A 442389-nucleotide genomic window follows, 5' to 3' on the forward strand; every position below is an offset into this window, starting at 1 on the left:
CCGTACGAGATCGGCCGTCGGCCTGCACCGGGGGGCGGGAACAAGTCACGGGGCGGCCGGTGTTGACTACGGCGTACTCAACTACTTTCGGAGGTCGTAGTGGCAACGGTCGAGCTGACCCAGGACAACTTCAACGAGGTGGTCGGTGGCGACGGTCTCGTGCTGGTGGATTTCTGGGCCGAGTGGTGTGGCCCGTGCAAGATGTTCGGACCGGTGTTCGAGAAGTCGTCCGAGGAGCACGCGGACATCACGTTCGGCAAGGTCGACACCGAGGCTCAGGGCGAGCTGGCGCAGGCCTTCCAGATCAGCTCCATCCCGACCCTGATGGCGGTGCGCGACGGCGTGGTGCTGTATTCCCAGGCCGGTGCGCTGCCGGCGGCCAGCCTGGAGGACCTGATCGGCCAGCTGCGTGCGGTCGACATGGAAGAGGTCAAGGCGCAGATCGCCGCCCACGAGGCGGAGCACGGCACCGAGCCGCACACACACTGAGCGATTTCAGCCGATCCGGGAGTTCGCGCCGAGCTCCCGGATCTGCTGCGCCATCGCGATCCGGTCCGGGCCTTCCTGGAGCTGCGGGTTGTGGTCGAGGGCCGCGACCAGCTGGTTGCGCTCCTCGGGCATCAGCCGTCCCCAGCCGCCGCGGACCAGCTTGAGGGCGTGGAACTGCTCGTTGCCGGTCAGCGGGCCGTTGATCGCGTCCAGCAGGATCGCGCTGTCGATCAGCGAGCGGTCGCCCTCCATCAGTCCGAGCGCAATCACCCGGACGACCGGTGAGCCGCTCCGGAACAGGTCGGCGACCTCGTCCTTGTCGAACTTCTCCACGGCGGCCGCGTTCGCGACGCGCTGCAGGATCCGGTCGAGGATCTGGCCGCGGAGCGCGGTCAGGTCGGACTCGCGGAGCTCGGTGTCGGTGGTGCGTGGTGATTCCGCGCCGTCGCGAGGAGGTGCCCGGTGCGGTAGCTCGGCGTGCGGCGCGCCGCCGAGCACGAGGCAGAGGATCCGGCCCGCCACGTCCACGATCGGCCGGGCCTTAACCGCCCAGGCCGGCGGTTCGGTTCCGTTCATCGGCCAGCGCCTCCGTCCGTCGTCGGGCAGGTGCAGCTGATCGTGCCGGTCCGCTCCCCCATCGGCAACCCGTCAGCCGATCAACCGCGCGTCGGTCGTACGACGCATCAGCCGCGAGCGTCCCACCTCATCGGTGAAACCCCAGCGCCGGTAGAACGGCACCAGCTCGGGCTGACAGACAAGTTCCAGGCTGCGGACCGCCGCCAGCGCGGGATGGTCCACGACCGCGTCGAGCAGTACGGCGCCGACCCCGGTGCCGCGGTACGACTCGTCGACGATCACGTCCAGCAGCAGGGCGACGTACGTGTGGTCCGTGAGGACACGCGCGAAGCCGACCAGCTTGTCGTCGTCCAGCACCGCGAAGACCAGGTCGGAGTTGGCAAGCAGCCGTTCGACGTCGGCCGTCGTACGGTCACTCATCCACCAGGCCGTCCGCATGAGCTCGGTCAGCTCGGAGACGCGAGGAGTCGAGGTGAGCGTGAGCATCGTCAGAGGTCGCGGGAACTGAGGACGCAGAACTCGTTGCCCTCGGGGTCGGTGAGGACCGTGAACGAGGCGTCGGCGGGCTGGCCGACGTCGGCCCGACGGGCACCGAGCGATTCGAGGCGGGCGAGCTCGGCGTCGCGGTCCTGGCTGGTGTGCGGGGCGAAGTCGAGGTGCAGGCGGTTCTTCACCGTCTTGCCCTCGGGGACCGCGACGAAGACCATGCCGGGACCGATCCGCTCCCACGGCATGTCCTTGAGCGTGTCCTCGTCGACCCAGCCGGGGACGTTCACGCACTCCTCGTCGGAGGCGTAGATCGTCGTCCAGGCGAGCGCCTCGGCCCACCAGGCCGCCTGCTTGCGTACGTCGTGGCAGTCGACCACGACGGAGTACCACCTGAGAACCATGGCTGAACGATGGCATAGGCCGCCGACAGCAAGAGAAAGAGCGGGCCCTGGGCAGGAGAAAGTCGCCAGGGCCCGCTCTTGGGGCTGACCGGAGCGGCTGCGGTGGCCGGAGGAGGCGCGGGCAGATGAGGCGCTGCCCTGAGGAGGCTCACCGAGGCTGCTCGAGGTGACGGTCAGCGGGGCGGAGGGACCACGTCGTTGGAGCCCCTCCCTGTTGCTAGAAGGTCGTCAGCGGAGTGGGTTGAAGGGGCGCAGCTCGTCCGGGGTGCGGCCGGTTGTGATGGTTTCGGCCAGCAGCTGGCCGGTGATCGGGCCGAGCGTGATGCCCCACATGCCGTGGCCACCGGCCGCGAACACCCGCGGTGAGGAGGTCGCGCCGATCAGCGGCAGGCCGTCGGGGGTGCAGGGGCGCGGGCCGACCCACTCGAACGTCCGCGCGTCCAGGTCGGCGTCGCGCAGCAGCGGCCGGGCGGCGTCCACGATCGCGTCGATCCGGCGCGGGTCGAGCTTCGCCTCGGGCTTGCGGAACTCCATCATCCCGGCCACCCGGAGCCGGTCGCCGAGCGGCGTGCAGGCGATCCGCTGCGCCGGGAAGTACACCGGGCCGGCCGGGACGTGCGCCATCGGCACGCTGAAGCTGTACCCGCGGCCCGCCTGGACGACGGTCCGGACGCCGAACTGCCGCGCCAGGTCCGTCAGCCACGCACCGGTCGCCATGACGACCGCGTCGAACGGGTCGGTCTCGCCGTCCGCCGTGACCAGCCGGACGCCGCGGATCTCGTCGACGATGTCCTTGACCACGACACCGCTGATGATCTGTCCGCCGCGGGCGATCACCGAGTCGGCGAGCAGGTTCACGTACTCGCCCGGGTTGATGAAACGCTGACCGTGCAGCCGGATCGCGGCGCCGATCGCGTCGGACAGCGACGGCTCGATCTCGCGGGCGTCGTCGCCGCTGATCGCCTCGAACTCGATGCCCTGGCCGGACGCGTGGATCTGCTCGATCTCCTCGAGCAGCACCTTGCGCTCCTCGACGGTCCGGTACGCGGCCAGGAACGACTTGGCCTCGTGCGTCTGCGCCTTGACTCCGGCGTCAGCGAGGAAGTCGAACGCGGCCAGGGACTGCCGGTTGATCGGGACCAGCGCGTCCATCGCGGTCTTCCAGCGTCCGGCGGTGCTGTTGCGAGCGAATCGGGTGAGGAACTTGAGGAGCCGCGGGCTCGCGGTCGGCGGGACATACACCGGTGAGGCAGGGCTCAGCACCGCACGGAGGCCGTACTTGAGGACCGCCGGTTCCGGCAGCGGCGTCGCCAGGCCGGGGGTCAGCCAGCCGGCGTTGCCCCAGGACGCGCCGGCGGCGACGCCTTCCCGGTCGAGCACGGTCACCTCGACACCGGCCTCCTGGAGGAACCAGGCGGTCGCCAGGCCGACCATGCCCGCGCCGACGACGGCGACGCGATCCGGGACGAGGTGAGTGGAACCAGCTGTGGTCATGTATCGATGGTGCGGCCGCAACCGACGCCTGTCATGGTGCGATCACACCATTAGCGGCCGCAATGACTGTGCTCATCGCACAATAACCTGCACAATAATCTCGTGATCTCCTCGTCCGATCTGATCGTCGCCGTCGGCCCAGCGCTGTTCGAGGTCGTGGTTCCCGGCAAGGGCGACAGCGAGGTCCGGGACGTGTTCCTGGCCGACCCACAGGAGCCCGCGACCGGCCAGCCGGGTGATCTGGTGCTAGGGCTCGGTTTGCGCGACGCAGAGGACGCTGTGGAGCTGGTTGAGCGCTGTGCGGCCGGGAACGCGTCAGGCGTGGTCCTTCGTACTGCGTTGGCGCATGAGCCGCCTGTTGTCGCTGCCGCGGAGCGGGAGGTCGTTTCACTCGTCGCCCTGCAGCCCAGTGTTACCTGGGCGCACGTGGTGTGGCTGTTGCGCGGAGTACTCGACAGGGCCGCTGCACCGGACTCCCCTGCGGCTGGTGACGCCGGCGTACACCAGGAGCTATTTGCGCTGGCTGATGCCGCGGCTGCGATCGTGGACGCGCCTGTGACGATCGAGGACAACCAGTCGCGCGTACTGGCGTACTCGTCGGGGCAGGACTTCACCGACCCGACCCGGGTGTCGACCATCGTCGGCCGTCGGGTGCCGCCGGAGGTCATTGCGCATTTCCGGGCGCGGGGCATCTTTCGGCGGCTGGCCAGGTCGAGTGAGCCGTTCTTGGTGCCGGACGGGCCTAACGGGATCCGGCCGCGGCTCGTCGTACCTGTGCGGGCTGGGGGTGAGTGGTTGGGGTCTATCTGGGCCGTTGTGGACGGGCCGGTGAGTGAGGCGGTCACTACTGAGCTCAGCAACGCTGCGTCGGTGTTGGCGTTGCACCTGTTGCGGTTGCGGGCCCAGGCCGATGTGGCGCGTAGGAGCGCGATTGACCGGTTGCGGACGGTTCTGCGGCAGTTCTCGCCGGACAACCCGGTCGACGTACGGCTGCCGCGTCAGCCGTGGCGGGTGGTGGCGTTGGGGTCGCCGGACGGGTACGACGTACCGCAGCAACTCGATCTGTGGGAGTCGACCGGGCGGCGGCACGGGTGGAGCGAGCCGCAGTTGGCTGATCTGGATGGGACCGTGCTCGCGGTTGTTACTGACCAGGACGGGCCTGGGTCGTGGAGTTGGTTGCAGAAGCTGGTGGTGGAGTCGCCTGGGACGTATGCCGCGGCGGGTGGGCCTGCGCGGGGGCCGGCGGATTTGCCGAGTTCACGGGCTGAGGCTGTTGAGTTGCTCGGGTTGGTACGGCGCGGGGTGGCGCCGGGGCCGGCGTTGCGGGTTGAAGAGGCTTGGCATGTGCTGACGGTGCATCGCGCGGTGACGTCGCTTGATACCACCAAGATGGATGGTCCGTTGGCGACGTTGCTGCGGCACGACATCGAGCACGACACGGGGTACGTCGAGACATTGCAGGCGTGGCTGGAATTTCCCGGGCAGCCGCAGCGCGCGGCGCGGGAACTGCATTTGCACACGAACACTTTGCGGCACCGGATGAAGCGGATCGGGGAGATCGCGGAGCTCGATCTGTCCGATCCTCGGGAGCGGTTGGCGTTGCAGCTGCAGATCGCGGCGGTGCGGACCGAGCACTGAGAACGAGCACTGAGAACGAGCACTGAAATCGGGCACTGAGACGTTCGCCACAGGGCGATGTAACAAGGCTTCACATTCCGGCAACTGTTGAGCAACATGCGGCTGACAGAGTCTTCCTTGTCAGCAGGTCCGGCCTTTCACCAGGAGGCCGGAAAGGCTGCCGGTCCGAGCCTTTCACCAGGAGGCTCGGCCCACCCGCAGGCCCGGCGATTGTCTGAGCGATTGCCGGGCCTGCGGTATTTTCAGAGTTTCGGTCCACGTTGCCTAGGACAACCGGTTGACGATCGTGCGGTAGACGCCCGGGAGGCGGCTCGCGGCGGGGACGATGTACGGGGCGAGGGCGCGGCGGTTGCGGGCCCAGAGCAACGATGCGGTGAGCAGCCGGCACTCCCAGGAGACCCGGCGGTAGGCGGCGTCGTAGTCCTGCGGGCGGTCGGCGCGGAGGCAGTCGACCAGTTCGGCGGAGGTGCGGAGCGCGACGGCGATGCCCTCGCCGGTGAGCGCGTCGACGTACCCGGCGGCGTCGCCGACCAGCAGGACACGGCCGGCGGTGCGGGTGCGGACGCGCTGGCGAAGGGGGCCGGCGCCGAGGACGGCGGTGGCCGGGCGGGCGGTGGTGAGGCGGCGCTTGAGGGTGGGGAAGGCGTCGAGGTGCGAGTCGAAGGTGCCGCGGGCGGAGGTCAGGATCGCGACGCCTACCAGGTCGTCCGCGACCGGGGTTACGTACGCCTCGCCTAGGTGGGACCAGTACACCTCCACAAGATCCGTCCAGGGCGCGACGGTGAAGTGCTGCCGCAACCCGCGCCGCACGGCGCCGGGGGCGCCGTGCGGCGCGTGGTGGAAGAGGCGGGCGAGCGCACCGAGTGGATCAGAAGCGGCAAGGCCGGCGGCCCAGTAGTTGGAGCCCGGCACGCGGCGGCCGGGGGCCGGGTAGCTGGAGGCCGGAACGGGGCCGGGGGCCAGGTCGCTGGAGGCCGGAACGGAGCCGCCGGGGGCCAGGTAGCTGGAGGCCGGAACGGAGCGGTTGTGGTTCGGCGTGGGGTGGTTGAGGGAGAGTTGGCGGCGGATGGGTGAGTGGAGGCCGTCGGCGGCGGCTAGGTAGCGGGCGGTGAGGCCGGCGGCGGTGACGGTGGTGGGGGTTTGGGTGATGGGGCCCACGCGGGATTCGAGGACGGGGATGTCGAGGGCTTCGAGGCGGGACATGAGGGCGGCGTGGAGGGTCGTACGGCGGACTCCCAGGCCGGGGCCGGTGGTGAATCTGGCGTCGACGGTGTGGGTGTCGTCGAGGTAGCGGATGCCGTGGAAGGGGCGGCCGGTGAGGTCTACGCCGAGGCGGGTCAGGTATGCGACAGCGCTGTGGGCGATGCCTTCGCCGCAGGCCTTGTCGATCGGCGGAGTGCGTGGTTCGACGACCACGACCGACAGCCCCGCGAGGGCGGCCCGGATCGCGGTCGCGCAGCCGGCCGGCCCTGCGCCGGCGACCAGCAGGTCGACGTCCGGGCGAGGCCCGCCGGGCCGGGGGTCGAGCCCGCTCACGGAACCACGGCCAGCAGATCGATCACGGGACCAGCGTGGAGTTGAGGGCGGTTTCCTCGGTGCGGATGCGGACGGTCAGGAGTGGAATGTTGAGCGCCGTGAAGATCAGCGCGGTGAGCCACGCGGTGTGGACGAGTGGGAGCGCGATCCCCTCGGCGACAACCGCGACGTAGTTCGGGTGCCGCAGCCAGCGGTACGGGCCGCGGGCAACCAGTTTCAGCCCGGGTACGACGATCACGCGGGTGTTCCACTGGTGCCCGAGGACCGTGATGCACCACCACCGCAGCCCCTGCGCCAGCAGCACCACCGCGAACATCGTCCACCCGAGCCACGGCACGAACGGCCGGTACGCCGCCTCCAGCAAACATGCCGCGAGCAACAACGTGTGCAGGGCAACCATGAACGGGTAGTGCCCCCGCCCGGCCTCCGTCCCACCACGGGAGAAGCTCCACCGCGCGTTCCGCAGCGAGACCACGAGCTCCGCCACCCGCTCGGCGGCGACGAGCAGCACCAATCCGACGTACCAGCCGTACATCACCACTCCATCAACACGAGCTCGGAACAGAAACCAGGACCCATCGCCAGCAACATCCCGGGCCCGGACGGACCCAACCGCATCGTGTCACCCAGGACGTGCAGCACCGAGGACGACGACAGGTTGCCGACGGCATCGAGCGACTTCCAGGTCAGGTCCAGCGCCCCGGGCGCCAGCTCCAACGTCTCCGCGACCGCCTCGAGCACCTTCGGCCCGCCCGGATGGCTGACCCAGGTCCCGACGTCCGCCACGCTCAGCCCGTAGTCGCCGAGGAACCCGCGCACATCCTCCCCCAGGTAGGTCCGGACCACGTCCGGCACGTCCGCCCCGAGCACGATCCGGAAGCCCCCGGCGCCGACGTCCCACCCCATCACCCGCTCCGAGTCCGGGTACAGCCGGGACCGCGTCGCCACCACGGACGGGCCGGCCGCCGCCGGATGCGCGGACCCGGTCAGTACGACGGCCGCCGCGCCGTCCCCGAACAACGCCCCGCCGACCAGGTTCGGCAGCGACGCGTCGTCGCGCTGCAACGTCAGCGAGCACAACTCCACCGACAGCAGTACGGCGACGTGCGACGGCCACGCGGTCAGGTAGTCGTGCAGCCGCGCGATCCCGGCCGCTCCCCCGACGCACCCCAGCCCGAACAACGGCAGCCGTTTCACGTCCTCGCGCAGCCCGAGCCGCAACGCCACCCGGGCGTCGATCGACGGCGCGGCCACCCCGGTCACCGTGGTGAACATCAGGACGTCGACGTCGTCCACCGTCAGCCCGGCGTCCTTGACCGCGCCCGCGACCGCCTCCGCGCCGAGGTCCACCGCGGTCTCGATCCACGCGTCGTTCGCGGCCCCGAAGTCGTCGAGGACGGCGTACTGCTCCAGCGGCAGCGCGAGATGCCGATGGGACACGCCCGCGTTCGCGTGCAGCCGGCGGAGCACCGCCGTACCGTGGCCGTCCGGGAGGCACATCGCGGCGACCGCGTCGGTCAGCGCGGACTGCGGATACCGGTACGGCGGCAGCGCGGGGCGGACAGCTGCGATCCGGGTCATCGTGGCATCGTTACGTCGGTGAGGACCGTACTCAGAGGTCTGGCTCTCGCGTGCCACCCGGGGCCGACCGTCGCCGTCACTGCGCTGGTCACGGCCGTCGCGTGGTCGGCCGGGCGCAGTCCGGCCGGGTGTCTCCTGGTCGCAGCAACGATCCTCACCGGCCACCTCTCGATCGGCTGGAGCAATGACGCGATAGATGCCGCCCGCGACACCATTGTGAACCGCCGGGACAAGCCCGTGGTGCGCGGACTGGTGAGTCGCCGGACGCTGGCGATCGGTGCCGGCCTCATGCTGGTGATCACCGTCCCTGTCTCTCTCGCGAACGGATTCGCGGCCGGGCTGGTTCATCTCGGGTTCGTCGCCTGCGCCTGGGCGTACAACCTGGGCCTGAAGTCGACCGTGGTCTCGTGGCTGCCGTACGCCGTCGCGTTCGGCGGGCTGCCGTCGTTCGTGACGCTCGGCACCGCGCAGGTCTGGGCGCCGTGGTGGGCGACCGCCGCCGGTGCCCTTCTCGGGATCGGTGCCCATCTCGCAAACGTCGTACCGGATCTGGCCGACGACCTGGCGACCGGTGTCCGCGGCTGGCCGCAGCGGCTCGGCCGGTACGCGCGGCTGGTCGCGCCGCTCCCGCTGGCGGCGGCGACCGTACTGCTGGTGGTCGCTCCGGCGGGCGCGATCGGGGTCGTCGGGTGGGTCGCGCTGGCGGTGGTCGCCGTACTGCTCGTCGTCATCGTGGTGTGGCGGGACGCGCCGTTCCTGGTCACGATCGGGATCGCTGCCGTGAGCATCGTTTCGCTGGTCCTGCGCGGGCACGCGCTGGTCTGACCTTCAGCGACTCTTCAGGTGCAGATCGTCGCATCGTGCTTACGGTGAAACACATGCTCTTCCGACGAATGATCGCCGTCGTACTCGTGCTGGTGCTGGCCGGCTGCTCCACACCGGCCGAGCCGACCACGCCGGCCGTCAAGCCGACGCACCCGAACATCGTGTTCGTGCTGACCGACGACCTGTCGATGAACCTGCTGCAGTACATGCCGCAGGTCCAGCAGCTGGCCAAGGACGGCGCGTCGTTCAGCAACTACACGGTCACCGACTCGCTCTGCTGCCCGTCGCGGTCGTCGATCTTCACCGGGAAGTTCCCGCACGACACCGGCGTCTTCACCAACGGCGGCAAGGACGGCGGATTCAAGGTGTTCCACCAGCGGCAGAACGAGGACTCGACGTTCGCGACCGCGCTGCAGAAGGCCGGGTACCACACCGCGATGATGGGCAAGTACCTGAACGGCTACCAGCCGAACGGCACCGTCGACGGCCAGCAGAACTACGTACCGCCCGGCTGGAACGACTGGTACGTCGCGGGCAACGGGTACAACGAGTACAACTACACGCTGAACGCGAACCACCAGCTCGAGAAGCACGGGAAGGCGCCGAGCGACTACCTGACCGACGTCCTCGCCGGGAAGGCCCGCGGGGTGATCGAGAACGCGAAGCAGCCGTTCTTCCTGGAGATCGCGACGTTCGCGCCGCACGGCCCGTACACGCCGGCGCCGGAGGACAAGAACAAGTTCCCCGCGCTGAAGGCGCCGCGGGACGGGTCTTACGACAAGCTGCCCGCGAACGCGCCGCCGTGGCTCGCCAAGCACCCCGCGCTGACGCCGAAGCAGCAGAAGGCGCTCGACAAAGCGTTCCGGAAGCGCGCGCAGGCCGTCCAGTCGGTGGACCGGATGGTCGGGTCACTGCGCGACACGCTGGAGAAGGCCGGTACGGCGGACAACACGGTGATCGTGTTCAGCTCCGACAACGGGTACCACCTCGGGGAGCATCGGCTGACCGCGGGTAAGCAGACGGCGTTCGAGACCGACGTGCATGTGCCGCTGGTGATGGCTGGGCCCGGGATCAAGGCCGGCAGCACGGTGTCGCAGTCCGTGCAGAACGTCGATCTCGCGCCGACGTTCGAGACGCTGGCCGGGCTGACGCCGTCGGCGGACGTGGACGGACGGTCGCTGACGCCGCTGTTCGGGAGTACACCGCCGAGCACGTGGCGGACGGCGAGTCTCGTCGAGCATCACGGACCGGACACCGATCCGACGGACCCCGATCACCCGGAGAAGGGCAGCGGCAACCCGACGACGTACGAAGCGCTGCGCACGGCGACGGCGACGTACGTCGAGTACGCGGACGGCACAGTCGAGTACTACGACCGCTCAAAGGACCCACTCCAGCTCAACAACACAGCAGCTGCGCTGCCGGCCGCCCGGAAGGCGCAGCTACACAAGGCACTAAAAGCGCTGAAAACATGCCACGGCGAAACCGCCTGCACCCAGGCCGGCTAGCAGCCACACAACCACCAGCTGTGGCGCCGGTTAGCCCGCGTCCGGCTTGAGGGGGGCGTTGCTGCCGAGGATGGCGGCTGTTAGGGCCTCGGCTGGTTCCTTGGCGGCGCGGGGGTTGGTGATGAGGACGAGGTCGATGGTGGGGAGTTCGGGGAGGCCGGCGCTCGGGGGTGGTTCGACCAGGTCGGCGGGCATGAGGGAGCGGGCGAAGATCGCGATTCCGAGGCCGGCCCGGACCGCGGCGAGTACGCCGTTCACGCCACGGACGATGCAGGTGATCCGGCAGGTCCGGCCGGCCTGCTCGATCGCCTGGACGCCGAGCGAGCGGCTCAGCGACGGCGCCTGGTACGTGACCAGCGGCACCGGGCCGTCCGGCGCGATCCGGGTGCCGGAGATGCCGCCCCAGACCAGCGAGTCCCGGCGGACCAGCCGGCCGTTCGGCTCGTACCCGCCGCCGCCGTGCTTCACGTAGGCGAGGTCGAGGTGCCCGGACTCGACCCGGCGGAGCAGGTTCGGGCTCTGCGCGACGGTCAGCTCCAGGTCGATCCGCGGGTACAGCTGGCGGAAGTCGCGGAGGATCTTCGGCAGCGGCGTCAGCGCCAGGTCGTCGGTGACGCCGAACCGCAGCCGGCCGCGCAGCTCGGAGCCGGTGAAGTACCCGGCGGCCTCCTCGTGGGCGGCCAGGATGGTACGGGCGAAACCGGCCATCGCCTCGCCGTCCGCGGTCAGCGTGACAGTGCGGGTGTCACGGACGAACAGCGGACGCCCGACCGCCGTCTCGAGTTTGCGTACGTGCTGGCTGACCGTCGGCTGCCGGATGCCCAGCCGCTCGGCCGCCTGCGTGAAGCTGAGCGACTGGGCCACGGCCAGGAACGTCCGGAGCTGGTCCGGGTCGTACATCGATCCACCTCCCATTACGTCACGCAATAAGACTAATAGGAGTAATTCGGCTGCGGAATCCAGCGTCCACCCCTGAGGATGGAGGGGTCCTCCCCTGACCAGTCCAATCGCGTAGGGATCGCTCTTGACCACCCGGGCCACCGGTACTGTCCCGTCCACCGACTTCCATCTCCACCGCCCCGCCGAATCGACCCAGCTCCGGGAGACGCAGACGCGCCGGCCCGGCTTCAAGGACACCTTCAGCGCGCTGCGGGTCCGCAACTTCCGCCTCCTGGTCAGCGGCCTGCTGGTCAGCTCCACCGGCGGCTGGATCCAGCGCATCGCCCAGGACTGGCTGGTGCTCACGCTCACCGGCAGCGCCACCGCGGTCGGCATCACGACCGCGCTGCAGTTCCTCCCCACGCTGGCCCTCGGCCTGTTCGGCGGGGTGATCGCGGATCGCTTCCCGAAGCGGAAGATCCTGCTGGTCACGCAGATCACGATGGGATCCTGTGCCGGCATCCTCGCGCTGACCGCCTTCACCGGCAGCGTCCAGGTGTGGCACGTCTACACGATGGCGTTCGTGCTCGGTCTCGCGACCGCTGTCGACAATCCTACGAGGCAGTCGTTCGTCACCGAGCTCGTCCCGCGCGACACCGTGCGGAACGCGATCAGCATGGTGTCGTCGACGTTCCAGCTCGGCAGCCTGATCGGCCCGGCGCTGGGCGGCGTACTGCTCGGCACGATCGGGGCCGGGTGGGCGTTCGCGCTGAACGGGCTGACGTTCTTCGCCTCGATCAGCGCACTGCTCCGGATGCGGGAGAGCGAGATGCCCGGGTTCCACGCGGCGCGCAAGGCGAGCGCCGGGATGCGGATCCGGGACGGGCTGCGGGACGGCGTCCGGTACGCGTTCCACGAGCCGGCCGTCCGCTGGGCGATCGCGCTGGCCGGGATCTACGGCATGTTCACGATCAGCCTGCCGGTGACGCTGACCGCGTTCGCCGACCGGGTCTTCCACACGGGCGCGTCGGGGTACGGCGTACTGAACTCGGTGGTCGCGTTCGGGGCGCTCGCCGGAGCACTGCTGTCGGCGCGGCGGGTACGGCCGACCCGGCTGCGGAACCTGATCGGCATCGCCTGCCTGCTGACGGTCACCGAGGTACTGGCGGCGATCCAGCCGTCGCTGTGGACGTTCATCCCGGTGCTCGCGTCGATGGGGATGGCGACGCTGATGTTCCTGACCGCGGCGCAGTCGATGGTGCAGCTGACCACGCCGGACGGTTTGCGCGGGCGGGTCTCCGGGATCTACAACCTGGTGTTCATCGGCGGCGGCGCGATCGGCGGGCCGATGGTCGGGTTCCTCGCCCAGCACTTCGGGGCGCGGTCGGCGCTGCTGCTCGCCGGTCTGGTCCCGGCGGTCGCCACGGTCGCGATCGGCCTCCGGCTGCGGCGTGACGGGCAGTTCCGCCTGGTGCTGGTCCGGACCCGCTCGCCGTGGCACCAGATGCCGCTCCGTCTCAACCTCCAGCAGACCACGATCCAGCTGTCGGCGCCGACGAGCACGCCGCTGCCGCGCACATCACGCCCGTTCGCTCTCGGGCGGAGGCAGCACGCCCGGATGGATTCGCACCTCCGCCCAGCACGCACCCGCCGCCGTCCACAACACCACTAGAGAACGCCGCGCCGCCGCCCCCTGCGGGCGACGTCGCGGCGGATGAAATAGAAGCCCCGACACGGCGCGGCGGAGACGGCGCGGCGGACACGGCGCGGCGGAGACGGCGCGGTGGAGACGGTGCGTCGGCGCGCCGTGGTGTCACCGAGCTCCTGAGGCGGAGCGGAGCAGCTGCCTTCCACAGGCTCTGCTCCGCCTCAGGCTGGTTGTAGGGAGATGTTGTCGAGGCGAAGCCAGGTGGGTGCGTCGGCGCCCCAGTAGCCGGCGAAGACCGTCATCACGGTGTTGGTGCCGGAGTTGAAGGTGACGGTCAGCTGTTTGTAGCCGGGCGGGGCCGAGTAGTTGGTCTCGGCGTACGGCGTGCTGCCGGAGCGGATGCCGAAGTACCCGCCGGTGAAGTTCCCCGAGCCCTCCACCCAGCCGGTCAGCCGGTAGTTGGTGTTCGGCTTCACCGGAACCGTTTGTTTGAAGGCGTTCCAGGTCGCGTCGGACGCGTTGATCCACGCATTGTTCCGGCCCTGCTGCGCCCACGCGCCCTTGTCGTGGTCGATGCCCTTCGTCCCGGTCCCCTCGGTCTCCCACGGCGCGCCGACCGTCGTACCCGGTTGTGCCTCGAAGCTCGGGTCCGTGACGGCAGAGCCGTAGTACGCCTCCAGTTCACCGATCGACGTGAAGGTCTGGGTGCCACCCGGCGTACCGATGATCCGCACGCCGTCGCCCGAGGTCAGGTCGAAGCTGAACACGTACGTCGCGTTCGTCCCGGCCGCCGAGCTCGTCGGGTACGCCGGGGTCGCGGTCTGCCCGGTCACGTCCGTCCACACGCCGTTCCGCCGGACCTGCACCTTCGGCGCGGACGCGAACCAGCCGCCGTCGCCGAACATCGTCCCGGTGGTGTAGACGACCTTGTTCAGGTTGTACGTCCGCGGCCAGGTATAGCCCCACCAGCTGAGCGGTTTGCGTTCGTCGTTCCAGTCGTCCTCGTTCTGTGCCCGGACGCCGTCGTTGTACGTCGACTGCCCGAAGTGCGTCGCCCGTTCGATCGGTACGGTCCCCGCCTCGCGTGCGAGGTTCCGCGTACCGTCGAGTGTGTTGTCGGGCGTCGTCGGCACGGACGGCGTGAGCGACAGCTTGCGGAGCGAGAACGTGTACGCCCACCGGTCGTTGAGCCCGCCGCCGCAGGTGCAGACGTTGGACTGCAACCACATGCTGCGACCGTCGGCGCTGATGTACTTCGACGGGATCGTGGTCGCGTAGCCGCCGTGCTTGGCGTGCGTCCACGGATACCCGCCGAAGTCCTTCGGGGTGAAGTGCGTCCACGGCCCCCACGGCGTCGGCGACTCGTAGAACTCGAACGTGTACTCCGTCCAGGACGTGTAGATGTACCGGTTCAGCGGCTTGTCGTACACGACGCCGCCCTGGCTGATCGTCGTCATGTCCCGCGCGCGTCCCGCCGTACCGACGTTCCCGTAGATGTGCCGGTCGTCGTGCAGCGCCGCGACCCGGGCGTTGAGGTCCGAGCTCCACTGCGGTACGCCGTTGGACGTGCCGGCGTAGAACTGCCACGTCGACCGGTCCTGCACGCTCGTCGCCGGGACGCGGGCGAGCCACAGGTCGACCGGGTCCGGGACGCGGTTCGAGAACGAGTCCCGCCAGTTGTTGTCGAGCCCGTACGCGTACACGTAGCCGTCCGGCGCGTTCGCGTAGTTCTTGCCGTAGTCGAGGAAGAAGATCGTCGTGAACTTCGATCCGCCGAACATCGGCGCACCGGTGTCGAACGTCCAGGTCCGGCCCTTGTCGGTGGACTTCGCGATCGTCGCCGCGGGAGCGTCGTCGAAGTCGAACGCCAGGTCCTGCACGGCGAGATAGAGCGCGCCGCCGACGCAGGCCATCCCGGTCGGCTTGCGGGTGTGGTTCGCGGTCCACACCTTGCCGAGCTGGTCGCCTTGGGCCAGTTGCGTACCGCTCAAGGACCCGGGCATCCCGGAGATCCTGGTGACGCCGATGTCGCTCGCGCTGGACCCGAACCCGACACCGTCGCCGTACGCCGCGTATACGTTGTCGTCGTCGGACCAGCAGTTCGGCCACAGGTCCCCGTGGTCCCTGTCGTCGCCGATCGCCGGTGCGCCGACGGTCGCGCCGGCATCCACTCCGACCGTGGAGAAGAAGGTGCTCTCGGGCGGAGAGCCGGTGGTGGTTGCGGTCGCCGGCAGTACGGCGACCAGGCTGAGCGGTAACAGAGCAAGCGCGATCTTTCGCATGCCGGGCCTCCTGGAACCCGGTGCGGGTCAGGGCGGGAGAAATCGATTTCCCGCACCGGGTGCTTCGAAGGTAGGCATCACCCGCACCGCGGTCAAGAGCTCACACCGTGGTCGAAAGGTCAGCCGACGGTCCCGCCAGACCCAGTGGAGGTCGAGGCCGACGCACCGAGCGTCGCCAGATCGCCGACGGCCGGGTGGGTCCGCCCGAGCGGGCCGGCCGCCATACCGCGGAGCAGGTTGACGGTCACGGTGCGGGCGAAGGTGACCTCGCGCATCGTCAGCGAGTGCTTGGAGTTGGGCCCGTGCAGCGACGGCACCCAGTTCATCGAGCCGGTGTCGAACACCCCGGCCCCGGACGGCATCGTGTAGTACGTCGCGTCCGAGAACGTGCGGATCGACGGCCCGCACGTGATCGGCGAATGCGCTACCACCTGCAGGTTCTTCGGCGTCCCGGGGATCGGGTACGCGCGGTCCACCTCGGTCGCGACCAGCCCGGGGTACGTCGTCCCCTTCGCCGCGCGGGTCCCCGCGAACAGGAAGAACCCGGGATCGCGCACGGTGAACGACCCGACCGCCGGGAAGCACTCGTACAGCATCCCGGTCAGCGAGTTCTCCGGCCGCGGATCCGGCTTGCTCCGCCACTTCGCGGTGGTCTGGGCGTTGTTCTTCAACGGATCCAGGCTCGCGTCCTTGTACCCGACGAGCACCCGGTTCCCGCTCTCGTACCGCACCCGCCAGTAGACGGCGTTCGCCCCGAGGAACGCGACGTTCGTCCCGGCGTCCCGCGCCTTCGTGACCGCATCCCGCATCGCCAGCGTCCAGTACTCGTCGTGCCCGAGCGACACCATCCCGCGCGCCCCGGCGAGCGCGTTCGGGTCGGTCGCCACGTCGACACTGGTCAGGTACGCGAGCGGTACGCCGCTCTGCTCCGCCAGCTGGATCAGCGGCAGCTCCGACTGCACCAGCGTCTTTGCGCCGTTCCCGTCGTACGGGCGGTTGAACGAGACCCGGTGCGCGCGGGACCCGAACGAGTTGTCCGGCCCGTTGTAGAGCGAGTACCCGCCCCACTGGTTGTACGCCTGGTACGTGTTCACCGCGTCGACGATCGCGACCGCACCCCGCGTCGACTCCGAGCGGACCGTGATCGGCACGTACTTCTGCTTGCCGTTCGCCGCCGTCATCAGCAGCAGGTACGCACCGGCCGGCCACCCGGTCGTGGGGACGGTCAACGACGGCGTCCAGTTCGTGCTGACCATGTGGTCCGCCGGACGGATCGTCGGCGCCGGCTGCGCGCGGCCCGGGACGGACGGCGAGGTCCACACCAGCCGCCCGCCGGTCCCGCCGTACCAGCCGATCCGGAAGGCGCGCACTGTGAACGCGCCGTCCGTCGACGTCACGAAGAGCTTGAACGGCTCGCCGCTGTGCACACTCACGTGATCGGCGTACCCGGCCAGGTCCATCGGCCCGGCGATCCGGCTGGTGTCGATCTTCCAGGCCGTCGTCCCCGGCTTCGAGTTCTCCGCGACGACGGTCGCCTTGGCCGGAACACTCGCCGCAGCCGACGGACTGCTGCTCGTGACCGGTGCCTGGTGCGCCGCGGGCGGGGACGATTTACACCCGGCGGCCAGCAACAGCACCGCCGTAGCAAACACCAACCCGCGTCGCACCGCTTCCCCTTTACGCCTTTGTCTGTAGCTGTTTCGCCGGAGTGGGCTTCCCGATCGGCCCGCCCGTCCCGCTCGTCGTCAACGGCGACTCGTGCAGCCGCGCGAAGTCCGCGTGCGCGGGATGTTTCCGCCCCAACGGTCCCACTGCCAACGATCGGAACACGTTCAGTGTCACGGCTCTGGCAAACGCTACCGCTGCCGGCCCGACGCCGGCCTTCGCATCCGGTCCCGCCAGCGCCCGGACCCACTCGATCGACCCGGTGTCGAACACCCCGGCCCCGGACGGCACCGTGTAGTACGTCGCGTCGGAGTACGTCCGCTTCGGCCCGCACGTCGTCGGCGAGTGCGCGACCACCTGCAGGTTCTTCGGCGTTCCGGCGATCGGGTACGCGCGGTCCGCCTCGTCACCGATCAGCCCCGGATACCGCGTCCCCGCCCGGGCGCCGGTTCCGGCGTACAGGAAGAAGCCCGGGTCCCGGACGGTGAACGCGCCGACCGCCGGGAAGCACTCGTACAGCATGCCGGTCAGGCTGTTCTCCGGGTCCGGATACGGGTCACTCCGCCAGCGCACCGTGGTGTCCGGCTGGTTCTTCAGCGGGTCGAGGGTGGCGTCCTTGTACCCGATCATCACCCGCCGCGGCCCAAGCCGGCTCGCTGTGTACCGCACCCGCCAGAACACCGAGTTCGCGCCGAGGAACGCCAGGTTGGTCCCGTGGTCGCGCGCCCTCGTCACCGCCGCGCGCATCCCGAGCGACCAGTACTCGTCGTGCCCGCCGAACACGATCCCGCGAGCGCCGGCCAGCAGCCCCGGATCGGCCTCCAGGTCCGCACTCGTCGCGTACGCCAGCCGTACGCCGCTCTGCTCCGCCTCCTGGATGACCGGCGCTGAGTAGTCGAGCAAGCCGCGCGCGCCGTTCAGGTCGTACGGCCGGTCGAACGTCACCTCGAGCGAACGGGTGGCGTGCTGCTCGTGCGGCCCGTGGTAGAGCGAGTAGCCGCCCCACGCGTTGTACGCCTCCTCGGTGTTGACCGCGTCCACGATCAGCACCGCGTCGCGGGCCGAGTCCGAACGCACCACCATCGGGACGTACTTCTCCTTGCCGTTCGCGGCGCGCAGCAGCAGCACGTACGCGCCCGGCAGCCAGCCGGTGGTCGGGACCGTGAGGGACGGCCGCCAGTTCGTCGTCACCATCCGGAGCCGGGTGAGGGTCGGCGCGGCCTGCTTGACGCCCGCGACCGGCGCGGACGTCCAGACCAGGCGCGCACCCGATCCGCCGTACCAGCCGAGGCGGAACGCGTCGACGGTGAAGTTGCCGTCGGACGAGGAGACGTAGAGCTTGAACGGCTCGCCGCTGCGGACGCTGGTGTGGTCCGTGTAGCCGGCGAGGTCGGCCGGACCGGCGAGCTGATGATCCTTGATGACCCAGTTCACGGGAGTGGTTCTGGTCTTCACGGGCTGCGCCTGGATCGAGGTGCCCGCGGAATGCATGGGTGTGCCCGAACACCCCGCCAGCACAATCAACGACAACGACCCGACGACAGCGACGAAACCTCGGCGCATCGGCCCTCCTCTTGTCGTTTCGAAGATAGAGGCGGGTTGCTTGGAACAAGCTGAGAAGGCTCGCGCCCCCGGCTGGATCAGGGCCGGGGGCGCGAGGACGCCGGCGGGCGGGCCGGCGCCGGCGGCATCAGGGGATGTTGATGACGCCGACCGGGGGCACCTTGACGGTGCGGTGGTGCAACGTGCCGCCGATGATGACCTTGCGCAGGGCAACGTTGTTGGTGGTGCTGGACTCGTACAGCCGGTGCTCCGGGTTGGCAGCGACCTGGATGTAGTACGTGCCGTTCGGCAGGTTGGTGATGTCGAAGGACTGGCCGGGCAGCGTCTGCACGTACGTGTCGCCGTTGCCGACGTCCAGAACCTCACGCACCGACAGCGAACTGTGGTCGCCGCAAGCGGTGTGCAGGTCGGTGTTCTGCGGGTGCCAGTTCGCGTTCTTCACCGTGTAGTCGATGGCGTCGGTCGCGGCCAGGCAGAACGCCTCCTTCTGGCTGCGCACGACCTCGGTCTGCTTCGCGTTCAGCAGGCTGTACCGCGCGAAGTCGGTGAAGTGCCAGTGGTTGTGTCCCGGACGGCCGTCCCACTCGAGCGTGCCGGTGGTGTGATACCCGACCTGCTTGCCGTGGGCATCGTAGAAGTACTGGTACGCGTCCATCAGATCCTTGCCCTGGCGACGGAAACCGTCCAGCACCAGCGGCGACGGGCCCGCGTTCCACACGGTCGCCGAGAACTGCAGGAAGTCCTTGTTCGCGTCCGGCGTCCCCTCGTCGCCCGGCGCGGCCTCGATCCCCCAGGCCGGCACCGGCCGCAGGTCCGGCTTCGGGCCGTTCGGCACGCTCGCCTTCCCGGTCGGACGGGCCGCGTTCGGCGTCGGCGCAACGGACTTGGCCTTGACCAGCTTCGGCCCGAAGCAGCCGCGGAGGCAGTCCTGCGCCTTCTGGATCGTCAGGTTCAGCTTCACCGACGCGTCACCGGCCGGGATCCTGAAGAAGTCCCGATACGCCTTGTTCACCGAGACAATCGCCGTGTACTTGCCGACGGCAAGCTGTACCGGACCGGTGTCCGGGTTGTAGTTGTGCTCCGACCAACCGGTCTGCAACCCCCAGACAGCGCCCTGGGTGAAGGCGTTCGCCGTACAGCCGTCCGGGTACGGCGAGGTCGCGGGCGCGTCCGGCCGGGTCCGGGAGCCGTCGCCGTTCAGGCAGACGGTCTGGTCCTTGTCGAACACCTTCTTGCCCTTGGCATCGGTGATCGCGACGTGCAGGAACTTCCCCAGCCCGGAGAAGTCCGTGACCAGCCCCTTCGGCAACTGCCTCGCCGGCTTGCCGTTCACGTACTGCGTCGCGACCACCGGTGACGCGTAGTTCGCCCGGGTGGCCCGGACCTCGACCGGCGCGTTGCCGGCCACCATGTGCGTCCCGAGGTCCAGGTCGACGCCGTAGTCCGGCGAGTTGTCCAGCGTCACGTCGATGCTCCCGGCAACCAGCTTCAGCGCCGGATGAGCTGCCGCGGGCGACGCCGACGCGCCGGCCGCGGCGAGTGCGACCAGTCCGGCTGCCCCGGCCGCGGCGATCGCCGTCCGGCCGAGTCTTCTTCCGTTCACGATGATGGAACCCCCTCGTGCATCCGGCCGGCATCCTCACGAGCCGGCCTGCTGCTGGTACGACGACCTGGCGGGGTCCCGAAGTTGATCAAGGTTCGATGGCAGTCGTGTCACAGGAAGTCACCCCGCCTGAATACTTGACTGTGTAAATTAAGCCGCCCTAGGCTCGTCAGGGTCCGCTCGCTCCGCCCAACGGAGGACGCTCCTATGCATGTGAGACGTCGTACTTCGCTTCTGCTGGCCGCTCTTGCCCTGGTGACAGCCGCGGCCGCCCCGGCAGACGCGTCCCCGGAACAACCACCACAGCTCGCCGCCAAGCCCTACATGGGCTGGAGCAGCTGGAGCCTGCAGTCCACCAACTACCCCGGCGTGAACCCCGACGGCCCGGGCAGCTTCATCAGCGAGAAGAACATCCTCACCCAGGCGCACGCCCTGGCCACCAAGCTCAAGCCGTACGGCTACGAGTACCTGAACGTCGACGCCGGCTGGCAGGACGGCGGCGACGAGTACGGCCGCCCGGTTGCGAACGTCAAGCGCTTCCGCGTGGGATGAAGGCGATCGGCGACGACCTGCACAAGCTCGGCCTGAAGTTCGGTATCTACACCGTCGTCGGGCTCGGCACCGACGTGTACCGCGACGGCAACACCCCGATCCACGACGCGCCCGGCTGCTTCACCCGCGACATCGTCTACCCGGACCTGCGGAAGACCAACGGCTGGGACGCGGCGTACAAGATCGACTACGCGAGCCCGTGCGCGCAGAAGTACGCCGACTCGATCGCGAAGCTGTTCGCGTCCTGGGGCGTCGACTTCATCAAGATGGACGGCGTCGGACCGGGCTCGTGGAAGGGCGCCCCGGACGACCCGAACCACAACAACACCGCGGACGTCGAGGCCTGGTGGCGCGCGGTCCAGAACGCGGGCCGGCCGATGCAGTACACACTGTCCTGGTCGCTCAGCCACCGGTACGCCGACGTCTGGAAGGCGAACTCGAACGGCTGGCGGATCGACACCGACGTCGAGTGCTACTGCGACACGATCGTCAAGTGGGACAGCTCGGTGAAGCAACGCTGGTGGGACGTCACGCAGTGGATCGACGACGCCGGCCCTGGGCACTGGAACAACCTCGACGCGCTGAACGTCGGCGTCGGCGCGATGGACGGCCTGACCGACGCGGAACGCCATTCGTACATGACGTTCTGGGCGATCAACGCGGCGCCGCTGTTCGCCGGTGACGACCTGACCAAGCTCGACGACTACGGCCTGAAGCTGCTGACGAACCGCGAAGTGATCGCGATCGACCAGTCCGGCACCCCGGCCCGCCCGCTGAACCAGAACCAGCTGCAGCAGGTCTGGTACGCCCAGAACCCCGACGGCAGTACGACGGTCGCGCTCTTCAACCTGGCCGACTCCCCCGCCACCGTGACCGGCGACTTCGCCCAGCTCGGCATCGACGGCAAGGCGATGGTGCGCGACATCTGGGCAGATCGGAACACGCCGAACGTGTCCGGCGCAGTCAGCGCTCAGTTGCCCGCGCACGGCTCGAAGCTCTACAAGATCAGGCCGAACGGCGGTCAGGTCCCGGCCAACCTGACCGCGACGGACGTGAGTAGTACGACGGTGTCGCTGAACTGGCGGCCTGCCCCGGGCGCGTCGTCGTACAAGGTGTTTGCCAACGGCAAGCAGGTTGCCGTCGGCTCCGGCACCAGTGCGGTGGTGCGTGGTCTGTCACCGCAGACGCAGTACACATTCACTGTGCAGAGCAACAGTTCCAGGGCCGGTGCGCCGCTGACGATGCTCACCTCTGCGGCCGGCGGACCGGTGCGGTACGAGGCGGAGGCACCGACCAGCACCCGCACCGGCGACGCGAGTGTCTCGGGCTGCACGCTCTGCTCGGGCGGCGCGAAGATCGGCAACATCGGGTACGGGTCGACGGTCACGCTGAACGGCATCACCGTGCCGAAGACCGGGACGTACCTGGTCAAGATCGCCTACACCGACGGCGACACCAGCCGCCAGAGCATGCTCACGGTCAACGGCGCCGACAACTACTGGGTGAACTACAGCGGCCTCGGCGACAACGACTGGGGCACACCACAGGTCACCTACCTCCCGATGAAGCTGACCGCGGGCTCCAACTCGATCAAGGTCAGCAACCCGAACGGCTACATCGCCGACATCGACTGGCTGGCCGTCTGAAGCTGCGGGGCCGGCACCACCAGGGCCGGCCCCGCACCCCCGTCAGATGCCGGCGGTGGTTGCGCCGTCCATCGTGATGATCGACGCGGTCACGTAGCTGGCCCGCGGAGAGGCCAGGAACACCGCGACGTCGGCGACCTCCTCGGGCTCGCCGACGCGGCCCATCGGGATGTCGCGGACCAGGTCCTGGAGGAGCTCGTCCTTCGGCTTGCCGGTGGCGCGGACGGCGGCCTCGAGGCCCTCGTCGACGCGGCCGGTGCGCGTCGTACCGGGGTTGATCACGTTCACCCGGACGCCCTTGCCCGCATAGGCTTTCGCATAGCCGACCGACGCCAGCATCAGGGCCGCGTTCGCCGCTCCGCCGCCGATGTGCAGCGGGTTCGCCGCCCGGCCGCCCTGGCCGACCACGTTCACGACCGCGCCGCTGCCGCGCTCGGCCATCCCGCGGATCACCGCCTCGGTGGCATGCATGTACGTGAAGTACTTCGCGTCCATCGCCGCGTGCAGCGCCGTACTGTCCAGCTCGTCGACCGGCGTCCGCCGGGCCGCCCCCGCGCAGTTGATCAGGATGTCCGGTACGCCGATCCGCTCGAACGCCGCCCGGGTCGCGTCGGCGTCGGTCAGGTCGACCGCCTCGGCCCGGAAGCTCAGGCCCTTCGCGGCCAGCGCCTCCTGCGCCTTCGCCAGGTTGCCGGTGTCGCGGGAGATGCCGATCACGTCGGCGCCTTCGCGCGCCAGCGCCTCGACACACGCCAGCCCGATGCCCTTGCTCGCTCCGGTGACCACGGCGGTCTTCCCGGTCAGTTCCAGCTCCATGGCGGCGAGTCTACGCGCGGCTGAAGGATCGTCATCTTCGGCGCCAAAGGCAACAAATTCGGCAGATTCGCTGGTCGGGCCTTGAACGGCTCAGTACGATGAGTGACCAGATCGACACTCATAGTTTCGACGCCTGATGCCCACCGCACCGACGCCGGAGGATTCCCTCGTGCCGACCACTTCCCATTCCCCTCCCAGTGCCCGCGAACGCCTGCCCTGGAAGGACTTTCTGCACCACGACGTACCCGCTTCACTGGTCGTCTTCCTGATCGCCGTCCCCCTCTCCCTCGGGATCGCCGCCGCGTCCGGCGCCCCGCTGATCGCCGGCCTGGTGGCCGCCGTCATCGGCGGCGTCGTCGCCGGAGCACTCGGCGGCTCCCCGCTCCAGGTCAGCGGCCCGGCCGCCGGCCTCACCGTCGTCGTCGCGGAGCTCGTCCAGCAGTTCGGCTGGGCCGCGACCGCCGCCATCACCTGCGCCGCCGGCCTGTTGCAGATCCTGCTCGGCATCACCCGGATCGGCCGGCTCGCGCTCTCGCTGTCCCCCGCCGTCGTGCACGGCATGCTCGCCGGGATCGGCGTCACGATCGCCTTCCAGCAGCTGCACGTCGTCCTCGGCGGCAAGGCGCAGAGCTCGCTGGTCGCCAACATCACCGAACTGCCCGCGCAGCTGATCACCCATCACGGCCACTCGGTCGCGGTCGGCGTACTCACGGTCGTGATCGTGCTCGCGTGGCCGAAAGTCCCCAAACTGAAGGCGATTCCGGCACCGCTGGTCGCCGTGGTCGCGGTCACCGCGCTGGCCGCGGTGATGATGCCGGACGTCACCCGCGTCGACTTGCCGGACAACCCGTTGCAGAGCCTGATCCTGCCGCGGATGCCGCAGGGTACGGCGCTCGAGATCGGCACCGCCGTCCTCACGGTCGCGCTGGTCGCGAGCGTCGAGTCGTTGCTCTCGGCCGTTGCCGTCGACAAGCTTCACCGCGGTACCCGGAGCAACCTCGACCGCGAACTGATCGGCCAGGGCGCGGCGAACGCGGTGTCCGGCGCGCTCGGTGGGATGCCCGTCACCGGCGTCATCGTGCGCTCCTCCACCAACGTCGCGGCCGGGGCCCGGACCCGCGCGTCGGCGATCATGCACGGTCTGTGGATCGCCGCGTTCGTCCTCGCCGCGGGCGCGATGCTCGAACTCATCCCGATGGCCGCGCTGGCCGGCGTACTGCTGGTCACCGGCCTCCGCCTGGTGCAGCTCGCCCACATCCGCACACTCCGCCGCCACGACGAGCTCCTCGTGTACGTCGTGACCGCCGTCGGCGTCGGCGTACTGGGACTGGCCGAAGGCGTCCTGCTCGGCCTGGTGCTCGCCCTCGTCCGGGTGCTGTACCGCCTGGCGCGGGCCACCGTGACCGCGACCGAAACCGACGGTCTCTGGACGGTGCGGGTCCGCGGCGCGCTGGTGTTCCTCGGCGTCGCGTCGCTGGTCCGGACGTTGCGGGCGATCCCGACCGGCGCCGCGGTCCGGGTCGAGTTGACCGTTGACCATCTCGACCACGCCGCGTCCGAGGCGATCGAGGACTGGCGGCGCGGGCACATCGCGCGCGGCGGCTCGGTCGAGGTCCATCGCGGCGGCGTCGCCGAACCGCTCGACGACGTACCGCTGAAGTCCTTGCTCGCGAAGCTCGCCGCCGAGGGGCAGCAGCCGGCGCACCTGTTCATCACCTGCGCGGACTCACGGATCGTGCCGACGATGATCACCACCAGCGGCCCCGGCGACCAGTTCTGCGTGCGGAACATCGGGAACCTGGTGCCGCCGAAGGGGTCGAACAGCAGCTCGGTGGACGCCGCGATCGAGTACGCCGTCGACGTCCTCGGCGTCCGGTCGATCGTGGTCTGCGGTCACTCCTGCTGCGGCGCGGCCGCCGCCGCGCTCGCGGCCGACGTACCGGAAGGGTCCGGGCTGGAGAGCTGGTTGCGGCATCTGGAACCGTCGATCCGGCGCGCGGTCGGACTTCCGGACGTGCTCGACCCGGCGACCGGCGCGACGTTGCCGGCCGCGGACAAGCTGTCGGTCGCGAACGTCCTGCGGCAGCTGGAGAACCTGCGGACCTTCCCGTCGGTCCGCCGCGCCGAGGAGCAGGGCCGCCTCGAACTGATCGGCCTCTGGTTCGACATCGGCACCGCGACCGCGCTGTCCGTGGTCGACCGTGCGCCGTACCTGGTCGGCGCGGACGAGGAGCTGTCGAAGATCAAGAGCAACGGTACGGCGAGCGCGATCGCGACGATGCCGTCCAGCCAGTAGTGGTTCGCGGTGACCACGACGACCGTGAACGTCAGCACCGGATGGGCGATCCACAGCCAGCGCAGCCGTGACCGGGTCGCGCGGATCATGAACACCGCGACCATCAACGCCCAACCCACATGCAGGCTCGGCATCGCAGCGAACTGGTTCGCGATGCCGGAGTCCGTGGTCGGTCCGTACACCGACTGACCGAGCAGTACGCCCGTGTCCACCCAGCCCGGCATCATCCGCGGCGGGGCCAGCGGGAAGAACATGTGCCCGATCAACGCCAGCCCGGTCAGTGCGGCCAGCGCCCAGCGCGCCTTCCCGTACTGCGCCGGGCGGCGGATCATCAACCAGAGCAGGACGACCGCCGTCAGCGGGAAGTGCACGCCCGCGTAGAAGAGGTTGGCCACCCGGGCGAGGCCGTCGACCTGCAGCAGGTGCTGCTGCAGCGACGCCTCGCTCGGCAGGCCCAGCCAGGCCTCCCAGCGGATCAGCTCGTTCGCGTGCTTGAACGCGGCGCCGGCGTGCTCGGCGGACAGGAACCGGCCGAGGTTGTAGACGCCGAACAGTGCCGCGAGCAAGGCGGTCTCCCGGACGATCCGCCAGAAGCCGCGACGTCTGCCCAGCCGTGGAAGTTCCGGTTGCCCCACCCGCTCCAGCGTCACCTGCGCCATCCCGCCCCCAGCTCAAACCGAACGTTCGTTCTTTCCAAATTATCGCGATCTGCTGATAATTGCGAAGAGTATGAAGCAACTCACGTTGAAGCCGTGAACTAAATCGGTCGACGCCCTCCCCCCGCCTCGGCACAGTGCTCGCATGGTGACGACATTCATCCGGTGGACCTGGATGCGGGCCGTCATGCACAACGGGTGGTGGCTGGTCACCAGCGTCTACCTGGTCGTCGACGCCGGCCTGACCCCCGCCGAGCTCGTGCTGATCGGCTCGGTGCAAGGCGCGTTCGCGCTGGTCTTCGAAGTACCGGCCGGCGTCGTCGCGGACACCATCAGCCGCAAGTGGTCGCTGGTCATCTCGCAACTGCTGATGGGTACGGCGATGCTCGCGACGGGCCTGTTCACGTCGTTCCCGGCGCTCCTTGCCACGCAGGTGCTGTGGGGCATCTCGTGGACGTTCGCGAGCGGGTCGGACGTCGCGCTGATCACCGACGAACTGGACGATCCGGGAACCGTCAACCTGGTCCTCGCGCGCGCCGCCCGGGCGCAGCTCACCGGTGCCGCGACCGGTCTCGTCGCCCTCGGCCTGACCGCCTGGAGCACCCGGCGGGACGTGACGATCGTGATCGCCGGCGTCGCGATGATGGCGCTCGCGGTCTACATCGCGCTCCGGTTCACTGAGCACAACTTCGTCCCGACCCGTACCCGTCGCTGGGCCGCGTCCTGGAACACCTTCCGCCGTGGGGTCACGCTGGTCCGCCGCAACCGCGCGATCCTGCTGACCTTCGCCGCGACCTTCCTGGTGAACGGCGCCTCGGACGCGGCCGGACGCCTGACCCAGAAGCAGCTGTTCGACCTCGGGCTGCCGACTGCGCCGGATCCGATCGTCTGGTTCACGGCGCTCGGCGTCGCCGGACTGGTGCTCGGCGCCGTCGTACTGCGACTCGCGACCCGGCGGATCAACGGCACCCACGCCGCGACCGACTACGCGCTTGCGGCACTCGTCGGCGTCCTGAGCATGCTGCTGCTCGGCTTCGCGCCGACCGCGGCCGTCGGCGCGATCGGGGTCGTCCTCATGAACGGGATCGTCACGCCCCTCACTCGGGTGATCAGCACGATCTGGGTGAACGCGCGGACGACCACCGACGTCCGCGCGACCATGCACTCGTTCCTGGCTCAGCTCGAGTACTTCGGCGAGATCGCCTGCGGTCTCGCGATCTCGGCGGTCGCCGCGGTCAGCACCGTCCCGCTCGCCTTCACCGCCTGCGCACTGCTCTTCGCCGCCACCGCGGTTCTGATGCGCCGCCACGCCGTGCGGTAGTACGGCACCGCAGTACGTCAATCACTATCGAAGGTATGCGGATCAGTCGTTTGTTCTTCACCGCCTTGCTGCTGATCGGGGTGCTCGTCCCGGCACCGGCCCGGGCCGCGGCGGCGTTCCCGCGGATCGACGCGAGCGGCTTCCAGCTGGTGTCCGGCGACACCTTCGCGACGTACGGGCAACGGGTCGCGCAGCTGGAGAAGAAGCTGCCGCCGGTCGGGGTCAGCGAGGTCCTCGCCGCGTCCAACCGGACCGGTCGGGCCTTGTGCCATGGGACGTACCTGAACGCCGCGCTCAACCCGCAGGGGTTCTGCTGGCAGGACGGCGAGGACGACGCCGAGAACGTCTGGATCCCGCAGGGCGTCAGCGGCTCGGGCGACGCGCAGCCGGCCGGTGGCGCGCGGCGGGTCGTCGTCGCGGACTGGCACAACGCCAACGACACCGCGATCCGGGTGTCGTTCCTCGACGTGGCGACGAACAAGTACCGGCATGTGCTGCTCGTGGAGCCGACCGCGGACGGCAACTTCCAGGCGATCGCCGGCCACGGGCACGGTCTGTTCTGGTCCGGCAACCTGCTCATCGTCGCGACCAGCGGATCCGTCCTGCGGGTGTTCGACCTGCGGCACATCTGGGCGACCGACACCAGCACCGGCGAGGTCGGATTAGGGGCCGACGGCAAGTACCACGCGCTGTGGCACGCGTTCGCCCTGCCACAGGTCGGGGCGTACTGGTACGCCGGCGGCGGCTGCGCGAACACCACCGGGACCAAGCCGTGCTTCGCCTCGCTCGGCATCGACCACGGCGGCACCGGCTCGTTCGTGGCAGCAGAGCACACCGAACGCGGCGGCGGCCGGATCGTGCGCTGGCCGCTCGACGAGTCGACCGGACTACCGCGTGCCGGCGCGGACGGCGTCGTACAGGCCGTCGACGCGTACGCCTCGCCGGTGTGGGGCATGCAGGGCGCGGTCTCGGACAACAACACGTTCGTGGTCTCCGGCGTCTGTCCGGAGTACGCCGGGAACATCGGCGACGGCATCGACTACCCGAGCTGCCTGCATCGCGGCGTCGGCGGCGACTCGACAACGGTCTGGACCAAGGCCCCGAAGAACACCGAGAACCTGTCCTACTGGCCGGCGACCCACGAGTTGTGGCTGATCAACGAGCAACTGAGCGAACGCGTCACCGTGCACGTCCCCTTTCCCTAGTGTCGACCACCCGCCTGTAAGGATGGGCGGGTGAAGGAGTTCTGGAACAACATCACGTCGGTGCAGCCCGAGCCGTCGCTCCGCTTGGTGATCGGGACCGGCGTGGTCGCGCTGCTGCTGATCGGGTGGCGGCCGATCTGGAAGTACACGCGGCAGGTCGTGACGATCGCGCACGAGGGCGCGCACGGGCTGATCGCGGCACTCGTCGGGCGCAAGCTGTCCGGGATCCGGCTGCACTCCGACACGTCGGGCGTCACGGTGTCGCGCGGCAAGCCGACCGGCGGCGGCATGATCGCCGTACTGCTGGCGGGTTATCCCGGTCCGGCGTTGTTCGGGCTGGCGGCCGCGTTCGTCCTCAGCCGCGGGTACGCCGTTGCGCTGCTGTGGGGGCTGCTCCTCGCGTTGGTGATCCTGCTGCTCCAGATCCGGAACCTGTTCGGGCTGTGGTCCGTGCTGGTGTTCGGCGCGGTCGTCTTCGGGGTGACGTGGTGGGGGTCCACGTCGGTGCAGACGACGTTCGCGCATCTCCTCACGTGGTTCCTGCTGCTGGCCGCGCCGCGCGCCGTCCTCGAGCTGCAGTCTTCGCGGCGGCGCGGGCAGGGGCGGAGTTCGGACGCGGACCAGCTCCGGCGGCTGACCGGCGTACCGGCGTTGATGTGGGTCGGGGTGTTCGGGCTCGTGACGCTCGGCTGCTTGGCCCTTGGCGTCGTGTGGTCGGGAGTGCTGCCGGGCTAGGGCGGCGGCAGCGTGACGCCGAAACCTGTGACGGCCAGGCGTAGCAGCACCTGACCCGGTCGGAGCAGGTCGGCGACCTTCGCGGCGCTCAGCACTTCGAGCTCGGCGAGCCGTTTGTCGTAGGTACCGTCGACGCGTGCCCGCTGCAGTTCTTCGGTGTTGTGCCAGACCTTCTGGCGGGACTCGCGGAGGAACCGCTGCGAGGCCAGCCGGTTCAGCGGGCTGAGCACGTGGTCGACCAGGCTCCGCGGACCGGTCGCGGCGAGTTCGTCGTCCTCGGCCCCGACCCGCTCCGACAGCACGCCGTCGATCCGCTCGTGGTCGCGCCGCCGGCGGTCGACCAGGTGCCGGTCGCGGAAGTCGTCGTCGCTGATCACCGCGAGCAACGCCTGCGGCAGGTCGTAGTTCACGTGCGCGTTGATCCCGAGCAGCACGTGCGCCAGCGGCGGCAGCGTCTCCGGCGCGTCGAACGCAAGCCGCCAAGGACGCGACACCAGCTCGCCGTCGTGCGCCTGCAGGTAGAGCTGGGCGAACTTCACGTCCCACACCTCGACCCAGTCCGGGTCCTCGAACCGCGCCCGGTCGATCGCCCGCCCCACCGCCTGCGTCGTCCGCAGGTAGGTCCCGAGGAAGTACCGCCGCTGCGCGCGCTCGGCCGGCAGTTCGTCGAGCCGTTCCTGCATCCGCGCCACCACGTCCGCGATCGGACTACCATCGTTCATCGGACCTCCCCCGAGGAGGGACACATGCGAACAGGTCCACTCTCCTTCGATCCGGTGGTCGTCGGCAACCGTGAGACGGACGCCTGGGCCGCGTACTACCGGCACGAGTGGCGCGCGTTCCTGACCGCCGCGGTCGGGATGGTCGCCGCCGGTTTCGGCATGCCGGCGCACCGGACGCTCGCGGGAGCCTGGTGCGTACTGCGCGCCAACCAGGCCTGGGCGCCGTACCCGGACAACCAGCCGGACGCCGCCCGGGCGTTCATGCGCCGCTTCTACGAACACGTCGCGCTGTCCGGCACGCTTTCCCTGGAACCGGTCGAAGCGGCCCGGCTGGAGGTCGAGTGGTGGCGCGTGCACCGGGCACACCAGCACTCGCAGGACGTCACCGAGGAGCAGCTCGTCGCCGCGCTCGTCGACCTGTACTCGTACGTGTACAACGTCGAGCGAGACGCCGTACGCCGGGCCGCGCAGCGCCGGGTCGACGCGATGGACCTGTCGGACCGGTGGGTCCGGGCCGGCTGCGACCGCGACGACCCGCTGCTCGCGGCGGAGCGTCGTACCCTCGTCGCCTCGTACGCGGCGCTGCGGAGTGCGGTGGAACGTTAGTTGTCGGAGCGGACGGTTACGGTGGGCGCATGAAGACGAGTGAACTGTTGCTTGATGCGCACAGTCGGGTGCAGGAGGTCCTGCACGACGTGCTGACCGGGCTCGACGACAAGATCCTCGCGGACCGTCCGGGTCCGAGTGCGAACTCGATCGCCTGGCTGGTCTGGCACCTGACGCGGGTGCAGGACGACCACTTGGCCGACGCGGGTCAGTACGAGCAGGTCCACACCGCCGACGGGTGGCACGAGCGGCTCGGGCTGCCGTTGGACGCCGCCGACACCGGCTACGCGCACACGTCCGACCAGGTCGCGCTGGTGAAGCTGTCCGCGGACCAGCTTCTCGGGTACTACGACGCCGTGCACGCGCGCACCGTGGAGTTCCTGAAGACCGTGACCGACGAGGGCCTCGACCGGGTCGTCGACCGCCGGTGGACTCCGGCGGTGACGCTCGGCGTGCGACTGGTCAGCGTGATCGACGACTGCGCGCAGCATGCCGGACAGGCGGCGTACGTGAAGGGTCTGCTCAGCTGAGCGTGGTCTGCCACAGGGAGGTGCCGGCGATCAGGTAGAGCTTGCGACCCGGCAGCAGGACGGCGGCCGTCGGCTCGCCCGACGGACCCGTCGAATCCTGCACGGTCCAGTGCCCGTCCTGACCGCTGAGCACCTTCACCTTGTTGTCCTGGGCAACGACCTGGACGATCTTTCCGTTGTCGACCACCGGCGGCGGCAGCTTGTCCTTGTCCCCCACCGGGATCGCCGGTACGCCGTGCAGCCGCTTCGCGGTGCCGGACGCGTCGAGCTGCCAGATCGCGAGCTGCCCGTCGGCGTACCCGGAGATCACGCAGTCCGTCGTACACGTCGCGGTGTTGGCCTGGCTGCGGCTGCCCGGCTCGGGCAGCACGATCCGCTTCCAGCCGGTGTCGAGCTTCGTCGACCGCCACACCGCGGCCTCCTGCGCGACCACACCCGGCGCGAGCCGTACCTGCGATCCGACCAGCACGATGCTCTCGCCGAGCGTCGTACCGAATCCGGGGCCGACCAGCAACGACGGCGTGCTCTGCAGCGCGGTCTTCGACGGGTCCTGCCGGGTCCACATCCCGTTGCTCTGCGGCAGCCACACCATCGCGTCGTTGCCGGTCTGGACGCCGCCCCACGATCCGAGCAGTGCGCTGCCGCTCGGCGTGAGGACGGCGCTGTAGAGGTCGCCCGCGGTCTGCCCACCGAACGTGAAGAAGTTCTGCGGGTGCTCGACCAGGCCGGTCTGCGGCGTCCCGGTCCAGACGGTCCACCGGGTGTTGGAGTGCGCGCCGCCGGCGGCGCCGCCGAGCGCGAGGAGCTGCTTGCCGTCGTACGCGATCGAGTACCAGATCGCCTCGAACGCGTACGGGCTGGCGGGGTTGGGTTTCACCGCGATCGGCGTCCGGGTGCCGTTGCCGAGCAGCGCGAGTTCGGGGACGACCTTGGCGCCGCGGTGCCGGAGGCCGACCAGCAGCTGGTTGCCGTGCGCGGTCAGCGTGACCGGATCGGCCGGGCCGACGTCGACCTTCGTCCACGCGATCGGCTGCGGCTTGTCATTCGGCTTGCCATTCGACTTTTCACTGCAGGCGGTGAGCGCCGCGAGCAGCAGCATCGCGACCGCAGTGAACCGGCGCATGTCAGCGGCTCTGCGGCAAGGTCGTCGTCCGCTTCCGGCCGGTGCGCGGCGCGGACGGCGGCGGCACGACCGGGCCGAGGTCGCCGTCCGGCGCGGTGTCCAGGTCGACGATCACCGGCGCGTGGTCGCTCGGCCCGGTCCCCTTGCGGGCCTTGCGATCGATCCACGCGGCCCGCACCCGGTCCGCGACGCCCGGGGTGGCGAGCATCAGGTCGATCCGCATCCCGAGGTCCTGGTGGAACATGCCGGCCCGGTAGTCCCAGTAGCTGAAGATCCGGTTCTCGGGCCAGCGGTCCCGGACCACGTCGTGCAGGTCCTTCGCGGCCATCAGTTCCGCGAGCGCCTGCCGCTCGGGCGGCGTGACGTGCGTCTGGCCGACGTAGGCCGCGGGGTCGAAGACGTCGGCGTCGGTCGGGGCGATGTTCATGTCGCCGCAGACGATCTGGTCGGCCGGGCCGTTCGCGATCACCTCGGTGAGGGCGGCCAGCCAGGCCAGTTTGTAGTGGTAGTGGTCGGAATCCGGCTCGCGGCCGTTCGGCACGTAGAGCGAGTGGATCCGGACACCGCCGCAGGTCGCCGCGACCGCGCGGGCCTCCGGGTGCGGGAAGCCGGGCGCACCGGCGACCCCGGTCACCACGTCCTCGAGCCCGACCTTCGACAGCAGCGCGACACCGTTCCACTGCGGCTCGCCGTACAGCCCGGTCTCGTAGCCGCGACCGGTCAGCTCGGCGCCGAGCAGTTTCGTGAACGCGTCGTCCGCGAGCTTCGTCTCCTGCAGGCACACAACGTCCGGCTGCCGCTCGTCGAGCCAGTCCAGCAACCGCGGCATCCGCTGCTTCACCGAGTTCACATTCCAGGTCGCCACTCGCATCCGACCAAGGTAGCGGTCGGGGTTACTCTCGGGAACGGGGGTGGTGGGGATGTTCGTGCTGCGTGGAACCGTGGTGACGATGGGGGCCGACGGGGCAGTCCTGCCCGGCGCGGAGGTGTACGTCGGGGACGACGGGCTGATCGCGGCGATCACGCCGGTCGACGCCGTACCGGACGGGTTCGCGGCGGCGCCGCGGATCGCCGCGGGCGGGCTCGTCTATCCCGGGCTGATCGATCTGCACAATCACTTGATGTACAACAGCCTCCCGTTGTGGACGGAGCCCGCGCGCACGGTGCCGTGGACGTCGCACAACCAGTGGGGCAGCGCGCCGACGTACAGCGTCGCGATCAGTCAGCCCGCGCGACTGCTCGGCGCCGCGGCCGGACGGGCGTTGCTCCGGTACGTCGAGACCCGCGCGATCGTCGGCGGGACGACGTCGATCCAGGGGAACCCGCGCGGCGCCGTACCGCCGGACAACGACCTGGTGCGCAACGTCGACTCGGAGAAGCTCGGCACCCACGACGACTTCATCCGGGTCAGCACGCTGGTCGCCGACAACGCCGCCGCGCTCGCGCCGTACGCCGGTGCCGTCGCCGCCGGCCGGGGTTTCATCGCGCACTCGGCGGAAGGGTCGGACCCGAGGCTGCGGTCGGAGTTCCGGCTGCTCGAGGACGTCGGCGTGGTGAAGCCGCAACTCGTCGCGATCCACGGCACCGCGCTGAACGCCGACGACTTCGCCGCCCTGCACGCCGGGAACTCCACACTCGTCTGGTCGCCGTTCTCGAACCTCTGGCTGTACGGCGTCACCGCGGACGTGCGGACCGCCCACAGCGGCGGCGTCCGCCTCTGCCTCGGGTCGGACTGGGCGCCGTCCGGGACGCGGAACGTCTTGTGGGAGTTGAAGGTCGCGGACCTGTGGAACAAGGCGGAGGCGGTGTTCACCGACGAGGACCTGGTCCGGATGCTGACGTCCAACCCGGGCGCCGCGCTCACCGAGGTCTGGCCGCATCCGGTCGGCCGGCTCGAACGCGGCGCACTCGCGGACCTGCTCGTCGTCCGCCGGTCCGTCGCCGACCCGTACCGCAACCTGATCGCCGCGACCGAGGCCGACGTACGGCTGGTCGTCGTCGGCGGGAAGGCGCGCTACGGCCTGCGCTCGCTGATGAAACCGCTCGCGCCGACGGCGACACCGATCACGGTCGGGCGGCTCTCCCGGCTGATCGACTACGGCGATCCTGCGGTGAGCTGGAAGAGCGTCGTCGCCGATCTCGAGCAGGTCCGCGCCGATCCGTCCACCGCGGCGACCCGGGCCGCCGACAGGTTCGCCGCACTCGCCGCCGCGGACGGGATCGCGGTCCCGACGGACTCGTTCGTGCTGTTGCCGGACATGCCCGCGCCGGAACTCGACGAGCAACTCGGGCACCGCGGACCGGCCAACGCCGTACCAGGGCCCGTCGTCGTCCCGCCGCTGGAGCCGCTCACCACCGGACCGGCCTGGTTCGACGCGGTCGACGCCAACCCGTTCCACCACGGGCTGCTCAGCGGCCTGCGCTCCTATACATGAGACAAGACATCGGATCTCTGGCCGATTCAGGGTAGCGTCCCGCCATTGTCCTTCGGGTGCGGAAGGTGGGGCCGGGATGCTGCAGGGGCTGGGAGTCGGTCAGCAGGACGAGAGCGTGTACGTCGAACTCCTGCGGCGCCGGCGCGCGACCGCGGACGAGCTGGGTGCTGCCGTCCAGCTGCCGCTCGCGACCGTGACGGACGCGTTGACCAGGCTGGTCGCGCTCGGGCTCGCCACCGGTGACGACGCCGGCCTGCACAACGCCGTACCGCCGGACGTCGGGCTCGGGACGCTCGTCGTGCAGCACCAGACGACGCTGCAGCAGGCCCAACGCCGGCTGGCCGAACTCACCGACGTCTACCGCACCGGTGCCGCGTCGGCGATGAGCGAGGTCGAGGCGCTGACCACGCCGGAGGAGCTCGCGACCTGGGTCGACAACATCGAGCGCGGGGCGAAGCAGGAGCTGCTCGCGTTCTTCAAGCCGCCGTACGTGCTGGACGGCGACCTCGAGGTCACCACCGACGTGCCCTCGTACCGGTTCGTGTACGAGCGGTCGGCGCTCGAGGATCCGCGGACACCGGCCGAGATCGCGCGGTTCCTGGCCGGCGGGTACCAGATCCGGCTGGTGAACGAGCTGCCGAGCAAGATGATCGTGATGGACCGGCGGATCGTGCTGCTGCCGATGCTGCCGGACCAGACCGGCGTCGAGCCGGGCTTCCTGCTGGTCCGCGGCCAGTCGCTCGTCCGGCTACTGGTCGACCTGTTCGAGCGGGTCTGGCAGGTGGCCACACCGTTGCAGCTGAGCGCGACGACCCTGGTCGAGGGCGGCCCGGCCTGGGACGACTTCGACATCAAGCTGCTCACGTACCTGCTGTCCGGGATGCCGGACAAGTCGGTCGCGGCGCGGCTCGGGACCAGTGAGCGGACGGTGCAGCGGCGGATCAAACGGCTGATGGAGCTGTCCGGCACCGACAGCCGGATGCAGCTGGCCTGGTATGCCGCTCGCTCCGGCCTGATCGCTCCGTGACCCGAGTGGTCCCACCTCTGGCCGAGGTGGGACCACTCGGACGGATCAGCGCACCTTGTACGCGCGGGTCACGGTCTGCTCGACGGCCGTACCGTCGACGTCCGTGGCCTGCACCTTCAGCGTGGCGAACCCGGCCGTCTTCGGGTTCCGGAGGACCGCACTCGCACCCGTTGCACCGGTCCGGCGGACGGAGGCCTGCTGCCAGGTCGCGCCGTCGTCGTACGACACCGACACCTTGACGTCCTTCAGGTTCGGCGCGGCCAGACCGGCCGGGTTCCGGAAGCCCAGACCGAGGGTCGTGGTCTGCCCGGCCCGAACACTGTTGTCAAGGGCAACGTTCAGGTCGTAGTCGATCGACAGCACCGGCAGGGCGCCGCGTTCGGTGTGCTCCGAGCGGAACGTCCACGCGGTGTCGACCTTCGTCGAGGTCGTCCACCACGGCAGGTCCCGGGAGACCTCGGCCACCAGTTTGTACGTCGCCGGCTCCGGGACCATCGGGAAGTTGACCGACATCCACGGCGCCGACCCGACCAGCCGGCCATCGCGGTAGACCGTGAGCTCCTTGGTCTCCAGCAGGCTCAACGGCGTACCCCACTGGCCGGTCTCCATCGCGAGCAGCGGGGCGATGTCCACGCTGCCGAGCTCGCCCAGCCGGAGCGTCCCGTACGGGTGGTACTCCGTGATCGCGGACCGGACGACCGCCTTGTTCCACGCGCGGTCGGCGACCTGCCCGGGCTTCAGCACGACCGGGTACGTCTGGATGATGCCGGGCAGCATCTCCCAGACCGGAGCGGCCGCCACGGTCTCGAAGGTCCGCACACCGGCGCTCACGTACTCCGTCAGCATCCGCGGCATCGTCGTACGCACGAGGGTCGAGACCAGGAACGTCTGCTTGTCCGAGATCACCGCCCGCGCGAAACCACCCTCGGTCGCCGGAGTGGAGGCGTAGAAGCGGTCGTTGACGGTCGCCAGCTCCCGCCGGTCCGCCCGGTACTGCTGGTTGGCCGAGATACCGGCCTGCGTCTTCAGGACCTCGTAGCTGTACGACGGCATCGCCTTGCCCTGGAACAGCAGCTTGACGGTGCCCTTCGCGGCCAGCGACGCCAGCTTCGCGCCCTGCTCACCGGACAGCGTGAGCGCCGGGATCGCAGTCTCGGTCTTCGTGTAGATCGCGGTCCCCCACTCGCCCGGTACGTCGCTGTAGATCACGACCGCACCGGCGCCGGCGGCGGCCGCGTTCGCGACGACCTGGCTGGTACTTACGTCGTCGCTGCGCTTGACGAGGGCGAGGCTGCCGCGGACCGCCGTGGTGAAGTCTTGGGCGCGGCCGGTGCCCGCGTTCACCACCCGGAACGACCGGGTGCCGACGATCTTGGCCGAGCCCGTCCAGCCGCCGACGTACTCGGGCGCGATCGGGAACGCGCCCCGGCCGGCCATCCGGGTGGCGAGGATCGGCTCGCTCGCGGAGAAGTGCAGGCGGTGCTCGAGCAGTTCCTTCTTGCCCGTCGACGGGATCGCGAACAGCTTGGTGAAGCCGGCCACGTCGGACTGCAGCTCGTACCGCAGCGGGTTGTTGTCGCTGGAGAACGACATGCTCATCCGGGCTTGCGTGAGGTCACTGGGTGCCGGCGTGCTCAGGCCGACCTGGTGCGCCTGGCTGCCGTCGAACGTCAGCGACTTGTCCTGGTCGAGCACGACTCCGGACTCGGCGCCGTACACGACCTGCCGGGTCTGCCCCCAGTCCTTCGTGAACCGGTACGTGCCGGACTCGAAGCCGTACTCGCCCCGCGGAAGGTTCAGCGTCAGCTTCCCCGCGGTGCCTTCGAAGTAGTACATGTCGGCGGGCCGCGCGGTCTGCAGGTCGAAGACGAAGATCATGCCGTACGCGTGGTCGGCGACGGGCTGCCCGTGGTCCTTCACGTCGATCGTGACGTTGAACCGCTGGACGTCCTGCTCGAAACCGACAGCGGTCGTGACGACGACGCCGTCCGTGGACGTGCCGACGACGTGCTCGCCGTACGAGCCGGTGGCCATCGTTCCGCCGGTCAACGTCACCGGTACGTCGGCCGTGCCGTGCGCGGGGATCGTCACGGACGTCGCGCCGAGCTGGAACGTGCCGGCCGGAACCGCCGTACCAGCAGACTTCTGCGTGAGCGCGAGCGTCACCGGCTGGTCGCCGCGGTTCGTGTACGTGAGCTGCTTGACGACCGGGTCGGTCGAACCGAACGGACGCATCCCGAAGTCGACGACGCCCGACGCGGCGACCGACTGACGGAACGCGCGGCTGACGTCGACACGGCCGGCGCCCTGGGCGAACACGGACGTGTCGGCGGTGGTCTTCGCCGTACTGATCAGCTGGTCCTTCAGCTGCGCGGGCGTCCAGTCCGGGTGCTCCTCGGCCAGGATCGCGGCGGCGCCGGCGACGTGCGGGGTCGCCATCGACGTACCGCTCGCGGACGTGTAGTTGGCGTCCACCGGGTGGCCCATGCTGGTCCCGGCCGCGCGGGCCGCGACGATCTCCGCACCGGGCGCGCTGATCTCCGGCTTCAGCGAGCCGTCGACCGCGGGGCCGCGGCTGGAGAAGTCGGTGATCGCGTCGTTGTGGTCCACCGCGCCGACGGTCAGCGCCGAGGCGGCGTCACCGGGCGAGCCCACGGTGGCAGCCCCCGGGCCCGAGTTGCCGGCCGCGATCGTGAACAGGACGCCGGTCTGCGCGGTCAGCGAGTCGACCGCCTGGACCAGCGGGTCCTCCTCCTTCGGGCCGGCCGTACCGCCCAGGCTCATCGAGACGACCTTGGCCCCGGAGTGCGCGGCCCAGTCCATCCCCGCGACGATGTCGGACGCGGCGCCCTCGCCCTCGTTGGACAGCACCTTGCCGATCACCAGCTCGGCGCCCGGCGCGACACCCTTGTACTTGCCCCCGGACGCGGCACCGCTGCCGGCGATCGTGGACGCGACGTGCGTGCCGTGGCCGTGGCCGTCCTGAACGGTCTGCCCGGCGACGAAGCTCTGGCTCTCGACGACCTTGCCGGCCAGGTCCGGGTGGTTCAGGTCGACGCCGGTGTCAAGGATCGCGACCTTGACGCCGGTGCCGTCGTACCCGGCCTGCCAGGCGTCGGGGGCGCCGATCTGCGGGACGCTCTTGTCCAGCAGCGCATGCAGCTTCCGGTCCAGCCAGACGTGCTCGACGCCGCCGGACAGCTGTGGCTTGGCGGTCTTGCCGACGTTGTCGTCGATCGAGTTCCAGAACGCGGCGGTGCTCGCCTTCGCCGCGGTCACCGCGGCGCCGCGGACGCTCGGCAGGCTGCGCTTCAGCTTCGTGCTCACGGGCGGGGCGGCCTTCGCGAACGCGGTGCCGGAGTACCTGACGATCATCGGGATGGCGCTGGCGTGGGCGTCGTCGTACCCCTGGGCGATCAGCCCGGAGATGTTGAACAACTGCTGGTCGAGCTTGCCGGACGCGATCAGCGGACCCGCCTGCTGCGGGATCACGTACACGTCCTTGCCGACCGAGTAGCTGGTGAAGCTGCCCGTCGAACCCGCGTGCGGGGTCACCGTCACCGCGGGGGTGCCGGCCACGGTCGTCATCGTGACGACGTCGCCGGTGAGCAGCGTGACCTTGGCCGACTTGGCCGACGATTGCTGGGACGGTGCCTTCGTCACTCCGACCGTGGGCGTCGGCGGCTCGGCGTTCGCGGTTCCCGGCACCACGAGGGTGGCGGTGAGCGCGAGACCGAGCAGCATCGATCTTCTGGTTGCCATGGGGCTGGCCCTCCTTCTGCCCGGATTCAGTTCCGGTGGCGGAAAGCCTCACCGAGGCGGCGTGGTGCCGCTACGGATCGTGGCTGGCGATCACCTGACATGTCGGGTCACCGCCGCTCTTCGGTCGCTTTTCGTAGTTATCCACATACTCGAAGTGATCGGTTCTGGAGGGCCGGAATCAGGCACTCTCTTGAGCAAGGAGATTTCGGGGAGAGGGACTGATGGCTGATCTCGACTGCGATCCGGCGGATGTGACCGCGCTGGTGGCGTACCTGCGCGACATCGGGCGGCACGAGCTACTGACCTTGGAGGAGGTGAACGAGCACTCGTACTGGATCGAGGCCGGGCTGCTCGCGGGTGAGCGGCTGCGGGGCGATCCGTTGCGCGCCGACGCGGCCGAGCTGCGGCAGGTGGTCGCGGCCGGGCAGCTGTCCTGGCAGCGGATGGTCGAGGGCAACCTGCGGCTCGTGGTCTCACTCGCCCGGCGGTACGGCGGGAAGGGCATCTCGCTGCTGGATCTCATCCAGGAGGGCAACATCGGGCTGATGCGCGCCGTCGAGCGGTTCGACCACCGGCTCGGGAACCGCTTCTCGACGTACGCGATCTGGTGGATCCGGCAGTCGATCGGGCGCGCGATCTCGGACCGATCGCGGCTGGTGCGGATGCCGGCCCAGGCGTACGCCGACGCGTCCCGGGTGAGCGCCGCGCGGCAGGACCTCACGCAACAGCTCGGCCACGATCCGAGTACGCCGGAGCTCGCGCGGGCGACCGGGCTGAGCATCGCCCGGATCGAGCGGGCGTACGAGTGGCGGGTGCATCCGGAGACGCTCGACCTGGACGAGTCCGACCCGGTGCTCGACGACGACCCGATCGTGCTGCAGGCCGCGCTCCGCCGGGACCTCGCGTACCACCTGGACTTCCTGGACGACCTGCACCGGTCGGTGCTGCAACACCGATACGGGCTGCGTGGGCACATCCCGTCGACGCCCGAGGAGACCGCCGTACAACTCGATCTGCAGCCGGCGAAGGTGCGGGCCCTGGAGCGTGAGGCGTTGCGTCAGCTGCGGCGGCGGGCGCTCCCACAGCTGCGGGAGTACGTCGCCTGAGACCCACCTTGGAGGTGCTGGAATGATGTGGGTGTGAGACTTTTGCGTACTGCCTGGCCGCGCGAATTGGAGACGGCCGTGTCGGCGGCCGCTCGGGAGTCGACCGGGAGCAAAGACCACGTGCTCGCCGCCGCGCAGCTGGCGAACGGCCGCTGGGTGGCCGGGACGCGCGCCGCGGTGTACCTGCCGTCGGACTCCGCGGACGCGGACCGCCGGGTCGGCTGGGAGCTGATCGAGCGGGCGAACTGGGACGCCGAGGCGTCGGTGCTGCACGTCTACGAGACCACCGATTTCGGGACGCCGCTGCGCGCCACCGAGCTCAAGGTCGAGGACCCCGGCCGCTTCGGCCAGCTGCTCCGCGAGCGGGTCGACGCGAGCATCGTCGTCCAGCGCCACGTACCGCTGTCCGGCAAACGCGGAGTCCGCATCGTCGGCCGCCGCAACCCGGCCGCCGCCGACGCCGAGGTCACCTGGAACATCGTTCTGGACAAGGGATTGGAGCCGTCCCAGCCCGGCGTCGTCGACGCCGCGGAGGCCGCCCTCCGGGAGGTCCGCGAGGAGTTCGGCGCCTGACCCCGCAGGCACCCGAATCCCGTTTTTGTAGTTCGCCGGTCGCCTGCTAACCTACTCAGGTCCTCGGGGTTCGAGGCAAAGCAGCACCACGATCCCGCCTAGCTCAATTGGCAGAGCAGCCGGCTGTTAACCGGCAGGTTACTGGTTCGAGTCCAGTGGCGGGAGCGATCTCACGAGCCGGGTCCTGATCCACAGGAGCCCGGCTTCTGCTTTTCTCCCGCAGCGTGCGCGGCAACTTGGCGAATCGCTTACGTTCCAGCTATTGGCCTAGACCGCAGTTCGGGCGTACTTTCCTCTCCAGATCCCGAGGGGGGCCTCGGGGATGAAGGGGAGAACTCTCGTGAATTTCAAGAAGATCCTGAACACCAAGACCGGCCGCCTCGCGATCGCCGGAGTCGTCGCGGCCGCCGCGGTACTCGGAGTGTCGATCGCCGCCAACGCCGCCGGCGGCACCGGCTGCAAGACCCTCACCTACCCGCTCTGCGCCCGCTCGGTGTCGTCACTCCAGATCGTCGACAACTCGATCATCAGCAATGACCTGAACCCCCAGCTCCGCGCCGCCATCAACACCAAAGGCACCCCGGACGTGAAGGGTGGCGCCACGTCGCTGTTCGCGAACAAGACGCCGAAAGCGATCGCCAACATCGGCGGGACGTTCTCGACCCGTCACACCGAGGTCGGCACGTTCACGCTGCCGAAGGGGACCTGGCTGCTGAACCTGTCCGCGAAGTTCAACCGAACCACTGCAGCCGCGGCCGGCGACCCCGAGGTACAGCCAATGCTGCAGATCGTCGGCGACTCCAACTACGTGACGATCGGCGGCAACGACATCTCACCGGCGCTCGACGCGGACCTGTTCGGCTCCGCCGTCGGTCTCGTCACGGTCACCAAGGACACGACGTTCACCGTGAACGCGTTCGGGTACGCGGCGGACCGGTCTGACACCGGCTCCGGTCAGATCACCGTGCTCGCGAACGTGGTAGCTGCCGCTGCCTGATCGACGGCAGGTAACGAGAGGCCCTGGCCGCAGGCGTGCGGGCAGGGCCTCTTCGTGCTTGGCGGGAGGAAGCGCTACTTCCCCTTCTTCCGGTCGATTGCCCGCTGGATGCGGTGCTGAGGCTGACCGAGGATCCTCGCCAGCAGCGGCACGCGGTACTTGTACGCCGCGATCGCGCCTACCACGATCACCAGGAAAATGAACCAGCCCATCGATGTTCCCTTCGTCCGGACCTGCCTCCATCATGCCCGGTCGGTGGTTACCAGCCCTCCGTCAAACCCCTGACCGTCCCCTGGTTTGCAGCAGTTCGCGGACGAGGGCGGCGCGCCACCAGTCCTCCACCCGATCGGCCGACCACCCGCGCTCGCCGGTGAAGGTGCGATACACGTCCACGTTGCACAACCCGGCGTACACATCGACGGCCGTCGGCACATCCAGCCCTTCACGCAGTACGCCGGCCGGCCACCCGGAGAACACCTCGACGCGGGTGCGGTCCGCCGTGCGACGGCCCTCGGCGTACAGCTCGCCCAGCTCCGGCTCGCTCCGGGAGGCCTCGCGGAGAAGGACGATGACGTCCCCGGCACGCTCGTACAACCGCCGGTCGAAGCCGGCCATCGCGGCCAACTGCCGCACCGGATCGTCCTTGGCCGCATCCAGCTCGGCCACCTGCCGCTCCAGATCCGCGGACAGCCCGGCCGCATCGGCCAGCGCCTGCGTCAGCCCGGCCTTGTTGCCGTACACCGAGTACACCGTCGGCACCGACACCCCGGCCTCGCGCGCCACGTCGCGCACGGTCGTAGCCGCCCACCCCTGACTCACGAACAACCGCCGCGCCGCATCCGCGATCTCAGACCGCGTCTGCAACGCCTGCGCCGTCCGGCGCAACGAGTCGTACCGCCGACGTTCCACCCGAGCACCCTATACTTCACGCCGCTTCCAATGAATACAAGCACCACCCAGACGCCCTCCACCTCGGCTCCCGCCCCACACCCGATACGATCTCCCGCACACGGGGCGGTAGCTCAGCTGGTTAGAGCAGGGGACTCATAAACCCCCGGGACGACCGGCCGCAAACTGCCCCTGACCTGCCCAGACGTCAACGAGAGGACCGTCAGTAGCCCCTGTAATATCCCCTATCCCCCGCCGGGCGTGTCCCCGCATAGGGGATAGACCACCCGGCAATCCCCGGGGGCGGTAGCTCAGCTGGTCAGAGCAGGCGACTCATAATCGCCCCGTCGTGGGTTCAAGTCCCACCCGCCCCACGCAGTACCGAGAGGAGCGAACGATGCGGAGATGGGCGTGCTCGGCGCAGTTCGAACTGACGGCCGGTGAGCTGAGCAACGAGGCGCACCTGTACCTGACCAAGAAGTCGCTGCGCCGGGCCCCGCACAAGCCGGGGCACTACGTGTTCACCCGGACCATCGATGCTGAGGGTGACGAACAGGCTGTGTTGGCGTTCCGGGGGGAGCTGCGGGCCACGCTGGCGCCGTACGGCGTGGGCTTCGAGGTGTACTCCCTGCAGATCACTGAGGTGCGCTGACCCCGGGTCACCGTAGGACGCGCAGGAGGGCTCCTCATTGACGAGAGGGGCCCTCCTGCGCGTCTCCGCTGGTGTCAGTTAGATCCGGTTGAGGCATCCCCTGGCAACACGGGCGAGGGAAGCCGGGTCAAGAACGGCACGATGCCGGCTGTGTGCCCGGTTCTGGGGCCGTTGAGGCGTCTGACCTTCGGGTCGTCCCAGGAGATGTAGACCCACATCGGACCTCCAAATCTGAAGGTGCCCGCGCCGTACTCGAAGTGATGCACTCGGTCGCCCCGCTTGAGGTCCGCCCAGGTGAGTTTCTCCACCGGTGGACGATCTCCGGGAGGGGCTAGGTCGTCCGGGTTGGGCTGGTCAGCGTTCACGCCACCGTCCACTCCACCCCGGTCGGGCGATGCCCACCGTTCGCCAGGAAGTTCTTTACCGCGTCACGGAGCGCGTCGATCGAGATCTCAGAGGCATGGGGAAACTCGCGGTCGCTTCCCATGTAGTAGTAGACGACCTCGTCGTGGCGGCTCGGCTGACCGGCGGAAAAGTACGTCCCTCCGTCGCCCATGAACCGCAGTCCGCCCACCTTGTCCTCGGCGTTGACGGCAATCAGCAGCTCATGATCCGGCACGCCCGCATCGTTCAGCCGACCCTCTACGTACAGGGCTGCTACCGAGTTCTCGTACGGCTCCGCTAGTAGCGCGTCGATCAGCGCGTCCAGCTCAGTGGCCGTCTCAATGCGCAGAGGTGTGTCTCCGTGCTCATCGCGGTAGTACGCCTTAATCGTCACCATCTGCCTCTGCTTCCCCTTCGTACGTGTACTCAAAATCTGGAGCGTAGACCGTCAACCTGCTCCCTGGAGCAAGGAACCGTTTGAGCAGGGTGTGGCAGCTCAGCTCGCCTTTACATGGTTTCTGGTTCAAGACGATGCGCGCGTTCGTGATGCCCTCGCGGCGCATGCGCATCGCAAACTTCAGTTCGACGTCTGCTGCCGTGGACAGCAGGTACGGCGGGGTGACGAGCCCCAACCTCTCCGCGTGCCGTTGAGCAGCTTGGTAATCCTCTTCGTGCTGACCGCTGACCAGCGGGTGATTCCGCCCGCTGTCGTCGTGCCAGGTGCCACGGGTCTTGACCCTACGTCCGGGACCAACGTCGCGCTTGGGGAGCTGTTTCAACAGCTCTCCCGGATCGAAGCCGTCGTCTGATCCCTGGCCCCCCGGATCAGGAACGCGAGCCGTTCCGCCGCCAGAGGTCGGCTTGGGGCCATCTGCGGTACGCGCTCCACTCACCATCTGCTCAGCCCAGCCTCTTGCCTTTGGCGGTGCCATGGCCGCGTAGTGCGCCGCCTCGTCGCACGCACGAGCAGCCGCATCCAGCAACATCGCAGCGTTCCCGGCCCCCGGGTTGGCGCTGCCCATGCCCGCGATCATCGCCGCGTTCTCCCGACACTTGGCCGCCAGGCGGTGAAGGTAATCCACCATGGACGGGATCCGGTCGAGACAGTCGACCAGATCCTGTGCGACGCGCTGGAGCTCGGACGGCATCTGGATCAGATCTGGTTGGCGTAGTTCGCGCAGCCGGCAGCAGCCATCTCCAGTGCCTGGACTGCCTGGCCGACCGACTTGCTGGCCGCGTCCAGGATCTGTGCAATGTCGCGGTCCACGCCGGTAGCCGACCCGGCGATCAGTGCCTGGACCTGCGCGGTGCTCTGACCGAACCGTTGCTGGAAGCCGGTCAGTCCACCGGCAGCCTGCTTCGCCTCGGTCGAGACTTGGTGCAGTTGTTCCTTCAGTCGCTGGATGTCGGACATGGCTTGGTCCTCACTGAGTGTTCGGGTTGGGGCGGTTGGAACAGCAGGCGGGCGCAGGTGTCAGGGAACCGGTACGCCCGCCTACTGGTCTTGATGGAGCCCTCAGCCTCGGGAAACCAAGGGCTCCGGCTTGGTGACGGGACCAGCACGGCACGGCGATCAATCCGAGCCTGGAGGAGGCGGTGCCGGTCCCGTCCGACCGAAGAGGAGCCGATCGTGGGGGTTGGGCTGACGCGCGTATGGCGGGGGCACCTCGTCAACGCTCACCCGCTCGCAATGCAACCGGCGGCCGGTCAGTCCCCGGATGCGCAGTCGGATCACGTTCGCGTACTGCTCAGCCAGTCCGGTCGGTGCGATGCGCTCCTCAATGAGGTACTCACCGAGCCAAAGCTGAACCCGCCACTGCTCCTCCTGACTCATGAGCCGCTCGGCACCACCGGGTCAACGGGCCCCGTGATCTCGTCGCCCGCCAGGTCACGCGTACCGCGGAGGAATGCCTCGAAGGCCCAGCGGTGCTCGGGAGGACAGCGCTCCGCATACTCCACGATCTCCTCCTCAGACAGCGCCTCTGCCGTCCGAAGCGCCAGATCCCTCGTCGCTCTTAGCGTCATGACCGGAACGCTAAGCGACCACGGACCGAGAAAGTTTCCTAAGTTGAAACCATGGCCTGTACCGTTATCTGCATGGACAATGACCTGGCAAATCTCGGGCAAGAGATTCGCCGCCTACGCAAGTGGCGAAACATGACCTTGGACGCCCTCGCGGGCCAGGCCGGGATCACGAAGGGCTACCTGTCCAAGATCGAGAACGGCAACGTCAACCTCGAACGCCGCAAGACGATCAAGGCGATTGCCGACGCGCTTCGGGTCAGCATGGCCGATCTCACCGGCGATCACTTCATCGCCGACCGGGCGAACACCGAGGCGCATGCGGCTGTCCCAGACATTCGACTCGCCCTGATCTCCACGTCTCTTGAGTTGCCGTCCGGGGCGTCGAAGCGAACCATCGATGAGCTGAGCCTGGAGACCCAACGCCTGGCCGAGGCACGCATCAACTGTCAGGACGCGCTAGTCGGCCACGGCCTGCCTCCCCTTCTGCTCGACCTACACGCAACCGCTACGGGGGGCGGCAACGACCGCCTCCCCGCGCTCCAATCGCTAGTTCAGGCCACCAACTCAACGGCCCATTTCCTCAAGAACCTCGGCGCCGTCGATCTGGCCTGGGTCGCAGCGGAGCGGGGTCACCAGGCCGCCCAGATCCTCGAAGATCCGGTGTACCTTGCCGCCGCCGACTATGCCCGCGCACAGGCGCTCATCGGCCTTGGCGCATACGACCGTGCCGACGCGGTGGCCACGAACGCCATCTCACTGCTGACGCCGGACACCGTCACCGCGACGGAGGTCTACGGCATGAACGTTCTAGTCACTGCGTTCTGCTCCGAGATGGCAGGCGAGGACCCAGAGGCGGCCCTGCGGGAAGCCGAAGAGTCCGCCGAGCGGATCGTGCCAGACAATGCCTTCTGGCTGAACTTCTCCCGCGCGAACGTCAACCTGTGGCGGCTGGGCATCGCCCTAGAAGCTGGCGACCACGTGAAGGCCGCCGAGGTTGCCGCCGAAGTCTCGCTGGCCGACATCCCCAGCAAGACCCGCCGCCTGCGGTTCCTGATCGACCATGCTCGTGCGTTGCACGGTCTCCGTGGCCGCGACGACGAGGTGACCCATCTACTGACGAAGGCCGAGAAGATGGGCTCGACCCGGACCCGCCACAACATCTGGGCCCGCGAGATGGTCAGCGAGATTCTCATGCGTTCTCGTCGCGATGCCGGCGGCCGTGAACTCCGCGGGCTCGCGGACCGCATGGGCATGTTGTCGACTATCTGAAGACAAGCAAACCGGCCCCCGGTTCCCAGGGATGGGAACCGGGGGCCGGTCGTCTTATCCGACGACTTGGACCGCGCTGGTCAGCCGCTGACCTTCTCCCAGGACGCGGCCTTGCACGCCCACATCACGTCGTCCACGGTTACCGTGTCCCCAACGGACAGGCTGAAATGCGCGGCCTGCTCGCCCCGGTAGCCGGTTGCGTAGATCGCCTCCTGGACTGCTTCCTCCGGCGTGCCGGGGTCCACGGCCGGTGCGTTCGTGGCGATGAACACCAACTCTGCGACCTGGTGCCCGACCACGTTCACGGGCAGCTCTACGGTGATGGTCTCGGTGTACTGCTTGGCGAACGGCTGGTAGCCGTCCATGAAGGCCACGTACCCGGCCTCCCGGTTGCTGATCGTCCAGCCGATGGTGATCGTCTGGCTCCTGGTCTTGCTCATGAGGTTCGCTCCTCTGGTTGGTGATGGCTCGTTGCACGGTGATTGGCCGGGCCGGTCGCCTACGTCAGCGCGTCCAGCCCTGCTTGCGGTCCAGCTCGGCTATGGCCTCGGTCAGGGTGACCCGCTGCCAGCCGATCTCGTAGTCCACCAGGAACACTCCCCGGACCCGGACTTGCTCCAGCTCGAACAGGAACAGGTAGCCCAGCTCGGCGCGGTCGCGGTCGCCCACGCAGGCCCAGCCGAATGCTCGGTCCTCCTCCGGGTCGTACTCGGTGATGAGCCAGTCGCAGTTGCCGATGAAGTAGTGGGCGTAGACGGTGGCCTCGTACCCCTTGCCGTCCTGGGCGTACAGGGTTGGGGTGTCCTTCGGTGGCCGGGGCATCTTGTAGTCACTCATCGCTCACCGTCCGGCGGTGTGGCGTGCCACAGCTCGTGGCGGTCGATGGTGGCCTGGGGGATGATCGCGGGCGCGTTCGGCTTGCTGCACTCGATGCAGATCACCAGGTCGGCCCGTTCCGGGTACGGCTGATACCGCCCCGGTGTTACCGGTGCGTCGTTCACGAGGTTCGCTCCTCTGATTCGTGCTGGTGTGTCAGCAGCCGTTGAAGGCTGCCTTGTAGGCGGGGTCGGCGGCCAGCTCGCCCTTGGCGACCTTGATCGGCTGGCCGAGCTGCGCCCATGCCTTGCCGTACGCGATCAGGTCGCCCCCGGTCTTGCAGGCGTGTCCAACGGCTGCCTCGGTGGTGTTGTCGTGGGTGCAGCCGTTGTAGTCCGCCGGGAGCACCCGCCCGGCGACCCACACGTCAGCGCAGGCGGGGACGGTCGGTGCCGAGCTGGCTGGCGGGGTGGTGCTTTCCGGGCCAGAACTGGCGGCGGTGGTCGGGGTGGTGGAGGGTCCGGCGTCGTTGGACTGTCCTCCGCACGCGGCCAGGGCCGGTACGGCGAGCAGGACCAGCAGGCCAGCCTTCAGGATGCTCATGGGAGTTCGCTCCTCTACGTTGTGAGTGGGTCACGGATTGTGGCCTGGACCATAGCGCAGGTAGTGACAGAAAGGGCCCCTCGCAGCAGCGAGGGGCCTCGTAGGTGCTGCGAGGTGCAGCGCGCCAGCCAGGGCCTCGTCGGCCCTGGCTGACACGCCATCTCTCGACGTCACTTCTTCGCGGGGGCTACCGCCTTCACCGGTGCGGTGGTGGACCGGAGCGCGGCCCACTTGTTCTTGATGCCGTCCTTGCCGGGGTTGGCCTGGCGGTCGGTGTAGCCGTCCATGTAGGCCGCGCCAGCCTCGCCCGACTCGGCCTTCTTCTGGCCGGTGCCGTAGGTGGCGTTGTCCCACCCCGAGTTGTACTGCTTCTTGTAGGCGTCCAGCCCACCGTTCGAGACGATCCAGTCCTGCCGGGTCTTGTTGGCGGCCTCGGTCGGGATGGCGCGGACACCGGCCGCCTTCTTGGCCGGGGCGTCCTTCTTGGCCGGAGCAGCCTTCTCGGGCTTGGTCTCGGACTTGCTGGCCCAGAACTCGACGTCCGCGCCACCGATCCGCTTGGCGTTGTACTTGCGGACGGTCGGCTCCTTCTTCAGCTCAGCCGGGTTCGTGCCGTAGAACAGGAACACGTCCCCGTCCTTCAGGCCGTGGACCTCGGCGGTACCCCAGGCGGGCCGGTCCGCGACCTTCTCGTACCCGGCCGCTTTCAGCGCCGCCTCGGCGGCCTGCATCGCGGTCCGGCGGGCTCGCTCCTCGGTCACCGCCTGGCCGATGGACTTGCCGAACACGTCCTTGGGGTTGGCGGGCACCTCCAGGTTCAAGCCGGGGATCTTGACCAGGCTCTCCGGGTTGGTGCTGTCGGCAACCAGTTCCAGCTTCGGCGCGGGGGGCTCGTCGGCCGGGCCCTCGCTGACCTCGATCTCCTTGCCCTCCTCCAGCTTGCGGGCCACGGCGTGCAGCGCCTGGTAGTCGCCGCCCTTGCGGCCGAACTGCGCAGCCAAGACCTCCTGGTAGGTGCGGACCGCGCTGGCCGCCCGGCTCGCGTCGCCCGGGAAGGTGACCGTGGTCTTGGTGACCTCGGCTACCAGCTTGTTGTCGGTGACGCCCTTCGTCAGCGCGGCGGACTGGTGGTCGGTGAGCTTGGTGACCTTGGTGGTGGTGTTCATCTGAGGTTCGCTCCTCTGGTTCGGCCGGGCCCCCGTCGGGCCCCGCTCGACCTCGACGATAGGCAGGCCGTTCCGCTCCGTCTACCTCGAACTTGTTACCTCGGTAACACCGCGAATCTCCTTATGGGCAACGAGAAAGCGACCCCGGCCGAAGCCGGGGTCGTGTCATGGAGACCTCTCCCTATCGCGAGGGGCTGGCCGTGCCGGGCCGCACCGGCGTCGGGCCGGGCGACGAGCAGTCCCGGTCGGCGTACACCGTCGCCAGGTACGCCCGGAAGGTGCGCACCTGCCGGAGCTGTTCGGCCGTCAGCTGCTGGCCTTTGGTCGTCACGTCCAACACGTAGGTCCAGAGCTGGCGGGACACGCGCCGGGCTTCGTTGCTGGACTCGCAGGTGACCTTGGCGGCCTGCGCGTTGCGCTCCGACAGGCTGTTGGCCTCCTCGGCGCGCTGGCTGGCGCGTCGCGCATCGCTCGCCACGAAGGCCAGGACGACGCCCAGAGCGACCACGAGTGCCAGCGTGGCCACGATGCCGGCTACGGCGTGCTTCACTCGTCGTTGGCTCGCGGCCAGGTTGTCCACGGACGTGGACAGTTGGTCAACTGCCCGCGCCAACGCGTCGGCCTGGTCGGCAAGCTCCGGATCGGTCACGACGCTCCTTCCTGGCGCGACTGCTCGGTTGCCGCGCGCAACTTCTCTGTGAACGCCCGCAGGTTCGCCACGGTCTGATCCAGCGTGATCATCAGGTCAGCGGTGTCGGTGATGAGCTGCCGTGGCAGTTCAGGAACGCGGTCCGTCATGGGACGCCTCCCCCGGCGGGACGACCGCGCGTAGCTGTTCGATGTAGGAGTCCAGCTTTCCCACGGCCTCAAGCAAGTCCTCGCGCAGGTACTGACTGCTCACCAGCAGCTCCTTGGCCCGCGCAACGTCCTCCTTGGTCGGGGTGTCCGGCATCAGCGGTCCCTCCGTCGTTGCTGCTCGTGCAGGGCCTCCGAGATCGCCCGTGTGGCCTCGTGCAGGATCGGGAGCGCCTTCTCCTGGATGACTGCGTTGAGCCTCTGGACCTCTTGCTCCATGCGGTCGGCCCGCTCGCGTTCTCGCTCGTACGCCTCGGTGGTGCGGGCGAACAGCACGCGGATGATGATCCCGGAGAACACCACCATCACCCCGAGTGCGCCGTACTGCGCCAGGATCGGGGTGGTGTCCATCGCTACTCCGTTTCGGCCGGCATCTCCCCATCGGAGGTGGCGGTCTTGCTCGTCGGCGTGACCTGGCTGCGGGTCACCAGCGCCAGTACCGCAGCGGACACGGCCAGGATCGCGCCGGTCTGCTCCGCGGAGAGACCGAAGCCGAAGCTGACTGCCAGGGCCGCGATCGCCTGCACGACCCCCAGCACCAGTGCAGGTTCCCGCTTGAAGATCACTTCGCCTTCAGGGCTGTCGCAATGTCCTTGAGTGCTGCGGTCTGCGCCTTCGACTCGTTGAGCACGGCCTGCTGCCACGCCCGGTCTTGAGCGCGTGCGGCACCTACCGAGCCCTTGGCGCTCCACAGGCGGGCCATGTAGTCCTCAAGCTCCTGGATGGTCATGTCGTCGTCCTCCTTGGTCGGCGTCTTGGTGTCTGAGGTGATGCCGGTGGCAGGGGTGAGCAGCTTCTCTGCCCGCGCCAGGTCGGCCAGTACGTCCGCCGGACGGCGCACGTACTCGAAATGCATGGAATCGGGGCGGTTGGCATACCGGCCGCCCCAGTAGAAGCCGCACGCCTCCCAGGAGTGCACGACGCCCGGCGGGATCGTGCTGACGAACGTGGACCCCATGGGGTTGTCCTCAGAGTTCAGATCCACCGCCAGGCCCCACGAGTGGTTCGACGCGGTGCGAGTGCCACGGATCGGGCGGTTCGCGAATCCCCAGCAGGCGTCCGGCTTCAGGATGTAGCCGAGCCGCACCGTCAAGTTCAGGAGCACCTGCACGAGCGGCCCTACCTCGCGGCGTACCCGTACCTTCACACCACCCCCCGTGACGGTGAGCATCTTGGACTCCTGGGCGTTCGGCCACCCCGGGCCCCAGCCCCGGTCGGCTGCGTTGTTGCGGCTGGCTCCGGCCAGCGGGTTCGAGCCGTACGCGGCCCGGCCGTACGTCGCCATCAGTTCCTCCGTTTCGGTCGGCGGTGCGTGCCTCGCGCCAGCCGTCCCAGCAGGTAGCCGAGCGCCAGCCAGCCGAGGGAGTTGAGCAGGTACAGCAGTAGGCCAAGCCAGGGCCTCACGGCGCTGCGCGTCCCAAGATCACGAGCACCCCGGCGTTTGTCTGCGCGACCAGCACCGTGTGCCCCACGGCCGGGGCATAGCTCGCCAGGTAGCTGACGCCGGACACCGAGCCACCGGCCAGGTTGATCGTGGCCGAGCTGGAGGTGAAGCCCTCCACCTTCGCGGTCCGTAGACGGACTGCGTTGGGGATGGGGGCGATGAGCTGGTACAGCGCATCAAGAGCACGCATGATCACTCCGTGGCGGGTTCGGGGGAACGGGTCTTGAGGGACATCGCGGTGCCGGGGTCGAGTGGCACGGTGAAGCTGTCCACGAGGTGGGTCTCCGTGGAACCGTCCGGGAACCTGACCCGGATCACGTCGCCGGACTCGAGCGCAGGGTTCGGCACGCACGACAGGTCGAGCTGACGGACCAGCCCAGTCACCCGGCCGAGCATCGATGTGGCCGCGCTGACACACTGCGCGGTCGTCGTCAGCAGCGGGCTGACGTAGAAGAACGGCTTCTTGCCAAAGGTGCCGAGGTAGTAGGTCGGGCTGGCTGGGTTGCTGTCCCACACGGTCGCGGTGACGGGCGGGATATCACCATCGGACTCACCCGACGCGACCACGCCGTTGTAGACGGTCTCGCGGCTGGTCTCCCGCGACCCGTCCACCATGACGCCGAGTTCCCCGGCGTCTACCCACCAGGCTGGCGTGTTCGTGACGGTCGGGGCCGGAGCGATGATGCCGTTGCCGGCCGGGTCGAAGTACACGTCGGCGCCGATCGCCTGGCCGAGCTGCTCGATCGCCTCCCAGCGCTCCCGCTCCCAGTACACGGATGGCGTGGCGGCAGTGGCCCCGGTGTAGTCCGTTACGCCCACGCCCGGCAGGGCCTCCTGGATCAGCCGGGTGATCTCCTGTACGACGGTGTTGGACGTGTTGGCCTGCGTGATCGCGGTGAACCGCAGATCCTTGACGGTCGCGGCTCGGTCCGATCCCGTGACGGAGATGCCGTTCTGGGCGATGGTCGCCTGTACGTCCTCGATCCGGAACCGGCCGAGCGGCACCCATTCGGTGGTGCCGTTGGGGTAGCGGATGCCTCGCTTCACCACGAGGTCGGACCCGAAGGGGGCCAGCACCGCCTGCGGGTCCACCTTCGGGTCCAGATCGGGGTCGGCCACAGTCACCGACAGGGTGCGCCGGATCTGCGAGCCACCGTCTACGGACACGGAGCCACCGGAGATGGGCAGATCAGCTTGCAGCAGGGTCGCGCCTCGGTAGGCGTCCACCTGGAGCGTCACGACGTGGCTGCGGCGCAGCGCGTCCATGAACTGGGTGCTGGCGGGGTACATCAGCCCACGCCCTGAAGCACCCCGGTCCACGTGCCCTCCGACGCGAGGAGCTGTGACCAGCTCGCGTACGCGCCGAGCACGTCGGACCACGAGTTGCCGAGGGCCAGTGCGGTACCGGGCGGTCGGTCGACGACCGTGAACGGCAGGGTGAACTGCCGGTCAGCGGTGCTGCCGATGTGGGTCAACCGGCGCTCCGCGACCTCTCCTACGGCCACGTAGACCGAGCCCATGCCGTACCCGGCCGGGGTGGACAGGAATAGCGGCTCCCCGTCCTCCAGCAGGCCGATGATCGCCACCCGGTCCGCATCGGTGTGGGTGTTCAGCACGATCTCTCCGCGCTCGCTGCCCCGCATCATGGTGACCGCGATGGGACGCGACCGGCCCAGCACCTCGAACACGCCTTGCGCTACCGGGCGGGTGAGGTCCGGCCCGGAGGCCACCTCGACCACGGTGTTCAAGAATGGGCGGCCGGGGTGCTTCAGCCAGGTCTTGCCGCCGGAGTCCATGGTGTAGGTCGGGGACGTGATGGTGACGCCGGGCCGGTCGGTGCTCGTCGCCTGGTAGTAGAACGGCGAATCCAGCGGTGCTTCGTAGTCGTCCCCGACCCATGCTCCCGCCACGAGTGTGGCGGGATCGGCACCGCGGACTGGCACGATCGTCCCGTCACCGTTGACGCGCTGAATGGTCGCGGTGGCCGGCACCGGCGTCGAGGTCCACGACAGCGAGACGCTGGCTCGGGTGGTTGCCGGGAATAGTGTCGCGGTGAGCGTGTCAGCCACTACAACCTCCGCCCGTCAACGAGCTGGCGCGCCTGCTGCGTCTGGGCGCTGTCCACCTGCACGCGCACAATGTCGGTCAGTTCGGTGTTGCCGATGAATACGCGGATGTTCGGCGTAGCGGCGGCAGCCGTCCGCTCCAGAAGACCTCGGAGCATGGAATCCGGCAGTACCGTTTCCGGTTCGCGGCCCTCACCGATCACGGCCAGCGTGCCAGCGGTGGCGCGCGCTCCTCCTGCCAGGTAGGGGATATCGGGCGGGTTGATGCTGATCGAGCCGCCCGGGATCGGGATCTTGAACGACAGCGCGGCATTGATCTTGCCGATCGCGGAGTTCAGCAGGCCCCGTACGGCGGACCACACGTTGCCCGCGATATCGGAGACCAGCTTTCCGGCCCCCTTCATCCCGGAGACGAAGTTGCTGATCAGGCCGCGTCCCGCGTTCGCGAAACCCTTGGCGTAGCCAGCGATCTTGCCCGGGATTCCGGAGATCGCTGAGGTCACCGCCGAGGCCGCACCGCCAATGTTTGAACGGATTCCGGCCACCGCGTTGTCGGCCAGCTTCTTCCCGGCCGCTGCGAAGTTCTTGACCTGGGCAACGAGTTTGCCGGGGATTCCGGAGAAGAAGTTAACCACTGCCTGGACACCGTTGATCGCGGTGGACTTGGCGGAGTTGATCACCGAGGTCACGGTTGCCTTGGCCTGCCCCCAGATCTTCGTCCAGGTTTGGCCGAGGGAGCCGATCCACTTGATCACGCCCTTGGCGAAGTTGACCACCGAGACGCCTGCGTTGTAGCAGCCGACCGCGAAGTCAGCGATGGACTTGATCACCTTCGCGACCGTCTGGACGGTCGTGATCAGGTTCTTGACCAGGACCGTGATCAGCCAGCCAGCGAATTTGATTGCTACCGGCAACACCTTTCCGGCGAGCGCCGTCGAGAACTCGACAACCTTGCCGATCACCAGCACTACGACGGAAATGATCTTCTGGATGGTCGGCTGCCAGTCGCGGAACTTCTGCGTGATCAGCGCGACTGCCGGTACGACGTTCTTCTGGATCACGCCGTAGAAGGCGTCCAGCACCGGCTTCAGGTTCGTCGCGATCTTGCTGTAGATCGCCACGACCGCAGGGACAAGCTTGGTCCCTATGAAGCTCGCGAAGGACGCCAGGATCGGCATCACGTTGGTCTGGATGACGCCGTAGACCTGCCGGTAGATCGGGATCAGCTTGCCGACGAAGTAGCCGACGAGCTGCTGGACGGCCGGGAGCACCTTGCCCGTGAAGGCTGCTGCCAGCGGGCCTAGCGCGGTACCGACCTGGCCAGCGAAGGTGGACACCGGGCCGGACGCCTTGCTGAACAGGTCGCCCATCCCGGACAGCAGCGGCAGCAGTGCCTTGATGCCGGGGATCACTGCCTTGGCCAGGACGGTCACCAACCCCTGCTGGAGCTGGCGTACGAAGGTCTGGAGCACCTGCGTTGGCGTGTTGTTGAACGCCTTGTTGGCCGCGTCCGCCGCGCCCGCGACCTGCCCGAGTCCCTTGGCGGCGGTGGACGGGTCCAGCGCGAACAGGGCCTTCCCGAGGTCTTCGGCCTGCGTACCGAACAGCGCCACGGCGGCCTGGCTCTGCTTCACCGGGTCCTTGATCGCGCGCAGCTTGTCGAGCACGGTCTGTAGCCCTTGCGAGGCGGGCTTTCCGCCCTTGGCGATCTGCTCGGACATGGACTTGGCGTCCAGCCCGAGCTGCTTGAAGCCTGCGGCTGTGGTGGTCGAGCCGTCCACGGCCCGGATGCTGAACTCCTTGAGCGCGTCAGCGACCAGGTCGGCGTCCCGCGCGCCACCTTTCAATCCCTGCGACAGAAGGCCGGTCGCGGTCGTGCCGTCGATCCCGATCTTGCGGAATTGCGTCGAGTACTCGTTCAGGGTGTCCAGGAAGTCGCCCGACTTGTCCGCGCCGGACTGCAAGCCCTTGGTGATGATGTCCAGCGCCTGGTCGGCGTTCTTCGCCAGCCCGGTGCGCATCAACTGCGACACCGCGCGGGTCACGCCGCCGAGATCCTGGTCGAAGATGTTCGCGGTGCTGACGACCTTGCCGGAGATGCGCTGCAACGTGTCCTGGCCCGCGCCGCGCATCCCGTCGATGTTCTGGATGACTGACGCGATGCCTTCGTTGACCTGCTCGATGCCGGTGCCGTAGCCGGACCCGAACAGCTTCCCGGCCGCCGCACCGACCTTCGCTGACTCCTGCTGTGTCAGGCCGAGCTGCGCCGACAGCTTGGCGTTGAGCTGGTCCTGCTGGAGCGCGTCGCCCATGCCCTTCACGAGCGCAGCACCGACCGCGAGACCGGCCCCACCGATCAGCGCCTTGCCCGCGCCGAGCCGACCGATCAGGCCCTTCTTCGTGCCCTCGCCAGCCTGCGTACCGGCCCGGTCCCCGATCCCCTGGCCCAGGTCGTCACCGAGCTGCTTACCTGCCTTGGTGACGTCCCCGGCCAGCTCGGACTGCATCTTGCTCGCGAAGCCCCGGGCGGACGGGATGAGGCTGACGTACGCGGAGCCGACTTCGGTGCTCACTCAGCCTCCTCGAAGTTGATGAATCCGCCAAGCGAGTGGGGCGACACGACTGGGGTGTCGGTGCCGGCCGCGACCGTCGAGAGCTTCGGCAGCACCGACTCGGGTGCGCGGCGACGGTTGCCCTTGGACTGGTGGGCCATCTCCCACTGCCAGCGGTACGACGCCATCTCGTCCAGCAGTCGGCCCACGAGCGCGTCGGTCAGGGTCCAGCCGCGGAGTGGTCCCGGGTCCGTTCCCGCCACGGCGTAGGCGGTGGCGCTGTCCGGCGGCAGGTGCTCAAGCAGTACGCGCAGCCTCCGCAGCGTGAGCTGCCCGGTCCACACACCGGTCAGCGCAACCCCGTAGTGGTGCTGGAGATCTGCCTCGATCACGTCTCCGTGCTCGCGGAGCAGAGCCAGCACCGCTAGAGGTTTCCCGTACCACCCGCCTGACCGGCTGCGTTGAAGAACTCGGCCAGGTCGCGGAGCTTGCGGCCCTTGATGAGACGCGCGGCCTGCTCGTTGCCGAGCAGCAGCCGCAGCGCCTTGATGATCTGTTCGTCCTCCAGCGCAGCCAGAAACTCGAGCCCTGTCGCGTCGGACGGCTTGAAGGTCCACTTCTCGCCGTCCCACTCGAAGGTGATGGGCAGGTCCCTGGCCTCCACCCGTTGCAGGTTCGGTTCTGGCTGATGACGGTCCTGCGGCCGGGTGATGCTGGGCAGGTCGTCGAAGCTGAAGGCGGTCTCCTCCGTGACCGGCATGTCAGACCTACGCAGCCGCGAACGCGGCGTCGGAGGTCAGCCAGCTCGCCAGGACGGAGCCGCTGTCGGGCGGCAGCGCCGACAGGGTGACCGGGAACGCCTGCGCCTGACGGGCCACGGTCACGTCACCGGTCTCGGTGACCTCGACCTTCGCCGCGAGGAGCCGGGACGTGATCGCCACGTCCTTCCACTCCAGCACCATGGCGAACTGGAGCCCTACCGGGTCCACCGGCACGTCGGCGCGGAAGCCGGTGCCTCCGTCGCTGGCGAAGTCGCCGGACTGGAGCCAGAGCTTCAGGTTGTCCGCGTTGGACTGGAGCAGCGTCAGCGCCACCGTCAGCTCCTGCGCGGTGATGATGTTCCGCACCGGGGTCGCGGACTGCCACGCGGCCACGCCGTCGCGGCTGATCGACTTGCCGAGCGTTACGCCGTCGTCGGTCGTGTACCCGTAGCCATTGAAGGCCGGGTCCAGCGTGCCCGACGCGGCGGTCGGCAGGGTGGTGCCCACGGGGGCAAGGAACAGCTCGCCGGTCCCGGCGACGCGCACCTGCCCAGACACGAGAGTCATGGGTTTTCTCCTTCGGTGGTGGGGATTCCGCGCGGAATTACGCGGGCCGGACGATCAGCTCGACCGTGAACATGCAGATCGACTTGGTGTCGTCGGCGGGGTCCGGCATCTGGCGCGGACCGAGCACGGTGGAGCCGTAGAGGACGACCGCGCCCGTCCCGGCGGGGTCGTTGTTTGCCGCGCGCAACCAGGCCCAGAGCTGGTTCGCCAGCGCCATGCGCGTCCGGTCGCTGTCGTGCCACACGAGCACGTCCAGCCATGGCTGGTCGTGGTTCGGGGTCAGCTCGATGCCGCCGACGCGCCGGACGCGCACGAACCGGCCTCCACCGCCCCGTACGCCGATCGGCACGCCGGGGGCGTACTCAGCCAGGAGCGGGGCCAGAAAGTCCACCGCTGCTGCCTCTGCGTCCGCGTACGGCGCAACCGGGAGCATCAGCTACCCCGGGCGGCACCGAGCGCGCCCACGAGCAGCCGGTGCTTGGCCTCGACCCGCAGCGCGGCCGGGTGGTCGGCCTCAACGATCGCCCTGGCTCGGGTGGACGTTGGCGCCTGGCGGACGGTAATGGGCAGCTTGCGCTTACCCGGCTCGCCCTCCACGAGTGGAGCGGCACCGCGAGCGGCGGACGCGACCGCAGCGGCCTTGCGGTTGAGCACCTGCTGCATCCCGGCGGACTTCAGCAGGTCGCCCACCCCGGCCCGGTTGAGCTCGAAGACGATGCTGCTGATGGCCATGTCAGGCCCCGTACTGCTCGATCAGCTCGGCCTTCAAGGTGGCATCAGCCACGGCCGGATCGGCACCGCTCGCAACAGCGAACGCCACCCATTCCGACTTCCTCGCGGTCGCGGCCGGCATCGACACCGGCTCGTGTTCCGTGGCTCCGAGCAGTTCCGCGTGCTCCGCGGTGAGCATCAGCGGACGGTCAGAGCCGTCAACGTCGTACAGCTTCATGCGTCGGTGCTCCTTCGGAGGTTGATGACGGCGTGGGCCAGTGAGCCGAACTGCCAGCGCTGCACCTCGCCGTCCACGTCGTAGGTGTCGCCGTCCCACAGCACGCGGTCGGTCGCCTGTACGTCGGTGGCGATCGGGGCCCAGACGGTCCACCGGGTCTGCCACGCGTCGCGGTCCACGGTGTCCAGCGGGGCCGGGGTCGGTTGCACCGAGCAACCGATGACGGCGGTGGTCTCCGCGTTGTCCCAGTCCGGCTGCGTGCCGGTGCCGTAGTCGGCAGGCTTGCTGCCCGGCCGGACCACGGCAATGGTGTGCGGCCCGAGACTCATGGCCTCGGCGGGATCTTGTAGCGATCGAGCACCAGCCGGTCCAGCGCCGTGAGCGATCCCGACACCGGCAGGCCGTCCGCGCCGGTGGCGTACGCCACCTGTCCAACCTGGCTGTACTGCGACGGGTCGTCCACGCTCCTGGACGCGAGCCGGTCAATGACCGTCTGCACGTCCAGGGGCATGGACTCGTATCCGTGGGTGAGCGTGACCACGAGCCCACGGAAGTCATCTGTCCAGCCGCAGTTCCAGCCGTGCCAGGAAGTGGCGCTGCTGGTGCGCCGCAGGACCCCGGCCGCCGACCAGGCGTACCCCTCGGGGTCCAGTTCCGTGCCGTTCTCGGCCACGGAGGCAACCGAGACGACGTGGAGGGACGGCAGCACCAGCAGCGGTCCACCCGGGCCGTCGAGGGTCAGCGTGTCCTCGCGCTGGGGGGCGATGTGCCACCCGCAGTACGCCCGGACCTCTGCCTCGGCACGCGCGGTCGCGTCGGCCTGGCTCAGCGGCATGGGTCAGCTCGCGCTCTTGTTCGCCGGAGCGGTCGCCTTCTTCGTGGCAGCGCCAGCCTTCTTGGCCGCGTCGCCGTACTTCTCGGCGTCGGTCTCCGACAGCAGCATCGTGTGCTCGATGCCGTTGATGGTCACGGTGTACTCGGTCAGCTTCTCTTCAGCCATGGCGGTTTCTCCTTCAGCGGATAGGGGCCCGGGGCAACCAGGCAGGGGTCGGCTGCCCCGGGCTGAGGACTACGCGGTGAAGGTGACCTTCACGACGGCCGACGGGATGCGGACCGCGAGCGCCAGACGCTCTTCGACGCGGGTCGTGACGATGTTGCTGGTGAACTTGCCCTGGTCGGAGTTCGTGGACTCGACCCGGACACCGCCCTTGCGGTACACGGTCCCGGCCTGGTTGAACGCTCCGACGAGTGCAGTGCCGGCCGCGACAGCGCTCGTGACGACGGTGCGCAGTCCCCACAGCGGAGGCTGCTGGAGCACGCTCCCGTTGCCGTACTCGCCCTGGAAGTACCCGCCGCCGAAGTACTGGTTGTTCGCGTCCCGCGACAGCCGCAGCCGCTGGTAGTCCATCGGGTTGATCACGATGCCGTCCGCCGCGAGACCCGTGGCGGTCTGGACCTTCGTCATCGCCCGGAACAGTGCGTCGGCGTCGTCGCCGCCACCGGCCGCCGACACCTCGGTCTGGATGCCGGAGCGGTTGAGCAGGCCGAGAACGTTGGTCCCGGTGCCGTTCCCGTTGAGGAGCTGCGCCTCCTCGAACATGCCGAGCAGGTACATGCCCCGGTTGTTGATCTCAGACACGAAGAAGTCGAGGTCTTCGGTCATCTCGTCCGACATGTCCCACCACGCGGCGATCTTCTTCAGCGCGTCGGTGCGAGTGGTCGGGTCCGTGAAGTGCATCTGCGGCTTCTGGCCGGTCTCACCGACCGTGGCGAATCCGCCCTCGACCGCGCCTTCGATGAAGTACGAGATCGCGTTGCCGGAGATGGACCCGGAGCCGAGCAGGTCGGCCACGACCGGCCCCGGCCGGTAAGCCCGGACGATGGTCCGGTCTACGGTGGTGAGCAGCGGGCCGAACACGGCTCCGGTGGTCACCTGTGGGTCGGTGTTCGCCTTGCTGGGCACGAACTCCGGGCTGGATACCGTGTATCCGCTGATCGACTTGAGCCGGGCCAGGGTGTCGCCCTTGAGCGACTTGGCGAAGTGCTCGCCCAGGCTCTTGGCCGGGGTGTCTTTGTCGTCGTCCTTGCGCTCGCCCTCGGACGCGTCGAGCTGCATGACGCTGTCCACGAGGGACTTCCCGGCGATCTGCTTGTCCAGCTCGCCGACCTTGGTCTTCTGCTCCTGAACGGACTTCAGCTCGTCCGTGGTCAGCTCGCGGTTGTCGGTCTTCGCTGCCTCGATGAGGTCTCGGGCAGCCTTGATGGCGGCGGAACGCTGCTCTGCAAGGGATGCAGTAGGCATGGCTACACGCCTCCTTCCAGTTCGATGAGGTCGAATTCGGCTGCCAGGGTCGTGACGGACGTGGCGCGGCTGGACTCCTTGGCCGTGGCCCCTTCGGGCTCCTTGGCCGTGGTCGGACCGGCGTCGCTGGTCTTCTCCTGACTGGTGTCACTGCTGGTCGAGTCGAGCTGCTTGAGCACGCCGGAGATGAGGTTCACGGCGTCCCGCAGGTCGGTCTCGTTCTTGGCGGACAGCACGCGGCCCGCCTTCCCACCGGCCCCCTCGTTGCGCTTGGCAACCAAGGTCCGGGTGTTCTGATTCATCCCGATGAGCGTCGGCCCGACCTCGTAGAGGTTCAGCTCCTTGAGCGCGGTCTCCCCGGGGCCTTCCTCGTCCGGCGCGGCTCCCCCGTCCGGTACGTCGTAGGCGAACGAGTACTGCCGGACCCGGCCGCCCTTGATGAGCTTGAAAGCCTTGGCGGCCTTGGGGTCCTCCATGTCGATCTGGGCCTTGACCCACAGACCTTCGTCGGTCTCCTTGGCCTCGGTGACCTCACCGATGTAGGCGTCCAGGTCGTCGTGCAGGTGCGACCAGATGAACGGGATGGTGTTCCCGCTGTCGGCCCACTCCTGAAGGGACTTCGAGAACGCGCCCGGCAGAATCCGGTCACCGATGCTGTCCACGTCGTAGGTCGCGACTAGTGCTTCCACCACTCCGTCGTCAGTGGTGTTCGCTGCCTTGACGCGGGCAGGCAGGGTCTTCAACTCAGGCATGTGCAGCCCTCCTTGCGGGCATCAAGGTGGAGTCCCCCCGCCCGGGGGCCCTGGTGACTTGGGGCCTGCTGGGGGGTGTGAGGGGCAGCCCTCGGGTCGTGGCAGCCCCAGGCAGGGGGAGTCAGAGGAGATTGATCTGCAACGCGCAGTTGCATCCGGCAACGTCATCCACGTCGCCGTCGGCGTCTCCGGGCCACATCAGGCCGTTGGAGAACTTGTCGTCCATCGCGACCGTCTCACCGTTCATGCGGGAGTGCTCCGGCCGCGCGTTCGAGCCGGTCACCCATGTCTTGGTGGGCTCGACGTTGTTGGTGCGGGCGATCTGCCCGGCTGCCTCCTGGCTGGCGAATCCGGCCAGCCATGTAGCCAGGCCGATCGCGATCCCGGCCGCTCGGCTGTCCAGCGCGGTCTTGTAGACGTTCGCCGGGTCGCCCTCGGGGTCGAGCACTGCGGCTTCGATCTGGTCGCGGGTGGTGGTGTTGATGTTCTCGGCCCGCTGCGCCATGACAGCCTGAAGGAAGTTCACGGTCGCGTCCGGGTCGTAGTCGTCCTCGCTGAAGCCGAGCGCCAGGGCCTCGGCCTTGCCGAGGGTGGCGGACACGGACAGCGCGACCCGGTGCAGGTCATCGGCCAGCTCGCGGTTCCAGCGCTCCTCGTCCCACTCGCCACCTCGGCCGTACTTGTCGGCCGACTGCTGGCGTGCGAAGAACCGGCGCAGTACCCCGGCCACTAGCTCGGCCTGGCGTTCGGTCACCGCAGCCTTCAGCAGCACCAGGTTTCCCCTGCGGAGCTGGCGGGAGGCGGCGGCCGGCACCGAGTTGCTCGGGTTGTTCGGTGCCGTGTCGCGTGGGTTCGCCTGCCCGCCGACCAGGACGTTGAGCGGGGTGACAAGCCCATCTCCGTCAGGGATCGCAGGCATGTTGCGCAGGCCACGAGCCTCGTTCGCCGTCATCCACGGGCGGCCCACCGACGACTGGAGCGCCTGCGTCTGCTCCTCGAAGCTGCCCTGCAACTTCTCCTCGATGTTGAACTCCAGGTACACATCGGTCCGGGAGTCGAAGCGGGGCACGAGGAAGGCGTTGATGCGGTCCTCGATCTGGGCGATGATCGGGCCCAGGGTGTCGCCGTACAGCATCCGGCGGAACTCGCGAACGTTGCTGTAGTTGGCGTTGTCGAGCAGGCCGATCATCGTAGGGTTGATGTGGTACACCGACGCGACGGTGTTGAGCGCCAGCCGGGCCCCCTCGATGAACTCCATCTCGTGGGCCGAGAAGTCCACCCGGCCCAGGGACATGCCGTCTTCGAGCAGCGGCGTACCGCCGACACCCGGCCCGTTCCCGGTGAACTTGGATTCCCAGTCGGACTTGAACTGCTTGCGGGCCTCGTCGCTCCACTGCGGGGCACCGGCCGGGCGGGTAAGTACCGCACCGACCTTGCCGCCGCGCTGCCACACCGACTCGCGGTACCGCGACGCCTGCACCTGCTCGGACAGGATCTCGCGCAGTGCGCTGATCGGTGAGCTGCCCAGGGCCAGCGAGTCCGGCGACCAGCCGTGGAACGGGATCACCTGATCGGCCGGAATGTCCACCCAGTTGCCGCGATCGTTGGACGCGACCCGGTACGTCGCCGGACCGAGCGCGTCACCGCCCCAAGGCGTCACCCACGGGACCGGCAGCCGCGACAGCGGCTGCGCCGGGTCGTCGCTGGTCAGCCAGTACGCCCGGTCGTACAAGGCGAGATCGGCCACCAGGCCATAGATCAGCTCGTATGTGGTGGTGGCCTGGTTGGGTCGCCGGACGATCCTGCCGACGCCGTCGTGGATGCGCTTGCGGTCCACGTCGTCCACGCGCTGGAAGGCTTGCAGCCCGAGTTGTGCGATGTTGCGGGCGAGGAAGTTGACCACCGTCCGCAGGTACGGCTGCGTACGCCACATCTCCGCCGGAGACATGTGGAGGATGTGCTCGACCTGCTCGTTGGACAGCCGCCAGGAGCCGTACCAGTCGCCCCAGTTCGGAGGCCAGGAGGTGACTGTCTGAGTTCGCCGGAACCGGTCGAACAGACCCATCAGAAGACCTCCAATCTCGCGGCTTCGTAGGCACTGGTCGGCGCGGGCTCGGGCATGCCGCCGGTCAGGCACCACAGCGCGCCGGTCACTGCGACCAGCGGGCTTGCGTCGGTGGGCGATCCGCGCCGGTCCCAGACCCACGAATCGCCTACGGGGCGTGTAGATGCGGTGGCTGCGGCGAGGTTGAGTGCTGGCTGGTCGCGGTGGCGCAGGCCGACTGCCGCGTCCCCTTCTCCGATGGCTGCTCGAACGCGGTCGTAGAAAGTGCCGGCCGCAATGCCTAGGTCAGCTCCGTCCCACTCGACCACGCGAATCCCGGCGTCGGTCAGCGGTCCGATGAGGCTTGAGCTGGGGGCACCGCGGTGCTGTACCGCGACTGGCGCTCCCCTGACCTCAGCTGCCCGCTCCGGGGAGGTGAGCCAGTCAGCCAGCCAGTCCGTACCGGCCCGGCGTGCGATCAGCTCGACGTGGTACAGCCCATCCGGTCGGACCGACGCCAGCCCGACGTAAGCCGTGCTGCGGTCCCATGACACGTCCACGCACAGTGCGATCAGCGCGCCGGGGGCCCGGGAGCTGTCGGGGTCGGCGCTGGCTTCCCACGCTCCAGGCGGGAACGGGCCTTCCAGCGTCCCTTCGGACCACTGGCACAGCACCTCGGTGCGGAAGATCCACTCCGGGTCGGTCCGTGCGGCCGACTTGATGGTCCGTTCGGTGATCGTGTGGCCGAGTGCCGGGTTGGCCTGCGCCCACGCGGCCGGGTCGCGCAGCGCGGCCCCGGGCGGGGCCGACCACTCGAAGATCCCGAGCGAGTCGTCTTCGGCGTCCAGCTCCATGCCGTCCTCGTCCGGCCGGATCTCCTCGTCGTCGGAGTTGATGCCGTCCGGGTCACCGAGCGCCAGGTGGGCCAGCTTGCGCAGGTACCGCAGCACGATGGACGTGCTGTCGCCCGCGTTGCTCATGGCAAGGATGAGCGCGAACGCTCGGGCCATGGTGGTTTTGGTGATGGCTCCCCAGGCGTCCCACGACTGGTGCTCGCGCAGCTCGTCCAGAAGCACCACGTCGCCGGACAGTCCGCGACCAGCGCGCCGGTTGGCTGCCTTCACCTTGTAGCGCTCGCCGGACGTGAGCACGAGCGACTTCTTGCCGTTGACCCGGATCACGTGCTGCTTCAGCTCGTCCAGCTCCGGTGTCTCCTCAACGAGGTCCACCGCGCCTTGCCAGATCTCCTCTGCAACGTCCAGATCCTGCGCCGTGCCGATGATCAGCGGGCTGCCGTACACGAACATGAACCACAGCGCGATGACCTGCGACAGCGTGGATTTGCCGTTCTGCCTTGCGATGAGGACGACACAGGTACGGAACCGGAGCGAGCCGTCTGGCAGCAGCTCAAGCATGTGGATCAGAAGCCACCGCTGCCACGGCATGAGGTCCATCTCCAGCACACCTTCTGCGAAGGCGATGACGCTGAAGCCGAGCGAGGTCTCCGGGGTCAGCTCACGCAGCGGCGGCGTGAAGATCCGTGGCTCCTCACAGCCGTACAGCGTCACGTCAGCTCGACTTGCGGGCGCCTTGGATCGCCCGGAGCTGGGCCAGCTTGCCCTCGGTCCGTGGCGGTGGTGGCGTCTTGTCAGCCGTAGCGGCCCGGCTCGCCGGGGTCGCCAGCATCTCCCGCAGCACGTTGTTCAGGTGCGGGATCAGGTACAGGGCCTTGGTGACCTCCTGGCCCTCGCCGGTCGCCACCGCTTCGTCCACTCGGTCAGCGATCTTGCGTCCGGCCTCGACCAGCGCGGCATCCCAGCCAGGGTTCAGCTCGGCCGACGTGGACGCGGACTGGTCGAACGCGTTGCGGAGCGAGTGCTCGTTGACCTTCGGTACGGCGGCCACGCGCTCGCGGCGCTCGCTGATCCGAAGTACCCGGTCCACGGCGTCCAGCTCGCCCTTGACCGCACGCGACCACAGGCTGGCGTGCAGCCGGTCCAGCCGGTCGGTCTCCAGCGTCCGCTGGAACTCCGGGTCGTGCTCGCCCATCGCCTGGTCGAACAGGGCTCGGGCGGTCGGGATCGTCAGGTTGAGCTGGTCCGCGATCACGTCGAAGTGCAGGCCACCCCGCCGGAGGTTGAGCACCTTCTGCGCCAGCTCGGCATCACCGGTCAGCTTCTTCACGGGTCACCTCCTGGTGGCAGTCGCAGACGCACATCGCGGGGCACCACTTGCACTGGCCCGGGACCTTCGGGCCGTCCGGCCCGGAGGTCGAGAGGCAGTGATCGTGTTGCCCGTGCAGGCAGCTCGTGGACAGGTAGACGTGCTCGGTCACGGCAGCTCCAGGGCAACCCGGAGCCGTTGGGCTATGTCCTGCGTGGACCCGTGGTCGTTGATGCGGTGGAGGCGCACTCCGGGCAGTTCGCTGACGGTCTCGGCCAGCCGGGCGGCCCGGGTGGTGGCGGCCCGGACCCACTGCGGTGACTGCCGCGAGCCCCGTGCCTCGCGGCGGGACCGGCAGACCTCCTCCGGTGGGTCGAGCCAGACCAGGTCAACGGTCCGCCCGGCTTCGAGCGCGGACGTGACGAATCCGCGCGTTCCGAGACGCTGCCCTTCCCCGAACACCACTGGGTGGTGGGCAGCGGCGATCCACCGGCACGCAACCGGATGGATGTTCATGGCGAGCGCGTCGGTTCCGCTGAACGACTCCCGATGCCGGCCGAGCTCAGCTCCGACGAGCTGGTCGGCGTGGAACAGCTCGGTGCGGGGCATCCGCTGGTCGTCGCGGAACACGCGCAGCCAGTTCGACGGGATCAGGGCACCCATCAGGGTCGACTTCCCGGACCCCGGCGGCCCGACGAGGTAGATCAGTCGCACGGGTCCGACGCGGCGATGTGGCGCCGTACGGTCTCGTCGCTCACAACGTCGACGACCAGGTGCACCCGGTCCACTCCGGTGGGGTTCGTGACCGCGTGCGGCTTCCGTGCGTCCAGGTAGTAGCAGCGCCACGGCTGGAGGTGTGTGGCCCGTTCCCGGCCGGTCAGGTCCCACGAGTGCATGACGATGCGTGGGTCCGTGATCAGCGGGATGTGGAACCGGACGATCTGGCCATCGCGGGTGCCCGCGTTGCGGTCGGTGATGTCGGTGTGGCGGCCGAGCTTGCCGCCCTTGCCGCCGCGTCCGGCCATGCGGAGCAGTCGGACCCGCTCGAGTTTTTGCCACCAGTCCACGGACTCCACCAGGTCCTGGATGATCGGGGTCTGGTCCGCGAGCGTCGTCCACTGACAGCTGTAGCGCATGGCCTCGGGGTGCTCCGATTGCCACGAGCGTGGCATTTCGGACGGCTTGATGCCCCACCGCGGATCATCACGCTTGAACCCGCGCAGGCTGACCGCCGACCACGTGCCGTCGCTGTAGTACGGGAAGTCGTCGTGCCACTGGTTCACAGCCGCGACCTCGGACAGGATCGTGTCGCGGTACAGCTCGCGGGCCTGGAAGGTTGGCAGCGTCGTAACGGTCTGCAAGTCTGCCGCCGCCACGCCGTCCACGTCGCCGGGCCGGGACCACACCGCGATCACCTCGGACGCGGCGGTGATGCGCCAGCACTTGATCGGGCGGCCCTGCGCGGCGAGTCCGGCTGCCAGCTCGGCATCCTCGACGTAGCCCATCACGTAGTCGAACCGGTCGAAGCTCGGGACGGGTGCGCCCGGGGTCCGGGCCAGGTGAGTGACGACGCTTGCTCCCTTGGCCAGCGTGAACTCGCGGCCGGTGAAGTCCTTGCGCCTGCTGTCGCGGGTGAGTCGCTTCGCGATGCCGACCGTGCGGTGGTCGCCGTAGCGCCAGTCGCGGACCATCTCGGGGTTGGCTGCCAGCTCCTTGGCGGTCGGGGTGGCGAACGCGCCAGCGGCGTACTGCTTGGCGTAGCCCTGGAGGAAGCGAGCGGTCTCCCGAGCGGTCTCGGTGCGGTGGTCCAGGGTCATGGTCATGGTCATGCAGCGTCCCTACAGGGGTCGAGAATGGCTCCAGTGCGCCGGTACGCGCCTCTCAGCGCCTTGTCCACGCCCGGGGCTATGCCGGACCAGGGGGCGGGGATTGCGACGTTCCAGGCAGCTTCCAGCGTCGGCCTGTCGTCGGCCGGGGCGGACAGGATCTCGGCGCGCAGCGCGGCCAGGTGCTGACCGACGTAGTAGCGGCCCTTCCGCATGACGTTGAAGTCACAGATGACGGTCTCGAAGTCCACCCACTTGAGCTCGACGCCAGCGGCGTACAGCTCGGCGCGGCAGACCTCGGCGTGGTGCTCCAGCCAGCCTCGGGTCGGGGTCGGGTTGCCGTACAGCCGTTGCAGGGATTCGCGTGGCCCGCTGGACTCCCACAGGCAGCCGTCCGGCGCGTCCAGCGGCCAGTCGAGCACCTTCGAGATGAACTCGGTCCACTCGAACGAGGCTTGCCGGCCGACGCCCCACACCTGTCGCGTGAACGCCAGCATGCGGTTCCAGTTGCGTTCGCGGTCCGGCCCGTCCAGGGCACTGGACAGCCACTCCGCTTGGGTTCCGGTGCCGACGTACCCGGTGTAGGAGGCGTGCCGGAGCAGCATCTTCCCGGCGTACAGGTTGCGGCGCTCGGTCATGATCGGCAGGTCTGCGGCGTCGGTCCGGTCCGGCGCGGTCGCCCACGCTCGTGGTGTCGGCCAGCGGGCGTACGCGGTCCACGCGGAACCGAAGTCGTCATAGGCGTTGTAGAGGTAGAGCACCCACAGCGCGGCCTCGGTGTCGAGCGCGCCGGACCGGTGCAGCTCGGTGATCAGGTCGGCCCACGGCTCCACGTCGCGGCTGACCCACTCCAGGTGGGCGAACGTGGCCAGGTCGGACAGGGACGCTTCGTCTCTCACATCGACCGCCAGCGTCCCGGCCGTACGGCCTTCGGCTCTCCCCCGCCGCGCGGCTGCGACTCGTCGCGGTCGCCCGGCCGGGGCTCGTCGTAGGTCATGGCCCGGCCGCGACCGGCATTCCTGCCGGACCCGAAGCGTGCCGCGCCACCCTCGGCTGGCCGAGAGTCGCGGTTCAGCACCCGTTCCGGGCCGGGGTCGTTGGGGTCAGCGGCCTTGCGGCCCAACGCGGCCTCGCGTTCGGTGCGCTTCACGGCGGCCCGCGCGGTCTCCTCCGCGAACGTGTGGCAGTCCTTCAGGCCGCGGAGTGCGTAGTACACGACCGAGATCCGGTAGGCGTCCGGCGTCGTCTTGACCATCGGCGTGACTCCGTGGACGAGCTTCTTCCCGAAGAACATCACCGAGTACCCGTCGCGGCACGGGACCACCATGTCGTACTCAGGCACGTGCAGGTGTCCGCCGCGTACTCCGCGCCGGACCACCGGCATCACCGACCAGGCGTCGAAGTTGTTGCCGTCGCGGTGGTACGGCAGGGACGACTCCTTGTTGATCACGCCGGAGGTCCACAGGCTGTCGTCGGACAGACGCCAGTCAGGCAGAACCTGCTGGATGACGTCGCGGCCCATGATCTCGATCTCCGGGAACACGCCACCGAGCTGGCGGGCCAGTACGTCGGCGTAGTGCGCCAGGTAGGCGTGGGCGGCCGGGTTGTCCCGGCCGAAGCTGGACAGCACGCAGCCTTCGTTGCGCATCATCGGCTTGCGGGGCCGGTAGCCGAACGTCCACGACTTGTTGCGGTTCCCGCTGGCGGCCCGGTAGTTGTCGGTGCTGCCGCCCCACTCGATGCCGAGGATGACCGACCGGAACCTGTCGAGGTCTGTCATGGGCAGGTGACCCATGACCGGCTCGCCGGTGTCGGCGTCCAGGAACAGGGCCGGTCCACGAAACGTGGGCTCGTAGGTGGGGACCTTGCTTCCGACCAGCTCTGTGGCTTCCTCGGCGGTCCGCACCCGGGGTACCGGGATGCGGGAGATCATGCTCCGATCGGCTCCTCAGCGTCAGCCGCAGCGGCCGGGTACAGCTCGGCCAGGTGCGCCAGGACGGCAGCGGAGTTGGACTCCTGGCCGTACTGGGCGCGGAGCTGGTCCATGCAGGCGGTGACCTGTGCGTAGGCGGTCCGGTCGTAGTCGAGGACGATCAACCGGCGGCCCTGCTCCTCGTACCGCTCGGCGTACTCCTTGAGATCCGTGGACTCCCAGGCGTTCTCGTGCTCGGAGCTGTCGGTGCCGGCGGCGACGGCTGGAGGGTTCTCCGACAGTGCCGCGAGCAGGTCGTCTAGGTCGTCGTCCAGGTAGCCGGACCCTGACAGCCCTGCCTCCGTGGCCTCCAGCTCCTTCAGGATCGCCAGCAGTGCGTCCTGGTCGTAGCTACCGGAGTCGGCGGCCCGGTTGTCCATGAGGACGATCCGCGCGGCCTGCTCGTCGTCAACGTCCACGTAGGTGACCGCGACGGACTCCCAGCCCAGCTCCTTCGCGGCGTACAGCGTGTGGTTCCCGGCTAGTACCACGCCGGTGTCACGCCGGGCCACGATCGGCCGGTACTGGCCGTGCGTCTGCAGGGACTCCTTGATCAGGTCGACGTTGCCCCGGCGCGGGTTACCGTTGTACGGCGACAGGTCAGCGACCGGTACCGCCAGCTCCGCAAGGGATTCGGGGATCTGGCTCATACCCCAGCCATCCCGTCCCACATCGAGTTGACGGTGAACTGAATGTCGCTGTCCGTGGACTCGAAGGTGATCGCGACGTTGCGGGCTACTGCCCACGCGAACCGCACGTGGTAGCCCTCCGGGTCGTTGAGCACGTTGGTCGCGAGTGTCTTGCGCAGGCTGTCTCTGCGCTGGTCGCCGCTCGGGGCCTCGGCTGCAACGTCTGCAGCGGCCTGCATGGCTGCAACGAGCACGCGGTCGGCGAAGCCTTCGAAGCGGGCAAGCTGTGCCTGGTCGAGTAACGACATGGCGGTATCTCCTTCGTTGAAGGGCGGTTCAGTAGAGGGAGGTGACGAGGATCTTGCCGGGGGCACCTGCGCCACCGGCGACGTTCGCGGTAGAGGCGAAGCCACCCGATCCGCCTCCGCCAGGGCTGTTGCCTGCGGTCCCGGCACCGGCCCCGAAGTTGGGGAACATCACGGCTCCTCCGCCAACTGGTGCCGCGCCACCGTGGTTCGCAAAGAGGCAGGTGCTGCCCAACCGGCGGCCCTTGCCTCCGTCGCTGCCTTGGGCGTTGAGCTGTCCGCCGGACCCGGCACCACCTTGGCCACCGTTGGCTCCGGCGTCAGTGGTGCCTGAGGTCATGACCGAGCCACCCGCGCCAGCACCAGCCGTCAGGGCCTTGAAGGTGGACGAAGCGCTACCCGGGTTGCCGTTGTTGCCGGACACGCCGGTACCGCCAGCTCCGATCAGGAACGGCTCGGAGGCGGACAGTTCGGAGTCGGCGTAGACGCGCCGGACGTACCCGCCAGCTCCCCCGCCCCCGCCTTCTGCGGTACCGGAGCCAGCTCCGACGCAGCCACCCCCAGCCCCGCCCGGCCCCCACAGCTCCACGATGTGTAGCCGCGCGGCCGGGCCGGTCGGCTTGACGAAGTTCGCGGAACCGGCAATCGACTGGGTGAAGGTCGAGTTCGTCAACGGTCGCAAGGCGACCCACGCGGTACCGGTGTACCACTCGAACACGCCTGTGGTGGTGAGGAACGACAGCATGCCTGCGGTCGGCGCGGGCACGGCTGCGGTACGCGATGCGGCGTCCGCGTACACCATGACAACGCGCTTCTCTACGGCCTGTGCGAGGTTCTGGAAGGCCACCGGCCCGTTCGCAGCGTCCGACAGGGCCGGGTACGGGAACCCCTGCATGGGTGTGTTGGGCAACGGTCAACCTCCGCTCGGGATCGGGGGGTGGGCCCCACGAGGGGGGGATGGTTGACTCACCGGGGAGTCACCCTGGGCTCGGAGCTCCTGCGATCGCGACGCCCCTACGGGTGGTGCGTGATGTGCTTGCTCACCACTGCTCTGATGTGTTGCCGAGATTCGGCAGAGGTCGCCTGTTGCCCGCAGCCTTGTTGCAGTGCAGGTGGGCGGGGGCCAGGTTGGCAGGGTCCTCAGCAAGGTGAGGGTGGGTGCTCAGCGGATACGGGAAGTGATCCACGCTGAAGCTGTTCGGGTCCGGGTACGCGAGCCGGTAGTCAATGCGCTGTCCACAGCGGCAGCAGGTTCCGCGCCGGGCTCTGACCTCAGCAACGAGCCGTAACCACCTGCGTCCCGCACGGCCCGCTGATCCCGTCATGCCCTTTCCTGTAAGGGAATCCGGGCAGGCAGAACCGCGCAGCTCCTATGTAAGCACACTGCGCGACTCATCACGAAGCCCTGCGCCTGTTGCCCTTGGCAAGGTGCTGGTGCCGTACGTCCGGCCACCACACCATCAGCCGACCCGTGGCCGGGTGGCGCTGACTGTCCACCGCGCCAGTCCTCATCCACGTACGTACCGTCTGTTCAGGCCGACCCGTCGCGGCTACCGCCTCGCTCACGGGCACGTACCGGTCCGCTCCCTCGCTCGCCAGGTGGTCGTACTTGGCTCGCTCGTACCGGCCCTGGTCGTACGCCTCGTGGCAGCGTGGACATTCCCAGTGGTCGTACTGCGCCTGGCGGGCGTACACCTTCACCAACCGCGCGCCGCACTCCCAGCACGGGACTCGCGACACCTCAGGCCGTACCCCGTCATGCAGCACGTTCTCGACCTGGTGCACCACCTGGGCAAGGTCCTTGGACAGGTGGGGGAAGATCCGGGTCATCGCAATGCGGTGGAGTTGTGCGTCCAGGTAGTCCGCGACCCGATCCAGTGTGGGCCGGAGTGCGGTGGGTTGGTCAGTCTGGCCGCGCCAGAGCTCCTCCCAGAACACCAGCATGTCCAGCGGAGGTACGGGGTCGTTGGGTAGCTCTGGTGTTGGCCGTTGGGTCTGTCCGATCCGGCCGCGCTGGCTGGCTGCTGGGGTGAGGAGGACGAGCGCGTCCCCGCCGGGCAGATGGTCGCCGCCGCGCCAGGCGTGCATGCCTCGGTGTGCTTCTGCGGGCAGCTGAGCGGTGAGCTGGCGCAGGGTGTCCAGGTTGCTCCGTGCCACGGCTACGCAGCGAGAGCAGGTGTCCTGGGCGTGTTCGCGGTGGCACACCTGGCAGTGCAGCTCTGGACACGGTAGGCATCCACGACACGTGGCGTCGTCGCACTCGTCCTGGTGCCGGCTACGAACTACTCGGCCTTCGCTTCCGCGGTGACAGGTTGGGGGGTGGTTCCCCGGTTCCGCCCTATAGGGCGGCGGAACTGGGAACCGGGTAAAACCCCCTGCGGTTCCCGGCCGGTTCCCAACCTCGGGAACCGTGTCTGACCTGCGAGTTTGCGGGTTCCGGTCGCTTGCGGTTCCCGGAACCGGGTCAGGTCCGGGAACCGGTGCTGGTTCCCGGCCTCGGGAACCGCTCATGATCGTCACTGGTCCTCACCCCACGGCAGCCGGTTGAAGGTCAGTTCGCGGTCGTTGATCGCGTCCCGGACGTTCTCGAACCGTGGGGAAATCCCGAACCGGTCCTTGAGCCGACGCATGGCGTCCTTGATGCTCGGTGGGGTGTGGTCGCCGTACAGCTCGTTGAGCTGCTCAATGAGCTGATGCTTGCGGGCTGTCGCGACCGCGAGCACGCCACCGCCCTCGACTTCGTGGCGGAGGTGCGGCAGCATCTCGCGGCGCACCACGAGCACCTTCTCCGTGATCGGCATCCGGTTGGCGGTGCACTCCAGGCGGAAGGTGGTGTCGCTGACGGTTGTCATGGACCACACGGCGTCCACGTCGCCGTACTTGGCGCTCCCGCCTCGCATGCCCTTCGTGGGGTCCTTGCCGGTGTGGTCGAGCCGGATACAGGCGATGCCCGCCTGCTTCAGTGCCAGGCCGGTGCGCCGGTATAGCCCGAGCCAGGTGTCGTTCTCGTTCTCCTCGCCTGCGACGGCCCGGGAGACGGTGTCGATCACTACGACCTCGGTGCCGTACTCGGTGCACGCGGCGAGCAGCAGCGCAGCCCCGGGGCCGGTGTCCAGTCCACCGAGCTGGGGAAAGCTGAGATAGTCCAAATACTCGAGGTCGTCGGGCCCGCGACCCATGGCTACGAGCCGGGTGCGCACGTCGGCGCGCGGGTCGTTCTCGTAGTCCAGGTACAGCACGCGCCGAGGCCGGTCGATCTTGGTACCGAGCACCGGTTCGCCGCGAGCGATGGCTACCGCGAGCTCCAACATGAGGAGGCTCTTGCCGACCTTGGGCGCGGAATACATGGCGACGTGTCGCCGGGCGGGCAAGATCGGCTCAACGATCCACTCCTCCTGGCTGTCGTCGGCCCACAGCTCGTGCCAGTCCAGGCGCGGGAGCTGGTCGCGCACGGACCTGGCGGCTACGTCGTCGCTGTCCGGCGCGGTGACCACCGTGACGGTCGTGTCGGCCTGCTCGGGCACGTCGCGCGGTGACGCGGCCCGGAACGCTGACTGGAGGGTGGCTTGGGTCTCGTGGCTACTGAGTCCGATGCTGTGGGCTGCGGCGGTCAGTGACGCCCACGTGGACTCGTAGCCGAGGTGCCCGGCCAGAACGAGCTGAGCGAGGTTGAAGGCGGACACGTTGAGCTGGTGGTTCCGGCCGCCTTCGGGTGTGTGTTCCAGCTTGTCCAGCTCGCTGGACAGGGCACGGAGCGCGTATCCGGTCGCGGTGCCAGGCGCTGCGGTGTGCCCGTTGAGCTGTTGGCGCGGCTCGTGCTGCGGGCGCAGCTCCCGCAGGAACAGGGGACGCTCGTCTGTCATCGCGCCACCTCTGCCAGCGGTCGCAGCCATTGGTAGCTTCCAGCCGCGGTGACGGACGGCGGTACGACGACGTACCCGCCTCGGCCGCGATAGTCCACGCCGGGCAGCATTCCGGCGTAGTTGCCGGACCCGGTGATGGGCACGTACACGTGCAGCCCGCCCGGCCGGGGCGTGGATACGATCCCGAGCACGTCGATGCCGGCGGATTCCCACGTCGGGTACTTCTTGCCCCACTCGGCGTGGGACTCCGGGCCGTCGAAGTCGATCACGTCCACGCGGTGGCCGGTGGCGATTGCCAGGTTGCAACCGGGCCTGTCCGCGAACATGCGCCGTACCGCGTCGGGGTCGGTGGTGCCGTCGTCCAGGCCGTGACTGCCGAAGTAGGGCTTCTTGCTGCCGGGCTGGATCGGGAACACCGGCAGGCCGCGTGCGGCGTACCAGAGTGCGGCCCCGATTACGCTCGCCCGCTTGGGTGGTGGTTCGTGCCGATCCAGCTCGGCAGCGGCGGCCATGATGCCGTCCACGTTCTGCGCGTCGAGCTCTTGGCGGAGCAGGGCTTCGGCGCGGGCAAGGGCAGGGTCGTGCACGGGGCACCTCCAGCGGTCGGCGATCAGGGCTCGCTGGTGCAGTTACAGGTGCAGGTGCAGTTACAGGTGCAGGTGCAGTGACAGTTGCTCAGGCAGTTGCGGTGCTACAGGTCGTTCAGGGCCTCACGGATCAGCATCCCGCCGACCATCATGCGTAGGCCGTAGTTGGCCGAGGCCCACTCGTCGTAGGCGGCCCAGTACGCGGCCTGGGCGTGGCCGTCGTCGGCCGGGTAGGCGTCTCGGTCGGGCTCGGAGGCGATGTGGTCGCGCAGCATACCGAGGGCCACCGACAGCGCGCCCGTCACTCGCTGCCCTCCTCGGCAATGAACAGCGCGAGCTGACCAGGGACCTGGGCCGGTGGCTCGTCCCGCCGGAGACGGAACTCCGCGCAGCGGTACGTGGCCCCGAGGAGCAGCCGGTCCCCCGGCTGCCACTCGGTCGGCGTCTTGCCCATCAGACCCACGAGCAAGATCGGGCAGCCGTCGTCCGGCGCACCCGTGTCGTGGGTGCACTTGTCGCACCAGTTCGCGGTCCAGGCGGCCCCCTCGGTGGAGTTGCTGAACGGCGCGCGGTCGCGGGCGTTGGCGCTGATCGTGATGTAGCTCCTCACGGCTCCTCCCCGTTGGTGAACTTGTCCGACTCGCGTGGGGCGGCGACGGTGCTGTACGCCTCGCAGTGGGCGTTGCCGGTGGCGCGATGCGTCCACGCCCGGTGGCCGTTCCAGTGGCGGTAGATGATCGGGTCGGCGCAGAACCGACAGGTGGCGACGGCCCGTGACCGGCTCATGGGCACAGCTCCCTGGCGAGGTCTGCGGTCTGCTCCTCGACGCACACTGCGTACCCCTTGTCGAACTGCTCCAGGGCCTCGTCGACGATCTTGGTGACCCGGTCGTACAGGTGGACCTGGGCCGGGGTGAGTCCGTACAGCTCGTTGAGAACCTGTTCGTGTTCCTCGTGGCCGGCACCGGCAGGTTCGTCACGATCGTGGGCGATCCAGCACATCAGTAGAGCCGTTCCGGGATGCTTGCGGTCATGGGCATCTTGGTGAGTGCCTTGCCGCGACGCCACGCGTTCCAGGCGCGGTACACCAGGCCGATGAGCATCACGCCGTTCTGGCGGGTCTTCTCCTGGCTGAGGTACTGCAACCGGCGCGCCAGCGCCAGGCGTGGATCGCCGGGGCCGTCGGTGGTCATCTCGGCCAGCGAATGGAAGAACAGCGAGCATGCGTCCATGTCGATCGCGGACAGCCGCATCCACGCGAGCGTGGCCACGGACGGCTGGAGGTGGATCTGCTTGTAGTACGCCTTCCCGATCTCGGCGCAGCGATGAATGTTTGGATGCGTGTCGATCCATGCAGCGATCTCGCTGTTGGTCGGGTTGGCGATCCGCTCATCGGTGGTGACGAAGCCTGCGCCGGGCTCGGACAGAGCGAGCCGGACAGCGGCACTGACCACGGAGGCGTTCTTGGTGCCGCGCATGGCGAGCTGGTCGTTGACGGACCGCTTGATGCCGGAGTCCATCACCTCCTGGGCGCCGACGGGCACGTTCCACACCACCAGCATGCGGACGGTGCAGCCGGACCGTACGACGGCCTTGAGCCGGTGCTGCCCGTCGTCCAGTTCCCCCTTGATGTTGAACTTGACCGGCTCGCCGGTGAGCTGCCAGCGGCTCGCGAGCATGTCGCGCATATACGCGGCCACGACCCGATCCTTGACCGGCCGGTTGCGGACGTGGCAGCGCAGGAACTCGGCGGCCAGCTCCGGGGTGACGTTGAGGACTTCGGCGTACGGCTCGACGTCCGGCAGTCCCCGGGTGGGGACCGGAAACACCTGCCCAGGCGAGGGAATCTTCATGTCGATCACTTGGTATCCTTCCGGTTGGGTTGGTATGGCGATGGCCCGGTCCGGCGATAAAGGTCGGGTAGCCGGGCGGTGAAGCGCCGGGGCGGTGGTCACTTGACCACCGCCCCGTTCTCGTGGGGCACGTTCCCGAAGGTCTGGAAGCATTGGCAGCCTGCCAACGGGTTCCAGGTCTTGCAGGCCGACTGGGCCTCGGCCTGATGCCCGCAGGGAGCCAGGTACCAGTCCACGTCGCACGGTTCGGCCGGGGTGCCGCACTGCTGCTCGTCGTGCCAGTGCCGCACGGGCTGGCCGCAGCGACTGCACCGCATGTACGGGTTGGGGAACTTGACCCACCGGTGGACCGGCGCGGAGCCGTCCTTCCGCGTGCCGGTCATGCGACCAGCTCCAGGCAGGGACGCGGGTTGCCCCACTCGGCTAGGAGGTTGTTGGCGCGGGCCAGTACCCGCACCGGGTCCAGGGGCCGGTGATCCAGGTGGGCGCAGCGGTGTACGGAGTCCAGCAGCTCTGCCAGCGCGCAGTGCGGCTGGTCCTGGACGATGAACATGACGGCTGTCCGGACGGAGTGGCGTCGGCGCTGCTCCGCGATGGTCAGCGCGTCGTTGAAGTCGTTCGTCATCAGTGCTCCTCGGTGATCCGGGTGACGGTCAGCCGGTACGGCGACCGCAGGAAGCTGAGGGTGATGTCGAGCTGGTTGGTTGCGTTGCCTTCGGCATCGGTCACCAGCTCCAGGGAGGTGAGGGTCCTGACCTGCCCCTGCGCGAGCAGGAGCAGCATCAGGACCCCACCGGCCGCGACCAGGTTGTTGTCGTAGTCCGGTGCGGCGTCGTCCATCAGAACGGGGGCTCTTCGCCCACGGAGCTGGGCTTGTTGGCCAGGTGCTTCTCCGCGACCTCGATATCGGCCTTGGATGCCTTGTCGAGCTTCCACGGGGCGGACTGGCCAGGCTTGGCGGCACCCTTGCCGAGGCGGCCGACCACGAGCTGGCCCGTACGGGGCTTGAGCTGGCCCTGAAGGACGCGTGGGAACACCAGTGCGTCCGGGTACTCCTCACCCTTGTTCGATCCGTCGAGGACCGTCACGTCGGCGCGTACGGCCTCGGTGGTCCCGAAGTTGGTCACTACCCCCTGCTCCAAGCCGTACGGCTTGATGAGCAGCAAGGCCCCTTCGAGATCGTCCCACTTGATGCCGGTCATCTCCGCCGGGTCAGCGAACTGGTTACTCATGCGGTTGCTCCTTCAGTTTGTGAGTTGCTCGATGTGGGTCCGGGCGAGCTGCGTCAGCTCGTCGGTCCACTGGCTCGCGTGCTCGCGCCACAAGGCCCGGACGTCGTCTGGGGTCACCGCGGAACTGATCTGCTCTGCGAGCGTTGGGATTTCGTTCGCGGCCGGCACCGGCGTCGTGTTCGCGTTCGGGCCACCGATCGGTGACAGGAGAGCGCGTTGCGGAAGGGCTCGCTTCTCGCGGACCCGGCGGGACAGCGTCACCACGTCCCACCCGACCAGCAGGTCGATCCAGTAGAGGGTGCAGGTGGCGGACCCGGCAGGGAGGTGGACGATCACGCCCCGGTCCAGCTCGGCCCCGTGCGGCTCCAGACGCTTCCCGGTCTCCACGTCGTACGGCAGCGACCGGGCGTACACCGCAAGCTGCGCGGCGATCTTCAGGAAGCCGTAGTCCAGCGACCCGGTCTTGAGGTCGGTGACGTACCGCTTACCTCCGTACCGGCTGATGCGGTCCGGGGTGCCGCCGATCTTGAGGCTGTCCAGCACCATGAACTGCTCAATGTGGATCGGTTTGAAGTCCTTCGTCGCCGCGATGTAGGCGTTCAGGTCGGCCTGCGCGTCGTCCGGCAGGGTGCCGACCTCCTGCCCACGATCGTGGGTCTCGGTGATCGCGTGCAGCGCGGTCCCGGTGGTCGCGGCGGCACTGCCCTTGGCTGCCTCGATGGCGGACTCGCAGACGGCGTTCAGCTTGGACTTGTCCTCGCGGTGGGCAGCCACTGCCAGCTGGAGGTCACGCCGATCCGACAGCCCCAGCGCCACCATGCGCTGCTGCCACTTGCTGAGGTTGTAGGTGTCCTCAATCGTGCCGACGTACGTCGTGCAGCGGGTGTACGCGGTCGGCTTGCCGCCGCCTGGCGGGACCACCAGCGGCCTTCCCCAGCGGTCTCGCCGGATCTCCGGGCTGGGGGCAACTGTCTGGACCATCAGGCCACCGCCTGGCGCTGGAGCGCAACGGAGGTCAGTCGGAGATGGGTCTCCGGCGCGCCACGCAGGATGCCTGTGGCGTGGTGGTGGCACCGGCCGTCGTACGCGGACATGGAGCGCTGCGCGTCGGTCAGGCTGTCCAGCCAGCGGAGGAAGTCGCCGGGCGGTACCTGCACGCCGAGCTCGTTGCTGTACGTCGACCAGTTGATGGACAGCGGCGGAGGCAACTGCCGGTCGTGGACGACCATGAGCAGGTCGAAGGTGGCGCGTGCGAACGTGTGAGCGGGGTCGATCACGACGCCACCGCCGCCACCGCGTCAGGCGTCCACGATTCCCGCTGATTATGTTGCGTCCCGGTGAGGCGGCTGTAATGAATCTGCGACACGCGGGGCCGCTTCCACGCGATCAGCGGTACCGCGTAGTTGGGTAGGAGCGCAGTCACACGGAGTAGGTCGGCACGCTCGGCTGGTGAAGCGTTAGCGTCGAGCTTGCATTGAATGAGGAGGATTTGCCTGGCCTTGAAGGCAACCAGGTCGATCTTGGTTTTGCTTCCGGCGGACCGGATCACGTCGTAGCCGTCGGCAACGAGCTCGCGCCTTACGGCGTGCTCGAAGTCGCGGCCCCGGTGGTACTGGGCCATGACGTTCACCTCGTGGGGGTACGAGTAGTGGACGCCCGATGTCCTGCTACTGCAGGGCTTCAGACGTAGTCGTTACACCAATGTCGGTGCTCACTGATTTGCCGCGCGGTTGTTACACCGGGCGGCGCGGTGTGCCGTGCGAGGGGCATGCGCGGTCGCGTCGAAACACCCACTGGTAGCCGTTCTTGGTGCGCACGTTGGCGAAACGGCAGGAGCACGGAGGCGGCTCCGGGTCAGGAGTTGCGACAAGCACTGCGACGCTCATTGCGCCATCTCCAGCAGCACTGGCTGCGCGTCGTCATGCGGTACGACGACCGGTGCCGGCCGCAGCGGAAGGAATGCGCTCGCAGGGATTCGCAGCGCCAGCTTGACGATCACTGTGCCGCCGATGGGGCTCTGCGGATGCGACTGTGTCAGCCGCGCGACCCTTGCTCCACGCAAGGACTTCGCGAGGCCGTTGTTGTACGCCCAGATCGGCTCAACCTGCGCGTAGAACAAGGCATCCACGTAGTCGGCGCTCACGCGCCACGCTCGGCGGGCAGGCCAGAGATGAACTCCCGCAGCGAGGTCATGACGACGAGGCGGCGGCGGCCGATGTACCTGGAGTCGATAGCTCCCTGGTCCAGAAGCTCGTAGACATGGTTGCGGGATAGCCCGAGCAGTCGGGCGGTTTCCTTGGTGGACACGAGAACCGCGTCGGACTGGTCGGACGGTTCACGCTCGGACAGAGTTGTTGCACGAGGCATGGAGCATCACACTTCCCTGTGTCTGAAGGGGGTTTCAGGTGGACAGGCAGTTGCAGATGCAGTGGCAGATTCAGTTGCTCGGACAGTCGCAGTTGCTCAGGCAGATTCAGTTGCTTATGGCCCCCACCGCCTCGGAAACCTGACCTGCCTGGGGGGGTAGGTGGTCCCGGGCTTCCGTCCCGTTCAGGCGGTGGGGATGTACCGCACGTTAGTCAGTCGATCACGGCGGGTTCAAGATTCGGTCACTACCGTATGTGCGCAAAATGCTGGTTTAACTCACTCAGTTACGGCTAAGGTTCCCAAGATCTGGGAGCACGGGGCTCGGTCCAGGTCTCAACCTGACCGACCCCGGACTTCTGTAGGGAGTCGAGCGAACGACTCTCTCGACTGGGGTCCTGATGCGCGCGGGCCCCCCTGTTGGTCGGGGCCGTACCTCACGAAAGGCCCCGTCCTGAAGGAGGTATGAAGCCCCTTGGACAACCGGGAGCCGATGAGGCACTTCCGGGCGTCAGACGAGCTGTGGCAGTCGGCGCAAGAGACCGTGCGGAAGCGCGGTGACGGCAGCGTGTCCCGTATTATCCGGCGGTTACTGGCGGCTTATGTGGGTGGAACCCACGTCTTGCCAGACCACCGGCGGAACATGAAGCCGGACAACGGAATCAGAGGAGCGAACAGTGAACGGAACCAAGGAAGGTAGAGGTCTGCACGTGCCATGGCGGCGCATCTGCGCTGTGTGCGGACGAGTCCTGCTACACCACGAGGGACGGGGGTACGCGCATCCCCTCGCTGATCCCAGCCTGGCCGACCATCCGGCCGTGCCAGTGTTGGACACCGACGTTGCGGTCGACGTGCGGTGCGACTTCTGCTTCGCGGACCACACCGAGTGGGTGTTGCCGGCCTCGAACTTCGAGGTACCGGTTGCCCGGATCAACCTGTTCGGGACAGTCGGCATCGAGTCCGACGAGCGTCACGGCAACGCGGGCGACTGGGGAGCCTGCACGGAGTGCGCGGAGCTGATCCGTGCCAATGCCTGGCCGAAACTCATCAAGCGCGTCCGGGACTGCTGGCCCCACGTGCACAGCGGCAACCTCATGCCCGAGGAGCGGTACACCAACACCTACAGGCTGTACCGCGAGCTGCGGAAACACATCACGGGCCCGCTGGTCCCCGTCGACCGGGTGGTGGACCTGTGACCGACGAGCAACTGGAGTGCCTGACCGGCGAGGTCGTCCGGCACCGAGACGTGTCCGGCGTCAGCGGAACCGGAGTCGTCGCGCAGGTGGTCAAGCTCGGCAACGGCAAGTTCGTGCTTGGCTGGCTCGGCAAGCACCCCTCCACGACGATCTGGGACACCCTGGAGGGCATCTTCGCCGTGCACGGTCACGACGGCGCAACCGTCATCCACTGGGCCAACGGACAGGTCCAGACGCGAGCCGCGAAGGAGGACGAGGCGTGCCAGGGCAGCGAGTGAAACCGAGCGTCACGTTCAACATCAACGGACTCGCGTGGAAGGTCATCGAAGGCTCTGCGCTGTACAAGGAACCGGATCTATATGCCCGGGGCGACGAGGACGCCAAGGAGGCGTGCGAAGCGCTCCACTATGCCGACGTTGGCGTACGCGGCCGGGGCAAGACGTACGAGATCGCCACGACGGTCGCGGCGGCCACGGTGATCATGGAGTACTGCCGAAACACCGGCAACACCTTCAAGACCAGCGGCAACCTTCAGACCCGACGGGATGGGGAAGCGCTGCTCGTCGCGGCCGACCGGATCTACTACAAGATCCGGGAGGTGAACGGTGATGCGCCGTGGCAGACACCGGGCAAGCCCTGACCTGCTTGCCACCCGGCGCGAGCGCTGGGCGGACAGGCTGGTGAAGGTGGTCTGCCGGGTAGTCGGCCACGATCCAGACAAGCGGTACACCGGGGACACGATCTGCTCCCGGTGCCGCATTGGCCTGGGGAGGTGGCGCGGGTGAAGCAGAAGACCGTACGGTCTGGCGACATCGCACGCTGCCCGATCAAGTCGTTGTTGCCGGATCACTACAACGAGGACGGGACATGCGAGTGCCCGTCCGTGAACTACTGCCTTCGCTGTGGCAAGGACACGTCCAGCGAGGTGGTGATGACGGCGTTTCGTCGCCGTGGGCAACGTTTCGTCCCAGTGCCGGGGGTCGTGCTCTGCATGGCCTGCGGTGCGAACGGCGCGAACACGCTCACTGACAACGAGCGCCGTTCCCTGGGCCTGACGGGGTAAGGTCCCGGACCCACATTGCGGGCCTCGTGGGGTCTCCCCTCAACCCTGCGGGGCCCGCGCAGCACCAACCCAGACCAACAGAGGAGCGCATCACCATATGGCGAGGACAGGGTTAGCTCTCGTGACATTCACCGAACCAGAGCAGGCCGTAGGCGACCACGACCAGACCACCAAGCGCCTGAGCGAGTGGGACGAAGGCCAGAAGGTGTGTCGGGGTGAGAAGCGGCACAAGTACAAGACGCGTCGGGTCTACGTGTACGGCCAAGACCCGGACAAGGTCGGCACACGCATGACGATCATCAAGCGGTGCCGGATCTGCCGGTGTGTCGAGGTGGAGGCCGACTTTGTGCGCTCACCGCGCGGGCTGCGGCAGGTGACGAAGTGGTACCCCAAGTACTTCGAGAGCAAGGACGGCGTGCCCTACCTGCTCGACAAGGGTTCGGCACGGCTGGATGACGGTGACTTCGAGGAACTGAACGCCGACCTATACCTGGGTCAGTCCCTCACGTTCGTAGAGGAGACAGACTGATGGCGACCGAGCTGATCCTCAAGCGCTGGTGCGACGGCGTGAAGGAGGACGTTGAAGGCGAGTTCGTGCCGCGCCACGATCCGCCTGCTCCCGCAGAGGAGCGCGGCCCGTACACGCTGGGCGGTAGGCCGAAGAAGATCGACTTCTGCGACGCGTGCGACCAGCACCAGACAGCAGCGGAGATGCGCTACGCCCTGGAGGAGTTCGGTGTGGTGTTCGAGGCCGGCAACTCGAAGAAGGTCTCGGTGAAGAACTCCGCGGCTGCCTCGGTGGCAAAGCATGCGGTGTCGGGCCAGCGGTACGGGCGGCCCCCGGTCGGCAAACGGACGCAGTACTGCCTGTGGTGCCCGATGGACTACACCGACAGCGGCCTGGGCGGACACGTGAAAAAGCACGGCTTCACCGGCCTGAAGGACGCGCTCGGCTCAACCTGCCCTAGGTGTGGGACGTCGGGACACGGGGCCCTGACGCAACACGTTGCCAAGGAGCATCCTGAGTTCGAGTCGGTCACCGCTGCGTTCATCTGGGCGCGTGACAACCATGACCCGCACGGGGTGTACGCACACCGGCGCGGAGCTGGAGCCAACGTCGTGGAAGGCCTGCTGCCATGACGTCCGGGGGCGACGCCACATCAGGCCGCGCCAACCTGTACGTCGTGGTCGTGGATGCCTTCGACCCAACAGAGGCGCAACGGCGTGTACTCGACGTGTACGGACCCGAAAGCGAAGTCTCTCTCACAGCAGCGACGGAGTTGGCGACGGAGTGGACCAGCGGGTCCGGGTTCCGCTCGCGGTACCCGGACTTTGCCGACCCCGGAGTAGAGGTGCACCAATTGCAGACCTCCGACGAGCTCACCGGGATACGCGGGCGTGCACGGAGGCGACTGCTGCGAGTCGTCGGGAAGGAGGCGGACTGAGTGACGGGCATGGACGACATGCCGCCGGACCCGTGCGACCCGATTCCCCCGCATACGTTGGGGCACTTCGAGATCGGGCCGGACCCAGCCAGCTTCGGCGTCCGGATGAAGGTGCTGGTCCGGTGTCTGGACTGCCCCGGCGAACCGATAGGAGTTGCTGGCTGCACCCATGAAGCGGTGCGGCTGATGGTGGAGCACGCAGAGACCATGAACTCTTGACAAGTGAATACAGTCTGTACCGCCCTGGACCACTTCAGGCGGGGACTGGCACGAGTGTGCCGTGGCACAGATCACCCACCGTATTCGACCTGTCATGACAGGGCACCGCTATAGTGGCTGGCTGAAGTCCCCCCATGCAGTTCGGTGGCCTCCAGGGGGTCTGAAGGTTCGCTCCTCTGACCCTGTAGAAGCCCCATGTATGGGGGGACTTCCCCAACATGCTGGGGTCGGTGCTGAGGGGCACTCTCGGGCAAGCAGAAGGGCCCGGCGTGGGGATTACCCACGCCGGGCCCTTGCTGTTGACGGAGACTGCCGTCGAGTGCCGGCTACGCAGCTTCCTGCCAGTACGTATCCAGATCCTGCATCGCCTTGAAGGCTGCGGGCAGGTTGTCCGCCTGGTAGTTGAAGGTGACCTTCACGTCCGCGTGGCCCAGGATCTCAGCCGCGACCCGGGGCGGCACCCCGGCGTTCTCCAGCAACTGGGACGTGGTGTTGCGAGCGGCGTGCAGCGCCGTGTGTTTAACGCCCGCCAACTCCAGCAGCAGGGTCCAGGCGGTCCAGTCGCGCTTGTTGTCCATCGGCCTGCCGGTCCGGGGGTTCGGGAAGACCAGATCATCCTCGGTGGCCCCGGCCGCGAACCGTACCTTCCGCAGCTTGCGGAGCCGGTCGGCAACCGGCGGAATCAGCGGCACCGGCCGGTCGGTGGAGGTCTCGGACTTCGGTGGGCCGAAGACCGGCCCATCGTCGCCCCAGGACAGCGACTCGTGGACGATCAGGTACGGCATCGGCACGTCCGGCTCGTCGAGCCTGATGTACTTCCAGCGCAGGGCCAGCGCCTCACCCTGCCGGAGTCCGGCGAGGAGTGCGAGCCAGAAACGGGGGTTGTCCCCGGCCAGCTTTAGCACCTGCCATGCCTCCTCGACCGTCAAGGGCCGTCGGCTGTTGACCTTCGTGCCCGGCGCGTCGATCAGGTCGCACGGGTTGCGGCTCATCCTGCCGCGCCGTACCGCGACCTTGAAGCCTTTGGTCAGGATGGCATGCGTCCCGCGGAGTGTCGCCTCTTCCAGACCGGCCGCCCGCATCGCGATCCACATCGCTTCCACGCGGTCCGGGAGCTGCTTGCTGTCCAGCCGGTACTTCCCCAGGTGCGGGATGATGTATCGGTTGATCTTCGAGATGTAGCCCTTGCGAGTGTTCTCCCTCAGGGTGGGCGCCAAGCTGGTCCAGTGGTTCGCAAGCTCCAGATCGGCCGCGTCCGTCCGGAACCAGTCCTCAATGGTCAGCGAGCCGGTCGTGACAGCATTAGTGACCTCCTTCGCGGTCAGCTCTTTCAGCTTGTTGATGACCTCTCGCTCGGTCTTGCCATACAGAGTCGGCCGGGTCCGCTCGCCGATCATCGTCGTGACCCACATCCGAGCCCGGAACCGGCCCCGGCACTCGTGCTCCGGACGATTCCCGTCCCGCCCGACTGGTGGGCAGGTGGGGTGGTCATGCATCCGGCTGATGCTGCCTTCGCCTTTGCGCCGACGTGGTGCGGTGTCGCTCATGAGGTTCGCTCCTCTGGTGATTGGGATGTTGCCTGTAGCCCCTATCCTAGCCCCTGTAGTAGCCCCAATCTTATCCCCGAACGCCTGGTACCCAACGGGACCAGCGGGACAATGGTCGGCGGCAAACGCCAAGCTGGCGTGGTGGAAAACGTCCCGTTGGTTGCCGTGGGCACCCATTGCTCTTGGGGGGTCACCTAGGACTCATAATCCCTGGGTCACGGGTTCGAGTCCCGTCCGCCCTACTTGGTATTTGCGCAGTTCACGGCCACATTCGGCCTTGGCGGTAGAGCGCTCCACGACGTGGTCAGCTGCTTCGCGCCGGGAACTGAGCGAGTGCGGCGCGGAGGAAGGCGTCGCGGCGTTCGGTGACGGCCGCTTCGTCCAGCGGGCTACCGTCGTCAGCGAACCCCGGGAAGCCCTGCATCACGGTCGGCGTGTTGAGCGCGGCCACCGCATCCCAATAGGGCACAGATGTTGCCGCCCGGCCGGACTGTCGCTGCCAGCCCTCCAACACCTGGCTCGGCGCGTCCTGGCCGTACTGAAGGGCCATCTGCATCCGCAGGCTGCCGAGATCGACCCCCGGATCACCGACGCCGGCCGTCTTCCAGTCGATCAGCGCGACGCAACGATCTCCCTCCCACAGCATGTTGCCGGCCCAGACGTCGCCGTGCACGAACACCGACGCGGCCGCGGGCACACCGTGCGATCGGACCCGCTCGTCGGCCTGCCGCAGAAGAGGGGTGGTCGGCGTCGAGCCTCGCCGGCGTTCGTCGGCGCGGTCGTCAACGGCGCACGGCCGAGGGCGGTGCGGCAGGTGGGTCTGAGCGTCCATGTTGACAGCGTGGAGCCTGGCAAGGGCTGCTCCTCCTTCCCGGAGCCGGGCGACCGAAGCCGTTGGCGGGAAATCGGCGCTGCCGGGCAGGAAGGTCTCCAGAGTGGTGACGTTTCCGCTCCCTCTCCCGCCGAAATCGGCGGCGATCAGCCGCGGCGCGGCCAGGCCATGGGCCTCGGCCAACTGAAGGGCTCGGGCGTTCGTGATCAGCCACGCGGCGGCGATCCAGCCCCGGACGGGTACCTTCAAGATCACGTCCGTGGCCTGGGCCGCCGGTCCTTCGATCCTCAGGCGGAACGTGCCAGAAGGGCGGTGGCCGCCGCGACCGAGGCTTTCGACGGAGAGCTGGCTGCTGCCTGCACCCAGGGCATCACACGCCCAGGCCAGCGTCGCTTCAGCTGGTGAATGAGTCATCTTCGAAGGTTCCCTTCAACAGTGAATGTGTGTGAAGGGGAACGAAGAGAAGATGGAGCTCTCCGCCCGCCCTGCTTTCTGAGGATGTACACAGTTTCCACGGGGTGTGGTTGCTGAAGTGCGGGGTGTTGGACACCTGGGCTTCATGTGGGGGCTGTACCGGGTGCGTAGGCATGGGTGCGCGCAGGTTTGCGCTTCCTTCCGGATTCTGGAGAGCCCATGGCGAAGTACACCCGTTCGGGCGCGGTCGGACTCGCGGTGGCGGCGGTGGCCGCGCTGTGTGCCGTTCCGCTGATCAGTACGAGCGCAGACGCGGCCGGCCCGTCGCGCACCCCGTCGCACAGCAAGCATGTGTTGCTGATCTCGATAGACGGCATGCACCAGAGCGATCTCGATCAGTACGTCGCGACGCATCCCACGTCGACGCTTGCTCGACTGGCGCACAGCGGCAGCGAGTACACGAGGGCGTCGACGTCGAACCCGTCCGACTCCGACCCGGGCGGCACCGCGCTGATGACGGGCGGCAACCCGAGGTCGACCGGTGTGTACTACGACGTCGAGTACAGCCACAAGGTCGACGAGCCGGGCGCGGCCTGCACGCCCGGGCACGCGGCGACCGGCGGGAACGTCGTGTACGACTCGCCCGACGACGCGCTTCCCGGCGTACCGGATCTGAGTACGGGGGCGGCGCATGCGTTCCCGTCGTTCGACGAGAACGGCTCGATCTACGGGCCTGCCGGCGCCGACCACAACCCGGCGGCGATCATGAGCCTGAAGAACGACGCGTCGTCGTTCGACAGGTCGACGTTCCCGGTCGACCCGGCGACCTGCCGGAGCATCATGCCGTGGGACTACCTGGGCGACAACTCGATCTTCCAGGTGATCCACGCGGCCGGGCTGCGGACGGCGTGGTCGGACAAGCACGCCGTCTACATGTCGTTCAACGGCCCGGGATCACAGGGCAAGAGCATCGACGACTACTTCGGCCCCGAGATCGACTCGCAGGCCGTGATGCCGAACGGCAAGCCGTACCCGCAGGACGACGACTGGGCGCACATCGAGGCCGCGACCAAGCAGTACGACGGCTACAAGGTCCAGGCGATGCTGAACGAGATCGACGGCCTCGACCACTCCGGCACGCAGCACGTCGGTACGCCGGCGATCTTCGGCATGAACTTCCAGACCGTCTCGGTCGCGCAGAAGATCCCGTCGACCTCGGCGAACCTGATCTCGGACGGCCACGGCGGGTACACCACCAGCGCGCCGCAACCCGGTGGGTACCAGCGGGTCAACGGCAAGCTGGTCCCCGGCCCGGTCCTGTCGAGCGCCTTCGACTCGGTCGACGCCGAGCTCGGCCGGATGGTCGCCGAGCTCGCGAAGCAGCACCTGACGGACTCGACGACGATCATCGTCACCGCCAAGCACGGTCAGTCACCGCAGGATCCGACGAAGCTCGTCACGGTGCCGGACGGTCCGATCGTCGACGCGGTCAACGCCGAGTGGGCCAAGACACACCCAGGGAAGACGCTGATCGTCGCGGGCACGAACGACGACCTGTGGCAGTCCTACCTGTCGGACAACTCACGGGCCGCGAGCAACTTCGTCAAGACGTACCTGTGGAACCACACCGCGCAGGGCGTCGACGTGAACAAGAAGCCCGTCACCGTTCAGCACTCGGGTCTCACCCACATCTGGGCCGGCGCCCAGGCCGCGCGGTTCTTCGGCGTACCGGTCGGCAACGGCCGCTACCCCGACGTCTTCGGCAAGGTCCAGGAAGGCGTCGTGTACGCGAAGCCGACCAAGCTCGCCGAGCACGGTGGCATGAACCCCGGCGACCGGCACGTGCTGATGCTCGTCAGCGGCGCGGGCGTCCGTACCCAGGTCGTGCGTACTCCCGTCGAGACCACGCAGGTGGCGCCCACGGTCCTGGCCCTGCTCGGGCTCGACCCGCTCAGCCTGCGGGCCGTTCAGGTCGAGGGCACGCGGGTCCTTCCGGAGCTCGTGGCACGCAGCCGTCGGTGACGTCGCGCCGGTCTCGCATGCCGACGCAGCGACGCACGGCGCCCGGGGATTCCGTATCCTCACGGCCATGGTTGGGATACTCGAGGATCACCTGGACGTTGCGTACGGGACTGTGCTGGCGCGCAATCCCGGGGAGAGCGAGTTCCATCAGGCGGTGCACGAGGTGCTCGAGTCGTTGGGGTCCGTGGTCGCGAAGCATCCGCGGTACGCCGACGAGTCCGTGATCGAGCGGCTGTGCGAGCCGGAGCGGCAGGTGATCTTCCGGGTGCCGTGGACCGACGACCAGGGGCGGGTGCGGATCAACCGCGGGTTCCGGGTCGAGTTCAACTCGGCGCTCGGGCCGTACAAGGGCGGGCTGCGGTTCCATCCGTCGGTGAACCTGTCGATCGTGAAGTTCCTCGGGTTCGAGCAGATCTTCAAGAACGCGCTGACCGGGCTGCCGATCGGCGGCGGCAAGGGCGGGTCGGACTTCGACCCGAAGGGCCGCAGCGACGGCGAGATCATGCGGTTCTGCCAGTCGTTCATGACCGAGCTGTACCGGCACATCGGCGAGTACACCGATGTGCCGGCCGGTGACATCGGCGTCGGCGGGCGGGAGATCGGCTACCTGTTCGGGCAGTACAAGCGGATCACCAACCGGTACGAGTCCGGCGTACTGACCGGCAAGGCGATCGCGTACGGCGGCAGCCAGGTGCGGACCGAGGCGACCGGGTACGGCGCGGTGTTCTTCACCCGGGAGATGCTGGCGACGAAGGGCCTCGAGCTGTCCGGGCGCCGGGTGATCGTGTCCGGGTCCGGCAACGTCGCGATCTACGCAGCGCAGAAGGCGCAGGAGCTCGGCGCCGAGGTGGTCGCGTGCTCGGACTCCAACGGGTACGTCGTGGACGAGGACGGCCTGGACCTCGAACTGCTGCGGCAGATCAAGGAGGTCGAGCGTGGCCGGGTCGCCGACTACGCGGCTCAGCGCCCGAAGGCGACGCATCACGCCGGCGGCTCGGTGTGGGACGTCGCCTGCGAGGTGGCTCTGCCGTGTGCGACGCAGAACGAGCTGGACGGCGACGCGGCCCGGACGCTGGCCGACAACGGCGTACTCGCGGTCGCCGAAGGGGCGAACATGCCGTGCACGCCGGAGGCCGTCGCGGTCTGGCGTGAGCAGGGCGTGCTGTTCGGTCCGGGCAAGGCCGCGAACGCGGGCGGTGTCGCGACCAGCGCGCTCGAGATGCAGCAGAACGCGTCCCGCGACTCGTGGCATTTCGACCACACCGAGGCGCGGCTCGACCAGATCATGGTCGACGTCCACACCCGCTGCGCCGCGGCGGCCGAGGAGTACGACGCGCCGGGCGACTACGTGGTCGGCGCGAACATCGCCAGCTTCGTCAAGGTCGCCGACGCGATGCTGGCCCTCGGCGTCATCTGAACGCGCCTGGGCCCCGGTCCCGGCGCGGGACCGAGGCTCGGCGAACAGCTCAGCTTCTCGGCGCGTTCTTCGGAGCCGCCGACACCTTCTTGGCATGCCCGGTGCCGGGCTTGGAGGCGTTGAACACCTGCGTGTCGTACGCCATGTGCGCGACCATGTTGGCGAACGTCTTCGACATCCAGGTCAGCACCTGCGGGTCGTTGTTGCTGAGGTTGTCGCACCACCGGAACGGGTTGTCCACACAACCGCCGTCGTCACCCGGCACGGTGCCCTCGAAGTTGCCTTGGTACCCGCCGAACAGCGCGACGTCCGACGCGAGCTTGCAGCAGTCCTGCCCGGTGAGCACACCGCTCGCCGGAATCCCGGCCTGCTGGAACATGAACGCGTCCGTCCCGTCGGCCGAGAACAGGATGTGGTTCTTCCCGATCGAGTTCAGGTAGTCGATGCCGTAGTCGCGTCCGATCGCCGACGGTGCCCAGATGCTCGGCGGCATCGGGGTCCCGGGCGTCCGGCCGAACAGCTGCACGCCGTCCTTCGGGTCGAGTACGCCGGCCACGTAGTTCGGGGTCGCGGTGACGTCGGCGTCGAGGTCGAACTTGATCTTGGCGAGTTCGGCGGGCGGCAGCGTGTTGACGTAGTACTGCGAACCGAGCAGACCGAGCTCCTCGCCGCCGAACCAGATGAACCGCAGCTTGTTGCGGGTGTTGGTGTTCTTCAACTGCTGGGCGATGTCCAGGATCGTCGCCGAACCCGACGCGTTGTCGAGCATCCCGGCGCCGTAGATGGCGTCCAGGTGCGCGTCGACGACCAGGATGTTGTTCGGGTCGCCGCCCTTGGAGTCGGCGATCACGTTCCAGTCGGAGCGGTTCGGGTCGTCGATCACGTGCACGTCGACGGTCAGCACCGGCGTGGCGCCCTGGGCGTACTGCGCGAGCAGATGCGTGCCGACGTCGTACGACGTGAACAGCACCGGGATCGTCTCGGTGCCGGCGAGGCTGCCGGAGAACGCGTTCGTCCGTCCGGGGTTGCCCTCGTTGAAGATGACCGCCGCGGACGCACCGGCCGCCTCGGCGTTCGCGACCTTCTGGGCGAACGTGCACGTACCGCGCTGGATCAACGCGATGTTGCCGGGGACGAACCCGGCGAAGTCGGAGGCCGCGCAACCGCTGGCCGAGCTGGGCGTCGGTGTCGCCGGTACGACGATGCCCTTCGCCGGCTGCACCTTCGCGCTGGCCGAGCCGTCGACCGGCGCCGGGTTGAAGTCCGTGACGAGACCGAACGACTGCGGGGCCGGCGACTCCTCACGCATCACCGGCGTACCGACGAAGCTGAAGTAGTGGAACTTGTACTCCTGCTCCGTGACGGAGTATCCGGCGGCCTTCATCACCGCGGCCACGTAGTCGGCGGAGGCCTTGTAGCCGGGCTCCCCCGAGTTCCGCGACGGGTGGCCGTCGGCGCCCGGATTGGCGTCCGCGATCTGCTGGAACTTGACCATGTGCGCCCAGAGATCCGTCTGGGTGACACAGTCGACGAGCTTCTGCGGGGTGTTGTTCACCCGGTTCGCGCAGGCCGTCGGGTTGGCGTCCGCCGTGCCGGTGGCGCTCGAAGCGACCGGCGTCAAGGCCCCGGTGACGGCCACCGCGGCGGCCGCGGCCATCGCGAGTCCCCAGCCTCGACGTCGTGCTCTTCCTGGGCTCATCCTTGTCTCCCTCCCCTGACCGTGTACAAAGCCGTTGATACGCCTGGAGAGCCGCGGACTGAAGATCTGGCACGACACATGACAGGACTGTCATCCTGGGTGACTCACGAAGGGACCGTCATGGACTGGACAGACCTGCCGCTGGACGCGACTCCGCGCGGCGACGAGGCGGCGACGCTGCAGTTCGCGCTGGACCGGGTGCGGAAGCAGTTCGCGTGGAAGACCGGCGGGCTGACCGCCGAGCAGCTGCGGCAGACGCATCCACCGTCGACGATGACGTTGGCTGGGTTGGTCAAGCACATGGCGTTCGTGGAGGACGGGTTCACGGCGCGGGCTGCCGGTCGGGCGCTTGCGGCGCCGCGGGACACCCGGAGCTGGGTCGAGAACGATCGGTGGGGCTGGGAGTCCGCGGTCACCGACGACCCGGACGAGCTGTACGCCCTCTGGTACGCCGCGGCCGCCCGCTCGCGCGCCGCCTGGCAGCAGCTCAGCGCGGACGGCGGACTGGACGCGCTCGTCGAGGACCCGGATCCCGCCTGGACGACGAACCGGCGGCGCGTAGCGATCGACCTGCTGGAGGAGTACCTGAAGCACACCGGTCACGCCGACGTACTGCGGGAAGCGGTGGACGGAGTGCGAGGCAACGATCCTGACTGAGCTCACGGACACACTGGAGCACTCGTACGGCGTGCGCACGACCGAGCTGCGCCGGATCCACGCCGGTACCAACACCGTCAACTACGAGGTCGTCGACGACACCGGCCGCTCGTGGTTCGCCAAGCTCTACAACGGCAACCTCGACCACGAACGCGAAGCCATCGACCTGACCGCGTACGCCGGACAGGCCGTGCCGGTGCCCGCCGTACGACGGACCCTCGACGGCGGGGTGATCGCCGAGCGGTTGCCGATGTCGCTGTGGGAGTTCGTCGACGGTGAGACGGCCGAGGGCGGGCTCACCGGCGAACGCTGGCCGGCCGTCGGCACCGCCCTCGGCCGGCTGCACCGCCAACTGTCCGGGCACCCGGCCGCCGCCCCGACGCTGCGCCCGGCGACTGCTCTCCGCGACATGGTGCGGGCCGAACACAACTTCGACGAACTCATCGCCCGCTTCCGGAGCCGCCCCGACCTCACCCCGTTCGAGGCGTGGGCGTGCGAGGCGGCGCAGGAACGACGCGCGCTGCTCGGGCGGGCCGGCGCAGTCCTCGCCGACCTGCCCGCGTTGACGACGCAGGTCATCCACGGCGACCTCGCCTCGCCCAATCTCATGCTCCGGGGTGACACCGTCGCCGCGGTGATCGACTTCCAGCCGCCTCGGCCCGGCTTCGTCGCCTGGGAGATCGCCCGGATCGGCTGCGACCCGCGGACCGTGATCCTCGGCGACCAGTGGATCGACGGCCTCGCCGTACTGCTGGACGCCTATCGCCACGAGCATCCCGCCGCGCGGCCGGACGACCTGCTGTCCGCCGTCGCCGCCGGCTGCGCGCACACCCTCGGCTCGACCTTCCCGCTGGCCGAACCGGAACCGATCCCCGCGTCGCTCGAGCTGTACGCCCGCGCCCGCCACCAGGCAGCACTGACGATGCTCGACCGGCTGCCCGACGTCCGCGACCGGCTCAGCGCCGGCGGATGACGGCCAGGATCTTGTGCAGGTCGGACGACGTGATGTTGACGAGCTCCCAGCCGCGTTGCTCCTCGACCTCGATCACGGTCAGCACCTGACTCAGCGCCTCGTCGTACGACATGACACCGCTCCCGTTGTGCACGACGGCGTACCGGTGCGGGTACTCGCTCAGGCTGATCTCGCCGGACATGATCTTCGGTGCCCCGAGCATCCGTTGCAGCTGTGCCATGGCCTCACTCTAGTGAGAGTTTCAGACCGGGATCGACACGTTGAACAGGCGCTCCGCGTTGTGCAACGACTCCGTGACGATCTTCTGGCCGTTGGCAACGACATCGTGCTGGTACGCCGCCAGGTCCTCGCCGGACGTCAGCGCACGGGTCAACCGGGCCGCGTCCCAGAGCGCGGTGTTCGCGCCGGCCCCCGCGGCCGGGGTCATCGGGTGCACCGCGTCGCCGAGCATCGTCACGTGGGACGCCGCCCAGGTCGGGACCGTGACACAGGTCCGGAGCGTGATCGGGAACGCCGCCTCCGGCTCCCCCGCCGCGATCAGCGCCCGGATCGACGGATGCCAGCCGGCCACCAAGCGCGTGACGATCGCCCACAGGTCCTCGGGACGCAGCGCGAACAGCTCGTCGTCGGACGCGCCGAGCACCGCGTTCGTCCCGGTCAGCACCGCCATCAGGTAGTCGCCGTACTCCGCCGGCGGCTCGCGGAACATCACCGGCCCGAACGCCGTACCGAGCCCGGCCCCGTCGCTCGCGAAGCAGAACCCGCGCAGGAACGCCTCCGGTGCGACCGCGCGGACCTCGTCCGTCAACGGCACCTTCCCATAGATGCAGCGCACCCCGATGTCGGTCACCTCCAGCTCCGGCACCAGCTGCCGGCGCACGCTCGACCCGACCCCGTCCGCGCCGACGAGCACGTCGGCGGTCTCCGACGTCCCGTCCGCGAACGAGATCTCGACACCCTCGGCGGTCTCCGCGAACGCCGTGAACTGCTTGCCGAACCGCAGTACGTCGTCGAGCCCTGTCATAAGCGCCCGGCGGAACGCATACCGATCTACCGAGGTCACCGCGTCCGGCCCGGCGACCGGGAACTCCTGCTGGAACTGCTCGTGCAGCTGGGCGTCGAACCCGGCGACCAGATCCCCCGGGTGGGTAGCGGTCGCGATCACCCGCTGTCGCACCGCGTCCGGCAGCATCGCGGCCAGCGCCTCCTCCCCCACCGTGCTGATGTGGATCCGGTACCCCTGCTTGCGGTACTGCGGTGAGGGGTCGCGCTCGAACACCGCGACGTCCATGCCCGCCTTCCGCAGGCCCTGCGCGAGCGCCAGTCCACCGATCCCGGCACCCATGATCGCTACCTTCATCACCGACTCCAATCATCCGCTCAAAAAACTGTATCATCCGTGTGGTTGATTAAGTTAGCACGCCGGATGGGCGGTCCGCTAGGATGATTTCCGTGCGCAGATCACCGGGACCCGAGGAGCGGCAGCGCGACCCCGAGCGCAGCAAGCAGCAACTGCTGGACGCGGCGGTGGTCGAGTTCGGCGCGCACGGTTTCAGCGGCGCGCGGGTCGGCGAGATCGCGGCCCGGGCCGGGGTGAACAAGCAGCTCATCTCGTACTACTTCGGCGGCAAGGAGGGGCTGTACCGCGCGGTCGCGGAGCGCTGGCGGGCCTCCGAGCCGGCCATCACCGAGGGTGCGGAGTCGCTCGGCGAGGTGGTCGGCGCCTACGCCCGGACGTCGATCACGCAGCCTGACCTGCTCCGGCTGCTGGTCCGCGAGGCCGTCGAGCGCGACACCAGCGCCACCGAGGCCGAAGCGCAGCGGCTCCGCTTCCAGCGCATGCTCGACGACTTCCGCGGCCGCCAGTCCGACGGCGAACTCGCCGGCGACCTGGACCCGGCGTACACCGGCCTCGCCCTGTTCGGACTGGCCTCCGCCCCCGTCGTCTTCCCCCAGATCGCCCGCGCCCTCGGCCTCGACCCGGACTCCGAAGACTTCGCCGCCAACTACGCCGAGGAGATCGCCCGCCTGGTCTCCCACCTCAAGGACTAACCCCCCCCCGGCCCGGCCACCACACTCCCTTCGGACGTGCCCCCGCCCGGCCACCACACTCCGTTTGAGAGGCGAACCTCACCCGGCGCCGCCACACTCCGTTTGAGAGGTGAACCCCGCCCGGTGCCGCTCCACCCCCTGCACACCGGGTGCGAAGGGACAACCTCAACGGTTAACCACCGAAACGCCCACCGGCGGACCGGGCAGGCCGATGGGCCGGGTAGCCCCTGGGCCGGCGCCGGGCAGGAGGCCGTGGACCGGGCAGCACGGCTCACGGTCCATCTCAGAGGTGAACCCCGCGCGATGCCGCTTCACCCCCAGCACACCGGCTGTGAAGCGACAACCTCAACGGTTAACCACCGAAACCGCCCACCGGCGGACCGAGCCGACTGGCGCACCGAGCAGCCCCTGGGCCGGTGCCGGGCAGCCCCTGGGCCGGGCAGGAGGCCGTGGGCCGGGTAGGCCAAGGGCTGGGTAGGCCAAGGGCTGGGTAGGCCAAGGGTGGGTGGGGTGGGGTTAGATTGCGCGGTTGCGGAGTTCGGCGCGGTAGGCCTCGAGGGCGATGAGTTCGCCGAACATGCGGTTGTACTCGTCGGCGCGGTCGATCGGGTTGGTGCGCTGGAGTTTGGACTTCAGGTCGGCGATCCGGCGGGCGCAGGTCAGTTCCTGGAGCCGGGCGAGCAGGGCGTGCGCGTACTGCTCGTCGGGGTCGCGGCCGAGCCGGAGCGGGTCGACGGCCAGCGCGCCGACCACGGCGGCGGCCGGATCGTTGCCGATGGCATCGCGGACGGCGACCACCCACGCCTCGCCGGGCGGCGCCACCGCGGGCCCGCCGACCTTCGCCATCGCGGCCCGGACCGCGGCCAGCCACGGATGCGTGAAGTCGTGGTCGTCGAGCTCGTCGAAGGCGGACCCGACCAGCGCCGGGAACTGCATCGCGACCTTCAGCACGTCCCACTCGATCACGAACCGCTGGTCCCGCGGCGACGGGATGTCGGCCCGCTGCACGGGCCGGGCCTCCGCGGCGGCTTGCTGGGCCTGCTGGGCCTGCTGCTGGGCCCGCTGCTGGTGTTGCTGTTGCTGCTGCGGCGCCGCCCCACGGGACGCGGCGCGGTACACCTCGGACCGGACCTGGTCGACCTCCATGCCGAGCTGCCCGGCCAGCTCCCGGGTGAACGCGTCCACCTTCGACCGGTCCCGGATGCTGATCACCAGCTTGGCCGCCTCCCGGAGCGCGTCGATCCGGGTGTCCGCACGGTCGAGGTCGTACTTCGTCAGCACGTTCCCCAGCACGAACCGGTACAGCGGGACCCGCCGCCCGATCAGCTCGCGGACCGCCGCGTCGCCCTTCTGCAGGCGCAGGTCGCACGGGTCCAGCCCGTCCGGCTCGACCGCGACGTACGTCTGCGCCGCGAACGCCTGGTCGCCCGCGAAAGCCTTCAACGCCGCTCGCTGACCCGCCTCGTCGCCGTCGAAGGTGAAGATCACCTCGCCGCGGAACTGGTCGTTGTCGAGCAGCAACTGCCGAAGCACCCGCGCGTGGTCGTCGCCGAACGCCGTACCGCAGGTGGCGACCGCGGTCTGGACGCCGGCCAGGTGACAGGCCATGACGTCGGTGTAGCCCTCGACCACGACCGCCTGCCGGCCCTTCGCGATCTCCCGCCGGGCCAGGTCCACGCCGTACAGCACCTTGGACTTCTTGTAGATCGGCGTCTCGGGCGTGTTCAGGTACTTCGCCTCGATCCGGTCGTCGTCGAACAACCGCCGGGCGCCGAACCCGATCACGTCCGACGAGGCGTCCCGGATCGGCCACATCAGCCGGCCGCGGAACCGGTCGTACAGCCCGCGCTGCCCGTCGGCCGCCAGACCCGAGGCGACCAGCTCGGCGTTCGTGAAGCCGCGGCCGCGGAGGTGACTGATCAGCGCCTCCCCACCGCGCGGCGAGAACCCGACCCCGAACTGGACGGCGGCGTCCTTGTCGAACCCGCGCTTGTCCAGGAACTGCCGCCCGGGCGAGGCCTCGGCCGCGCCGAACAGGTTGTCGACGTAGAACTCGGCGGCCACCCGGTGCGCCTCGACGAGCCGCGGCCGCTGGTTGCCCGGGCCGCGCGGCACCGGCGCGCCGGAGTCCTCGTACCGGAGCTGGATGCCGACCTTGGACGCGAGCGTCTCGACCGCCTCGGAGAAGGTGATCTGGTCGACCTTCTGGATGAAGTCGATGACGTCGCCGCCCTCTTGGCAGCCGAAGCAGTAGAAGAACCCGCGCGCCGGGGTGACGTTGAACGACGGGGATTTCTCGTCGTGGAACGGGCAGAGGCCCTTCAGGTTGCCGCCACCGGCGTTCTTCAAGGTCACGTACGAACCCACGACGTCGTCGATCCGGGCCCGCTCGCGCACCAGCGCGATGTCCTCTTCCTTGATCCGGCCTGCCACCCCGTGAGTCTACGATCATCGGCAACCGACGACGAACCTGGGGAAAAGACATATGCGTCGTACTGCCGGACTGCTAGCACTGGCCGCTGCCGCGATCGGGGCGACCCTGACCGCCGGACCGGTGCTGGCAGACCAGCCCGCACCACAGCCCGTCACCAGGCCGGCTCAGCCGGCACCGTTCGTCGAACTGGTCGCCCCAGGAGGCACCGGACGCCTGTACACGGCTGATCCGCGGGAGGTCGCCTCGGCCACCGCTGCCGGTTACCAGCGGCAGCCGGGTACGACGGGATTCATCGGCCGCGAGGCCAAGGCCGGGTGGACCGCCTTGTACCGCCTGAAGCCCTCCGCAACTGCCTCCAAGTGGCTCTTCACGAGCAGCACGCAGGAACGGGACGCCCTGGTGGCCCAGCACTGGGTGCTGGAAGGGACAGCCGGGTACGTCGCGACCAAGGCCGAGCCAGGGCTTGTCGAGCTGCGGCGGTTCACCAACGGGAAGGAGTGGCGGCTCGCGGTAGCGTCGAAGACCGACGAACTGCTGAAGGCGGGCTACACGCTCGACGGCCCGGTCGGGTACGTGTACCAGAACTGGGTGCGCGCCGGAGCCGTGTACTTCGGCATGTTCAACACCAACGGCCACCAGACGATCATCGCCCGGACCAAGGAGATCTACGGCCGCGACAACGACTGGTGGGGCGGCGTCCGGGACTTCCACGACGGCACCCACTATGCGACCGACAACTGGCCCGGCGAGGACTGGTCGTACCTGAAACCGTCGATCGGGTACTACGACGACTCGAAACCGGAGACCCTGGAGAAGCACATCACGCAGGCGACCTCCGCCGGGCTGAGCTTCTTCAACTTCTACTGGTACTGGGACAACACCAAGCAGCAGCAGACCGTCACCGGCGCCGCGCTCGACGCGTTCCTGCAGGCGAAGAACAAGGACAGCATCGACTTCACCGTCGGCGTCTGCGCCCACCCGTACGCGCCGCTCAACATCCCGACGGCGCAGTACGACGCGGTCGCCACGAACCTGATGCGCTACCTGCAGCAGGACAACACCCTGCGCACGAACGACGGCCGGAAGATCCTCAACATCTGCGACGCCCGCGGGCTCGGCGACGGCAGCAACGCGCAGGTCAAGCAGTTCGTCGACGCGGTCCGGGCGAAGGCCCGCAGCCGGCTCGGCGAGGACATCTACGTGATGATCAACCAGGCCGGGTTCGACCCGAAGCAGGTCGGCAACGCCGGTGCGGACGCGCCGTACTGCACGACCGACGGTCCCGCGGTCGAGAGCCGTTCGTACCAGACGTACCTGCAGGGGCAGCGCGCGTTCTACAACCAGGCGCCGGGCGCGTACGGGCGGTGCGTGCTGTCGGACTTCGACGAGCGGCCGCGGTACCCGATCGAGCAGACCGACGTGAAGGCGATCCGCTGGATGCCGGACCAGTCGCTGGACGGCTACCGTACGGCGGTCCGGAACGCGGTCGCGGACATGGCGGCCTCGACCCGCCCGTCGACGGTCGACAACTACCTGTTCCTGTACGCGTGGAACGAGTGGCACGAGGGCGGCATCATCGAGCCGAACGAGCGCGACGGCTGCGCGTACCTCGACATCTTGCATACCGAGCTGTCGCTGCAAGGATCCGGCTGCGTCGCGAACCCGAGCTAGTGTTCGGGGCATGCCCCGAACTCTGCGTACCGGTCAGCGGTCCGAGCTGTACGTCGTCGACGTCGCCACGAACGAGCACCGGCTGGTGTTCAGCTCGGACGAGATCCTGTTCGAGGCGCCGAACTGGCTGCCCGACGGCACGTTGATTGTCAACGGCAACGGCTTGCTGTACCGGGTGGCCGACGGGCTCGAGGAGATCGAGCTGGGCGGCGTACCGGCGATCAACAACGACCACGTGGCGAGCCCGGACGGGCGGACGGTGTACGTCTCCGCCGAGGACGGGCACATCTACGCGGTGCCGATCGAGGGCGGCGCCGGGCGGCGGGTGACCAACGACCGCGGGGAAGGCTTCCACCACTACCTGCACGGCGTGTCCCCGGACGGTACGACGCTCGCGTACATCGGGCTGGAGTGGGTCGGCGAGCGGCGGATCACCAACGTCTGGACGATCCCGGCCGCGGGCGGCGCCGACGTCCAGGTGACCGACGACGAGTTCGCCGACGACGGGTCGGAGTACGGGCCGGATGGCGGGTGGATCTACTTCAACTCCGAGCGCGCCGGGCAGGCGCAGCTGTTCCGGATCAAGGACGACGCCGCCGAGCAGCTGACCGACGACGAGCGGGTCAACTGGTTCCCGCACCCGGCGCCGGACGGGTCGGCGATCGCCTACGTGAGCTTCCCGACCGGCACCGTTGGGCATCCGGCCGACATCGACGACGTCCGGCTGCGACTGCTCACCCGCGACGGCGAGGTCCGCGAACTGACGAGCTTGTTCGGCGGCCAGGGCACGATGAACGTGCCGAGCTGGTCACCGGACAGCTCGTCGTTCGCGTACGTCACCTATCCGTTCTAGACGTCGGCCAGCTCGACGGAGGTGTCGGCGAGGCGGGCCGGGTCGACCTGCTTGCCGGAGCGGATCAGCGCGCTGACCGCGTCGATCGTGTCCCACGTGTTGACGTGCATCCCGGCCAGCACGTGGTTCTCGTCGTCCAGCCAGAACGCCAGGTACGCGCCGGACTTCGGGTCACCGCGCAGCACCACGTGGTACGACGCACCGCGTGGCAGCTCGCCCGCGTACTCCATACCGAGGTCGAACTGGTCGGTGAAGAAGTACGGGATCGCGTCGTGCGACACGTCCTGGCCGAGCATGGACTTCGCGGCCGCGGCGCCGGTGTCCTTCGCGTTCTGCCAGTGCTCGACGCGGACCGAGCGGCCGAACAGCGGGTGGTCCCAGCGGACCACGTCGCCGGCCGCGTACACGTCCGCGACCTTCGTCTGCAGGTCCGGGCCGGTGACGATGCCGGAGCCGTTCTCCGTGGTCGCGACCTCGATCCCGGCTGCCTCGGCGAGTTCGGTGTTCGGCCGGACGCCGACACCGACGATCACCAGGTCCGCCGGGATCACCTCGCCGCCGCTCACCTTCACCCCGGTCACCTTGCCGGTGCCCTCGAAGCCTTCCACCCCGGTCCCGAACCGGAACTGCACGCCGTGCGCCCGGTGCAGGTCGGCGAACAACCCGCCGACCTCCTCGCCGAGCACCGACGCGAGCGCGGTCGCCTGCGGCTCGACGACCGTCACCTCGCAGCCCCGCTCCCGGGCCGCCGACGCCGCCTCGAGCCCGATCCACCCGGCGCCGACCACGACCACCCGCGGCTTCGCGGCGTACGCCTCGGTCAGCGCCTGGGACTCCTCGGCCGTCCGCAGGTAGTGCACGCCGGGCAGCTCGGCACCCGGTACGTCGAGTTCGCGGACGCGGCTGCCGGTCGCGATCAGGAGCTTGCCGTACGGGACCTGCGAGCCGTCGTCGAGCGTGACCGTGTGCGCGGCCGGGTCGACCGCGGTCACCGTCGTACCGAGCCGGAGGTCGATCGAGTGGTCGTCGTACCACTGCTGGTCGTGCAACTGCGCGGCGTCGGTGCCGGCCTTGCCGAGCAGGACGTCCTTCGACAACGGCGGTCGCTCGTACGGCAAGGACTTCTCGCTGCCGATCAGCACGATCCGGCCGCTCCAGCCGTCCTCCCGCAAGGTCTCGGCCGCGGTCGCACCCGCGAGGCTCGCACCGACGATGACGATCTGCTCTGCGTCTGCCATGACCCGACTTTAGTGGGTTCCGAACTCTTGTCGCAGGCGGTCTCGATGACTACGTTGTCGCAGGACATCATACGTCCTATGTCCTCCTGAGGAGAGTCATGCGCGTACTGAGACCGGGCCGCCTCGCGGCCGCCGCCTTGCTGGTGTTCGTCACCCTCACCTCCCCCGCCCGCGCGTCCGGACCGCCCGCGCCGTTCGTCGACGACAGCGTGCTGTTCCAGCAGAAGACGCTCGGCTACTCGTGCTTCCGCATCCCCGCCGTGGTCCGCGCGACCAACGGCACCGTGCTCGCGTTCGCCGAAGGCCGCGTCGCCGACTGCGGCGACGACGGCGACATCGACCTCGTACTGCGCCGTTCCACCGACGACGGCAGGACCTGGGGTCCGCTGCAGGTCGTCTCCAAGGGCAACGGCAGTACGCACGGCAACCCGGTGCCGATCGTCGACAACCGGACCGGCCGGATCGTCCTGCTCAGCACCCACAACGGGCCGGATCCCTGTACGAATGGCTGCGACCGCGACCCGTACGTACAGACCAGCGACGACTTCGGGGCGACCTGGACCGCGCCCCGCGAACTCACCGAGGCCAAGCGTCCGGAGTGGAACTTCTGGTACGCGACCGGTCCCATGCACGGCATTCAGCTCCAGCACGGCGCCCATGCCGGCCGGCTGATCGCCGGTGCGGCGTTCGAGTCCAACGACGGCACCACCCACACGTACTACACCGGACTGCTGTACAGCGACGACTCCGGCCAGACCTGGCACGTCGGCGCGACCGACAGCCACTCCGACGGCAAGCTGATGGGCGGTGAGGTCACCGTTGCCGAACTGAACGGCGGCCGGGTGTACGCCGACGCCCGGGAGAGCGGGACCGATCCGGGCAACCGCGCGTACGCGATCAGCAGCGACGGTGGCGACACCTTCGACGCGCCGTTCCGGACGCAGCCCCGACTGGTGACACCCAACGTGCAGGGCGCACTTCTGAGATTCCGCTCGACCGAGGACGGCGACGGGCGGAACCGCCTGCTGTTCTCGTCGCCGGCGCACCCCGCCGCGCGAGAGGTGATGACCGTCCGGTCCTCGTACGACCAGGGCATGAGCTGGGACACGTGGGACCACGGCGGCAAGGTCTTCTGGTGGGGGCCGTCGGCGTACTCCGACCTGGTCAAGCTCGGCGGGGACCAGGCCGCGCTGCTGTACGAGGCCGGGGTCTCCAGCCCGTACGAGTCGATCCGGTACGCGCGGTTCGACGAGGCGTACCTGTCGGTGCCGAACGGGACGCCGCCGGGGATCCCCGGACCGCCGGCGCCCGGGCCGCAGACGCCGGACGTGGGACCGGCCCACAATCCGGCGTACGTCCGCGGCGGCGCAACCGTTGCCGAAGGCAAGTTCGGGACCGGGCTCGCGCTGGACGGCGTGGACGACTACGTCGAGGTCCCGTTCGACCGCTCGATCGACCTCGGGGCGGACGACTTCACGATGATGACGTGGATCAAGTACGGCGCGACGACCGGGTCGCGGGCGATCCTCTGGGCCTACCGGACCGGGTCCGGGAGTACGCCGCAGGTGTGGTTGCGCGCCGAACCGGAGAGCAACCGGATCCGCGCGCTGCTCTCGGTCGACCGGTTCAACGTGACGGTGCAGTCGGCGTCGGCGTACAACGACAACCAGTGGCACCACGTCGTACTCCAACGCACGAACGGCAAACTCCGCCTACTCGTCGACGGCACCGAGGTCGGCTCGACGACGGCACCCGCGGGATCGGTCACGGCCGGCAAGGAGTTCGGCGTCCAGGGCATCCACGTGGGCCAACGAGTCGACGGCGCCAACCGCTTCCAAGGCAACGTCGACGAGGTCCGCATCTACCGCCGAGCCCTCACCGACGCAGAACTCGGCCAGATCCGCCTCACTAACAAACCCGACAACAACCGCCTGGGCCTGGACCTCCCCTTCTAACCACGCCCGACCAGTTGCTTGTGCCAGGCGAGGGCTGAGGGGTCGGTCAGGCTGGCTACCTGGTCGACGATGACGCGGAGGCGGCTGCTGTCGTCAGCTGCCTCCGCGAAGTCGGACTGGAACGGGATGTCGAGGTGTCGTGGGGCCGTCTTCCAGAGGGCTTCCACCAACTCGGTGAGGAGTTCGCGTTGGGTGGCGCGGCGGGCCTGGCGTTCCGGGGACTTGAGGACGTGGTACATCCCGACGCCCTTGAGCAGGCCGATCTCGGTCCGGATCCCGGGCGGCACCACCAGGTCAGCCTCGTACCGGATCAGCCGGGAGCCGCCGAACACCGCGTGCGTCGCTTGCTCGGCCGCCGTCGCGAAGCGGCCGATCAGCTCGCTGGTCAGGTCCTTCAGCCCACCCAGCGCCCGCCGGCTGTCGTCGAACGGCGCGCCCGGCCAGTACCGCAACGCCTGCAGCCGCGCCCACCCCTCGTCCAGCTCCGCATCACTTGCTTCCGGCAAGTACATCTGCCGGACCGTCTCCCAGTACGGCTCGCGCACCGTGTCGACCGCGGTCAGGTCGATGTGGTGGGCAACGATCCCGTCCTCGACGTCGTGCACCGAATACGCCACGTCGTCGGCGAAGTCCATCACCTGCGCCTCCAGGCAGCGCCGCTCCCCCACCCCCGGCCGCAACCACGTGAACACCGCGAGATCGTCGTCGTACACCCCGAACTTCCGCTGCCCCTCGCGCCGCGCCCACGGGTACTTCGTCGCCGCGTCGAGGGTCGCGCGGCTCAGGTTCAGCCCGACGCTGCGGCCGTCGGCGCCGAACGTCTTCGACTCCAGCCGGGTCAGCAGCCGCAGCGTCTGCGCATTCCCCTCGAAGCCGCCGATGTCCGCGGCGACCTGGTCCAGCGCCCGCTCCCCGTTGTGCCCGAACGGCGGATGACCGAGGTCGTGCGACAGGCAGGCCGCATCCACGATGTCCGGGTCGCAGCCGAGCGTCGCCGCCAGCTCGCGGCCGATCTGCGCGACCTCCAGGCTGTGGGTCAACCGGTTCCGGACGAAGTCGTCGCTGCCGGCCAGCACCACCTGCGTCTTCGCCGCCAGCCGCCGCAGCGCCGCACTGTGCAGCACCCGCGCCCGATCGCGCGCGAACGCGGTCCGCCCCGGCCGCTTCACCGGCTCGGCGACCCACCGCTCCGCGTCGTGCTCGTCGTACCCCTCATGCTGCTTCCTCATCACCGCCACACTAGCGGCGTCCACCGACAGTTGCGCGACCTTCAGATGGCTACGCAGTAACGCAGCCAGATCACGCCGTCCTCGAACACCTCGGTGCCGGCATGCTGCAGCCGCAGCCGCGGTGTGTCGTACCACGACTCGCCGCCGACGAGCACCGGATGGACGAGCAGCGCGAGCTCGTCGATCAGATCCTCGTCCAGGCAGGCGCGCGTCAACGACGGCGAATCCACCCGGACGGTCCGCGCACCCCGCCGACCGAGCAGTGCCAGTACTTCGGCCAGCTCGACATCCTCGTACCCGGCGATCAGCTCGCGCGTCGTCGCGTCGGCCGGCCGCGCCGGGGTCTGGTCGGCGTACACGGCGAGGACGTCGGACCAGTACCCGAGCTGTCGGAGCGCGTTCCAGCTGTGCACCCGCGCCCGGTCGTCCACCACCGCGAGCAACGGCCCGTCCGCCCGGGCGCCGCGCCGCGGAGCCGCGCGTACTTCATTCTCCTGGGCAACGATCGTCGCCGCGTCGATCAGCGTCACGTCCTCCTGCCACAACGACGCCAGCGCATAGAACCGCGCGAGGTCGACGTTGAACCCCGACGTCACCCCGTCCAGCGAAACCGCCAGCTGTGCCACGACATGAGGCCGCATACCCCAAACCTAGGGACGGCCACCGACAGAATCAGTTGCAGAGATATCTCTGCAGAGAATACTCTGCATCCATGCGACGCATCGACGCCCGGAGTCTGCGCGGACTCGCGCACCCGCTCCGGATGCGGATCCTCGAGGCGATCGAGCTCGACGGTCCAGCCACCTCGAGCACGCTCGCGACCCGGCTCGGCGAGAACACCGGCACGATCAGCTGGCACCTGCGGCTGCTCGCCGAACACGGCTACCTCGAGGAAGACACCGGCCGTGGCACCAGGCGCGAGCGGTGGTGGCGGCTCCCACCCGGGCAGACCGTCCTCGACCCGTCCGAGTTCCTGGACGACCCGGAGACCCGGCGCGCGCTCGACGTGTACCTGCGGGATCTGGTCGAGCGGTACTACAACCGCGTCCGCACATACGTCGACGAGGACTGGCCCGCGCAGTGGCAGCACGCGGCCGGCCTCTCCGACTGGCGGCATCTGCGGCTGACGCCGGACCAGCTGCACAGTCTCAACGAAGAGATCGGTGCCGTCATCGACCGGTACATCTCGAGCGACGCTCCCGGCGCCGAGCGGGTGATCGTCCAGCTGCAGTCGTTCCCGCGACACTTATGAGCCTGCTGCGCACGCATCGCGACTTCCGGCTGTTCTGGGTCGGCGAGACGGTCAACCGGTTCGGCAGCGCCACGTCCTCGGTCGCGCTGCCGCTGGTCGCGATTTCGATGCTCGACGCACCGACCTTCGAGGTGGGCCTGCTGACCGCCGCGGCCTGGGCGCCGTGGCTGCTGATCGGCCTGCCGACCGGCGCCTGGATCGACCGGGTACGACGACGGCCGGCGATGCTCGCGTCCTCGGCCGCGTCGGCAGTCCTCTTCGCCGCGATCCCGGTCGCCGCGGCCGGGCAGCTGCTGAGCATCCAGTTGCTCGTCGCGGTCGCTCTCGTCGCCGGCGCCTCCACGGTCGTCTTCCAGACCGCGTACACCGCCTATCTTCCGACGCTGCTCGACCCCGCGGATCATGCGGAGGGCAACGCGAAACTCCATGGCAGTGCCTCCGCCGCTCAGATCGCCGGGCTGGGCTCCGGCGGCCTGCTCGTCCAGTTCGTTGGCGCCGCCAACACTCTGCTGATCGATGCGGCGAGCTTCGCCGTCGCACTGACCTGTCTCACCGCGATCCGCTTCCGCGAAGGCCGTACGACACACCCGCCGCGAGCGGGCGCGATCCGCGAGGGTGTCCGGCTGGTGGCGCACGACGTCTGGCTGCGGACGTTGACGATCTTCGGCGCGGCGTCGAACCTGGCGCTGATGGGGTACCAGGCGATCGTGGTCGTCTTTCTCGTCCGCGAGGCCGGGCTGCACGCGGGTACGGTCGGCGTCCTGGTCGCAGCCGCGTCCAGCGGCGGCATCCTCGGCGCGGTCATCGGCCGGCGCCTGATGCGCTTCGGTACGGCGCGGGCGTTGCTGCTGTGTGAGCTCGGACTGCCGACGCTCGCTTTGCTGATCCCGTTGGGCCCGTGGTACTACCTGTTCGGCGCGTTCGGGGTGAGCCTCGGTGTCGTCGGTGGGAACGTCGTCAAGGCGACCTTCCTGCAGTCCTACTGTCCACCGGACCTGTTCGGCCGGCTCACCGCGACGACGGCGTTCGTCAACTACGGCACGATCCCACTGGGCGCACTCCTCGGCGGGACGCTCGGCCAAACCCTGGGCCTGACCCCAGCGCTCTGGATCACCACGGCAGGCGTCCCGTTGGCCGGCCTGGTGCTGCTCGCCTCCCCCGTCCGCCGGAGCCGCGACCTTCCGGCCCACAGCCTCGCTTACCAGGGCACAGGCGTCCCAGGTACGACGGCTGCCGCGAGGCGGTCCTGCACCGCGCGGCGGGCGCGGTCGTAGCCGGTCTCGTCGTTGTGCAGGATCGACGCGAGGTTCGCGGCCTCGTAGTACGCGTTCAGGTCGAACGCGAGCTGCGCCGGATCGCCGCTCAGCTCGCCGCGCTCGACGGCCTCCGCGACGGCGGTCTCGATCAGGTCCATCCACTCGTGGTGCACCGAGGCCAGGTACTCGTGGACGGCGCCGTCGCGGGCGGAGTACTCGTGCGACACCTTCTGGAAGAAGCAGCCGCCCGGGAACACCCGGCTCCGCGAGTAGTCGAGCCAGTACCTGCTCAACGCCCACACCCGCCCGAGCCCCGGCGGGATCTCGTACGCCGGGACCACCACGGCGTCGGCGTAGATCCGCCGCGCGGCCCGCACCGTGGCGAGCTGCAGCTCCTCCTTGGACCCGAAGTGCGCGAACAGCCCGCTCTTGCTGATCCCGAGCTCGGTCGCGAGCCGCCCGATCGACAGCCCTTCGAGCCCGTCGACCGAGGCGATGTCGACGGCACGCCGCAGCACCGCGCGGCGGGTCTGATCACCGCGCGCGAGCCGTCCGTCGACCTTCTCCACGAGCCCGATCCTAAGTCCATTGACTGCTAGGCCGATCCAAACTAATAATACGACCGTTCGTATAGTTTGGTGGAGGGGTAAGCATGCAACAGCTGGTCGGTGTCGGATTGCAGACAATCGGATTGTTGTCACCACGCCTCGGCGGCCGGATCGCGTTCAACCTCTGGCGGCGGCCGCTCGCCCGCGGCCGGGTCCGTCCCGACGAGCAGGACGTCCACGCCGCGGCGACGGTCGGCGTCCTGCATCTCGACGACGTCCTGCATCTCGACGGCGCCGGCGTGATCGCCGGCGCGCGGGTCGGCGCGGGCGTCCGGACGTACGCGTGGGGCGACGGGAAGCGCCCGGTGCTGCTGGTGCACGGCTGGCGGTCGCGGGCCTCGCGGTACGCCGGCTTCGTGAGGCGGCTGCTCGAGCTCGGCTACAGCCCGGTCTCGTACGACGCCCCGGCGCACGGCGACTCCGACGGCGAGGTGACGTCGATCCTGGGGCACCAGCGGATCATCCGCGCGCTGGAGGAACGGCACGGCCCGTTCGAGGGCGTGATCGCGCACTCCCTCGGCGTACCGTTCGCGCTCTACGCGGTCCGCGAGGGCGTCGCCGCGAAGCGGTTGGTGATGATCAGCGGAGTCGCGGACTTCGGCTACCTGGCCGACGCGTTCTGCGCCGAGCTCGGCCTCGGCCCGAAGCTCAACCGTGAGCTGCGCCGCTGCATCGAGCGCGGGTACTTCGACGGCGACGACGACATCTGGACCCGGTTCACGGTCACCGCCGGCAAAGCCGAGCTACTCGTCGTGCACAACGACGAGGACGAGGTCGTCCACCCCAGCCAGGCGCGGCTGCTGCTGCGGAACTACGGCCCGCACGCGCACTTCCTGCCGACCACCGGCCTCGGCCACCGCCGGATCCTCTCGGACCCGGCCGTGATCACCGAAGCCGTCGCCTTCCTTCAAGAATCAGATGTCCCGGAAGGTCTCAATTTGAGCGCCTAGCGAGTTCAACCGCGTCGCCAGGTCCTCGTACCCGCGGTTGATCACGTAGATGCTGCGCAACACCGACGTACCCTTCGCGGCCAGCATCGCGATCAGCGCGACCACGGCCGGGCGGAGCGCCGGCGGGCACATCATCTCGGCGCCGGAGAAGTGCGTCGGCCCCTCGACCATCACCCGGTGCGGGTCGAGCAGCTTCACCCGGCCGCCGAGCTTGTTCAGGTCGGCCAGGTAGATCGCGCGGTTCTCGTACACCCAGTCGTGGATCAGCGTCTGCCCGGTCGCGGTCGCCGCGATCACGGCGAAGAACGGCAGGTTGTCGATGTTCAGCCCCGGGAACGGCATCGGGTGGATCTTGTCGATCGGCGCGTGCAGCTTCGACGGCCGGGTGGTCAGGTCGACCAGCCGGGTTCGCCCGTTCTCAGCCAGGTACTCGGTACTGCGGTCGTAGTCGAGCCCCATCTCCTCGAGCAGCGCGAGCTCGATCTCCAGGAACTCGACCGGCGCCCGGCGGATGGTGATCTCGGACTTGGTGACGATCGCCGCGGTGAGCAGGCTCATCGCCTCGATCGGGTCCTCGGACGGCGCGTAGTCGACGTCGACGTCGATGTCCGCCTTGCCGTGCACGGTCAGCGTCGTCGTACCGATGCCGTCGATCCTCACGCCGAGCAGGTCGAGGTAGAAGCACAGGTCCTGGACCATGTAGTTCGGGCTGGCGTTCCGGATCACCGTGACGCCGTCGAACCGGGCCGCGGCCATGATCGCGTTCTCGGTCACGGTGTCGCCGCGCTCGGTCAGCACGATCGGCTTGCCCGGTGCGATCGCCCGGTTCACCAGCGCGTGGTACTGCCCGCCGGTCGCCTTCACCTCGAGGCCGAACGGGCGGAGTGCGGTCATGTGCGGCTCGACGGTCCGGGTGCCGAGGTCGCAGCCGCCGGCGTACGGCAGCTCGAAGGCGTCCTCGCGGTGCAGCAGCGGGCCGAGGAACATGATGATCGAGCGGGTCCGGCGGGCCGCGTCGGCGTCCATCGAGGCGAGGTCGAGGTGCGCCGGCGGGACGATCTCCAGGTCACCGGCGTCGTTCAGCCAGGTGGTCTTGACGCCGATCGAGTTCAGCACCTCGAGCAGCCGGTTGACCTCCTCGATCCGGGCGACCTTGCGCAGTGTCGTGCGGCCCTTGTTCAGCAGGCTGGCGCAGAGCAGCGCGACGCCGGCGTTCTTGCTCGACTTGACGTCGATCGCACCGGACAGCCGGCGGCCGCCGACCACTCGGAGGTGGACCGGGCCGCCGCCGAGAGAGACAATTTCGGAGTCGAGCGCCTCGCCGATCCGGGCGAGCATCTCGAGGGTGAGGTTCTGATGACCCTTCTCGATCCTGTTCACGGCACTCTGGCTGGTGTTCAGTACTTCCGCCAGTTGCGTCTGCGTCCAGCCGCGGTGCTTGCGCGCGTCCCGGATGAGGTTTCCGATGCGGCTCAGGTAGTCGTCGGTCATACCCCGGACCATATCTCACATGTGAGATACCACTTCGCCGACCCGCCGGTACCAGCGTAGCGAACATCACGCCGGTCGCTTCGAGGACCCGCCTGACCTGGTGAAACGCCCGCAGCCTACAGTTACTCCACACTCCCGCCGCCACCCGGAGAGGATCCAGCAGATGCCCGACGACACCTCCGCCGCGGTGGTCAACGAGTTCGAGGCGGAGTCGTGGCCGCTGGAAGCGGCCGCGGACAGCCTGCACCAGGTGATCGAGGGGTTCCACAACGGTGACACCCGGCCGCTGGTGATCGGCGACGGCGACCAGCCGGTGCTCGTGGTGCTGGCGATCGCCGACCTGGCCGACTTCCGGGCCCGGATCGCGGAGCTGCTCGGCAACCCGGTCGACGCCGGCTGGCTGCGGTACTACCTGCGCTCGAACTTCGACATGAGCTCCGAGCGCCTGGTCGAGCTGCTCGGCGTCGACGCCGACCACGGGCTCTCCTCGCTGGCCAGCCAGGTGAACGTCGAGCAGGCCGCGACGCTGATGCCGGACCACCTGCGCCGTACCGAGGCCGGCGGCAACCCGCTGATGCTGATCGGCGACGGGACGATGGCAACCGCGGCGCTGCTGTCGTTCCAGGCGTTCCAGGTGCTGCTGGCGATGGAGGGCGACGGCAAGTACGACGACGACTCCTGCGCGCACGACGACGAGGAGAAGCCGACCACGCCGCTCGAGGTGCTGGCGGAGCGGATCGGCCCGGTGTCGACGCAGATCGTCGCCCAGCTGAACGCGGGCCGCGAGCCCGGCCTGCCGCGGTACGAGCTGCACTTCGAGGACGACCTGGTCGAGCACCTGCGCGACCTCGAGGCCCGCGCCCAGAAGACCCCGGGCGGCGGCGCGTACGACGAACTGAACGAACTGCTGCACCAGTTCGACCAGATGCGCAGCGGGCTGGTCCAGGCGGAGACCGACGACGAGCCGGACGAGGCGCCGTACCTGGAGGCGACCGACCTGAAGGCGGCGCTGCCGGACATCCGGGACGCGTTCCGCGAGGGCACCGACGACCCGTACCTGATCGGCCTGGACGGCCGGCCGCTCGCCGGGCTGATCTCGTTCGACCTGTACGAGGAGCTGCAGAAGATCTCGGTCGAGATGGACGGCACCGACGAGGCCCCCGTCCTCCCACTCCCCGAGCCCCGCTGGGAGAACGGCCCGCGACTGCTGCCGTTCGAGCTCGCCCTGGAGATGTGCGAGGCGGTCTGCGAGGACATCACCAACGGCGAGGGCTCGATGCTCTTCATCGCCGACGAAGACGAAGAACCCGAACTCGTCCTCGCCCCCCTCGTCTGGCTCTGGGCCTACGTCGACCACCTGAACCTCGAAGGCGCCGACGTCTGAGTGTCATCCTGGACAGGTGAATCGGTCCATACCGCTGCTCGCCGGCGCCTGTCTGCTCCTGGCCGGCTGCTCCTCGGCTGCCAAACCGCTGTTGGTCGTGGACCGGACGGATGCGCTCGCCGATCAGCCCGTGCACGTCAAAGTCACTGATCTCCCCGCGCACAAAATGGTGAGCGTTGCGGCCGAGGCCGTCGATCACGACGGGAAGAGATGGCGCGGCGAGGCGACGTTCACCGCCGATGCGCACGGGACGGTCGACCTCGACAACGCCAAGCCGGCGAGTGGGAGCTATCAGGACGTCGACGGGATGGGCTTGTTCTGGTCGATGAACCCGCCCGACGGCGATCCTGACGAGCAGTCGTTCGTCCCGCCGGCCGAGGGCGGGTGGCCGGTCGAGCACGTCGAGCTCTCGGTCAGCTCCGGTGGGAAGCAGGTCGCGCGAACGACGATCACGCGGCGGTGGACGGCTCCCGGCGTCAGCAGCCGGGCGCTCCCGGAGCAGTTCACCGGCAGGTACGTCGTACCGAAGAGCGACGGCGCCCGGCATCCCGCCGTACTGCTGCTGGGTGGTTCGGAGGGTGGCGTGCCGCCGCTGTCGGTCGCGGAGCTGCTGGCGTCGCACGGGTACCCCGTGGTTGCGCTGGCGTACTTCCGCGCGCCCGGGCGGCCGCGGGACCTGCACGACATCCCGATCGAGTACTTCGCGCAGGCGGCCGAGTGGCTCGGCGCCCGGCCGGAGGTCGATCCGGCGCGGATCGTCGCGATGGGAACGTCGTACGGCAGCCAGCCCGCGCTGCTGGTCGCGGAGCTGTTCCCGGCAACTGTCCACGGCGCGGTGTTGTTCGCACCGGGCGACAAGATCATCAGGGCATTCCCGCACCCGACGGGGGCCGCGTGGACCTTCCGGGGACGGCCGCTACCGCCGGACGAGGAGATCCCGGTCGACGCGGTGGACGGCCCGGTGCTCGCGGTCGCCGGCTACGTCGACGCACAGTGGGAGTCGCGGTTGTCGGCGCTGTCGATCATGCGGCGGCTGGACGCGGCGCACGACCGGTACCCGCACGAGGCGGTCGTCGTCGACGGTGCGGGGCACGGTGTCGGCGGTACGCCGTACCTGCCGCACGGGACGAAGTTCCGGCATCCGATCATCGGGCCGACCGACTTCGGCGGCAGTCGCGCCGCCGACGACTCGGCGCTCCGTCAGGGGTGGGCGAAGACGCTCGCGCTGATGGCGGCGCTTTAGCTGAACGGGAACAGCGACTGCCACTCGGCGAGGGCGGCGAGTTCGTAGACGCCGGCCGGGGTGTACGGGTCCTTCGCGAGGATGTCGCGGAGCTCGGCCTCGTCGGCGACGTCGTACACGAGGAGGGCGCCGGTGCCGTCGGTGAAGGGGCCGGCGGCGACCAGTTTGCCGGCCTGCTTGAGCTCGGCGAGGTAGTCGCGGTGCGCCGGGCGGACCTCCAGGCGGCGGTCGGTCTCGGACACGTCGAAGCGCAGTTGCACGACAAATTGAGCCATGTCCAGAAGCCTACAACGGCCTTGTGGACAAGAAGATTTGGTGCGGGTAAGGGAGTCACGAGCCGCCACAGCGGCTGGTTCAGGTCAGACCCGAAAGTCGACGAGTGAGCTCCCTTCCCGCCCGGACATTCTGACCAGCGCGCGCACCGCTATGCAAGAGGTTGGTGAAGACAAATTCCTACAATCAGTTGGTTGACGTAACGCTTCGTGATCGAACCGCCGGCGGCGTCGATCAGGGTGCCGATGCAGTCGTACAGACGGTCACGCCGGTCCGTTGTCAAGGCCCGATGGCCCGAGTACGACGACAGAAGGTCGAGGTATTCGGCCGTCGAGTAAGTCCCGTCCCAGACGTACCTCCGGCACTCCACGGAGCCGAAATCAGGCGCATCCACGAGCTCCGCGGACCCGTCCGGTACGTCGTCCACGGCCGGCAGCCCGGTCGGCGCCGGGTCGTCGGTGAAGCGGTCGTAGCACTTCTGCACGTCGACGAAGAACTGCTCGGACCCGCCGGCGACATGATGCGTCGTGACCACGGCCAACGCACCGCCTGGGCGGAGCAGTTGGGCACAGCGCGAGACCCGGGTGGCAGGGTCCAGCCAGTGGAAGGCGGTGGCGGAGACGACCAGGTCGTACTCCCCCGCCGGCAACGCCCACGTGTCGAAGTCCGCGACGATCACCTCGACCGCCGGCAACTTCCGCCGCAGGACCTCCGCAAGCCCAGGACCGAGTTCGACAGCGGTGACGTCCCACCCTCGCGCAACCATGGCGGCGGTTGCCTGGCCGGTGCCCGGTCCGATCTCCAGCACGCGCGGGTGGTCCCCGGCCACCCGCGCGAGGTCGTCGAAGAGCTCGCGCGGGTACGTCGGACGGACGCGGTCGTACAGCTCCGCGTCCTCGCCGAAGGTCTGCCGAAGGGTCTGTCTGCTCACCCGTCCAATGCTGCCCGACCCGCCTCCAGACGGGCCACCGGAATCCGGAACGGCGAGCAGGACACGTAGTCGAGCCCGACCTCGTGGAAGAAGTGGATGCTGTCCGGATCGCCGCCGTGTTCACCGCAGACGCCGGCCTTGAGATCCGGCTTGGTCGCCCGCCCGCGCTCGACCCCGGTCCGTACCAGCGCACCGACGCCCTCGCGGTCGATCGACTCGAACGGCGACACCGCGAAGATCCCCTTCTCCAGGTACCGCGAGAAGAACGCGCCTTCGACGTCGTCCCGGCTGAACCCCCAGGTCGTCTGGGTCAGGTCGTTCGTCCCGAACGAGAAGAAGTCCGCGGCCTCGGCGATCTGGTCCGCGATCACCGCGGCCCGCGGCAGCTCGATCATCGTCCCGATCGGCACCTGGACGCCGGCCTCGGCGAGGATCCGCTCGACCTCGTCCCGGACCAGATGCAGTTCCTGGACGGCACCGACGAGCGGGATCATGATCTCCGGCCGCGGATCCTTCCCGCGCGACCGCAGCTCGACCGCCGCGGACGCGATCGCCCGGACCTGCATCGCGAACAACCCGGGGATCACCAGCCCGAGCCGTACGCCGCGCAGCCCGAGCATCGGGTTCTGCTCGTGCAACCGCTCGACGGCCGCGAGCAGCCGCTCGTCGTGGTCCGACGACGAACCCCGCTCACGCGCCACCGCGACCTTCACGGCCAGTTCCTCCATCGACGGCAGGAACTCGTGCAGCGGCGGGTCGATCAGCCGGATCGTCACCGGCAGCCCGTCCATCGCGTCCAGCAATTCGAGGAAGTCCCCACGCTGCAACGGTTCCAGCTCCGCCAGCGCCGCTTCCCGGTCGGTGTCATCGGCAGCGAGGATCAGCCGCTCGACCGCCTCCCGCCGCTCCCCCAGGAACATGTGCTCGGTCCGGCACAACCCGATCCCCTCGGCCCCGAACCGCCGCGCCCGGGCCGCGTCGTCCGCGGTGTCGGCGTTCGTCCGGACGCCCAGCCGCCGTACGTCGTCCGCGTGCGTGATCAGCCGGTGCACCGACGCGACCAGGTCGTCGCCCGCCGCCGGGTCGAGCGAGCCCTCGAAGTACTGCACGACCGGCGACGCGACCACCGGTACCTCGCCGCGGAACACCTCGCCGGTGGTGCCGTCGATCGAGATCAGCTCGCCGGCCGCCAGCACCTCGCCGCGGACCGTGATGGTGCCCTGGGCAACGTTCACGTCGAGCTCCTCGGCGCCGCAGACACAGGTCTTGCCCATGCCGCGGGCGACCACCGCCGCGTGCGAGGTCTTGCCGCCGCGGCTGGTCAGGATGCCCTGCGCGGCGATCATCCCGTGCAGGTCGTCGGGGTTCGTCTCGCGCCGGACCAGGATCACCTTCTCGCCGCGCTCGGCCGCCTCGACCGCCGCCGACGACGTGAACACGACCTGGCCCGACGCCGCGCCCGGCGACGCCCCGATCGCCTTGGTCACCAGCTCCTTCGCGGCCGCCGCGTCGAACCGCGGGAACATCAGCTGCGCCAGCTGCGCTCCCTTCACCCGCTGCAGCGCCTCGTCGGTGTCGATCACACCCTCGTCGATCAGGCTGGTCGCGATCCGGAACGCCGCCGCCGCGGTCCGCTTGCCGACCCGGGTCTGCAGCATCCACAGCTTCCCGCGTTCGACCGTGAACTCGATGTCGCACAGGTCGCGGTAGTGCCCCTCGAGCGTCGCCATGATCCGCATCAGGTCGTCGTACGACGTCTTGTCGAGCTGCTCGAGATCCGCCAGCGGGACCGTGTTGCGGATGCCCGCGACGACGTCCTCGCCCTGCGCGTTCTGCAGGTAGTCGCCGTACACGCCGGGCTGGCCGGTCGCCGGGTCGCGGGTGAACGCGACGCCGGTGCCGGAGTCCATGCCGAGGTTGCCGAACACCATCGAGCAGATGTTGACCGCGGTACCGAGGTCGGCGGCGATCCGCTCCTGACGGCGGTAGAGGATCGCGCGGTCCGCGTTCCAGGAGCCGAACACGGCCTCGATCGCGAGGTCCATCTGGGTCCGCGGGTCCTGCGGGAACTCGCGGCCGGTGTGCTCGTGCACGGCCTGCTTGAACGTCTCCACCAGCACCTTGAGGTCGTCCGCGTCCAGGTCGAGGTCGTTCTGCGTACCGCGGGCCTGCTTCAAAGACTCGATCGCGTCCTCGAAGACGTCGCCGTCCATGCCGAGCACGGTCTTGCCGAACATCTGGACCAGCCGGCGGTACGCGTCCCAGGCGAACCGCGGGTTGCCCGAGTGGTGCGCGAGCCCGTTCACCGAGTCGTCGTTGAGGCCGACGTTCAGCACCGTCTCCATCATCCCGGGCATCGACACGGCGGCGCCTGAGCGCACCGAGACCAGCAGCGGGTCGTCGGCCTGGCCGAGCTTCTTGCCCATCCTCCGCTCGAGCAGGTGCACGTGGTGGTCGATCTCGTCGGCCAGGTCGTGCGGGACGGTGCCGGTCTCCAGGTACGCGCGGCACGCGTCGGCGGTGATGGTGAATCCGGGTGGTACCGGCAGGCCGAGGTTGGTCATCTCGGCCAGGTTCGCCCCCTTGCCGCCGAGGAGCTGCTTCATGTCCTTGTTGCCTTCTGCGAAGTCGTAGACGAGTTTCGGCACGGTCACTCCCTGGGTTGCAGGCGGGTGTTTTACGGCGCGGGAATGTAGCCCGCTAGGCCCATCGACTCCGGCGGCGGGGGCGTGCTTTCAGAGTAAGCCAGAAAACCAGTCCAGTTGAACACTGGTCTCACGATGCCGACGTGACGCTCCCCACAGGTCGAAGGCCGGAAAACCCTTACAGCGTTGACAACGCGAGACAATCGCCAGGTCGGCCGAGGAAACGCAGAAGGAGGGTGTTACCCGCCTTTTCGACGGATAACACCCTCCTTCTCAGACTGCTACAGCTTGCGCCTGGTGCGTAGGTAGTCGCCCACGACGGCGGCTCCAAGACCGTCCGCATCGGGCGCCAGCACCCGCCCGCCGCTGCGCCGGGCGAGCAGGTCGACGAACGCGTTCAGCCGTGGGTCGTCGCCGAGCCGGAAGACGGTCAGCGAGGCGCCGAGCTTGGCGAGCCGGTCCACCTCGAAGATCGTCTTGCGGAGCGTGGCCGGCTCCGGCGGGTACGAGAACTCGGCTGTGCCGTCCGGCTCCAGATGCGCGGTCGGCTCCCCATCGGTCACCATCAGTACGACGGGTTGCGCGTCCGGGTGCCGCCGCAGATGCCGGCCGGCGAGCAGCAGCGCGTGGTGCGCGTTGGTGCCCTGCTCCCAGGTGCCTTCCATCCCGATCAGCTGCGGCAGCTCGATCACCCCGGCGTACCGCCCGAACGTGATCAGCTGCAGCGCGTCGTTGCGGTACCGCGTCGAGATCAGCTGGTGCAGCGCGAGCGCCGTCCGCTTCATCGGCAGCCAGCGGCCCTCCTGCACCATCGACCAGGACGTGTCGACGAGCAACGCCACCGCGGCCCGGGCCCGGTGCTCGGTCTCCGCGATCTCCACATCGGCCACGTCGAGCTTGACCGAGCCCGAGCGCGAAGCGGTCCGCAGTACGGCGTTCCGTACCGTCCGCGGCACGTCCCAGGGCTGGGTGTCCCCGAACTCCCACGGCCGGGTCGACCCGCTCAGCTCACCGGCAGCGCCGGCGTTCGCGGCGTCCCGTTCGCCCGAGCCGCGCGCGGTCCGCAGTACGTCGGCCAACGCCGTCTGACCGAGTTGCCGGAGCGCCTTCGGCGACAACTGCAGCGAGCCGTCCGGCGCCCGTTCGATCAGGCCCTGGTCGCGCAGCTGGCGCTCCAGCTCCGACAGCCGGCGAGCGTCGACCGTCGCCTCGTCGCCCAGCTGCCGGGTCAGGGCCTCGAGGTCGATGTCCTCCAGCCGCGCACCCGGATACGACTGCGCCAGTTGCTCGGCCAGCGCATCCAGCTCGGCCAGGTCGGACATCGCCTGCGCGCCCTCGGCCAGCCCGAGCGGGTCGTCGCCGCTCATCCGCTCCGACCCGTACCAGTCCTCTCCCGGCCGCAGCGACTGCAGCTGCGCGTCGAGCTGGGACAGCTGTTGCGACAGCTGCGCATTGCCGAACGCCTGCTGCGACAGCTCCATCAGCTCGGCGCGCTGCTCGGGCGTCATCGAGTTCAGCATCCGCTGCGCAGCGGCCGCCCGTTGCGCGAGCGCGTCGACCAGCTCCTCGACGTTCCGCGGGTTCTCCGGGAAGAACTCGCCGTGCTCGGCCATGAACTCGTCGAACAGCTGCGGTACGTCGGGACGCCCCTGGGCATGCGCGGCGAGCAGCGCGTTCAGGTCCGTGAGCATCTGGTTGATCCGCTCGACGTCCTCCGGCGTGGTCTGCTGCAGCGCCTCCTTCATACCCTCGAACCGCGACCCGAGCAGCTCGCGCCCGAGCAGTTCGCGGATCTCCTCGTACTTCTGCCGGCCCTCCGGCGACTCCCACTGGTAGTTGGCCAGCTCCCGTACGGCGGCCGCCGTACCGGAGGGCAGCGCATCCAGCTCGGCCTCCTTGAAGCGGGCGTCGTCGGACGGGTTCGGGAACAGCTCGCGCCGTTCGGCCTGCAGCGCCTCGTCGAGCAGTCGCTGGACGTCCTGGAGCGTGCCGTCGAGGTTGTGCCGCTGCTGGATCTCGCGGCGGCGCTCCCACAGCCGGCGGGTCAGGTCGTCCAGGCCCTGGGTGTTCCGGGTGCCGCGCCGGAGCATCTCCTCCAGCGCGGACCGCGGCGACGACCCGTTCATCACGTCCCGGCCGATCTCGTCCAGCGCGTCCCGCAGGTCCGCGGGCGCCTGGAGCGGGTCCGGCCCGTCGTGCCACGGCCCGTACGACCAGCCTTCCGGAATCGAGCTCATCTCAGGCCCCGTACACCGTCGTGTCGTCGTCGGCGTCCTTGGCGACCCGTTTGGACAGGTACAGCATCTCCAGCGCGAGCTCGACGGCGGCCGCGATCCGGCCCGGTGAGTCGTCGGCGTCCACACCCGCGCGGGCGGCGACGTCGTGCAGCACCGGCAGCTCGGGCAGCGCGGACAGCACCTCGCGTCCGGGCACCCGCTCGCCGGTCGTCACAAGGTTGCCGTCAGCAACCGCATGGGCGAGCGGCGTCAGGTCCAGCCCGGCGAACCGCTCCCGCGCGGTGTCGGCCACCGACCGGCGCAGCAGGTACTCGAGCAGCTCGATCTCGCGCCCTTCCTCACCTGGCTCGAACTCGAGCTTGCCCCGCAGCACGGCGGGCACCGCCTCCAGGTCGACCGGTCGCGCGACGGCCGGCTCCTCCCCGGTGATCGCCGAACGGCGCAGCGCGGCCGCGGCGATCGTCTCGGCCGCGGCGACCGCGAACCGGGCGGAGACCCCGGACCGCTGGTCGATCGACGTCGACTCGCGCAGGTGCCGGACGAACCGGGCCAGTACCTCCAGCAGCGGCTCGCCGACCTCGGCGGTGAACTCGGCCTCCTGCCGGATCACGTCCACCTCGGCGTCGATGTCCAGCGGGTAGTGGGTCCGGACCTCGGCGCCGAAGCGGTCCTTCAGCGGCGTGATGATCCGGCCGCGGTTGGTGTAGTCCTCGGGGTTGGCCGTTGCCACCAGCAACACGTCGAGCGGCAGCCGGAGCGTGTACCCGCGGACCTGGATGTCGCGCTCCTCCATCACGTTCAGCAGCGCGACCTGGATCCGCTCGGCCAGGTCGGGCAGCTCGTTGATCGCGACGATCCCGCGGTGCGCGCGTGGGACCAGCCCGAAGTGGATCGTCTCCGGGTCGCCGAGGCTGCGGCCCTCGGCCACCTTGACCGGGTCCACGTCGCCGATCAGGTCGCCGACGCTCGTGTCGGGGGTGGCGAGCTTCTCGGCGTACCTTTCCGAGCGGTGGATCCAGCGGACCGGCAGGTCGTCGCCGAGTTCGGCGGCACGCCGTCGCGACGCGGGGGTGATCGGGTCGAGCGGGTGCTCGGGAATCTCGGCGCCGTCGATCACCGGCGTCCACTCGTCGAGCAGACCGACCAGCGTCCGCAGCAGCCGGGTCTTGCCCTGGCCGCGTTCGCCGAGCAGGACGACGTCGTGGCCGGCCAGCAGGGCGCGTTCGAGTTGCGGAATCACCGTCCGGGTGAATCCGACGATGCCGGGCCACGGATCGCGTCCGGCCCGGAGTTCTTTCAGCAGGTTGTCACGGATCTCGGCCTTGATCGACCGGGGAAGATGTCCGGCGGCCCGGAGGTCACCAGCTTTACGAGGGAGTTCAGCAGGTGCACTAGTCACTTTGACGACGTTAGCTCGATCACCCCAAAGTGCACCTTGTTTGTCTCACCGCCTGGGCGTAACCCGTCCGGAGGTGAAGAGGTGCGTCGGCGTGAAGCTGACCGGCACCCACGGATGTTCCGGAGCGTAACGGGTGACGAAATGGTTGCCGTCCAGCGGTTCGGTCGGCAGCAGTTCGTACTCGTGCACCGGTTCCTCGGCGAACGCGAGCCGGTCCCCGGTTGCCTGCTCGGTCATCACGAGCCGGTCGTCGCGCCGGCTCACCTCCAGCCGCACGCTCGCGCGTTCGTAGCGGGCGGTGTGGCGATCGTCGACCGTCCCGTCCGCCGGGGCGTCGACCGGCTGCGGTGCGGCCGGGTGGCCGACGCCGACATACTGCTGGAAGACCTCGGTCGCCAGCGGCTCGAAGAGTCTCGTGCCGTTGCCGGAGTTCGTCAGCAGGCACATGATCAGCCGCGCCTCGGGGTCGATCCGGAGGAACGCGAGCTGCGAGATCGTCGACCCGTCGTGCCCGAACAGCCGCCGCCCGTCCCAGTCGTAGATCCGCCAGGTCAGCCCGAGGTCGACGAACCCGCCGATCCCGGCCGCGAACGGTACCTGTGGCTCCTGCATCACGGCGTACCGCTCGGTCAGGTGCAGCTTGGCGAACTCGAGCACGTCGGCGGCGCTCGCGGTGATCGTCCCGGCGGGGCCGATGCTGCGCGGGAGCTGCCAGGTCTGTACGCGGGACCCGTCGGTGGCGAGGTGGCCGACCGCGGCGTTGTGCAGGATCGCCTCCTCCGGGAGCGTGACCGTGTGGGTCAGGCCGAGCGGGTCGATCAGCCGGGCCTTCAGCGACGCGTCCCAGGTGCGGTCGTCGAGTACTTCGATCAGCCGGCCGAGCAGGACGAAGCCGGCGTTGCAGTAGGAGTACGCCGTACCGGGCTCGAAGAGCTGGTCGACGTCGGCGAGCAAGGCGACGTACCGCTGCAGGCAGTCGTCGCCGCGACCGGTGTCGGTGAACAGGTCACCGTCGATGCCACTGGTGTGGGTGAGCAGCCGGCGGACCGTGATCCGCTCGTCGACCGGTGCCTCAGGCAACAGTTTCACGATCGGGTCGTCCAGCTGCAGACGCCCTTCGGCGGCCAGCTGCACGATCATCGACGCGGTCCACGGCTTGCTCACCGAGCCGATCTGGAACAGCGAGTCGGCGGTGGTGTGGACGCCGGTGCTGCGATTCAGGACGCCGTACGGCGCGATCGTCGTCTCGCCGTCGTGCCAGATCCCCAGCACCGCCCCGGTGACATCCGCCGCCACCGCCAGCTCGCGCAACCGCGCAGCCCAGTCAGCCATGCGGACAACTTACTTCGCTGCCTCCTCAAGCAGTGCACGCAGGCCCGCCCAGGCCGCTTGCTCGTCCAGCCCCTGCGCGACCAGGATCTGCGTCGCGACGCCGAGCGAGTCGCGGTAGAAGGCGAGCAACAGATGCTCGGTGCCGACGTAGTTGTGCCCGAGCGTCAGCGCCTCGTTGACCGCACCTTGCAGGACGTGTGCGGTCCGGCGGGTGTACGGCGGGTTCTCCGCGTCCAGTGCCTCGGCCGCGTTCGACGCACTGGAGTCCGGGCCGGCCGGGCTCTGCTCGTCGACGGCAGCCGCCACCGATTCCTCGGTGATGTCGTGGGCGAGCAGCACCTTCGTCGCGAGCGCCTCGGGCTGGCTGAAGAACGCGAGCAGCAGGTGCTCGGTGCCGATGAAGGCATGGTTCCGGCTGCGGGCGACCTCCTTCGCGGCCTCGACCACCGCCTGGGTGCGCGGCGTATACCGCTTGAAGCCCGGGCGGCTCGTCCAGGAGTCGGCGAAGCGTTTGTGGGCGGCCTGCTTGGTGACGCCGAGGACGGCGCTGATCTCCACCCAGGACTTGCCGGCGCCGCGAGCGCGGTCGACGAAGAAGCCGAGCGCCTGGTCGCTGGTGGTGGTCAGTTCATTGATCGTCGCCGCGGCGGCGGCGAGCTGCTGGAGCTCGTCGTCACTGGCGGCGTCGCTCTTGATCGTGTTGATGAGTTGCTGCAGGTCAGGTCCGGGAGTCATGGTGTCAACCCTAGGTTGACGATTGGCGCACGTCAACTCTGGGTTGACACGCTAGGGTGTGACCCGTGGACGGGATTCCTGACGTGATTGCCGACGGCTTGCGGGTGTTGTTCTGTGGGATCAACCCGGGGCTGATGTCGGCGGAGACCGGACATCACTTCGCGCGACCCGGGAACCGGTTCTGGCCGGCGTTGCACCTGAGCGGATTCACCCCGCGGCAGCTCCAGCCCGCCGAACAGCAGCAGCTACTGGGCTTCCGGCTCGGGATCACCAACGTCGTCGACCGTCCGTCCGCGAAGGCGGCCGAGTTGTCGCGGGCCGAGTTCCTCGCCGGCGGGGAGAACCTGGTGGCGAAGGTACTCGCCGCACAGCCCGAGTGGTTGGCCGTGCTCGGCGTCACGGCGTACCGCGACGCCTTCGGCGACCGTACCGCCGCGGTGGGCAAGCAGGACCGGACCATCGGCGCGACCCGCGTCTGGGTGCTGCCGAATCCGAGCGGCCTGAATGCCCACTACACCTTGCCGAAGCTGGCCGCGGCATTCGCGGAACTCGAACAGGTCAGTTGAGCGCCTTGCGGAGCGTCGAGATCGCCAGCTCGATCGCGGCGTTCGCGGCGTAGGTGTCACGGAGCGCGTCGAGCATCACGAAGTCGTGGATGATCGCCGCGAAGCGCACCGCGGTCGTCGGCACCCCGGCCTCGAGCAGCTTGGCGGCGTACGCCTCGCCCTCGTCCCGCAGTACGTCGGCCTGACCCGTGATCACCAGCGCCGGCGGCAGGCCCCGCAGTTGCTCCGTCGTCGCGCGCAGCGGTGAGGCGGTGATCTGGTTCCGCTCGTTCTCGTCGGTCGTGTACTGGTCCCAGAACCACTTCATCCCGTCGAGCTGCAGGAAGTACCCCTCGGCGAACTCCTTGTACGACGCAGTGTCGAACGACGCGTCGGTGACCGGGTAGAACAGCACCTGCTGGACGAACTTCACGTCGCCGCGCTCCTTCGCGAGCAGCGTGACCGCGGCCGTCATGTTCCCGCCGACCGAGTCGCCGGCGATCGCCAGCCGCTCCGCGTCCAGGCCATAGTCCTTGCCCGAGGCAATGATCCAGCGGGCGACCGCGTAGTTCTGCTCGAGCGCGTGCGGGTATCGGACCTCCGGCGACAGGTCGTATTCCGGGAACACCACTGCGGCACCGGCGCCGACGGCGAGCTCGCGGACCAGTCGATCGTGGGTGTGCGCGTTACCGAACACCCAGCCGGCGCCGTGGATGTAGAGGATCACCGGCAGTTCGCCGGTCGCGCCCTGCGGCTTCACGATGCGGGCCTTGGTGCCATCCGCGGCGGTGATCCACTCCTCGTCGACCGGCAGCTTCGGGTAGTCGGTGGTCTGCACCTCGTCGACGGCCTTGCGGCCCTCCTCCGGGGACAGCTGGAACAGGAACGGCGGCTTCGCGGTGGCGTCGGCGAAGGCCTGGGCGGCGGGCTCGAGCAGTGTCATTATCTTCCTCCCATGTGCACTTTGAGAACGATCGTTCTCCGGCTACTGTAGGAGAACGTTGGTTCTCCGCGCAAGGTGGCGCGGGTCACTGGGGAGGTTCGGAGATGGTGCTGGACACGGCGACGGCGCAGCGGCAGGTGCTGGACGCGGCGGACGCGCTGTTCTACGAGCGCGGCGTCCAGGCGGTCGGGATGGACGCGATCCGGACCGCGTCCGGCGTCTCGCTGAAGCGGCTGTACCAGCTGTTCCCGTCCAAGGAGACGCTGATCGAGGCGTACCTGGACGGCCGGGACGCGCTCTGGAAGTCGATGCTCGCCGCGCACGTCGACGCGGCCACCGACCCGCGCTCGCGGCTGCTCGCGGTGTTCGACTTCCTGTACGACTGGTTCCAGCAGCGGGACTACCGGGGCTGCGCGTTCATCAACTCGTTCGGCGAGCTCGGCACCGTCTCCCCGCGGGTCGCCGAGCTGGCCCTCGAACACAAGGAAGGCTTCCGCCGCGCGCTCGGCGAACTCGCCACCGCGGCCGGCGCCCGCGACCCAGAGGCGCTCGCCGACCACCTCATCCTGCTCAGCGAGGGCGCCATCACCCGCTCCGCGATCTCCGGCACCGCCGGACCCGCGGTCCGCGCCCGGGAAGCCGCGACGATCATCCTGGACGCGTCGCTCGGGAGCTGACACCCATCATTCGGCAGGATGGGACCATGCGAGTGCCGGAGCTGCTGCGATCGATCGACGGACTCTCGTACGGCCGGCGCGTGCGGTTCCTCGCGGAGCAGGCGCCGCAGCTCGCCGGGCTGCTCGGTGAGCTGGCCCGCGGACCGGCGTTCGAGCGGCTGCTCGGCCTGCAGATCGCCGAGGTCACCCGGGACACGGCGTACGTCTCGCGGATGCTCCGGGACCGCGAGCCCGCCGTGCAGGCGCGGGCGCTCGCCGCGGTCGGTCGCGGCGTACCGGTGGCGGACGGCGACCTGCGGATCCTGTACGACGACGCGCCGGCGTTCCTGCGGACGCGGCTGGTGGCGTTGGTACGGCGGCAGCGGCGGGAGCATCTCGCCGTACGGCTGATCGACGAGCACCGGGCACGGTGGGGCGACGTGGCCGCGAGCGGCCTGCTGGACGCGACCGATCACCGGACCGTGGAACGGCTGCTGCCGGAGCTGGCGTACTGCCTGACCCCGGGCACTTGGCGGACGCTGGCCAAGCACCATCCGGAGCAGGTGCTCTCCTTTGCGCGCTCCACGCTGCCTGCTGGTCCTGAGTGGTGGCAAGGCGTCGGCCATGGCGTTGCTGCTGCGCTGGCCGTGGACCTGATCATGGAGGCGGTGCCGGCTGACGATCTGCCGACCGCTGTGCTCGACATACTCGGGCCGCTGACAGACAGGGATCCGGCTGGTGTGTTGGAGATGCTGCTGGCACCGGACAGGCGGCGGGTGGTGTGGCGGGCGCTGACACCGGCTTTTCGGCGACGGCTGCACCGGTACTCCACTGAAGCCTTGGTCCGGCTCGGCCGGGTCCTGTGGCCGCGGCTATCGGAGTTGCTCGCGGCGTTGCCTCCGTCGCGGCGAGGTGCGGTCTTTGCGGGCGTTACCGAGCAGATCGAGCTGGGGCAAGCGCAGCTCGCTGATGACCTGTTGTCGGCGCTGCCGCATCAGCTGCGCGTTGACCAGGCACGGCGGATGCTGGCGCTGCCTGTGGTGCAGGAGGACGCTGCAGCTCGCCGTAGCGTGACAGGGCATCTCCCTTACGAGGAGGCGTTCTCGCTGCTGTCCAGCGACGTACGCGATCCCGACGTTGGGGTGCGTTCTTCCGTCTATCGGGCGGTCATCCGGTCGGCTGGGAGCGGTCGGCTGCCGGAGCAGGTCGTAGAGGCTGTTGCGTGGACTGCCGGGCGCATTCGCAACGAGCAGGACCCTGTGCGTTCCACGGTGGTCCAGGCGGTTGCTGCGCTACCACCGTCGCTGCTGACGGATGCGCTGACCGCTTCGTTGGACACACTGCTCGAGGATGCGCTGGACGCGCGCGACACGTCGTACAGCACGCGGCGGGCGCTGACGGTGCTGGCTGAGCGTGCTGTCGTGCACGGGGCGGTCGGCGAACAGGTCGGCGTACTGGAGTGGGGGTTGCAGGCGCACGGGCGGCTGTCGTCGAACGCCGGGACGATCGACCTGTACGGGCTCGTCACGGGGCTCCCGCGTGGGCGTGAGGTCGAGGTGTACGACGTACTGCGGCCGGCTGTCGATGCTGCGGCGAAGCGGAACGAGTACGGGCTGGCGATTGCGGTCGCGGCTGCTTTCGGGAAGCGGGCGTGGGCGCTGGAGCCGCTGCAGGAGGTGCTGGAGCAGGCCGTCTGGTCCAACCAGGAGTACACGGTCAACGAGGGCTGCCGGTTCTGGCTGGATGCACCGGCCACGCGGCAGGAGCGCGTGGAGCGGATCATCGCTCGCGACGTCCGCCTGGCACGCTGGTATCCGGTGTGGTGGGTGGTGACCGAGCTCCGTACCGACCTGCTGGACCCGGTGCTCGCGGCCGCGGACCAGATCCGCCGCTTCGACCGGAACAGCGCTGCGTGGGAGGTGTCGAACCAGGCGCTCCGGCGCTGGCTCCCGCGACAGCAGGCGCGGTACGCCGACTTGCTGGCCGGTGTGGCGCGTGACGAGCGCATGCCGGAGTGGTACCGCGCGCAGGCCGTCAAGACGCTCGGCCCTGTCGGCGGCTCGCTGGACGAGTTCCTTGCCAGCGACAACGTGCTGCTGCAGGAGGCTGCGCTTGGAGCGTTGGCGTGGACGGAGCGGCCGGACGCTGCCATTCCGTTGCTGCTGGCGCATGCAGGTGACGACCGGGCGCGGGTGGCTGTGTATGCGGCAGGGCGGGCTGCGCGGTACGTACGGCCGAGCTTGTTGCCAGGGCTGTTGCAGCCGGTGCTGTCCGGCGACGGGGTGAAGGTCACGGCGCGGAAGGAAGCCGTACGGCTGCTGGGCGAGCTACGGGCGCCTGGGGCGAGTGCGGTGCTCACGGAGACGTGGGCTGGGGCGCATCGGGACGTACGGGCGGCTATAGCGCGCACGGTGTCGCAGTACTTGCTGTATGACCCTGCTGCGTGGGCTGTGCTGGAGCAGGCGGTGCACGACTCGGCTGCTACGGCTGTCGCGTTGACAGCGCGGCGGGCGTACGACGTACCTGTCGGTTATCGGTCACGGTATGCCGACCTTTTGATCGCTGTGACGACCAGGAGCGAGCCAGAGGTCGTGGGGCCGGCGCTGATCGCGCTACCTCAGTGGGCGCGCCATAACCCTGCCGTTGCGGGCGTCTGCGCCGACTTCATCACGCGGCTCTCACTGCGTGGTCACGTCTGGCGTCAAGCCACCATTGCTCTCGTCTCGATCGCCGCCGCCGACGCACCGCTCGGCGTGGACGCGCTGGTCGACACGGTCCGCCTACTGGTCCACCTGGAAGCCAACCCGTCCCTCCCCAACGCCACCCCCGACCGCGACCATCCCGCCCGCCAGCGTCTCACCTACCTGGTCTCTCAACTCACCTCCCACTTCAGTTCCCGGCCAACCGCGATCCGCCGCTACCTAACACCGCTGGCCGACGAACTAACCACACCCGACCTCCTGGACCTCCGCCTCCAGCTCCTGGTCCTCGCCCACGACCTACTCGAGCTCGTCACCGACACCACAGATCTGGTCGGGCTGGTCGCCGACGATCCCGTGGCGGCCGTCACCGCGGCCGACCTGATCGGCGCTCGGCTCACCGCCACCGCCTCGACCTGGTCACCCGCCGACCTACTCCCGACCGCCGAGGCCCTGGCGACCTCCACCGACCTCGCCTCCGGCCTCTTCTCCCACGCCCTGCTCCGTGCCGCCGCTCCCCCGGCCGGCTGGCCCGCCCCCTGGCGTTCCGTACTGGTTGCCCTCCGCAACCACCCACAACCGGCCGTACGACGCCGATCCCTCGACCTGACGACAGCCGCGGAGTAGCTCCTGCTCCTCCGCGACCTGCAGCTCACGAGCGCGGCTCCTCTGCGGCCTGTGCCTCGCGGGCGCGCTTGCGGCGCTTGCCTTCGTGCATCGCGGCGACCCGCGCCACCGGGATCTCCCGCCCCTCGGCCAGCACGTCCTCGGGAATCTCCTGCGGCGCGGGCAACGCCTCCGCCCACGGATCCCGGTCGCCGAGCAGCCCAGGCGCCGTACGCACCGTGAAGTCCCGCGGCGACACGTTCTCCAGCTCGTCCCACGCCACCGGGAACGACACGGTCGCCCCCGGCCGGACCCGCGGGCTGTACGCCGCCACCACCGTCGCCCCACCCGAACGCGTCGAGTCGACGAACACCTTCCCGTGCCGGTCCTCCTTGATGTACGCCGTGGTCGCGACCGCCGGATCCAGCCGCTCCGCCCGCGCCGCGATCGCCCGGGTCGCCGCCGCCGCGTCCTCGATCGTCACGGTGTCGGCGATCGGGACGATCACGTGCACGCCCTTCGCACCACTCGTCTTCACCGCGCCCGCCAGCCCCGAATCGGTCAGCGCCTCCCGGACCAGCAACGCCGCCTGCACCGCCATCCCGAACGTCTCCCCCTCGGGCGGATCGAGGTCCAGCACGAGATGCGTGACCCGTTCCCACCGATCGGCCCGCATCAGCGTCGGGTGGTACTCGACGGCCCGCTGGTTCGCGAACCAGAGCAACGTCCGGCGGTCGTCGCACAGCGCGTACGACACCTCCCGCTTCGACGCCTCCGCCCACACCTGCACGGTCTTCACCCACTCGGGCGTGTACTTCGGCACGTTCTTCTGCATGAACTGCGGCTGCCCCGGCCGGATCCGCACCACCGACAACGGCCGCTCACGCAACTCCGGCAGGATCCGCGCGTGCACCGCGTCCAGGTAGTCGACCAGCTCCCGCTTGCTCGCCTCGGCCCCGTCGAACAGCGGCTGGTCCAGGTTGGTCAGGTCGACGCCATCACGCGTCTCGTCCGGCTTCCTCGCCATTCCCCGAGCTTAGAGGGCGTTTGAGAACTCTGCGGCCCCGTACCCTGCTGGAAGTCAGCAGGAGGAGCCGCGCAATGAGCCAGGCGTTCTACTCGCACGCGAAACTGTACGACCTGATGTTCCCCGGTGGCGGGCCGGCCGTCGACTTCTACCGGGCCCACGCCGATCGCCACGGAGGGCGGGTGACATGCGCTCCTTCGACCTGGGCCGCACGTTCGACTTCGTCTTCATCACCGCGAACTCCCTCCTGCATCTTCACGAGAGCGAGGACCTGGCCAACTGCTTCCGGTCGGTGCGCCGGCATCTGGCGCCCGGAGCACGGTTCGTCTTCGACGTGTTCAACCCGAGCATCCGCCTCCTCGCCGACGCCGACGGTGTACGCCGTACCCGCGAGGCGCTGTCCTTCACGGACCCCGACCGCGGCGACGTCACCGTCGACGTCGCCGAAACCTACGACGCCCTGACGCAGGTCACGCGCGGCACGTGGTACTTCTCCACCGCAACCGACCCCGACTTCGTCGCCACCCCGCTCGAAATGAGGAGCATCTTCCCCCAGGAACTCCCGCTCCTCCTCTCCCTCGGCGGCCTCCGCCTGATCGACCGCTTCGGCAACTGGCAGGCCGAACCGTTCACCGCGAACTCACCCCTCCAACTCTGCATCTGCGAGCACGCGTAGCAGGGCTTCGAGAACCAGGTGTTCCTCGCCTGGCTCCAGGGTCTGCGGGTTGAGCGCAATCGCGTCGTCGGGCAGACCGTACGTCCCGACAGAGATCCGTGGGGTGCCGTCCCAGAGGGCCTTGAGTACGGCGTCGCGGTCCCGCAGGCGAAGCACTGCCCGGCTGTGCGGCTGACCGGCCTCGCTCGGGTAGCCGCGCTCGACAACCACCCCTGGAATGCCCTGTAAGCCGACAATCCAGTTGTCGACAATCTGCTCATATCCGGCCACGATCGCCTGTTCGTCCTGGTCGAGCGTCCACTCGACCGCGGCGAGCAGACCCATCAACTCCTCTTTGCCGACCTTCATCCCGCGGCCGATCTCGTGCAGCGGCGAGGTGTGCGCGCGGATCCGCTCGATCAACCAGCGCTTCCCGAGGACAAGCCCGCTCGCCTGCGGCCCGCGCAGTCCCTTGCCGCCGCTGACGATCACCGCATCCGCGCCGACGTCCCGCGTGAACCGCCACAACGACTCCACCGGCGGAATCTGCGCGGCGGCATCCACGATCACCGGCACCCCGAACGCACGCGCACACGCGACAACCTGCTCCACTCCCAACGCACCCGCCGCGTAGTGCGCCCCCGCAAACCACAGCACGCACGCAGGCTTGCCGGAGAGCGCTGTGCGGAGTTCATCGACGGACGGGCCGACCTCGACAACGCGGGCGCCGGTGAGGCGGGCCGAGTAGTCGTAGCCGTTGCGTTGGCTGGCGAACATGACCACGTCAGCCGGCCTCGGAAACGACTGCGACTCAGTGGTGATGCAGGCGGCGATCGTCAACGTGATGCCGGCCGCGGCACCCGAGGTCACGTAGGCAGCCTCGTTGTGGGTCAGGTCCGCGAGCCGCTCCCCCACGCGCTGGTTCAACTCCGGCAGGTCGACGAAGTGTGCTGCCGCCTCGTTCATCGCCTGGATCACCGGTGGCGGCATGAGCGAACCACCCAGGACGGTGACGGTCGCGTTGGCGTTGACGACCGGCCGGACCCCCAGCGGATTCATGCGACGAACTTCGACATCGCCGGTACGCCGGACCGTGCCGCCAGCCACGCGTCGAGGGAGTCGTTGTCGGTTCCGTCGAGATGCGTGACCTGGTAGACCTCCGGATCCGGCAACGCCGCGAGCAGCGAGCCGCACCAGTCCTCGTCGTCGGTCGCCAGCAACGTCCGGCCCGCGACGGCCGGGGCGTGCCGCGCCGGATCGTAGTACGAGAGGGTTGTCGACAATCCTTCTGTCGACAATCCGGCGCGGAGGTGGTCGTTCAGCTCCTCGAGCGGATACAGACACGACTTCAGCCGCGCCTCCATCGCGCGGTAGAACAGCAGGTCCGTCACCCGCACCGAGCTGAACCCGGGCCTCCGCGCGGCAGTCAGTACGGCGAGGTCGTCCCCGGTCACCGCGACCCGCGTGGGATCGACCTCCGCCATCCCCAGCAGGAACTCGGCTGCCCGCAGGCAGTCCGCCGCGATCCCGCGGTAGATGTACGTCGCCGGATCGTCGATCCCCATCGTCAGCAATCCGGGGTACGCCGCCGCGAACCCCTCGTCGGCGAGCCGTTGCCCGCGGTGCATCAGGCTGAGAACGACGTACCGGCTCCGGTCGTTCGGGTGCGGGATGTTGTTGACGCTCCCGTACCGCGGGGTGATCAGCAGCCCCGGGAACGGCCCGTCGCCGGTCGGAATGCTCAAGTTGCCGTACACGCGGTACGGACCGGTGCTCGTGATCCGCAGCGAGTAGAACGTCGCCTCGTCGGTCGTCCGGGCCGGGACGACGTCGAGAACCGGCCGGCCGGGGATCGCCGCGAGTTCGTCGTCGACCGCGGCCCAGTAGGCATCGAAGGTCATCAGGTCACCGTCCCGGGGTGAGTTGCTCGGCAAGAAAGTCCTCCACGATCCGCATCACATCCGGCAGTCCGGCGTGATGCGCGCAGTGCGGGTACGTGTGCAATGTCTTCTCGCAGGTCAGTACCCGATGCAGCGCGAACCCGGTCTCCGGCGGACAGACGTCGTCCTCGAGGCCGACGTACAGCAATGTCGGCGCCTGCACCTTCGGCGCGAAGTTCAGGCCGTCGTAGTACGCGACGGTCTCCCGCACGCGGTCCACGTCCTTCGGGTGGATCCGCAGGTACTCGTTGATCTCCTCGTACGGGTACGACCGGGTCAGCGTCGGCGCGGTCATGATCCCGCACAGGTACGGCGCCCCGGCCGCGACGCAGCGGATCGCGTCCGGCATCAGCGCGGCCGTGGAGATCCCGAGCCCGCCGCCCTGGCTCGAGCCCTGCAGCCCGATCCGCAGATTGTCGACATCAGGACGATCCAGCAGTACTTCGACCGCGCGCACCACGTCGAGGTAGAACCCGCGGTACCCGTACGTGTTCGGGTCGACGATGTTGTGCGTGAGCAGGCCCGGGTAGCCGGGATTGAACACGTCGTTCGAGCGGAGCTTCCCGCGCGGGGCGATCGCGAGCGTCGCGTAGCCGAGCTCGGCCCATTCCTTCGGGACCGTCGGCTCCGAGATGTACCCCGGGATCGTCACCAGGCCCGGCAGCGGGCCGGGGCGATCCCGCGGGACGGCGTACCAGCCGGCGATCCGGAGTCCGCCGTAGCTGGTGAAGCGCAGATCGTAGACAATCACACGATCTGTCGACAGAGCCGGCATCTCGGTGAGGACCGGGTCGAGCGGGTACGACGCGCAGTCCGCGAGGCCGGCCTGCCAGAAGGCGTCGAAGTCTTCCGGCAGCTCGACCTCGACGGTCGCGTTCTCGGGGTCTCTCAAGAGCGTTCCTTTCACTGGGGAGCATGGAGGGCGGCGCCGTCGGTGCCGAACAGATGCAGGCGCGCCGGGTCGAGGCCGACGTACACCGTGCTGTCGTGGCCGAGGCGGAACGGGGTGGGGACGCGGGCTCTCAGCAGTTCGCCTTCGATGTTGACGGTGACGAGGACGTCGGGGCCGAGCGGTTCGGAGACGAAGACCTTCCCGGGGTGGTAGCCGCCGACCGGCGTGGTCGACAGTGTGAGGCCTTCCGGGCGGATCCCCAGCACGACCGCGCGGTCGGCCGCGTCCAGCGGCAGTGTGAGGGTTTGGGCGAGAGGTTGGGTCAGCGACGGTGAGCGGAAGACCCGGACGCCGTCGACGTCGGCGAGTTCGCCGGTGAGGAAGTTCATCGGCGGTGAGCCCATGAACGAGGCGACGAAGCGGTTCGCCGGGCGTTCGTAGATCTCCTCCGGGGTCGCGCACTGCTGGACGACGCCGTCGCGCAGTACCGCGATCCGGTCGGACATCGTCATCGCCTCCACCTGGTCGTGCGTGACGTAGATGAAGGTCCGCGCCACGTCGACGTGCAGGCGCTTGATCTCGGCGCGCATCAGCACCCTGAGCTGAGCGTCCAGGTTGGACAGCGGCTCGTCCAGCAGGTACGCCCCGGCGTCGCGGACGATCGCCCGGCCGAGCGCCACCCGCTGGCGCTGGCCGCCGGACAGCTCGCGGGGCTTGCGGTCGAGCAGGTCCTCGATGTCGAGCGTCCGGGCGGCCCGCCGTACCTCCTCGGCGATGGTTGCCTTGGGCACCCGCATCATCCGGAGCGCGAACCCGATGTTCTGTGCGACGGTCTTGTGCGGGTAGAGCGCGTAGCTCTGGAACACCATCGACACGTCGCGCTTGTTCGCCGGCAGCCAGCTGACCGGCTTGCCGTCGAAGAAGATATCGCCCGCGGTCGCACGTTCCAGCCCGCAGATCATCCGCAACGTCGTCGACTTCCCGCACCCGGACGGTCCGACCAGCGTGAGGAACTCCTGGTCCTGGATCGTCAGGTTCAGATTGTCGACAACCAGTTTGTCGGCGAACTTCTTGCTGACACCTTGCAGCTGTACTTCGGCCATCTCGCCTCAGCCCTTCACGGATCCGGCGGCCATGCCCTGCACCAGCTTGCGCTGGAAGAGCAGTGCCAGCACCAGGGGTGGGACGACCGCGAGCACTCCGGCCGCGGCCATCACGGTGAACTGCGTGTTGAAGTCGGTGGCGAAGTTCGCCGCGACCACGGGGATCGTCTTCGCCGCCTTCGTGCTGGTCAGGAACAGCGCGAACATGAACTCGTTCCACGCGGTCATGAACGCGAACACCGCGGCCGCCACCAGCCCCGGCGCCGCCACCGGCAGGAACACCGTCCACATCGTCCGGAACCAGCCGCACCGGTCGACCCGCGCCGCTTCCTCGAGCTCACGCGGCACCGACCGGAAGAAGTCCTTCAGGATCCAGATCGTGATCGGCAGCGCGAACGTCGTGTACGACAGGATCAGCGCCAGGTAGGTGTCGAGCAGCCCGAACGACCGCATCAGCAGATAGAACGGGATGATGATCGCGATCCCCGGCACCATCCGGGTCAACAGGTACAGCACGAGCAGCACCTGACTCCCACGGAACTTCAGCCGCGAGAACGAGTACGCCGCGAACGTCGCCAGCGCCAGGTTCAGTACGGCGGTTGCCGTCGCCACGATCAGGCTGTTCCGCAACGAGTACGGCGTCTCCGACACCGCGCGCCCACCGACCAGCTCCTGCGCCGCGTCCGGGCGGACGAACCCGAGGTAGTTCGCCAATGTCGGATGCGTCGGAACCCAGTGCGGCGGCACCGAGATCGCGTCCACCTCGTGCATGAAGCTCATCGCGACGATCCAGTAGAACGGCAACACCAAATACAACCCGAACCCGACCGCCAGCACGTACAGCACGATTTTCTTCCACGGAATCCGGTACCTCAAGGGAGCCTTCATACGTCGAAATTTCCCTTCCGGTAGAGGAGGCCGATGTAGGCGACCGAGATCAGCAGGGTGATGGCGGTGATGACCCAGGCGTAGGCGCTGCCGAGGCCGAAGTCGGTGAAGGTGAGGACGGTCTGGACGTCGAGGAGGGCGATCGTGGTGGTTGCGTCGCCGGGGCCGCCGCCGGTCAGGACGTAGATCGTGTCGAAGGCGCGGAACGCGTTCATGGTTTCGAGGATCAGCACGATCAGCAGCGGGTGCAGCAGCCACGGGACGGTGACCTGGGTGAAGCGGCGCCAGGCGCCGGCTCGGTCGACCGTCGCGGCGTCGTACAGCTCTGAGGGGATTGTCGACAATCCGGCGAGCAGGATGATGACCGAGAACGGCAGCGTGTTCCACACCTGCGCCAGTGCGGTGAACAGGAACGCGCCGGTGCCGGACGTCAGCCACGCGTGGTACCCGTCGATCAGGCCGAGCTGCCGCAGCAGGCCGTTCAGCGCGCCGGTCTTCGCGTCGAAGATCGTCCGCCACATCAGGCCGTTCACCACCCCGGGCATTGCCCAGGGCAACAACGCGAGGCTGAGCAGCAGACCTCGGCCGTGGAACCGTTCGTTGAGCACCAGCGCCAGGATCAGCGCCAGTACGACGGTGAGCCCGAGGACCACCACGACGAACAGTGCCGACACCTTCAACGCGTTCAGGAACGCGTGGTCGCTGAGCAGCGAGGTGTAGTTGTCGAAGCCGATGAATCGCTTGGCCCGTGGGCGTTTCAGGTTGTTCTTCTGCAGGCTGACGTAGAACGAGTACCCGATCGGATACGCGACCAGCAGGGCGATCACGACGATGGCCGGGGCGTTCAGCGCCCAGGCCTTCGCGTTGTCGCCCAGCGGTCGGCGTTCGGCGAAGGCGGCCATGCTCAGGAGTACTTCTTCTTGAGCGTGCCGGCGGTCTGCGCGAGCGAGTCGACCGCGGCCGACGGCTGGGTCTGGTTGCTCAGCACGCCCTGCACGACCTTGTGCATCTCGGTCTCGAACTCGGTGTACCACGGCACGCCGAGGACGTTGCGCGGCTTCGCGATCTCGGCGAGGTGCGCGTAGATCTTCGGATCGGCGAACTTGCGGAGCGCCGCGACGATCGTAGGATCGTCGACCATCTTCTTGTAGGCAAACCCGAGCCCGCGCTGCAGGAACCAGAACTTCGCCGTGTACGGCTGCTTCTTGTCGTCGTACCCACCGAGGTACGTGAGCAGCTTGAACGCGTTGTCCTTGACCTCGGTGTCCTTGGCCAGGCTGTACATCCGGGTATTGCTGACCGTCGCGTGTTCCTTGCCGTCCAGGCTCGGGACGAGCGCCATCCGGATCTTCCCGGCGGCCTTCGACTTGGCCGGGTCGTTGTAGTCGCGGCTCGCGTACCGCGCGCCGATCGTGTACGCGTACCGGTTGGCCTTCATCGCGTTGTCGACCGGCACCGGCAGCAGCTGCAGCGACGCCGGGTCGATCACCTTGGACTTGGTCGCCGCCTGCTGAATCCAGGCGAACACGTCCTTCGTGACCGTGTCCGACGTGTTCATGATCGGGTTCTGCTGATCGTCGAACAGGTTCCCGCCACTGCCGTACACGAGCGCCCACACCCACGACCACCAGGTGTCGGACAGCTGCGCCGGCAGACCGATCGGGTACTGCAGGATCCCGGCGTTCTTGATCTTCAGCGCCTGCGCCTCGAGTTCGTCGAGACTCGCCGGCGGCTTCGAGATCCCTGCCTGGGTGAGGATTCCGGCGTTGTACGTGAGGCAGTTCGAGTCGGTGTAGTACGGCAGGCCGTAGCGCTTCCCGTCGTACGTCATCGCCTGCGCGTTGCCGGGGTAGATCGCGTCGTAGATCTCGTCGACACCGGCCATGCCGTCGAGCGGCTGCAGGTAGTCGCCGTCGACCCAGGCCGCGAGCGAGTCGTCGTACACGTAGAGCGCGTCCGGACCGCCGCCGCCGGTGAACTCGGCGACCACCTTCTGGACGTACTGCGCGCTGGTGATCGGGGTGTAGTCGACCTTGATGTTGCTGGTCTTGGTGAAGTTGTCGAGGTTCTGCTGGACGAGGGCGGCCTCGTAGTCCCAGCCCTCGAACTTGACGCTCCCGTCCCCGGCCCCTCCACCGGAGGAGGACTTGCCGGAACAGGCGGTCAGGACAGCGGGCGGGACCAGTCCGAGACCGGTCAGCTTGAGGATGTGGCGGCGGGTGAGCTCCATGGTTGTGCCTCCAACGCTTGGGCGATGCGCAGTCGGTACAGACGCGTCGGGCGTCCTTTGGGGTGGTGCTGGGCGGTGCCCTCGACGCTCACCAGGCCGCCGGCGTCGAGGGTCCGGATCAGGCGGCGCCCGCTCTGGTCCGTGATTCCGAGATGACCGGCAAGCTCCCCAGGCGAGAGCGTGCGGCCTTGCAGTTCCTGGTCCAGCGCGGCCAGCCGGGAGACGGTGGTCGCGCTCAGACCGACGTACTTCGCGAGGTGTTCGACGTCGTCGCCGTGCGACCGGTACGAGTACCGCAGCGCCTCGCCGGCCGGCCCCATCGGGCCGATCACGACACCACTGTCCTCGAACAGGTACGCGCACGGCTCGGCCGCGAGTTCGGCCCGCGCCGCGGCCTGCTCGGCGAGCAGCACGCAGTTGCGGGCCGAGACCCCGACCCCGAAACCGGCCGAGATCCGCGCACCGAGCGCCGCGGCGGCCTCGGCGAGCGCCGGTACTGCTACCCAGTTGCGGGTGATCCGCTCGAACAACGCCTTGTGGGCGAAGACGACGACACCGCGGCGCCCGCGGTTCTCGATCCAGGCGCCGGCGAACTCGGGGGTGTTGTGCAGGTGGTTCATCAGCCCGACCCGGGCCCGGTCCTCGTCCGGCGCGTCCGAGATCAGGAACACGCCGGCCGCGAACCGTTGCGCACTGGCCCGCTCGGACTCGATCCGCAGCGCGAGCTCGTGCAGCTCCGTCCGGATCGTCGCCGGGACCGGCATCCCGCTCATGATCGGGACCTGCCCGGCCAGCTGTTCGCGGACCGCGGCCCGCACGCTGATCACGTAGCTGCGCCCGCCGAACCGCGCGAACGCGTCCCGGTGGAACGCCGCGATCTCGTCCACCGTCTGGGTCGGTGCATAGGGCAAGCAGTCGATCTGGTCCTGGTCGAGGTCCAGCGCGGCGGCCACCGCCTCGACCGCCTCGGCCGGGAACGTGTCGATACTGACCGGTGTCCGGCCCCAGCCGCGTTCCTGCGCACGGTAGAGCGCGAGCGTCAGGTCGAGCGCCGACGACCGGATCACGCCGACCGGCAGGCCCGGCGGCAGGAGTTCCTGGCTGGCCGTGTACGGCACCGGTCCGGCCAGGAAGCCGTCGAGCCGCGTCGTACTCAGGAACTCGGCGACCCGGTCGCGGATCTCGTCCTCGTGGTCGTAGCTGACCCACTCGAGATCCACGCCGCTCAGCGTGCGCGCGGCGTCGTGGAACAGCTCGTCGTGGGTGGCGTGCGTGACGACCCCGATCACGATGCCCACGGCGCTCCTTCCGCGAACCAGGTTCGACGAGACTTACGAACTATGTTCGGAAATGATTCGTAAATCCATTGCCGTCAAATTTCCCCTGCCGGGCGGGTTCAGGTCAAGGGATCGTGCGGGATTCGTTCAAGCCACGGCCGCCGTACGGCTCGTAACGTCGCGTCATGATTCTTGTTACCGGTGGGCTCGGCATGATCGGCGCCCACACCGCCCGCGCGCTCCTCGACACCGGCCAGGAAGTCGTCGTCACGTCGCACCGTCGGGGTGACGTGCCGTCCTTCCTCGACGGCAAGGTCACGGTGGAGTCCTTGGACGTCACCGACCGGGACGCGTTCCTCGCCCTCGGGAAGCGCTACGCCATCAGCGACATCGTGCACCTCGCCGGCACCATCCCCGGTGCGGACCCGGTCGCGTACTTCCGCACCGACACCGCCGGCCTGCTGAACGCGCTCGACGCAGCTCGCGCCTGGGGTGTACGCCGGTTCGCGGTCGCGAGCAGTATCGGCGTGTACATCGGCCAGCCCGAAAGCCCGTGGCACGAGGGCCTCGCGCTATCGGACGCGGACCTGCCGCACCTGATCGTCGCGTTCAAGAAGGCGGTCGAACCGATCACCACCCACGCCCTGCAGGGTTCCGGCGTACAGCCGGTCATCCTCCGGATCGGGTCGACGTGGGGACCGCTGATGGATCCGGAGTCGGTGTTCAACTTCATCCCGCCGTACGTCAGCGCCCTGCAGCGAGGCGAACAGCCCGCTCCGTTACGCGCCGAGGACGGCGGCGACTCGTGCTACGCGCCGGACGCGGGACGTGCGATCGCGTTGCTGATGACGGCGGAGACGCTGAACCACACCACGTACAACGTGTCCAGCGGACGCCCCACGACGAACCGCGAATTGGCTGACGCCCTGAACGTCGACACTGTGCCCGGCGGGCAACTGACCCCGCATCTCGACATCAGCCGGCTCACCGCGGACACCGGATACACGCCGGAGTACGACGCCGCCGAAGCAGTCGCCCACTACATCGCCTGGCGTTCCCAGAACGCTCGCTGAAGGAGTCCAGATGCTCGAGCCGAGAGTACGCAGTGTCCTCGACGCCGCGTCGTACGCGCACCTCGCGACCGTCCTGCCGGACGGTTCGCCGCACAGCACACCGGTGTACGCCGGCACCCGTGGGGATCAGATCGTCTTCTTCACCGGGCCGACGATGCGGAAGGGGCGGAACCTGCGGCGGGATCCCCGGTTGGCCTTGTCGATCGTGCCCGCCGACAACCCGTTCGAGCCCGTGGTCGTCCGCGGGGCGGGTGGTCGAGTGGATCGAGGGCGACGAGGCGTGGGAGATCATCGACCGGCTCGTGGCGAAGTACATCGACCTGAAGTACCCCCGCGACCAGGAACGAGTGGTGCTGGTCGTCGAGCCCGAACACCAGAAGGTCGGCATGAGCTGATATCCATTGCTCTCGTGTTGGTTCTGCTGTGTGGGACATCATTCTCGGGGAAGAGCACGGTTGCGCAGGAGTTGGCTCGGCGGTTGCCGGCGCGGGTCGTGAGCCTCGACGAGATCAACGAACGGCGCGGACTGTGGGGCGGGGACGGGATCCCGGTCGAGGAGTGGGTCCGGACGCACCAGATCGCACAGGCCGAGGTGCTGGAGTTGCTGTCGGCCGGGGCGACGGTGGTGGTGGACGACACGAGCTCGCCACGCTTCCTGCGGGACGGCTGGCGAGCGCTGGCGGCTGGTGCCGGGGTCGAGTTCAGGTTGGTGTACGTCGAGGCCGACGAGGCAACGGTCCGCGCCCGCCGTGACCGCAACCGTGTCTCTCCGCACCGTCCGGACGTCGCGGACGACGTACTGGAACGGCATCTGGCCGAGTTCGAGCCGCCCGGAGCGGACGAGGACGCCGTCCGGGTCCGGGGCACCGAGGATCTCGGTCAGGTGTGAGGCGCGGGCCGATACCAGCGCCCGGGTGCCCGCCGTCGGGAGAGCGGGCAGCGGATATCCGTTCTTGTTGTGGGTTCTCCCCTGGTGTGCCAGGGGAGAACCCACAACAGGAGTGGATATCCCTTCGTCTGCGGGCCGCAGAGAAGCATGCGGTGGGCACAGAGCAGGACACCTCCGTAGGTGCTTCACAACGTGGCGGTAGCCCGCCGCCGGAGGCGGCCAACAAGCAGTCGCCGCCGAAAGCGGTGTTGTCAGCCGCCGGAGACGCCGATTTCGGCGTCGGCGAGGTCCGCTGTGAGGCCGTCGGTGTCGTTGAGCCAGCCTTCGGGGAGGACGATGTGGTCGCGGGGGCTGCCTTGGCGGCCTCGGGGGGCGCCTAGCTCGGCGACCGGGAAGGGGACGGTCGGGTCGAGTTGGGCGAGTAGTTCGTCCAGGCGGGTGAGGGTGTCGACCATGCCGAGGGCGGCGCGGAGTTCGCCGCCCGCGGGGAAGCCCTTCAGGTACCACGAGACGTGTTTGCGGAAGTCGCGCAGGCCGCGCTGCTCCCCCATCAGTTCGGCGAGGAGTTCGCCGTGCCGGCGCATCACCGTGGCAACCTCGCCGAGGGTCGGCAGTTCCAGCACCTCGGACCCTGCGAACGCGGCCGCCAGGTCGCGGAACAGCCACGGCCGGCCGAGGCAGCCGCGTCCGACGATCACCCCGGCGCAGCCGGTTTCGGCGACCATCCGGAGGGCGTCGCCCGCTTCCCAGATGTCGCCGTTGCCGAGCACCGGGATGTCGACGTGCTCCACGAGCGCGGCGATCGTCGACCAGTCCGCCTGGCCGGAGTACGCCTGCGCGGCGGTCCGTCCGTGCAGCCCGATCGCGGCCGCGCCGGAGTCCGAGGCGATCTGTCCGGCGTCCAGGTAGGTCTGGTGCGACGCGTCGATCCCGATCCGCGTCTTCATCGTCACCGGTACGCCGTACGGTTCGGCCGCGTGGACCGCCGACCGCAGGATCGCGCCGAGCAGGTTCCGCTTCCACGGCAGCGCGGCGCCGCCGCCCTTGCGGGTCACCTTCGGCACCGGGCAGCCGAAGTTCAGGTCCACATGCGCGACGCCGTACGAATCGCAAAGGATCTGCACCGCACGCCCGACATAGACAGGGTCCACGCCGTACAGCTGCACCGACCGCACGGTCTCGGTCTCGGCGAACGTCAGCATGTCCAACGACTTCTGGTCGCCCTCGACGATGCCGCGCGACGTGATCATCTCGCACACGTAGAGCCCGGCGCCCTGCTCCGCGCACAGCCGGCGGTACGCCGCGTTCGTGATGCCGGCCATCGGCGCCAGCACCACCGGCGTCTCGATCGTGAGGTTGCCCAGCTTCAGCACGTCACGCCTTCTTCACGACGACGTCGCCGTTGCCGGTGATCGAGGCCTTGTACGGCTGGACCGCATTCGCGGTCGTGGTCACGTCGCAGCCGATCGGCAGCCCGTCGTGGACGACGATGCCGATGTCCTCCATCTCGCAGGTCACCTTCGAGGCGCCGGGCGCAACCCGCAGGACCGCGTCCATCACCTTCGGCCGGACGATCGCGATCTCCTCGGAGGTGAACTTGTACGACGCGCTGTACTGCTTCGCGTCCACGGTGAGCTTCCCGGTGAACGGCTTGCCCGAATACGTCACGGTGCAGTCCAGCGAGTGCGTCCCGGCCGTCTCGACCTTGTCGATCCCCGGGCACTTCACCGTCGTCTTGGCCGCCCGGCCGGCCGCGACCTGGGTCTTCTTCGCGATCGCGAACGTGATCCGCTCGGCCAGCGGCGCGTCGTCGGCGGGCGCGCCGGTGACCTTCGGCGTCGGCCACGGCGTACTCGGCGTCGGCAGCGGGGTCAGCGACGGCGTCGACGCGGTCGGGATCGACGCGGTGGGAGTCAGCGACTCCCCCACGGTCGGCACACTCGACGACGGCGTCGGCGAACCCGTCGGCTTGCTGTCCGAGCACGCCGCCAGCGCGAACAGCGCCAGTCCCGCGAGCAGCCCCCGTGCGACCCGCATGCTCAGCAACCCACCAGGTGCTGGGCGAGGTACCCGGTGACCTCGGTGAGCGCGACCCGCTCCTGCTTCATCGAGTCGCGTTCCCGGATCGTCACCGCCTGGTCCTCGAGGGTGTCGAAGTCGACGGTGATGCAGTACGGCGTACCGATCTCGTCCTGGCGCCGGTACCGGCGGCCGATCGCGCCGGCGTCGTCGAAGTCGACGTTCCAGTTCTTCCGCAGCTCGGCGGCCAGGTCGCGGGCCTTCGGCGACAGGTCGGCGTTCCGGGACAGCGGCAGTACGGCGGCCTTGACCGGCGCGAGCCGCGGGTCGAACCGCAGCACGGTCCGCTTGTCGACGCCGCCCTTCGCGTTCGGCGCCTCGTCCTCGGTGTAGGCGTCGAGCAGGAACGCGAGCACGTTGCGGGTCAGCCCGGCCGCGGGCTCGATCACGTACGGCGTCCAGCGCTCGCCCTTCTCCTGGTCGAAGTACGACAGGTCGGCGCCGGAGTGCTTGGAGTGCGTGGACAGGTCGAAGTCGGTGCGGTTCGCGATGCCCTCGAGCTCGTCGAACTCCTTGCCGCCGAAGTTGAACCGGTACTCGATGTCGACGGTGCGCTTCGAGTAATGGCTGAGCTTCTCCTTCGGGTGCTCGTACAGGCGCATGTTGTCCGGGTTCAGCCCGAGGCCGGTGTACCAGTCCCAGCGGGCCTTCAGCCAGTACTCGTGCCACTCCTCGTCGGAGCCGGGCTCGACGAAGAACTCCATCTCCATCTGCTCGAACTCGCGGGTCCGGAAGATGAAGTTGCCCGGGGTGATCTCGTTGCGGAAGCTCTTGCCGACCTGGGCGATGCCGAACGGCGGCTTCTTCCGCGCGGTGCCCATCACGTTCGCGAAGTTCACGAAGATGCCCTGCGCGGTCTCGGGACGCAGGTAGTGCAGGCCCTCAGAGGACTCGACCGGGCCGAGGTAGGTCTTCAGCAGGCCGTTGAACATCCGCGGCTCGGTGAAGGTGCCCTTGTTGCCGCAGTTCGGGCAGGCGAGCTCGGCGAGCTTGACGTCGTCGGCGTCCTTGTTCTTCCGGCGCGCGTAGTCCTCGCGCAGGTGGTCGTCACGGAACCGCTTGTGGCAGGACTGGCACTCGGTCAGCGGGTCGACGAACTCGGACAGGTGCCCGGACGCCTCCCAGACCTGGGTCGGCAGGATCACCGACGAGTCCAGCCCGACGATGTCGTCGCGGCCGGTCACCATCGTCCGCCACCACTGGCTACGGACGTTGTTCTTCAGCTCGACGCCGAGCGGCCCGTAGTCCCAGGCCGACTTGGTACCGCCGTAGATCTCGCCGCACGGGTACACGAAGCCTCTCCGCTTGCTGAGGCTGACGACGGCATCGACGGTTTCCACGGGCACTTTTGGACTCCAGAACAGGTACAGAACTAGTACTGACAGATCTACGGAAGGAACCAGGCTATCGGTCCGGGGCGGCCGCGATCGAATCCGTGCTACGGCAGCAACTCTTCGTACGCGCTCGGCTCGTCGATCGCCTGCGACAGCAGCGGTACCGCGGTCAGCTTCACCTCGTACGGCGACAACGCCCTCCGGTACGACCCGATGTTCTCGAACTCGAGCGTCAACGCCAACAGTTCGGGGTCGTCGACGTTCCGCCCGGTCCGCGCCGCCACGAACCCGCGCTGCTTCGCGAGCACCTCGACCGCGGCCTGCAACCGCTCTCCGAACCCGGCCTGCTCGGACTCCGTCACCCGGAACCTGATCACCACGAACACGGGCCCACCCTAGAGACCTGGAACAATGGGGACATGAGCACCCCCAGCAGCCCGTTGCGGCAGCGGATCACGAAGGTCAGTTATCCGTACGTCGCGAAGCTGCACGCCGCACCCAAGCTGACCCTGCCCGGTATCACCCTGGTGCTGGCGCTGGCCGGGGTGTTCGCGCCGGTCGCGGTCGGCGTACCGGCGCTGGTGCTGCTGGCGTTGCTGCTCGGGTGGCTCGCGTTCCTGTCCTGGCCGGCGGTGACCGGCGGGCCGAAGTTCCTGCGGATCTTCTCGATCCTGGTGATCCTGCTGTTCGCGGTCTCCCGGATCGCCAACGGCTAGGCGGGGAATTGCCAGACACCACCTAGGGCCGGCCGAGGCTGTCGTACGCCGCTTCGACAGCTGCCTCGCGCAACTCCGCGACCGGCTCGTGGTCGATCATCACCGCGCAGTCGGACAGGCCGCCGAGCGCGACCATGCAGCGGACCACGTCGGACAGCGTCGGTTCGGTGCCGACGAGCAGTTCGGCGATCGTGCCGCGCCATTCGATGAAGCGGTCGGTGAGCTTCAGTTCGTGCAGCACCGACAGGTCCCGGATCGCGAGCTGGATCATCCCGCGGTGCCGGTAGGACAGGTCGAAGTACGAGCCGAGCAGCTCCCGCGGCGGCACGGGTGCGGCCGCGCGCCGGTCGGCGGCGTACGCCTCGAAGTCGGCGATCATCGGCTCGACCAGGCTGTTCAGCAGTTCCTCGCGGGACGCGAAGTGGTAGTAGAGCGCCGGTTTGGTGACGCCGAGCCGGTCGGCGATGTCGCGCAGGCTGGTCTGCTGCACGCCCTGTACGGCGAACAGCTCGAGCGCGGCCTGCTGGATCCGCGCCCGGGTGTCACCGGTCCGTTGTCTCGGCATGCCGCCCAGATTATCTGACCTTCCGTTAAGTAAGCCATTGACAACGCCCACCTCGTTACTTACCTTCCGATAAGTAAGGAGGTGGCGATGAAGATTCTGATCTCCGGCGCGAGCGTCGCCGGACCGGTGCTCGCCTACTGGCTGCACCGCTACGGTTTCGAGCCGACCGTCGTCGAACGCACCCTGGCCGCGCGGCACGGTCTCGGCGGCCACGCCGTCGACCTGTACGCCGCGGCCGCCCACGTCACCCGCCGGATGGGCTGCTGGGACGCGATCGAGGCGGCCCGCACCCGGCTCGACACGATGACCGTCGAACGGTTCGGCAGGCGCCCGGTCGAGGTCGACCTCCGCCGGATGTACGCCGGGATCTCGAGCCGGCACGTGGAGATCCTGCGCGGCGAGCTGACCAGGATCCTGTACGGCGCGAGCCGCGACAGCGCGGAGTACCTGTTCGGCGACTCGATCGCGGACCTGCACGACGACGGCGTGGGCGTCGACGTGACGTTCGACTCCGGACTGCAACGGCGCTTCGACCTGGTGATCGGGGCGGACGGCCTGCACTCGAACGTCCGGCGGCTCGTGTTCGGTCCCGAGCAGGAGCTGCAGCGCCCGCTCGGCGGGTACCTCGCGGTGTTCTCGATGCCGGACGTGTTCGGCCTCGGCAACCGCATGCTCGCGCACTTCTCGGTCGGCAAGCTGGTCGGCGTCTACGGCGTCCACCAGACCGGCCAGGTCCGCGCGGGCTTCCTGTTCCGCGGCGACCTGACGTACGACCACCGCGACAAAGAGCAGCAGAAGGCCCTGCTGGTGAAGGAGTTCCGCAACTACGGCTGGAAGGGCGCCCGAGCTACTGCAGCACCTGAAGACAGCCGAGGACTTCTACTTCGACTCGATCGCCCAGATCACCCTGGACAGCTGGCACCGCGGCCGGATCGGGCTGGTCGGCGACGCCGGGTACTCCCCCGGCCCGGCTGTCGGCGGTGGCACCAGCCTGGCCGTCGTCGGGGCGTACGTCCTGGCCGGCGAGCTGGCGAAGGCCGGGCCCGCAGGACTGCGCAACTACGAGCAGGTGATCCGGCCGCTCGTAGACAACAGCAGGAAGCTCAGCCCGAAGGTCATGGGTACGGTCATCCCCAGCAGCGCGCTGGCGGTGCGGCTGATGCCAGGAGCAGCCGCCACGTTGGCCAAGCTACCTACGGCACTCCAACGCCTTATCTGGTCGCAGAACGCAGTAGGCAAGGTGTTCAGCTCGACCACTCTCCCGGACTACTCACACCTCCTGCAGCCCGAGAGCAGCCAGCCGGTCCCGTAGCCACGACAGCTCCTTGCTGAGCCGTTTCGCCAACGCCTGCTGGGTTCTGGGCTCCCGCGCCCACACGTACACCTCTGACTCCAGGTGGTGCGTCAATGGATGCCCACCACCCACCAGCCGCTCCAGACAGTCCTCCAGTACGCCGGTAGTCGCACTAAGCGGAGCTGGTGGCGCCGAATGAGCCGCCAGGTGCGCGTGCATCCGCCAGGCCGCATGTCCCGACAGCTGCGGGGACTGGGTGATGTCGTCCACGCCAGGCCCACCCCACTCACGCACCTGCCGCAAGTACTTCGGTACGCCGAGCTGACCGAGCACGTACCGTCCGGACGCGTCTGACGGGTCCACGAGCGTCGGAGCGACCGACAGTTGCGCTTTGACCACATCCACGCCCGCGCGCCACAGGAGCTCGAAAGACTCGGCAGGGTCCTCGTACTGCACCGCGAGATGACATACGTCGAGCCCCAGCCCGATCCGCGACGTACCGCCGTACGGGCTCGCGTAACGGCCCAGCCACGCCGCAGCCTGCCCAATCATCTCCAAAACGCACCCAGGCTCGGTTTCGACCGCAATACGGATCCGCCGGCCGGTCCTGGCCTCAGTACGCGCCAGGTGCTGCTCGACACGGTCGAACGCCTCCCGCGCCGCACGGTGACGCGCCCGCGACCACGGCACCCGCCACGCGAGCGGCACGGTCGAGATCGACCCGTACGGCGCATCGTCCGGCAACAGGTCGGCGAGTACGTCGACCAGGTCGAGCGTGAACCGCAGTCGCTCGGGCTCGGTCCAGTCCGGGCAGTACAGGTCCGTACCGCCCGACTGGCCGGTGTGCGGAATGCCGTTCACCGTCACGACTTCCAGCTGATTGCGGTGCAGCGCCCGCCGGAGCTTGCTCAACGACGCCGGCGAGTTCGCCAACCGGTCCGCGAGCCGGTGCGGGAACCACAACCCAACTCCCAGCACCGGTACGTCGAGCGCGGACCGCACCAGCCCGGCACACCCGTCGAGCCGCGCGACGAGCTCGTCCAGGTCCGCGGCCGGATGTACCGACGCGCAGTACCCCAGATGCACTGTCGAACCGTCCCGATGCCTGAACCTCATCAGCACCCCCGTACAGCCACGGAAAGTAAGCATTGTCAGACGTTCCGTGACCTACTAGCAGCGTACGAGCTGCCGAGCGACTAGGTCGCGGGATCCGGCGTGGCGACCAGGTCGCGGGAGCGGTCCGCGACTGCCATCGCCGCCAGCGCGGTGGTCAACGGAACGGCCGCGATGATGCCGAGGCTGCCGACCAGACCGCGGACGACCTCCATCGCGACCGCCTCGGTCGAGATCACCGAGAGCATCGGCAGGTCCTGGATCGCGAACACGAGCAACACCGGCATCGCGGCACCGGCGTACGCCAGGACCAGCGTGTTCACCACCGAGGCCACGTGCGTCCGGCCGATCCGCAGGCCCGCGGACAACAACTCGCGGCGGCTCGCAGCCGGGTTGGCGGCGGACAGCTCCCACACCGCGGCCGCCTGGGTGACCGTGACGTCGTCCAGTACGCCGAGCGCGCCGATCACCATCCCGGCGACCAGCAGCCCGGTGATGTCGAGATCCGGTGCGAACGCCTTCGCCGACGACGCCCCCTCCGCGGCCAGCCCGCTGAGCTGCGAGAACCCGGTGAAGAACCAGCCGAGCAGCACGGTCAGCCCGAGCGCGGCGATCGTACCGGCGAGCGCGATCGCGGACTCGGCGTTGATCCCGTGGGTGAGGAACACCGCGATCGTCATGATCACCGCGCCGCCGACCACCGCGACCAGCAGCGGACTCGAGCCGCGCAGGATCGCCGGCAGGATGAACTTCGTCAGCATCACCCCGGTCACCGCGAGCGCGACCAGCGCCGCGAACCCGCGCCACCGCGACAGTGCGACGACCGCGATCGCGAAGATCACCGCGAGGACCAGCAGCGGTTTGGTCCGGTCGTGGTCGACGTACTGGTACTTCTGGTCCAGCGGCGCGCCGTCCTGGACGCCGAGCATCACCACCTGACCGGTTTCGACTGCGATCGCCGTACCGCCCGCCGTCGGCACCTGGACCGGGACCGACTTGCCCTTGTCCGGGCCGGCGCTCAGCTTGACCGTGGCCAGGTTGCACTTGTCCTGCGGGTTCGGGCAGGTCTTCAGCGCGGTCACCTGACCGCGGGCGGTGCTCGTCTGGTAACCCTGTACCTTCACGCCGCCGCCCGGCCAGAGCACGACCAGCAGCACCACGGAGGCGATGATCAGCGGGATCAGTACGGCGGCGACCACCACCCGGACCCGCCGCGCCACGACAGCATCCGAGTTCACCACCGAGGTGTCCACCACGTGATCCCCGTGGCCGTGCCCGTGCCCGTGGCCCTGCGGGAGGTCGAGCGTCTTGCGACGGTTGCTCTTACGGTCGGCACGCCGACGCCCGACGTTGCGGCTGGCCATCGTGAACTCCCTGTTTTGACAATCAGTTCCAGCTAGAATGAAAATGATTGTCATGAGATCTGGTCTTCGAGCAATTATTGCCGGTGCCGCGACGCTGGCCGTCCTCGCCCTCGCGGGGTGCGGCGCCGCGACCGCCGACGGTACTGCCGACGGCAAGCTCAGCGTGGTCGCGTCGTTCTACCCGCTCGAGTTCATCGCCCGCACGGTCGGCGGCGACGCCGTGCACGTGACCACTCTCACCGCTCCCGGCGTCGAACCGCACGACCTCGAGCTGACGCCCAAGCAGGTCGCCTCGATCGCCGAGGCCAAGCTCGTCGTGTACGAGAAGAACCTGCAGCCCGCCGTCGACGAAGCGGTCGCGCAGAACGCCAAGGACGCCGGCTTCGACGTCGCCCCGGCCGCCCAGCTCGAGGACACCGGCGCGGACTTCGAGGAGCACACCGACGCCGCGCCCGCCGTCCACCACGACAACGCGCTCGACCCGCACTTCTGGCTCGACCCGGTGCGGTACGCCGCGGTCGTCAAGGCGGTCGAGGACAAGCTCGCGACCGTCGACAGCGCGCACGCCGCCGGGTACCACGAGCGGGCCAAGGCGCTGCTGGCCCAGCTCGGCGCGCTGGACACCGAGTACAAGACCGGGCTTGCGACCTGCAAGCTCACGACGTTCGTGACCAGCCACCAGGCGTTCGCGTATCTCGCGAAGCGGTACGGTCTGACGATGGTCGGGATCGCGGGCTTCACGCCGGACGCGGAGCCGACCCCGAGCCGGATCAAGGAGGTCCAGGACATCGTGAAGGCCCAGCACGTGACCACGATCTTCTACGAGGAGCTGGTGAGTCCGAAGGTGGCCGAGACGATCGCGAACGACGTCGGCGTCAAGACCGCGGTGCTGAGCCCGATCGAGGGCCTGTCCGACGCGAACTCCAAGGACACCTACCTGACCCTGATGCGGCAGAACCTCCAGGAACTCCAGAAGGCGAACAGCTGCTCGTGACAGCCGACACCGCAGTACGCGTCGACGATCTCTCGGTGGACCTCGGCGGCCGGCTCGTGCTGCGCGGGATCGACCTGCGGATCCGCCAGGGCGAGGTGGTGGCCGTGCTCGGCACCAACGGCTCCGGCAAGTCGACGTTGATCAAGACCGTCGTCGGGCTGCTGCCCGCGGCCCGCGGCGGGGTCCAGCTGTTCGGTACGCCGGTCCCCCGGTTCCGCGCGTGGCGCCGGGTCGGGTACGTGCCGCAGCGGATCACCGCGGCCGGCGGCGTACCGGCGACCGTGTACGAGGTGGTGTCGTCCGGGCTGCTCTCCAAGCGCAAGCTGTTCGCACCACTCGGTGCCGCCGGCAAGCAGGCGATCGAGGACTCGCTGCGGGTCGTCGACATGTGGGACCGGCGCAAGGACGCGGTCGCCGAACTGTCCGGCGGGCAGCAGCAGCGGGTGCTGATCGCCCGCGCGCTGGTGTCCGATCCGGACCTCCTGGTGCTCGACGAACCGACCGCCGGGGTGGACCTGGCCAGCCAGCAGATCTTCGCCGACGCCGTTCGCGAACGCGTCGAGCGCGGGACGACCGTGGTGATGGTCAGCCACGACCTCGGCCCGATGGACGCGCTGATCGACCGCTCGGTCGTGATGCGCCGCGGCCGGATCGTGTACGACGGACCGCCGCACGCCTCCCAGACGCACGCCCACGTCCACCACCCGCACACCGCCGACGACGAACCCGGATGGCTCCCGTCATGACCATGTTCGAGCTGGAGTTCATGCAGCGGGCGCTGATCGCGGGGCTGCTCACCGGGCTGTCCGCGCCGGCCATCGGGACGTACCTGGTGCAGCGCCGGCTGTCGCTGATGGGTGACGGGATCGGCCACATCGCGATCACCGGCGTCGCGCTCGGCCTGCTGACCGGGAGCGCTCCGGTGCTGACCGCGGTGATCGTCTCGATCGCCGGCGCGACCGCGATCGAACTGGTCCGCGCCCGCGGCAAGGCCACCGGCGACGTGGCCCTCGCGCTGCTCTTCTACGGCGGTATCGCGGGCGGTGTCCTGCTGATCGGCCTCGCCGGACAGGGCGCCGCGACGCTGAACACGTACCTGTTCGGCTCGCTCACCACCGTCTCCCAGAGCGACCTGTACGTCGTCGTCGGCCTGGCGATCGCCGTACTGGTGGTCGCGATCGGCCTCGGCCCGCAGCTGTTCGCGGTCTGCCAGGACGAGGAGTTCGCCCGGACGACGGGACTGCGGGTGCAGCTGCTCAACCTGGTGATCGCCGTGATGGCCGCGGTCACCGTGACGGTGGCGATGCGCACGGTCGGCTTGCTGCTGGTCAGCGCGCTGATGGTCGTCCCGGTGGCGACGGCGCAGCAGATCACGCGGTCGTTCCGCAGTACCTTCGTGACCGCGTGCATCATCGGCGTACTGGCGTGCCTCGCGGGCATCGTCACGTCGTACAACGCGAACGTGGCGCCCGGCGCGACCATCGTCGTACTGGCGCTGGCCGGGTTCGTGGTGGCCGCGACGATCGGGACGTTGCTGCGCCGCCGGTCCGCGCGGCCGCTGGCGGACGAGGAGCCGGAGGTCGGCGTACCGGCGCCTGCGCCGCATGTGGTGAGCGCGGGACACCCGCACGCGCACAGCTCGGAGTGCGGTCACAAGAAGGTCGAACACGGCGATCACGTCGACTACGTCCACGACGGTCACCTGCACGCGGCACACGGTGACCACTGGGACGAACACTGAGTTGCGGACTTCTGAGAGAATTACGGACGGCAGGGAGACAACAGGAGGAACGGTGGCTATCGGAACACGCTCGACCCGTCAGCGCGCGGCGGTCGCGCACGCGCTCGACCAGATCGACGACTTCCGGACCGCCCAGGAGATCCATCTGGAGCTCCGGTCGGCCGGCGAGGCCGTCGGCCTGACCACCGTGTACCGGACCCTGCAGGCGCTCGCGGACTCCCGCGAGGTCGACGTCCTGCGCACCGCCGACGGCGAAACGGCGTACCGGCGCTGCTCGAAGGGGCACCACCACCACCTGGTCTGCCGCACCTGCGGCCGCACCGTCGAGGTCGAGGGCCCGGCCGTCGAGCGCTGGGCCGACAAGGTCGCCGCCGAACACGGCTTCGCCGACATCAGTCACACACTGGAGATCTTCGGCACCTGCGCCGACTGCCAGAAGTGAGCTAGCTCACCTTTGCCTTCGAGTGCGCTCTAAGGCGTAGCGTCATTTCCATGACCACGATCGAGCTGCACCCGGTCGATCCGACGCTGTTCTGCCTGCTGGAACTCCCGGACGACCTCCCCGAGCAGCTCACCATCGCCGAAGCCGCCGACCTCACCGGCCTCACCGCACACACCCTGCGGTACTACGAACGCATCGGCCTGCTCGAGGTAGGCCGGGACGCGGCCGGCTACCGCAGCTACGACCGGCAGGCGATGGCCCGGATCGTGTTCATCAGCCGGCTGCGGGCGTCCGGGATGCCGATCGGCACGATCAGCCACTACCTGGACCTGGTTCGGCAGGGCGACAGCACCGAGACGCAGCGGCTCGCGCTGATGCGGGAGCACCGGGCGCGGATCGAGCAGCAGTTGCGGGATCTGCAGCTCGCGCTTGCGGTGACCGACTACAAGATCGGCGTGTACGGCGGCACCGCCGCGCCGTAGAAGACCAACTGGATCCAGCCGACCGTCGCGCACGGTTCGGCCGGTTTGCGATGGGAGAAAGCAGATGGAACTGGGTACTCAGGGCGCCGAGGTCAGCCGGCTCGGCCTCGGTTGTATGGGCATGAGCTTCGCGTACGGCGCCGCCGACGACAACGAGTCGGTCGCCACCCTGCACCGCGCGCTCGACCTCGGCGTCACGTTCCTCGACACCGCCGACATGTACGGCGCCGGCGCCAACGAGGAACTGGTCGGACAGGCGATCGCGGACCGCCGCGACGAGGTGTTCCTGGCGACCAAGTTCGGCATCGTCGGCGACCCGCGCCACCCCGAGCGCCGCGGCATCAACGGTTCGCCGGAGTACGTCCGGTCGGCGATCGACGCGTCCCTGCAGCGGCTCGGCGTCGACCACGTGGACCTGTACTACCAGCACCGGATGGACCCGGCCGTCCCGATCGAGGAGACGGTCGGCGCGATGGCGGAGCTGGTCACGGCCGGGAAAGTCCGGTACCTCGGGCTCTCCGAGGCGTCGGCGGAGACGATCCGGCGAGCGCACGCCGTGCACCCGATCACCGCGGTCCAGAGCGAGTGGTCGCTGTTCAGCCGGGACATCGAGGAGTCGGTGCTGCCGGCCTGCCGCGAGCTCGGCATCGGGATCGTGCCGTACTCGCCGCTCGGGCGCGGGATGCTGACCGGGGCGCTGCCGACGGAGCTCGCGGCCGACGACTTCCGCCGTACCCTGCCGCGGTTCACCGGGGACAACCTCGACGCCAACCTCGCACTGGTCGAGCAGATCCGCGCGGTCGCGGCCCGGTACGACGCGACGCCCGGGCAGGTCGCGCTCGCCTGGGTACTTGCGCAGGGCAACGACGTGGCGCCGATCCCGGGCACGAAGCGGCGCAAGTACCTGGAGGAGAACCGGGCCGCGCTCGACGTCCGGCTGTCCGCGGCCGACCTCGACGCACTGTCGAAGCTGGCCCCGGCCGGCACCCGGTACCCCGACATGACCTGGGTCGCCGGGCAGACCGCACCGCGGGACTGATAAACTGCCTGCAGTAAGCCTTCCTACCGGATTCTTCCGGCGGAAGGCTTTTCTGCGTTCTGAACCCTTTGTGAGGAGTCGTATGACCGACCTGGTGGTGCGCCGCGTGCAGGTGTCCGACCGCATTCTGATGGAGCGGCTGTGGCTGCTGTTCCGCCACGACCTGTCCGAGTTCCAGGGGCAGTTGCCGCGGCCCGACGGCAGCTACCGCAGCGAGTGGCTCGAGAAGGTCCTGACCGGTGACCCGGAGTGGGCCGGGTACCTGATCTCGCTGGGCGAGGTACCGATCGGGTTCTGTTTCATGCGGGCGCTGCAGCAGCCGGTGCACGTGCTGAACGCGTTCTTCATGGTCCGCCCGGCCCGGCGGCGCGGGTACGGGCTGGAGGCGGTGCAGAAGGTGCTGGCGCACCACCCCGGCCCGTGCGACGTCGCGTTCCAGGGCAACAACGAGAAGGCGGTCCGGTTCTGGCAGCGGGTCGCGACCGAGGTCTCCGGGGACGTGTGGACGCAGGAGGAGCGCCCGATCCGCGGCAACCCGGACGCAACGCCGGACCTGTGGATCTCATTCAAGGTGTAGCGGTAAGCCGAAGTACTCGAACAGGTCCTGGTCGAAGAAGACCACGTTGTGGGTGATGCCGGCCTTGGCGACGGTGAAGACCTGCAGGCTGTGCGCGTGGAACTGCCCGTCGTCACCGCGCACGTAGGCGCCGATGGCCGGCTGGTCGTTGGCGACCGTCGGCAGTAGCCGCCAGTCCGGGCCGCGCATCGCGTACACGCGGGCCATGAACTCGCCGTACGCGTCGCGGCCGACGTACCACAGCGGGGCCGGCGGCATCTCGAGGACGACCCGCTCGGTGAGCAGCCGGGTCAGGCCGCTGACGTCGGCGGCCTCGAACGCCCGGATGTAGTCGTCGACGACCGTCTTGATCTCCTGGTCGTCGGGCTCCTCGACGTCGTCCTCGGTGATGCCGATCTCGGCGAGCTTGGCCCGCGCCCGTTGCAGCGCGCTGTTCACGCTCGCCGAGGTGGTCTCGAGCGCCTCGGCGATGTCCGCGACCGGCCAGTCGAGGACGTCACGCAGTACGAGAACCGCCCGCTGCCGCGCCGGGAGGTACTGCATCGCGGCGATCAGCGCGAGCCGCAGACTCCCCTGCGCGACCATCGCGGCCGCCGGGTCGGTCGGGAACGGCTGCAACCAGGCGACCTCCGATGTCGGCTCGATCGGCGCCTGTGCGTCCTCGGTCGCACTCACCAGCCCGGACGGCAACGCGCGCCGGCCCTTGCCCTTCAGCGCGGTCAGGCAGGCGTTGGTCGCGATCCGGTAGAGCCAGGTCCGCATCGACGCCCGCTGCTCGTCGTACGTGTCGGCCGCCCGCCACGCCCGGAGCAAGGTCTCCTGCACGAGGTCTTCGGCGTCGTGGATGGAGCCGACCATCCGGTAGCAGTGCACCAGCAGCTCGTGCCGGTGCGGTTCGGTCATCCGGTCGAAATCGTCACGGTCCATCGTCAGCCTCCTGCAGGTATGTACTGCGCGACCTGGCCGAAATCATCGCTCCGCCACCGATGAATCCGGCGGACCTGCCAGGTATACCCCGACGTCCCGTGCAGACGAGGGAGAAACCTGATGACCGCTGTAATCGACCGTCCCGCGACGACCCGTCGTGGGCTGATGCTCGCCGTCCTGTTGCTCGGCCAGTTCATGGCCCTGCTCGACACCTCGATCGTGAACGTCGCGATGCCGGCCGTCGGCGCCGCCTTCCATGCCTCCGGCGCCTGGCTGCAGCTGGTCGTCGGCGGCTACCTGGTCGCGTACGCGATGACGCTGATCACCGGCGCCCGGCTCGGCGACCTGTACGGCCGCCGCCGGATCTACCTGACCGGCGCGATCCTGTTCACACTCGCGTCGCTCGGCTGCGGCCTGGCGCCGGCGATCCTGCCGCTGGTGCTGTTCCGGTTCGTCCAGGGCGTCGCCGCGGCGATCATGGTGCCGCAGATCATGAGCCTGATCCAGGCCCACTTCTCCGGACCGGCCCGTGCGAAGGCGTTGTCGGCGTACGGCGTGACGCTCTCGGCCGGCCAGGTCGCCGGGCTGATCGCGGGCGGCCTGCTGGTCGGCGCGAATCTTCTGGGCTCCGGCTGGCGGCCGGTGTTCCTAGTCAACGTCCCGGTCGGCGTCTGCCTGGCGATCCTGGTGCCACGGTCGGTGCCGGAGGACCGCCCGTCGTCCGCGCGGCGCCTCGACCTCACCGGGCTGGCGTTGTCGACCGGCGCCGTACTGCTGATGGTCCTGCCCGCGGTGGTCGGTCACGAGATCGGGTGGCCGTTGTGGACGTTCGGCTGCATCGCGGCCGGTGTCGTGCTCGCGGTGGTCTTCGTCCGGTTCGAGCGTCGTACGGCGGATCCGCTGCTCAACCTGGACGTACTGCGGGCCCGTGGGTTGCCGGCTGGTCTGGTGACGATGGTGTGCGCGGTGCTGGCGCTCGGCGGGTTCCTGTTCGCGTTCACACTGCATCTGCAGACCGAGCTCGGCGAGTCGGCGCTGCGGGCCGGGCTGACCTGGCTCCCGTTCGCGGTCGTCTTCGGGCTGGTCGGGTACTTCTGGCGGGTCGTCCCCGCCCGGCTGCAGCACCTCGTCGTACCGGCCGGGCTGCTGCTGTGCGCCGTCGGGTACGCGGGCGTCGGGTCGTTCCGCTGGCCCGCGATGGTGGTGGCCGGCGCGGGGATGGGGTTGTGCGCGAGCCCGCTCGTCACCCAGTCGCTGGTGAACGTCCCGCTGCCCCGCGCCGCCGACGCGAGCGGCATCCTCACCACGGTGATGCAGCTCGGCCAGGTCGGCGGCGTCACGATCTTCGGCACGGTCTACCTGTCGTCTTCGTTCACGACGACGAGTCGAGCGGTTGCCGTGACGGCGGCGATCGGGATCGTCGCCGCCGGGTTCCTCGCTAGAACAGTACGACCGACCGCAGTACGTCGCCGTGGTGCATCTTCGTGAACGCGTCCTCGACGTCCTCGAGCGCGATCGTCTCCGACACGAACCGGTCCAGCGGCAGCCGGCCCTGCAGGTGCAGGTCGACCAGCATCGGGAAGTCGCGGCTCGGGAGGCAGTCGCCGTACCAGCTCGACTTCAGCGAGCCGCCGCGGCCGAAGAAGTCCAGCAACGGCATGTCGAGCCGCATCTCGGGCGTCGGCACGCCGACCAGGACGACCGTACCGGCCAGGTCGCGCGCGTAGAACGCCTGCTTCCAGGTCTCCGGGCGACCGACCGCGTCGATCACCACGTCCGCCCCGAACCCGCCGGTCAGCTCCTGGACCGCCGCGACGACACCGTCGTGGTCGAGGCCGGTGGAGTTGATCGTGTGGGTGGCGCCGAGCTCCTTCGCGGTGCCGAGCTTGCGGTCGTCGAGGTCGAGCGCGATCACCTTCGCCGCTCCGGCGAGGCGGGCGCCGACCACGGCCGCCGTACCGACGCCGCCGGCACCGATCACTGCGACCGTGTCGCCGCGGCCGACGTTGCCGGTGTTGATCGCGGCGCCGAGGCCGGCCATCACGCCACAGCCGAGCAGCCCGGCCACCTCGGGCTTGGCCGCCGGGTCGACCTTCGTACACTGGCCGGCCGCGACCAGGGTCTTCTCCGCGAACGCGCCGATGCCGAGCGCCGGGCTCAGCTCGGTGCCGTCCACGAGCGTCATCTTCTGCTGGGCGTTGTGGGTGTTGAAGCAGTACCAGGGCCGGCCGCGCAGGCAGGCCCGGCAGTTGCCGCAGACCGCCCGCCAGTTCAGCACCACGAAGTCCCCCGGCTGGACGTCGGTGACGCCGTCGCCGACCGCCTCGACGACCCCGGCCGCCTCGTGCCCGAGCAGGAACGGGAAGTCGTCGTTGATGCCTCCCTCCCGGTAGTGCAGGTCCGTGTGGCAGACCCCGCAGGCCTGCACCTTCACGACCGCCTCACCGGGACCCGGGTCCGGGATCGTGATCTCCTCGATCGTCACCGGAGCACCCTTGCCCGCCGCCACCACACCACGCACCGTCTGAGCCATGCGTCCGAACCTAACCGCCCGGGGCGCCCGGCGTACACCCTTCTGTCCACCGGTTGGGGGACAGAAGGTCCGCCGGGCGGTGCTCCCGCCGGACCGGCCGCCGGGGCCAGAGTTGAGGCATGGAGAACGACAACGCAGTACGGGTGCGCGGCCTGGTCAAGAAATACCCGGACAAGGTCGCGGTCGACGGGGTCGACCTGGACATCCACCGGGGCGAGGTGTTCGCCCTGCTCGGACCGAACGGGGCCGGCAAGACGACGAGCGTGGAGATACTGGAGGGGTACCGCCACGCCGACGCCGGAGAGATCAGCGTGCTGGGCAAGGACCCGGCGCACGCGGACCGGGCCTGGCGGGCCCGGATCGGGATCGTCGCGCAGACCACCCGGGACGAGGCGGTGCTGTCGGTCACCGAGATGGTGACGCACTTCGCCGGCTACTACCCGAACCCGCGCGACCCCGACGAGGTGATCGCCGCGGTCGGCCTGCAGGACAAGCGCAAGGCCCGGGTCCGCAGCCTGTCCGGTGGCCAGCGCCGGCGGCTGGACGTCGCGCTCGGCGTCATCGGCAACCCGGAACTGCTGTTCCTGGACGAGCCGACCACCGGGTTCGACCCGGAGGCGCGCCGGCAGTTCTGGACGCTGATCGAGGAGCTCCGCACCGAGGGCACCACGATCCTGCTCACCACCCACTACCTGGACGAGGCCGAGCACCTCGCCGACCGGGTCGGCGTGATCGCCGACGGCAAGATGATCGAGGTCGCGACCCCGGAGACGCTCGGCGGCCGCGGCGCCCGGACGGCGCGCGTCTCCTGGCTCGCCGCCGACGGGATGCACGAAGTACGCACCGACCAGCCGACCGCCGAGGTCGCGCGGCTGATGGCCGAGTACGGCGGCTCGGAAGTGCCGGAGCTGGAAGTACGCCGGCCGAGCCTGGAAGACATCTACCTGGAACTGATCGGGTCGGCGGCCGCCGCTCCGGCTCTGGAAGGAGCAGTCAAGTGAGTGCCGCGCTGCCGTCCCCGCTCAAGGTCGGGCTGTCCCGGACCGGGATCGAGGTGAAGGAGTTCTTCCGCGAACGCGAGCAGCTGATCTTCACGTTCTTCTTCCCGATCATCTTCCTGGGCATCTTCTCCGCCGTCTTCAGCGGCACCGACTTCTCCGGCGGCGTCACCGCCGCGACCTACTTCACCCCCGGGATGATTGCCTCCGGCATCTTCCTGACCAGCTTCCAGTCGCTGGCCATCGCGATCGCGATCGAGCGCGACCAGGACGTCCTGAAGCGGCTCCGCGGCACGCCGATGTCGCCGCAGTCGTACTTCATCGGCAAGATCGGCATGGTCCTGATCACCTCGGTCCTGCAGTTCGCGCTGCTGCTCGCGATCGCCGGCCTGGCGCTCGGCGTCCACATCCCGACCGAGCCGTCGAAGTGGCTGAACTTCCTGTGGATCTTCGTCCTCGGTACGGCGTCCGGTTCGGTGCTCGGGATCGCCTTCTCGGTCGTGCCGAAGTCCGGCCGGGCCGCGTCCGCGGTCGTCACCCCGGTGGTCCTGCTGCTGCAGTTCATCTCCGGCGTGTACTTCGTGTACAGCAGCCTGCCCGCGTGGATGCGGACCGTGGCGGAGTTCTTCCCGCTGAAGTGGCTGGCGCAGGGCATGCGGTCGGTGTTCCTCCCGGACGGGTTCGAGGTGCACGAGCCGGGCGGGTCCTGGCAGCTCGGCACCGGCGCGATCGTGCTCACCGTCTGGCTGGTCGTCGGCCTCTTCCTCGCCCAGCGGCTGTTCCGCTGGACCCGGCGGGACGCCGGCTGATGAACGGGCTCCCCGCGCGCCGCGCTGCCGAGGAGCCCGTCGGGCACGGGCCCCGTCTGTGGATCCTCGTGTGGAGGAAGATGGAGTCCGTGCAGAACTCACGCGGCGCCGGGCAGCCCGTCTGGACCCGGACACTGGTCGGCTGGCACATCGTGTTCTGGGTGCTGCTCGGGATGACGCTGGCGCTGTCGTTCCTCGGGCACCTGGGCGCAGTGCGGCAGTCGGTGTACGTCGGTACCGTCGCGGTGCTCGCGGCGGCGTACCAGTTCATCGGGCTGCCCGCGGTCCGCTCGCGCCGGGCGGTCCCGTCGTACGCCTATCGGCTGCTGCTGATCGCCTGCCTGGCGGTGCTGATCGGGATCTACCCGCAGTCGGTGTTCCTGATGTTCATCGCGTCCGCGCAGATCTGGCTGCTCTGCGAGGACCTGCGCGAGGGCATCGGGCTCAGCGCGCTGCTGGTGGTCGCCGTCGGTACGGCGCAGTTGTGGAGTGCGGGATGGGGCTGGTCGGCGTTCTGGCAGATCCTGCCGTGGATGCTGGTCAGCCTGGTCGTCAGCCTGCTGTTCGGGATCTGGATCGAGAAGGTGATCACGCAGAGCCAGCAGCGCGCGGAGCTGATCGAGCAACTCGAGTCCGCGCGCGACGAGCTCGCCGAGGCGCACCACAGCGCCGGCGTGATGGCCGAGCGGGAGCGGATGGCGCGGGAGATCCACGACACGCTCGCGCAGGGGATGACGTCGATCGTGATGCTCACCCAGGCCGCCGCGGCCGAGCTCGCCCAGGGCGGGAGCCCGGCCGCCCGGCTGGCCGCGATCGAGGACACCGCCCGGGAGAACCTCGCCGAGGCGCGGGCGCTGGTCGCCGCGTTCACCCCGGTCGCGTTGTCGGAGGCAACCTTGACCGAGGTACTGCGACGCCAGGCGGAACGGTTCGCCGCCGAGACCGGGGTCGACGTACAGGTCGCGCTCGACCTGCCGGACGACGAGGTCGCGGCGCTTCCGCAGGCGCAACAGGTGGTGCTGCTGCGGTCGGCGCAGGAGGCGCTGGCCAACGTACGCAAGCATGCGGCCGCGACCCAGGTGCTGATCACGCTCGGGCTCTCGGCCAACGGGGTGTGGATCGAGATCCGCGACGACGGGTCCGGCTTCTCCCCCGGTGTCGCCTCGGCCGGCTTCGGCCTGAACGCGATGCGCGGGCGGGTCGAGGAGTCCGGCGGTACGGTCCAGATCGACAGCGCTCCCGGTCGCGGGACGCGCGTACAGGTACTGATCCCAGCTGTGCAGGAGGACGTGTGATTCGGGTACTCGTCGTCGACGACCATCCGGTGGTGCGGTCCGGGTTGTCCGGCATGCTGTCGGTGACCGAGGACATCACCGTGGTCGGCGAGGCCGGCGACGGCTCCGAGGCGCTCGCGCTGGTCGAATCCACCAAGCCCGACGTCGTCCTGATGGACCTGCGGATGCCCCGGATGGACGGGGTCGCCGCGACCGGCGCGATCGTGTCCACGTACCCGGCGACCCGGGTGCTGGTGCTGACGACGTACGACACCGACACCGACATCCTGCACGCGGTCGAGGCCGGCGCCGCCGGCTACCTGCTCAAGGACACCCCGCACGCCGACCTCCTGAACGGCATCCGCGCCGCCGCCCGCGGCGAAACCGTCCTCGCCCCACCCGTCGCCGCCCGCCTCATGTCCCGCCTGCGCACCCCCGCCGCCCCCGCGGCAGCGCACCCGTCACCCCGCGAACTCGAAGTACTCGCCGCCGTCGCCCGCGGCCTCAGCAACGCCGAAATCGGCCGCGAACTCTTCATCGGCGAAGCAACGGTGAAAACCCACCTCCAACGCCTCTTCACCAAACTCGACGTCGACGACCGCACCCGAGCCGTCACCGTCGCAATCGAACGCGGCCTACTCCCCTCGCCCGGGCGCTGAACCCTGGGTGTGACCCTGCATAAACCGGATCCGCGGGTCCTGCGCGCCGTTCGGCTGCTGCGCCGCGTGATCGCCGGTCTGCTCGGCTTCCGTCGTCGGGTTCGTCGCGGCGCGGACCGCGTTCTCCAGCTCGGCCGCCCGATTCGCCTCGTCGATGCCGTACTGCGCCATGCCGTGCACGTCGGCCATGTTCGCGTCGATGCGCTCACGCGTCTCCGACAGGCCGTCGCGGGCGCCGCGGACGTCGCTCGTCAACGACGTACCGGCATCCCGGATCGCGGACGAGTGCCGCCCGTCGCCGACCTCCAGCGAGCTCCGCTCCAGCTGGCCGGCAGTCGTGCGTGCGTGGTCCAGCCGGTCGAACGCCGTCTTCAGGCCCTCGTCGGCCCGCGTGGTCACGTTCTTCAGCTGGGTCAGCCGGCCGCGCAGTCCCTCGGACGTCTCTGACCTGCCGTACTCCGGGAACTGCTCGAGCGTGTCGACATCGCGGAGCGCCTGGTCGAGGTGCGCCGAACTCGTGGTCAGGTCCCGGTGGAACTCGTTCAGCTCCCGCTGCGCGGCACCGATCCGCGACATCAGATGCCCGGCATCCTGCTGCGCCGAGTTGAACGAACGCCGCACCTGGGAGTCGGCGTCGTTCCAGCGCTCCATGTCGCCGCGATCCTGGGTGCGGGACGCGAGCCTGCCCTGCGCGTCGGCCTCGAACTCGGCCTGCTGGACCCGGGCACCGCCGGCGTTCAGCGTGTCGATGTCCTCGAGCCGGTTCTGCAGCAGGCGGCCGTAGTTCTTGTCCTGGAGGGAGTCGGCGACGCTGTCGAGAGTCGCCCGCGCCCGGCTCATCGCCTGCGCGACCCGGTCGGTGAGGACCGCGATGTCGCGTTCGTTCGCCATCAGTGCTCGCCCTTCGTCCGTGCCTCCGCCGCGCGGCGGTCGTCCTCGGCCAGACCGGCGCGCAGCTCCTCGGCCACTCTCCGGACCTGCTCCTGCGCGGCCCGTAGCTCCCGCTCCACGATCTGCTGCGGGGTCTCGTCCGTCGGCTGGTCCTGCACGCTGCGTCTCCCGTTCATGTCGTTGACATCTGCAACGAGACTAGACGCTACCGGGTCGAACTCCGTTCCCCGGCGGGGTCAGCTGAGAGGACCCTCAGGTTGCCCGGTCACCACGTTCGGTACGGCGCCGCCGTACCGGCGGTCGCGTTGAGCGTAGATCTCGATGGCCCGCCACAGGTCCCGGCGGTCGAAGTCCGGCCAGAGCGTGTCCAGGAACACCATCTCGGCGTACGCCAGCTGCCATACCAGGAAGTTGCTCGTCCGCTGCTCCCCCGACGAGCGGACGAACAGGTCCACCTCCGGGATGTCCGGCGCGTACAGGTGCCGCCCGATCGTCTGCTCGGTGATCCGGTCCGGCTTGAGCTTGCCCTCGGCAACGTCGCGGGCGATCGACCGCATCGCGTCGGCGATCTCCGCCCGGCCGCCGTAGTTCACACAGAACTGCAGCGTGATCGTGTCGTTGTCCTTGGTCCGCTCCTGCGCGTACTCCAGCTCGTCGATCACGCTCTTCCACAACCGCGGCCGGCGCCCCGACCACACCACCCGCACCCCCATCGCGTCCAGCTCGTCGCGCCGCCGGTGGATGACCTCCCGGTTGAACCCCATCAGGAACCGGACCTCCTCCGGCGACCGCGCCCAGTTCTCGGTGGAGAACGCGTACGCCGAGATGTACTTCACCCCGATCTCGATCCCGCCCTTGATCACATCGAGTAACGAAGCCTCTCCGGCCTTGTGCCCCTCGGTCCGCGCCAGCCCCCGCTGCTTGGCCCACCGCCCGTTCCCGTCCATCACGATCGCCACATGCCGAGGCACCAACTCCTTCGGCACGTCCGGCACCGTCGCCCCCGAAGGATGCCCCTCCGGCGCCACCACGACCTTCCGCTCCCCCCGCCCCCCGAACCCCCGAGCCCCCAACCCCCGAGACTCCAGCTCCCGAGACCCCGACCCCCGACTCCTGCGACGACCAATAGGCGACATACCCCGCAGTCTCCCACCCCCACCTGCAGCAACCTGAAACCTGTGGACAACCCCACTCCCCGAACACCCTCCGTATGCAACCCTTACACCACCAGCACCCAAGATCGGAGCCCCACCCCATGCCCCGCCGACCACTCACCGCAGCCGCCACCACGCTCAGCACCCTCCTCCTGCTGACCGCCTGCAACGGCTCCCCCGAGGCCGGCCAACCCAACAGGACGCCCAGCGCGTCGTCTGCGAGCGCCCCGTCGTCCACCACTGCGACGCCGGTGCCCAGTTCTCCGTCGGCAGCGTGGAGCGCGGAGCAACAGGCCGCCATTGCGGCGGCGAAGGCGCGATATGCGACTGCGCTCGCCGCGATCGACAAAGCGTTGGGTGCTCCGAACGCGCCTGCCCGGCCGCCGCTCGAGGCAGCCGGCGTGAGCGACAAACGGATGGTCGCTGCGATCGCCGACGCACGAACCCTCCGCGACAGCGGATGGTACCGATCCGGAAGTGCGAAGATCGTCTCGGTCACACCGACCGCTGTCGAACTTGATTCCGCGCAGCCCAAGGTCGCGCTGCGGTCGTGTGTGGACTTCTCCTCGACGGCGTTCCGCTTCCAGAAGGACCACAAGGTCGTCCCTGTCGCGGCGAGCAGCAGCAAGCGCGTCTCCTTCTCTGCTGAGTTTCGCTACACGACTCGGCCAGGGACTTCCACAAAACTGTGGTTCTTCACCGACGAAACGGCAGGCGGACCGTGTTGAGAGCGTGCCGAGCGTCAGGACTCGCTATCTGCCTGCTGCTGATGACGTCGGTCGTAGGTGTCGTAAGCGCCGCCGGAGGCCCTACACCGGTCATTCCTCCGAAGCCGAAAGGGAACGTAGAGCTCCGATTCGTCCAGGGCGTCTACATCTGGGTCCCGAAGACTGCGATCACGCACAACGAAGAAACAGAGACACCTGGAAAGCCCCCGAAGAAGGACACGCACACCAAGCCCGTGTGCGAGTTCCACGGATCCGCGCAAGCCTGCGTCGACGCTGACCTCGGCAATTGGTCGAACAGCCATCAGTGCTACATGAGACAAGAATTGCCACCGCCACCGCTCGACGATTTTCGCTGGCAGGGCCATACCGATGGATCCATCTGGGCCTGCACTCGCGAACAGGGCTACGACAAAGGCAAGCATTTGGTTACCGAATGGGTCTGGTTGCCCGGCAAGCCGGATACTGTCGTCGTCGACCCCGTGACATTGGCGTACGAGGCCATCGCTGCAATGCAGTTGGCTTCGCCGGTCATCAACACCGCGCCCGGGACAGATCAGGTCGGCCTGGTCAACATGCCTGTCTGGATGTGGGTCACGAAGAGCGAGAACACGTGGGGCCCGATCGTGCGGAACGCCAGCGTGCCAGGTCTGTCAGTCACCGCGACGGGTCACGTCAAGGCCATCGACTGGACGATGGGCGACGGCAGCACAGTGCGGTGTGGCGGTCCAGGTACGCCGTACGAACCTTCGAAGGGCACGGCGAAATCGCCCACTTGCGGTCACACATATTCGAAGACCTCGCAGAAGCTGCCGAACTGCAAGTACCCGGTAAAAGCTGTCGCCGAGTGGGTGATCACCTGGGAAAGCACTCAGGGTGACGCCGGGCAGATCAATACGACAAAGCAGTCCACGACGCAGATCCGTGTCGCGGAGGCGGTCCCCGTGCTCGTGGATCCGAATGGCGGAGCCGCGGAAGCCGACAAAGACAACTGCTGAGACGCGATCGAGGTCGTGCGAAGCCTGGGCAGGCTCACCCGGCGCCGGGGGTGAGGTCTAGGTGGGGGAGGGAGCGGAGTTGGTTTTCTTGGTGGTAGGTGAAGAAGGCGGCTATCAGGCCGGTGGATTCTCGGCGGGTTCGGGGGTCGGCTTGGAGGGCGGTGGGCCAGTCGCCGGTGAGGAGGGCGGTCAGGTGGGTGACGGTTGCGGGGGACGGCATGGCTGAGGCGGGTGGGCGGCAGGTGGTGCAGACCATGCCGCCGGAGGCGGGGTTGAAGGCTCGGTGGGGGCCTGGTTCGCCGCAGCGGGCGCAGTCGTCGAAGGAGGGGGCGTAGCCGGAGATCGACAGGGATCTCAGCAGGAACGAGTCGAGGACCATGGCCGGTTCGCGTTCGCCGGTGGACAGGACGCGGAGGGCGCCGGCCAGGAGTAGGTGGTGCTGGAGGGCGGGTTCTTTTTCTTCGACGACCAGGCGGTCGGCGGTCTCGAGGAGGACGGTGCCGGCGGTGTAGCGGGCGTAGTCGCTGACGATGCGTTCGCCGTACGCCGCGATCGACTCGGCCTGGGTGACCACGTCGAGGGTGCGGCCGGTGGCGAGTTGCAGGTCGACGTAGCTGAACGGTTCGAGCCGCGCGCCGAAGCGGGACGACGTACGGCGGACGCCCTTGGCAACCGCGCGGACCTTGCCGTTGGCGCGGGTCAGCAGCGTGGCGATCCGGTCTGCTTCACCCAGCTTCTGGGTGCGCAGCACGATCGCCTGATCCCGGTAGAGCGGCACGCCCCCAGTCTCTCACCCGCGTCCGACAAGCTCCGCGAGGCCGATCGGCTCGTGCCCGGTGAGGTCCTTCACGGCGGTCGACACGTGGCCCATCTCGCCGCTGGCGATCGCGGCGTACGACGTGACCCAGCCGGCCACCTCCCACGACGGCGCGCCGTACGACTCGCGGGACCGGTACGCCTCGTCGAGAGTTTCCGGCTCGTAGCGGATCGGGCGGCCCCAGACGTCGGTGAGGAGCGCGGCGGCCTCGGCGAGGGTGAACGCCGCGGGACCGGTGAGGTCGTAGGTGGCGCCCGAGTACTGGTCCGGTGCGGGCGAGGCCCCGGCGGTGCGGAGGACCGCGGCGGCAACCGCGGCGACGTCGTCGCGGGCGACAGCGGCAGTTCGGCCGTCCCCGGCCGGCCCGCGAATCACCCCGTCCGCACCGGCGAACCCCGGGATCAGGTCCAAGTACAGGTTGTCCCGCAGGAACGTGAAGTCCACCCCCGACGCCCGGATGTGCTCCTCGGTGTGCCAGTGGTCGCGCGCGAAGGTGAACGTCGCCCCCGGCGCCGCCCCCGCGAACGACGTGTACACGATCCGCTGCACCCCGGCCGCCACCGCCGCGTCGACCGTTGCCTTGTGCAACTCCACCCGGTCCGGCGATTCCGTTGCGCTGAGCAACATCAGTACATCGACCCCGTCCAGCGCGGACAGCAACGCCGGGTGCTCGCCGTACGCCGCCTGCGCCACCGACACGTCCGGCAGTTCGGGCGCCCGCGCCGGGTCCCGGACGATCAGCCGCAGCGGTACGCCGGTCAACCGCGCGACGATCCGCGATCCGAGCTGCCCGGTGGCGCCGGTGATGCCGATCATTTGCCCACCAGGTTCATCCCGCCCGCGGCGTACCGTTGCCCGGCCACCGCGTCCGCCGGGAACGTCGCGTCCAGCGCAGCCAGCTCGTCGGCGGTCAGTACGACGTCCAGCGCGCCGAGGTTCTCGGTCAGGTACGACCGCCGCTTGGTGCCCGGGATCGGCGCCACGTCATTGCCCTGAGCAAGCAGCCAGGCGAGCGCCAGCTGACTCGGGGAAACCCCCTTCGAGGCGGCCAGCGCCTGCACCTGCGCGACCAGGTCGAGGTTGCGCTGGAAGTTCTCGCCCTGGAACCGCGGCAGCCCGCGCCGCATGTCGTCCTCGGGGAAGTCCGCCGGCGACGTGATCTGCCCGGTCAGGAACCCGCGCCCGAGCGGGCTGAACGGGACGAACCCGATGCCCAGCTCCCGCAGCGCCGGCAGTACGACGGTCTCCGGGTCGCGCGTCCACAGCGACCACTCGCTCTGGACGGCGCTGATCGGGTGCACGGCATGCGCCGCGCGCACTGTCTCGCCGTTCACCTCGGACAGCCCGAGGTACCGCACCTTCCCGGCCTCGACCGCCGCGGCCATCGCGCCGACCGTCTCCTCGATCGGGACCTGCGGGTCGCGGCGATGCAGGTACCACAGGTCGATGTGGTCGACGCCCAGCCGGCGCAGCGACGCGTCCAGGGCCTGCGCGGCGTACGCCGGGGAGCCGTCGACGACCGTCGGTACCTCGGTGGCGGACGCGGCCGGGCGCTTGAAGCCGAACTTGGTCGCGAGCACCACCTGGTCGCGACGGCCGGCCAGCGCGCGGCCGACGAGCTCCTCGTTCGCGCCGTCGCCGTACACGTCCGCGGTGTCGAGGAACGTGCAGCCCGCGTCGATGGCGGCGTGCAGGGTGGCGATCGACTCGGCGTCGTCCTGGCGGACACCGTACGACTGGGACATCCCCATGCAGCCGAGGCCGAGGCTGGAAACGGTCAGGTCACCGAGCTGGGAAGAACGCATGTGCCGAACCTACCGCCGCGGCCGTCCGGCGGGCGAAAGGGGCACCGGGATTCCTGTCTGGACAACATTAATGTGACATTTTGCCGCTGCCGGGCCCAGTCGCCGGAACTTTCCGTACATTCGGCGGGCGACACGGACGCTGGGGGTGGCGATGTTCTTACGACGGGCGCTGCGGTACCGCTGGGCACAGGCCCTGGTACTGACCGGCGTCAGCCTGCTGATCGGTACCTGCGCGGTGTTCGGGCCGTGGTTCGCGCGCGCCGTCGAGCAGACCGTGATGACCGAGACGCTGTCCGGGCAGCGGCTGCCGGCGTCCTGGCTGATCGCCTCCCGCACCGCGATCGCCACGCCCGGTTGGAAGACCGGTACGAACAGTGACGTCCAGGTCACGCCGGAACAGCTCGACAAGCTCCTGCCCGCCGACCTCCGGTCGCACTTCACGCCGCCCGTCCACGGGTACTACGCCGACATCTCGTGGCGCGCGAAGCCCGCGGACGACCCGGTCACCGTACGACTGCGCTGGCGGGACGGGTACTGCGCTCAGCTCGCCGTCGTCGAGGGGTCCTGTCCGAAGGCCGCGAACGAGGTGATCGCGTCCGTCGCGGACAAGTCGCTCTGGGACCTCACCGTCGGTCAGAGCCTGGCCGCGGCGACCGGTGGCGACAGCGCGGCCCAGCCGGTGAAGGTGGTCGGGTTCTACCGCCCGAACGAGCCCCGCGGCGACTACTGGTTCGGCGACTACCCGACCGGGCACTCGCGCAAGCCGGCCGCCGAGGAACCCGGCTGGTCGAACGAGCTGTTCACCGAACGTACGACGCTGACCGGCAACGGCAACTTCGCGACGAAGGCCACGTCGGACCTCCGGCCGCTCCCGGGCGTGAACCGGCTCGGCGATCTCGACCGGCTGCAGGACGCGACCCGGACCGTCAACGGGAACGCCCAGGAGCAGCTCGGCGGCCTGGCCGAGGTCACGTCGTCGCTCGCCTCGCTGGTCGACCAGATCCAGGCGGAGCGGAAGCAGGCGACCACGATCATCCCGTTGGTGATGGTGCAGGTCGCGCTGTTCGCAGTCGTCGTACTGGCGCTGGCGTTGGCGGCCGTGGTCGACCAGCGGCGGCCGGAGATCGCGTTGTCGCGGTTGCGCGGGTCGTCGGCCCGCCGTACGCATCGGGCGCTGGCGGTCGAGCTCGGGTTGCCTGTGCTGGTCGGGACGCTTCTCGGTGGTGTGGTGGGCTTCGGCATCCTGGCGGTTGTCCGGCATACGTGGCTGCGGGGCGGGGCGCCGGTCGAGGTGCCGTGGACGGTGGCGGCCGCGCTCGGGGCGGCTGTTGTCGTGGCGCTCGCGGTGGTGGTGCTGCAGGTGCGCGGCGTCGTACGGCGTCCTATCTCCACTCTCCTGCGGCGGGTCGCGCGGCGGCATGGGCGGGCGATCGGGGTCGCCGATCTGTGCATCATCGTGTTCGCCGTGGCCGGTCTGGTGGCGGCGCTCACCGGGGACGGGCGGGGGCCGTTGCCGGTACTGACGCCAGCGTTGCTGGGGCTCGCGGCGGGGTTGGCGTTCGCGCATCTGTTGCTGCCGACGGCCGGGCTGATCAGCCGTGGTGCGCTCCGTCGTGGGCGGCTGGGGCTGGCGCTCGGGGCGTTGCAGGTCTCGCGGCGGCCGGCGGTGACGCGGATTGTGGCCGCGGTCGCGGTGGCCGCCGCGTTGCTCACGTTCGCCGGGCAGGCCGCGTCGGTCGGCTCGCGCAACCGCGACGCCCGCTCCGGGTACGAGACCGGCGCCGAGGGCGTCCTGCGGATGAACTCGCTGTACTTCGCCGACTTCCTCGGGGCCGTCGACAAGATCGACCCGGACCGGCACTGGCTGACGCCGGTGGTGCTGGCCCGGCCGGCCTCCCCCGACGCGCTGCAGACCGAGATGATCGAACCGGACAGCTTCCGGCGGATCGCGTTCCAGGGCCAACAGCTCACCGACGCCGACGGGTGGCGGATGTTGAAGGCGCCGGACGCCGCGCCGATCCAGCTCCGCGGCAGCCAGCTGACCGCGACGGTGTCGACCGGGCCGATCACGGCGCGGTCCGCGAAGACCGCGTCGGGTACCGAGATCGGCAGCGGCCGGCCGAAGTCCGTCGTACTGCGGGCGAACGTGGTCAGTCATCGCGACGGCGCGCGGTACCTGGTGTCGTTCCCGCCGCTGGCGCTTCCCGCGACCAAGCCGGTCGTACTGCAGGCACCGATCGAGTGCACGGCCGGTTGCGACCTGCTCCGGCTCGGCGTCGGCCGGGAGGCAACCGACCAGGTCGGCCTCGAAGGCGACCTGACGATCAGCAGATTGTCGACAACTGACAATCCGACCATCGCGCTCGGCACGCCGCAGGACTGGTCGACGCTCAGCGCGGTCGAGAACGACCAGGGGGCGGCCACGGCGAAGCCCGGCGGATTGTTGACAATCGGAATGAAGAGCTTCGGCAACGACCAGTTCATGCAGTACCGGACGGTGCCGGCCGAGGTGCCCGCGCTGGTCACGCCGGAGTACCGCTTCGACAGCTCGACCACCAGCCCCGGGGTCGACAGCTCGCCGATGGCGCTGGACCGGATCGATCGGCTCCACGGACCGGTCAACCGGTACGGGACGCGGACCGCGGTCGTCGACCTGGAGACGGTGCGCCGGCTCGGCGGGGCCGTCGACGAGGGCTCGACCGACTTCGAGGTCTGGCTGAACAAGGCCGGGATGGCGAACGTCGACACGATCGTCGAGCAGCTCACCAAGGCTGGGCTGAGCGCCGAGCTGATCGACCGCCGCGACGACCGGATCGCGGCGTACGAGCGGTCCGCGAGCGCGCTCGCGCTGCAGCTCACGCCGGTCGTGGGCAGCGCGGCGTGGGTGCTCGCGATCGTCGTCCTATTGTTGACAATCGTCACGTCATGGCGTTCGCGGGCGCAGGACTACGCGAGCCTTCAGCTGACCGGAGTACCCGCGAGTGCGACCGGGCGCGCGGCGCGGTGGGAACAGACCGGGCCGGTTGCGCTCGCCGTACTGCTCGGGACTGTGTGCGGGTTGATCGGGGCACGGGTTGCGTTGCCGTTGATCCCGTTGTTCGCGAACGGCGACAGTCCGGTGCCGCTCGATCTGCGGATCAACTGGCCGGTCGCGATCGCGCTCTGGGCGGGCGGTACGGCGATCCTTGCCGCGGTGACGTTGATGCTCGGTAGCGGCGTGAACAGACGCTCCAGCTACAGCAGGATTCGGGAGGAGCTGACATGAGCGGGCTCGCCATCAGTACTACCGGGCTCGTGCATATCTACCGGGCGCATGGGCATGACGTCGCGGCGCTGTCCGGGATCGGGATGAGCGTTCGGCCAGGTGAACTCGTCGGATTGCTCGGGCCGTCCGGGGCCGGGAAGTCGACGTTGCTGCAGCTGTGTGGTGGGCTGCTGACGCCGAGCGCGGGGCGCTTGCAGATCGGTGAGCACAACGTCGCCGCGATGACCGAGGCCGAGCTGGACCGGATGCGCTCGGGTGACGTCGGCATCGTGCTGCAGGGTGCGGGGCGGAACCTGATCCCGTACCTGACGCCCGCGGAGAACATCCGCTACGCGCAGCAGGCCGCGCCGTCGGGGCGCGACCTGCCTGCACCGCAGGAGGTTCTCGAACTCGTTGGTCTTGGCAACTATGCGGCGGCGGAGCTGTCGCGGTTGACGCCCGGACAGGTGCAGCTGTGTGCGGTTGCGGTCGGCATCGCGACGATGCCCGGTTTGCTCCTTGCCGACGAACCGACCAGTCAGCTCGACCACCGCGCCCGCGACGAGGTGCTCACCGCGTTGCGTACGGTCAACCGCGAGACCGGGATGACGGTCCTGCTCGTCACCCACGACCCCGAGGTCGCCGCCACCCTCCCCCGCACGATCACCATCCGCGACGGCCGAATCGCCTCCGAGGGGCGATCGGGCGAGGAGTACGCCGTGGTCGCGGTGGACGGCTCGCTACCGCTCCCACCCCACGTCGCCGAACTACTCCCAGCCGGGACCCTGGTCCAAGTCACCACCGAAGGCGGCGCCATCCGCCTGACGCCGGTCACCCAGGAGGACGAGGCGGCGGAGGAGCCGGGAAGCAGGGGGAACGGATGATTGAGGTTGGTCAGGTGACGGTGCGGTACGGGGACGTGACGGCGGTGTCCGACGTGTCGTTCACCGTGCCGCCCGGGTTCGTGCTGGCGGTCAGTGGGCCCTCGGGGGCCGGGAAGACTTCGTTGCTGTGGGCAATTGCCGGAGCGGTGCCGGTGGCCAAGGGGCAGGTGGAGGTGGATGGGCGGGTGATCGCGGATCGTCCGGGGGCCGCGAAGCACGGTGTGGTGTTGATTCCGCAGGGGAACGGGCTCGCGCGGGTGTTGACCGCGCGCGAGAACTTGTCGGTGCCGTTGCTTGCCGGGAGCAAGCCGGGCGCGGAGGTCGACCGGCGGATCCAGCAGGCACTGGAAGGAGTCGGGCTGGCGGACAGTGGTGATCACCTGGTCGAGGAGCTGTCCGGTGGTGAGCAGCAACGCGTCGCCGTCGCGCGTGGGATCGCTCAGCGCGGCCGGGTGATTCTCGCCGACGAGTCGACCAGTGAGCTCGACAGCAGCAACCGCGAGCGTGTCCTCGAACTGCTGCACGCGGAAGCTCGCCGGGGTGCGGCGGTCGTGATCGCCACCCACGATCCGAATGTCGCCGACAGCGCCGACGGTCACGCCGTGATGGACGAGGGCCGGCTCAGCTGGCTACGGCACCTCTGAGTGGTACGGCGACCAGCGCGGGGTCCAGCTGGATCCGTGTGATGCCCAAGGGTTCGAGCAGGTCCCGGAGCGCGGGCTCCGAGAGGCGCATCCATTCGGCCGCACCGCAGGCCGCGCGGAGGTCCGCGGAGGTGGTGAAGGCGATGCCGACCCGGCGGCCGTCCGGTGAGCGGCCGGTTTGTACTACCGCGACTCCGTCCGCACAGCGCACCGGCACGAACCAGTCAACACAATGTCGAATGTCCACGATTCGACGCTAAATCCACGCAGAGCCGGGAAAGCACCTTTCTTGCAGGGTTCGCACAGCTCTCTCACACGCAACCGGCGGCTACCGCAGATGAGCCGGCGTGGTGGGCGGGCCGGACCGGAAGACCTTGGCCAGCAGGGTAGGCAGACCACGCGGGGCGAAGCGGACGTCGTCGGCAGCCAGCTCCCCCGGAGTCCACCAGCGGAAGCCGTGGACGTTTTCGGCTTGGAGTTCCAACGGGCTCAGCGCGCCGGACGGCTCGAAGTGCGGGGTGCGGATCAGGAAGTAGTCGTTGAGGACGCCGTCGTACCCGGTGGCGTGGCCCTCGGCAACGTGTTCCTCGTGCCACAGGTGCGGCGGATCGGCGAAGTCCGCGAGGCCGACCTCCTCGACGAGCTCGCGGCGGAGGCCTTCCAGGACGGTCTCGCCGGGCTCCAGACCGCCGCCCGGGGTCGCCCAGACGGGACCGTCGGCGAATTCGAAGCGGACCAGCAGCACCCGGTCGTCCTCGTCCACGATCACGCCGCGGGCGGCCGGGCGGAGGCGCGGGAGTTCGAGTTCCAGTTCGCGGTGCTGCTCGACGGCGCGGAAGCCGAAGCGGGCGTTGACCTTCCGCATCGGGGCGTTCGTGAGCGCGGTCCACGTGTGCAGGTACCGCTGCGTCGTCCGGTGCTTCGCCAGCTGCGAGAGGTTCGCGAGCTTCAGGTGCGTGCCGAGGTTGTGCCCGCGATGCTCCCGCAGCACGAGCGTGTCGTCCTGCTGCGCGTTCTCCAGATCGCCACGTGACAGGTAGATCAGCGTGTATCCGGCCGGCTGACCGTCGAGGGTGTGGGCCATTGTCACGAGCGCGAGGTGGGTCCGGTCGACGCGGGCCTCGCTGGCTTGCAGCTTCTCGACCGTCCACGGCACGACTTCGCGGGTCATGCCGCCGGTCGGCACGTCCAGATCCATCGCGGTGTGCAGATCGGCGTACGCCTGCTGATGCTCGGGCGGGCACACCCCTGCCCACGAGGTGAGCCGGTAGCCGTCCAGCCGCCCGGCCTCGGAGCGCAGCTCTTCGAGCCGCAGCTCGTCGTAGGGCAAGGGCACGACGAGGTGGTCCTCGACGTGTTCGACCGTGAACCCGAGCCGCTCCGCGAACTCGGCGCCCGGTGCCGGGTCGGCGGGTACGGCGATCTCGGTCTGCACGATGGTCCGGCCGAGCTGAGCAGACCGGGTCACCGCCCAGTGCCAGAGCGCCGACCCGATCCGCCGTCGGCGGTGCTCGGGCGGTACGTCGATCTCGACCTCGACGGCGTCCAGGTTGTCGGTCAGGCGGTACTCGAACAGCAGTGCGCCGAGCACCCGGTCGTCCTCGAAGGCGCCGACCGCGATCCGCCGCTTCAGCGGGCTCGGATTGCGCAACGAGAAGCCGAAGGCCTCGCGGGCACCGACCAAGGGTGCCTCGCGGCCGGCGACGGCGCCGGCGTGGAAGGCGTCGTACCACTCGTCGAACAGGGCCAGGTCGGCCGGGTCGATCTCGCGTATCACGATCACCCGGCCGACCCAATCAAACAATCAGGTCAGAACGCCAGTTCTTTAGACCGCCGTGATCTTGCCCTGGTACATGTACATGATCACGAAGTTGTCCGCGTACGGCGCGTTCTTCAGGATCGGGTCGTCGTCGGCCGGGAACTTCGCCACCCGCTTGCCCTCGAGCGCCGGGTTGTTCCCGTAGCGCTCCCAGAGCGGGATGATCGGCAGCAGCTCGTTGAACGCGACCGCGGCGGCGGTGACGTTCTTCTTCTGCTCGTCGAGGTTCAGGCCCTGCGCGGACTTGTCCACGACGGCCTGGAGGTCGATCGGACCGGCCGAGGTGGTCTGCTTGAGCGGGAAGTTCATGCCCTTGCCGCCGGAGTTCGCCGCGATCACGTAGTTGAACGTGTAGAGGTCCTGGACGAACGAGAAGTACGGGTGCGGGTGGTTCGACGCGCCCCAGCTCTGGATCGCGAAGTCGAACTTGCCGGCCAGTACGTCGGGGTTCAGCTGGGTGAAGGTGATGCCCCGCTTGGTGATGTTGAAGCCGAACTTGTTCAGCTGGTCGGCCGCGTTGGTGGCGGCCGGGTTCCAGTCGGCGAACTCGGTCGGGAACTTGATGTCGTAGGCGGCAGGCTTGCCGTTCGGCAGCATCCACTTGCCGCCGGACTTCTTCCAGCCCGCGGCCTGCAGCAGCGACGTGGCCTTGGCCTCGTCCTTCTCGTAGGCCTGCAGCTTCTTCTGGTCGGCGTCGGAGATCCAGTCCGGTACGGCGATGTCGGAGAAGCCGGCCATGAACTTGCACGGCTTGCCGGAGTCGCCGAGGGCGACCGTACCGTTCTCGGACCGGTCCAGGACATACGCGATCGCCTGCCGGACGCGCGGGTCTGCGAGCTCGGGATGCGTGGTGTAGTTGAAGACCAGCGCCGGGCCGGAGTACACCGGCGGCCGGAGGATCCGGAAACCGCTGCCGAGCAGGGTCTTCTCCGTGGCCACCGCGAAGCCGTGGGTGGCGTAGTCGACATCCTTGTTGAGGACGACGGGGGTGACGTCGGAGGTCTCGCCGTTGTACAGCACGACCTTGTCGAAGCCGATCTTGTCGGCGAACAGGCCCTTGGGGTTCTTGACCAACGTCATCTGCGAGTTGGTCATGCTCTTCACGTCGAAGTTGAACGGGCCGGACACGACCGGGTTCTCCGGACGGAACTTCTGGAAGTCGCCGTTCAGCTGCTTGCCCTCGGCGCTGTCCAGGCTGGTCTTGGCCTTCCGCATGGTCTCGGCCTTGGTCGCCCACTCGCCGTACACCGAGTCCGGCAGGATGCCCGCGCGGAGGATGTAGCGCTCGAGCACGGTGGACGGCGTACCGATCGTGAACAGCACCGTGGTGTCGTCCTTGGCGCTGACGTCGGACAGGAACGTCCAGTCCTGCTGGCGCAGCAGCCAGCGCAGGTTGAACGTCGACACGACGTCCTTGGAGGTGACCGGCTTGCCGTCGCTCCAGGTCAGCCCGGAGCGCAGCTTCAGCGTGTAGGTCTTGGTCGCCTCGTCCAGCGTGCCGGACTCGGCCATCATCCATTCCCACTTCTTGTCGGCCCAGTAGTACAGGCCGGCGCTCGGGTAGACGAGGTCGAAGTACGGGCTGGTGCTGGCCTGGATGCCGTCGGTGACGCCGGCGGCCAGGTTGAAGTGCCCCTTGGGCGGCAGCTGGTACGGGTACGCGCCGTGGAACTCCTTGCTGCCGCCGCCGTTGCCGCCGCCGCTGGCGTTCGGCTTGCTCGGCGAGCAGGCCTCCAGCGACCCGATGCCGGCCACGCCGACACCGGCGATGCCGAACAACTGGAGCACGTGCCGGCGGGAGACCGCGTTCGTCCGGGCGCGGGCGCCCGTCTCGTCGGTGCCGGGATCGTTAGTGCCGGTGGGACTCATCCTTCGTCCTTTCTGGACTGACCACACGCCCATGTGGGTCAGGTACTACTCATCGGTGGGGACTAACTACCGCCCTCGCGTTTCTCCCGCCGCCGGGTGATGACCACACCGACGACGACCACCAGGCCCAGTAGCAGGCCCAAACACAAGGTGAACAGGGTGACGACGAACTCCGGTGTGCCCGGCGTCAGGGTGAGCAGCAGGACTCCGCTGGCCAGCACGAGAAAGGCTGCCCAGCCGAGCGCCGCCCGGCCGATCTGGGGAGTCATCAGCTCCCCGGTTGCTCGGGTACGCCGTCCCGCGCGACCACGTGGCACGCGGCCGACTGCCCGGAACGGATCTCGATCAGCTCGGGGATCTTCGCGTCGCACAGCCCGTCCTCGAACTGCGGGCAGCGCGGGTGGAACGAGCACCCGGACGGGAGGTTCGCCAGGCTCGGGATCTCCAGGCTGCGCAGCGACTCGCGGCCCTTGGTCTTGGTCAGGTCGGGGTCCGGCTCGGGGATCGCGTCGATCAGCGCCCGGGTGTACGGGTGCGTCGGCGCGTTGATGATCTTCGGCGTCGGCCCGAACTCGACGATCCGGCCGAGGTACATGACGGCGGTCTTGCCGCGCCAGCCGAAGTACTTCGCGATCGCGAGGTCGTGGGTGATGAACAGGAAGCCGACGCCGAGGTCGTCGCGCAGCCGGCCGAGCATCGCGAGCACGCTGATCCGGATCGACACGTCCAGCATCGAGGTGGACTCGTCGGCGATGATCAGCTTCGGGTCCAGGGTCAGCGCCCGGGCGACCGCGACCCGCTGCCGCTGCCCGCCGGACAGCTGGTGCGGGAACTTCGGCAGGTAGTTCTCGGCCGGGGTCAGGTCGACCTGGGTGAGGAGTTCGGCCGCCTTCTCGGCGGCTTCCTTCTTGTTCTTCACGACGCCGTGCTTGAGCAGCGGCGCGGTGAGGGTCTGCTGGATCGTCCGGGTCGGGTTCAGCGACGCGTACGGGTCCTGGTGCACGTACTGCACGCTGCGCCGGAAGTTGGTGAAGTCGCCGCGCTTCAGCGACCAGATGTCGTCGCCCTCGAACGCGACCTGCCCGCTGCTCGGCCGGGCCAGACCGGCCGCCATCCGGGCCGCCGTGGTCTTGCCCGAACCGGACTCGCCGACCAGGCAGAGCACCTCGCCGGGGTTGATCGACAGGTCGATGTCGTCGACCGCCTTGATCGGGCCGGCCTTGGTGTCGAACACCTGGCTGACCCCGCCGAGCGTGATCAGCGGCGCCGCGGCGCTCTTCTGTGGCGCGGGGGACTTCTCGACTGCGCTCATGATGCCGTCCCCAGGTTCTCGCTCGGCACCTCACGCTCGAGGTGCACGTCCTTGAAGTGGATACAGGCCGCCTCGTGCGCGTCGCCCGGTTCGTCGGTGATCGGCATCAGCTCCGGGTCCGCCTCGTTGCACTCCTCGGTCGCGTACTTGCACCGGGGCGCGAACGTACAGCCCGCGGGCAGTGCCGCCAGGCTCGGCGGGCCGCCCGGGATCGACTCCATGTCGGGCAGGTCGCCGACGATCGGCGGTACCGCCTTGATCAGGCCGAGCGTGTACGGGTGCCGCGGGCGGTAGAACATGTCCCGCACGCCGCCGGTTTCGATGATGCGTCCGGCGTACATGGTGGCGACCCGGTCCGCGAGCTCGGCGGCCAGCGACAGGTCGTGCGAGATGAAGATCATCGAGAACCCGAGCCGGTCCCGGACCTCGTGCAGTACGTCGACGACCGACCGCTGGGTGAGGATGTCGAGCGCGGTGGTCGGCTCGTCGAGGATCAGCACCTCGGGTTCGAGCAGCAGGCTCATCGCGATCAGGACGCGCTGCCGCATACCGCCGGACAGCTCATGCGGGTAGCTGTCCATCACCCGCGACGGCTCCAGCCGGACCAGCCGGAGCAGCTCGGCGGCGCGGTCCTCGATCTCCTGCTTGGACGCCTTGGTGTGCGCGCGCATCGTGTCGTGCATGTGCGCGCGGATCTTCAGCACCGGGTTGAACGCGTTCATCGCGCCCTGGAACACCATCGCGGCGTCCCGCCAGCGGAACTCCCGCAGGTCCTTGCCGTCCAGCCCGAGGACGTCGATCTCGGTGCCGTCGCCGCGGTTGAACGTGACCTTGCCGCTGGCGTGCCCGAGCCGCGGCAGCAGCCGCAGCAGGCCGAGGCCGAACGTCGTCTTGCCGCAGCCGCTCTCCCCCACCAGCGCCAGGCTCTCGCCCGGGTACAGGTCGAGGTCGACGCCGCGGACCGCCTGCACGGTCGCGCCGGCGCCGGTGCGGTACTCGACCTTGAAGTCGCGGACCGACAGCAGCGGCTTGCCCTCGCCGCCGCGCTTCGCACGGGTACTCGAAGTAGTCATCGTGATCACCGGTCCCGGAGCCGCGGGTTGAGGATCTCTTCGAGGGATCGCGTCATCATCACCAATCCGACCAGCAGCAGGACGATCGCGATGATCGGGCTGAGGATCCAGGCCAGGCTCGCGTCGTTGAAGATCGCGCCGGCAATCCAGGCGCGGTTGAGCATGATGCCCCAGTTGGAGCCGGTCAGCGGGGCGAGACCGAGCAGGTACAGGCCGACCAGCTGGTAGATCGCGTTGGTGACGCCGATCATGAAGTTCATCAGGATGAAGCTGGCCATGTTCGGCAGGATCTCGACGAACACCACCCGGGCGGTGCCGAGGTCGAGCAGCCGGGCCGCCTCGACGAACTCGCGTTCCTTCAGCGAGAACACCTGGGCCCGGACCGCGCGGGTCAGTACCGGCCAGGACAGCCCGCCGACGAGCAGCGCGAGCAGCAGCGGCGAGTCCAGCTTGAAGAACGCGCCGAGGACCGCGAGCAGCACGATCTGCGGGACGGTCAGGAAGACGTCGGCGAGCGTGACGACGACGGAGTCGACCCAGCCGCCGAGGTACGCCGCCAGCGAGCCGAGCACGATCGCCAGCGCGGTCGAGATCGCGGCGGCGAAGAAGCCGACGAAGATCACCGTCCGGCCGCCGCCGATCATCTGGATCAGGACGTCCTTGCCCTCGTTGTCGGTGCCGAGCAGGTGCCCGGGCGAACCGGCCGGGAGCATGATCTCCTTGACGTTCGGCGACACGTCCGGGAGGAAGAACGGCACGATTGCGGTGATCAGCACCATCAGCGCCACGATCACGAACCCGATGAACCCGGCCGGGCTGCGGCGCAGCGACTTCAGGATGCCGGCGAACCGGGAGACACCCGGCGTACCGATCGCGGCGACGGGAATGGAAGCCTCGGTCATCTCGTCACCCCTTGCCCTTGCCCTGGACCCGGATCCGCGGATCCAGCTGGCTGTACAGCAGGTCGGCCAGCAGGTTGGCGACCACGACCGAGATCGTCACGACCAGGAAGATGCCCTGCAGTACGGCGTAGTCGCGGCCGTTGACCGCGTTGTACAGGCTGAACCCGATGCCCTGGTAGCCGAAGATCCGCTCGACGAAGATCGAGCCGCCGACGACGAACCCGAGCGACACCGCGAGCTGGCTGAACAGCGGCAGTACGGCGTTCCGCCCGACGTACCCGGAGCGGATCCGGGAGTCCGACAGGCCGCGCGCCCGGGCCACCGTCACGTAGTCCTCGCCGAGGGTCTCCACGGTCGACGACTTCATCACCAGCGCCCAGGAGCCGACCGTGGTCAGCGCGTAGGCCAGGATCGGCAGCATCGCGTGGTAGAAGATGTCGTTCAGGAAGCTGAAGCTGAACGAGGGCGTGACGCCCGGCGTGTACGAGCCGCGGGCCTGGGTCAGGTCGAAGACCTGCAGCTTCACGCCGAGGAAGACCACGATCAGGATCGCCAGGATGTAGTTCGGGATCGCGTGCAGCACCGAGCCGATCGAGGTCAGCAGGTGGTCGATCCAGGTCTCGCGGCGGTACGCCATGATCATCCCGGCCACGATGCCGATGATGAACGCGAACACCGTCGCGACCCCGACCGAGAACAGCGTCCACGGCAGGTAGGTCTTGATCACCGAGGCGACCGTGGTGCCCGGTGACAGCAGCGAGTTGCCGAAGTCGCCGTGCAGCATGTTGACCATGTAATGGAAGTACTGCGTGATCAACGGCTCGTTCGGGTCCAGCGAGAACAGGTTCTTCGCCTGCGCGGCCGCCGCCTCGTACGAGACACCGGTCTGCGCGATCTGCGTCTGGATATAGGTGTCGACCGGGTTACCGGGTAACAATCGGACCAGGAAGAACGTCCCGGTCGTGACGATGAAGACCGTCAGGATCGCCTTGAACAGTCTCCGCACCAGCCAGGCGTTGACGAACCGCCGTACGGCCGAAGGTCTCGGTTCGTCGGCGGGACCTTCGATCAGTTCCGCCGCGGACGTATCGACCGCACCACTCACTGCTCACCTCCACGCGACTACCAGGGAAAGTCGGTGGCGCAGACCCTTCTCAGCTAAGACTTAGTAACACTGTCTTGCAAGGATCTGCGCATAGTGACGCTAGTGTGCGCAGCTCTGGTCCCCGAGTCAACGACTTGAGGCAACAGTGAGACAACGTTGCGATCCGTGACGAAACGGTACCGGGGAGTACAGGAAGTGCCCGCCTCCGACACGGAGGCGGGCACTCAGGCTGTAAGTCAGGTCGTAAGTCAGGCCGTAAGTCAGGCGGCGAGTACGGTCAGCGGGTGGCGCGGTTGACCGCCGAGACGACGGCCTTCAGCGACGCGGTGAGAATGTTGGCGTCCCGGCCAACACCCCAGAACACCTCGTCGCCGACCTCGCACTCGACGTACGCCGCGGCCAGCGCGTCCCCGCCGGCCGAGAGCGCGTGCTCGTGGTAGTCCAATACCCGGACGTCGTACTTCAGCGGCTGCAGCGCATCCACGAAGGCCGACACCGGACCGTTGCCCTCACCAACCAACTCGTGGGGGACCCCATTGGCATAGACCTGAACCCGGAGCTGGTCGCCGTGGCCCTCGCCGGAGGTCGAGTTCACACTCAGCAGCGACAGCTTCCCGGGCGCCAGGTACTCGGCCGCGAAGATGTCCCACATCTCCTGCGGGCCGACCTCGCCGCCCTCGCTGTCGGTGTGCTGCTGGATCACCCGGCTGAACTCGATCTGCAGCCGGCGCGGCAGGTCGAGCCGGTGCTCCGACTTCATGATGTACGCGACGCCGCCCTTGCCGGACTGCGAATTGACCCGGATCACGGCCTCGTAGGAGCGGCCCACGTCCTTCGGGTCGATCGGCAGGTACGGCGCCTCCCAGGTGATGTCGCCGACCGGCTTGCCCTCGGCCGCGGCCTGCTTGTCGAGCGCCTCCAGGCCCTTCTTGATCGCGTCCTGGTGGGACCCGGAGAACGCGGTGTAGACCAGGTCACCGGCGTACGGCTGGCGCTCCGGGACCCGCATCTGCGTGCAGTACTCGACCGTCCGGCGGATCTCGTCGATGTCGGAGAAGTCGATCTGCGGGTCGATGCCCTGGCTGAACAGGTTCATCCCCAGCGTCACCAGGTCGACGTTGCCGGTCCGCTCGCCGTGCCCGAACAGACAGCCCTCGACCCGGTCCGCGCCGGCCATCAGCGCCAGCTCGGTCGCGGCCACCGCCGTACCGCGGTCGTTGTGCGGGTGCAGGCTGATCGCGCTGTGCTCGCGCCGGGTCAGATTCCGGCCGAACCACTCGATCTGGTCGGCGTACACGTTCGGGGTGCACATCTCGACGGTGGCCGGCAGGTTCAGGATGATCTCGCGGCCCTCGGCGGGCTGCCAGACGTCGCTGACCGCCTCGCACACCTCGAGCGCGAACTCCAGCTCGGTGCCGGTGAAGATCTCCGGGCTGTACTGGTACCCGAACTCGCAGTCGCCCAGGATCTCGTCGGCGTACTTCATCACCGTCTCGGTGCCCCGGACGGCGATCGTGCGGCACTCGGCCTTGTCGACGTTGAACACCACCCGGCGGAACAGCGGGGCGGTCGCGTTGTACAGGTGGATGGTCGCCTTCGGGGAGCCCTGCAGCGACTGGACAGTGCGCTCGATCAGCTCCTCACGCGCCTGCGTCAGCACCGAGATCGTCACGTCGTCCGGGATCACGTCGTCCTCGATCAGGCTCCGGACGAAGTCGAAGTCGTACTGGCTGGCGCTCGGGAAACCGACCTCGATCTCCTTGTAGCCCATCGCCACCAGCAGGTCGAACATCCGCCGCTTGCGGGCCGGCGACATCGGCTCGACCAGCGCCTGGTTGCCGTCGCGGAGGTCGGTGGACAGCCAGCGCGGCGTCCGGTCGACGGCCTTCGACGGCCAGGTACGGTCCGGCAGCTCGATCGGCGGGAACGCGCGGTAGCGGTGGATCGGCATACCGGACGGCTGCTGCACAGGCTGGGGCTGGTTCTTCGGTGCCACGGGGTTCTCCTCGGAAGTACGGGTGTCGTGCAAGGACGACCGGCGTACGACAGAACTCCGCGGCGAGGAAACCGGCCTTGTCAGGCCTCGCCGCGGCAGCGAAGGAGGAGAAGCTGGTGCCGCATGATGCCTGCGAGTTTATGCACAACTCTCCCGGAACGTCGAACCGGGGGTCTCGAACGGCGAGACACGGAGAGTGACGGGCCGCTTGCTGAGGATGTGCTGAGCGATCCCGGGGAATCCGCCGGCTGCCCGGCCGGCGATGCGAGGATGGCCGGATGAGGCCGCGAGTACTGGTCGTCGAGGACGCGGAACCGATCCGGACCGCGGTCGGCATCGCACTGACCGAGGCCGGGTACGACGTCCGCACGCGGCCGGACGGCACCGGCTTCGAGCGGGAGCTCGCGCAGTACCGCCCGGACCTCGTCCTGCTGGACGTGATGCTGCCGGGGCGGGACGGGTTCGAACTGCTGACGCTCGCCCGCGAGACCTCGAACGCGGGCGTGATCCTGCTGACCGCCCGCGACGGCGTCGACGACCGCCTGCACGGGCTGCGGACCGGCGCGGACGACTACGTGGTCAAGCCGTTCGTCCTCGCCGAGCTGATCGCCCGGGTCGAGGCCGTACTCCGGCGGATGGGGCGGCTGCGGACCGTTCTCGAGGTCGGCGATCTCGAGGTCGACGTCGAGGCGCGGGCGGTCCGCCGGGGCGGGAAGGAGATCGACCTGACCGCGACCGAGTTCAAGCTGCTCGCGTTCCTGGCCGGGCGGGCGGAGCGCGTGGTCGGGAAGACCCAGCTGCTGACCGCGGTCTGGGGGTACGACGACTACGCGGACAACCTGGTCGAGGTGTACGTGAGCGGGCTGCGGCGGAAGCTGGAGGCGCACGGGCCGCGGCTGCTGCATACGGTGCGCGGGTCCGGGTACGTGTTGCGGTCGTGACGCTGTCGCTGCGGGCTCGCGTGACGTTGACCGCGATCGCAGTACTGCTGGTGGTGCTGCCGGTGACCGGGCTGACGGTCAAGGCGGTGTTCGACGCGCAGGCCGAGCGCAGTCTGGACTCGCTGCTGACCGGGCGGGCGCAGCTGGCCCAGCAGCTCGCGCGGCAGAACGTTGCACCAGGCAACTTGGTACGCCGGGTCGAGGCGAACGGGGTGCGGGTGTCGCTGTCGCTGCGGAACGGGCGGACGTTCGGCGTGCCGCCGGTGGATCCCGACGGCACGGTGCGGCAGGTGCACGCGACGCTGCAGGCGGGTCAGCAGACGAAGGACGCTTCGCTGGTACTGACGGCGGACACGGCATTGCTGGCGGATGCGAGTGCACGGTTGCGGACGGTGCTGCTGCTGTCCGGGTTGGCCGCGATTCTCATTACCGCGTTGGCGTTGGCGATCGGGATGCGGTTCGCGCTGGCACCGCTCGACGTGATGACCGGCTTGGCGCGTTCCATCGCGGCCGGGCGCCGAGGCGGGCGCCTCCAGCCTGAGCGTGCTGACACGGAACTGGGTCGGACAGCAACCGCCTTCGACGAGATGCTCGACGCCCTGGAAGGCGCCGAACAGACCGCTCGCACCGCGGAGCGTGGCGCGCGGGCCTCGGCCGGCACCGCCCGCCTGGCCGAGGATCGGATGCGGGAGTTCGTGGCGGATGCGGCGCATGAACTGCGGACACCGATTGCGGGGCTGCAGACGGCGGCCGAGACATTGATCCAGCTCGGGCCGGACGCGACCGCCGCGCAGCGGGAGGAGCTGGAGTTGCTGCTCGTCCGCGAGTCGCGCCGGGCCGGGACGTTGGTCGGCGACCTGCTCGAGCTCAGCCGGATCGACGCCGGCCTGCAACTCCACCGCTCCCCCGTCGACCTCCGCCGGCTCGCCGACGCCCAGGCCGCCCGTCTCCGCCTGGTCGCGCCCGAGATCACCGTCGACCTCCGCGGCGCCGCGACCGTCAGCGCCGACGAGGACCGCCTCACCCAGATCCTCACCAACCTCGTCGACAACGCCCGCCAGGCCGGCGCCCACGCCCTCCGCATCACCGTCGCCACCTCCGGCATCCTGGTCGAGGACGACGGTCCCGGCGTACCGCCCGAAGCCCGCGAGCGGATCTTCTCCCGCCTCGTCCACGGCCCGCACAGCAAAGGCGCCGGCCTCGGCCTGGCAATCGCCCGCGGCCTGGCCGAAGCCCACGGCGGCACCCTCACCGCCACCGACCGCCCCGACGGCCATCCCGGCGCCGCCTTCCACCTCCGCCTGTCAGGTCCCGCTCCCCTCCGTTGATGGGTGGACGTCCGAGCTGCAGGGTTTGCCACCCGTATCCGGGGCGCAAACCCGGCAGCTGGGGAGTGAACCCACCAACGGTTCTGGGTAGACAGTGTCTAGCGTCGTGCTGTAGACACTGTCTACGTGATTGCTCTCGGGTTGCTGGCCGCCTCCGCCGGGTGTCATGCGGCGTGGAACCTGCTGCTCAAGCGGGGCGGGAGGGGCGGGCCGGCGTTCGTGTGGGTGTGCGGGGTGGTGATGCTGCCGGTGTCGGCCGTCCTGCTCGCCCGGGGCCTGGGGACAGCAGCGTGGGCGGGATTGGTGAGTACGGCGTTGCACACGACCTACGCCGTGATCCTGCAGAAGGCCTATGCGGTCGGCGAGTTCACGGCCATCTACCCGGTCAGCCGCGGCGCGGCGCCTGTTCTGGTGGCGATGGTGGCGTTGCCCGGCCCGCGAGTGCTGGCGGGCGCGGCGCTCACGCTGGTCGGGGTGCTGATGATGGACCGGCTGCGCTCGGCGCGCGGCGTACCGCTCGGGTTGCTGGTCGCCGCATGCACAGCGGCGTACACCTTGTGGGACGGCTTCGCGGTCACCCGCCTGCACGTCGACCTGCTGACCTACCTGGCCGTCGCGAACGTCGCGCAGGTCGTCTTCCTGGCGCCGGTCGTCCGAAACCACCGCCAAGCGCTCAAGCAATGGCGGCAAGCCTTGCCGATCGCCCTACTGATGCCGGCGAGCTACGGCCTGGTGCTGCTGGCGTTGTCGTTCGCGTCAATCAGCGCCGTAGCGGTCGGTCGGGCGTTGAACGTCGTCGTCGGCGGCCTCCTCGGCGCCCTCGTCCTCCGCGAACGCCCGCGCCTCGCCGGACTGGTCGTCGTCACGGCCGGCGTACTCCTCGTGAGCCTCTGAAAGGACTGTCATGAAAGACCTGATCTGCCTGCACGCCGGTACGAGCGGCCCGTCGACCTGGGACCGTTTCGTCCCCGAGTTCGAAGCGCTCGGGTACCGCGTCCACCGCCCCACACTGCTCGGCCACGGCACCGCACCCCGGCGCCGCACCTACTACCTGAACGACTTCCGCGACCAAGTACTCCGCGATCTCGACGACCGGGACCACCTCACGCTGATCGGCAACTCGCTCGGCGCGTACGTCGCCAGCGCCGTCGCAGCCGCCGAACCCGACCGCGTCGACCGCCTCGTCCTCGAAGAGATCCCCGTCCCACCGCAAACCACCCAGGACGGCCCGCCGACCACACGAGAACTCCCAGGCGTGGCCCTCCGTGCCGCCGGCTGGCTGACGCGCCGACGTTGCGATCCCCGACTGCTCCGCGACGTGATCGCCGACCTCCGCCGCCCGCAGCCGTCCTGGTGGTCCGGACTGCCCGCGGTCACCGCCCCCACGCTCGTCCTGGCCGGCGGCCCGAAGAGCCACCTCGACCAGACCCGCTTCGCGCTCCTCTCCGACTCGTTGCCCAACGCAACAGTCACGACGATCGAGGCCGGCCACCGGATCCACCGCCACGCCCCGGACCGCTGGCTCGCCGCCGTGAAACCCTTCCTTGCCCTCACCATTGGTTGAGCTCCTAAGGTGGCGGCATGACGGAAACTCTCCTCGAACGCGTCGGCCCCCACGGCCTCGGCGTACTCGTGACGATCAAGCGCGACGGCCGCCCACAGCTGTCCAACATCACCTACGTCTTCGACGGCACCCGGGTCCGGATCTCGCTGACCGACGACCGGGCCAAGACCCGGAACCTGCGCCGGGATCCGCGCGCCAGCCTGTACGTCAACGGCTCCGGCGGACGCTCGTACCTCGTCCTCGAGGGCAAGGCGCAGCTGAGCGCCGTGGCCGCGGACCCGCACGACGAGGTGGTCGAGGACCTGGTCGACTACTACCGGACCGCCTCCGGTGAGCACCCGGACTGGGACGAGTACCGTGCGGTCATGGTGCAGGACAAACGGCTGATGTTCTCGATGCCCGTCGACCATGCGTACGGGATGCCGTCGCCGGCATAAACCAGATGCGGGCAGCACGCGTTCCGGTGGACGCTGGGGGCGTGAAGATCACCCAACTGTTCCCCGACGACGAGGTCGGATGTGCGGAAGCCGTCGCCGTGGACTCGGCCGGCTGGACGCTGGACTGCCCGGAGGTCGTCCAGCACACGCCGCGGTCCTTCGCGAACATGCTCCGCTACGGCTGGGACCTCGAGCCACCGCAGGCGTACCTGGCCCGCGAGGGCGACACTCCCGTCGGCGTGCTGACCGTCGACGTCCCGCTGTACGAGAACACCAATCAGACCTGGCTCGACGTCAAGGTGCACCCGGACCACCGGGGCCGCGGGATCGGCTCCGAGCTGATCGAGTACGGCGAGCAGGTGACCCGCGACCTCGGCCGGACGATGACGTGCCTCGGCGGGCTCGCGCTGCCGAAGGCGGAGGCGTTCGCCCGGCGGCACGGGTACGAGCAGAAGGCGGTCGAGGTGAACCGCCGCCAGGACCTGGCCGGTCTCGACTGGGGTCTGGTGCAGCGGCTGTACGACGAGTCACTGGCGGCGGCGTCGGCGTACGAGCTGCTGCAGCTGACCGGACCGCTGCCGGACGACATGCTCGAGGGCATGGTCGCGGTGACCGAGTCGATCAACGACGCGCCGAAGGACGACCTCGACATGGAGGACGACGTCTACAGCCCCGAGCGGCTGCGGGCGTACGAGGAGGCGCAGGCGAAGAGCGACCGCACCGTCTACCGGGTGGTCGCGCGCCGCAAGGACACCGGCGACCTGGCCGGCCATACGGTCGTCGCGGTCGAGCGGGAGCGCCCGTCGATCGGCGAGCAGCACGACACGGCAGTCTCCCGGGACCACCGCGGGCACCGCCTGGGCGCGCTGCTCAAGTCCTCGATGCTGCTCTGGCTGCGCGCCGAGGAGCCGGCGCTGACCCAGATCGACACCTGGAACGCCGAGTCCAACGATCACATGATCGGGATCAACGAGGCGCTGAACTACCACATCGTGGCGCGGTTCCTGGACTACCAGAAGACGCTCTGACAACAGACCGGGGGCGCCGCATCGAGCGGCGCCCCCGGCTCTGCACTACGGCAGGATCACTCCCCGACCAGCTGGTTCCAGTGGCCGGTGAGCGTGAAGATGCCGGTGCCCGGGATGCTGCCGCCGGGGACCCGGCCATACGACGTGACCGCGGTCTTCGAGCCGTTGAACTTGCTCATCGCGTACTGGTACACCGAGTCGGTGTCGTTGTCGAAACCGGTCACCAGCGTGCCGCCCCGGGTACCGCACTCCATGGCGGCCAGCGACTCGTACGCCGCGAAGCCCGTGCTCCGGACGAGCTTCAGGATCGGCTTGGTCGAGGCCGCCGCCGGGATCCGGACCGTCCAGAGCGCGCCCGCCTTGGTGGTCATCAGCAGCGTGTCGTACGTGGGGTTCTCGGAGATCACGGTCATCGCCTTGAAGCCCTTGAAGCCCGGGAAGTGGCCGAGCGCCCGGAAGGTGGCACCCGACGCCGCGTACCGGTACAGGTTGCCGTTGGTGCTCAGCCCGTACAGGTACGAGCGGTTCGGCGCGGTGATCGCGTAGTTCGACGTCACGAGCTGGGTGAAGCTGCTCCAGCCGGAGCCGATCCGCGCGTACGTCGGCCGCGCGTTGTCGGTGTCGAAGTAGGTGACGCTGCGGTACAGCGTTCCGTTCTGCACGAACAGGCCGTGGTAGTAGAAGTGCGCGTCGGTCTTCACGCCGTACCACGTCGTGTTGAGACGGGTGCCGACGAACGAGAACTCCGGGAACCAGTCACCGCGCGGCGGCTTGCCCGGCGTGACCACCACGTCGTTGATCCCCGGCTTCGGGGTGTTGAAGCCGACGTCCTGATTGCATCCCCCGGAGGCGAGCTTGGCGTTCGGCGTGGTCTTCAGGTTGCCCTTGACCGACTTGGCGATCGCGGGCGGGTCGGACCGGACGGCGGCAGTGGCCGGGCCGGCGGCGGCCGTGGCGGCGAGCATGCCGACCCCGGCCAAGGCGAGCGCGAAGCGCTGCAGTTTCATACTTGGAGTCCCCCTCAGGACATCAGTGACCTCGATTGGCCACGAGATCGTGAGGGAGCATAACCCGTTCCAGGCTAGACCGCCTCGACGATTGTCACTTTCATCTGGTTGGAGAGGGTGAAGCCGAGCGACGTGTAGAGCCGGATGGCGCTGGTGTTGGTGCCGCCGGTGTGCAGGAACGGGTGCCGGCCGGTCGCCGTGATCTCCGCGGCGACCGCCCTGATCAGCCGGGTCGCGAGGCCCTGCCCGCGGGCCGACGGGTGCGTGCAGACCGCGCTGATCTCGACGGACTCCGGCAGGCTGAACCGGGTGCCGGCCATCGCGATCAGCTCGCCGCTGCGGCGGATCCCGAGGTACGTGCCGAGCTCGATCGTGCGGCTGCGGAACGGGCCCGGGTCGGTGAGCGCGACCAGCGCCAGCATGTCCGGTACGTCGTCCACGCCGAGCACGACCGCCTCCGGATCCGCGGCGGGCAGGTCGTCCGGGGCGGCGAACTGGACCAGGTCGAAGACCTTGTCGATCTTGATCCCGTCCGGGACCTCGAACTCGGGCCGCATCAGCGCGGCCGGTCCGCCGGCCCGGAGCAGCTCGGCCGCGGCCGCCCAGTCGGCGTCGGTGAGCTCGTCGGGCATGCCGAGGAACGGTGCGACCGCGGCCGGGTAGCGGCGGGCGTTGCCGGACACCTCGGCGAAGGCTGCGTGCGGGCCGGTCAAAGCGGCGTACACCGGGTTCTGCAGGCTCATCAGAACCCCAGCTTGCGGAGGTTCTTCGCGTCGGTCTGCCAGTTCTTCGCGATCTTGACATGCAGATCGAGGTAGACCGGCGTACCGAGCAGGGCCTCGATCTGCTGGCGGGCCGCCGCGCCGACCTCGCGCAGCCGGGCGCCCTTGTGCCCGATCACGATGCCCTTCTGGCTCTCCCGCTCGAGGAAGATGTTCGCGTAGACGTCCAGCAGCGGCTTGTCGGCCGGGCGGTCCTCGCGCAGGTTCATCTCGTCGATGGTGACCGCGATCGAGTGCGGCAGCTCGTCCCGGACGCCCTCCAGCGCGGCCTCCCGGATCAGCTCCGCGACCAGCGTCTCCTCGGGCTCGTCGGTGATGTCACCGTCGGGGTACAGCGGGAAGCCCTCGGGCAGCAGCGCGACCAGCTCGTCCGCGACCACGTCCACCTGGAACCCGGACGTCGCCGACACCGGGATCACCGCGGCCCACTCGATCCCGACCGACTCGCCCAGCGCCGCGATGTCGGCGAGGTGCTCGACCATCCGGTCCGGCGAGACCAGGTCGGCCTTGGTGGCGAGCGCGACCTTCGGGGTCTTCGCGACCTTGGCCGCCTCGCCCGCGAGGAACCGGTCGCCGGGGCCGATCTTGTCGCTGGCCGGCAGGCAGACCGCGATCACGTCGACCTCGGCCCAGGTGGTCTTCACCAGGTCGTTCAGCCGCTCACCGAGCAGCGTGCGCGGCTTGTGCAGGCCGGGCGTGTCGACCAGCACCAGCTGCGCGTCCGGCCGGTGCACGATGCCGCGGACCGCATGCCGGGTGGTCTGCGGCTTCGACGAGGTGATCACGATCTTCTGGCCGACCAGGGCGTTCGTCAGCGTCGACTTGCCGGCGTTCGGCCGCCCGACGAAACAGGCGAAGCCGGACTTGAAGTTCTCAGGTGTGGACGACATCGCGGACCTCTCCGGTGCCCAGGGCAAGTACTACGGGAACGTTGGCGCCGGCGAAGTGCCGTACGACGTTGACCTCGACGGCCTCGGCGTCCGTCACGACCGCGGCGGCCTCCAGGCCCTTCACGCCCGAGGCCAGCGCCATCGCGACGGCCAGCTGCAACGCGGTCAGCTCGACCGTGTCGAGCCCGACCGTGCAGGCGGCGTACGTGCGGCCGTCGGAGTCGCGGACCGCGGCCCCTTCGGCGGCGCGGGTCCGGGCGCGGGCGGCGCGGGCGAGCGTGACGAGTTTGGCGTCCTCGGCGGACAGGTCAGACAACAAAGGCTCCTAGGCGTGCTGGTGGTTCTGGTCGTGCGGCGCGGGCGCGGGCTCCTCGCGTCGTACCAGAACCGTACCTACCTGGTTCCGGCGACCCGACGGGCGCTCCGCGGTCAGCGACAGGCCCTCGATCGCGACCTCGGCGCCGGGGATCGGGACCTTGCCGAGCAGCTTGGCCATCAGCCCGCCGACGGTGTCCACGTCGTCGTCGTCCAGCGGGACGCCGAACAGCTCGCCGAGCTCGTCGATCGGGAGCCGGCTGGAGACCCGGTACGCGCCGTCGGACAGCTGCTGCACCGAGTCCGGGTCCTCGTCATACTCGTCGGTGATCTCGCCGACGATCTCCTCCAGGATGTCCTCGATCGCGACCAGGCCGGCGGTGCCGCCGTACTCGTCGACGACGATCGCCAGGTGCATCCGGGCCGCCTGCATCTCGCGGAGCAGCTGGTCGGCGGGCTTGGAGTCCGGGACGTACATGCACGGCCGCATCACCGACTCGACCCGCTCGGTCGATTCGGCGTTGGCGTTGTCGTAGACCCGGCGCATCACGTCCTTGAGGTAGACGACACCGACGATGTCGTCCAGCGACTCGCCGATCACCGGGATCCGGGAGAAGCCCGAGCGCAGCGCCAGCGAGGTGAGCTGGCGGAGCTTCTTGTGCTTCTCGATGTAGACCATGTCGGTCCGCGGCACCATCACCTCGCGGACGATCGTGTCGCCGAGCTCGAACACCGAATGGATCATCTGCCGCTCGCCGGACTCGATCACCGCGGACTTCTCCGCGTAGTCGACCAGCGCGCGCAGCTCGGCCTCGGTCGCGAACGGCCCCTCGGCGAACCCCTTGCCCGGGGTCAGCGCGTTGCCGATCAGGATCAGCAGCTTCGGCAGCGGGCCGAGGATCCGGGTCAGCGCCATCACCGGACCGGCCGACAGGATCGCGAACCGGTCCGAGTGCTGCCGGCCGAGCGTCCGCGGCGCGACCCCGATGATCACGTAGGAGATCAGGATCATCACCACGGCCGTGATCAGGATGTGTTCCCAGGTCACCGACAGCACGCCGGACAGCGCCTGGGTGACCAGCACGATCGCGGTGATCTCGCAGCTCAGCCGGAGCAGCAGCAGCGAGTTCAGGTACCGCGGGGCGTCGGACAGCAGGTCGCGCAGCCGGACCGCGCGCAGGTTGCCCTGCTCGACCTGCTCGTTCGCCCGCACCTTCGAGTACGACGACAGTGCCGCCTCCGCGCCGGCGAACAACCCGGCCAGCAGCACCAGCACCGCAGCCACAACCAGCAGAACGAGGTCGTGGTACGTCATGGGAGATTCACTCCTGACCGAGATGGTTTCCAGGGGATCGCCATGCTTCCAGCAGGCGCCCCTGGACGTCCCACATCTCCGCCTTCTCGGCGGGTTCCGCGTGGTCGTAGCCGAGCAGGTGCAGGATGCCGTGCACGGTGAGCAGCTCCAGCTCGGCCCAGGTACCGTGGCCGGCCTTCGCGCCCTGGGCGGCGGCCACCGTCGGGCACAGGGCGATGTCGCCCAGGTGCCCGAGCGGCAGGTCGTCGTCCGCCTCGCCGTCGGACCCTGGGCGCAGTTCGTCCATCGGCCACGACATCACGTCGGTCGGACCCGGAAGATCCAGGAACTCGACGTGGTACCGCGCCATCGTGTCCTCGTCGACCAGCTTGATCGACAGCTCACACTCGGGGTGCAGGCGCAGCGACGACATCACGAACCGGCTGAGCCGCATCAGTCCGTGCGCGTCGATCTCCACGCCGGACTCGTTGTTGACCTCGACGTTCATCGGTGGGAATCAGCACTGCCTTCGTAGTTTTCGTACGCCGACACGATCCGGCCGACCAGCTTGTGCCGGACCACGTCATGCGATGTCAACCGGCAGAATGCCAGATCCTGCACGCCCTCGAGAATTTCCTGCACGACCTTGAGCCCGGAATTCGTCCCGTTCGGCAGGTCGACCTGGGTGACGTCGCCGGTGACGACCATCTTCGAGCCGAAGCCGAGCCGGGTGAGGAACATCTTCATCTGCTCCGGCGAGGTGTTCTGCGCCTCGTCCAGGATGATGTAGGCGTCGTTCAGCGTCCGGCCGCGCATGTAGGCCAGCGGCGCGATCTCGATCGTGCCGGCGGTCATCAGCCGCGGGATGGACTCCGGGTCGAGCATGTCGTGCAGCGCGTCGTACAGCGGCCGCAGGTACGGGTCGATCTTCTCCGACAGCGTGCCGGGCAGGAACCCGAGCCGCTCGCCGGCCTCGACGGCCGGCCGGGTCAGGATGATCCGGTTGACCTCCTTGGCCTGCAGCGCCTGGACCGCCTTCGCGACCGCGAGGTAGGTCTTGCCGGTACCGGCCGGGCCGATGCCGAACACGATCGTGTTCTTGTCGATCGCGTCGACGTACCGCTTCTGGTTCAGCGTCTTCGGGCGGATCGTCCGGCCGCGGCTGGACAGGATGTTCTGGGTCAGCACCTCGCGCGGGGACTCCGCGGTGGCCTGCTTGATCATCGCGATGCTGCGCTCGACCGAGTCGGCGGTCAGCCCGTGCCCGGTGCGCACGACCGCGACCAGCTCGTCGAAGAGCCGCTCGGTCAGTGCCAGCTCGGCAGGCTCACCGGACATCGAGATCTCGTTGCCGCGGACCAGGATGTCGGCGGCGAACTCCTTCTCGATGATGCGGAGGAACTCGTCCCGGGCTCCGAGCAGGGCCACCATGTCGATGCTGTTCGGCACGACGATCTTGTGGGATGCCTGCGTGGCGGTAGTGGCGCCGTTCTGGCGCGCTTCCGGTTCGATACTGCGTGGCCTGGACAGGCTCTTCCTCCTGAGTACTGGTGGTGTGAGCTTCCATGCTAGCCGTCTCGTCCGACACCCTCACGTGGAATTCCCCGGGACACCCTGCTGGGCGGTTTCGCCGCCGCTGTGCCGGCCGTCCGATCGGGGGCCGGGTTCGGCGTCAGCACGCCCGCCAGGCGGGCGATTTCGTCGGCCTCGGGGCCCGGTCGGAGGACTCCGTGCTCGAGGGCCAGCCGGCGGTTCCGTTCGGCGGTCCACTCGCGGGTCGGGTGCAGGTTGACGGCGACCCCGGCCGCCGCCGGCCGCAGCATCGGGCCGAGGTCGGCGCGCCGCGCCCGGTCGGCCACGTCCGGCGCCTCGTCGCGGTGCGACTCGTAGCTCGCCAGCATCCGGTACGTCGCCTCGACCGCGGCCCGGGTGGACCCGGAGTCCACCGGCGGCCGGTCGAACTCGTCCGAATGCGTGTTCTTCCCGTCGTCGATCCCGACCGCATGCGACGGCGTGAACACGTGCAGCGACTGCACCGGCGCGTTCACGTCACCGTCGTACACCGTGTCCGCGCGCCAGGCGTGGGCGCCGGAGTAGCTGTCCTGCAAGGCGTGCGCGGCCGCGCCGAGGTACGCGTACTCGCGGCTGGTCGACGCATGCGCGGCGGCGAGCTGCTGATGGATGTACTCGGTGTTGCGCTCCAGGTTGTCCCAGCCCTTGCGGTACGGGTCCGCCATGAAGTGCTCGCGCTGTACGTCGGGGTTCGTGTACGCCGAATGCCCGGTCGGGCCGATACCGGCGTACACGAACGGCATGCCGGTGCCGTTGAAGTTCCGGATCACGCCGGCGCCGAGCGCGCGGTCCTGGTGCGCCTGGGCCTTGTCGAGCGCGGCGGCGTACTGCTGCTGCGGGATGCCGCGGAGGGTGCCGCCGGGCGCGGCGTGCTGCCGGTAGAGGCGGTCCACGGCGGCGTACGTGATCTCGTGATGGCCCGACCACTCGCTGTCGCCGTGCTGGTGCATTTCCTCAGGTTCCCATCAGATCAGGCCATCCTGTTGTCAACCTGGGACGGACTCTTGGCGTCGTCTTTTCGTGGCACAACCTGCCGTGGTGTACGAAGAGTGCGTGACACATGAGTCCTCGTGGGATGCCGACGAGGCGCTGACGGCCGTCTACACCGCGCACTACACCTCGCTCGTCCGCCTCGGCGCACTACTGCTGCGCGACACCGGCACGGCCGAGGAGATCGTCCAGGACGCGTTCGTCGCCATGCACGGCCGGTGGAACCGGCTGCGCGACCCCCACAAGGCTCTTGCCTACCTGCGGACCGCGGTGGTGAACCGCTGCCGGTCCCGCCAGCGGCACCTCGTCGTGGTCGACAAACACACGCCGAAGTCGTTGCCCGACGAACCCAGCGCCGAGCAGGCGGTGCTGCGCACCGAGGAGACCGACCGGGTCGTCGAGGCGATGCGCACCCTGCCGGAGAAGCAACGCACCGTGATGGTGCTGCGGTACTACGGTGACCTGTCGGAGGCGGAGATCGCCGACACGATGGGCATCAGCCGGGGCTCCGTGAAGAGCCACGCCGCGCGCGCGACCAAGTCGCTGCGCCAGCTCCTGGAGCAGAACGTATGAACCACGACGCCCCCGACCCGTTCGACGAGCTGATCCGCCGGGCCCTCCACGAGGAGGCCGACCGGATCCAGCCGGCCGACGCGCTGCCGGAGATCCGCACCCGCGCGCACGCCCAACGCCCGTCCGCCCGCCGCCCCTGGTTCCTGACCGCCGGCGTCGCCGCGGTCGGCACCGCCGCGGCGATCGGCGCCTTCACGGTCTTCACCAACACCGACACCACCGCGAACGACGGCGACTCGGTCGCCGGCCAGAGCACCGGTACGTCGGCCCTCCCGGAGACCCAGGCCCCGACCGTCCTCACCGCCTCCCCGATGCCCACCCCGGCCCCGAAGACCCGCGGCGTACCGGAGGCGTCGGTGCGCGACCAGCTGGTCCCGGTGTACTGGCTCGGCACCCAGGTCGGCGCGCAGAAGAAGACCACCGCGCGGCTGTACCGCACCTGGTCGAAGGTCAGCGGGCACCCGGCCGAGCAGGCCGTCCGGATCATGACCACGAAGAACCCGAACGACCCGGACTACTACTCGGTCTGGCGCGGAGCCTCGGTCAACACCGTGACCCGGGACAACGACGAGGTGACCGTCGACTTCAGGCAGTTGCCGAAGGCCACACTCGACGAGGACGTCGCGCGGGTCGCGGCGCAGCAGCTCGTGTACACGGTCCAGGGCGCGCTGAAGGACGACCAGACGCCGATCCGCGTCACGCACAACGGTCAGGACGTGCAGCGGCTGTTCGGGCAGATCGACACCACCCAGCCGCTGAACCGGGCGCAGCCGTCCGACGTCCAGGCGCTGGTCTGGATCGACTCCCCCGCCCAGGACGAGGCGCTCGCGCCGAAGGTCACCGTGCAGGGCGTGGCGGCGGCGTTCGAGGCGACCGTGAACTACCAGGCGACGAACCTGAAGACCCGTGAGGTGAAGAAGAGCTTCGCGACCACCAAGCAGGGGCAGACGTTCGCGGCGTACGCGTTCCAGCTGAACCTCAGCCCGGGGCCCTGGCAGATCAGCGTGTACCTCGTGTCGCCGGCCGACGGCAGCGTGACCGACACCGACACCAAGGCGATCCTGGTGAAGTAGGTCAGTCCGCGGCGCGGTCGACGGTTGCGGCGAGGAGGCCGGGGAAGGCGGCGTCGAACTCGGAGCGGCGCAGGCGGTTCAGGCGGCGGGCGCCTTCGTCGCGTTGCTCGATCAGGCCGGCCGAGCGGAGTACGGCGAAGTGGTGGCTGGCGGTCGCCTTCTTGACCGGGAGGTCGAAGGTGCCGCAGGCGCGCGACCAGTCGTCGTGCGCGGCCAGGTCGCGCAGGATCGAGCGCCGGACCGGGTCGGCGAGCGCGTCCAGCGCGGACTGCAGGGTCACCTCGGCGGGGTCGACGTGCGTGAGCGTGCGGGCTCTGGCGGTTTCGACGGCCATGGGTTCAGGTTAGCGCCAGCGCGAAGGGGCCAGCAGCGCGGCGGCCGCGGCCACGCCGGCGGTCGAGGTGCGCAGTACGGTGTCGCCGAGGCGGATCGGGGTGCCGTCGAACGCGGCCAGCTCGGCCGGGGCGATGCCACCTTCGGGGCCGATCACCAGCACGATGTCGCCGGTCGCCGGGACATCGAGCGAGGCCAGCGGGACGGTCGCCTCTTCATGCAGTACGACGGGGAGCGCGGCGCCGGCGAGCAGCTTCGCGACGTCCGCCGTGGAGGCGAGCGAGGCGACCTCGGCGAACCACGTCCGGCGGGACTGCTTGCTCGCCTCGAACGCCCAGGCCTGCCACTTCGCCAGCATCTTCTCGACCCGCTCCGGGTTCGCCCGGAACTGACTGCGCTCCGCGTTCCACGGCACGATCACGTCCACGCCGACCTCGGTCAGCATCTCCACGGCCAGCTCGGCCCGCTCCCCCTTCGGCACCGCCTGCACCACCACCACCCGCGGGTCGTACGCCGGGGTGCTCCCCCGTTCGTCCACGGCAACCGTCACACCAGCCTTGGACGCGGCGACCACCGCCCCCTCGGCCCAGGACCCGCGCCCGTCCGCCAACCGGATCCGCTCCCCCGGCCCGATCCGCCGTACGACGGCCGCATGCCGCCCTTCAGGTCCGTCCAGCACGAGCTCATCCCCGTCGAGCACCCCGCGGAAGAACACCGCGACACTCACCGCCCGCACACCCTCGCCACCCGAGAGGTCAACCCCTCAGCTGGTGGGTTGACCGCTGGAATGCCAGGCAAGAACCCGTCACGCCGGGGGTCAACCCGTCGGCTGCCGGAGCGGCCCAGTGAAGTGAGCTGAAAGCGGGCCCCGCTCGGGACCCGGCCGACCCTCGCCATCCGAGTGGTTAACCCCGGCGCTGGTGGGTTCGCCGCACGCATGCCGACGGCAAACCCGCCCGCTGAGGGGTTAACCCCTCGGTGGGTCAGGCGGCGAGGGGCCGAGCGCGGCATCTAGTGGGCGCCGAAGGCGTCGCGGAGGCGGCCGAAGACGCCCTTGTGGGTGGCCTGGACCTGGCCCTGAGGGCGTTCCTCGTCGCGGGCGACGGCGAGCTGGCGGAGCAGGTCTGCCTGGGCGTCGTCGAGCTTGGTGGGGGTCTCGACGATGACCTGGACGATCAGGTCGCCCCGCCCGGCATGCCGCAGCCGCGGTACGCCGCGCGCGGTCAGCGTCTGCTGTGTCCCGGACTGCGTCCCCGGGCGGATCTCCAGCGGTGTCGTCTCGCCCTCCAGCGTCGGCAGATCGATCGTCGTACCGAGCGCGGCCGCGGTCATCGGCAGCGTCACCGTGCAGTGCAGGTCGTCGCCGTTCCGGGTGAAGATGTCGTGCGGCTCGACCTCGATCTCGACGTACAGGTCGCCCGCCGGCCCGCCGCCGGGACCGACCTCGCCCTGGCCGGACAGCTGCACCCGCGTCCCGCTGTCGACCCCACCGGGGATCTTCACGGTGACCGTACGCCGGGAGCGCACCCGGCCGTCGCCGGAGCACTCGACGCACGGGCTCGGGATCGTGGTGCCGTAGCCGCGGCAGTTCGGGCAGGGGCGCATGGTGCGCACCTCGCCGAGGAACGACCGCTGCGTGTGCGTGACCTCGCCGCGGCCGTGGCAGATCTCGCAGGTCACCGGCTCGGACCCGGCCGCCGCGCCGGACCCGCTACAGGTCGGGCACAGTACGGCGGTGTCGACCTTGAGCTCCCGCGTCGTACCGAAGGCGGCCTCGGCGAGGTCGATCCGCAGCGGGATCAGCGCGTCCTGACCGCGCCTCGTCCGCGGCCGCGGCCCGCGGGTGGCGCCGCCGGTCTGGCCGAAGAACGCGTCCATGATGTCGGTGAACGTGAACGCCTGCCCGAACCCCGCGGCACCGCCCGGCCCGCCGGCCGCGGACGCGAACGGGTCGCCGCCGAGGTCGTGCATCTGCCGCTTCTGCGGGTCGCTGAGCACCTGGAACGCGCGCCCGATCTCCTGGAACTTCTGGTGCGCGTCCTCGGAGTCGTTCACGTCCGGGTGGTACTGGCGCGCCAGCTTCCGGTACGCCTTCTTGATCTCGTCCGGTGACGCGTCACGGCTGACGCCTAGGACGGCGTAGTAATCGGTGCTCATACTCCAGACCAGGGGGTTGTCATCATTAGGATTCAGCGAGGATCTGACTGACGTAGCGCGCGACGGCCCGTACGGCGCCCATCGTGCTCGGGTAGTCCATATGGGTCGGCCCGACGATGCCGAGCGTCGCCAGCACCTCCGACTTCGACCCGTACCCGGTCGCGACCACCGAGGTGGTGGCCAGCTCCTCGAACGGGTTCTCGTGGCCGATCCGGACGGTCAGCGTCTGCGGGTTGGTCGCCTCGCCGAGCAGCTTGAGCAGGATCACGTGCTCCTCGAGCGCCTCCAGCACCGGCTTCACGTTGCGCTCGAAGTCGTCGCCGTACCGGGTCAGGTTGGCGGCGCCGCCGACCGCGATCCGCTGCTCGCCGATGTCGTCGGTGAACGCCTCGAACAGCGTGGTCACGATCGACGCGACCAGGGACCGGTCGGACGGCGCGAACAGCTCGGGCACGCCGGCCAGCGCGGACGCCGCGTCGGTCAGCCGCTGACCGGCCAGCGCGGTGTTCAGCCGGGACCGCAGGTCCGCGGTCAGCTGCTCGTCGACGTCGTGCGGGTGCTCGACGATCCGCTGCTCGACCCGGCCGTTGCTGGTGATCAGCACCAGCAGCAGCCGGCGCGGGGTCATCGTGACGACCTCGATGTGCCGGACGCTCGACCGGTTCAGCGACGGGTACTGCACGATGGCGACCTGGCGGGTGATCTGGGCGAGCAGCCGGACCGTCCGGCGGACCACGTCGTCCAGGTCGACCGCACCGGCCAGGAACGACGTGATCGCCTTCTTCTCCGCCGTCGACAGCGTCTTGACCGTGCTCAGCTTGTCGACGAACAGCCGGTACCCGGCGTCGGTCGGGATCCGGCCGGCGCTGGTGTGCGGCTGGGTGATGTACCCCTCCTCCTCCAGCGCCGCCATGTCGTTGCGCACGGTGGCCGGGGAGACACCGAGGTTGTGCCGGTCGACCAGGGCTTTCGACCCGATCGGCTCGTGGGTGGCGACGTAGTCCTCGACGATGGCGCGGAGCACGTCCAGCTTGCGGTCGTCCAGCACGCGCACCACCCTTTCAGACCCTTGGCACTCCGTCGTTCAGAGTGCCAGTCTAGGCGGTCTCGGGCGAGGCACCCAACGGAACGGGCGCCGGACGCGTCACTGTACTCGCCACATCAAGGGGCTGATCCTGTACTGCGGAGTCGACGAACGACTCCAGTACGTCGAGCACGTGGTACGCCAGCTCGCCCGTCGCGCGGTGCGGCTCGCCCGTCCGCAGCGCCCGGGCCATGTCCGCGACACCGACCCCGCGGCCGGCCCCGGCGTACCCGCCGGCGACCGGCACCTCGGTCCACTCGCGCTGCTCCGGCGTCACGATCTCGACGGTCCCGTCGAACCCGTTCGGGTCCGGCACCGACAGGCTGCCGTCCGTCCCGTGGACCTCGATCCGCGGCAGCCGGCCGGCCCACACGTCGAACGACATCAGCACGGTGGTCAGTGCGCCGGACTCGTGCTCCAGTACGCCGGTGACGTGCGTCGGCACCTCGACGTCGAACACGGTCCCGGCCCGCGGCCCGGTGTGGATCTTCCGCTGCTGCTTCGCCCGGCCGGCGCGGGCGGTGACCCGGACGACCGGCCCGAGCAGCGTGACCAGGCTGGTGACGTAGTACGGGCCCATGTCGAGGACCGGGCCGCCGCCCGGCTTGTAGTAGAACTCCGGCGCCGGGTGCCACAGCTCGTGGCCGGGGGTCACCATGAACGCGGTGGCCGCGTGCGGCGTACCGATGTCGCCGCGGTCGATCGCCGCGCGCGCCGTCTGGGTGCCGGTGCCGAGGACCGTGTCCGGCGCGCAGCCGATCCGCAGGTCGTTGGCGGCGGCGTACGTCAGCAGCGGCTCGGACTCGGCGCGGTCCATCGCCAGCGGCTTCTCGCCGTACACGTGCTTGCCCGCGGCCAGCGCGGCCTGGTGTACGGCGGCGTGGGCAGCCGGGATCGTCAGGTTGAGGACGATGTCGACGTCGTCGGCCGCGTACAGCTCGTCCGGCGACAGCGCGCGGATGCCCGGGTTCTGGTCCGCGATCGCCTGCGCCCGCGCGCCGTCCAGGTCCGCGACGGCGACCACGTCGACGCCGGGGAGCTTGGCCAGGTGGTCCAGGTACGTGCCGGAGATGACGCCGGTCCCGACGATGCCGATGCCGGTCACTTGCTCGCCCACAGCAGCCCCCGCTCGATGATCGTCCTGACCTCGGGCGTCTCCAGGTCGTCCAGCTTGTGGCCGACCGTGCAGACGAAGACCTTGCCCTCGCCCCAGGTGCGGGTCCAGATCGCCGGCATCACGGCGCCCTCGATCCACGGGTAGTCCGGATGCGACTCGAACGTCGTCGTGGCCAGCACGGTGTTGGTCGGGTCGTAGTGGATGTAGTACTGCTCGGTGTGCACGTCGAAGTGCTTGATGCCTTCGACGATCGGGTGGCCTGATTGCTCAGGGACGATGTCCACCCGGTAGTCCGTGTAGCCGTGCGGGTGCGAGATGAACTGGCCGCCGGTGATGAAGCTGTAGTCGACGTTCTTGCGGAACGAGTCCGCGATCCCGCCGTGCCAGCCGGCGAACCCGGTGCCGCGCCGGATCGCCGCCTCCAGGCCCTTGAAGTGCTCGGGCTCGATCTCGCTCATCGTCACGCACTGCAGCACCAGGTCGACGCCGTCGAGCTCGAGGTACGCCGCGGTGGTGTCGGAGACCGTCACCTCGAACCCGTTCGCCTCGAGGTACGGGATGAACAGGTCGGTCGCCTCGACCGGGGAGTGCCCTTCCCAGCCACCCCGGACCACAACCGCACGTCGTGTCGTCACACCGGCCACCCTTCGAAAGTTTCGGAGTTCCGATCGGAACACTTGCGACCTTAAGTCGAAGGGAGAGGGCTTGCCAACCACTACTCTCAAGGCATGGGCTGGAAGTTCTGGAAGCGGTCGAACCCGATGGACCCGCAGGAGATGCTCGCGCGCGGCCACGAGCAACCGAACAGCTTTCCCGAGCGCCCGCAGGACACGCTCCCGGTCGGTTCGTTCGGGCTGACGGTCGAGGACGTGTTCTCGATCACGGGCCGCGGGACGGTCGTCACCGGGCGGGTGCAGACCGGGACAATCTCGGTCGGCGAGCAGGTGCTGATCAGCCGCGCCGGGCAGCCGGTGCTGCAGATCCAGGTCACCGGGGTCGAGATGTTCCGCAAGACCGTGCAGACCGCGAAGGCCGGCGACAACGTCGGGCTGCTGCTCCGCGGCGTCAAACGGGACCAGGTCGCCAGGGGCGATGTCGTCAGCAAGTAGTGTCGAGCGCATGAGTTGGACGGAGCTCGGCGACCGCACCTGGGTCCGCCGGTACGACGAATGGGACCTCAACGTCGGCCTGGTCGTCGGCGCCGACGGCGCGCTGGTGATCGACACCCGCGCGACCACCGAAGAGGCCGAGCAGCTCCGCGAGCACATCCGGGAGCTCACCGGCCTGCCGGTGAAGTGGGTCGTCAACACCCACGCGCACTTCGACCACGTGGCCGGCAACAGTGTCTTCACCGACGCCGAGGTCTACCTGCACGAGAACGCCGCCGCCGAGGAGAACCTCGCCGGTACGACGTTCTCCGCCGCCAAGGTGATCGACCTCGGCGACCGCCGCGTCGAGCTGCTGTACGTCGGCAACGCGCACACCTCGGGTGACGCCGTGGTCTCGGTGCCGGACGTCGAGGTGTTCTTCGTCGGCGACCTGCTCGAGGAGTCGGCGCCGCCGTCGTACGGCGAGGACTCGTTCCCGCTCGAATGGCCGGACACCATCCAGGCGGTCGTCGGGATGATGCCGCCGTCGGTGCGGATCGTCCCGGGGCACGGCGCGGTCGTCGACCTGGAGTTCGCCACCGACCAGGCGATCGAGCTCGGCACGGTCGCCAACACGATCTCGGGCCTGCACCACGCCGGCACCTCGCTGGACGACGCGCTGAAGAGCACCGACGACTGGCCCTGGCCGGTCGACAAACTCCAGGACGCCATCCGCCGCGGCTACGCCGCCCTGGGCACCCCGAAGCGCCCGACGCTGCCGCTCGTCGGCCCGGGATAGCCGGACACCGGCTCAGCCCTTTCCGTTGACATCCGGTCGTCGGGCGCGCAACTTGTTCGGAACGGACTTCGCCCGACCGGATGGGGTGGTACCGCATGGCCACGATCCAGCAGACGGTTCATCCTGACGGCCGGGTCGAGCTGACCGATCGGGACGCGTTGCGCGACAGCCCGTACGCGAACGCGGAGCTGGCGCCGACGCGGTTGCCCGAGCGGACCTGGACGACGTACAACTACGCCGCGCTGTGGATGGGGATGGCGCACAACATCCCCAGCTACCTGCTCGCGTCCGGGCTGGTGGCGCTCGGGATGAACTGGCTGCAGGCGTTCTTCACGATCACCCTCGGGAACCTGATCGTGCTGGTCCCGCTGCTGCTCAACAGCCACGCGGGGACCAAGTACGGCATCCCGTTCCCGGTCTTCGCGCGGGCGTTCTACGGCGTCCGCGGCGCGAACTTCCCGGCGCTGCTGCGGGCGTTCATCGCCTGCGGCTGGTTCGGGATCCAGACCTGGATCGGCGGCCAGGCGATCTTCGTGATCGTCGGCGAACTGTTCGGCAAGGGCTGGACGGACGCGTCCGCGATCGGCGGCCACCCGTGGACGATGTGGCTGAGCTTCCTGTTCTTCTGGGCGCTGCAGATGGTACTGATCTTCCGCGGCATCGAGGGTCTGCGGCGGTTCGAGAACTGGGCGGCCCCGCTGGTGACGATCGCGTTCGTGGCACTCATGGTGGCGATCCTGGTGAAGGCCGGCGGCTTCGGCCCGATCCTGTCGCAGCCGTCCAAGCTCGGCTGGGGCCCGGACTTCTGGAAGATCTTCGCGCCGTCGCTGATGGGCATGATCGCGTTCTGGGCGACACTGTCGCTGAACATGCCGGACTTCACCCGGTTCGGGAAGGGTCAGCGGGCGCAGGTCTGGGGACAGGTGATCGGCCTGCCGACGACCATGTCGTTCATCGCGCTGGTCTCGATCATCACCACCTCCGGCACCGTCGTGCTGTACGGGTCGGCGATCTGGGACCCGGTCGAGCTCACCCGCCGGTTCGAGAACCCGGTGGTGGTCACGATCGGCCTGGTGATGGCGATCCTCGCGACGATGTCCTGCAACGTCGCGGCGAACGTGGTGAGCCCGTCGTACGACTTCGCGAACGCGTTGCCGCGCTGGCTGAACTTCCGGACCGCGGGCCTGGTCACCGGCGTGATCGGGATCGTGATCCAGCCCTGGCGGCTGATCTCGGACCCGTCGATCTACATCTTCGTCTGGCTGTCCTTCTACGGCGGCCTGCTGGCGTCGGTGGCCGGCGTACTGATCGCCGGGTACTGGCTGATCGACCGGACGAACCTGCAGCTCGCGGAGCTCTACGCACCGGGCGGCCGCTACTGGTACTCCGCCGGCTGGAACTGGCGTGCCGTGGTCGCGACGCTGTTCGGCTCGCTGCTCGCGGTCGGCGGCGCGTACTCGAACCCGGGCGCCGGCCCGTTCCCGCAGCACGGGCTGATCCCGTTCCTCAAACCGCTGTACGACTACTCGTGGGCAGTCGGGCTCGTCGCCGGATTCGTCGCCTACTTCCTGCTGACACTCACGTCCCCCAGCCGGTCGACGGCCACACATGCGGCTCCGACTTACTAGAGTTGGCGTGTGGCTGACAGGTATGGAAACGACGTACTCGCGGGCGACTGGCGGAAGCCGAAGAACGGGCGGACCGTCGAGGTCGAGATCGAGAAGGGCATGGTCGTCGAGGAGCCGAGCTCCGGGTTCGTCGGCGCGATCGTGCGCTGGGAGCACGGCGTCGTCGACCTCGAGGACCGGCACGGGAAGATCCGTACCTACCCGCTCGGGCCCGGGTTCTGGCTGGACGGCAAGCCGGTCAGCCTGAAGCCGCCGAAGAAGGCCGGCCCGGCGAAGAAGACCCGGACCGCGTCCGGGTCGGTGGCCGTCGACAACGTCCGGGCCAAGGTCGCGCGGGCCAGCCGGATCTACGTCGAGGGCCGGCACGACGCCGAGCTGGTCGAGAAGGTCTGGGGCGACGACCTGCGGATCGAGGGCGTCGTGGTCGAGTACCTCGAAGGCGTCGACGACCTGGTGGAGATCGTCAACCGGTTCCAGCCCGGGCCTGGCCGGCGGCTCGGCGTCCTCGTCGACCACCTGGTCGAGGGCTCGAAGGAGTCCAAGATCGCGGCGCAGGTCAGCAACCGGTACGTGCTCGTCGTCGGGCACCCGTTCATCGACATCTGGGAGGCGGTCAAGCCGTCGTCGGTCGGGATCAAGGCCTGGCCGCGGATCCCGCACGGGCAGGACTGGAAGAAGGGTGTGCTGCAGTCGTTCGGCTGGCCGGCCACCGACCAGGCCGACGTCGCCGCGGCCTGGAAACACATCCTGTCCAAGGTGAACAGCTTCGCCGACCTCGACCCGGCGCTGCTCGGCCGGGTCGAGGAGCTCATCGACTTCGCGACGCTGGACTGATCTCCGGCATCCGCTGCTCCAGCCACGCGCGGATCCGGCGGCGGGTGCGGCGGACGTACCAGGTGATCGCGCCGAGGACCGCGCTGAGCGCGAGGATCGCACCGGCCAGCACCGCGGCGACCAGCCGGACCGAGTCCACCACGCCGGCCAGCACCAGCAGCACGATCCCGGCCGCGGCTGTTGCCAACGGCAACCAGGGCTCGAAGATCAGCGGCCGGTGCGCCGGGGTCAGCTTCGCGCCGCGGACAGTCCGCTCCCAGACCGCCTGCCGGGCCGGTTCGGTGAACCAGCGCGCGGTCCGCAGCAGCCACGAGCCGGGCTTGTCCTTCCGCCCGGCCGTCGCCTTCACCCAGTCGCCGACCTGCGGGCCGAGGCCGCCCGACACGTCGACCATCCGGTCCGCGAGGCCCTTGGTGATCGCGCGGCCCTCCGGTGAGGCGTTCAGCTCGTCGCGCATCGTCCGCAGCGCGCTCATCCCGGCGTCGACCGGGAAGTCCCGGGCCAGTCGCTCGATCCGCTCGGCGACCGTGTCCAGCTGCCAGCCCTCGGCCTGCAGCACCTGATGCTGGGTCTCACGGATCCAGTCCGCGTCCGCGCCGAGCATCGTGCCGAGGTGCGCGACGCAGTGCAGCCGGCCCATCAGCCAGTCCCACCGACGCCAGTCCGCGGCCCCGAACGCGCCGAAGTGCCCGACCTGGCTGCCGTACAGGATCCGGTCGTTGAGCTCGTTCGCGATCGACCCTTCCTGCAGGTCGTCGAGCACCGCGAGCGGGATGTCCGGCCCGAGCCGGAGGAACTGGAACGGCGCGCTGCGCTGCTCCGGCGTCCGCGCCGACGTACACCGGGACACGATCTCGACCTCGAGCGCGATGTCCACCAGCTCCTGGCCGACACTCTCGACCAGCGCCGTGAACGCGTCGCCGAGGGTGCGCTGGAGCTGCAGCTGCTCGAAGATGTCGTTCAGCCCGACCGCGACCGCCTCGGCCCCACCGGCCGGCCGCAGGTCCAGCTGCGCGGCCGCCAGCTGTCCGTCGAGGGCGTCGCGGACGGCCTGCACCTTCAGCAGGCAGTCGCTCGTCGCGGTCAGCCGCTTCTCCAGCGCGGCCCGTCCGGCGTGCGGCGCCGTACCGACCTGGGTCCGCAGCGAGCGCAGGATCAACCGGACGATCCGCTCCGCCGCGCCGATCCCCCACCACCAGGCCGGATGACCGTCGGCGTCCTCGGTCAGCACAGTGGTCGAGCCGTCCGGCGCGGGCACCCACAGGTGCTCGGTTCGCAGGACCTCGTCGATCTCGGACTCCGACAGCGCGGTCGCCGCGTCCAGGACGGTCGACCGGTCGTGGCTCGCGATCGTCACCGCCTCCCAGACACCACCGGCCGCACGCCCCCGGGCGTACGCCGGCTGCAGCGCGGTCGCCGCGGCCCGCAACCGGGTCCGCTCTTCCGGTTGCTCCAGGCAACGATCGAAGAGCCGCTGGGTGTCGGACCAGGACGCGTCCGCATCCAGCAGCAGGTGTTCGAGCTGCTCGACGTCCGACCGGAAGTCCACCTCGCGCGGGAACTGCACCGCGGACAGCGCCGACACCCGCCAGCTCGGCTCCTTCGCCGCCGGCAACGCGGTCGACGCGTGCCCGATCCCGGCGGACGGGACGACGTACAGCACGTAGCGGCTCGCCTTGCCGGTGACGGGACGCCGCGCGACGACGTCCAGCACCGGACCGAACGGCGCGTTGTCGAGCACGCCGCCGTCGATCAGCCAGGCGCCCGCCTCGGCCGGACCTGGCCGGATCCGCGGCGGTCGCGCGGCCAGCTCGGGCGTCTCCAGGACCGGGCCGAACGCGGCCGGGAACGACGCGGACGCCCGCGCCGCGCGCGCCAGCAGTTCGGTGTCCTTCAGCCCGTTCTTGTCCTCGGTGACGAACTTCCGCTGCGCCCCGTCGTACGTCGGCGCGTCCTCGCTGGTGAACCCGTACAGATACCGGTGATCCGGTACGACGAACGCCTGGCCGGCCGCGTCCTTCGCCTCGAACTGCTGGACGCCCAGCCCGGACGCCGTCACGAACAACGTCACCGGCTCCTCGGCGTTGCTCTCGCCCGCGTCGGCGACGTCCTTCAGCAGGCCCTCGACCTGGCGCAGGAAGTACTTGCCGTCCAGCACCGACGGGGATTTCACGCCCGCGGCCGGTACCAGCTTGCCGACGTCGAGCGACCCGAGCGCGACCCACTTCTGCCGCAGCCACGGGCCGTTGTGGCTGTCCGGGTCCAGGGTCGAGCCGTTCGCGATCGCCGTCGCCAGCAAGGACCCGTTCAGCCCGCCGGCGCTCGTACCCGCGATCACGTCGACGACGATCCGCCGCTGCTCGTCGCCGCGCCGGCACAGCTCCCGCCAGCGGTCCGCGATCACCGCGTCGTACCGCTGCGGCCCGGGCGCGTTCGCGCCGCCGGACGCCCGCCGGATCAGGTCCAGCTCGTGCGTCACGCCGCCCATCCAGACTGCGAGGCTGACACCACCGTTCAGTACCAGAGCAATCCGGATCTCGTGGTCAGTCATCCGCCGCGCACCCTCCGGTCCTCACCTGGCCGAAGCTCTACCGTACCGATTCTCCCGGTCAGTCGGTGTGCAGGTGGTCCACGAACGAGCGGGTGATCCGGGCCGGGTGCGTGATCGCGGTACCGACGACGACGGCGTACGCGCCGGCCGCCAGGCAGGACCGGGCCTCCTCGGGGTCGCGGATCCGGCCCTCGGCGATCACCGGAACGTTGACGTGACCAACGAGTTCGGTGAGCAGCCCGAGATCCGGGCCGCGGCTGACCGGGCGGGCGCCGGTGTAGCCGGCCAGCGTGGTGCCGACGCAGTCCGCGCCGGCGTCGATGCTGTACAGCGCGTCGTCCAGGCTCCCGCAGTCGGCCATCACCAGGGCGCCGTGCTCGTGGACGGCGGCGATGCTCGCGGCCAGCGGCTGCCCGTCGGGCCGTTCGCGGGCGGTGCCGTCGAGCGCGACCACGTCCGAGCCGGCGGTCACGCAGTCGACCGCGTCCGCGACCGTCGGCGTGATGAAGACGCCGTCGGAGCCGCGCTTCACCAGGCCGATCAGGCAGACGTCGACCAGCGGGCGGATCGCCTTCAGGTCCTCGATGCCCTGCGCGCGGACGCCGTACGCGCCGCCCTGGACGACCGCCTGCGCAACGGCTGCCATGATGGCCGGCGACCGCATCGGCTCGCCCGGGTAGGCCTGGCACGAGACCACCAGCCGCCCCTCGATCGAGGCCAGCGCAGACTCCCCCGTACGCGCACTCATGCGTTCGTCCTCCTCATCACGTAGTGGGCCGCTCCACGCAGCGCCGTCTCCGCACCACTGCCCGACACCTCGAGCCGGGTCGCCGCGACCGCCGGGATCAGGCCGTCCCGGTACGCCGTCCGCAGCGCCGACTCCCACACCGCACCCGCGCGGGCGACACTGCCCGCGACGACGACCAGCTGCGGGTCGATCGCGTTCACCAGCCCGGCCGCGGCGGCGCCCAACGCCGTACCGCCGGTCTGCAGGGCCGCCCGGGCGAGCTCGTCGGTACGACCGGCGAGCTCACGGGTCGTCGTCACCGCGGGGTCGCCGCCGTTGGCGTGATACCAGGCGAGGATCCCGTACCCGCTCGCCACCGCTTCCAGATGCCCGCTCCGCCCGCAGGGACAGGCCATCCCGGCCGCCTCGGCCGACACCACATGCCCGAAATGCCCGCCCGCGTGATGCGCACCGAACACCGGCTCACCACCGAGGATCAAACTCCCACCGATCCCCGTCCCGGCCACCAGCGCCAGCAGATCGGGTACGCCGTACTCGACCGACAACCCGATCCCGAACGCATTCCCGTCCCCCACCACAAACACCGGCAACCCAACCCGAGCCGCCACCAACTCCGCCAGCGGAGTCCCACCCCACCCACCGATACTGCTGGTCGCCGTCAGCACCTTCCCCGCGGCAACATCCACAACACCAGCGGTTGAGATTCCCACCGCCACGTCTGCCGGTCCCCGCAACTTCTGCAGCAACGCGACAAGCACATCAACAACCCGGCCTGCCCCACCCGAGACGGAGGAGCCGGGGGTCCCGGGTTGGGCGGGGGTCGGCGCCTCGTGGATCTCGCCGCACAGCTTGCCTTTGCTGTCGGCGCGGGAGGCGGCGATCTTGGTTCCGCCGATGTCGGCGACGAGGATCACTGGGCGGCTCGGTTGATCACGACGTCGTAGCCGTAGCGGTCGCCGCGGTAGATGGTTTCGGCGAGCTCCACCGGTACGCCGGCCTCCGTGTAGCTGACCCGGGTGACCTGGAGCGCGGCCGCGCCGACCGCCTGGTCGAGGTGGTACGCCTGGTCCCGGTCGAGGTTCACCGCATGGATGGTCTGCGCCGCCCGCTCGACGGTGATCCCGGCCGCGCTCATCTGCGCGTACAGCGACGTGGTCGGGTCGAAGTCCGACCAGTCCGTCCCGACCGCCGACAGGTGCACCGACTCCAGCGCCATCGGCGTACCGTCCGCCAACCGCAACCGTTCCAGCACGAGCACGTCCGCGCCGGGCTCGATCCGCAGCCGCCGGGCGATGTCCTCGGCCGCCGGTTCGACCGCCGTACGAAGAACCGTCGTCGACGGGGTCAGCCCGCGCTGCTGCATGTCCTCGGTGAAGCTGGTCAGGCGGAGCGTCTTGGTGACCACGTCCGGATCCGCGACGAACGTGCCGGACCCGTGCACCTGATACACCAGCCCGCGCCGGACCAGCTGCTCGATCGCCCGCCGGACGGTCATTCGGCTGACCTCCAGCTGCTGCATCAGGTCGCGCTCGGACGGCAGGTGGTCGTGCGGCTGCAACTCGCCCGCCCGCCGCGCGATCTCGTCCGCGACCTGTTCGTACTTCAGGCGCTCTTGTGCTGTCCCCTTTGCTGGCATGGTCACCCCTTCACCGCACCGGCCGCGAGGCCGCTGACCAGGTACCGCTGGGCGAAGACGGCGAAGAGCACCGGCGGCAGGGTTGAGAGGATAGCCGTCGCCGAGATGTCGCCCCAGCGGATGCCGGTGCTGGTCACGAAGTTCGCGGCGCCGAGCGTGATCGGGGTCGCGTTCGACGAGGACAGCACCAGCGCGAACAGGTAGTCGTTCCAGGAGAAGATGAACACCAGCACCGCGACCGCCACCAGCGACGGCGCCAGGATCGGCATCAGCACCGAGTACAGGATCCGGTAGGTGTTCGCGCCGTCGACCTTCGCGGCCTCCTCGACCTCGACCGGTACGTCGCGGAATCCGGCCGACAGCAGGATGATCGCCAGCGGCAGGTTCAGGAACGTGTTCGCGAGGATCAGCCCGGGCACGGTGTCCAGCAGGCCGAGGTTCGACATCAGCAGGAAGTACGGGACCGCGAAGAAGATCGCCGGCAGCAGCCGCAACCCGCTGGACGCGTTCATGATGAACCGCCCGCCGAACCCGAGCCGGATCGCGGAGTACGTGCTCGGAATCGCGATCGCCAGCACCAGCACGACCGCGCCGAGCGCGATCAGCGCCGAGTTCAGGAAGAACCGCGGGAAGTCGTACCCGGCCGCGCCGAGCGCGTTCGCGTAGTGCGAGGTCGTCGGCGTACCGACCGCGGTGGCGCCGCGGGAGATGTCGCCGTCGGAGCGGAAGCTGACGAACAACGCGTTGAACCACGGTACGTTGACGAGGATCGCGATCAGCCCGACGGCGATCGTCGTACCCCACAACCGCCGCTTGCGGGCGATCACCGGGCGTCCCCGTTCGGGTTGGCGATCCGCTTCACGAACAGCGGCACGAACGGCAGCAGCACCACCATCACGATCGCCGACGCGGCCGCGGCGAGGCCGAACCGTCCGGACTCGAACGCGGTCTTGTAGATGTAGATGCTCATCGTGGTCGTCTTCGTCCCCGGTCCGCCGGCGGTCAGTACGTAGATCACGTCGAAGGTGCGCAGCGCGTCGATCAACCGCAGGAAGATCGCCGCGAAGATGATCGGCTTCATGATCGGCACCACGATCGAGCGGATGGTCCGCAGCCGCCCGGCCCCGTCGACCTGCGCGGCCTCCAGTACGTCGGTCGGGAACGACTGCAGGCCGGCGTACATCACCAGGAACGCGAACGGCGTCCACTGCAGGACGTCGAGCAGTACCAGCAGCGGGACGACCGTGTTCGGCGCGAACAGCGAGACGTCCAGACCGACGCCGCGCAGTAGGTCCGGGACCAGCCCGATGTCACCGTTGAGCAGCAGCCGGAACATCACGCCGAGCAGCGCCGGCGCGACCATGATCGGCACCAGCAGCATCGTGAAGAAGACCTTCTTGCCGGGGAACTCGCGGTTCACCAGCAGCGCCAGGCCGAACCCGAGCACGGTCTCGATCGCGGTCACCAGCAATGCGAACAGCGCGGTGAACCTGGCCGCCGACCAGAACCCGGGATCGGTCAGCACGGTCCGGAAGTTCTCCAGACCGGTGAACGCGGTCTCCGGGTTCTGCAGCGACAGCCCGTAGAAGCCGGTCTGGACGCCTTGGTAGACCGGGTACGCCACGAAGATCAGCGCGAACACGATCAGCGGCGAACCCAGCACCCACTTCGGGACGCGGGACGTGGAACGCATGCTCACCCGAGGAGTTTCTGCAGCGCGGTGTTCGCCGTCTCGACGGCGGTCCCGGCGTCCTGCTGCCCGACCCACGCGCCGCTGAGCGACTCGGCGAGCTTGCTGTACGCCTCGAAGGTGTTCGGGAACACCGGCACCGAGTAGCCGTACTTGTCGATCGACTCCGCGATCTGCCCGAACGCCGGGTTGATCGCGGTGTTCGCCTTCAGCACCGAGGGCATCGCGGGGATCCCGCCGGCCTTGGCGTACGCCGTCATCGCGTCCGGAGTGGCGAGGTAGCCGAGGAACTTCTTCGCCGCGTCCTTGTTGCCGGAGTACTTGTTCAGCGCCACCGCGAGCGCGTGCACATGGGTCTTGTGGCCCGGCACCGGGGCGATCGCGATCTTGCCCGCGACCAGCGGCGACTTGGTCTTGTCGTTGAGTTCGGCGAACCCGGCCGACCACTGCAGCGCGAACGCCGTCGTCCCGGCCTTCAATGCCGCCTGGGTCTCGGGGAACTCGGCCTGCGAGCTGTCCTTCGACGTCCAGCCGTTCTTGTAGATCGTGCTGTAGACGCCGACCGCCTTCTTGGCCGCGTCGGTGTTCAGGTTGGCCTTGCCGTCCTTGGTGGTCCAGGAACCGCCCTCACCCCAGAGCACGTCGTCCCAGATCATCGTGTTGTAGAGCAGGTTCTTGGCCTGCAGGATCGTGCCGTACTGCGTCGGCGACGCAGGGTTCGCGGTCTTGCTGAACCACGCCGACATCGCGACGTAGTCCTGCCAGTCCCACTCGGTCGCGGGCTTCGGGTCGCGCTTCTCCCCGATCGCCTTCGCGGCCACGGCCTGGTATGCCGGCCACTGGCTCTTCGTCGCGAGCAGCGCGTCGACCAGGTCCTTGCGGTACAGCAGGAAGTGGTTCGAGACGTCCAGCGGCAGCGCGTACTGCTTGTCCTGGTACTTCAGCCCGTCGACCGCGACCGGGAAGTAGCTGCTCGCGTCCACCGACGTCAGCGGGTCGAGCGAGTTCGCGTACTGGCCGACGTTGTAGCTGGCCACGAAGTAGATGTCCTGCTGGCTCGACTTCGCCGCCATCAGCGTGGCTTCCTTGGAGAAGGTGTCCTGGCGGGACAGCAGGGTCATCTCGACCTTGACCTTGTCCTTGGCCCCCGGCCCGGCGTTGTACGCCTCGACGACCTTGCCCATGGCGTCGCCCTCGGGCCCGGGCCACAGCACCATCTTCACGGTCCCGCTGCCACTGCCCGCGGCACCGGCGCTGCCACCGGTCTTGGACCCGGTACTGGGCGCACAACCCGCCAGCGCGATGCCGGCGGCGAGGGCAAGGGCCAGCCCGGCTGCCTTCACGTTCATCCTTGGACTCCCAACTGGTACGGACCAATGAATGGGAGAATAGGCAACGTTCGCGCTCATGTCCAGCGAAAGGGTCAGCAAGTGGTCAGGTCCACTTGCCGGAGAGAGGGGCCGAGGTCAGGACGCGGCGAGGACCAGCGTCGTCGTGGCCGAGGCCCCGTTCCGGGAGTAGCCGATCTCGATCTTGTCGCCGGCCTTGCGGGTCAGCGTGGCGACCACGAGCTGCTCGCTGTTGGTAGCCGGCCGGCCGTCGAGCGTGGTGATCACGTCACCGGCACGCAGCCCGGCCTCGGCGCCCGGGCCGTCGGCCGCGAGTACGAACAATCCCTGCTGGTGCGTGGATTCCGGCAACGCCTGGACCTGCAGCCCGGTGGTCGGGTGCCCCGGCCGGCCGGTGCTGATCAGTTGCCCGGCGACTTCTTTCGCGACGTCGATCGGGATCGCGAAACCGAGGCCGACGCTGCCGCCGCCGGACACGCCGCTCGCGTTCGGCACGGTCGCGATCGCCGCGTTCACCCCGACCAGGTGGCCGGCGCAGTCGACGAGCGCGCCGCCGCTGTTGCCCGGGTTGATCGAGGCGTCGGTCTGGATCGCCCCGATCAGGTGATGCGTCACGCCTTCACCCGGCACTGGTACGTACCTGTCGAGCGCGCTGACGATCCCCGTCGTGACCGTACTGCTCAGCCCCAGCGGCGCGCCGAGCGCGACCACCGGCTGGCCGACCTGCAGCGTCGAGGACGACCCGAGCTGGATCACCGGGAACCCCTTCGCCCCGTCGGCAGCCTTCAGTACGGCGAGATCCGTGCTCGGGTCCCGCCCGACGATCGTCGCCGCGGACGTGTGCCCGTCGCTGTACCGGACCGTCACCGCCCCGCCCGCACCGGCGGCGACCGAGATCACGTGGTCGTTGGTGAGGATGTACCCGCCGTCGCGGAACACCTGCCCGGACCCGGTGCCGCTCTGGTTCCCGCGCTGCGCGGCGATCGTGACGACGGACGGCAGTACCTCGTTCGCCACCGGGATCGCGGCGCACATCGCCGTACTGCTGTCCGAGGCGGCCGCGGCCGGCGTCGTCCGGTCGTCACGGACCGCGAGGAAGACGATCGCCGTGATCAGCGCACCGACGACCAGTCCGACGGCCACCGCCACCAGCAGCGACCGGGTCGGACGCCAACCGGACGACTGTCCGGAGGAACTGCTGTCAGCTTGGACCAAGTGGATCCCCTCCTCATGGCCCGCCTATCGAAGCTACCACCGGGGAGACCGATGGTCACGCGCTGTCGCGGATCACCAGCTCGGTGCTGTAGATCTCCGGCGTGGTGTGCTCGGCGCCGGCGATCTTCGCGAGCAGGATCTCGGCCAGCCGCGCGCCGAGCTGCTCGACCGGCTGCCGGACCGTGGTGAGCTTCGGGGTGGTCGTGGTCGCCAGCACCGAGTCGTCGAAGCCGACCACGGCGACGTCGGCGGGCACCCGCCGGCCGCTCTGCGAGAGGACCCGGAGCGCGGCCGTCGCCATCAGGTCGGACGCCACGAACAGCCCGTCCAGGTCCGGATGGTCGTCCAGCAGCCGCAGCGTCGCCTGCTCGCCGCCGTCCGCGGTGAAGTCGCCGTACGCGATCATCGCGGGCAGCCCGGCCTCCTTCATCACTTCCTGGTAGCCGGTCAGCCGGTCGATCCCCGCGGTCATGTCCAGCGGCCCGGCGACCGTCGCCACCTTCCGCCGCCCGATCGACAGCAGATGCTGTACGCCGGTCCGCGCCCCGGCCACGTTGTCAACGTCCACACTCGCGACCGGTACGTCGACGCCGAGCGGCCGCGCGCTGAACACGATCGGCAGCGGCAACTGCGCCAGTTCCTGCAGTACGTTGTCGCGGCCGTGGTGGCTGATGATGATCGCGCCGTCCACGTGCCCGCCGCGCAGGTACCGCAGCAGCCGCTGGTCGTCGGCCTCGGCGGGCTCGATCAGCAGCACCAGCTGGGACTGCGTCGACGCGAGCGTCCGGCTGACGCCGCTCAGCATGCCGGCGAAGAACGGGTCCGAGAACACCCGGCTGTCCGGCTCCGGTACGACGATCGCGATCGAGTCGGTCCGCCGCGTCACCAGCGCGCGGGCGGCCCGGTTCGGAACGTAGCCGAGCTGCAGGATCGCCTGCTCGACCGCGGCCACCGTGTCCGGCAGCACCTTCGGCGACCCGTTCACAACCCGCGACACGGTCGCCCGGGACACCCCGGCGAGCGCCGCGACCTGCTCGAGCGTCGGAGAACCGGACTCGTTCATGGCCCTCCTCAGTACGTGATCGGCCCGCGTTCACACCGTAGTACCTCGCCGGTCGATCACGCGTCGGTCATTGGCCACCGGGGCAGGGCGTGTCGGAAGATATCTTCAGCCGTCTCTCAGCTGCCGCGCCGGACGTTCGCGATCCGGTCCGCCGCGGCCAGCGCCTGCCGCCAGGCGACGTCCGGCGCCTCCTTGCCGGCGTCGACCCGGGCGAGCGCGGCGGTGAAGATCTGGTTGATCTCGCCGTCCCGCGGGCCCTTGTGCTGCTTGAGGATCACGCTGCGCGCCCGGTCCACGAAGATCTGCCCGACCGGCGCGTTCCCGAAGTACGCGTTCACCTGCGACTTCACCTGCGGGTCGTCGTACGCGTCCACCGTCGACGGGAACGAGCCGATCTTCTGGAACACCTTCACCTGCTGCTCCGGCGCGGTCAGCCAGGCGGCGAGCTTGGCGGCCTCGGCCGGATGCGGCGACTGGACCGGGACCGTCAGGTACGACCCGCCCCAGTTGCCTCCACCGCCGGGGAACACGTCCGCGACGTCCCACTTGCCGTTCCCGAAGCTGCCTGCGTTGTCCTGGATCACGCCGAGCAGCCAGCCCGGGCAGGCGATCGTCGCGAACTTGTCGGTGCGGAACGCCGAGTTCCAGGCGTCGCTCCAGGCCGGCAGCCCCGCCGACAGCCCGTCCCTGCTGCCCGCGACGACCTGGTCCCAGGTGCGTTTCAGCAAAGGGTTCTCGGCGCCGAGGAAGCGGTCCTCGTTCGAGTAGTACGCCTGGATCAGCTGGTTGCGCATCGCTTCCCAGGTGAGGACGGCGGAGTCGTACCAGGCCGAACCCGGCACCCGCTGCTTGAACCTGCGGCCGACCGCGAAGTACGACGGCCAGTCCTGGAAGAGCGTCGCGACCTTGGCCCGGTCGGTCGGCAGCCCGGCCTTCGCGAACAGGTCCCGTCGGTAGCAGATCGCCTCCGGGCCGATGTCGGTGCCGTACCCGATGATCTTCCCGTCGGTCGTGGTGGCGCCGTCGAGTTTCCAGTCCAGCCAGCGGTCCTTGAGATCGCCGGCGCCGTACGAGCGCAGGTCGACGAACTTGTCGGACTTCGCCAGGTACTTGTAGATCCAGCTGACCTCCATCGCCTCGATGTCGGCCAGCCCGGTGCCGCGGGCCAGGTTCGCGTCCAGGTTCTTCACGTGGTCGTCGACGGTCTTCGCGTGCTGCTCGACGATCGTGACATTCGGGTGCTGCGCCTCGTACTCGGCGTACAGGTCGGCGTACCCGAACTCGTTGAAGGTTGCGACGGTCAGCTCGATCTTCGGGGCATCGGCGGGCGGCGGGGCGCCGGCACAGGCGGTGACGAACAGCAGGGTGGCGCAGGCGAACAAGCCGGCAACGGGGCGATGGCGGGCACTCGGCCGCATCTTCGGGCTCCCTGGAACTGGACGGGGTGAGAGCGCTCTCGGATCGCGAAAGTGAGCTGAGTCTCAGGCGTCCGTGCCGGATATGTCAAGTGCCGATCCGGTCACCGTGGGTGCCGGGTGCGCGGCGGTCCGACCGAGTCGCGGACCACCACGACGGTGCCGAGCGTGGTCGCCTGCTGCTGGTGCGCGTACGGGTCCGCGGTCGGCTGCTGCCCGGCGATCCCGGCCCGGACCGCGGCCCGTCCGAGCTCTTCCAGCGGGACCCGGACGGTGGTCAGCGCGGGTTGCAGCTCGACGGCCACCGGTACGTCGTCGTACCCGACGACCGAGATGTCGCCGGGGATGCTCAGGCCGCGTTCGCGGAGCGCGGCGTACACCCCGGCCGCGACGATGTCGTTGGCGGCGAAGACCGCGGTGAAGTCGAGGCCGTCGTCGAGCGCGCGCAGGGTCTGGTCGTGACCCCACTGGCGGCCGAAGGCGCCGGTACGGACCAGTGCGGGATCGTGCTCGAGCTTGCGGGCCGCGTACGCCTGCCGGAAGCCGCGGACCCGGGCCGCCGTCGTGGACAGCGCCGTCGGGCCGCCGAGGTACAGGATCCGGGTGTGCCCGGCGCTCAGCAGGTGGTCGGTGATCGCCGCGGCACCACCGACGTTGTCGTAGTCCACGGCGTACGCCGGAACGCCCGCCGCCAGGCCGGGCCGCCCGCAGAGCACCAGGCTGGACCCGTTGTTCGCAAGCTGTTGCGCGCGCTGCCCGATGGTGGCGAAGTACTCCTGGTCCTCGACCGCGCCGCCGACCAGGATCACGGCGTCGGCGCGTTGCTCGAGCAGCAGGTCGACGAACCGCAGCTCGGCGGAGTCGCCGCCCTGCGTCGAGCAGACCAGGCAGAGCCGGCCGGACGACAGCGCCTCGGCCTGGACGCCGCGCGCGATGTAGGCGAAGAACGGGTCGACGATCTCGCTGACCACGATCCCGACCACCCGGGTGGTGGAACCGGCCAGCGCCCGCGCGTGCGCGTTCGCGACGTACCCGAGCTCCCGCATCGCCCGCTCGACCGCGGTCCGGGTGCCGGCCGCGACCGGATAGTTGCCGTTGACAACACGAGAGACGGTCGCAGTGGAGACACCCGCCCGGGCGGCCACGTCCCGGATGGTCCGCGCCGCCTCCGGATCACGCCGGCGCGCCCGCGCCCGCGGCGGTTCCGCCGCCATCGTCCACCTCCTCGCCCAGCTGCACCGCGGCCCGCGTCCCGTCCGCGAACCGCACGGTCACCTGCGCGCCGCGCACCGTCACGTCGATGCTCTCACCCAGCTGCCGCGCCCAGACCGTGTCGCCGGACAGTACCACCGCCGCGACCAGCACCCGGGGACCTTTCCCGTCGTACTCCGCCTCCAGGAACGGCGTCGCCGAATGCGGCCCGAACGCGTTCGTGTCCAGCCCGCGCCGGACCCCGGCCCGCTCGTACCCGTGCAAGCCGACAACGGCCGAACTCAACCGATCCACCCGGGTCACGTGCGCCCACAGCTCACCGGTCTGCTCCTCCGGCCGGTCCGCACCGGCGACGGCGTACCCGCCGTGCCGCACCACCCCCGGCGGTCCGTCCACCAACGCACATCGGACCTCGATCCGCCCGTGCACAACAGAGCAGACCTCGATCCGAGCCTCCCCCGCCTCCCACCACGACGCCGCCGTACTCCCGTCCACAGCCCGCCGCCGGATCCGCGTTCGCGGACCGTGTGCGCCGAGGACAATCTGATTGTCAACAATCTCCTCGGTCACCTCCGGCCCGGTGCGCGTCGAGTACGCGAGACGGTTGTAGTGCGGGTCGCCTTCGCCGCCGTGATCGCTGCCGTGGTTGAGGAGCCGGACGATGCCGTCGTGCTTGGTCGCCTGGATCAGGAACCCCGGCGCCGGCATCGCCCGCACCTGGTCGCGGACGTCGAGCGGCAGCGCCGCCTCCGCCGCGGTCCACACCTCGTGCTCGGCCGGCAACAGCAACCCGAGGAACCCTTTCGACGCCCAGTACGGCGACGCGGGTCCGGAGTACGGCTGCGTCACCGGCAGGAAGTGGTGATGCCAGCCGAGCGTCAGCAGCCCGCGCTCGTCCGGTACGCCGTGATCGACGAAGTGCCGCAACGTCCCGGAGCACAACCGCCGCGTCTGTCCCGGCGTCAACGGTGTTGCGTCGAGCAACGCGCCCATCCAGTACGGCGCCGCCGTCGCCATCCGGTAGCAGAGCGACCGCCCGAAGTGCACGGGCGCACCGTCCGTGCCGGTCAGGTGGACGGCGTCCTCGATGAAACGGCGCAGCCGCTCGCGGTACACCGCCAGCCGGCCGTCCGCGGACGGGCCGGCCATCCGCGTCCACAGCCCGGGGTACAGGTGCATCGCCCAGCCGATGTAGTGGTCGAAGTTCTGCCCGGGACCGTCGGAGTACCACCCGTCACCGACGTACCAGTCCTCGATCCGGTCGAGTCCCGCGTCGATGTCGTCCTGCGCATACGGCGCCCCGACCGACGCGAGGAACTGTTCGCCGACGACCTGGAACAGCCGCCAGTTGTTGTCCCAGGTCCGCGACCCGACGAACCCGCTCAGCCAGTCGACAACGACCTGCTGCTCCGCCCCGTCGAGCCGGTCCCACAGCCACGCCCGCGACTCGTGCAACCCGACCGCGATCGCCGCCGCCTCCACCATCTGCTGCGAACACGGCGTCAACCGCGGCCACTCCCCCGCCGCCCCGGCCACCAGACCGCGCGCGTACCGCTCCACCACCCGCTCGTCGCAATCCCCCGCCGCGATCCGGAACGCGGCGAGCAGGAACGACCGCGCGAACCCCTCCAGCCCGTCGCAGTCCGCCCCCGACCAACTCCCCCGCCCCGGCAACCGCACCTGCGCCCCACTACGCGAAAACCACGGCACCAACGCCTCCAGCAACCGATCAGCCACCGCCAGCCAGGTCTCCCGCGTATACCCGGTCCGCGACGACAACACCCGATCCGGCGCCGGCAACCCCATCCCCCCACCACCCATCACAGCCCCCACCCCGCCCACCGCAAGCACCCCGCCCACCTCGCCGGTCCCGCGCACCCCGCCGACCCCGCGCACCTCGCGCACCCCGCCGGTCTCGCGCACCCCGCCGACCCCGCGCACCCCGCCCAACCCGCGCACCTCGCGCACCCCGCCGACCCCGCCGGTCTCGCGCACGCCGCCCACCCGGCGCACCCCGCCGGCCCCGCCGGCCCCGCCGGCCCCGCCGGCTCCGCACACCCCGCACACCCCGCCCACCCGGCGCACCCCGCCGGCCCCGCCGACTCCGCACACCCCGCGCACCTCGCGCGCGCTCGGCCGCTCCGCCCGCCCGCCGGCCAACGCCGACGGATATCCCTCGGCGTGGACGGTTCTCCACTGCTGTCAAGGGGGGAGAACCGGCAACGCGAACGGATATCCCCTCGGATCGCCGCGCGCCCGGCGGCAGCGAGCCCGGCGGAAGCCGGGCTGATGAGCCCCGCCCCCGGGAGCTCAGCAGGAACCGGCCTGATGGGGGGACGAGCCGGAGTGATGGGAGCCGGACCCGGGAGCCCAACAGGAACCGGGCTGATGAGGGCCAGACCCGAGAGCCCAGCAGGAACCGAGGTGATGGGGGCCGGGGCCGGGGTGATGGGGGCGGGGGTCATGCGATTCGGCTCAGGTCGTCGTGGGTGATGCCGTGGGCTAGTGGGTGGCCGGTCGCGAGGCGTTCGAGTTCGGCGACCGCGGCGTCGCCCAGGCGGGTCGACTCGTTGCCCATGGCACCGGCCAGGTGCGGGGTGATGAACACGTTCGGCAGCCGCAGCATCGGCGAGTCGGGTGGTAGCGGCTCCGGGTCCGTCACGTCGAGGATCGCGTCCAGGCGTCCGGCGACGCACTCCCGTTCGAGCGCCACGTGGTCCACCACCGGCCCCCGCGCGGTGTTGATCAGTACGCCGCCGTCCGGCATCGCGGCCAGCAACTCCGCCGTCACCAGCCCCCGCGTCTCCGGCAGCAGCGGCGCGTGCACGCTGACGATGTCGCTGGCCGCGAACAGTTCCGGCAACTCGCACCACCGAGCCCCGAGCGCCGCCGCCTCCGCCCGGGTCAGGTACGGATCACTCACCAGTACGTCGACGTCGAGGTGCCGGAGCCGCTCGATCACCTGCCGCCCGGTCCGGGACGCCCCGAGCACGCCGACGGTCGTACCGAGCGCCCCGAGGATCGGTGCCCCGGGCAACGGCCGCTTGGTCCCCGAGGTACGGAACCAGTCCCGCTGCCGGAACGCCCGCTTGGCCGCCAGCACGACCGCCGCGACCGTGAACTCCGCGACCGGGATCGCATTCGCGGCCGCCGCCGACGACACCTCGATCCCGCGCTCGAACACGACCGGGTCCACGAACGTCTTGACCGTCCCCGCGGCGTGCACGATCGCCCGCAGCTTCGGCGCCGCATCCAGGACGTCGGCGGTGATCCGCGGACAGCTCCACCCGGTCAGCAGTACTTCGGCCGCCGCCAGCTCGTCGGCCAACGGCGCGAACGAGGACCGCAGCCGCGGAACGCTCCCCGCCGTACCGCCGGGTTGCAGGCCGAGCAGGTCCGTGACGTCGTCCAGGCGGGTGCGGGCCGCCGGGGTGAACACCTCCGACCAGGTCTCGGCGGGCATCGCGACGAGCGTACGCAACCGCGGCCGGCGCGGGTCGGTCTCGGGTTTCGGCACGGATCACTCCTAGTAAACGGTTACTGGAAACCGTAAGCATCCGATCCGGCAACGGTCAAGAGAAGTTCCGGCAAGTGCTTGACAGCAAGGCACTCCAGGTTTCATGGTTGCTGACACATCGGACAGCAAACGTTTACCATCAGGAGGATCATGCATCGCGTCAGCCGTACGTCGCGCCGGCCCGCGGCGGTCCGGCAGCCCGGCCCCGGCCTGCGCACCCGGCTGCGCCGCGACCGGGTGATGCTGCTGCTGGTGCTGCCCGGCTTCCTGTTCTTCGTGGTGTTCCACTACGTGCCGCTGCTGGGCAACGTGATCGTCTTCCAGGACTACCAGCCGTACCTCGGGTTCAAGGAGAGCCCGTGGGTCGGCTTCGGGAACTTCGCGGTCTTCGCCGAGCCGTCCTTCTACGGCGCATTGCTGAACACGCTGAAGTTCGCCGTACTGCAGCTGGTGCTGTTCTTCCCCGCGCCGATCGGGCTGGCGTTGTTGCTGAACAGCATCGTCAGCCCGAAGATCAAACGGTTCGTGCAGAGCGTCGTGTACCTGCCGCACTTCATCGGCTGGGTGATCCTGATCTCGATCAGCCAGCAACTCATCGGCGGCACCGGACTGCTCCCGCAACTACTCGGTGACCTCGGGCTGCCGCGGGTCGACCTGATGACCAGCCCGAGCTTCTTCCCGTGGCTGGTGACGCTGCAGCTGATCTGGAAGGACGCCGGCTGGGGCACGATCATCTACCTGGCCGCGCTGCTGAACATCGACACCGAGCACTACGAGGCGGCCGCGATCGACGGCGCCGACCGGTGGCGGCGGCTCTGGCACGTGACGCTGCCGGGGATCGTGCCGGTGACCTTGCTGCTGCTGATCCTCAACCTGGGCAGCATTCTCTCGGTCGGTTTCGAGCAGATCCTGCTGCAGCGCGACGCGGTCGGCGCGGACGCGGCCGAGGTGCTCGACACCTACGTCTACTTCCACGGTGTACTCGACGGCCAGTGGGGCCCGGCCGCAGCGGTCGGCCTGGTCAAGGGCGTGATCGGCCTCGGCCTGATCCTCGGCGCGAACAAGCTCGCCCACCGCTTCGGCCACGAAGGGATCTACTCGCGATGAAGACCTCGCAACGGCCCTCCAATCGGCCGCCGTGGATGGAGGCGCCGAGCCGGGCCGGGTTGGCGGTCAAGGCTGTGGTGATCGCGATCGTCTGCCTGCTGGTGCTGTACCCGTTCGTCAACATCGTCGCGACCAGCCTGGCCGGCGAGTCCGAGATCACCCGGCGCGGCGGGATCATCCCGCTGTTCCCGAGCGAGCCGACGCTGGCGGCGTACCGGACGATCTTCGCCGGCGGGGTGGTGAGTCACGCGTTGCTGGTCAGCGCGGCGATCACCGTGATCGGTACGGCGCTGAACATGGTGGTCACGATCGCGCTCGCGTACGGGCTCAGCCGGCCGATCGTCGGCGGGCGGTTCCTGTTGACAACAGTATTGTTGACAATGTTGTTCGGCGCCGGGATCATCCCGAACTTCCTGCTGGTCAAGGCGCTCGGCATGTACGACTCGTACACGTCGCTGATCGTCCCGGGCCTGGTCAGCGCCTTCAACTTCCTGGTACTGCGGAACTTCTTCCAGAACATCCCGGCCGAGCTGCTGGACAGCGCCCGGATCGATGGCGCCGGCGACTTCGCGATCCTGGTCCGGATCGTGCTGCCGCTGTCCAAGGCGGTGCTCGCCGTCGTCGCGCTGTTCTACGCGGTCGGCCACTGGAACGCGTTCTTCAACGCGCTGCTGTACCTCAGCGACACCGGCAAGTGGCCGCTGCCGCTCGTCCTGCGCCTCTACGTCCTGCAGGGGCAACCGGTCGGCGGCGGCACCGAGTCCCCCGGCGAGGCGGTCGCCTCGATCCAGGCCGTGCAGATGGCGGTCGTCGTGGTGGCGCTCGTCCCGATCCTCTGCGTGTACCCGTTCCTGCAGCGCTACTTCACCAAGGGCGTACTCACCGGCGCCATCAAGGGTTAGGAGAAATGACCGTGACCACCCCCTCCCTGAACCGCCGCAGCTTCCTGCGGAGCGCGGTCGGCGTCGCCGTGATGAGTGCGACGGGCGTCCCGGCGCTGGTTGCCTGCAGCAACGGCAGTACGACGGCCGGTACCGCCCGCGCGTCCACGGTCGCGCTGCCGTCGTACGTCCCGTTCGCCGGGCCGAAGCCGGACCTGGCCGGCACCGCGGACGGCGTCCCGCCGGGGTACCGGACGTACCCGAAGGAGCTCGTCACCACGGTGAAGTCGCCGCCGTTGAGCGGCGGCAAGGTCAGCGTGATGACCGACATCTTCGACCCACTGCCGCCGGCCAAGGACAAGAACGCGGCCTGGCAGGCGGTCGAGAAGCAGCTCGGCGGCACGCTCGACCTGACGATCGTCCCGGACAGCGACTGGGCGACGAAGTTCCAGACCGTGCTGGCCGCGAACCAGCTGCCGGACCTGTTCCTGCTGTCGGACTCGACGCTTGTCAACAATCTACCGGCGTTCCTGTCGGCCAAATGCACGGACCTGACGCCGTACCTGAGCGGCGACAAGGTGAAGGACTACCCGAACCTGGCGAACATCCCGCAGGTGATCTGGCAGGCGTGCGTCGTCCAGGACAAGATCTACGGCTTGCCGATCCCGCGCAGCATCACCGGCGGCGCCGGGTTCTACAACAAGCGCCTGTTCGATGCCGCGGGCATCGAGTACCCGGCCACCGCCGAGGACTTCCTGGCCGCCTGCAAGGAACTCACCAAGCCGCAACAGGGCCAGTGGGCGATCGTGAACTCGAAGGGCAACACGTTCTTCACGATGATCCAGCAGATGTTCGGCGTCCCGTACGGCTGGAAGGAGGACGGCGGCAAGCTCGTGAAGAGCTTCGAGACCGAGGAGTACAAGGCGGCCCTCGAGTACGCCGTCAGCCTGGTCAAGGCCGGCGTCCTGGTCCCGGGGTCGGACGGGATCGACGGCACCGCCCGCAAGAACGCGTTCCGCTCCGGCAAGGGCGCCCTGGTGTACGACGGCTTCCCGGCCTACTCGGGGTACGCCAAGGACATGGCCCGGCTGGACCCGAAGAACGACCCGCGCGCGTTCGTCCCGATGGCACCGAAGGGCGGCAAGGCGAACACCTGGGCCGACAACGTGCTGTTCGCGTACACGCTGATGAAGAAGTCCGACGACACCCGCGCCAAGGAACTGCTCGCGGTCGCGAACTTCTTCGCCGCGCCGTTCGGCAGCACCGAGAACCTGCTGCTCACGTACGGCGTCGAGGGCGTCGACTTCACCCGGGACGCGAACGGCAACCCGAAGCCGACCAGCAAGGGCGAGGCCGAGCTGACCGTGCCGTGGAAGTACATCGCCGCTCCCCCGCAGGTGCTGTTCAACGCCGCCGACCCGACGTACGTCGAGAACGCGCACGCGGACCTGACCAAGCTGCTCGGGATGGTCGTGAAGGACCCGACCACGTCGATGATCTCGCCGACCAACGACAAGGCCGGCGGCGACATCGGGCAGGCGTTCTCCGACGTCCGCAACGACGTGATCGCCGGCCGGAAGCCGATCGCTGCGTTCGACGCGGCGCTGGCGAAGTGGAAGAAGGACGGCGGCGACAAGATCCGCGGCGAGTACGAGACCGCGCTGAGCGGCGGTGCGAGCCCTCGATGAGCTGGCTGACCGAGGCCCGGTTCGGGCTGTTCGTGCACTGGGGCATCTATGCGGCCGCGGCGCGGCACGAGTGGGTGAAGTCGTACGAACAGCTCACCGACGCCGACTACCAGCCGTACTTCGACCACTTCTCGCCGGATCTGTACGACCCGGAGCGCTGGGCCGAGGACGCGTGGAACGCCGGGATGCGGTACCTGGTGATCACGACCAAGCACCACGACGGGTTCTGCCTGTGGGACTCGAAGCTGACCGGCTACTCGGCGCCGCACACTCCCTGGGGCAAGGACCTGCTGGCGCCGATGGTGGACGCGTTCCGCGCTCGTGGTTTCCGGATCGGGCTGTACCACTCGTTGCTGGACTGGCACCACCCGGAGTTCCCGGTGGACCTTTATCACCCGCAGCGGAAAGACGTCGACTTCATCGACCGGACCGCGGATCGGGACGTGTCGAAGTACGCCGACTACCTGCACGGCCAGGTCCGGGAGTTGCTGACGTCGTACGGGAAGATCGACGTGATGTGGTTCGACTTCTCGTACGCCGATCGCGGGTTCAACGCGAAGGGGCCGGACGAGTGGCGGTCCGCGGAGCTGCTCGCGATGGTGCGGGAACTGCAGCCGGGAATCCTGGTCAACAACCGGCTGGGGCTCGGCTCGGGTGACTTCACCACTCCGGAACAGGTGCAGCCGCCGGGCAACGAGGTTGCTGCCGGCAACGGTACGCAGGTGCCGTGGGAGGCCTGCCAGACGCTGAACGGCAGCTGGGGGTACCACCGCGACAACCACGACTGGAAGTCGCCGGCGCTGCTGATCCGGATGCTGGTCGACTCGGTCTCGAAGGGCGGCAACATGCTGCTCAACGTCGGGCCGAACGGCCGCGGCGCCTGGGAACCGCGGGCGCTCGAGACGCTGGCCGGGATCGGCTCGTGGATGCGGTTGCACGAGCGGTCGATTCGGGGCTGCGGTCCGAGTGCCTATGTACCGCCGGCCGATTGCCGGTACACGCAGAACGGGCGGCGGTTGTACCTGCACGTGTTCGCGTGGCCGATGGGGCATCTGCATCTGCCGGGGCTGGGCGATCGGGTCGAGTACGCGCAGTGCCTGCACGACGCGTCCGAGGTGCAGCGGATGACCGTGGATCCTGCGGCGCCCGCGCACACGTACCTGACCGGGCTGCCGGAGAACACGCTGACGTTGAAGCTGCCGAACCAGGCGCCTGAGGTCGGCAGCTGTGTGATCGAGCTCTTCCTGCGCGACTGAGCTCGGCCCGCGCGCCGCGCGACTGGTTCACCCCGAACGACGAAGGCACCCACCTCGACCCGGTGGGTGCCTTCGTCCTGTTGACTGTCGTCGGATTGTCTACTGTCGGATTGTCGACGGGTCGGTGGGCGGCGGGGTCAGCTGCAGTGCGGCGAGCTGGGCGACCGCTTCGGCGTCGACCGGTACACCCCAGGCGCGGAAGAAGTCGCTCAGGTCGTGACCCGCCGTCCGGCTGCACAGGACGACCAGGTTGCGGAGGCGGAGTGCCTCGTCGGTGTAGTCGCCGGCGTACGGACGTTCCACCCGGACGAGCTTGTGCAGGTCCGGCCAGAAGTTGTTGCCGAAGGCAAGGCGCAGCTGCTCGAACAGGACGAGCTTCTCGTACGGGTCGAACGTCTTGCCGTAGTCGACACCCGGCGACCGCAGCTTGCCGGGTGCGCTCTGCCACGGGGTCAGGCCGGTCTTCGCGTCCGGCGCGTGCAGCCGCGGCTGCTGGCCGTACTTCGTCGCGAACACCGCGTTCACCGCGAGCGAGTAGATGTTGACCGTGACCTCGGTCAGCGAACTCGGCTTGTAGGTGATCTGCTGATGCTGGTGGCCGAGCTCGTGGTAGATGCCCCAGCCGCGCATCCGGAGCCCTTCGACGGTCAGCATCCGGTCCTGGATCGGCGGCGGGAACGACATGTGCCCGTGGGTCGCGTACGCGCCGACGCCGGTGATCGCCGACGGGTACCCGACGAAGTGGTACCGGTGCACCAGCCGCGCGTGCACCGGCGCGGAGCCGTCGTACCCGCTGGTCGCGTCCTCGATCCGGATCACGTCTTCGTACGTCGCGAGCAGGTCCGTGTGGTTCTCGGCCCGGTACGTGAGGGCCGACGCGCGCTCGACCGTGAGCATCGCGTGCGGGCTGACGAACTCGACGTACGGCGTGGTGCGCTCGTCGAGCTGGCGCTGGAAGTCGGCCTCGCCGGTGCAGCCGAGGACGAAGTACGGCATCGGCTCGGCCTGATCGCCGATCGTGACCTTGGCGCGGCCGGAGTCGCCGATCAGCTTCAGGTAGACGACGCCACCGCCCGCGTCCGTGACGGTGTTGCGGCCGGCCTGCAGCTGGTACTCGCGGGGCGACTTGAAGTCGGCGCGGGCGTCGACGTCCGGGGCACCGATCACCAGCGTCGGAACGAGTCCTTGGTGGACGACCACGTTGAGGGCGGTCGCGGCGGGCAGGTAGAAGCCGGTGGTGCGGAGCTCGCTGGCGCTCAGCGAGTCCTGGGTCCGGTCGAGCTCGGTCGTCCGCGCGGACGGGAGCGCGTCGATCGTGATCGTGTTGCTTGTCGTACTGGTGGCGGTCTGGGCATGCGCGACCGCGGGTACGGCGGCCAGCGCGAGTCCGGCACCGGTCGCCTGGAGAACACGTCGCCTGGTGAACTGCGTGGGGCGGGCGTGCGGCATCATCGAACAACCTCCTGGTTGAACTTGCCAGCACCCGGCGACCCGGCCGGCCCTGGTGGCCGGCCCCGGTTGCTTGCGAAAACTTGTGAAGGCTTACCGGCAGGAAACGCTGTGCGTAGCGCCGCGGGTGCCACCCACGGCGACGTCGATCACCAGCTCCTTGCCGGAAGCAACAACAGTCACGGCCGGGTCCTTGGCGACCACGTCTCCCACCCGCCGCCCGACAGTCACCCGAACCACCTGCGCGGTCCGGCTCGGATCCGACACGGCAACGGTCGTCACCGGCCCGTCCTTCCCGACGACCACGGAGGCGGGGCAGTCACTCGCCACCCGGGCGCCGGCGCCGGAGACGGAACCCGCTGCCCAGAAGTTCGCCAGTACCAGGTTCTCGCGGTGGGAGACGACTGCCTGGACTGTCGGATTGTTGACAAGGACGGTCAGCCCGGTGTCGACCGACCGCTCGGCCGTCTGCCGGGCGGTCGCGTTGGGCAACAGGACGTACGCGTACGACCCGGCATCCGTCCCATGCTCCAGGACGAGCTTGGCGTACCGCCGGGTGTACGGCGTCGTCGACCCGGCAGTGTCGTTCCCGATGTTGATCTCCGACCAGGAACCGGTCCTGTCCTCCCGCTCGACCCGCAACTGGCCGCCCGCGGGGAACACGTACCCGCCGACCCCCTCGAGATGTGCCCACCGCGGATCGCCGTACGTCTGATCGACAGCCGCGCGCCCGTCGACCGACAGCGCCGCCGTCCCGTTTTCGTGGACATTCCGATTGTCGACAATCGTCTCCACCGGATAGCCGTCGGTCCCGACGATCCCGGCGCCGAGCGCGACGACCGAGTCCCGCAGGCAGAACCACGACTTCCGCGCCTGCAAGCTCTTGTCGTAGTTGATCAGGTGCATCCCGACCGCCCCCGCGACGTCCTTGTACGAGGCGCCGCCGACCCAGTCCGCATACGCCGCCACGGTCCCCGTACCGCTGCCGCTCCCACCCGGCTGCCGCGGTTTCGTGCTGACGGTGGTCCCGGGCATCCGCTGCGCGTCGACGGTCGGCCAGTACGCGTCGTAGTACTGCGACTGGTCGGCGTTGTACAGGTACGTCATGCCGTCGCCGACGTACCACCCGCGGAGGTTCTCGCCGTTGCCCCACTCGTATCGCGCCATCCGCTTCGAGGACATCGCGATCGCGAACGTCCAGCCCGGCCGGCGGTGCACCACGCGATCCTGGTTGTAGAACTGGTAGTGCCGCGGTACGGCCGGTGCGGGTGTCACCGCGCCGTCCGCGAGCAGCGCCTTCGCCCGCGAGATCTCCGGGATCGACGCACCGGGCAGGTAGTCGCCGAGCCGGTCGCGGGTGATCCAGCTCTTCGCGAGCGCCCGGTACCGCGAGGCGTACGGCTCCGCGACGCCGCTCGCGAGCAGCAGGACGGTCGACGTGGTGCCGTGGCCGTTGCGGTGGTCGCCGGCGGCCTCGCGGGAGATCGCGCGGCCGGAGACGCAGTCCATCATCAGCCCGTCGGCCATGAACGGCGCGAAGCTCGCGTCGACCGCGTCCAGCAGGACGGCGCGGTTCGGGTCGGTGATCTCCCAACTGGAGCCGCCGAGCAGCGCGATCAGGTTCGCGACACCGCCGAGCGCGACGTTGCCGTACGTCCCGACGTACGCCAGGTTGCCGTGCTGGACGAAAGAGCCGTCGCGGTAGAACCCGTCGCCGCTGGTGACGTAGGTGAAGACCGAGTTCTTCCCGGACTCGGCGACGTCGCTGAGCGCGTCGCGGGCTGTCGACAAGCTGCCGGCCGACTGTCCGACGATGCCGCGGAGCGCGACGATCAGCGCCTTGTCGACCCGGTTCGCGCCGGTCTCCCGCAGCGAGGGCGAGTTGGTCCGGCGGTTCGGGTCGGGGACGAAGTGGTCGACGGCCGCCACGTACTTCGCGAGCTGCTCGGCGGACAGCACGTCGTACGCGAGGATGCAGGTGTCGAGGACGGCCCGCGGGGCGCCGATCTCCCAGAACCACCAGTTCCCGGTCTCCTTGAGCGTCTCGTTGAACGACCGCGCGTTCAGGAAGTCGAGCGCTCCACCGAGCAACTCGCCGGCGTTGTCCGGCATTCCGGTCCCGGGTGTCGCCCGGGCCAGCGCGATCGTCTTCAGACGGGTGTAGCTGATCGAGAAGTTCCCGCTCGACGGGCTGAGCGGCAGGTCCGCCCACAGCGCCGTCCGATTGTTGTCGACAATCAGACTGTCGACAAACTGCCGCGCCTGCTCGCCGAGCTTCGTGAGCGCACTCGTGTACGCCGGATCGGCGGCGTCGATCGCCCCGCCGGTGTTCAGCTCGGCCCACCGGGCCCGTAGGACGTCGAACTCGTCCTCCGCGAACGCCCGGGCGGGCAGCCCGAGCGCACTCAGCGCTCCGGCGGCGAGCCCGGTCTGCAACAACAGCCGACGACGGATGAAGGGCGGCATCGCGGACTCCTCGACGAGTAGTAAACGCTTACCGCCAAGCCTGCCGCGTGCTCGTAACAGTCGTCAACAGGTGACTGTGATCAGTTCTGATCATTTCAGCTCCGTGACCCCCGGCCGTCACAGAGCACGCGCGGAGCACGCGCGGAGCACGCGCGGAGCACGCGCGGAGCACGCGCGGAGCACGCGCGGAGCACGCGCGGAGCACGCGCGGAGCACGCGCCGTGGACGGGCCGTTGACGGGCCGTTGACGGGCCGTTGACGGGCGGAGGGGTCAGGGCAGCAGGTCGCGGACCACCGCGTCTGCCAGCAGCCGCCCGCGATCGGTCAGCACCAGCCGCCCGTCGGTCAGTACGGCGAGCCCGTCCGCGACCACCTGACCGACCACCGCCCGCCCGGCCGCGTCGAGGACGTCGAGCGGCAGCCCCGCCGACAACCGCACCTCGAGCAGCACCCGCTCGACCCGCCGGGTCTCCGCGTCCAGCGTCTCCCGTGCGTACGCCGGACTCTCGCCGGCCGCGATCCGCTCGGCGTACGCGCTCGGATGCTTCACGTTCCACCACCGCACCCCACCGACGTGACTGTGCGCGCCCGGCCCGATCCCCCACCAGGTGTCGCCGCGCCAGTACAGCTCGTTGTGCCGGCAGCGCGCCGCCGTACTCCGCGCCCAGTTCGACACCTCGTACCACCCCAGGCCCGCGGCGGACAGCAACGAGTCGGCGAGCACGTACTTGTCCGCGAGGTCGTCGTCGTCCGGCATCGGCAGCTCACCGCGCCGGATCCGCCGGGCGAGCTGGGTCCCGTCCTCGACGATCAGCGCGTACGCGCTCACGTGATCGGGCTGCGCCGACAACGCCGACTCGAGCGACGCCCGCCAGTCCTCCAGCGACTCACCGGGGGTGCCGTAGATCAGGTCGAGGTTCACATGCTCGAAGCCGGCCGCGGTCGCTTCCCGAGCAGCCTCCAGCGCCCGGCCCGGACTGTGCTGCCGGTCGAGGATCTTCAGAACGTGGGACGCCGAGCTCTGCATCCCGAAGCTGACCCGGTTGAACCCGGCCGCCAGCAACGCCTCGAGGTACGCCGGATCCACCGACTCCGGGTTCGCCTCGGTCGTCACCTCCGCGTCCGGCGCGAGCCCGAACTCGTCCCGGACCGCCGCCAGCATCTTGCCGAGATCCGCGGCCGGCAGCAGCGTCGGCGTACCGCCCCCGAAGAACACGGTGTCCACCGGCCGGTCCAGGTCGCCCAGCACCTTCCGCGCCAGCCGCACCTCGGCGACCGCGGTGTCGGCGTACGACGCCTGTGATCCGCCGCCGCCCAGCTCGCGGGCCGTGTAGGTGTTGAAGTCGCAGTAGCCGCACCGTGACGCACAGAACGGCACGTGCAGGTAGAAACCGAACGGCCGCCCGGCGGCCTCCTGGACAGCAGCATCCGGCAACGCCCCGTCCCGGGGCGCAACCTCCCCCTCGGGCAATGTCGACGGCACCCGCCCATCCTACGGAACGGTTTCGAGACCGGATTTCCGTCGTTTCGCACCTCACACACCGTCCGGCAGTCGTTACATTCGGTTCATGGACACCGAGGCTCACCCCGTCGGACGTGCCACCCGGAACGCGGTCGTGGTGGCGATCATGCTCGGAATGTTGCTCGCGGCCCTCGATCAGACGATCGTGGCGACCGCGCTGCCGACCATCGTCAGCGACCTCGGCGGGGCGAACCACCTGTCCTGGGTGGTGACCTCGTACCTGCTCGCCGAGACGATCATGACCGCGCTGATCGGGAAGTTCGGCGACCTGTACGGGCGCAAGCCGATGTTCCTGCTCAGCGTCGTGCTGTTCCTGGCCGGGTCCGCGCTCTGCGGGATGTCGCACTCGATGCTCTGGCTGGTCGGGTCCCGGGCGGTCCAGGGCCTCGGCGCGGGCGGCCTGATGGTCACCGCGATGGCCGTGATCGCGGACGTCGTACCGCTCAGCGAGCGCGGCCGGTACCAGGGCGTGATGGGTTCGGTGTTCGGGGTGTCGACGGTCGCCGGGCCGCTGCTCGGCGGGCTGTTCGTCGACCACCTGAGCTGGCGGTGGGCGTTCTACGTGAACCTGCCGCTCGGCATCATCGTGCTGATCGTTGCCTCGATCACCCTTCCGTCGGTGAAGGCCGCGGTCGGGCCGAAGATCGACTACCTCGGCATCCTGTTCATCGGGATCGCCGCGACCGGGCTGACGCTGGTCACCACCTGGGGCGGGAACGAGTACGCCTGGACCTCGCCGGTGATCATCGCGATGGCGGTCGGCTCGGTGCTCGCACTCGGGTTGTTCGTGCTGGCCGAGCGACGGGCGGCCGAGCCACTGCTGCCGTTGCGGTTGTTCCGCTCGCCGGTGTTCACGGTGTGCTCGATCATGAGCTTCATCATCGGGTTCGCGATGCTCGGCGGCGTCACGTACCTGCCGACGTACCTGCAGTTCGTGCACGGCGCCTCGGCGACCGAGTCCGGGCTGCAGATGCTGCCGCTGGTGGTCGGGCTGCTGGTCGCGTCGGTGACAGTCGGGCAGATCATCAGCAAGACCGGCCGGTACCGGCTGTTCCCGATCTTCGGCACGATCCTGATCGGCGTCGGGCTGTACCTGCTCTCGCTGCTGGACAACAGCACGTCGTACGTCGAGACCGCCGGGTTCATGGTGGTCCTCGGGCTCGGCGTCGGCGCGTGCATGCCGGTACCGACCGTCGTCGTACAGAGCACCGTCGACTACTCGGACCTCGGCGTCGCGACCTCCGGCGTCAGCTTCCTGCGCACAATGGGCAGTTCCTTCGGGGTCGCGGTGTTCGGGTCGATCTACGCGCACCAGCTGCCCGAGAAGCTCGGCGTTGCGGTACAGACCGCGCAGGTCGACCCGCGGGTGGCGGCGACCGTGGAGGGCGTCCGCGGACTGCCCGACGCGGCGCGAAAGGTGATCACCGCGGCGTACGCCGACTCGCTGCACGTGGTGTTCCTGTGGGCGGTGCCGGTGGCCGGGCTGGGCTTCCTCACCGCGCTGCTGCTGAAGGAGGTCCCGCTCCGCGACACCGCCCGGATGGCCGCGTCCGACGTCGGCGAGAACTTCGCGGCACCGGCCTCGTTCGACTCCGAGCACGAACTCCAGAAGCTGGCGGCGCTCGTCGTACGGCATCACAAGCGCAACCCCGCGCCGGAGGTGCTGGCCCAGTCCGGTATCCCGTTGAGCTCCGCGCAGACCTGGCTGATCATGCGCGTCTTCCGCGGCGGCGCCGAGTCCGGCTCCGCGACCCTCGCCGAGATGACCGGCGACCTGCGGATGCCGCCCGGCGTACTCGAGCCGCTGGCCACCCAACTGGTTGCCGACGGCTACTTGTCGGAGACGCTCGGCCACTACCGCTTCACCACCCTCGGGCTGGAGATGTTCCAGCGCTTCGTCGGCGCCTTCCGGGTCTGGATGCTCGACCACCTCGCCGACTGGGACCCGGAGAACTCCGAGGCCTTCTCCACCGCCGTGGACCGGATCGCCGAGCAGATGATCGACCAGGGCCAGTCGCTGACCACCGGCCGGCACGCCCTCGCCACCGCCTGACCGACTCGCGCGCGATGCGCAGATCAGGCTTCCGAAGCAGCACGTCTGGTCATCGCGCGCACGAAACAGGCTCAACTTGCGCGAGATGAGCAGGATTTGGCTACAGTGCTGCGCGGAACGCTAGACAGCGCGTGGTTCGCGCAGTAGCGTGCTCGGCACAGTCTTCAGCCAGTTGCAGGTGATGGGGGTACGGCAGTCAGTTGCCGTCCGGGTGCCGGGGCCGGGTGAACCCCGCCGCCGCGTGCCCGCCTGCCTCGAAGGAAATCCCAGCGCGAAGGAGTACCCACATGAGGACGATGCGGTTCGCCCGTGTTATCGCCTCGGTCGCGGTCATCGGTCTGGCCGCCGGCGCCTGTTCCGGCACGAACGACGACGGGGCGGGCGGCTCGTCCGGCACCGAGTTCAGCTACCGGCTGCCGGACCGTTTCAAGGCCTGGCTCGACGACCTGAACTGGCTGCCGGAACTGGAGAAACAATCCGGCGTGAAAGTACAGACCATCGACGGCGGTCCCGAGGACGGCTATTTCCAGCAGCTCGACCTGGCACTCAGCTCGGGCAAGGTGCAGGACGCCGTGATCGCGAACATCTCGCAGACCGAGGTGTACGGCCAGCAGGGCGCGTTCCAGGACCTCGCCCCGCTGATCGACAAGGACGCGCCGAACCTGAAGAAGTACATCGACGCGAACCCGAAGTACAAGCAGCTGATCACCGCCAAGGACGGCAAGATCTACGGTCTTCCGACCGAGTCGCCGCGGATCTCCCCGGTCACCTTCTACCGCTCCGACATGCTGAAGGCCGCCGGGATCACCAAGCCGCCGACCACGACGGCGGAGCTGACCGACGCGCTGCGGACGCTGAAGAAGCACTACGCCAGCACCAAGAACTACTTCCCGCTCACCGGCCGGGACGCCTTCCTGCGCTGGGCCTACGTGTACGACGCGGCCTTCCGCGCGGACGCCAACGGCACCGTGCACGGCATCGCCGACGACAAGCTCGGCAACACCGACCTGCTGTCACCGGGCTTCAAGGACATGATCACCTGGTACCACCAGCTGTACACCGAGGGCCTGGTGGACCCCGAGTGGATCGCCGGTGCGAACACCGAGGACAGCTGGCAGACCAAGATCCTGACCGGCCGCGCCAGCGTCTCCGACGACTTCTTCACCCGGCCGAGCTGGTTCCTGGAGAACGGCGGCCCGAAGAACGACCCGAAGTTCGCCGTCGACGTGATGCCGGCGTTCAAGACCACGACCGGTGCCCAGGGCAAGGTCCCGGCGAACCCGCGGTGGAACCTGAACCGGGTGTTCGCGGTCAGCTCGTCGGCGAAGAACGCGGACGCGATCATGAAGTTCATCGACAACCTGTACTCCGAGAAGGGCGAGACGACCATGCACTACGGCGTCGAAGGGACGTCGTACAAGCTGGCCGGCGGCAAGCCGGAGTACACGCTGGACTTCGCGGTCGAGGGCAACAAGCCGGCCGGCACCAAGGCGTGGAACTTCCTCCAGGACCGGCTCACCTTCCCGGCTCCGGTGGACAACCAGGCGTACTACCAGTGGATGGACAAGAAGACCAAGTCCTTCGCCGGGCAGTACTTCAACACGTACCTGACCGACACACCTGTCATCAAGTACGACGCCGACCAGCTGAAGAAGCGCACCGACCTGCTGGCCGCGGTGGAGCCGTTCGTGCTCGCCGAACTGACCAAGTTCGTCAACGGCAAGCGGCCGATGAGCGAATGGGACCAGTTCGTCGGCGACGCGAAGCAGAAGGGCTACCAGCAGCTGAACGACATCGAGAACGCCGCCTGGTCCGCGACGAGCAAGTGAGTCTCTGATGGCCACCACTGAACTGACCCGCTCATCCTCCCGGCCGGCCGCTGCCCAGCGGCCGGCCGGGGGCCGCGGCAAGCTGGCCAAGCTCGGCCGGTCCCTGCGCCGCGACAAGTTGCTGTACCTGATCCTCGTCCCGGGCCTGATCCACCTGGTGCTGTTCAAGTTCGCGCCGGTCGGCGCGCTGGTGATCGCGTTCCAGCAGTACAGCCCGTTCCAGGGCATCAGCGGGAGCAAGTGGGTCGGCTTCGACCAGTTCCACCGGTTCCTTACCGACCCTGGCGTACTGAAGCTGGTGAAGAACACGGTGCTGCTTGCCTTCGGCACCTTGTTGTTCTCGTTCCCGATCCCGATCGTGTTCGCGCTGTTCCTGAACGAGGTCCGCACCAAGTGGCTGAAGAAGTCGGTGCAGACGCTCAGCTTCGTGCCGTACTTCATCTCGTCCGCGGTGCTGGTGAGCATCCTCTACACCTTGCTGTCGCCGCAGGGCGGCCTGGTGAACAAGGTGATCGAGGCCTTCGGCGGACACTCGATCTTCTTCTTCGCCGAACCCGGCTGGTTCCGGCCGCTGTACATCGGCATGAACGTCTGGCAGACCTTCGGATACGGGACGATCATCTACATCGCGGCGATGGCCGGTATCAGCCCGGCGCTCTACGAGGCCGCCGAGATCGACGGCGCCGGCCGCTGGAAGCAGATGCTGCACGTCACACTGCCGTCGATCCGGCCGATGATGATCGTGATGCTGATCCTGGCGATCGGGCAGGTGCTGACGGTCGACCTGGACAAGATCCTGCTGATGTACAACCCGAGCGTGTACGAGACCGCGGACGTGGTGCAGACCTACGTCTACCGGCAGGCGTTCGCGTCCCGCGGGTTCCCCAACTACAGCTACGGCGCGGCGGTCGGCCTGATCCAGGGCGTGATCGCGCTGGTGATGGTCGTGACGGCCAACCGGGCCGCCAAAAAGGTCAACGATTCGGGGCTGTTCTAGATGGCTGTCACTTCCCAGCGGTCCCGGTTCAGCGCGTTCGGCGTGGTCAACACTACGATCCTGGTGATCATCGCGCTGTTGTGCATCTATCCGTTCGTCTACATCCTCTCGGTGTCGCTGTCCGACGGCCGGTTCGTTGCCGCCGGCCACGTGTTCGGCTGGCCGAAAGGGCTGAACATCGAGACCTACCGGTACGTCCTGAGCACGCCCCGGCTCGGGATCCTGCGCGGCGTGCTGAACTCCGCCTGGTACACGGCTGCCGGTACGGCGTTCTCGGTGGTGATCACGTTCCTCACCGGGTACGCGCTGTCGAAGAAGCGGCTCGTCGGCGCGGGCGTGATCATGATGGGCTTCATCGTCACGTGGATCTTCGACGCGGGCATCGTGCCGGCGTACATCGTCAACCAGAAGCTCGGCTTCGTCGACAACTGGCTGGTGATGGTGATCCCGTGGGGGTTCAGCACGTTCCTGCTGATCGTCACGATCTCGTTCCTGCGGACGATCCCGGACGAGCTCGAGGAATCCGCGTTCGTTGACGGCGCCAACGACCTGCAGGTGATGTGGCGGATCTACCTGCCGCTGTCGCGCCCGGTGATCGCCACCGTCGCGATCTTCTACGCGGTGCAGATCTGGAACTCGTTCCTGATCCCGCTGATCTACTTCCGGGACCGGTCGCTGGCCCCGATCCAGCTGGTGCTGTACAACCTGCTGATCGCCGGTGACGCGGACGCCGCGTCGTTCCAGCAGATCCAGTCGCACGGGCACGAGATCTACCCGGTGAACATCCAGGCCGCCACGATGGTGTTCGCGATCGTCCCGATCCTGTGCTTCTACCCGTGGGCGCAGCGGTACTTCAGCAAGGGCATCCTGACCGGCGCGGTGAAGGGATGACCAGGGTCAACTCCGGCGTCGCGGCGATCTGTGACTGGATCGCCCGCCTCGCCTGGCTGAACCTGCTCTGGCTCGGGGCGACGCTGGCCGGCGGCATCGTCGTCGGCGCGTTCCCCGCCACGGCCGCGACGTACGCCGTCCTCCGCCGTTGGCTGACCGATCCGGACAGCCGGGAGCAGCGCACCACCCGGCTGTTCTGGGCTGAGGTCCGCGCGGACCTGCTCCGCGCGAACCTCCTCGGGTACGCCGTGCTGTTCGTCGGCCTGCTGCTCGTCGCGGACGGGATGATCGCCCGCGGACAGGGCGGGCCGGTCGGGCAGGTGCTGTTCGCGCTCGCGGTCGCGGCCGGGGCGATGGTCGTCGTCACCGTCGTACATCTGCCGTACTTCTACGTACGGGACCGCGGACCGGCGCGGGCCACGGTCCGGACGGCGTGGTGGTACGCGTTGTCGCATCCGTTCAGTACGTTCCTGATCGTCGCGGTCGCCGTGGTGCTGTCGTTCGTGATGGGCCGGTACCCCGCGCTGGCCGTATTCTTCGGTGTCAGCGTGGTGGGTGGATTGACGGTGTTCCTCGACGAGCGGGGGTTCAGGTCCGCGTGAGCAGACTGCCTGGGGAGGAGCGGCGGGCCGACATCGTCCGGCGGGCGCACAGCGTCGGCATCGGGACGGTCGCCGAGCTCGCCGCGGCCTACCGGGTCGCGACGTCGACGATCCGCCGCGACCTGGCCGAGTTGACCCGCGCGGGCGAGCTGGCCCGCACGTACGGCGGGGCGATCCCGGTGCTGACGTCGCACGAGGCGTCGATGAAACAACGGCTGGGCGAGGCGTTCGAGGCCAAGCGCGCGATCGCGCACCGGGCCGCCGCGGACATCGCTCCGGGTGAGACCGTACTGCTCGATGCCGGGTCGACGGTCGGCGCGCTGGCGCACGAGCTGCGGGACAGCGAAGGCGTGACGGTGGTGACCACGAGCCTGGACGCGATGATGATCCTCGCGGACTCGCCGCAGGTCCACGTCGAGTGCCTCGGCGGGACGTTGCGGCACGTGAGCCACGGGCTGGTCGGCCCACTGACCGAGATCGCCCTGGAACGGATGACGTTCGACCGGGTCTTCCTCGGCGGCGACGGCGTCTCGGCCGTCGACGGGATCTGTGAGGCCGATCTCCGGCAGACCCGGATGAAAGAGGTCATGGCCGCGCAGTCGGCGAAGACATACGTACTGGCGCATGCCGCCAAGCTCGGGCACCGGCCGTTCCACGCGTGGGCCCCGCTCCCGAACGGCTGGACCCTGATCACCGACGAGTCCGCCGATCCGGCCGTCGTCGCCGACTTCCGCCACCACGGCGTCGACGTACAACTCGCCCCTCCGCTCCGCTGACTCCGCCGGGGTTGTCCCCTGGTGTGGACGGTTCTTCCTCTCTTTCAAGGTGGGAGAACCGGTCACACCAGGGGACAACCTGTGCTGCGGTCAGGCCGCGGTGGTGCCGGCGGTGGCGCGGGAGAGTTCGGCTGCTTGGCGGAGGGCCTCGATCATGCTGTCGACGGTGACCGTGCCCTTGCCGGCGATGTCGAAGGCGGTGCCGTGGTCGACGGACGTACGGATCACCGGCAGGCCGACGGTGATGTTCACGCCGGTCTCGATGCCGAGGACCTTCACCGGGCCGTGGCCCTGGTCGTGGTACATCGCCACGATCAGGTCGTAGTCGCCCCGTCCTGCCAGGAAGAACGCGGTGTCGGCCGGCAGCGGGCCGCGGGCGTCGATGCCGTCCGCGCGGACCGCCTCGATCGCGGGCTCGATCTTCTCGGCCTCCTCGCCGTACCCGAAGAGGCCGTTCTCGCCGGCGTGCGGGTTGATCGCGCAGACCCCGATCTTCGGCTCGGCGACCCCGGAGCTCAGCATCGCGGTGTGGCCGCGGCGGATCGTCCGCTCGACCAGCCCGGGCTCGATCTTCGCGACCGCGTCGATCAGGCCGATGTGGGTGGTCACGTGGATCACCTTCACCTTCGGCGTCGACAGCATCATCGACACCTCGGGGGTGCCGGTCAGCTCGGCGAGGAGTTCGGTGTGGCCCGGGTACAGGTGGCCGCCGGCGTGCAGCGCCTCCTTGTTCAGCGGCGCCGTACAGATCGCCGACACCTGACCGCGCTGGGCGAGCTCGGACGCGACCCGGATGTAGTGGTACGCCGCATCGCCCGCGACCGCGCTGACCGCACCCCACGGCAGGTCCGCGGGCAGCAGCGCGAGGTCGACGACGTTGATCCGGCCGGGCGTGAACACCGCGTCCGCGACGTCCTCGACCGGTACGACGTCCGCGTCGACGCCGAGGATCGTGGCCGCCTGGCGGAGCCGTTCCGCGTCGCCGATCACGATCGGCCGGCACAGCGCGGCGACGTCGGGGGCGAGCAGCGCGCCGACACACACTTCCGGACCGACACCGGCGCCGTCGCCCATGGTGACGGCGATCCGGGGTAGTTCCTGAGGGGCTGAGGTAGTCACGATGTGGTGGCCTTCCGGACGGAGAACGGGCGGAGTACGGCGTGGATCTCGGCGAACGACGAACGCTCCCCGAAACTCCCGGGACGAGTGACCACCGGCCGCCCGTCCCCGGTGCGGGACAGCACCGCGCCGTGATGAATCTCGTCGACAACATCAAGCTGCTCGACCCCGAGCACCTCCAGCACGGTCCGCGCGGTATGCCCACCGGTCAGCACCAGCGCGGCCTGCCCGTTGCCATCAGCAAGCACCTCCCGAGCAGCCGCCCCCAGAGCAAGCGCAACCGCAGCAGGTTCGTAAGACCCACCAGGCGCCTTCAACACCACAGTCCCGCCTTGGGCCAACACTCCCCCGAGCCGAGCAACCTCCACCGACGAATTCGGGGTGATGGTGACTTCTTCCAGCTCGGCTTGTTCTTGGAGGGTTGTTAGTTGGTGTTGGGCTATCGGTTCGGCGGTGCCTACGACGTAGAGGATGCCGGTGGCTTCGAGGGGGGTGGTGGGCGTGGTGCAACTGGTGGTGAGGCGGCGGGCGAGGGCTGCGGCCAGGCCGCCGGCGCCTGCGTAGCGGACGCCGGGGAGGTGCCAGGTGGCGTCGAGCAGGCGGTCGAGGTCTTCGTCGGTGGAGGCGTCGGCGATGGTGATGCCGGACGGGAGGGTGTCGTGCAGGTTGATCGGGGTGCCGCCGGGGATCAGCAGGTGGCCGTCGACGACGTGGCGGCCGGCGGCCGGAAGCGCGGGCGTGAGGACGATCGGGTGGTTCGCGGGGTCGAGCGCGCGCAGGTGCGCCGTGTAGTTGCCGCGCAGCATCGAGTCGAGCTTGGTGAACAGCGGTACGCCGGTTCTCTCGAGCGCCTGGCGCGCACGGCGCTCGGCCTCCTCCGCCGGCAGGTTGCGGGTGTCCAGATCGATCACCGTCAGCCCGTCACCCGGACGTCCGGAGTGCAGCTGCAGCGACGTCCCCGCCGGGCTGACGTGCCGGAACAGCGCGGCGGTCTCGGCGGCACCGGTCAGGTCGTCGGCGTGGACGACCAACGCGGTCATCGGGAGGACTCGCGCGGCACGACCACCAGCTCGCGCCCTGCCCGGCGGAACTCGGCGACCACGTCGGCGTCCGCGTCCGCATCGGTCACGATCGTGAACGGCCCGTCGAGCCGCGCCCAGGAACGGAACGGCCGGTGGTTCAGCTTCGCCGCGTGCACCAGCACATACACAGTGCTCGCGCGTCGCGCCATCAGCTCCTTCAACCGCGTCTGCTCGAGCTCCGCCTCGCACAGCCCGCCGTCGCTCGTCACCCCGTCGGCGCCGAGGAACGCCGCGTCGAAGCTCATCCGGTCCAGCGCCGCCTCGGTCAGCGGACCCACGAACGCGTCACTCATCGCCCGCAACCGCCCACCGAGACAGTGCGTGGTGATGTCGTCGCGCCCCTGCACATGACCGAGCACCGGAATGCTCGCCGTCGTCACGGTCAGGTTCGCATCGGTCGGCAGCTCCCGCGCGACCAGCGCCACGGTCGTCCCGGCGTCCAGCAGCACCGAACTCCCCGGCTCGATCTGCGCCGCGGCCCACCGGGCGATCGCCCGTTTCGCGGCGTGCGCCTCGGTGTCGCGCTGCGACAGCGACAGCTCGGTCCAGCTCGGTACGGCGATCGCGCCGCCGTACGTCCGGGCCAGCCGGCCGCTCTCGCTGAGCCGCGCGAGGTCGCGCCGGATCGTCGAGGCGGTCACGCCGAACCACTCGGCCAGCTGCTCGACGCTGGCCAGTCCGCTCTCGGTCGCGAGCCGGAGGATCTCCTCCCGCCGGTCCCGCGAACGCAGCGGCCTGACGACTTCCGTTGCGGTGCGGCCTGTCCTCGCGTCGACCATGGTGGACTCCTCTCCTCCGGTCAGGCCTCAGCGTAGCAAAGACTTGCGCGAAAGACGCTGCTAGAGTTGCGCGAAGAGCGCGACTTTCCGCCGATTCGAGGAGCTGACGTGACCACTCCGAGTGTCCGGGCCGACGGTGCCGTCCGGCCGAACGCCGCCGATCCCGATCTGTCCGAAGCCCTGATTCCTACCCCGTGCGCCGAGAATCACGCCTCGTTCCTGGCGTGGCTGCCGGACGGATCGCTGGGCTGCGCGTGGTTCGGCGGCTCCACGGAGGGCCGTCCGGACATCTACATCTACTTCTCCCGGCTGCCGGCCGGCGCGGACAGCTGGACCCCGTCGGTGCGCGTTTCGCGCGACGACACCCGATCGGAGCAGAACCCGGTGCTCGCCGCCCTGCCGAACGGCGACCTCTGGGCGCTGTACACGTCCCAGGAGTACGGCTCGCAGGACACCGCGGTCGTCGTCCAGCAGCGGTCGACGGATCTCGGGGCGACCTGGAGCGAGCCGGAGACCCTGTTCGACACGGTCGGCACGTTCATCCGGCAGGGCGTCGTGCAGCTGGGTGACAAGCACTGGCTGCTGCCCGTCTTCCACTGCCACCAGCTGCCCGGGCGGCAGTGGCACGGCGACGCGGACACCAGCGCGGTGGCGATCACCGAGAACGGCGGGGCGTCCTGGTCCGAGGTCGACGTCCCGGACAGTACCGGCGCCGTGCACATGTGCATCGTTGCCCTGGACAACGGCGAGCTGGCCGGGTTCTTCCGCAGCCGGTGGGCGGACGCGGTGTACCGGTCGACGTCCACCGACGAGGGCCGGACGTGGACGGTGCCGACGGCGCTCGACGTACCGAACAACAACTCGTCGATCCAGGTCGCGAACGCGCACGACGGCGTACTGCTGATGGTGGCGAACCCGGTGGCCGCGCCCGCGCAGGCGGCGCTCGGTGACGCGTCGCTGGAGCGCTCGGACAAGGACAAGGCCGTCGCGCCGGGCGAGGCGGTGCCGCTGGATCGGCATGCGGTGTGGGGACAGCCGCGGCTGCCGCTGAGCCTGCTGAGTTCGCGGGACGGCGGCGTGACCTGGACGCGGGTCCTCGACCTGGAGAACGAGGGCACCCTCGGCCCGGAGCGCGACCTGCCGCGCAAGCGCAGCGGGGCCGAGATGTCGTACCCGACCGTCGTGGTCGACGAGGCGGGCGACGCGCACATCTCGTACTCCTACTACCGGGACGCGATCAAGTACGTTCGCGTGCCGCGGGGGAAGTTCGCATGAGCAGGCCCGTGAATGGGGTACTGCCGCCGATCGTCCTCGGGACGATGACCTTCGGCGACACCGTCGACGCCGGCGGAGCGGCCGAGATGCTGGACGCCGCGCTCGGTCTGGGCGTGACCGCGATCGACACCGCGAACGGGTACGCCGGCGGCGCGAGCGAGACGCTGCTCGGCGACCTGCTGCGGGACCGCCGCGACCAGGTCGTGCTGGCCACCAAGGCGGGCATCCCGCACCCGGACGCGGACGGCGCGGCGCCGCTGTCGCGGGACGGCGTACGGCGGTGTCTCGACGCGAGCCTGCGCCGGTTGCGGACCGAGAACGTCGACCTGTTCTACCTGCACCAGCCGGACCGTACGACGCCGTTGGCCGAGACCGTCGGCGTGATCGGCGAGCTGCTTGCCGAGGGCAAGATCTCCGCCTGGGGCGTGTCGAACTACGCGGCCTGGCAGATCGTCGAGCTGCGCCGGATCGCCGACGCCGCGGGGGTCGCGCGGCCGGTGGTCGCGCAGCAGCTCTACAACCTGCTGGCCCGGCGGATCGAGGAGGAGTACGTCGAGTCAGCGGTCACCAACGAGCTCGCGACCGTCGTCTACAACCCGCTCGGCGGCGGGCTACTCACCGGGCGGCACACGTTCGGGGAACGCCCGGAGCACGGGCGGTTCGGCGACTCGCGGGTGGCCGCGATGTACACCGACCGCTACTGGAACCAGGACCTGTTCACGGCCGTCGAGGAACTCGGCAAGCTCGCGGACGCCGAGGGAATCACGCTCGCCGAACTGTCGATGCGCTGGGTCGCCGCGCGGCCGGGCGTCGACTCGGTACTGATCGGCGGGTCCCGGACCGAGCACCTGCGCAGCAACATCGCGGCGCTCCGCGCGGGACCGCTGCCGACGTCCGTCCTCGACGCCTGCGACGCGGTCGGCGCCCGGCTGCGCGGGCCGATGCCGTCGTACAACCGATAAAGGAGAATCTGTGAACGCGAAGAACTTCGCCGACCGGCTGCGGTCCCGGGAGCAGCTCGTCGGGTACTGGGTGGTGCTGGATGCGCCGATCGCGACCGAGCGGATCGCCCGGATCGGGTACGACTACGTGGCGCTCGACGGGCAGCACGGGTTGCTCGGGTACCAGGGCCTGCTCAGCGGGCTGATGGCGGTGGACGCGGGCGCGGCGCTCGGGACGGGCGCTGTCGGTATGGTCCGCGTCGAGGCGAACGACGCGACGCCGATCGGCCGCGCGCTGGACGCCGGCGCCGCCGGGGTGATCGTGCCGCTGGTGGACTCCGCCGAGGACGCGGCGCGCGCGGTGGCGGCGGCCCGGTACCCGGCCGCGGGCATCCGTTCGTACGGCCCGATGCGGTCCGGTCTGCGGATCGGCCCGGTCCCCGGCGAGGCGGACGCGGCCACCGTCGTACTGGCGATGATCGAGACGCCGCAGGGCCTCGCGAACGTCGCGGAGATCTGCGCGACACCGGGCCTCGACGGGATCTACGTCGGTCCCTCCGACCTGTGCCTGGCCGTCGGCGGGCGCTTCCCGAACGACCCCGAGGTGGCCGAGGAGTTCGAGAACGCGCTCGCACTGATCTCGAAGACCGCCGGCGAGGCGGGAGTTGCCGCCGGCATCCACACACCGGACGGCGAGACCGCTCGTCGCCGACTGTGCGAGGGCTACACGTTCGCGACGGTCGCGTCCGACCTGACCCACCTCGAGGCGATCGCCACCAGCCACTTCAAGGCCGCGCGCTCCTCCTGATCTCAGAGGTTCGCGAGCCAGGACTCGAGGACCGTGAGTGTCTGCGAAGTGACGCCCTGGCGGGGATCGAGGCGTTCGAGCAACGTAGGCGCCGGGTGGTGGTGGTCGAGCCACTCGGCGTCCCGCGTCGTCAGTTCGTCGTCGAGCCAGGCGAACGGCCGATCCCCTGCCCAGGCCGCCAGTCCGCGCGTCTTCCAGTGCAGGCCCGACCGGTGGTCTTGAGGTTCCGGATCCGATTCCCAGCTCACGACCGCAAGCCGCGGCAGGCCCAGTCGTGGGCCGATTTCGGTGTTCGCGTCGTCGCCCCAGGTGGTCGCCCAGACGAGTTCGCACGGCAGCGCCGCGAGGCGAGGACCGACATCCGCGACCAGTCGTCCCACCGCGGGGTTGTCGCCGAACGGCAGCAGCGTCCCGTCGACGTCCAGATACACGATCGGACGGCCGCTGATCCTCATCCCCGGACTCCCCCCGTGTCTACAGCAAGTCCACCATGCCCGGGGGCCGCGCGTATGCTCACCGGCATGTTGAGCGATGGCGTGCGGACAGTCCTGGCCGGCGGGGTCGAACACTGGGTGCGGGTAGCGGGGGCCGGGAGCGGCGGTACGCCGTTGGTCCTGTTGCACGGCGGACCGGGTGAGAGTTCGTACGGCGTCGAGCGGTCGGTCGGCGACGCACTGGCCCGGGTCGCGCCGGTGGTGTTCTACGACCAGCGTGGATGTGGTCGGACGGCACGGCCGGCCGACGCGTCGACGTACACGATGGCGCAACTGGTCGCGGACCTGGACGACGTGCGTACGGCGTTGGGCGTCGAGCGGATCGTGCCGTGGGGCGTGTCGTTCGGCTGCCTGCTCGCCGCCGAGTACGCCGTTGCCCACAGCAACCATGTGGACCGGCTGGTGCTGCACGCCCCGCCGATCGTCGACCCGCTGCACCCGGGCCTGTGGACCATGCGCGCGGGTGCCGTCGACCCGCTCCTGACCCCGGACGAGCGAACCGCCTTGCGCGCCCAGCTCGCCGACGTGACCGCGCCGCTGGAACGGACGGTCACCGCGCTCGGCGCAATCGCCCAGAGCGCGAACGCGGCCGCGTTCTTCTACCACGACCCGTCGAACATCCCCGCCGACGACGACAACGCACCGCCACCCAACATGGAGGTGGCGATGGCGCTGGTCGGCAACGAACGCCCCGACCTCATCGACGACCTCGCCACCCTCGACGTCCCGGCACTGATCCTCGCCGGCCTCTGGGACCGCCAGGTCGGCTTCGACATCCCCCGCGACCTGGCCACCCGCCTCCCCAGCGCGACGCTGGAGATCTTCCAGCACTCCGCGCACTCCATCGACGAGGAAGAGCCGACCGCCTACGTCGAGTCGATCCGGAAGTTCCTGGCCGGCTGAGCGGTCACTCGTACATCTTGTCGAGGACGGCGGCGTACTCGGTTTCGACGTGTTTGCGTTTGAGTTTGAGGCTTGGGGTCATCTCGCCGGACTCGACGGTGAGGTCGCGGTCGAGGATGGTGAACTTCTTGATGGTCTCCCAGCGGTTCAGGCCGGCGTTCAGTTCGTCGACGTAACCCTGGACCATTGCGCGGGCGGCGTCGGAGGTGACGATCTCGGCGTACGACTTGCCGGCGAGGCCGTTCGACTCCGCCCAACCGGTGATCGCGTCGGGGTCGAGCGTGACGAGCGCGGAGACGAAGTTGCGCAGGTTGCCGTGCACGATGAACTGGCTCGCGTACGGGCAGATGGTCTTGAAGCGGCCCTCGATCACCTGCGGTGCGACGTACTTGCCGCCGGAGGTCTTGAAGAGGTCCTTCTTCCGGTCGGTGATGTAGAGGTACTCGTCCTCGAAGTGCCCGATGTCGCCGGTGTGGAACCAGCCGTCGTCGTCCAGTACTTCGGCGGTCTGCTCGGGCTGGTTGTGGTACCCGCTCATCACGCCGTCGCCCTTGATCAGGATCTCGCCGTCGTCGGCGATCTTGAACGACGTCCCGGGGAACGCCGGCCCGACGCTGCCGAGCCGGTACTGCACGGGCCGGTTCAGCGTCGAGCCCGCCGACGTCTCGGACAGCCCGTACCCCTCGAGGATCAGCAGCCCGGCCGCGTGGAACCACTCCGCCAGCGACTTGTCGAGCGCCGCCGACCCGGACACGAAGAACCGGATCCGGCCACCGAACCGGGCGCGGATCTTCGACAGCACCAGCTTGTCGGCCGCCGCGAACTGCGCCCCCAGCAGGCCTGACGGCTCCCGCCCGGCCTGCCGGAGCGCGGACACCTTCGCGCCGACCCCGAACGCCCAGTCGAACATCTTGGCCTTGGCGCCGCCCTCGGCCTGCATCATCGTCACGATCCGGGCGTGCGCCTTCTCGAAGATCCGCGGCGCGGCCGCCATGAACGTCGGCTGCACGATCGCCGCATTGTCGACAATCTTGTCGATCCGGCCGTCCACCGCGGTCGCGAAGCCGATCTGGCACTGGACCGCGACCAGCACCTGGCCGAACACGTGCGACAACGGCAGCCAGAGGAACTGCAGGTCGTCCGGCGACAGCACCCGCATGCCCTCGACCGCGGCGCCTTCGTACGTCCACACCGAGTGCGGCAGCCGGACGCCCTTCGGCCGGCCCGTCGTCCCCGAGGTGTAGATCAGTGTGCACAAGGTGTCCGGCGTGATGCCGGCAATCCGATCGTCGACAATCGACGGATGCTCGGCGAGGTACTCGTCGCCGAGCATGTCGAGCTGCCCGAGGCCGATCACCCAGTCGCCGTCGCTGTCCAGCGGCGCACCGTCCAGCAGCACGACCTTGCGCAGCGACGGCGTCTCGGACCGGTGCTCGCGGAGCTTGTCGACCTGCCCGGCGTCCTCGGCGAACACCACCTGCACGTCGGCGTCGGCCACGATGAACGCGACGTCCGCGGACATCGTCGACGGGTAGATCGTCGTCGTCGCGGCGGCGGCCAGGACGGCGGCCAGGTAGCACTCGATCCACTCGATCCGGGTGCTCGCGGCGATCCCGACCCGCTGCTCGGGTTCGACCCCGAGCGCGATCAGGCCCGCGGCCCGGCGCCGGGTCAGCGCCTCGGTCTCCCGCCAGGTCACCGACTTCCACTGCTCCCCGCGCGGGAACCGGAACGCCTCCCGCTCGGGTGTCGCCGCGACCCGGTCGAGGAACATCTGGGCCATGGTGTTCTTGCGGTTGCTGAGCAGTGCGAGCTGGCCGGGATCGGCGACAGACGTCATGACTGGCCTCCGTAGGGGGTCAAGTAAACCGGAGAGTAATAGCTATCCCCACGGGTGACCATGCCACTCGCTCGCTCACCTGAACCTTCTCCATTACGTTTCCGCAACAGACCCCTACGGTCAGTGGTGACCGCCTCACTGTCCGTCCGTCGCCGGTCAAGTCACCGGGCGGCGAGCAGTTCCGCGATCTGGACCGCGTTCAGCGCGGCGCCCTTGCGGAGGTTGTCGTTCGACACGAACAGCACGAGGCCGCGGTTACCCGGGACGGACTGGTCCTGCCGGATCCGGCCGACGTACGACGGGTCCTGGCCGGCCGCGAGCAGCGGGGTCGGGAGGTCCGCGAGCGCGACGCCCGGCGCGGCGCCGAGCAGCTCGGTGGCCTGCTCCGGGGTGATCGGCTCGGCGAACTCGGCGTGGATGCTCAGCGAGTGCCCGGTGAAGACCGGCACCCGGACGCAGGTACCGGCGACCGGCAGCTCCGGGAGGTGCAGGATCTTGCGGCTCTCGTTGCGGAGCTTCTGCTCCTCGTCGGTCTCACCGGTGCCGTCGGCAACGATCGACCCGGCGAGCGGGAGCACGTTGAAGGCGATCGGCCCTGCGTACACCTTGGGCTCCGGGAGCGTGATGCCGTCGGTCCCGCGGGCGAGCTGCCCGCCGGCCACGGCCAGCGCGCGGGCCTGGTCCTCGAGCTCGCTGACGCCGACGCCGCCGGAGCCGGAGACGGCCTGGTACGTCGAGACCACCAGGCGGGTCAGCCCGGCCGCGCGGTGCAGCGGGGCGAGCACCGGCATCGCGGCCATCGTGGTGCAGTTCGGGTTCGCGACGATGCCCTTGGGGAGGTCGTTCAGGTCCTCCGGGTTCACCTCGGAGACCACCAGCGGTACGTCGGGGTCCATCCGCCAGCCGGACGAGTTGTCGACCACCACCGCACCGGCCGCGGCGACCCGCGGGGCCAGCTCCTTGGACGCGGTCTTCCCGTTCGAGAACAGGGCCAGCTCGAGACCGGAGAAGTCCGCTGTCGCGGAGTCCTCGACGACGACCTCGCGGTCGCCGAACGGCAGCTTCGTCCCGGCCGACCGCGCCGAGGCGAAGAACCGCACCTCGTCGACCGGGAACGCGCGCTCGACCAGCAACTCGCGCATGACCCCGCCGACCTGACCTGTCGCACCGAACACACCTACTCGCATACGACCGAGAGTAGTAGGTGCCCGCAGCTCCCGCCCGCACGTTTCAGCGGGCGGACGCCCACCACCCACCAACCGCCACGCTGTCCATCGCGGACGCCCGCCACTCACCAACCGCGGCCGACCGCGCTGTCCGCGCGTGCCACGGGCGCGGTGCGCGCCCGGGCGCGCGGGTTGGTGAGTGGCTGGGGTCCGGACGCCAGGGCCATCACAATCGCTCGGGGGCGGGCCGGTGCACGCTCAGCTGCCGGCGAAGCGCGCGATTGTGATGGCCTGGCCGTCCGGCACCACTCGCCCCCAGACGGGCGGCGGCGATCAGGCGTCGGCGACCAGGGTGCCGCCGTTCGCGACGTCGGTCTTCTCGATCTCGGTGAAGACGATCCGGACGGCCTCGCGCTTGGCGCCGAGGATGGCGATCGCGGACTCGGTGACGGCTGCGACGAACTCGCGGCGCTGGTCGAGGGTGCGACCGGAGAGCAGTTCGACGGTGATGTTCGGCATAAGGCGGTTCTCCTGTAGGTCGTTGTCGGAACAGTGTTTCAGGACCGGGCCGCCGCCGGACGGGCGGTGACCTCGGGGTCGGTGTTCAGCGAGTCGACGAGCTCGTCGACGTCGCGGCGGTGCTCCGGCGCGAGCAGGCCGAGGCCGGCGTACACCACCAGAGAGGTTGCCAGCGGCAACGCGACGACCAGGGTCTGGTCGGTGGAGCCGACGCCGTACTTGACGATCGCCCAGGCGATCAGCCCGACCGCCCAGGACGCCAGCGCGGCCCGGGATCCGCTGCGCCGGAACCACGGCAGCAGCCCGAGCATCAACGGGATCGCGATCGGCCCCATGGTGGCCGCGACCAGGTCGACGACGATCTTCAGGACGACGCCCTCGCCGTTGGTGGCGATCGCGATCAGCATGCTCACGACGACGAACGTGAACGTCACGATCCGCGCCATCTTCAGCGTCGCGCGGTCGGTCAGTTGCCGGACCCGCGGTACCAGGACCGGCGCCAGGTCGCGGGTGATCACCGACGAGATCGCGTTCGCGTCGGACGCGACCATCGCCATCGTGTGCGAGAAGAACCCGGCGAGCACGAGCCCGATCAGACCGCTCGGCAGCAGCAGTTGCGACAACGCGACATACGACTGCTCCGGCTTGCCCGGGTGCACCAGCAGCGGCGCCGCGCACATCGGGATGAACAGGATCAGCGGCCAGACCAGCCACAGCACCGACGACAGCAAGGCGGACCGTTTGGCTTCGGAGCCGGACGGCGCGGCCATGTAGCGCTGCGCCAGGTTCCACATGCCGCCGTTGTACTCGAACGTCTTGATGAACAGGAACGCGATCAGGAAGACCGGCGTGTACGGCCCGTTGAGTGCGTGCCCGTGGCCGGCCGGCAGCTGGTCCCACATCTTCCACAGCGTCGGTACGCCGTCCAGGTGGTGCAGTACGCCGACGAACATCGCGATCCCGGCGCCGAACTGGATCACGAACTGCCCGAAGTCGGTGAGCACGTCGGCCCACAACCCGCCGAGCGTCGCGTACAGCATCGTCACCACACCGGTCAGCAGGATCCCCCACCGGATCGGTACGCCGGTGAACCCGTTCAGCAGGACGGCGATCGCGACCCACTTGGACGCGATGTCGACGACCTTCAGCGCGGCACCGGAGTACGCGAGCGCCTGCTGGGTCGGTAGGTTGTACCGCCGCGCGAGGTACTCCAGCGGCGACACGACGCCGTGTTTCGCGCGCAGCCGGTTCCAGCGCGCCGCGAACAGGAACGCGCCGATCCCGACGCCGATCCCGATCGTCATCGCCCACCAGACGTAGACGGTGATGCCGTACGAGTACGCGACGGCGGCGAACGCGACGAACATCACCGCGCTGTAGCCGGACATGTGGTGCGAGATGCCGGACAGCCACCAGGGGATCCGGCCTCCGGTCGTGAAGTAGTCGACGACGGTCTTGATCTTGGTGCGCGACCAGACCCCGATCAGCACCATCAGCACGAAGTAGCCGACCAGGACGGTCCAGTCCAGAGCGGTCATCGGGAATCCTCCCAGGGGCGTGGGGTGAGTCCTTGAGAGGTTCCATCGAACAGAACCTAGTGTCAAGACACGGAACTTGGAACATTTGCGGCGCCTGTTCCAGCGTTGACAGGCTGTTCTGCTGAGTAGAACCTAGTTCCGTGACTTTGCAGATCAGGCACGCCACCCATCCCGAGCAGCTGCCCGGCTTCGACACGGCCGCGCTGCGCCGCCACTACCTGGTGGACGACCTCTTCGTCCCCGGCACCGTCACCGCGGTGCTCACCCACCACGACCGGATCGTGCTGGCCGGCGCCCGTCCCGCCGACGGTCCGCTGGTCCTCGGCACCTACCCCGAACTGCGCAGCGAGTACTTCCTCGAACGCCGCGAGGCCGGCATCGTCAACGTCGGCGGACCCGGCACGGTCACCGCGGACGGCACGAAGTACGAGCTGACCACCGGCGCCTGCCTGTACGTCGGACGTGGCGTCGAGGAGGTCGTGTTCGACGGGCCGGACGCGGCGTTCTACGTGTTCTCGGCGCCCGCGCACACGACCTACCCGACGGCGCGGATCAACCCCGGCGAGGGCAACCGGATCGAGGCCGGCGACCCGCAGACCGCGAACCGGCGGACGATCGACCAGTACATCCACGCCGACGGCGTCCGGAGCTGCCAGGTCGTGCTCGGCGTGACCACCCTGCACGCGGGCAGCACCTGGAACACGATGCCCGCACACACCCACGACCGCCGGACCGAGTGCTATCTGTACTTCGGGCTGCCGGAGAGCGAGCGGATCGTCCACCTGCTCGGCGAGCCCGACGAGACGCGGCACCTGCTGGTCGCGGACTGGCAGGCGATCATCTCCCCCAGCTGGTCGATCCACTCCGGCTGCGGCACGTCGTCGTACAGCTTCGTCTGGGCGATGGCCGGTGAGAACCAGGCGTTCGGCGACATGGACGGTGTCGACGTCCGGGACCTGCGGTGACCTCCTTCAGTCTCGAAGGACGGACCGCGCTGGTCACCGGGGCCCGGCGCGGGATCGGGGCCGCGATCGCCGCCGGGTACGCCGCGGCCGGCGCCGAGCTGATCCTGCTGGCCCGGGACGCCGCGCTCGAGGACACCCTCGAGGCGATCAAGCGGAACGGCGGCGACGACGCGACGGTGGTGACCGCGGACTTCGCCGACCCGGCCGCGGTCGAACGGGCGGCGTTGCAGATTGTCGACAATCGGAACGTCGACATCCTGGTCAACAACGCCGGCACGATCCGGCGGGCGCCCGCGGCCGCGACGCCGACCGCCGACTGGCAGCACGTGATCGACGTGAACCTCAACTCCACCTGGGCGGTGACCCGGCCGGTCGGTGCCGCGATGGCCGAACGACGGGCCGGGAAGATCGTCACGATCGCCTCGCTGCTCAGCTTCCAGGGCGGGATCCGGGTCCCCGCCTACACGGCCAGCAAGCATGCGGTGGCCGGTCTCACCCGGGCGCTGGCCAACGAGTGGGGACCGGCCGGAGTACAGGTGAACGCGATCGCTCCCGGGTACATCAGTACCGACAACACCGCCGAACTGCGGGCCGACCGCGACCGGGAGGCGGCGATCCGGGAGCGCATCCCGGCCGGCCGCTGGGGGCGGCCGGAGGACGTCGTCGGCGCCGCGGTGTTCCTCGCGTCCGCTGCCGCCGATTACGTCAACGGGCACGTGCTCGCCGTCGACGGCGGCTGGTTGGCAAGATAGGGGTGGCAGGATGTCCGACATGAGTTCGCCCTCGGCCATCGACAAGACGCTGATGGTGCTGGACGCCGTACTGGAGCATTCGCGGTTCACCGACGTGGTGAACGCGACCGGCCTGGCCAAGTCGACCGTGCACCGGATCATGGCCTCGCTCGTCGAGCACGAGTTCGTCACGCAGGCCGACGACGGCTCCTACCACCCCGGCCCGAAGGCGCTCCGGCTCGCCGGGCACGCGCTGACGAACGTCGACCTGGCGACCGTGGCCCGCCCGGTGCTCGCCGACCTGGTCGCGCAGACCCGCTGCACGGTGCACGTCGGACTGCTGAACGGCGACGAGGCGATCTACGTCGCCCGGCTCGACGGCCCGAAGCCGTACCGGATGCCGTCCCGGGTCGGCAAGGCGATCTGGCTGCACTGCACCGGGATCGGCAAGGCGCTGCTCGCCGAGAAGGACGACGAGGCGCTCGACGTCCACATCACCCGGACCGGCCTCCCGGCGCGGACCCCGCTGACGCACACGAGCGCCGCCGCGCTGAAGGCCGACCTCTCGCAGACCCGCGCCCGCGGGTACGCGCTCGACGACGAGGAGAACGAGCCCGGCATCCGCTGCGTCGCCGCGGTCATCCACGACCACACCGGCGCCGCGATCGCCGCGGTCAGCATTTCCACGCTCTCCCTCGAGCAGTCGATCGCCCAGGTCGCCCTGATGGCACCCGCCGCGCTCGACGCCGCCCGGAAGATCTCAGCGGCTCTCGGCTACCGCGAGCCGACGGCCTGACGCCCACCGCACCACCGGCACGAACAGCGCGCCCGTGACGGCGAACCACACGCCCAGCACGATCCAGCCCGGTACGCCGAGGCCGAGCGGCAGCAACGCCATGATCGTCGGGGCGACCATCGAACTGACCGACGTGCTCGTGTTCCAGACGCCCTGGTACTGACCCTGCGCCTGCTCCCGGGCGAGGTCGAACCCGAGCAGGAACGAGCCCGACGACTGCAGCAACTCACCGGCCGTCTGCACCGCGGCAGCGACCACCAGGACCGCGACCGCCACGATCGCGTCCCCCACCGACGCCGACGCGAACAGCACCATCGATGCCAACAGCAACAACCCGGCGGTTCGGGTGGCCCGCGCGGCCGAGGCGGTGTCGACGATCCCGCGCGACGCCCGGACCTGCAGTACGGCGACCCCGGCCGCGTTCACGATCAGCGGTACGGCGGCGGCCCAGTGCGGCGCGTCGGTGTGTTCGACCACCCAGAGCGGGATCGCGATGTCGATCACCGAGAAGTGCAGGGAGATCGCGGCGTTCAGCGCGGCCACCGCGAGGTACCCGCGGTCGCGGAGCGCGATCCACACCGGCCCGTCGGTGCGCGGGTGCGGCGCGACCCGCGGTACGGCGAGCACGACAAGCGCCGCGACCACGCCGAGGACGACGTACACGCCGAACATCAGCCGGTACGACGTCGCCGTACCGACCGAGAGCGCGATCGCGCCGAGGCCGGCGCCCGCGGTGACGCCGATGTTGGTCATCGACCGCAGGTACGCGCGCGCGGCGACGCGTTCCGGGCCTTGGACGACGCCGGCGATGAGCGCGAACCGGACCGCGTTCGAGCCGCGGTCGAGGACGACGACCACGGTCGCGACCGCGAGGAACTGCCAGAACGTGCCGATCACGACGTACAGCAGGGCGGTCGCGGACATCGCCAGGCTGAGCACGACGAACAGCGTGCGCGGTCCGCGGCGGTCGGCGAGGTGGCCGAACGGGATGCTCGCCAGCAGGCCGAACAGCCCGGCGACGGTCAGGCCGAGACCGACCTGCGCCACCGACAACCCGACGACGCGGGTGAAGTACAGCACGCTGATCGTCATCAGCAGGCCGTTGCCGACCCGGCTGAGCAGGGTCGCCAACGCCAGTGGCCGGAGCGGTCCCGGAGCGGGTAGCAGCTTCCTCACCGGCTCATCATGGGCTATCTGCGACTAAGTCGCAACAAGTGCGCGGCGTTGCTCGGCCCAGCGGACGACCGGGACGAACAGGATTCCGACGACCGCGAACCACACCCCGAGGATGATCCAGCCGGGAACCCCGAGGCCCAGTGGGAGCAGGGCCAGCACGGTCGGGGCGACCATCGTGCTGATCGACATGCTGGTGTTCCAGACGCCTTGGTACTGCCCCTGGGCGTGACCGGGTGCGAGGTCGAAGCTGAGCAGGAACGAGCCGGACGACTGCAGCAGTTCGCCGATCACCTGGACGAACGCACCGACCGCGAGCAGCGCGACCGCGATCACCGCGTTGCCCCAGGTGGCGCCCGCCATCAGCACCATCGATGCCAGCAGCAACAGCCCCGCGGTCCGGGTGGCCCGGGCCGCGGTCGCCGGATCCGCGATGCCGCGCGACGACCGTACCTGGAACAGCGAGACCACCACGGTGTTGATGATCAGCAGCACCGCGACCGTCCAGCGCGGGGCGTCCGTGTGGTCGACGACCCACAGCGGGATCGCGACGTCGAGGACCGCGAAGTGGATGCTCATCCCCGCGTTCAGCGCCGCCACCGCCAGGTACGCCCGGTCCCGGAGCGCGATCCACACCGGCCCCTCGTCGTCGTGCGGCTGCGGCGCCACCCGCGGGATCGTCAGTACGACGAACGCCGCGACGCTGCTCAGTACGGCGTCGAGCACGAACATCAGCCGGTACGCCGTACCCGTGTCGAAGTGCAGCGCGAACGCGCCGATGCCCGCGCCGACCGTGATACCGATGTTCGTCACGGCCCGCAGGTACGCCCGCGCCGCGACCCGTCCGGCGCCGGTGGTGACCGCGGCGATCAAGGCCGCCCGGACCGCACCCGCGCCGCGGTCGATCATCGTCAGCACGATGCTCACCACGAGGAACTGCCAGAAGTTCTGCACGAACAGGTAGACCAGCGAGAACGCGCAGACCAGCAGGCTCAGGACGACGAACAGCCCGCGCGGTCCGCGGCGGTCGGCGAGATGCCCGAGCGGTACCGCGGACAGCAGGCCGAACAGTCCCGCGACCGTCAGCCCGAGGCCGATCTGCGCGATGCTGAGGCCGACGATCCGGTTGAAGTACAGGACGCTGACCGTCATCAGCAGGCCGTTCCCGACCCGGCTGAGCAGGGTGGCGAGCGCGAGCGGACGCAGCGGTCCTGGCGCCGGCAGCACTCCCTGGGGCGCGGGCGCGCTCATCCGCGGGCCACGACGCGGCGCGCGTTGTCGCGCAACTCCTCCATCAGGTCGACGCCGGAGTCGAGCATGCGTTGCATCTTGGCGGGATCCTCCAGGGCGAACATGAGCGCGACTGTGACCTCGTGGTCCGGCCGGCTGACGATCTCGATCGGGTCGCCGGCGCCGATCGAGCCGGTGCGGAGCACCTTCAGATACGCGCCGGGGCGACCGGCCTGGTGGAAGCGCTTGACCCAGCGCGGGAGCTGCATCCGGTGCTGGAACGTGATGCACGGGATCCGCGGCGCGCGCACCATCAACTCGACCTCGGGGCCGATCCGCCAGACCTCGCCGAGCAGGGCGCCGTTCACGTCGAGGCCCTCGGTCCGGAGGTTCTCGCCGAACAGGCCGGCCGGGATGTCGCGGCCGAGTTCGTCCGCCCACCAGCGGGCGTCCTCGTCGGCGTACGCGTAGAGGGCCAGGTCCGGGCCACCGTGGTTCTTGGTGTCGCAGACGCGGTCGCCCGCCAGGCCGAGCTCACCCACGCGGACGCGTCCGGTCTGGGGGCGTTTGTCGATCGCGGTGAAGCCGGTCTCCTTCGGGCCCGGGATCAGCTCCTCGACCACGTTGACCGTCAGCACCCGCATACCCGCATCCTCTCCCGGCGTCGCGGCGGTTTCCACCGGTTTTAGCGGGGTTTGAGCGGCAGTACGGCGATGATCAGCAACGTCGCCGTCGTCGCCGCGGCACCGATCCACGCGGCGGCGCCGTACCCGGACTCGCGCGGGAAGACGCCGGTGGTGTGGGCGGCGAGGATCAGCCCGCCGAGCGCGCTGCCGGTGGAGAAGCCGACGCTGCGGACGACGGCGTTCACGCTCATCGCGCTGGCGGTCTCGGCCTTCGGCGTCACCGCGAGGATGACCGAGGGCATCGCGGCCGAGAACGCGCCGACGCCGAAGCCGAGGATGCCGATGGCAGCAATCGGTTCGACCAGGTGTGAGCGGGCGACTGCGAAGAGTACGAACGCGGCAAGGACGAACGCGGTACTTGCCGTCAGCAACAGGCGGGCGCCGAGGCGGTCGCGCCACTGCGGGACCAGCCGGCCGGCGACGAAGCCGAGGACCGAGAACGGGACCAGGACGAGCCCGGCCTCGAAGGTGTTCAGGCCGAAGCCGTAGCCGGCCGCGGCCGGGGTCTGGACGTAGCGGGTGATCAGGCTGAAGAGCAGGTACATGCCGACGCCGCCGGTGAGCATCACCAGGTTCGCGGCGGCGACCGCAGGGTGGCGGAGCAGTTTGATGTCGACGAGCGGGTGCTCCGTGCGCAGCTCGAGGAACGTCCAGCCGACGAGCAGCAGGATCGCTGCGACCAGGATGGCGACCGCCGCAGCGGGGTTGGCGGTCCAGAGGCTGGTTTCGCCGATCACCAGGAGCAGCGCGGGGAGGGCGATCGCGAGCAGGACGGCACCGCGGACGTCCAGGCGGGTCCGCGGGCGGTCCGGCGCCTGCGGGAGGATCACGAGCGCCGCTGCGAAAGCGGCCGCGGTGATCAGCAGGCCGAGGCCGTACGCCGCCCGTACGCCGGCCCAGTCCGTCAACAGACCGCACAACGGGTAGCCGATGCCGATACCCGCGGTCGTGGTGACCGAGAGCAGCGCGATCGTCCGCGCCGCCCGATGCTCGTCCAGATGGTCCCGCGCCACCGCCATCATCAACACGACCAGCCCGAGCCCGGACCCCTGCAGCGCCCGCCCGACCAGCAGGAACGCGAACGGCAACGGAAGCACGGTCAGCAAACTGCCGACCACCTCCGCCCCCAACATCCACAACACAACCTCCCGCCGCCGAGCCCCCGCCCCCAACCGCCCGAACACCGGCGTCGCCACCGCCCCCGCCAGCAAAGCAATCGTCAGGGTCCACTGCGAAGCCGCCAACGAAACGCCGTAAACCTCAGCCACCGCCGTGATCAGAGGCGCCCCCAAGCTCCCGACAACAGCCCCGACCAACCCCACAGAAACCGAAAACCCCACCAGCACCCTGGGGTTGGTCATTGGTTCGTCTCGGTGGTGATGTGGTTGAAGAGGCCTGGTTTGATGCGGGTTCTGGCTTGGTGGGACCAGGGTTCGTCGACCTGGGGCAGGTCGAGGGCGGCGTTGGTGTTGAGGAGCATGCCGAACGCCAGGAAAGCCTTCACGGTGACCGGGTCGAGCTGCGCCGTGTCGGCGACGGACTGCCAGAGGCGGGCGAAGCTGGCGCGGACGGCGTCGCGGATTTCGCCTGCGCCGGCGGCCGCGGCGGCGGTGCCCTGGAGTTGGAGGAGGAGCGTCGTACGGTCGGCGAGCATGTCGTTGTACTCCTGGCCCATCGCCGTCAGCGCCTCGATCCCGCTCGTCCCGCCGGCGGCCGCGATCATCGCGAGCCGCATCCGCTCGAACGCCGCGTCCACGCACTCCAGGAACAACTGCTTCTTCGTCCCGAACAGCCGGAACACGTACGCCTGGGTGATCCCCGCCCGGCGCGCGATCGTCTCGGTCGAGGCGCCGTACAGCCCAGCCGCGGCGAACTCCTCCTCGGCGATCGCCAGCACCTGCTCGCGCCGCTCCCGACCACTCATCCGTGCCGCCGTCATGACCCCCAAGTTAGTAGGTAGTAACCACTAACTACAACCAATTCCCTGACCCGTGGTGAGCATCACGTCGCGGTCCGGAAATCTTTCCGGTCTAGATGAGAATTTTGGCGTTTCCGGCAACCAAACCGCGAGTCCGGAGCATCTCTGGTATGTACCTCGGGGGAGTTCGATGGAGGGGACAGGAGCTGTGGGGGACGTCGAGATCGCGGTGATCGTGCCGTGCTACAACGAGGCTGCGGCCGTCCGGAAGGTGGTCACCGAGCTCCGCGAGTCGTTGCCCACGGCGCGGATCTACGTGTACGACAACAACTCGACCGACGGCACCGGGGCGATCGCCGCGGAGGCCGGCGCGATCGTGCGCCGGGTGACGCGCAAGGGCAAGGGCAACGTGGTACGCCGGGCCTTCGCCGACGTCGAGGCCGACGTGTACGTGCTGATCGACGGCGACGACACCTACGACGCGGCCCGCGCCGCCGAGCTGGTCGAGGTGCTGCTGACCGGGCCGTACGACCACGTCGTCGGCGTCCGCCGGCACTCGAACGTGGCGGCGTACCGGCCGGGTCACACGCTCGGGAACCGGATGCTGACCGGCGCCGTCGGCTCGCTGTTCGGGCGCGACATCACCGACATGCTGAGTGGGTACCGCGCGTTCTCGCGGCGGTACGTGAAGTCGTTCCCGGCGCTGGCGCAGGAGTTCGAGATCGAGACCGAGCTGACCATCCACTCGCTGCACCTGCGGGTCCCGGTCGCCGAGGTCGAGGTCGGGTACAAGGAGCGGCCGGAGGGCGGCGAGAGCAAGCTCCGCACGTACCGCGACGGCATCCGGATCCTGCGCTGGATCCTGCACCTGGCGCGACTCGAGCGGCCGACGCTGTTCCACGGCGTGCTCGCCGCGGTCTGCGGGCTGCTCGCACTGGTCCTCGGGCTGCCGGTCGTGCTGGAGTACCTCGACACCGGGCTGGTGCCACGGTTCCCGACGGCGATCCTGGCGTCGACGATCGGGCTGGTCGCGATCCTGCTCGCGGTTCTCGGCTACCTGCTCGACGCGCTCGGCCGGAGCCGGCAGGAGGCGGCGCGGCTGAGCTACCTCAAACATCCGGCGCCGACGCAGTTGCTGGAGTCCGGGGCCGACGAGTTCCGGACGGTCGGATGAGGCGCGGTTTCGCCGCCCGGGTCCGGCGGCAGTGGCCGGTGCTGGTGGCCGCTGTCGCGACCGGGCTGACGTTCGTGATCAGCGGCATCATCCGCGGCACGTATCCGTTCGGGGACGGCCCGCGGAGCACCAACGACCTCGGCCAGCAGTTCGTCCCGATGTACGCGCACTATCGCGACGTGCTCACAGGCCAGGGCGTCGGGGATCTATTGTTCAACTGGTCGGGCGGCTTCGGCGTACCGTTCCTGGGCGACTTCATGGCGTACGTCGGCTCGACGCTGTCGTGGACGGTGCTGCTGTTCCCACGGGACCACATCGACCTCGCGCTGTTCCTGGTCGACGTCCTCGCGATCGCGCTCGCGGCCGGGGCGATGACGGCGTACCTGCGCCGGCTGCGGCCGGGCCCGGCGTGGATCGCGGTGGTCGCGGGCATCTCGTACGGCGCGTGCGGCTGGGCGATCGACGACGCGGCGTACATGAGCGTCTGGCTGAACGGGCTGGTCGCGTTCCCGGTCATCTGCCTGCTCTGCGAGTGGATCCTCAGCCGGCGGACGATCGCCTCGCTGGTGGTCACGCCGTTCGTGGTCGCGCTGTTGTGGACGTCGCACTTCTACACGGTGTACATGGCAACGATCGGCGCCGCGATCGTCGTGGTGGCAAGGATCCTGGCGTACGACGCGAGCGTGTCGTGGCGCAGCCGGCTGACCGGCGGAGTCCGCTGCATCGTTGCCGTCGGCATCGGGATCGGACTGGCGGCGCCGTTGCTGCTGCCGACGTTCCGGATCGTGCAGGCCGCGCGGCCGAGCCCGGACGTCGCGTTCCGGCCGATCGGTATGGTCGACTTCCTGGCCCGGTTGCTGCCCGGGAGCGAGGGCGTCGGGGCCTCCCCCGGGCTCGCGGTCGGCACGGTGCTGTTACTGCTCGCGGTCAGTTTTCCCTTCAACCGGGCGGTTCCCGGCCGGGAGCGGATCGTGTGGACGGCGGCGGTCGCGCTGACCGTGCTCAGCATGCAGATCGATTTCACGCACGACGTCTGGCACGGGTTCGACACCCCGAACGGCAGCCAGTACCGGCAGGCGTTCATCGTCGCCGGTCTGCTGGTGATCGTCGGCTGGCTGTCGGCGGCCGCGGGCCTCCGGACGGTGCTCGCGGTCGCCGCGCCGGTCGGCGTCGTACTCGTCCTGTACCTGGTGATGTGGAACGTCCGGAGCACGACCACGACCACGCGGATCGTCGTACCGCTGCTGATCGTGGTCGCGGCCGGCGCCTGGCTGACGAGCCGCCGGCCGGACCGGCTGCGACGGGTCGCCGGCGCGCTCCTGGTCGGCGCGGTGATCGCCGAGGTGTCGGTCTCGTCGGCGGCGATCGACGCGCAGCGGGGCAAGATCCTGTCCGCGAAGGCGCCGTGGGGCGAGCAGCACACGGCGATCCGGGGGCTGGTGGAGTCGGCGGCGGACTGGCCGACGTACCGGACGGCGCCGGGTGCGGACCGGACCGTCAACGATCCGATGCTGATCGGCGGGCAGGGGCCGCAGTACTACTCGAGCACGATCCCCGATCGGGTGTCGCAGCAGCTGCTCGACTTGGGGTTCGGGTACAGCTCGTACGGGCGGGCCACGATCGATCCGCAGAACCCGGTCGTCGACGCCGCGTTCGCGATCCACCACCGGGTCGTGGTCGACGACGTACCGAAGCTCGAGACGTACGACGCCCCGCCGCTGGTGACGGTGAGGCCGGCGAAGCCGTTCATCTCGGGCGATCCGGGGCCGTTCGGGGCTCAGGAGACCGCGCTGGGCGCCGACGTCTACACGATCCCGAAGGTGCTCGGCGAGAAGGATCCGGATGCGACGGTCTCGGATCGGCGCGGCGGGCTGACGATCACGCCGACGCCCGGTGCCACGCGGCCGATCGAGACGCGGCTGCACGCGACGTGTACGCCGGGTTCGGAGGTCTGGTTCGCGGCACCGACGTACGTCGGCGACGTCCTGGTCGACGGCCGCGGCTGGGTGACGAACCTGGCGGGGACCGCGAAGAGCCCGGGTATCTACTCCGGTGCGCCGATGCGCCGGGTCGGGACGGCCGGCGCCGACGGCAAGGTCGCCGTGACGCTCCGGCTCGCGGCGCGGACGAAGCTGCCGTCGTCGCCGATCGGCTGCCTGCACCGGGACCGGCTCGACGCCGCCGTCACCCAGCTCGGCGCCCACCAGGCGTCCGCGGTGAGCGTCGGCGGGCACAGCGTTCACGTCCGGCTGCAGCCCGGCGAGGCCGCGGCGGTCGTGATCGCGGTGGTCCGGATCGACGGCTGGCGTTGCTCCGTGGACGGCAAGGCGAGCCGCAATCCGGGCACTCGCGGGGGCCTGATCGCGGTCGCGGCACCAGCCGGCGCGTCCGAGGTCTCGTGTTCGTACCGGCCCGTCGGGGCGCGGATGGGGCTGGCCGTCGGGGCGGTCGCGTTGCTCGGGCTGCTGGCGGTGGCCTTCGTACTGCGGCGGCGTACTAGGACTGGATCGCTTTGACGATCGCGATGTTCCGGGTCAGCCAGTCCTGCGGGAGCGACTCGTCGGCGCTGGTGGACTCCAGCGTCCACAGGACGTTCAGCATCTGCCGGACGATCACCCAGTCGCGGGCACGGTCCTCGTCGAACCCGGCCGCGTCGACCGTCGTCCAGAACCGCTGCCGGATCGCGAACCGCAGGTCGTGTGCGGCAGCGACCTCGTCCCAGCGGTTCCAGACCAGCGGCGCGACCTCGAAGTGCGGGTCGCCGGACAGTGGCTTCGGGTCGATCACCAGCCACGGTTCGCGGTCGGCGGCGAGCATGTTCTCGTAGTGCAGGTCGGTGTGGATCAGCCGCCCGTCGGTGGCCGGGTCCGCGACGAAGTCCGACGCCAGCGAGATCGCCTGCTCGACGTACCGGTGCGGCACCGGCGCGGACGCCGGGAGCTGCTTGAACCGCTCGACCCAGCGCGCCAGCTCGCCGGACAGCGTCCGGTACTGCGGGCCGGCCGGTACATGCAGCCGCTTGTAGGTCTGGCCAACGATCTCGCAGGCGTCCAGGGCGTCGACCGTGGTCAGGTCGCGGGGATGCAGCCGCTCCAGCAGCAGCGCGAACCGCCGCGGGTCCGCGCGCAGCAGCTGGACGGTGCCGTTACCGGCCCAGTCACGCAGCGCGAGATGCTCGGTCTCCGCCTCCCAGTGCGGGAACTGCACCTTCAGGACGGCGCTCTTGCCCTCGGCAAGCACCGGCACGACGAGCGCACAGTTGCCGTACGCCGCCGTACCGTCGACCGTCAGGCCCCACTCGTCGAGCAACTCCCGGACCAGCCGCGGCAGCCGGTCCAGCCAGTCGGCCCAGTCCGGCCCGCGCGAGGCGACGACCAGCAGACCGGCCGGGATCTCGAGCGGCACCTACTTCTTGCCCGCCTTCTCCGGGGCGTCGGACGTCCGGAGGGCAGCGATGAAGGCCTCCTGCGGGACCTCGACGCGGCCCACCATCTTCATCCGCTTCTTGCCTTCCTTCTGCTTCTCGAGCAGCTTGCGCTTCCGGGTGATGTCACCGCCGTAGCACTTCGCGAGGACGTCCTTGCGGATCGCGCGGATCGTCTCCCGGGCGATCACCCGGGACCCGATCGCGGCCTGGATCGGCACCTCGAACTGCTGCCGCGGGATCAGCTCCTTGAGCTTGCCGGCCAGCGCCACGCCGTACCCGTAGGCGCTGTCGCGGTGCACGATCGCGGAGAACGCGTCCACGGTCTCGCCGTGCAGCAGGATGTCGACCTTCACCAGCTGCGCGGCCTGCTCGCCGGTCGGCTCGTAGTCCAGCGACGCGTAGCCCTTGGTCTTCGACTTCAGCTGGTCGAAGAAGTCGAACACGATCTCGGCCAGCGGCAGCGTGTAGCGCAGCTCGACCCGGTCCTCGGACAGGTAGTCCATACCGTTCAGCGCGCCGCGCTTCTGCTGGCACAGCTCCATGATCGCGCCGATGTAGTCGCTCGGGCTCAGGATCGTCGCCTTCACGACCGGCTCGTAGACCTCGTCGATCTTGCCCTCGGGGAACTCGCTCGGGTTCGTGACGACGTGCTCGGACCCGTCCTCCATCGCCACCCGGTAGACCACGTTCGGCGCGGTCGAGATCAGGTCCAGGTTGAACTCGCGCTCGAGCCGCTCGCGGACGATCTCCATGTGCAGCAGCCCGAGGAACCCGCAGCGGAACCCGAACCCGAGCGCACCCGAGGTCTCCGGCTCGTACTGCAGGGCGGCGTCGTTCAGCTGCAGCTTGTCCAGCGCGTCGCGGAGCGTCGGGTAGTCGTCGCCGTCGATCGGGTACAGACCGGCGTACACCATCGGCTGCGGGTGCTTGTAGCCGCCGAGCGCCTCGGTGGCGCCGTTCACGTTCGACGTGACGGTGTCACCGACGCGGGACTGGCGGACGTCCTTCACGCCGGTGATCAGGTAACCGACCTCACCCACGCCGATACTCTGCGTCTTGCTCGGCTCCGGAGAGATCACCCCGACCTCGAGCATCTCGTGCACCGCGCCGGTGGACATCATCTTGATCCGGTCCCGGTGCGTCAGCTCGCCGTCGACCACCCGGACGTAGGTGACCACGCCGCGGTACGTGTCGTAGACCGAGTCGAAGATCAGTGCCCGCGGCGGCGCGTCCTTGACACCCTTCGGCGGCTCGATCTGCGCGACGATCTCGCTCAGCAGGTCCTCGACGCCCTCGCCGGTCTTCGCCGACACCTTGAGCACGTCGGACGGGCTGCAGCCGATGATGTTCGCGAGCTCCTCGGAGTACTTCTCCGGCTGCGCGCTCGGCAGATCGATCTTGTTCAGCACCGGGATGATGTGCAGGTCCGCGTTCAGCGCGAGGTACAGGTTCGCGAGCGTCTGCGCCTCGATCCCCTGCGCGGCGTCGACCAGCAGGACGGCACCCTCGCACGCCTCCAGCGACCGGGACACCTCGTAGGTGAAGTCGACGTGACCGGGAGTGTCGATCATGTTCAGGATGTACGTCGTACCGTCCGGGGCGAGCAGGCCGCCCGGGGTGTCCGGGCCGGGCGTGAACGGCAGCCGGACCGCCTGCGACTTGATCGTGATGCCGCGCTCGCGCTCGATGTCCATCCGGTCGAGGTACTGCGCCCGCATCGAGCGGTCGTCGACCACTCCGGTGATCTGCAGCATCCGGTCGGCCAGCGTCGACTTGCCGTGGTCGATGTGGGCGATGATGCAGAAGTTCCGGATCAGCGACGGGTCGGTACGACCCGGCTGCGGCACTTTCGTGGGGCCAACGGGCACGGAGGGGGTCCAGTTCTGGTCTCGGGTGTTATCCGCCCAATCATCCCATGACGGTCCAGCGGATTCGAAAATCGCTGGCGGCGGCCCGCTAGCGTGGTGACGTATGGCGCATGCTGCTGGGGTCCGGTTGCCCTATTCCGATCTCCCTTCGAGGGTCCGCGCGTGGGTCGAGCGCACGCTCGGCTCGGTCGTGGTCTCGGCGAGCACTCAGCAGGGCGGCTTCTCCCCCGGCACGGCGGCCCGCCTGGTCACGGCCTCCGGCCGCCGGGCGTTCGTGAAGGCCGTCGGGACGTCGCTGAACCCGAAGACGCCGGAGCTGTTCCGGCTGGAGATCACCGCGATGCAGGCGATCGGCCGGCTCCCGATGGCGCCCGAGCTCTACGAGGCGTACGACGACGGCGACTGGGTCGGGATGCTCTTCGAGGACATCGACGGACGACTGCCGGCGCATCCGTGGGAACAGCACGACGCGGACCGGGTCCTGGACGCGCTGGCGGAGCTGACCGACGTACTGGACCCGTCGCCGTGGCCGGACGCTCCCGTGGTCGCCGTACGGAGCCATGACTTCCTGAGCCGGTGGGAGAAGGTGCTGGCGGACGGTACGGCCGTACCGTCGTGGGTTGATCCGGAGGAGTTCGCGGAGCTGGCCCGGACGGGGCGACGGGCGCTGGCCGAGGGCAAGGCGTTGGCGCACTACGACCTGCGGGCCGACAACATCATCCTGACCGACGACCGGGTGGTTTTCATCGACTGGGCGCACCCGGGCCTGGCGCCGCGCTGGACGGACACGGCGATCCTGCAGGCGGAGATGCGCGGCTCGGTCACTCTCCCAGAGCTCCCGGACGACGAGGCGATCACGGGGTTCATTGCAGCCATCGCGGGCGGCCTGTGGTGGGGTTCTGCGCAGCCTGCGCCACCGGGGATCCCTACGATGCGCACATGGCAGCGCGAGAGTGCCCTGGTTCATCTGAACTGGGTACGGGACCGGATGCAGCGTTCTTGAGCCACGCGCGTCTGTAGCGGTGTGACGAATCCAATGGTGAGCATCAGCCGCCCGGCTCGTGTGGACGCACACGGGGCCGTTTCGGCGCTCTACCAGCAGCACTGGGTCGGGCTGCTCCGGCTGGCGGTGCTGATGGTGGACGACCGGCAGGCGGCAGAGGACGTCGTACAGGAGGCTTTTGCCGAGATGTACCGGCACTGGCCGCTGCGGGGGTCCGATGCCGCCCTGGCCTACCTGCGGACGGCGGTGGTGAACCGCAGCAGGTCGGTACTGCGCCGGCGCAAGGTGGCGCGGCTGTACATCCCGCCGCACCAGGCGCCGAACGCCTCCGCCGAGAGCGACGCGGTATTGGGCGAGGAACGCTCACAGGTCCAGCAGGCGCTCCAGGCGCTGCCACGACGTACCCGCGAGGTCCTCGTGCTCCGGTATTACCTCGATCTGCCGTTCGCGGAGATCGCCCAGACCCTCGGGATCAGCGAATCCTCCGCCCGCGCCACCTCCTCGCGCGGTATCGCCGCCCTGACCGAACGCCTGAAGGAACTGCGATGACCGACACCGAGACCCGCCTGCGCGACTACCTGCACTCCGAGGCCGCGACCGTCCCCGACTCCGCCCAAGGCCCCGGCTTCGAACCACCAGTACGCCGCCGGCACTGGCCGGTCCTCGCCAGCGCGGCGGCGATCGGCGTGATCCTGGTCCTCACGGTGACCTTCCTGACCCGCGTTTCGCCCGGCACCTCGGTCCCGATCCCGGCCGGTCCGCCCCCGGGCCCGGTGTCCCATGCGGCGCCGGACGTCCCGTACGTCGTCATGGCCGGCGACACCTGGACCGATTTGAAGGCGACGCTGCACGACGGCGGTCAGACGCTCAAGGTCCCCGCCGGCGTCGGCAGCTTCGCCGGCCGCGTCGACGGTGGCTGGTTCGGCACGAAAATGGGCAAGGGTGCGCAGGCAGCCGTCCTGACCGCCGACGGCACGGTCCGGACGTTCGGGCCGACACAGATTGAGCTGGGGGTCCTCTCGCCGGACCACCGGCAGGCCGCCGTCATCCAGCATCTCGACGACAAGGCCAGGATCGCGGTCCTCGACATCAAGTCCGGCAAAGAGCTGTCGCACAGCCCTTTGCTGCCGGGTCAGCCTGCCAACCTGGTCTGGAACCAGAGCGGGATCTGGATCCGCGTCGACCAGTTCGGCGGCCCGAACCAGCCCGTCACCTACGAGCTCTACACCTGGCGGCCGAAGTCCGACAAGGCCAACCGGGTGCCGTTGGCGCACTACGACGGCGGGCTGATGGCTGCCGGTGCGACCGACGTCGTCGCGGTGACGACGCGACAGGGCAACAACCGGTGCCTGGAAGCGGGGGTACTGCGCGACGGGAAGCTCGACGTCACCCGCGAGTACTGCGATGTCGCTGCCGCCGCGACGTACCCGGTGCTGTCACAGGACGGGCGGACGCTGGTGAGCAGCGACGTGAAGCTGGCTATCGACGTCGAGTCCGGTAAGCAGACGAAGCTGCAACTGCCGGCCAAGGTCGTGGTGACGTCGTTCCCGACGCCGGTGTTCGAGAACGTGAGCCAGGTGCTGGTGGTGACTCGCCCGGCTGGCAACAACCGTCGGCCGGTCACGGACACGGTCTATCGCTGTGACGTCCGAAGTGGTGAGTGTGCGGCCGTGTTGAGTGCAAAGGGCGGCGTAACGCTGTACGAGCGGTGAAAGGGCGGCCCGGCCGTGTGGCCGGGCCGCCCTTACTGCTCTTTTAACTGTCTACGCGGACCACGGTGCTGCCGGAGCCGTCTGCGCCGTCGGAGAAGTGCAGCTGGCCGAGGTACCTGGTGCCGGCGGTCAGGCCGGTCCAGTTGGCCGTAACGCTCGCCGCAGCGGCTACCTGCACCTGCTGGGTCGCAGGGGTGACGGTCAGGTTGCCGGTGCCCTTCTGGATCTCCCAATGGTTGAGCTTCACCTGCTGCTCGTTCGCCCCGGCGTACAGGTCGACGTACACGTCCACCGGGCCGCCCGCGGGCTGCGACAGGTTCACCTCTTCCTCAGCGGAGCCACCGGTGCTGCTGCCGAGCAGGGTCGTCGTACCGGCCTTGTAGACGAACACGTCCAGGTCGGTCCCCGCCGGGTAGTCCGCGTCGAACGTGGAGAACCGGGCGTACGTCGTACCGGCCGGGACGTCCGCCGTGAACTTCGCGACGTGGTCGTTGGCCTTCGGCGCGGTCGTCGGGAACGACACGCCACCCGGGTTCTTCAGCGTTGCCTCGCCGACCGTGGCCGGGTTCAGCCCGAGGGCCGTCGTGTTGAGCGTCCCGGCGTACCCAGCGGTGACCGGGACGTTGACGGAGCCCGCCGTACCCGTGCCCTTGACCTGGACGGGCGCCTTCACGGTCAGCGGCTTGATCGCGAGCGTGCTGGCGACCGAGTGCTTCGCCGACTTCCACACGAGCTTCCCGAACGAGTACTGCTCGAGCGGGGCGCCGTTGTTCTCGATGGTGACCGTGTACGTCGTGCTGCGGCCCGGGAACGTGACCAAGAGCTTCGGCGACACCGTCACCTTCAGGCCCTTCGCGCCCTCGACCTTCGGGAAGTACACCTCGGGGATCTTGCCGACGTTCGTGACCGTCCGGGTCACGGTCTGCTTGCCGGCCAGGTCGCCGATCGCGATCGTCGGGTAGTTGAGGTCGCTCAGATCGATCTTGCCTCCTCCGCACAGCTCGTGCGTGTTCGGCACCTGCCCGGAACCACAGACGAACTTCGTCCAGTCGGTGTACGTCGAGTCGTAGACCAGGCCCGGGTCCATGCCGTACCTCGGCTGTACCTCGCCCGCGCCGTACCCGAACGGGTTCGCCGCCGAGCCGGAGTCGTTCTTGATCGGCTTGCCGCTGGTGTCCTGGTCGGTCGCGGTCGTCATCATCGCGGACTTGATCGCCATCGGGGACCAGGCCGGGTGCGCGCTCTTCAGGACCGCCGCGATACCGGCGATGTGCGGCGTGGCCATCGACGTACCGCTCATGAACGCGTACTCGCCGCCGGCCGCGCTGAACGCGGTCGTCGCCGCCAGCACGTTCGTGCCCGGCGCCATGATGTCCGGCTTCAGCAGGTCGCCGTTGCCGGCCGGAGACGGGCCGCGGCTCGAGGAGCTCGCCACCATCGGGGCGTTGACGCGGACCGGCGTACCGGCACCGATCGTCGCGGTCGGATTCGCCGTACCGCTGACGTACGCCTTGACCTCGGCGGTCTTGGTGTCGTCCAGGTGGACGGTCGGGACCGCGTGCAGGTCGGCGTCCAGCGTGCCCGGGGTGATGTTCAGCAGGATCATGCCGATGCCGCCGGCGTTCTTCACCTGCAGGCTCTTGTCGGCGCGGGCGTTCACACCGCGGTCGCAGACCACGATCTTGCCCTTCACCTTGGCCGGGTCGAGCGTGCCGGCCTGGCAGAGCGTCAGGTTCGCCGGATCGGCACCGGCCAGCCCGGCGTCCTTGGCCAGCACCACGGGCGCCTCCGGCGTACCGGAACCGATGCCCGCGCCGGTGTACGACTTGCCGTTCCCGAGCGTCACCGTCGTCTGGATGTCGCGGTCGTGGGTGCCGTTGGCAACAGTCGTGACCCAGGGGTACGTCTTGCCGACGGTCGCGTCGCCCGGACCGGTGTTCCCGGCGCTGGTCGCGACGAACACGCCCGCCTTCGCGGCCCGCAGGAACGCCAGCCCGGTCGCGTTCACGTACGTCGACCCGCTGCCGGAGATCGAGTAGTTGATCACGTCCACGCCGTCGGACACCGCGGCGTCGATCGCGGCCACGATGTCGGCGTCGGTACCGCTGCCGCCGCCGGTCGCGTCGACCGCCCACAGCGCCTTGTAGATCGCCAGCCGGGCGTGCGGCGCCATGCCGGAGCCCTTGCCGTAGTCACGGCCCATCACGGTCATGTCGACGCCGTAGTTGCCGGCCGCCGTACTCGCGGTGTGCGTGCCGTGGCCGCCGTAGTCGCGCGGCGACTTGAACTCGTCGGCGATCGGGCGGTTGCCGATGCCCTTGTCGAAGTACCGTGCGCCGATCACCTTGTTGTTGCAGGTGACGGGTGCCTCCTCGCCGGCCTGGCAGGTGCCCTTCCACTTCTTCGCGACCAGCGCGTCGGACTGCTTGGTCGTCTTCATCGGCGCGAAGCTCGGGCGCTCCGGGACGTACCCGGAGTCGATCATGCCGATGATCACGCCGTCGCCGGCCTTGTCGGTCCCACCCGCCTGCTGCCAGGCGCCGCCCTTCCCGGACAGGCCGAGGAAGCGCGGGGTGTCGACGGTGTCGGCGTGCTCGATCTCGCTCGGCTCGACGCTCTTCACACCGGACGACTTCGCCAGCTTCACGGCGTCGTCGTACGACATCTCGGCGGAGAAACCGGCGTACGTGTAGTTGTAGTCGTACAGCTTCTTCACCTGCGGGACGGCCTTGAGTACGTCGGCGCGCTCGTTCGCGAGGTGCTTGACGTAGTCGAGGACGGGCGCCGCGGTCTTCAGCAGCTTCGCGCCGGGCAGCACCTTCGTGGCGGCGAGGCCGGCGATGTCGCCGTCGTACTCCGCGACGGGTGAGTCGTCGAGCTGGACGATGTACGAACCGGTCTCGGAACGTTTGACGTCCGGATCGGCCGCGGTCGGGGTCGGCTGGCTGGCGTTCGCTGCGCTCACCAGCACGGGAACGCCGGCACAGGCGGCGATCAGTGCGGTGGCAGCGAGAATCGCCGGTCGCTTGCGGGTCACGGAGTTCCTCCAGGGCTTGGCGGCGCGATGGCGGAGCTCAGGGTGCGTCTTCCGATCCGACGCCGTAGCGAGGAGGTGCTCGGTGCGGTAGCTCGCCGTGCGGGGGCGAAGGTCTCGATGCGGAGCATCGTGGCCTTTGCACCCGTGCGGCGAGATGCCGTGCCGAGTGCCCCGCAGTAGGCGTGGGATCGGGAGACGCACCCTAGGGCTCGCGGGGCCCTGAGTATGCCGTCAGCCGTCGGAGGTGTCACGCTCAGCAGAGCCCGCGACTGCCCAGAGCAAGGGAAAACCCGATGCCCGATCTGACCGAGTCCATCACAGTGCAGTCGTCCGCTGACACACTGTATCGATTGGTCAGCGATCTACCGCGGATGGGCGACTGGAGCCCGGAGTGCACCCGGGTGGTGTGGCGCGGCGCCGGACCGTCCGTGGGGGCGCGGTTCGTCGGGCACAACCGGGTCGGGTTGGTTCGCTGGTTCACGTTCGGGAAGGTGATCGCGGCCGAGCCGGGCCGGCGCTTCGCCTTTGACATCAGCTTCGGGCCGGTGCCGATCTCGCGCTGGGACTACGTGTTCGCCGGCACCTCCGACGGCTGTTCTGTCACCGAGTCCTGGACCGACCACCGCCCGAGCATCCTGAAGACGCTGTTCCGGCCGGTCTTCGGCGACCGCACGCCGCGCAACGTCGACGGTATCCACATCACGCTGACGCGCTTGAAGTCGGCGGCCGAAGCAGGCTGAGTTTGGATGTGGGGGTGGCTTGTTGGTAATCTGGCTCTTCGCGCGCCCACGGGTGGTTGTTCAGTCGTGCGCCGCAACACCTACCGTATTGACCGCACACACCTGATCGAGGCTCTGCTCCGTGGCGAACATCAAGTCCCAGATCAAGCGCAACCGCCAGAACGAGGCTGCGCGACTTCGCAACAAGTCCGTGAAGTCGACCCTCAAGACGGCTGTCCGGCGCTTCCACGAGGCCGTCGAGGCCGGCGAGGCCGAGAAGGCCAACGACACCGCCCGCAAGGCCGGTCGGCTGCTCGACAAGGCCGTCAGCAAGGGCGTGATCCACGCCAACCAGGCTGCCAACCGCAAGTCGGCCATCTTCAAGAAGGCCGCGTCGCTCTGACGCCTCGGTCGCGCCACTGACGCGACCCCGAACGATCGGCCCGGTCCACGCGACCGGCCGATCGTTTTTGCGTGTCCGGAAACGAGGCCGTCCAGGGCTAGCGGCGGCCGTGCGACCGGGTGACGGTGAGGACCATCCGCTCGAGCGCGTAGCCGGCGTCTCCGGAGGCGCCCTTCACGTCGGCGTCGGCCTGCGCGACGGCCTTGATCGCGGCCGCCAGCCCACCCGGTGTCCACCCCCGCGCCTGCTGCTTGAGCTGCTTCAGCTTCCACGGCGGTACGCCGACCTCGCGCGCCAGATCCGCGTCCCGCATCCCGCCCGACGCGCTCGCGTACTTCGCCAGCCCACGCAACCCGCCGGCCATCGCACTCGTCACCAGCACCGGCGCGACCCCGCAGTCCAGCGCCCAGCGCAGCTGCTCCAGCGCCGGCTCGGTCCGCCCGGCGATCGCCGCGTCCGCGACGGCGAAGCTCGTCACCTCGGCACGACCACCGAAGTACTGCCCGATCAGCTCGGCCGTCACGGCCTGGCCCCCCGAGTCGGACACCAGCTGCGAACAGGCCCCGGCCAGCGCCCGCAGATCGTGCCCGACCGCGTCGACCAGCGCCGACGCCGCGCCCTCGTCGACGGTCCCGCCGAGCAGCCGGATCTCTCCGGCCACGAACTGCGGCAGCTCCCACGCCTTCGGCGCCGTCGCGACGACCTCGTTGACCGATGCCTTTCGCAACTTGTCGAGGACGCCCTTGCCCTTCTGGCCGCCCGAGTGCACGAGCACCACGAGTACGTCGTCGGCGGGCGCCCCGGCGTACTCGATCAGGTGCGCGGCCATCTCGCTCGGCAGGTTCTCGAGCGCCCGCAGGACCAGCACGCGCTCGGTCGCGAACAGCGACGGGCCGGTCAGCTCGGCGAACACCCCGACGTCCAGCGTCGACGCGTCGAGGTCGGTCACCTCGACGTCGGAACTGTTCTTGGACACGGCCGCGATCGCCGACCGCACCGCCCGATCCGCCAGGAACGACTCGGCTCCGGTCACCAGCAGGACATCGCCGAGCTTCGGCGCAGAACCTTTACGAGCAGCCACAGGCCCCAGCATCCCACGCCGCGCGGACAATCCGGATGCGCATCCGGACCGAACCGGCCAGGATGAAGCCCATGACCTCCGCTACCGGTGCGCCCGGTCCCTGCGATGGCCTGATCGTCGTGGACATGCAGACCGCCTTCGTCTCCGGCGACGACGCGGTACCGGGCGCCGCCGGACTCCTGGACCGCGTGCGCGATCTCCTCGACCGTGCGCGGGCCGCCGGCGCGGTCGTCGTCCATCTCCAGAACGACGGCCCGCCCGGCGCCGACGACGAGCCCGGAACTCCTGGGTGGGAGCTGTTCTTGCCGGTCGTCGAGGGTCCGCGCGAACACGTGATCCGCAAGCCGCGCGACGACGGCTTCGACGGCACTTGTCTGGGCGAGGTGCTCGTGTCAGCCGGTGTCCGTTCGCTCGCCGTCTGCGGCGTGATGTCCGAGATGTGCGTCCGGGCCACGGCGGAGACCGCGCTCGACCGCGGCTACCAGGTCGTCCTCCCTCACGACGCGCACGCGACCTACGACATCCCGGCCGTGCCTGGGGTCTCGGCGATGGTGCCCGCGCACGTCGCCTCCCGGGTAGCCGCCTGGTCCCTGGGCGATGAAGTTGTGAACACGCTTCCGGCCTCATCGGTCTCCTTCCGCGCGTGATCGGGTGGCGAGGGACAGGTGGTTGCCCGGGTTGGTGACGATGAGGGTGCCGCTCACGTTGGTGGTCACCGTCCTCGTGGTGTTGTGGGACAGCAGGTCCAGCGTCCGCGGCGCGGGGTGGCCGTAGTCGTTGTCGCGGCCCGCTGAGATCACTGCCAGCCGGGCATTCACCGCGGCGATGAACGCCGGATCCTGGCGCGCCGAACCGTGATGCGGAACCTTCAGCACATCCGCTCTCAGATCCGCCCCGCTCGCCAGCACCGCGCGTTGCGCCTCCGGCTCGAGGTCCCCGGTGAGCAGGATCCGCAGACCGCCGGCCTCGGCCAGCATCGCGATGCTCGCGTTGTTCTCCGGAGAACCCTCGTCGGTTGACGTCGCCGACGACGTACCCGCCGGCGGCAGTGCCGGGACCTTCGCCGGCCACACCGTCGTCCAGCTCACCTGCCCGACCACCCGCCGCTCGTGCAACGCGACCGTGCGGACGCTGACGCCGTACTGGCTCGCGAGCTGCCTGACTCGGTCGTACTCGGCCCGCGGCGAGAAGTACGGTGTCACCTCGATCTCGTCCACCTTGCGTCCGTTCAGCACCCCGGCCAGGCCGCCGACGTGATCGGCGTGGAAGTGGCTGAGCACCACGACCGGGACATGCCGTACGCCGAGATCCTTGAGGCAGCGGTCCATCGCCGCCGGATCCGGCCCGGTGTCGACGACCACCGCCGTACCGTCACCGGCCCGCAGTACCAGCCCGTCGCCCTGCCCGACATCGCAGACGACGAACAGCCAGTCCCGCGGCCACCCGAGTGTCCCGATCGGCCGCAGTACGACGACCGCGGGTAGCACCGTCGCGAGGATCATCGCGATCGGCCGGGCGAGGATCCGGTGCAGACCGGCCACGAGGGCCAGGCAGAGCAGCGTCAGTACGGCGACACCGAACACCGTTGCAGGCCAGGCGCTCTCGGCACCCGGGAGGTCAGCGCCCTTCCGCGCAACGAGAATGATCCACCGCGCCGGCCAGCCCGCGGCCCACCCGACGATCCGCGCCACCGTAGTACTCACCAAGGCAACACCCGCCGCGACGAACCCGAGAATCGTCGTCGGGCCGACCATTGGACCGGCCAACAGATTCGTCAGCACCGCGACCAGCGACACCTGCCCCGACAGCCACGCGACGATCGGCGTACACGCGATCTGCGCCGCGAGCGGACACGAGATCGCATCAGCCAGCCACCCGGGAAGCCACCGCGCCAACGCATCACGCCACCCCGGCCCGAGCAGCACGATCCCCGCCGTCGCAAGCACCGACAACGCGAACCCGGCCGACCGCGCGAGCGACGTGTCGAGCAACAACAGCACGATCACCGCAACCGACAGGCTGCGCACCGCACGACGTGCTCCTCCTCCACTTGTCATCGCAGCCAACGCGATCAATCCCATCGCCGCCGCCCGAAGCACACTCGGCTGCGGCCGCGCGAGTACCACGAACACGACAACCGTCAGCAGCCCGACAACCGTCAGCCCACGCGCGCGTACGCCGACCAGCCGCGCCAACGGAAGCAGGAACGCGAGCAGCAGCGTCAGGTTCGTCCCGGAGACGGCCGACAGATGCGTGAGACCGGTCGTCCGGAAGTCCGCATTCAACTCGTCCGAGACACCCGAGACATCACCCACCACCAACGCCGGCACGAGTCCACGCACATCCTCCGGCTCGCGCTCCACCGCACTCCGAAGCCCCGCCCGCACCCGCTCCGCCGCCCGCAACCACCACGCCGGCTCCCCCACCACCCGAGGCGGCGACCGCGTCGACAACATCGCCGCCACCTCACCCCCGCTGTCCGCCCGCTCCAACCGCCCATTCGCCTCCACAACCTGCCCGTACCGAACGTCCTTCCACCCAACCGCCCCAATCAACAAAACCGGCGTCCGAACCCGAACCCACCCACCCGCTTGCCCACCCGCCCGCGTGCTCACCTCCTCCACAGTCACCCGCACCACCACATACGGCGGCCGCCGCGACCCAGCTGCCTGCTTCACCACCGGATCCCCATCAACCCGGGCCCGCACCCCCACCACCCCCGACCGCCCCGCAGCCTCATAAACCGGCCCCACCCGCAACTCCCCCACGTGCAGCCCGGCCCCCACCGCCAACCCCCCAACCACCACCAAAACCCCCACCCCACAACCCCCCAACCCACCGCCCGCCCCACCCGACCCGCACCCCACGCTCCACACACGCAGCAGACGCCGCTTGCTCCACATACGCGTCACGCGCCTCTTGCTCGACACCCACGGCACACGCCCGTCGTCCCGCACACCCCGCGTGCGCGCCGCGCTCTCCCCGTCCAGCGTCACCACCAACAGCCGACCGCCGCCGGCGCAGCAACCACAGCGCGAGCACGCCCGCGAACACCAGCGCCACCGCGCCGACGACCGCACCAACCACAGGCGGCTGCCCCACCAACACAGCAGCCGCCAACCACCCGGCGCCTGCGGGCAGCAGCAAACGCATGTCCACCGGCTCGGGCACCGGCTCGGGCACCGGCGGGGCGTCCAACTCGGGGTTGGGGGCGGCTTGTGAGGCTGGTGTTGGGGTGGGTGTTGGGGTGGGTGTTGGGGTGGTGGGGGTCGGGTCAGAGGGTGACATGGGGTTTGAGGGAGTCGTATTTCTTGGGGCCTACGCCGGGGACCTCCTGGAGTTGGTCGATGGTGGTGAAGGGGCCGTTCTCGGTTCGGTAGTCGAGGATGCGTTGGGCTAGGACCGGGCCTACGCCGGGGAGGGTGTCCAGCTGGTCGACGGTGGCGGTGTTGAGGTTGACGGATTGGGGATTGGCGGGGGTTTGGGTTGTGGAGGTGGAGGTTGTTGTTGGGTTGGGGGGTGGGGGTTGGGTTGGTAGGCCTACGTTGATTTGTTCGCCGTCGGTTACTGGGCGGGCGAGGTTGAGGGTGGTGAGGTCTACGCCGCGGAGGGGACCGCCGGCGAGGGTGAGTACGTCGGCTACTCGGGAGCCGGGTGGGGTTTGGACCAGGCCGGGGCGGCGGACTTTGCCGGCCACGTAGACGATCAGTTGGGCGGGTGCGCCGGGTTGGGTGGGGATGGGCTGGGTCGAGGCCGCTCCAGGTTGGGTCGGGCCGGTGCCAGGCTGGGTCGGGCCGGTGCCGGGTTGGGTTGGGCCGGGCTGTGTTGAGCCGGATCCCGGTTGGTTTGGGGCGGTGGCCGGTTGGGTTGGGGCGGTGCTTGGTTGGGCTGGGGCGCCGGGGGTGGTGCCTGGTTGGGAGACAGGGGTGCCGGGGGTTGGAGTGGTGGGGTGGGTCTCGGGGATGGGGGTGGGGCGGGCGTGGAGGAAGGCCCAGGTGGCCCAGGTGAGGCCTAGGGCGAGGATGGTGAGGAGGACCAGGACGTGGCGGGGGGTGAGGGTCCAGCGGGCGTTGCGTAGGCGGTCGGGTACTTGGTCGGGGATCCATCCTCCGCGCACCTCTTCACGCTCCTCGGGGTCTTCGGGTGGGACGTCGGGGGTGTGAGGGTCTGCGGGCGTGGGTGGGTGGACGGACAGGCGCGCGAGGGCTCGGGCGCGGGCGTCCGGGGCTGGGGGTGGGGTACGGCGGAAGACCTTCACGCCCAGAGAAGGTACGAGCCCGGGACAGCCTTCGAGCTACGACCTGAAAGCTGTGGAGAACAGCCGCGACACGCGGTGGTCGGCTCCGGCGACACGTGGTGGTGGGCTCCGGCAACAGCCGGTGGTCGGCTCCGGCAACAGCCGGTCGTCGGCTCCGGCAACAGCCGGTGGTCGGCTCTGACGGCAGGCGGTTGTGGGCTCTGGGGACAGGCGGTGGTGGCGGGAGGCCTGCAATTACCTGTCGCCGGTGACCATCGCTTGTTCCACGTAGGCCGGGTCAGAGCGGGCTGACGACTACGGCCAGGAGGCCGGGGCCTACGTGGGCGCCGATGACGGCGCCTACCTCGCGGAGGACTATCTCGTGGGCCTGGGGGAGGCGGGTGGCGAGGTTGTCGGCGAGGGTTTGGGCTTTTTCCAGGTTGGCGAGGTGGTGGACGGCAAGTTGGACGGGGGTTTCGCCGGCGCGCTGGACGGCGATGTCGGCGAGGCGGGCGATGGCGCGGCTCGAGGTGCGGACCTTCTCCAGCGGGACGATGCGGCCGCCGTTGATGGTGAGCAGGGGTTTGACGGCGAGCGCGGTACCGAAGAGCGCCTGGGCGGCGCCGATGCGGCCGCCGCGGCGGAGATACTCGAGGGTGTCGACGTAGAAGTACGACGAGATCGTCTTCATCCGGGCCCGTGCCGCAGCCTCGACGGTGGCGGCGTCCTCTCCGGCGCCGGCCGCGGCGGCCGCGGCGAGGACCGGGAAGCCGAGGCCCATGCCGAGCGAGCGGGAGTCGACGACGTGGACCGGGACCGGGGACTCCTTGGCGCCGATCATCGCGGCCTCGAAGGTGCCGGACATGTCGCCGGAGAGGTGGATCGAGACGACCGCCTCGGCGCCGTCGGCCGCGCAGGCGGCGTACGTGTCGGCGAACGTCTGCGGTGCCGGCCGGCTGGTCGACACGGGCGTGAACGTCTTGAGCGCCTCGGCGACCGCGTCCGCGGAGGTGGCGCCGTCGTCGTACGAGGTGCCACCGATCACGACCTGCAGCGGTACGACGGTCAGCGGGTGCCGGAGCAGCTCGTGCGTGGACAGACCGGCCGTGGAGTCGGTGACGACCTGCACGCGGGCTGCCATGCAGCGAGGTTACCGGACGGTTAATGTCCGGGAGCAGTGCCAAGCTTGGCAAGATGAGGGAGACCACAGCGGAAATCGCCGAGCTGCAGGCGCTGATGGATGCCGTCTACCCGCGCTCGACCGAGCACCTGCGCGGGATCATCAGCGGCTCCCGCAGGCTCACGGCCGAGGCGATGGTACGGCGGCTGACCGGCATGTGCACGCTCAGCCTGGCGACCGTGACGGCGCGGGGCGAGCCGCGGATCAGCGCGGTCGACGGGCACTTCCTGCACGCGCGATGGGTGTTCACCACGTCCGGGTCTGCGGCGAAGGCGCGCCATCTCCGAGCCCGGCCGACTGCGAGTGTCGCGTACATCGACGGTGAGCGGATCGGCGTGTTCAGCCACGGCCAGGTCGAGTTCCTGACCGCCGAGCACCCCGACTTCGCGGAGATCGAGGAGCACCTGACCAGCCATTACGGCAGTTCGCCGTCGAGCTGGGGCCAGGACATCGTGTACTGCCGCCTCCGACCCACCTGGGTAGTCGGGTTCATACAAGCGGAAGCGAGGTGAAGGCCACCCCTCCCGGGACCTTCACCTCGCCTGGGAACTTGGCCGGGCCGCTGGCGTCCCCTGTGCGTCAACAGCCCGGCACGTCCCGGCTGACTCCCCCTGGCTGTCAGCCCAAGTCGTTGGAACCTCGGCGAGCTACTCCCCGTATCCGGTTCCGTGCGAACCGGCCTGACCGCGAGCTCACCGAGGTCCCGGGAGGTCCCAGCGGCCGACACGCCGGCGGGAGACCTGGCCCGCCGGGCACCCGCATCAGCCGGGTCCTGACACTCGTCCCCTGTGTCGTGTGCCGGACCCGTTGCTGGGACCCCGCCCCGGAAGCAGTGCCCTGACGGTGCACCGCGCCCGGCACAGGCAGGACAGACCCGCAGTCCGCAGCACTCCGGAGCTCTCGGCCGCCGGTCGGCGCCCCCACCGACCAGCACCCGGAGGCCCTCCGCGTCGCCTTCGCCGGTCCGGGCAGTTGCGCGGTGTGCCATGGCCTCTTCATGGTGCACCGCCTTTCGCTGCCGTCGCCGGGGTCGGACTCTGCTTCCTGGAACCTGTCCTACGGCTGTAATTCTTCGTCCGGCAGTCATGTCAGGACGAGGCAGAACAACCGGCAGTTACCCGGCAGCTTCAGCGTTTCGGCGTCACGAAAGAGCGGTGAGTACGTCGTTCGCCAGCCGTCGTACGGCGGCCGCCGGGTCGGGCTGCGGCCACCCGTCCGCGACCGACGCGCTGTGACACGACTCCTGCAATACGGCCCAGGCCGTCGGCAGCATCGGCGGGTCCATGGTGCGCTGCCACGCCAGCAGCTGACCGCAGACGGCATCGCCCGCCTCGGACCGCCCCAGCGCGTGCAGGACCGCCACAGCCTCCGGCAGTACTTCGAGCAGGTACACGACCCGCCCTTCGAGCAGGAGCCGGTTCAGGGCGTCCAGGACGGCCTGCCGGGCCTGCTCGACCTCCCCGGCGGCACGGGCCAGCCGGGACCGGTACAGCATCACCAGGTAGTCGAAGTACCCGCGGTGTCCGCGGATGTCCGCGTCGGCCTGGTCGAGCAGGGCGCGCGCTTCGTCGTACCGGCCGTCCTGGTACTCGACCATCGCGAGGCAGCTGGCGACCTTGGTGCGTTCCGGGTCGTCCGGGGCCTGGCTGTCGCGGGCGAGCTCAGCCCAGTGCCGTGCGCCCGCCAGGTTCCCCAGCTCCAGGTCGACCCGGCTGAGGGCGATGTAGCCGATCTCGTCCGGGTACACGCCCGGATTGACCAGCGCGGCCTCCCATGCCAGCAAAAGCTCCTTGGCCTCCACCAGCCGCCCCCAACGCAGCAACGCGAGCCCGCAGGTCGCCTGCACGGTTGTAGAGCGCTGTATGTCGCCATGCTTCCGTGCGTCGTCCACCAACGCCGGGATCTCCGCCAGGCTCTGTGTATCGAGCAGGTGCGACCCCGAGGACACCCAGCCGCCACGGGCGACCAGACCCATCTCGGTCTCGCCCGGGATGAGCTTTCGGGCCTCCTCGTAGTGCCGACGCGCTCCGTGGATGTCACCGGTCAGACTGGACAACCGGCCGGCGATGGCGAGCAGCCGGCCGCTCGTCTCCTTGTCGGACACGTTCGACGCGCACAGCGTCGCCCACCGGATCCCGCTCTCGGCCACGCTCGCCTGGTACTGCCAGGCGATCCGGAACCCGAGCACGATCCGCGCCGCCGTGTCCCACTCCCCCAGCTCGGCCGCCCGTGTCAGCGCCACCTCGAACAGCGCCGAGTTCGCATGCGCCGCCCGGTACCGCCGGTCGCGGTCCGGCGACGACCACGCGCCCTCCAGCCCGGCCACGGACGTCGTACACCACTCGACCGCCCGGTTCCGGAACTCGGTGAGGTCGTCTCCCTGCGACGACAGCCCCGCGTACGCGTGCTCCCGGATCGTCTCCAGGAGCTTGTACCGCGCGCCGTACAGCCGCTCGAACTCCGGCACCGGCTGCAGCAGCGACTTCTCCACCAGCTCGGCCAGCAGCATCGGTACGTCGATCTCGTGAATCGGGGCGCCCGTACACACGCCGGCCACCGCCTCCAGTGTGAACGGCGACCCGAGCACCGACGCCCGGTACAGCAGCTGTCGCGCGGCGTCCGACAGCCCGTCCACGCTCCACGCGATCGTGTCCGCCAACGTCCGCTGATGCGGCGCCCCGAACCGCCGCGGCCCGGACAGCAACCGGAAGCGGTCGTCCAGCGCGGCCAGGATCGTGTCCACCGACAACGACCCGGCCCGCGCGGCCGCCAGCTCCAGCGCCAGCGGCAGGCCGTCCAGCCGCCGGCACAGCCGCGCCACGGTAGGGGCGTTCTCCCGGGTCAGCGTGAAGTCCGGGCGGACCCGCGCGACCCGCCGGCAGAACATCTCGACGGCCGGCGACGCCGCGATCTCCTCGAAGTTCTCGTCGTTCGCCGGTACGCCGAGCACCTGGACGCGCCGCACCACCTCGTCCGGCAGGCCGAGCGGGATGCGGGACGTGACGAGTACGCCGACGCCCGGGAAGCTCCGGACCATCCGGTTCGCGACGGTCGCGACGCCGTCGAGCACGTGCTCGGCGTTGTCCTCGACGATCACCAGGTCACCCGGGCGGCGGCCGGACAGTACGTCGTCGAGGTCCGACGTACCGGGGGCGGTGCCGAAGGCGTCGAGGATCGCCGAGGTGACGGCGGCATCGCGCTGCACCGTCGTCAGATCCACGACCACGACGGTGGTGTCCGCGCCGGAGAACCGGTCCGCGGCCGCCAGCGCGAGCTCGGTCTTCCCGACCCCGCCCGGCCCGACGAGCGTGACGAGCCGGTTCTGCCGAAGCAGGCCCTCGAGCTCGAACAGCTCCTGCTCACGCCCGACCAGCCCGTCCGGGATCGGCCGGGTCCCGCGCCACCGCAGCCCGGTGGGCGCCGGGTCGGCAACCGAAACGGTCGGAGGATTCACCGCAGGACGGACGACGGGCCGCCCGGACCCGTGCCCCGCCGCCTGCAGGAACTCGGCGACGTCCTGGAGGCCCAAAGCGGACGCCAGCAACCGGACGGAGTCCTTGCGCGGGCGCGCGACCCGGCCGGCCTCCATCTCCCGGATCGAACGCACACTCAGCCCGGCCCGGTCGGCCAGCTCCTCCTGGGAAAGGCCGGACTGGACCCTCAAGTCGAGCAGCAGCTCGGCGAACCCTCGCCGACCGCCCGCCCGGCCATCCACGTCCGACACAGCCCGTCACCCCTCTGGAGGCCTCACGTACCTGACACAACATAGCGTGACGGGCGTGTGCTCCGCCGGACTGCCCGGCGTGCGAGCAGCGGTCCAGGCCGCCGGAAAGGGGCCGTGATCAAATGCTTGCGCGATCAGAAATACGCGTTTCAAGCACTCACACGAACCGAGGACGATTCATTGTCGGCGGCGTACAGAGAAAGCACGCCGGCCCAGTCGTCGAGCCGCGCGCTGGTGTCGGCGCGGCCGGAATCGGCATTCAGCAGGCTGCCGTCGCAAATCCCCCGGGTCGCGCGAACCAGGAGCTCAACGGTGACATCGCGCAGCGAGTCCAGGGCAGCCATGCGGCAATTCAACCGGGTTCGTGTTTCGCAAACGTAACGCCGCCACCAACATCACAATAAGTCACCAAAATACGGCGCCGGTTATTACCGGGTAGTCCGCTAACCGGCCAGGAACGACAACCGCACTTGCCGGTCGGGATTGTCCCGATTGGTGTCCACCAGGCAGACCGACTGCCACGTTCCGAGCGTCAGCCGGCCGCCGAGCACGGGCACCGTCGCGTACGGCGGGATCAGCGCAGGCAGCACGTGGTCGCGGCCGTGACCGGGCGACCCGTGCCGGTGCCGCCAGTCGAAGTCCCGCGGCAGCAGGTCCTCAAGGACGGCGAGCAGGTCGTCGTCGCTGCCCGCACCGGTCTCGAGGATCGCGACCCCCGCCGTTGCATGCGGTACGAACACGTGCAGCAGGCCGTCGCCGCGCCCGGAGACGAACTGCTCGCACCGGCCCGTGAGGTCGAGGACGACCTCACGGGAACCGGTGTGAACCTGCAGAACGACGGAGTCCATCACGCCGGAACGATGTTGACCAGCTTCGGCGCCCGCACGATCACCTTGCGGGTCCCGCGGCCGTCCAGCGCCTTCTGGATCGCCTCGGACGCCAGCGCCAACTGCTCCAGGTCGGCGTCGGTGATACCCGGCGCCACCTCCAGCCGGTCCTTCACCTTGCCGGCCACCTGCACCACGCAGGTCACGGTGTCCTCGACCAGCAGCGCCGGGTCCACCTTCGGCCAGCCGGCCTTGGCGACCGTCGGCTCGTGGCCCAGCTCCTCCCACATCTCCTCGGCCGTGTACGGCGCGACCAGGCTCAGCAGGACCGCCACCGTCTCGACCGCCTCGCGGACCGCCGGGTCGGCGGCGCCCGGGCCGGCGTCGATCGCCTTCCGGGTCGCGTTCACCAGCTCCATGATCCGGGCGACCATCACGTTGAACCGGTGCGAGTCGATCAGCTCGGCCGCGTCCGCGATCGTCCGGTGGGTCAGCTTCCGCAGCTCCGGGTCACCCGCCGCCGGGTCGGTACCGGCGGGCGACGAGACCGCGCCGGCCAGCCGCCAGGCGCGCTGCAGGAACTTCAGCGAACCACCCGGGGACATGTCGGCCCAGTCGATGTCGTCGGCCGGCGGCCCCGCGAACACCATCGTCAGCCGGACCGCGTCCACGCCGTACTCGTCGATCATGTCGCCCAGGTTCACGCCGTTGCCCAGGGACTTGCTCATCGCCTTGCCCTGGTTGATGACCTGGCCCTGGTTCAGCAGCCGGGTGAACGGCTCCACCACGCTCAGCATGCCCATGTCGTGCAGCGCCTTCACGAAGAAGCGCGCGTACATGAGGTGCAGTACGGCGTGCTCCTTGCCGCCGACGTACTGGTAGACCGACATCCACCGCTCCGCCGTGGCCTGGTCGAACGGGCCGTCGGTGTACTCCGGGGACAGGTAGCGCAGGAAGTACCAGGACGAGTCGACGAACGTGTCCATCGTGTCGGTGTCGCGCTCGGCCGGCCCGCCGCACTTCGGGCACTCGACCTCGACCCAGTCGCGGGCGGCCGCCAGCGGCGAGACGCCCTTCGGCTGCAGGTCGGCGCCGCGCAGGTCCGGCAGCTCCATCGGCAGCTGGTCGTCCGGGACCGGCACCTCGCCGCAGGACGGGCAGTGGATGATCGGGATCGGGCAGCCCCAGTACCGCTGCCGGCTCAGCAGCCAGTCACGCAGCCGGTAGTTGATGGTCCGCTCGCCCAGACCCTTGTCCTGCAGCCAGTCGATGATCCGGGTCTTCGCCTCGGCGATCTCCAGCCCGTCCAGGCTGATTTCGTCGTTCGCGCTGTTGATCGCCGGGCCCTCACCGGTGAACGCCTTGCCGTCGAAGCCCTCGGTCGGCTGCACGGTCCGGACGATCGGCAGACCGAACTTCTCGGCGAACTCCCAGTCGCGGGTGTCCTGCCCCGGGACCGCCATGATCGCGCCGGTGCCGTAGTCGGCCAGCACGTAGTCGGCGGCCCAGATCGGGATCCGCTGCCCGGTCACCGGGTTGATCGCGTACGAGCCCAGGAAGACGCCGGTCTTGTCCCGCTCGGTGCTCTGCCGCTCGATCTCGGTGGTCGCCTTGACCTTGGTCAGGTACTCGTCGAACGCGGCCTGCTGGTCCGGCGTGACCAGCTCGGCGGCCAGCTTGGCGTCCGGCGCGACCACCATGAAGGTGGCGCCGAACAGCGTGTCCGGACGGGTGGTGAACACCCGGATCGGCTCGTCGCGGCCCTCCACCTGGAAGTCGGCGAACGCACCCTCGGAGCGGCCGATCCAGTTCCGCTGCATCAGCAGGATCTCTTCGGGCCACTGCAGCTGGTCCATGTCGTCCAGCAGCCGCTGCGCGTACTCGGTGGTCTTGAAGTACCACTGGGTCAGCTCGCGCTTGGTGACCTCCCAGCCACAGCGCTCACACCGCCCCTGCACGACCTGCTCGTTGGCCAGCACGGTCTGGTCGTTCGGGCACCAGTTGACGTACGACGCCTTCCGGTACGCCAGGCCGCGCTCGTAGAAGCGCAGGAACAGCCACTGCGTCCACCGGTAGTACTCCGGGTCGGACGTGTGCAGCCGGCGCGACCAGTCGAAGCTCAGCGCGTACCGCCGGATCGACTCCGCCTGGGTCTCGATGTTGGCGTACGTGTACGTCGCCGGGTGCTCGTTGCGCTTGATCGCGGCGTTCTCGGCCGGCAGCCCGAACGAGTCCCAGCCGATCGGGTTCAGGACGTCGTACCCCTGCTGGAACCAGTAGCGCGCCAGCACGTCGTGCAGCGCGAACACCTCGCCGTGACCCATGTGCAGGTCGCCCGACGGGTACGAGAACATCGTGAGCGCGTAACGACGCTCCGCCGAGCCGTCGTCCTTCGCCTTGAACGGGTCCAGCTTCTCCCACACGGGTCGCCACTTGGCCTGCATGGCGTTGAAGTCGTAGCCACCCCGGTCGATCGGAGTGTCGTCCACCTGCTCGCTCACGGTCCTACTCCTGCTTCGTGGATTGTTGAGCCTAAATCTGCCAGAAATGAAAAATCCCCTCACACAGGAGGGGGTGCCGTACTGACCGGCGCTCAGCGCCTGGATGCCAGTACGGCTAAGTAAGGAGCAGGCTCACTCGCATACGCTCAGAGTAGCACCGGCCCGGTGCCCTCTGAGCGACGCGGGGTTCAGTGACCGCCAGGTGGCGGGGCGCGCGGGCGGCGGCCAGGGGCCTGGGTGGGCGGCTGCTGGTTGCTCTGCGGAGCCACCGGCGCGGGCAGGTTGGCGACCTCGTACTCGGCCAGCCGCAGGTGCCCGGTCGTGCTCGGCATCGTCGGCGGCTCCAGGAACCGCAGGTGCGACGTGTGGTCGAACAACTCGCTGCACACCCACCCACCGGCCGTCCACGGCGACACGATGATGCAGGGCACCCGGAATCTTCGAGGCGATGTACTGCGCGCCCGCGGCCGGCGTGCCCTGGTTCGGGTGCTCGTTCTGGTCGATCGGCGGGAACAGCCAGCTGACCCGGGGCAGCCGGTCGTTGATCGCGTCGTACTCGAACTGGCCCGGCGCGGCCGGGGTCCGCGTGTTCAGGTACAGCGGCGAGTTCGGGGCGGCGTCGCGGAAGCCCTTGAAGTACGGGTATCCCTGGCTCTTCATCCCCCCGTCCTCCCAGTAGAACTTCCAGCTCACGCCCGCGTCGGTCAGGTACTCGGCGTACGTGCGCCACGAGTTCACGTTCATCGCGTTGGTCAGGATCGGGCCGCCGCGCTCACCCTCGGGGTCTGTTCCTTGAAGTACCCATCAGCAGCGGGATGCGGGACTGGTCGCCGGCGACGTACCGGCGGATGGCATCGCGAGTGCGGATGTGGTCCGGCTGTCGAGGTGGAACGGCAACTGGTAGCCGTCGGGGTTCTTGTCGGTCGGCTGGTAGAACACGTTCCGCCCGGTCGGCAGCGTCAGCGCGTGCGGGTCCGCGAAGCCCCGGACCCCGGACATCGCGCCGAAGTAGTGGTCGAAGCTCCGGTTCTCCTGCATCAGCAGTACGACGTGCTCGACGTCCCGCAACGACGGACGTGTACTCGGTGGCGGTGCCGCGAGTGCCTTCCCGACGTTCGGTGCCAGGGCGAACAGTGCCGCTCCTCCTCTTACAGGAACTCCGTACCGCCCGTACGGCGGTGGTCGCCAGGGGTGCGGCCGTACTTGCGTTTGAACGCAGTGGAGAACGGCCGTACGTCGGAGTACCCGCAGGCCCGTGCCACGTCCGTGACGGAGAGCGTGTGGTCCAGGAGGAGCTGTGCGGCGAGTTCCAGCCGCAGCCGCCACAGCGTCGACATGATCGAGTCACCGGTCTGCTGGGTGAACAACCGCTCCGCATGGCGCTCGGACAGGTGGGCCGCTGCCGCGACGTCCCGCACGGTGATCGGCCGCGACAGGTTGTCGCGCAGGTGCCGCTGCATCGCCTCTACGACTAACGGCCCCCTGTCGCGACGCACTGGTTCAACAGCCAGGTCTTCGTCGCGGGCGAAGGCCCGAGCCGTCTCCAGAACGAGCGTTGAGCCCAGAGCTGCCAAAGCAGTTCCGTAGCCGGACACCGGGGCCGCAGCTTCCCGCGCCAGTGCAGTAACAAGTGCTGGGAGCGCACCCGTTCGTCTGGACATGACAGGGCCATCAGCACGTGTCAGCCCGGACCACCATCCGACCTCGTCCGAGCCTGGACGAAAGGTAAAACCCCAGAACGCGATCCCCAGCGGCTCCGCCCGCGACGACTCGATCTCATGAACATCACCAGGCCGCGCGAGGAACACCGAGCCCGGTACCACGTCGTACTGCACGGATCCGTTGTTGAAGCGCCCCTCCCCCGAGTACGCCAGGCAGACCTCGTGGAAGGAGTGGCTGTGCCAGTAGTTGCGCCAGTACTCCGGCTGGTAGTGGCCCCAGCTCAGGAAGTCCGCGCGGAAGCCGTCGACCTCGCAGGACTCCAGGAGCCCCGCGAGGTCGACGAACCGGTCAGCACTGCCTACGTCGGCGAGCGTCAAACGGCACTCCTGCCCGTGGGGTCGACTCCACGCAGCATCATGCCCTGGCCGAGCGACCAGTCGTGGGTCTTCACCGTCGGCGGGTCGGAGGGGTCGCGGTACTGGATCAGCCAGGTGGTCCGGGGCTCGTCGCTGGTGTTCACGCCGGACCCGTGCACGGTCAGGTACGTGAAGAACAGGACGTCGCCTGCCTCGGCCGGCTGCGGCGTCGCCTCATCGAAAGCCGGCTCGAGCAGGTGGTACGACCCCTCCGCCTCGTGCTCGCGCGGCCCGGACTTGTGACTGCCCGGGATGATCCGTACGCAGCCCTTCTCGACCGGGGCGTCGTCGAAGTGGAAGATCGCCGCCCCGACCCGGTGGTACGTGTGCGGGAAGAACGGGTGGTCCTGGTGCAGCGGGAACGGCGAACCGTTCTCCGGCGGCTTCACGAACAGCTTGGTGTGGTGCAGCTGCACGTTGTCGACACCCATCACCGCGGCGGCCACGTCGGTGAATCGCGGGTCGACGAGGAGCTTCGCGAACTCCGCGTCGTAGAACTGCGCGTCGTGCAGGTGCTGCAGCTTGGTGGGCGCCTCCGCCATGTCGCGAGCGGCCCCCCAGGTCGGGTCGTCGCCACGGTTCAGCTGCGCCAGCAGGTCGTGGCTGCGCTTGCGGTAGTACGCCGCTTCTTCCTTGCTGAGCAGGCCTTTCACCAGTACGAAGCCGTCGGCGGCGTACTGCTGCGCGAGCGACGACAGCTCGGGCCGCTCGGATGTGATCGTCATCTCGGAGTACCTCCTGATCGGGTACTTCGAGCCTACGAACGGCGGCGTCCGGGCGGGAGGACCCGACCGGACGCCGATGTTCGTCAAACGGACATGCTCACTCGTCGTCGTCCTGAACGGTGATCGGCCGCAACCGTGCCCACAGGACGAACAGGGCCGCGAACACCAGCATCCCGAGGCCGCCCCACAGGTTGATGTTGATCCCGGCCGCCTTGTCCGTCTCGGCCTGGCTGCCGGTCAGTCCGAGGATCGTCAGCACCACGCCGTAGATGCCGACCAGCAGCGCGATCACGATCCGGATGTCGAACGCTCCGGCCTTCTTCTTCTCCGCCATCACGACCTCCTTGTCAGCCGAAGATGATGTTCAGGGCGATGGTCATCGCGAGCGAGATGCCCGCCAGCAGCACCGGCTTGCGGTACCAGCCGCCGTCGCCGGCCACCGCCACCTCGGTGCGCTGTTCCTTCGGGGTCAGTGAGTACACGAGCCCGACCAGCTCGGTGTCGCGCTTCGGCGTCGTCGCCAGGCTGACCAGCACGCTGATCACGATGTCGATCGCGAACGCCGCACCGGCGCCGACGAAGCTGGCGCCCTGACCGGGCAGGTTGATGACGCCGTTCTCGGACAGGACGAACACCAGGATCGCGGTCGCGGTCCCGCTGACCAGGCCGATCCAGCCGGCCGCCGCGGTCATCCGCTTCCAGAACATACCGAGGATGAACGTCGCGAACAGCGGCGCGTTGAAGAACGAGAACAGCTGCTGCAGGTAGTCCATCAGGTTGCTGTAGCCGGAGGCGATCGCCGCGGTGCCGATCGCGATCAGCGTACCGGCCACGGTCACCCAGCGACCGGTCCGCAGGTAGAAGTCGTCCGGGCGGTCCTTGATCAGGTACCGCTCGATGATGTCGTACGACATGACTGTGTTGAACGAGCTCAGGTTGGCCGCCATCCCGGCCATGAACGACGCCAGCAGCCCGGTGATCGCGAGGCCGAGCATGCCGTTCGGGAGCAGGTCGCGCATCAGCAGCAGGATCGCGTCGTTGTAGTCGACATCACCGCTGCCGTTCGCCTTGAACTGCGCCAGCTCCGGTACGACGACCGCGGCGATGATGCCGGGGATGATCACGATGAACGGGATGAACATCTTCGGGAACGAGCCGATGATCGGGGTCCGCCGGGCCGCCGACATGTTCTTCGACGCCATCGCCCGCTGCACCTCGACGAAGTTCGTCGTCCAGTACCCGAACGACAGCACGAAGCCGAGGCCGAACACGATGCCGATCACCGACAGGAAGCTGTTGCCGAAGCCACTCAGCGCATTGCCCGGCCAGGCCGACATCTGCGCGTCGCCGCCCGGCGACGCGGACACCTTGTCGACCAGGCCCTGCCAGCCGCCGACCTTGTGCAGGCCGACCAGGGTCAGCGGCAGCAGCGCGGCGACGATCACGAAGAACTGCAGCACCTCGTTGTAGATGGCCGCCGACAGACCACCGAGGGTGATGTAGCTGAGCACGATCGCGGCGGCGACGATCACCGACACCCAGATCGGCCAGCCGAGCAGGACGTTCACGATCGTGGCCAGCAGGAACAGGTTCACGCCCGCGATCAGTACCTGGGCCAGCGCGAAGCTGATCGCGTTCACCAGGTGCGCGGGCTTCCCGAACCGGCGGAGCATGAACTCCGGGACACTGCGGACCTTCGAGCCGTAGTAGAACGGCATCATCACGACGCCGAGGAACAGCATCGCCGGGACCGCGCCGATCCAGAAGTAGTGCACGGTCGGCATCCCGTACTGCGCGCCGTTCGCGGACATCCCCATGATCTCGATCGCGCCGAGGTTGGCCGAGATGAACGCCAGCCCGGTGACCCAGGCGGGCAGCGAACGGCCGGACAGGAAGAAGTCCAGGCTGCTCGATACCGCGCGTCTGGCCAGGTAGCCGATGCCGAGCACGAAGACGAAGTACAGGGCGATGATGACGTAGTCGATCGCCGTGGCATCCAGTCTGAGGATGGATTGTTGCGGAAGCATCGGCCCTCCGGATCGTCGGCTGTGACGGATCGTGTTGTTACCGATCAGGAACGTTACTCCCCTTTTCAACCAGCCGCGGGCCGACCCGGCGACCGATCCGTCTCCACCCGGATCTCCACCCCTGGTCGGTCCTCACCGAGGGCAGTCCAGGCCTACCGTCCGTGACATGAGCCTCGGAACGTTGCCCAACGCACTCATCGTGATCGCCGTCGTGGTGGCCGTCCTCGCGCGGCGGCTGTCCTGGTCGGAGCTGGAGAACTCCGATGCCGACGTCTGGCGCGGGCCGGTGGTCCTGATGGGCGTCGGGGTCTATCAGCTGTACAACAAGCACGTCCCGCTGGGCGTCGCCGGCATCACGCTGCTGGTCGTCGGCGCCGCGGTCGCCCTGGTCGCGGGGGTCGCGGCCGGACGGGTCGCCCAGGTCCAGCGACGCGCCGGGAAGGTGTTCTACCGACTCGGTCTGCCCGGACTCGGCATCATGGTGGCCTACCTGGTCGTCCGGCTCGCCCTGGCCGGCGTCGGGCACCTGGCGGGCGTACCGTCGGCGGGCGGCGGCGCGCTGATGCTGTCGATCGGCGCGAACCTGCTGACTCAGTCGATGATCATCCAGAGCAAGGCGAGCCACGCCGAGGAGGAGTACAGCAACCAGTGAAGCTGAAGGCGCTGCTGCCGCCCCGTCCGCACGGTGAGGCCGGCTGGGTCGGTCGCGTACTCACGGCCGGCGTGGCAGTCGCCGTCCTGGTCACGGCCCGCCCCGCGGACGGCTGGGTCTGGGCCGTCCTCGGCGTGACGTTCGGGGTCTTCCTGGTCGGTTCGGCCCTGATGGCCACCCGGCCGTACGTCGCGTTCGGGCTCCTGCTGGCGGTCGCGGTCTGCAACGCGGCGATCGCGGGCTACCCGCAGTCGAACGCGCTCGTCCTGGTCCTGGTCTCGATCACGGACATCGCCGTGATCAACTTCAAACGGCGCGGCAACCGCCCGATCATTGCCGCGGGCATCGGTATCGCGGCCGCCTACGCGGTGTCGGCGTGGCTGTTCGACCAGTCGGACACCTGGTACTTCACCCAGCTGCTGTGGGCCGCCGTACTGACTGCTTTCGGGTTGAACCGGCGGCAGTACGAGGCGCAGGCGCGACAGACCGAGCAGTTGCTGGAGCAGACCCAGTTGGCGCAGAGCGAGCACGCCCGCGCCGCGGCGCTGGAGGAGCGTGGACGGATCGCCCGCGACCTGCACGACGTACTGGCGCATTCGCTGGGCGCGTTGAGCGTGCAGCTCGAGGTGGCCGAGGCGTTGCTGGCGGAGCGGTCCGACACGGCCGGTGCACTCGACCGGGTCCGGCGGTCGCGGAAGCTCGCCGTACAGGGGCTGACCGAGGCGCGGAGTGCGGTGGCCGCGCTGCGGGCGGACGAAGTACCGGAGCTGCCTGCGGCGCTGGCGGCGATGGCGGAGCAGCACGAGAAGGACCACGGGACTCCGGTACGGCTGACGGTGACCGGCGGGCGGAAGCTCGACTCAGGTGTGGCGGTCGCGCTGCTCGGCGCGGCCCGTGAGGCGCTGACGAATGCGGCGAAGCATGCACCTGGTCAGATTGTTGACATGCGGATTGTCTACGACGACGGCGTCCGGGTGTCGGTGCGGAACAAGGGGGTCACCAGCGGCGAGGGCTTCGGGCTCGCCGGGATGCGGGAACGGCTGGCGCTGGTGGGCGGGACGTTGACGGCAGGCCCCGATGGCGACGACTGGTTGGTGATGGCGGAGGTTGACTGAGGTGATCCGGGTAGTGGTGGCCGACGACCAGCAGGTGGTCCGGGAAGGACTGGTCGCGCTGCTCGGCCTGATCGACGGCGTCGAGGTCGCGGGCGCCGCCGGGAACGGCGTCGAGGCCGTCGATCTGGTGGCCAAGGGCACCGTGGACGTCGTACTGATGGACCTGCGGATGCCGGTCCTGGACGGTATCCAGGCGACCGCCCGGATCACCGCCGACCACCCGGGCGTCGCCGTACTGGTGCTGACGACGTACGCCGACGACGCGTCGATCGCGAACGCGCTCCGGGCCGGCGCCCGCGGCTACCTGACCAAGGACGCAGGTCGCGCCGAGATCGGCGCCGCGCTCCGGTCCACGGCCGCCGGGCAGTCGACGTTCGACCCCGAGGTCTCCAAGCGCCTGATCGCCGGCCTCGCACCGGCGGCGGACGGCGGCAACGACGGCCTCACCGCCCGCGAGACCGAGGTACTGCGGCTGATCGCCCGCGGACTGAGCAACCCGGAGATCGCCGGCGAACTGTTCATCAGCGAGGCGACCGTGAAGACCCACATCAACAACACGTTCGCGAAGATCGGCGCCCGCCACCGGGCGGAAGCGGTCCGCTACGCGTACCGCAACGGGATCGTGTCAGAGGCGTAGCTCGGCCACGACGGGACGGTGGTCGCTGCCGGTCGGCGCCATCACCCAGGCCTTCGTCGGCGTGATACCGCGGACCAGGATGTGGTCGATGCGCGCCATCGGGAACGCCGACGGCCAGGTGAACCCGAACCCGGTCCCGGCCGCCCCCTGCGCCGAACGCAGCCCGACGGTCAGCGGCGCGAGGCTCCGGTCGTTGACCGTACCGTTGAAGTCGCCCATCACGATCACCGACTTCGACTTGTCGGCCGCGATCTGCTCGCCGAGCTCCTTGATCGTCTTGTTGCGCTGGTCGGAGGTGAATCCGCTGGTCCCGATCCGGACCGAGGCCAGGTGCGCGACGTACACCGCGACCGTCCCCTTCGGCGTCCGCACCTCGGCGCGGAGCGCCCGCGTCCAGGCGAAGCCGACGTCCACCGACTTCGTCTCGACCACCGGGAACTTCGACCACAGCGCGACCGTGTCCCGCGTCACCTCGTACGGGTACGTCTTGGCGAACGACGCCTTGTAGATCTTGAGGTCCGCCGGGGTGAGCTCCTCCAGCGCGACGACGTCCGCGTCCGCGCCGAGCAGGTCCTTCGCGGTCTGCTGGGGCGCCGGGTTCGCGGCGTCCACGTTGTGCGTCAGCACCCGCAGGTCGTACGCGCCGCCGGTCGACTTCCCCGGCAGCAGCAGGTGGCCGAACATCAGGCCCCAGATCGCCGCCGGCAACAGCAGCGCGACACCGGCCGTCGCGGAGCGCCGTACCAGCGCGGCGACGCCGAGTACCGGGACGGTGACGCCGACCCACGGCAGGAAGGTGTCGAGCAGGCTGCCGAGGTTGCCGATCGAGTTCGGCACGCTGCGGTGGAACAACAGCACCAGCCCGGCAAGAATCGCCAGCACCGCGATCACCCAGCCGCGGCGCCACATGCCACCGGTCTTCTTCCGGCGGCGCGCTGCTGTGCGCGTCGGCGGTCGCGTACGGGTGGCGACAGCGGTCTGGCGGTCCGGCATGCCAGCGATTGTTGCGGACGTCCGGCCCGGACCAAAGCCCGTGCCCGGTCAGGTACGGCGATTTCATCCGTACGGACGACGATCCGGCACCGGAATGATGAGGAATCCGTGAGAAAGCTGGTGCCTTCGGGTGACCTCACCCACAATGCCGGTATGCCGATCAGCGAGCCGTTCGTCGTCAAGCGCCACGGCCTGGGTACGACGAAGACCGCCCTCGCGCTCGGCACCGCGGTGTTCGGCGCACTGGTCCTGCTGACGCTCGGGATCGTCGTGGTGCAATCGATCCGCGGGGCCTCGGTCCGCGCGCCGCTCGAGGCGGTCTGGCTGAGCTGGGGCGGTACGCCGCTGATCTTCGCGGTCGGCCTGCCCGTACTGCTCCTGGTCGGCGCGATCACCGCGCTCGAGGAACGCCACGACCAGGACGCGGACGACGTACTGCTGACCGTCGACGACACCGGCATCCACCTCGGCGGCGACCAGCCGCGGACGATCCCGTGGGGCGAGGTCCGCGGCGTCTGCCGGGTCGAACGCCACGAGACCGAGGAGACCTGGGAGCCCCGCCTGGTCGTGATGCTCGTCGACGAGGACGCACTCCCCCGCAGTACCAAGGCCTGGGGCCCGTCCTGCCCGTGGCCCGGCACCCACGAGATCCTCGGCCGCACCCTCCCGTACGACGAACTCGTCACCGCCGTCGCCGAACGCGCACCCCAGGTCCGCGTCACCGACCGCGGCCGGGTGGAGGACTGAGCTAGCGTCGGCGTATGGCAGCCCCCGACATCAACAGCCCTGAGGAGCAAGCGCGGTACGAACGCGGCCTGGAGGTCCTGAACGCGATCGACGGCGGCGGCGCCCCCGCGGTGATGAACAGCCTCGGCGACATCGCGCCCGCCCTCGCCCACCACATCGTCGCGTTCGGCTTCGGCGACCTGTATTCGCGGCCCGCCCTCGAACCGAAGCAGCGCCAACTCGTCACACTCGGCATCCTCGCCGCGCTCGGCGGCTGCGAACCCGAACTGGAGGTCCACATCAAGACCTCCCTCAACGTCGGCCTCACCCCCGCCGAGATCGTCGAGTCCTTCATCCACACCGCCGGCTATGCCGGTTTCCCCCGCGCCATCAACGCCATCACCGTCGCCAAGAAGGTCTTCACCGACCGCGGCATCCACGTCACCGACCGAGCCGCTCCACCGGCAGAAACAGACCGTCAGCCCTGAGGGGCGAGGTACTTCTCGAGGTCGGAGAGGACGTCCATGGCGCCGATCGGGCCGAGGCCGAGGAACCAGACCTCGTCGTCGACGCGTTGTGCCTTGCCTGCCTTGACGGCCGGGAGGGACTTCCAGAGGTTGCTGTTGACAACCTTCGTCTCGTCGGTGGTGTCCGGCTTGCCGTAGCTGGAGTAGAAGATCCGGTCGCCGTCGGCCTTGCCGATGTTCTCCTGGGAGACCGCGACCGCGAGGTCCTGAACGTCCTGGAGCTTCGGGCGCGGCAGGCCGACGTCCTTCAGGATCACGCCGATGAACGACAGGTTGCCGTACAGCCGGATCTCGCCCGGGCGGAACCGGACGAGCGAGATCGTCGGCGTACCGTCGACCTTCTTCTTCACGTCGTTCGCGCGGGCCTGGTAGCCGTTCAGGATCGACGTCGCCTTGGTCTCCTCGCCGACCGCGTCCGCGACCAGCAGGAAGTTCTCCTTCCACGGGAACCCGGGGCGGATGCTGAACACGGTCGGCGCGATCGCGCTGAGCTTGTCGTACAGGTCCTTGGCGCGCAGCTTGCTGCCCAGGATCAGGTCCGGCTTGAGCGCCGCGATCGCCTCCAGGTTCAGCTCGCTGATCCCGCCGACGGTCTTGATCCCCTGCGCCTTCTCGGCGAGGTACGACGGTACGCCGCTCTGCCCGGCCGTGGTCGCCATCCCGACCGGGGTGATGCCGAGCGCGAGTACGTCGTCCAGTTCGCCGCTGTCGAGGACGACGATCCGCTCCGGCTTCTTCGGCAGCTGCACCGAGCCGACCGCGTCCTTCACCGTCCGCGGGAACACGCCGGGCGCGGCGTCCGACCCGAGTTTCGCGGTCTCCGCGTCGGCGGTGCTGAACAGCCGCCCGCCGGTCGCCACTTCCTTGTCACCGACGCCGGTGTCCGCACTCTTGGTGTCCCCGCCGCCGCAGCCGGCCAGCGCCAGTACGGCGGCCGAGGCGACGATCCCGATCAGCTTCTTCACAGAGGTTGACCCTACAACAACACTGGTTAGGCTCACCTAACCAGGTCCACCAGCTGACCGGCCGCCAGTACGACGGTCCGCTCGCCGCTCGGCAGCGCGATCCGGTACGTCCCGGCCACGGTCGCCCGGACGGTCGCCGTGGTCAGCTCGCGGTCGCGCCAGGCCACGTCGAACACCAGCCCGCCGCGCGCCCGCAGCCCGCGGAACGACCCGTCCGGCCACTCGGCCGGCAGCGCGGGCAGTACCCGGACGACGTCGGTGTGGCTCTGCAGCAGGAGTTCCGGGAGGCAGCCGGTGATGCCGAAGTTCGCGTCGATCTGGAAGATGTCGCCGTCGCGGGACATCAGGTTCCCGGACACGAGGCGGCTCAGGTAGTCCTGGATCACCGCGACGGCCTTCGACGGCTCGTACAGCCGCGCCCACAACGCGACCAGCCAGGCGGCGGTCCACCCGCCGTTGGTCGCACCATCGGTCCGTCGCTCCAGCGAAGTACGAGCGGCCGCGGCCCACTCCGGCGTACGGTCCGGGTCGATCTCGGCGCCCGGGTACAGGCCGTACAGGTGCGACTGGTGGCGGTGATGGATCTCGGACGGCGTCCAGTCCGTCGGCCATTCGTGCAGCCGGCCGTCTGGGGTGATGCGGATCCCCGGCAGCCGGTCCCGCGCGGCCGCGGCCTGTGACGCCAGCTCAGAGTCCAGCCCGAGCACGTCCTCCGCCTCGCGGAGGTTCGCGAACAGCTCGCGGATCAGCCAGATGTCGAACGTCGACGTCAGGTCGACCGATGCCTTCTCACCGGACGGCAGCACGAAATGGTGCTCCGGCGCCGTCGACGGGACGAACTGCAGTACGCCGTCCCGGTCCTCGACGAGCATCGCCAGCACGAACGACGACGCGCCCGCGATGATCGGATACGCGCGCTCGCGCAGAAAGCCGGCGTCCAGTGTGAACCGGTAGTGCTCCATCAAGTGCGCCGTCAGCCACACCCCGCAGGTCGCGCACATCGCCCAGACGGGATCGTCGCCGCCCTCGCCGACGGGCCAGGTCGCCCTCCAGAGGTCGGAGTTGTGGTGCGAGACCCACCCGGGAGCGTCGTACAGGCTCCGCGCTGTCTCGGCGCCCGACGCCGCGAGTCCTTCGAGCAGGTCGGTGAGCGGTTCGAAGCACTCGCTCAGCCCGGTCAGGTCGGCGAGCCAGTAGTTCATCTGAGTGTTGATGTTGTTGGTCCAGTCGCTGGCCCACATCGGCCGCAGGTCCTGGTTCCAGATGCCCTGCAGGTTGGCGGCCTGCGTTCCGGGGCGGGAGGACGCGATCAGCAGGTACCGCCCGAGGTTGAACGCGAGCGCGACCAGATCCGGGTCGCTGCCACCGGCCGCGATCGACTGCAGACGTTCGTCCGTAGGATTGTTGACAATCGACCCGAGCTCCAGCGACGCCCGGTCGTACAGCGCCAGGTGGTCCTCGACGTGCCGCTCCCGCAGCTTGTCCACGGCAACCGCATCCAGTACGTCGACCGCCGCCCGCAACGCGACCTGCGGATCCCGCCCCGGCGGCACCGACCAGCCGGCGAATGTACTCGCCGCCGCCAGCACCACCGTCACCCGCGAAGCCCCTCGCACCACAACCCCACCGGCAGCCCCGGCACCGTCCCCGCCCTCGTCCCCGCCCTCGTCCCCGTCCGCCGGCATCGTCACCACGCCGTCCGAGAACACCCGCAGCGCGACCCCGAACCCGATCCCCCGCCCGTCCGCGTACCGCACCGGATCCGGCGACTCCCGGTACTCGATCGTCAGGTCCGACGGCGCCCGCCCGACCACCCCATAGGTGCCGTCGGCAACCACCGCCTGCACCGGATGCGGACTCCCCAGCCCGACCCGAAGGTCAACAACAGGATTGTCGGCAATCAGCGTCCAGACCAGCACCTGGTCCGGCGCCGACACGTACGTCTCGCGCCGGAACCGCACGCCCTCGACCGTGTAGTCGACGGCGGCGATCCCGGTGCGCAGATCCAAACTCCTCCTGTAGTCCACCGCCTGACCGGCCCCGGTGGAGATCACCAGATCGGCCAACGGCTGGTACGACTCCACCAACGGCCCTTGCAGCGCCCGCGTCCGCTCGGTCGCGGCCAGCTGATCACCGTCGTCCAGCAGCAACCGCCGTACGTCGGCCAGCACCGCCGGCCCGTCCGGGACAGTCAGCTTGCGCGGACCGTCCCCCGACCACAGGTCGTCGAGGTTCAACGCGATCCGCTCGTCGGCAACCCGCCCGAACACCTTCGCGCCGAGATGCCCGTTGCCCAGCGGCAACGCCTCGAACCAGTCCGGCGCCGGCGCCCGGAACCACAGGAGGTCGGACACTACTTCGAACCGCTCTTGTACTTGTCGTAAGCCTGCTGGTTGATCTGCAGGTACCGCGGCATCCCGGTGCTGTCGAGCCCCTTCACGTAGGCGTCCCAGTCGGTGTCGATGTTCTTCGACCCGGTGATGAAGGCCAGCTGGTTCTGGTTCACGTAGTTGTTCAGGTTGGTCTGCAGCGTCGCGATCTCCCCGCTGAGGCTCGGGTCCGGCCACATGAACGACTGCGGGAACCACTGCGACTTGTCGACATGTCCCTCGTACTGCTTGGTCGCCTCCCACAGCCGGCGCTCCAGGCCGGCGCCGGTGTAGATGTCCTTCGGCACGACCTGCGCGTTCCGGTAGGCGAGCGTGTTGTTGTACTGACCGAGCGCGCCCCAGCTGATGTTCTTCGGCGCGTCCTGCTTCGGCTTGTACAGCGGCGTGGTGCTGGCGTCGAGCGCGACGTCACCGGGCGCGGGCTTGGTCCAGCCGATACCCTCCGGGCCCATGTTGGTGATCTCCTGGCCCTGGTCGGTGTAGATCCAGTTCAGCATCTTGATCGCCGCGACCTGCGCCTCCTTGCTGGCCTTGTTCGTCAGCATGAACGTGTACCCGGTCGACGTCGGGTGGTTGTACCCGGTGTAGCTCTTGCCCTCCGGACCGGTCAGCGGCGGTACGGCGTCGTACTGCTTGTCACGCCCGTCCTTGGAGTCCAGCTGGACGAAGATGCCCGGCCAGAGCACCGGCACCGAGCCCAGTACGACGGCCTTGGGGTTGTTGCCCTGGGCCTGCAACGCCTGCGCGTTCTGGGTGAACGCGGCCTGGTCGATCAGCCCGTCCTTGTAGAGGCCGTGGATGTACTTGAGGCCTTCCTTCCACTGGTCCGAGGTGACCGGTGTGACGACCTTGTCGCCGTTCAGCGTGAGCAGCGACCGGACGCCGTTGTTCGCGCCGACCGGGTCGTACGCGAACGCGTTCATCAGGTACGCGATCAGGCTGCTGTCCTGGACGTCGGTGGTCATCGGGATCTCGTCGGCCTTGCCGTTGCCGTTCGGGTCCTTGGTCTTGAACGCCTCGAGCACCTTGCGCAGGTCGTCGGTGGTCTTCGGCACCTGCAGCCCGAGCTTCTTCAGCCAGGTGCTGTTGATCCACAGCTTGTCCGGATACGTGCAGTGGAAGCAGTCCGCCCACTGCGGCAACGCGTAGATGTGACCGTCGGGCGCGGTCGCCATCTCCTTGTACTCCTTGTTGGTGTCCAGCACCTTCTGGATGTCCGGCGCGTTCTGCTTGATCAGGTCCTCGAGCGGCACCGCGACCCCCTGCTGGCCGAGCTTCAGCACCTCCGCCTGGGTGAACGCGTCGATCCACGGGATCAGGAAGAACAGGTCCGGGTAGTCGCCGCTGGCCAGCGCGATCTGCCGCTTCTCCTTGGCCGGCCCGGCGTCGTACGTCGTGGTCTGCCAGCGGAACTGGATCTTGAACTTGTCGCTGATGATCTTGGTGACCGCGTTGGTCTCCAGGTTGGTGCTCTGGTCCGCCGGGGTGAAGGTGTCGATGATCACCTTGCCGTCGGACGTGGTCTCGTTCGCCGCGCCCTTGGACGACTTGTCCGAGCTGCAGGCAGCCAGGGCCAGCGCGCCGGCAGCTGCCAGCGCCACGACCTTGCTCACGGATGAGCGCATTGCTCTGTTCCCTTCTGTACTCAACCTTTGACTGCGCCGACCATCACGCCCTTGGTGAAGTGGCGCGCGACGAACGGGTAGATGACCAGTACGGGCAGGCTCGAGATGACGATGAGCGCGTACTTGAGGACGTTGGCCAGCTGTTGCTGTTCGAGCTGCTGGGCCAGACTCGTCGTGGTGGTGGACCCGGTGAGGGTGTTCAGGATCAGCACGTTCCGGAGCACGATCTGCAGCGGGTACAGGCTGGGGTCCTTGAGGTAGATGAGGGCGTCGAAGTAGCTGTTCCACTGGAAGATCGCGTACATCAGCGCGATCACCGCGATCACCGGCTTGGACAGCGGCAGCACGATCGACCACAGGAACCGCAGGTCGCTCGCGCCGTCGATGGTCGCGGCCTCGTACAGCTCGTCGGGGATCGTCGAGCGGAAGAACGTCCGCGCGATGATCACCTGCCAGACCCCGATCGCGCTCGGGATCACCATCGCCCAGCGGGTGTTCAGCATCCCGAGGTCCTGAACCACCAGGTACGTCGGGATCAGGCCGCCGGAGAACAGCATCGTGAAGATCAGCGCGCTCATGATCACGTTCCGGCCGAAGAACGTCCGGCGCGACAGCGGGTACGCGATCGCGATCGTCAGCGTGACGCTGATCAGGGTGCCGCTGATCGCGTAGATGAACGAGTTCAGGTAGCCCTTCATGATCATCGGGTCGCTGAAGGCCTCTTTGTACGCGCGGATGCTCGGCTCGACCGGCCAGAGCAGGACCTTGCCGGCGCTCACCGCGGACGGGCTGCTGAACGAGTTCGCGACGATGTAGATCAGCGGGACCGCGACCAGGATCAGCGCCAGCCAGAGCATCACCTTGACGCCGGTCAGGAAGATCTTGTCGGTGCGGGTCTCCTCGATCGTGCTCATGACCACAGTCCGTTTCCGGTGATGCGCTTGGCGGCGAAGTTCACGCCGAGCAGGAGGAACAGGTTGATCACCGAGTTGAAGAGCCCGATGGCCGTCGCCATGCTGAAGTCGGCGTTCAGCAGGCCGGTCTTGTAGACGTAGGTGGCGATGATCTCGGACTGCGCGGTGTTCAGCGGGTTCTGCAGCAGGAACGCCTTCTCGAACCCGATCGACATGATGTTGCCGACGCCGAGCACCAGGATGATCACGGCGGTCGGCATGATCCCCGGCAGGTCGACGTGCCGGATCCGCTGCAGCCGGCTGGCGCCGTCGATCCGCGCGGACTCGTGCAGCGCCGGGTCGATCCCGGACAGCGCCGCCAGGTAGATGACCGCGGAGTACCCGGTGGTCTGCCAGACGTCCGACCAGACGTAGATGTGCCGGAAGTAGTCCGGGTTCCCGAGGAAGTCGATCTGCGGTACGCCGAACAGCCCGATCGCGTCGTTCACGAACCCGAGCCGCGGCGACAGCACCAGGATCGTCATCGAGACCACGACCACGGTGGAGATGAAGTACGGCGCGTACGTGACCAGCTGGACGGTCTTCTTGAACCGGCCGTTGCGGATCTCGTTCAGCGCGATCGCGAGGATGATCGGGATCGGGAAGCTCGCGAGCACGGTGTAGACCGACAGCAGGAAGGTGTTCTTCACCAGGGTCCAGAAGACCGGGTTCTGGAAGAACAGTTCGAAGTTCTTGAACCCGACCCACGGGCTGCCCCACGGGCCCTTGACCGGGCTGTAGTCCTTGAACGCGATCACCGCGTTCGCGATCGGGATGTACTTGAAGATCACGAAGTACGCGAGCGGGACGACGACCAGCAGGTACAGCTGCCAGTGCCGCCGCAGACTCCGCCCCGCCTGCGTCCGCCGGCTGGTCCGCCGCGGTCTCCGCGAGACCTCCGCCGCCCGCTGCGCCGGCTGCCCCGCGCGGGCCGGTTTCACCTCGAAGGTTGCGCTCACTCCGCTTCCTTTCCCTCACGCGCTGGAGTGGAACCGATATCCGATAGGATCTCGGGTTTCGCTTTCCCGGAGAATGACACACAACCACCGGAGAGCGGAAGACTTCCCGCCGCTGTCGATACCGGACGGTGACCGAAGCGCCCAAACCCCTTACCAACAAGGGATTCACACCGTTGCTATCAGCAACAACACACCGCTGGACGCACCAATGATCCGATGGCCAGCCACCGGATCCGGACACACCTCACCAAGGCCCGGAGCCGCTCTGAGCCACCGGCACCGAACCTCTGCAGAATTTATTTCTCCTGTTAACTATATGGCAGTCAACCGGTCTCCACCGCCCCATGTCAAGACCAGGAAGGCGACCGGGACAGGGCAAGGGGCAGCGACGGGACCGGAGGGCACTCGACGGTCGCCGGCGGGCAGGAAAAACCTGACCCGACCATCACGGGGGAACGGCCGGGCCAGGCAGTTTCGATGATACCCCTGATCACCGAGCGGGGTCGGACAATTCGCAGGCGGACGCGCCGGGTGATGTCTCACCGTCTCCACCATGCGTACCCGCTCCTTGAACGCGCACCCAGCTGTACGCCACGCAAGCGTTTGACCGGCGCTGGTGACTCCCGGTGTTTCCTTGTTCGAGATCCCGACCGGCACGTCGACTCCAGCCGAGGTTTCCGGAAAGAATCCTGCACCAGACGCCGTTTAGTTTCCGGAAAGGCGGCGTGCTCAGTCCTTGACCCGGATGGCTTCGCGGCGGTTGTCGCGGGACGTCTTGAGCAGGCTGACGACGGTGGTCACGAACAGCGTGCCGACGATGAAGCCGAGCGAGGTGAGGATGCCGATGTGCGGCAGGTGGATCGCGCCGATGTCGTCGATGTGCGAGCCGTGCAGCGCCTCGATGATCAGCTTGACGCCGATGAACGCGAGGATCACGGACAGGCCGACGTTCAGGTAGACGATCCGCTCCAGCAGGCCGCCGATCAGGAAGTACAGCTGCCGCAGCCCCATCAGCGCGAACGCGTTGGCGGTCAGCACGATGTAGGCGTCCTGTGTGAGGCCGAAGATCGCCGGGATCGAGTCGAGCGCAAAGATCACGTTCGCCATTCCGATCGCGGCGATCACGATCACCAGCGGGGTGAGCTGCCGCTTGCCGCTCGCCCGGCTGACGAGGTTCGAGCCGTCGTAGTCGTGCGACAGCGGGAGCACCCGGCGCAGACCCCGCAGTACGGCGTTCTCCTGGAAGTCGGACTCGTCGTTCTCACCTTCGAGCACCAGCCGGACGGCGGTGTACACGAGGAACGCCCCGAAGATGTAGAACACCCAGCTGGCCGCCGAGATCGCGGCCGCGCCGGCCAGGATGAAGATCGCCCGGAGCGCCATCGAGACCACGATGCCGATGTACAGCACCTTGTCCTGCGCCAGCGCCGGTACGGCGAACCGCGCCATGATGATCACGAACACGAACAGGTTGTCGACGCTGAGGCTGTACTCCGTGATGTACCCGGCAACGAACTCGCTGCCCGACTGCCCCGGGCTGAACACGAACAGCCCGACCGCGAACAACCCGGCGAGGGCGACGTAGAACAGCACCCACCGCGTCGCGTCCTTGATCGTCACGGTGTGGTTCCGGCGGGCGATCACGACCAGGTCGAACGCGACGATCGCGAGCAGCCCGACGATGGTCAGCACCCAGACAAGCGGTGACATGTCGGAAACCATGACGAACCTCCGGACGTCGGCATACCTCAGCGTGGTCCGGAGGTCTCTCCCACCCGGCTGACCGTGGAACACGATCAATCGGGCCGGCAGCACCGGTTCGGCCGTCCAGGCCTCCCGTGATGACGACGCTGCCGCTGAGGGATACTCCCCTCCTCAAGCGCGCCCAGTGTAGTAGGTCGAGGCGCGTTCTCAGCAACCGTATACCGCATACTGCCTGCAGCAATAGCTTCACACTAAGAATGAGACATGAATGTCTCATATGAGCTACACTTGTCTCATGACTGTTGATCGAGATCAGGTACTGCGCGCCGCCGCGACCCTGCTGATGCGGAAGTCCACCGCGACCATGGACGAGGTCGCCCGGGCCGCCGGGATCAGCCGCGCGACGCTGAACCGGCAGTTCGCCGGGCGGGACGCGCTGGTCCGGGCGCTCGAGAACCTCGGCATCGCCGAGTGCGAGTCGGCCGCGACGCGCGCCGCGGTCGACGACGGCCCGGTCGCGGACGCCGTCCGCCGCCTGGTGCGCGAGCTCGAGCCGGCCGCCGGACTGCTCGCGTTCCTGTACTCCGAGAACCAGCTCTTCGAGGGCGACGAGCAGAACGCGGGCTGGGCCCGGCTGGACGCGCAACTGGTCGCGCTGTTCCGGCGCGGCCAGGAGACCGGCGAGTTCCGGATCGACCTCAGCCCGGTGTGGATGACCGAGGCGCTGTACGGCCTGCTGGTCTCCGCCGCCTGGGCCATCTGCGAGGGCCGGGTGGCCCCGAAGGACTTCACCACGAACATCGCCGAGCTGCTGCTCGGCGGAGCAATACGGAGAGAACAGACATGAAGCAGCAAGCAGACACCCGTACCCGCTCGGGCCGCTGGTTCGCGCTGGCCGTGCTGGTGCTGGCGGTCCTGCTGGTCGCGGTCGACGCGACCGTCCTCGGCCTGGCCACGCCGTTCCTGTCCGAGGACCTGAAGCCGTCGTCGACCCAGTTGCTGTGGATCGGCGACGCGTACTCGTTCGTGCTCGCCGGCCTGCTGGTGTCGATGGGCAGCCTCGGCGACCGGATCGGCCGGAAGCGGATCCTGCTGATCGGCGCGACCGCGTTCGGCGCGATCTCGGTGCTGAACGCGTACGCGAACTCGGCCGAGCTGATGATCGTCGCGCGCGCCCTGCTCGGGGTCGCCGGCGCGACGCTGATGCCGGCCACGCTGGCGCTGATCCGCAACCTCTTCCACGACCCGCGTGAGCGCAGTCTCGCGATCGGCATCTGGGGCGCGGCCGCGTCCGCCGGAATGGCGATCGGCCCGATCGTCGGCGGCGTACTGCTGGAGAACTTCTGGTGGGGCTCGGTGTTCCTGATCAACCTGCCGGTGATGGCTGTCCTGGTGGTCGTCGGCGCGAAGCTGCTGCCCGAGTCGCGGAACCCGGAGCCGGGTCCGTGGGACCTGGTCAGCGTCGTGCTGTCGATGGTCGGGATGATCGGCGTCGTCTACGCGATCAAGGAGTTCGCGGCGCACGGGTTCGCCTGGGCGCCGGTCGCGGCGGGTGTCGTCGGGCTGCTGGCGTTGTACGGATTCGTCCGGCGGCAGCGGCGGCTCCCGATCCCGTTGCTGGACCTGAGCCTGTTCCGCAGCCGGGGCTTCAGCAGCGCCGTACTCGCCGATCTGCTCACGATCCTCGGGTTGTCCGGGCTGATCTTCTTCCTGTCGCAGTACCTGCAGCTCGTGCAGGAGCGGCGGCCGATCGAGGCCGGGCTCGCGGAGTTGCCGGCCGCGATCGGGTCGGTCGTCGCGGGGCTGCTCGCCGGGCAGGTGGCGCGCCGGTTCTCGGTACGCGCCGTCGTCGCGGGCGGGCTGGCCGCGATCGGGCTGGCGCTCGCCTCGCTCACCACGATCAGCCAGACGACCGGGTACCCCTTGCTCGGTGCGGCGCTGCTCGTCGTCGGCGCGGGCGCCGGGTTCTCGTTCACGGTGACGGCCGACGTGATCCTGTCCGCCGTACCGAAGGAGCAGGCCGGTGCGGCGAGCGCGGTGTCGGAGACGGCGTACGAGCTCGGTACGGCGCTCGGCATCGCGGTGCTCGGGTCGATCGTCACCGGGATCTACCGGAACTTCGAGGGACCGGCCGGTACGCCGACGGCCGCGCACGAATCGCTGGGCGGGGCCGTCGAGGCGGCTGCCCAACTCCCGCCGGCGGTCGCGGGCGAGCTGCTCGACGCGGCCCGGGAAGCGTTCGCGCACGGGGTCGCGATCGCGGCGGGCGTCGGTGCGGTCGTTCTGCTGGCGACCGCGGTGGCCGCGTGGTTCCTGCTCCGCGGGCAGGAGCTGAAGACCGAACAGTAGGCAAAAAGTTTCCGTTTCCTCGATGAGCCCTGGGACATTTCGCCGGATCGGAGTACAAAGAGTTTCTGTAGGTCTTTGTCCGCCCCCTAGGCCTAGGAGGAACTGTCATGGCCGGATTCAACGGCGAAGCATCGTGGTTCTGTTGCGGAAACGCATGGGGACCCTGCGCGAGCACCGGGCACGGCGCTTGCGGAACCTGTAACTCGGGGAACTTCCAGCACGCGTGGCCGAACACGTCGGACGCGTGCTACGCGATCACCCATCCGGACACCTGCGGATTCACCGGGATGACCCGGCGGACGTGCGGGTTCAAACACGCCACCACCAACCTGTGCAACGGAAAACGGGTCGTCACCTCGATCGCGGACTGCGGTCCGCAGACCGACCTGTTCTGCGGCGAACGTGCCTGCTGCGGCGGCACGTGCGCCGCGAACCGCCTGCTCGACCTCACTCCGGCCGCGTTCTCGTCGATCGCGAGCCTGAGCGCCGGTCTGATCCCCGCGAACATCGACGTCGGCTGAGGAGTGATTCGGATGACCGCAACGATGGACCGCCGCTCACTCCTGTCCCGCGCCGCCCTCGGCGCGACCGGCCTGATCGCCGCCACCGCGATGGGCTCGCTCGCACCGGAGACCGCGTTCGCGGCCGGCACGCAGTACCCCGACCCGGGGCAGCCGGACCCGAACTTCGCCGAGGGCCTGATCACCGGCCGGAACCAGGATCTCCTGCAGGTCAAGGGATCCGACGGCCGGCTGCACCGGATCCAGTTGACCGGTGTCACCAGTGTCTGGAAGCTCCGCCCGACCACCATTGACCAGGCGAAGATCGGCGACGGTCTGTACGCGCGCGGCGTACTGCTGCCGGACGGGATCCTCGCGGCCGAGGCGATCTGGGTGAACATCGTGAACCTGACCGTCGCGATCACGTCGATCAGCCGCACCGGCGTGGGGTTCGACCACCACGGGCAGAAGGTCGTCGGACATCTGCAGTCCGGCACGACGGCCGCCGTGTACAACGGAACGCCCGCGGTCTCGGACCTGTCGATGCTCAAGGTCGGCCGGCACGCCCAGGTGATCGGCGCCTGGCGACCGGGCACCAACGAGATCGACGTCGCCACCATCTACACCTCGAACTGACATGAGTACCGCACAGCCGCTGCTGATCGGCTTGATACTCCTCTGGTCGGCCTACGCCAAGTTCAGATCCCCCGGCGAGGCAGACCGTACAGCCCTCCCCCGACTCGTGGGCCAGTCCCGCGCCAAACCCGCCTATCTGTCCGTGGCGGCCCTCGAGGCAGTGATCGCCCTCGCGCTGCTCCTACCACCCTTCTGGGCGATCGAGGCCTTCGCCGCTGTCGCACTGTCCACCGGCTTCGTCGGCTTCCTGATCTACTCGAAGGTCGTCGTACCGGAGGCCTCCTGCGGCTGCGCCGGAAAGTCCGCGAAACCCGTCGGATACCGTGCGATCGCCCGCGCCTCGTTGCTCCTGGCAACATCGGTCGCGGCGACGTTCGCCACCACCGGCTGGTGGTCGGCGGGTACGGCGCTGCTCGTCCTGGTCGTCGAGGCGGCAGCGTTCGCGATGCTGTCGGCGGAGCTCGACCGGTACTGGCTGCTCCCGCTACGCCGGTTCCGGATCCGGCTCAGCCACCCGTACGCCGGCACCGCGTCCGACGACACCCCGCTCGCCGCCACCCAGCGGCGGGTCCTGCTCAGCCCGGCGTACCGCGCGGTCGACGGGTTGCTGCGTTCCGACATCCACGACTACTGGGACGACGACGACTGGCGGTTCGTGAGCTACGCCGCCAACTACGACGGCCTGCGCGCGACCGCCGTGTTCGCCGTACCGCACCAGGACTCCACGCCGGAGTCCATCCGGGTCGCCGTGGTCGGCGACGACGGGCTCACGCTGTACCGCCCGACCGTCCTGGCGACGACGGGGTAGACCCGGACCCCCGGCCCATCACAATCGCACCGCAGCCGCTCCCGGCACGCTCGTCGTGCCGGGAGCGGCGTCATTGTGATGGCCTGGCGGTCCCACGCTGTTGACAGACAATCATTAGGAAGCTTTCCTAATAGTCACTGCAGCTCCTCCGCCCCGAATCACCAGGAGACCCGCATGACATCCCGCCTGCTCGCGGCAGCGATCGCACTCGCCGCCGGCGCGCTCACCCTGACCGCGCCACCATCCGCCACCGCCGCCTCCACCGACTACCAGGCCGAGGACGCGACCATCTCGCAAGGCGTCGTCGAGTCCAACCACACCGGGTTCACCGGCACCGGCTTCGTCAACTACGACAACCTCGCCGGCGGGTACGTCGAGTGGACCGTGACCGCACCCGCCGGCCCGGCCGACGTCACGCTGCGGTACGCGAACGGTACGTCGGCCACCCGCCCGCTGGACTTCACCGTCAACGGGCAGCCCGGCGCCGTCGGCATCACGTTCCCCGGCACCGGCGCGTGGACGACCTGGAAGACCAAGACCGTCCGCCTGCAACTGACCGCCGGGACGAACAAGATCCGCGCCCGCGCGACCAGCGCCGACGGCGGCCCGAACGCCGACAAGCTGACCGTGACGCCGACCTCCGACGACAGCACGCCCCCGTCGGCGCCCGGGAACCTGACCGTCAGCGACCTGAAGCCGAACGCCGCGACGTTCCACTGGACCGCGGCCACCGACGACGTCGGCGTGGTCCGGTACGAGATCAACCGCGGCGGCAACGTCCTGAAGGTTGTCGACGGCAACACCTTGTCCGGAACCGTGGACACGTTGACGCCGAACACGTCGTACGACATCTCGGTCGGCGCGTTCGATGCCGCGGGCAACGCTTCGCAGCAGAGCAACGTGGTCACGTTCAGCACGCCCGGGAGCGGCGACACGCAGCCGCCGACGGTCCCGGGGAACCTGCATTCGACCGGTCTCACCGCGAACAGCGTGTCGCTGGCGTGGACCGCGTCCACCGACAACAGCGGCAGCATCGCGGCGTACGACGTCTATCAAGGGTCGACGAAGGTCGCGTCGACGGGTTCGCTGACCACGACGGTGACCGGGCTGACCGCGAACACCGACTACACGTTCACGGTCAAGGCCCGCGACCCGGACGGGAACGCGTCGGCGGCGAGCAACGCGGTCACGGTCCGTACGTCGGCGACCGGCAGCGGCGGGATCCCGGCATACGACAAGGACATCGCGAAGGTCGACCTCGGGTGGAGCGTCGCGTTCCTGCCGGACGGGTCCGCGCTGGTCACCGAGCGGGACCGGTTCGAGGTACTGCGGGTGACACCGAGCGGGCAGAAGACGACGCTCGGGAAGGTGCCCGGCGTGGTGACGACCGACGGCGAGGGCGGCCTGCTCGGGGTCGCGCTGTCGCCGGACTTCGCGACCGACCACTGGGTGTACTTCTACCACACGGCGTCCGGCGACAACCGGATCGTGCGGATGAAGTACGAGAACGGGAAGCTCGCCACCACCTCCTCGCCGGTGCTCACCGGGCTGGCGAAGAACCGGTATCACAACGGCGGGCGGATCGCGTTCGGCCCGGACGGGAAGCTGTACGCGACCGTTGGTGACGCCAAGAATTCGGGCAACGCGCAGAACAAGAACTCGCTGAACGGCAAGATCCTGCGGATGAACCCCGACGGCACGCCGCCGTCCGACAACCCGTTCTACAGCAGTGGCGGCAACGCCCGGTACGTCTGGAGCTGGGGCCACCGCAACCCGCAGGGCCTCGCCTGGGACTCGCGCGGTCAGCTGTGGGCGTCCGAGTTCGGCGAGAACAGCCAGGACGAACTCAACCTGATCCAGAAGGGCGGCAACTACGGCTGGCCCGCCTGCGAAGGCACCATCGGCGACTGCGGCGGCTACATCGCCCCGAAGCGCACCTGGCCGACCTCCCAGGCCGGGCCGAGCGGCATCGCGATCGTCAACGACTGGATCTACATCGCCGGCGTCACCGGCGAACAGCTCTGGGTCACGAAGATCAACGCGGCCGGCACCGGAGTCGGCACACCCCAGGCCGTCTTCTCCGGCCGCTGGGGCCGTCTGCGCAGCGTCACCCACACCCCCGACGGCGGCCTCTGGCTGACCTCCACCAACAACGACAAGAACGGCGGTACGCCGTCGACCATCGACAACGTCATCGTCCGGCTCAAGTTCTCCTGACGCGGTCAGGGCAGCAGCAGCGTCTTGCCGACCGTCCGGCGGGCCTCGATCGCGGCATGCGCTGCTGCTGCGGCCGACAGGGGGAAGGTCTGCCCGACGGTGGGCGAGATCCGGTACTGCGCCAGTTCGTCGAGCGCCCGGCGGGTCAGCTCCCGCCACTCGCCCGGATCCGGCTGAAAGATCCCGATCAGCGTCACGTCGTCGCGAGCCTCGGCCGGCGCGGTGAACTCACCACTCGCCGCGCCGTACCCGAGGAACCGGCCGCACCGAGTTCCTTCGCGCGCTGCAGCTTGGCCGCGCCACGGGCGGCGGCCACCGCTGTCGCACCAGTTGCTGAGAGCAACGGGATCAACCAGCTGCCGAGGCTGCCCGCGGCGGCCGTCACCAACGCGCGCTCACCCGCCACCACGGCGCCTCGCTCAAGCTGCGCGAGCGCCGTCGCCCCGTCGTGCAACGCCGCCAGCGCCACTCCGAGCTCCACGCCGTCCGGCACCGCGAACACTTCCGTCACCGGTACGGCGACCTGCTCGGCGTACCCGCCACCTTGTAGGTTCCCACGCCGCCGGTGCCGGCGATCACCCGTTCACCGATCCAGGCCGCGTCGACGCCGGCGCCCACCGAGCGCACCACGCCGGCGACACCGGCTCCGGGCACGAACGGCGGCTCGAGCGTGAAGTGCTCCTGTCCCCAGCCCGCCCGCAGCTGGGTATCCAGGAACAGCACCTCGGCCGCCTCGACGCCGATCACGACCTGACCGGCCACGGCCTCCGGTCGAGGCGCTTCCACGGCCTCCAGCACCTCGGGCCCACCGAACTCCCGCACGCGAGCGACGCGCATTCCCGACACCACCTCAACTCGACAGGCCTCCGACCTAGAACCTGAACCATGGTTGAGGTCAACCGCGACGAACTAGTGCGCCGGGCCGAGGACCCGCTCGAGGATGCGGTCGAGCATCCGCAGGGCGTGCTCCTCGTCGACCTGGCCGAGCAGCATCTCCGCCTGCAGACCGAACGCGAACGCGATCAGCAGCTCCGCGTCCGCGAACGCGTCGCCGGCCGCGATCGCGGGGTCCGCGCTCAGGATCGACGCGAGCAGCGACTCCAGCGCGGGGTCCGTGGTCCGGGCGATCTCCCGCAGTTGCGGATCGGTGAGGAAGCGGACGAAGTACGCCGACTGGACCAGGTACCGGCGGCGGCGGTCCTCGTCGAACGGCAGCAGTTCCAGCAGGATCGCCCGGACCAGTTCGCGGGGCGGAATGTCGTTGCCCAGGGCGCCGATGCGCTGCTGGGCGGTCGCCTCGGCATCGGCATTGAGGATCTCGAGCGCCGCGAGCAGGAGCGCCGTCCGGTTGCCGAAGTAGTACTGCACGAGCCGCATCGAGACGCCGGCCTCGTCGGCGACCTGCCGGAGGGTGACCGCCTCGAGCCCCTCCCGCTCGGCCAGCTGCCACACCGCCTCCGCGATCTGCCGCCGCCGGCGCGCCTTGCGCTCCTCGCTCGCCATGCCCGCCTCCAGTTCTTGATGCGATCGTACCAAAACATGCTATGGTGCGATCGCATCAACAATCTCGGAGAGGAGCACTGTCATGTGGACCGGCCTACTGGTGGTGGGGATGGTGGTGCTGGCGATCGGCGGCCAAGGCGCGATCCGGCTGCTGATCGACCACGACAACCGCGGCCTGATGAACTGGCTCCCCGGCGGCTTCACCGGTGCCCTCGTCGCTGACCTCGCGCTGGTCGTCATCGGCCTGGCCCTCGGCGCGGTAGCCGGCGCCCGCCGGACGAGCGAATGATCACCCGACGGCTCGTCCCACTGGCCGCCGCCACCGCCCTGCTCTTCGCCACGTCCCCGCCCTCGTCCGCACTCCCCTCGACACCGACGGTCCGCGTTGCGGAGGGGGCCTTACGTGGTGTCGAGGACTCGTCGAGCGTCCGCTTCCTCGGCGTACCGTTCGCCCAAGCCACTCGTTGGAACCTCCCCCGCCCGGCCGCGCGCTGGAAGGGCGTCCGAGCAGCGACCACCCCAGGTGCGGTCTGCGAACAGGACCCGGCAACGCTCGAGCCAGGTGCGAAAGCCAGCGAGGACTGCCTCTACCTCAACGTGACCGCACCCCGCCGGCCGGCCAGCCGGCCACGGCCGGTGATCGTGTACCTCCACGGCGGCGGCTTCGTGCAAGCCAGCGGCTCGTACCTCGACGCCCGCCGGATGGCTGTCCTCGGCGACGTCGTCGTAGTGACGCCCAACTACCGCCTGGGCATCTTCGGCAACCTGGCGCTTCCCGGCATGCCGGAGGTGAACCTCGGCCTGCAGGACCAGCTCGCCGCGCTCCGCTGGGTCCAGCGGAACATCCGCGCGTTCGGCGGCGACCCCGCCAACGTCACGCTGTCCGGCGAATCGGCCGGCGGCATGAGCACCTGCACCCAGCTCGCGTCCCCGGCCGCCGCGGGCCTGTTCGCGAAGGCGATCATCTCGAGCGGCTCGTGTACGACGACGTACGCGCCGTACTCGGTGGACAGCCGCGTCCCCGTCGAGGTCAGCACCTGGAACGACCGTGCGGCGACCGACGCGATGGGGATCGCCGCCGCGAAATCGCTGGGCTGCAGCGACGTACGGACCGCCCTCGCCTGCCTGCGCCGTCTGCCGGCGGAACGGCTCGTGCCGTTGACGAGCCAGTTCGGGCTGCTGTCGATCGGTACGCCGACCGTCCCGCAGGCGCCGGGTACGCACCTGCGCGCCGCGTGGGCTCGCCGGGTCCCGGTGCTGGCCGGCAATACCGCCGACGAGCACCTGAGCTGGATCCTTCCGGCGTACCCGGGGGCGACGGCGGCGACGTACCGGCAGCTCGTCCGTTCCAGCTTCGGCGCGCACGCGGCAGCCGTCGAACGTGAGTATCCGCTGCGCCGGTACGCGTCGCCGATTGTTGCTCTGGGCCACATCTACTCGGATCGCAACTGGATCTGCCGTACCGCCGAGGCGCAGCGGGTGTACGCGCGGACGGCGCCGACCTCGACGTACCTGTTCGCGGATCCGGAGGCTCCGACGATCGACGGCACCGACGTACCGCGGCCGTCGACGCCGCATGGGTCGGACGTCGCGTACACGTTCCCGGATCCGGCGATCCCGCTCACCCGTGCGCAGCGTGCGGTGGGCGACCGGTTCATCCGCGCGTGGGCGACGTTCGCTTGGAGTGGCACGCCGAGGGCAAGCCAGCCGCTGGCCTACCAGTTCGCTCCGCGGGACAGCTGGGTCGATCTCGACACAACCCATCACTGTGCCTTCTGGCGAGCTGTGGGCTAGGTCAACACGAACTGCTCGCATTCCGGGTGGAAGCTCGCGGCGCGGTGGACGGCTTCGGGGAGCGGGACGTCGTACGTGCGGAGGAAGAGCAGGTTGGTGACGAAGGCGAGCGCGGCGGTGCCGTCCGGGGCACCGGTCGGGGCGATGTAGTGCGCGACGCCGGCGGTGTGGAACGCCGAGGCGAGGGCGTTGGTGTCGCAGCCCAGGTTGATGATCGTCTTGCCGGTGAGGCGGGCGTCGGCGGCGGTGAGCTTGCCGGGCTCGGCGCGGGAACCGGTCCAGTGGACGGTGGTCCGGTAGTTGAGGCCCTCCGTGACCGCGCGGACGGCGTTGGCTTCGAGGACGTCGTCGACGGCGATCATCGTGAGGTTCTGCTTCGCGACGTACGGCATCATCGGGGCCGGCCGAAGTCGGTGTAGGTGGGGCAGCCGGTGGTCAGGGCGTGTTCGGCCGCGGCGAGACGGCGGGTCATCGAGGGCCGGAGGTGCGGAGCGGCCTCGTCGAGAGTCAGGAAGTGGTAGGCGCGCGCCTCGGCCGGGTCGAGCGTGAGCGTCGGGGCGTCGAGGACACCACCGTCGAACACGAACGCGAGCGCATCGGACCACGGCCCCTGCGCCGGGATCCAGTCGACGACCAGAAGCGGCCCGATCGGCAACTCGAGCCCGATCTCCTCCGACACCTCCCGGCAACACGCGTCGTACGGCGACTCATCCTCCTCGACGATCCCACCGGGGATATCAAGCGTCGGCTTGTAGGTCGGCTCCAGAAACAGAATCCGCCCGGCGACATCACGGATCAGCGCCCCACCGGCCGCCGTCTTCCGGGGCATCCGAGCGGCGATCCCGGGATTGAACTCTTTCTCCGGCTCACCATCGGCCGCAAGATCACTGTGTCGGTCCACTCCCCTAGTGTCACCTGAGAAGGAGGTACACCGATGCTCAGAGGACGAACCGCGAAGGGGCACTGGTTCGGAACGGTGATCGACGCACCGGATCCGCAGGCGCTCGGCCTGTTCTACCACCAGGTGCTCGGCTGGGAGATCCACCACAACGAGCCGAACGAGTTCGTGCTGGCTGTGCCGGGCAACTCCGAGACCTACCTGGCCTTCCAGCCACAGACGTCTGCACCGTGGGAGCGGCCGGTCTGGCCGGCGGCCGCGGGACGGCAGCAGATGATGATGCATCTCGACATCGAGGTCGGGGACCTGGCGGCTGCCGTCGAGCACGCGCTCGAGCTCGGTGCCACGCTCGCCGAGTCCCAGCCGCAGGCGAACGTCCGGGTGTTGATCGACCCGGCCGGCCACCCGTTCTGTCTCTACACCTGATCCAGGCGGCGGGTCATCCAGATCGAGTTGCCGCGGTCCGCGTCTTCGGTCACCCGGCCGCTGTGTTTGAAGCCGAGTTTTTCGAGGACGCGGAACGACGGGGCGTTCCATTCGCGGACGGTTGCCCAGAGGCGTTTGCGGCCGGTCCGGGCGGCGGCTTCGAGTACGGCGCGGGCCGCCTCGGTGGCGTAGCCGTTTCCGTGGGTGCGTTGGGCGAGCTCGTACGCGATCTCGGGTTCGTCGTACGTCGCGTTGCCGACCGTGAGGCCGCAGTACCCGAGGAATTCGCCGGTACTGCGCAGCTCGATCGGGAGCAGGCCCAGCCCGGGATCCGCGGCGAGCGGGTTGGCGGTCAGCCAGCCGCGGATCTCCTCGACCGTCGGGTTGCCGTCGGCATCGATCCGGCGGAGGGCGCGGTGGTCGCGTTCGGCCCACAGCGCGCGGTAGTCCTCGGCGTCGGACGGCCGCCAGCGCCGCAGCGACAGGCGTTCGGTGGTCAGCTCGGCCGGGAAGTCGTCGTACACGCCGTCAATCTAGTTGGCCGCGCAGGTACGCCAGCTTGTCGGGGTTCAGAACGGCGCGGATCGTGGCGATGGCACCGTCGTGGAGCTCCGGGACGAGTACGGCGGTCAGCGCGCCGGACTCGCGGACGACGACGGCCGGTGCATTGTTGACAATCCGCACATCGAACGAGGCGGTCACTGCGCGCGGACCGGCGGCCAGGCCGGCCAGGTAGTGCGCGGCGTTCGACCGGCCGAAGATCGGCTCGCGGGCGGCGATCGCCTTGTCGCCGCCGTCGGCCCAGATCGCGGCGTCGGCCGACAGCATTGCCTCCAGTGCCTTCACGTCGCCGTCGACGGTCGCCGCGATGAATCGCGCCACCAGCCGCGACCCGTCCGCGGGCCGCGCCTCGAACCGGCGGTGCGCGTCCCCGACCCGGGCGAGCGCGCGCCGGTACAGCTGGCGCGCGTGCGCCTCGTCGACGCCGAGCACCGCCGCACTGTCCCGGTGCGGGTACCCGAACGCCTCCCGCAGGACGAACACCGCGCGCTCCGGCGGCGTCAGTTTCTCCAGCAGTACCAGGAATCCGAGCGACACCGTGTCCTTCAGCTCCACGGCCTCCGCCGGGTCATTGCCGGTGGCAACCGGCTCCGGCAGCCAGGGGCCGACGTACCGCTCCCGCCAGGCCCGGGCCGAGGTCAGCCGGTTCAGGCACAGGTTGGTGACGACCGTGGTCAGCCAGGCGGCCGGCCTCGCCACCTCGGCCCGCCGGGACCAGCGCAGGTACGCGTCCTGCACCACATCCTCGGCCTCGCTCGCCTCGCCGAGCATCCGGTACGCGATCCCGAACAGCCGGGGCCGCTGCTGCTCGAACTCCGCGACGTCGTCCACAACCCCGATTGTCATTCATCCCTCCGGGAACGCGACGATCCGCTGTCGCTCCCCCGCGCGCTCGGCGAGTTCCTGGCGCCACGTCGGATTGTCAACAAAATGATTGTCGAACCGGTCCGCGGTCGCGAGGACCTCGTCCGGCGACGCCTCGCCGCGCCGGATCCGGTCGCCGAGCCGGAAGTACTCGAAGCGGCTGTTCCCGGGAGCCTTGACGATCAGTACGTCGGCACCGGTCTCCAGCGGCGTACCCCACGCGTGGTGCATCAGCGGCGGCACCAGCAGGTAGTCGCCCTTCGTCACGGTCAGTACCTCGTCGCCGGCCAGGATGCGGAGCGCGCCGTCGAGCAGGTAGAACATCTCCGGCGACTCCTGGTGGAAATGCGGCGGCGGACCGTCCACGCCGGGGCCGAGCGTGGTCCGGACGACGTTCATCACCCCGCCGGTGTGCTCCGCGTCGGCGATCAGCCAGGTGTTGTTCGGTGCCGCGCCGAGCCGTTCGGCGCCGGCGCCGCGGGTCAGGACTGCCTTCATGTCTGCCTCCTCGTTGTCCTGCCCACCTGACCGGGCGGCCCCGTCGATTCGTGACGTGATCGCGGTCACGTCCGGATCAATCAGAATTCGAGAAGCGCCCGGAGTGCCGCGGCTCCTAATGTTCTGAGCAACGACGACGAACCGAGAGGCACTCCGATGGCGACCACGAAGAAGAAGTCCTACAGTGGTTTCACCAAGGCCGAGCAGGACGCGATGAAGGAACACGCGAAGGAGCTGAAGAGCACCGTCGACCCGGCCGTCGCCCAGGCCGAGAAGATCGCCGGAATGGCCGACGCGGACCGGGAGATCGCCGAGCGGCTGAACGAGCTGATCCTCGCGGCGGCGCCCGAGCTCAGCCCGAAGCTCTGGTACGGCATGCCCGGCTGGGCGCTGAACGGCAAGCTGATCTGCTTCTTCCAGGACGCGGCGAAGTTCAAGTACCGCTACGCGACGCTCGGCTTCAGCGACAAGGCCCAGCTGGACGACGGTGACATGTGGCCGACCTCGTACGCGCTGAACCGCCTGACGCCGGCGCTCGAGAAGCAGATCGTCGCCCTCGTCAAGAAGGCGATCGGCTGACCATGCCGGATCCCATGGTCGATCGGGTGGCCGAAGCGTTCGGTGTGCTGGTCGGCGGTGGCCTGGCCCGACGGGAGCTGGACCGCGGCGGCGGCCGGATGCTGCGCTGGGTCGAGGCCGGGAGCGGTACGCCGGTAGTACTCGAGGCCGGGGCGATGTCGCCCGTGGCGGCGTACGCCGCGGTGTTCCGCGAACTGGCGCGCGACCACCGGGTGATCGCGTACGACCGGGCCGGGTACGGCCTGAGCGATCCCGCCCCGCTCAGCGTCGGCCAGCAGGTCGACGACCTCGTTGCACTACTCGCCGCGGTCGGCCCGGCGGTACTGGTCGGCCACAGCTGGGGTGGACTGCTGGCGCAGTACGCGACGTGGGAACGACCTGACCTGATCCACGGCCTGGTGCTGCTCGACCCGTCCCACGAGTCGTACTGGGACGAGATGGAGCCGATCCAGCCCCCGGACCGAACCAAGCCCCCGGCAGCCGACACCCGCTACGAAGAACTAACAAAAGCAGCTCATGAACTGGCAGAAGATGTCAGCCGAAGCCTGTCCACCAACGCGGGGCAGGGCGGCGGAGCCGCCGACGCGTGGACGGACGGCGCATCCGGGCGCCCCGACCTGGTTGGAGTCTGTCTCTCCTATCTCGTGGGTGATGAGCGGTTGTTCACCTACCTCGAGGAGTTCCCGATGATTGTCGGCAGTCTTGGGGAGCTGCGGGCCCGGCGGGAGCGGGGTGTGTGGACGGGGCTTCCGGTCGTGTTGCTGACGGCTACCAAGGAACGGCTGGCCGAGTGGACGCCGCGGGTGATCGCCGCGCAGGAGCGGCTCGCCGCCGAGTGCAAGGGCAGGCATCAGGTGGTTCCGGAGTCGGGGCATTACCTGCAGGTCGACGTACCGGAGCTGGTGATTGCCGCCGTGCAGGAGGTTCGTCCCTGAGCGCGTGGCAAGATCTGGTGGGTGTGGATCGGGATGCTGGGGTCGTTCGAGGTGCGGGGCGATGGCGGGGACGTCGTCGACGTGCCGGGCGCGCGGTTGCGGGGGTTGCTGATCGCGCTGGCGCTCGATGCGGGGCGGGTGGTTCCGAAGGCGACGCTGGTCGACTGGATCTGGGGTGAGCAGCCGCCGGCGGACGCCGCGAACGCGCTGCAGCGCCTGGTCTCCCGGCTGCGCAAGCTGCTGCCGGTCGAAGGGCATACGGACGGTTACCGTCTGCAACTGGACCCGAACGACGTCGACGCGCTCCGCTTCGAGCGCCTGCTGACCCGCGCCCGCACCGACCAGAACGTGCAGGCCGTCCACCTTCTCCGCGAGGCGCTCGGGCTCTGGCGCGGGCCCGCGATGCAGGACATCGGCCTGACCGAGAGCGGCGCGTTCGACGCCGCGGTCACCCGCCTCGACGGCCTCCGCCTGGCCGCGCTGGAGGATCGGTACGACGCCGAGATCACGCTCGGCAACGGCTCCGAACTCGTCTCCGAGCTGACCGACCTGGTCGCCGCGCACCCGGTCCGCGAGCGCCTGGTCGCCGCCCTGATGCGCGCGCTGGTCGCCTCCGGCCGCGACACCGAGGCGCTTCGCGTGTACGAGCGGACCCGCGAGATCCTCGCCGACGAGCTCGGCGTCGACCCGTCGCCGGAGCTGTCCGCGCTGCACGTCGCGCTGCTCCGCGGCGAGCTGGTCCGCCGGGACGAGCGGCGCAACACGAACCTCCGCGAGGAGCTCACGACGTACGTCGGCAAGGACGCGGACATCGCGGCGGTCCGCGACCTGGTCGCCGGGCACCGGCTGACGAGCCTGATCGGACCGGGCGGCTCGGGCAAGACCCGGCTCGCGACCGAGACCGCCCGGACGATGCTGCGGGACCTCCCCGACGGCGCGTGGATGGTCGAGCTGGCCGCGATCGGCGCCGACGGGGACGTGGCGCAGGCGACGCTCGGCGCGCTGGCGCTGCGGGACGCGCTGCTCGGCGACGTACCGGAGGCGGACCCGACGGATCGGGTGATCGCGGCCGTCCGGGAGCGGTCGATGCTGCTGATCCTGGACAACTGCGAGCACGTGATCGAGTCGGCGGCGAAGTTCGCGCACCGGGTGCTCGGCGAGTGCCCGCGGCTTCGGGTGCTGGCCACCAGCCGGGAGCCGCTCGGGATCACCGGCGAGGCGTTGTGGGCCGTCGTACCGTTGGAGCTCCCAACGGAGGCGGCGGATCCGGCCGAGATCGACGCGTCCCCGGCGGTCCGGCTGCTGCAGGACCGGGCGAGCGCCGTCCGCGCGGATCTCGCGTCGGACCCGGTGACGATGGCGCGGATCTGCCGTGCGCTGGACGGGATGCCGCTGGCGATCGAGCTGGCCGCGGCGCGGTTGCGGACGATGTCGCTCGAGCAGCTGGCGAACCGGCTCGACGACCGGTTCAGGCTGCTCACCGGCGGCAGCCGTACGGCGCTCCCCCGGCACCGCACGCTCCGCGCTGTGGTCGACTGGAGCTGGGAACTGCTGTCCGACGCGGAGCGGTCGGTACTGCGCCGGCTGGCCGTGTTCGCGGGCGGCGCGAGCCTGGAGGCAGCCGAGCAGGTCTGCGCCGGCGACGACGTCGAGGCGTGGGAGGTCCTCGATCTGCTGACGGCGTTGACCGAGAAGTCGCTGGTCGTGACGAAGGGCGATCAGCGGTACCGGTTGCTCGGCACGATCAAGGAGTACGCGCAGCAACGGCTCGACGAGGCGGGCGAGACCGAGCGGACCCGCCGTACGCATCTGGCCTACTTCACCGAGCTGATCGAGACCGCGGACCCGCACCTGCGACGTACGGAACAGCTGGAATGGCTGGCGACGCTGGAGCCCGACCACGACAACATCGCCGCCGCGATGCGGGGCGCGCTGGCCGCGGGCGAGGCCGTCGGCGCGATGCGGCTCGCCGCCGGGGCGGGCTGGTACTGGTGGTTCGCCGGGCACAAGGTCGAGGGCAACGAGTTCCTGCTCGCGGCGCCCGCGCTGCCGGGCGAGGTACCGGACGAGACGCGGGCCGTGGTGTACGCGTTCGTCACCGGGATCATGACGTCCGGCCGCGGTCGCGACGAGTACGACGCGGAGGACTGGATCCGGAAGGCGGCCGAGATCAGCCGGCGGATCGACAACCCGCATCCGGCGGTGACGATGTCGCAGGCGCTGGAACGGCTGCTGGACGGGCCGGACCAGTTCGTGACCGCGTTCGAGCAGCTGCTGACCGACGACGATCCGTGGGTCCGGGCGCTGGCGCGGCTGCAGACCGGCAAGATGCGGATCATGCTCGGCGACGGCGACCAGGGCGCGGATCGGGCGCTCGCGACCGCGGCGGAGGAGTTCCGGGCGATCGGTGAGCGCTGGGGTATGTCGTTCGCGCTGACCGAACTGGCGGACCGGGTGGCGGTGCGCGGTGACTTCACCGACGCCTGCGAGTACTACGAGCAGGCGATCGCGGTCGCGGCGGAGGTCGGCGCGACCGAGGACGTGGTCCGGATGCGGTCGCGGCAGGCGCAGCTGTACTGGCTGGCCGGCAACGAGGACGCGAGCGCGGCGGCGATGGCCGAGGCGCAGCGCAAGGCCGAGCGGGTCGCCTGGCCGGAGGCGCTGGTCGAGCTCGCGCTGTGCAAGGCGGAGCTCGCGCACTGGAAGGGTGACCTGGCGGAGGCGCGCCGGCAGCTCACACAGGCGACGACGTTGCTCGGCCGCGAAGCGGAGCGCGCGAACCTGCGGGCCACCATCGAGGACCGGCTCGGCTACCTGGCGACCGATCCGGAGGAGGTCCGGGCGCACCGGAGCGCGGCGTACCAGGCGGCGGTCGAGGGCGGGCACCTGCCGGGGATCGCGCAGATGCTGGTCGGGATCGCGGACCTCGCGCTGCGGACCGGCGCGGACGAGCGGGCCGCACAGTTGCTCGGGGCAAGTACTGCGGTCCGCGGGCTGGCGGACCGGTCGAACCCGACGGTCGAGCGGATCGAGCAGGAAACGCGCCGGCGCCTCGGTGACACGAAGTTCACCGAGGCGTCCGACGCGGGCCGGGAGGCGAGCTGGCAGCAGCTGGTCGAGGTCACGCTCGCTTCTTGAACGTCGAGGTCGCCCAGACGTAGCCGACAACCGCGATCCCGAGGCACCAGGCGAACGCCGCGATCAGGTCGCCGGTGTGCGGTGCGCCGTTCAGCAGCCCGCGCAGCGACTCGATGATCGGCGTGAACGGCTGGTACTGCGCGAACTGCTTCACGCCCGGCCCCATCTTGTCGGCCGGCACGATCGCGCTGCTGAAGAACGGCAGCATCACCAGCGGTACCGAGGCGAGACCGGCGGTCTCCGGGCTCTTCGCGAACAGCCCCAGCGCGACGGTCAGCCACGCGGTCGCGACACCGAGCAGTACGACGAGACCGATCACGCCGAGCCACTGCGCGAAGCTCGCCGACGGGTCGAACCCGAGCGCGAACGCGACCCCGATGATCGCGGCGATCGCGATCAGGTTGGTCAGCACGCTGGCGATCACGTGCCCGGTGAGGACCGCGCCGCGCGGCACGTCCATCACTTTGAACCGGTTGATGATGCCCTTGGTCATGTCGGAGTTCACCGCGGTCGCGACCGCGCCGAGTCCGTAGCAGACCGCCAGCAGGAGCATGCCGGGTGTCGCGTAGTCGACGTACGGGACGCCGACGCTGAACGCGTCGCCGAGCATGTAGACGAACATCAGCATCACGACGACCGGCATCAGGACCGCGTTGAACACCGACGTCGGGTTCCGGGCGATGTGCTTGAGGTTGCGGCGCAGCATCACCATCGAGGGGTTCTTCATTTCGCTACTACCTCCGTGGTGTCGTGGCCGGTCAGGGCCAGGAAGACGTCGTCGAGATCAGGGGTGTTGACGGAGAACTCGCCGGCGTTCAGCGCGTACTCGTCGAGGCGGTCGAGCAGGCCGCGGACGGACCGGGTACCGCCGTCGCTCGGGACCCGCAGCGCGAGCGCGTCGTCGTCGCGGGTCGCGTCCGGGAAGATCCGGGCGGCCGCGTCCAGGTCCGCGGCCGAGTCGAAGCGGAACCGGACGTGGGTGCCGGGCAGCTGCCGTTTCAGCTCGTCCGGGGTGCCCTGGGCAACCAGCCGGCCCTTGTCGAGGACGGCGATCCGGTCGGCCAGCTGGTCGGCCTCGTCGAGGTACTGGGTGGTGAGGAAGATCGTCACGCCGTCGGCCAGCAGTTCGCGGATGATCGTCCACATGGTCCGCCGGCTGCGTGGGTCCAGACCCGTGGTCGGCTCGTCCAGGAAGATGATCTGCGGGCCGCCGACCAGCGTCATCGCCAGGTCGAGCTTGCGGCGCATGCCGCCGGAGTACGTCGCCGCGGTCTTGTCGGCCGCCTCCGTCAGCTCGAAGCGCTCCAGCAGATTGTCGACAATCCTCTTGTCGGCCGTGACCGGGCTCAGGTCCACCATCAGCTGGAGGTTCTCGCGCCCGGTGAGCAGTTCGTCGACGGCCGCGAACTGCCCGGTGACGCCGATCGCGGACCGGACCGCCTTGGCCCCGCTCGCGACGTCGTGCCCGGCGACCCGGACCGTACCGCCGTCGGCCTTGATGAGTGTGGTCAGAACATGCACCGTCGTGGTCTTGCCGGCCCCGTTCGGACCCAACAGCGCGAAGACGGTGCCCGCGGGAACATCGAAGTCGATGCCGTCGAGCACGGTCTTGTCACCGAATGCCTTGCGCAGTCCTGCGACCGCGATCGCCGAAGTTGTCATGGGAACACCTTCAGCGGCCGCCCTGACACGCACCTGACACGCCACCTACACGGTGTCAGCCCCGGTGTCCGCCCGCAGAATGAGGGCAGCCACGGCGACGCTCGACACCAGGCAGACAGCGCTGACCGCGAGCTGAGTGGCGTGCCAGGAGCCGGTGAACGCGGCCAGCTCGGCATCCCGGCGATCACGAGCGCCTCGGCGGCGCCGCGCAGCGTGTTCAGGAATCCGGCCGCCATCCCGACCGCGTCCGCCGGGACCAGGCTCATCGCCTGCCCGTCGGTGATGCCGAACGAGGCACCCATGCCGGCCCCGATCAGCAGCAACGGTACGGCGACCGCCACGCCCGTGCGCTCCGGCCGAAGCAACAAATTGCCAACCACAACCAATGCAAGCGCCACGAGGATCAGCACACGAGCCGAAACACCCTTGTTCACAAGCGTCACAGCCACCATAGGACAGACCAGGACAGGTGCGGTAAGCAACAACATGGCAAGTCCCGCGGCCGCGGCACTCATCCCGGTCGCCTGCAGGTAGGTCGGCAGGAACACCAGGACGCCGAGGAACCCGATCGAGGTCGTGAGCGTGGCCAGGCTCCACCCGAGAAACGCGCGGTTCGCCACCAGTACGGGCGACAGGACCGGGTTCGGGCTGCGTCGCTGGACGAGCGCGAACGCGGGCAGCGCGAGCAGGCCGGCGATCAGGGCCCCGAGGACGACCGGGTCGGTCCAGCCGCGGGCCGGCGCCTCGAGGACGGCGTACATCAGCAGCGTCAGCGCCAGGACGAACAGCAGGCTGCCGATCCGGTCGGTGGCGCCGCCCGGAGAGCGCGACTCGGGTACCCGGGTCGCAGCGAGCGCGACCAGGACTCCGACGACCGCAAAGACGACGAAGCTGCCGCGCCAGCCGGTGGCGGTGATCAGCAGTCCGGACAACGTCGGCCCGGTCGCGATCCCGATGCCCGCCATCGTCCCCATCAGCGCGAAGGCCCGGTTCCGGGCGACGTCGGCGAGAGCAATCGACGGACTCAGCGCGGTGCCGAGGAAGCCCGCGGCGAACACGGTCGCGGCGGTCACGAAGACCCGGCGCCGCCCGAGCCGGTCGGCGGCCGTACCCGCGGCCAGGGTGATCGCGGCGAAGGCGAGGTTGTATCCGGCAACCACCCAGTTGAGCGGCGATCCGGCAGCGCCGAGGTCGGCGCCGATGCTGGGCAGCGCGACCGCCGTACCGGAGATCGACAGGGCGACCAGCACCACGCCGACGAGGACCACAGGCAGAACTCTTGCCGTCTTCACGGCGGCAGCTCAGCGCCTCAACCGCGGTTCAGGGGCAAGTCTTGACCTTAACCGCGGTTGAGCCTCTAGCGTCGGCGGCACGATGGAGAGACACGTGGACACGACCGTGCCGCTGACGATCGGCGAAGTGGCGCGGCGCACCGGCGTACCGATCTCCGCGCTGCACTTCTACGAACGCAAAGGGCTGATCGTGTCCAGCCGCGACGGCTGCAATCAGCGCCTGTACGCGCGGCACATGTTGCGGCGGATCTCCTTGATCGTGGTCGCCAAGCGGCTTGGTGTGCCGCTCTCGGACCTCGCTGCCGTGTTCGAAGGACTGCCGGACAATCATGCGCCGACGCATGAGGACTGGCAGCGCATGTCACGGTCGTGGCGGCGTCAACTGCAAGAGCGCCGGCGGATCCTCGAACAACTGGAACACGAACTCACCGGGTGCATCGGATGCGGCTGCCTGTCGATGAAGGCGTGCGCACTACTCAACCCGGACGACGCGTTGCAGGACGAGGGGCCGGGGCCGGTCCGCCTGCAGACACGACGAGAGCGGCGTTCCTGGGCCCGGGACTCAGAGTGCGCCGATGGTGGCTAGCGCGGCGCGGGCCTGGGCAGCGGCAGCTTCGCGGGTGGGTGCTTCGCGGAGTCCGAGCAGGCGCCGGCGATGTTGCTCGCCGAGGAGGAGCCCGAACAGCGCCTCGGCCCGCTCCGCACGGTCGCCGTCGGTGGACGGCAGGCGTTCGCGGAGGGCGGCGATGTAGGTCTGCGGACCGTCCTCGTAGAAGCGGGCCGCGAGGTCGGGGAAGCTGCGGGCCTCGGTAATCATCAGGCGGTGCAGGCCGATCGCCTCGTCGGAGTGCAGGGCGAAGACGATCTTCGTGGCCAGTCGCTCGAGAGTGTCCTGCTGGTCGGGCTGTTCGAGGGTCCGGCTGCGCAGCCGTTCGACAGCGGCCAGGAAGATCTCGGTGCGGTCCCCGAAGTACGCGTAGATCGTGCGCTTGGTGACCCGCGCGGCGGCGACCACGTCGTCCAGCGTGACCTGGGCGAACCCGTCCGCGATCAGCAGCCGGACGGCCGCGTCCAGGATGTCGTCCCGGCGTTGCGCGCGCTCGGCCGCGGTCGGGCGTCCGCGCTTGCGCGCGCCGGTGTCCGCCATCTCCGTACCCCTCCTGTTCGACAACGTCTGCGCCAATCCTATAATGAAACGTATTTCGTTTCATTAAGAGGAGGCGCCCGCATGCCCGCAAGCAAGGCCCGCCCGCCGAAACGTCTGGCCCCGCTGCCGGACGCGCAGTTGCTGGCGTTCTACCGGCAGATGGTGCTGGTCCGGCGGTTCGAGGAACGCGCGGCGCGTGCGTACACCGAGGCGCGGATCGGCGGCTACTGCCACCTGAACCTCGGCGAGGAGGCCACCGTCGCCGGGCTGATGGCCGCGCTCCGGCCGGATGACTACGTATTCACCAACTACCGCGAGCACGGGTACGCTCTCGCCCGCGGGATCGCGCCGGAACGCGTGATGGCCGAGCTGTACGGGCGCACCGACGGGGTGTCGAAGGGCTGGGGCGGGTCGATGCACATGTTCGACGTCGGCGCCCGGTTCATGGGCGGGTACGGGATCGTCGGCGGTCAGGTGCCGTTGGCAACGGGCGCGGCGCTCGCGATCGACTACCGCGGCAGGGCCGAGGCGGTGCTGTGCCTGATGGGCGACGGCACCACCAACATCGGCGCGTTCCACGAGTCGCTGAACCTCGCCGCGCTGTGGGGGCTGCCGATCGTGTACGTCGTGGTGAACAACGGGCTCGGGATGGGCACGACCGTCGAGCAGTCGTCCGCGGAACCCGAACTGTACAAGCGCGCGGCGGCGTACCGGATGCGGTCGGCGCGGGTCGACGGCAACGATCCGGCGGCCGTGTACCGGGCGGCCCGGACGGCGCTCGCGGGTGCGCGGAAGGGTACGCCGTACCTGCTGGAGGCGGTGTCCGAACGGCTCAAGGGGCACTCGGTGGTCGACCCGGCCCGGTACCGCACGCGCGCCGAGGCGGAGGCGTTGAAGGCGGCGGATCCGGTGGCGGCGTACGCCGTCCGGCTGCATGAGCGCGGGCTGCTCACGGACGAACTGATCGCGGAGATCGACGGCGAAGCGCTGGCGGCCGTCGCGGCGGCGGCGGAGTTCGCGGAGGCGAGTCCGCATCCGGAAGTGTCGACCTTGTTCGACCACACGTACGCGACGCCGGTGCCGAACGACTCGCGGCGGTTGCCCGGCGACGCGCTCTTCCCGGCGGTGTCCGCATGAGCGTGATCAGCTACCGGCAGGCGCTGCACGACGCGCTCCGGTCCGAGCTGTTGCGGGACGAGGACGTGTTCCTGATCGGCGAGGAGATCGGGCGGTTCGAGGGGTCGTACAAGATCACCGCCGGGATGCTCGCGGAGTTCGGGCCGCGGCGGGTCCGGGACACCCCGATCGCCGAGGAAGGTTTCACCGGCGCCGCGATCGGGGCCGCGATGCTCGGGCTGCGGCCGGTCGCGGAGATCATGACGATCAACTTCTCGCTGCTCGCCCTCGACCAGATCGTCAACCATGCGGCGAAGATCTACGGGATGTTCGGCGGGCAGGCCCGGGTGCCGATGGTGATCCGCACCCCGGGCGGCGGCGGGCAGCAGCTCGGCGCGACGCATTCGCAGAACATCGAGCTGCACTACGCGTTCGTACCGGGGCTGAAGGTGGTCGCGCCGTCGAGCCCGGCGGATGCGAAGGCGTTGCTGCTGGCGGCGATCCGGGACGACGATCCGGTGCTCGTACTGGAGAATCTCGCGCTCTACAACACGGTCGGCGAGGTGCCCGACGATCTCGGGCCGGCCGAGATCGGCAAGGCTGCCGTCACGCGGGCCGGGGCCGACATCACCGTGGTCGCGTACTCGCGGATGGCGGCGGTCGCGCTCGAGGTCGCCGAGCAGCTCGCGCCCGAAGGGATCGACGTCGAGGTCGTCGATCTGCGCAGCCTGCGCCCGCTGGACCGGGAGACGATCGTCGCGTCTGTCCGGAAGACGAACTGCGCGGTGGTGCTGGAGGACGACTGGCTCACGTACGGGATCGGCGCGGAGGTCGCGGCGACGATCGCGGACGGCGCGTTCGACTGGCTGGACGCGCCGGTACGACGGGTCGCGATGGCGGAGGTGCCGCTGCCGTACTCCAAGCCTCTGGAGACCGCGGCTCTTCCGTCCGCCGCCGACGCCGTCACCGCGATCCGCGAAACCCTCGCGGCCGTCTCCCGCCACCCCTGAAAGGACTCCCCATGACCGACATCCTGATGCCCCGGCTGTCCGACACGATGACCGAAGGCACCATCACCACCTGGCACAAGTCCGCCGGCGACGAGATCAAGGCCGGCGATCTGCTGGTCGAGATCGAAACCGACAAGGCCCTGATGGACCAGGAGGCGTACGAGCCCGGCACCCTCGCCGAAATCCTCGTCCCAGAAGGCGAAACCGCGCCGATCGGTACGCCGATCGCGCGCCTCACCACAGCAGCATCACCCGCAGGACAACCGGCGGAAGCGTCGGGCGGATCCGCCGGCACGACGCTGGCACCGGACGACCCGAAGACAGCAGGCGCAGGAGCGAGAGCGGTTGGTGGGCGAGTGGTGGGGTCGGCTCTTGTGGAGGGGGTGGGGCGCGTGGTGGCTACTCCTTTGGTTCGGCGAGTGGCTCGGGAGCGGGGGATTGACTTGGGCGCGGTTCGCGGGAGTGGCCCGGGTGGCCGGATTGTGCGGGCTGATCTTGAGGTAGTGCCGTTCGACGGGGTACGGCGGGTCGTGGCCGAGCGATTGGTGGGCAGTAGCCGCGAGGTGCCGGCGTTCTGTGTCACGGCGTCGGCCGACGTGGGAGCGCTGGTCGAACTGCGCAGGCAGATCAACGACAACGGCGTACGGGTGAGTTTCAACGATCTGCTCGTGCGGGCCTGTGCGTTGGCGTTGCGAGCGTGGCCGGGAGTGAATGCTTCCTACTCGCCTGACGACGGCGGGCAGACGTTGCTGCACCAGCGGGTGCACATCGGCGTGGCGGTGGCGTCGGTGGGCGGCCTCGTGGTCCCGGTCGTGCGTGACGCCGACCGACTCTCGGTCGGCACGATCGCGACCACAACCCAGGAGCTGATCGCCAAAGCAAAGGACCGCAAGCTGACCCCGGCAGACTTCAGCGACGGCACCTTCACGATCAGCAACCTGGGGATGTACGGCGTCGAGCACTTCACCGCGATCATCAACCCGCCGCAGGGCGCGATACTCGCGGTCGGCGCCGTCACCGACGAGCTCGCCCTCGACGACGGCGTCCTCGCCACCCGCAAACGCCTCACCTACACGCTGACCGCCGACCACCGGATCATCGACGGCGCCCTCGCCGCCGAGTTCCTCCGGGCCCTGACCGGCATCCTCGAATCCCCGCTGCGGATCGTCACCTGAGCCCAGAGAAGTTGCCCGCAGCAAGCGACGCCAGTAGCCGGAGCTTCTCCGCGGACGCCGATCCGGGCTCGGCCGTGTAGAGCATCAGGATCACGCCTGGGTCGGCGGTGACCGCCAACTCCTCGTACGCCAGTGTCAGGTCCCCGACCTCCGGATGCCGGAACCGTTTCGTCCCGGTTCCGTGCGTCCGGACGTCGTGCGAGCCCCACAACCGCCGGAACGTCTCGCTCTGCGTGGAGAGCTCGCCGACCACGTCCTGCAGCGCCCGGTCGTGCGGGTCGCGGCCGGCCTCGGCGCGCATGATCGCGACGCACATGTGGGCGAACAGGTCCCAGTCGGGGTAGAAGTCGCGGGACGCCGGGTCGAGGAACTGGAAGCGGGCCAGGTTCGGTGTCCGGCCGCCTTCGCCGATCACCGGCGAGTAGAACACCCGGCCGAGCGCGTTCGTGGCGAGCAGGTCCTGCGCGGGGTTGCGGACGAACGCGACGCCGTCCGTGATCGCCTCCAGCGCCCACTGCAGGCTCAGCCGTGACGCGGGCAGCGCAGCCTGCGGGCGCCGCGGCCGCCCCGACGTCGGGATGCCGTCGGCGGCCCGCGCGAGGTCGAGCAGGTGTGCGCGTTCGGTCTCGTCCAGGTTCAGCGCCCGCGCGATCGCCTCGAGTACGGCGGACGACGCCCCGGCGATCGCACCCCGTTCGAGCTTCGCGTAGTACTCGATGCTGACCCCGGCCAGCGTCGCGACCTCGCTCCGCCGCAGCCCGGGCACCCGACGCCGGCCGACGTTCGGCAGCCCGACGTCGGCCGGCGTCAACTTCGCCCGCCGCGAGGTCAGGAACTCCCGGACCTCCGCCTTGTTGTCCATGCCATCGACAGTACCGGCGTCACCCCCGCTGAGGGATGTACTGCCGGTACACCTCTCGAGCGGGCCTTCTTCACCGTCGTTCCGGGCGCTTGCATGGAGATGCAAGCGATGCCGAGAGGAACCAGATGAGCCTGACCGTCGAGCGGTCGCCGGAAACCAGCAGTGCACTTACCGCTACGGTGCTCGGTGCCGTCGTCCTGATCACCGCGATCGCCCCGCTGGCCACGGACATGTACGTCCCGGCCTTCCCGCTGGTCACACGCGACCTCGACGCGAGCGCCACCGAAGTACAGCTGACGCTCACCACGTTCTTCGTCGGGATGGCGCTCGGGCAGCTGATCGGCGGCCCGTTCTCGGACCGGATCGGGCGCCGGCGGCCGCTCCTGGTCGCGTTGCTGGTGCTGACGGTCGCGTCGGTCGCGTGCGCGTTCAGCCCGTCCGTCGGCGTGATGATGGGCGCCCGGCTGGTGCAGGGCCTCAGTGGCGGCTGGGCGATGGTCATCGCCCGGGCGGTCGTCGTCGACCTGACCTCCGGAGCCCGGCTGGTCCGGACGATGAACCTCGTCTCCGGGATCGCCGGGGTGGCGCCGATCGCCGGTCCGCTGGCCGGCGCGGCCGTGCTCCATTTGTCGACCTGGCGGGTGTCGTTCTGGCTCGTCGCCGCGCTCGCGGCGCTGATGGTCGTGACGGTCGCGATCGGCGTACCGGAGACTCTCCGGCAGCCCGGCCGTTCGGCCAGGTGGTCGGCGGACGTACTGCGGAATCGCGCGTTCACCGGCTACCTGGTGGTGTTCGCGTTCTCGATGGGCACGATCTTCGCGTACGTCGCCACGTCCGCGTTCGTCCTGCAGTCGATGAACGGCCTGTCACCGATCGCGTACTCCGTGGACTTCGCGGCGAACGCCGTCGGCCTGACCCTCGCCACGCTGGCCGCCGCGCGGCTGGCGGATCGGATCCCGACCCGCGTGCTCGTCGGCGCGGGACTGATCGCGACCGTCTCGGCCGGCGTGCTGCTGCTGGCCGGCGCACTGTGGTTCGGTATGCCGCTGCCGCTCGCGCTGATCGGGTTCTTCGTGCTGATGACCGCCCAGGGCTTCGTCGGGCCGAACGCCGGCGCACTCGCCTCGGCGCGGGTACCCGATCATCCCGGCACCGGTTCGGCACTCCTCGGGTTCCTGCAGTGGTGCATGGCCGGCGTCATCGCCCCGCTCGCGGGGCTCGGGGGCGAGCGGAGCGCCGTACCGATGGCGGTCATCGTGCTCGTCCTGTCGGCCCTTTCCCTGTTCGCATTGATCACCAACAAGCGAGGTGTACTTCCATGCGTGGAGTCATGATGTACGGTCCCGGCGACGTTCGGGTCGAGGAGCGGGCGGATCCGGTGCTCGAGCGGCCGACCGATGCGGTCATCCGGCTCGCCGCCACCTGTGTCTGCGGGTCGGACCTCTGGTCGTACCGGGGTCAGGACAAGGTCGACGGGCCGACGCCGATGGGGCACGAGTACGTCGGTGTCGTCGAGGAGGTCGGGTCCGCGGTGACGTCCGTGAAACCTGGGGACTTCGTGATCGGGTCGTTCTTCGCGTCCGACAACACCTGCGAGATCTGCCGCGCCGGATACCAGTCGCGCTGCGTGCACGCCGTACCGATGGGGGCCGTCGGCACCCAGTCCGAGCTGGCCCGGGTGCCGCTCGCGGACGGCACGCTGGTCGCGGTGCCGGGGACGCCCGACGCCGACCTGGTCCCGTCGTACCTGGCCGCCTCCGACGTCCTCGGGACGGGGTGGTTCGCCGCCGTCGCCGCGGCTGCCGGGCCGGGGAAGACCGTGGCGGTCGTCGGTGATGGAGCGGTCGGGCTGCTCGGCGTGCTCGCGGCCCGGCAACTCGGGGCCGAGCGGATCATCGCGATGAGCCGGCACGAACCGCGGCAGCAACTGGCGCTGGAGTACGGCGCGACCGACATCGTCACCGAGCGCGGGGACGCGGGCGTTGCCCGGATCAAGGACCTCACCGACGGGTACGGCGCGCACAGTGTGATCGAGGCGGTCGGGACCCAGGAGTCGATGCTGCAGGCGATCCGCGCGACCCGCGCCGGCGGCCATGTCGGATACGTTGGCGTCGCCCACGACGTCAGCCTGCCCGGCGACGAGCTGTTCTTCTCCGGCGTGCACCTGCACGGCGGACCGGCGCCCGTCCGTCAGTACCTGCCGACGCTGATCGACCTGATCGCACGCCGCGTGATCGACCCGGGCAAGGTCTTCGACCTGAGCGTCCCGCTGGCGGACGCCGCCACGGCGTACGAGGCGATGGACCGGCGCACCGCGATCAAGGCGCTGCTGCTCGTCTGAGGTCAGCACCACCTGGTCAGCGCGGCGTCGAGCGTCGACGGGTCGTCGGCCCAGGCGACGACGCCGTCGGGGCGGAGCAGGACGGCCTTCAGCCCGAGGTCGTCGGCAGGGCGGGCGGCGACGTAGCGGATCCGGTCGGCGTACTCCTGGAGGTCGCCGGTGAAGTCGAGGAGCAGCCCGCCGCCGTCCTGCATCAGGTCGGCCAGGCGGGTGCCGTCCTCGAAGCTGAAGTCCGGCGCGTTCCGGCCCTCCAGCGGGTGGTCGCCGACGTCGTACCGGAACTCCAGGCCGGACAGCTTGCTGTACACGTACGCCGTACCGTCCTTCGTCTGCAGCAGGTCGCGGACCAGGCGCTGGGTCGCGGCGGCGTTCGGGCCGGGCTTCATCACCAGCGCCTGGGCGCGGGTCCAGTCGAGCACCCACTCCCCGATCGGGTGCCGCTCGGATGTATACGTATCCACCAGCGCCTCCGACGCCTCGCCGCGCGCGACGGCCGCGAGCTTCCAGCCGAGGTTCATCGCGTCACCGAGCCCGGTGTTCAGCCCCTGCCCGCCGAGCGGTGCATGGATGTGCGCGGCGTCGCCGGCCACCAGCACACGGCCGTTCCGGTACGTCGTGGTCTGCATCGCGCGGTCCGTGAACGTCGACGCCAGCCGTACCTCGGCCACCGTCACGTCGGTCTCCGACACGCGCCGCAGAACCGACTGCAGGTGCTCCCGCGTCAGCTCCCGGGTCCGGTCGAACGCGCCGCCGTCGAAATCCATCATCGCGACGTGCCCGTCGGCGTGCATGACCAGGTACATCCCGGACGGCGTCAGGTTGAACCCGCCCGCGAGCTTCTCCGGATCCGCGAGTGTCGCCTGCAGTACGTACCCGGTGAACTGCGGCTCGGTCCCCACGAACTCGAACCCGGCCGGCCGCCGGATAGCGCTCCGCCCGCCGTCGCACCCGACCGCCCAGCGCCCCGCGTACTCCTGCGCACCGGCCCGCACCACGACGTGGTCGTCGTACTGCGTGACCCCGTCGACGGCGACGCCGTACCGGACCTCGACGCCGAGCTTCACCGCCCGCTCGGTCAGCACGTTCCCGACCGATTCGAGGCTCGTCATCAGCATCCCCGGCAGCACACTCGGCAGCTGGTACGGCGGCGTGTCGAGGCCGGAGCCGTCCAGCATGATGCCCGCGAAATGCCCCACCCGCCGCGAACCGGCCGGCGCCTCCTCGGTGTCGGCCGCCGCCGTCAACGCGTCCAGCAGCCCGCGCCGGGCGAACGCCTGGATCGATGCCGCCGACAACCCGCGCATCCCCAACGGCCACGCCCGCCACGGCGACTGCCCTTCCGGCTCCTTCTCGAGCACCAGCACCGAGCCGCCGGCCAGGCCGACCTCGCAGGCCAGCATCAGTCCCACGGGGCCCGCACCTACTATCACCACGTCGTACATCGTCGTCTCCTCTCTTGGTGCACCCACCGTCGCAACCCGGCCGCACGTCGCGCTGGCACGGCGCTGTCGCAGCGGGCTCAGTAGTACGACAGGACACGGCACCGATTTGTCTGGTCGCCGCGGCGGGCATAGCGTCACAGAGGTGCAGAACATCCTGTTCCTGATGACCGACCAGCACCGCGTCGACACACTTGGTGCCTACGGCAACCAATTGGGTACGACGCCGAACCTGGACGCGCTGGCCCGGACCGGAACCCGGTTCGACCGCTGGTACACACCGACCGCGATCTGTACGCCGGCCCGCGCCAGCCTGCTCACCGGGCAGGCGCCGTTCCGGCACAAGCTGCTCGCGAACTACGAGCGCAACGTCGGGTACATCGAGGACCTCGGCGAGGGCACGTTCACGTTCTCGCAGGCACTCCGCGACCGCGGGTACAACTGCGGCCTGATCGGCAAGTGGCACGTCGGCACGAACAGGTCCGCGGGCGACTTCGGGTTCGACGGGCCGGACCTGCCGGGCTGGCACAACCCGGTCGACCACCCGGGCTACCTGGCGTACCTCGACGACCACGGGTTCCCGCCGTACGAGATCTCCGACCGGATCCGCGGGACACTGCCGAACGGCGGCCCGGGCAACCTGCTCGCCGCCCGCCTGCACCAGCCGGTCGAGGCGACGTTCGAGCACTACCTCGCCACCCGCGCGATCGAGCAGCTCGAGTCGTACGCCGGCGAGCCGTTCTTCCTCGCGCTGCACTTCTTCGGCCCGCACCTGCCGTACATCCTGCCGAACGAATACTTCGACCTCATCGACCCCGCCGACGTCGAGCTGCCCCGTTCCATCGCCGAAACCTTCCAGGGCAAGCCGCCGGTGCAGAAGAACTACAGCGCGCACTGGACGTTCGACACGATGCCGATCGAGACGACCCGGAAGCTGATCGCGGTCTACCAGGGCTACGTGGCGCTGATCGACTTCGAGATCGGGCGGGTGCTGGCCGCGATGGAGCGGCTCGGGCTGACCGACGACACCGCGGTGTTCTTCACCTGCGACCACGGCGAGTTCACCGGATCGCACCGCCTGCACGACAAGGGGCCGGCGATGTACGAGGACATCTACCGCACACCGGGGATTCTCCGGGTGCCCGGTCAGCCGGAGGGCGTCGTCCGGGACGAGTTCGTCAGCCTGCTCGACTGCACCGCGACGATCCTCGAACTCGCCGGCGCCGACCCGAAGCCGGCCGTCGACTCACGCAGCCTGCTCCCGCTGGTGACGGGCGAGCCGGCCGAGTGGGCGGACGACATCGTCTGCGAGTTCCACGGCCACCATTTCCCTTATCCACAACGGATGCTGCGCACCGACCGGTACAAGCTGGTCGTCAACCCGGACTCGGTGAACGAGCTGTACGACCTGGAGCTCGACCCGGACGAGCTCCTCAACGTGTACGACCACCCGGAGCAGGCCGCCGTCCGCGGACGCCTGATGCGCCGCCTGTACCAGGTACTGCGCGACCGCGGCGACAACTTCTACCACTGGATGACGTCCATGTACGACGTCGGCGACGTCAGCTACGACCCGAGCCTGAGCGGCCTGGACGAGTCGACGTACAACAACTAGTCCTTCGGCAGCTGGGTCTGCGCCCACTCGGCCCATTCGCGATGCATGGCCGCGAAGCGCAGACCCCACTGAAGAACGATCCGCCCGTGTACCGCGAGATCACCCTCGGTCCAGTCGGTGGACCGTTCGAGCGTCCGCAGGTCCTGCTCGACCCCGTTCATCCGCTGGACGCCGCGCTCCAGGAAGGCCTGCGCCTCGGCCGGTGAGACCGTCCCGAGGAAGAACACCCGCAGCATCAGGTCGTCGCGGCGCCGCCGCGGCCGGTCGTCGAGCAGCCAGCGCCGCAGCTCGTCCCGCCCGGCGTCGGTGATCGCGTACTCCTTGCGCCCCCGCGGTCCCTCGGCACTGACCGTCACGTGCCCGTCCGCGGACAGCTTCGCCAATTCGCCGTACACCTGGCTCTGGGTCGCCGGCCAGACGTTGGCCAGCGAGATCTCGAAGCGGCGCATCAGGTCGTACCCACTGGCCGGCTGGTCGGCGAGCAGGCCGAGCATCGCGTGTCGAAGACTCATGTCCGCATCCTACATTCCACTGTTGACATGTCGAGAGATGAGCATCTAGTTTCGACATGTCACTACTGGAATGTCAGGGAGTACGGATCATCTCATGAGCTATCTCCGCAGCTTCGCCCCGTGGATCATCTACGCGATCGCGACCACCAAGCTGGACTGGCGGTTCTGCGCGCTGATCGGGCTGGTCATCGCGCTCGGACTCGTCGGCTGGGAACTGTCCACCGGCAAGAAGCTCGAGTCGATGGTGATCGAACTGAGCGCCGCCGTGTTCTTCACGCTGGTCGCGGTGATCGCGTTCGCCGCACCGCAGGCGCCGCTGCACGAGAACCTGCTGGCGATGTCGTCGGCCTGGCTCGCGCTGACGGCGTGGGGATCGCTGGCGATCCGGCGGCCGTTCACGCTCGGCATCGCCCGCACGATGGTCGAGCGCGAGATCTGGGACAACCCGGTGTTCCGGCGTACGAACGTCATCATCACGCTCGTGTGGGCGATCAGCTTCACCGTCGAAGGCATCGCCGCCGCGGTGATCACCGCGGTCGCTCCGCACATGGCCGCGCCGGTGATCGCGCTCCGGATCGCCTCCTTCGCGGTCCCGGTCGTCTTCACGGTCCGCTACTCGAAATACGTCCGCGCCCGGGCTGTCGAAGCCGCCCGCGGGTCTTCGTTGCAGAGGTGAAGACCACCTACGACGAGGAGCACATCGTGTACACGTTCGACATCTTCAGCAGCCTGGACGGGTTCGGGTCGCACACCGGCGACTGGGGCGGGTACTGGGGGAAGCAGGGGCCGGAGTTCCTGGCGCATCGGCTGGAGCAGTACTCCGCCGACCAGCGGATGGTGATCGGCGGCACCACCCATCGGGTGAACACCCGGATGCTGGGCGCGGGCGAGGAGTTCGACCCGTGATACAGCCGCTCGACTGGCCGATTTTCCCGGTCATCACCGGGCAGACGGGCATCAGCCCGATCTTCGGCGGCGCGCTCGACTTCGATCTCGAACTGCTCGAGGCGCGCCCATTCGACGGCAACACCCAGGAGCTCACGTACCGTCCGACGCTGCACGTGGCACGGTGAGGCCGGCGGCGAACACGGCGACGGTACGGCGGGCGTCGTACCGCTCGTCGTCGTTCGCGCCGATGCAGAGGTTGCCGATGGCCCGCATCAGCTCGAGGGCCTGGACGTCCGTGCGGTTGACCTCACCGGATGCGCGCGCGGCGGCGAGCAGCTCGGCGCAGACCGGGACGAGCTCGTCGAGGAAGTAGGCGTGCAGCCCGGCGCCCTGACTCAGCGCGTCCGGCAGGCCGTGCTTGGTGACCAGGAAGTCGACGAACCCGTTGATCCAGCGGAGCAGCGCGGCGTACGCCGTCGGCTCGGACGTCAGGTACTGCGAACCGGCCCGGGCAAGCTCCTCGACCTGATGCCGGTAGACCGCGACGACCAGGTCCGCACGGCTCGGGAAGTGCCGGTACACCGTGCCGACGCCGACCCCGGCTCGGGCGGCGATGTCCCGCACCGGCGCGTCGACGCCGGACGCGACGAACGCCGCGGCGGCCGCGTCGAGCAGCGCCTTCTCGTTCCGGCGGACGTCGGCCCGCCGGCGTGGCTGCTCCTGCACGTGACCCCTCCCTTGCGAATCGGAACATCGTTCCGTATTGTCGAATGCGGATCAGCGTTCCGCTTTGATCTCCATCATGACAGCACCGGAGGACCCATGCAGTACCGCACCCTCGGCCGGACCGGCATCCAGGTCAGCACGCTCGCGCTCGGCGCGATGAACTTCGGCGCGATCGGCCGCACCGGCCCCGACGAGGTCACCGCGATCATCGACGCCGCCCTCGCCGCGGGCATCAACCTGATCGACACCGCCGACATGTACTCCGACGGCCAGTCCGAAGAACTCGTCGGCGCCGCGATCGCCGGCCGCCGCGACGACGTCGTCCTCGCCACCAAAGCCGGCCTCCCGATGGGCGAGGACCGCAACCGGCGCGGGGCGTCCCGCCGCTGGCTCACGACCGCGCTGGACAACAGCCTGCGCCGGCTCGGCGTCGAGTACGTCGACCTGTACCAGGTGCACCGGTGGGACCCGACCACCAGCGACGAGGAGACGCTGTCCGCGCTGACCGACCTGCAGCGCGCGGGCAAGATCCGGCACTTCGGCACGTCCGAGTACCCGGCGTACCGGCTGGTCGAGACCCAGTGGACCGCCGACCGCCACCACCTCAGCCGCTTCACCACCGAACAGCCGAACTACTCCCTGCTGCAACGCGGCGCCGAGCGGGAGGTCCTGCCGGTCGCCGAACAGTACGGCCTCGGCGTCCTCACCTGGAGCCCGCTGGCCTCAGGCTGGCTCTCCGGCGCCGTCCGCGCAGGTCACCCGACGACCACCAACCGCGCCACCGTCATGCCCGACCGCTTCGATCCCACAGTCCCCAGCAACGCCACCAAACTGGAAGCCGTCGAACAACTGGCCGCCCTGGCCGCCCAATCCGGCCTCACCCTGATCCAACTGGCCCTGGCCTTCACCACCACCCACCCCGCCGTCACCAGCACCCTCCTGGGCCCCCGCACCCTCGCCCACCTCACATCCCAACTGACCGCCGCCGACACCACCCTCACCCCCGACATCCTCAACACCATCGACAAAATAGTGGCCCCCGGCACCGACCTCTCCCCCACCGAAAAACACTCCGTCGTCCCGGCGCTCACCAACCCATCTCTCCGCCGGCGAGCGAGTTGAGGTAAGCGAGGTCGCGGAGGTAGCCGGCTCCGTGGTGCCACGGGGCCGGTTGTTCCCATTGCGCGCGCCAGCCGGGGCGATCTTGGGCGGCCCAGATACGCATCGTGTCGTAGGCGGCCTGGATACGGACCGGGATCGTGGTCAGCACCTCTTGCCATTGCTCAGGCGAGCAGCCGTACGCGTCCCGGATTCGCAGCATTCGTTCGCGCACGGGGGTCGGGCTCGGCCAGCCCATCGGTGCGAGGTTCTCCGGCGCGGCCAGCGGGACGAGGGTGTACGCGAGGTACGCGAGGTCCCAGGCCCGCGGTCCGGGCGCCGCCGTATCCCAGTCGACGAACGCGACGACCTCGCCGTCGCGGATCAGCAGATTCCACGGCGCGAGGTCGTTGTGGCAGACAACCTCAGGCGCACCCGCCGGCACCGGCGCCACCTGCCAATTGCTTGCCTCCGGCATCCACCCCGCGACCGCATCGTGGTACTGGCGCAACAACCCGGCAGCGCTGTCGAGCACGGCATCACCACATACCTCAGGCCGAGGCGTCTCCCCCTCGACCCGCGACAACACCTCCCGCCCGCCGTCGAGACGCTGCTCCGGATCCATGCGTCAGCGCCTGGTCAGTTGCGTCAGGGCGCGGCGGAGTTTGGGATCGCGGCGAGAGCCCGCATGCTCGAGTAGAGCCACCTCCGCAACCAGCCCGACCCAGAGTCGCGCGGTCTGCTGCGGATCGGGCCAACCCAGCGCAGCGAAGTCCGCCCGGACCTCCTTCGCGCTGGTGGTGTTGCGAGCAAGGATCTCGTCGGCGATCTGCGGATCCGCACGAGCCTCCAACAGCAGAGCACGCACACCCCGATGCTCCAGGCACGTATCGAGATAAGTGCGAGCGATCGCATCCAACCGATCCGCACCAGGTTCGAGACCGCGCATCGCCGCACGGATCTGCCCGAACAGCCGGTCATGAAACTCACGATGCAACGAGATCACATACGCCGACCGATCGCCGAAGTGATGGAAGAACGTCCCCTTCGAGACCCCCGCCTCCTCCACGAGCAGGTTGACACTCAGCCCCATCAGCCCGGTCCGCTCAGCCAACCGCAGGCCCGCGTCGACCAACCGCTGCCGAGTCTCGGCGGCCGCAGCCTGCCGCTTCCCCACAGTGTCGTTACTCACCCGGCTATCGTATGGTTTGACCGACCGGTCGGTCAATGAACCGCTCGAAGGAGCATCCCACCATGCCGTACCTTCCGTCGTCCGCGGGCCGGGTCGCGTACTCCGACACCGGATCCGGCCCCGTCCTCGTCCTCCTGCACGCCACGCTGCACGACCGCCACGACTTCGACCCCGTCCTGCAAGCGCTCGCCGCGGACCACCGCGTGATCGCCGTCGACTGGCCCGGCCACGGCGAGTCGGACCCGGACGCGGGCGGCCGGGCGGTGACCGCTCCCCTGCTGGCCGACGTACTCGAGGAGCTGACCCTCGCCCAGGACCTGCGCGACCTCCGCCTGATCGGCAACTCCGTCGGCGGTTTCGCGGCCGCCCGTCTCGCGATTCGCCACCCGGAGCGCGTCGCCGGCCTCGTGCTGGTCGACAGCGGCGGCTTCGCGGGCCACGACCCGTTCTCCCGTACGCTCTTCCGCACCATCGGTACGCCGGCCGTCGCGAAGCGCCTGATGCCCTACTTCGTCCGCAGCTACATGCGTCCGCGGACGCCGAGCGACCACGCGATCGTCGACCGTACGGTCGCCCGCGCCCGGACCGCCCACGGCGCCGCCCTCGCCGCGTCGATGTGGCGCAGTTTCGCCACCCCCGACCACGACCTGCACGCCCAGGCCGACCGTCTCACCGCGCCGACCATGATCATCTGGGGCACCAAGGACACCGCGGCCCCGCTCCGGGCCGGCCGCGAGACCCACAAACACCTGCCGAACGCCACGCTGACTACGTTCGACACCGGCCACGTAGTCTTCTCCTCCGCTCCCGAAGCCTTCCTGGAGACCGTCCACCCCTTCCTCGCCGCGATCCCGCGATAAACCGGGTGACCTCAGCCGCCGCGGTCGGGAGAATGCGTGCCGTGGACGAGGTTCAGGTGGTCGTGGCGCACAGTGAACGGACGACCCTGCGCGTCGGGGACATGTTCGTGAAGATCGACGGCAACGCGCGGAACCTCGAGATCGAGGCCGCGGCGATCCAGCTGGCGCCGGTGCCGACGCCGGAGGTGCTGTGGCACAAGCCGAACGTGCTCGCGCTGGCCGCCGTACCCGGGACAGCGCTCGGGCGGCTCGGGGAGCCGTCGCCCGCGTCGCCGGAGGCGTGGGCCGCGGCCGGGGCCGCCGTACGGAAGTTGCATGAGGCACCGTTACCGCCGTGGCCGGCGCCGAGCAGTGAGCGGGTCACCGAGTGGCTGGACCGCGAGTGCGAGTGGCTGATCGCGAACGAGGTCCTTCCGGCCGAGGTGATCGTCCACAATCGCGAGATCGCCGAGCTGGCGTTCCGCCCGTGGGAGCCGGTGTTCGCGCACGGCGACCTGCAGATCACCCATATCTTCACCCAAGGCGACGAGGTCACCGGCATCATCGACTGGTCCGAGGCGAGCCAGGGCGACCCGTTGAACGACCTCGCCGTTCTCACGCTCGGACACGAGGAATGCCTCGACGACCTGCTCGCCGGGTACGGCATGGACGTGGACGTCGAGGTGATCCGCGCCTTGTGGTCCCTGCGCAGCTTGCGGGCGTCGCGCTGGCTGATCGAGCACGGGTTCGACCCGAACGAGCCGGGCGGCGAGTTCGACGTACTCCGCGCCCGGATGTGAGGCGTACTCCGCCGCAGTGATTCACAGTACGGTGGGCCAATGATGCCGCACCGGGTGGTCGTCGTCGGGTACGACGACGCGGAGCTGGTGGACATCGCCTGCGTCACCACGGCGCTCGGGCTCGCGAACCGACTCGGCGCGGATCCGGCGTACCAGGTCGTGCTCGCGACGGTCGGCGGCGGCGCGGTCCGTTGCGAGACCGGGCTGACGTTGCAGGCCCAGGCGCGGCTCGAGACGGTACGGCGGGTCGACACGGTGATCGTGTCCGGCGGTGCAGGGCATCAGACGGCGGCGCGTGACGTCGAACTCGTACGGCAGGTACGCCGGCTCGCCGCCGGCGCTCGGCGGGTGGCGTCCGTGTGCACGGGTGCGACCGTACTCGCCGCGGCGCGGCTGCTCGACGGCAAGCGCGCAACCACGCACTGGCTGTACGCCGCCGAGCTCGACCGGGCGTATCCGGCCGTGCAGGTCGATCCGTCGCCGATCTTCGTCCGGGACGGCGCGATCGCGACCTCGGGCGGCGTGACGGCGTCGCTCGACCTGACACTCGCGTTCGTCGAAGAGGACCACGGCGCCGAACTCGCGCGCTGGGTCGCGATGGGCATGGTCACGTACCTGCAGCGGCCCGGGAACCAGGCGCAGATGAGCATGTTCACCGCGGCGCCGCGCCCGGATCATGCCGTCGTACGACTGGTGACCGATTACGTCGTCGCACACCCGGACGCCGACCTCAGCGTCGCCGCGTTGGCCGCTCGCGCGGGCGTCAGCGGTCGGCAGCTCACGCGCCTGTTCCGCGAGCACACCGGGGAGTCGCCGGCCAACGCCGTACGGCGGATGCGGCTGGAGATCGCGGCCCGGCTGGCGGCGACCACGGAGCTCCAGTTGTCGCAGATCGCCCGCCGGTGCGGGTTCAGTTCGGCCGAGACGTTGCGGCAGGCGTTCGCGGCCAGGTTCGGGGTGAGTCCGCGGGCGTTCCGGCGTACGCAGACTCGGTCGTGAGCGCGTCAAGCCGTCGCCGTTCGGCGCCGGCGCGTCCACGCGACGGCGAACAGGATCGCGAAGGCGAGATGCACGACGAGGAACACCCGCGCGAGATCGCGCGCGTTGCCGGTGGCAACTCCGGCAAGATCGTTGGCGGCGACAACACCGAATCCGACGAGATTCGCCAGTAAAACAGGAGTATTTGCCGCCTTGCGGGTCAGCCAATTGAGCAACGCGATACCCAGAAACGGCCCGCCGAGCAATCGCAGCAATGCCAGGAGCTCCGGCGACGCATCCTCCGGTACGGCGCCGACGCCGAACTGCGCCGGGACGAACAGCAACGCGAGTCCGACGGCTCCGAGATACACGGCCGCGGCGGTAAGGACGTACTTGACCATCTGGCCATCGTGCAGTCCGACGTCGGGGCGTGGTGGCGCCGGTCCGGAATCCTGGGATACCGGTCCTCTAAAACTGTTTCCCTTCCCGTCGTCGCGGCTGCCAGACTCATCAGAATGAGCGAGCACACAGCGCGCGCGATCCGCCTCTTCGACGAACTGGCGGCTGGGTACGACGAGATCCTTCCGTTCTTCCGGGGATTCGCCGAACTGCACGTCGACTGGCTGGATCCCCGACCCGGCACGGCCGCCCTCGACCTCGGCGCCGGCAGCGGATCGCTCACCGGCGTACTGCTCGACCACGGCTGCAAGGTCACCGCCGTCGACGCGGCACCCGCGATGGTCGCCAAACTCGCGCGACTGCACCCGACCGCCGAGACCCGCGTGATGGACGCGCACCACCTCGACTTCCCCGACGCAAGCTTCGACCTGGTCTGCGCCGGCTTCGTCATCCACCTACTCGACGACCCCGCGGCCACCGCCGCCGAGGTACGCCGGGTACTGCGACCCGGCGGCGTGTTCTCGTTCTCGACCCCGTGCGACGTCAAGGACGCACCGGAATGGGACTTCTACGGCGCGCTGTTCCGCGAGTACCAGCCCTACATCCCCACAGGCAAAGGCCGCCTCGGCCGCCCCCTCAACGGCGAGCAACTCCTCACCGCCACCGGCTTCCACACCGTCACCCAGACCGACGTCGAGCAACGCCTCCACGTCCCCGACGCCGACACCTTCTGGAACTGGGCCCTCTCCCACGGCTCAAGAGCCTTCATCGACGCCCTCCCCACACCCCAACGCACCGAATTCGAGTCCCGCGTCCGCCAACACCTAGCCACCATGCACCCCATAACCCACCCCACCGCCGCCACCCTCACCCGCGGCATCCACTGATACGACAAGTACTCATGACCGGGGATCGAGCGAGGCGCAGCTGGATGGAAGGCCATCTGGAGTGGGCAGCCCAAGAGTTCCAGGTCCAGCAGATCGGTACGCCGATCCACACCTCGCGGCTGCATTCCGTCGGTTGCCGCGTACTCGACTCCGGCGAGGACGCCGGGTTGCGGGTCGTGTACGCCGATCCTGAGTGGGGCGACGGCGACTACCTCGAGTCGAACCTGGCTGCCAACGCGATCCGCGGCGTACCCAAACCAACCGTCAAACGCTGGCGCGAGTGGAGCGACCACGATCGACGAATGCGCGGAGAACTCAGCACCTCGTCGCCGACCCCGCCATCTCGACCGACCTGGCACCGACGCACGAGCCGCAGATCTCCACCAGCTGGCTGACCGATCTCGACACCGCACTCCATACGCTCGCGACACATCCCGTGCCCGACCACGGCGTGGACGCTGCCGACGTCAACGACGGCATCAGAGCGTTCTTCGGCATCGAGATCGACATCAGCCCACGCTTCTCTGTACGACGCTCGCGTATCCGGCGCTCGCCGAGCGACTCCGCGTCGCGCTCGCCCGCTTCCTCGACGGCCCGACCGCCCGCGTCGCAATCCTGGCCGCGGCCACCCGCTGCCTCCGCTTCGCCGACGGCGGCGAACTGACCGAGTTGGCACTCCCCGTACGCAGCCTCGCACTCGAGCATCTCTAGCGACACCCAGACCTCCGGCGTGTCGGCACTTCCCTTACCTGCAGGGGATTTCATCCCCTTGCCGATTTGGCCGAGACCATTTCGTGACCTACCATGAACATATGTTCGATTGTGAGCTGGATGACCTCGACACCGCCGGCGTGCTGGCCGCGGCGGCCGAGTGCGCCCAACTCCAAGAACAGGCCGCCGTGGGCCTACTCCAAGCAGCCCTGGCCTTCGCCGACCGGAACGCCGTACTCGAGGGCTACCCAGACGATCCCCTACGCGGCGGCCCTCTGCCCGGCCTCGAGAGGCTCCGCGTCTACGGCGGCGAAGGATGCCCTGGGGTCGCAGAATTCGCGCCCATCGAGTTCGGCGCGGTCGTGGGGATGTCGAGCGGAGCCGCAGCCTCACTGATCGGAGAAGCCCTGGCATTGCGCCACCGCCTACCCAAAGTGTGGGCAGCTGTCCTGGCCGGCAAGGCCGCCGCCTGGCGCGCCCGGAAGATCGCCGACGCCTGCCTCACGTTGTCCCCCGAAGCCGCCGCCCTGGTCGACCGCCGAGTAGCAGGCATCGTCAACACAGTCACCCCAGGCGCCCTGTCGAGAATCACCAAGGCAGCAGTCCTGGAAGCCGATCCCACCCAGGCCCAGGACCAAGCCGAGGCCGCAGCCAGAACGCGCGGCGTCTTCGTAGCCCAGTCGGACATCCACGGCACAAAGCGCTTCTGGGTACGCGCCGCAGCAGGCGACGTGATCCGCTTCGACGCCACCATCGACGACCTGGCCCGCGCACTGAAGACCCTCGGCGACACAGCCCCGCTCGACGAACGCCGTGCGAAAGCAATCGGCTGGATCGCCGACCCCACAGCCGCCCACCACCTGATCGCCGTAGCCCGCCACCTGGCCCACACCGAGGCCTCCCCAACACCACCTCCCGAGCCCGCCGACGACGCATTCACGCGGCAGGCTCTGGCCGACTCCCTGCCAACCAAACTCGCCGCCGTCAAACAAGATGCCCACAGCAACGATCGCACCGCAGGCACCAGCAGCCCCCGCCGTCACACCCTGTACGTACACCTCACCGACCACACCCTCACGACCGGCACCGGCGTACTCCGAGTCGAAGAGCTCGGCCCCCTCCTCGCCACCCAACTCGGCGAACTGCTCGGCCACGACCAAGTCGTCGTCAAGCCCGTCATCGACCTCAACGACCAGCTCAGTGTCCACGCGTACGAGATCCCCGACCGCCTCCGCGAACGAGTCCGCCTACGCCACCCCGTCGACATGTTCCCGTACAGCGGAGCCGAGGCAACCCCACGAATGGACCAAGACCACATCAGGCCCTACGACCGCACCGGACCACCCGGCCGCGGCGGCCAAACCAGTACCGACAACCTCATACCCCTCACCCGACTCCACCACCGCGCCAAGACCTTCGGCGGCTGGAGAAGCCGACGGCTGCCCACCGGCGCCATCGAATGGACAAGCCGCCACGGCTACCGCTTCCTTGTCGACCACACCGGCACCCACCGAACAGACGCGCCGTCGTCCTCGAACACCCGGCCGATCAGTCCAGCAAAGCTGCGGTGAATGTCCCATGCTGCTCGCTCAACCAGGCCTGCAAGCGATCCCACCGCTCCCAGCCACCCCGCTCCGCAAGCGCCCGCACAAAGACAGGATCCCCACTGGCAACGCGCCCGGCCACAAACGCCCGACAAACCTCCGTAGCCTGCTCGACAACCTCCGGCAGCCGAGCCCGATCCTCCGCCCCAAGCCCATAGCTGTCCGCCAAGACCCGCAACCGCGCCGCCGCATCCAACCCGCCCGGGTACGAACCGGCGGCAGACGCAGGATCAAGCATCGGCACCCAGTAACGAGCCGCCATAGCCAGATCCCAAATCGGCCGCCCCGGCGCCGCCGTATCGAAATCAATCACCCCAACAGCACGCCCATCCCGGAACACGACGTTCTCCACACACACATCGTTGTGGCACAACATCGTTCCCCCCCTCCGGATCAGCAAAATCCCGAGCCCACTCAACATCCGCATCAACCGCAACCCCCGCACTGGCATCATGCAGCCCCCGCAACAGCCTCCCCACCGACTCCAAAGCACCCCGCGTCATCGCCCACTCCGCAAACGGCGGCAAAGCCACATCACCAGCGATGAACGTCAACTCCTCCCGCCCATCCCCAGTCAACCCAACCGGCACCGGCGCCCCACCAAACCCCCGCTCCCTCAACGCCAGCAGATAAGCATGCACCGCCCCCGCATTCCGCCCCGCCGGCCGCTCCACCACCCCACCCCGACGAACCACAGCCCCCACATTCACCATGCCCCCACCCAACGCCTCCCCCTCACCCGTCACAACAACCACGCTACCGCCAGACGGAAAGGGCCGAGCCCGATAGGCCGCCATGAACAGATTCGCGCGACACTCCGCCTTCTCCGATCCAGGGCAACACAGTCAGCTGCTCCGTGATCTCTCCGGGATCGAGGAAATCAGCACGGCCGTCAGCAACCTGATCCTCCACTACCGCGCCGAAGCGCACCTCCTCCACGACGACCGCCACGACGAGATCAATTCACGATGGATCTCAACAGTCCTGGACCTCGATCAGGCACGGACCCCTGGCCCACTGCTGTCCCCACGGCCGCCCGACGACCGGGTGGCGGGATGCTGCCGCGACCATGCCCTGCTCGCGGTCGCCGCCCTTCGCGAGCACGGGACCCCCGCGCGGACCCGCGTGGGATTCACCAGCTACTTCCCCGGACCGAAAGACTTCCGCGGCGATCACATCGTGGCCGAATGGTGGAACGGCCACCGCTGGCAGCGATTCGACCCCGAACTCGAGCCGGACAGCCGTTCGTTCGACGCCCGCGATCTACTGACCGGCGAGGGCGCGCCCTTCGAGACCGCCGCAGAAGTCTGGACGGGCTACCGCAGCGGCCGCCTGGACCCCACGCACTACGGCGTCGCGCCGAAGTCGGACCTGTCCGGGCCGGGATTCATCCGGACGTACGTAGTCATGGAACTCCTGCACCGCTTCGGTCACGAAGCACTCCTCTGGGACGAGGTCGGCGCCGAGATCACCGACCCCCAGACCGACGAACTCGCACAGCTGCTACGGGCCGGAGACGCCGGCGACATCGCAGCCGATGACCAACTGGAACAGCGATCCCGGACCGACCCGAAGCTCCGGCTAGGCCCAACAGTCACCCAACTCTCGCCGTACGGCGAGCCACCGACCACGATCGACCTCACACAGCGCGTCCGCCCACGAGATCGCTCACCACAGACGGAGGCGGCGCAGCGAAGCACGGACACGTCGCCGTACTGGCGCTAGGCTCGCCGGCCATGGGACTCCTCACGTTCAGCCTCAACCTGACCCTGGATGGTTGCGTCGACCACCAGGAGGGGATCGCCGACGACGAGACGCACGCGTTCTTCACGCGGCTCATGGACGAGGGCGGCGCGATGCTGTGGGGTCGCGTCACCTACGAGATGATGGAGAGCTACTGGCCGGCCGTCGCCCGCGGCGACGAGGAGGCGCCGCCGGCCGTGCGGGAGTGGGCGATCAAGCTCGATGCCAAACCCAAGTACGTGGTGTCGTCGACGCGCACCGACTTCCCGTGGACCAATAGCCACCACATCGCGGGCGATCTGCGTGAGGGCGTGCAGAAGCTCAAGGACGCGACCCCGGCCGGGGTCCTTCTCGGAAGCGGCAAGCTCGCGACCGAACTCGACCGGCTTGACCTGATCGACGAGTACCAGATGCTCGTCCACCCCAGGATCGCCGGCCACGGCCCGACGCTGTACCAGGGCGGCCTGCCCAGCACGCGCCGACTCGAACTCGTCTCGGCAGAGCCGCTCCGCAACGGCGTAGTGGCCATGCACTACCGCCGCGCGCGCTGAATCAACCGAGCCCGGCGCCAGCAGCCGAACGCCCTCCTCGCGCTCGCCACGGGTTGGCAAGAGCAAGGCTCAGCAGGCGCCGTCCTGCACCGCATAGTCGATGACGACCACACCACCGGTGGCGTAGTTGGCGACATCGGCCGACACCTGCTGGCCCTCCGCAGACGACCTCGCCGCGGTCATCGCCGCAGCGTCGGCGAACTCGGCCTCAAAGACCGCGAAGTACGGCGCCGGTCCCTGTGTCGCCTCCACCTCGAAGCTGTAGCGCCACGCGAGCAGACCGGGCATGCGCGCGACCAGCGGGAGGTGCTTGCTCACGTAGTACTCGCGGAAGTGGTCGCGATCGGCGGGCTCGGGATACAGCACCAGCAACTTGTGCACGGCAAACTCCGTTCGGCAGCAACCACAAGCGCTTCGGAAATCGAAGCGACGAGGCACACGATAGTGTGTCGAATATCGAAGCAGCAAGAGGGGACGGTACGACGGATGGCAGCGCCCAGGCCCGGACGAGCGGTCCGAGGTTCGACCACCGGCCGGCCGCTGATGGCCGCCCTCGACCTGTTCGGCCGCAGATGGAACCTGCGAATCATCTGGGAACTGCGCCAGGGACCCGTCGGATTCCGTGCCTTGCAGGAACGCTGCGACAACATGTCCTCCAGCGTCCTCCGACAACGCCTGACCGAACTACTCGAAGCCGCCATCGTCGAGCAGCACCCAGACACCACCTACGCCCTCACCGAACTTGGCCGCAGCGCCCACCGCGCCCTCCGCCCACTCGTCCGATGGTCCACCGACTGGGCCGAAACCCTCTCAACCACCGATTCCGAAGACGTCCACTAGCGCTTCTCATGACGTCGTTCGTGGCGAGATCGCCCCGGAACCGATCGTCACTCAGTTAGTCACTCAGGTCATACAAAAAGCCGATCTCCCGAGTGGGAGACCGGCCTCCGATCTGTGGTGGAGCTTAGGGGATTCGAACCCCTGACCTCTTCCATGCCATGGAAGCGCGCTACCAACTGCGCCAAAGCCCCGCGGTGTCCTTGCGACTCCGAAAGCTTAGCGGATGAGAGGCCGCAAAGAAAAATCGGTTCCCTCGTGGGGCTGGTGTGGTCCAGGACACCTTGGTTTCAGGGGTGTCGGGCGCGCGGTGATTACAGTACGTCGCTTCTGCGACGCGTGTCTGTCCCACCTTCGAGGGGTGGTGTTTCAAGGCCTTCAGCCGCCCGCTGGGGTGGTGCGATGGATGCACTCGCACGGGTTGGTGCATCTGCCGCATCCTGAGCCGGCAGTTGCTTCGCCGGAGCCCTGCGTGGGATCAGTTGCCTCGCCAGGGCATGCGCACCACGGAACAGCTTGCGCGCCGCCGCAGGCGGCCGACAGGCAGTCGCCGCGAAACGGCGATCTTCACAAACCCCACGCGGGGAGCAGTTGCTTCGCTAGGGCACGCGCAGCACTGGAACAGCTTGCGCGCCGCCGGAGGCGGCAGATAGCAGTCGCCGCGTCGCGGTGGCTGGGGTGGGTGTTCGCGGGTGGTTATTTTTGGGGGTCGTCGCTCATTACTGGTTCGGGGAGGGAGCCGGCGTTCCATTCTTCGATTCGCCAGCCGTGGCGGCCGGGGAGGAGGGAGACCCAGTTGCAGTTGGAGAGGCCGCCGAAGGCGGGCCAGTGGGGTTGGGGGATGCCCAGGAAGACGCAGATGCCGACGCGGGCGGCGAGGCCGTGGGTGGCGACGACGATGGTGTCTTCGGGGGTGCCTTCGGTGGAGATGCGGGTGAGGGCGGCGGCGAAGCGGGTGGCTACTTCTTCGACGGTTTCGCCGTTGGTGCCGCGGCGTTGGGGTTCGCCGCTTTTCATGCGGGCGGCGGCTTCGGGGTTGAGGGCGGCGAGTTCGGCGGAGGTGAGGCCGGCCCAGTCGTCGACGTCGATCTCGCGCAGGGCCTCGTCGTACTGGATCTTGAGGTCGGTGAGGACGGCGAGTTCACCGGCGGTGGCGGCGGCGCGCTGCAGGTCGCTGGCGAACAGGCGGGTGGGGGCGAGGGCCGCGAGGCGGGCGGCGGCGGCGCGGGCCTGGGCGATGCCGACCTCGTCGAGGGGGATGTCGGCCTGGCCCTGCATCTTGTTCTGGAGGTTCCACTCGGTCCGGCCGTGGCGCCAGACGATCAGCCGTCCGGCGGTCATTCAGCGGCAGCCGGGGCCGACTCGGACGGCAGCGTGATCGTGGGGCAGTCGCGCCACAACCGCTCCAGGGAGTAGAAGGCGCGCTCCTCGTCGTGCTGGACGTGGATGACGATCTCCAGGTAGTCGAGCAGCACCCAGCGACCCTCGCGGGCGCCTTCGCGGCGGACCGGCTTGGCGTCGAAGTCGACGCGGAGCTTCTCCTCGATGGCGTCCACGATCGCGCGCACCTGGCGGTCGTTGGAGGCGGACGCGACCAGGAACGCGTCGGTGATCGCGAGCTGCTCGGACACGTCGAAGGCGAGCACGTTCTCGGCCTTCTTGTCGTGTGCAGCTTCCGCGGCCGCGGTCAGCAGCTCGATGGCGCGTTCACTGGCAGGCATAAAACGTCCTAACGGTTGGCGTAGAGCTCACGCTTGGCGATGTACTGGACGATGCCGTCCGGCACCAGGTACCAGGTCGGGTTGCCCTTGGCGACCCGGGCCCGGCACTCGGTGGACGAGATCGCCAGCGCCGGCACCTCGAGCAGGGTGATCCGGTCCATCGGCAACCGGTCCAGCGGCAGCTCGAGCCCCTCGGTCCCCGGCCGGGTACAGCCGACGAACTGGGCGAGCTTGAACATCTCGTCCACGTCCCGCCAAGTGAGGATCTGGGCGAGCGCGTCGGCGCCGGTGATGAAGAACAGCTCCGCGTCCGGGTACAGCCTGGACAGGTCCCGCAGGGTGTCGATCGTGTACGTCGGCCCCGGCCGGTCGATGTCGACGCGGCTGACCGAGAACCGCGGGTTCGACGCGGTCGCGATCACCGTCATCAGGTACCGGTCCTCGGCCGGGGAGACCTTGCGGTCCGACTTCTGCCACGGCTGGCCGGTCGGGACGAAGATGACCTCGTCCAGGTCGAAGTACGACTGCACCTCGCTGGCCGCGACCAGGTGGCCGTGATGGATCGGGTCGAACGTGCCGCCCATCACGCCGATGCGTCGTACCCGCTCCACGGAAGCCACGTCAGCCCTTCACCACAGCGGTCAGCTGTGCGGCCGGCCCTTGCCCATGATGACGGTGACGAGCAGCAGCAGGACGAGGACGAACAGCGCGAACCCGCCGAACCACCACTTCGAGATGTGCGAGGCGTCGACCGCGGCCTCTTGTACGACCGCGATCAGCGGCACCAGGAGCGATTGCATGGTGCAGAGCCTATCTCGTGGCGGTCGAGTTAGCTCTTCCGGGCGGTACGGGTCAGCAGCCGGCGCCAGGTGGACGGGACGGCGTGCGCACGACGGGCCTGCGCCGCGGCGCGGTGCCGCTCGTCGATACGGGCACGGGCAACATCAGGGGTGATCATGGTTCCTTCACAGGGTTGATACGGCGGAGCCGGGGTGGACTGTCCCCGGTACCTCAAATTGTACGGCAAGTACTACGCTGTCACAAACGAATTGAAGGCACAAAGCATTCCCTGCCTTAGAATCTGCGGTGAACAGGAGACGTCATGGACGCGATCGACCGGCAGCTCATCGAGGCGCTGCGACTGAACGGCCGCTCCAGCTGGGCCGAACTCGGCCGCGAGGTCGGCCTGTCCGGCCCGAGCGTGCAGGAGCGGGTACGGCGGCTCGAGGAGCGCGGCGTCCTGCTCGGGTACCGCGCCGTCGTCGCCCCGGACCAGGTCGGGCTCGGCACCAGCGCACTGATCGGCCTGTTCCAGCGTGACGACGTGGAGACCGACGACATCGTCGAGCAGGTCCGGGAGATCCCCGCCGTCGAGGACTGCTGGTTCGTCGCCGGCGACCAGGAACTGGTGGTCAAGGTCCGGGTCGCCGACGTCACCCAGCTCGAGGCGGTCGTCGGCTCGCTGCGCCGGGTGAACGGCGTGGTCAGGACGCGGACGACGGTCGTACTGTCGACGCGCTGGGAAGGACGTCCGGCGCCGCTGCCCGAGTGACCAGCAGTACGCCGGCCGCCGCGAGCGCGAGCACCGCCGCGACCGGGTAGAGGAGCCGGGGCGCATGCTGGTACGCCGAACCGCCGAGGGCCGGGGCGAGGAACATCCCGCTGATCGACGCGGCCGCGTACAGGCTGGAGTACCGCCCGACCATCCCCTCCGGCGCGGCGTCCGCGACATGCGCCGTGGCGGTCGGCTTGTAGAGCATCTCCCCCGCGGTCAGCACCACGATCGCCACCGCCGCGCCGGCGAGCGCCGGCCAGACGCCGACGATCGCCTGCCCGATGCCGATACACGCGAAGCCGCCCGCGATCACCCGCGTCGCGCAGCAGCAGCGGCAGCGTCGCGAAGATCTGCCGGTAGACCGTGTCGACGACCACGATCGTCGCGAGCACCACGAGGACCGCGCGGTCGCGGAGAACGGACTTCCACAGCCCGGTCGGCGCGGCGGTCCGGGTACGCCGGGCCGCCGGGACCCAGCGCCATACGATCGCGGCCATCACGAGACTGGTCGCCGCGTCGAGGAAGAAGACCAGCGAGAAGTCGTACGTCGCGAGCAGACCGCCGAGCGGCGGGCCGATCGTGAAGCCGGCGTTCGTCGCGGTCCGGGACAGCGCGATCCCTTCGCGGCGGCGTTCCGCGGGCAGCGAGACCGCGATCGACGCGCCCGGCGTGAACGGCATCGCGACACAGCTGACCGCCCACAACAGCTGACTCGCGAGCGCCGTCGTCCGGAGGCCGAAGCGGTCGCCGAACCAGCCGCCGCCGAGGTTGCCACCGACCAGCCCCACGCCGTACGCCGCCGCGGCGAAGCCGGCCTGCTGCGCCGACATGCCGCGGTCCTCGACCAGGTACAGCGTCGGGTACACCCAGGCGAGCGCGCCGGGCAGCTCCGCGGGTGCGACCGTGCGGCGGAGCAGCTTCTCGCCCGAGCCGGACTGTGCGATCGCGCAGTCCCTCGGCGTCATCGGCGACGGCTGGGAACTGCTGATCGTCCGCGATCTGGCCCGCGGGCTGTCCCGGTTCGACGAGCTCGCCGGATCGCTGCCCATCTCCCGCAAGGTGCTGACCGAGCGGCTGAACGGGCTTGTCGACAGTCGGATTGTCGACAAGGTCGCGTACCAGGACCGGCCGACCCGGTACGCGTACCAGCTGACGCCGCGCGGACGGGCGCTCCTCCCGGTCCTCGTCGCCCTGCAGGTGCCGTCGATCGAGCTGCCGGACGGGTGGGACGGACGGGTGGGACGCCATCGCCGGGACGACCGGCTGCACGTTGGAGAACCGGCTCTTCGCCGGGCGGTACGGCGAGTTCAAGGACCAGGGCATCGCCGTCCGCGGGGTCAGTACGCAGCGACCCGACGAGCAACAGGCGTTCGCGGAGGCGGAGGACATCCCGCACCTGCTGCTGTCGGATCTCGAGCTGGAACTGGCCGCGGCGCTGCGGTTGCCGACGTTCCGGGCCGGTGGGTACGAACGGCTCAAGCGGGTCGTGCTGATCGTCGGAGCGGACCGCGTCGTCCGGGCGGTTCGCTACCCGGTGACGGACATCGCGGAGGCGGTCGACTGGGCGTTCACGACTGCTTGAAGAAGGCCTTCACGTCCGCGGCGATCCGCCGTACGATCTCCGGCTTGCCGGACGGGTTGACGCCGCCGGGGTCGGACGCCGAGCCGTGGTCGTAGCCGTCGTACTCGATCCGCCGGACGTTCGGCAGGACCTGCTCCAACCGGTCGCGGCCCGGCCCCAGACCGCGGAGGCCCTTGGTGCCGCCGAGCAGCAGTACGTCGGCGTCGACCGCGCGGAACCGGTCGAACGTGCCGCCCAGCTCGGCGACGATCGTGCCCTCGGCGTGGATCGTCGGCGCGAGGTCGCGGAGCAGCACCGCCCCGTCACCGGCCTGCCGGGCGTCCTTCGCGAGCATCTTCTCGGTCGCCCAGCGGAGTACGCCGCGCGGCACCGCCTTGAGAAACCCGGGCGCCATCTCGAACCCGAACATGCTCGTCACCATCGCGCCGGCGACGTCGCCGCGGGCGATCTGCTGGTCGAACCGTGCGAGCCATTCCCGGTGCGGCGCGCCGTCGAGGGCGATCGCCGGCTCGTACAGCGCGATCTGCTTCAGCGACGACAGCGTCCGCGCGGCCTCGAGGACGACCGCTCCCCCGGCGCTGACCCCGAACGCCCGCTCGGCGCCGGCCGCGGCCAGTACGGCGTCCAGGTCCTCGACCTCCGTGTGGACACCGTGGTCCGGGCGATGCGGACCGGAGAGGCCGCGACCGCGGCGGTCCGGGAGATACACGGTGAACTCGTCCGCGAGCTCCTGGGCGAACAGCGTGTGACTGGTCGCCGATTCCATGCTGCCGTGCAGCAGGACGACGGCCGGGCCCTGCCCGGTCTTGTAGTAGCCGATCTCGGTGCCGTCGCGGGAGGTCACGGCGCCCTGGGTCAGTTCTGCGCTCATGGATCGATAGTTACATATCATCTAGTTGCATTGCAACTAGTTTCTTAACCCTTAGAGTGGGAGCGTGACTTTTCGACGCTCGACGCTGGCGATGGCGATCCTCGGGTTGCTGGAGAACGGCCCGCTGCATCCGTACGGGATCCAGCGGCTGATCAAACAGTGGGGCAAGGACCAGGTGGTGAACGTCGGCCAGCGGACCAGCCTCTACCGGATGATCGTGCGACTGGAGGAGGCCGGCCTGATCGCGGCCGGCGCCACCGAACGCGACGAGCGCTATCCGGAGCGGACCGTGTACCACCTCACGGACGCGGGCCGGGAGGTGTGCCGCGAGTGGCTGGCCGAGATCCTCACGACGCCGCGCAACGAGTTCCCGGAGTTCCCGGCCGGGTTGTCGTTCGTGATGTTGATGCCGCCGGAGACCGCGGGTGAGTTGCTGGAGCGGCGCCGGGAGTTGCTGACCCAGCGGATCAGCGAACTGCGGCGGGAGTTGGCGTCGACGGTCGACGGTCAGCCGATTCCGCGGTTCGCGTTGCTGGAGACCGAGTACCAGGTCGCGGTCACGGTCGCCGAGGCCGAATGGATCGACGGGGTCCTCGACGAACTGCGGTCGGGCACGCTCACCTGGACGCCGGGGCCGGTATGACGGTCGACGTCTGGTGGGCGGGTGTCGATCAGGCCCGCTCCGAGTTCCTGGCGGACCTGGACGAGGTCGAGCTGGGCCGGTTCGCTGCATACCAGCGGACTGTCGACAAGGACCGGTTCCTGCTCGGCGTGACGATCGTACGGCGGGTGCTCGCCGACCGGTTCTCGTTGCCGGCGGCAAGTATCAGGCTCGACCGGAGCTGCCCGGACTGCGGGAAGCCGCACGGGAAGGTGCGGGCCGACGGGGTCGAGTTGTCGGTGACGCACTCCGGCGACCTGGTCGGTGTCGCGGTGGCCGATCGGCCGGTGGGGCTCGACGTGGAGCGGGTCGATGCCGGCGTCGACGTCGATGCGATTGCTCGGGTCGCGTTCGGCGCGGACGACGTGCGCGCGCTGGATCGCCGTACCGGAATCGACAAGGTGCGGGCGTTCACGGAGTACTGGACGCGGATGGAGGCCGCGGTGAAGGCGACCGGCGAAGGGCTGCGGGGCGAGCTGCGGAGGACACCGGACGAGGTCCAGGTCGTGCCGCTCGACGTCGGCGCGGACCATCGGGCGGCTCTCGCGGTGGTGTCCGCCGAGCCGCCCGTCGTCCGGCTGCGGGACGTGAGCGCGTTGCTCAGCCCCGGATCTGCCCCTCGCCGGTGATGACGTACTTCGTCGACGTCATCTCCGGCAGCCCCATCGGGCCGCGGGCGTGCAGCTTCTGGGTGGAGATCCCGATCTCGGCGCCGAACCCGAACTCGCCGCCGTCGGTGAACCGGGTGCTCGCGTTCACCACCACGGCCGCCGAGTCGACCGCCTGGGTGAACCGCCGCGCGGCCGCCTGCGACCGGGTGACGATCGCGTCGGTGTGCCCCGAGCTGTACCGGCGGATGTGCTGCACCGCGTCCTCGAGCGAGCCGACCACCGCGGCCGACAGGTCGAGCGAGTTGTACTCCGTGCCGTAGTCCTCCTCGGTCGCCGCCTGCACGTCCTTGCCAGCGGCAACTACCGTCGGGTCGCCGTGCACGGTCACGCCGGCAGCGGTCAGGGCGGGCAGCGCGCGGGCGAGGAACTCGTCGGCGACGGACGCGTGCACCAGCAGCGATTCGGCGGCGTTGCAGACGCTCGGGCGCTGGGTCTTCGAGTTCAGCAGGATCTCCAGCCCGAGGTCGAGATCCGCGTCCGCGTCGATGTAGACGTGACAGTTGCCGACACCGGTCTCGATCACCGGCACCGACGACTCGCTCACCACGGTCTGGATCAGCCCGGCGCCGCCGCGCGGGATCAGTACGTCGACCAGCCCGCGCGCCTGCATCAGCTCCTTCACCGCGGCCCGGTCCGTCGGTACGCCCTGGACGACGTCGGCGGGCAGACCGGCCGACTCGGCGGCGTCCCGCAGTACCGCGATGATCGCGTCGTTGGACGCGGCCGCGGACGACGAACCACGCAGCAGGACCGCGTTGCCGGACTTCAGGCAGATGCCGGCCGCGTCGGCGGTCACGTTCGGGCGGGCCTCGTAGATGATCCCGACCACGCCGAACGGTACGCGGACCTGACGGAGCTCGAGCCCGTTCGGCAGCGTGTACCCGCGGACCACCTCGCCGACCGGGTCCGCCAGCCCGGCGAGCTGCTCCAGCCCGGCCGCCATCGCGTCGACACGCGCCGGGTTCAGCGCCAGCCGGTCCACGGTCGACTCCGGCGTACCGGCGTCCCGCGCGGCCGCCACGTCCTTCGCGTTCGCCGCGACGATCGCGTCGGCGTTCACCCGCAACGCGTCCGCCATCGCGCGCAGCGCCGCGTCCTTGGTCCCCCGCGACGCCTCCGCCAACGCATACGACGCAACCCGCGCCCGCCGCGCCAACTCGATGATCTCGCTCACTTCGCCATCCTAAGTCGTTTGAGTCGGGTCACAGCAGGACCAGGTCGTCGCGGTGGACGACTTCGCGTTCGTACGCCGCGCCCAGTTCGCGGGCGAGGTCGCGGGTCGAGCGGCCGAGGAGTTCGGGGAGTTCGGAGGCGTCGTAGTTGACCAGGCCGCGGGCGATGGTCACGCCCGACGGGGAGACCAGGTCGACCGGGTCGCCGGCGGCGAAGGTTCCCTCGACGGCGGAGATTCCGGCCGGGAGCAAGGACGCGCGGCGCTGGGTGAGGGCGCGGACGGCGCCTTCGTCCAGCCGCAGGATTCCCTGCCCGGACGTGGCGTGGGCGAGCCACAGCAGCCGGGTCTTGCGGCGTCGGCCGGTCGGGTGGAACAGCGTGCCGACTGCTTCGCCGCGGAGCGCCTCGCCGACCCGGGCCGCGGACGTCAGGACCACCGGAATCCCTGCCTCGGTGGCGATTCCGGCCGCCTCGACCTTGGTCTGCATGCCGCCGGTGCCGACCCCGGACGCGCCGGTCTTCCCGATCGCGAGCGGTTCGAGATCGGCGGCGCCGCGGATCTCGGTCACCATCGACGTACCGGGCTTGCGCGGGTCACCGTCGTACAGGCCGTCCACGTCGGACAGCAGCAACAGCAGGTCGGCGTGCACCAGGTGGCTGGTCAGCGCCGCCAGCCGGTCGTTGTCGCCGAAGCGGATCTCCGTCGTCGCGACGGTGTCGTTCTCGTTCACGATCGGTACGACGCCGAGCTCCAGCAACCGCGCGAACGTCCGGAACGCGTTGCGGTAATGCGATCGGCGCGTCACGTCGTCGACCGTCAGCAGCACCTGCCCGACGCGCAAACCGTGCGCCGCAAAGGCGTCGCTGTACCGCGCCATCAACAGACCCTGTCCTACCGACGCGGCCGCCTGCTGCGTCGCCAGGTCCTTCGGTCGCGTCCGCAACCCCATCGGCGCCAGCCCGGCGGCGATCGCGCCGGACGACACCAGCACGACCTCGGTGCCCTCGACCCGCCGCGCCGCGATCGCGTCGACGAGCAGCCGGAGTCGTTCCAGGTCGATCCTGCCACGCTGGGTCAGCGACGACGAGCCGACCTTGACGACGATTCGCGTGGCGTTCGACGCCTCCGCGCGATGCTTCATGAAATCAACCGTTCTGGTCGAGTTCCTCCGCCGCGGCCCGCTCGCGCGCCTCCTTGCGCGCCTGCTTCGCCGCGACCTCTGCCGCCCGCTTCGCCTCGGCCGGGGACAGGTCGACCTCGTCGACCGCCCAGCCGTGACCGTACTCCGCCCACTCCTCGGACCGCTCGCCCTCGCGGAACGCGTGGTACTCCGAGTCCTTCGCCCGCCGCCGCTGCTCCGCCGGACGGACCTCCTCGAGCCGGTGGTCCTCGCCCCGCCGGGCCAGGATCTCCGCGCCGGACTGGACGTCGGGCGCGAAGTCGAAGACGATCGCGTTCGGACCGTCGCCGATCACGACCGCGTCACCCGGCTGCGCACCGCGCTTCAGCAACTCCTCCTCGACGCCCAGCCGGTTCAGCCGGTCGGCGAGGTAGCCGGTCGCCTCCGCGTTCGCGAAGTCGGTCTGCTTCACCCAGCGCTCGGGCTTCTGGCCCTGCACCAGCCAGCCGCCCTCGTCCGGCAGCTGCTTCACCTTGAACTCGGGCCCGCCCTGCACCTGCGGCCGGATCACGATCCGCGTGTTGTCGGGCTTCTCCGCCTCCGCACGACGCCGTACGACGATGTCGGCCATCGCGAACTTGAGCGCCTCGAGACCCTCGTGCGACGCGGTCGAGATCGGGAACACCCGGTACCCGCGCTCGGCCAGCTCGGCCTGCACCATCTCGGCAATCTCGCGGGCGTCCGGTACGTCGATCTTGTTCAGGGCGACGAGTCGCGGCCGATCCTCGAGACCGCCGTGCGCCTGCAGCTCCGCCTCGATCGTGTCCAGGTCGCTGAGCGGGTCGCGGCCCGGCTCGTACGTCGCGCAGTCGATGACGTGCACCAGCGCCGCGCAGCGCTCCACATGCCGCAGGAAGTCATGCCCGAGACCACGGCCCTCGCTCGCACCCTCGATCAGCCCCGGTACGTCGGCGACCGTGAACGTCGTGTCACCGGCGACGACGACACCCAGGTTCGGGATCAGCGTGGTGAACGGGTAGTCCGCGATCTTCGGACGGGCGCGGCTGATCGCGGCGATCAGCGACGACTTGCCCGCGCTCGGGAACCCGACCAGGCCGACGTCCGCGACGACCTTCAGCTCCAGGACGAGCGTCCGCTCCTCGCCGTCCTCACCGAGCAGCGCGAACCCCGGCGCCCGGCGCGTGCTGCTCGCCAGCGCCGCGTTGCCGAGACCGCCCTTGCCGCCCTGGGCCGCGATGAACTCCGCGCCCGGGCCGACCAGGTCCGCGAGGACTTCGCCGTTCGCGGCGCTGATCACCGTGCCGTCCGGGACGCTGAGCACGACGTCGCCGCCGTTGCTGCCGGCCTGGTGGTCACCCTTGCCCTGGGCACCGTTCGTCGCGGTGCGGTGGCTGGACCGATGATAGTCGACGAGCGTGGTGACGTCCGGGTCGACGCGCAGGATCACGCTGCCGCCGTCACCGCCGTTCCCGCCGTCAGGCCCGCCGAGCGGCTTGAACTTCTCCCGGTGCACCGAGGCGCAGCCGTTCCCACCGCGCCCCGCGGCAACCTGCACCGTGACCCGATCGACGAAACTGGGAATGGCCATCGCTTGTACTCAACTTCCTGTCGGTGCCTCGTCCCGCCTGAGCGGAGCGAGGTAGTTCCACACTTTCCCTCAAGACAGCAAAAGGGCGGGTGCGCGGTATTCCGCGACCCGCCCTTTGACAGAGCTTCGTGAACCGGGTGGCGGTGTTACTCCGCCGGCGCCGGGACGATGTTGACGACGCGGCGACCGCGCCGGGTGCCGAACTCCACGTGGCCCTCGGCCAGCGCGAACAGCGTGTCGTCGCCGCCACGGCCGACCAGGTTGCCCGGGTGGAAGTGGGTGCCGCGCTGCCGGACGATGATCTCGCCGGCGTTCACCAGCTGACCGCCGTACCGCTTCACGCCGAGCCGCTGCGCGTTGGAGTCACGACCGTTGCGGGTCGAGGCCGCGCCCTTTTTGTGTGCCATGTCTAGATCAGCTCACTTCTTCTTCGCGTCGATCGCGGTGACCTTGACCTGGGTGTAGTGCTGACGGTGCCCCTGGCGCTTGCGGTAACCGGTCTTGTTCTTGTACTTGAGGATGTTGATCTTCGGGCCCTTGGTACGGCCGAGGACCTCGGCCGACACAGCCACGTTGGCCAGCGCCGCAGCGTCGGCCGTCACGGTGTCGCCATCGACGACGAGGACCGCCGGCAGCGCGACGGTGTCGCCCACCTTGTCGGTCAGGCTGTCGATCTCGATGACATCGCCGACGGCGACCTTCTGCTGGGTGCCGCCACTGCGCACGATCGCGTACACCGTGGATCTCACTCTCTGCTGGATCGGAAGTTCTTTACGTATGTGATGGGCTGCAGAGGCTCTAGTTCCTCGCACTCTTGCAAACCAAGCACAAATTTGGTGCGCCTAAGCGCACCGACCACTGAGTTTACATGAGTAGTCTTGTGAACTCATAATCGCTCAGCTGCCGGTGGTGACGAGCTCGGACGGCTCGCTGGACTCACCTTCGGTAGCTGCTTTGCTTCGGCTACGGCTGCTGCGCCGCCGCCGGGTGCTCTTGGACGAGCCGTTCTGCGCCGCCTCGGCCGGCTCAGCCGTCTCGGAGGCGTCTGCTCCCTCGGCCGGATTCGGGAACCCGGTGGCTTCCGGGCTCACGTGCTGGTCCGTTTCGGCGGAGACCGGGTAGCCGGTCGGCTCCGGCGTACCGTCCGTCTCGTCCTTCTTCACCGAGGCGGCGGCGATCTGGGCCAGCTTCTGGGCGGCGTCGCCGTTGTGCTGCGGCGCCTCCGGCTCGGCGGGCTGCTCGTCGTCGCCGCGGTTCTTCCCGCGACGGCGGCGCGAGCTCTTCCGGCCGCCCTCGTCCGCCGACGCGGACTTGCCGTGGTCGTGACCGTTCTGCTGCCCGTTCCCGCCCTGGGAGCCCTGACCACCCTGGCTGCCCTGGCTGTTCTGACCGTTTTGGCCGTTGCGGCGGCGGGATTCCTTCGGCTCGTCGTGCAGGATCAGCCCACGCCCACCGCAGTGGTCGCAGTTCTCGCTGAACGCCTCCAGCAGGCCGGTACCGATCCGCTTCCGGGTCATCTGGACCAGCCCCAGCGACGTCACCTCGGCGACCTGGTGCTTGGTCCGGTCCCGGCCCAGGCACTCGACCAGCCGGCGCAGCACCAGATCCCGGTTCGACTCCAGCACCATGTCGATGAAGTCGATCACGATGATGCCGCCGATGTCGCGGAGCCGGAGCTGCCGGACGATCTCCTCGGCCGCCTCCAGGTTGTTCTTGGTGACGGTCTCCTCGAGGTTGCCGCCGGAGCCGGTGAACTTGCCGGTGTTCACGTCGACGACCGTCATCGCCTCGGTCCGGTCGATGATCAGCGAACCGCCCGACGGCAGCCAGACCTTGCGGTCCAGCGCCTTCTTGATCTGCTCGTCGATCCGGTAGTTCGCGAAGACGTCACCGTCCCCGCCCCACTTCTCGACCCGGTCGGCCAGGTGCGGCGCGACGCCCTCGACGTACTCCCGGACCTGGTCGTACGCGCGGTCACCGGAGATCACCAGTTTCGCGAAGTCCTCGGTGAACAGATCCCGGACGACCCGGATCAGCAGGTCGGGCTCGCCGTACAGCAGGTGTGGCGCCTGGCCGTTCTTCGACTTTTTGTCGATGTCCTCCCAGGCGGCCTGCAGGCGGCTGACGTCCGCGGTCAGCTCCTCCTCCGAGGCGCCCTCCGCCGCGGTCCGGACGATCACGCCGGCCTCGTCCGGGACGATGTCCTTCAGGATCGTCTTCAGCCGGTTCCGCTCGGTGTCGGGGAGCTTGCGGCTGATCCCGCCGTTGCCGCCGCGCGGGACGTACACGACGTACCGGCCGGGCAGGCTGATCTGGTTCGTCAGGCGGGCGCCCTTGTGGCCGATCGGGTCCTTGGTCACCTGGACCAGCACCGCCTGCCCGGACTTCAGTACCTGCTCGATCTTCCGCGGACCGTTGGCGCCACCCAGGGTCGCCCAGTCGACCTCACCGGCGTACAGCACCGCGTTGCGGCCCTTGCCGATGTCGATGAACGCCGCCTCCATGCTGGGCAGCACGTTCTGCACGCGGCCGAGGTACACGTTGCCGATCAGCGAGGTCTGCTCCGCCGCCGCCACGTAGTGCTCGACCAGCACGTTGTCCTCGGAGACCGCGATCTGGGTCAGGTCCTCGCGGGACCGGATCACCATCGTCCGCTCCACCGACTCACGCCGGGCCAGGAACTCGGCCTCGGTCACGATCGGCGCGCGCCGGCGGCCGGCGGCACGACCCTCGCGGCGGCGCTGCTTCTTCGCCTCCAGACGGGTCGAGCCCTCGACCGCGGTGATCTCGTTCGCGGTGTTCTTGCTGCGGGGTTCACGGACCCGTACGACGGTCTCGTCCGGGTCGTCGGCGGACGCACCGGAGTCCTCGCCCTTGCGACGGCGACGGCGGCGACGCCGACGGGACGAACCGCCCCCGGCCTCCTCGTCGTCGGAATCCGCCGCGGCGTCGTTCTCGTCGTCGGTCTGAGAGTCGGAGTCGTCGTCGTGCTCGTCGTCGCTCTGCTCGTCGGCGGAGTCGTCCGGGCCGTCCGCGTCACCGGACTTACGCCGACGCCGCCCACCACGACGCCGACGCCGCCGACGAGTCCCCTCGCCGCCTTCGTCGCCGTCCTCACCGTGAGCGTCCGCGCCCTCGGCGTCGACCTGCCCCTCGGCCTGCGCGTCCACACCGACGGGTACGTCGGCGGCGGCATCGCCCGAGCGGGCGTCTGCGCCGCTTTCGGTGGTGGTGTCCGACGTGTCATCGGTGGTCTCGTCGGTCGAGGCGGTCGCGCGGGAGCGGTTGCCGCGGGTGCCGGAGCGGTTCGAGCGACGGCTGCTGCGGGTGCCGGTGGTCTCCTCGGCCTCGTCGGTCGCGCTCGCGGTCTGCGCCTGGGTGTCTTCGGTCGGCTCGGCGTCGCGGCCTCGGCGGCTGCGGCGACGGCGGGTGCCGGTCGGCTGCTCGTCGGCACCAGGCTCCGGGGAGGGCTGCGTCGCGGCGGCCTCAGCCGCAATGGTCCCGCCGGTCGTCCCGGTCCGGTCGGTCCCCTCGGTCGCCGTCTCCTCGTCCTCGTCGGACGGGGTCTGAGCGTTCTTCGGTACGTCGGTGGGCGCCTGGAACAGGACGGCCGCCGCCGGGGCCGGGCGACGCCGGCCGCGTCGGGTGGTGCTCGGAGCCTCGGTAGCCGAGCTGTCCGCAGGTGCGGACGAGTTGGCCTGAGCAGTCCCCGCGGACGCGCTGGACTGTGCGGTACCCGCGGATGCGGCCGCGCCACCGGTCGTCGCCTCGGCGGTTGCGGGTGAGGCATCGGGGCTCGACGGCTCGGTGGGCTTCGTCGTGCGGCGGCGGGAGGTGCGCTTGCGGGCGGGGGCCTCGGGGGCCTGCTCGGCGGGGGCAGCCTCGGTACCGGTGGTGTCGGTCGGTGCCGGGTCGTCGGCCGGGGGCTGGAAGGGGGCCGCGGCCTTCTTCGTGGTGCGCTTGCGGGTGGTCTTCTTCGCCGCCGGGGCCTCGGCGGGTGACTCGGCGACGTCCAGGAGGGCTTCCTGGGCGGCCGTGGCCTTCTTCGCGGGGCGCTTGGCGGCGGTCTTCTTGGCGGGCGCGGTCTTGGCGGCGGCCTTCTTGGCCGGGGCCTTCTTCGCGGTGGCCTTCTTGGCCGTCTTCTTCGCCGGGGTGGCGTCCGCGGCCGGTTCGGCGGCGGGCTCCGGGTCGGCGGTCTTCTTCACCGTGCGCTTGCGCGTGGTGGTGGTCTTCTTCGCGGCCGCCGTCTTCTTGGTGGTACGGCGGGCGGCGGGCTGGGCGGCGGCAGCCGTGCCGGCTGCGTCGGTGGTCGGCTCGTTGTCGAGCATGTAGTGCGGGTCTCCTCAAGCCTTGCGGCGCATCCCCGACCCCTGTCACGGGTCCCGGGCGCCGGCCGTAAGGCGGTCACGGTTCGCCACACCTGGCACCAGTGCCGCGGTGTAGCGGAAGCCTGCTGGATCCGCCCCGCCCGCGCTCAGGGCACAGAGGGAGCGGCGGCGTCGCCCTCCGCTGTGTGCGTCTGGCGGGGACCTACCTGGCCGGTCGCGGTCGCCTGGTTGGCGTCGCGGTCACGAGCGAGCGGGTCTTCCACCGTGCCGGTGTCCGTGGAGAGCGGGCCCTGGGCGAGCCTGGTCAAAAGCGCCGGGCCCGTCACCGTCAGCGTCGCCACCTCGTGCACACCGGCGAGAACGTCGTCGGGTCTCACGGCCGGGGTTCCGTGCCGTAACACCACTTGCAGTATCGCACACGTCGCAACCGGCCCCGGTTCACTCGCGACGGTGAGTCGGAAAACGGAGGCCCGACAGTCGAACGAGCGAAGCCCCCGTTTGGTCATGCGCTCGACCAGAATTTCCTCCCGCGCGAGGAACGCCTCGACGGCGGCCGTGGCCGGACCCGGATCCACCCCGGGCAACGCGATCCGCCACTCGCTGGCCTCCAGCCGCTCGGCGAGCGCCCCCGGCCCGGCGACGACCACCTCGAGTACGTCGAGACCGGGCGGCAGCGCCTCGTCGAGCGCGGCCCGGACCTGTTCGGCGTCCCGCTCGTGTGTGAGCGAGATCTCCAAGTACTCCGCTTCCGAGGCGGCGCCGGTCGGCGCGGCGCCCGCGTACGAGATCTTCGGGTGCGGGCTGAAGCCGTGCGAGAACGCCACCGGCAGCTCGGCGCGCCGGACGGCGCGCTCGAACGCCCGCTGGAAGTCGCGGTGTGAGGTGAATCGCAACCGCCCACGCTTGGCGAAGCGCACCCGCAGTTTCTGGACGGCGGGCAGTTGCTGGGAGGGCGGAGCTTGAACTGGTGGCACGTCCGCATTCTCGCAGGCCGTGCGGCGTGCCGGTTACTCCGAGGCGGTGTAGCGCTCCGCGGGCGCGTACGTCGGGGTCGCGCCGGGGTCGAGTTCGACGTACAGGTCGCCGCGGAGGTCGTCGAGGACCACGACCTTGCTGCCGTCCGCGGGGACCCGGTCGGGCGAGGTCCGCATCCGCGCCGGGATCTCGTGCGCCCCGGCGGGCGAGTCGTACGCGATCGTCACCTCGAGTTCGGGGCTCTGCCCGAACCAGAACACGATCCGGCCGAGCTTCACGGTTCCGCCGTACCGCCGGCCGTCGCGGCGCAGGCGTTCGATCGTTGCCTGGCGCTCCCGTGCTGCCACCAGCGCCGCGGGCAGCCGGCCGGCCACGAGGATCCACCAGAGGACGGCGACGATCGCCAGCGCGGCCGAGACGGCGTACGCCTCGGTGCCGATCCGGAAGTCCAGGGTTCGCCGCAGCGTCCCGGACGGGTCCACCGAGAAGCCGGTCGCGACCGACCACCCGGAGCCGACGGCGACGCCCGCGAGCAGTGCCGATCCGACGAGCAGCCCCGCCGCCCGGCTCTGGCCGAGTCGTTGCCGCGCCTCCTCACCGAAGGCGAGCGAGAAGTGCAGCAGGACGTACGCGACCACGACGGTCCCGAGGATCCGCCAGAGCAGCCGGACGCCGCTCGGGAGGTTGACCGCGCACGTCTCGGCCGGTGCCGACGACGCGTTGCACAGCCACGACGTACCCAGCAGGCTCGCGGCACCCCAGGCCGCGAAGCACAGGACGCCCAAGAGCATCAGCCGGGTCGTGACGTGGCCGGGCGACTCGCCGGGCGCCAGGCCGGTGATCCGCGCACCCTTGTCGGTGGTCGAGAACACCGGGCGGTCGTCCCACCAGTCCTTCATCGTTGCCCCCCAGGTCCGTTGCAGGGTCGAACCGTACTGGTCCGGGAGGCAGTTCGAACAGAGGTGGTCTCACGGCTGCGTCGCGGATTTTCCGGTCAGGAACAACGCCCACCCGAGGCAGCCGAACGACACCAGCGCGAGCACCGTGCGGACCAGGTTGTACGTCGTCCACTTCGCCTCGTCGAAGGCCGCCCGGACCGCGGCGACGTCGATCGTCGCCGGATCGCCGGCCGCCTTCATCGCGTCGTTCAGCGGCACGTTCACCGCGACCGTGACGATCATCGAGATCAGGTACAGCACGAACGCGACCGCGATCCACGGCAGCGCCTTCTCCTTCAGGCTGACCGCGCCGGCCAGCAGCGTGAACAACAGCGCGCCGACGAACCCGAGGCCGAGGAACAGCGGGTTCACGATCGCCCGGTCGACCGCGGTGAACGCGGCCACGAACGTCTTGTCGTCGGTCTTCCCCAGGCCGGGCATGAACGCGTTCGCGTAGATCCCGTACACGCCGGCCACCAGGCCCGTGGTCATCGTGGCCGCCATCAACGACGCCACCCGCAGTCCGTTCATCTCGCTCCTCCAGTACGGCGGGTTTCTCCCGCACCAGAAAAGTTAGAAGTCCCGGAGCGTCGGGAACATGTCGTCGAGGCTCAACTCCATGTCCGGGAAACTCAGAGTCGCGCGCACTGCCCGGAACGCGGGCCGGTCACCTGGTTCGGTGCCCCGAGGTTGGTCGGGGCCGGGGCGTTGCCGGAGCAGGTCAGCGGGCCGTCGATCGTGGTGCCCGCGAGCGCGGCCGGGTCCGTCGTACGGCTGCCGGTCACGCTCAGCGGGCCGCGGATCGTCGAGCCGACGACGACCACGCTCTTCGTGACCCCGTCGGCGGCTACCGGGCCGACGGCGGTGGATCGGAGCAGTTGCAGGTCGGCGGCGCGGTCGGCGCGGATCGGGCCGTTGACACGGGAGTCCGTGGAGACCAGCGAAGCGCCGGCCGCGACGTACACCGGTCCGTTGACGGTTGCGTCGGACAAGCAGGTGACGCCGGATCCGGCGTACAGGGCGCCGTTGCGTACACCGGTGACGGTCGACGTGCAGGCCGGCGCCGGGCGGAGCAGCGTGACCGCGAACCGGCGCGCGCCGCCGATGTTGCCGGTGGCATCGATCGCGCGGTACTCGACCTGGTGCCGCCCGTAGCCCGGCGGTACGTCGTCCCACGGCACCACCCGAGGTACCCCGAGCTTCCCGTACACGAGCTGGTCGATCTCGGTGCCCTCGGCGGTGAACCGGAACGGCTTGGACGCGTCGGTCGGCCAGCCGAAGTAGTTGTACCAACCGTCGCCGTCGACGCGGAACTCCGGGACGACGTATCCCGGGCTGTCGTCGCGGGCCGTGAGACCCATCGTGAAGGCGTCGTTGTATACGTATTCATCGCCGCCGGGCTTGCGCACCGTCAGCAGCGGCCGGGACATCGTCGGGGTGACCACCGGTTCGACGCCGTCGACGTCCCAGCTGAGCGTCTCGGTGCCGGTCTGCGCGGTCAGGGTGTGCCTGCCGGTGAGGCCGAGCGGTTTCAGGTCCAGGTCGCGGTCGTTGCCCGGATTGTCAACAATCCGACCGTCGACAGTCCATGTGATCGCGCCGACGGACTGCGCGGTCTCGGCGTACACAACCTCGTCAACGCTCACCGGGTGCTCGGTGGAGGTGGAGCCGGTGAAGGTCGGCGTGGCCGGACGGGCCGGAGCGGTCACCGAGGTGTCGATTGTCCACAATCGGATTGCCGACGGGCGGACGGCCGGATCGCGGACGAACGTCGTCGGGTCGACGATCGTCGCGGACAGGGTGTGCGGACCGGGCGTCAGGCCGACGGCCGAGAGGTCGAGCGAGCGCGCGTTCGCGGTCGGCAGCGCCGTACCGTCGACGGCCCAGGTCACGGTCAGCTCGTGGTCGAGCGGATGCAGGGTCTGCAGCCAGACGACCTGGTCCGGCGCGACCTTCCCGGCCGGGGTGCCGTCCTGGAACAGCGTCGCCTTCGCGGACAGCCGTTGCGTCATCCGCTCCCGCGACACCTGGTCGAAGTAGTACCCGAGCGCCTTCATCATCGAGTGCGCGCTCGGCCGCCAGACGCCGGACCCGGCGTACATCCCGCCCTCGTAACGGCCGATCGTGCCGCCGGACTCGGACGGCTCCCCCAGCCAGCGCCACCACTTCTGGTGCTGGTCCAGCATCTGCTGCTCGGTCAGCAACGTGTGGTGCACCGACGACGGCTCGCCGCCCTGGTACGCCGCGCCGCGCTCGCCGCGGGCGTAGTAGTCGTACTCGTCCTGCAGCCCGCCCAGCGAATGCCCGAGCTCGTGCGGCGTGATCAGCGCGGACAGCGCGTTGCCCCCGGACGCGGTCGCGTACGTCCCACCGGCCCCGCCGTACGTGTTGCTGTTGCCGATAGCAAGAATCTGCCGGTTGGCGGCGGTCGTCCCCGGGACCAGGTCGGCGTACTGCGTCGCGGCCGCCTGGTTGACGGTCAGCAGCCGCTGCACGCTGTTCGGGTTGCAGCCGCCCCAGAACCCCATCTGCAGCGGGGTGTCGCGCTTCGGATCGGTCAGCCCTGGATCGCAGTCCACCCCGGATTCGGGCGACGCGATCTCGACGGCGTACACGTTGACGTAGTTCCGGTACGACTTGAACGGCTCGATGCTCCAGAGGATGTTCAGGTGCTTGTCGAGCTGCTCGCGGAACTTCGGCAGCTCGGCCGCCGTGTAACCGTCCCCCATCACCACGAGGTTGAACCGCGACGCGGCCGGCCCGGTCACCTGGATCGGTACGACGGTCGCGGCCGGGGCGGCGGCCCGCGCCGGGAGGGCCACCAGGACCCCGGCGAGCAGCGTGAGTACGACGGTCAGGAGCTTGACGCGCATGGTTCCTCCCACACCTGGGCGACGGTGCCGTGAGCAGCTTACGAAGACCGGCGCCGGAGTGTGAGGAGTTCCCGCGTGGCGAGCTGGCCCCGAACCGGGCCGTCGTGCGGCATCATGTGATTTCGGGGAACGTGAGGAGAGGACTTCGATGACGGAACCGGCACAGTCGCCGCGGCGCGAGCCGGACCCTGCGGTCGTGGATGCCGGAGACGGCGACGGCAAGGGCATCTACTGGGTGCTGAAGAACGTGGTCGTCGGGCCGCCGGTGAAACGGATCTTCCGGCCGAAGATCGTCGGCGCCGAGAACGTGCCGGACACCGGCGCGGCGATCATCGCCAGCAACCACCTCTCGTACTCCGACTGGATCTTCATGCCGCTGGTACTGCGCCGGCGGGTGACGTTCGTGGCGAAGTCCGACTACTTCACCGGCGCCGGGATCAAGGGCCGGTTCCAGCGCGGGTTCTTCAAGGGCACCGGGCAGGTCCCGATCGACCGCTCCGGCGGGTCGGCGTCCGAGGGCGCGATGCGGGCCGGGATGAAGGTGCTGGAGCGCGGCGAGCTGTTCGGGATCTACCCCGAGGGCACCCGCTCGCACGACGGCCGGCTGTACAAGGGCCGCACCGGCGTCGCCCGGCTCGCGCTGGAGGCGAAGGTGCCGGTGATCCCGTGCGGCGTGATCGGCACCGACCTGGTCGCCCCGCCCGGGAAGGTGGTCGCGTCGTTCGCCTCGCCGACGGTGAAGTTCGGCGAGCCGCTGGACTTCTCCCGGTACGAGGGGATGGAGAGCGACCGGCTGATTCTGCGCGCGGTCACCGACGAGATCATGTACAAGATCATGGAGCTGTCCGGCCAGGAGTACATCGACATGTACGCCACCAAGGCCAAGGCGCTGGAGGGCCGCGCGGTCACCGGCGCGCCGGACAAGGTCCGTAAGACGGACACCTGATCCGGGTCGTGAGACGGGATAGGTCTACGCTGGGAGATCGTGGAAGGTCCGATCGCATACCAGGGTGAGCCAGGCGCCAACTCGGCGATGGCGTGCACCGACATGTTCCCCGAGCGCGAGCAGCTGCCCTGTACGACGTTCGAGGACGCGCTCGACGCGGTCACCAGCGGGCGCGCCGGGCTGGCGATGATCCCGGTCGACAACTCGATCGCCGGCCGGGTCGCGGACATCCACCACCTGCTGCCCGAGTCCGGGCTGCACATCGTCGGCGAGTACTTCCTGCCGATCCACTTCCAGCTGCTCGGCGTTCCCGGTACGTCGCTCGACCGGATCCGGACCGTCCGCAGCCACGTGCACGCGCTCGGCCAGTGCCGCAAGATCATCCGCGAGCACGGCTGGTCGACCGTCGTCGCCGACGACACGGCCGGGGCCGCGCGGGAGGTGTCCGAGCTGGGCGATCCGACCGTCGCGTCGCTGTCGCCGCGGGCCGCCGCCGGGCTGTACGGGCTCGACACGCTGGCGTCCGACGTCGAGGACGAGCACCACAACACGACCCGGTTCCTGGTCCTGTCCCGCGAACCCGAGGTACCGCCGGTGGGTTCCGGGCCGGTCATCACGTCGTTCGTGTACCGGGTGCGGAACGTGTCGGCGGCGCTGTACAAGGCGCTCGGCGGATTCGCCACAAACAGCGTGAACATGACCAAGCTGGAGTCGTACCAGCTCGGCGGGATGTTCTTCGCCACCCAGTTCTACGCCGACATCGAGGGCCACCCCGAGGAGCCGAACGTCGCGCTCGCACTGGAGGAGCTCGCGTTCTTCTCGGTCGAGGTCCGCATCCTCGGCGTCTACCCCGCCAACGAGTTCCGCGCCCAAATCGCCGAACCAGCCGCCAACCGCGCCCTCCGCCCGCACCACTAGCCCGTGCGGGTCCTGCTCATCGGCGGCACCTCGAACGTCGGCAAGTCCACCGCCGCTGAGGCTTTGGCGCAGCAGCTCGGCTTCACCTACGTCTCAACGGACCGCCTCGGCCGACACCCCGGCCGCCCGTGGGGCGACGTACCACCGCATGTCGTCGAGCACTACCGCACACTCACCACCCAGGCGCTGACCGACGCACTCCTCGCACACTACGAACGCATGTGGCCACGCATCGAGGAGCTGGTCACAGCCCAAGCAACCGACGGGCCTGGGCTCGTACTGGAGGGCTCAGGCGTGTGGCCGGAGTACGTGCGGCGGTTGAGCACGCCGTACACCTCGGCGGTCTGGCTGACCGCGTCGGAGCATGTGCTGACGTCTCGCATCCACCACGCGAGCGGCTACGACACGTTGCCCGTCGAGCGCCGGCAGCTGATCGACAAGTTCCTCGCCCGCTCCCTCGACTACCAGTCCCGCCTGCACGACCACCTCACCCACCTACCCCACATCCCCACCCCCGCCTCCCCCACCCAGATTCTCACCGCGGCACGTCCTATCTCCTGACCCAGCACGAAGTCGTGTGGTGGGCGCATAGGGTGGCGCGGTGGAGATTGTGAGTGTGGACGGTAGTGACCGTGAGGTTTTTCGGCGGTTTTACGAGGTGAAGTTCGGGGTGCGACGGGAGGAGTTGGAGTTTCCGGCGGGGTTGGGGGTTGAGGAGGCCCGCGTGGTGATGGCCGGGTCGCATGCTGATGTGCGGGCCGAGGGCATCGGGCTGGTGGACGGCGGGGTCTGGCTCGGGGTTGCGTGGCTGGACTGGTGGTTGGTGGGGAACACCGACACCGTGGACGTGGAGCTTGCGGTGGTGCCGGAGTACCGGCGGCGGGGTGTGGCGAGCCGGTTGCTGGAGGTTGCGGTCGGACGGGCGCGGGACGCGGGGCGGCGGATCGTCTCGGGGACGAACATGGCGGGCGACCCGGAGACCGGCGAGAGCCCGGGTACGGCGTTCTCGCGGGCGCGCGGGTTCGTGAGGAAGCACGCCGAGCTGCACCAGGTGGTCGAGCTGCCGGTGGAGAACCTGGTCGAGCAGCCGGTCGACGGGTACGAGATCGTGCAGTGGCGGGAGCACACCCCCGACGAGTGGATGCCGCAGTTCGTCGAGCTGCTCACCGGGATGAGCGAGGACGTCCCGACCGGCGACCGGACCGACGAGCCGGTGCGCTGGACGCCGGAGCTGGTCCGCGACGCCGAGGCCCGGCGGGTCGCGCAGGGGCGGTTCACGTACACCACGGCCGCCGTCCACACCGCCTCCGGCGAGCTCGCGGCGTACACCCAGATGGGCGGTACGCCGGAGACCCCGGAGCGGCTGAACCAGTACGACACGTACGTCCGCCGCCCGCATCGCGGCAACCGGCTCGGTATCGCGGTCAAGGTCCCGAACCTGCGCGCCCTCCAGGCAGGCGTCGCCCGCCCGGCCGTCGTGCACACCTGGAACGCCCCGGAAAACACCCCGATGATTGCCGTCAACAACAAGATCGGCTTCCGCCCGGTGGCCCAGCGCACCGCCTGGGAACGCGAGCTCTGACGCTACCCGCGGCGGGCGAGCCGCCAGGTGCCGGCGACGATCACGGCCAGCAGGAAGAGCGCGGTGAGCTCGTCGCGGAGTTCGCGGCGGACGCCGTGGTTCTCGCCGGCACAGTCGGCGAGGTGGTGCAGGACCTGGGTGCGGGTGGTGTGGGGTTGTTCGGCGGCGCAGACGACGACCTCGGTGGAGACGGCGTGGATCTGGCCGCGGTGCTCGATCGCGTCGGGGAAGGCCCAGGCGAGCAGTACGACGCACGCGAGCACCGTCAGCACCAGCCAGGCGGCGAGTTTGCGGGACATGGTCACGCGACCCGCTCCCGCCGGTGTTTGCGGATCCGCCAGACGACGATCACGACCACGACGATGCCGGCGACGACCAGCGCGGCGGCCCGGCCGAACGTCTTCTCGACCTTCGCGTACGAGTTGCCGGCCAGGTACCCGAGCAGCACCACCCCGGTCCCCCACACGATCCCGCCGGCCGCGTTGAACGTCAGGAACTTCAGGTACCGCATCCCCGACATCCCTGCCAGCGCGGGCATCGTGGCCCGGAAGAACGCCACGAACCGGCCGAGGAACACGGCGGTACCGCCCCGCTGCGCGAGCTGCTTGCGGGCCGCGTCGAGTCGCCCGGTGTGCCGCGACAGCGCCCGGATCCGGAGCAACCGCGGCCCGAAGTACCGGCCGACCTCGTACCCGACGGAGTCGCCGAGGATCGCCGCCAGGATCACCACGACCAGGACGATCGGCAGCGACGCGTGCCCGAGCGCCGCGGTCACGCCACCGAGGACGGCGGCCGTCTCACCGGGCAGCACGAAGCCGACGAACAGCGCGTCCTCGGCGAACACCAGCAGCCCGACCATCCCGTACACGGCGATCCCGTGCAGCCCGAGCAGCCAGTCGGTCAGTCCCTTCATGACAGCAGAACCACCCGCAGCCGTGTCTCCGCGACCGCGCGCACTCCCCAGCTCAACGCCCGCCGGACCAGCAACCAGGTGCCGACGGCAACAAGTGCGCCGAGCGCCAGCCCGGCGAGCACGTCGCCCGGGTAGTGCGCGGCGATGTAGACCCGGGCGAGCGCCATCAGCACCGCGGCCGCGGCGGCGACGATCCCGAGCCGCCGGTTCACGATCCACAGCCCGGCCGCGACCGCGCCGGCCATCGTCGCGTGGTCCGACGGGAAGGACGGGTCGGTACTGCGGTTCGCGAGCACCAGGATGCCCGGCAGCGTTGTGTACGGGCGGGCCTCGTGGACCGCGTGCACGATCGGTTGGTTGACTGCCACAGCCAACAGCGTCGCACCTCCCGCGCTGATCGCCGCAGCCACCCCCACCACCTGGCCGGAGCGACGCGCGATCCACCACCCGGCGACCAGCAAGACGCCGAACAGCACGACGCCGTAGTTCGCGTACAGCTGGGCCGGCGTGTGCAGCCACGGCGTGGCGCGTGCGAAGGCGTTGAACTGCTCGAACAGCCAGTGATTCACCCTGGATCCCCTCTTACTACAATTCAGGTAGTAGATTGATGCTACTACGTTGTTTGTAGTAGTCGTGAGGAGACCGCAGATGAGTCGTGGCCGGGGCGATCTGGAGCAACAGGTGTTCGCCGCGCTCGCGGCCGACGGCGGCGCGATGACCACGTCCGACGTCCGCGACGCGCTCGGCGGCGAGCTGGCGTACACGACCGTGATGACCGTGCTCGGCCGGATGGCCGCGAAGGGCCTAGCCACCCGCACCCGGGTCGGCCGGTCGTACGAGTACACCGCGGTCGTCGACTCCGCCGAGGTCGCCGCCCACCAGATCCACCGGCTACTGGACGCCCGCGGCGACCGCGCCGCCGTCCTGACCCGCTTCGCCCGCAGCCTGTCCGCGGAGGAGTCCCAACTCCTCGTCGACCTCCTGCAGGACGCCGAATGACGGCGGCGGCGGTCCTCGGGCTGATCGTGATCGTCGGCTACGCGATCGTCGCGCCGGCCGCAAGCAGGCGGCTGGCTCCGGCGGGAGCGGCGAAGCTGCTGATCATCGGGAACGTGCTGGCCGCGGCCAGTGGCGTGTTCATCCTCGCGGTGCTCGCGTTCACCTGGATCGGCCAGTTCCCGCTGGTCGCGCAGCAGGGCGCCTGGTCCCCCGCGCTGCTCCGCAGCGACAGTCCGGTGCCCGCCTGGCCGGCCGCGATCGCGGGCTTCCTGGTGATGCTCGCGCTGGTCTCGGTGCTGGTCACGGGGCTCCGGCAGATGCGCGCGCTGCTCGAGGTACATCGCGCGTGCCGCGGCCTCACCGCGGTCGGCGACCTCGTCGTCCTCGACGACGAACGCCCGGACGCCTTCAGTACGCCGCAGCCCGCGGGCCGGGTGATCGTCACCAGCGGCCTGCTCCGCGCGCTCGACCCGCGCCAGCGCGCCGTACTGCTGGCCCACGAGAAGTCACACCTGGTCCACCACCACGCCTGGTGGAACCTGGCCGCCGGTCTCGCCGCGGCCGTCAATCCGGTCCTGCGCCCCGCCGCCCGGGCCGCCGCAACCGCCGTCGAACGGTGGGCCGACGAGGACGCCGCCCGCGCCGTCGGCGATCGCCGGCTGGTCGCGACCACCCTGGTCCGGGTCGCCCAGCTGCAGACGCGATTCGCGCATCCCGCACCGCTGGTCGCCGCGACCGGCGGCGACCTGGAGACCCGGGTCCGCGCCCTGCTCGCTCCTCCCCCGCGCCGCCGGCCGCTCGTGATCGCCGCGACGATCGCAGTCTTCGCGGTCGGCGCGCTGCCGGCCGCCGCCGTCCAGCACACCGGCGAGGCGCTCTTCGAGCATGCCGAACGGCCGGCCCTCGTCCACCACACCTAAGCTTTCGGGTGTGTGGAGCCCGAATGCGCGTGACGTCGGCGGACTTCCGACCCGGTACGGCGTACCGACGCGCGCGGGGGCTCTGGTGCGGACCGACGCGTTCGAGGGGTGCCGGACGGACTCCGGGCGCTCGATCCCGGGCTGGTGCTCGATCTGCGGTCCGACTGGGAGCTGAAGCAACCACATCCGCTCGACGGCTCCCCGGCGTACCGGCGGATCCCGTGGATCGACCCGGACGCGGAGAAACTGCGGGACCCGGACGCCGAGCCGCGGCTGCTCGACGTCTACCGCAACAGCCTGACGCGGAACGCGGACCACATCCGCCAGGTGTTCGCGGCGATCGCGGACGCGCCCGCGGACCGGCCGGTCGTGGTGCACTGCAAGGCCGGCAAGGACCGGACCGGGCTCACGGTCGCCGTACTGCTCGAGCTGGCCGGCGTACCGCGGGACCGGATCGTGGCGGACTACGCGATCAGCGAGGCCAGTTGGCCTGACACGATCCTCGGATCGCTCGAGCATCTCGACTCGCTGGGCGGCGTCCGGGCGTACCTTTCCTGGCTGGGGCTGTCCGCGGTGCAGGTGCACCGGCTCGCGGCGCGGCTCGTACCGGTCGAGGTCGACGCGATCGTGTTCGACTTCGAGGAGTTCTGGCCCGGCCACGGCGGCAACGTCACCGAGCAGCGGTACGCCGTCCTCGCCGCGGCCGTCGGCGGCGGGTTCGACCGTTCCGCGAGCCACGCGCGACGGCTCGCCCACCGCGACCGGCTGCACGCGGAACTCGACTTCCGCCCAGGGATCCGCGAGTGGATCGGCACCGCCCGCCTGCAACGCCTCGGCGTACCGGCGGCCATCGCCGTCGAGGACACTCCACACGGCGTCGCGGCGGCGCAGGCGGCCGGGATGTACGCGGTCGCCGTACCGAATCCCTTCGTCCCAACCGCGTCCGTCGCGGCCGCCGACCTGGTTCTGAGCAGCGCTGACGACATGTTGCTCACCGAGCTGCTCCTTTCAGCCAGGCCGAAAGGCTCGACGCTCGTAACAGACTGACCTAATCTGCTGACCTTCCGTAGTTTTCCAACGAAAGGTGGACAGATGAGGAAGCTCGTAAGCGCGGTCGCCGCGACCGTCGCGGCAGCGGCCGGCCTGACGATCGCCGTACCGGCGCAGGCGTCGACGGCGTCCTGTGACCTGACGACGGCCAACTCGGTCGGATACTCGGCGCTGATGCTGTACGTCGCCGTCGGCCTCGAAGGCTGTTCGAACAGCGTCACCGAGGTTCGGGTGGAGCTGCAGAAGGGTGCCGGCGCGAGTGGTCCCTTCACCACGGTCGCGGAGACGTACGCGTACTCCGGTGGTGGCGCGTGGTTCGACGAGGGCACCGGGTGCGGGTACTACGTCGGCGTCGCACACTGGCAGGACCAGACCGAGACGACGCCGACCCCGGCGTACTACTGCAACTAGACGACAGACAGCGGCAGGAGCTTCTTGCCGGTCGGGCCGATCTGGATCTCGGTGCCCATCTGCGGGCAGACGCCGCAGTCGAAGCACGGGGTCCAGCGGCAGTCCTCGACCTCGATCGCGCCGTCCTCCTCGAGCGAGTCCTGCCAGTCCTCCCACAGCCAGTCGCGGTCCAGCCCGGAGTCCAGGTGATCCCAGGGCAGGACCTCGGCGTACTCGCGCTCGCGCGTCGTGTACCAGGCGAGGTCGACCGGCTCGTCGGCCAGCGCCTGCTCGGTGCAGGCGACCCAGCGGTCGTACGAGAAGTGCTCGCTCCAGCCGTCGAACCGGCCGCCGTCGCGCCAGACCGCCTCGATCACGCGGCCGACGCGGCGGTCGCCGCGGGACAGCAGGCCCTCGACGATGCCAGGCTTGCCGTCGTGGTACCGGAAACCGATCGCCTTCGCGTACTGCTTCTCGGAGCGGATCGCGGCGCCGAGCTTCGCCAGCCGCGCGTCGGTCTCCTCCGAGCCGAGCTGCGCGGCCCACTGGAACGGCGTGTGCGGCTTCGGCACGAATCCGCCGATCGACACCGTGCAACGGATGTCGCGCCGGCCGGACACCTCCCGCCCGGTCGCGATCACCTTCTTCGCCAGGTCCGCGATCGCCAGCACGTCCTCGTCGGTCTCGGTCGGCAGACCGCACATGAAGTACAGCTTCACCTGCCGCCAGCCGTGGCTGTACGCCGCCGCGACGGTCCGGATCAGGTCCTCCTCGGTGACCATCTTGTTGATCACCTTGCGCATCCGGTCCGACCCGCCCTCGGGCGCGAACGTCAGCCCGCTGCGCCGGCCGTTGCGGGAGAACTCGTTCGCCAGCGTGATGTTGAACGCGTCGACCCTTGTCGAAGGCAACGACAGCGACACGTTGCTGCCCTCGTACCGGTCCCCCAGACCCTTCGCGACGTCCGCGATCTCGCTGTGGTCCGCGCTCGACAGGCTGAGCAGTCCGACCTCTTCGAACCCGGACTGCTTGAGGCCGTTCTCGACCATGTTGCCGATCGTCGTGATGCTGCGCTCGCGCACCGGCCGGGTGATCATCCCGGCCTGGCAGAATCGGCAGCCGCGCGTGCAGCCGCGGAAGATCTCCACCGAGTACCGCTCGTGCACGGTCTCGGCCAGCGGCACCAGCGGCTTCTTCGGGTACGGCCACGCGTCGAGGTCCATGACCGTGTGCTTCGCGGTCCGGAACGGTACGCCGGGACGGTTCGGGGTGACGCGCTGGATCCGGCCGTCGTCCAGGTAGTCGACGGTGAAGAACCGCGGGATGTACACCCCACCGGACTTCGCCAGCCGCAGCAGCACCTCGTCACGACCACCCGGCCGCCCCTCGGCCTTCCATTCCTGGATCACCTCGGAGATCGCCAGCACGATCTCCTCGCCGTCGCCCATCACGGCCGCGTCGATGAAGTCCGCGATCGGCTCCGGGTTGAACGCCGCATGCCCGCCGGCCAGCACGATCGGGTCCTCGTCGGTCCGATCGGCGGCGTGCAGCGGGATCCCGGCCAGGTCCAGCGCGGTCAGCATGTTCGTGTACCCGAGCTCGGTCGAGAACGACAGCCCGAACACGTCGAACGCCCGCACCGGCCGATGCGAGTCGAGCGTGAACTGCGGGATCCCGTTGTCCCGCATCACCTTCTCCATGTCCGGCCACACGGAGTACGTCCGCTCGGCCAGGATGTGCTCCCGCTCGTTGAGCACCTCGTACAGGATCTGCACACCCTGGTTCGGCAGCGCGACCTCGTACGCGTCCGGATACATCAGCGCCCACCGCACGCTGACCGCATCCCACTCCTTGCTGACCGAATTCAGTTCACCACCGACGTACTGGATCGGCTTCTGCACACTCGGCAGCAACGCCTCCAGGCGCGGGAACAGCGATTCAACAGTCATAACAACTTCCAGTCAGCGGTCCAAAGCGCCTACCAGCCTAACGCCGCGGCTCCGGAACACCGGAATCGATCTGCCGGGTCACCAGCGACCGGTATTCGGTCAGGCACTCGTCGAGCGCGGCCTCGAACTGGTCGTCGGTCGTGATCCGGGCGTCGTACAGGTCCAACTCGTGACGCAAGCGGATCGTCAGCCCCTCCGGGACGTCCAACAGGCCGACCAGCCGGCGCAACGCCTTCTTGATCCCGAGCGACAGCGAGGCGGCGACGATCGCGACGTACCCGGGCGGAAGAAACGGCAGCACGTCCAGGCCGGCGTCGAGGAGGAACGCCAGCGGCCCCGAGAGCAGCAGCACCGCGAGATCGCCCGGTGACGAGACCTTGTCGAGCAGCTTTCCCAGATCGTCGATCACTGGGATTCCATCCAGCCAAGCAACTCCTCCAGCAGCTTCTCGCGTTCACCCTGGGGCGCGTCGGCGAGCAGGCGCGCGAACAGCACCAGGTGACCGTGCAGCCGGCGCCGCTCCGGGCGGAGCAAAGCGTCCAGCGCGGCCTGGCCCTCCGCCGGCGGCGCACTCAGGAACAGCGCGAGATCGACCGGGAGGCGGTCGTCGGCAGCACCAGACGGTTCCGCCATCGCCGAGAGGAGGTCGTCGAACACCGTCTCGAGCGACTTACGTGCGAGCTCTCCGGCGGGCGGCCGGTTCTTCGCCCGCCGACGCGCGAGCGTCAGCAGGACTGTCGCGACCACCAGGAACAACACCAGCACCGTGCCGACAGCAGCCAGGAACGCCACAGCGGCGTTGCCCGCCGGCCGCAGGGTGTCGGCGACGAAGAAGGCGAAAAGCCCCGCTACAACGGCGAGACCGAGCACGTTCCCACCACGCGTCGGTTCGTCCGGCCTGCTCACTCACACTCCCTCCGGTCGCCCCATTGTTCCCGACCGCAGCCGGGTCGATCCGGTCGGTGATCAGCCGAGATGTGCGAGCAGTAGCGGGTTGATGACGTGCGGGTGGGAGTAGGTGACCAGGTGGGCGGCGTTTTCGATGATTTCGAGGTGGGCGCCGGGGATTTGGGAGGCGAGGGGGAGGACGGTTTCCGGGGGGACGGAGGTGTCGTGGTCGGTGGTGACGAGGAGGACGGGGGCGGTGATGTCGGGGAGCTTCGGGAGGAGGTTGGTGGTGCTGAGGGCCTCGCAGCAGGCGGCGTAGCCCTCGGCGGGGCAGGTCAGGAGCATTTGGCGGACCGGGTCGGTGTCCTTGAAGTCGGGGAGGAACCAGCGGGCCAGCGTCGCGTCGGTGACGGCTTGGGTGCCTTCGGCGCGGACCTGGGTGGCGCGCGCGGTCCAGGTGTCCGGCGTGGCGGCCGGGTTGGACGGTGGGCAGATGGCGACCAGGCGGTGGATGCGGTCGGGGGCGTTCTCGGCGAGCCAGAGGCCGACGGCGCCGCCGAGCGAGATGCCGACGTACGACGCCTGCTCGACCTCGAGGTGGTCGAGCAGTTCGAGAACGTCGGCGCCGAGGTCGTCGATCGTGTACGGGCCGTCGGGTACGTCGGAGTCGCCGTGGCCGCGATGGTCGAACGCCACCACCCGGAAGCGTTCGGCGAGGACGTCGGCCTGGGGCGCCCACATCGCCTGGTTCGCGCCGAGCGACGAACCGAGCAGGACGACGGGCGCGTCGGCGGGACCGGTCTGCACGTAGTTGAGTCGCATGCCGACCACTGTACGTACCGTCTCCGGCACAGGCCCTGGGGTCGCCGAACAAGCCGTTGCGTGTTCCGCGACCCCGGCGCTTGTCGTCGACGCTACTTCGGGGCAGGCGCCTTCCAGATGCTGCGGCCGAAGGTTGCGGCGTACACCGTGCTGCCGTCGCCGCTGACCTTGATGTCGAGGATCGACGTCTGCGGCAGGCCGCGGGCGATCCGCGTCCAGTGCTTCTGCCCGGCACGCATCGTGAACGCACCGAAGTCGGTGGCAGCGTACAGCCGGCCGCGAACAGGGTCGTAGCTGAGCATCTCCACCGGCGCGTTCGGAAGGTTGCCGCTGGCATCGGTCCAGCTGCGGCCGCCGTCCCGGGTCTCGAACACCGACGCCGCCGCGGACCCCTCGCGGAACCCGGACAGCGCCACCCACACGTGGTCCTTCTGCCGCGGATCGACCACCACGGCGTTGACCCAGCGCTGCGGTACACCGGTCAGCCCGGTCCAGTGCGCGCCGAGGTCGTCGGTGCGCCAGAGCAGTCCGTTGTCGGTGCCGACGTACAGCGTCTTCGAGTCGCCGGCCACGCCGATCGCGCTGATCGTGTGGTAGCTGTTCGCGTACACCGGGTCCGACTCCTCGGTCGGCGGGCCGCCGGCCAGGTCCGCGTCGCCGGTCGGCGAGATCGCGGTGAAGGTTCGCGCGTGGTCGGTCGAGCGGTCCAGGACGTTGCCGCCGAAGTACACGATCGACGGGTCGTTCGGGTCGAACGCCATCGGCGCGTCGGTGGTGATCCGCTCGCTGTGCCGGGTCCCGAAGTTCCAGCTGGTCTCCTTGCCGCCCACGTCCTGGTGACCGTGGCACGTGCCCTGCTGGAGGCATTCGTAGTACGTGTTGTGGTCCTTCGGGTCGATCAGCACCCAGTGCCCGTCACCGCCGCCGAACGCGTTGAACTGGGTCAGGTCCCCCGGCGGAGTCGCCGCCGTCCAGGACCGGACGCTGCCGTTGTCCTGCAGCCCGGTCGCCAGCCGGTTCGGGTCGTCCTGCGCGACGGCGAGGTGGTACGACTGATTGAACGGCTCCACCTCGGAGTGCACGAACGTCTTGGTCGCGCCGTTCTGGTCCGAGCGGTAGACGCCGCCGTCGTTGCCGACGTACAGCCGGCCTGGGACGCTCGGGTCGTACGCGAGCGCATGCTGGTCCGCGTGCAGGCCGGACAGCGAGGTCCAGGTCTGCCCGCCGTCGGTCGACGCGCGCATGTTCAGGTCCGCGCTGAACAGGTGGTCCGGGTTCGCCGGGTCCACCCAGATCTTCGCGAACCACCACTCGTACCCGCTCCGCCCGCCGGCCTTGCCGCCTGCGGTGAACGTCGTACCGAAGTCGTCGGAGACGTAGAAGCCCTTGTCGGCGCCGTACTGCGTGCCCGTGACCACGTACACGCGGTCCGGGTGGCTCGGGGCCACGCCGATCCCGATCCGGCCGAGGCTCGCGTCGCTGGTCAGGCCGCTCGCGTCGCCGTCGGACAGCTTGGACACGTTCTCCAGCCGCTTCCACGTCGTACCGCCGTCGTCGCTGCGGAACAGGCCCGAGCCGACACCGCCGTACGTCCGGACCGCGGCGGTGCGATGGTGGTCCCAGAGCGCCGCGAGCATCCGCTGCGGGTTGGTCGGGTCGATGACCACGTCGACTGCGCCGGTGGTGTCGTTCGGCGGTGCGAGCACCTGCTGCCAGGAGTGGCCGCCGTCCTCGCTGCGGTAGAGCCCGCGTTGCGAGACGGGCTTGTACGGCGAGCCCGAGGCCGCGGCGAAGATCCGCTGCGGGTTCTTCGGGTCGACGGCGATCCGGCCGATGGCCGCACTGTCGCGGAGGCCGCGGTTGTGCCAGGTCTTCCCGCCGTCGGCGGACGAGTAGATGCCGTCGCCGAAGAACGTGAGACCGCCGCCGGGCGGGTTCGCCTCGCCGGTGCCGGCCCACAGCGTGCCGTCCGGCCCGCGTTCGAGCGCACCCATGGTCTGGTTCTGGTCGGCCGGCCAGACCGGGGTGAACGTCCTGGACGCGTCAGTACTGCGCCACACGCCGCCGCCGGACGCCGCGATGTACACGGTGTCCGGCCGGGTCGGGTCCACCACGAGGCCGACGATCCGGCCGCCGATGTTCGACGGGCCGACGTACGACCACGCCTTCTTGCCCGGGTCGTCCGGGATCTTGGCCGCCTGGGTCCGGGCCTGCTGGACCTGGTCGAGCCCGATGTCCTTGCCGGACGAGAACTTCGTCGTCAGGTAGTCCGCCGGTTCGGTCGCGCCGGCCCCGGCCCGTTCGGCGAGTTCGAAGTGCGCGGCGCAGATCGCCGGCATCCCCGCGGTCTCGGTCTCGCCCTCTTCGCCGGAGAACTTCCGTTCGACCCGTTCCCAGCCGGCTTCCGCCTTCTGACCGAGGGACGGCGTCCGCGCCATCCCACAGGTGTCACTCGTCCCCACTGCGGCGACGCCCACGCCTGCCAGTACCACGGCCAGCGCCGTCGCGCCCGCGATCTTCCTCCGTCGGCCCATAGGTCGACACCTCCCGCTCCCGCTCGACAATTGAGCTGGGCAGGTCAGGTCCCCGCGCCTCACGCCCGGAAGTGTTTCTACCCTGGTGTAGTTGGGCGGAAACGGACAGTGCTCATGGCAGCGGCATGACCGTCGTCCGGCGGTGGTGCTCGAAGACGACCGAGCTGCGGATGTCGGCGATCTCCTGGCGTTTCGCGAGTGCGAGGACCAGGTCGCGGAGCGCCTGGGTGTCCTTGACCGCGACGTGCGCGAGGAAGTCGGCGCCGCCGGAGACCATGAACATGTCGAGCGTCTGCGGCAGGTCCATCACGTACGACTGGAACGCGGTCGCCACCGCCATCGCCTGCGGGCGGAGCTTGATCGAGATGATCGCCTGGGTGGAGCGGTCGATCGCCTGCAGGTCGATGGCCGCGTGGTACCCGCTGATCACGCCGCGGTCGCGGAGCCCGCGAATCCGCTCCAGGCAGGTCGACGGCGCGATCTTGAGCTCGGCGGCCATCTCCCGGTTGGTCCGCCGGGCGTCGTTCTGCAGCATCCGCAGCAGCGCCGTATCAAGTTCGTCCATGGCCCCCAGTTTCGCAGATTCGCCGAACGATGTTCGGAGTACGCCGGGATCCGCCGGCCACCGGACTACCGTGACCGCCGTGCTGACGAACAAGATGGTCGTGATCATCGCGACCGACGCCCCGATCGGCGTCGCCCTGAACACCGCGGCCCTGCTCGGTGTCGGCCTCGGCCGGCACCACGACGGCACGGTCGGGCCGGACACCACGGACGCCGCCGGTACGCCGCACACCGGGATGTGCGCGTACCCGATCCCGATCCTGCGCGCCGACGACCTCCGAACGCTCCGGGAGCAGGCCGCCGCCCGCCCGGACGTCACGATCCACGACATGCACCAGGTCGCCCAGCAGGCCCGCACCTACGAGCAGATGGCCGGCACGCTGGCCGGCACCAAACCCGAGGACATCCAGTACCTCGGTCTCGCGCTGTACGGCCCGCGGTCCTCGATCGACTCGCTGACCGGCGCGCTACCGCTCTATCGCTGACAGCTTCGCCGGGTTCGCCTGCACCCGGATCGTGGCGATCCCACCGGCCTCGGGCTCAAGCATCAGCAGATGACGGTTGCCGCGGACAAAGATCATCAGCGCAGGGCCGGTGGCCAGGTCGGCGGGCGTGACCGAGAGGCCGGGGTGCGCGTAGATGCGACTGAAGAAATGCGCGACCTTTTCGCGGCCGACGACGGGTTTGCGGGCAGCGCGGGGCGCACCGTTGGAGTCTGTCCAGGACACGACGGACTCCTTGAGCATCGCCTCGAGGCGCGGCAGGTCTCCGTCCCGGGCCGCGGCCACGAAGTCGAGCAGCAAGCGGCGTTGTTCAGCGATCGACGGGTGGAAGCGCGGGCGGTCGTCGGCCAGCGCGCGCTGGGCCCGGCGGAGCAGCTGCCGGCAGTCCTCCGGCGTACGGTCCAGGATGTCCGCGATCTCGTCGTACGGCACGGTGAACGCGGTCCGGAGTACGTAGACGGCGCGCTGCGGCGGGGTGAGGCGCTCCATCAGGTGCAGGAGAGCCATCGACACCTCCTCGAGGTCCAACGCCGTCGCGGGGGCCGGCTCCGGCAACCACTCGCCGACGTAGCTCTCGCGGCGGGCCTGCCGGGTCCGCAGGACGTCGACGGACAGCCGCGTCACCACTCGGGTCAGGTAACGCCGCGGTTCGGCCACGTCGGCACGGTCGGCGGACGACCAGCGGAGGTACGCGTCCTGCAGGACGTCCTCCGCGTCGTGCCAACTGCCGAGCATCCGGTACGCGAGCCCGGCGAGCATGCCGCGCGCGGACTCGTACTCCTGGAGGATCAACCGGCCAGTTCCGGCTGCCTCCGGGTCGCGACGTTCAATCGAGTCCACAGGTTGATGGTGCCAATCGCGAGCAGCACGTTCGCAGCCCCCGCCTCCCCGAAGTGCTCGACGACCGTGTCCCACACGTCGTCCGGTACGCCGCTGCGCTCGAGAACCGTGACCGCGTCCGTGAGGGCCAGCGCCGCGCGCTCACGCTCGTCGTAGAACGAGGAGTCGTGCCAGGCGGCCAGCCCGAACAGCCGCTGGCTGGTCTCGCCTTCCTTCAACGCATCGGTAGTGTGCATGTTCAGGCAGTACGCGCAGCCGTTGAGCATCGACGCGCGGACCTTGATCAGGTGCAGCAGGGTGTGGTCGAGGACGCCCTGCACATAGTTCTCCACGCCGTAGACGGCACGGAAGCCGGCCGGCGAGATCTTGCTGAAGTTCATTCGTTCGTCCATGCCGACACGACGGTCCGCGGCCGTCCCGGCGTGACACCTTCGAGTGTGATGCCAGTCACGCCGCGACCAGGCTCCGGCGGCGGGACTGGGCGACGGCCAGGACGATCATCACCGCCGGGATGCCGACGTCGTACACGAGGATGCCGCCGCCGTTGCCCGGCTGGTGGTCGCCGTGCGCGAACCACTGGTACACATGGCCGATCGTCGCACCCCAGAGGAACGCGGCCGAGATCAGTCCGACCGTCAACCGCTCACGCGCCGACCCGGACAGCGATCGGAAGGCCGCGACCGCCAGCGCCAGGTTGGCGAACGCGATCTCGAACTGGAACGGGCTCCGGGTGAATCCGATCGTGTCGGCCATGTAGTCGCCGATGGCCAGGAACGAGAACACCATCCACAGGCTGCCGCAGCCGAGTGCGGCGCCCGCCCACCAGCGCTGCCAGATCTCCAGCCTGGCGGAACCGTCGCCGATCCCCCGGGAACGCACGGACCCGCCGACGCAGGCGATCAGAATCCAGAGCAGCGGCACACAGGTCTTGAACAAGTAGGTCATGACTCGAATCTTGCATAGTTAATATTAACTAGTCAACATTCAGGTAAGGTGGGCTCGTGGACGACGGATTATCGGACCTGCTGCACCGCGTGGTCGGGCTGCTCGGCGACGCCGCGCGCCAGCACACCGGCGACCTGACGTACAGCCAGCTGCGGCTGCTGGGGTCGGTCGAGGACGTCGAGCCCGCGACGCAGCACCGGCTCGCGCAGGTACTGGGCGTCTCGGACCCCGCGGTCAGCCGGGCGCTGCGACCGCTCGAGGAGCGCGGCCTGGTCCGCATCACGCAGGACCCGGAACACGCCCGGCGGCGCCTGGTCGAGCTCACCCCGACCGGCCGCGAGGCGTACCACGCCAACGGCAAACCGCTCGCCGACCTGCTCCGGCAGGCCCTGCTCGCGGAGGACTTCCCGTACGACCGCTACCTGGCCGACACCCTCCGGCTGGCCGAGATCCTCGACGCGGCCGGAACTACGCCGGCTTGAGGACCTGGCGGGCCTTCGTCACCGCGGCCTCGGTCGCGGGATCGAGCTCACCGCCCTGGCCGGCCAGTACGCCGACCGAGAGGATCACGTCGCCGACGCCGGTGACGACAGCGGCGTACTCGAGGCCGCGCTTCGGCCCGCTCGTCCCGGTCAGCTGGAACGCGAAAGGCTTCGTGCCGTACGCCGGGGCCGTGATCGCCTCCACCTTCATCGACGTGTTGCCGGAACCCGCGGTCTTCAACGTGACCTTCGGGCAGGAGTCGACCGCCTTCGCGTACGACGCGCGGAGGTCATCGACCTCGTCGGCGGTGCCCATCGAGTCGAGGCCGTAGTCGATGTACGGGCCTTCCTGGCCGCCGGTGAACGTCCGCGTCGCGGTCGCCTTCGAGCCGGGAGCCTTGCTCGCGTTCAGGTACTTCACGAGCGTCTTGCAGCGGCTGGTCGGCGCCGAGAACGGCTTCGTACCGTCGTCCTCGTCCTTGTCCAGCGAGAACCCGCTGGGCAGGTCGGTCAGCTGCAGCAGCGCCGAGGTGAGCTCCGCCGACGTCCGGGTGACCGGCGCGGCGGGCGTCGACGGCGTCGCACTCGGCGTCGTGGTGGGACTCGGGGTGGCGGGCGGCGCCGCCTCCTTCTTGTCGCTCCCGCCGCAGGCGGTCACGGACAGCAGGAGTGCGGCGGCAAGCGCGAAATACCTGGTCATGGGGCCTCCCGGCCTGGACTGAGGAGCGGAGGGAGCGAAGCGACCGGAGCGACGAGGGAAGGCCGGGAGCACCAGCCCCGTGACCCGCCGCGACGGAGTCGCGGCATGTGCACTGTCATGAGGCCTTCCGAGAGGCTCGTTGGCGGGGCGAGCAGGCAGCAGCGTACCTGACCGGGCAGTCAGTACCGGTGCGACCTCAGGTGGATGTTCTGCAACAGGCCGACGGCCAGCAGACAGGCGAACATCGAGGACCCGCCGTACGACACGAACGGCAGTGGCAGACCGGTCACCGGCATGATGCCGAGCGTCATCCCGACGTTCTCGAACGCCTGGAACGCGAACCAGCAGACGATCCCGGTCGCCACCAGCCGGCCGAACGCGTCCCGCGCGTTCACCGCGATCCGCAGCCCGCGGAACAGGATGATCGCGAACAGCACGATGATCGCGCCGGCCCCGATCAGCCCGAGTTCCTCCCCCGCGACCGTGAACACGAAGTCGGTGTGCTGCTCGGGGACGAACCCGTTCTGGGTCTGGCCGCCGTGGAACAGGCCCTGCCCGAAGACGCCGCCGTTCCCGATCGCGATCCGCGCCTGGTTCACGTTGTACCCGATGCCCTGCGGATCCGAGGACGGGTGCATGAACGCCGTGAAGCGGTCGATCTGGTACCGCTTCAGGACGTGCGTGCTGATCGCGATCGCCGCCACCACGACGCCGGCCGACAGCAGCGCCAGCATCCAGCGTTTCGGCACCCCGGACACCGCGATGATCCCGAACACGATCGACCCGAGCACCATCACCGTGCCGAGGTCCGGCTGCAGCATCACCAGCACCACCGGGACCGCGGCCACCGCGACGGCCTGCGCGACGTCGACCGTCCGGGCCTCCTCGTTGCGGTCGGTCTCGCTCTTCTCCGCGATCAGCAGCGCCATCCCGACGATCACCGCGAGCTTGGCGAACTCACTCGGCTGCACCGACATGAACGGCAGCAGGATCCAGGACCGGGAGCCGTTGATCGTGGCCCCGATCCCGGGCACCAGCACCAGGATCAGGCCGAGGATCGAGCCCACGTACAGCACCGGGGCGAGGATCCGGACCCGGCGGTGGTCGGTGATCGCGGCGCCGACCGCGAGCACCAGGCCGATCGCGAAGTTGATCGCATGCCGGATCAGGTACGCGTCCGGGTTGCCGCCGGTCAGCGAGGTCTTGTTGTGGGTCGCGGACCAGACCAGCAGCGCGCCCAGGAACGACAGCGCTACCACGCTGAACACGAGGACCCAGTCGACCTGCCACGCGGTCGACCGCCGGTCCATCCGGGGCCGGGTCCGGATCGGGGCCAGGAGCGCCATCAGTGCTTCGGTTCCTTACCGGGCGGCGGGGCGGGCGTGATGTTGTACAGGGTCTCGTAGATCTTGCGGACCGCGTCACCGCCCGCGCCCGAACCGGTACCGGCCTGGCTGATCATCATCACCACGGCGTACCGATCGGTGTACGACGCCAGCCAGGACGTCGTCTGCTTGCCGTAGACCTCGGCCGTACCGGTCTTGGCGCGGACCGGGATCTTGTCCAGCGGGAAGCCCTGGAACTTCCAGGCCGCCGTACCGGTCAGGGTGGTCTGCTTGAGCGCGGTGTCGATGTACTTCAGGTTGCCGGGCGAGACCGGGAGCTTGGTCTTCGCGACCGGCTTGATCTCGTGTGCCTTGCCGTTGGCGCCGATCCAGGACTGCACCACGCGCGGTTCGAACACGGTGCCACCGTTCGACAGGGCGGAGTACACGGTCGCCAACTGCAGCGGGGTGACCGTGGTGTCGCCCTGGCCGATCGCGAAGTTCACCGCGTCACCGGCGCGGTACTTGTACCCGTCGACGCAGAACTCGCGGGAGAACTGCTTCAGGAACGCCGACGTCCCGGCGGGCGGGTTCGTCGAGATCTTGCAGTAGTAGTCCTTCATCGAGTCGTAGTACGTCTTCTTCCACTTCCGGTCCGCGATCCGGCCGCTCGCCTCGCCGGGCAGATCGACGCCGGTCGGCGTCCCGAGCCCGAACTTCTGCGCCATCTCGACCAGCGGGTCGTGGGTGTTCACGTCGCTGGAGTTGCCGCCCTCCTTGAGCCAGAGCGCGTACGCGATCCGGTAGAAGAACGTGTCGCAGGACAGCGCCAGCGCCCGGTCGAAGCCGATCATCCCGTACGACGCGGACTCGTAGTTCTTGAACTTGCGGTTGCCGACCTCGAAGTACGACGAGCAGTCGAGCCGGGTCTTCGCGCTGTACCCGGCGCCGAGCGCGGCCGACGTGGTGATCGGCTTGAACGTCGACCCCGGCGCCAGCTGCGCCTGCAGCGCGCGCGAGACCAGCGGCGTGCCGGACTTCGCCGAGTACAGCGCGTCCAGCTCGCGCTGGCTGATCCCGCCGACCCAGACGCCCGGGTCGTACGTCGGGTAGCTCGCCATCGCCACGATCCGGCCGGTCTTGGTGTCCATCACCACCGCGGCGCCGGAGTCCGCGACGTACTTCTTGTGGGTAACCGGGTCGGTCTGCTTCCGCGCGGTCATGATCGCGCCCTGGAGCTGCGTCTCGACGGCCGCCTGGATCCGCGAGTCGATCGTGCTCACCAGCGTGGCGCCCGGGACCGGCGCTGTCTGCTTCTGGATGCCGGTGGTGTACCCGACCGCGTCGACGATCACGTCCTTCTCACCGGGCGTGCCGCGCAGCAGCTTGTCGTACGACCGCTCGATGCCGGCCCGGCCGACCAGGTCCGAGCGGTGCGGGACCGAGTCCTGCCCGGCCTTGTCCATCTGGTCGAGCTCTTCGGTCGTGATCGGCGACAGGTACCCGAGGATGTGCGCGGCGTTCACCTTGAACGGCTCCGGATACGCCCGCAGCGTCTGCGAGTCCGCGGCGATCCCCGGGAAGTCCTCGCGGCGCTCCATCACGTCGATCGCGACCTGCTCGCTGACGTCCTTCGCGACCGGGATCGGCTGGTACGGCGTACCGTTCCAGCAGGCGGGCGGCTTCGACGCGCCCGGCTCACCGCACAGCATCGTCCGCGCCTTCAGGTCCTTCGGCTTCTGGCCGAGCACCTTCGCCAGCCGGGCGATGACGACGTTCTGCTGGGTCTGCGGGAGCTTCGCGAGCACCGAGCGGTCGACGGTGATCATCAGCGAGACCCGGTTGCCGACCAGCGTCCGGCCCTGCGAGTCGACGATCGTGCCGCGCGGCGCCGGGATCAGCACCTGCCGGATGTGCTGCTGGTTCGCGGCCTGGGAGTAGTCGGCGCTCGACATCACCTGCATGTACCAGAGCCGGCCGAACAGCGTGCACAGCAACGAGAAGACCAGCACCCCGATCACGAACAACCGCAACCGGGCCTTGAGCGGAGCGTCGAACCCGTCCCAGCTCACGGCGTGACCCGGCGGCGCTCGCGGGCGGGTTTGACCCGGCCCATGATCCACATCACCAGCGGGATCACCACGATCGCGCCGACCACGTCGTAGCCGGCCGCGATCCCGAGGCGGACGCCGAATTGACCCCAGTCGACCGACGGGTCGTGCAGCAGCGAACCGGTCGCGCTGTACAGGAAGAACGAGATCGCCGTCCCGAGCACCACCGTCACGGCGACGCCGAGCGGACCGACCGGCCCGGACGACGTACGCTCCCGGCGGATCAGGCCGGCCACATACCCCGCGACGGCCATCGACAACGCCCAGCGGCCCGCGGTGTGGTCGGCCGGCGGTACGACGTCCAGCAGCAGACCGCCGACGAATCCGGCGACCGCGCCCCACTCGGCACCGCGGGACAGCGCCAGCGCGATCACCACGATCAGCGTCAGGTCACAGGTGACGCCCGCGACCGCGATGTTCGACAGCACGGACGTCTGCAGGGTGACGGCAACCATCAGGAACAGAGCCGCCAACCCGATGCGCAGCGCGATCACGTCAGTTCCCCTTCCCGGTGAGTTGCTGGCGGGGTGGCCGGGCCGGTGGGCCGGTCACCACGCCGACGGTGTCGATACTGGCCGGATCGACGTACGGCTTGATGGTGGCGGTGGAGCCGAGGGCGCCCGCGTTCGGCGTCACCGAGGTGACGACGCCGATCGGGACGCCCGGCACGTACGGCGCGTTGTCGCTGGAGCCCCAGGTGACGATCCGGTCGCCGACCTTCGGCCGCGCCTTCGGGTCGACGAGCTTGTAGTCGAGGGTGCCGGCCACGTCGCCGCGCCCGGAGACGAAACCGAGCGCGAGCGTCGAGTTCAGCCGGCCGCCGACGGTCGAGTTGCGGTCGCCGATCAGCAGCACGGTCGCGGTGCCCTGGGTGGTCCGCACCACCCGGCCGACCAGACCGGTGCCGTTCAGCACGGTCATGTCGGTGCGCACGCCGTCCGCCGTCCCGGCATCGATCGTGACCGTGTGGCTGAACGTCTGCGCGCTGCCGATCCCGATCACCCGCGCGGGGGTCATCGTGAACTGCGGTGCGAGCTTGAGCAGCTTGTCCAGCTCCTGCGCCCGGCTGCGGGCGTAGTCGGAGGTGTCCAGCTGCCGGGTCAGGTCCTCGTTGGCCTTCTTCAGTTGTTCGTTCTCTGCTTTCAACCTATCCATTTCCGCGAATCGGTCGCGGAGGTTGTCCACAGGCTGCCGGGCCGAGGTCGCGGTCGACTCCAGCGGGCCGAACACGGCGGCCGCGGCCTCGCGCACCGGCTCCATCGGCGAACCGGCCGAGCGCCGCGCGTCCAGCACGATCAGCGTGAAACAGGCCAGGATCACCAGCGCCAGCACGGACCGCCGGCGGCGCACGTCGCGCGGCGTACCGGCCGAGCGCAGCGGCGTCTCTCCCGCCGACCGGAACGCGCTCCGGGTCGACGTACTGCTCCGGGCCGAGGCGCTGCGGGACGGGCTTCCGAGGTCTTTGAGCATCGCGTGCGTACCTCAGCGCCGGTTGTCGGTGACCAGGATGCGGTTGAGGGTCTCGATGTTGTCCACGCACTTGCCGGCGCCGAGCACGACGGCGTCCAGCGGGTTCTCCGCGACGTGGATCGGGATGCCGGTCTCGTGCCGCAGGCGCTCGTCCATGCCCTTGAGCAGCGCGCCGCCGCCGGTCAGCACGATGCCACGGTCGACGATGTCGCCGGCCAGCTCCGGCGGGGTCTTGTCCAGCGTCGCCTTGACCGCGTCGACGATCGCGGTGATCGGCTCCTCGATCGCCTGCCGCATGTCTGCCGAGGACACCTTCACGGTGCGCGGCAGGCCGGAGACCATGTCCCGGCCGCGGATCTCGCTGTCCGGGCCGTCGGTGGTCGGGAACGCCGACCCGATCGTCATCTTGATCTGCTCCGAGGTGGCCTCGCCGAGCAGCAGCGAGAACTCCTTCTTGCAGTAGTTCACGATCGCCTTGTCGATGGCGTCGCCGGCCACCCGGATCGACTGGCTGGTGACGATGCCGCCGAACGAGATGACCGCGACCTCCGTGGTCCCACCGCCGATGTCGACCACCATGTTGCCGGTGGCGTCGCGGACCTCGAGGTTCGAGCCGAGCGCGGCGGCCATCGGCTCCTCGATGATGTAGACCTTGCGGGCGCCGGCCATGTACCCGGCGTCGCGGACCGCGCGCTGCTCGACCGCGGTGATCCCGGACGGCACGCAGACCACGATCCGCGGCTTCGCGAAGTACCGCCGCCGGTGCACGCGCTGGATGAAGTACCGCAGCATCTGCTCGGCGGCGTCGAAATCGGCGATCACGCCGTCCTTCAACGGCCGGATCGCGGTGATGTTGCCGGGAGTCCGGCCGATCATCTTCTTCGCCTCGTGCCCGAACGCGACCGCTTCCTGCGGCTCGTCCGTCCGGGTCGCGACCACGGACGGCTCGTTCAGCACGACGCCGCGGCCACGCACGTACACCAGGGTGTTCGCCGTTCCGAGATCGACCGCCATGTCGCGGCCGAGCATGCTGTTGGCCACCGCGGCACCTCCCACTCGGTCCCCGACCAGGCTAAACGCTGAGCGACGCTGCCTGGGGACCGACACGACCCGTCCGCCCAGGTACGTATCGTATCTGTTCGGGCACCAGCAGTCCGCAACGGCCTGCGGCTACAGCGATTCCGCTGCCTTCTCGAGTTCGTCGACGGTGCCGGACATGATGGTCCGGACATTCGCGGTGACCTGTTCGAGCGGCCAGTCCCACCACGCGATCGCGAGCAGCCGGTCGACGTCCGCGTCGGAGTACCGCCGGCGGATCAGCTTCGCCGGGTTGCCGCCGGCGATCCCGTAGTCGGGGACGTCGCTGGTCACGACCGATCCGGAGGCGACGACCGCGCCGTGCCCGATCCGGACGCCCGGCATCACGAGTGTCCGGTATCCGAGCCACACGTCGTGCCCCACCACCGTGTCGCCACGCCCGGGCAGCCCGGTGATCAGGTCGAAGTGCTCCGACCAGGCCCCGCCCATGATCGGGAACGGGAACGTCGACGGGCCGTCCATCCGGTGGTTCGCGCCGTTCATGACGAACCGGACACCCTCGCCGAGCGCGCCGTACTTCCCGATCACGAGCTTCTCCGGGCCGTAGTGGTACAGCACGTTCCGGGTCTCGAAGGCGGTCGGGTCGTCCGGGTCGTCGTAGTACGTGAACTCGCCGACCTCGATCAGCGGTGACGTGACCAGCGGTTTGAGGAGGACCAGTCGCGGCTGCTCCGGCATCGGATGCAGCCGCGTCGGGTCCGGCAGGATCTCCGGCGTCACGGCAGGTCGGGGAACCAGATCTTGATCTCGCGGGACGCGGACTCCTCGGAGTCCGAGCCGTGCACGAGGTTCTCCCGGTTGGACAGCGACAGGTCGCCGCGGATCGTGCCCGGGGCGGCCTTGCGGCCGTCGGTGGCGCCGTTCAGCGCCCGGACGACCTCGATCGCCTCGTCGCCCTCGAGCACCAGCGCGACCATCGGGCCGCTGGTGACGAAGTCCCGCAGCGGCGGGTAGAAGGCCTTGTCGACGTGCTCGGCGTAGTGCTGGTCGGCCATCTCACCGTCGATCGTGCGCAGGTCCATGGCGACGATCGTGAGGCCCTTGGCCTCGAACCGGCCCAGCACCTCGCCGACCAGGCCGCGGCGGACCGTGTCGGGCTTCAGCAGGACCAGGGTTCGCTGCGACATCTGTCAACTCTCTCTCGAAGTAGTCGGGGCGGCTGAGCTTAACCGCTCGTGCGCCAGCTTGGCCGCCTCGATCCGGCGCCCGAACACGATCGCGGCCACCCAGAAGGCGGCGAAGACGACGCCGAGGACGAACATCACCGGTACGACGAAGCCGAGACCGACCGCGCCGACCTGGACCAGCGAGCCGAGCACGTACCCCGCCTGGAAGCGGAGCAGCCCGGCCGACAGCAGCGCCAGCACGAACAGGCCGAGGCAGGTGGGGATCGCCACCGCCGGGCGGACGCCCGCGATCGAGATCATCACCGGCGTGACCAGCGCGAGGACGACGGATTCGAACGCCAGCACGATCGAGGCGAGGGACCTCACTGCTCGTCCTGCGGCTCGACCTTGGGCTTGCGGACCAGCAGCGTCCGCGCCTCGCCGGCGGTGATCACCGAGCCGGTGACCAGCACGCCGCCGCTGCCGAGCGCGACCGCGTTCTCCTCGGCGAGCCGGATCGCGTCGTCGATCGCGTCGATCAGGTGCGGCCGGACCAGGACCCGCTCCTCGCCGAACACCTCGGCGGCCAGCTCGCCCAGTTCCTCGGCCGGCATCGAGCGCTCGACGAAGCTGTTCCGGGTGCAGACGATCGTCTCCATGATCGGCTCGTACGCCTCGAGGACGCCGTACACATCCTTGTCCTTCATGCAGCCGACGACGCCGATCAGCGGCTGGAACTGGAACGCCTCCGACACCGCGGCCGCGGTCGCCTCGGCGCCGTGCGGGTTGTGCGCGGCGTCCACGACGATGGTCGGGCTCTGCCGGACGACCTCCAGCCGGCCGGGGCTGGTGACCTGCTCGAAGCCCGCCTGCAGCAGCTCCGTGGTGACCCGGCCCTCGGTCTCGGGGCTGGCGCCGAGCAGCGCCTCGACGGCTGCGACGGCGACCGCGGCGTTGTGCGCCTGGTACTCACCGTGCAGCGGGACGTACAGCTCGTCGTACTCCGCTCCGAGGCCCTTGACCGACACCATCTGGCCGCCGACCGCGAGCGTCCGGTTGACGACGCCGAACTCGATGCCCTCGCGGGCGACCTGGGCGCCGACCTCGGCCGCCTTGCGGAGCAGGACCTCGAAGACGTCCAGGCTCTGCTGGGCCATCACGACGGTGCCGCCGGGCTTGATGATGCCGGACTTCTCGCCGGCGATCGTGACCGGATCCCCGCCCAGCAGGTGCGCGTGGTCGACCGCGACCGGGGTGATCACCGAGACCGTGCCGTCGGCGACGTTGGTGGCGTCCCAGGCGCCGCCGAGGCCGACCTCGATCACCGCGACGTCGACCGGGGCGTCGGCGAAGATCGCGTACGCCATCCCGACCATCGCCTCGAAGAACGTCAGCGGGTGCTCCTGCTCGGCGTCCACGACGTCGAGGTACGGCGCGATCTCCTCGTAGGCCTCGACGAACCGCTCGTCGCTGACCGGCTCGCCGTCCAGCGTGATCCGCTCGGTCACCTTCTCCAGGTGCGGGCTGGTGAACCGGCCGGTCCGCAGCCCGGTCTCGCGCAGCAGCGTGTCGATCATCCGCGCCGTCGACGTCTTGCCGTTGGTCCCGGTCAGATGCACCACCGGGTACGCCTTCTGCGGGTCGCCGAGCAGTTCGACGAGCCGCCGGACGCGGTCCAGGGTGGGCTCGATCTTGTGCTCCGGCCAGCGCGCCTGGAGCCGTGCCGATACCTCGGCGAAGGAGAGGTCACTCATCAGAACAGCAAGTCTAGGCGGGGGCTGTGGATAACCGGTCGGAGCACCCCTTGACAACCACTAACATTGTGCGCATGAGCCAGACGTCCCGCGTTCCAGACAAGCCCAGCCTCGACGGCCTCGAGGAGAAGTGGGCTGCCGTATGGAAGGAGCAGCAGACCTACGCCTTCGACCGCACCGCCGAGCGCGCCGATGTGTATTCCATCGACACGCCGCCGCCGACGGTCTCCGGATCGCTGCACGTCGGGCACATCTTCAGTTACACCCACACCGACCTGGTCGCGCGCTACCAGCGGATGCGCGGCAAGAAGGTCTTCTACCCGATCGGCTGGGACGACAACGGCCTGCCGACCGAGCGCCGGGTGCAGAACTACTACGGCGTCAAGTGCGACCCCTCGCTGCCGTACGACCCGGACTTCACGCCCCCGGCCAAGCCGGACCCGAAGAAGCAGATCCCGATCTCCCGGCAGAACTTCGTCGACCTGTGCGGCGAGCTGACGCACATCGACGAGCAGGCGTTCGAGGCGATGTGGCGGCAGGTCGGCCTGAGCGTCGACTGGTCGTACCTCTACACCACGATCTCCGAGGACTCCCGGCGGACGTCGCAGCGCGCCTTCCTGCGCAACTTCGCCCGCGGCGAGGCGTATCTGGCCGAGGCACCGACCGTCTGGGACGTCACGTTCCAGACCGCGGTCGCGCAGGCCGAGATGGAGGCCCGGTCCTATCCGGGCGCGTACCACCGGGTCGCGTTCCACGGCGCCGACGGGCCGGTCTACATCGAGACCACCCGCCCGGAGCTGATCCCGGCCTGTGTCGCGCTGATCGCGCACCCGGACGACGACCGGTACAAGCACCTGTTCGGGACGACGGTGAAGTCGCCGCTGTTCGGGGTCGAGGTCCCGGTCCTGGCGCACGAGGCCGCGGAGATGGACAAGGGCGCCGGCATCGCGATGTGCTGCACGTTCGGCGACCAGACCGACATCCAGTGGTGGCGCGAGCTGCAGCTGCCGGTCCGGACCGTGATCGGCCGCGACGGCCGGCTGCTGCGCGAGACCCCGGCCTGGCTGACCGGCTCCGCGGAGCTGTACGGCGAGCTGGCTGGCAAGACCGTGTTCAGCGCCCGCGAGCTGGTCGTCCAGAAGCTCCGCGAGAGCGGCGAGCTGGACGGCGAGCCGAAGAAGACCGAGCGGATGGCGAACTTCTACGAGAACGGCGACAAGCCGCTCGAGATCGTCTCCACCCGGCAGTGGTACATCACCAACGGCGGCCGGGACGCTGCGCTCAAGCAGGAGTTCATCGAGCGTGGCAACGAGCTCGCCTGGGTCCCCGAGCACATGCGGCACCGCTACCTGAACTGGGTCGAGGGGCTGAACGGCGACTGGCTGATCTCCCGCCAGCGGTACTTCGGCGTCCCGTTCCCGGTCTGGTATCCGCTGGACGCCGACGGCGAGGTCGACTACGACCACCCGCTGCTGCCGTCCGAGGCCGAGCTGCCGATCGACCCGACCTCGCAGGCCCCGCGTGGGTACGACGAGTCCCAGCGCGGCAAGCCGGGCGGGTTCGAGGCCGACCCGGACGTGATGGACACCTGGGCGACGTCCTCGCTGACGCCGCACATCGTCTGCGGGTGGGAGCGCGACGACGACCTGTTCCGGCGTACCTTCCCGATGGACCTGAACACGCACGCGCACGAGATCATCCGGACCTGGCTGTTCTCCCGCGTCGTCCGCGCGCACTTCGAGAACGGCACGCTGCCGTGGGCGCGGTCGATGATCTCCGGGTTCGTCGTCGACCCGGACCGCAAGAAGATGTCGAAGTCCAAGGGCAACGCGGTCATCCCGTCGGAGATCCTGGAGAAGTTCGGCTCGGACGCGGTCCGCTGGCGCGCCGCGATGGCCCGGCCGGGGCTGGACTCGCCGTTCGACGAGTCGCAGATGAAGGTCGGCCGGCGGCTCGCGATCAAGGTGCTGAACGCGTCGAAGTTCGTCCTCGGGTTCGGTGCGACGACGGTCGACACCTCCGCGGTCACCGAAGCCGTCGACCTGGCGATGCTGCAGCGGCTGCGGGCGGTCGTGGCGGACGCGACGGCGGCCTTCGAGCGGTACGACTACACCGGGGCACTGGAGATCGCGGAGCGGTTCTTCTGGACGTTCTGCGACGACTACGTCGAGCTGGTGAAGGAGCGGGCGTACGGCGGGCAGGGTGATGCCCCGGCGGCGTCGGCGAAGGCCGCGCTCGCGGTGGCGCTGTCGGTCCAGCTGCGGCTGCTCGCGCCGTACCTGCCGTTCGCGACCGAGGAGGTCTGGTCGTGGTGGCAGGAGGGCTCGATCCACCTGTCGTCATGGCCGACGCCGGAGGCCGACCTCGAGGTCGCCGACCAGGAGGCCGAGGTGCTCGACGCGGTGTCCGAGGTGCTGGCCGGGATCCGCGGGGCCAAGTCCGAGGCGCAGGTGTCGATGAAGACCGAGGTCTCGAAGGTCGAGGTCACCGGCCCCGCCGCCCGCCTGTCCCTCGCCGAGCGTGCCGAGCCCGACCTGCGGGCCGCCGGCCGGATCACCGGCGAGATCGTCTGGAACGCCGACGAGTCCGATGCGGTCAAGGTCGTCGCGACCCTCTGAGCACCGGTCCTGGGTGCCCGCCTCCCGCACCGGGAGGCGGGCACCTGTGCGTTCGGCGGCTACCGTGCGGGAGCGGCTTGTCCCGATGTGGAACCATCGGGGCGACGCAGCTGCACCCCGCGACCCGTACGTCCGAGGAGCTACCCGATGACCGACCCGACCACCCCGGCGGACACCAAGGCTGACACCGCGCCCGACTCCAAGGCCGACACCAAGGCCGACACCAAGGCCGACACCGCTGAGATCCCCGCGGTTCCCGCTGGTGAGGCGAAGGCTGATGCTGCTCCGGCGGAGCCCGCGGAGAAGTCGGCTGCGCCTGCGAAGAAGAAGCGGTGGTGGCGGGTCCGGCTGAGCGGGGCGTGGCTGACGGTCGGTGGCGCGCTGGTGCTGCTGCTGGTGCTGGCGGTGCTCGGCTACGTCTGGGGGCTCGGCCCGCTGAACCGGCTGAACACCAACCGCAGCATCAACCCGCCCGCGAAGCTCGCCGGCCTGGACCGGATCACCGACAAGGAGATCCGCGACCAGCTGCAACTCGACCAGACGCGGGCCGCGCTCAGCCGGATCAACAACGGCAAGCAGGCGACGGTCGAGGCGTACGGCACGATCGACGGCAACCGGATGTACGTGATCATCGCGCTCCGCGGCAAGGTCGACATCAACAAGACCGTCGCCGACTCCGGCGCCACCCCCGACAAGATCAAGCAGGTCGGCGCCGCCACCTGCGTCGAGGCCAGCGGGAACCTCCCGACCCAGTGCTACCGCGGCTCCAACACGTTCACCGTCATCGCCCAGTCCGCCAACGAAGGCGTCCCCGTCGACCAGGTGGCCCCGGTCGCGGAAGAGGCTTTCAAAGCCATGCGCTAGGCGAGCAACCCCGCGATCAGGATCATGACCGGGATCGAGAGCAGGGTGCTGAGGAGTACGGCGCTGCGTGCGAGGGTGCGGCTTGCGCGGTAGTGGACGGCGTACACGTAGACGTTCTGCGCGGTGGGTAGTGCCGCGAGGAGGGTCGGGGCGAGCAGGGCGGGGCCGTGCAGGTCCAGGAGCCAGCGGGCGATGACGTACGCTACGACGGGTTGGGCGAAGGTCTTCAGTGAGACGGCGAGGACGACGTCGCGGCGGAGCGTGATCGAGTCCTTGGTGCCGGCGCTCAGGCTCAGGCCGTAGGCGATCAGCGCGACCGGTACGGCGGCCGCGGCGAGCAGGTCGATCGGGCGCATCACCGGATCCGGCAGCCGGACGCCGAGCAGGGACACGAGCAGCCCGAGCAGCGACGCGACCGTGAGCGGGTTCCGGAACGGGCGGGTCAGGACCGTCTTCAGCTCCACCCGCCGGCTGCTCCCCTGGCGGTCCCCGTCGAGCACGGCGAACGCGATCGGCGCCATCACCAGCACCTGGAACAGCACGATCGGCGCCACCAGCGCGCCGTCCCCGAGCACGTACGCCGCGACCGGTACGCCGAGGTTGCCCGCGTTGACGTACGACGACGCGAGGACGCCGATCGTGGCCTCGCACCGCGTCCGCCGCCACAGCACCGCCGAGACCAGCAGGAACACCGCCTGCACCACGAACAGGCTGACCAGGTTCGTGACCAGTACGACCGAGAAGATCGATCGGAGGTCGGCGCGCGCGACGGTGGTGAACAGCAACGCGGGCGTGGCCACGAAAAACGCCAGCCGGGACAGGACCAGCTCGTCCTGGGAGCGCAGTACACCGAAGAGACCTACGACGTACCCGAGCACGGCCACGGCAACCAGCGCCGCGAAGGCACCGACGACGGCCGACATCTCAGGAACTCAAGCAGGTGGGCACGGGCTCGATCGTAGGGGCAAACGCTGTCCGCGGGAGGCTGGCGCTCATTCGCTGGACGGTGACGTGCGGCACCTGAGGATGATGCCTTCGACCGTGCTGCGGAACTGCTCGCGGTCGCCGGACGGGATCGCGTCCGTCAGCCGGCCGAGAGCGTCGCCTATGTCGGCGTCCACCAGCCCGGTCAGCGCGGCCTTCTCGACGCCGAACAGGTGCGCCAGCTCCGCCATCCCGCGCGGTCCGCCGATCAATACGCACAGCAGCTTTGCCTGCACCGGCGTCAACTCGTGCCGCTCCGAGACGGTCGCGTAGATCCCCTGCACGAGCGTCATCAGCTGGATCAGCCCGGTGCCGGTGTCCAGCTGATCCGCCCACGTCTCGCTCACGGGACCCGCTCCCATCGGATCGCCACGGTCGGCCCGGACGGGCAGCCGGACGCCGTACTGGTCGGCTTCGAATACGACGGCACGCACCTGTTCGTCGGCGGCCTCGACCCGGCGAAAACCCGGAAGTACCGCAACGTGCAGGCCGGCAACACCAAGGTCGCGGTGCTCCTCGACGACCTTCCCTCGACGGACCCGTGGGTCCCCCGGTACCTTCGGATCTACGGCGAAGCCGAACTGGTGGAGCGTACCGGCCGGTTCGGCTCCGGCAACTACCTGCGCATCACGCCGACGATCTCGTGGAGCTTCAACCTCGAAGGTAAGCCCTTCGGGCACGGCGACGACGTCACCCTCAACCGGACAGTGCACAAGACCGTGGAGTCCACATGAGTTTCGACACCCGGGCAGGCACCCACGGAGCCCGGCAGCCCAAGGGGCAGCCGCTGCGGTGGATGAACAGCCTGATCCAGCAGCTGATCCGGCGCACCGGCGGCAAGGTCGGCGGGTTCGACATGCTCGTGCTGCGGACGATCGGCCGCAAGTCCGGCGTGGAGCGGCGGACGCCGCTCAGCTGGCTCCCGGCCGCCGACGGCAGCCGGCTGATCATCGCGTCCGCCTGGGGCGGATCGGGAAACCCCGACTGGTACTACAACCTCGCCGCGAACCCGGACCGGGTCCGGATCGACGTCGGCGGCGAATCCCTGGACGTCCGCGCCGAGCAGCTGCACGGTTCCGACCGCGACGAGGCGTGGCGGCAGATCGTCGCGACCGCGCCCCGCTTCGCGGGCTACCAGCGCAAGACCGACCGCGAGCTCCCGCTCATCCGCCTGACGGACCGCGACTGAGACCGGCCGATGCGGCGACTGCTGGTATGGGCGGCCGTGCTGCTGAGCGCGGCTGCCTGCGGCGGCGGTCCCGGGAAGGAGCCCTCCGTGGTCACGCCGATCAGCATGACCGTCACGAGTACGGCGTTCCGCGACGGCGGCGCCATCCCCCGCAGGTACACGTGCGACGGCGCCGGTACGTCGCCTCCGCTCGCGTGGACCGGTACGCCCGCGGACGCCAAGGCGCTCGCGATCGTCGTCGACGACCCGGACGCCCCGAACGGCACCTTCACGCACTGGGTCGTCCTGGACCTCGCCCCGGACACCACCTCGCTCACCGAAGGCGCAGCGCCGGCCGGGAAACAGGCGGACAACTCGGCGGGCAAACCCTCGTACTTCGGTCCCTGTCCGCCGAGCGGCACGCACCACTACCGCTTCACCGTCTACGCGTTGTCCAAGGCAACCAATCTTCCGGCCGGCACGAAACTCGCCGATGCCCTGAAGGCGATCGACAGCAACGCGATCGCCCGCGGACGGCTTACCGCGACCTACAAACGCTAGGCCTGGTGCACGACCGTCGGCACCCCGACCCGGCTGCTGCCCTGGCTACCCGGTGGTGTCGTCGACCGTGAATCTCGCCGGCTCCGGGTTCAGTAACCGTTGCCGTAACCGCCGCCACCGCCGGAGGACGGGGCCGGCGACGGGGCGGTCGCCGACGTGGTGGCGGCGTGCCAAGTGAAGCTGGTGCCGGAGAACGCGTCGGAGAAGTTGTTGCCCTTCGCGTCACCGGCGTTCATGTCGAGCTTGAACGTGTACAGCGGTTTGCCCTGGTAGGTCAGCTGCTCCGCGCCCGTGTCGGACCGCTTCATCGTGCCGAGACCGGTCACCGAGGCGCCGGTGGCGCTGCCGGTCGCCGGCATCCAGAAACTCAGGCAACCCGCGGTGCACTTGATCATCCCGCCGGCTTCCTGGTCGGCGAAGTACAGCGTCTTCCCGGACGCGTCGACCAGTGTTCGGCCGACGCCGCTGACGTCCCTGACGGACACGGCCGCGGCCGCTCCGCCCCCGGCGGCCGGCGGCGAACTGCTGTTGCTGCCGCCGCATGCGGCCAGCGTGCCGACCGCGGCTACGGTTGCTCCTAGCAACAAGATCGTGGTTTTCATCAGGATCTCCTCTCCCCTGCAGATACGCGCGATCCGGTCGCTCGGTTCAGATTGAACCGTCTTCCGTCGTCCGGCGTAGTTCGGGGTGTGGATGACGACACGGTGATCCGCGCGCTGTACGACAGGTACCGGCGGCCGCTGTTCGGGTACGTGCTGCGCTCGGTGGGCGATCGCCAGTACGCCGAGGACATCGTGCAGGAGACGATGACCCGCGCCTGGGCGCATGCCGGCGAGCTGGACCCGGACCGGGCCGGCCGCTGGCTGTTCACGGTCGCCCGGAACCTGGTGATCTCCGGCCGGCGTAAACAGGGCGCCCGGGTGACGGAGGTGCCGATCGACGACCGCGAGTTCCCGGCGCTCGGCGACGACATCGACCGGGTACTGCAGGTCTGGCAGGTGATCGACGTACTGCGGGGGCTCAGCAAGGACCACCGGCAGGTGATCGTCGAGCTGTTCTACCGGCGGCGCACCGTCAACGAGGCGGCTGCCGTCCTCGGCGTACCACCGGGGACAGTCAAGTCGCGCAGCTACTACGCGCTGCACGCCCTCCGCGCAGCGCTGGAGGAACGAGGAGTGACCGGCTCATGACGTGCCCCGCGACGACGTCGATCGGCGCCTACGTGCTCGGTGCTCTGGATGCGTCGGAACGGCACGCGGTCGAGGAGCACCTGACGACGTGTACGTCGTGCCGCGAGACGTTGCTGGAGTTCGCGCACCTGCCGGGCCTGCTGCACGCGGTACCCGTCGAAGACATCGAGAGCGACCAGCCGGAGCCTGCGCCGCTGCAGCTCACCAGGCAGAAGTGGCCGCGGCGGCGATGGGCGATTGCCGTGGCGTCGACCGCTACGGTCACCGGAGTCGTCAGCTGGGGTCTGGCGACCGCACCGGCCTCGGCTACCTGGACTGCCACCAACGGGGTCGGTGGGCTCGACACCACCGCCAGGCTGGTCAGCCGCGGCTGGGGCACCGACATCCAGCTTCGGCTGACCGATCTCAAGCCGTACGAGCACTGCATGCTGGTCGTCCACGGCCGCAACGGGAGCACCCAGGTAGCAGGCTGGTGGGCAGCCAACGGCAGCTATCAGGCCAACGTTCCCGCCAGTACGTCGATCCCGCTGCAGGACATCGACCACCTCGACGTGGTCGACACCGGGGACACCGTACTCAGCACGGTGTCCCCGACGACGCACTGATTCACCAACTGTTGTTGGAGATGCCCGTGCCCAGGATGACCTGGTCATAGGTGTTGCCATCGTTGTCGTCGGTGTAGGCGACGACCACTTCGGCGTACGGCGAGACCGCGACCACCATCTGCTCCTGCCGGCCCGTGGTGACCGAGCTGAGCTTCTGGGAGGACAGCCGGCCCGTATCGGTGCCGTCGGTGCCGAAGCCCCGCACCCAGACGTCAGGGTCGGCGCCTTGGGTTGTCCAGCCGACGACTGTCCGCGCCTGGTCGTCGATGCCGATCGACGGTGCGGTACCGCCCGCGGCGACCTCGGTGTCGGCGTAACGCGCCGTCCCGGTCGGTGTGAAGGAACGGGTCCAAACGCCTGGGGTTCCCGTGTGGTCGGACTCCCAGGCGACAGCGAAGTCGCCGTTGAAGTTGGCCGCAACCGACGCGTGCTGTTGCTGGCCACCGCCGGAGGCGTTCGCGGAACGGCGTGACAGCGTTGCCGCGCCGTTCGTACGACCTAGGCGGATCAGGCCGATCTGGTAGTAGCCGTTGCCGTCGGCGTCGTCGTCCCAGGCGACTACGGCGTCCCCCGATGCGGACACGGCTACGTCCGGGTTGTGGTGCTGGCCGGTCGTGGCCGAGGCCGACACCTCCCAGGCGCGTGTGGATGGGCCCGTGAAGCCAGCCGCTTTCACGGTGGCCTGTGCGCCGGTCTGGATGTCCTCCCACACCACAGTGAACGCAACCGCGGCACCAGAGGGTGCGCCGTCAGGATCTACGGCGACCCGTGGGTTGATCTGCTGCCCGGTAGCGCTGCTGTTGGCGTTGCCAGATGCGGTGACGGTGCCTGCGGTGTTCACGACGCGGTACGGGACGTTGTAGTACCCGTTGCCGTCCGGGTCGTCCTGCCAGACCACCACGGCGTTGCCTTTGTCGTCCAGGCCGACGTCCGGGTGCAGGTGGCGCCAGTTGGTCACGCCGGTGTCGCCACCCGCGGACAGCTTCTTTTCGTAGACAGCTGTGCCGTTGTGGAACAGGCGGAGGTAGATCTCGCTGTGCACGTTGTCGGTCGCGTTGTCGGTGTCGCGGTCGTCCTCCCAGACCACGGCGACGTACCCGTTCTTGTTGGTCGCCACGGAGGCGTTGTCCTGGTCACCGGTGGACACACTGTTGGCTGTTGTCCAGGTGGGTGCAGCAACGTGTGCGGAAGCGGTAGTTGCAGTCACGGACAGTGCAGTGACGGCGAGAGCAGTAAGAGCGATCAGCTTCATCTCACACCGCCTGCAGGCCGGGGTGGCCCTCTTGGACCACGAAGGACTTGACCGTCGCGGCCGCGGCACCGTGCTCGGAAACCTTTGCCACGTTACGGAAATCGGCCCGCAGCTCCGTCGGGCTGACCGTGGCACGCACGTATCCACGGCGGTTGTTGTAGAACTTCAGCCACGGGTTCGTCCCCACGTCGGGCACGGTGGTCGACCCGTCGCCGTCACCGCTCGACGTCACCGAGCTGGTCACCAGCTCCGTACCGATCGTCGCCGAGCTCGCGTTGTTGTAGTCGGCCTTCAGATCGCTGGCCCACGCGCGGTGCACGTCCCCGGTCAGTACGACGGGATTGCGAACGGAACGGTCCACCCAGCCCTGCTGGATGCGCGCCCGCGACGCCCGGTACCCGTCCCACGAGTCCATGCTCGCCCCGGTCGAGTTGAACCGGCGCGCGAAGAACACCTGCTGCCCGATGATGTCCCACGTCCCCAGGTGCTGCCCCAGACCGTCCAACAGCCAGCTTTCCTGCGCATTGCCGGGCAGGCTGCGGGACGCGAGGTCCGCATCGGAGCAAACCTTCCAGCCGTCGCCACAGGCCTGGTCGTTGCGGTACTGGCGCGTGTCGAGCATGTGGAACGTGGCCAGGCTCCCCCAACGCAGCCGCCGGTACAGCTGGATGCTGTTACCGCTGTTCACCTGCGCCGGCCGCAGCGGCATGTTCTCGTAGTACGCCTGGTACGCCGCGGAGCGCCGCGCGGTCCACTGCGCCGCCGTCAAAGCGGGCGTGTTGTTCTCGCGGACCGTCCCCGCGTAGTTGTTCTCCACCTCGTGGTCGTCCGGTACGACGATCCACGGCGCGACGGCATGCGCCGCCTGGAGGTCCGGGTCGGTCTTGTACTGCGCGTACCGGCGGCGGTAGTCGGCGAGCGAGACGATCTCGGCGCCGAGGTGCAGCCGGGTCCGGCCGGCGGTCGCGCCGTACTCGTAGATGTAGTCGCCGAGGTGCAGGATCACGCCCGGGTTCTCCTCCGCCATCCGGCGGTAGACGGTGAAGTAGCCCTCCTCGTAGTGCGAGCAGGAGGTGAACGCCATCGTCAGGTCGCGGCCGGCGGCGCCGACGGCGGGCGTGGTCCGGGTCCGGCCGACCGGCGAGATGTGGCCCTGCGCGCGGAACCGGTAGAAGTAGTCGGAGTCCGGGTCGAGTCCGCCGGCGATCGCGTGCACCGAGTGCGCGGCGGCGTACTTGGCGGTGACGCTGCCGGACGCGACGAGGGTGGCGAACGTGTCGGTCGTCGACACCTGCCAGTCGACGGCGACGTCGGCGTTCGCCATCCCGCCCTGGCCGTCGGCGTTCGTCGGCGACGGGGCCAGGCGGGTCCAGAGCACGACGCTGTTCGCGTCGGGCTCACCGGATGCGATGCCGAGCTGGAACGGGTACGGGACGGCGGCGGTGGCGGTCATCACCGATGACGTGGCGGTAGCCGGCAAACGGGCGGGAACGGCGCCGACGCCGGCCACCGCGAGTCCGCCGAGAACAAGGGTCCTGCGACTGATCGGGCTCATGGGCCTCACCTTCACGGATACTCAGGGCGGTGGGTCCCCGCGGAGGCCGAACGTTCGGTGACCATTCGGGGACCTTGAGTGTGTGCGGTGCATTCGTGCCCATGATTGCGCAAAACCGGTAACTTTCCTACAGGTTGCGCCGATCGCAGTACTCAGGCCGGAGTGAGCTGCTTGCGATAGGTCCCCGGCGGTACGCCGAAGTCGCGCTTGAACGCCTTCGCGAACGCGAACTCGGAGGTGTAGCCGATCTCCTTCGCGACCGTGGCGAGCGGGCGGTCGTGGTCGCGCAGCAGCCGGGCCGCGGTCGTCATCCGCCAGCGGGACAGGTACGTCAGCGGCGGCTCCCCGACCGCCTCGGTGAACCGGCGCGCGAACGCCGCCCGCGACAACCCGACGCCGGTCGCGAGGTCCGCGACGGTCCACGCCGCGCCAGGCTGCTCGTGGATCAGCTCGAGCGCCTGCACGACCGACGGATCCGTCAGCGCCCGCGCCCAGCCACGATCCGTCGGGCAGTTGTGGTCCTCCATCCACGCCCGCAGGATCAGCACCAGCAACGCGTCCACCAGCGCCGGTACGACGGCCGCGGCGCCGGGCCGCTGCGCGTCGAGCTCCTCGCCCAGGATGCTGATTGCCGTATGCAACGACCGGTGCCGGCCGGGATTCGCCGGTACGACGACCACGTCCGGCAGCCGGGTCAGCACCGGATGGGGCCGCTCGCGGTCCAGCCGGTACGTCCCGCAGAGCAGCAACGCCCGCGCACCCTGCCCCTGCGGCGGCCCCTCGACGGTCGGGTCGAACGGGACCACCGGCGAGTCCGGGTGGTCGACGAGCGCGTGGTCGAGGCCGCGCGGCAGCAGCACTGCGTCGCCGGGACCGAGCGGAATCGGCGCGCCGTCCGGCGGCAGCAACCACGCCGTACCCTGCAGGACGAGGTGGAAGGTGGCGCCGAACGAGTGCACGAACCCGAGGCCCCACGGACCGCGGACGTCGGTGCGTCCGGACGTCGCGGGACCGGTCTTCATCGCGGAGACGACATCGGCGAGCACATCCATACCTGCATCATACGCGCCACGATCAAGACGATCGGACATAAACCAGCGCCTGATGGACATAGATCCGCTCGAAAGGTCCGCCTACCGTCGGTGACAGACATCCACTGAGAGGGAGTACTGATGAGCATCGTCGTCACCGCCGCCACCGGCCAGCTGGGCACTCTCGTCGTCGACGAACTGCTGCAGCGGGTCCCCGCCGACCAGGTCGTCGCGGTCGCGCGGAACGCCGAGAAGGCCGCGCCGCTGGCAGACCGCGGCGTCGAGGTCCGGATCGCCGACTACAACGACACCGAGGCGCTGGCGAAGGCGTTCGGCGCCGGCGACACGGTCCTGCTGATCTCCGGCCTGGACCCGAACCGCCGCGACCAGCACCGTGGAATCATCGCCGCCGCGAAGGACGCCGGCGTCGCGCGGATCGCCTACACGAGCGTGCTCGGCGGAGAGGAAGCGGAGTTCGAGCTGGCCGCGGACCACCTCGCCACCGAGCAGGCGATCCTCGACTCGGGCCTGCCGTACACGTTCCTCCGCAACGGTTGGTACAACGAGGTCTACACCGACCAGATCGCCGGACAGCTCGCGCACGGCATCCTCGGTAGCGCGGGCGACGGGCGGATCGCCTCGGCGGCCCGGCGCGACTACGCGGCGGCAGCGGCCGTCGTACTGACCGGTGACGGGCACGAGAAGAAGGCGTACGAGCTGAACGGCGACGTGTCCTGGACGATGACGGAGTACGCCGCCGAGCTGGCGGAGCAGTCCGGCAAGGAGGTTGCCTACAGCAACGTGTCGGCGGACGAGCACGCCAAGGCACTGACCGCGGCCGGCGTCCCGGCGCCGTACGTCGGCGTGCTCGTCGACATCGACGGCGCCGTCGTTCGTGGTCTGCTGGACGTGCGCGGCAGCGATCTCGCCCAGCTGATCGGCCGCCCCACCACGCCGCTGGCCGACTCGATCGCCGGCGCTCTGGTGCGCTAAGGACAGGAGGTATCCGGGATCTCGCCCGCTTGGCGACCGTGCACAGGCGGGCGAGCCCGTATACGTAGAGGACTACGTCCTGTCGTTGGCGCTGCGCACCCGGTTCCGCTGCTCCCCCAGCCCATCCGCCCAGGTCCGGAGTTCGTCGCCTGCCTTCAGGTAGCGCGGCGGCTTCTGGCCCGCGCCGACGCCGGCCGGCGTACCGGTGCTGATCACGTCGCCCGGGTAGAGCGTCATGAACTGGGAGATGTAGTGCACCAGGTACGCGACGCCGAAGATCATCTCGGCGGTCGAGCTGGCCTGCAGCGGCTCGCCGTTCACGTCCAGGCCGAGCTTCAGCGCCTGCGGGTCCGGTACCTCGTCGGCGGTCAGGATCCACGGGCCGAGCGGGCAGAACGTCGCGGAGTTCTTGCCCTTGTCCCACTGCCCGCCGCGCTCGAGCTGGAAGTGCCGCTCGGACACGTCGTTCACCAGCACGTACCCGGCGACGTGGTCGAGCGCCTCGGACTCCGAGCTCAGGTACGCCGCGGTCCGGCCGATCACCACGCCGAGCTCGACCTCCCAGTCCGTCTTCTCGCTCCCGCGCGGGATCACGATGTCGTCGTACGGACCGACGACGGTGTCCGGCGCCTTCATGAACAGGATCGGCTCGGCCGGGGCCTGCTGCCCGCCCTCGGCCGCGTGGTCGGCGTAGTTCAGGCCGACACACACGATCTTTCCGGGGTCGAGCGGTGCCGCGAGCCGAACCTCCGCGAGGTCCAGCGCGGCACCGTCGGGTAGCTGGACCCTGTCGTCGTCGTTCAGGACCGCGTCGCGCAGTCCTTCCGGAGTACGGATCCGGAGCTGTCTCACTTGTTCCTCCATCCAGAGTTCTTCGCCCAGTTCAGGTACGCGATGCCCAACGCGTGCGAGCCTTGCACGGGTTGCAGTTGCACCGCGTCGTACACGCGCAACGACTGCTGGTAGATCAGCAGGTCCTGCTCGGCGTACTCGCCCCAGCGCGCGCATTGCACGGCGTTGGCCGGTACCGCGTCGCCGGTCCCGTCGACGCGGTACCAGACCTCGTTCGCGGACCGGATCAGCTTCTGCGTAAAGGTTTTCGCGAACGCCTGGACATCGGTCGCCGTCCCGCCGTCGATCCCCGCGTCGTACGCCGCGTGCACGAACTCGGTGCTGATCGCCGCGTGGCTCAGGTCCTCGACCTGCGTCGACGCCGGGTACGACGGCGTGTACTCGGAGATGCCCGCGGTCTTGGGATACCCGGCGTACAACTGGCTGTACGGCGGCCAGTACGTCCACACGTAGGCGCCGTCGACGGACCGTAGCGCGGGCTGGTACGACGTCAGCAGCTGCTGGACCCGGGTCTTGTACTGCGGCTTCTTCGTCACCCGGTACAGCTCGATCATCACCTGCCCCAACGCCTGGCTCTGGTTGTACGGCTGGATCGTGCCGTCGAACGGGATCGGCGCGCCCTTCGGCCACACGTAGTTCCCGTTCCCGTCCCACTCCGGGTCGTGGAACGCGACGGCCTGGATCGCCGCACCGAGGACGTCCCGCGCGAAGGCGTGCCGGGACTTGAGCTTGTCCGACTGCAGCACCATCCGCGCGTACCGGGCCAGTGGGAACGCGATCATCCCGGTGTGGACGGCGAACACGTAGTACTGCGGCTGGAACGTGATCGTGCTCGCCGCCGGCGCGGGTGCCGCGGCCGGGGCGTCTCGCAGGTCGACCGCGGTCCAGCGCAGCCCGGCGTTGTACGCGTTGTTGACGGCGGTCACGACGTACGCCGGGGACGCCGGGTCGAGGTCGACGTTCCGCAATGTCACGACCGAGGTGGTCCCCGGGTTACGGAGGACGAGGGTGAAGGTGCTGCCGGCAACGTTCTGCACCTCGGCGGTCGACTCGGCCGAACGGGTGCCCGCCCAGCGCAACTGGACCGCGGGCTTGCCGGTGCCGTCGGGCAGTACGCCGTGACCGGCCGTGTAGTTGCCGGCCGTCCGCCAGACCTTGCCGGAGCGGCCGGCGTAGTCGACGACGTGCCGGGCGTGGTCGGTGGTCTTCATCAGCAGCCGGGCCCGGTCCTCGAACGTGCGCAGGTAGCGCTCGTCCTGGTAGGCCTCGTACATCCGGAGCAGGCTGAGCCCGAAGTAGGACTCGCCCCAGGCGTACACACCGGCCTCGTTGTCCTGCGGGTTCGACGCGAGGTAGCCGGCCTGGGCGACGTCGAAGGCCTGGGGTGAGTCGTAGACGAGTGGATCGGCGGAGGCGATGGACGGGAGCCCTGCCCAGGCGGCGATACCGCCGGCGGTGGCCCCGAACAGGATGGTGCGGCGGGTGGGTTGCATGAGAGCCTCACAAAGGTAGGGGCGGGTCAGCCTTTGACGGCACCGCCCATGCTGTTGAGGATGCGTTTCTGCAGCAGCAGAAAGATGACGATGACGGGCACCAGCGAGATCACGGTGCCGGCCGCGAGCCCGCGGACATCGGTACCGGCGACACCGCTGAGATAGGCGATCCCGAGGGCGATCGGGAACTTGGACTGGCTGGTCAGCACGACCAGCGGCCAGATGAAGCTGTTCCACACCGAGACGAATCCGAGGATCGCGAGCACGGCGAGGGTCGGGGCGACGATCGGTACGCAGATCCGCCAGAAGATCTGGAACTCGTTCGCGCCGTCCACCCGGGCGGCCTCGACGACCTCGTCCGGGATCTGCGCGAACGCCTGGCGGAGCAGGAAGATCCCGAGCGAGGACAAGATGGCCGGCAGGATCACCGCCGCGAACGTGTCGGTCAGCCCGAGCTGGCTCATCACCAGGAACCGCGGGATCAGCATCAGCTCGCCGGGCAGGAACATGATCGACAGGAACAGCAGGAAGAACACCCCACGACCGCGGAACGCGATCCGGGCCAGCGGGTACGCCGTCAGCGCCGAGACCACGAGGTACACGGGGATCGTGATGCCGACGTAGATCACCGAGTTCAGCAGGAACCGGGCGTACGGGATCGTCGTCCACGCCTCCCGGAACCAGGTGCCGACCGGCGGCCGCGGGATCAGGTCGGGCGGGAACCCGAACACGTCCTGGCTCGCGGGTTTCGTCGCGGCGCTGAGCAGGATCAGGAACGGGCCGACGAACAGCAACGCCACCGCGACCAGCAGCACGTACCACAGGATCCGACGGCGCATCAGACGTCCCTCCGCCGGGTCACCAGCAGGTTGAAGCCGGCCAGCACGATCATGATTGCCCACAGCAACAGTCCGACGGCGCTCGCGTACCCCATGTCGTAGTCCTGGAAGGCCTTCGACCAGATGTAGTACCCGAGCGTCAGGGTGGCGTCGAGCGGTCCTCCGCGGGTCAGCACGTACACGGACTCGAACGCCCGCATCGCCTCGAGCATGCTCAGTACGAGCGTCACCGCGAACGTCGGCCGCAGCGCCGGGACGACGACGTACAGCAGCCGCTGCCACGCGCCGGCGCCGTCGATCGTCGCGGCCTCGACCTGGTCGGACGGCACCGCCTGGAGCCCGGCCAGGTAGATCATCATGAACAGGCCCGCGTTCTTCCAGGCCTCCAGCAGGACGACGGTCGGCAGCGCCCAGTGCCGGTCGAGCAGGAAGTCCGTCGGCCCGGCGCCGAACAGGCCGAGCAGCCAGTTCACGACGCCCTCGCGGTTGAACACGTACCGCCAGGCGACCGCTACCGCGACCATCGACGTGATCACCGGCAGGTAGTAGAGCATCCGGAACGCCTGGATCGCACGCAGCTTCAGGTTCACCAGCATCGCCAGGAACAGCGGGACGACCACGGTCAGCGGCAGGAACATCAGTACGAACAGCAGCGAGTTCCGCAGCGCGATCCAGACCCGGGGGTCGTGCACCAGCCGGGCGAAGTTGTCCAGGCCGGAGAAGCGGATCGGATGCACGATGTCGTAGTCCGAGAACGCCAGCTGGATCGCGATCACCGCCGGCCAGGCGAACATCGCGGCGTAGAACAGCAGCCCGGGCAGCATGAACACGTACGGCGTGTACCAGTGCTGGCCGACGACGCGCCCCTTCAGACCCGGCATGCCTCAGCTCCTTGTGTCTGAAACCCGGCTTTCAGACCGGAACCGTAGCGCACGACCTGGGAGCCTTGGAAGCGCTAACTCCAGAAAATTTCTGGCTTGTTCCGTTGACTCGCGCCAATTGATGGCGAACACTCTGACGTCTGTAAGTGAGGTTTAGGACATTCCGTTCTGAGGAGCCAACGATGGCCCGACTCCGACTTGCACTCGTTGCCACCCTGGTACTCGCACTGGCCGGCTGTGTCTCCGGCAGTCCGGCCGGCGGCGGCGACCAGAAGCAGTCCGGCGACGCGTACTCCGGTGACGTCGAGTGGTGGACGATCAACCTGCAGAAGAACTACGGGCCGGACATCCAGAAGTGGATCGACGCGTACCAGAAGGACCACCCGAAGGTGCACATCAAGTGGGTGGACGTGCCCGGGCAGGACATCACCACCAAACTGCTGGCCGCGCTCGCCAGCGGCAAGGTGCCGGACGTCGTCAACTTCACCTCCGCGACCACCGGGCTGTTCGCGTCCTCGATGGCCGACCTGAACGCGCTGTTCAGCAAGGAGGACGTGGCCGCGTACCTGCCGAACCTGACCGAGCCGCTGGTCACCGACGGCAAGCGGATCGCGCTGCCCTGGTACAACGGCGGTACGTCGCTGTCGTTCTACAACAAGGACCTGCTGGCCAAGGCCGGGTTCGACCCGGCGAACCCGCCGAAGACGTACGACGACGCGCTCGCGCTGGCCACGAAGTACCACGACGCGACCGGCAAGTCCGCGACGAACTTCATGGCGTACTCGACCGTGGTGCAGGCCGACGGCGTCAAGCTGCTCTCCGACGACGGCAAGAAGGCCGCGTTCAACACGCCGCAGACGCTCGCGTTGCTGGAGAAGTTCAAGAAGCTCTTCGACTCCGGCGCGATCGCCCCGGGCAGCCTCGGCGAGAACCAGCGGGATCTGCCGCAGTCGCTGGAGAACAAGCTGATCGCGTTCAACCCGGCCGCGGTGTCCAGCTCGCTGCTGAACGTGCAGAAGAACGCGCCCGCGGTCTACTCCTCGATCGTGGTCGGGCCGCCGGTGACCGGTGCCGACGGCAAGTTCTACATGCCCGGCCAGCAGGTGATGGGGATCCCGGCCAAGTCCGGCCACCAGGCCGCCGCGGCCGCCTGGCTCAAGTACGTCGCGGCGCCCGAGCAGCAGCTCGCGCTCTGCAAGCTGGTCCCGATCTACCCGTCCTCGGTGAAGGCGCTCGAGGATCCGTTCTTCACCGACATCACCGGGACGACGCCGGCCGACCAGGCCCGGAAGATCCTGATCGACACGTTCAAGCAGAGCGTGGACGCGTCGATGGGCTCCGGGAACGACGAGCAGCTGCGGCAGCTGTTCGACGACCAGGTGCGGGCGTACATGTCCGGGACGAAGACCGCTCAGCAGGCGCTCGACGCCGCCGAGAAGGCCTGGAACGACACTCTGGCGAAGGGCAAGTGACTGTGATGTCCGACAAGCTGCGGATCGGGATCGTCGGGGCCGGGATCATGGGACGCGGCAACGCGCTGTCGTTGTCCGCCCGGCCGGACGCCGTCATCACCGCGGTCACCAGCCGGTCGGCGGACTCCGCCGAGCAGCTGGCCGACGAGATCGGCGGGCGCGGCGCCCGGCCGGCGGTGCATCCCGATCTCACGGCCCTGCTGGCGAGCGACTCCGTCGACGCGGTCGTACTGACCACGCCGGACGACGTCCACGGCGAGATGATGGTGCAGGCCGCCTCGGCCGGTAAGCACATCCTGGTCGAGAAGCCGCTGACCACGTCGGTCGCGGAGGCGGACGCCGCGGTGGCGGCGATCCGGGCGAACGACGTGGTCGCGATGTGCCTGTTCAACCACCGGTGGGTGCCGGCGTACGCGCAGGCCCACGAGCTGCTCGCGGAGCTCGGCGAGGGTGCGGTCGCGTACGCGCGCAAGGACGACACGATCTTCGTGCCGACCGAGATGCTGTCCTGGGCGGATCGGACGACGTGCGCGTGGTTCCTGTCCAGCCACGACATCGACCTGGTGTCGTGGTTGCTCCGCGACCAGGTCCGCCGGGTGTACGCGACCGCGCGCTGGGGCAAGCTGCGGTCGCTCGGGATCGATACACCGGACGCGATCCAGATCCAGGCCGAGTACTCGCGCGGCGCGGTCGCGACGTTCGAGTCGGCGTGGATCTACCCGAACACGTTCCCGACGACGGTGGACTCGTACGTCTCGGTGGTCGCGGAGAACGGCGTCGTCCAGCTCGACCGGCAGAAGGAGAGCGTCGTACTGGCGCGGCCGGAGGGGTACACGTACCCGCGGAACATGCTGCAGCGGGTCATGCACGGGATCCCGTCCGGGGCGTACGCCGACGCGATCGCGCACTGGGTCGACTGCTGCCGGACCGGACGGCAACCGCTGATCACGATCGAGAGCAGCCGGGACGTCACCGCCGTACTGGAGGCTGCGCACCGGTCGATCGAGACGCGGCAACCGGTCGAGGTCTCGTGAACTCGGGTCCTGAGAAGCCGCGGCACATCGACGAGCGGATCAATCGGATCTCGCCGGACGACCTGCTGAAGGCGTTCGGCTCACCGGCTGCTGATCTGGCCGGGCTGCGTGCGCACGTGGCTGCGGAGATGCGGCCGCCTGCCTGGCCGCTCTCATGTACTGACGACGCGTTGGTGGCTGCTGGGCGGCTATTGGAGGGTGTTGATGTCACGGGCGCCGGTCTTGGACGCTCACAGCTCTACGGGTTCCATTACCTCGGATGGCTGCTGCCTGGCGTGCAAGCGTGGTCGCTGACGGGTGATGACCGGTATCTGCAGGCTTTTGAGCGGCACCTGGACGAATGGGTGGAGCAACGCGACAGCGTTGTCGGCGAGTGGCCGGGGCTGGACCCGATTTGGTACTCGCTGGGTACCTGGGCTCGCTGTCGCAGTCTCCTGCCGACGTTGGAGGTTTTGACGACCTCACCGCTCTCCGACTGCGTATGGGGCCGGCTGGTCGCGACACTCGTCGGTGGTGCGCGATGGGCGTACGACGAGCATGACGTGTTCCGGCACGGGAACTGGCAACTGGTGTGCGCTACCGAGCTGTTGCACCTCAGCGCCGTACTGCCCGGGCTGGTGGAGGCCGAGGCGTGGGCGACGCGTGCCAGGGAACGGATCGAGGAGCACCTGGTGCTGGACGTCTATCCGGACGGCGGGCACTACGAGAGGTCGCCCGGGTACCACCGAATGGTGCTGACCGCGCTGCAGACCGCTGCCCGGATCGACCCGGCCGTGGCGGCGCATCCGCGGTTCGCCGCTATGCACACGTGGATGGCCGAGCTGGTGTCGTCCGGCGGGTGGATGCCGCATCTCCAGGACAGCGGCATCGAGTGGCCGGCTGAGTCGTTGGAGCGTGGCAGGCAGTTGATCGAGGCACAGGACTTCACCGAGTTGGCGGCGTCGACAGTGCTGCCCGAGTCGGGGTACACGATCCTGCGGGGTGCGGACGTGCGGGCTGTGATCAACCACGGGCCACACATCGAGCACGAGCTGGAGTCGCACTCGCATCGCGCGGTACTCGACTTCGTGCTGGACGGGTGGGACGAGCCGTTGTTGTGGGAGGCCGGCGGTCCACCGAGTTACGACGATCCGTCGTACCTGACCTGGTATCAGGCGGGGATCGGGCACAACACGGTGGTGGTGGACGGGCGTGAGCTGTCCACGGACCGTCGCGTGGAGGTCGATCCGTTGGTCGACGTGGGACCGGTCGCGGTCTTCTCCGGCCGCCACCAGGGGTACGGCGTTCCCCAGTCGCGGACGATCGTCATGGTGCGCGACGAGCCGACGTACTTCGTCGTCGTGGACGAGACCGAGGCCGCGCAATGCGACACCTACTGGCACGCCCTACACCCTTGGCAGGAGTCGCGCCCGGGTGCCTACACGAGTGGGGATCTGCTGCTGGTCACCCCGACCCCGGCCGAAGCGACCGAGGGAACTGCTCGCCGACCGATCCTGGGCAGTCGGACGGCCGAGTACGGCCCGCTGTACTCGCTGGCCGTCCCCGGCGGCAACCTCACCACTGTCCTGGTGCCGCGCGCACCGGGCGACGTGACGGTCGAGGACGGCGTGGTCAGCATCGGCACGACGGCCGACCGTTTCACCGCGTCGACCTGCACCCGCACCGTCGACGGAAAGTTGTCCTGGGCAACCGGCTGGCGCACCCGCGAACTCCCCGGCCTGCTCCGCTCCAGCCAGGACGTCACCGTCCTGGCCCGCCGCACCGGCCACCGCCTGCGCTTCGAGGTGAACGCCCCGGCACGCTGCGGTCTGTGGCTCCGCACCTCCGGACAGCTCCAGCTGAACGGCATCACCGTGGAAGCCGTGGTGGCGGACGGCTGGGCCCACCTCACCCTTCCGTACGCCGGTCCCTGGACCGTGGACGGAGGAGTGGATGACTGAGGGGTGGTTCGACGCGCGGGTGGTGACGGGGGCGCATCCGGCGAGCCTGCTGCCGCCGAGTTCCCGGGATGCGATCGCCGCCCATCTCGACCGGTTCGAGCTGTCCGGCGCGCTCGTGAGCGCGATGGCCTCGTGGCTGCACGACCCGATCGGCGGGAACGACGAGGCGTCCGCGGTCGCCCACAGCCTGGCCGATCGCGGCGTCCTCGCCTGCTGGACGGCCGTGCCGGCAACAGCCGGCGAGTTGGACTCGCTGACCGCCCTGGTCGACCGCGCCCTCGACGACGGCGTTGCCGCCTTCCGGATCCACCCTGCCTCGCACGGCTACTCCCCCTCCTTACTGACCGAACTGTTCGAGGCTCTCGAAGCCAACCGCCTCACGCTGTGCGTCGACGCCGCCGAGCTGTCCTGGTCGGCTTTCGAGGCGATCGCCGGCCGCCACCCCGATCTCCCGATCGTGATCTCCAGCCTCGGCTACCGGAAGCTCCGCGAGCTCTGGGCGATACTCGATGGTCACGCCAACGTTCACGTCGACCTCGTCGACTTCGCCGCGCACCAGGGCGCCGAATGGCTGGCCGCGCACGGGCTCGCGGACCGGCTGCTGTTCGCCACCGGGCTCGGCGTCCGCGACCCCGGCGAAAGCATCGTCCGGCTGGCCTGGTCCGGGCTCGACGACGCGACCGTCCAGCGGGTCGGCGCCGGCAACGCCCGACGGCTGTTCCGCCGCGGAGACGCGTCGTGATCGGCCGGAGTCCGCAGTACCGCAGCGTCGACGTGCACGCGCACCTCGGCCCGTACTCGCTGTTCTTCATCCCTTCGCCGGACGCCGCGACGATGGTGCAGGTGATGGATGCCACCGGCACCGACGTCACCGTGCTCGCGGCCAACCGGGCGATCCAGCAGGACGCGCATCTCGGGAACTCCCAGTCACTCGCCGCGGTCGACGCGTACCCGGACCGGATCGCGGCGTACGCCGTCATCAACCCCTGGCAGGACCCGGAGCGCGAGCTCGCGCGGCTCGCCGACGACACCCGGTTCGTCGGCATCAAGGTGCACCCGAGCCTGCACCACTACCCGGTGACCGGCGCGCGGTACGCCACCGTCTGGCAGTTCGCGGCGGAGACGGGCTGCCCGGTCCTCACGCACTCCGAGCACAGGTCGCCCTACGACTCGCCGGTCATGTTCCAGACGGTCGCGGAGCGGTACCCGGGCGCGTCGGTGATCCTCGGGCACGCCGGGATCACCCCGCCCGGCGTCGACGAGGCGATCGAGGCGGCCCGCCGGTACGGGTCGCTGCTGCTCGAGGTCTGCGGGTCGCAGATGACCGGGCCGCTGATCCGCGCGATGGTCGACCAGGTCGGCAGCGACCGGGTGCTGTTCGGGTCGGACTTCCCGTTCATCGACCAGCGGATGTCGCTCGGCCGGGTGGTGTGCGCACCGCTGACCGAGGCGCAACGTCAAGATGTTCTCAGCGGGAACGCCCGCACGCTGTTCCGGTGGCGGCCGCTGCCGGACGGGCCGGGAGAACGAGGGGCTGACGCATGAACGACGAGACGGTACCGGCGGTGACGGTCGGGCTGTTCGGGCCGCGACGGCTGGTGAAGACGATGACCGAGGTGGGCCAAGAGGTCGCGGAACGGTCCGCCCACGGCATCCGGTTCCTCACCGGCGGGTACGACGACCAGTCCGAGGCGGAGGAGCGCTACCAGCGGCTGCGGGACCGGATCGACTCGGCGGTGTTCCCCGGCCCGTGGGCGTTCGACCTGGCGACGACCGGCCACTGGCTCACCGTCCCGTCCACACACCTGCCGCTCACGGGCGCCGCGCTGTACGCCGCCCTGCTGCGGGCGTCGCTGACGATCGCGGACGTCGACCTCGCCCGGGTCAGCATCGACTCGCTCTCACTCGCGGACGTCGCGGAGGCGTACGCCGAGATCGGCCTGGACACCGGCGAGGTGTACGACGTGCCGTACGAGGGTCCTGCGTCCGTGGACGGGTTCGTGGCGTTCCACCGGGAGAAGTACGAGCGGCAGCACACCACGGTCGCGCTGACGACGATCCTGTCGGTGGAGCGGGACCTGCAGGCGGCCGGCGTACCTGTGCTGCGGATCGCGCCGACGCGGTCGAGTGTGCGGGACGCGTTGGAAACCGCCGTACTGCTGGGACAAGGGACGCGGATGGGGGCGCACCAGTTGGCGATGATCGCCGTTCAGGTGATTCCGTCGCGTGCCGAGTCCGGGGACTACTGGCAGCAGGAGCTGGCGCTGTTGACGCACCAGAAGCTGCTGGCGGAGGCCCGTCAGGTGGGAGCGTCTGTCACGCGCCGTTCGGACACCCTGTTCCTGGTTACCACCACCTACGGCGCCCTGGTGCGGTTGACCGAGCAGTTCGCGTTTGCGCCGTTCCTAGGCGCGTTGACGGCCCAGCTCGGCGTACCGGTGGCTGTGGGCGCTGGAACGGGGCAGACCGCTCGTGCTGCGGAGGCCAACGCTCTTCTGGCTGTTGAGGAGTCCGCAGCGGCCGGCGGGAAAGCAGCCGTGTACCTGGACGGCAGCAGCGAGCGGCTGGACCTGGAGCCAGGCCCTGCCACCACAGACGCCGCACCGGACGAGACACCGATCGACCAGCGGGCGTTGGAGATCGTCACGTCGATCGCGTCCGCCATGAGCCCCACCCCCGGCCGGCAGGTTGTCGTGGACGTCGAGAGCGTCGCCGCGATCATGCAGGTCACCCAACGCACCGGCCGCCGCATGTTGAAGGAACTGGTCGACGCGGGCCTCGCCTGGCCGTTGCCACCGGCGCGGTCCACCGGCGGCGGCCGGCCACGCCAGCAGTTCCGGCTGTTGACCGAAAAGCTCGACTGACCGCCCTTGGAGGACGCCGTGCACACCCAAGCCGACCGTCTGTACGCCCGTGCCCAGCAGGTGATCGCGGGCGGAGTGTCCAGCGACGCCCGCCGCGCGGAGCGCCCGCTGTTCGTTGACCACGCCAACGGTGCCGAGCTGTGGGACGTGGACGGCAACCGGTACGTCGACTACGTGCTCGGCCAAGGCCCCAACCTGCTGGGCCACGCCGCGCCGCTGGTTGCCGACGCGGTGTCCGCCCAGGTACGCCGTGGCGTCGCGTACGCCGCCCAGCACGAGCTGGAGGCACAGGTCGCCGAACGCCTGTGCAGCATGATCCCCGCGGCAGAACTCGTCCGCTTCAACAGCGTGGGGTCCGAGGCCGTGCACGGCGCGATCCGGCTGGCCCGCGGGCACACCGGACGGCCGAAGATCGTGAAGTTCGAAGGCAACTACCACGGCTGGCTCGACCCGGTGCTGTACAGCGTGCACCCGGACCTCGCACTGGCCGGCGACGCGCGGCATCCGACCGCGGTCGGCGGTACGGCGGGCCAGCCGCGACACGATGCGGACGACCTGATCGTGCTGCCCTACAACAATCTTCAGGCCGTCGAAGAGGTCATGACCGACGATATCGCGGCCGTCATCCTTGAGCCGCTGCTCTGCAACACCGGCTGCATCACACCGGCACCCGGCTACCTGGAAGGGCTACGGGAGCTCACCCGGCAACACGGCGCTCTGCTGATCTTCGACGAGATCATCACCGGCTTCCGGGTCGCCCCGGGCGGTGCGGGCGAGCTGCTGAACGTCGTACCCGACCTGGCTGCCTTCGGGAAGGCGATGGCCGGCGGTATGCAGGTGTCCGCGCTGGTCGGGTCCCGTGAGGTGATGACGACCATCGCCGACGGCAAGGTCGCGCATGCGGGCACGTTCAACTCGCACCCGGTCGCGATGGCCGCGGCCGACGCCGTCCTACGGCACCTCGACGAGGACCGTGCTTCCGTTTACCCGCCGCTGAACGCCATCGGTCGGCGTTTGATGGACGGTCTGCGTACGGCCGCTGCCCGGCACGGCGTACCGCTGCTGGTCGACGGCCCCGGCCCGGTTTTCCAGACGTACGTCACGGACCAGGCCGAGGTCACCGACTACCGCACGTTCGCTGCCTGCGACCGGGCCGCGATGGCTCGTTTCCACGCGGGGCTGTTCGCTGCCGGGATCAACATCGTCCCGCGTGGACTGTGGTTCCTGTCCACCGAGCACACCGCGGCCCAGGTCGACGAGACTATTGCGGCAGCAGACTCGGTGCTCGCGTCCCTGTAGGCACCGGGTCGAACGGCTTCCGGTCCTGGTTGCAGGTCGTCCCGTCCTTCGGCGCCTTCAGCTCGGTCAGGTACTGCGTCGTGAGCCGGTCGGCGCAGGCGCTCTTCCCGATCGTCGTGTGACCCCAGCCCTCGACGGTCACCATCCGCGCGTCCGGGTACAGGTCGGCGTACGGCCGGGTGGCCTGGTACGGCGTTGCCGGGTCGTGGCGGGTGCCGAAGACCAGGACGGGCTGCTTCACTTTGTTCGGCCACGGGCCGAGGAACGCGTCCTGGTCGCGGATGCCGAGGAACTCGCACTGGATGCCGATCCACGCGCGGTACGCCCCGAAGTGCGGCGCCCGCTTGTCCGCGGCCGCGGCGAACGCCGGATACGCCAGCGGACGGCCGGACTGCTTCGCCTCCACGCACGGCTGCAACGCGGAGCCGATCGAGCTGTAGTCCTCCTTGCGACGGTTCCACTCCACGATCGCCTGCGGGGCCTTCCGCGCAGCGAGCGCACGGTTGGTAGTGGACAGCTGCGTGAGCTGAACCCACATGTCGGCAAGCGCCGGGAACCCGATCGGGTCGTACAGGTTCGAGAACGTGATCGCTACCGCGACGGCGTACGTCATCTTCAGCGTGGAGCCGTCCGGCAGGGCGACGTCGACCGGGTGCGTCTTCAGCCGCTCCATGGTGCCTTCGACGACCGTCTTCGGATCACCCAAGCTGTTCAGCGAACAGTTCGCGCCGGCCTTCTTGCACTCGGCAAGGAACTGCTCGTACGTGTCGTACGCGCCCTCGCCCTGCCGCAGCCGCACCCCGACCGGGGACCTGTCGCCGTCCGAGCCCGAGTACCACTCCGGGAACAGCGTGCCGTCGAGGACGAGCGCCCGGACCTTGTTCGGGAACAGCCTGGCGTACGTCGCCCCGAGGTACGTGCCGTACGAGTAGCCGACGTACGAGAGCTTGTCGTCGCCGACCGCCTGCCGGAGCAGGTCCATGTCCCGGGCAACGTTCGCCGTCGAGTAGCGCGCCAGCCGGTCCGGCGACGTGGTCCGGCAGCTGACCGCGAGCTTCGCGCCGTCGATGATGAACTGGCGCTCCTCCTTCGCGCCCACCGGGAACGCCGGGACGTTCGCGAGCGCCTTGGTCTCGTCGGCCTGGGTCGGGTAGCAGGTCGCGGGATCGGAACCGCCGACACCGCGCGGGTCGAAGCCGAGGATGTCGAACCTCGCCCGCACCTGCGGGCTGTAGATCTGCTGCCCTGCCTGCTGGATGAACTCGACCCCCGGCCCGCCGGGGCCGCCCGGGTTCGTGAACAGCGTCCCGATCTTGTGCGCCGGGTCGGTGGCCGGCAGCCGGGTCAGCGCGATCGTCGTGGTCGGACCGTGCGGGTGGTCGTAGTCCGCCGGGACCTCGACACTCGCGCACTGGAACGGCTTCAGCTTCGGGTCGGTGCCGCAACTGGTCCACGCGATCTTCGGTACGACGGACTTCGCTTGAGCCACGGCAGGCGTCATCGGGGTCAGCAGCACCAGCGCCACGGCGGCGAAGGACAGTCTTCTTCTGGGCGTCATGTCACCGACCGTAGGCGCGCCGCTGCTCCCGTCGCGTCCACCACGAGAAGGAGGCCGGGCACCCGCCGTACGGCGGACCCGGCCTCCCCCTGTGGAATGAACTTATGCGCTCTTCTCGCGGCGGTCGCGCTTGGTGCGCTCGATCTGGTCGCGCGGGATCAGCGTCGGGTTGACGTTCTCCAGCACCACCTCGCCGGTGACGACGACCTTCGCTACGTCCTCCCGGCTCGGCACCTCGTACATCACGTTCAGCAGGACCTCTTCCATGATCGCCCGCAGACCGCGCGCGCCGGTGCCCCGGAGCAGCGCCTGGTCGGCGATCGCCTCGACCGCGTCGTCGCTGAACTCCAGCTCGACGTTGTCGATCTCGAACAGCCGCCGGTACTGCTTGACCAGCGCGTTCTTCGGCTCGGAGAGGATCTTGATCAGCGCCTCGCGGTCCAGCGGCGAGACGGTCGTGATCACCGGGAGCCGGCCGATGAACTCCGGGATCAACCCGAACTTCAGCAGGTCCTCCGGCATCACGTCGGCGTACCCGCCGAGCTCCTTCGGCTTCTCCGGCTCGCGGCTGGTGTTGAAGCCGAGCGTCTTCTTGCCGACCCGCTGCTCGACCATGTGGTCCAGCCCGGCGAACGCGCCGCCGACGATGAACAACACGTTCGTGGTGTCGATCTGGATGAACTCCTGGTGCGGGTGCTTGCGGCCGCCCTGCGGAGGCACGCTCGCGGTCGTCCCCTCGAGGATCTTCAGCAGCGCCTGCTGCACGCCCTCGCCGGAGACGTCCCGGGTGATCGACGGGTTCTCGCTCTTGCGGGCGATCTTGTCGACCTCGTCGATGTAGATGATCCCGGTCTCGGCCTTCTTGACGTCGTAGTCGGCCGCCTGGATCAGCTTCAGCAGGATGTTCTCGACGTCCTCGCCGACATACCCGGCCTCGGTCAGCGCCGTCGCGTCCGCGATCGCGAACGGGACGTTCAGCATCCGGGCCAGCGTCTGCGCCAGGTACGTCTTGCCGCAGCCCGTCGGGCCGATCAGCAGAATGTTCGACTTGGCCAGCTCCACGGCCTCGTCCTTCGCGTGCCGGCCGGCAGTCGAGCTGCCCTGGCCGTCGCGGACCCGCTTGTAGTGGTTGTAGACCGCCACCGCGAGTGCCTTCTTGGCCACGTCCTGACCGACGACGTACGCGTTGAGGAAGTCGTAGATCTCCCGCGGCTTCGGGAGCTCCGTCAGACCGACCTCGGAGCCCTCGTTCAGCTCCTCCTCGATGATCTCGTTGCAGAGATCGATGCATTCGTCGCAGATGTAGACGCCGGGACCGGCGATGAGCTTCTTGACCTGCTTCTGACTCTTGCCGCAGAACGAGCACTTGAGCAGGTCGCCGCCGTCACCAATGCGTGCCACCGGTGCAGATCCCTTCTATGCGCAGTCGGACCGAATTCGACGGTACCCCGTACGGGGCCGAAAAACCGCGCTCGCCACCGGGTTGTGACTACGCCGGTGGCGAACGCGTCAGGCTCTTGACAGCCGGTCAGACCGGCTGAGCCAGTTTTCGAACCCGTTCAGACACCGGCCGGGACCGGGGTCTTGAGGCTCTGCAGGACATCGTCGATCAGGCCGTACTCGATCGCCTGCTCGGCGGTCAGGAACTTGTCCCGCTCGATGTCGCGCGACACCTCCTCGCGGGACTTGCCGCTCGCGTCGGCCAGCATCGTCTCCAGCAGCGCCCGCAGGCGGAGGATCTCGTTCGCCTGGATCTCGATGTCGGAGGACTGGCCGTACGTCCCCTCGGTGGCCGGCTGGTGGATGATGATCCGGCTGTTCGGCAGCGCCAGCCGCTTGCCCGGCGTACCGGCGGCCAGCAGCACCGCCGCGGCCGAGGCCGCCTGGCCGAGGCAGACCGTCTGAACGTCCGGCTTGATGTAGCGGACCGTGTCGTAGATCGCGGTCAGCGCGGTGAACGAGCCGCCCGGGGAGTTGATGTAGATGCTGATGTCGCGGTCGGAGTCCATCGACTGCAGGCACAGCAGCTGCGCCATCACGGCGTTCGCGATCTCGTCCGTGATCGGCGTGCCGAGGAAGATGATCCGGTCCTCGAACAGCTTCGTGTACGGGTCGATCCGGCGCATGCCGTACGACGTGCGCTCCTCCCACTGCGGGATGAAGTAGTTCATGGTGCGTCCTTAACTGACGGAGTGGGAGATCAGGAGTTCGGGCTGCCCTGGCTGAGCTGAGCCGCGCTGGTGACCACGTGGTCGATGAAGCCGTACTCCTTGGCCTGCTCGGCGGTGAACCAGCGGTCCCGGTCGGCGTCGTTCTCGACCTGCTCGAGCGGCTGGTTCGTGTGCTCCGAGATCAGCCGGAACAGCAGCGCCTTGAGGTGCAGCGACTGCTCGGCCTGGATCTTGATGTCCGACGCCGTACCGCCCATACCGCCGGACGGCTGGTGCATCATGATCCGCGCGTGCGGCAGCGCGTAGCGCTTGTTCTTCGCACCGGCGCAGAGCAGGAACTGGCCCATCGAGGCGGCCAGGCCCATCCCGACGGTCGCGACGTCGTTCGAGATCCACTGCATGGTGTCGTAGATCGCCATGCCGGAGTCCACCGAGCCGCCCGGCGAGTTGATGTACAACCAGATGTCCGCGTTCGGGTCCTGGGCGTTCAGCAGGAGCATCTGCGCGATGATCGCGTTCGAGTTGTCGTCGCGAACTTCGGACCCCAGGAAGATGATCCGGTTCTTCCGCAGCTCACGGTAGATGTCGTCGTCTTGTCCGCCGGAGCCGTTGCCGCCCGCGGCGGTGGGGCTGGCTGCAAATGTCTCGTTCACGAACCCGACATTACTGGGCCCGGGCGACAGACCTAAGGCTGGGCGGGAGGTGTTCGCTCACGGCGCACCGTTCGTCGCGCCGGTGTCTGCTGTCAGCGAATCCGGTCCGCGCTACCAGCCGCACAGGACGACCGATCCGGACTCCTCGACGGTTGTCTCGTCAGGTACTTCGCGGAGCTCCGGCCGGTCGGCGTCCCGCCGTACCTCGGGCTCCTCCAGCAACGCGGCCACACCCGCCTCCTCCGCTCGGAAATCGTTTCACCGAGCACGTTAGGCGAGGAACTTAACAGCCGGATCGCGAACGGGCGACGGCATGCGAACGGCCCGGGACCCCGTCGTGGGTTCCCGGGCCGTGTCGGCGGGACTTGCTCAGGCGCTGATCCGCTCAGGCCTTGGCCGGCTCCGGCTCGTCGGCCGGGGTCTCGGCGTCGGCTGCCTCGGCGGCCTCCGGGTCGGCGTAGGTGCCGTCCGGCTGCAGCGTCTTCAGCTCGACCGTGTTGCCGGACGCGTCGGTGACCGTGGCGTTCTCCACCAGGTACGCCAGCGCCTTGCCGCGGACGACCTCCGACACCAGGCTCGGGACCAGGTTGTTCTCCACCGCGTGCTGCGCGAACTGGTCCGGGCTGACACCCGAACGCTGCGCGTGCCGCACGATGTGCTCGGTCAGCTCCTGGTCGTTGACGCTCAGCTCCTGCTGCTCGGCCACCAGGTCCAGCACGAACTGCGCCTTGATCGCGTCCTCGGACCGCTTCTTCAGGTCCTCGTCGAACTCGTCCTGGGTCTGCTCCTCACCCTCGAGGAACTGCTCCATCGTCATCCCGGAGTACCCGAGCTGCTGCTCCAGGTTCTCCTTGCGGGCCGCCAGCTCGTCGGTCAGCAGGCCCTCGGGGACCGGCACGTCGACCAGCGTCAGGATCTTCTCCAGGACCGCGTCCCGCGCCTCGCCGGCCTGCTCCAGACGCTTGCCGCGCTCCAGCCGCGTCTGCACGTCGGCCTTCAGCTCGTCGGCCGTGTCGAACTCCGACGCGGTCTGCGCGAACTCGTCGTCGAACTCCGGCAGCTCCTGCTCCTTGACCGCGGTCACCGTCACCTCGACGTCGACGTCCTCGCCCTTCAGCGAGCCGCCCACGAGCTGGGTGACGAACGTCTTCTTCTCGCCCGCGCTCAGGCCGACGACCGCCTCGTCCAGGCCGTCCAGCAGCTGGCCCGAGCCGACCTGGTACGAGAGGCCGGTCGCCTGCGCCTCCTCGACCTTCTCGCCGTCCTTGCTGGCCGACAGGTCGATCGTGATGAAGTCCTGGTCAGCGGTCGCCCGCTCCACCGGGTTCAGCGAGCCGAACCGCTGGCGCAGCGACTCGATCTGCTCGGTGACCTCGTCGTCCGAGATCGCGACGTCCTCGACCGACGCCTCCAGACCCTCCAGGTCCGGCAGCGTGATCTCCGGCCGCACCTCGACCTCGGCGGAGAACTGCAGGCTCTCCTTGTCGTTGAAGTCGGTCACGTCGACCTCAGGCCGGCCGATCGCCTTGACCTGGTTGTCACTCACCGCCTGCGAGTACAGCTTCGGGAGCGCGTCGTTGATCGCCTCCTCCAGCACCGGGCCCCGGCCGACCCGCTGGTCGATCACCTGCGGCGGGATCTTGCCCTTGCGGAAGCCCGGCACCACGATCTGCTGGCCGATGCTCTTGTACGCCGCGTCGAGGCTCGGCTTGAGCTCCTCGAACGGCACCTCGACGATGAGCTTGACCTTGGTCGGGCTCAAGGACTCGACGGTGCTCTTCACGGTGGCGGTTCTCCTTGATTCGGTGACATGTTGCGACGCCGGACAGCCGACGCCACAGCCGGTACTGCACGGGGTTTGTCGGGGCGACAGGACTCGAACCTGCGGTCTCCTGCTCCCAAAGCAGGCGCGCTAGCCACTACGCTACGCCCCGCAGTGACCGCACGAGTCTAGTCGACCCGGACCAGTGCTCGCGCCACCGGGGCCCACGACTGCGCAGATTGCGGCTCCGCCCGTGGCGTTTTGAGTCCAACGGCACCGATGTGGAATCATGTCCGGGCACGCGGGTGTAGCTCAATGGTAGAGCCTCAGTCTTCCAAACTGATTACGCGAGTTCGATTCTCGTCACCCGCTCTCGGCCGAGGGCGAGCCGTGTCCGCAGAAAGCGCGGACCGGCTCGTCCTCGTCGTTTTGTACGCCTTCGCTCCGCTCGGCGCGAGCGGGGGCTCCGCCACCCGCACCCCCTAGGGCTTCGCTTCGCTCGCCTCCCGGCTCGGGTTTCGCGGGTCGCTCACCCCCGGGCTTGGGTTTGGCGGGTCGCTCGCTTCGCGGCTTCGCTTCGCTCGCCTCCCGGCTCGGGTTTCGCGGGTCGCTCACCCCCGGGCTTGGGTTTGGCGGGGTCGCTCGGCTCCCAGGGGATGTGTCTGCGTCAGCTCACCCGCTTGGGGTGGGTTGCCTTCAGGGGGTGGTTGGGAAGGCTGGGGGGTGGCCTTCGAGGGCTCGGGTGGTGGTTTGGGGGTCTGTGGTGAAGTTGGGGGTTTTGGGGTCGGTGTCGTAGTAGGTGTGGAAGACGGGGGTCTGGGACGCCGACATCGGGGGGACTATCCAGGTCCAGTCGGCGGGGCAGGTGCGGCCGGCTTGTTCTTCTCGTTGTTTGTGGAGGAGGAAGCGGCGGGACTCGGTGTGGTGGTCGGTGATCGTGACGCCGTTGCGGTTGAACGAGTGCAGGACGGCGCGGTTGATCTCGACCATGGCGCGGTCGCGCCAGAGGGACGTTTCGTGGGTGGTGTCGAGGCCCATCCGCTGGGCGACCTCGGGGACCAGGTCGTAGCGGTCGGTGTCGGAGAGGTTGCGGGCGCCGATCTCGGTGCCCATGTACCAGCCGTTGAAGGGCGCGGCGGGGTACGAGACGCCGCCGATCTCCAGCTGGTTGTTGCTGATCACGGGGACGGCGTGCCAGCGCAGTTCCAGGCCGGCGAACCAACCCAGCTCCGGGTGCTCGAGTGGTACCTCGTGGACGGCCTGCGCGGGCAGCCGGAACAGCCGTGGCCCCTCGTCGACCGTCTCCACGACCAGCGGCAGTACGTCGAACGCGCCGCGGCGTTCGGGTGGTTGCCAGCCGCGGCGGATCAGCTCGGCGGTGAAGCCGACGTACCGCGGGTCTCCGACCGGGCGGCCGGACGGTTGCGCGTATCCGGCGTACCGGATGAGCTGCTCGTTCCAGATCCGCGGACCCGGGCGGGTCGGGGCGTCGGGGGCGAACACGGTGATGATCGGGCGGATCTTGCCGCCGTTGTGCGCCGCCGACAGGTGCTCGAAGCAGCGCTCCGCGACGGCGCCGGCGTCGGACACCGTGCGCAGGTCGCGCACCTGCAGACTGCGCCAGTACAGCCGGCCGATGCACCGTTCGTTGTTCCGCCAGGCGACCCGGGCGCCGAACGTCAGCTCTTCCGGCGTGTGCCAGTAGGTGCCGGTCAGGTCGATCTCGCGGAGCACCGCGGCGAGCCGTGGCGCGAGCGGGCCGGCCTCCGGGTTCTCGCCGTGGAAGAGCTCGAGGAACTCCTTGGCTGCGGTACGAAGCCCGTCGAGGTCGGCGTTCCCCGGCGCCCGTTCGGCAGCGGCACGTCGCGTACGACGCCGTTGCTCCGCCGAGGCCTGCTGCGGACGTGCCGCCGGGCGGCGGCTCGATCGGGTCGAACCACGACGGCGGCTCAGCTGGAACAGCTGTTCACCGGCCCGTACGGCGACCAGCTGCCGCACGCAGAGACCGGCTCCGAGCAGCAGCGTGGCGACGCCGAGCGCAAGGCGGACGGCGGCCGGGATCCCGCCGTGCTCGTTCCGGCCGAGCCCGAGCGCGCCGAGCGCGGCGATGGGTACGGCCAGCGAGACGACAGCGAGCGGCACTCCGAGCGGTATCGCGGGCAACCGCCGGCTCCGGGTGCCTGCCCGCCTGGCGGGGGCGGGTCGGCGGACTCGAACGGACGGTGTGAGCGAGGTGAAGGAGACACGAGAAGGATGGACAGGGCAGCGTTCTTCGCTGGACGACATGACGGCACTCCGTACGGATCCGGTCCCGTCACACCGTGCCCGGGGACGCCGGACCCCGCTCGTTGCGCAGCCGGCGCTGCCAGTCGCTCATCTCGTCGAACCACGCGTCCTTCTGATGCCGGGCTGACCCGCCTGCCGCACCGGACTGGCCGTCGTTCCCGAGCTGGTCGATCTCGGTGCTGAACGAGTCCACGATCGACTGCATCCGCTGTTGCGCGGACTGTGCGTACGAACGAACCTGCTGGCCGGCCGCGTCCATGGCCTCCTCGACGATCCGGCGCTCGTGCGCACGGGCCTGGCCGATCCGTTCGCGGGCGTCCCGGCTGACGTCCTGGACCATCTCCTCGGCGACGAGCTGCGCCTCGCTGAACAGCTGCACGATTTGCTCGTTCACCCGATCGCCGGCCTGCTCGTACTCATCCACTTCCCCTTGCAGCCGTTGCATCTCGGCCCGGGTACGCCGGAGTTCGTCCTGGAGCCGGTCGTTCTCGGCGCGGCTCTTGTCGAGCTGCTTGGCCGAGTCCTGCACCTGATCGGCGAGCACGTCGAGGTACCCGTAGACCTCGTTCGGGTCGAGGCCGCGCATCCGGCGCCGGAACAGCTCGCCGCGGATCAAGTCGGGTGTCTGGTACTGCGCAGAGCCGTGGCGGCGGCTGCTACTGGTCATGTGCTGTCTCCTGACCTGGTGAACGCTGTGTGCGGCGGGTGCGACGGGTTGGGCGTGTACGGCGTGTGGTCGTCCGCGGCCGCGTAGTAGAAGTTCTCGTACTTGATGTGCTCGGTCGGCACGCCCGCGGCGGCCAGGCGCTCGAGCGTGTGCGCGACCATCTGCGGGCCGCCGCACACCATCGCCGTACGTCCGGCCAACTGCTGCCGGGCGGCGACCGTGCCCACCTTTCCGCGGGTGCCCGGGTAGGACCCGTCGGCCGACACGACCTCGGTGTAGTCGAACCAGGGCCGCGTCTGGGCGAGCTCCCGCAACCTCGGGCGCTCGTAGAGATGCCAGGGCATCCGTACGCCGTGCAGCAGCTGGACATGCGGAGCCGTACCCGAGCGTGTCCACTCGTTGTCGATCTGTTCGAGCACCGCGAGCAGCGGGGCGAGCCCGGTCCCGCCGGCGACCATCAACAGGTCGCCGGGGTCGTGCTGCCGCCGGGTCAGCCGCTCGCCGACCGGGGCGCCCAGTCTGACCGTGTCACCCGGCTTCAGGGTCCGTACGACGCTCGGGCTCACCTGGCCACCGTCGATCTGCTGTACGTGCAGGTCGATCGAGCCGTCGGCCCGCGGGGCGTTGGCCGGGCTGAAGTACCGCCACAGCCGTGGGCGTTGCGGAATCTCCATGGACACCGACTGGCCGGGCAGGAACTTGTACCCGTGCCGCGGCCGGACGGTCATCAGCGTGAGGTCCATGGTGCGCCGTTCGACCGAGACCACGTCCGCGTCCCACCAGTCCGGGCTGGACTCCGAGGACGACTCCGCCGCCTCGACCATCATCCGGGCGATCACCTGGTACGCCGCGGTCCACTCCGCGGCGAGCTCCTCGTCCCACTCGGGGCCGAGGAAGTGCTTCAGCGTGGCACACAGCGAGGCGCCGACGGCGTTGTAGTGCTCGGCCATCACGGCGTACTTGCGGTGGTCGCGGCCGAGGTGCTTCACGAACGCAGCGTCGTTCTCGATCTGGTTCGCGTGGCTCACGATCCGGCCGAGTGCACTGACGAACTTGTCCCGCTGGTTCGACATCGACAGCGGGAACATCGCGCGGATCTCGGGATTGGACACGAAGATGTGGGAGTAGAAGTACAGCGGTACCTGTTCTCCGTGCTTCGTGACCTGGTCCCAGCTGCGCTGCAAGGCGTAGGCGTCCATCGGGATTCGTTATCCGGCTCGCTGTGGCGGCTCCTCGGTGGAAGCGGGCGGCCCACCTGCGGGCACAGCGAACTGCCGGACGTCGGCGGCTCGCGCCGACGGATACTGCAGTGACAAGGGTTCCCTCCCAGTTCAGTCCCCGAGTCGTATTCAGTACTTCGTCTGTCTTCCCCCGTCCGGCGGCGCTGAAACCGGGATCGGACCGACAGGTACCGAAATTCTCTGCCGGGACTACGGCGCGCGCAGGAAGGCGATTGCGTCGATCGACGCCGGCGCCGTGCCGGTGGATACGATCTTCACCGGTCCGGTGCGGAAAACCGTTGTGGGCAAGTAGGTGAGCACGCGCGAGGTGGTCGCGGCGGCGAGGTTGACCGTGCCGATCTTCACATTCGCGTGGTAAATGTCGACCTTGCCCTGGCCCGGGCCGTGGAGTGCGACGAGCGCAATGCGCTGGCCGGCTTCGGTGGCCTTGGTGAGGTAGGCGCCGTTCGCGCGCAGGATGGTCGTGGTGCCCTGGAAGGCCAGGGTGCTGGTGGTGCGCGTCACCGTGCCGACGGAGGTGAGGGCGCGGTCGTCGTCGGGGGCGGCGGAGCAGATCGGGGCGGACCACGCGGACAGGTTGCCGAGATAGTCTCGGGCGCGGACCATGAAGCACTCGTCCCAGCCGAGCCTCGGGGTCCACGTGATCGCGTTGATGCGGGTGTTCTGCCAGTTCGCCGGGTAGATCCACTTGCCGAGCGCCACGCCGGACGCGGCCGTCTTGTAGACCACGTCGTACGACGCGACGTCGGTGTCGTCCTTGTACGCCCAGCGCACCGTGGCCGTGCCGCTCAGCTGGACGCGGTCCCCGATCCGCCACGTGACCAGCGACGGCGCCGTACCGTCGACCTCGCTGCAGTACGACGTACTCCAGGCGCTCACGTTGCCCGCGTAGTCGCGCGCCCGTACCTGCCAGCACGTGTCCGTGCCAATTGGGGCCGAGACACTCGCAGCAGTCGTCTTGAGGCCCTGCCAGGCCGGAACCTCGTTCCACGCGCCGTACGGCGCCGTGCGGTTCGGCCGCTGCTGGATCCGGACGTCGTAGCTCAGTACGCCGCTGGCCGGAGAGTTCGGGTCCTGCGGGTCGTCGTACACCCAGTCGAACGACAGGCTCGTGTTGTCCCGCACCCTCTCACCCGCGGACGCGCTCGTCAGTACGGGCGCAACGGTGTCCGGATGCTGCTGCGGGTCCGCCGTCAGCCAGCCCAGCGTGGCCACGCGCACGTTGTTCGACGCGTCGGCGTACACGAGCTTGGCCAGCCCAGAACCGTCCGCCCGGAAGCTATTGCCGCTCGGCCCGTAACTGCGCTGCCCTAGCTCCGGGTCGTTCAGGTCCGTGACCAGCAGGTTCGACCCGGACTTCTGTACGGCGAATCCGTTGCCCAGCTGGGAGTCCGCGGCAACGGCGAGGTTCCGCGGCGGCTGCGGGCCGTTGACGTCGACGACCTGGTTGCAGCCGCTCAGCACCGCCCAACGCCCGTTAACACCGCCAGGCCCCACAGTGCACGCGCTGGCGACCAGAACGGTCTTGACGTCACCCGTAGTCAGGTTCTTACCGTCCAAATGCCCAGGAGAGGTCACCTTCCACACCGTGTCGCCGGAGAGCGCGAACGGCGGCGCCATGTCGGCCACTTTGGCCTTGCTGGCCACGTTGTAGACCTCAGCCGTCGCAGCACTCGCCGCACGGTGCGAAACGAGCAGCCCGCCCTTCCCGAGCACCACGTCGTCCGCAGCCGGGAACGTGAGCCCGCCGACCTTCGCAGTACTGCCGTCGAACGTCAGCAGCGCTGAGCCTTCCACTTGCAACGCCTTACCGGTAGAGGTACCACCAGAGGCTGTCCACGTCGTTCCGCTGTTGCTGGTCTCGTAAACGGCATGTGTTGCGGGATCCGACACCACCACCCGCGCGCCCGACAGGCCCACGTCGGCGGCCGCATGGCCCGGGACGAGCACCCCGGCCTCAACAGGATCGGCAGCACTCGCCTGCACCGCGGTCAGCGGCAGCAGTACGACGGAGCAGACAGCAACAGCTCTGGCACGAAACACGAGACCCCCCAGCCGTTCATAAGCCATCGCACCCTAGCCAGTAACCGCCGGTAACGGAAGCGACCCGCGAAAACCAGGTGACACCCAGTGACGTCCCGAGGATCCTGGAACGTTGGCCACCAACGCGAAAGGAACGCATGCAGGCGGGAATCACGGTGTCGGCAGCCGAACTGCCGGAAGTACTACTGCACGTCGCAGTGGTCCGCCCGGTGTTCCTCTGGGGAGCACCCGGCATCGGGAAGAGCAGCCTGGTCCGCGCGTTCGCGGAGTCGCTCGGCCTGGAGTGCGTGACGCTCCTAGGCACGCAACTCGCCCCGGAGGACCTGATCGGCGTACCGCAGATCGTCGACGGCCGCAGCCGGTTCGCTCCCCCGGTGGCGATCGCGCGCGACCAGCCGTACTGCCTGTTCCTGGACGAGCTGAACGCGTCGTCCGCCGAGGTACAGAAGGCGTTCTACTCGCTGATCCTGGACCGCCGGATCGGTGAGTACGAGCTGCCCGAGGGATCCGTCGTGATCGGCGCCGGCAACCGCGCCACCGACAACGCCTTGGCCCGCCCGATGGCCAGCGCTCTGGTCAACCGGCTGGTCCACGTCCACCTGCGCGCCTCCGCGGCCGACTGGCTGCAGTGGGCCGGTACGGCGGGTATCCACTCGTGGGTGCTGGACTACCTGCGCAACCGTCCCGACCACCTGTGGACCGCTCCGCCGAAGACCGAGGAGCCGTTCTCCACACCGCGCAGCTGGCACATGCTGTCCGACGCCCTGCACTCGTACGGCGACGAGGTGTCCGACGAGACGCTCCGGGTCCTTGCCTTCGGCACCTTGTCCGCGGCGCACGCGTCCGCGTTCCGCGCGTACGTGAAGACGGTCCGGCACGCGTTCGGGCTGGACGCCGTCCTCAAGGGTGAGGCGGGCTGGCCGGCGGCGCCGGAGGACCGCGACCTGCTGTACTTCCTGGCCGAGACGTTCCGCGCCCGGCTGGTCAAGGAACTGGCCGCGGACAAGGCCTCCGCGAGTCCGGCGGCCCGGCAGCTCGCGCACCGCGGCAAGGCGCTGCTGGTGGAGCTGGCCGAGATCTCGCTGGAGGTCGCGCAGCTGGTGATCGCGTCCGACGACGACGGGCGCCCGGTGCTGCCGACGTGGTTCCTGGTCGAGGTGAGCCGTGACCTGCCGCGGCTGGTGGCGGCCCGTGCCTAAGCGGAAGCACCGCGATCCGGCGCTCGAGGCGATCCAGGCGGCCTGGGCCGGCATCGTCGCGCACCCGCTGTTCGCGCCGATGACCGACCGGATGTCCGGCCCGGTGCGCGACGACACCTGCCCGGACGACGGCTGGGCGGTCATCGACACCGCTGGGCGGATCTCCACGCACCGCACCCGTCGGGCGACGCCTGAGGAGTGGACGTGGGTCTTCGCGCACCTGCTGATCCACCTAGGGCTCGGTCACACCACAGCGGACCAGGCAGCCAGCGCGGCCTGCGATGTAGCCGTCAACCGATACCTACAGTCGCTCAAGCTAGGCACACCGGTCGTAGAGCTCCCCTCCACCTTCCCCAGCATGGAAGAGGACCGCCTGGCTCGCCTGTGGCGCCGCGCTGGCGTACCTGCCGAGTACGACAGCCTGGGCGTCGCGGGACACGCAGCTGATGTCATCACGGTCCGCTGGAACGGCTGGGGCAAACAGCCGAACTGGGACGAGCTGTTCGCGGCAGGCCTCTCCGCGGCCGCAGCAGCAGCTGTTGACGTGGCCGGCGGCGTACGGTCGTCGTTGACCACCAAGGGACGCGACAAGTGGGACCTGGCGCTCGGCTGGTTCGTGTCGTCGTACCCGTTGCTGGGTGCGATCGCCTCGAGCATGTCCGTTGTGGCCGAGGCGGAACTGGCCCGCGGCTGGGACATCCACACCGCCGCGGTGAACGCGAGCGCCGGCGAGATCTACGTGAACCCGCTGACCGACCTCACGCAGAACGAGTGGCGGTTCGTGATGGCCCACGAGATGCTGCACGCCGCGCTCCGGCACGGCGAACGCGTCGGCGGCCGTGATCCGTACCTGTGGAACGTGGCCGCGGACCTGGTCATCAACGGCTGGCTCCTGGAGATGGGCGTCGGCACCATGCCCGACGGGGCGCTGCACGACCCGCAGCTCAAGGGCATGTCCGCCGAGGAGGTCTACGACCGCATCACCACCGACCTGCGCCGCTACCGGAAGCTGGCGACGCTGCGCGGCGTAGGGCTCGGCGACGTGCTCGGTCATCCGCTGCCGCACGCGGGAGAAGCAGCCAGAGCAGCCGGGCTGGACGACATCTACCGGCGCGCCCTGAACACCGGGCTCGCCTACCACGACCCGAGCCGCGGCACGATCCCTGCCGGCCTGGTGGAGGAGATCCGCGCACTGGATCACCCGCCGCTCGCCTGGGACGCGCAGCTGGCCCGCTGGTTCGAGGAGCACGTTCCCGCCGTCGAGAAGCGCCGCACGTACGCACGGGCCTCCCGCCGCCAGTCCGGTACGCCGGACATCCCCCGCCCCGGCTGGATCCGCCCGCTCGAACTGGAACGGCTCCCGACGTACGGCGTCGTCCTCGACACGTCGGGCTCGATGAACCGCGAGCTGCTCGGCAAGGCGCTCGGAGCGATCGCGTCGTACTCACGGGCGCGCGACGTACCGGCCGCGCGGGTCGTGTACTGCGACGCCGCGGCGTACGACGCGGGCTACGTCCCGGTGGACGACATCGCCGGGCGGGTGAAGGTGCACGGCCGCGGCGGGACGGTCCTGCAGCCGGGGGTGGACCTGCTGGAGCGCGCCGACGACTTCCCGGCGCACGGGCCGATCCTGCTGATCACGGACGGGCAGTGCGACGTGGTCCGCGTCCGGCGGGAGCACGCCTGGCTGATCCCGCGTAGTGCGTCGCTGCCGTTCACGGCAAGGGGGCCTGTGTTTCGCGTTGAGTGAACGCCTCTGCTCACGGCGAACAGGCGTAGTCGGGCGGCTCTGCTGCGTGACAGGTTCACGAGCATGGCATGGGTCGTGCGAGGTGAGTTCCGGAAGCTCTGGATCGGGCAGCTGGTGTCGGCGTCGGGCAGTGCGGTCACAACGGTCGCCCTGCCGCTGGTAGCCGTCGTGACCCTGCATGCCTCGGCTGTGCAGATGGGCGCGTTGGCGGCGCTGTCGATCGCTCCACACCTCGTGTTCGGGCTGTTGGCCGGAGTCTGGGTGGACCGGTGGTCCTTGCGCCGCGTGATGATCTGGACGGACCTCGGCCGACTGGTATTACTCGGCTCGGTTCCCACAGCCGCGGCAGTAGGCGTCCTCCGGATCGAGCAGCTGTACGTCGTCGCCGTACTGACCGGAGCACTGACTCTGCTCTTCGACACCGCCTCGCAGACGATCATCCCGGCCCTGGTCCCCCGCGAGGACCTCATGCGCGCCAACAGCGCCGCCCTGCTCAACCTGAACCTCGCCACGACGCTAGGGCCGTCGGCCGCGGGCCTACTCGTCCAGGTGCTCACCGCACCGTTCGCGATCCTCGTCGACGCGGCGTCGTACGTCGTGTCCACGGTGACGGCCTACCTGATCCGGGAGCCGGAAAGAGTACCCGCCCCGCCGCGGGCCGAAGTACGGCTGACCGCAGGGCTCCGGGTGCTGTTCGGCGACCCGATGCTCAGGCCGCTCGTGACGTCCGCGGGGATTGCGGCCATGGCCGGAGCGATGCAGGGACCGCTCGTCGTCCTGTTCCTGATCCGCGAGCTGCACCAGTCGGCCGGGTTCGTCGGGCTGACTCTGACCACGTTCGGGGCGGCCGCGGTGGCCGGGACCCTTGTCGCCCCCGCCTGGTACCGGCGTGTCGGTATCGGGCCGTGCTATCTGACCGGCACATTCCTTGCGTCACTGAATGGTGTCGCTCTGTTCACCGGGCTGACGCCGGTCATCCTTCTCGGTCAGGCCCTCGCCGGCCTCGGAATGTCGCTGTTCGGCGTACCGCAACGCACCCTGCGGCAGGCGATGGCCCCACCGCACCTCGTGGGTCAGGTCAGCGCGTCCTGGCGCACGCTGGTGATCGGCGGCCAGGCGGTCGGCGCGGCCTGCTCCGGCGTACTGGCGACCGCGCTCGGACTCCGTCCCACGCTGCTGCTCGTCACGGCGGGGATGCTCGCCGGTCTGCTGGTCGCGGCCGTCTCACCGCTGCGCGGACTGCGGGATCTGCCGGCGGCCGCGAAATCGATGGCGCGGGACTGATTGCGATCCGTGATAGGTCAGCACCCGGCCGCCGCGTGGAGCCGCAATCGCCTATTGCGATTCATTCACCGGGAATGGAATTGGCAGGACAAGCGCTTACCTACTGGGCGATACTGGAAAGTGCGCCGTTTTCAGGTCGCCAAACCCGATTTCGAACCGAAGTAGATGGGAAGTGCGCCCGTCCAGATGCCCCCAGAGCACCGTGCCCAAGCGCCGTCGATTGCTGCCCCTTCCACCCGTGCCCCCGAACGTAGCCGAAACCTCTGGCGGCTGCGTCCCTATTTGAAGCCACACCGCTGGCGGCTTTCGGTGATGTTCACCACCGCCATGCTCGGCGTCGGTGTCAGCCTCACCGTCCCGCTGGTCACCAGGGCCATCATCGACGGTCCGGTCACCCGCCGCGAGTTGAGCATGCTGGTCCCGCTGGCGCTGCTGGCCCTCGGGCTCAGCGTCTCCGAGGTGATCCTGGTCTGGATGCGCCGCTGGGCGCAGTCCAAGACCGTCAGCGACCTCGAGGCCACTCTCCGGCACGACCTGTACGTCCGGCTGCAGTCGCTGCCGATGGAGTTCCACACCCGCTGGCAGAGCGGCCAGCTGCTGTCCCGGGTCACCACCGACCTGTCAACGATCCGCCGGTTCATGGGCTTCGGCCTGCTGTTCCTGGTGATGAACATCCTGCAGCTGATCGTGGTCACGATCCTGCTGCTGCAGCTGTACTGGCCCCTCGGCCTCGTCGTCCTGGTCGCCGCCGTGCCGATCGTCATGGTGTCGCTGAAGTTCGAGAAGAAGTACCTGCGGATCTCCCGCAAGGTGCAGGACCAGCAGGGCGACCTGGCCACCCGGATCGAGGAGTCCGCGCTCGGCTTCCGGGTGATCAAGGCGTTCGGCCGCCGGCCGCACGTCCAGCGGCAGTTCGACGACGAGGCGACCACGCTGTACCACACCGAGGTCGAGAAGGTCCGGCTCGCGAGCCGGTTCTGGAGCTTCCTCGGCGTGATCCCGAACCTGACCCTGGTGATCGTGCTGCTGCTCGGCGCGCTCGCCGTCGGCCGGGAGGCGATCACCCTCGGCACCCTGGTCGCGTTCATCACGCTGATGCTGTCGCTGGTCTGGCCGGTCACCTCGCTGGGCGCGATCCTGGCGATGGCGCAGGAGGCGATGACCGCGGCGGACCGGATCAGCGAGATCCTCGACACCTACTCGGTGATCAAGTCCGGACCGGACGAGCTCACCGGCGCCCGCGGGCACCTGCGCTTCGAGAACGTCGGTTTCCGGTTCTCCGACGACTCGACCGAGGTGCTGCACGACATCAACCTCGACCTGGAGCCCGGTACGACGCTCGCACTCGTCGGTGCCACCGGGTCCGGCAAGACCACCCTCACCGCACTGGTCCCCCGGCTGTACGACGTGACGGCGGGGCGGATCACCATCGACGGTCACGACATCCGGGACCTGTCCCTGGTGTCCCTGCGGACGGCGGTCGCGTCCGCGTTCGACGACCCGACGCTGTTCTCCATGAGCGTCCGGGAGAACCTGACGCTCGGCAGGCCCGACGCCTCTGATGCAGAGGTACAGCAGGCACTGGAGGTCGCCCAGGCCCAGTTCGCCAACGATCTCCCGTGGGGCCTGGAGACGCGGGTCGGCGAGCAGGGCATGTCCCTGTCCGGCGGCCAGCGGCAACGGCTCGCCCTGGCGCGCGCCGTACTCGCCAAGCCCGCCGTACTGGTGCTGGACGACACCCTGTCCGCGCTGGACGTCCACACCGAGGCCCTGGTCGAGGAAGCGCTGCAGAACGTGCTCTCCGACACCACCGGCATCGTGGTCGCGCACCGTGCCTCCACGGTGATGCTGGCCGACAAGGTGGCCCTGCTGCAGAACGGCACGGTCACGCACGTAGGAACCCATCAGGAACTGCTCGCGACGGTACCGGCGTACCGCCACCTGCTGGCAGCCGAGGAAGAGGAGGTGCACGCATGACGACGACCCAGCAGACACCTCCTCAGGCGCAGGATCCGAAGGACCAGCCGGAAGAGCAGAAGTGGCGGGGTCAGTTCGAGGAGGACCCGGACCGGGAGATCTCGCGCGCGACCAGCATCCGGCTGAAGGAGGACTCCCGAAAGCTGCTCGGTGAGCTGCTCCGGCCGTACCAGAAGCTGATCTGGCTGCTGGTCGTGATCGTGATCGTCGAGAACGGCGCCCGGCTCGCCGTGCCGTACCTGGTGCACCTGGGCATCGACAAGGGCATCCCGCCGATCCTGGCGGGGCAGGGCTCACAGCAGCTGATCACGATCGTCATCGCGGTGCTCGCGTCGGCGTTGCTGCAGGCGTTCGCGCGGCAGGTCTTCCTGATGCGGTCGGGACGGCTCGGCCAGACGATCCTGCTCGGGCTGCGGAAGCGGGTGTTCGACCACTTCCAGCGGTTGAGCCCGGCCTTCCACGACCGGTTCACGTCCGGCCGGGTGATCTCCCGGCTGACGTCCGACGTACAGGTCATCGACGAGATGCTGGCCAGCGGGTTCGACAGCCTGGTGACCGCGGTGCTGACCCTGGTCGGTACGTCGATCATCCTGCTCACGCTGGACCTCAAGCTCGGTCTGCTCGCGTTGCTGTCGTTCCCGGCGCTGCTGGCGCTGACGGCGTGGTTCCGGAAGCGGTCCGCGGTCGTCTACCGGCAGACCCGGGAGGCCGTCGTACTGGTCATCGTGCACTTCGTCGAGTCGATGACCGGGATCCGTGCGGTGCAGGCGTTCCGCCGGGAGCCGCGCAACGAGGAGATCTTCCACGGGGTCAACGACCGCTACCGGAAGGCGAACCTCGAGTCCTTCCGGCTGAACGCGGTGTTCATGCCGGCCATCAAGGGCGTCGGCAACATCACGATCGTCGCGATCCTGGCGTACGGCGGTTACCAGGCGTACCACGGGCACGTGACGGTCGGCGTACTGACCGCGTTCCTGCTGTACCTGCGGCAGTTCTTCGAGCCGCTGCAGGACATCACGCAGTTCTACAACACGTTCCTGTCCGCGTCGGCGGCGCTGGAGAAGCTGTCCGGCGTCCTGAACGAGACCCCGGACGTGCCGGAGCCGATCAAGCCGGCGAAGCCCGGTAAGGCGCACGGTCACCTGGAGCTGCGGAACGTCCGGTTCGAGTACGTCGACGGC

Annotated in this window: 450 protein-coding genes, 5 tRNA genes and 5 pseudogenes (1 of these 460 running past the window's edge); 180 read left to right on the top strand and 280 right to left on the bottom strand. The window is 69.3% G+C overall.

Annotation, left to right across the window (positions count from 1 at the left end; all coding sequences use genetic code 11):
• The first annotated feature begins 99 nt into the window (after nucleotides 1–99).
• A complete protein-coding gene (gene trxA, locus ACXJJ3_RS08400; RefSeq protein WP_458169404.1) occupies nucleotides 100–489 on the top strand; it encodes a thioredoxin in 390 nt (129 codons plus the stop codon).
• A 6-nt stretch (nucleotides 490–495) separates the two neighbouring features.
• Here trxA and ACXJJ3_RS08405 read toward each other — a convergent pair whose 3' ends face one another.
• From ACXJJ3_RS08405 to ACXJJ3_RS08420, 4 genes are all read right to left on the bottom strand, one after another.
• Nucleotides 496–1065 carry a hypothetical protein gene (locus tag ACXJJ3_RS08405; RefSeq protein ID WP_458169405.1) on the bottom strand — a complete coding sequence of 190 codons (570 nt, stop codon included), beginning with the start codon at nucleotides 1063–1065 and terminating at the stop codon, nucleotides 496–498.
• A 72-nt stretch (nucleotides 1066–1137) separates the two neighbouring features.
• The gene (locus ACXJJ3_RS08410; protein WP_458169406.1) at nucleotides 1138–1551 is read right to left on the bottom strand and encodes a GNAT family N-acetyltransferase; all 414 of its coding nucleotides are present in this window, start codon (nucleotides 1549–1551) and stop codon (nucleotides 1138–1140) included.
• Nucleotides 1552–1553: 2 nt separating this feature from the next.
• Nucleotides 1554–1955, bottom strand: coding sequence for a VOC family protein (locus ACXJJ3_RS08415; protein ID WP_458169407.1), 402 nt, complete (start codon nucleotides 1953–1955; stop codon nucleotides 1554–1556).
• A gap of 228 nt (nucleotides 1956–2183) precedes the next feature.
• Complete coding sequence (locus ACXJJ3_RS08420) at nucleotides 2184–3449, bottom strand: NAD(P)/FAD-dependent oxidoreductase (RefSeq protein WP_458169408.1); 1266 nt, start codon at nucleotides 3447–3449, stop codon at nucleotides 2184–2186.
• 102 nt (nucleotides 3450–3551) lie between these two features.
• Between ACXJJ3_RS08420 and ACXJJ3_RS08425 the strand changes: the two genes are divergently transcribed.
• A complete protein-coding gene (locus ACXJJ3_RS08425; RefSeq protein WP_458169409.1) occupies nucleotides 3552–5087 on the top strand; it encodes a helix-turn-helix domain-containing protein in 1536 nt (511 codons plus the stop codon).
• A 264-nt stretch (nucleotides 5088–5351) separates the two neighbouring features.
• On the opposite strand, the gene ACXJJ3_RS08430 is transcribed toward ACXJJ3_RS08425, so the two are convergent.
• The 3 genes from ACXJJ3_RS08430 to ACXJJ3_RS08440 are packed head-to-tail and all read right to left on the bottom strand — an operon-like array spanning nucleotide 5352 to nucleotide 8204.
• Entirely contained in the window at nucleotides 5352–6623 is a 1272-nt protein-coding gene (locus tag ACXJJ3_RS08430) for an NAD(P)/FAD-dependent oxidoreductase (protein WP_458169410.1), read from the bottom strand.
• 22 nt (nucleotides 6624–6645) lie between these two features.
• Nucleotides 6646–7158, bottom strand: a complete 513-nt coding sequence (locus ACXJJ3_RS08435; RefSeq protein ID WP_458169411.1) for an isoprenylcysteine carboxyl methyltransferase family protein — start codon at nucleotides 7156–7158, stop codon at nucleotides 6646–6648.
• Nucleotides 7158–8204, bottom strand: a complete 1047-nt coding sequence (locus ACXJJ3_RS08440) for a type III polyketide synthase (RefSeq protein WP_458169412.1) — start codon at nucleotides 8202–8204, stop codon at nucleotides 7158–7160. Before ACXJJ3_RS08440 ends, ACXJJ3_RS08435 begins: the two co-directional genes overlap by 1 nt.
• A gap of 18 nt (nucleotides 8205–8222) precedes the next feature.
• Here ACXJJ3_RS08440 and ACXJJ3_RS08445 point away from each other — a divergent pair, with 18 nt between their 5' ends.
• Both ACXJJ3_RS08445 and ACXJJ3_RS08450 read left to right on the top strand, forming a co-directional pair.
• On the top strand, nucleotides 8223–9029 hold the full coding sequence (locus ACXJJ3_RS08445; RefSeq protein WP_458169413.1) for a UbiA family prenyltransferase: 807 nt from the start codon (nucleotides 8223–8225) through the stop codon (nucleotides 9027–9029).
• 53 nt (nucleotides 9030–9082) lie between these two features.
• Nucleotides 9083–10537 carry a sulfatase family protein gene (locus tag ACXJJ3_RS08450; protein WP_458169414.1) on the top strand — a complete coding sequence of 485 codons (1455 nt, stop codon included), beginning with the start codon at nucleotides 9083–9085 and terminating at the stop codon, nucleotides 10535–10537.
• Nucleotides 10538–10567: 30 nt separating this feature from the next.
• Here ACXJJ3_RS08450 and ACXJJ3_RS08455 read toward each other — a convergent pair whose 3' ends face one another.
• Nucleotides 10568–11437: a LysR substrate-binding domain-containing protein gene (locus tag ACXJJ3_RS08455; RefSeq protein WP_380197441.1), complete on the bottom strand. Its 870-nt coding sequence runs from the start codon at nucleotides 11435–11437 to the stop codon at nucleotides 10568–10570.
• Between the two features lie 124 nt (nucleotides 11438–11561).
• Here ACXJJ3_RS08455 and ACXJJ3_RS08460 point away from each other — a divergent pair, with 124 nt between their 5' ends.
• Nucleotides 11562–13088, top strand: a complete 1527-nt coding sequence (locus ACXJJ3_RS08460) for an MFS transporter (protein WP_458169415.1) — start codon at nucleotides 11562–11564, stop codon at nucleotides 13086–13088.
• A 197-nt stretch (nucleotides 13089–13285) separates the two neighbouring features.
• Here ACXJJ3_RS08460 and ACXJJ3_RS08465 read toward each other — a convergent pair whose 3' ends face one another.
• From ACXJJ3_RS08465 to ACXJJ3_RS08480, 4 genes are all read right to left on the bottom strand, one after another.
• The gene (locus ACXJJ3_RS08465; RefSeq protein ID WP_458169416.1) at nucleotides 13286–15346 is read right to left on the bottom strand and encodes a hypothetical protein; all 2061 of its coding nucleotides are present in this window, start codon (nucleotides 15344–15346) and stop codon (nucleotides 13286–13288) included.
• A 119-nt stretch (nucleotides 15347–15465) separates the two neighbouring features.
• Complete coding sequence (locus tag ACXJJ3_RS08470; protein WP_458169417.1) at nucleotides 15466–17013, bottom strand: N,N-dimethylformamidase beta subunit family domain-containing protein; 1548 nt, start codon at nucleotides 17011–17013, stop codon at nucleotides 15466–15468.
• Nucleotides 17014–17023: 10 nt separating this feature from the next.
• Nucleotides 17024–18574 carry a N,N-dimethylformamidase beta subunit family domain-containing protein gene (locus ACXJJ3_RS08475; protein WP_458169418.1) on the bottom strand — a complete coding sequence of 517 codons (1551 nt, stop codon included), beginning with the start codon at nucleotides 18572–18574 and terminating at the stop codon, nucleotides 17024–17026.
• 127 nt (nucleotides 18575–18701) lie between these two features.
• Nucleotides 18702–20177 (bottom strand): lysyl oxidase family protein, encoded by a 1476-nt coding sequence (locus ACXJJ3_RS08480; protein WP_458169419.1) that lies wholly within the window; start codon nucleotides 20175–20177, stop codon nucleotides 18702–18704.
• Between the two features lie 207 nt (nucleotides 20178–20384).
• Between ACXJJ3_RS08480 and ACXJJ3_RS08485 the strand changes: the two genes are divergently transcribed.
• Complete coding sequence (locus ACXJJ3_RS08485) at nucleotides 20385–20729, top strand: hypothetical protein (RefSeq protein ID WP_458169420.1); 345 nt, start codon at nucleotides 20385–20387, stop codon at nucleotides 20727–20729.
• Complete coding sequence (locus ACXJJ3_RS08490; RefSeq protein ID WP_458169421.1) at nucleotides 20726–22375, top strand: fibronectin type III domain-containing protein; 1650 nt, start codon at nucleotides 20726–20728, stop codon at nucleotides 22373–22375. The genes ACXJJ3_RS08485 and ACXJJ3_RS08490 overlap by 4 nt, the downstream gene beginning before the upstream one ends.
• Before the next feature lie 42 nt (nucleotides 22376–22417).
• Here the strand turns inward: ACXJJ3_RS08490 and ACXJJ3_RS08495 are convergent, their stop codons facing one another.
• The gene (locus tag ACXJJ3_RS08495) at nucleotides 22418–23191 is read right to left on the bottom strand and encodes an SDR family NAD(P)-dependent oxidoreductase (protein ID WP_458169422.1); all 774 of its coding nucleotides are present in this window, start codon (nucleotides 23189–23191) and stop codon (nucleotides 22418–22420) included.
• A gap of 169 nt (nucleotides 23192–23360) precedes the next feature.
• On the opposite strand from ACXJJ3_RS08495, the gene ACXJJ3_RS08500 reads away from it, so the two are divergent.
• On the top strand, nucleotides 23361–25487 hold the full coding sequence (locus tag ACXJJ3_RS08500) for a bifunctional SulP family inorganic anion transporter/carbonic anhydrase (protein WP_458169423.1): 2127 nt from the start codon (nucleotides 23361–23363) through the stop codon (nucleotides 25485–25487).
• Between the two features lie 20 nt (nucleotides 25488–25507).
• On the opposite strand, the pseudogene ACXJJ3_RS08505 reads toward ACXJJ3_RS08500, so the two are convergent.
• Nucleotides 25508–26146, bottom strand: a pseudogene (locus tag ACXJJ3_RS08505) (phosphatase PAP2 family protein); the annotation flags it as partial.
• A gap of 142 nt (nucleotides 26147–26288) precedes the next feature.
• On the opposite strand from ACXJJ3_RS08505, the gene ACXJJ3_RS08510 reads away from it, so the two are divergent.
• The 3 genes from ACXJJ3_RS08510 to ACXJJ3_RS08520 are packed head-to-tail and all read left to right on the top strand — an operon-like array spanning nucleotide 26289 to nucleotide 29404.
• Nucleotides 26289–27464 carry an MFS transporter gene (locus ACXJJ3_RS08510; protein ID WP_458169424.1) on the top strand — a complete coding sequence of 392 codons (1176 nt, stop codon included), beginning with the start codon at nucleotides 26289–26291 and terminating at the stop codon, nucleotides 27462–27464.
• A 35-nt stretch (nucleotides 27465–27499) separates the two neighbouring features.
• Entirely contained in the window at nucleotides 27500–28669 is a 1170-nt protein-coding gene (locus ACXJJ3_RS08515) for a hypothetical protein (protein WP_458169425.1), read from the top strand.
• A gap of 30 nt (nucleotides 28670–28699) precedes the next feature.
• Nucleotides 28700–29404, top strand: a complete 705-nt coding sequence (locus ACXJJ3_RS08520; protein WP_458169426.1) for a M50 family metallopeptidase — start codon at nucleotides 28700–28702, stop codon at nucleotides 29402–29404.
• Here the strand turns inward: ACXJJ3_RS08520 and ACXJJ3_RS08525 are convergent.
• Nucleotides 29401–30126: a DUF5995 family protein gene (locus ACXJJ3_RS08525; protein WP_458169427.1), complete on the bottom strand. Its 726-nt coding sequence runs from the start codon at nucleotides 30124–30126 to the stop codon at nucleotides 29401–29403. The two genes, ACXJJ3_RS08520 and ACXJJ3_RS08525, sit on opposite strands and share 4 nt — an antisense overlap.
• A 24-nt stretch (nucleotides 30127–30150) precedes the next feature.
• Between ACXJJ3_RS08525 and ACXJJ3_RS08530 the strand changes: the two genes are divergently transcribed.
• Together ACXJJ3_RS08530 and ACXJJ3_RS08535 are read left to right on the top strand one after the other, a co-directional pair.
• Nucleotides 30151–30732, top strand: a complete 582-nt coding sequence (locus ACXJJ3_RS08530; RefSeq protein ID WP_458169428.1) for a hypothetical protein — start codon at nucleotides 30151–30153, stop codon at nucleotides 30730–30732.
• A 29-nt stretch (nucleotides 30733–30761) separates the two neighbouring features.
• Nucleotides 30762–31262 (top strand): mycothiol transferase, encoded by a 501-nt coding sequence (locus tag ACXJJ3_RS08535; RefSeq protein ID WP_458169429.1) that lies wholly within the window; start codon nucleotides 30762–30764, stop codon nucleotides 31260–31262.
• Here ACXJJ3_RS08535 and ACXJJ3_RS08540 read toward each other — a convergent pair.
• Together ACXJJ3_RS08540 and ACXJJ3_RS08545 are read right to left on the bottom strand one after the other, a co-directional pair.
• Nucleotides 31255–32385, bottom strand: coding sequence for a hypothetical protein (locus ACXJJ3_RS08540; RefSeq protein ID WP_458169430.1), 1131 nt, complete (start codon nucleotides 32383–32385; stop codon nucleotides 31255–31257). The genes ACXJJ3_RS08535 and ACXJJ3_RS08540 overlap by 8 nt on opposite strands.
• A 1-nt stretch (nucleotide 32386) precedes the next feature.
• Complete coding sequence (locus tag ACXJJ3_RS08545) at nucleotides 32387–33256, bottom strand: exodeoxyribonuclease III (protein WP_458169431.1); 870 nt, start codon at nucleotides 33254–33256, stop codon at nucleotides 32387–32389.
• Between the two features lie 49 nt (nucleotides 33257–33305).
• Between ACXJJ3_RS08545 and ACXJJ3_RS08550 the strand changes: the two genes are divergently transcribed.
• Together ACXJJ3_RS08550 and ACXJJ3_RS08555 are read left to right on the top strand one after the other, a co-directional pair.
• Nucleotides 33306–34820: an amidohydrolase family protein gene (locus ACXJJ3_RS08550; RefSeq protein ID WP_458169432.1), complete on the top strand. Its 1515-nt coding sequence runs from the start codon at nucleotides 33306–33308 to the stop codon at nucleotides 34818–34820.
• A 76-nt stretch (nucleotides 34821–34896) separates the two neighbouring features.
• The gene (locus ACXJJ3_RS08555) at nucleotides 34897–35847 is read left to right on the top strand and encodes a helix-turn-helix domain-containing protein (protein WP_458169433.1); all 951 of its coding nucleotides are present in this window, start codon (nucleotides 34897–34899) and stop codon (nucleotides 35845–35847) included.
• A 45-nt stretch (nucleotides 35848–35892) separates the two neighbouring features.
• Here the strand turns inward: ACXJJ3_RS08555 and ACXJJ3_RS08560 are convergent, their stop codons facing one another.
• Nucleotides 35893–39609: a S8 family serine peptidase gene (locus ACXJJ3_RS08560; RefSeq protein ID WP_458169434.1), complete on the bottom strand. Its 3717-nt coding sequence runs from the start codon at nucleotides 39607–39609 to the stop codon at nucleotides 35893–35895.
• A gap of 221 nt (nucleotides 39610–39830) precedes the next feature.
• Here ACXJJ3_RS08560 and ACXJJ3_RS08565 point away from each other — a divergent pair, with 221 nt between their 5' ends.
• The 4 genes from ACXJJ3_RS08565 to ACXJJ3_RS08580 all read left to right on the top strand — a co-directional run bounded on the left by ACXJJ3_RS08565 (nucleotide 39831) and on the right by ACXJJ3_RS08580 (nucleotide 42285).
• Nucleotides 39831–40715 (top strand): sigma-70 family RNA polymerase sigma factor, encoded by an 885-nt coding sequence (locus ACXJJ3_RS08565; protein ID WP_458169435.1) that lies wholly within the window; start codon nucleotides 39831–39833, stop codon nucleotides 40713–40715.
• A 33-nt stretch (nucleotides 40716–40748) separates the two neighbouring features.
• Nucleotides 40749–41288, top strand: a complete 540-nt coding sequence (locus ACXJJ3_RS08570) for a hypothetical protein (RefSeq protein ID WP_458169436.1) — start codon at nucleotides 40749–40751, stop codon at nucleotides 41286–41288.
• Between the two features lie 92 nt (nucleotides 41289–41380).
• A tRNA-Asn gene (locus ACXJJ3_RS08575) sits at nucleotides 41381–41453 on the top strand.
• 175 nt (nucleotides 41454–41628) lie between these two features.
• The gene (locus ACXJJ3_RS08580; RefSeq protein ID WP_458169437.1) at nucleotides 41629–42285 is read left to right on the top strand and encodes a hypothetical protein; all 657 of its coding nucleotides are present in this window, start codon (nucleotides 41629–41631) and stop codon (nucleotides 42283–42285) included.
• A gap of 74 nt (nucleotides 42286–42359) precedes the next feature.
• Here the strand turns inward: ACXJJ3_RS08580 and ACXJJ3_RS08585 are convergent, their stop codons facing one another.
• Entirely contained in the window at nucleotides 42360–42497 is a 138-nt protein-coding gene (locus tag ACXJJ3_RS08585) for a hypothetical protein (protein WP_458169438.1), read from the bottom strand.
• Nucleotides 42498–42558: 61 nt separating this feature from the next.
• Nucleotides 42559–43194, bottom strand: a complete 636-nt coding sequence (locus ACXJJ3_RS08590; RefSeq protein WP_458169439.1) for a TetR/AcrR family transcriptional regulator — start codon at nucleotides 43192–43194, stop codon at nucleotides 42559–42561.
• 279 nt (nucleotides 43195–43473) lie between these two features.
• Here ACXJJ3_RS08590 and ACXJJ3_RS08595 point away from each other — a divergent pair.
• Both ACXJJ3_RS08595 and ACXJJ3_RS08600 read left to right on the top strand, forming a co-directional pair.
• Nucleotides 43474–43547, top strand: a tRNA-Ile gene (locus tag ACXJJ3_RS08595).
• Between the two features lie 23 nt (nucleotides 43548–43570).
• Nucleotides 43571–43825: a hypothetical protein gene (locus ACXJJ3_RS08600; protein ID WP_458169440.1), complete on the top strand. Its 255-nt coding sequence runs from the start codon at nucleotides 43571–43573 to the stop codon at nucleotides 43823–43825.
• A gap of 361 nt (nucleotides 43826–44186) precedes the next feature.
• On the opposite strand, the gene ACXJJ3_RS08605 is transcribed toward ACXJJ3_RS08600, so the two are convergent.
• From ACXJJ3_RS08605 to ACXJJ3_RS08620, 4 genes are all read right to left on the bottom strand, one after another.
• A complete protein-coding gene (locus ACXJJ3_RS08605; protein ID WP_380197388.1) occupies nucleotides 44187–44606 on the bottom strand; it encodes an Imm1 family immunity protein in 420 nt (139 codons plus the stop codon).
• Nucleotides 44593–45357, bottom strand: coding sequence for a DddA-like double-stranded DNA deaminase toxin (locus ACXJJ3_RS08610; RefSeq protein WP_458169441.1), 765 nt, complete (start codon nucleotides 45355–45357; stop codon nucleotides 44593–44595). Before ACXJJ3_RS08610 ends, ACXJJ3_RS08605 begins: the two co-directional genes overlap by 14 nt.
• Before the next feature lie 5 nt (nucleotides 45358–45362).
• Nucleotides 45363–45623, bottom strand: a complete 261-nt coding sequence (locus ACXJJ3_RS08615) for a hypothetical protein (RefSeq protein WP_380197383.1) — start codon at nucleotides 45621–45623, stop codon at nucleotides 45363–45365.
• A gap of 416 nt (nucleotides 45624–46039) precedes the next feature.
• Nucleotides 46040–46234, bottom strand: a complete 195-nt coding sequence (locus ACXJJ3_RS08620) for a hypothetical protein (RefSeq protein ID WP_380197382.1) — start codon at nucleotides 46232–46234, stop codon at nucleotides 46040–46042.
• Between the two features lie 72 nt (nucleotides 46235–46306).
• On the opposite strand from ACXJJ3_RS08620, the gene ACXJJ3_RS08625 reads away from it, so the two are divergent.
• A complete protein-coding gene (locus tag ACXJJ3_RS08625; protein WP_458169442.1) occupies nucleotides 46307–47503 on the top strand; it encodes a helix-turn-helix domain-containing protein in 1197 nt (398 codons plus the stop codon).
• Nucleotides 47504–47583: 80 nt separating this feature from the next.
• Here the strand turns inward: ACXJJ3_RS08625 and ACXJJ3_RS08630 are convergent, their stop codons facing one another.
• From ACXJJ3_RS08630 to ACXJJ3_RS08895, 54 genes are all read right to left on the bottom strand, one after another.
• Nucleotides 47584–47943: a hypothetical protein gene (locus ACXJJ3_RS08630; protein WP_458169443.1), complete on the bottom strand. Its 360-nt coding sequence runs from the start codon at nucleotides 47941–47943 to the stop codon at nucleotides 47584–47586.
• Between the two features lie 64 nt (nucleotides 47944–48007).
• Nucleotides 48008–48340: a DUF2958 domain-containing protein gene (locus tag ACXJJ3_RS08635; RefSeq protein WP_458169444.1), complete on the bottom strand. Its 333-nt coding sequence runs from the start codon at nucleotides 48338–48340 to the stop codon at nucleotides 48008–48010.
• Entirely contained in the window at nucleotides 48337–48504 is a 168-nt protein-coding gene (locus tag ACXJJ3_RS08640; RefSeq protein WP_380197375.1) for a hypothetical protein, read from the bottom strand. The genes ACXJJ3_RS08635 and ACXJJ3_RS08640 overlap by 4 nt, the downstream gene beginning before the upstream one ends.
• A gap of 31 nt (nucleotides 48505–48535) precedes the next feature.
• Entirely contained in the window at nucleotides 48536–48922 is a 387-nt protein-coding gene (locus ACXJJ3_RS08645; RefSeq protein ID WP_458169445.1) for a hypothetical protein, read from the bottom strand.
• A 170-nt stretch (nucleotides 48923–49092) separates the two neighbouring features.
• Nucleotides 49093–50088: a hypothetical protein gene (locus ACXJJ3_RS08650; RefSeq protein ID WP_458169446.1), complete on the bottom strand. Its 996-nt coding sequence runs from the start codon at nucleotides 50086–50088 to the stop codon at nucleotides 49093–49095.
• A 181-nt stretch (nucleotides 50089–50269) separates the two neighbouring features.
• Nucleotides 50270–50737, bottom strand: coding sequence for a hypothetical protein (locus tag ACXJJ3_RS08655; protein ID WP_380197370.1), 468 nt, complete (start codon nucleotides 50735–50737; stop codon nucleotides 50270–50272).
• Nucleotides 50734–50886, bottom strand: coding sequence for a hypothetical protein (locus tag ACXJJ3_RS08660; RefSeq protein ID WP_380197368.1), 153 nt, complete (start codon nucleotides 50884–50886; stop codon nucleotides 50734–50736). The genes ACXJJ3_RS08655 and ACXJJ3_RS08660 overlap by 4 nt, the downstream gene beginning before the upstream one ends.
• Entirely contained in the window at nucleotides 50867–50989 is a 123-nt protein-coding gene (locus ACXJJ3_RS08665; protein WP_458169447.1) for a hypothetical protein, read from the bottom strand. Before ACXJJ3_RS08665 ends, ACXJJ3_RS08660 begins: the two co-directional genes overlap by 20 nt.
• Nucleotides 50990–51039: 50 nt before the next feature.
• The gene (locus ACXJJ3_RS08670) at nucleotides 51040–51294 is read right to left on the bottom strand and encodes a hypothetical protein (RefSeq protein WP_380197363.1); all 255 of its coding nucleotides are present in this window, start codon (nucleotides 51292–51294) and stop codon (nucleotides 51040–51042) included.
• A gap of 2 nt (nucleotides 51295–51296) precedes the next feature.
• Nucleotides 51297–51509: a hypothetical protein gene (locus ACXJJ3_RS08675; protein WP_458169448.1), complete on the bottom strand. Its 213-nt coding sequence runs from the start codon at nucleotides 51507–51509 to the stop codon at nucleotides 51297–51299.
• Nucleotides 51506–52228 carry a M15 family metallopeptidase gene (locus ACXJJ3_RS08680; protein WP_458169449.1) on the bottom strand — a complete coding sequence of 241 codons (723 nt, stop codon included), beginning with the start codon at nucleotides 52226–52228 and terminating at the stop codon, nucleotides 51506–51508. Before ACXJJ3_RS08680 ends, ACXJJ3_RS08675 begins: the two co-directional genes overlap by 4 nt.
• 115 nt (nucleotides 52229–52343) lie before the next feature.
• The gene (locus tag ACXJJ3_RS08685; RefSeq protein WP_458169450.1) at nucleotides 52344–52577 is read right to left on the bottom strand and encodes a hypothetical protein; all 234 of its coding nucleotides are present in this window, start codon (nucleotides 52575–52577) and stop codon (nucleotides 52344–52346) included.
• Between the two features lie 2 nt (nucleotides 52578–52579).
• Complete coding sequence (locus ACXJJ3_RS08690) at nucleotides 52580–53677, bottom strand: DUF5047 domain-containing protein (protein ID WP_458169451.1); 1098 nt, start codon at nucleotides 53675–53677, stop codon at nucleotides 52580–52582.
• Nucleotides 53677–54456 (bottom strand): hypothetical protein, encoded by a 780-nt coding sequence (locus tag ACXJJ3_RS08695; RefSeq protein ID WP_458169452.1) that lies wholly within the window; start codon nucleotides 54454–54456, stop codon nucleotides 53677–53679. Before ACXJJ3_RS08695 ends, ACXJJ3_RS08690 begins: the two co-directional genes overlap by 1 nt.
• On the bottom strand, nucleotides 54456–57026 hold the full coding sequence (locus tag ACXJJ3_RS08700; RefSeq protein ID WP_458169453.1) for a phage tail tape measure protein: 2571 nt from the start codon (nucleotides 57024–57026) through the stop codon (nucleotides 54456–54458). The genes ACXJJ3_RS08695 and ACXJJ3_RS08700 overlap by 1 nt, the downstream gene beginning before the upstream one ends.
• Nucleotides 57023–57427, bottom strand: a complete 405-nt coding sequence (locus ACXJJ3_RS08705; protein ID WP_458169454.1) for a hypothetical protein — start codon at nucleotides 57425–57427, stop codon at nucleotides 57023–57025. Before ACXJJ3_RS08705 ends, ACXJJ3_RS08700 begins: the two co-directional genes overlap by 4 nt.
• Before the next feature lie 2 nt (nucleotides 57428–57429).
• A complete protein-coding gene (locus ACXJJ3_RS08710; protein ID WP_458169455.1) occupies nucleotides 57430–57765 on the bottom strand; it encodes a hypothetical protein in 336 nt (111 codons plus the stop codon).
• A 7-nt stretch (nucleotides 57766–57772) separates the two neighbouring features.
• The gene (locus tag ACXJJ3_RS08715) at nucleotides 57773–58333 is read right to left on the bottom strand and encodes a phage tail tube protein (RefSeq protein WP_458169456.1); all 561 of its coding nucleotides are present in this window, start codon (nucleotides 58331–58333) and stop codon (nucleotides 57773–57775) included.
• 37 nt (nucleotides 58334–58370) lie between these two features.
• A complete protein-coding gene (locus ACXJJ3_RS08720) occupies nucleotides 58371–58724 on the bottom strand; it encodes a hypothetical protein (RefSeq protein ID WP_458169457.1) in 354 nt (117 codons plus the stop codon).
• 41 nt (nucleotides 58725–58765) lie between these two features.
• Entirely contained in the window at nucleotides 58766–59065 is a 300-nt protein-coding gene (locus ACXJJ3_RS08725) for a hypothetical protein (protein WP_380197341.1), read from the bottom strand.
• 1 nt (nucleotide 59066) lies between these two features.
• Nucleotides 59067–59282, bottom strand: a complete 216-nt coding sequence (locus ACXJJ3_RS08730; RefSeq protein ID WP_458169458.1) for a hypothetical protein — start codon at nucleotides 59280–59282, stop codon at nucleotides 59067–59069.
• Entirely contained in the window at nucleotides 59279–59611 is a 333-nt protein-coding gene (locus ACXJJ3_RS08735; protein ID WP_458169459.1) for a hypothetical protein, read from the bottom strand. The genes ACXJJ3_RS08730 and ACXJJ3_RS08735 overlap by 4 nt, the downstream gene beginning before the upstream one ends.
• On the bottom strand, nucleotides 59608–60117 hold the full coding sequence (locus tag ACXJJ3_RS08740) for a hypothetical protein (protein ID WP_380197335.1): 510 nt from the start codon (nucleotides 60115–60117) through the stop codon (nucleotides 59608–59610). The genes ACXJJ3_RS08735 and ACXJJ3_RS08740 overlap by 4 nt, the downstream gene beginning before the upstream one ends.
• A gap of 3 nt (nucleotides 60118–60120) precedes the next feature.
• Nucleotides 60121–60282, bottom strand: a complete 162-nt coding sequence (locus ACXJJ3_RS08745) for a hypothetical protein (RefSeq protein WP_380197334.1) — start codon at nucleotides 60280–60282, stop codon at nucleotides 60121–60123.
• A 69-nt stretch (nucleotides 60283–60351) separates the two neighbouring features.
• On the bottom strand, nucleotides 60352–61584 hold the full coding sequence (locus ACXJJ3_RS08750) for a phage major capsid protein (RefSeq protein WP_458169460.1): 1233 nt from the start codon (nucleotides 61582–61584) through the stop codon (nucleotides 60352–60354).
• A gap of 2 nt (nucleotides 61585–61586) precedes the next feature.
• Complete coding sequence (locus ACXJJ3_RS08755; protein WP_458169461.1) at nucleotides 61587–62336, bottom strand: HK97 family phage prohead protease; 750 nt, start codon at nucleotides 62334–62336, stop codon at nucleotides 61587–61589.
• Nucleotides 62337–62457: 121 nt separating this feature from the next.
• Nucleotides 62458–64401, bottom strand: a complete 1944-nt coding sequence (locus tag ACXJJ3_RS08760) for a phage portal protein (RefSeq protein ID WP_458169462.1) — start codon at nucleotides 64399–64401, stop codon at nucleotides 62458–62460.
• Nucleotides 64401–65948, bottom strand: a complete 1548-nt coding sequence (locus ACXJJ3_RS08765) for a terminase large subunit domain-containing protein (RefSeq protein ID WP_458169463.1) — start codon at nucleotides 65946–65948, stop codon at nucleotides 64401–64403. Before ACXJJ3_RS08765 ends, ACXJJ3_RS08760 begins: the two co-directional genes overlap by 1 nt.
• A 1-nt stretch (nucleotide 65949) precedes the next feature.
• On the bottom strand, nucleotides 65950–66564 hold the full coding sequence (locus ACXJJ3_RS08770; RefSeq protein WP_458169464.1) for a terminase small subunit: 615 nt from the start codon (nucleotides 66562–66564) through the stop codon (nucleotides 65950–65952).
• Between the two features lie 147 nt (nucleotides 66565–66711).
• Entirely contained in the window at nucleotides 66712–67257 is a 546-nt protein-coding gene (locus tag ACXJJ3_RS08775) for a P-loop-containing protein (RefSeq protein ID WP_458169465.1), read from the bottom strand.
• Nucleotides 67248–68372 (bottom strand): aspartyl/asparaginyl beta-hydroxylase domain-containing protein, encoded by a 1125-nt coding sequence (locus ACXJJ3_RS08780; RefSeq protein WP_458169466.1) that lies wholly within the window; start codon nucleotides 68370–68372, stop codon nucleotides 67248–67250. The genes ACXJJ3_RS08775 and ACXJJ3_RS08780 overlap by 10 nt, the downstream gene beginning before the upstream one ends.
• Nucleotides 68369–69268 carry an ADDT family thymidine hypermodification transferase gene (locus ACXJJ3_RS08785; RefSeq protein WP_458169467.1) on the bottom strand — a complete coding sequence of 300 codons (900 nt, stop codon included), beginning with the start codon at nucleotides 69266–69268 and terminating at the stop codon, nucleotides 68369–68371. Before ACXJJ3_RS08785 ends, ACXJJ3_RS08780 begins: the two co-directional genes overlap by 4 nt.
• Nucleotides 69265–70302, bottom strand: a complete 1038-nt coding sequence (locus ACXJJ3_RS08790) for a hypothetical protein (protein WP_458169468.1) — start codon at nucleotides 70300–70302, stop codon at nucleotides 69265–69267. Before ACXJJ3_RS08790 ends, ACXJJ3_RS08785 begins: the two co-directional genes overlap by 4 nt.
• Nucleotides 70299–70991 (bottom strand): hypothetical protein, encoded by a 693-nt coding sequence (locus tag ACXJJ3_RS08795; RefSeq protein ID WP_458169469.1) that lies wholly within the window; start codon nucleotides 70989–70991, stop codon nucleotides 70299–70301. Before ACXJJ3_RS08795 ends, ACXJJ3_RS08790 begins: the two co-directional genes overlap by 4 nt.
• Entirely contained in the window at nucleotides 70988–71278 is a 291-nt protein-coding gene (locus ACXJJ3_RS08800) for a hypothetical protein (protein WP_458169470.1), read from the bottom strand. The genes ACXJJ3_RS08795 and ACXJJ3_RS08800 overlap by 4 nt, the downstream gene beginning before the upstream one ends.
• A 28-nt stretch (nucleotides 71279–71306) precedes the next feature.
• Nucleotides 71307–72185: a glycine-rich domain-containing protein gene (locus ACXJJ3_RS08805; protein ID WP_458169471.1), complete on the bottom strand. Its 879-nt coding sequence runs from the start codon at nucleotides 72183–72185 to the stop codon at nucleotides 71307–71309.
• 130 nt (nucleotides 72186–72315) lie between these two features.
• On the bottom strand, nucleotides 72316–72600 hold the full coding sequence (locus ACXJJ3_RS08810) for an HNH endonuclease (protein WP_380197313.1): 285 nt from the start codon (nucleotides 72598–72600) through the stop codon (nucleotides 72316–72318).
• A 70-nt stretch (nucleotides 72601–72670) separates the two neighbouring features.
• Complete coding sequence (locus ACXJJ3_RS08815) at nucleotides 72671–73432, bottom strand: hypothetical protein (protein ID WP_458169472.1); 762 nt, start codon at nucleotides 73430–73432, stop codon at nucleotides 72671–72673.
• Between the two features lie 359 nt (nucleotides 73433–73791).
• Complete coding sequence (locus ACXJJ3_RS08820) at nucleotides 73792–75138, bottom strand: AAA family ATPase (RefSeq protein ID WP_458169473.1); 1347 nt, start codon at nucleotides 75136–75138, stop codon at nucleotides 73792–73794.
• Complete coding sequence (locus ACXJJ3_RS08825) at nucleotides 75135–75725, bottom strand: bifunctional DNA primase/polymerase (protein WP_458169474.1); 591 nt, start codon at nucleotides 75723–75725, stop codon at nucleotides 75135–75137. The genes ACXJJ3_RS08820 and ACXJJ3_RS08825 overlap by 4 nt, the downstream gene beginning before the upstream one ends.
• Nucleotides 75726–75829: 104 nt before the next feature.
• Nucleotides 75830–76000, bottom strand: coding sequence for a hypothetical protein (locus ACXJJ3_RS08830; RefSeq protein ID WP_458169475.1), 171 nt, complete (start codon nucleotides 75998–76000; stop codon nucleotides 75830–75832).
• 26 nt (nucleotides 76001–76026) lie between these two features.
• Entirely contained in the window at nucleotides 76027–76335 is a 309-nt protein-coding gene (locus ACXJJ3_RS08835) for a hypothetical protein (protein ID WP_458169476.1), read from the bottom strand.
• Entirely contained in the window at nucleotides 76332–76511 is a 180-nt protein-coding gene (locus ACXJJ3_RS08840; protein WP_458169477.1) for a hypothetical protein, read from the bottom strand. The genes ACXJJ3_RS08835 and ACXJJ3_RS08840 overlap by 4 nt, the downstream gene beginning before the upstream one ends.
• Nucleotides 76508–76726, bottom strand: coding sequence for a hypothetical protein (locus ACXJJ3_RS08845; RefSeq protein WP_458169478.1), 219 nt, complete (start codon nucleotides 76724–76726; stop codon nucleotides 76508–76510). The genes ACXJJ3_RS08840 and ACXJJ3_RS08845 overlap by 4 nt, the downstream gene beginning before the upstream one ends.
• Entirely contained in the window at nucleotides 76726–77586 is an 861-nt protein-coding gene (locus ACXJJ3_RS08850; RefSeq protein WP_458169479.1) for a hypothetical protein, read from the bottom strand. The genes ACXJJ3_RS08845 and ACXJJ3_RS08850 overlap by 1 nt, the downstream gene beginning before the upstream one ends.
• An 89-nt stretch (nucleotides 77587–77675) precedes the next feature.
• Nucleotides 77676–77960 carry a hypothetical protein gene (locus ACXJJ3_RS08855; RefSeq protein ID WP_458169480.1) on the bottom strand — a complete coding sequence of 95 codons (285 nt, stop codon included), beginning with the start codon at nucleotides 77958–77960 and terminating at the stop codon, nucleotides 77676–77678.
• On the bottom strand, nucleotides 77957–78202 hold the full coding sequence (locus tag ACXJJ3_RS08860; RefSeq protein WP_380197297.1) for a hypothetical protein: 246 nt from the start codon (nucleotides 78200–78202) through the stop codon (nucleotides 77957–77959). The genes ACXJJ3_RS08855 and ACXJJ3_RS08860 overlap by 4 nt, the downstream gene beginning before the upstream one ends.
• On the bottom strand, nucleotides 78202–78417 hold the full coding sequence (locus ACXJJ3_RS08865) for a hypothetical protein (RefSeq protein ID WP_380197295.1): 216 nt from the start codon (nucleotides 78415–78417) through the stop codon (nucleotides 78202–78204). Before ACXJJ3_RS08865 ends, ACXJJ3_RS08860 begins: the two co-directional genes overlap by 1 nt.
• Nucleotides 78417–78809, bottom strand: coding sequence for a hypothetical protein (locus ACXJJ3_RS08870; protein ID WP_458169481.1), 393 nt, complete (start codon nucleotides 78807–78809; stop codon nucleotides 78417–78419). Before ACXJJ3_RS08870 ends, ACXJJ3_RS08865 begins: the two co-directional genes overlap by 1 nt.
• 12 nt (nucleotides 78810–78821) lie before the next feature.
• Nucleotides 78822–79790 (bottom strand): hypothetical protein, encoded by a 969-nt coding sequence (locus ACXJJ3_RS08875; RefSeq protein WP_458169482.1) that lies wholly within the window; start codon nucleotides 79788–79790, stop codon nucleotides 78822–78824.
• On the bottom strand, nucleotides 79790–80086 hold the full coding sequence (locus ACXJJ3_RS08880; protein ID WP_458169483.1) for a hypothetical protein: 297 nt from the start codon (nucleotides 80084–80086) through the stop codon (nucleotides 79790–79792). The genes ACXJJ3_RS08875 and ACXJJ3_RS08880 overlap by 1 nt, the downstream gene beginning before the upstream one ends.
• Nucleotides 80083–80430, bottom strand: coding sequence for a restriction endonuclease (locus ACXJJ3_RS08885; protein WP_458169484.1), 348 nt, complete (start codon nucleotides 80428–80430; stop codon nucleotides 80083–80085). The genes ACXJJ3_RS08880 and ACXJJ3_RS08885 overlap by 4 nt, the downstream gene beginning before the upstream one ends.
• A gap of 261 nt (nucleotides 80431–80691) precedes the next feature.
• Complete coding sequence (locus ACXJJ3_RS08890; RefSeq protein ID WP_380197286.1) at nucleotides 80692–80952, bottom strand: hypothetical protein; 261 nt, start codon at nucleotides 80950–80952, stop codon at nucleotides 80692–80694.
• Nucleotides 80949–81176, bottom strand: coding sequence for a helix-turn-helix domain-containing protein (locus ACXJJ3_RS08895; protein WP_380197284.1), 228 nt, complete (start codon nucleotides 81174–81176; stop codon nucleotides 80949–80951). The genes ACXJJ3_RS08890 and ACXJJ3_RS08895 overlap by 4 nt, the downstream gene beginning before the upstream one ends.
• Nucleotides 81177–81991: 815 nt before the next feature.
• Between ACXJJ3_RS08895 and ACXJJ3_RS08900 the strand changes: the two genes are divergently transcribed.
• The 7 genes from ACXJJ3_RS08900 (at nucleotide 81992) to ACXJJ3_RS08930 (ending at nucleotide 85096) form a co-directional block, all read left to right on the top strand.
• The gene (locus tag ACXJJ3_RS08900; RefSeq protein WP_458169485.1) at nucleotides 81992–82369 is read left to right on the top strand and encodes a hypothetical protein; all 378 of its coding nucleotides are present in this window, start codon (nucleotides 81992–81994) and stop codon (nucleotides 82367–82369) included.
• Complete coding sequence (locus ACXJJ3_RS08905; RefSeq protein WP_380197281.1) at nucleotides 82366–82647, top strand: hypothetical protein; 282 nt, start codon at nucleotides 82366–82368, stop codon at nucleotides 82645–82647. Before ACXJJ3_RS08900 ends, ACXJJ3_RS08905 begins: the two co-directional genes overlap by 4 nt.
• Nucleotides 82629–83009, top strand: a complete 381-nt coding sequence (locus tag ACXJJ3_RS08910) for a hypothetical protein (protein ID WP_380197279.1) — start codon at nucleotides 82629–82631, stop codon at nucleotides 83007–83009. Before ACXJJ3_RS08905 ends, ACXJJ3_RS08910 begins: the two co-directional genes overlap by 19 nt.
• Before the next feature lie 141 nt (nucleotides 83010–83150).
• On the top strand, nucleotides 83151–83432 hold the full coding sequence (locus tag ACXJJ3_RS08915; RefSeq protein ID WP_458169486.1) for a hypothetical protein: 282 nt from the start codon (nucleotides 83151–83153) through the stop codon (nucleotides 83430–83432).
• 97 nt (nucleotides 83433–83529) lie between these two features.
• Nucleotides 83530–83961 (top strand): hypothetical protein, encoded by a 432-nt coding sequence (locus ACXJJ3_RS08920; RefSeq protein ID WP_458169487.1) that lies wholly within the window; start codon nucleotides 83530–83532, stop codon nucleotides 83959–83961.
• The gene (locus ACXJJ3_RS08925) at nucleotides 83961–84572 is read left to right on the top strand and encodes a hypothetical protein (protein WP_458169488.1); all 612 of its coding nucleotides are present in this window, start codon (nucleotides 83961–83963) and stop codon (nucleotides 84570–84572) included. Before ACXJJ3_RS08920 ends, ACXJJ3_RS08925 begins: the two co-directional genes overlap by 1 nt.
• 305 nt (nucleotides 84573–84877) lie before the next feature.
• Entirely contained in the window at nucleotides 84878–85096 is a 219-nt protein-coding gene (locus tag ACXJJ3_RS08930; RefSeq protein WP_458169489.1) for a hypothetical protein, read from the top strand.
• Between the two features lie 326 nt (nucleotides 85097–85422).
• On the opposite strand, the gene ACXJJ3_RS08935 is transcribed toward ACXJJ3_RS08930, so the two are convergent.
• Complete coding sequence (locus tag ACXJJ3_RS08935) at nucleotides 85423–86643, bottom strand: tyrosine-type recombinase/integrase (protein ID WP_458169490.1); 1221 nt, start codon at nucleotides 86641–86643, stop codon at nucleotides 85423–85425.
• A gap of 304 nt (nucleotides 86644–86947) precedes the next feature.
• Entirely contained in the window at nucleotides 86948–87889 is a 942-nt protein-coding gene (locus tag ACXJJ3_RS08940; protein WP_458169491.1) for a phosphotransferase family protein, read from the bottom strand.
• A gap of 219 nt (nucleotides 87890–88108) precedes the next feature.
• Between ACXJJ3_RS08940 and ACXJJ3_RS08945 the strand changes: the two genes are divergently transcribed.
• Both ACXJJ3_RS08945 and gdhA read left to right on the top strand, forming a co-directional pair.
• Nucleotides 88109–89911 carry an alkaline phosphatase family protein gene (locus tag ACXJJ3_RS08945; RefSeq protein WP_458169492.1) on the top strand — a complete coding sequence of 601 codons (1803 nt, stop codon included), beginning with the start codon at nucleotides 88109–88111 and terminating at the stop codon, nucleotides 89909–89911.
• A 67-nt stretch (nucleotides 89912–89978) separates the two neighbouring features.
• On the top strand, nucleotides 89979–91328 hold the full coding sequence (gene gdhA / locus ACXJJ3_RS08950) for an NADP-specific glutamate dehydrogenase (protein WP_458169493.1): 1350 nt from the start codon (nucleotides 89979–89981) through the stop codon (nucleotides 91326–91328).
• Nucleotides 91329–91377: 49 nt separating this feature from the next.
• Here gdhA and ACXJJ3_RS08955 read toward each other — a convergent pair whose 3' ends face one another.
• Entirely contained in the window at nucleotides 91378–93027 is a 1650-nt protein-coding gene (locus ACXJJ3_RS08955; protein WP_458169494.1) for a M28 family peptidase, read from the bottom strand.
• A gap of 120 nt (nucleotides 93028–93147) precedes the next feature.
• Between ACXJJ3_RS08955 and ACXJJ3_RS08960 the strand changes: the two genes are divergently transcribed.
• Nucleotides 93148–93684: a mycothiol transferase gene (locus tag ACXJJ3_RS08960; protein WP_458169495.1), complete on the top strand. Its 537-nt coding sequence runs from the start codon at nucleotides 93148–93150 to the stop codon at nucleotides 93682–93684.
• Between the two features lie 31 nt (nucleotides 93685–93715).
• Nucleotides 93716–94657 carry a phosphotransferase enzyme family protein gene (locus ACXJJ3_RS08965; protein WP_458169496.1) on the top strand — a complete coding sequence of 314 codons (942 nt, stop codon included), beginning with the start codon at nucleotides 93716–93718 and terminating at the stop codon, nucleotides 94655–94657.
• Here the strand turns inward: ACXJJ3_RS08965 and ACXJJ3_RS08970 are convergent.
• Both ACXJJ3_RS08970 and ACXJJ3_RS08975 read right to left on the bottom strand, forming a co-directional pair.
• Entirely contained in the window at nucleotides 94641–94877 is a 237-nt protein-coding gene (locus ACXJJ3_RS08970) for a hypothetical protein (RefSeq protein WP_458169497.1), read from the bottom strand. The two genes, ACXJJ3_RS08965 and ACXJJ3_RS08970, sit on opposite strands and share 17 nt — an antisense overlap.
• Before the next feature lie 21 nt (nucleotides 94878–94898).
• On the bottom strand, nucleotides 94899–96017 hold the full coding sequence (locus tag ACXJJ3_RS08975; protein ID WP_458169498.1) for an FAD-dependent oxidoreductase: 1119 nt from the start codon (nucleotides 96015–96017) through the stop codon (nucleotides 94899–94901).
• 92 nt (nucleotides 96018–96109) lie between these two features.
• Between ACXJJ3_RS08975 and ACXJJ3_RS08980 the strand changes: the two genes are divergently transcribed.
• Nucleotides 96110–96709, top strand: a complete 600-nt coding sequence (locus ACXJJ3_RS08980) for a TetR/AcrR family transcriptional regulator (RefSeq protein WP_458169499.1) — start codon at nucleotides 96110–96112, stop codon at nucleotides 96707–96709.
• A 516-nt stretch (nucleotides 96710–97225) separates the two neighbouring features.
• On the opposite strand, the gene dnaG is transcribed toward ACXJJ3_RS08980, so the two are convergent.
• On the bottom strand, nucleotides 97226–99142 hold the full coding sequence (dnaG, locus tag ACXJJ3_RS08985; protein ID WP_458169500.1) for a DNA primase: 1917 nt from the start codon (nucleotides 99140–99142) through the stop codon (nucleotides 97226–97228).
• A gap of 52 nt (nucleotides 99143–99194) precedes the next feature.
• Here dnaG and ACXJJ3_RS08990 point away from each other — a divergent pair, with 52 nt between their 5' ends.
• Both ACXJJ3_RS08990 and ACXJJ3_RS08995 read left to right on the top strand, forming a co-directional pair.
• The gene (locus ACXJJ3_RS08990; protein ID WP_458169501.1) at nucleotides 99195–100814 is read left to right on the top strand and encodes a glycoside hydrolase family 99-like domain-containing protein; all 1620 of its coding nucleotides are present in this window, start codon (nucleotides 99195–99197) and stop codon (nucleotides 100812–100814) included.
• A gap of 10 nt (nucleotides 100815–100824) precedes the next feature.
• A complete protein-coding gene (locus ACXJJ3_RS08995; RefSeq protein WP_458169502.1) occupies nucleotides 100825–101667 on the top strand; it encodes a TolB family protein in 843 nt (280 codons plus the stop codon).
• On the opposite strand, the gene ACXJJ3_RS09000 is transcribed toward ACXJJ3_RS08995, so the two are convergent.
• A complete protein-coding gene (locus ACXJJ3_RS09000) occupies nucleotides 101664–102905 on the bottom strand; it encodes an NAD(P)/FAD-dependent oxidoreductase (protein WP_458169503.1) in 1242 nt (413 codons plus the stop codon). The genes ACXJJ3_RS08995 and ACXJJ3_RS09000 overlap by 4 nt on opposite strands.
• Before the next feature lie 98 nt (nucleotides 102906–103003).
• Here ACXJJ3_RS09000 and ACXJJ3_RS09005 point away from each other — a divergent pair, with 98 nt between their 5' ends.
• The gene (locus ACXJJ3_RS09005) at nucleotides 103004–104860 is read left to right on the top strand and encodes an exo-alpha-sialidase (protein WP_458169504.1); all 1857 of its coding nucleotides are present in this window, start codon (nucleotides 103004–103006) and stop codon (nucleotides 104858–104860) included.
• On the opposite strand, the gene ACXJJ3_RS09010 is transcribed toward ACXJJ3_RS09005, so the two are convergent.
• Entirely contained in the window at nucleotides 104857–106089 is a 1233-nt protein-coding gene (locus ACXJJ3_RS09010) for a deoxyguanosinetriphosphate triphosphohydrolase (RefSeq protein ID WP_458169505.1), read from the bottom strand. The genes ACXJJ3_RS09005 and ACXJJ3_RS09010 overlap by 4 nt on opposite strands.
• 41 nt (nucleotides 106090–106130) lie before the next feature.
• Entirely contained in the window at nucleotides 106131–106730 is a 600-nt protein-coding gene (locus tag ACXJJ3_RS09015; protein ID WP_458169506.1) for a dihydrofolate reductase family protein, read from the bottom strand.
• A 71-nt stretch (nucleotides 106731–106801) separates the two neighbouring features.
• Between ACXJJ3_RS09015 and ACXJJ3_RS09020 the strand changes: the two genes are divergently transcribed.
• A complete protein-coding gene (locus ACXJJ3_RS09020) occupies nucleotides 106802–107341 on the top strand; it encodes a helix-turn-helix domain-containing protein (RefSeq protein WP_458169507.1) in 540 nt (179 codons plus the stop codon).
• Nucleotides 107338–108615, top strand: a complete 1278-nt coding sequence (locus ACXJJ3_RS09025) for an MFS transporter (RefSeq protein WP_458169508.1) — start codon at nucleotides 107338–107340, stop codon at nucleotides 108613–108615. The genes ACXJJ3_RS09020 and ACXJJ3_RS09025 overlap by 4 nt, the downstream gene beginning before the upstream one ends.
• Here ACXJJ3_RS09025 and ACXJJ3_RS09030 read toward each other — a convergent pair.
• Nucleotides 108540–109166 carry a TetR/AcrR family transcriptional regulator gene (locus ACXJJ3_RS09030; RefSeq protein WP_458169509.1) on the bottom strand — a complete coding sequence of 209 codons (627 nt, stop codon included), beginning with the start codon at nucleotides 109164–109166 and terminating at the stop codon, nucleotides 108540–108542. The genes ACXJJ3_RS09025 and ACXJJ3_RS09030 overlap by 76 nt on opposite strands.
• A gap of 83 nt (nucleotides 109167–109249) precedes the next feature.
• On the opposite strand from ACXJJ3_RS09030, the gene ACXJJ3_RS09035 reads away from it, so the two are divergent.
• A complete protein-coding gene (locus ACXJJ3_RS09035; RefSeq protein ID WP_458169510.1) occupies nucleotides 109250–110155 on the top strand; it encodes an alpha/beta hydrolase in 906 nt (301 codons plus the stop codon).
• Here the strand turns inward: ACXJJ3_RS09035 and ACXJJ3_RS09040 are convergent.
• Nucleotides 110120–111646 carry a helix-turn-helix domain-containing protein gene (locus ACXJJ3_RS09040; protein ID WP_458169511.1) on the bottom strand — a complete coding sequence of 509 codons (1527 nt, stop codon included), beginning with the start codon at nucleotides 111644–111646 and terminating at the stop codon, nucleotides 110120–110122. The genes ACXJJ3_RS09035 and ACXJJ3_RS09040 overlap by 36 nt on opposite strands.
• A gap of 163 nt (nucleotides 111647–111809) precedes the next feature.
• Here ACXJJ3_RS09040 and ACXJJ3_RS09045 point away from each other — a divergent pair, with 163 nt between their 5' ends.
• Both ACXJJ3_RS09045 and ACXJJ3_RS09050 read left to right on the top strand, forming a co-directional pair.
• Nucleotides 111810–113030: a hypothetical protein gene (locus ACXJJ3_RS09045; protein WP_458169512.1), complete on the top strand. Its 1221-nt coding sequence runs from the start codon at nucleotides 111810–111812 to the stop codon at nucleotides 113028–113030.
• A gap of 16 nt (nucleotides 113031–113046) precedes the next feature.
• Complete coding sequence (locus ACXJJ3_RS09050; RefSeq protein WP_458169513.1) at nucleotides 113047–114273, top strand: acyl-CoA thioesterase/BAAT N-terminal domain-containing protein; 1227 nt, start codon at nucleotides 113047–113049, stop codon at nucleotides 114271–114273.
• Here ACXJJ3_RS09050 and ACXJJ3_RS09055 read toward each other — a convergent pair.
• The 7 genes from ACXJJ3_RS09055 to ACXJJ3_RS09085 all read right to left on the bottom strand — a co-directional run bounded on the left by ACXJJ3_RS09055 (nucleotide 114270) and on the right by ACXJJ3_RS09085 (nucleotide 123825).
• On the bottom strand, nucleotides 114270–114548 hold the full coding sequence (locus ACXJJ3_RS09055; protein WP_458169514.1) for a YciI family protein: 279 nt from the start codon (nucleotides 114546–114548) through the stop codon (nucleotides 114270–114272). The genes ACXJJ3_RS09050 and ACXJJ3_RS09055 overlap by 4 nt on opposite strands.
• A gap of 149 nt (nucleotides 114549–114697) precedes the next feature.
• A complete protein-coding gene (locus tag ACXJJ3_RS09060; protein WP_458169515.1) occupies nucleotides 114698–115477 on the bottom strand; it encodes a class I SAM-dependent methyltransferase in 780 nt (259 codons plus the stop codon).
• A complete protein-coding gene (gene ppdK, locus ACXJJ3_RS09065; RefSeq protein WP_458171868.1) occupies nucleotides 115474–118083 on the bottom strand; it encodes a pyruvate, phosphate dikinase in 2610 nt (869 codons plus the stop codon). The genes ACXJJ3_RS09060 and ppdK overlap by 4 nt, the downstream gene beginning before the upstream one ends.
• Nucleotides 118084–118403: 320 nt before the next feature.
• A complete protein-coding gene (locus tag ACXJJ3_RS09070) occupies nucleotides 118404–120359 on the bottom strand; it encodes a hypothetical protein (RefSeq protein WP_458169516.1) in 1956 nt (651 codons plus the stop codon).
• 1 nt (nucleotide 120360) lies between these two features.
• Entirely contained in the window at nucleotides 120361–121758 is a 1398-nt protein-coding gene (locus ACXJJ3_RS09075) for an ATP-binding protein (protein WP_458169517.1), read from the bottom strand.
• Between the two features lie 45 nt (nucleotides 121759–121803).
• On the bottom strand, nucleotides 121804–123090 hold the full coding sequence (locus tag ACXJJ3_RS09080) for a serine hydrolase domain-containing protein (protein ID WP_458169518.1): 1287 nt from the start codon (nucleotides 123088–123090) through the stop codon (nucleotides 121804–121806).
• 9 nt (nucleotides 123091–123099) lie between these two features.
• Entirely contained in the window at nucleotides 123100–123825 is a 726-nt protein-coding gene (locus ACXJJ3_RS09085) for a Clp protease N-terminal domain-containing protein (RefSeq protein ID WP_458169519.1), read from the bottom strand.
• A gap of 65 nt (nucleotides 123826–123890) precedes the next feature.
• Between ACXJJ3_RS09085 and mug the strand changes: the two genes are divergently transcribed.
• Nucleotides 123891–124391 (top strand): G/U mismatch-specific DNA glycosylase, encoded by a 501-nt coding sequence (gene mug, locus ACXJJ3_RS09090; RefSeq protein WP_458169520.1) that lies wholly within the window; start codon nucleotides 123891–123893, stop codon nucleotides 124389–124391.
• Here mug and ACXJJ3_RS09095 read toward each other — a convergent pair.
• Nucleotides 124384–125313 (bottom strand): alpha/beta hydrolase, encoded by a 930-nt coding sequence (locus ACXJJ3_RS09095; RefSeq protein ID WP_458169521.1) that lies wholly within the window; start codon nucleotides 125311–125313, stop codon nucleotides 124384–124386. The genes mug and ACXJJ3_RS09095 overlap by 8 nt on opposite strands.
• 104 nt (nucleotides 125314–125417) lie before the next feature.
• On the opposite strand from ACXJJ3_RS09095, the gene ACXJJ3_RS09100 reads away from it, so the two are divergent.
• On the top strand, nucleotides 125418–125990 hold the full coding sequence (locus tag ACXJJ3_RS09100; protein WP_458169522.1) for a TetR/AcrR family transcriptional regulator: 573 nt from the start codon (nucleotides 125418–125420) through the stop codon (nucleotides 125988–125990).
• Between the two features lie 26 nt (nucleotides 125991–126016).
• Complete coding sequence (locus ACXJJ3_RS09105) at nucleotides 126017–129295, top strand: hypothetical protein (RefSeq protein WP_458169523.1); 3279 nt, start codon at nucleotides 126017–126019, stop codon at nucleotides 129293–129295.
• A gap of 25 nt (nucleotides 129296–129320) precedes the next feature.
• On the opposite strand, the gene ligD is transcribed toward ACXJJ3_RS09105, so the two are convergent.
• Nucleotides 129321–130301, bottom strand: coding sequence for a non-homologous end-joining DNA ligase (ligD, locus tag ACXJJ3_RS09110; protein WP_458169524.1), 981 nt, complete (start codon nucleotides 130299–130301; stop codon nucleotides 129321–129323).
• A 187-nt stretch (nucleotides 130302–130488) separates the two neighbouring features.
• On the opposite strand from ligD, the gene ACXJJ3_RS09115 reads away from it, so the two are divergent.
• The gene (locus ACXJJ3_RS09115) at nucleotides 130489–130977 is read left to right on the top strand and encodes a hypothetical protein (protein WP_458169525.1); all 489 of its coding nucleotides are present in this window, start codon (nucleotides 130489–130491) and stop codon (nucleotides 130975–130977) included.
• Here the strand turns inward: ACXJJ3_RS09115 and ACXJJ3_RS09120 are convergent.
• From ACXJJ3_RS09120 to ACXJJ3_RS09155, 8 genes are read right to left on the bottom strand one after another with little or no spacing between them, the layout of a single operon-like run.
• Entirely contained in the window at nucleotides 130942–132015 is a 1074-nt protein-coding gene (locus ACXJJ3_RS09120; protein ID WP_458169526.1) for an aminotransferase class V-fold PLP-dependent enzyme, read from the bottom strand. The two genes, ACXJJ3_RS09115 and ACXJJ3_RS09120, sit on opposite strands and share 36 nt — an antisense overlap.
• Nucleotides 132012–132857 carry an acetylxylan esterase gene (locus tag ACXJJ3_RS09125; RefSeq protein WP_458169527.1) on the bottom strand — a complete coding sequence of 282 codons (846 nt, stop codon included), beginning with the start codon at nucleotides 132855–132857 and terminating at the stop codon, nucleotides 132012–132014. The genes ACXJJ3_RS09120 and ACXJJ3_RS09125 overlap by 4 nt, the downstream gene beginning before the upstream one ends.
• 4 nt (nucleotides 132858–132861) lie before the next feature.
• Nucleotides 132862–133788: an acetylxylan esterase gene (locus ACXJJ3_RS09130; protein WP_458169528.1), complete on the bottom strand. Its 927-nt coding sequence runs from the start codon at nucleotides 133786–133788 to the stop codon at nucleotides 132862–132864.
• 11 nt (nucleotides 133789–133799) lie between these two features.
• A complete protein-coding gene (locus tag ACXJJ3_RS09135) occupies nucleotides 133800–134891 on the bottom strand; it encodes an ABC transporter ATP-binding protein (protein ID WP_458169529.1) in 1092 nt (363 codons plus the stop codon).
• A gap of 6 nt (nucleotides 134892–134897) precedes the next feature.
• Nucleotides 134898–135779: a carbohydrate ABC transporter permease gene (locus ACXJJ3_RS09140; protein ID WP_458169530.1), complete on the bottom strand. Its 882-nt coding sequence runs from the start codon at nucleotides 135777–135779 to the stop codon at nucleotides 134898–134900.
• On the bottom strand, nucleotides 135776–136681 hold the full coding sequence (locus ACXJJ3_RS09145) for a carbohydrate ABC transporter permease (protein ID WP_458169531.1): 906 nt from the start codon (nucleotides 136679–136681) through the stop codon (nucleotides 135776–135778). Before ACXJJ3_RS09145 ends, ACXJJ3_RS09140 begins: the two co-directional genes overlap by 4 nt.
• Nucleotides 136682–136683: 2 nt before the next feature.
• Complete coding sequence (locus ACXJJ3_RS09150; protein ID WP_458169532.1) at nucleotides 136684–138009, bottom strand: extracellular solute-binding protein; 1326 nt, start codon at nucleotides 138007–138009, stop codon at nucleotides 136684–136686.
• Nucleotides 137976–139307: a hypothetical protein gene (locus ACXJJ3_RS09155; protein WP_458169533.1), complete on the bottom strand. Its 1332-nt coding sequence runs from the start codon at nucleotides 139305–139307 to the stop codon at nucleotides 137976–137978. Before ACXJJ3_RS09155 ends, ACXJJ3_RS09150 begins: the two co-directional genes overlap by 34 nt.
• A gap of 164 nt (nucleotides 139308–139471) precedes the next feature.
• Here ACXJJ3_RS09155 and ACXJJ3_RS09160 point away from each other — a divergent pair, with 164 nt between their 5' ends.
• The 4 genes and pseudogenes from ACXJJ3_RS09160 (at nucleotide 139472) to ACXJJ3_RS09175 (ending at nucleotide 141248) form a co-directional block, all read left to right on the top strand.
• The gene (locus tag ACXJJ3_RS09160; protein WP_458169534.1) at nucleotides 139472–140359 is read left to right on the top strand and encodes an NAD-dependent epimerase/dehydratase family protein; all 888 of its coding nucleotides are present in this window, start codon (nucleotides 139472–139474) and stop codon (nucleotides 140357–140359) included.
• Nucleotides 140360–140369: 10 nt separating this feature from the next.
• Nucleotides 140370–140546: pseudogene (locus ACXJJ3_RS09165) on the top strand (pyridoxamine 5'-phosphate oxidase family protein); the annotation flags it as partial.
• Nucleotides 140547–140610: 64 nt separating this feature from the next.
• Nucleotides 140611–140754: a hypothetical protein gene (locus ACXJJ3_RS09170; protein WP_458172028.1), complete on the top strand. Its 144-nt coding sequence runs from the start codon at nucleotides 140611–140613 to the stop codon at nucleotides 140752–140754.
• A gap of 14 nt (nucleotides 140755–140768) precedes the next feature.
• Entirely contained in the window at nucleotides 140769–141248 is a 480-nt protein-coding gene (locus ACXJJ3_RS09175; protein ID WP_458171869.1) for an AAA family ATPase, read from the top strand.
• A gap of 251 nt (nucleotides 141249–141499) precedes the next feature.
• On the opposite strand, the gene dusB is transcribed toward ACXJJ3_RS09175, so the two are convergent.
• The 4 genes from dusB to ACXJJ3_RS09195 form a co-directional block, all read right to left on the bottom strand.
• Complete coding sequence (gene dusB, locus ACXJJ3_RS09180) at nucleotides 141500–142621, bottom strand: tRNA dihydrouridine synthase DusB (protein ID WP_458169535.1); 1122 nt, start codon at nucleotides 142619–142621, stop codon at nucleotides 141500–141502.
• Between the two features lies 1 nt (nucleotide 142622).
• Entirely contained in the window at nucleotides 142623–143285 is a 663-nt protein-coding gene (locus ACXJJ3_RS09185; protein ID WP_458169536.1) for a hypothetical protein, read from the bottom strand.
• Between the two features lie 2 nt (nucleotides 143286–143287).
• Complete coding sequence (locus tag ACXJJ3_RS09190) at nucleotides 143288–144673, bottom strand: glycine--tRNA ligase (RefSeq protein ID WP_458169537.1); 1386 nt, start codon at nucleotides 144671–144673, stop codon at nucleotides 143288–143290.
• A gap of 92 nt (nucleotides 144674–144765) precedes the next feature.
• The gene (locus tag ACXJJ3_RS09195; RefSeq protein WP_458169538.1) at nucleotides 144766–145047 is read right to left on the bottom strand and encodes an antibiotic biosynthesis monooxygenase family protein; all 282 of its coding nucleotides are present in this window, start codon (nucleotides 145045–145047) and stop codon (nucleotides 144766–144768) included.
• Nucleotides 145048–145080: 33 nt separating this feature from the next.
• On the opposite strand from ACXJJ3_RS09195, the gene ACXJJ3_RS09200 reads away from it, so the two are divergent.
• Complete coding sequence (locus ACXJJ3_RS09200) at nucleotides 145081–145377, top strand: DUF6703 family protein (protein WP_458169539.1); 297 nt, start codon at nucleotides 145081–145083, stop codon at nucleotides 145375–145377.
• 22 nt (nucleotides 145378–145399) lie between these two features.
• On the opposite strand, the gene ACXJJ3_RS09205 is transcribed toward ACXJJ3_RS09200, so the two are convergent.
• Nucleotides 145400–145942, bottom strand: coding sequence for a TetR/AcrR family transcriptional regulator (locus ACXJJ3_RS09205; RefSeq protein ID WP_458169540.1), 543 nt, complete (start codon nucleotides 145940–145942; stop codon nucleotides 145400–145402).
• Between the two features lie 87 nt (nucleotides 145943–146029).
• On the opposite strand from ACXJJ3_RS09205, the gene ACXJJ3_RS09210 reads away from it, so the two are divergent.
• Nucleotides 146030–147274 carry an FAD-dependent monooxygenase gene (locus ACXJJ3_RS09210; protein WP_458169541.1) on the top strand — a complete coding sequence of 415 codons (1245 nt, stop codon included), beginning with the start codon at nucleotides 146030–146032 and terminating at the stop codon, nucleotides 147272–147274.
• On the opposite strand, the gene eboE is transcribed toward ACXJJ3_RS09210, so the two are convergent.
• Both eboE and ACXJJ3_RS09220 read right to left on the bottom strand, forming a co-directional pair.
• Nucleotides 147213–148352: a metabolite traffic protein EboE gene (eboE, locus tag ACXJJ3_RS09215; protein WP_458169542.1), complete on the bottom strand. Its 1140-nt coding sequence runs from the start codon at nucleotides 148350–148352 to the stop codon at nucleotides 147213–147215. The two genes, ACXJJ3_RS09210 and eboE, sit on opposite strands and share 62 nt — an antisense overlap.
• Before the next feature lie 80 nt (nucleotides 148353–148432).
• Nucleotides 148433–149713, bottom strand: a complete 1281-nt coding sequence (locus tag ACXJJ3_RS09220) for a YibE/F family protein (protein WP_458169543.1) — start codon at nucleotides 149711–149713, stop codon at nucleotides 148433–148435.
• Nucleotides 149714–149765: 52 nt separating this feature from the next.
• Between ACXJJ3_RS09220 and ACXJJ3_RS09225 the strand changes: the two genes are divergently transcribed.
• The 7 genes from ACXJJ3_RS09225 to ACXJJ3_RS09255 all read left to right on the top strand — a co-directional run bounded on the left by ACXJJ3_RS09225 (nucleotide 149766) and on the right by ACXJJ3_RS09255 (nucleotide 154988).
• Nucleotides 149766–150707, top strand: a complete 942-nt coding sequence (locus tag ACXJJ3_RS09225; RefSeq protein WP_458169544.1) for a metal ABC transporter substrate-binding protein — start codon at nucleotides 149766–149768, stop codon at nucleotides 150705–150707.
• A complete protein-coding gene (locus ACXJJ3_RS09230; protein ID WP_458169545.1) occupies nucleotides 150704–151453 on the top strand; it encodes a metal ABC transporter ATP-binding protein in 750 nt (249 codons plus the stop codon). The genes ACXJJ3_RS09225 and ACXJJ3_RS09230 overlap by 4 nt, the downstream gene beginning before the upstream one ends.
• Nucleotides 151450–152448: a metal ABC transporter permease gene (locus ACXJJ3_RS09235; protein WP_458169546.1), complete on the top strand. Its 999-nt coding sequence runs from the start codon at nucleotides 151450–151452 to the stop codon at nucleotides 152446–152448. The genes ACXJJ3_RS09230 and ACXJJ3_RS09235 overlap by 4 nt, the downstream gene beginning before the upstream one ends.
• A gap of 52 nt (nucleotides 152449–152500) precedes the next feature.
• On the top strand, nucleotides 152501–152890 hold the full coding sequence (locus tag ACXJJ3_RS09240) for a Fur family transcriptional regulator (protein WP_458169547.1): 390 nt from the start codon (nucleotides 152501–152503) through the stop codon (nucleotides 152888–152890).
• Between the two features lie 50 nt (nucleotides 152891–152940).
• A complete protein-coding gene (locus tag ACXJJ3_RS09245; RefSeq protein ID WP_458169548.1) occupies nucleotides 152941–153372 on the top strand; it encodes a MerR family transcriptional regulator in 432 nt (143 codons plus the stop codon).
• Nucleotides 153373–153436: 64 nt separating this feature from the next.
• On the top strand, nucleotides 153437–154411 hold the full coding sequence (locus tag ACXJJ3_RS09250; RefSeq protein ID WP_458169549.1) for an aldo/keto reductase: 975 nt from the start codon (nucleotides 153437–153439) through the stop codon (nucleotides 154409–154411).
• Nucleotides 154412–154493: 82 nt separating this feature from the next.
• Nucleotides 154494–154988: a GNAT family N-acetyltransferase gene (locus ACXJJ3_RS09255; RefSeq protein ID WP_458169550.1), complete on the top strand. Its 495-nt coding sequence runs from the start codon at nucleotides 154494–154496 to the stop codon at nucleotides 154986–154988.
• On the opposite strand, the gene ACXJJ3_RS09260 is transcribed toward ACXJJ3_RS09255, so the two are convergent.
• Nucleotides 154974–155915 carry a sigma-70 family RNA polymerase sigma factor gene (locus ACXJJ3_RS09260; protein WP_458169551.1) on the bottom strand — a complete coding sequence of 314 codons (942 nt, stop codon included), beginning with the start codon at nucleotides 155913–155915 and terminating at the stop codon, nucleotides 154974–154976. The two genes, ACXJJ3_RS09255 and ACXJJ3_RS09260, sit on opposite strands and share 15 nt — an antisense overlap.
• Nucleotides 155916–156035: 120 nt before the next feature.
• On the opposite strand from ACXJJ3_RS09260, the gene ACXJJ3_RS09265 reads away from it, so the two are divergent.
• On the top strand, nucleotides 156036–157403 hold the full coding sequence (locus tag ACXJJ3_RS09265; RefSeq protein ID WP_458169552.1) for an MFS transporter: 1368 nt from the start codon (nucleotides 156036–156038) through the stop codon (nucleotides 157401–157403).
• Here ACXJJ3_RS09265 and ACXJJ3_RS09270 read toward each other — a convergent pair.
• Nucleotides 157354–158448 (bottom strand): S-(hydroxymethyl)mycothiol dehydrogenase, encoded by a 1095-nt coding sequence (locus tag ACXJJ3_RS09270; RefSeq protein ID WP_458169553.1) that lies wholly within the window; start codon nucleotides 158446–158448, stop codon nucleotides 157354–157356. The two genes, ACXJJ3_RS09265 and ACXJJ3_RS09270, sit on opposite strands and share 50 nt — an antisense overlap.
• Nucleotides 158449–158567: 119 nt before the next feature.
• Between ACXJJ3_RS09270 and ACXJJ3_RS09275 the strand changes: the two genes are divergently transcribed.
• From ACXJJ3_RS09275 to ACXJJ3_RS09290, 4 genes are all read left to right on the top strand, one after another.
• On the top strand, nucleotides 158568–159449 hold the full coding sequence (locus ACXJJ3_RS09275; RefSeq protein WP_458169554.1) for an ABC transporter ATP-binding protein: 882 nt from the start codon (nucleotides 158568–158570) through the stop codon (nucleotides 159447–159449).
• On the top strand, nucleotides 159446–160255 hold the full coding sequence (locus ACXJJ3_RS09280; protein ID WP_458169555.1) for an ABC transporter permease: 810 nt from the start codon (nucleotides 159446–159448) through the stop codon (nucleotides 160253–160255). The genes ACXJJ3_RS09275 and ACXJJ3_RS09280 overlap by 4 nt, the downstream gene beginning before the upstream one ends.
• Before the next feature lie 89 nt (nucleotides 160256–160344).
• Nucleotides 160345–161550, top strand: coding sequence for a sensor histidine kinase (locus ACXJJ3_RS09285; RefSeq protein ID WP_458169556.1), 1206 nt, complete (start codon nucleotides 160345–160347; stop codon nucleotides 161548–161550).
• On the top strand, nucleotides 161547–162188 hold the full coding sequence (locus ACXJJ3_RS09290; protein WP_458169557.1) for a response regulator transcription factor: 642 nt from the start codon (nucleotides 161547–161549) through the stop codon (nucleotides 162186–162188). Before ACXJJ3_RS09285 ends, ACXJJ3_RS09290 begins: the two co-directional genes overlap by 4 nt.
• On the opposite strand, the gene ACXJJ3_RS09295 is transcribed toward ACXJJ3_RS09290, so the two are convergent.
• Genes ACXJJ3_RS09295 through ACXJJ3_RS09305 form a run of 3 tightly spaced genes read right to left on the bottom strand, consistent with a single transcriptional unit; the run spans nucleotide 162165 to nucleotide 164215 of the window.
• The gene (locus ACXJJ3_RS09295; protein ID WP_458169558.1) at nucleotides 162165–163079 is read right to left on the bottom strand and encodes a hypothetical protein; all 915 of its coding nucleotides are present in this window, start codon (nucleotides 163077–163079) and stop codon (nucleotides 162165–162167) included. The genes ACXJJ3_RS09290 and ACXJJ3_RS09295 overlap by 24 nt on opposite strands.
• Entirely contained in the window at nucleotides 163079–163255 is a 177-nt protein-coding gene (locus ACXJJ3_RS09300) for a hypothetical protein (protein WP_458169559.1), read from the bottom strand. The genes ACXJJ3_RS09295 and ACXJJ3_RS09300 overlap by 1 nt, the downstream gene beginning before the upstream one ends.
• A 60-nt stretch (nucleotides 163256–163315) precedes the next feature.
• Complete coding sequence (locus ACXJJ3_RS09305) at nucleotides 163316–164215, bottom strand: isoprenyl transferase (protein WP_458169560.1); 900 nt, start codon at nucleotides 164213–164215, stop codon at nucleotides 163316–163318.
• Nucleotides 164216–164484: 269 nt separating this feature from the next.
• On the opposite strand from ACXJJ3_RS09305, the gene ACXJJ3_RS09310 reads away from it, so the two are divergent.
• Together ACXJJ3_RS09310 and ACXJJ3_RS09315 are read left to right on the top strand one after the other, a co-directional pair.
• Nucleotides 164485–164961 carry a hypothetical protein gene (locus ACXJJ3_RS09310; RefSeq protein WP_458169561.1) on the top strand — a complete coding sequence of 159 codons (477 nt, stop codon included), beginning with the start codon at nucleotides 164485–164487 and terminating at the stop codon, nucleotides 164959–164961.
• Between the two features lie 41 nt (nucleotides 164962–165002).
• Nucleotides 165003–165956 carry a hypothetical protein gene (locus ACXJJ3_RS09315; RefSeq protein WP_458169562.1) on the top strand — a complete coding sequence of 318 codons (954 nt, stop codon included), beginning with the start codon at nucleotides 165003–165005 and terminating at the stop codon, nucleotides 165954–165956.
• 34 nt (nucleotides 165957–165990) lie between these two features.
• Here the strand turns inward: ACXJJ3_RS09315 and recO are convergent, their stop codons facing one another.
• Genes recO through ACXJJ3_RS09330 form a run of 3 tightly spaced genes read right to left on the bottom strand, consistent with a single transcriptional unit; the run spans nucleotide 165991 to nucleotide 168578 of the window.
• Nucleotides 165991–166734 (bottom strand): DNA repair protein RecO, encoded by a 744-nt coding sequence (gene recO / locus ACXJJ3_RS09320; protein ID WP_458169563.1) that lies wholly within the window; start codon nucleotides 166732–166734, stop codon nucleotides 165991–165993.
• 12 nt (nucleotides 166735–166746) lie between these two features.
• Nucleotides 166747–167589 (bottom strand): NAD(P)H-binding protein, encoded by an 843-nt coding sequence (locus ACXJJ3_RS09325; protein WP_458169564.1) that lies wholly within the window; start codon nucleotides 167587–167589, stop codon nucleotides 166747–166749.
• Nucleotides 167586–168578, bottom strand: a complete 993-nt coding sequence (locus ACXJJ3_RS09330; protein WP_458169565.1) for an aldo/keto reductase — start codon at nucleotides 168576–168578, stop codon at nucleotides 167586–167588. The genes ACXJJ3_RS09325 and ACXJJ3_RS09330 overlap by 4 nt, the downstream gene beginning before the upstream one ends.
• Nucleotides 168579–168729: 151 nt before the next feature.
• On the opposite strand from ACXJJ3_RS09330, the gene ACXJJ3_RS09335 reads away from it, so the two are divergent.
• The 3 genes from ACXJJ3_RS09335 to ACXJJ3_RS09345 are packed head-to-tail and all read left to right on the top strand — an operon-like array spanning nucleotide 168730 to nucleotide 173350.
• On the top strand, nucleotides 168730–171843 hold the full coding sequence (locus tag ACXJJ3_RS09335) for an FtsX-like permease family protein (protein WP_458169566.1): 3114 nt from the start codon (nucleotides 168730–168732) through the stop codon (nucleotides 171841–171843).
• Nucleotides 171840–172706 (top strand): ABC transporter ATP-binding protein, encoded by an 867-nt coding sequence (locus tag ACXJJ3_RS09340; protein WP_458169567.1) that lies wholly within the window; start codon nucleotides 171840–171842, stop codon nucleotides 172704–172706. The genes ACXJJ3_RS09335 and ACXJJ3_RS09340 overlap by 4 nt, the downstream gene beginning before the upstream one ends.
• Nucleotides 172703–173350 (top strand): ABC transporter ATP-binding protein, encoded by a 648-nt coding sequence (locus ACXJJ3_RS09345; RefSeq protein ID WP_458169568.1) that lies wholly within the window; start codon nucleotides 172703–172705, stop codon nucleotides 173348–173350. The genes ACXJJ3_RS09340 and ACXJJ3_RS09345 overlap by 4 nt, the downstream gene beginning before the upstream one ends.
• On the opposite strand, the gene ACXJJ3_RS09350 is transcribed toward ACXJJ3_RS09345, so the two are convergent.
• The 9 genes from ACXJJ3_RS09350 to leuA form a co-directional block, all read right to left on the bottom strand.
• Nucleotides 173328–173597, bottom strand: coding sequence for an SAV_915 family protein (locus ACXJJ3_RS09350; protein WP_458169569.1), 270 nt, complete (start codon nucleotides 173595–173597; stop codon nucleotides 173328–173330). The genes ACXJJ3_RS09345 and ACXJJ3_RS09350 overlap by 23 nt on opposite strands.
• Nucleotides 173598–173678: 81 nt before the next feature.
• Nucleotides 173679–175133, bottom strand: a complete 1455-nt coding sequence (locus ACXJJ3_RS09355) for a GNAT family N-acetyltransferase (protein WP_458169570.1) — start codon at nucleotides 175131–175133, stop codon at nucleotides 173679–173681.
• Between the two features lie 42 nt (nucleotides 175134–175175).
• Nucleotides 175176–177038: an ABC transporter substrate-binding protein gene (locus tag ACXJJ3_RS09360; RefSeq protein WP_458169571.1), complete on the bottom strand. Its 1863-nt coding sequence runs from the start codon at nucleotides 177036–177038 to the stop codon at nucleotides 175176–175178.
• Between the two features lie 62 nt (nucleotides 177039–177100).
• Entirely contained in the window at nucleotides 177101–177307 is a 207-nt protein-coding gene (locus tag ACXJJ3_RS09365) for a hypothetical protein (RefSeq protein WP_427895520.1), read from the bottom strand.
• Nucleotides 177307–178350: an ABC transporter ATP-binding protein gene (locus ACXJJ3_RS09370; RefSeq protein ID WP_458169572.1), complete on the bottom strand. Its 1044-nt coding sequence runs from the start codon at nucleotides 178348–178350 to the stop codon at nucleotides 177307–177309. Before ACXJJ3_RS09370 ends, ACXJJ3_RS09365 begins: the two co-directional genes overlap by 1 nt.
• Complete coding sequence (locus ACXJJ3_RS09375) at nucleotides 178347–179423, bottom strand: ABC transporter ATP-binding protein (RefSeq protein ID WP_458169573.1); 1077 nt, start codon at nucleotides 179421–179423, stop codon at nucleotides 178347–178349. Before ACXJJ3_RS09375 ends, ACXJJ3_RS09370 begins: the two co-directional genes overlap by 4 nt.
• Before the next feature lie 5 nt (nucleotides 179424–179428).
• The gene (locus ACXJJ3_RS09380) at nucleotides 179429–180325 is read right to left on the bottom strand and encodes an ABC transporter permease (RefSeq protein WP_458169574.1); all 897 of its coding nucleotides are present in this window, start codon (nucleotides 180323–180325) and stop codon (nucleotides 179429–179431) included.
• 4 nt (nucleotides 180326–180329) lie between these two features.
• Nucleotides 180330–181430 carry an ABC transporter permease gene (locus tag ACXJJ3_RS09385; RefSeq protein WP_458169575.1) on the bottom strand — a complete coding sequence of 367 codons (1101 nt, stop codon included), beginning with the start codon at nucleotides 181428–181430 and terminating at the stop codon, nucleotides 180330–180332.
• Between the two features lie 277 nt (nucleotides 181431–181707).
• Nucleotides 181708–183381 carry a 2-isopropylmalate synthase gene (gene leuA / locus ACXJJ3_RS09390; RefSeq protein ID WP_458171871.1) on the bottom strand — a complete coding sequence of 558 codons (1674 nt, stop codon included), beginning with the start codon at nucleotides 183379–183381 and terminating at the stop codon, nucleotides 181708–181710.
• A gap of 323 nt (nucleotides 183382–183704) precedes the next feature.
• Between leuA and ACXJJ3_RS09395 the strand changes: the two genes are divergently transcribed.
• From ACXJJ3_RS09395 to ACXJJ3_RS09420, 6 genes are all read left to right on the top strand, one after another.
• Nucleotides 183705–184367 (top strand): response regulator transcription factor, encoded by a 663-nt coding sequence (locus tag ACXJJ3_RS09395; RefSeq protein WP_458169576.1) that lies wholly within the window; start codon nucleotides 183705–183707, stop codon nucleotides 184365–184367.
• A complete protein-coding gene (locus ACXJJ3_RS09400; protein ID WP_458169577.1) occupies nucleotides 184364–185695 on the top strand; it encodes an ATP-binding protein in 1332 nt (443 codons plus the stop codon). The genes ACXJJ3_RS09395 and ACXJJ3_RS09400 overlap by 4 nt, the downstream gene beginning before the upstream one ends.
• 126 nt (nucleotides 185696–185821) lie before the next feature.
• Nucleotides 185822–186589, top strand: a complete 768-nt coding sequence (locus ACXJJ3_RS09405) for an EamA family transporter (RefSeq protein ID WP_458169578.1) — start codon at nucleotides 185822–185824, stop codon at nucleotides 186587–186589.
• A gap of 10 nt (nucleotides 186590–186599) precedes the next feature.
• Nucleotides 186600–187259, top strand: coding sequence for an alpha/beta fold hydrolase (locus ACXJJ3_RS09410; RefSeq protein WP_458169579.1), 660 nt, complete (start codon nucleotides 186600–186602; stop codon nucleotides 187257–187259).
• A gap of 17 nt (nucleotides 187260–187276) precedes the next feature.
• Nucleotides 187277–187696 (top strand): PPOX class F420-dependent oxidoreductase, encoded by a 420-nt coding sequence (locus tag ACXJJ3_RS09415; protein WP_458169580.1) that lies wholly within the window; start codon nucleotides 187277–187279, stop codon nucleotides 187694–187696.
• A 41-nt stretch (nucleotides 187697–187737) separates the two neighbouring features.
• Nucleotides 187738–188724: a GNAT family N-acetyltransferase gene (locus ACXJJ3_RS09420; RefSeq protein ID WP_458169581.1), complete on the top strand. Its 987-nt coding sequence runs from the start codon at nucleotides 187738–187740 to the stop codon at nucleotides 188722–188724.
• Nucleotides 188725–188780: 56 nt separating this feature from the next.
• Here ACXJJ3_RS09420 and ACXJJ3_RS09425 read toward each other — a convergent pair whose 3' ends face one another.
• The 8 genes from ACXJJ3_RS09425 to ACXJJ3_RS09460 form a co-directional block, all read right to left on the bottom strand.
• Entirely contained in the window at nucleotides 188781–189731 is a 951-nt protein-coding gene (locus tag ACXJJ3_RS09425; protein WP_458169582.1) for a hypothetical protein, read from the bottom strand.
• 74 nt (nucleotides 189732–189805) lie between these two features.
• The gene (locus ACXJJ3_RS09430; RefSeq protein ID WP_458169583.1) at nucleotides 189806–190474 is read right to left on the bottom strand and encodes a GNAT family N-acetyltransferase; all 669 of its coding nucleotides are present in this window, start codon (nucleotides 190472–190474) and stop codon (nucleotides 189806–189808) included.
• Nucleotides 190474–191403 (bottom strand): GTPase Era, encoded by a 930-nt coding sequence (gene era, locus ACXJJ3_RS09435; protein ID WP_458169584.1) that lies wholly within the window; start codon nucleotides 191401–191403, stop codon nucleotides 190474–190476. The genes ACXJJ3_RS09430 and era overlap by 1 nt, the downstream gene beginning before the upstream one ends.
• Nucleotides 191387–191722 carry a cytidine deaminase gene (locus ACXJJ3_RS09440; protein WP_458169585.1) on the bottom strand — a complete coding sequence of 112 codons (336 nt, stop codon included), beginning with the start codon at nucleotides 191720–191722 and terminating at the stop codon, nucleotides 191387–191389. Before ACXJJ3_RS09440 ends, era begins: the two co-directional genes overlap by 17 nt.
• Nucleotides 191723–191728: 6 nt before the next feature.
• Nucleotides 191729–193033 carry a hemolysin family protein gene (locus ACXJJ3_RS09445; RefSeq protein WP_458169586.1) on the bottom strand — a complete coding sequence of 435 codons (1305 nt, stop codon included), beginning with the start codon at nucleotides 193031–193033 and terminating at the stop codon, nucleotides 191729–191731.
• A 7-nt stretch (nucleotides 193034–193040) separates the two neighbouring features.
• Nucleotides 193041–193520: an rRNA maturation RNase YbeY gene (gene ybeY / locus ACXJJ3_RS09450; RefSeq protein WP_458169587.1), complete on the bottom strand. Its 480-nt coding sequence runs from the start codon at nucleotides 193518–193520 to the stop codon at nucleotides 193041–193043.
• Entirely contained in the window at nucleotides 193517–194443 is a 927-nt protein-coding gene (locus tag ACXJJ3_RS09455; protein WP_458171872.1) for a PhoH family protein, read from the bottom strand. The genes ybeY and ACXJJ3_RS09455 overlap by 4 nt, the downstream gene beginning before the upstream one ends.
• A gap of 137 nt (nucleotides 194444–194580) precedes the next feature.
• Complete coding sequence (locus tag ACXJJ3_RS09460; RefSeq protein WP_458169588.1) at nucleotides 194581–195534, bottom strand: hypothetical protein; 954 nt, start codon at nucleotides 195532–195534, stop codon at nucleotides 194581–194583.
• A 103-nt stretch (nucleotides 195535–195637) separates the two neighbouring features.
• On the opposite strand from ACXJJ3_RS09460, the gene ACXJJ3_RS09465 reads away from it, so the two are divergent.
• Nucleotides 195638–196147 (top strand): SigE family RNA polymerase sigma factor, encoded by a 510-nt coding sequence (locus ACXJJ3_RS09465; protein ID WP_458169589.1) that lies wholly within the window; start codon nucleotides 195638–195640, stop codon nucleotides 196145–196147.
• A complete protein-coding gene (locus ACXJJ3_RS09470; protein ID WP_458169590.1) occupies nucleotides 196144–197220 on the top strand; it encodes a Gmad2 immunoglobulin-like domain-containing protein in 1077 nt (358 codons plus the stop codon). Before ACXJJ3_RS09465 ends, ACXJJ3_RS09470 begins: the two co-directional genes overlap by 4 nt.
• Before the next feature lies 1 nt (nucleotide 197221).
• Here the strand turns inward: ACXJJ3_RS09470 and ACXJJ3_RS09475 are convergent, their stop codons facing one another.
• The 6 genes from ACXJJ3_RS09475 to ACXJJ3_RS09500 form a co-directional block, all read right to left on the bottom strand.
• A complete protein-coding gene (locus ACXJJ3_RS09475) occupies nucleotides 197222–197554 on the bottom strand; it encodes an ArsR/SmtB family transcription factor (protein ID WP_458169591.1) in 333 nt (110 codons plus the stop codon).
• 9 nt (nucleotides 197555–197563) lie between these two features.
• Nucleotides 197564–198280 carry a 16S rRNA (uracil(1498)-N(3))-methyltransferase gene (locus ACXJJ3_RS09480; RefSeq protein ID WP_458169592.1) on the bottom strand — a complete coding sequence of 239 codons (717 nt, stop codon included), beginning with the start codon at nucleotides 198278–198280 and terminating at the stop codon, nucleotides 197564–197566.
• 284 nt (nucleotides 198281–198564) lie between these two features.
• Nucleotides 198565–199710, bottom strand: a complete 1146-nt coding sequence (gene dnaJ, locus ACXJJ3_RS09485; RefSeq protein ID WP_458169593.1) for a molecular chaperone DnaJ — start codon at nucleotides 199708–199710, stop codon at nucleotides 198565–198567.
• Nucleotides 199711–199735: 25 nt separating this feature from the next.
• Nucleotides 199736–200758, bottom strand: coding sequence for a heat-inducible transcriptional repressor HrcA (gene hrcA / locus ACXJJ3_RS09490; RefSeq protein ID WP_458171873.1), 1023 nt, complete (start codon nucleotides 200756–200758; stop codon nucleotides 199736–199738).
• Nucleotides 200759–200807: 49 nt separating this feature from the next.
• Complete coding sequence (locus ACXJJ3_RS09495) at nucleotides 200808–201911, bottom strand: Gfo/Idh/MocA family protein (protein ID WP_458169594.1); 1104 nt, start codon at nucleotides 201909–201911, stop codon at nucleotides 200808–200810.
• Nucleotides 201896–202546, bottom strand: a complete 651-nt coding sequence (locus ACXJJ3_RS09500) for a ThuA domain-containing protein (protein ID WP_458169595.1) — start codon at nucleotides 202544–202546, stop codon at nucleotides 201896–201898. Before ACXJJ3_RS09500 ends, ACXJJ3_RS09495 begins: the two co-directional genes overlap by 16 nt.
• 93 nt (nucleotides 202547–202639) lie before the next feature.
• Here ACXJJ3_RS09500 and ACXJJ3_RS09505 point away from each other — a divergent pair, with 93 nt between their 5' ends.
• The 4 genes from ACXJJ3_RS09505 (at nucleotide 202640) to ACXJJ3_RS09520 (ending at nucleotide 206260) form a co-directional block, all read left to right on the top strand.
• On the top strand, nucleotides 202640–203020 hold the full coding sequence (locus ACXJJ3_RS09505) for an EF-Tu/IF-2/RF-3 family GTPase (protein WP_458169596.1): 381 nt from the start codon (nucleotides 202640–202642) through the stop codon (nucleotides 203018–203020).
• 10 nt (nucleotides 203021–203030) lie between these two features.
• Nucleotides 203031–203798, top strand: a complete 768-nt coding sequence (locus tag ACXJJ3_RS09510) for an MBL fold metallo-hydrolase (protein ID WP_458169597.1) — start codon at nucleotides 203031–203033, stop codon at nucleotides 203796–203798.
• A gap of 95 nt (nucleotides 203799–203893) precedes the next feature.
• On the top strand, nucleotides 203894–205426 hold the full coding sequence (locus ACXJJ3_RS09515) for an NCS1 family nucleobase:cation symporter-1 (protein WP_458169598.1): 1533 nt from the start codon (nucleotides 203894–203896) through the stop codon (nucleotides 205424–205426).
• Between the two features lie 9 nt (nucleotides 205427–205435).
• Nucleotides 205436–206260 (top strand): DUF3097 domain-containing protein, encoded by an 825-nt coding sequence (locus ACXJJ3_RS09520; protein WP_458169599.1) that lies wholly within the window; start codon nucleotides 205436–205438, stop codon nucleotides 206258–206260.
• On the opposite strand, the gene ACXJJ3_RS09525 is transcribed toward ACXJJ3_RS09520, so the two are convergent.
• The 13 genes from ACXJJ3_RS09525 to ACXJJ3_RS09585 all read right to left on the bottom strand — a co-directional run bounded on the left by ACXJJ3_RS09525 (nucleotide 206235) and on the right by ACXJJ3_RS09585 (nucleotide 222656).
• The gene (locus ACXJJ3_RS09525; protein ID WP_458169600.1) at nucleotides 206235–208811 is read right to left on the bottom strand and encodes a DUF3376 domain-containing protein; all 2577 of its coding nucleotides are present in this window, start codon (nucleotides 208809–208811) and stop codon (nucleotides 206235–206237) included. The genes ACXJJ3_RS09520 and ACXJJ3_RS09525 overlap by 26 nt on opposite strands.
• A 58-nt stretch (nucleotides 208812–208869) precedes the next feature.
• Entirely contained in the window at nucleotides 208870–209559 is a 690-nt protein-coding gene (locus ACXJJ3_RS09530; RefSeq protein ID WP_458169601.1) for an N-acetylmannosamine-6-phosphate 2-epimerase, read from the bottom strand.
• A complete protein-coding gene (locus ACXJJ3_RS09535) occupies nucleotides 209556–210473 on the bottom strand; it encodes an ROK family protein (RefSeq protein ID WP_458169602.1) in 918 nt (305 codons plus the stop codon). The genes ACXJJ3_RS09530 and ACXJJ3_RS09535 overlap by 4 nt, the downstream gene beginning before the upstream one ends.
• Nucleotides 210470–211195, bottom strand: coding sequence for a GntR family transcriptional regulator (locus ACXJJ3_RS09540; protein WP_458169603.1), 726 nt, complete (start codon nucleotides 211193–211195; stop codon nucleotides 210470–210472). The genes ACXJJ3_RS09535 and ACXJJ3_RS09540 overlap by 4 nt, the downstream gene beginning before the upstream one ends.
• A gap of 2 nt (nucleotides 211196–211197) precedes the next feature.
• A complete protein-coding gene (locus tag ACXJJ3_RS09545) occupies nucleotides 211198–212022 on the bottom strand; it encodes a carbohydrate ABC transporter permease (protein WP_458169604.1) in 825 nt (274 codons plus the stop codon).
• Nucleotides 212019–212888, bottom strand: coding sequence for a carbohydrate ABC transporter permease (locus ACXJJ3_RS09550; protein ID WP_458171874.1), 870 nt, complete (start codon nucleotides 212886–212888; stop codon nucleotides 212019–212021). The genes ACXJJ3_RS09545 and ACXJJ3_RS09550 overlap by 4 nt, the downstream gene beginning before the upstream one ends.
• A gap of 2 nt (nucleotides 212889–212890) precedes the next feature.
• On the bottom strand, nucleotides 212891–214234 hold the full coding sequence (locus ACXJJ3_RS09555) for an extracellular solute-binding protein (protein WP_458169605.1): 1344 nt from the start codon (nucleotides 214232–214234) through the stop codon (nucleotides 212891–212893).
• Nucleotides 214235–214351: 117 nt separating this feature from the next.
• Nucleotides 214352–215377 (bottom strand): S1C family serine protease, encoded by a 1026-nt coding sequence (locus ACXJJ3_RS09560; protein ID WP_458169606.1) that lies wholly within the window; start codon nucleotides 215375–215377, stop codon nucleotides 214352–214354.
• Nucleotides 215378–215504: 127 nt separating this feature from the next.
• Nucleotides 215505–216512, bottom strand: coding sequence for a LacI family DNA-binding transcriptional regulator (locus tag ACXJJ3_RS09565; RefSeq protein ID WP_458169607.1), 1008 nt, complete (start codon nucleotides 216510–216512; stop codon nucleotides 215505–215507).
• A gap of 116 nt (nucleotides 216513–216628) precedes the next feature.
• On the bottom strand, nucleotides 216629–217930 hold the full coding sequence (locus ACXJJ3_RS09570) for an ABC transporter substrate-binding protein (RefSeq protein WP_458169608.1): 1302 nt from the start codon (nucleotides 217928–217930) through the stop codon (nucleotides 216629–216631).
• Between the two features lie 101 nt (nucleotides 217931–218031).
• On the bottom strand, nucleotides 218032–219141 hold the full coding sequence (locus ACXJJ3_RS09575; protein WP_458169609.1) for a LacI family DNA-binding transcriptional regulator: 1110 nt from the start codon (nucleotides 219139–219141) through the stop codon (nucleotides 218032–218034).
• Nucleotides 219101–221134: a DUF2264 domain-containing protein gene (locus tag ACXJJ3_RS09580; protein WP_458169610.1), complete on the bottom strand. Its 2034-nt coding sequence runs from the start codon at nucleotides 221132–221134 to the stop codon at nucleotides 219101–219103. The genes ACXJJ3_RS09575 and ACXJJ3_RS09580 overlap by 41 nt, the downstream gene beginning before the upstream one ends.
• Before the next feature lie 466 nt (nucleotides 221135–221600).
• Complete coding sequence (locus ACXJJ3_RS09585) at nucleotides 221601–222656, bottom strand: hydroxyacid dehydrogenase (protein WP_458169611.1); 1056 nt, start codon at nucleotides 222654–222656, stop codon at nucleotides 221601–221603.
• Nucleotides 222657–222806: 150 nt separating this feature from the next.
• Here ACXJJ3_RS09585 and ACXJJ3_RS09590 point away from each other — a divergent pair, with 150 nt between their 5' ends.
• The 4 genes from ACXJJ3_RS09590 to ACXJJ3_RS09605 are packed head-to-tail and all read left to right on the top strand — an operon-like array spanning nucleotide 222807 to nucleotide 227588.
• Nucleotides 222807–223763, top strand: coding sequence for an ABC transporter permease (locus tag ACXJJ3_RS09590; RefSeq protein ID WP_458169612.1), 957 nt, complete (start codon nucleotides 222807–222809; stop codon nucleotides 223761–223763).
• A complete protein-coding gene (locus ACXJJ3_RS09595; protein WP_458169613.1) occupies nucleotides 223760–224665 on the top strand; it encodes a carbohydrate ABC transporter permease in 906 nt (301 codons plus the stop codon). The genes ACXJJ3_RS09590 and ACXJJ3_RS09595 overlap by 4 nt, the downstream gene beginning before the upstream one ends.
• Nucleotides 224666–224676: 11 nt before the next feature.
• Nucleotides 224677–226332: a hypothetical protein gene (locus ACXJJ3_RS09600; RefSeq protein ID WP_458169614.1), complete on the top strand. Its 1656-nt coding sequence runs from the start codon at nucleotides 224677–224679 to the stop codon at nucleotides 226330–226332.
• Complete coding sequence (locus ACXJJ3_RS09605; protein ID WP_458169615.1) at nucleotides 226329–227588, top strand: alpha-L-fucosidase; 1260 nt, start codon at nucleotides 226329–226331, stop codon at nucleotides 227586–227588. The genes ACXJJ3_RS09600 and ACXJJ3_RS09605 overlap by 4 nt, the downstream gene beginning before the upstream one ends.
• 99 nt (nucleotides 227589–227687) lie before the next feature.
• Here the strand turns inward: ACXJJ3_RS09605 and ACXJJ3_RS09610 are convergent, their stop codons facing one another.
• The 3 genes from ACXJJ3_RS09610 to hemW form a co-directional block, all read right to left on the bottom strand.
• Nucleotides 227688–229040 carry a M60 family metallopeptidase gene (locus ACXJJ3_RS09610; RefSeq protein WP_458169616.1) on the bottom strand — a complete coding sequence of 451 codons (1353 nt, stop codon included), beginning with the start codon at nucleotides 229038–229040 and terminating at the stop codon, nucleotides 227688–227690.
• Between the two features lie 90 nt (nucleotides 229041–229130).
• Complete coding sequence (locus ACXJJ3_RS09615) at nucleotides 229131–231503, bottom strand: polysaccharide lyase 8 family protein (protein WP_458169617.1); 2373 nt, start codon at nucleotides 231501–231503, stop codon at nucleotides 229131–229133.
• Nucleotides 231504–231774: 271 nt separating this feature from the next.
• The gene (gene hemW, locus ACXJJ3_RS09620) at nucleotides 231775–232986 is read right to left on the bottom strand and encodes a radical SAM family heme chaperone HemW (protein WP_458169618.1); all 1212 of its coding nucleotides are present in this window, start codon (nucleotides 232984–232986) and stop codon (nucleotides 231775–231777) included.
• Between the two features lie 85 nt (nucleotides 232987–233071).
• Between hemW and ACXJJ3_RS09625 the strand changes: the two genes are divergently transcribed.
• The 6 genes from ACXJJ3_RS09625 (at nucleotide 233072) to ACXJJ3_RS09650 (ending at nucleotide 240173) form a co-directional block, all read left to right on the top strand.
• On the top strand, nucleotides 233072–235078 hold the full coding sequence (locus ACXJJ3_RS09625) for a DHA2 family efflux MFS transporter permease subunit (RefSeq protein WP_458169619.1): 2007 nt from the start codon (nucleotides 233072–233074) through the stop codon (nucleotides 235076–235078).
• A 287-nt stretch (nucleotides 235079–235365) separates the two neighbouring features.
• On the top strand, nucleotides 235366–236907 hold the full coding sequence (locus tag ACXJJ3_RS09630; protein WP_458169620.1) for a hypothetical protein: 1542 nt from the start codon (nucleotides 235366–235368) through the stop codon (nucleotides 236905–236907).
• Between the two features lie 7 nt (nucleotides 236908–236914).
• Complete coding sequence (locus ACXJJ3_RS09635; RefSeq protein WP_458169621.1) at nucleotides 236915–237904, top strand: ABC transporter permease; 990 nt, start codon at nucleotides 236915–236917, stop codon at nucleotides 237902–237904.
• Nucleotides 237905–238795: a carbohydrate ABC transporter permease gene (locus ACXJJ3_RS09640; RefSeq protein WP_458169622.1), complete on the top strand. Its 891-nt coding sequence runs from the start codon at nucleotides 237905–237907 to the stop codon at nucleotides 238793–238795.
• Nucleotides 238792–239397 (top strand): YesL family protein, encoded by a 606-nt coding sequence (locus tag ACXJJ3_RS09645; RefSeq protein WP_458169623.1) that lies wholly within the window; start codon nucleotides 238792–238794, stop codon nucleotides 239395–239397. Before ACXJJ3_RS09640 ends, ACXJJ3_RS09645 begins: the two co-directional genes overlap by 4 nt.
• The gene (locus ACXJJ3_RS09650; RefSeq protein ID WP_458169624.1) at nucleotides 239394–240173 is read left to right on the top strand and encodes a DeoR/GlpR family DNA-binding transcription regulator; all 780 of its coding nucleotides are present in this window, start codon (nucleotides 239394–239396) and stop codon (nucleotides 240171–240173) included. The genes ACXJJ3_RS09645 and ACXJJ3_RS09650 overlap by 4 nt, the downstream gene beginning before the upstream one ends.
• Before the next feature lie 90 nt (nucleotides 240174–240263).
• Here the strand turns inward: ACXJJ3_RS09650 and pdxA are convergent, their stop codons facing one another.
• From pdxA to ACXJJ3_RS09665, 3 genes are read right to left on the bottom strand one after another with little or no spacing between them, the layout of a single operon-like run.
• A complete protein-coding gene (gene pdxA, locus ACXJJ3_RS09655; protein WP_458169625.1) occupies nucleotides 240264–241292 on the bottom strand; it encodes a 4-hydroxythreonine-4-phosphate dehydrogenase PdxA in 1029 nt (342 codons plus the stop codon).
• Nucleotides 241289–242332, bottom strand: a complete 1044-nt coding sequence (locus ACXJJ3_RS09660) for a four-carbon acid sugar kinase family protein (RefSeq protein WP_458169626.1) — start codon at nucleotides 242330–242332, stop codon at nucleotides 241289–241291. Before ACXJJ3_RS09660 ends, pdxA begins: the two co-directional genes overlap by 4 nt.
• A complete protein-coding gene (locus ACXJJ3_RS09665) occupies nucleotides 242329–243153 on the bottom strand; it encodes a DeoR/GlpR family DNA-binding transcription regulator (protein WP_458169627.1) in 825 nt (274 codons plus the stop codon). Before ACXJJ3_RS09665 ends, ACXJJ3_RS09660 begins: the two co-directional genes overlap by 4 nt.
• A gap of 108 nt (nucleotides 243154–243261) precedes the next feature.
• Here ACXJJ3_RS09665 and ACXJJ3_RS09670 point away from each other — a divergent pair, with 108 nt between their 5' ends.
• Genes ACXJJ3_RS09670 through ACXJJ3_RS09680 form a run of 3 tightly spaced genes read left to right on the top strand, consistent with a single transcriptional unit; the run spans nucleotide 243262 to nucleotide 246177 of the window.
• Complete coding sequence (locus ACXJJ3_RS09670) at nucleotides 243262–244428, top strand: sialidase family protein (protein ID WP_458169628.1); 1167 nt, start codon at nucleotides 243262–243264, stop codon at nucleotides 244426–244428.
• On the top strand, nucleotides 244425–245390 hold the full coding sequence (locus ACXJJ3_RS09675; RefSeq protein WP_458169629.1) for an aldo/keto reductase: 966 nt from the start codon (nucleotides 244425–244427) through the stop codon (nucleotides 245388–245390). The genes ACXJJ3_RS09670 and ACXJJ3_RS09675 overlap by 4 nt, the downstream gene beginning before the upstream one ends.
• Before the next feature lie 10 nt (nucleotides 245391–245400).
• Nucleotides 245401–246177, top strand: a complete 777-nt coding sequence (locus ACXJJ3_RS09680) for an HpcH/HpaI aldolase family protein (RefSeq protein ID WP_458169630.1) — start codon at nucleotides 245401–245403, stop codon at nucleotides 246175–246177.
• 2 nt (nucleotides 246178–246179) lie between these two features.
• On the opposite strand, the gene ACXJJ3_RS09685 is transcribed toward ACXJJ3_RS09680, so the two are convergent.
• Nucleotides 246180–246632 (bottom strand): HAD domain-containing protein, encoded by a 453-nt coding sequence (locus tag ACXJJ3_RS09685; protein WP_458169631.1) that lies wholly within the window; start codon nucleotides 246630–246632, stop codon nucleotides 246180–246182.
• Nucleotides 246633–246698: 66 nt separating this feature from the next.
• On the opposite strand from ACXJJ3_RS09685, the gene ACXJJ3_RS09690 reads away from it, so the two are divergent.
• On the top strand, nucleotides 246699–247574 hold the full coding sequence (locus tag ACXJJ3_RS09690; protein ID WP_458169632.1) for an alpha/beta fold hydrolase: 876 nt from the start codon (nucleotides 246699–246701) through the stop codon (nucleotides 247572–247574).
• Between the two features lie 4 nt (nucleotides 247575–247578).
• Here ACXJJ3_RS09690 and ACXJJ3_RS09695 read toward each other — a convergent pair whose 3' ends face one another.
• The 4 genes from ACXJJ3_RS09695 to ACXJJ3_RS09710 all read right to left on the bottom strand — a co-directional run bounded on the left by ACXJJ3_RS09695 (nucleotide 247579) and on the right by ACXJJ3_RS09710 (nucleotide 252637).
• Nucleotides 247579–249414 (bottom strand): AMP-dependent synthetase/ligase, encoded by a 1836-nt coding sequence (locus tag ACXJJ3_RS09695; RefSeq protein ID WP_458169633.1) that lies wholly within the window; start codon nucleotides 249412–249414, stop codon nucleotides 247579–247581.
• A gap of 161 nt (nucleotides 249415–249575) precedes the next feature.
• Nucleotides 249576–250601 carry an aspartate-semialdehyde dehydrogenase gene (locus ACXJJ3_RS09700; RefSeq protein ID WP_458169634.1) on the bottom strand — a complete coding sequence of 342 codons (1026 nt, stop codon included), beginning with the start codon at nucleotides 250599–250601 and terminating at the stop codon, nucleotides 249576–249578.
• 312 nt (nucleotides 250602–250913) lie between these two features.
• Nucleotides 250914–251099 (bottom strand): tautomerase family protein, encoded by a 186-nt coding sequence (locus ACXJJ3_RS09705; RefSeq protein ID WP_458169635.1) that lies wholly within the window; start codon nucleotides 251097–251099, stop codon nucleotides 250914–250916.
• 38 nt (nucleotides 251100–251137) lie between these two features.
• Entirely contained in the window at nucleotides 251138–252637 is a 1500-nt protein-coding gene (locus ACXJJ3_RS09710; RefSeq protein WP_458169636.1) for a sodium:solute symporter family protein, read from the bottom strand.
• Between the two features lie 140 nt (nucleotides 252638–252777).
• Here ACXJJ3_RS09710 and kduI point away from each other — a divergent pair, with 140 nt between their 5' ends.
• From kduI to ACXJJ3_RS09725, 3 genes are read left to right on the top strand one after another with little or no spacing between them, the layout of a single operon-like run.
• Nucleotides 252778–253602, top strand: a complete 825-nt coding sequence (kduI, locus tag ACXJJ3_RS09715; RefSeq protein WP_458169637.1) for a 5-dehydro-4-deoxy-D-glucuronate isomerase — start codon at nucleotides 252778–252780, stop codon at nucleotides 253600–253602.
• A complete protein-coding gene (locus ACXJJ3_RS09720) occupies nucleotides 253599–254354 on the top strand; it encodes an SDR family oxidoreductase (protein WP_458169638.1) in 756 nt (251 codons plus the stop codon). Before kduI ends, ACXJJ3_RS09720 begins: the two co-directional genes overlap by 4 nt.
• A 19-nt stretch (nucleotides 254355–254373) precedes the next feature.
• Nucleotides 254374–255129 (top strand): IclR family transcriptional regulator, encoded by a 756-nt coding sequence (locus ACXJJ3_RS09725; protein ID WP_458169639.1) that lies wholly within the window; start codon nucleotides 254374–254376, stop codon nucleotides 255127–255129.
• Here ACXJJ3_RS09725 and ACXJJ3_RS09730 read toward each other — a convergent pair.
• Genes ACXJJ3_RS09730 through ACXJJ3_RS09750 form a run of 5 tightly spaced genes read right to left on the bottom strand, consistent with a single transcriptional unit; the run spans nucleotide 255094 to nucleotide 260157 of the window.
• Nucleotides 255094–256305 (bottom strand): MFS transporter, encoded by a 1212-nt coding sequence (locus ACXJJ3_RS09730; protein WP_458169640.1) that lies wholly within the window; start codon nucleotides 256303–256305, stop codon nucleotides 255094–255096. The two genes, ACXJJ3_RS09725 and ACXJJ3_RS09730, sit on opposite strands and share 36 nt — an antisense overlap.
• A 24-nt stretch (nucleotides 256306–256329) precedes the next feature.
• On the bottom strand, nucleotides 256330–257553 hold the full coding sequence (locus ACXJJ3_RS09735) for an MFS transporter (RefSeq protein WP_458169641.1): 1224 nt from the start codon (nucleotides 257551–257553) through the stop codon (nucleotides 256330–256332).
• Nucleotides 257550–258176 (bottom strand): MOSC domain-containing protein, encoded by a 627-nt coding sequence (locus ACXJJ3_RS09740; protein ID WP_458169642.1) that lies wholly within the window; start codon nucleotides 258174–258176, stop codon nucleotides 257550–257552. The genes ACXJJ3_RS09735 and ACXJJ3_RS09740 overlap by 4 nt, the downstream gene beginning before the upstream one ends.
• A 41-nt stretch (nucleotides 258177–258217) precedes the next feature.
• Entirely contained in the window at nucleotides 258218–259579 is a 1362-nt protein-coding gene (locus ACXJJ3_RS09745; RefSeq protein ID WP_458169643.1) for an MFS transporter, read from the bottom strand.
• Entirely contained in the window at nucleotides 259576–260157 is a 582-nt protein-coding gene (locus tag ACXJJ3_RS09750) for a TetR/AcrR family transcriptional regulator (RefSeq protein ID WP_458169644.1), read from the bottom strand. The genes ACXJJ3_RS09745 and ACXJJ3_RS09750 overlap by 4 nt, the downstream gene beginning before the upstream one ends.
• Before the next feature lie 169 nt (nucleotides 260158–260326).
• Between ACXJJ3_RS09750 and ACXJJ3_RS09755 the strand changes: the two genes are divergently transcribed.
• On the top strand, nucleotides 260327–261310 hold the full coding sequence (locus ACXJJ3_RS09755) for a glycosyltransferase (protein ID WP_458169645.1): 984 nt from the start codon (nucleotides 260327–260329) through the stop codon (nucleotides 261308–261310).
• Nucleotides 261307–263826 carry a YfhO family protein gene (locus ACXJJ3_RS09760; protein WP_458169646.1) on the top strand — a complete coding sequence of 840 codons (2520 nt, stop codon included), beginning with the start codon at nucleotides 261307–261309 and terminating at the stop codon, nucleotides 263824–263826. The genes ACXJJ3_RS09755 and ACXJJ3_RS09760 overlap by 4 nt, the downstream gene beginning before the upstream one ends.
• Here the strand turns inward: ACXJJ3_RS09760 and ACXJJ3_RS09765 are convergent.
• Together ACXJJ3_RS09765 and lepA are read right to left on the bottom strand one after the other, a co-directional pair.
• Nucleotides 263807–264715 carry an aminoglycoside phosphotransferase family protein gene (locus ACXJJ3_RS09765; RefSeq protein ID WP_458169647.1) on the bottom strand — a complete coding sequence of 303 codons (909 nt, stop codon included), beginning with the start codon at nucleotides 264713–264715 and terminating at the stop codon, nucleotides 263807–263809. The two genes, ACXJJ3_RS09760 and ACXJJ3_RS09765, sit on opposite strands and share 20 nt — an antisense overlap.
• Nucleotides 264716–266605: a translation elongation factor 4 gene (gene lepA / locus ACXJJ3_RS09770; RefSeq protein WP_458169648.1), complete on the bottom strand. Its 1890-nt coding sequence runs from the start codon at nucleotides 266603–266605 to the stop codon at nucleotides 264716–264718. It lies immediately after the preceding gene.
• A 103-nt stretch (nucleotides 266606–266708) separates the two neighbouring features.
• On the opposite strand from lepA, the gene ACXJJ3_RS09775 reads away from it, so the two are divergent.
• Genes ACXJJ3_RS09775 through ACXJJ3_RS09785 form a run of 3 tightly spaced genes read left to right on the top strand, consistent with a single transcriptional unit; the run spans nucleotide 266709 to nucleotide 269320 of the window.
• Entirely contained in the window at nucleotides 266709–267608 is a 900-nt protein-coding gene (locus ACXJJ3_RS09775) for a hypothetical protein (protein WP_458169649.1), read from the top strand.
• Between the two features lie 33 nt (nucleotides 267609–267641).
• Entirely contained in the window at nucleotides 267642–268157 is a 516-nt protein-coding gene (locus ACXJJ3_RS09780; protein WP_458171875.1) for a SigE family RNA polymerase sigma factor, read from the top strand.
• Nucleotides 268154–269320: a hypothetical protein gene (locus ACXJJ3_RS09785; protein ID WP_458169650.1), complete on the top strand. Its 1167-nt coding sequence runs from the start codon at nucleotides 268154–268156 to the stop codon at nucleotides 269318–269320. Before ACXJJ3_RS09780 ends, ACXJJ3_RS09785 begins: the two co-directional genes overlap by 4 nt.
• 43 nt (nucleotides 269321–269363) lie before the next feature.
• Here the strand turns inward: ACXJJ3_RS09785 and ACXJJ3_RS09790 are convergent, their stop codons facing one another.
• Complete coding sequence (locus ACXJJ3_RS09790) at nucleotides 269364–272357, bottom strand: S8 family serine peptidase (RefSeq protein ID WP_458169651.1); 2994 nt, start codon at nucleotides 272355–272357, stop codon at nucleotides 269364–269366.
• Nucleotides 272358–272650: 293 nt separating this feature from the next.
• Here ACXJJ3_RS09790 and ACXJJ3_RS09795 point away from each other — a divergent pair, with 293 nt between their 5' ends.
• Together ACXJJ3_RS09795 and rpsT are read left to right on the top strand one after the other, a co-directional pair.
• Nucleotides 272651–273097: an SRPBCC family protein gene (locus ACXJJ3_RS09795; protein WP_458169652.1), complete on the top strand. Its 447-nt coding sequence runs from the start codon at nucleotides 272651–272653 to the stop codon at nucleotides 273095–273097.
• A gap of 121 nt (nucleotides 273098–273218) precedes the next feature.
• Nucleotides 273219–273479 (top strand): 30S ribosomal protein S20, encoded by a 261-nt coding sequence (gene rpsT / locus ACXJJ3_RS09800; protein WP_131290686.1) that lies wholly within the window; start codon nucleotides 273219–273221, stop codon nucleotides 273477–273479.
• Between the two features lie 97 nt (nucleotides 273480–273576).
• Here the strand turns inward: rpsT and holA are convergent, their stop codons facing one another.
• Complete coding sequence (holA, locus tag ACXJJ3_RS09805) at nucleotides 273577–274560, bottom strand: DNA polymerase III subunit delta (RefSeq protein WP_458169653.1); 984 nt, start codon at nucleotides 274558–274560, stop codon at nucleotides 273577–273579.
• A 71-nt stretch (nucleotides 274561–274631) separates the two neighbouring features.
• On the opposite strand from holA, the gene ACXJJ3_RS09810 reads away from it, so the two are divergent.
• Complete coding sequence (locus ACXJJ3_RS09810; RefSeq protein WP_458169654.1) at nucleotides 274632–275207, top strand: isochorismatase family protein; 576 nt, start codon at nucleotides 274632–274634, stop codon at nucleotides 275205–275207.
• On the opposite strand, the gene ACXJJ3_RS09815 is transcribed toward ACXJJ3_RS09810, so the two are convergent.
• The 3 genes from ACXJJ3_RS09815 to ACXJJ3_RS09825 all read right to left on the bottom strand — a co-directional run bounded on the left by ACXJJ3_RS09815 (nucleotide 275184) and on the right by ACXJJ3_RS09825 (nucleotide 279938).
• Nucleotides 275184–277016: a ComEC/Rec2 family competence protein gene (locus ACXJJ3_RS09815; protein WP_458169655.1), complete on the bottom strand. Its 1833-nt coding sequence runs from the start codon at nucleotides 277014–277016 to the stop codon at nucleotides 275184–275186. The genes ACXJJ3_RS09810 and ACXJJ3_RS09815 overlap by 24 nt on opposite strands.
• 818 nt (nucleotides 277017–277834) lie before the next feature.
• A complete protein-coding gene (locus ACXJJ3_RS09820) occupies nucleotides 277835–278257 on the bottom strand; it encodes a helix-hairpin-helix domain-containing protein (RefSeq protein WP_458169656.1) in 423 nt (140 codons plus the stop codon).
• Nucleotides 278258–279095: 838 nt separating this feature from the next.
• Nucleotides 279096–279938 carry a DegV family protein gene (locus ACXJJ3_RS09825; RefSeq protein ID WP_458169657.1) on the bottom strand — a complete coding sequence of 281 codons (843 nt, stop codon included), beginning with the start codon at nucleotides 279936–279938 and terminating at the stop codon, nucleotides 279096–279098.
• A 53-nt stretch (nucleotides 279939–279991) separates the two neighbouring features.
• Here ACXJJ3_RS09825 and ACXJJ3_RS09830 point away from each other — a divergent pair, with 53 nt between their 5' ends.
• On the top strand, nucleotides 279992–280489 hold the full coding sequence (locus tag ACXJJ3_RS09830) for a pyridoxamine 5'-phosphate oxidase family protein (protein ID WP_458169658.1): 498 nt from the start codon (nucleotides 279992–279994) through the stop codon (nucleotides 280487–280489).
• A gap of 629 nt (nucleotides 280490–281118) precedes the next feature.
• Here the strand turns inward: ACXJJ3_RS09830 and ACXJJ3_RS09835 are convergent.
• The 11 genes and pseudogenes from ACXJJ3_RS09835 to ACXJJ3_RS09885 form a co-directional block, all read right to left on the bottom strand.
• Nucleotides 281119–283701 carry an ATP-binding protein gene (locus ACXJJ3_RS09835; protein WP_458169659.1) on the bottom strand — a complete coding sequence of 861 codons (2583 nt, stop codon included), beginning with the start codon at nucleotides 283699–283701 and terminating at the stop codon, nucleotides 281119–281121.
• Nucleotides 283702–283850: 149 nt separating this feature from the next.
• On the bottom strand, nucleotides 283851–284045 hold the full coding sequence (locus tag ACXJJ3_RS09840) for a hypothetical protein (RefSeq protein ID WP_458169660.1): 195 nt from the start codon (nucleotides 284043–284045) through the stop codon (nucleotides 283851–283853).
• A 99-nt stretch (nucleotides 284046–284144) separates the two neighbouring features.
• Nucleotides 284145–284549, bottom strand: a complete 405-nt coding sequence (locus tag ACXJJ3_RS09845; RefSeq protein WP_458171876.1) for a YjbQ family protein — start codon at nucleotides 284547–284549, stop codon at nucleotides 284145–284147.
• Nucleotides 284549–287029 carry a leucine--tRNA ligase gene (gene leuS / locus ACXJJ3_RS09850; RefSeq protein WP_458169661.1) on the bottom strand — a complete coding sequence of 827 codons (2481 nt, stop codon included), beginning with the start codon at nucleotides 287027–287029 and terminating at the stop codon, nucleotides 284549–284551. Before leuS ends, ACXJJ3_RS09845 begins: the two co-directional genes overlap by 1 nt.
• 188 nt (nucleotides 287030–287217) lie before the next feature.
• A complete protein-coding gene (locus tag ACXJJ3_RS09855) occupies nucleotides 287218–287460 on the bottom strand; it encodes an alkaline phosphatase family protein (protein WP_458169662.1) in 243 nt (80 codons plus the stop codon).
• A 70-nt stretch (nucleotides 287461–287530) separates the two neighbouring features.
• Nucleotides 287531–287773 (bottom strand): annotated as a pseudogene (locus ACXJJ3_RS09860) (alkaline phosphatase family protein); the annotation flags it as partial.
• 60 nt (nucleotides 287774–287833) lie between these two features.
• Nucleotides 287834–288097: an alkaline phosphatase family protein gene (locus ACXJJ3_RS09865; RefSeq protein WP_458169663.1), complete on the bottom strand. Its 264-nt coding sequence runs from the start codon at nucleotides 288095–288097 to the stop codon at nucleotides 287834–287836.
• A gap of 80 nt (nucleotides 288098–288177) precedes the next feature.
• The gene (locus ACXJJ3_RS09870; protein ID WP_458169664.1) at nucleotides 288178–289068 is read right to left on the bottom strand and encodes a helix-turn-helix domain-containing protein; all 891 of its coding nucleotides are present in this window, start codon (nucleotides 289066–289068) and stop codon (nucleotides 288178–288180) included.
• A complete protein-coding gene (locus ACXJJ3_RS09875) occupies nucleotides 289065–289832 on the bottom strand; it encodes a phytanoyl-CoA dioxygenase family protein (protein ID WP_458169665.1) in 768 nt (255 codons plus the stop codon). The genes ACXJJ3_RS09870 and ACXJJ3_RS09875 overlap by 4 nt, the downstream gene beginning before the upstream one ends.
• A 97-nt stretch (nucleotides 289833–289929) precedes the next feature.
• Nucleotides 289930–290166 (bottom strand): hypothetical protein, encoded by a 237-nt coding sequence (locus ACXJJ3_RS09880; RefSeq protein WP_458169666.1) that lies wholly within the window; start codon nucleotides 290164–290166, stop codon nucleotides 289930–289932.
• 13 nt (nucleotides 290167–290179) lie between these two features.
• Entirely contained in the window at nucleotides 290180–291859 is a 1680-nt protein-coding gene (locus tag ACXJJ3_RS09885; RefSeq protein WP_458169667.1) for a sodium:solute symporter family protein, read from the bottom strand.
• 166 nt (nucleotides 291860–292025) lie between these two features.
• On the opposite strand from ACXJJ3_RS09885, the gene ACXJJ3_RS09890 reads away from it, so the two are divergent.
• From ACXJJ3_RS09890 to ACXJJ3_RS09900, 3 genes are read left to right on the top strand one after another with little or no spacing between them, the layout of a single operon-like run.
• Nucleotides 292026–292511, top strand: a complete 486-nt coding sequence (locus ACXJJ3_RS09890) for a hypothetical protein (protein WP_458169668.1) — start codon at nucleotides 292026–292028, stop codon at nucleotides 292509–292511.
• Nucleotides 292508–293626 (top strand): sensor histidine kinase, encoded by a 1119-nt coding sequence (locus ACXJJ3_RS09895; RefSeq protein WP_458169669.1) that lies wholly within the window; start codon nucleotides 292508–292510, stop codon nucleotides 293624–293626. The genes ACXJJ3_RS09890 and ACXJJ3_RS09895 overlap by 4 nt, the downstream gene beginning before the upstream one ends.
• Before the next feature lies 1 nt (nucleotide 293627).
• Entirely contained in the window at nucleotides 293628–294263 is a 636-nt protein-coding gene (locus ACXJJ3_RS09900) for a response regulator (protein WP_458169670.1), read from the top strand.
• Here ACXJJ3_RS09900 and ACXJJ3_RS09905 read toward each other — a convergent pair.
• Nucleotides 294252–295256: an endonuclease/exonuclease/phosphatase family protein gene (locus tag ACXJJ3_RS09905; protein WP_458169671.1), complete on the bottom strand. Its 1005-nt coding sequence runs from the start codon at nucleotides 295254–295256 to the stop codon at nucleotides 294252–294254. The genes ACXJJ3_RS09900 and ACXJJ3_RS09905 overlap by 12 nt on opposite strands.
• A 153-nt stretch (nucleotides 295257–295409) precedes the next feature.
• Here ACXJJ3_RS09905 and ACXJJ3_RS09910 point away from each other — a divergent pair, with 153 nt between their 5' ends.
• Nucleotides 295410–296003: a hypothetical protein gene (locus ACXJJ3_RS09910; protein ID WP_458169672.1), complete on the top strand. Its 594-nt coding sequence runs from the start codon at nucleotides 295410–295412 to the stop codon at nucleotides 296001–296003.
• Nucleotides 296004–296017: 14 nt separating this feature from the next.
• Nucleotides 296018–296470 carry a carboxymuconolactone decarboxylase family protein gene (locus ACXJJ3_RS09915; protein ID WP_458169673.1) on the top strand — a complete coding sequence of 151 codons (453 nt, stop codon included), beginning with the start codon at nucleotides 296018–296020 and terminating at the stop codon, nucleotides 296468–296470.
• Here ACXJJ3_RS09915 and ACXJJ3_RS09920 read toward each other — a convergent pair.
• From ACXJJ3_RS09920 to ACXJJ3_RS09945, 6 genes are all read right to left on the bottom strand, one after another.
• The gene (locus tag ACXJJ3_RS09920; protein WP_458169674.1) at nucleotides 296461–297474 is read right to left on the bottom strand and encodes an ABC transporter substrate-binding protein; all 1014 of its coding nucleotides are present in this window, start codon (nucleotides 297472–297474) and stop codon (nucleotides 296461–296463) included. The two genes, ACXJJ3_RS09915 and ACXJJ3_RS09920, sit on opposite strands and share 10 nt — an antisense overlap.
• A 32-nt stretch (nucleotides 297475–297506) precedes the next feature.
• Entirely contained in the window at nucleotides 297507–299828 is a 2322-nt protein-coding gene (locus tag ACXJJ3_RS09925) for a glycoside hydrolase family 95 protein (protein ID WP_458169675.1), read from the bottom strand.
• On the bottom strand, nucleotides 299828–301477 hold the full coding sequence (locus tag ACXJJ3_RS09930; RefSeq protein ID WP_458169676.1) for an ABC transporter substrate-binding protein: 1650 nt from the start codon (nucleotides 301475–301477) through the stop codon (nucleotides 299828–299830). Before ACXJJ3_RS09930 ends, ACXJJ3_RS09925 begins: the two co-directional genes overlap by 1 nt.
• Before the next feature lie 32 nt (nucleotides 301478–301509).
• The gene (locus ACXJJ3_RS09935) at nucleotides 301510–302403 is read right to left on the bottom strand and encodes a carbohydrate ABC transporter permease (protein WP_458169677.1); all 894 of its coding nucleotides are present in this window, start codon (nucleotides 302401–302403) and stop codon (nucleotides 301510–301512) included.
• Complete coding sequence (locus tag ACXJJ3_RS09940; protein ID WP_458169678.1) at nucleotides 302400–303401, bottom strand: ABC transporter permease; 1002 nt, start codon at nucleotides 303399–303401, stop codon at nucleotides 302400–302402. Before ACXJJ3_RS09940 ends, ACXJJ3_RS09935 begins: the two co-directional genes overlap by 4 nt.
• 729 nt (nucleotides 303402–304130) lie before the next feature.
• Nucleotides 304131–305111, bottom strand: coding sequence for a TerC/Alx family metal homeostasis membrane protein (locus tag ACXJJ3_RS09945; RefSeq protein WP_458169679.1), 981 nt, complete (start codon nucleotides 305109–305111; stop codon nucleotides 304131–304133).
• Nucleotides 305112–305400: 289 nt separating this feature from the next.
• Here ACXJJ3_RS09945 and ACXJJ3_RS09950 point away from each other — a divergent pair, with 289 nt between their 5' ends.
• From ACXJJ3_RS09950 to ACXJJ3_RS09975, 6 genes are all read left to right on the top strand, one after another.
• On the top strand, nucleotides 305401–305952 hold the full coding sequence (locus tag ACXJJ3_RS09950; protein WP_458169680.1) for a TetR/AcrR family transcriptional regulator: 552 nt from the start codon (nucleotides 305401–305403) through the stop codon (nucleotides 305950–305952).
• A complete protein-coding gene (locus tag ACXJJ3_RS09955; RefSeq protein ID WP_458169681.1) occupies nucleotides 305949–307454 on the top strand; it encodes an MFS transporter in 1506 nt (501 codons plus the stop codon). Before ACXJJ3_RS09950 ends, ACXJJ3_RS09955 begins: the two co-directional genes overlap by 4 nt.
• Before the next feature lie 287 nt (nucleotides 307455–307741).
• Nucleotides 307742–307975: a hypothetical protein gene (locus ACXJJ3_RS09960; RefSeq protein WP_458169682.1), complete on the top strand. Its 234-nt coding sequence runs from the start codon at nucleotides 307742–307744 to the stop codon at nucleotides 307973–307975.
• A gap of 12 nt (nucleotides 307976–307987) precedes the next feature.
• On the top strand, nucleotides 307988–308590 hold the full coding sequence (locus ACXJJ3_RS09965; RefSeq protein ID WP_458169683.1) for a cell wall protein: 603 nt from the start codon (nucleotides 307988–307990) through the stop codon (nucleotides 308588–308590).
• A 1-nt stretch (nucleotide 308591) separates the two neighbouring features.
• The gene (locus ACXJJ3_RS09970) at nucleotides 308592–309398 is read left to right on the top strand and encodes a MauE/DoxX family redox-associated membrane protein (protein ID WP_458169684.1); all 807 of its coding nucleotides are present in this window, start codon (nucleotides 308592–308594) and stop codon (nucleotides 309396–309398) included.
• A 174-nt stretch (nucleotides 309399–309572) separates the two neighbouring features.
• A complete protein-coding gene (locus ACXJJ3_RS09975) occupies nucleotides 309573–311615 on the top strand; it encodes a PQQ-dependent sugar dehydrogenase (RefSeq protein ID WP_458169685.1) in 2043 nt (680 codons plus the stop codon).
• A 5-nt stretch (nucleotides 311616–311620) separates the two neighbouring features.
• Here the strand turns inward: ACXJJ3_RS09975 and ACXJJ3_RS09980 are convergent, their stop codons facing one another.
• The 3 genes from ACXJJ3_RS09980 to ACXJJ3_RS09990 form a co-directional block, all read right to left on the bottom strand.
• The gene (locus tag ACXJJ3_RS09980; RefSeq protein WP_458171877.1) at nucleotides 311621–311971 is read right to left on the bottom strand and encodes a zinc-binding dehydrogenase; all 351 of its coding nucleotides are present in this window, start codon (nucleotides 311969–311971) and stop codon (nucleotides 311621–311623) included.
• Between the two features lie 151 nt (nucleotides 311972–312122).
• Nucleotides 312123–312452, bottom strand: coding sequence for an alcohol dehydrogenase catalytic domain-containing protein (locus ACXJJ3_RS09985; RefSeq protein ID WP_458169686.1), 330 nt, complete (start codon nucleotides 312450–312452; stop codon nucleotides 312123–312125).
• A gap of 72 nt (nucleotides 312453–312524) precedes the next feature.
• Nucleotides 312525–313118, bottom strand: coding sequence for a TetR/AcrR family transcriptional regulator (locus ACXJJ3_RS09990; protein ID WP_458169687.1), 594 nt, complete (start codon nucleotides 313116–313118; stop codon nucleotides 312525–312527).
• Between the two features lie 82 nt (nucleotides 313119–313200).
• On the opposite strand from ACXJJ3_RS09990, the gene ACXJJ3_RS09995 reads away from it, so the two are divergent.
• Nucleotides 313201–313407 carry a hypothetical protein gene (locus ACXJJ3_RS09995; RefSeq protein ID WP_458169688.1) on the top strand — a complete coding sequence of 69 codons (207 nt, stop codon included), beginning with the start codon at nucleotides 313201–313203 and terminating at the stop codon, nucleotides 313405–313407.
• A complete protein-coding gene (locus tag ACXJJ3_RS10000; RefSeq protein WP_458169689.1) occupies nucleotides 313404–314912 on the top strand; it encodes a carboxylesterase/lipase family protein in 1509 nt (502 codons plus the stop codon). Before ACXJJ3_RS09995 ends, ACXJJ3_RS10000 begins: the two co-directional genes overlap by 4 nt.
• Here ACXJJ3_RS10000 and ACXJJ3_RS10005 read toward each other — a convergent pair.
• Both ACXJJ3_RS10005 and ACXJJ3_RS10010 read right to left on the bottom strand, forming a co-directional pair.
• Nucleotides 314909–315307 (bottom strand): hypothetical protein, encoded by a 399-nt coding sequence (locus ACXJJ3_RS10005; protein ID WP_458169690.1) that lies wholly within the window; start codon nucleotides 315305–315307, stop codon nucleotides 314909–314911. The genes ACXJJ3_RS10000 and ACXJJ3_RS10005 overlap by 4 nt on opposite strands.
• Entirely contained in the window at nucleotides 315304–315741 is a 438-nt protein-coding gene (locus tag ACXJJ3_RS10010) for an NUDIX domain-containing protein (RefSeq protein ID WP_458169691.1), read from the bottom strand. Before ACXJJ3_RS10010 ends, ACXJJ3_RS10005 begins: the two co-directional genes overlap by 4 nt.
• A 105-nt stretch (nucleotides 315742–315846) precedes the next feature.
• Here ACXJJ3_RS10010 and ACXJJ3_RS10015 point away from each other — a divergent pair, with 105 nt between their 5' ends.
• Nucleotides 315847–316236 (top strand): VOC family protein, encoded by a 390-nt coding sequence (locus ACXJJ3_RS10015; RefSeq protein WP_458169692.1) that lies wholly within the window; start codon nucleotides 315847–315849, stop codon nucleotides 316234–316236.
• Here the strand turns inward: ACXJJ3_RS10015 and ACXJJ3_RS10020 are convergent.
• Genes ACXJJ3_RS10020 through ACXJJ3_RS10030 form a run of 3 tightly spaced genes read right to left on the bottom strand, consistent with a single transcriptional unit; the run spans nucleotide 316227 to nucleotide 318159 of the window.
• Nucleotides 316227–316760, bottom strand: a complete 534-nt coding sequence (locus ACXJJ3_RS10020) for a GNAT family N-acetyltransferase (protein WP_458169693.1) — start codon at nucleotides 316758–316760, stop codon at nucleotides 316227–316229. The two genes, ACXJJ3_RS10015 and ACXJJ3_RS10020, sit on opposite strands and share 10 nt — an antisense overlap.
• Before the next feature lie 4 nt (nucleotides 316761–316764).
• Nucleotides 316765–317643 (bottom strand): RNA polymerase sigma factor SigJ, encoded by an 879-nt coding sequence (gene sigJ, locus ACXJJ3_RS10025; RefSeq protein ID WP_458169694.1) that lies wholly within the window; start codon nucleotides 317641–317643, stop codon nucleotides 316765–316767.
• Complete coding sequence (locus ACXJJ3_RS10030) at nucleotides 317644–318159, bottom strand: cupin domain-containing protein (RefSeq protein WP_458169695.1); 516 nt, start codon at nucleotides 318157–318159, stop codon at nucleotides 317644–317646.
• 156 nt (nucleotides 318160–318315) lie between these two features.
• Here ACXJJ3_RS10030 and ACXJJ3_RS10035 point away from each other — a divergent pair, with 156 nt between their 5' ends.
• The 3 genes from ACXJJ3_RS10035 to ACXJJ3_RS10045 are packed head-to-tail and all read left to right on the top strand — an operon-like array spanning nucleotide 318316 to nucleotide 322811.
• Nucleotides 318316–318738, top strand: coding sequence for an iron chaperone (locus tag ACXJJ3_RS10035; RefSeq protein ID WP_458169696.1), 423 nt, complete (start codon nucleotides 318316–318318; stop codon nucleotides 318736–318738).
• Nucleotides 318739–318740: 2 nt separating this feature from the next.
• Nucleotides 318741–319673, top strand: a complete 933-nt coding sequence (locus tag ACXJJ3_RS10040) for an alpha/beta hydrolase (protein ID WP_458169697.1) — start codon at nucleotides 318741–318743, stop codon at nucleotides 319671–319673.
• A 21-nt stretch (nucleotides 319674–319694) separates the two neighbouring features.
• Nucleotides 319695–322811 carry a BTAD domain-containing putative transcriptional regulator gene (locus tag ACXJJ3_RS10045; protein WP_458169698.1) on the top strand — a complete coding sequence of 1039 codons (3117 nt, stop codon included), beginning with the start codon at nucleotides 319695–319697 and terminating at the stop codon, nucleotides 322809–322811.
• Here the strand turns inward: ACXJJ3_RS10045 and ACXJJ3_RS10050 are convergent.
• From ACXJJ3_RS10050 to ACXJJ3_RS10060, 3 genes are read right to left on the bottom strand one after another with little or no spacing between them, the layout of a single operon-like run.
• Nucleotides 322795–323538 carry an ABC transporter permease gene (locus ACXJJ3_RS10050; RefSeq protein WP_427895742.1) on the bottom strand — a complete coding sequence of 248 codons (744 nt, stop codon included), beginning with the start codon at nucleotides 323536–323538 and terminating at the stop codon, nucleotides 322795–322797. The genes ACXJJ3_RS10045 and ACXJJ3_RS10050 overlap by 17 nt on opposite strands.
• On the bottom strand, nucleotides 323535–324473 hold the full coding sequence (locus ACXJJ3_RS10055) for an ATP-binding cassette domain-containing protein (RefSeq protein WP_458169699.1): 939 nt from the start codon (nucleotides 324471–324473) through the stop codon (nucleotides 323535–323537). The genes ACXJJ3_RS10050 and ACXJJ3_RS10055 overlap by 4 nt, the downstream gene beginning before the upstream one ends.
• Complete coding sequence (locus ACXJJ3_RS10060; protein ID WP_458169700.1) at nucleotides 324470–325765, bottom strand: MFS transporter; 1296 nt, start codon at nucleotides 325763–325765, stop codon at nucleotides 324470–324472. Before ACXJJ3_RS10060 ends, ACXJJ3_RS10055 begins: the two co-directional genes overlap by 4 nt.
• Nucleotides 325766–325859: 94 nt before the next feature.
• On the opposite strand from ACXJJ3_RS10060, the gene soxR reads away from it, so the two are divergent.
• Nucleotides 325860–326351 (top strand): redox-sensitive transcriptional activator SoxR, encoded by a 492-nt coding sequence (gene soxR, locus ACXJJ3_RS10065; RefSeq protein ID WP_458169701.1) that lies wholly within the window; start codon nucleotides 325860–325862, stop codon nucleotides 326349–326351.
• Here soxR and ACXJJ3_RS10070 read toward each other — a convergent pair.
• Entirely contained in the window at nucleotides 326328–326912 is a 585-nt protein-coding gene (locus ACXJJ3_RS10070; RefSeq protein ID WP_458169702.1) for a TetR/AcrR family transcriptional regulator, read from the bottom strand. The two genes, soxR and ACXJJ3_RS10070, sit on opposite strands and share 24 nt — an antisense overlap.
• An 81-nt stretch (nucleotides 326913–326993) precedes the next feature.
• Here ACXJJ3_RS10070 and pdhA point away from each other — a divergent pair, with 81 nt between their 5' ends.
• The 3 genes from pdhA to ACXJJ3_RS10085 are packed head-to-tail and all read left to right on the top strand — an operon-like array spanning nucleotide 326994 to nucleotide 330213.
• Entirely contained in the window at nucleotides 326994–328049 is a 1056-nt protein-coding gene (gene pdhA, locus ACXJJ3_RS10075; protein ID WP_458169703.1) for a pyruvate dehydrogenase (acetyl-transferring) E1 component subunit alpha, read from the top strand.
• Complete coding sequence (locus ACXJJ3_RS10080) at nucleotides 328046–329038, top strand: alpha-ketoacid dehydrogenase subunit beta (protein WP_458169704.1); 993 nt, start codon at nucleotides 328046–328048, stop codon at nucleotides 329036–329038. The genes pdhA and ACXJJ3_RS10080 overlap by 4 nt, the downstream gene beginning before the upstream one ends.
• 11 nt (nucleotides 329039–329049) lie before the next feature.
• Nucleotides 329050–330213 (top strand): dihydrolipoamide acetyltransferase family protein, encoded by a 1164-nt coding sequence (locus ACXJJ3_RS10085; protein ID WP_458169705.1) that lies wholly within the window; start codon nucleotides 329050–329052, stop codon nucleotides 330211–330213.
• Here ACXJJ3_RS10085 and ACXJJ3_RS10090 read toward each other — a convergent pair.
• Nucleotides 330206–331075: a helix-turn-helix transcriptional regulator gene (locus tag ACXJJ3_RS10090; RefSeq protein ID WP_458169706.1), complete on the bottom strand. Its 870-nt coding sequence runs from the start codon at nucleotides 331073–331075 to the stop codon at nucleotides 330206–330208. The genes ACXJJ3_RS10085 and ACXJJ3_RS10090 overlap by 8 nt on opposite strands.
• A 125-nt stretch (nucleotides 331076–331200) precedes the next feature.
• On the opposite strand from ACXJJ3_RS10090, the gene ACXJJ3_RS10095 reads away from it, so the two are divergent.
• A complete protein-coding gene (locus tag ACXJJ3_RS10095; protein ID WP_458169707.1) occupies nucleotides 331201–332409 on the top strand; it encodes a multidrug effflux MFS transporter in 1209 nt (402 codons plus the stop codon).
• Nucleotides 332394–333416 carry a zinc-dependent alcohol dehydrogenase family protein gene (locus ACXJJ3_RS10100; protein ID WP_458169708.1) on the top strand — a complete coding sequence of 341 codons (1023 nt, stop codon included), beginning with the start codon at nucleotides 332394–332396 and terminating at the stop codon, nucleotides 333414–333416. The genes ACXJJ3_RS10095 and ACXJJ3_RS10100 overlap by 16 nt, the downstream gene beginning before the upstream one ends.
• A 2-nt stretch (nucleotides 333417–333418) precedes the next feature.
• Here ACXJJ3_RS10100 and ACXJJ3_RS10105 read toward each other — a convergent pair whose 3' ends face one another.
• Nucleotides 333419–335011, bottom strand: a complete 1593-nt coding sequence (locus ACXJJ3_RS10105; protein WP_458169709.1) for an FAD-dependent monooxygenase — start codon at nucleotides 335009–335011, stop codon at nucleotides 333419–333421.
• On the opposite strand from ACXJJ3_RS10105, the gene ACXJJ3_RS10110 reads away from it, so the two are divergent.
• Nucleotides 335001–336470, top strand: a complete 1470-nt coding sequence (locus tag ACXJJ3_RS10110) for a sulfatase-like hydrolase/transferase (RefSeq protein WP_458169710.1) — start codon at nucleotides 335001–335003, stop codon at nucleotides 336468–336470. The genes ACXJJ3_RS10105 and ACXJJ3_RS10110 overlap by 11 nt on opposite strands.
• Here ACXJJ3_RS10110 and ACXJJ3_RS10115 read toward each other — a convergent pair.
• On the bottom strand, nucleotides 336467–336982 hold the full coding sequence (locus tag ACXJJ3_RS10115) for a PadR family transcriptional regulator (RefSeq protein WP_458169711.1): 516 nt from the start codon (nucleotides 336980–336982) through the stop codon (nucleotides 336467–336469). The genes ACXJJ3_RS10110 and ACXJJ3_RS10115 overlap by 4 nt on opposite strands.
• Before the next feature lie 94 nt (nucleotides 336983–337076).
• Between ACXJJ3_RS10115 and ACXJJ3_RS10120 the strand changes: the two genes are divergently transcribed.
• Genes ACXJJ3_RS10120 through ACXJJ3_RS10130 form a run of 3 tightly spaced genes read left to right on the top strand, consistent with a single transcriptional unit; the run spans nucleotide 337077 to nucleotide 338055 of the window.
• Nucleotides 337077–337658, top strand: a complete 582-nt coding sequence (locus ACXJJ3_RS10120) for a hypothetical protein (protein ID WP_458169712.1) — start codon at nucleotides 337077–337079, stop codon at nucleotides 337656–337658.
• Nucleotides 337655–337888 carry a hypothetical protein gene (locus ACXJJ3_RS10125; protein ID WP_458169713.1) on the top strand — a complete coding sequence of 78 codons (234 nt, stop codon included), beginning with the start codon at nucleotides 337655–337657 and terminating at the stop codon, nucleotides 337886–337888. Before ACXJJ3_RS10120 ends, ACXJJ3_RS10125 begins: the two co-directional genes overlap by 4 nt.
• Complete coding sequence (locus tag ACXJJ3_RS10130) at nucleotides 337885–338055, top strand: hypothetical protein (protein ID WP_458169714.1); 171 nt, start codon at nucleotides 337885–337887, stop codon at nucleotides 338053–338055. The genes ACXJJ3_RS10125 and ACXJJ3_RS10130 overlap by 4 nt, the downstream gene beginning before the upstream one ends.
• Here ACXJJ3_RS10130 and ACXJJ3_RS10135 read toward each other — a convergent pair.
• Complete coding sequence (locus ACXJJ3_RS10135) at nucleotides 338021–338596, bottom strand: TetR/AcrR family transcriptional regulator (RefSeq protein ID WP_458169715.1); 576 nt, start codon at nucleotides 338594–338596, stop codon at nucleotides 338021–338023. The genes ACXJJ3_RS10130 and ACXJJ3_RS10135 overlap by 35 nt on opposite strands.
• 96 nt (nucleotides 338597–338692) lie before the next feature.
• On the opposite strand from ACXJJ3_RS10135, the gene ACXJJ3_RS10140 reads away from it, so the two are divergent.
• The gene (locus ACXJJ3_RS10140; RefSeq protein WP_458169716.1) at nucleotides 338693–339718 is read left to right on the top strand and encodes an aldo/keto reductase; all 1026 of its coding nucleotides are present in this window, start codon (nucleotides 338693–338695) and stop codon (nucleotides 339716–339718) included.
• On the opposite strand, the gene ACXJJ3_RS10145 is transcribed toward ACXJJ3_RS10140, so the two are convergent.
• Together ACXJJ3_RS10145 and ACXJJ3_RS10150 are read right to left on the bottom strand one after the other, a co-directional pair.
• Entirely contained in the window at nucleotides 339684–340319 is a 636-nt protein-coding gene (locus ACXJJ3_RS10145) for a phosphotransferase (RefSeq protein WP_458169717.1), read from the bottom strand. The two genes, ACXJJ3_RS10140 and ACXJJ3_RS10145, sit on opposite strands and share 35 nt — an antisense overlap.
• Nucleotides 340320–340322: 3 nt before the next feature.
• A complete protein-coding gene (locus tag ACXJJ3_RS10150; protein WP_458169718.1) occupies nucleotides 340323–340922 on the bottom strand; it encodes a TetR/AcrR family transcriptional regulator in 600 nt (199 codons plus the stop codon).
• Nucleotides 340923–340948: 26 nt separating this feature from the next.
• On the opposite strand from ACXJJ3_RS10150, the gene ACXJJ3_RS10155 reads away from it, so the two are divergent.
• Genes ACXJJ3_RS10155 through ACXJJ3_RS10165 form a run of 3 tightly spaced genes read left to right on the top strand, consistent with a single transcriptional unit; the run spans nucleotide 340949 to nucleotide 343524 of the window.
• A complete protein-coding gene (locus ACXJJ3_RS10155; RefSeq protein WP_458169719.1) occupies nucleotides 340949–341746 on the top strand; it encodes an alpha/beta fold hydrolase in 798 nt (265 codons plus the stop codon).
• A gap of 41 nt (nucleotides 341747–341787) precedes the next feature.
• The gene (locus ACXJJ3_RS10160; RefSeq protein ID WP_458169720.1) at nucleotides 341788–342525 is read left to right on the top strand and encodes a phosphotransferase family protein; all 738 of its coding nucleotides are present in this window, start codon (nucleotides 341788–341790) and stop codon (nucleotides 342523–342525) included.
• A 39-nt stretch (nucleotides 342526–342564) separates the two neighbouring features.
• The gene (locus ACXJJ3_RS10165) at nucleotides 342565–343524 is read left to right on the top strand and encodes a GlxA family transcriptional regulator (RefSeq protein ID WP_458169721.1); all 960 of its coding nucleotides are present in this window, start codon (nucleotides 342565–342567) and stop codon (nucleotides 343522–343524) included.
• A 5-nt stretch (nucleotides 343525–343529) separates the two neighbouring features.
• On the opposite strand, the gene ACXJJ3_RS10170 is transcribed toward ACXJJ3_RS10165, so the two are convergent.
• Complete coding sequence (locus ACXJJ3_RS10170; RefSeq protein WP_458169722.1) at nucleotides 343530–343904, bottom strand: hypothetical protein; 375 nt, start codon at nucleotides 343902–343904, stop codon at nucleotides 343530–343532.
• Nucleotides 343905–344018: 114 nt separating this feature from the next.
• On the opposite strand from ACXJJ3_RS10170, the gene ACXJJ3_RS10175 reads away from it, so the two are divergent.
• From ACXJJ3_RS10175 to ACXJJ3_RS10185, 3 genes are all read left to right on the top strand, one after another.
• Nucleotides 344019–344789 (top strand): class I SAM-dependent methyltransferase, encoded by a 771-nt coding sequence (locus ACXJJ3_RS10175; RefSeq protein WP_458169723.1) that lies wholly within the window; start codon nucleotides 344019–344021, stop codon nucleotides 344787–344789.
• A 44-nt stretch (nucleotides 344790–344833) separates the two neighbouring features.
• Nucleotides 344834–345184: a hypothetical protein gene (locus ACXJJ3_RS10180; RefSeq protein ID WP_458169724.1), complete on the top strand. Its 351-nt coding sequence runs from the start codon at nucleotides 344834–344836 to the stop codon at nucleotides 345182–345184.
• A gap of 417 nt (nucleotides 345185–345601) precedes the next feature.
• The gene (locus tag ACXJJ3_RS10185; RefSeq protein ID WP_458169725.1) at nucleotides 345602–347071 is read left to right on the top strand and encodes an HNH endonuclease signature motif containing protein; all 1470 of its coding nucleotides are present in this window, start codon (nucleotides 345602–345604) and stop codon (nucleotides 347069–347071) included.
• On the opposite strand, the gene ACXJJ3_RS10190 is transcribed toward ACXJJ3_RS10185, so the two are convergent.
• On the bottom strand, nucleotides 347049–347558 hold the full coding sequence (locus tag ACXJJ3_RS10190) for a phosphotransferase (RefSeq protein WP_458169726.1): 510 nt from the start codon (nucleotides 347556–347558) through the stop codon (nucleotides 347049–347051). The two genes, ACXJJ3_RS10185 and ACXJJ3_RS10190, sit on opposite strands and share 23 nt — an antisense overlap.
• Nucleotides 347559–347899: 341 nt before the next feature.
• Here ACXJJ3_RS10190 and ACXJJ3_RS10195 point away from each other — a divergent pair, with 341 nt between their 5' ends.
• The gene (locus tag ACXJJ3_RS10195) at nucleotides 347900–348829 is read left to right on the top strand and encodes a transglutaminase-like domain-containing protein (RefSeq protein WP_458169727.1); all 930 of its coding nucleotides are present in this window, start codon (nucleotides 347900–347902) and stop codon (nucleotides 348827–348829) included.
• An 11-nt stretch (nucleotides 348830–348840) separates the two neighbouring features.
• Nucleotides 348841–349398, top strand: a complete 558-nt coding sequence (locus ACXJJ3_RS10200; RefSeq protein ID WP_458169728.1) for a dihydrofolate reductase family protein — start codon at nucleotides 348841–348843, stop codon at nucleotides 349396–349398.
• Between the two features lie 69 nt (nucleotides 349399–349467).
• On the opposite strand, the gene ACXJJ3_RS10205 is transcribed toward ACXJJ3_RS10200, so the two are convergent.
• Nucleotides 349468–349779, bottom strand: coding sequence for an EthD family reductase (locus tag ACXJJ3_RS10205; RefSeq protein ID WP_458169729.1), 312 nt, complete (start codon nucleotides 349777–349779; stop codon nucleotides 349468–349470).
• A 162-nt stretch (nucleotides 349780–349941) separates the two neighbouring features.
• On the opposite strand from ACXJJ3_RS10205, the gene ACXJJ3_RS10210 reads away from it, so the two are divergent.
• A complete protein-coding gene (locus tag ACXJJ3_RS10210) occupies nucleotides 349942–350238 on the top strand; it encodes a winged helix-turn-helix transcriptional regulator (RefSeq protein ID WP_458169730.1) in 297 nt (98 codons plus the stop codon).
• 115 nt (nucleotides 350239–350353) lie between these two features.
• Here the strand turns inward: ACXJJ3_RS10210 and ACXJJ3_RS10215 are convergent.
• The 6 genes from ACXJJ3_RS10215 to ACXJJ3_RS10240 form a co-directional block, all read right to left on the bottom strand.
• Nucleotides 350354–350429: transfer RNA gene (locus ACXJJ3_RS10215), tRNA-Ala, on the bottom strand.
• A gap of 502 nt (nucleotides 350430–350931) precedes the next feature.
• Nucleotides 350932–351576: a histidine phosphatase family protein gene (locus ACXJJ3_RS10220; RefSeq protein WP_458169731.1), complete on the bottom strand. Its 645-nt coding sequence runs from the start codon at nucleotides 351574–351576 to the stop codon at nucleotides 350932–350934.
• On the bottom strand, nucleotides 351573–351956 hold the full coding sequence (gene rsfS, locus ACXJJ3_RS10225) for a ribosome silencing factor (RefSeq protein ID WP_458169732.1): 384 nt from the start codon (nucleotides 351954–351956) through the stop codon (nucleotides 351573–351575). The genes ACXJJ3_RS10220 and rsfS overlap by 4 nt, the downstream gene beginning before the upstream one ends.
• A gap of 8 nt (nucleotides 351957–351964) precedes the next feature.
• On the bottom strand, nucleotides 351965–352576 hold the full coding sequence (gene nadD / locus ACXJJ3_RS10230; RefSeq protein WP_458169733.1) for a nicotinate-nucleotide adenylyltransferase: 612 nt from the start codon (nucleotides 352574–352576) through the stop codon (nucleotides 351965–351967).
• Between the two features lie 21 nt (nucleotides 352577–352597).
• Entirely contained in the window at nucleotides 352598–352756 is a 159-nt protein-coding gene (locus ACXJJ3_RS10235) for a hypothetical protein (protein ID WP_458169734.1), read from the bottom strand.
• Between the two features lie 29 nt (nucleotides 352757–352785).
• Nucleotides 352786–352914 carry a hypothetical protein gene (locus ACXJJ3_RS10240; RefSeq protein ID WP_380198860.1) on the bottom strand — a complete coding sequence of 43 codons (129 nt, stop codon included), beginning with the start codon at nucleotides 352912–352914 and terminating at the stop codon, nucleotides 352786–352788.
• A 144-nt stretch (nucleotides 352915–353058) separates the two neighbouring features.
• Here ACXJJ3_RS10240 and ACXJJ3_RS10245 point away from each other — a divergent pair, with 144 nt between their 5' ends.
• Nucleotides 353059–353508, top strand: a complete 450-nt coding sequence (locus ACXJJ3_RS10245) for an Lrp/AsnC family transcriptional regulator (RefSeq protein WP_209698918.1) — start codon at nucleotides 353059–353061, stop codon at nucleotides 353506–353508.
• On the opposite strand, the gene ACXJJ3_RS10250 is transcribed toward ACXJJ3_RS10245, so the two are convergent.
• Together ACXJJ3_RS10250 and ACXJJ3_RS10255 are read right to left on the bottom strand one after the other, a co-directional pair.
• Complete coding sequence (locus ACXJJ3_RS10250) at nucleotides 353441–353824, bottom strand: hypothetical protein (protein WP_458169735.1); 384 nt, start codon at nucleotides 353822–353824, stop codon at nucleotides 353441–353443. The genes ACXJJ3_RS10245 and ACXJJ3_RS10250 overlap by 68 nt on opposite strands.
• 67 nt (nucleotides 353825–353891) lie before the next feature.
• Nucleotides 353892–354341, bottom strand: a pseudogene (locus ACXJJ3_RS10255) (MFS transporter); the annotation flags it as partial.
• On the opposite strand from ACXJJ3_RS10255, the pseudogene ACXJJ3_RS10260 reads away from it, so the two are divergent.
• Nucleotides 354340–354648: pseudogene (locus ACXJJ3_RS10260) on the top strand (winged helix-turn-helix transcriptional regulator); the annotation flags it as partial. The pseudogenes ACXJJ3_RS10255 and ACXJJ3_RS10260 sit on opposite strands and share 2 nt — an antisense overlap.
• A 133-nt stretch (nucleotides 354649–354781) precedes the next feature.
• Nucleotides 354782–355093: a redoxin domain-containing protein gene (locus ACXJJ3_RS10265; protein WP_458169736.1), complete on the top strand. Its 312-nt coding sequence runs from the start codon at nucleotides 354782–354784 to the stop codon at nucleotides 355091–355093.
• Here ACXJJ3_RS10265 and ACXJJ3_RS10270 read toward each other — a convergent pair.
• Entirely contained in the window at nucleotides 355080–355964 is an 885-nt protein-coding gene (locus tag ACXJJ3_RS10270; protein ID WP_458169737.1) for an alpha/beta fold hydrolase, read from the bottom strand. The genes ACXJJ3_RS10265 and ACXJJ3_RS10270 overlap by 14 nt on opposite strands.
• A 64-nt stretch (nucleotides 355965–356028) precedes the next feature.
• Here ACXJJ3_RS10270 and ACXJJ3_RS10275 point away from each other — a divergent pair, with 64 nt between their 5' ends.
• The gene (locus tag ACXJJ3_RS10275) at nucleotides 356029–356607 is read left to right on the top strand and encodes a PadR family transcriptional regulator (RefSeq protein ID WP_458169738.1); all 579 of its coding nucleotides are present in this window, start codon (nucleotides 356029–356031) and stop codon (nucleotides 356605–356607) included.
• A complete protein-coding gene (locus tag ACXJJ3_RS10280) occupies nucleotides 356604–357254 on the top strand; it encodes a 4'-phosphopantetheinyl transferase family protein (RefSeq protein WP_458169739.1) in 651 nt (216 codons plus the stop codon). Before ACXJJ3_RS10275 ends, ACXJJ3_RS10280 begins: the two co-directional genes overlap by 4 nt.
• On the opposite strand, the gene ACXJJ3_RS10285 is transcribed toward ACXJJ3_RS10280, so the two are convergent.
• The 10 genes from ACXJJ3_RS10285 to ACXJJ3_RS10330 all read right to left on the bottom strand — a co-directional run bounded on the left by ACXJJ3_RS10285 (nucleotide 357226) and on the right by ACXJJ3_RS10330 (nucleotide 370313).
• Nucleotides 357226–358470, bottom strand: coding sequence for a glutamate-5-semialdehyde dehydrogenase (locus ACXJJ3_RS10285; protein WP_458169740.1), 1245 nt, complete (start codon nucleotides 358468–358470; stop codon nucleotides 357226–357228). The two genes, ACXJJ3_RS10280 and ACXJJ3_RS10285, sit on opposite strands and share 29 nt — an antisense overlap.
• A gap of 28 nt (nucleotides 358471–358498) precedes the next feature.
• Nucleotides 358499–359611 carry a glutamate 5-kinase gene (proB, locus tag ACXJJ3_RS10290; protein ID WP_458169741.1) on the bottom strand — a complete coding sequence of 371 codons (1113 nt, stop codon included), beginning with the start codon at nucleotides 359609–359611 and terminating at the stop codon, nucleotides 358499–358501.
• A 4-nt stretch (nucleotides 359612–359615) separates the two neighbouring features.
• A complete protein-coding gene (gene obgE, locus ACXJJ3_RS10295; RefSeq protein ID WP_458169742.1) occupies nucleotides 359616–361199 on the bottom strand; it encodes a GTPase ObgE in 1584 nt (527 codons plus the stop codon).
• A gap of 146 nt (nucleotides 361200–361345) precedes the next feature.
• Nucleotides 361346–361606: a 50S ribosomal protein L27 gene (gene rpmA / locus ACXJJ3_RS10300; protein ID WP_130381076.1), complete on the bottom strand. Its 261-nt coding sequence runs from the start codon at nucleotides 361604–361606 to the stop codon at nucleotides 361346–361348.
• A gap of 12 nt (nucleotides 361607–361618) precedes the next feature.
• On the bottom strand, nucleotides 361619–361936 hold the full coding sequence (gene rplU / locus ACXJJ3_RS10305; RefSeq protein ID WP_458171878.1) for a 50S ribosomal protein L21: 318 nt from the start codon (nucleotides 361934–361936) through the stop codon (nucleotides 361619–361621).
• A 159-nt stretch (nucleotides 361937–362095) separates the two neighbouring features.
• Nucleotides 362096–365527: an Rne/Rng family ribonuclease gene (locus ACXJJ3_RS10310; RefSeq protein ID WP_458169743.1), complete on the bottom strand. Its 3432-nt coding sequence runs from the start codon at nucleotides 365525–365527 to the stop codon at nucleotides 362096–362098.
• 146 nt (nucleotides 365528–365673) lie between these two features.
• Nucleotides 365674–366501 (bottom strand): TIGR03936 family radical SAM-associated protein, encoded by an 828-nt coding sequence (locus ACXJJ3_RS10315; RefSeq protein WP_458169744.1) that lies wholly within the window; start codon nucleotides 366499–366501, stop codon nucleotides 365674–365676.
• A 33-nt stretch (nucleotides 366502–366534) separates the two neighbouring features.
• The gene (locus ACXJJ3_RS10320) at nucleotides 366535–367401 is read right to left on the bottom strand and encodes a hypothetical protein (protein WP_458169745.1); all 867 of its coding nucleotides are present in this window, start codon (nucleotides 367399–367401) and stop codon (nucleotides 366535–366537) included.
• Between the two features lie 69 nt (nucleotides 367402–367470).
• The gene (locus ACXJJ3_RS10325) at nucleotides 367471–367971 is read right to left on the bottom strand and encodes an anthrone oxygenase family protein (protein ID WP_458169746.1); all 501 of its coding nucleotides are present in this window, start codon (nucleotides 367969–367971) and stop codon (nucleotides 367471–367473) included.
• Nucleotides 367972–368072: 101 nt separating this feature from the next.
• Nucleotides 368073–370313: a M64 family metallopeptidase gene (locus tag ACXJJ3_RS10330; protein ID WP_458169747.1), complete on the bottom strand. Its 2241-nt coding sequence runs from the start codon at nucleotides 370311–370313 to the stop codon at nucleotides 368073–368075.
• Between the two features lie 148 nt (nucleotides 370314–370461).
• Between ACXJJ3_RS10330 and ACXJJ3_RS10335 the strand changes: the two genes are divergently transcribed.
• From ACXJJ3_RS10335 to ACXJJ3_RS10350, 4 genes are all read left to right on the top strand, one after another.
• On the top strand, nucleotides 370462–371259 hold the full coding sequence (locus ACXJJ3_RS10335) for a lysophospholipid acyltransferase family protein (protein ID WP_458169748.1): 798 nt from the start codon (nucleotides 370462–370464) through the stop codon (nucleotides 371257–371259).
• Between the two features lie 39 nt (nucleotides 371260–371298).
• Nucleotides 371299–372177 (top strand): prephenate dehydratase, encoded by an 879-nt coding sequence (locus ACXJJ3_RS10340; RefSeq protein WP_458169749.1) that lies wholly within the window; start codon nucleotides 371299–371301, stop codon nucleotides 372175–372177.
• A 3-nt stretch (nucleotides 372178–372180) separates the two neighbouring features.
• Nucleotides 372181–372738 carry an AAA family ATPase gene (locus ACXJJ3_RS10345; RefSeq protein WP_458169750.1) on the top strand — a complete coding sequence of 186 codons (558 nt, stop codon included), beginning with the start codon at nucleotides 372181–372183 and terminating at the stop codon, nucleotides 372736–372738.
• Nucleotides 372739–372835: 97 nt separating this feature from the next.
• Nucleotides 372836–373759, top strand: coding sequence for a GNAT family N-acetyltransferase (locus tag ACXJJ3_RS10350; protein ID WP_458169751.1), 924 nt, complete (start codon nucleotides 372836–372838; stop codon nucleotides 373757–373759).
• Nucleotides 373760–373761: 2 nt separating this feature from the next.
• Here the strand turns inward: ACXJJ3_RS10350 and ACXJJ3_RS10355 are convergent, their stop codons facing one another.
• From ACXJJ3_RS10355 to ACXJJ3_RS10365, 3 genes are read right to left on the bottom strand one after another with little or no spacing between them, the layout of a single operon-like run.
• The gene (locus ACXJJ3_RS10355; protein ID WP_458169752.1) at nucleotides 373762–374064 is read right to left on the bottom strand and encodes a hypothetical protein; all 303 of its coding nucleotides are present in this window, start codon (nucleotides 374062–374064) and stop codon (nucleotides 373762–373764) included.
• Nucleotides 374061–374672, bottom strand: coding sequence for a DedA family protein (locus ACXJJ3_RS10360; RefSeq protein WP_458169753.1), 612 nt, complete (start codon nucleotides 374670–374672; stop codon nucleotides 374061–374063). The genes ACXJJ3_RS10355 and ACXJJ3_RS10360 overlap by 4 nt, the downstream gene beginning before the upstream one ends.
• A complete protein-coding gene (locus ACXJJ3_RS10365) occupies nucleotides 374669–375241 on the bottom strand; it encodes a phosphatase PAP2 family protein (protein WP_458169754.1) in 573 nt (190 codons plus the stop codon). The genes ACXJJ3_RS10360 and ACXJJ3_RS10365 overlap by 4 nt, the downstream gene beginning before the upstream one ends.
• A 79-nt stretch (nucleotides 375242–375320) precedes the next feature.
• Here ACXJJ3_RS10365 and ACXJJ3_RS10370 point away from each other — a divergent pair, with 79 nt between their 5' ends.
• The 4 genes from ACXJJ3_RS10370 to ACXJJ3_RS10385 all read left to right on the top strand — a co-directional run bounded on the left by ACXJJ3_RS10370 (nucleotide 375321) and on the right by ACXJJ3_RS10385 (nucleotide 378052).
• The gene (locus ACXJJ3_RS10370; RefSeq protein ID WP_458169755.1) at nucleotides 375321–375671 is read left to right on the top strand and encodes a BlaI/MecI/CopY family transcriptional regulator; all 351 of its coding nucleotides are present in this window, start codon (nucleotides 375321–375323) and stop codon (nucleotides 375669–375671) included.
• Nucleotides 375668–376591 carry a M56 family metallopeptidase gene (locus tag ACXJJ3_RS10375; RefSeq protein ID WP_458169756.1) on the top strand — a complete coding sequence of 308 codons (924 nt, stop codon included), beginning with the start codon at nucleotides 375668–375670 and terminating at the stop codon, nucleotides 376589–376591. The genes ACXJJ3_RS10370 and ACXJJ3_RS10375 overlap by 4 nt, the downstream gene beginning before the upstream one ends.
• Nucleotides 376592–376699: 108 nt before the next feature.
• Nucleotides 376700–377638: a tyrosine-protein phosphatase gene (locus ACXJJ3_RS10380; protein ID WP_458169757.1), complete on the top strand. Its 939-nt coding sequence runs from the start codon at nucleotides 376700–376702 to the stop codon at nucleotides 377636–377638.
• A gap of 45 nt (nucleotides 377639–377683) precedes the next feature.
• Nucleotides 377684–378052 (top strand): hypothetical protein, encoded by a 369-nt coding sequence (locus ACXJJ3_RS10385; RefSeq protein WP_458169758.1) that lies wholly within the window; start codon nucleotides 377684–377686, stop codon nucleotides 378050–378052.
• Here the strand turns inward: ACXJJ3_RS10385 and ACXJJ3_RS10390 are convergent.
• The 6 genes from ACXJJ3_RS10390 to ACXJJ3_RS10415 form a co-directional block, all read right to left on the bottom strand.
• Nucleotides 378049–379980, bottom strand: coding sequence for a TIGR03960 family B12-binding radical SAM protein (locus tag ACXJJ3_RS10390; RefSeq protein ID WP_458169759.1), 1932 nt, complete (start codon nucleotides 379978–379980; stop codon nucleotides 378049–378051). The genes ACXJJ3_RS10385 and ACXJJ3_RS10390 overlap by 4 nt on opposite strands.
• A gap of 37 nt (nucleotides 379981–380017) precedes the next feature.
• Nucleotides 380018–380389 (bottom strand): hypothetical protein, encoded by a 372-nt coding sequence (locus ACXJJ3_RS10395; protein WP_458169760.1) that lies wholly within the window; start codon nucleotides 380387–380389, stop codon nucleotides 380018–380020.
• Complete coding sequence (locus ACXJJ3_RS10400; protein ID WP_458169761.1) at nucleotides 380386–380886, bottom strand: hypothetical protein; 501 nt, start codon at nucleotides 380884–380886, stop codon at nucleotides 380386–380388. Before ACXJJ3_RS10400 ends, ACXJJ3_RS10395 begins: the two co-directional genes overlap by 4 nt.
• A gap of 60 nt (nucleotides 380887–380946) precedes the next feature.
• Nucleotides 380947–381690, bottom strand: coding sequence for a 3-oxoadipate enol-lactonase (gene pcaD, locus ACXJJ3_RS10405; RefSeq protein ID WP_458169762.1), 744 nt, complete (start codon nucleotides 381688–381690; stop codon nucleotides 380947–380949).
• A gap of 92 nt (nucleotides 381691–381782) precedes the next feature.
• Nucleotides 381783–384224: a WD40/YVTN/BNR-like repeat-containing protein gene (locus tag ACXJJ3_RS10410; protein WP_458169763.1), complete on the bottom strand. Its 2442-nt coding sequence runs from the start codon at nucleotides 384222–384224 to the stop codon at nucleotides 381783–381785.
• Between the two features lie 112 nt (nucleotides 384225–384336).
• Nucleotides 384337–384789 carry an Lrp/AsnC family transcriptional regulator gene (locus ACXJJ3_RS10415; protein ID WP_458169764.1) on the bottom strand — a complete coding sequence of 151 codons (453 nt, stop codon included), beginning with the start codon at nucleotides 384787–384789 and terminating at the stop codon, nucleotides 384337–384339.
• A 79-nt stretch (nucleotides 384790–384868) separates the two neighbouring features.
• Between ACXJJ3_RS10415 and ACXJJ3_RS10420 the strand changes: the two genes are divergently transcribed.
• Complete coding sequence (locus ACXJJ3_RS10420) at nucleotides 384869–385273, top strand: DUF2000 domain-containing protein (RefSeq protein WP_458169765.1); 405 nt, start codon at nucleotides 384869–384871, stop codon at nucleotides 385271–385273.
• On the opposite strand, the gene ACXJJ3_RS10425 is transcribed toward ACXJJ3_RS10420, so the two are convergent.
• Genes ACXJJ3_RS10425 through ACXJJ3_RS10435 form a run of 3 tightly spaced genes read right to left on the bottom strand, consistent with a single transcriptional unit; the run spans nucleotide 385256 to nucleotide 387076 of the window.
• The gene (locus ACXJJ3_RS10425; protein WP_458169766.1) at nucleotides 385256–386131 is read right to left on the bottom strand and encodes a sigma-70 family RNA polymerase sigma factor; all 876 of its coding nucleotides are present in this window, start codon (nucleotides 386129–386131) and stop codon (nucleotides 385256–385258) included. The two genes, ACXJJ3_RS10420 and ACXJJ3_RS10425, sit on opposite strands and share 18 nt — an antisense overlap.
• Nucleotides 386080–386523 carry a carboxymuconolactone decarboxylase family protein gene (locus ACXJJ3_RS10430; RefSeq protein WP_458169767.1) on the bottom strand — a complete coding sequence of 148 codons (444 nt, stop codon included), beginning with the start codon at nucleotides 386521–386523 and terminating at the stop codon, nucleotides 386080–386082. Before ACXJJ3_RS10430 ends, ACXJJ3_RS10425 begins: the two co-directional genes overlap by 52 nt.
• A gap of 55 nt (nucleotides 386524–386578) precedes the next feature.
• The gene (locus ACXJJ3_RS10435) at nucleotides 386579–387076 is read right to left on the bottom strand and encodes a DUF6790 family protein (RefSeq protein WP_458169768.1); all 498 of its coding nucleotides are present in this window, start codon (nucleotides 387074–387076) and stop codon (nucleotides 386579–386581) included.
• Nucleotides 387077–387132: 56 nt separating this feature from the next.
• Between ACXJJ3_RS10435 and ACXJJ3_RS10440 the strand changes: the two genes are divergently transcribed.
• Nucleotides 387133–387558, top strand: coding sequence for a MarR family winged helix-turn-helix transcriptional regulator (locus ACXJJ3_RS10440; RefSeq protein ID WP_458169769.1), 426 nt, complete (start codon nucleotides 387133–387135; stop codon nucleotides 387556–387558).
• Here the strand turns inward: ACXJJ3_RS10440 and ACXJJ3_RS10445 are convergent.
• The 10 genes from ACXJJ3_RS10445 to ACXJJ3_RS10490 all read right to left on the bottom strand — a co-directional run bounded on the left by ACXJJ3_RS10445 (nucleotide 387545) and on the right by ACXJJ3_RS10490 (nucleotide 397122).
• Nucleotides 387545–388258, bottom strand: coding sequence for a hypothetical protein (locus ACXJJ3_RS10445; protein ID WP_458169770.1), 714 nt, complete (start codon nucleotides 388256–388258; stop codon nucleotides 387545–387547). The genes ACXJJ3_RS10440 and ACXJJ3_RS10445 overlap by 14 nt on opposite strands.
• A gap of 179 nt (nucleotides 388259–388437) precedes the next feature.
• On the bottom strand, nucleotides 388438–389604 hold the full coding sequence (rodA, locus tag ACXJJ3_RS10450; protein WP_458169771.1) for a rod shape-determining protein RodA: 1167 nt from the start codon (nucleotides 389602–389604) through the stop codon (nucleotides 388438–388440).
• Nucleotides 389604–391655: a penicillin-binding protein 2 gene (gene mrdA / locus ACXJJ3_RS10455; RefSeq protein WP_458169772.1), complete on the bottom strand. Its 2052-nt coding sequence runs from the start codon at nucleotides 391653–391655 to the stop codon at nucleotides 389604–389606. The genes rodA and mrdA overlap by 1 nt, the downstream gene beginning before the upstream one ends.
• Nucleotides 391652–392188, bottom strand: a complete 537-nt coding sequence (gene mreD, locus ACXJJ3_RS10460; protein ID WP_458169773.1) for a rod shape-determining protein MreD — start codon at nucleotides 392186–392188, stop codon at nucleotides 391652–391654. Before mreD ends, mrdA begins: the two co-directional genes overlap by 4 nt.
• 1 nt (nucleotide 392189) lies before the next feature.
• A complete protein-coding gene (gene mreC / locus ACXJJ3_RS10465) occupies nucleotides 392190–393164 on the bottom strand; it encodes a rod shape-determining protein MreC (protein WP_458169774.1) in 975 nt (324 codons plus the stop codon).
• A 12-nt stretch (nucleotides 393165–393176) separates the two neighbouring features.
• Nucleotides 393177–394205, bottom strand: coding sequence for a rod shape-determining protein (mreB, locus tag ACXJJ3_RS10470; protein ID WP_425554054.1), 1029 nt, complete (start codon nucleotides 394203–394205; stop codon nucleotides 393177–393179).
• A gap of 129 nt (nucleotides 394206–394334) precedes the next feature.
• Nucleotides 394335–394982 carry a CatB-related O-acetyltransferase gene (locus ACXJJ3_RS10475; RefSeq protein ID WP_458169775.1) on the bottom strand — a complete coding sequence of 216 codons (648 nt, stop codon included), beginning with the start codon at nucleotides 394980–394982 and terminating at the stop codon, nucleotides 394335–394337.
• Entirely contained in the window at nucleotides 394979–395389 is a 411-nt protein-coding gene (gene ndk / locus ACXJJ3_RS10480; RefSeq protein WP_427895867.1) for a nucleoside-diphosphate kinase, read from the bottom strand. The genes ACXJJ3_RS10475 and ndk overlap by 4 nt, the downstream gene beginning before the upstream one ends.
• A gap of 3 nt (nucleotides 395390–395392) precedes the next feature.
• Nucleotides 395393–395755, bottom strand: coding sequence for a DUF4233 domain-containing protein (locus ACXJJ3_RS10485; RefSeq protein WP_458169776.1), 363 nt, complete (start codon nucleotides 395753–395755; stop codon nucleotides 395393–395395).
• Nucleotides 395752–397122, bottom strand: coding sequence for a bifunctional folylpolyglutamate synthase/dihydrofolate synthase (locus ACXJJ3_RS10490; protein WP_458169777.1), 1371 nt, complete (start codon nucleotides 397120–397122; stop codon nucleotides 395752–395754). Before ACXJJ3_RS10490 ends, ACXJJ3_RS10485 begins: the two co-directional genes overlap by 4 nt.
• A gap of 74 nt (nucleotides 397123–397196) precedes the next feature.
• Between ACXJJ3_RS10490 and valS the strand changes: the two genes are divergently transcribed.
• Both valS and ACXJJ3_RS10500 read left to right on the top strand, forming a co-directional pair.
• Complete coding sequence (valS, locus tag ACXJJ3_RS10495; RefSeq protein WP_458169778.1) at nucleotides 397197–399740, top strand: valine--tRNA ligase; 2544 nt, start codon at nucleotides 397197–397199, stop codon at nucleotides 399738–399740.
• Nucleotides 399741–399887: 147 nt separating this feature from the next.
• A complete protein-coding gene (locus tag ACXJJ3_RS10500; protein WP_458169779.1) occupies nucleotides 399888–400604 on the top strand; it encodes a hypothetical protein in 717 nt (238 codons plus the stop codon).
• On the opposite strand, the gene ACXJJ3_RS10505 is transcribed toward ACXJJ3_RS10500, so the two are convergent.
• Both ACXJJ3_RS10505 and ACXJJ3_RS10510 read right to left on the bottom strand, forming a co-directional pair.
• Nucleotides 400601–401527: an AEC family transporter gene (locus ACXJJ3_RS10505; protein WP_458169780.1), complete on the bottom strand. Its 927-nt coding sequence runs from the start codon at nucleotides 401525–401527 to the stop codon at nucleotides 400601–400603. The two genes, ACXJJ3_RS10500 and ACXJJ3_RS10505, sit on opposite strands and share 4 nt — an antisense overlap.
• A 69-nt stretch (nucleotides 401528–401596) precedes the next feature.
• Entirely contained in the window at nucleotides 401597–401935 is a 339-nt protein-coding gene (locus ACXJJ3_RS10510) for a hypothetical protein (RefSeq protein WP_458172029.1), read from the bottom strand.
• On the opposite strand from ACXJJ3_RS10510, the gene ACXJJ3_RS10515 reads away from it, so the two are divergent.
• Genes ACXJJ3_RS10515 through ACXJJ3_RS10525 form a run of 3 tightly spaced genes read left to right on the top strand, consistent with a single transcriptional unit; the run spans nucleotide 401837 to nucleotide 403317 of the window.
• Nucleotides 401837–402322, top strand: coding sequence for a PPOX class F420-dependent oxidoreductase (locus ACXJJ3_RS10515; RefSeq protein ID WP_458169781.1), 486 nt, complete (start codon nucleotides 401837–401839; stop codon nucleotides 402320–402322). The genes ACXJJ3_RS10510 and ACXJJ3_RS10515 overlap by 99 nt on opposite strands.
• Entirely contained in the window at nucleotides 402319–402777 is a 459-nt protein-coding gene (locus ACXJJ3_RS10520; protein ID WP_458169782.1) for a nitroreductase family deazaflavin-dependent oxidoreductase, read from the top strand. The genes ACXJJ3_RS10515 and ACXJJ3_RS10520 overlap by 4 nt, the downstream gene beginning before the upstream one ends.
• A gap of 9 nt (nucleotides 402778–402786) precedes the next feature.
• The gene (locus tag ACXJJ3_RS10525) at nucleotides 402787–403317 is read left to right on the top strand and encodes a YbhB/YbcL family Raf kinase inhibitor-like protein (RefSeq protein ID WP_458169783.1); all 531 of its coding nucleotides are present in this window, start codon (nucleotides 402787–402789) and stop codon (nucleotides 403315–403317) included.
• A gap of 89 nt (nucleotides 403318–403406) precedes the next feature.
• Here ACXJJ3_RS10525 and ACXJJ3_RS10530 read toward each other — a convergent pair whose 3' ends face one another.
• On the bottom strand, nucleotides 403407–403919 hold the full coding sequence (locus tag ACXJJ3_RS10530) for a COG4315 family predicted lipoprotein (protein ID WP_458169784.1): 513 nt from the start codon (nucleotides 403917–403919) through the stop codon (nucleotides 403407–403409).
• 87 nt (nucleotides 403920–404006) lie between these two features.
• Here ACXJJ3_RS10530 and ACXJJ3_RS10535 point away from each other — a divergent pair, with 87 nt between their 5' ends.
• Nucleotides 404007–404507, top strand: a complete 501-nt coding sequence (locus ACXJJ3_RS10535; protein WP_458169785.1) for a sigma-70 family RNA polymerase sigma factor — start codon at nucleotides 404007–404009, stop codon at nucleotides 404505–404507.
• Complete coding sequence (locus tag ACXJJ3_RS10540; RefSeq protein WP_458169786.1) at nucleotides 404504–405112, top strand: anti-sigma factor family protein; 609 nt, start codon at nucleotides 404504–404506, stop codon at nucleotides 405110–405112. The genes ACXJJ3_RS10535 and ACXJJ3_RS10540 overlap by 4 nt, the downstream gene beginning before the upstream one ends.
• A gap of 1 nt (nucleotide 405113) precedes the next feature.
• Here the strand turns inward: ACXJJ3_RS10540 and ACXJJ3_RS10545 are convergent, their stop codons facing one another.
• From ACXJJ3_RS10545 to ACXJJ3_RS10555, 3 genes are all read right to left on the bottom strand, one after another.
• Complete coding sequence (locus tag ACXJJ3_RS10545; protein ID WP_458169787.1) at nucleotides 405114–406259, bottom strand: hypothetical protein; 1146 nt, start codon at nucleotides 406257–406259, stop codon at nucleotides 405114–405116.
• A gap of 106 nt (nucleotides 406260–406365) precedes the next feature.
• Nucleotides 406366–407919 carry an alkaline phosphatase D family protein gene (locus ACXJJ3_RS10550; protein WP_458169788.1) on the bottom strand — a complete coding sequence of 518 codons (1554 nt, stop codon included), beginning with the start codon at nucleotides 407917–407919 and terminating at the stop codon, nucleotides 406366–406368.
• 152 nt (nucleotides 407920–408071) lie between these two features.
• Nucleotides 408072–408971 (bottom strand): AraC family transcriptional regulator, encoded by a 900-nt coding sequence (locus ACXJJ3_RS10555; protein WP_458169789.1) that lies wholly within the window; start codon nucleotides 408969–408971, stop codon nucleotides 408072–408074.
• A gap of 120 nt (nucleotides 408972–409091) precedes the next feature.
• Here ACXJJ3_RS10555 and ACXJJ3_RS10560 point away from each other — a divergent pair, with 120 nt between their 5' ends.
• The gene (locus ACXJJ3_RS10560; protein WP_458169790.1) at nucleotides 409092–409943 is read left to right on the top strand and encodes an SDR family oxidoreductase; all 852 of its coding nucleotides are present in this window, start codon (nucleotides 409092–409094) and stop codon (nucleotides 409941–409943) included.
• 72 nt (nucleotides 409944–410015) lie between these two features.
• Here ACXJJ3_RS10560 and ACXJJ3_RS10565 read toward each other — a convergent pair whose 3' ends face one another.
• The 4 genes from ACXJJ3_RS10565 to ACXJJ3_RS10580 are packed head-to-tail and all read right to left on the bottom strand — an operon-like array spanning nucleotide 410016 to nucleotide 414008.
• Complete coding sequence (locus tag ACXJJ3_RS10565) at nucleotides 410016–410795, bottom strand: fumarylacetoacetate hydrolase family protein (RefSeq protein WP_458169791.1); 780 nt, start codon at nucleotides 410793–410795, stop codon at nucleotides 410016–410018.
• Nucleotides 410792–412288 (bottom strand): hypothetical protein, encoded by a 1497-nt coding sequence (locus ACXJJ3_RS10570; protein WP_458169792.1) that lies wholly within the window; start codon nucleotides 412286–412288, stop codon nucleotides 410792–410794. Before ACXJJ3_RS10570 ends, ACXJJ3_RS10565 begins: the two co-directional genes overlap by 4 nt.
• A gap of 26 nt (nucleotides 412289–412314) precedes the next feature.
• The gene (locus ACXJJ3_RS10575; RefSeq protein WP_458169793.1) at nucleotides 412315–413127 is read right to left on the bottom strand and encodes a carbohydrate ABC transporter permease; all 813 of its coding nucleotides are present in this window, start codon (nucleotides 413125–413127) and stop codon (nucleotides 412315–412317) included.
• On the bottom strand, nucleotides 413127–414008 hold the full coding sequence (locus ACXJJ3_RS10580; RefSeq protein ID WP_458169794.1) for a carbohydrate ABC transporter permease: 882 nt from the start codon (nucleotides 414006–414008) through the stop codon (nucleotides 413127–413129). The genes ACXJJ3_RS10575 and ACXJJ3_RS10580 overlap by 1 nt, the downstream gene beginning before the upstream one ends.
• A gap of 182 nt (nucleotides 414009–414190) precedes the next feature.
• On the opposite strand from ACXJJ3_RS10580, the gene ACXJJ3_RS10585 reads away from it, so the two are divergent.
• Genes ACXJJ3_RS10585 through ACXJJ3_RS10615 form a run of 7 tightly spaced genes read left to right on the top strand, consistent with a single transcriptional unit; the run spans nucleotide 414191 to nucleotide 422617 of the window.
• Complete coding sequence (locus ACXJJ3_RS10585) at nucleotides 414191–415480, top strand: ABC transporter substrate-binding protein (RefSeq protein ID WP_458169795.1); 1290 nt, start codon at nucleotides 414191–414193, stop codon at nucleotides 415478–415480.
• 5 nt (nucleotides 415481–415485) lie between these two features.
• On the top strand, nucleotides 415486–416514 hold the full coding sequence (locus ACXJJ3_RS10590) for a Gfo/Idh/MocA family protein (RefSeq protein ID WP_458169796.1): 1029 nt from the start codon (nucleotides 415486–415488) through the stop codon (nucleotides 416512–416514).
• On the top strand, nucleotides 416511–418454 hold the full coding sequence (locus ACXJJ3_RS10595) for a heparinase II/III domain-containing protein (RefSeq protein ID WP_458169797.1): 1944 nt from the start codon (nucleotides 416511–416513) through the stop codon (nucleotides 418452–418454). The genes ACXJJ3_RS10590 and ACXJJ3_RS10595 overlap by 4 nt, the downstream gene beginning before the upstream one ends.
• Nucleotides 418447–419196 (top strand): amidohydrolase family protein, encoded by a 750-nt coding sequence (locus ACXJJ3_RS10600; RefSeq protein WP_458169798.1) that lies wholly within the window; start codon nucleotides 418447–418449, stop codon nucleotides 419194–419196. The genes ACXJJ3_RS10595 and ACXJJ3_RS10600 overlap by 8 nt, the downstream gene beginning before the upstream one ends.
• On the top strand, nucleotides 419193–419999 hold the full coding sequence (locus ACXJJ3_RS10605; RefSeq protein WP_458169799.1) for an amidohydrolase family protein: 807 nt from the start codon (nucleotides 419193–419195) through the stop codon (nucleotides 419997–419999). Before ACXJJ3_RS10600 ends, ACXJJ3_RS10605 begins: the two co-directional genes overlap by 4 nt.
• Nucleotides 419996–421318 (top strand): hypothetical protein, encoded by a 1323-nt coding sequence (locus ACXJJ3_RS10610; protein ID WP_458169800.1) that lies wholly within the window; start codon nucleotides 419996–419998, stop codon nucleotides 421316–421318. The genes ACXJJ3_RS10605 and ACXJJ3_RS10610 overlap by 4 nt, the downstream gene beginning before the upstream one ends.
• An 18-nt stretch (nucleotides 421319–421336) precedes the next feature.
• Nucleotides 421337–422617, top strand: a complete 1281-nt coding sequence (locus ACXJJ3_RS10615; protein WP_458169801.1) for an aspartate aminotransferase family protein — start codon at nucleotides 421337–421339, stop codon at nucleotides 422615–422617.
• Here the strand turns inward: ACXJJ3_RS10615 and ACXJJ3_RS10620 are convergent.
• From ACXJJ3_RS10620 to ACXJJ3_RS10645, 6 genes are all read right to left on the bottom strand, one after another.
• The gene (locus tag ACXJJ3_RS10620; protein ID WP_458169802.1) at nucleotides 422580–424175 is read right to left on the bottom strand and encodes an alpha/beta hydrolase; all 1596 of its coding nucleotides are present in this window, start codon (nucleotides 424173–424175) and stop codon (nucleotides 422580–422582) included. The genes ACXJJ3_RS10615 and ACXJJ3_RS10620 overlap by 38 nt on opposite strands.
• A 102-nt stretch (nucleotides 424176–424277) precedes the next feature.
• Complete coding sequence (gene clpX / locus ACXJJ3_RS10625) at nucleotides 424278–425576, bottom strand: ATP-dependent Clp protease ATP-binding subunit ClpX (RefSeq protein WP_458169803.1); 1299 nt, start codon at nucleotides 425574–425576, stop codon at nucleotides 424278–424280.
• 158 nt (nucleotides 425577–425734) lie between these two features.
• Nucleotides 425735–426346 (bottom strand): ATP-dependent Clp protease proteolytic subunit, encoded by a 612-nt coding sequence (locus ACXJJ3_RS10630; protein WP_371400770.1) that lies wholly within the window; start codon nucleotides 426344–426346, stop codon nucleotides 425735–425737.
• 29 nt (nucleotides 426347–426375) lie between these two features.
• On the bottom strand, nucleotides 426376–426999 hold the full coding sequence (locus ACXJJ3_RS10635; RefSeq protein ID WP_458169804.1) for a ClpP family protease: 624 nt from the start codon (nucleotides 426997–426999) through the stop codon (nucleotides 426376–426378).
• 385 nt (nucleotides 427000–427384) lie between these two features.
• A complete protein-coding gene (gene tig / locus ACXJJ3_RS10640; protein ID WP_458169805.1) occupies nucleotides 427385–428782 on the bottom strand; it encodes a trigger factor in 1398 nt (465 codons plus the stop codon).
• 78 nt (nucleotides 428783–428860) lie between these two features.
• A tRNA-Pro gene (locus ACXJJ3_RS10645) sits at nucleotides 428861–428933 on the bottom strand.
• 129 nt (nucleotides 428934–429062) lie between these two features.
• Here ACXJJ3_RS10645 and ACXJJ3_RS10650 point away from each other — a divergent pair.
• Nucleotides 429063–429133 (top strand) — tRNA-Gly (locus ACXJJ3_RS10650).
• A gap of 324 nt (nucleotides 429134–429457) precedes the next feature.
• Here the strand turns inward: ACXJJ3_RS10650 and ACXJJ3_RS10655 are convergent.
• The 4 genes from ACXJJ3_RS10655 to ACXJJ3_RS10670 all read right to left on the bottom strand — a co-directional run bounded on the left by ACXJJ3_RS10655 (nucleotide 429458) and on the right by ACXJJ3_RS10670 (nucleotide 434998).
• Nucleotides 429458–430903 carry a nitric oxide synthase oxygenase gene (locus ACXJJ3_RS10655; RefSeq protein ID WP_458169806.1) on the bottom strand — a complete coding sequence of 482 codons (1446 nt, stop codon included), beginning with the start codon at nucleotides 430901–430903 and terminating at the stop codon, nucleotides 429458–429460.
• A 172-nt stretch (nucleotides 430904–431075) separates the two neighbouring features.
• Complete coding sequence (locus ACXJJ3_RS10660; protein ID WP_458169807.1) at nucleotides 431076–431714, bottom strand: DivIVA domain-containing protein; 639 nt, start codon at nucleotides 431712–431714, stop codon at nucleotides 431076–431078.
• Entirely contained in the window at nucleotides 431711–432913 is a 1203-nt protein-coding gene (locus ACXJJ3_RS10665; protein ID WP_458169808.1) for a globin domain-containing protein, read from the bottom strand. The genes ACXJJ3_RS10660 and ACXJJ3_RS10665 overlap by 4 nt, the downstream gene beginning before the upstream one ends.
• A gap of 231 nt (nucleotides 432914–433144) precedes the next feature.
• Entirely contained in the window at nucleotides 433145–434998 is a 1854-nt protein-coding gene (locus tag ACXJJ3_RS10670; protein ID WP_458169809.1) for a hypothetical protein, read from the bottom strand.
• A 137-nt stretch (nucleotides 434999–435135) separates the two neighbouring features.
• On the opposite strand from ACXJJ3_RS10670, the gene ACXJJ3_RS10675 reads away from it, so the two are divergent.
• The 5 genes from ACXJJ3_RS10675 to ACXJJ3_RS10695 form a co-directional block, all read left to right on the top strand.
• Nucleotides 435136–436197 carry an ATP-binding protein gene (locus ACXJJ3_RS10675; RefSeq protein WP_458169810.1) on the top strand — a complete coding sequence of 354 codons (1062 nt, stop codon included), beginning with the start codon at nucleotides 435136–435138 and terminating at the stop codon, nucleotides 436195–436197.
• The gene (locus ACXJJ3_RS10680) at nucleotides 436190–437947 is read left to right on the top strand and encodes a vWA domain-containing protein (RefSeq protein WP_458169811.1); all 1758 of its coding nucleotides are present in this window, start codon (nucleotides 436190–436192) and stop codon (nucleotides 437945–437947) included. Before ACXJJ3_RS10675 ends, ACXJJ3_RS10680 begins: the two co-directional genes overlap by 8 nt.
• A 63-nt stretch (nucleotides 437948–438010) precedes the next feature.
• Nucleotides 438011–439231, top strand: a complete 1221-nt coding sequence (locus ACXJJ3_RS10685; RefSeq protein ID WP_458169812.1) for an MFS transporter — start codon at nucleotides 438011–438013, stop codon at nucleotides 439229–439231.
• 312 nt (nucleotides 439232–439543) lie between these two features.
• Nucleotides 439544–441208, top strand: a complete 1665-nt coding sequence (locus tag ACXJJ3_RS10690; protein WP_458169813.1) for an ABC transporter ATP-binding protein — start codon at nucleotides 439544–439546, stop codon at nucleotides 441206–441208.
• A protein-coding gene (locus tag ACXJJ3_RS10695; RefSeq protein ID WP_458169814.1) for an ABC transporter ATP-binding protein crosses the window boundary here: on the top strand, nucleotides 441205–442389 show its 5' portion. Its footprint extends 687 nt past the window's final position; 1185 of the gene's 1872 nt are visible here — the first part of the coding sequence; its start codon is at nucleotides 441205–441207; the stop codon falls past the right edge of the window. Before ACXJJ3_RS10690 ends, ACXJJ3_RS10695 begins: the two co-directional genes overlap by 4 nt.

The organism is Kribbella sp. WER1 (genome assembly GCF_054189145.1).

What these genes read in the sequence shown, in the direction of transcription:
- ACXJJ3_RS08405 (WP_458169405.1), bottom strand. Translation starts at nt 1,065, where the DNA reads ATGAACGGAACCGAACCGCCGGCCTGGGCGGTTAAGGCCCGGCCGATC.
- ACXJJ3_RS08410 (WP_458169406.1), bottom strand. Translation starts at nt 1,551, where the DNA reads ATGCTCACGCTCACCTCGACTCCTCGCGTCTCCGAGCTGACCGAGCTC.
- ACXJJ3_RS08415 (WP_458169407.1), bottom strand. Translation starts at nt 1,955, where the DNA reads ATGGTTCTCAGGTGGTACTCCGTCGTGGTCGACTGCCACGACGTACGC.
- ACXJJ3_RS08420 (WP_458169408.1), bottom strand. Translation starts at nt 3,449, where the DNA reads ATGACCACAGCTGGTTCCACTCACCTCGTCCCGGATCGCGTCGCCGTC.
- ACXJJ3_RS08435 (WP_458169411.1), bottom strand. Translation starts at nt 7,158, where the DNA reads ATGTACGGCTGGTACGTCGGATTGGTGCTGCTCGTCGCCGCCGAGCGG.
- ACXJJ3_RS08440 (WP_458169412.1), bottom strand. Translation starts at nt 8,204, where the DNA reads ATGACCCGGATCGCAGCTGTCCGCCCCGCGCTGCCGCCGTACCGGTAT.
- ACXJJ3_RS08450 (WP_458169414.1), top strand. Translation starts at nt 9,083, where the DNA reads ATGCTCTTCCGACGAATGATCGCCGTCGTACTCGTGCTGGTGCTGGCC.
- ACXJJ3_RS08455 (WP_380197441.1), bottom strand. Translation starts at nt 11,437, where the DNA reads ATGTACGACCCGGACCAGCTCCGGACGTTCCTGGCCGTGGCCCAGTCG.
- ACXJJ3_RS08465 (WP_458169416.1), bottom strand. Translation starts at nt 15,346, where the DNA reads ATGCGAAAGATCGCGCTTGCTCTGTTACCGCTCAGCCTGGTCGCCGTA.
- ACXJJ3_RS08475 (WP_458169418.1), bottom strand. Translation starts at nt 18,574, where the DNA reads ATGCGCCGAGGTTTCGTCGCTGTCGTCGGGTCGTTGTCGTTGATTGTG.
- ACXJJ3_RS08485 (WP_458169420.1), top strand. Translation starts at nt 20,385, where the DNA reads ATGCATGTGAGACGTCGTACTTCGCTTCTGCTGGCCGCTCTTGCCCTG.
- ACXJJ3_RS08490 (WP_458169421.1), top strand. Translation starts at nt 20,726, where the DNA reads ATGAAGGCGATCGGCGACGACCTGCACAAGCTCGGCCTGAAGTTCGGT.
- ACXJJ3_RS08495 (WP_458169422.1), bottom strand. Translation starts at nt 23,191, where the DNA reads ATGGAGCTGGAACTGACCGGGAAGACCGCCGTGGTCACCGGAGCGAGC.
- ACXJJ3_RS08510 (WP_458169424.1), top strand. Translation starts at nt 26,289, where the DNA reads ATGGTGACGACATTCATCCGGTGGACCTGGATGCGGGCCGTCATGCAC.
- ACXJJ3_RS08515 (WP_458169425.1), top strand. Translation starts at nt 27,500, where the DNA reads ATGCGGATCAGTCGTTTGTTCTTCACCGCCTTGCTGCTGATCGGGGTG.
- ACXJJ3_RS08525 (WP_458169427.1), bottom strand. Translation starts at nt 30,126, where the DNA reads ATGAACGATGGTAGTCCGATCGCGGACGTGGTGGCGCGGATGCAGGAA.
- ACXJJ3_RS08530 (WP_458169428.1), top strand. Translation starts at nt 30,151, where the DNA reads ATGCGAACAGGTCCACTCTCCTTCGATCCGGTGGTCGTCGGCAACCGT.
- ACXJJ3_RS08535 (WP_458169429.1), top strand. Translation starts at nt 30,762, where the DNA reads ATGAAGACGAGTGAACTGTTGCTTGATGCGCACAGTCGGGTGCAGGAG.
- ACXJJ3_RS08540 (WP_458169430.1), bottom strand. Translation starts at nt 32,385, where the DNA reads ATGCGCCGGTTCACTGCGGTCGCGATGCTGCTGCTCGCGGCGCTCACC.
- ACXJJ3_RS08545 (WP_458169431.1), bottom strand. Translation starts at nt 33,256, where the DNA reads ATGCGAGTGGCGACCTGGAATGTGAACTCGGTGAAGCAGCGGATGCCG.
- ACXJJ3_RS08550 (WP_458169432.1), top strand. Translation starts at nt 33,306, where the DNA reads ATGTTCGTGCTGCGTGGAACCGTGGTGACGATGGGGGCCGACGGGGCA.
- ACXJJ3_RS08555 (WP_458169433.1), top strand. Translation starts at nt 34,897, where the DNA reads ATGCTGCAGGGGCTGGGAGTCGGTCAGCAGGACGAGAGCGTGTACGTC.
- ACXJJ3_RS08560 (WP_458169434.1), bottom strand. Translation starts at nt 39,609, where the DNA reads ATGGCAACCAGAAGATCGATGCTGCTCGGTCTCGCGCTCACCGCCACC.
- ACXJJ3_RS08565 (WP_458169435.1), top strand. Translation starts at nt 39,831, where the DNA reads ATGGCTGATCTCGACTGCGATCCGGCGGATGTGACCGCGCTGGTGGCG.
- ACXJJ3_RS08585 (WP_458169438.1), bottom strand. Translation starts at nt 42,497, where the DNA reads ATGGGCTGGTTCATTTTCCTGGTGATCGTGGTAGGCGCGATCGCGGCG.
- ACXJJ3_RS08600 (WP_458169440.1), top strand. Translation starts at nt 43,571, where the DNA reads ATGCGGAGATGGGCGTGCTCGGCGCAGTTCGAACTGACGGCCGGTGAG.
- ACXJJ3_RS08605 (WP_380197388.1), bottom strand. Translation starts at nt 44,606, where the DNA reads ATGGTGACGATTAAGGCGTACTACCGCGATGAGCACGGAGACACACCT.
- ACXJJ3_RS08610 (WP_458169441.1), bottom strand. Translation starts at nt 45,357, where the DNA reads ATGCCGTCCGAGCTCCAGCGCGTCGCACAGGATCTGGTCGACTGTCTC.
- ACXJJ3_RS08615 (WP_380197383.1), bottom strand. Translation starts at nt 45,623, where the DNA reads ATGTCCGACATCCAGCGACTGAAGGAACAACTGCACCAAGTCTCGACC.
- ACXJJ3_RS08620 (WP_380197382.1), bottom strand. Translation starts at nt 46,234, where the DNA reads ATGACGCTAAGAGCGACGAGGGATCTGGCGCTTCGGACGGCAGAGGCG.
- ACXJJ3_RS08625 (WP_458169442.1), top strand. Translation starts at nt 46,307, where the DNA reads ATGGACAATGACCTGGCAAATCTCGGGCAAGAGATTCGCCGCCTACGC.
- ACXJJ3_RS08630 (WP_458169443.1), bottom strand. Translation starts at nt 47,943, where the DNA reads ATGAGCAAGACCAGGAGCCAGACGATCACCATCGGCTGGACGATCAGC.
- ACXJJ3_RS08635 (WP_458169444.1), bottom strand. Translation starts at nt 48,340, where the DNA reads ATGAGTGACTACAAGATGCCCCGGCCACCGAAGGACACCCCAACCCTG.
- ACXJJ3_RS08645 (WP_458169445.1), bottom strand. Translation starts at nt 48,922, where the DNA reads ATGAGCATCCTGAAGGCTGGCCTGCTGGTCCTGCTCGCCGTACCGGCC.
- ACXJJ3_RS08650 (WP_458169446.1), bottom strand. Translation starts at nt 50,088, where the DNA reads ATGAACACCACCACCAAGGTCACCAAGCTCACCGACCACCAGTCCGCC.
- ACXJJ3_RS08660 (WP_380197368.1), bottom strand. Translation starts at nt 50,886, where the DNA reads ATGACGGACCGCGTTCCTGAACTGCCACGGCAGCTCATCACCGACACC.
- ACXJJ3_RS08670 (WP_380197363.1), bottom strand. Translation starts at nt 51,294, where the DNA reads ATGGACACCACCCCGATCCTGGCGCAGTACGGCGCACTCGGGGTGATG.
- ACXJJ3_RS08680 (WP_458169449.1), bottom strand. Translation starts at nt 52,228, where the DNA reads ATGGCGACGTACGGCCGGGCCGCGTACGGCTCGAACCCGCTGGCCGGA.
- ACXJJ3_RS08685 (WP_458169450.1), bottom strand. Translation starts at nt 52,577, where the DNA reads ATGCGTGCTCTTGATGCGCTGTACCAGCTCATCGCCCCCATCCCCAAC.
- ACXJJ3_RS08690 (WP_458169451.1), bottom strand. Translation starts at nt 53,677, where the DNA reads ATGTACCCCGCCAGCACCCAGTTCATGGACGCGCTGCGCCGCAGCCAC.
- ACXJJ3_RS08710 (WP_458169455.1), bottom strand. Translation starts at nt 57,765, where the DNA reads ATGCCGGTCACGGAGGAGACCGCCTTCAGCTTCGACGACCTGCCCAGC.
- ACXJJ3_RS08715 (WP_458169456.1), bottom strand. Translation starts at nt 58,333, where the DNA reads ATGACTCTCGTGTCTGGGCAGGTGCGCGTCGCCGGGACCGGCGAGCTG.
- ACXJJ3_RS08725 (WP_380197341.1), bottom strand. Translation starts at nt 59,065, where the DNA reads ATGGCCATCAGCAGCATCGTCTTCGAGCTCAACCGGGCCGGGGTGGGC.
- ACXJJ3_RS08730 (WP_458169458.1), bottom strand. Translation starts at nt 59,282, where the DNA reads ATGAAGCTGTACGACGTTGACGGCTCTGACCGTCCGCTGATGCTCACC.
- ACXJJ3_RS08735 (WP_458169459.1), bottom strand. Translation starts at nt 59,611, where the DNA reads ATGAGTCTCGGGCCGCACACCATTGCCGTGGTCCGGCCGGGCAGCAAG.
- ACXJJ3_RS08740 (WP_380197335.1), bottom strand. Translation starts at nt 60,117, where the DNA reads ATGCCGCTGAGCCAGGCCGACGCGACCGCGCGTGCCGAGGCAGAGGTC.
- ACXJJ3_RS08745 (WP_380197334.1), bottom strand. Translation starts at nt 60,282, where the DNA reads ATGGCTGAAGAGAAGCTGACCGAGTACACCGTGACCATCAACGGCATC.
- ACXJJ3_RS08750 (WP_458169460.1), bottom strand. Translation starts at nt 61,584, where the DNA reads ATGCCTACTGCATCCCTTGCAGAGCAGCGTTCCGCCGCCATCAAGGCT.
- ACXJJ3_RS08755 (WP_458169461.1), bottom strand. Translation starts at nt 62,336, where the DNA reads ATGCCTGAGTTGAAGACCCTGCCTGCCCGCGTCAAGGCAGCGAACACC.
- ACXJJ3_RS08760 (WP_458169462.1), bottom strand. Translation starts at nt 64,401, where the DNA reads ATGGGTCTGTTCGACCGGTTCCGGCGAACTCAGACAGTCACCTCCTGG.
- ACXJJ3_RS08780 (WP_458169466.1), bottom strand. Translation starts at nt 68,372, where the DNA reads ATGACCATGACCATGACCCTGGACCACCGCACCGAGACCGCTCGGGAG.
- ACXJJ3_RS08790 (WP_458169468.1), bottom strand. Translation starts at nt 70,302, where the DNA reads ATGATCTCCCGCATCCCGGTACCCCGGGTGCGGACCGCCGAGGAAGCC.
- ACXJJ3_RS08795 (WP_458169469.1), bottom strand. Translation starts at nt 70,991, where the DNA reads ATGAGCCAGATCCCCGAATCCCTTGCGGAGCTGGCGGTACCGGTCGCT.
- ACXJJ3_RS08800 (WP_458169470.1), bottom strand. Translation starts at nt 71,278, where the DNA reads ATGTCGTTACTCGACCAGGCACAGCTTGCCCGCTTCGAAGGCTTCGCC.
- ACXJJ3_RS08810 (WP_380197313.1), bottom strand. Translation starts at nt 72,600, where the DNA reads ATGACGGGATCAGCGGGCCGTGCGGGACGCAGGTGGTTACGGCTCGTT.
- ACXJJ3_RS08820 (WP_458169473.1), bottom strand. Translation starts at nt 75,138, where the DNA reads ATGACAGACGAGCGTCCCCTGTTCCTGCGGGAGCTGCGCCCGCAGCAC.
- ACXJJ3_RS08830 (WP_458169475.1), bottom strand. Translation starts at nt 76,000, where the DNA reads ATGCTGCGCGACCACATCGCCTCCGAGCCCGACCGAGACGCCTACCCG.
- ACXJJ3_RS08840 (WP_458169477.1), bottom strand. Translation starts at nt 76,511, where the DNA reads ATGAGCCGGTCACGGGCCGTCGCCACCTGTCGGTTCTGCGCCGACCCG.
- ACXJJ3_RS08845 (WP_458169478.1), bottom strand. Translation starts at nt 76,726, where the DNA reads ATGTGCTGGATCGCCCACGATCGTGACGAACCTGCCGGTGCCGGCCAC.
- ACXJJ3_RS08855 (WP_458169480.1), bottom strand. Translation starts at nt 77,960, where the DNA reads ATGACCGGCACGCGGAAGGACGGCTCCGCGCCGGTCCACCGGTGGGTC.
- ACXJJ3_RS08860 (WP_380197297.1), bottom strand. Translation starts at nt 78,202, where the DNA reads ATGACGAACGACTTCAACGACGCGCTGACCATCGCGGAGCAGCGCCGA.
- ACXJJ3_RS08865 (WP_380197295.1), bottom strand. Translation starts at nt 78,417, where the DNA reads ATGGACGACGCCGCACCGGACTACGACAACAACCTGGTCGCGGCCGGT.
- ACXJJ3_RS08870 (WP_458169481.1), bottom strand. Translation starts at nt 78,809, where the DNA reads ATGAGTAACCAGTTCGCTGACCCGGCGGAGATGACCGGCATCAAGTGG.
- ACXJJ3_RS08875 (WP_458169482.1), bottom strand. Translation starts at nt 79,790, where the DNA reads ATGGTCCAGACAGTTGCCCCCAGCCCGGAGATCCGGCGAGACCGCTGG.
- ACXJJ3_RS08885 (WP_458169484.1), bottom strand. Translation starts at nt 80,430, where the DNA reads ATGGCCCAGTACCACCGGGGCCGCGACTTCGAGCACGCCGTAAGGCGC.
- ACXJJ3_RS08895 (WP_380197284.1), bottom strand. Translation starts at nt 81,176, where the DNA reads ATGCCTCGTGCAACAACTCTGTCCGAGCGTGAACCGTCCGACCAGTCC.
- ACXJJ3_RS08920 (WP_458169487.1), top strand. Translation starts at nt 83,530, where the DNA reads ATGGCGAGGACAGGGTTAGCTCTCGTGACATTCACCGAACCAGAGCAG.
- ACXJJ3_RS08925 (WP_458169488.1), top strand. Translation starts at nt 83,961, where the DNA reads ATGGCGACCGAGCTGATCCTCAAGCGCTGGTGCGACGGCGTGAAGGAG.
- ACXJJ3_RS08935 (WP_458169490.1), bottom strand. Translation starts at nt 86,643, where the DNA reads ATGAGCGACACCGCACCACGTCGGCGCAAAGGCGAAGGCAGCATCAGC.
- ACXJJ3_RS08940 (WP_458169491.1), bottom strand. Translation starts at nt 87,889, where the DNA reads ATGACTCATTCACCAGCTGAAGCGACGCTGGCCTGGGCGTGTGATGCC.
- ACXJJ3_RS08945 (WP_458169492.1), top strand. Translation starts at nt 88,109, where the DNA reads ATGGCGAAGTACACCCGTTCGGGCGCGGTCGGACTCGCGGTGGCGGCG.
- gdhA (WP_458169493.1), top strand. Translation starts at nt 89,979, where the DNA reads ATGGTTGGGATACTCGAGGATCACCTGGACGTTGCGTACGGGACTGTG.
- ACXJJ3_RS08955 (WP_458169494.1), bottom strand. Translation starts at nt 93,027, where the DNA reads ATGAGCCCAGGAAGAGCACGACGTCGAGGCTGGGGACTCGCGATGGCC.
- ACXJJ3_RS08960 (WP_458169495.1), top strand. Translation starts at nt 93,148, where the DNA reads ATGGACTGGACAGACCTGCCGCTGGACGCGACTCCGCGCGGCGACGAG.
- ACXJJ3_RS08970 (WP_458169497.1), bottom strand. Translation starts at nt 94,877, where the DNA reads ATGGCACAGCTGCAACGGATGCTCGGGGCACCGAAGATCATGTCCGGC.
- ACXJJ3_RS08975 (WP_458169498.1), bottom strand. Translation starts at nt 96,017, where the DNA reads ATGAAGGTAGCGATCATGGGTGCCGGGATCGGTGGACTGGCGCTCGCG.
- ACXJJ3_RS08990 (WP_458169501.1), top strand. Translation starts at nt 99,195, where the DNA reads ATGCGTCGTACTGCCGGACTGCTAGCACTGGCCGCTGCCGCGATCGGG.
- ACXJJ3_RS08995 (WP_458169502.1), top strand. Translation starts at nt 100,825, where the DNA reads ATGCCCCGAACTCTGCGTACCGGTCAGCGGTCCGAGCTGTACGTCGTC.
- ACXJJ3_RS09000 (WP_458169503.1), bottom strand. Translation starts at nt 102,905, where the DNA reads ATGGCAGACGCAGAGCAGATCGTCATCGTCGGTGCGAGCCTCGCGGGT.
- ACXJJ3_RS09005 (WP_458169504.1), top strand. Translation starts at nt 103,004, where the DNA reads ATGCGCGTACTGAGACCGGGCCGCCTCGCGGCCGCCGCCTTGCTGGTG.
- ACXJJ3_RS09010 (WP_458169505.1), bottom strand. Translation starts at nt 106,089, where the DNA reads ATGAGGAAGCAGCATGAGGGGTACGACGAGCACGACGCGGAGCGGTGG.
- ACXJJ3_RS09015 (WP_458169506.1), bottom strand. Translation starts at nt 106,730, where the DNA reads ATGCGGCCTCATGTCGTGGCACAGCTGGCGGTTTCGCTGGACGGGGTG.
- ACXJJ3_RS09020 (WP_458169507.1), top strand. Translation starts at nt 106,802, where the DNA reads ATGCGACGCATCGACGCCCGGAGTCTGCGCGGACTCGCGCACCCGCTC.
- ACXJJ3_RS09025 (WP_458169508.1), top strand. Translation starts at nt 107,338, where the DNA reads ATGAGCCTGCTGCGCACGCATCGCGACTTCCGGCTGTTCTGGGTCGGC.
- ACXJJ3_RS09035 (WP_458169510.1), top strand. Translation starts at nt 109,250, where the DNA reads ATGCAACAGCTGGTCGGTGTCGGATTGCAGACAATCGGATTGTTGTCA.
- ACXJJ3_RS09040 (WP_458169511.1), bottom strand. Translation starts at nt 111,646, where the DNA reads ATGACCGACGACTACCTGAGCCGCATCGGAAACCTCATCCGGGACGCG.
- ACXJJ3_RS09045 (WP_458169512.1), top strand. Translation starts at nt 111,810, where the DNA reads ATGCCCGACGACACCTCCGCCGCGGTGGTCAACGAGTTCGAGGCGGAG.
- ACXJJ3_RS09055 (WP_458169514.1), bottom strand. Translation starts at nt 114,548, where the DNA reads ATGGCTCAATTTGTCGTGCAACTGCGCTTCGACGTGTCCGAGACCGAC.
- ppdK (WP_458171868.1), bottom strand. Translation starts at nt 118,083, where the DNA reads ATGAAGCAGCTCCTCGGCGGCAAGGGGGCGAACCTGGCCGAGATGACC.
- ACXJJ3_RS09070 (WP_458169516.1), bottom strand. Translation starts at nt 120,359, where the DNA reads ATGAGCTCGATTCCGGAAGGCTGGTCGTACGGGCCGTGGCACGACGGG.
- ACXJJ3_RS09080 (WP_458169518.1), bottom strand. Translation starts at nt 123,090, where the DNA reads ATGGCTGACTGGGCTGCGCGGTTGCGCGAGCTGGCGGTGGCGGCGGAT.
- ACXJJ3_RS09085 (WP_458169519.1), bottom strand. Translation starts at nt 123,825, where the DNA reads ATGACTCCCGGACCTGACCTGCAGCAACTCATCAACACGATCAAGAGC.
- ACXJJ3_RS09095 (WP_458169521.1), bottom strand. Translation starts at nt 125,313, where the DNA reads ATGACACTGCTCGAGCCCGCCGCCCAGGCCTTCGCCGACGCCACCGCG.
- ACXJJ3_RS09100 (WP_458169522.1), top strand. Translation starts at nt 125,418, where the DNA reads ATGGTGCTGGACACGGCGACGGCGCAGCGGCAGGTGCTGGACGCGGCG.
- ACXJJ3_RS09105 (WP_458169523.1), top strand. Translation starts at nt 126,017, where the DNA reads ATGCGAGTGCCGGAGCTGCTGCGATCGATCGACGGACTCTCGTACGGC.
- ligD (WP_458169524.1), bottom strand. Translation starts at nt 130,301, where the DNA reads ATGGCGAGGAAGCCGGACGAGACGCGTGATGGCGTCGACCTGACCAAC.
- ACXJJ3_RS09115 (WP_458169525.1), top strand. Translation starts at nt 130,489, where the DNA reads ATGCGCTCCTTCGACCTGGGCCGCACGTTCGACTTCGTCTTCATCACC.
- ACXJJ3_RS09120 (WP_458169526.1), bottom strand. Translation starts at nt 132,015, where the DNA reads ATGAATCCGCTGGGGGTCCGGCCGGTCGTCAACGCCAACGCGACCGTC.
- ACXJJ3_RS09125 (WP_458169527.1), bottom strand. Translation starts at nt 132,857, where the DNA reads ATGACCTTCGATGCCTACTGGGCCGCGGTCGACGACGAACTCGCGGCG.
- ACXJJ3_RS09135 (WP_458169529.1), bottom strand. Translation starts at nt 134,891, where the DNA reads ATGGCCGAAGTACAGCTGCAAGGTGTCAGCAAGAAGTTCGCCGACAAA.
- ACXJJ3_RS09140 (WP_458169530.1), bottom strand. Translation starts at nt 135,779, where the DNA reads ATGAAGGCTCCCTTGAGGTACCGGATTCCGTGGAAGAAAATCGTGCTG.
- ACXJJ3_RS09145 (WP_458169531.1), bottom strand. Translation starts at nt 136,681, where the DNA reads ATGGCCGCCTTCGCCGAACGCCGACCGCTGGGCGACAACGCGAAGGCC.
- ACXJJ3_RS09150 (WP_458169532.1), bottom strand. Translation starts at nt 138,009, where the DNA reads ATGGAGCTCACCCGCCGCCACATCCTCAAGCTGACCGGTCTCGGACTG.
- ACXJJ3_RS09160 (WP_458169534.1), top strand. Translation starts at nt 139,472, where the DNA reads ATGATTCTTGTTACCGGTGGGCTCGGCATGATCGGCGCCCACACCGCC.
- ACXJJ3_RS09185 (WP_458169536.1), bottom strand. Translation starts at nt 143,285, where the DNA reads ATGCGGGTCGCACGGGGGCTGCTCGCGGGACTGGCGCTGTTCGCGCTG.
- ACXJJ3_RS09200 (WP_458169539.1), top strand. Translation starts at nt 145,081, where the DNA reads ATGAGCACCCCCAGCAGCCCGTTGCGGCAGCGGATCACGAAGGTCAGT.
- ACXJJ3_RS09205 (WP_458169540.1), bottom strand. Translation starts at nt 145,942, where the DNA reads ATGCCGAGACAACGGACCGGTGACACCCGGGCGCGGATCCAGCAGGCC.
- ACXJJ3_RS09210 (WP_458169541.1), top strand. Translation starts at nt 146,030, where the DNA reads ATGAAGATTCTGATCTCCGGCGCGAGCGTCGCCGGACCGGTGCTCGCC.
- eboE (WP_458169542.1), bottom strand. Translation starts at nt 148,352, where the DNA reads ATGAGGTTCAGGCATCGGGACGGTTCGACAGTGCATCTGGGGTACTGC.
- ACXJJ3_RS09220 (WP_458169543.1), bottom strand. Translation starts at nt 149,713, where the DNA reads ATGGCCAGCCGCAACGTCGGGCGTCGGCGTGCCGACCGTAAGAGCAAC.
- ACXJJ3_RS09225 (WP_458169544.1), top strand. Translation starts at nt 149,766, where the DNA reads ATGAGATCTGGTCTTCGAGCAATTATTGCCGGTGCCGCGACGCTGGCC.
- ACXJJ3_RS09235 (WP_458169546.1), top strand. Translation starts at nt 151,450, where the DNA reads ATGACCATGTTCGAGCTGGAGTTCATGCAGCGGGCGCTGATCGCGGGG.
- ACXJJ3_RS09245 (WP_458169548.1), top strand. Translation starts at nt 152,941, where the DNA reads ATGACCACGATCGAGCTGCACCCGGTCGATCCGACGCTGTTCTGCCTG.
- ACXJJ3_RS09250 (WP_458169549.1), top strand. Translation starts at nt 153,437, where the DNA reads ATGGAACTGGGTACTCAGGGCGCCGAGGTCAGCCGGCTCGGCCTCGGT.
- ACXJJ3_RS09255 (WP_458169550.1), top strand. Translation starts at nt 154,494, where the DNA reads ATGACCGACCTGGTGGTGCGCCGCGTGCAGGTGTCCGACCGCATTCTG.
- ACXJJ3_RS09260 (WP_458169551.1), bottom strand. Translation starts at nt 155,915, where the DNA reads ATGGACCGTGACGATTTCGACCGGATGACCGAACCGCACCGGCACGAG.
- ACXJJ3_RS09265 (WP_458169552.1), top strand. Translation starts at nt 156,036, where the DNA reads ATGACCGCTGTAATCGACCGTCCCGCGACGACCCGTCGTGGGCTGATG.
- ACXJJ3_RS09270 (WP_458169553.1), bottom strand. Translation starts at nt 158,448, where the DNA reads ATGGCTCAGACGGTGCGTGGTGTGGTGGCGGCGGGCAAGGGTGCTCCG.
- ACXJJ3_RS09275 (WP_458169554.1), top strand. Translation starts at nt 158,568, where the DNA reads ATGGAGAACGACAACGCAGTACGGGTGCGCGGCCTGGTCAAGAAATAC.
- ACXJJ3_RS09295 (WP_458169558.1), bottom strand. Translation starts at nt 163,079, where the DNA reads ATGGCGAACGAACGCGACATCGCGGTCCTCACCGACCGGGTCGCGCAG.
- ACXJJ3_RS09300 (WP_458169559.1), bottom strand. Translation starts at nt 163,255, where the DNA reads ATGAACGGGAGACGCAGCGTGCAGGACCAGCCGACGGACGAGACCCCG.
- ACXJJ3_RS09305 (WP_458169560.1), bottom strand. Translation starts at nt 164,215, where the DNA reads ATGTCGCCTATTGGTCGTCGCAGGAGTCGGGGGTCGGGGTCTCGGGAG.
- ACXJJ3_RS09315 (WP_458169562.1), top strand. Translation starts at nt 165,003, where the DNA reads ATGACGTCGGTCGTAGGTGTCGTAAGCGCCGCCGGAGGCCCTACACCG.
- ACXJJ3_RS09325 (WP_458169564.1), bottom strand. Translation starts at nt 167,589, where the DNA reads ATGATCGGCATCACCGGCGCCACCGGGCAGCTCGGATCGCGGATCGTC.
- ACXJJ3_RS09330 (WP_458169565.1), bottom strand. Translation starts at nt 168,578, where the DNA reads ATGCGTTCTTCCCAGCTCGGTGACCTGACCGTTTCCAGCCTCGGCCTC.
- ACXJJ3_RS09335 (WP_458169566.1), top strand. Translation starts at nt 168,730, where the DNA reads ATGTTCTTACGACGGGCGCTGCGGTACCGCTGGGCACAGGCCCTGGTA.
- ACXJJ3_RS09340 (WP_458169567.1), top strand. Translation starts at nt 171,840, where the DNA reads ATGAGCGGGCTCGCCATCAGTACTACCGGGCTCGTGCATATCTACCGG.
- ACXJJ3_RS09345 (WP_458169568.1), top strand. Translation starts at nt 172,703, where the DNA reads ATGATTGAGGTTGGTCAGGTGACGGTGCGGTACGGGGACGTGACGGCG.
- ACXJJ3_RS09360 (WP_458169571.1), bottom strand. Translation starts at nt 177,038, where the DNA reads ATGAGTCCCACCGGCACTAACGATCCCGGCACCGACGAGACGGGCGCC.
- ACXJJ3_RS09365 (WP_427895520.1), bottom strand. Translation starts at nt 177,307, where the DNA reads ATGACTCCCCAGATCGGCCGGGCGGCGCTCGGCTGGGCAGCCTTTCTC.
- ACXJJ3_RS09370 (WP_458169572.1), bottom strand. Translation starts at nt 178,350, where the DNA reads ATGAGCGCAGTCGAGAAGTCCCCCGCGCCACAGAAGAGCGCCGCGGCG.
- ACXJJ3_RS09375 (WP_458169573.1), bottom strand. Translation starts at nt 179,423, where the DNA reads ATGACTACTTCGAGTACCCGTGCGAAGCGCGGCGGCGAGGGCAAGCCG.
- ACXJJ3_RS09380 (WP_458169574.1), bottom strand. Translation starts at nt 180,325, where the DNA reads ATGACCGAGGCTTCCATTCCCGTCGCCGCGATCGGTACGCCGGGTGTC.
- leuA (WP_458171871.1), bottom strand. Translation starts at nt 183,381, where the DNA reads ATGCCGATCCACCGCTACCGCGCGTTCCCGCCGATCGAGCTGCCGGAC.
- ACXJJ3_RS09395 (WP_458169576.1), top strand. Translation starts at nt 183,705, where the DNA reads ATGAGGCCGCGAGTACTGGTCGTCGAGGACGCGGAACCGATCCGGACC.
- ACXJJ3_RS09410 (WP_458169579.1), top strand. Translation starts at nt 186,600, where the DNA reads ATGAAAGACCTGATCTGCCTGCACGCCGGTACGAGCGGCCCGTCGACC.
- ACXJJ3_RS09415 (WP_458169580.1), top strand. Translation starts at nt 187,277, where the DNA reads ATGACGGAAACTCTCCTCGAACGCGTCGGCCCCCACGGCCTCGGCGTA.
- ACXJJ3_RS09425 (WP_458169582.1), bottom strand. Translation starts at nt 189,731, where the DNA reads ATGAAACTGCAGCGCTTCGCGCTCGCCTTGGCCGGGGTCGGCATGCTC.
- ACXJJ3_RS09430 (WP_458169583.1), bottom strand. Translation starts at nt 190,474, where the DNA reads ATGAGCCTGCAGAACCCGGTGTACGCCGCTTTGACCGGCCCGCACGCA.
- era (WP_458169584.1), bottom strand. Translation starts at nt 191,403, where the DNA reads ATGTCGTCCACACCTGAGAACTTCAAGTCCGGCTTCGCCTGTTTCGTC.
- ACXJJ3_RS09445 (WP_458169586.1), bottom strand. Translation starts at nt 193,033, where the DNA reads ATGACGTACCACGACCTCGTTCTGCTGGTTGTGGCTGCGGTGCTGGTG.
- ybeY (WP_458169587.1), bottom strand. Translation starts at nt 193,520, where the DNA reads ATGAACGTCGAGGTCAACAACGAGTCCGGCGTGGAGATCGACGCGCAC.
- ACXJJ3_RS09455 (WP_458171872.1), bottom strand. Translation starts at nt 194,443, where the DNA reads ATGGTGGCCCTGCTCGGAGCCCGGGACGAGTTCCTCCGCATCATCGAG.
- ACXJJ3_RS09460 (WP_458169588.1), bottom strand. Translation starts at nt 195,534, where the DNA reads ATGCACCAGCACGGCGACAGCGAGTGGTCGGGCCATCACGAGATCACG.
- ACXJJ3_RS09470 (WP_458169590.1), top strand. Translation starts at nt 196,144, where the DNA reads ATGAACCACGACGCCCCCGACCCGTTCGACGAGCTGATCCGCCGGGCC.
- ACXJJ3_RS09475 (WP_458169591.1), bottom strand. Translation starts at nt 197,554, where the DNA reads ATGGCCGTCGAAACCGCCAGAGCCCGCACGCTCACGCACGTCGACCCC.
- dnaJ (WP_458169593.1), bottom strand. Translation starts at nt 199,710, where the DNA reads ATGAGCACCGATTACTACGCCGTCCTAGGCGTCAGCCGTGACGCGTCA.
- ACXJJ3_RS09505 (WP_458169596.1), top strand. Translation starts at nt 202,640, where the DNA reads ATGGGCTGGAAGTTCTGGAAGCGGTCGAACCCGATGGACCCGCAGGAG.
- ACXJJ3_RS09510 (WP_458169597.1), top strand. Translation starts at nt 203,031, where the DNA reads ATGAGTTGGACGGAGCTCGGCGACCGCACCTGGGTCCGCCGGTACGAC.
- ACXJJ3_RS09515 (WP_458169598.1), top strand. Translation starts at nt 203,894, where the DNA reads ATGGCCACGATCCAGCAGACGGTTCATCCTGACGGCCGGGTCGAGCTG.
- ACXJJ3_RS09525 (WP_458169600.1), bottom strand. Translation starts at nt 208,811, where the DNA reads ATGACTGACCACGAGATCCGGATTGCTCTGGTACTGAACGGTGGTGTC.
- ACXJJ3_RS09530 (WP_458169601.1), bottom strand. Translation starts at nt 209,559, where the DNA reads ATGAGTGCGCGTACGGGGGAGTCTGCGCTGGCCTCGATCGAGGGGCGG.
- ACXJJ3_RS09540 (WP_458169603.1), bottom strand. Translation starts at nt 211,195, where the DNA reads ATGCCAGCAAAGGGGACAGCACAAGAGCGCCTGAAGTACGAACAGGTC.
- ACXJJ3_RS09550 (WP_458171874.1), bottom strand. Translation starts at nt 212,888, where the DNA reads ATGCGTTCCACGTCCCGCGTCCCGAAGTGGGTGCTGGGTTCGCCGCTG.
- ACXJJ3_RS09555 (WP_458169605.1), bottom strand. Translation starts at nt 214,234, where the DNA reads ATGAACGTGAAGGCAGCCGGGCTGGCCCTTGCCCTCGCCGCCGGCATC.
- ACXJJ3_RS09565 (WP_458169607.1), bottom strand. Translation starts at nt 216,512, where the DNA reads ATGAACGAGTCCGGTTCTCCGACGCTCGAGCAGGTCGCGGCGCTCGCC.
- ACXJJ3_RS09570 (WP_458169608.1), bottom strand. Translation starts at nt 217,930, where the DNA reads ATGCGGCCGAGTGCCCGCCATCGCCCCGTTGCCGGCTTGTTCGCCTGC.
- ACXJJ3_RS09575 (WP_458169609.1), bottom strand. Translation starts at nt 219,141, where the DNA reads ATGGCGGCGGAACCGCCGCGGGCGCGGGCGCGCCGGCGTGATCCGGAG.
- ACXJJ3_RS09590 (WP_458169612.1), top strand. Translation starts at nt 222,807, where the DNA reads ATGCATCGCGTCAGCCGTACGTCGCGCCGGCCCGCGGCGGTCCGGCAG.
- ACXJJ3_RS09595 (WP_458169613.1), top strand. Translation starts at nt 223,760, where the DNA reads ATGAAGACCTCGCAACGGCCCTCCAATCGGCCGCCGTGGATGGAGGCG.
- ACXJJ3_RS09605 (WP_458169615.1), top strand. Translation starts at nt 226,329, where the DNA reads ATGAGCTGGCTGACCGAGGCCCGGTTCGGGCTGTTCGTGCACTGGGGC.
- ACXJJ3_RS09610 (WP_458169616.1), bottom strand. Translation starts at nt 229,040, where the DNA reads ATGATGCCGCACGCCCGCCCCACGCAGTTCACCAGGCGACGTGTTCTC.
- ACXJJ3_RS09615 (WP_458169617.1), bottom strand. Translation starts at nt 231,503, where the DNA reads ATGCCGCCCTTCATCCGTCGTCGGCTGTTGTTGCAGACCGGGCTCGCC.
- ACXJJ3_RS09625 (WP_458169619.1), top strand. Translation starts at nt 233,072, where the DNA reads ATGGACACCGAGGCTCACCCCGTCGGACGTGCCACCCGGAACGCGGTC.
- ACXJJ3_RS09630 (WP_458169620.1), top strand. Translation starts at nt 235,366, where the DNA reads ATGAGGACGATGCGGTTCGCCCGTGTTATCGCCTCGGTCGCGGTCATC.
- ACXJJ3_RS09635 (WP_458169621.1), top strand. Translation starts at nt 236,915, where the DNA reads ATGGCCACCACTGAACTGACCCGCTCATCCTCCCGGCCGGCCGCTGCC.
- ACXJJ3_RS09640 (WP_458169622.1), top strand. Translation starts at nt 237,905, where the DNA reads ATGGCTGTCACTTCCCAGCGGTCCCGGTTCAGCGCGTTCGGCGTGGTC.
- ACXJJ3_RS09645 (WP_458169623.1), top strand. Translation starts at nt 238,792, where the DNA reads ATGACCAGGGTCAACTCCGGCGTCGCGGCGATCTGTGACTGGATCGCC.
- ACXJJ3_RS09660 (WP_458169626.1), bottom strand. Translation starts at nt 242,332, where the DNA reads ATGACCGCGTTGGTCGTCCACGCCGACGACCTGACCGGTGCCGCCGAG.
- ACXJJ3_RS09665 (WP_458169627.1), bottom strand. Translation starts at nt 243,153, where the DNA reads ATGGTCGACGCGAGGACAGGCCGCACCGCAACGGAAGTCGTCAGGCCG.
- ACXJJ3_RS09675 (WP_458169629.1), top strand. Translation starts at nt 244,425, where the DNA reads ATGAGCAGGCCCGTGAATGGGGTACTGCCGCCGATCGTCCTCGGGACG.
- ACXJJ3_RS09685 (WP_458169631.1), bottom strand. Translation starts at nt 246,632, where the DNA reads ATGAGGATCAGCGGCCGTCCGATCGTGTATCTGGACGTCGACGGGACG.
- ACXJJ3_RS09690 (WP_458169632.1), top strand. Translation starts at nt 246,699, where the DNA reads ATGTTGAGCGATGGCGTGCGGACAGTCCTGGCCGGCGGGGTCGAACAC.
- ACXJJ3_RS09695 (WP_458169633.1), bottom strand. Translation starts at nt 249,414, where the DNA reads ATGACGTCTGTCGCCGATCCCGGCCAGCTCGCACTGCTCAGCAACCGC.
- ACXJJ3_RS09700 (WP_458169634.1), bottom strand. Translation starts at nt 250,601, where the DNA reads ATGCGAGTAGGTGTGTTCGGTGCGACAGGTCAGGTCGGCGGGGTCATG.
- ACXJJ3_RS09705 (WP_458169635.1), bottom strand. Translation starts at nt 251,099, where the DNA reads ATGCCGAACATCACCGTCGAACTGCTCTCCGGTCGCACCCTCGACCAG.
- ACXJJ3_RS09710 (WP_458169636.1), bottom strand. Translation starts at nt 252,637, where the DNA reads ATGACCGCTCTGGACTGGACCGTCCTGGTCGGCTACTTCGTGCTGATG.
- ACXJJ3_RS09725 (WP_458169639.1), top strand. Translation starts at nt 254,374, where the DNA reads ATGAGTTCGCCCTCGGCCATCGACAAGACGCTGATGGTGCTGGACGCC.
- ACXJJ3_RS09735 (WP_458169641.1), bottom strand. Translation starts at nt 257,553, where the DNA reads ATGAGCGCGCCCGCGCCCCAGGGAGTGCTGCCGGCGCCAGGACCGCTG.
- ACXJJ3_RS09740 (WP_458169642.1), bottom strand. Translation starts at nt 258,176, where the DNA reads ATGCGGGTGCTGACGGTCAACGTGGTCGAGGAGCTGATCCCGGGCCCG.
- ACXJJ3_RS09745 (WP_458169643.1), bottom strand. Translation starts at nt 259,579, where the DNA reads ATGACCAACCCCAGGGTGCTGGTGGGGTTTTCGGTTTCTGTGGGGTTG.
- ACXJJ3_RS09750 (WP_458169644.1), bottom strand. Translation starts at nt 260,157, where the DNA reads ATGACGGCGGCACGGATGAGTGGTCGGGAGCGGCGCGAGCAGGTGCTG.
- ACXJJ3_RS09755 (WP_458169645.1), top strand. Translation starts at nt 260,327, where the DNA reads ATGGAGGGGACAGGAGCTGTGGGGGACGTCGAGATCGCGGTGATCGTG.
- ACXJJ3_RS09760 (WP_458169646.1), top strand. Translation starts at nt 261,307, where the DNA reads ATGAGGCGCGGTTTCGCCGCCCGGGTCCGGCGGCAGTGGCCGGTGCTG.
- ACXJJ3_RS09775 (WP_458169649.1), top strand. Translation starts at nt 266,709, where the DNA reads ATGGCGCATGCTGCTGGGGTCCGGTTGCCCTATTCCGATCTCCCTTCG.
- ACXJJ3_RS09780 (WP_458171875.1), top strand. Translation starts at nt 267,642, where the DNA reads ATGGTGAGCATCAGCCGCCCGGCTCGTGTGGACGCACACGGGGCCGTT.
- ACXJJ3_RS09785 (WP_458169650.1), top strand. Translation starts at nt 268,154, where the DNA reads ATGACCGACACCGAGACCCGCCTGCGCGACTACCTGCACTCCGAGGCC.
- ACXJJ3_RS09795 (WP_458169652.1), top strand. Translation starts at nt 272,651, where the DNA reads ATGCCCGATCTGACCGAGTCCATCACAGTGCAGTCGTCCGCTGACACA.
- ACXJJ3_RS09810 (WP_458169654.1), top strand. Translation starts at nt 274,632, where the DNA reads ATGACCTCCGCTACCGGTGCGCCCGGTCCCTGCGATGGCCTGATCGTC.
- ACXJJ3_RS09815 (WP_458169655.1), bottom strand. Translation starts at nt 277,016, where the DNA reads ATGTTGTCGACGCGGTCGCCGCCTCGGGTGGTGGGGGAGCCGGCGTGG.
- ACXJJ3_RS09825 (WP_458169657.1), bottom strand. Translation starts at nt 279,938, where the DNA reads ATGGCAGCCCGCGTGCAGGTCGTCACCGACTCCACGGCCGGTCTGTCC.
- ACXJJ3_RS09830 (WP_458169658.1), top strand. Translation starts at nt 279,992, where the DNA reads ATGAGGGAGACCACAGCGGAAATCGCCGAGCTGCAGGCGCTGATGGAT.
- ACXJJ3_RS09840 (WP_458169660.1), bottom strand. Translation starts at nt 284,045, where the DNA reads ATGGCTGCCCTGGACTCGCTGCGCGATGTCACCGTTGAGCTCCTGGTT.
- ACXJJ3_RS09845 (WP_458171876.1), bottom strand. Translation starts at nt 284,549, where the DNA reads ATGGACTCCGTCGTTCTGCAGGTTCACACCGGTTCCCGTGAGGTCGTC.
- ACXJJ3_RS09875 (WP_458169665.1), bottom strand. Translation starts at nt 289,832, where the DNA reads ATGACGATCACATCCGAGCGGCCCGAGCTGTCGTCGCTCGCGCAGCAG.
- ACXJJ3_RS09880 (WP_458169666.1), bottom strand. Translation starts at nt 290,166, where the DNA reads ATGGCGGAGAAGAAGAAGGCCGGAGCGTTCGACATCCGGATCGTGATC.
- ACXJJ3_RS09885 (WP_458169667.1), bottom strand. Translation starts at nt 291,859, where the DNA reads ATGCTTCCGCAACAATCCATCCTCAGACTGGATGCCACGGCGATCGAC.
- ACXJJ3_RS09890 (WP_458169668.1), top strand. Translation starts at nt 292,026, where the DNA reads ATGAGCCTCGGAACGTTGCCCAACGCACTCATCGTGATCGCCGTCGTG.
- ACXJJ3_RS09905 (WP_458169671.1), bottom strand. Translation starts at nt 295,256, where the DNA reads ATGCCGGACCGCCAGACCGCTGTCGCCACCCGTACGCGACCGCCGACG.
- ACXJJ3_RS09910 (WP_458169672.1), top strand. Translation starts at nt 295,410, where the DNA reads ATGCCGATCAGCGAGCCGTTCGTCGTCAAGCGCCACGGCCTGGGTACG.
- ACXJJ3_RS09915 (WP_458169673.1), top strand. Translation starts at nt 296,018, where the DNA reads ATGGCAGCCCCCGACATCAACAGCCCTGAGGAGCAAGCGCGGTACGAA.
- ACXJJ3_RS09935 (WP_458169677.1), bottom strand. Translation starts at nt 302,403, where the DNA reads ATGAGCACGATCGAGGAGACCCGCACCGACAAGATCTTCCTGACCGGC.
- ACXJJ3_RS09945 (WP_458169679.1), bottom strand. Translation starts at nt 305,111, where the DNA reads ATGTCACCGCTTGTCTGGGTGCTGACCATCGTCGGGCTGCTCGCGATC.
- ACXJJ3_RS09950 (WP_458169680.1), top strand. Translation starts at nt 305,401, where the DNA reads ATGACTGTTGATCGAGATCAGGTACTGCGCGCCGCCGCGACCCTGCTG.
- ACXJJ3_RS09955 (WP_458169681.1), top strand. Translation starts at nt 305,949, where the DNA reads ATGAAGCAGCAAGCAGACACCCGTACCCGCTCGGGCCGCTGGTTCGCG.
- ACXJJ3_RS09960 (WP_458169682.1), top strand. Translation starts at nt 307,742, where the DNA reads ATGACCCGGCGGACGTGCGGGTTCAAACACGCCACCACCAACCTGTGC.
- ACXJJ3_RS09965 (WP_458169683.1), top strand. Translation starts at nt 307,988, where the DNA reads ATGACCGCAACGATGGACCGCCGCTCACTCCTGTCCCGCGCCGCCCTC.
- ACXJJ3_RS09970 (WP_458169684.1), top strand. Translation starts at nt 308,592, where the DNA reads ATGAGTACCGCACAGCCGCTGCTGATCGGCTTGATACTCCTCTGGTCG.
- ACXJJ3_RS09975 (WP_458169685.1), top strand. Translation starts at nt 309,573, where the DNA reads ATGACATCCCGCCTGCTCGCGGCAGCGATCGCACTCGCCGCCGGCGCG.
- ACXJJ3_RS09985 (WP_458169686.1), bottom strand. Translation starts at nt 312,452, where the DNA reads ATGCGCGTCGCTCGCGTGCGGGAGTTCGGTGGGCCCGAGGTGCTGGAG.
- ACXJJ3_RS09990 (WP_458169687.1), bottom strand. Translation starts at nt 313,118, where the DNA reads ATGGCGAGCGAGGAGCGCAAGGCGCGCCGGCGGCGGCAGATCGCGGAG.
- ACXJJ3_RS09995 (WP_458169688.1), top strand. Translation starts at nt 313,201, where the DNA reads ATGTGGACCGGCCTACTGGTGGTGGGGATGGTGGTGCTGGCGATCGGC.
- ACXJJ3_RS10000 (WP_458169689.1), top strand. Translation starts at nt 313,404, where the DNA reads ATGATCACCCGACGGCTCGTCCCACTGGCCGCCGCCACCGCCCTGCTC.
- ACXJJ3_RS10005 (WP_458169690.1), bottom strand. Translation starts at nt 315,307, where the DNA reads ATGATGCCGTACGTCGCGAAGCAGAACCTCACGATGATCGCCGTCGAC.
- ACXJJ3_RS10010 (WP_458169691.1), bottom strand. Translation starts at nt 315,741, where the DNA reads ATGCCCCGGAAGACGGCGGCCGGTGGGGCGCTGATCCGTGATGTCGCC.
- ACXJJ3_RS10015 (WP_458169692.1), top strand. Translation starts at nt 315,847, where the DNA reads ATGCTCAGAGGACGAACCGCGAAGGGGCACTGGTTCGGAACGGTGATC.
- sigJ (WP_458169694.1), bottom strand. Translation starts at nt 317,643, where the DNA reads ATGACAATCGGGGTTGTGGACGACGTCGCGGAGTTCGAGCAGCAGCGG.
- ACXJJ3_RS10030 (WP_458169695.1), bottom strand. Translation starts at nt 318,159, where the DNA reads ATGAAGGCAGTCCTGACCCGCGGCGCCGGCGCCGAACGGCTCGGCGCG.
- ACXJJ3_RS10035 (WP_458169696.1), top strand. Translation starts at nt 318,316, where the DNA reads ATGGCGACCACGAAGAAGAAGTCCTACAGTGGTTTCACCAAGGCCGAG.
- ACXJJ3_RS10040 (WP_458169697.1), top strand. Translation starts at nt 318,741, where the DNA reads ATGCCGGATCCCATGGTCGATCGGGTGGCCGAAGCGTTCGGTGTGCTG.
- ACXJJ3_RS10050 (WP_427895742.1), bottom strand. Translation starts at nt 323,538, where the DNA reads ATGAAGAACCCCTCGATGGTGATGCTGCGCCGCAACCTCAAGCACATC.
- ACXJJ3_RS10055 (WP_458169699.1), bottom strand. Translation starts at nt 324,473, where the DNA reads ATGACAACTTCGGCGATCGCGGTCGCAGGACTGCGCAAGGCATTCGGT.
- ACXJJ3_RS10070 (WP_458169702.1), bottom strand. Translation starts at nt 326,912, where the DNA reads ATGGCGGACACCGGCGCGCGCAAGCGCGGACGCCCGACCGCGGCCGAG.
- pdhA (WP_458169703.1), top strand. Translation starts at nt 326,994, where the DNA reads ATGCCCGCAAGCAAGGCCCGCCCGCCGAAACGTCTGGCCCCGCTGCCG.
- ACXJJ3_RS10080 (WP_458169704.1), top strand. Translation starts at nt 328,046, where the DNA reads ATGAGCGTGATCAGCTACCGGCAGGCGCTGCACGACGCGCTCCGGTCC.
- ACXJJ3_RS10085 (WP_458169705.1), top strand. Translation starts at nt 329,050, where the DNA reads ATGACCGACATCCTGATGCCCCGGCTGTCCGACACGATGACCGAAGGC.
- ACXJJ3_RS10090 (WP_458169706.1), bottom strand. Translation starts at nt 331,075, where the DNA reads ATGGACAACAAGGCGGAGGTCCGGGAGTTCCTGACCTCGCGGCGGGCG.
- ACXJJ3_RS10095 (WP_458169707.1), top strand. Translation starts at nt 331,201, where the DNA reads ATGAGCCTGACCGTCGAGCGGTCGCCGGAAACCAGCAGTGCACTTACC.
- ACXJJ3_RS10100 (WP_458169708.1), top strand. Translation starts at nt 332,394, where the DNA reads ATGCGTGGAGTCATGATGTACGGTCCCGGCGACGTTCGGGTCGAGGAG.
- ACXJJ3_RS10105 (WP_458169709.1), bottom strand. Translation starts at nt 335,011, where the DNA reads ATGTTCTGCACCTCTGTGACGCTATGCCCGCCGCGGCGACCAGACAAA.
- ACXJJ3_RS10115 (WP_458169711.1), bottom strand. Translation starts at nt 336,982, where the DNA reads ATGAGTCTTCGACACGCGATGCTCGGCCTGCTCGCCGACCAGCCGGCC.
- ACXJJ3_RS10120 (WP_458169712.1), top strand. Translation starts at nt 337,077, where the DNA reads ATGAGCTATCTCCGCAGCTTCGCCCCGTGGATCATCTACGCGATCGCG.
- ACXJJ3_RS10140 (WP_458169716.1), top strand. Translation starts at nt 338,693, where the DNA reads ATGCAGTACCGCACCCTCGGCCGGACCGGCATCCAGGTCAGCACGCTC.
- ACXJJ3_RS10145 (WP_458169717.1), bottom strand. Translation starts at nt 340,319, where the DNA reads ATGGATCCGGAGCAGCGTCTCGACGGCGGGCGGGAGGTGTTGTCGCGG.
- ACXJJ3_RS10155 (WP_458169719.1), top strand. Translation starts at nt 340,949, where the DNA reads ATGCCGTACCTTCCGTCGTCCGCGGGCCGGGTCGCGTACTCCGACACC.
- ACXJJ3_RS10165 (WP_458169721.1), top strand. Translation starts at nt 342,565, where the DNA reads ATGATGCCGCACCGGGTGGTCGTCGTCGGGTACGACGACGCGGAGCTG.
- ACXJJ3_RS10170 (WP_458169722.1), bottom strand. Translation starts at nt 343,904, where the DNA reads ATGGTCAAGTACGTCCTTACCGCCGCGGCCGTGTATCTCGGAGCCGTC.
- ACXJJ3_RS10175 (WP_458169723.1), top strand. Translation starts at nt 344,019, where the DNA reads ATGAGCGAGCACACAGCGCGCGCGATCCGCCTCTTCGACGAACTGGCG.
- ACXJJ3_RS10180 (WP_458169724.1), top strand. Translation starts at nt 344,834, where the DNA reads ATGGAAGGCCATCTGGAGTGGGCAGCCCAAGAGTTCCAGGTCCAGCAG.
- ACXJJ3_RS10185 (WP_458169725.1), top strand. Translation starts at nt 345,602, where the DNA reads ATGTTCGATTGTGAGCTGGATGACCTCGACACCGCCGGCGTGCTGGCC.
- ACXJJ3_RS10190 (WP_458169726.1), bottom strand. Translation starts at nt 347,558, where the DNA reads ATGATGCCAGTGCGGGGGTTGCGGTTGATGCGGATGTTGAGTGGGCTC.
- ACXJJ3_RS10195 (WP_458169727.1), top strand. Translation starts at nt 347,900, where the DNA reads ATGAACAGATTCGCGCGACACTCCGCCTTCTCCGATCCAGGGCAACAC.
- ACXJJ3_RS10200 (WP_458169728.1), top strand. Translation starts at nt 348,841, where the DNA reads ATGGGACTCCTCACGTTCAGCCTCAACCTGACCCTGGATGGTTGCGTC.
- ACXJJ3_RS10210 (WP_458169730.1), top strand. Translation starts at nt 349,942, where the DNA reads ATGGCCGCCCTCGACCTGTTCGGCCGCAGATGGAACCTGCGAATCATC.
- ACXJJ3_RS10220 (WP_458169731.1), bottom strand. Translation starts at nt 351,576, where the DNA reads ATGACCGCCGGACGGCTGATCGTCTGGCGCCACGGCCGGACCGAGTGG.
- rsfS (WP_458169732.1), bottom strand. Translation starts at nt 351,956, where the DNA reads ATGCCTGCCAGTGAACGCGCCATCGAGCTGCTGACCGCGGCCGCGGAA.
- ACXJJ3_RS10235 (WP_458169734.1), bottom strand. Translation starts at nt 352,756, where the DNA reads ATGCAATCGCTCCTGGTGCCGCTGATCGCGGTCGTACAAGAGGCCGCG.
- ACXJJ3_RS10240 (WP_380198860.1), bottom strand. Translation starts at nt 352,914, where the DNA reads ATGATCACCCCTGATGTTGCCCGTGCCCGTATCGACGAGCGGCACCGC.
- ACXJJ3_RS10245 (WP_209698918.1), top strand. Translation starts at nt 353,059, where the DNA reads ATGGACGCGATCGACCGGCAGCTCATCGAGGCGCTGCGACTGAACGGC.
- ACXJJ3_RS10270 (WP_458169737.1), bottom strand. Translation starts at nt 355,964, where the DNA reads ATGAGCGCAGAACTGACCCAGGGCGCCGTGACCTCCCGCGACGGCACC.
- ACXJJ3_RS10280 (WP_458169739.1), top strand. Translation starts at nt 356,604, where the DNA reads ATGACGGTCGACGTCTGGTGGGCGGGTGTCGATCAGGCCCGCTCCGAG.
- proB (WP_458169741.1), bottom strand. Translation starts at nt 359,611, where the DNA reads ATGAAGCATCGCGCGGAGGCGTCGAACGCCACGCGAATCGTCGTCAAG.
- obgE (WP_458169742.1), bottom strand. Translation starts at nt 361,199, where the DNA reads ATGGCCATTCCCAGTTTCGTCGATCGGGTCACGGTGCAGGTTGCCGCG.
- rpmA (WP_130381076.1), bottom strand. Translation starts at nt 361,606, where the DNA reads ATGGCACACAAAAAGGGCGCGGCCTCGACCCGCAACGGTCGTGACTCC.
- ACXJJ3_RS10310 (WP_458169743.1), bottom strand. Translation starts at nt 365,527, where the DNA reads ATGCTCGACAACGAGCCGACCACCGACGCAGCCGGCACGGCTGCCGCC.
- ACXJJ3_RS10320 (WP_458169745.1), bottom strand. Translation starts at nt 367,401, where the DNA reads ATGAAGGACTGGTGGGACGACCGCCCGGTGTTCTCGACCACCGACAAG.
- ACXJJ3_RS10325 (WP_458169746.1), bottom strand. Translation starts at nt 367,971, where the DNA reads ATGAACGGACTGCGGGTGGCGTCGTTGATGGCGGCCACGATGACCACG.
- ACXJJ3_RS10330 (WP_458169747.1), bottom strand. Translation starts at nt 370,313, where the DNA reads ATGCGCGTCAAGCTCCTGACCGTCGTACTCACGCTGCTCGCCGGGGTC.
- ACXJJ3_RS10335 (WP_458169748.1), top strand. Translation starts at nt 370,462, where the DNA reads ATGACGGAACCGGCACAGTCGCCGCGGCGCGAGCCGGACCCTGCGGTC.
- ACXJJ3_RS10360 (WP_458169753.1), bottom strand. Translation starts at nt 374,672, where the DNA reads ATGAAGGGACTGACCGACTGGCTGCTCGGGCTGCACGGGATCGCCGTG.
- ACXJJ3_RS10370 (WP_458169755.1), top strand. Translation starts at nt 375,321, where the DNA reads ATGAGTCGTGGCCGGGGCGATCTGGAGCAACAGGTGTTCGCCGCGCTC.
- ACXJJ3_RS10375 (WP_458169756.1), top strand. Translation starts at nt 375,668, where the DNA reads ATGACGGCGGCGGCGGTCCTCGGGCTGATCGTGATCGTCGGCTACGCG.
- ACXJJ3_RS10385 (WP_458169758.1), top strand. Translation starts at nt 377,684, where the DNA reads ATGAGGAAGCTCGTAAGCGCGGTCGCCGCGACCGTCGCGGCAGCGGCC.
- ACXJJ3_RS10390 (WP_458169759.1), bottom strand. Translation starts at nt 379,980, where the DNA reads ATGACTGTTGAATCGCTGTTCCCGCGCCTGGAGGCGTTGCTGCCGAGT.
- pcaD (WP_458169762.1), bottom strand. Translation starts at nt 381,690, where the DNA reads ATGCGACTCAACTACGTGCAGACCGGTCCCGCCGACGCGCCCGTCGTC.
- ACXJJ3_RS10410 (WP_458169763.1), bottom strand. Translation starts at nt 384,224, where the DNA reads ATGGGCCGACGGAGGAAGATCGCGGGCGCGACGGCGCTGGCCGTGGTA.
- ACXJJ3_RS10415 (WP_458169764.1), bottom strand. Translation starts at nt 384,789, where the DNA reads ATGGACGAACTTGATACGGCGCTGCTGCGGATGCTGCAGAACGACGCC.
- ACXJJ3_RS10430 (WP_458169767.1), bottom strand. Translation starts at nt 386,523, where the DNA reads ATGGACGAACGAATGAACTTCAGCAAGATCTCGCCGGCCGGCTTCCGT.
- ACXJJ3_RS10435 (WP_458169768.1), bottom strand. Translation starts at nt 387,076, where the DNA reads ATGACCTACTTGTTCAAGACCTGTGTGCCGCTGCTCTGGATTCTGATC.
- ACXJJ3_RS10445 (WP_458169770.1), bottom strand. Translation starts at nt 388,258, where the DNA reads ATGACCAGGTATTTCGCGCTTGCCGCCGCACTCCTGCTGTCCGTGACC.
- rodA (WP_458169771.1), bottom strand. Translation starts at nt 389,604, where the DNA reads ATGGCGCTCCTGGCCCCGATCCGGACCCGGCCCCGGATGGACCGGCGG.
- mreC (WP_458169774.1), bottom strand. Translation starts at nt 393,164, where the DNA reads ATGCTCAAAGACCTCGGAAGCCCGTCCCGCAGCGCCTCGGCCCGGAGC.
- ndk (WP_427895867.1), bottom strand. Translation starts at nt 395,389, where the DNA reads ATGTCGCAGCGAACCCTGGTCCTGCTGAAGCCCGACACGGTCCGCCGC.
- ACXJJ3_RS10490 (WP_458169777.1), bottom strand. Translation starts at nt 397,122, where the DNA reads ATGAGTGACCTCTCCTTCGCCGAGGTATCGGCACGGCTCCAGGCGCGC.
- valS (WP_458169778.1), top strand. Translation starts at nt 397,197, where the DNA reads ATGAGCCAGACGTCCCGCGTTCCAGACAAGCCCAGCCTCGACGGCCTC.
- ACXJJ3_RS10500 (WP_458169779.1), top strand. Translation starts at nt 399,888, where the DNA reads ATGACCGACCCGACCACCCCGGCGGACACCAAGGCTGACACCGCGCCC.
- ACXJJ3_RS10505 (WP_458169780.1), bottom strand. Translation starts at nt 401,527, where the DNA reads ATGTCGGCCGTCGTCGGTGCCTTCGCGGCGCTGGTTGCCGTGGCCGTG.
- ACXJJ3_RS10520 (WP_458169782.1), top strand. Translation starts at nt 402,319, where the DNA reads ATGAGTTTCGACACCCGGGCAGGCACCCACGGAGCCCGGCAGCCCAAG.
- ACXJJ3_RS10525 (WP_458169783.1), top strand. Translation starts at nt 402,787, where the DNA reads ATGCGGCGACTGCTGGTATGGGCGGCCGTGCTGCTGAGCGCGGCTGCC.
- ACXJJ3_RS10530 (WP_458169784.1), bottom strand. Translation starts at nt 403,919, where the DNA reads ATGAAAACCACGATCTTGTTGCTAGGAGCAACCGTAGCCGCGGTCGGC.
- ACXJJ3_RS10540 (WP_458169786.1), top strand. Translation starts at nt 404,504, where the DNA reads ATGACGTGCCCCGCGACGACGTCGATCGGCGCCTACGTGCTCGGTGCT.
- ACXJJ3_RS10550 (WP_458169788.1), bottom strand. Translation starts at nt 407,919, where the DNA reads ATGAGCCCGATCAGTCGCAGGACCCTTGTTCTCGGCGGACTCGCGGTG.
- ACXJJ3_RS10555 (WP_458169789.1), bottom strand. Translation starts at nt 408,971, where the DNA reads ATGGATGTGCTCGCCGATGTCGTCTCCGCGATGAAGACCGGTCCCGCG.
- ACXJJ3_RS10560 (WP_458169790.1), top strand. Translation starts at nt 409,092, where the DNA reads ATGAGCATCGTCGTCACCGCCGCCACCGGCCAGCTGGGCACTCTCGTC.
- ACXJJ3_RS10570 (WP_458169792.1), bottom strand. Translation starts at nt 412,288, where the DNA reads ATGCAACCCACCCGCCGCACCATCCTGTTCGGGGCCACCGCCGGCGGT.
- ACXJJ3_RS10575 (WP_458169793.1), bottom strand. Translation starts at nt 413,127, where the DNA reads ATGCGCCGTCGGATCCTGTGGTACGTGCTGCTGGTCGCGGTGGCGTTG.
- ACXJJ3_RS10580 (WP_458169794.1), bottom strand. Translation starts at nt 414,008, where the DNA reads ATGCCGGGTCTGAAGGGGCGCGTCGTCGGCCAGCACTGGTACACGCCG.
- ACXJJ3_RS10585 (WP_458169795.1), top strand. Translation starts at nt 414,191, where the DNA reads ATGGCCCGACTCCGACTTGCACTCGTTGCCACCCTGGTACTCGCACTG.
- ACXJJ3_RS10590 (WP_458169796.1), top strand. Translation starts at nt 415,486, where the DNA reads ATGTCCGACAAGCTGCGGATCGGGATCGTCGGGGCCGGGATCATGGGA.
- ACXJJ3_RS10600 (WP_458169798.1), top strand. Translation starts at nt 418,447, where the DNA reads ATGACTGAGGGGTGGTTCGACGCGCGGGTGGTGACGGGGGCGCATCCG.
- ACXJJ3_RS10610 (WP_458169800.1), top strand. Translation starts at nt 419,996, where the DNA reads ATGAACGACGAGACGGTACCGGCGGTGACGGTCGGGCTGTTCGGGCCG.
- ACXJJ3_RS10620 (WP_458169802.1), bottom strand. Translation starts at nt 424,175, where the DNA reads ATGACGCCCAGAAGAAGACTGTCCTTCGCCGCCGTGGCGCTGGTGCTG.
- ACXJJ3_RS10630 (WP_371400770.1), bottom strand. Translation starts at nt 426,346, where the DNA reads ATGAACTACTTCATCCCGCAGTGGGAGGAGCGCACGTCGTACGGCATG.
- ACXJJ3_RS10660 (WP_458169807.1), bottom strand. Translation starts at nt 431,714, where the DNA reads ATGACCAGTAGCAGCCGCCGCCACGGCTCTGCGCAGTACCAGACACCC.
- ACXJJ3_RS10665 (WP_458169808.1), bottom strand. Translation starts at nt 432,913, where the DNA reads ATGGACGCCTACGCCTTGCAGCGCAGCTGGGACCAGGTCACGAAGCAC.
- ACXJJ3_RS10675 (WP_458169810.1), top strand. Translation starts at nt 435,136, where the DNA reads ATGCAGGCGGGAATCACGGTGTCGGCAGCCGAACTGCCGGAAGTACTA.
- ACXJJ3_RS10685 (WP_458169812.1), top strand. Translation starts at nt 438,011, where the DNA reads ATGGCATGGGTCGTGCGAGGTGAGTTCCGGAAGCTCTGGATCGGGCAG.
- ACXJJ3_RS10690 (WP_458169813.1), top strand. Translation starts at nt 439,544, where the DNA reads ATGTTCACCACCGCCATGCTCGGCGTCGGTGTCAGCCTCACCGTCCCG.